This is a genomic window from Corallococcus sp. NCSPR001, from assembly GCF_017309135.1.
Lineage (GTDB): Bacteria > Myxococcota > Myxococcia > Myxococcales > Myxococcaceae > Corallococcus.
Genome location: NZ_JAFIMS010000002.1, coordinates 1 through 452,642 on the forward strand (window position 1 = coordinate 1; position 452,642 = coordinate 452,642).

The following is a 452,642-nucleotide window of genomic DNA, read 5'->3' on the forward strand; positions in this document are numbered from 1 at the left end:
ATGACGTCCTCCGTGTGCCGTGTGCCCGGCCCGCAGTGTGAGCACGGGAGGCAGGGGCGGAAGTGCGGGTGGAGGTGTTCTTGACCCTGGAGGGGGCGTGTGGTGCGGTCGTTCGACGATGCTGCGCCCTCTTTGGCGCCTAGGGGCGGACCGACGAGAACAAGCTGACGCGGCTGACCATCAACAAGTTCCGGAACGTCGCGCCGACGACGCTGGAGTTCCGCCCGGGGCTCAATGTGGTTCTTGGGCGAAACGCGGCCGGGAAGACGACGCTGCTGCGCCTGTTGTCGACACTTATTGGAGCACCAGATGCTACTCTTCGGAATGATCCATTGGAGGCAAGCTACAGCGTAGTCAGCACCAATGGCCTTAGTTTCGACCACTTGACCGTCAAAACACGAGTCAACGCGCCTGCGCTTCCCCAGATGCCAGGAAAACCAGCATGGGAAGAGCATTACAGCATCGAACAATCAGACCGCTTTTTCTTCAAACGACTTGGCATGGTTGCATTGCATGCAGATTTGCATCCAAACGAAACCATCCTAACAACTACAAACAAACACCACCAAGCTCCAAAGCGACCACATGAGAGCCCACTCATGTCAATCATCTCCACACTCTGGAGCGACAAGCCGTTCGACGATTCTCAAAGTCTCGCCTTCGAAATCCTAAACTCCTACCCAGCATCAGCTGGACGAATGGATGAGAGCCTCGAACAATTCAACAAATTGTTTCAACTGGAGGCACAGGCAACAAACAGAAGATTCATATGGGACGCTATTGAGGTTCCCGATTCGCTGACCAAAATACGTCCTGAAACACTTCCGCCAGGAACTGCAGCTACTTTCCAATTGGCGTTTCTCAAACGCGTAGCACCCGTTCTTGGGTATGAGTCTGCCAGTGTCCGATTTGACATTGAACGACTCAACCCAGAGCCAGACCGCCACCTAACGAAACTAAGGAATCTCCGTTTCTTTTTCAAAAGGGGGGATGAAGAGGTATCTCACGACCTGCTTAGTTACGGTCAAAAGCGCCTACTCGCTTTCTTCGCCAACGCAGATGCCTCCGGAGACATAATAATCGCCGACGAACTCGTGAACGGGCTTCATCATGAATGGATCTCCGCATGTCTCAACGAGATCGGAGAACGGCAGGCTATCCTTACCAGCCAGAATCCTCTTCTCCTGGACTTCTTGCGTTTCGAGAGCATTGAAGAGGTCCGCAACACCTTCATTATTTGCAAGCGCGCTGAAAGCGCTACAGATGCGCAACTCATCTGGCGCAATCTAACTGAGGACGAAGCCGAGTCCTTTTTTCTTGCCTATCAGACTGGGATTCAACGCGTCTCGGACATCCTTCTCACCAAAGGCCTCTGGTGACGTGCAATGTTAGCCCGTGCGCGCATCCTCGCCCTGACCGAGGATTCAGGTAGTCAGGGGCATCCCACGCTTCAGAAGATCTTGAAAGAAGCGCTCAAGCTCGTTGTGGAAGGCGTTGATCTCAATCCTGTCCGCATCAAAATCGAGCCACTTCCAGAGAACGACCGTGCACGACTCGGGTTGCGCGGAAACAGTTGGAAGGAAGAGCCTCCTACGCAGGACACGCTTCGCCTGATTGAATCAATTGCAGTGCGTCTGACTGAAAAGCCCGCTGGATTCGTCGTCTTCCACTTCGATACTGACTCAGTGTGGAGCGAGCGGGATACCGATCCCAAGAGCAACAGGCGAAAATTCGAAACCCTTATCCGTGGCCGAGTGCGTCGTCGCCTTATGGGAGAAGGAGCGTCGCCTAGAAATCCACGTGCCCCTCCTCCGCAGACTTCAGAGGAGGCTGATGCGGCGTTAAGTCGTCTCCTTGTCTTCTCTCCCTGCTACAGCATGGAGTCCTGGCTATACCAAGCCACGAGTGAGTTGCGCCCCCTCTGCCAGAATGAGCACGACTCTAACGAGCACACACAACTCATCGAGGAATGGACCACGGACCGGACTCGCCTTGATGAAGTCCACCAGCCCAAGGTCGTGATGAAGAAGTGTGTGGCCGATCATCACAACGAAACGCTCGCCAAGTCTTTCCCCGCAGAAGACGTCTGGCTGGCTGAGCGTTCCTTCCACGAGTCCGTGGAACGCCTCCGCGCCTGCACCGCCCTGGTCGAAGCACTCTCCCACCCCGTCTCATGAGCCCCCTCCGCCGAGCCACCCAGGACGACAACGCCGCGCTGCTGGACCTGTTCGGCGACGTGCCCATGACCGGGGACCTGGTGCTCAGCACGCAGCGGTCGCCGGACTACTTCGGCCTCTTCGCCATGCAGCGTGGGGAAGCGGAGGTCTGGGCCCACGGCGAAAACTCCCGCCTGGATGGCATGGGCGCCATCCATGTCCGCGACGGCTGGCTGGACGGCAAACCGTGCCGCGTGGGCTACCTGGGCGATTTGCGCACCCGCTTCTCCGCGCGCCGCGCCCGGGGCCTGGCCCGGTTCTATGGCCCCGTCCTGGAGGAGACCTCCCGCCGCCATGGCGTGGACGTGTTCCTCACCGCCGTCATGGCCTCCAACGCCGCCGCGCTCCAGTCACTCGTGCGTCGTGGCGCGGCCCGGGAAGCGCAGCCGCACTACCACCTGATGCGCGCCTTCTCCGCCATCTCGCTCCAGTTCGTCCTGCGACGCAAGCCGCGCCCCAGCCGCTACACCGTGCGCCGGGCCACCGCCGCGGATGTGCCCGCCATGGCCGCGATGCTGAACGCGGACCATCGCTCGCGCCCCTTCGGCTATCGCTTCGACACCGGTGAACTGGAGCATCGCCTCGCTCACTGGCCGGGGCTTCGCGTGGAGGATTCGTTCCTCGCGTTCGATTCCGCCGGGCAGCTCGTCGGCTGCACTTCGGCGTGGAACCCCGACGCCGTGAAGCGCTACCGCGTGCTCGCGTACCGGGGCGGCATGAAGTGGGTGCGCCGGGGCTTCAACGCGCTCGCCACCGTCACCGGCGCGCCCCGCCTGCCCGCGCCCGGCGGCGACTTCCGCTACTTCTACCTCTGCAACACCAGCATCCCGTCGGAGGACCCCGCCGTCCTGCGCGCGCTGCTGGATGCCGTCTACGCCGCGTTCCACGGAAGGGGCTTCCACTTCTTCACCGTGCAGCAGGACGCCGGTGACCCGCTGTCTTCCGCCTTCGACGGCTTCATCCAGCGGCGCCTGGACTTCCACCTCTACGCCGTCACGCCCGCCTCGCGCCCCCCAAGGACCTTCCCGGGGGGACGCACCGGCTTCGAAATCTGCCTGCCCTGACGCTCACACCACGCGCGTCTTCCAGCGCCCACGCCGGAACAGGACGATGCCCACCACGGACATCACCGCGAAGGCCGCCGGCACCGCCCAGTAGGCTCCCACCACGCCCAGCCCCACCGGATGGGCCAGCACCCACGCCAGCGGCAGCTCCAGCGCCCAGAGACATCCCAGGTCGATGAGCGTGGGCGTGCGCGTGTCCCCCGCGCCGTTGAACGCGGAGGTGATGACCATGCCGTACGCGCACGACAGGAAGCTCAAGGAGAAGATGCGCAGCGCCGTGGCCCCCGTGTCCACCACCGCCGGGTCCGTCGTGAACGCTCCCAGCAGCGGATGCGCGAAGATGAAGAACGCCACGCCGATGGTGCCCAGCACCATCAGGTTGTACCTGCCCGCGAGCCACACCGCCTTCGCGCCCCGGTCCGGGTCGCCCGCGCCCATGCTCTGTCCCAGCAACGTGGCCGCCGCGTTGCCCAGGCCCCACGCGGGCATCAGCGCGAACATCGTGATGCGGATGGCGATGGTGTAGCCCGCCAGCGCCGTGCTGCCGAACGACGACACGATGCGCACCAGCACCACCCAACTGGACGTGGTCACCAGCGCCTGCACCATGCCCGCGCCCGACAGCCGCAGCATCGCGAGCATCGTCGCGGGCTCCAGCGACACGTGCTCGCGCCGCACCTGGAGCCGGCCGTTGGAGCGCATCAGCCGGTAGAGCTGGTACACCACGCCCGCGCTGCGGCCCAGCGTGGTGGCCCACGCCGCGCCCACCACGCCCATCTCCGGGAACGGCCCCCAGCCGAAGATGAGACACGGCGCGAGCACGATGTTCAGCCCGTTGGCCAGCATCAACACGCGCATCGCGATGGCCGCGTCGCCCGCGCCCCGGAAGATGGCGTTGATGAGGAAGAGCAACAGGATGCTCACCACGCCGCCCATCATCACGCGCGTGTAGCCCACGCCGTGCTCCAGCACCCACGGCGAGCCGCCGAGCGCCGCCATCATCGGCCGGGCGAAGACGATGCCCGCCACGGCCAGCACCGTGGAGATGACTACGCCCAGTCCAATGGCCTGCACCGCCGTGCGCGCCGCCCGCTCCGCGTCCTTCTCTCCAATGCGCCGGGCCACCATCGCCGTGGCGCCGATGCTCAGGCCCATACCGGCCGCGTAGATGATGGTGAGGATGCCCTCGGTGAGCCCCACCGTGGCCACCGCCTCCGCGCCCAACCGGCCGACGAAGGCGACGTCCACCACGGCGAACACCGACTCCATGCACATCTCCAGCACCATGGGCACGGCCAGCAGGAAGATGGCCCTCCCGAGCGGCAACTGGGTGAGGTCCTGCTCCGAGCCGTGCAGGGCCTCCTTCACCAGGGCCCACAGCCCCTTCTCCACGGCGTCGCGGCTGGCCACGGGCTCGGGCGCCTGGGCGTGGCTGTCCGCCAACGGTGTCTCTTCCACGGGGTGAGGCCTTTCGAGAGCGAGGGGACTTCCTACCGCGAAACGCCCACACGTGGCGCCCAGCGACGCTGGCTTCCTACGCCTCCCGTCCCCCACTCCTGACATCTGAAGGTGCCGCACCCACCCTCCTCGGCTCAGCAAGCGAGCGTCCGCTGTTGGACGGCGGAGTCGTGCCTTTGGACAACATGCCCTTGGAAGAGCCAGGAGTAGCTTGCTGCATCCCGATGAGTCCCTTACCCGCGACCGCTTCTCTCCTGCCCACCGCGGTAGGTCCTCATTTCACCCTGGCCTCGTCCGCGCGACTGCTGGGCACCACGCAAGTGGGGCCCGGGGCCATCATCTCCCGCGGCGCCGTCGTGCGCTCGGTGGGGGGCTCCGTGATGTTGGGAGCCTTCTCCACGCTGCGCGAGGACGCGGTGGTGGTGGGCACGCCCGAGCGGCCCACGTCCATTGGCGAGAAGACCGTGCTCGGTTCGCGCTCGCTGGTGATGGGCGCGCGCGTGGGGTCCCTCTGCGACGTCGGTGACGGCGCCATCCTGATGCCCGGCGTGACGCTGGGCGACCGCTGCCTGGTGGGCGAGGGCACCGTGTTGCCGCCCGGCATGACGGTGCCGGATCAATCCGTGGTGCTGGGCCGGCCGGGACAGGTCCTGCGGATGCTATCCTCCGAGGACCTGACCCACCTGCAGCAGCGCCGGGGCGGAGACCTGTCGCTGCCCGCCGCGCCTTTGACCCCTTTCTCCGCGCGCGACCGCGCCGAGGACGCCCCCATGGGACAGCTGTATGCCTTTCGCGACCGCCACCCCTTCGTCCACCCGACCGCCACGCTCTTCTCCTCCGCGGAGGTGTCCGGTGACGTGGTCATCGGCGCGGGGGCCATCATCGGCGCGGGCGTCAAGATCACCGGCGACCTGAATGGTCCGGTGCGCATTGGCGCGCGGGTGCAGATCCTGGAGAACACGGTGCTGCACCTGCAGCCGGACACCATGCTGGTGCTGGACGAGGGCGTGGTGGTGGGCCCGGGCTGCGTGCTGCACGCGTGCAACCTGGGCGCGGGCACGGTGGTGGAGCCCGGCGCCATCCTCTGCGAGGGCAGTCACCTGGGCAAAGGCTGCCACGTGGCCGCCGGCAGCCTGGTGAAGGCGCGCGCGGTGTTCCCGGACTACGCGCTGGTGGAGGGCTTCCCCGCGACGCAGGTGGGCACGCGCACATCACCGCCGGAGCCGCCGCGCTGGGTGCTGCGGCCCGAGGACCTGCCGGGCCTGCGGCGCATGGGGTGACAGGATTTGCACAGGCCGTGTGCCCTCTGGCAGGGTCGCGGCCATGGAACAGGTCCACTCAATCATCGAGATCGCAGGCCCGCTGCTGCTGGGGCTGGCCTGTGGCGCGCTCTTCCGGAAGTTCGTGTACCCGCGCATCCTCGCGCGGCTGGGGAGCCTGGCCGGGTGGGTGACCTCCGCCGCCAACACGTGGGTGCTGTTGGTTCACATCTGCATCGCGCTGGGCGTGGCGGCGGCATGCCATGCGTCCAATTCCGTCGCGACGCTGATGTGGCTGCATGAGAACCTGTCCACGCCGCCCTTCGCGCTCACCCAGGAACTGATCCACGGGTTCTTCCTGGGGGCGACCTTCCTCACCGGCTACTACCTGGCGATGTTTCCCGCCTCGGGCTCCGAGGAGGAGCAGGCCTCCGGCGCGGTCTGACCCCTTTCAGGGAAGCTCCATGAGGACCTCGGCGACTCCGTCCGGGTCCTGAGGGTTCTCCTGGGCCACCGTGCGGAAGCCACACTTCTCGAGGACGCGGATCGACCCGACGTTGTGGACCGCGACCCACGCGTGGAGCGGACGGTTCGGCTCGAGCACGAGGAACTCCGAGAGCGCCCGCGTCGCGATGCCCTTGTCCCAGTGCTCGCGCCCCACCCAATAGGCGATGAGGCGCTTGCCGTCCTGTTCCCAACTGCCGACGTACCCAGCGACCCGGCCGTCAGCGACGATGGCGCGGGTCACGTTCTCGGGGCGGAGCACCTTCGTGCGCCAGTGGGTCAGGAAGGCATCGCGTTCCCGCGACGGGAATGCAGCCATGCGCAGCGCGACTTCGTCGCGTTGGTGCTCGAAGAAGATCGGGAGGTCTTCATCCGTAACGTTGCGCAGGATCACCAAGAGAGCCGGTCTCCACGAACCGAGTGACGCGCCGACCTTACCTGAAGCAGGTCAGACCCAGAAGACCACGTCGCGCTCCGCGTCCTCGGGACCGGGGCCGTGCGCGCCTTCGCGGAGCCAGCGGCGATACGCTTCGATGTCCGCGTGGTGCAGATCCGCCTCCGTGCTGGAGTACACGCCGCCGCCGGGGCCGCCCTTCAGTCCCTGGCGCTGCGTCTCCATGATGCGGACGTCCTGCTGGATGACCTGCCGCGTGTACCAGCGCACCAGCGGCGTCAGCGCCCGGCCCACCCACGCGCCCGGCACGTCCACCGGCAACCGGTAGCTGATGGCCGTGTACACGAGCGTGTCCGTGGGCCCGATGGGCGTACACTGGGAGTTGATGGCGAAGCCGCTGTCACCCCACTGGTAGTCCACGCGCGTGACGTTGGGGACGATGAACTCATCCGTGTGCACGAGTGGCAGGCCGCGCGGGTTGAACAGCCGCCCCAGGCCGGTGAGCGCGTCCTCCTCCTGGTGGTAGGTCATCCGCACGCGGCCCGCGTGACGCTTCACGGTGGAGGGGACGCGCTTGCGCGTGGGATTGCGGAACCAACCCCGGTGCACGAAGGACGTGTGCGGCACGTCCATGAAGTTCTCCACCAGGTTCGTCACGCCGTTCGCGAAGCGCGTGACCATGAAGTAGACGGTCCAGCCTCGCTCGTTCCAGTAGGGGACCCGGAAGGGCTCCGCGCGGGCCTGGGTCACGTCCTTGCCCAGGTAGACGTAGACGAGTCCGTCCTGCTCCCGCGTGGGGAAGCGCGCGAGCCGCCCCACGTCACAGGGCGCGGGCTTGAGCCCTTCGTGCGCGCAGGCATGCGCGTCCAGCTTCTCGCCGCGTTGAGGCGGGCCCAGCGCGGGGATCTCCACCACCGCGCCGGACGCGTCGTAGACCCAGCCGTGGTACGGGCAGCCGAGCCGGCCGTCGAACACGTCGCCCTGGGACAGTCGCGCGTTGCGGTGGAGGCAGCGGTCTCGCAGCGCGGTGGGTGCGCCGTCGGGTCCGCGGAAGAGGACCAGCCCCGTGCCGAACACGGTGCGCGCGACGGGTCTGTTCGCAGGCAGCTCCGTGGAGAGGCAGGCCACGTACCAGAAGTCCTTCAGCGCGCCACAGCAGGCGAGGTCCGCCTCCGCGTCCAGGTCCACCGTGAGCATCGTCATGACGTCCCTCTTCCGAACCACTCCGCCCAGCCGGCCTGACGGTGTAGGTCCACGGGCTTGATGTCGCCCGCGCGCTGACCGAGCTGGATGCATCGGGCCTCGTAACGCCGGGCCCCCTGGTTCACGCGCACCGCGCGCACCGGACCGAGCTGTCCCAGCTCCCGTGCGTAGCGGTAGTGATGGCCTTCGCACAGGGCTCGCTCCACGTTCGCGGCCAGTGCGTCGGCGGGTTGATCCGTCTCAAGGAACAGACGGTAGGCCGGCGGTGTCCCCCACTCCGGCGCGAGCATGGCGAAGGCGGGACGCGTGTTGCCCAGCACGGCGTCCAGCACCGCGCCCACTCGCGCGGCGGAGAGCTTCTCACCCACGAAGTCCGAGACAGCATCCGCCCGGCCGAGGAACCGCAGGCAGGGTGTCGCGTGTACGAAGCCCTCCACGCGGACGAGGTCCCCCAGCCGGTAGCGCAGCAGTCCGCCGGACGTGGAGAGGAGTACCGCATAGGTGCGGCCCGCCGTCAGCTCGTGCGCCAGGAGTGGGCGTGCTTCGGGCCGCTCCGGGTCCATGAACTCGATGAAGTGGCTCCGGACCGCGAGCACCGGTGCGGGCGCTTCGAAGAGGGGCACCGTGAGGACACCCTCCGTGGCGAGCAGGCCCTTGCCCTGGACCTCGACGCCTGGGAAGCGGCGGCATGCGCCCGCCACGGCGTGCGCGGCCTGGGCGTCCGTCCACATGCTCAGGAGCGCGAGCCCTGGCCAGAGTGTGCGTGTGGAGGACAGTCCGTCACGCAGTCGCTGGGCGCTCGGGATGTCGCGCACGCCCTGGAGCCCCTGCACGAGCGCCGTCCAGGCTGGGTCCTGGCCCACGGGCGCGCCGTCCGCGTCGTGTTCGGGAGGCCGCAGCGTGCCGCGCTCCAGGTCCTCCGCGAGCCGCTCGCCGTGCCGCTCCAGTGCGTCCATGAGCAGCGTGAGGAAGCTGGGGTTCCAGACGCTGATCAGCGACAGGTTCGAACACCGCACGAGGTACCACAGCGTCACGTAACGGCACGGCTCGACATGCGGAGCCTGGCCCACCGCGCCCGGCACGGCGAAGACGCGCGAGAGCAGCGGCTGCAACGGGCGCGGGAACCACGCGCTGTCCTCGGCCGAGCCCACCGGGATGCCGCCCTCTGTCCGGTGCTGTCTCCGGCCCAAGGGAGAGATGGACCAGTAGCTGGGGCCCTCGCGCACGGCGGGGCGGCGCAGGAAGACCTCGTGCAGCATGGGCGCGAGCGCACGCTGGAACTCGCGCAGCAGCCCCCGTGTCACTGGCACCCGCTTGGACGCGCCTGAGGAGCCACCGGACAGCTCGAAGCGCAGCACCGGCTCGCGCGTGAGGACCCGCGCTTCTCCTCGCGCGATGCGCTCGACGTCTTCCGCCACCGTGTCCGGTGTGGTGATGGGCACCGCGTCCTGGAACTCTCGCGCCGTGCGGATACGACCGAAGTGCGGCATCCGCGCGGCCTGTGCCGCTCCCTCCACGGCTCGGAGGATGCGCATGAGGCATTCCGCCTGGGCGGCTTCGGGCTGGCGCAGCGCGTGACGGAAGCGCAGCGCGGACGGCGTCAGCGCCGCCATCGTGGCGGACAGCATCGCGCGGGAAGTCAGCACGTCACGTCCCCATGCGGACCCGCGAGGCATCCCGCTCCCGCCGGGCCCAGCGGCGCAGCTGGCCCCAGACGCTTCGTGCCAGCGCCCTCGCCAGGTCCCAGCCGCGGATCTCCACCAGGCACACCAACTCCTCGCCCTCGGCGTGGCCGGGGTTGCGCTCCGCGAACCAGGCGATGTGGGGATGGGCCGCCGCGTCCCGGTCGATGGGCGAGACGCCGTCCCGCACCCGGTAGTGCTCACCGTCGAAGCGCAGCGTTCCCTTCGACGAGTCGTACTGCGCGCCGAACCACCGCGTCGCCAGCCCGTGCAGGAACTCCGAGCGCCCTTCCGGCGGCACCCAGTCCCGGCGCGGATGCGTGCGCGGGAAGTAGTTCACCGCCAGCAGGTACGTCTTGTATCCGCCCGACAGGAGCAGCCAATACAGCGGCCTCCACGGCCGGCGCAGCTTGCGCGCGAGCAACAACCTTCCGAACACCACCTGCAACGTCTTGTGGCCCCACCAGTCCGGGTGGATGACCGTGTCGCCCGAGTACAGCACCTCCACCCCGTCCTCCTCCGCCACCCGCACCGTGCTGAACCCCACCAACTCCCGCGTGCGCCGGGCGTGCAGCAGGAACACCCACTGCTTCGCGTCCAGGTCCGCGTGGAAGCGCTCGGCGCTCACGCCCACGTAGCAGCACTGCATCAGCGCGAGCATCCGCGCCCGGGTGCCGGCGTCCAGGTCCTCCCGCCGCACCGTGGTGCCCTTCATCGCGGAGAGCATCGCGTCAGGGCCCTCCCCGCTGCGCCGTGGGCGCGGGAGGCTGGCGCACCTCCTGGTAGCGGTCCGCCTCCAACGTCACCTCCTGCGGCTGCGCGCCATACCAGTGGATGACCGCCTTCACCGGCCCCGCGTGACGGCCCAGGCCGAAGTGCAGCCGAGGATCCGCCGACGCGGAGAACCCACCCATCAGCCCCACCTCGCGCACCTGCTCCACGCGCTTGCCGTTCTCCTCGTAGGACACCACCACGCGCGTGCCCACCGCGCTCCGGTGCGTGCGCTGCCCGTCCCCTACCAGTGACAGGCCCACGAAGTGCGCGTCCGTGGCGCCAGCGCGCAGCGTGTTCCGGTACAGCGACACCGGCGCGTGCTGGTTGGTGATGAGCACGTCCAGGTCGCCGTCGTCGTCCAGGTCCGCCATCAACACGCCTCGCGAGTTGTCCGGCGCCTCGATGCCCACCTCCTTCGCCACGTCCACGAAGTGCCCCGGCCTCGCGTCGCCCAGGTTGAGGTACACGCGGCGCGCCTCGTTCGGGTAGAGCACGCGGCCCCGGATGTCGCCCCACTTGTCCGCGTACGTGTGCACCTCCGGGCCGGACTGCATCAACTTGTGGTTCACGTACCAGTAGTCGTTGCGCTGTCCCGCCGGGATGCGCCACTTCTCCGCGTCCAGGCGCGCGTCCACCATGCCGTTGGCCTGCACCAGGTCCGGCCATCCGTCGTCGTCCAGGTCCCCGGCCGCCGCGCCCCAGCCGAAGCGGCGCTCGTTCAACGCGCCCCGGAAGGTGGCCTCGTCCTGGAAGCGGGGCACGAAGGCGTCCTCGCCCGGCCCCACCATCCACAAGAGGCTTCCCTCCGCCTGGAGCGAGTGGTGCACGTTGGACACGTACACGTCCAACCAGCCATTGCGGTCGAAGTCCGCCACGCTCGCGTTCATGCCCTTGTACGTGTCCCGGCCAATCTCCCCGAAGCGGGTGCCCACGATGTGCCGGAAGTGTCGGCCGCCCTCGTTCAGGTAGATGTCGTCCGGCCCGAAGTCGTTGGCCACGTAGAGGTCCGTCCACCCGTCCTGGTTCAGGTCCACCGTGCTCACCGCGAGCGACCAGTGCGTCTCCTTCAGCCCCAGCGCGTCCACGTCCTGCTTCTCGAACGTGCCGTCGCCCCGGCCCCGGTAGAGCGCGTTCTTCCCGCCGTTGCTCGCGTTGTGCCAGCCGTCATGCATGAAGCGCAGCATGCGGCGGTCGCCCGCGGACTCCGGCTCCGGCAGATTGAAGAGGTTGAGCGGCGGCGCGGGCTCTGGGTAGTCCGGCAGGTGCGTCGTCATCACGTTGAGCACCAGCAGGTCCAGGTGCCCGTCCCGGTCGTAGTCCAGGAACGTGAGCCCCAGGCTCACCGCGTGGTCCGTCACGCCCGCGGCTTCCGTCACGTCCTCGAAGCCCGCCGTGCCCGTCTCGCGCAGCGTGTTGCGCAAGAGGCGCACCGGCCCGAAGGCCACCGCCACCGCGAGGTCCAGGTCCCCATCCCCATCCCAGTCCACGAACGTCCCGCCTCCCGCCAGGCCCTCCTCCTTGTAGCGGGTGGCGAAGCGCTCCAGCGCGGGCACGGGGACGCGTTCGAAGCGCAGCCCGCCCAGGTTGCGGTACAGGCCCGCGTGGTGCTCCGGCGTGCCCAGCGGGTGCGTGAGGAACAGGTCCAGCCTGCCGTCCCCGTCGAAGTCGCCGGTGGCCACCGCGTCGCCTACGGCGACCAGCCACTTCGCGACGTGGGCCACGCGCGGATCCAGCTCCTCCAGCGTGTGCCCCATCTGGGAGTCCAGACCCGCCTGCTTGAGGTCCTGCGCATCCAGGTGGAACGCGAGCGGCGCCTGACGCTCCCCCTGCGCCGCGGACACCGAGTAGCCCGTGGCCAGCACCGCCCCGAGTCCCCCCACCACCCCCACGCGCTTGAGCATGTCCGGAGCCAGGAGCCGGCGCAGCGACGCGCCCTTCGTGCGCCACAGCTCGCGCGCGTGCATGAACACGAAGCGGCAGGTGGCCACGGTGAGCGCCGCGTAGAAGAACGTGTAGACGCTCTCCTTGAGGTGCAGCACCAGGTCCACGCAGGTGATGGCCAGCGCGACCAGAACCTGGGCCTTCGGCGTCGCGGGCGACGTCGCCGGGTCGGTGAGCATGTAGAAGACGAAGATGAAGAACGACGGCGCGCCCAGCGTGCCCAGGAACAGCACCTCCGGCGGCAGGTGGTGGCGGAGGATGAACGCTCGCAGCGCCGTCTGGAGCGCGTAGAAGGTCAGGAAGCTCACCACCAGCCAGCCGCGCCCCACGCGGAAGAAGAACAGCACCATCGCCGCCATCACGATGAAGGCCGACAGCGCGACCTCCCCGTTGGCCCACTGGTAGGCGGGCGCGGCGGTGATGAGCTCGCGCGTGGTGAGCAGCGACACGGCCACCGCGAACATCGACGGGTTGAAGACGTGGCGCCCCTGGAAGGTCAGCACGTACTTCGAACCGATGGCCAGCCACACCGGCAGCCAGAGCAGCGTGCTCGCGTGCGAGTAGTTCAGCAGCAGCGCCAGCGAGCAGCAGGAGATGTACGCCGAGAGCGGCAGCTCCTTGCGCCGCTTGAGCACCCAGCCCAGGACCGCGTCCAGCAGCGTGCCGGAGACGACCAGGAAGGCCATCTGCCCGGGGCTGCGGTTGAAGCCGAAGAAGGTGAAGCCCAGCACGCCGTAGAGCGTGAGCAGCGCCGCGAAGGGCAACCTCGGGTCGTTCCAGCGGGGGAAGACCCAGCCGCCCCACTCCACGCGCGTGCCCGCGAGGGCTGGCTGCGTCGGCACATCCACACTCATGATTGACCGTCCCGGTGCACGCGCGGAGCGTGCCGCGCCCGTCTCCGGGTGTCCAATCCGCACGGGGCTTGCGTCCGGGCCCCATGCGTGGAGTCCTGGCACCCGATGTCCTCTTCCCTGCCTCGCCGCGCGGCGGTGCCTCGCGAGCTGCTCGTTCCCGCAACGCCCTCCGGACTGCTGCGCCTGGCGGCCGTGGAGTGGGCGGGGATGGCCCTGGGGTGGGCGGTCATGGCTTGGGCTCCTCCGGTGCTGATGCCGTTGGCGGTGCTCGTCGTCGCGGGACGGCTGCATGCCCTGGGCGTCCTGCTTCATGACGCGGTCCACCTGCCTTCGCGAAGACGCGAATGGAGACTGTGTCTGTTGGAGGCCGTCGCGGGTCATCCCATCGCGTCCACGCTGGCGGCGATGCGCTACCACCACCTTCGACATCATCGTGATGCGGGCCTGCCGTCGGATCCGTACCGCAAGCCTCCGGATGGAGGAAGGCTGCGCACGGCGTGGCGGTGGTTCCTGCTCCTGAGCGTGATTCCCGGCTGGGTGCTGCGGGGACCGGTGGGGCTCTGCGCTTGGATGCTGCCTTCGCTGCGCACGGCGTATGGGCGCGTGTTCCTTCAGGACCGCTCCGGGCGGGTGCTTTCACGCGACGCGGAGGTGGCGGCGTGTGCTCGGGCGGAGGTGGGGCAGGTGCTGTTCCATCTGGGCGTGCTGGCGCTGGCGGTGCGGTGGCCTTCCGCGGTGCTGTGGGGGTATGGGGTGCCGTTGCTGGTGGCGTCTGGGTTCAACGCGTACCGGTTGCTCGCGGAGCACACCGCCTCGCCCGTGCAGGGGCGGACGCTGGGGGATGTGTTCGCGTGCACCCGCGACCATGGGCTCGGGTGGTGGGGATGGTTGGGATTGGCGCCCCGGCACATCGGGATGCACGTGGTGCATCACCTGCACCCGCAGGTGTCCCTCACGCACCTGCCCCGGCTTCGCGCGTGGTACGTCGAACGGTTTCCCCACCACTACCCGCGTTCTTCCTGATGCTCACTTTGACGACGCGGGTGTTCCTGGGGGTGGCGTTGCTGGCGTGCGCGTGCGCGGCGGTGGGGTTCCGGCGCCGGCAGAACGCGCAGGGCGGCCGGGGTGGACGCATCTCCGGGCCGAAGCTGGCGTGGCTGCTGTACGCGGTGTTCCTCTGGTTCGTGGTGTGCCCGCTGGTGGCGCTGGATGCGTCCGTGCCGGTGGAGGCGCGCATCGTGCTGGGGGCGTTCGCGGTGTCCATGTGGCTGCGCGGGGCCGCGGAGCTCTACATGCTCTACGTGTCACGCAACTGGCGGCCGCCATATGGCGTGGGCCATGACCTGGGGTGCATCGCGCTGGTGGGGGCGGGGCTCGTGTACACCGGAGAGAAGTGGGCCGGCGTGCTCGATGGGCGCGATGTGTGGGCGCTGGCGCTGGTGGGGCTGGTGCTGGTGAGCCTGGGGGTGGAGGTGGCGTACGCGGCGCTGTTCCATCAGGCCGTGGAGGGACGCACGACGGGTGAGGACGGAGTGTGGTTCGCGGATGCCGAGCAGGAGCGGTTCCGGCGCATCAACCGGCTGACGCTGCTGCTCAACGTGCCGCTGTATGGGGCGCTGGCGGTGTGGCTGGTGTTGGGGATGCGGTAGCTACACCACGGGCTGGCGCCAGGCCTTGGACAGATGGCCCGGGGGGGACTGGTTGAAGCGGTGAAGTAGCTCCTCCCGGCCGTGCTCCAGCAGGTACGTGAGCTCCCGGGGCATCAGCGTCTTCACCGTGACGAGCCGGACCTGTCCGTCTGGCATCGTGAAGTGATCCGGGAGCGTGGGGGTGTCCATGCCCAGGAGCACGGCGACCCGGCCCTCTTTCGTCAGGAGGGGTTCGGGCATGCGCTCTCCGTCCACTTCCATGGAGAGGATGCCGGTCCTGGCGGGTTCGCGCAGGTGTTCGTGGCCCACGAGTTCGTTGGCGATGCGTTCAAGCAGCGTCACGGGCCACTTGGCCTGGGGCTCGTCGGTTTCCAGCGCGAGCTCCAGGCCGAAGCCCACGGAGGGCTCCACGGTGTCCACGAAGAAGTCGGAGAGACCGTCCGTCACGAAGAGGGTGCGTCCTTCGGGCCGGTGGATGACACGCCAGACCTGGCGCCTCGCGGGCCAGCCTCCTCCGACGACGATGGGGAGGATGGCGTTTTCGTCCAGTGTGCCCAGGGTGCGCCAGAACGCGGTACGGGCTGTTTCCGTCCGGTCGTAGAGCGCCTGGAGCTTGCGGTTGCGTTCGCGCTCTTCAGGACTGACTTCGGAGGGGCCCGTGACTTCCCGGAACTTCACTCCGGTGACGTGCGCGTGCTCCAGCGCATCCTTGATGTCCTCGGAGACGATGAGCGCAACGGTCCACCCCCAGGTGCGGAAGACCTTGGCATCGCCCACCTTCGTCGGATCAATGCGCAGGCCGGCAACGTCCCTGTATTTCCCCACCTTCTCTGGACGCCCATCCTCAGGCTTCCAATACAGCACCTCTTCGGATGCCTCGTCGTCGATGCATCTGACAAGGCGGAGCACGTTGACGAGGGAGTACGGTCCGGGCTCCGCAGCAACCGTCACGGAGAGCAGTTGAACATCCTCCGGGGCGAGCCGGGTCAGGATGGCTGCCGCTTCCGCATGAACGACGGGCGCGAGACCGATACCTGCCAGCGTGAAGCCCAATGACTGCCCGGAATGGTCGACCGGGATCTTCAAGGGCGTTTCCAGACTGACGGGTTCACCCTTCCTGAACATCCACGGATTGGCGACCTCCCGTCCGGACGCATCGATGGGATCGCCCAGCGACCACCGATCGGGGACGTACAGATCGTCGATCAGCTCGAAATACCGCATCGTCACGAGAGACTCCCGCTCGGCTATGACTTCGTGACCCACTTATTGAGCGTCGTGCTCGTGTTCAAGATGTCGCTGGCGAGCCGACGCAGTTCATTGGTGAGCGCCTCGCGGCATTGATGGATGCTGCCACAGTCCTCCATTGCTTCGTTCAACCGGGAGTGCACTCTTTGATGGTACGCCTCGGGATGCGGTCCCTTGTGGCCCGGGACACGGACCTTGTTCGCAGGGTCGTCCAGGGACATGCCCGCACGGTCGAAGATTCTCTGGAACTGGGGCGACCACGGACCGCCGTTATGCGTCGCCTCCCACCACTTGTTCGTGGCGATGTGATGCACCCGGACTTCGACAGGTACGGGAACATTCGGTCCCTTCGCGGACATCGCCACCGCGTTGGGTGACAACGCAATCGTCACCTCGCCGCTCGCGGATACTGCAACTGCTGAGACCTCCGCCGCGGCCACCAGCCGGAAGCCTCCCTGCTCCGCTCCGACCAGCGCGGCCTGTGCCGAACCGGGCAGCGTCGCGACTCTTGCCGACAGCGTCTGCGCCGTGCTCCCCAGCGCCGCCATCGCCAGCATCACGAAGGCCCGTGCCGCCTGCTTTCCCATCACCTCGCCGTACTTCTCTCCCGCGTCCCGGATGCCGTCGAACGTCTCCGCTTCCTTCACCTCCGCCGCCAGCACCCTCCAGCCCTGGATGAGACTCCACACCGTGTCCCAACCCAGGTACGCAATCAGCGCCACGGTCAGCGTCGCCGCGACGCCCTTCGACAGCAGCGGCTCCGGCACCAGCCACAGGCTGAAGTACACCGCTCCTGTCATCACCAGCAGGGACACCGTCGCCTCGGGGTCCACCATCCCTTCCAGCGCTTCGGCCGTCTCCTCCCACACCGAGTCCAACGCGATGCGGAAGGCCAGCGTCCGCTTGCCCTCCTCATCCAGCGTCAGGCCTCTATCCAACAGGTGAAGACAGTCTCCGGACAGCCGCTTGCGCACGCACCAGCGTCCGTACGCGGCCTCCAACTCCGTGCTCCCTTGCGCCACGCGGACGCGGCCCTGCTTCGGGTCGTCCACGGACACGACGCCCAGCGAGGCTCGCGGACGCTGCGCACCGGGATTCGACAGCCGAAGCGACACCGGCGCTTCGCGCGCCAGCATCCGCACCGCCTTCTCGAAGGTGTCTCCCTCCAGCGCCACGGGCCTCGTGTCCGTGCGCGGCGTGTATTCACGCGCACGGCCTTCTCCCGTGTCCAACCTCACCGTCCGTGACGTCGCGCAGCCCGTCACGAACAACATCCACAGCACGCACCACCCGCGCGCTGGCATGTTCGTTTCCGCTCAGCCGTGCAGCGCCACGCCCAGCTCCGCGTCTCCGTGCTTCAGCCAGGTCCTGGCCGCGGACTCCTGCCAGAAACGGCGGAGGATCTTGTCCGTGCCGCTCCCGGAGGCCACCCGGTTCAACTGCAACGCGACGATCTGGTTCTGCACCAACTCCGCCACCCGCGTCACCCCGGAGCGCAGCCCGTACTCCTGCACCTTCCGGATGAGGTCCGCCGCCTCCGGCGACGCCGGCCGGAACGTGCGCAGGTCCGCTTCGATCTTGATGGCCTGCCCCGCCACTTCATCCGTCGCGGCGCGCAGGTCCTCCACGAAGCGCTTCATCTCCTCCAGCCGGATGTAGCCCTCCAGCGCGAAGCTCACGATGGATTCCGCTCGGTCCACGTCGATTCGATACATCGAGGCCCCCTTCGTGAGACTGCGTCAAACCTTCTCCTCCATCAGGCCCCCACCTGCCAACGTCCCGAGGGATGAGTCCCCTATTCAGGACTCCACGCCCACCTGCTCCAGAAGGAGGGCCAGCCCTCGCGCCGCCGCGGCCCGCCGCACCTGGCGCCGGTCCCCTTCGAACCGGTGACGCTCCACCACCGCGGCCCTCCCGCGCCGCTGCACCGCGATGAACACCAGCCCCACCGGCTTCGCCTCCGTCCCTCCCCCGGGCCCCGCGATGCCGGTCTCCGCCACCGCCCAGTCCGCCCACGAACGCTCCAGGGCCCCCGCCGCCATCGCGCCCACCGCCTCCGCGCTCACCGAGCCGTGCGCCTGCAACAACGCCAGCGGCACGCCCAGCTGCTCTCCCTTGGACTCGTTCGAGTACGGCACGACCCCCCGCTCCACCACCGCCGACGCCCCCGGCACCTCCGTCAGCGCCGCCGTCATCAGCCCTCCCGTGCACGCCTCCGCCAAGGCCAGCCGCACCCCGGCCTCGCGGCACCTCGCGATGACCTTCGCCGCCAACGCCTCCAGGTCGCTCACGCGCCCTCCCCTGGCACCGCCGCCAGCACCGACACCAGCACATCCCCCCGGAAGGTGATGCCCACCGTGCCCTCCTCCACGCACAGCCCCACGGCCGGGTGCACGTCGGCTGGACACAGCGCCCCCAGCCCGCCTCTGGGCGTGAAGCCCGCGCGCCGCAACCGCTCCCACCACGCCAGGGCCGGCTCGTGGCGCTCACACCGCTCCGACTCGTTCACCGTGCCCACGATGTCATCCACCTCCCGGCCGAAGAACCGCTTGATGGCGCGGCGCTCCGCGACCGGGATGTCCAGCGTATCCAGCAGCTGGAACACCCGGGAGAAGTGATTCCACGCGTTCTTCAACCGCTCCCGCGCCGGTGCCCGGTGGTGGTCCACGTGGGGCTCGCACATCACCACGCCCACCGGGCCCAGCGACGCCAGCCTCGCCAGCACCGCGTCGCGCGCCTCCATGCCCGACGTCTGCTGCTCCGCCACGTGGTGCAGCGCGAACGCCGCGTTCACCACCAGCGGCCGGCGCACCGCTCGCAACGCCGCCCACGTCGCCATGTCCAGGTCCTCCACCGGCGACTCCAGCTTCACGAACTCGAGCGACAGCCCCACCTCCTCCGCCACCGCCAGCACCGCGTCCCGCGCCTCCACCAGGCTCGTGCCGCTGGGGTCCACCCCCACCACCGTCAGGTGCCGGGGCAGCGCGCCCGCCTTCGCCAGCGCTCGCAGCAGGTTGCATTCCTGACGTCCCTGCCCGATGCCCACGTCCAGCAGCGTCGCCTCCGCGTGTCCTCGGAGGAACTCCGCGAGCAGCGCGTTCGCCACCGCGTCCGCCGCCGACGCCAGCGGCAGGTGCTTCATCAACCGCCGGAACAACTCAATCTGTGGCGCGCCTCCGTCCACCTCGGACGCCCGGTACGGGTGCAGGGCCCCTGTCGCGCCCTCCAACCGGCGCGACAGGGCCGTGGCGAACACCGCGTAGTTCTCGTCCTCGGGGATGCGCTCCGCGTCCAAGAGCCGATAGAGCGCGGCGAGCGCTTCGACCGCCTCCATCGTTCGCGCGGACAACGCATGGTCCATCGCCCGGAGCAGCAGTTCGTCCTTCGGCGTCCGCATGCGCCCTCCCCGCGGAACCCTGGCCGTGGTTTCCGCTCGACATGGAAAAGTGTAACGACCGCTCATGTCGCCGCTCCAGGGGGGCGGCACCTCGGGACAGAGGGCCGTGCGCGTTCGCACAGCGCGCCGCCCTTGGGGACGGAGTGGCGCGGCGCGGAGGGAATGGCGGTGCACGCGTGAGGCCCGGCGGCTCCTGGCACTTCATCCAGTAGACTCCGAGTGAAAAGGCGCCACCAGGATTCGTGTCCCGATCCGTATGCCCTCCGTGAACCAACTTCCGTCCGGCGCCAGCACGAGTGTCACATTCTCGGGGGGCCGGTGTTGAAGCGCTCGCCCATGTTCCTCCCCCGTGCCGTCCTCCTGGCGTTGGCGCTCGTGCTCCTGTCCGCCGCCACTGCCCGCGCGCAGGGCGTGCCCTCCGCTACCAGCGAGCCTCGCGCCGTGGAGGTGGACGTCCACGCCACCGACGCGGGCCAGGCCCTCTCCTCAGAGGACGCCGTCCGACTGGGCCTCTCCCCGGACGCGGGTGACCTGGCGCTCGTGCCGCCCAGCCTCATCGCCGACGCTCCCGCCGCGTGGCCGCAAGGCCTGGAGGGTACGGCCGGCGAGGTGGAGCTGGAGCTGCTGGTGGACGTGGAGGGCCGCGTCGCGGAGGCGAAGGTGATCCGTGCCGCCTCCGAGCCGCGCCTCACCGACGCGGCGCTCGCCGCGGCCCCGGGCCTGCGCTTCACCCCGGCCACGTTGGGCGGCGGCCCCGTGGCCGTGCGCCTGCCCTTCGTCTACCGCTTCACGCCGCCCGTGCAGGTCCCCGCCTCCACCACGCGCCTCACTGGCGAGGTGCGCGCACGCGGCACGCGCCGCCCGCTGCCGGACGCGGCCCTCTTCCTGGACGGCGCGCTCCAGCCCGCCGCCACCACGGACGCGCAGGGCCGCTTCACGCTGGACGTGCCGCCGGGCCCGCACACGCTGGAGGTCCGCGCTCCGGGCCACGCGACGACGGCGTTCACGGAGACGCTGACGCAAGGACAGACACTCCAGGTCATCTACCGGCTCCAGCCTCGCGAGGTGAACCCCTACGAGACCGTGGTGCGCGATGAGCGCCCGCGCACGGAGGTCACCCGCATCAGCCTGCACGAGCAGGAGCTGCGCGAGGTGCCCGGCACGCTGGGCGACCCGTTCCGCGTGGTGATGTTGATGCCGGGCGTGGGCAGCCTCGCGTCCGGTATCAGCTACCCGGTGGTGCGCGGCAGCCAGCCCGCCGCCACGGGCTTCTTCCTGGACGGCGTGCGCATCCCGATGCTGTACCACCTGTTGCTCGGGCCCGCGGTGGTGCACCCGGACTTCATCGACACCGTGGACTTCTATCCGGGCGCGCCTCCGGTGCAATACGGCCGCGTGCTGGGCGGCGCGGTGGAGGGACGCCTCAGCCGCCCTCGCGAGGACCGGCTGCACTTCACCGCGTACGCGGACCTGCTCAACGCGGGCGGCTTCATCGAGCAGCCCTTCGAGTCCACCGGCACCAGCGTCAGCCTCGCGGGCCGCTTCAGCTACTCCGCGCTGCTCCTCTCGCTGGCGGCCAACGCGCTCCAGCGCCCGGACGCGCAGCAGGTGCGCGCGGGCTTCTGGGACTACCAGGCGCGCGTCGAGCAGAAGGTGGGCAAAGGCCGCCTGCGCCTGTTCGCGCTGGGGAGCTCCGACGACGTGGGCATCTCACCCGAGCTGGAGCCGGGCGCGGATGGCGGCGGCGTCGTGTCGCGCTTCCACCGCATCGACCTGCGGGGCACGCACCCGGTGGCGGAGGGCGAAGGCGAGGTCGGCGTCACGCTGGGCTGGGACGGCCTGGGCCTCAACGGCGAGCAGACGCGCAGCGCCGGGGACGCCCTCGTCCGCGAGCAGGTGGGCGAGTACGGACTGCGCCAGGTGAGCGTCGCCGCTCGCGCGGGATGGCGCCGCGCGCTGACCTCGTCGCTCGACCTGGCCGTGGGCGCGGACGTGGAGCACCGCCGCTCGGCCACCACGCTCACCGGCACCGCGCGGCCTCCGGGCTGGCGGCCCTCCGACGACGCGGATCCGCTCAAGCGGCCCAGCGCGCTGGCCACCTTCTCCGGCGCGTATGCGTCCGCCACGTGGAAGCCCTCGGAGCGCTGGGCCGTGACGCCGGGCCTGCGCGTGGACGCGTACCACCTGGTGCCGGGCATGACCTTCACGGCGGTGGAGCCGCGCCTGTCCGTGCGCCACGCGCTGACGGACACCCTCACGCTCAAGGGGGGCGCGGGCCTGTTCCACCAGCCGCCCACGGTGCTCGTGCACGTGCCCGCCATCGACACCGCGAGCCTGCGCTACGGCCTCCAGTCCGGCGCGCAGTTCGACGTGGGCGCGGAGTGGAAGGCCTTCGAGGGGCTGGAGCTGAGCGCGGACGCGTTCTTCAACCCCCTGTCCCGCGCGGTGGAGTTCGACCTGGTGGACGTGGCGGAGAACCGCCGCCGCCGGGGCAGCCTGGGCGAGGACCCCGCCACCACCGGCTACGCCTACGGCTTCGACCTGATGGCGCGCCACCCGCTGGGCCGACACTGGTTCGGCTGGGTGTCCTACAGCTTCCTCCAGAGCAAGCGGAAGGCGCGCTTCTCCCGCATCGGCGACGACAACCGCGTGCTGGAGACGGTGGAGGGCACCCTGCCCTTCGCCTTCGAGCAGGCGCACACCTTCAACGCCGCGCTCAGCTACAAATTCGGCAACAACTGGACGGTGGGCACGGTGGTGCACTTCAACACCGGGCGGCCGGAGACGGGGCAGATCACCTCGCAGCCGCGGCGCTGGGTGACGAACGGCGACGGCTCGCCGGAATGGATTCGCCAGGACCTGGACCGCGCGCAGCGGCTGGCGCCCTTCTTCCGCGTGGACGCGCGCATCGCGAAGTCGTGGGCCTACCAGGACTTCACGCTGGACGCGTCGCTCGACGTGCTCAACCTCTCCGCGCAGCAGGAGGTGGTGGGCTACGACTACCTCGCGGTGGGCGGCGGCCAGGATGGCTCCATCAACGAGGACTCCCGTCCCCTGCGCGAGCCCATCCGCATTCCCATCATCGTCCCGCTGCTCGGGCTCAAGGCGACCTACTGACATGCGACGCGCACTCGTCACCTCCCTGGGGCTCCTGGCCTTCGCCGCCGGCTGCGAGCGCTCCCCCGAAGACCCCATCTTCGCGTACGGCCGCGTGCTCCAGCGGGACGGCACCCCCCGCGCGGGAGCGTCGCTGAGCCTCGAGCGGATGGAGGACGACGAGCGCTTCCATCCGGTGGGCATCACCACCACCACCGAGGCCTCCGGCGACTACACCCTGGAGATGCTCTCCGGAGACGCCGTGTTCGAGGATTCCTACAGCCGGACCCGCCAGCGGCTGCGGGTGGCGCTGCCGCTGGAGGAGGACGGCAGCGGGACCTTCATGCGGTTCTACATGCAGGACGACGTGGAGCTGCCCACGCTCCAGCCCTGGGACGCGCATCCGCTCGTGGGCACTGGAGATCAGGGTCCGACCGTGTCCTTCCCGCCCGCGCCGCCAGCCCCCACCCAGCCGGAGACGGCGGAGACGCTGGAGTTGCTCACCGAGGACGGCGAGTTGATTCCCATGCTCGCCACCGACCCCGTGCCCCTGCTGTGGGTCACGTCCGGTGCGGAGCTGCTCTGGCGCCAGAGCGGCGCGAGCTCTCCCTGGACCCCGGGTCCCTACGTGCTGGAGGACTTCGCCGCGCCCCAGGTGCGGCTGCGCGCCGCCAGCGTGGGCGAGTGGATCTTCGCCCCCCTGGGCGCCGGGTCCAGCTCCGTGGGCTTCCGGATGGAGTGGCGCACCGGCGCGGAGCCGCTGCCGGCGGGGACGCTGCGCCCCGTCAGCCGCGGCGCGACGTGCGAGCCGTCCTTCCCCGATGTCTGTCCATGGACGGATGGACGGCTCACGCGGGTGGACTTCTTCAAGGAGGAGACCGACCCCCGCGCATTTGGCGTCGTCATCCACCTGCCCCGGCCTGTCATCCCCCGGCGCGCGGTGGTGCGCGGGCTGAACTACCTGAAGGGCTGGGGTGGCAGGGATTGGCTCGTCCTGGAGGGCAGCGAGGACGCGGAGCATTGGCAATCCCTGGCGCGCGTCAAGCTGCGGGACCTGACCTCGCAGGAGCGCACCCTTCGCGAGACCGTGTTCAACGACTCCAGCGAGCCGCCCGGCGGAGACTCGCCCTATGGGGACGGTCCGCTGCCCCAGGGCTCGCGGGAGCCCGTCTTCCAGGACGTGCCCCTCTCCAGCACCGCGCCCGTGCGCTTCGTGCGGCTCTCCGTGGAATCCCTTACCTACGACGGGACCACCCCACCCGCTGAGTTCTATACCCTCTCTGAATTGTCCATCTTTGAATAGTCATTGAGGATGACCCTCCAACCCTTGGAAGTTGCTTGTCTGGGGTGGAGCCCGGGAGTCCTTCCCAACCAAATAAATCAAGAAATAAAGGGCGAACCGTTCTTCTCCTGCAGCACCGCTCATTCGTGCCCGAGGAGGGCCCCGATGATTGCGCTGACCTGGACGTATGGGCAGCTCCTCAAGGGATTGACGGAGCGGGTGCGCCGGGTGCTGCTGGTGCAGGTGCTCATCCTGGCGCCGAGCTTCGGGGTGCTGGAGCTGGACCCATGGGGTCCTTCGCACCGGGGACTTTCCCTGACACGTCTGGCGCTGTGGGGCTGCGCCGTGGGGCTGTTGTGGGCGCTGCACCGTTATGCCTTCGGGCGCACGCGGGTGGCGTCGTGGCAGCGCGTGGTGTGGGTGACGGCGCTGTGCTGGCTGGGGCAGTGGATGGGCGGCTTCGTCGCGCTGGAGGCGTTGCCCCGCTCGCTGCAGCAGTGGTCCGGGGCGCGGTGGATCCACGTGGGCTTCACGGTGCTGTTCTTCTGGGCGGCGACCGCGCTGCTCTACCGGCTGGCCGCGCCCGTGCCGGAGCCCGAGGCCGCTCCCGCCACGCCCACGGGCCCCGAGTCCTCGTCCGGCAAGAAGGGCTTCAGGCGCGCGGAGCGTCCAGCGGGAGCCTGAGCCTCGCGCGGCAGCCCCGGCCGTCCGTGCGGTTCTCCAGGCGCAGGCTGCCTCCGTGCGCTTCGGCGATCTGCCGGCTGAGCGCCAGGCCGATGCCGCTGCCCTGGGGCTTGGTGGTGAAGAAGGGCACGAAGAGGTTCGCGGTGTCCGCGAGGCCGGGGCCTTCGTCCTCCACCCAGACCTCCACGGCGCCCGGCGCATGCACCGCCCAGGAAACCCAGACACCGCCCGCGCTGCCCTCCGACAGGACGGCGTCCACGGCGTTGCGCACCAGGTTGATGAGCAATTGCTCCAGCTGGTCGCCATCCCCGGACACGGTGAGGACGGGGCCCGGGCGCACGGCGACGGGGCGGCGCGGCTCCAGGGCCACCACGCGCCGCACCCAGGGCTCCACCTCCACGGGCCCCAAGGTGGGGGGTGGCAGGCGCGCGAGCCGCGCGTGGGCGGACATGAAGCGGGACAGGGCCTCCGCGCGGCGGGCGATGATGCCCAGGCCGTGACGGGTGTCCTCCTCCCAGTCCGCGGGGCGCGGCACCTGGGAGACGGTGTCCCGGAGGGCGTCCGCGATGGACTGGATGGGGGTGAGGGAGTTGTTGATTTCGTGGCTGAGCACGCGGACCAGCCGGCGCCAGGCTTCGCGCTCCTCTTCGCGCAATGCCAGACGCAGGTCGGTGAGCACGACGAGCTGGTGGGGCTGGCCGCCTTCGCGGAAGGTGCCTCGCCACAGTTCGTAGGGGCCGCCGTCCTGCTGCGCGAAGACGCGCGTGAGGCGGCGGGGGGCGGGACCCTCCAGCAGGTCGCTCCAGCCGAGGGCTTCGGCGCGCTGTCCCAGCAACTGCGCGCGCGGCAGGCCCACGAGCCGGGCGCCCGCGCGGTTCACCAGCTTGAGGGTGCCGGAGGCGTCGAAGGCGAGCACCGCGACGTCGATGGCCTCCATGACCTGGCCCAGCAGCGCGCCGGCCTCCATGGCGCCCAGGCGCTGTTCGCGCAGGGTGTCCCCCAGGGCGTTGACTTCCAGGAGCACCTCTCCGAGAGGGTCCCCCGCGCGTCCGCCCCGGCCGCGCACGGAGTAGTCCCCTTCACGCAGCGCGGCCAGCAGGCCCGCGACGGTGTGCAGGGGCCGCACGACGCGCTCGCGGAGCGCCAGACAGGCTCCGGCGTGGATGCCCACCACGAGGACGGACAGCGTCCAGCGCACCTTCGCGGTGAAGTCCCCCGTCCAGAGCAGCGCGAGCGTCACGAGCACCGCGGGCAGGCCCGCGAGGACCGCGAGCCACATGACGCGCAGGTCGTATGGCGCGCGTGCATCCGGTTCGGACGGCTCCGCGGGACCGCGGCTCACCTTGCGCCCTTGATGCCGTAGTACTGGAGCCGCCGGTAGAGCGCGCTGCGCGACAGGCCCAGCGCCTTCGCGGCTTCGCTCACGTTGCCGTCATGCCGGCCCAGGGCTCGCTCGATGAGGTAGCGCTCCGCCTCCTCCAGCGTCATCTCCTCCAGGCGCGTGCTGCCTCCACCCGGAGGCCCCATCCGCTTGAGCAGCAGGTCCTCCGCCTCCACGCGGTCCCCCACCGCCATCAGCAGTGCGCGCTCCACCGCGTGCTCCAGCTCGCGCACGTTGCCCGGCCACGGGTACGCGATGAGCGCCTCCATGGCTCCTGGCGCCAGGTGGATGTCGGGACGGCCGTAGCGCTGCCCCTGCGCCGCCAGGAAGTGCGTCGCGAGCAACGGGATGTCCTCGCGCCGCTCCCGCAGCGGCGGCAACTGCACCTCCACCGTGTTGAGCCGGTAGAGCAGGTCCTCGCGGAAGCGGCCCTCCGCCGCCGCGCGGCCCAGGTCCACGTTCGTCGCGCTCACCACGCGCACGTCCACGCGCCGCGTCCGCGACGAGCCCACCGGGTGCAGCTCCCCCGTCTGGAGCACCCGCAGCAACTTCGCCTGCTGCGTGAGCGGCATGTTCCCAATCTCATCCAGGAAGAGCGTGCCGCCGTCCGCCAGCTCGAAGCAGCCGATGCGGTCCGCCTTCGCGTCCGTGAAGGCGCCCTTCACGTGGCCGAAGAGCTCGCTCTCGAAGACGCCCTCGGACAGGCCGCCGGAGTTCACCGCGACGAAGGGCCGGTCCGCGCGCGTGCTCGCCGCGTGGATGAGGCGCGCCACCACCTCCTTGCCCGTCCCGTGCTCCCCCGTCACCAGCACCGGCGCCGACGACGGCGCCACCCGCTCGATGAGCCTGCGCACCGGCTGCATCGCCCGCGAGTCGCCCACCAGCGGAGAGCGTCCGCCCTGCTCGCGGCGCAGGTGCTGGTTCTCCTCCTCCAGCCGCCGGCCGCGCTTCAGCGCCCGGGACAGCTCCAGTTGCGTGCGCAGCGTGGCCAAGAGGCGCGTGTTGTCCCAGGGCTTCTGCACGTAGTCGCGCGCGCCCAGGCGCATCGCCTCCACCGCGCCCTCCACGCTGCCCCACGCCGTCATCACCACCACGGGCAAGAGCGCGTCCCTCGCGCGCAGCTCGCCCAGCAGGTCCAGGCCCTCGCGCCCGGACGTCGTATCGCGCGCGTAGTTCAAGTCCATCAACACCAGGTCCACGTCCTCCGCGTCCAGCGTGGCCTTCACGCCCGCGGGGGATTGCGCGCTCACCACCGTGTAGCCGTCGCGCTTGAGCAAGAGCCGCAACGCCTCCAGAACGTCCGGCTGGTCGTCGGCCACGAGGATGCGGGTGGTACGCGGAAGGGGAGCAGTGGGTTCGGACACGGAGGACGCCACGGTTCAGGGACTGTGCCAGAAAAGGGGGAAGGTCAGTCGGCCCGGAGCGCGATGATGGGGTCCACGCGGGTCGCCCGCAGGGCCGGCAGCCACGACGCCCCCAGCGCCACCCCGGTCAGCAGCAGCGCCACCCCGCCGAAGGTCCACGGGTCGGCCGCCGACACGCCATACAGCAGCGACCCCAACAGCCGCGCCAACCCCAATGACAGGCACAGCCCCACCGCCACGCCCGTGAGCGACAGCCGCAGGCCCTGCGCCAGCACCAGCCGCAGCACGTCGCCGCGCGCCGCGCCCAATGCCATGCGGATGCCCAGCTCCCGCGTGCGCTGCGTCACCGAGAAGGCGATGACGCCCGACAGCCCCAGCGCCGCGAGCAGCAGCGCGACGCCCGCGAACAAGCCCATCACCAGCGCGGACAACCGACGGGCGCCCGTGGACTGGTCCATCCGGTGCGTGAGCGAAGACACGTCGAACAGCGGCAGGTCCGCGTCCACCGCGCGCACCTCCGCCTCCACCTGGGCGCGCAGCGCCTCCGGGGCCCCGGACTTCACCCGCACCGCCAGGCCCATGGAGACGTCCGGCAGCTGCGACAGCGCGTAGTACGCCGCCGGGCGCGCGGGCACGTCCAGGCCCCACTCGCGCAGGTCGTCCACGATGCCCACCACCGTGGTCCACTGCATGTCCTTGCCGTGCAGCTTCACCCGCTGCCCCAGCGCGTCCCCCTTCGGCCAGAAGAGGTCCGCGAAGGAGCGGTTGATGACCACCGCCCAGGGCGCGTCCGGCCCGTCCCCGTCCTCCAGCAACCGCCCCTGCCACGGGTGGACGCGCAGCGCGTGCAGGTAGCCCGGCGTGACGGCGCGGAACTCCACCGCCTTCCACAGCTCGCCCGGCTGGCGCGTGCGCCCCTCGATGTCGAAGCTGTTGTCCATGAAGCCGCCCAGCGGGAGCACGTTCGTCAGCCCTGCGGACTCCACGCCCGGCAGCGCCTGGAGCCGGGGCACCAGGTCCCGCAGGAAGGCCGCCTGCCTCGCCCGGTCCGGGTACTGCACCTTGGGCAGCGCGAGCGCGCCGGTGAGCACGCCGTCCGACTCGAAGCCCGCGTCCACACGCTGGAGCGCGAGGAAGCTCTTCACGAACAGGCCCGCGCCCACCAGCAGCACCAGCGCGAGCGACACCTGCGCCACCACCAGCGCGGCGCGCAGCCGGCCCGTGCGGTGGCTCCCCGTGGCGCGTGCGCCCTCGCGCATCGCCGCGTGCAGGTCCGCGCGGCTCGCCTGGAGCGCGGGCACCAGCCCGAAGAGCACGCCCGTGAGCACCGACACCGCCAACGTGAAGAGCACGGAGGCCACGTCCAGCTTCACGCCCTGGGCCCGGGGCAGGCTGTCCCCCACCGTGGCCACCAGCGCGTCCGTGCCCCACAGCGCGAGCAGCAAGCCCACCGCGCCCGCCACCAGCGACAGCACCAGGCTCTCCGTGAGGAACTGCGCCACCAGCCGCGGCCGGCCCGCGCCCAGCGCCGCGCGGATGGACACCTCGCGGCCCCGCGACACCGCCCTCGCGAGCAGCAGGTTCGCCACGCTGGAGCACGCCACCAGCAGCACGAAGCCCACCGCGCCCCAGAGCAGCCACAGCGTCTCGCGGACGCTGCCCACCACCTGGTCCTCCAGCGACTTCACGCTCATGGACCAGCCCCACCGCTGGTACTCGGCCACCAGGTCCGTGGGGCGGGCGTTGCCCATGCGCACCAGGTCCGCGCGCGCCGCGTCCAGCGTCATGCCCGGCTTGAGCCGCGCCATCACGCTCAGGAAGCGGTTGCCGCGCCGGGACTCCTCCTGCTGCTCGGGCGTGGGCGCCAGGGGCACGACCCCCTCCGTGTCCTCCGGATAGACGGCGCCCGGGGGCAGCACGCCCACCACCGTGCGCGGCACGCCGTCCAATCGCAGCACGCGCCCCAGCACCTCCGGGTCCTTCGCGAAGTGGGTGCGCCACGCGGCGTCCGTGAGCACGACGACCTTGTCCTGGCCCGGCGTCTCCTCCTCCTGCGTGAAGCCCCGACCGAGCACCGGCGCGACCCCCAGCGTGGGCAGGAAGGACGCCGTGGCGATGACGACGCGCAGGCGCCGGGGTGACTCCTCGCCGGTGAGCGTCATGTCGTCGGGCCGGAAGGCCGCCAGCGCCGTGAAGGCCTTCGTGTGCGTGGTCATGTCCCGGTACTCGGGGAGGGAGTTCGACACCTCCTTCAGGCCGAAGGCGTCGAAGTTCGGGGCCAGCAGCACCAGCCGCTCCGGCTGGGTGAACGGCGGCGGGGTGAGCAGCACGCCCTTCACCACGCTGAACACGGCGCTGTTCGCGCCGATGCCCAGGGCCAGCGTCAGCACCGCCACCGCCACGAAGCCGGGGGCGTTCTTCAGGGAGCGCCACGCGTAGCGCAAGTCACCGAGCAGGTGTTCCATGGCCGTGTCCCCGTCCTTCAGCGAAGCTGTTCGTCCTGCACGACGCGGCCGTCGAACAGGCTCACCGTGCGCGTGGCGATGCGCGCGTGCGCCGGGTCGTGCGTCACCATGCAGATGGTGGAGCCTGCCTTGTGCAGGTCGGACAAGAGCTGCATCACCGCCTCGCCGTTCTTCGAGTCCAGGTTGCCGGTGGGCTCGTCCGCCAGGAGGATGAGGGGGTCTCCCGCCACGGCGCGCGCCACCGCCACGCGCTGCTGCTGACCGCCGGACAACTGCCCCGGCAGGTGCCGCGCCCGGTGCGCCATGCCCACGCGCTCCAGGGCCCGCTCCACGCGCTGCTTGCGCTCCTGCGCGGGCAGCCCCCGGTAGGTGAGCGGCAGCTCCACGTTCTCGAAGACGGTGAGGTCTCCGATGAGGTTGAAGCTCTGGAAGATGAAGCCGATGTGCTGGTTGCGCACCTTCGCCCGGTCCGTGGGCGACAGCTCCAGCACGCTCCGTCCATCCAGCAGGTAGCTGCCGCGCGTGGCGGTGTCCAAAAGCCCCAGCACCGCGAGCAGCGTGGACTTGCCGGAGCCGGACGGGCCGACGATGGCCACCCATTCGTTCTGGCGGATGGTGAGCTGGATGTTGGAGAGGGCGTGCGTCTCCACCTCCTCCGTCTCGAACACCTTGGTGAGCCCGTCGAGTTGGAGCAGCGTCTTGCCCGGCACCGCGCCCGGGGCCACGGCCTTCGCGTCGCGGTCGTTCGTCATCGTCGTCATCATCGCAGCCTCACGCGCTCCACCGCATCCCACGCGGTCATGTCCGACAGCACCACCTGATCGCCTTCCGAAAGTCCCTGCACGACCTCCACCGCGTTCACCGAGCCGCGGCCCAGCTTCACGGGGATGCGCACCGCCTCGTCGCCTCCGGGCAGGAGCCGGAAGAGCGCCAGCGTGCTCTCCGCCTGGGCGCCCGCCGGACGGCCCACGGACAGCACGTCGTCCAGCCGCTCCAATTCCACGGTGCCCTCCACGGTGAGGTCCGGCCGGGCGCCCCTGGGCAGCGTGTCCGGCAGCGACACCTCCACGCGCACCGTGCCCTGGCTGGCCGCGGGGGCCACGCGCGCGACGGTGCCCTCCACCACGCCGTTGCGCGTGTCCACCTGCGCCTTCAGGCCCGGGAGGATGTCGCGCGCCTGCGTCTCCGCGATTCGCAGCTCCGCCTTGAGCCGCTCCGGCTTCACCACCTTGGCCAGGAGCACCCCGGGCGTCACCCACTGGCCCAGCTCCAGCGGCAGCTCCTGGAGGACGCCGTCCTCGCCCGCGAGCACCTTCATGGACTCCACCTGCTGGCGGCGGAAGCGCGCCACGGCCTTGAGCCGCTCCACCTGCTCCTGCTGGGACGCGAGGCGCTGACGCAGGCTCTGGGACATGACGTCCAGGCGCTGGCGCTCCAGGTCCAGACGCTGGCCCGCCTCCTGTGCCTTCTCCTGCGCCTGGCGCGTCTCCAGGTCGCCGACGAAGGCCTTCTGGAAGAGCGCGGCGTTGGCCTGGGCGCGGCGGGTGGCGTCGGCGGACTCGGCGGTGAGGGTGGCCACGGTGGCCTGCTGGGACAGCCGCTGCGTCTGGAGCAGCTCGCGCAGCTCCAGGAAGTCGCCTTCGGCGCTCGCGAGCTGGCGTTCGGCCTCCAGGGCCTGGAGCTGCACGTCCGGGTTGGACAGCTCCAGCAGCACCGTGCCGGCGGTGACGGTGGCGCCGGGCCGCACGTGGATGCGCTCCACGCGGCCGGCGGTGTCGGCGGTGAGCCAGCGGATGGACTCGGGCACCAGGGAGCCGGTGCCCTTCACCTGGCGCACCAGCGGGCCGCGCTTCACGGTGTCCAGCCACACCGAGGCCTTGTCCACGGTGGGCGCCGCGGGGCGCAGCCGGGACAGTCCCACCGTCACCGCCACGAGCGCGGCGAGGCCCAGGGCGGCCAGGAGGTAGGGTTTGCGGCGCGGGGCTTTGGCCTTCGGGATGTCCACGCCCCGGGCCATAGCGAGCCGTGTGCCAGGGCTTCGAGCCGGGCCAAGCACCCGGAAACACAAGGGCGGTGGAGGGATGCGCGGGCGCGTTGACCGCTTGCGCGAAGGGCGCGTCCCAGGAACGGACACCGCGAAGAAGTGTGCTGGGGGTGAATAGAAACAGCGTCAGGCCGTCTGCCTGCCCGATTCAATTCCCACACACTTTCGAGGAACACCCCATGCGCTCCACCGCCCTGCGGACGCGCGCCGGCATGCTGCTGGCCGCCACGCTTCTGCCCTTCTCCGCGTTCGCGGATGCCCTGTACCTCCAGCTCACGGACGTGGGCAGTGAGGTGGACGCCAGCGGGCTGACCGCGAGCACCGTGGCGGAGCGCACGCGCTACGGCATCGAGGAGGCGCTGAAGAGCGCCACCACGGAAGCCATCCTGATGGACCCGCAGCACGAGGGTTCGCCCGACGTGACGGTGAGCGCGAAGGTGACGCGGGCCGGGGAGAAGTATCGGCTGACGTATCAACTGGCCACGACGCACGCGCCAGTGCGCACCAAGACGCTGGCGTATGAGTTCGTCAATCCCAGCCTGAGCGACAAGGGCTCGGTGGCGATGGCGCAGGCGGTGCTGTCCGAGGCCCAGAAGCTGGAGGCCGCGAGCCAGGAGACGCCGGTGGCGGCGGAGGTGCCCGCCGCGGCGGGCTCTGACTCGCTGGTGTCGGAGCGTTTGAGCAACGATGCGTCCCGCTATGAGGGCATGGAGGGGGACTCGATGGGGCGCGAGACGGAGAGCCCGCGGCTGCCTCCCCGGCGCGGTGGCCGGACGAACCTGGACCTGGGCCTCGCGTTGGGATTCAACAGCCCGTCCGGCATCTTTGGCGGTGAGCTGGAGTACCGGGTGGCGCCCATCCTGGGGCTCAACCTGAGCGCGGGCACGGGGGCCTGGGGCTTCCGCGTGGGTCCGGTGGCGCGCCTGTATCCGCTGGGCGAGGTGCGCACGAGCCCGTTCCTGGAGGCGGGCATGAGCTTCAACATGGGCACGACGTCGACGACCACGCTCACGTTTGGCGACGAGTCCGAGGTGTACACGACGGAGAAGCTGTTCACGCCGGTGGCGACGCTGGCGGTGGGCATGCGCCAGTCGATGGGCCCCATGTACCTGGGTCTGCGCGCGGGCTGGGGCTTCCGCCTGCGTGAGGACAACTGGAACACGTCGGACGGCCGCGACCCGAACCTCCTCGACGCGCTCGATATCGGAACCAGCCAGCACGGCGGCTTCCTGTGCAGCGTCACGCTGGGCATGTCGCTGTTCTAATCAGGGCAGCCGCGACGGTGAGCCCGCGTCCTGCCAGGAGAGTGGCAGGAACGGAGAGGGCCCGTCCCCCAGCGCATCCGGGGACGTGGTCCCGGGCTCGCCGGGCGTGGCGGACACGCCAGCATCCTCGGGCTTCGCGGTATCGGGCTGACCGTCGATGAGCCGCCGGAGGATCCGGCCATCCCGGTGGATGGCGTAGCTCGCCCCCGAGTCCAGCGCGGGCTGCGTGCCGCCACACGCCTTCGGGTCTTCATCGATGCGGATGAAGATGACATCGCCCTGCCGGACGACGCGGTACTGCTGGGACGCCCAGCGGCTTCCACAGGACACGGCGGCGTCCTGCGGTGGAAGCAGGTCCCGGGCAGCGACGGTGAGCGCTCGCAGGGTGTCTCCATCCAGTTCGTACACCGTGCCTTCGGTCCCCAGTGAGACAGCGGGTTGCGCGAAGAACGGCGGGAAGGTGATGGAGGGGTCCTCCTCGTAAGCCGAAGGAGACGGCGTTGCGGCTCGCATGCAGCCCGCCAGCATGAGCGCGGAGATCAAGATGAGATAGGTCCTCCGCACGGACATGCGCTCAGCGTATCCCGTCCCGGGTAGGCTCGCGCGCCATGCCGGCCTCCCTGCTTGAAGTGTTCCTGGACCATGCCCGTCACGAGCCCTCGCGCCCGTTGCTCTCCTTCGAGGGGACCACGTACTCGCGCGGTCAGTTGGCGGAGCGGGTCACCGCGTTTGCTCGCGGACTCAAGGCCCGGGGGCTGGCTCCGGGTGACCGCGTCGCGCTCTTCCTGGAGAACAGCGACGCGTTCGTCGTCACCTGGCTGGGCGTCCAGGCCGCGGGCTGCGTCGCCGTGCTCGTCAATACCGCCTACCGCCAGGTGGAGCTGGCCCACATCCTCTCCGACGCGGAGGTGAAGGTCTGCGTCACCGGGACCTCTGGCGCCTCGGAGCTTGCTCCGCTGCGCGACCAGTTGCCCTCGCTCCAATGGCTCATCACCGTGGAGCCCGGGCTCCCCGCGTCCCTGCCCTCCGTGGCGTTCGCGGACGTGCTCGCGCTCGGCGCCGCGTCCACCGCGTCCCTGCCGCTGCCCCGCGCGGAGGACCTGGCCGTGCTGGGCTACACGTCCGGCACCACCGGCCGCTCCAAGGGCGCCATGCTCCAGCACCTGCAATTGCTCTCCAACGTGCGCGCCGTCACCGAAGCCTGGCGCTGGACCGACGCGGATCGGCTCCTGCTCACCCTTCCGCTCTTCCACACCCACGGCCTCATGGTGGGCCTGCACGGCACCCTCTTCACCGGCGCCAGCGTGGACCTGCGCCGCCGCTTCGTCGCCTCCGAAGCGCTCACCGCCCTGCATGACGACGCGTCCCTCACCCTCTTCTTCGGCGTGCCCACCATGTACGGCCGCCTGCTGGAGGAGTCCCGCCGCACCGGCGTGACGCCGCACCCCTTGCGCCTGTGGGTCTCCGGCTCCGCCCCCCTGAGCCCCCAGCTGTGCCTGGACATCGAGGCGCGCTTCGGCGCCCGCATCCTGGAGCGCTACGGGATGACCGAAACCATCATGAACACCACCCAGCCCTACGACGGCGAACGCCGCCCCGGCACCGTGGGCATGCCCTTCCCCGGCCAGGAGGCCCGCGTCGTGGACGTGCGCTCCCGTCAGCCCCTGCCTCGCGGCGAGACGGGCGAAATCGAGGTCCGCGGCCCCCACGTCTTCACCGGCTACTGGCGCCGCCCGGACGCCACCGCCGAGGCCTTCGACGCGGACGGCTGGTTCCGCACCGGCGACCTGGGCGAATGGGATCCGGACGGATTCCTGCGCATCACCGGCCGCGCCCGGGAGCTCATCATCAGCGGTGGCTTCAACATCTACCCCCGCGAAGTCGAAGAGGTCCTCACCGCGCACCCCGCCGTCGCCGAGGCCGCCGTCCTGGGCCTGCCCGACCCGGACTTCGGGGAGCAGGTCGTCGCCGTCATCGTCCCCCACCCCGGCGCCACCACCGACGCCCAGGCCCTGGTGGACTGGTGCCGGGAACGGCTCGCCGCCTTCAAGAAGCCCCGCCGCGTCGTCTTCACCGACGCCCTTCCCCGCAACGCGCTCGGAAAGGTCCAGAAACACATCCTCAAGGAGCGCCTGGCCGCCTCCCAGGACACATCCACCGCCACCTGACCAACAGAACCCACATCGGCCCCTGGCCGAACTGGCGCGCGGACCTACCTTCTCCGGCGAGAGAAAATGGAGCCACCGCGTGAAGTCCCACCCCGCCCGCATCCCGTCCCATCCGCCTCCGGCCTCCCGGCCGACAGGGGCCCCGGGCCGTGCGCGCGCGGCGGAGGGGGACCGCGCATGAAGCGGTTGCTCATCGTGGACGACGAGCTCGCCATCGTGGAGGCGCTCGAGGACATCCTGTCCCTGGAGGGCTACGACATCGTCACCGCGTACAACGGCGACGAGGGCCTCCAGCGGCTCCTGGCGTCCAAGCCGGACCTGGTGCTGTTGGATTTGATGATGCCGGTGATGGACGGCGGAGAGCTGCTGCGCCGCATCCGCGCCCACCCGGACCTGTGCGACCTGCCCGTGGTGGTGATGAGCGCGGGCCGCCTCACGGACGAGGAGCGCCGCGCCAGCTCCCACTTCCTCGCCAAGCCCTTCGAGCTGGACGACCTGCTGGGCACCATCCAGAAGCAGCTGCCCGCGGACGGGGCCCTCGCCTGAAGCCGGCGTTCAGCCCGGCGTCGCGCGGAAGAGGACGTCCCGGTAGTACTGCAGCTCGCTGATGCTGGAGCGCAGGTCCGCGAGCGCGGTGTGCCCGCTGGGCGGCTTGCGCGGCTCCACCAGCGCCGGATACCAGGCGCGGGTAATCACCTTGAGGCTGGTGACGTCCACCATGCGGTAGTGCAGGTAGCGGTCCACCATGGGCATGTGGTCGATGAGGAAGCGCCGGTCCGTGTGGATGGAGTTGCCCGCGAGGATGCCCTCGCCCAGGTCGCAGTAGTCCGCGATGAAGGACGTCACCTCGCGCTCCACCACGCGCAGGGACGACGTGGACGCACGCACCTTCTCCAGGAGGCCGTTCTTCGTGTGCATCTCGCGCACGACGGGCTCCATGCGCTGGAGCATCTCCTCCGGCTGCCAGACGACGCGCTCGAACTCGCCCAGGGGGCGCAGGTCCGGGCCGGTGACGATGATGCCCACCTCGATGATGCCGCAGGTATTGGGGTCCAGCCCGGTCATCTCCAGGTCGAGCCACACGAAGCGGATGTCACGGGAAGCCATGTCCGGAAGGGTCCTGGTCGCGAAGAGGGAAACGTCCCTATAGCAGCCCGGCGCCCCGGTGCACCCCTCGCGTGGACGAATCCGCCCGCCGCGCCCGCCTGGCGCCCTAGAAGTCCACCAGCGCCTCGGCGGTCCACACGCCCTCCGGCCCCTGGCGCACGGACACCTGGGTGAGCGACGCGCCCGTCAGCGCCACGTGGGTGCCATGGCGCGCCTGTCCCGCGCGCTCGCCGAAGCCGTGGCCGAAGAGGTTCAGCCCGTCCAGCCGCACCACGAAGCACTGGAAGCGCAGGCGCCGTCCGGCCATCGCGCCCACCACCGCGCGGAGCCAGTCCGCGAGCAGCTGGTCATGGTCCGCGGACTGGCAGTCCACCTCCAGCTCCTCGTGCGCTTCCACGCTCCGAGGGTCCGTCACCAACGCGCAGAGTCCCAGCGCCGCCATCTCGAAGGCCTGCTCCATGGAGCGGCCCACGCCCCGCACCCCGAGCAGCTCATCGTGGGTGAAGTGCTCCCAGTGCGTCCGGGGCCGGCGGTCTTCCGCGTGCACGGTTTCCACATCCATACGTCCTCCTCATGTCCTCGTCGTCATCCGCTTCCCGTCAGAACCACCACCCGCCCGCCACGTCCGGCGCCGGGCCCTCCGCCTGTGCGGGGCTGGCCTCCCGGGCGCGCGTGAGCCAGCGCCGCAGCTCGTCCTGGCTGAGCGCGGGGAAGGTGTCGTAGGCGTCGGAGACCTCGCGCAGCGTGGGGTCCAGCGTCAGCGCGTGCACCGCGTCCGCGCGGCTCCGGATGAGCTCCAGCGAGCGCGGCGTCGCCACGCCCACCGCCACGATGCGCTGGCGCGCGCCCTGCTGCTTCAGCGCCAGGAGCGCCGCGGCCATGGTGGCGCCCGTCACCATCCCGTCATCCACCAGCAGCGCCATGCACCCGCGAATGCGCGGCGTGAGGCCGCCGCGCAGCTGCCGGGCCTGCCGCTCCACGTCGTCCACCTCCTCGTGCACGAAGCGCTCGAGCGTCTCTCCGGGCAGCTTCGCCTGGACCGCTGCCTGGGGATCCAGGTACAGCCCGCCGCCCTCCGTCACCGCGCCCAGGGTGAGGCGGCCCCCCGGCACGCGCAGCCGGCGCGCCACCCACAGGTCCAGGGGAGCCCTCAAGGCCCGGGCCACCTCGTACGCCACGCGCAGCCCGCCGCGTGTCAGCCCCAGGACGCACACGTCCCCGGAGCGGTAGGGCGTCAACACCCCCGCGAGCTTCTGTCCCGCCTCCGCCCTGTCCCGGAAACGCATGGGCCCACCTCCACCCCCGGAAGGTGCTCTTCGCTCCGGAGTGTGTCGGCGGAGGCACGTTCAGTGGCTCTCCTGGCGGCATGCCCGGGGGGCCAGGGCACCGCGAGTGCCTCCCGCGCTAGGGTGCGGACCCATGATGCCCATGACGCCCATCGCCCTCGTCGTCGGCAGTGCCAGTCCCCACCTCGGCCGTGCGCTCGCCCAGGCGTTCGGCGCGGAGCCGGTGGGAGTGAAGCGGGAGCGCTTCCCGGATGGAGAACTGCACATCGAGGTGCCCCCGGAGGAGGTGCGGGGCCGCCGCGTCGTCATCCTCCAGTCCTCCACGCCGCCCGTGGGTGAGAACCTGATGGAGCTGCTGCTGCTCGCGGACGCGTGCTGGCGGGCGGGCGCGGCCTCGCTGGAGGCGGTGATTCCCTACGTCGGCTACGCGCGCCAGGACCGGCGGGCCCGGCCGGGTGAGCCCCTGGGCGGACGCCTGGTGGCCGACATGGTGTCCCACGGCCGCTTCGCGCGGGTGTTCACCGTGGACCTGCACAACCCGGCGCTGGAGGGCTGCTTCGGCGCGCCGCTGGAGCACCTGTCCGCGCTGCCGCTCTTGGCGGACGCGCTGCGCCCCCACGTCACCGACACGACGGTGGTGGTGGCGCCGGACCTGGGCGCGGTGAAGCGCGCGGAGGCGCTGGCGAAGCTGCTCGGCCGCCCGTGGGCGGTGGTGCACAAGGCGCGGCTGAGCGGCAATGAGGTGGAAACGCTCGGCTTCCTGGGCCACGTGCGCGGCATGCGCCCCATCCTGGTGGACGACATGGTGTCCACCGGCGGCACGCTGGCGGCGGCGGCGAAGGAGCTCAAGGGCGAGGGCTGCGTGGACGACTTCATCCTCGCCACCACGCACGCCCTGCTGGTGGGCCCCGCGCTGGAGCGCCTGCGCGGCGTGCCCGTGAAGCGGCTGTTCAGCACGGACAGTGTGGAGCACCGGGAGAACCTGCCCTTCCCCCACCAGGTGGTGACGCTGGCCCCGCTGCTCTTGCGCGCACTGCGGCCCGACGCGCGTTAGTCTGCCCGGCCATGTCCGACACGCTTCTGACGCAGCTCGACGCCGGGGTCTTCTCCGTCACCTTCAACCGGCCGGAGAAGAAGAACGCCTTCACCCACGCCATGTACGAGGCCGCCACCGCCGCCCTCCAGGAGGCGGAGCGCCGCGAGGACGTCCGGGTGGTGCTCCTGTCCGGCGCGGGCGGCGCGTTCACCGCGGGCAACGACATTGGCGACTTCCTGGAGCACCCGCCCACGGGCGAGGACAGCGCGGTGTTCCAGTACCTGCGCGCCCTGGCCGGCCTGACGAAGCCCGTGCTCGCGGCGGTGGAGGGCGCGGCGGTGGGCATTGGCACCACCATGCTGCTGCACTGCGACTACGTGGTGGCCGGGGAGAAGGCGCGCTTCAGCATGCCCTTCGTCAACCTGGGCCTGTGCGCGGAAGGCGCCAGCAGCCTGCTCCTGCCGCGCGCGGCGGGCTTCGCGCTGGCGTCGGAGCTGCTGCTCTTCGGAGACCCGTTCGACGCGGCCACCGCGCTGCGCGCCGGCATCATCAACAAGGCGGTCCCGGAGGCGCAGCTGAAGGACGTGGCCACCGAGCGCGCCCGCGCCCTGGCCCAGCGCCCCGCCCAGGCGTTGAAGGTGACGAAGGCGCTCATCCGAGGCCCGCTGCGGGAGCAGGTGGACGCGGCCCTCAAGCGCGAGGGCGCCGAGTTCGTCCAGCGCCTCGCGTCCGACGAAGCGAAGGAAGCCTTCATGTCCTTCATGTCGCGCGGCCGGAAGTAGCCCCGCTCGCTTCGCGACGTCCGTAGCACTCCCGGGTCCGCGTGCACGTGCGCGCGGACCCGGTGTCGTTTCAGCCGGGGACTACCGGGGCGCGGGCGGCGCCTGCGGCGTCTTCGCGGGCTTGCCGGTCAGGAAGGCCCCGATGCTCGCGCCCTGGGCCTCCTTCAGCGCGATGCACTGGTCCACGATCTCCAGCACCTGCCGCAGCACGCGCTCGGTGCCGGGCACCCGGTTCACGCGCGGCTCGAAGAAGGCGGCCACCTCCTGGCGCTTGGCCGCGTCGCAGTAGCCGGCGCCCATGTACGGCAGCCGCGAGCCCATGCCCTCCGGCAACAGGCCCGGCTTGTCGTCCGTGCCCACCAACGTGTCGAAGTTCGCCTTCAGGAACTCCACCGCGGTGTCGCGGGTGCGCGGGTCGCGCGACGCGCCCATCAGCAGCCACAGGTTCTCACGCATGTCCTGCTTCGGGTCGAGCAGCAGCTCCAGGTTCGCCTTCACCAGCTTGGGGTCCGAGACGTGGCTCAGGCCGCCCAGGAGCTGCTGGCGCTGGACGCGGCTCGTCTCCACGCGCAGGGCCTCCATCAGCTTCGCGTGCAGGGCCGCGTCCCCGTGCTCCACCGCGATGGCGAGCACCGGGCCCACGACGTCCGGCGCCACCGCCTTGCGGTCCTTGAGCCACGCTTCCGCCAGCGTGCGCGCCTCCGCGATGAGCTTCGGGTCGTTGCCCTCGTTGCCGGCGAGCTCCAGCAGGCGCGGACGCAACAGGCGCATGTCCTCGCTCTCACCGGCGCGCGGCTTGAAGCCCAGCTTGCGCGCGCGCGGCCCGAAGGTGTCACGGACGTAGCGGGCGCGGTCCGCCTCCTGCGCCTCCGTGATCAGCCGCGACGACACCAGGTCCATCAGGTCCAGGCCCGCCTCCAGCACCTGCCGGTCCGGGTCCTCCGCCACGCCGGTGAGCAGCGGCAGCGCGTCCGCCGCGGGCATCAGCCCCGCCTGCGCGAGCGCCAGCGAGTCACTCAAGAGCACCACGCGCTCCGCGCGCGACAGCTTCGACAGGCCGGACTTCATCAGCTTCGCGTGCGTGTCGTCGGACAGGCGCATGCGGTAGTAGCCCGCGCCGTCCGCGTTGGGGAACACCCACGCCGGGCACGCCTTCGCCTCCGGCAGCGCGACCTCCGCCTTCTGCTGCGTCATCAGCGTACACGCGGTGGCGTCCTTGCCCGCGCCCGGGTACTTCACGCACACCGGAACCTTCCACGACTGCGCCTCCGGGGCCTTGGAGCCCAGGCGCACGTAGCGCTGCTGGGTGAGAGCCACGCGCGGCTTGCCGCCGTCACACAGCAGGGTCGCGGTGATGAAGGGCGCGCCCGTCTGGTCCAGGAAGCTGTTCATCACCTGGGACACGTCCTTGCCGGACTCGGCGGACAGCGCGTCCAGGAAGTCCTTCGCGGTGGCGTTCTTCCCCGCGTGCGCGCGGATGTAGCGCTGGATGCCCTTCTGGAAGACGTCCCGGCCCAGCCACGTCTCCGCCATGGCCAGCACCGCGCTGCCCTTGCTGTAGGTGATGCCGTCGAAGGCGTTCTCGATGTCGCCCGCGTTCTGGATGGGCTGACGGATGAAGCGCGCGGCCACTAGGCTGTCCGCCTCCAGCGCGCCGTTGCGCTCCTGCACGCGCTCCACCGGCGCGTCCCACGTGGGCTGGTACGACTCCACGATGCGCGGGGTCATCCACGAGGCGAAGGACTCGTTGAGCCACAGGTCGTCCCACCACGCCAGGGTGACCAGGTCGCCGAACCACTGGTGCGCCAGTTCGTGCACCTGCACGCTCGCGAACGCGCGCTGGCGCCAGATGGCGTCCTCCTCCGGCTTCGACAGGGCGAGGCGCGAGTTGAACGTGACCAGGCCCGGGTTCTCCATGGCGCCGCCCATCAGCGGCACCGCGAGCACGTCCAGCTTCTCGTAGGCGTAGGGGATGCCGAAGTAGGCCTCCAGGCGCTCCAGGATTTCCGGCGTCACCTTCGCGGCCCACGCGGCCTCACTCGCCCGGCCGCGCGGCGTGATGATGCGCGTCTTCACCTGCTTCTGCCCCGCGTCGCGCGCGGGCAGGAAGTCGAACGGGCCCACGCCGAAGGCGATGAGGTAGCTGGGCAGGGGCTGCGTGGGGGCGAAGCGGTAGATGTGCCAGCCGTCCGCGCCCTTCTCGTCCGCGAGCTGCGGCGTGTTGGTGACGGCCACGTTGCCTTCCGGCACGTGGAAGGTGAGCTGCCACGGCACCTTGAAGCCGGGCTCGTCGAAGGACGGGAAGGCGCGGCGGGCGTCCAGCGGCTCGAAGTGGGTGTAGATGTACCAGTCGCCGCCCTCGTTGACGCGGAAGGCACCGGAGTTCTCGCGCTCGGACGCGATGCCCGTGTACGCGAGGTGCAGCTTCGCGCCGCCCACGGCCAGCGGCTTCTCCAGCGTCAGGCCGAGGAAGTCCTCGCCGGCGGAGGAGGCCTTGAGCGTCTGGGTGACGCCCCCCTGATCCAGCGTGGCCTCCTTCACGATGAGGCCCTTGCCATGCATCCAGATGACGTTCGTGGCCTTGGCCACCTCCAGCATGACGTCGACGGTGCCTTCGAAGGCCTCCGCCTTCGGATCCATCTTCAGGACGATGGCGTACTTCGTGGGCCGCACGTCGTCCGGCAGCCGCAGCGTGGGCGGCTTGGGCGCGGCAGGTGCCTGCACGACAGGCGGCGTTTCAACGGCACCGGGAGCGGGAGCGTTGCCCTGTCGGGCGCCGCATGCCGCAAGGAAGGTTGCGGTGGCCAGGGCCACCGGACGGAGCAGGTTGGGCATGGCCGCGCAGTGTGGACCAGAGCAGCCTGGCAAGGTAGCGACGAGCGGGCGACGCGTGGCCTTGCTGTCAGGTCCTGTTCGCGATGGAGTGCGCCGCCGTGTCCGCTCCCCTCTCCTCGCATCCGCTGCCACCGCAAACCAACACCCCTCCCGAGGGGAAAAGACCGCCGGAGCACCTGCGCCGCATCATCGGCTCACCGCCGGGCCCCCTCGTGGCGTTCCTGACGCGCGGCGTCTGGGCGCTGCTCACCGCGTTGTCGCCGAAGGCGCGGGATGCGCTCGCTCGCTTCGTGGCGAGCCTGGCCTACTCGCTGGGCATCCGCCGCAAGGTGGCGCTGGACAACCTGGCGCACGCGATGCCCGAGAAGAGTGAAGCCGAGCGCCACGACATCGCGCGAGGCGCGTACCTCACCATGGCGCGCGTGGTGGTGGAGTCGCTGCCGTCCGGGGACCGGATGACGCCGGACTGGGACCAGCAGGGCATCGAGGGCGAGGAGGCGTTCGCGGCGCTGAAGGCGCACGTGGCCACGGGCAAGGGCGCGCTGCTGGTGACGGCGCACTTCGGCAACTGGGAGCTGGTGGGCCAGATGCTGATCCGCTGGGGCATCCCGCTCAACGCGCTGGTGCGTCCGCTCAAGGGCGCGCTGAACACGCGCATCGCGGTGAACCGGCTGGGCGCGGGCGCGGGGCTCATCTACCCGAAGGGCGCCATCCAGGAGATCACCGACGCGGTGAACCGCGGCGAGTCCGCGTACATGCTGCTGGACCAGGCGCTGCCCGCGAAGTCCGCGGTGTTCGTGCCCTTCTTCGGCCGGCTCGCGTCCACGACGCCCGCCATGGCGGTGGCCGCGGAGCGCACGGGCGTGCCGGTGTTCGTGGTGATGGGCGTGCGGCCTCCGGGTCCGGGCGCGCGCTACAGGCTGGAGGTGGAGGGCCCCATCCTCCCGCCCAGGCCCGGCGAGTGCGCGGACCCCATCACCGAGCACACCGCGCGCGTCACTGCTGCATTGGAGCGCGCCATCCGCCGGCACCCGGAGCAGTGGCTGTGGCTGCACCGCCGCTGGAAGGTGCAGCCCCCGGCGCTCACGACGGCGCCGTCGCCCGGCCTCACCGAGGGCACGCCGTCGAAGTAGCCCGCGCTACTCCACGACGACGCGGCGCAGGTGCGCGCCCAGGCGCGTCACCAACTCGTAGTGGATGGTCTGCGCCCAGCCGGACAGGGACTCGGCGGACACGGACTCCTCTCCATCGCGGCCCAGGAGCGTGGCCGTCACCGGACGCTCGTCGGACGTGGCGCGCGTCACGTCCACCATCAGGTGGTTCATCATCACGCGGCCGAGCACCGCGCACCGCCGCCCGTTCACCAGCACGTGCGCCTTGCCGGACGCGAGGCGCGGATAGCCGTCGTAGTAGCCCACCGGCAGGACGGCGATGCGCGTGGGCTCCGGGCAGCGGTACGTGCAGCCGTAGCCCACGTACGCGCCCGCGGGCAGCCACTTCACCACCTGGCTCTTGCAGCGCCACGACAGCACCGGCTTGAGCACCGGCAACTCCCCCAGCACCAGCCTCGCGGACAGCCGCGTCTCCGGCGAGGGCCACAGGCCGTACAGCGAGATGCCCACCCGCGCCGCCTCGTAGCGCGCCCGGGGCAGCACCAGCGCCGCGGCGCTCGCGGCGATGTGCCGCTGCAACGGCTTCGCGGGCTTCAGCTGCGCCGTGAGGTGCCCCAGCGCCGTCTCGAACGCGTCCAACTGCGCCAGCGCGTACGCCTGCTCCGTCACGTCCTCCGTGTTGGCGAAGTGGCTGAGCACGCCCACCGGCTCGAACACGTCCGCGGCTTCCGCGAGGAACGCCGTGTCGCGCGGAAGCTGATCCAACGTGAAGCCCTCGCGGCCCAGGCCCGTGTCGATGTGCACGTGCACGCGCAGGGGGCGCACCAGCTTCGCCGCGCGCAAGGAAGGCACCGCGTCCGCCCAGGAGCGGTCCGCCACCACCACGTCGATGCCCTGGTGCGCCAGCACCACGGCCTCCTCCGGGGCCACCGCGCCCAGCACCACCACCTGCCGCGCGGGCAGGCCGTGCCGGGCTTCGTGCGCGCGCACCGTGAGCGCGTCCTGCGGCGCGATGAAGTAGAGGACGTCCACGCCCGCGTGCACCAGCGGCAGCACCTGGGCCAGGCCGTGGCCGTAGGCGTTGCCCTTGAGCACCGCGCCCAGCGCCCGGGGTGTGGGGCCGGTGGACTCCAACGCGCGGAACGCCGCCACGTTGTGCCTGAGGTGGGACGCGCTCACCTCCAGCCACGAGGAGTACACCGCGTCACCAGGCCCGGCTCCGAGCCCCACACCGACTTCTTCCACGTTCACACCTCCGCACCAGCCCACGTCCCGACAAGGCTCTACCAGCAAAGCGCAGGCCATGGGCGGCCGTGGCCGGAGGGCCACGGAGGGTGGGACACCGGCCGGATGCCACCCGGGCGGACGAGGGCGGGAGGGGGCCGCCCCGCACGGCCAGGGGGGCGTGTTCGGGTGGACACGCGCGGCCCGGGAGCGTGTCCCGGGGGACACCTGACAGGTGGGAGCCGCCGCGCGACATGTCGGGTGACCCGGCGGCGCGACAGGGGCCGGTGGTAGTGTCCCCTGCCGTGGCCGCACCTGAATTGCCCCTAGCCCAGGCTTTCATGACCGCCCGAGGAAAGACGGAGCCGGCAGGCGCCCTCTCCGTCCTCCAGGAGCGGCTGGCCCAGGCCCTGGAAGCGGCCCGGCAGTCCTGGCCGGGCATCCCCCTGGAGGGGCCGCGCTTCGCTGCGCACCTGGCCCGGCTGGTGCCCGCGGACGGCCACGAGGACGCCTGGGGCCGGCTGCACATGGCGGACGTGTACCTGGCCCGGGCGGCGGCGGACGGCGTGCCCGCGGCGCTGGCCACCTTCGAGGAGCGCCTGATGCCGGAGGTGGACGCGGCGGTGGCGCGGCTGAAGCTGCCCGCGGCCGGGCTGGATGAGGTCCGTCAGGCGCTGCGCCAGCGGATGCTGGTGGGCAGCGCGGAGGCCCCGGCGCGGCTGGCGGCGTACCCGGGCACGGGGCCGCTGGCGGGCTGGGTGCGCGCGGCGGCGCTGTGGCTGGCGCTGGACTGGCAGCGGCAGCGCTCGGGGCAGGCGCAGTCGGAGGACGGCGACCTGTCCATGCTGGTGGCGCCGGGGGACGACCCGGAGCTGGCGTACCTCAAGCAGACGTACCGCGCGGAGTTCAGCGCGTCGTTCCAGGCGGCGCTGGCGGCCCTGTCCGCGCGGCAGCGCAACTTCCTGCGGCTGAAGTACCTGGACGGGCTGGGCATCGACCAGTTGGGGGCGCTGTACGGCGTGCACCGCTCCACGGCGGCGCGGTGGGTGGTGGGCGCGCAGGAGGAGCTGCTGGACGGGACGCGGCAGCGGCTGACGGAGCGGCTGCGGCTGACGCGCTCCCAGCTGGACAGCGTGCTGCGGCTCATCTCCAGCCAGCTGGACGTGAGCCTGAGCCGGCTGTTGCGCACGCCCTCCGAGTAACGCGGCGCGCGACGCCTCGTCGCCGCGCGAGGTTCCGGAGATTCCGGGCGGGGCATTCGGGGCCAGTGCGTTAAAGAGGGTGGAGGATGCGAACGCTCTTCATCGGAGATGTCCACGGCTGTTCCAGTGAGCTGGACGCGCTCCTGAAGGCGTGTGACTGGACGCCCGGCGACCGGGTGGTGCTGGTGGGCGACCTGGTGGCGAAGGGGCCGGACTCCGCGGGCGTGGTGCGGCGGGCGCGCGAGCACGGCTTCCAGGCGGTGAAGGGCAACCACGACGCGCACGTGCTGCGCTGGCACGGGGGCCACGCGTCCAAGGGCAAGAAGCTCAAGCCGGAGCACCGGCAGGTGCTGGACACGCTGAGCGCGGCGGACTGGGCCTGGATGGAGCGGCTGCCCTCCTACCTGCGCTTCCCGGAGCTGAACGCGCTGGCGGTGCACGCGGGGCTGGTGCCGGGCGTGCCGCTGGAGGAGCAGCGGGAGGAGTTCCTCTTCAACCTGCGCAGCATCGCGGCGGACGGGACGCCGTCGAAGCGGCTGGAGGCGGGCGAGCCGTGGGGCAGCCTGTGGCAGGGCCCGGAGCTGGTCATCTTCGGCCACGACGCCATGCGCGGCCTGCAGAAGCACCCCTTCGCGGTGGGCCTGGACTCCGGCTGCGTCTACGGCGGCAAGCTCACCGCGTACGTCCTGCCGGAGGGGCGCTTCTACTCCGTGCCGGCGGCCCGCGCGTACATGACGCTGTAGGCGCGGGCCGGGCTGATCCACCCGACACTTCAGGACCATGTGGACCCCGAGTGACTTCCGCTCGCACCCGGGGCTCTGACATATTCCTTTGAGGTCATCTTTTTCCGGGTGGAGTTCAACATGGTCCGCACCTCGAGCCTCTTCAGCGCCCTGCTCCTCGTGAGCGCCTGCCAGAAGCCCCCGGAGGCCGCTCCGGCCGTGGCCGCCGCCGTGCCGGTGGCCGCGCCGGTGAAGGTGGCGCCGTTCTCACTGTCGGTGCTCCAGGACGCGGCGCCGTCGGGCTGTACCTGGCTGCGACTGGAGTCAGACGGCAGACGCAGGGCGCTCGTCACGGTGGACGCGGCGTGTGACGGGTTGCAGCTCACGTGGAGCCCGGACGGGAAGCACGCGGCGGTGCGCGACCCGGCTGGCAGCGCGCGGGGGCCCGGGCGCGTGTGGACGGTGGACCTGACGTCCGGGCAGGGCTTCGCGCAGCTCTTGCCGGAGGAGGGGCTGACGGGCGCGGTGGGGTTCGACTCGGTGGGGCGGCTGGTGGCGTTGACGGCGCACACGGGCGAGCTGGTGCGGCGCGACGACGTCTTCCTCTTCGAGGGCCGGCGCATCCCCATCCCGGAGCTGGACGAGGGCGCGGGGCTCGCGCACGCATACCGGCTGGAGGCGGGGGCGTGGAAGCGCATCGAGACGGTGGCCACGCGCGGTGACTGGGACGCGGTGTTCGCGCTCACCAGCACGGAGATGCTGGTGTCCTCCACGGTGGCCGGGGACCTGGACGCGCTGGTGGCGCAGGGCCTGGACGAGGGCAGCCAGGACGCGGTCCGGCTGGACGCGGTGGTGTCCCGCCGGGGGCACGACGTGTTCGGCGGCTGGGCGCGCATGGAGTCGCGCGGAGGCCCGCTGTTCGCGTGGCAGACCGCGGGCGAGCAGACCGCGCTGATGATGCCGGTGCGCTGGGAGGCGGAGGACGGCCACCTGGGCGAACCCGAGGGACTCGCCCTGCCCGCCCGCAGCCCCGTGCGGGCGCTGGCGCGCGGGGACCTGCTGATGCTCGCGGGCGAGACGCAGGCGCGCGTCTACGACCTGGGCACGAGGCGCCTGGCGGCGTCCTTCGACGGCGTCCGGAGCGCGCGCTTCTGGCCGGAGCCGTCGTCACTGGTGCCGCGCGGGGCGACGGCGGCGACCGGACAGCGGTAGGCGCGCGGGACGCGCCTCAGACCTGACCCGTGCTCTTGAGGGCCGCGAACACGATGGCGCCGTAGACGCCGCCGCAGAGGCAGCAGGAGAGCACGGGCACCAGGAGCGCGCCCGCGAGCGCCGTGCCCCAACTGGTGCGGTGCAGCGTGCGGTAGGTGAAGGCGCGCAGGCCCATGGCCCAGAAGGGCGCGGCGTACACGGCGACGAAGGGAATCACGCCGACGATGTACGGCGCCTGGGAGAGGGCGTGCGCGCGCAGGGTCACGGAGAAGCCGCGCTCCACGCCGCCCATGCGGAGGACGAGGTGGTCCATGCCCGCGTTCACCAGGGTCATGCCGGTGCTGAAGATGGGCATGAGCACCGTCCAGGCCGCCATGCCGATGGTCATCCACAGCTTCACGTCCTTTGGATCCGCGCCGCTCGTCTCCGTCTCGGGGACGAACCCCATGATGACGCCGATGAGCGCGGTGTAGACGAGGCCTGTCGTCAGGAAGCCAGAGATGGCGGACAGCATCACGAAGCCCATGGAGCTGCTCACGGGCGCGTCGGGGTTGACGCCCTTCAGGGTCTCCGTGGGCCGCATCAACATGCCGAAGCACGTCCGCCAGAACGCCTTGAGCGTCCCCAGCTCCGCGCGCTGATCCCACGGCAGTTGCCCCAGCGGTTCACGTTCGAGGCAGCTGGCGCAGACGGTGCCTTCGGGGCCCTGGCGCAGACAGCGGGCGCAGGCGAACGCGCCACAGCGGGGACACGTGGCCACGCCGCGCCACTCGGGGTGCACGGCGCAGACAGGCTCGGCGCCACCGGGAGCCGGGGACACCAGCAGCGAGGCCCCGCACCGCGCGCACGTCTCCGCGCCGGGGGTGAAGGGGGCCTGACAGGAGGGACAGGAAGGCGTCATCGCCGGGCATCCTCGCACGGCTCGGCCCCCGGCCCCGGTCGTCCTGAACCTGTCCGACTGTCGGACTGGTTTTTCCGGCCCGCCGCCGCCGGGGAGGCTCCCGCGCGGCTCTCACCTTCTCAGGCATGGGGACCGCCTCCGTGTCCGGAGGGAGGTTCGGGCGCCGTGCCTTCCCGGGAAGCCCGGTTCGCGGGCGCTACGGCTCCGGCGCGGACTCCGGATCCACCGGCACCGTGGGGGACGTGCTCCCGGCCTTGTCCTGCGCCGGTGCGTTGCCCGCCGGGGCCACGACGCCCTGGGATTTCGGAGCCCGGGCCTCCTGCGCGGCCCGGACCTGACGGGCCCGCTTCGCCTGGGCCAGCGCCGCCTTCGCCGCGCCCGCGTCACCCAGGGCCCGCTCGCGCTTCGCCAGCGCGTCCCACAGCTCCGGTGCGTCCGGATGCAGCGTCACCGCCGCGCGCAAGAGGCCTCGCGCTACCTTCAGCGAACGCGTGTCCAGGAGCCGCTTCAGGAAGCCCGTGGGCGACAGCACCAGCGAGCCCTCCGGCGTCTCGAACGCCTCGCGCACGTGGGGAATCGCCTCCGGCTCCCGGTTCGCCTCCATCAACCCCACCGCTTGCGCCAGGTGCGCGTCCATCGACTCCGGATGCAGCTCCGTCGCGCGCTCCAGCCAGCGCATCCGGTCCACCGGCTTGCGCTTCGCGCGGTCCGCCAGCGTCAGCAGCTCATCCGTGTAGTCCGGCCGCACCGCGGGGGCGCGCACCGCCGCCTCCTTCAACGAGGGCCACAGCTTCTCCGGGTCCTTCGTCGCCTCCAGACGCGTGCGCTTCAGCGCCGGCACCTCCGCGCGCTTCCACCCCGCGACGAAGCGCGCCACGTCGCTCCGCACGGACGGACTGAAGCGCTCCGCCTCCGGACACTTCAGCGTCTCGCACGCCGCCAGGTAGTCCGCGAAGAAGCCCGCCGCGCCCTGCGTCCGGTACGCGCGCAGCCGCTCCGCGCCCATCGCCTTCTCCACCGTGGCCGCCATGTGCGCGCCCACGCGGATGAAGAGCGACTCGGCGCGCGGCTCGTGCGCGCCGCGGATCCGCTCCATCGCGCCGCGGCCATCCCTTGCGATCGCCGCCCGCTCGAAGAGCGACGACACCTTCGCGAACGCCCCCGCCAGGTCCGTCTCCGCCGGCAGCGTGCCCGGCCCGCGCGTGGCCCAGTCGTGGTACGCGAGCCCGTAGCTCGCCAGCCGCCCCATGCCCTCGTAGACGACCGCGTCCACGGGGTCCGTGAAGTGGCCGCCCCGGGCCGGCGCGCCCTCGTCCAGCACCGTCTCCATCAACCGGATGGACAGCCGGCGCAGCCGCTTCGCCTCGTCCTCCACGTTGGTGGCGAGCGCGATGGCCGTGTCCTCCGCCGGCAGCAGCACCAGCAGCGTCGTCGTCTCCGGCTGCCCGCCCGCGTGCGCGACGATGTAGTGGCCCCGCAGCGGATAGGTCGCGAAGCCCATGCCGTAGTCGGTGATGTGCCCGTCGCGCGTCACCATCGTCGCCTGCATGCGGCCCATCGTCTCGCGCGTCACCAGCTTGTGGTCCAGCACCGCGCGAGCGAAGCCCAGCAGGTCCTCCACCGTCGCGCGCGTGCCGCCGCCGCCGAAGCGGCTGGTGACATCCAGGAAGCGCGAGGTCTTCAGCGTCGCGCCCGACACGCGGTAGCCCACCGCCTGCTGCGCGTCGCGCGTGCTGATTTCATCCACGTCCGCGTGGCTCATGTTCGCGGGGCCGAAGACGTGGTCGCGCAGGTACTCGCGGTAGGACTGGCCGGAGGCCGTCTCCACCGCCGCGCCCAGCAGGTTGAAGCCCCACGTCGTGTACAGGTAGCGCGTGCCCGGCTCCGACACGAGCGGCCGGTCCGCGAACAGCCCGATGGCCTCCTTCGTCGTCACCGGCTTCGTGTTGTTGCCGGCGCTCGGGCTGTCGTAGGTGGGCACCCCGCCCAGGTGGCCCAACAGCTGGCGCACCGTCACCGGCCACTGCTTCACCGGGTACTCGGGCACCAGCGTGTGGATGTCCGCGTCCAGGTCCAGCTTGCCCGCCTGCGCCAACTGCATCACGGCCACCGCCGTGAAGGACTTGGTGATGGACGCCATGCGGTACGTGGTGCGCACCGTGGCCGGCAGCTTCTTCGCCACGTCGCGGTAGCCGTAGCCGTTCATCCACCGCTGGCCGCCCCGCATCACGCCCACGGACAGGCCCGCGGTGGGCCCCTGCTTCAGGTCCGCGCGCACCAACGCGTCCAGCGCGCGCTGAACCTCCGGCGGGAACTCGGAGGCCTTCGCGTCCGGCTCCGGCGCCACCTTCGCGCTGGACTCCGGCGGGGACGAGGGCTTCTCACCCGCCCCGGAAGGCGCGGCCTCCGGCTTCGGCGCCGCGGCGGACGCCTGCGCCACGGACGCGGGCTTCGCGACGGACCCGGCGGAGGCCTGCGCGAACGCGGGTCCCGCCTCCACCAACACCCACAGCGCGACGAAGAGCCGCTTCATGGCACCGCCTCCGCCGTCTCACGGCTCGCACCGGTGGCCGGTGCTTCCTCACGCGAGCTCGTGAGCGCTGGCGCCGGCACCACGCCCTCGTTCACCCAGCCCGCGAGCAGCGCGTCCGAGACGAGCTGCCCCAGCAGGTCCAATCCCTGACCGCGCGGATGCACCAGGTCGTCGTGCATGAACCCCGCCTGGTTGAAGCGCGCGAGCGAACCCGCGCCGCCCATCGCCGAGTAGAGGTCGAAGAAGCCGCAGCCCTCGGCGAGCGCCACCTCGCGCTCGGCCTGGATGGCGGCCTGCAGGAACGGCCGCTGCGTCAGGGGCTTGCCCTTCGCGTGCCCGTCCTGCACCGCGTCCATGGGGCCCACCACCATGCACGCGCTGCCCGGCGCGGCGGCGCGGACGCGGCGCAAGAGCGCGGCCAGGTCCTGGCGCACGGTGGGCAGGTCCGTGCGCTTCCACTCCAGGCGCTTGGACTCATTGCCCCCCAGGAAGAAGAGCAGCAGCTTCGGGTCGCGCTGCGACAGCTGCGCCTTCAGCGCGTCCTCCTCCATCCGGGCATACAGCGTCGCGTCCGCGGACGGCACGCCGAGCATGTCCAGCACGATGCCGGACCCGGCCTTCTGCAGCACCACGCCCTGCACGATGGCGCCCTTGCCCTCCGCGGTGATGTCCAGCCACTTCGCGCCCTCGGGCAGGTCGAAGGACGTGGTGCGGTGGGCCCCGTCCTCCTGGGGCTCCGTGCGCGTCAGCACCGCGCCGTCCACGGACACGACCAGGCGGCCCGCGCCCTTCACGTCCTTCCACCACAGCGTCCCGCGCGGCTCGCCCTCCAGCTTGAAGCGGCCCCGGGCCCGGCTCTCCGTGGCCAGGTGGTACACGCCGGTGATGCCGAACGGGTGCGGCGGCGCCTTCAGCTCGCCCAGCGTGCGCGGCTGCCAGCCGTTGCTCACGGCGGCCGTGCGCCCCCGTCCGCCGTAGGGCGCCATGCGGTCCACCAGCAGCACGCCCCGGCCCGCGCCACCGAAGCCCGCGACCAGCTCGTCGCGGACCACGTCCACGATGCGGTCCCCCGCGATGAGCGAGTTGCCGAACGCGGCGATGACGGTGGGCGCCGTCCCCGGCGTCCGCATGAGCCCATCCAGCGCGGCGTAGAACGGCGACAGCGCGGACCGCGCGCAGCCCGTGTCACCCGGCTCCAGACAGGGGTCCTCCACCGTGCCGCCCGGAGCCTTCAACCGCGTGGCCAGCGCGTGCAGCTGTCCGGCACGCGCGGTGGTGGGCGGCAGCGCGCGGAACGCGGAGCGCGCCACCGGGCGCGGCAGGCTTGGAGGCGGCGCGGGGAGGCTCACGGCGGTGGGCACCACCCGGGCGGAACCCTCGCCCGTCACGGCGTGCCCGGCTTCCGCGGACACGGGCCGCGCGGCCCCCGGCTCCGGCACGGAGTCCGTCGCGGGAGTCGTCGTCAGGGGAAAACGGTGAGGGGGTGTGCGGGACTCGCACCCGGGGAGCAGGGCCCCCGCCAGGAGAGCGAGCAACCCCGCCCGCCGGAGCCCGCGCGAGACATCGAGAACCGTCATGTGGCCCGCGAGCGTAGACGAAAGCCCGGGGACACGCATGTTCTGGACCCCACGCTCGGCCGCCTCGCGAGCCGCCCCGGCGTGGCATCCCGGACATCGCATCCGTTTTGGACCGTACGTCCAGGCCAGACCTCCCCGGGGAAAGGGCCGGTTTCCCGGACCCCAGCGCAAATGCAGGGTCCGGCCGCGAACATGGTCCCTTCACATGGCGCGGCGCGCCCCCAAATTATCCGCCGCGAATATGGCGAAGAACCGGCTCACAACGTGGACGAAGCTCCACCGGCGATTTGGCGACCACGTGCGCCGCATGCGCAACAGCCGCGCGCTCACACAGGAGGCGCTCGCCGAACGCAGTGACCTGTCCGTGGACGCCATCCGCCGCATCGAGCGGGGCGCCTTCTCTCCCTCGCTCGACACGCTGGGCAAGCTGTCCGTGGGATTGGACGTGTCCCTCAAGACGCTCTTCCACTCCTTCGACCTGGAGCGCACGGACGGCGTGGCGGAGATCTGCGACTTCCTCGCGGGCCGCTCCGGCTCCGAGCTGAAGCTCGCCTGGCGCGTGCTCCAGGCCATGTTCGACGAAGGCTGAGGCGCGCCCGCGGTGCCGGTCGCACCCGGCAGATGTTCCCTGTCACTCCCGGCGGGCTTGCCCTATGCGTCGGGGGCCCATGAGCCGCGCGCCCCCTACCCTCCTCCTCGTCGAGGACGACAGCGACCTGCGCGACGCGCTCGTGGAAATCCTCCAGGGCGAAGGGCACACCGTCACCGCCACGGAGAACGGGGACCAGGCCCTCGCGTGGCTGGAAGCACACCCGTGCCCCGCGCTGCTGCTGGTGGACATGTGGACGCCGCGCAAGGACAGCTGGCGGCTCTTGGACACCTTGCAGCGCGAGCCCCGCTTCGCGGAGCTGCCCGTCATGGCCATCAGCTCCAGCGAGGAGCGCCACCCCGCCATCCGCGAGGTGCTCTCCAAGCCCTTCGACCGCGAGGCCCTGCTCGCCGGGGTGCGCCGCTTCGTGCACCCGCTGCACTGAGAGCCGTCAGCCGCCCGTCGTCCGCTGCCCCAGTTGGCCCGCCACGGCCGGGTCCAGGCGGAACGAGTCGAAGAAGCGGTCCGCGTCCTGGGGCGCGCGCCCCTCCGGATGCAGCAGCAGCTGCTGGTACAGGCGCGGGCCCACCATGAAGAAGCGGCCCCGGAGGCGGCGCGGACCGGACAGTCCCCCCACCTCCTGGCCGGGGTAGCCGCCCTCCAGCTGCAGCGGCTTCGCGGAGATGGCCGTCGCGCCCAGGGCCTCCAGCGCGCCCTGGCTGGCGCGGTCCACCACGTCGCGGGGGCTCACCTGCGCCACCGCCGCGAGCGGGAAGTCCGTATAGGAGACGTAGTAGGCGGTGTCCTCCTGCGTACGCGCGGCGATGAACGTGTGCAGCGTCACCTCGCCCACGTCCGTGGGCTGTACGCGCCGCTCCTCGGTGACGGGGCCGGGGAAGGTCACACTGAAGCCCCCCTCCCGCGACTGGACGACGGAGGACGGCGCCTCCCGCACGGGCGCGGCGGGGGACACGGGGGGCTCGGTCTGCGTTCGCCCCGCGCACCCGCCCAGCACCAGCAGGGCGGCGGCCAGCGGCACGGCCCGGTTGGAACGCTTCATCATCCAGACGGCTCCTGACATGGGGCCGCAAGGTACGCCCTGCCCCGCCCGTGCGCATCCCTCTGCTTCACCCGGGCCCGCTTCAGGCAACGGTTGCCCCGGCCTTCAGTGCACCGCTCCGGAGTCCTCCCCGGCGGGCTCCTCGTCGTCGGGGGGCGCGGACGGCCTGGGCGTACCGGCGGACACCCGGGCCAGGTGGACGCGGAACACGGAGCCCTGGCCGGGCTGGCTCTCCACCTCGATGCGGCCGCCGTGCGCCTCGATGATCCGCCGCGACACCGACAGTCCCAGCCCCACGCCCGGGGCGCGCTGCTTCGCGTTGCCCGCGCGCTGGAACGGGATGAAGAGCCCCTGGAGATCCTCCGGCGACATGCCGATGCCCTGGTCCGCCACGGCCAGCAACACCTGGTCGCCGTCGCCGCGCACGGACACCTCCACGCGGCTGCCGGAAGGGGAATACTTGAGCGCGTTGCTCACCAGGTTGTTGAGCACCTGCTCCAACCGGGAGGGGTCCGCGCGCACCAGCACCGCGCCGTCCGGAACCATCAGCTCCAGCGTGTGCCCGGAGTCGCTGGACTGGTACAGCTCCACCACGGAGCGCGCCAGCTCGCGCGCGTCGCGCACCTCCGGCTGGAGCTCCAGCTTGCCGGCCTCGATGCGGGTCGCGTCCAGCAGGTCCCCCACCATCTGGTCCAGGCGCGCCACCTGGCGGCGCACCAGCGACAGCGTGCGCTGCATGCGCTCCGGGGTCACCTCTCCGCGGCCCGTGAGCGCGGTGGACAGCTTCAGCGCGGACAGGGGGTTGCGCAGGTCGTGCGCCACGCCCGCCAGGAACGCCAGCTGCTGCTCCTGCTGGTGGGTCAGGCTGTCCGCCATCTCGTTGAAGGTGTGGGCCATGTCGCGAATCTCCGACGGGCCCTCCTCGGGCGCGCGCAGGTGCCGCCCGCCCCGGCCGAAGCCGGCCATCGCGCTGCGCAGCGCCGTCACCGGACGCAGCGCGAAGCGCCTCAGCCAGAAGACCACCAGGCCCAGCGTCGTCAGCAGCAGCAGGCCCAACAGCAGCCCCAGCATGTCGGCCATCTCGCTCCAGTGCGCCGCGCTCTGCCGGGCCTCCTGCGCCTGGTCCACGTTGATCTGGATGAGGCGCTCCAGCGAGCGCAGCGCCGCGTTCAGCGAGGCCATCGCCGTCGTGTCGTGCTGGGCCGGGGTCATCCCGGGCCCGAGCGGCGCGTGCTGCGCGGCCAGGTAGGCGAAGACCTGCTGCTGCACCTCCGCCACCGTCTGACGCTCCTCCCGGGTGGACGCGATGGCGTGCATCTCCAGCATCTGGCGGCGCAGGTCGGCCTCCAGTTGGGGCGGCGAGCGCCCGCGCGACGGGTCCGCCACCACGGAAGCCCCCGGCGACGATAGCAGCCGCGAGTGGACGAGCAGATCCACCTCCAGCTCCTCGGCCTGCCGGACGCCTTCCACGGATTCACTCAGCGTGGAAGCCATGCGCTCCAGCGCGGTCGTCAGCACCACGAGCAGGGTGGCGGACACCACGGTGAGCAGGACCAACCCACCCACCACGGTGGAAAAGAAGGCGCGCAGGCTCATCGCGCCTCCCTTGCGAACCCCCAGCCGGCGTCCCGCTTTGTCGTGGTCACGCATCCTCCCTCCGGGCCGCGTCAACCCAGGTGGTCGCGGTCCTCTTCCCAGGAAAGGAACAAGCGTCCGATATCGTGGATTCGCGCCCCGCTGGGTGGCCGACCCTCCCGGATGCCGCCCCCCAAAAGGAGCCGGCCTCCCGAGGCCCGGCCATGTTAGTCAGCACGGACACGCGGCCCGATGCGCACCCGGCGTTCGGGCGCCCGCTCTTCTCGATGAGGTCACCCGATGGATCTGCTCGCACCACCGGCCCGCACCCTGAACTTCGATGCCTTCTGGCGCTGGCTCCAGGAGCACACCAACTGCATCCTGCGGTGTGGCTCCCCCGACATGACGCTGTTCGACCATGACGACTTCCACTGGATGCTGATGGAGGAGGAGCGCCAGCACGTCCTCCAGCTCATCAAGGGCAAGTCCCTGGTGGGCGAGATGGTGATGGTGGGCCGCGAGGTCTCCGAGGTCTCCATCTCCCCGGATCCGGACGCGGATCCGCAGGCGGGCCACTTCCTGGTGGAGCTGATGGGCGGCCCCAAGGAGGACCCGCAGGTGATGTACCACTTCATCATGGCCCACGGCATCGAGCCGGCCACCGGCCACCAGGGCTTCAAGCACTAGCGCGCGACGCGCTCGATGGCCTCCACCGCCGCGTGGACGCCGTTGACCCAGGTCGAGGGGCGCGCGGGCCCGGCCTGGTGCAGGAGCAGGGACGTGACCTTCGCCTCCAGCGCCGCCGCGTCCCCCACCCGCTCCGCCTCCCTCAACCGCAGGGCCTGCCGGTCGTAGAGCCGGGGGCGCGCCCAGGCCACCAGCGGCGTCCCGGTGGCCCGGGCCTCCTGCACGGTGTTGTAGCCCCCCGCGCCCACCAGCACGTCCACGCCGCGCAGCACCTCGAGCGCCGGCCAGACCGTCAGCCCGCCTTCATGGGGCGTGGGGACGAGCCACCGCACCGCCGCATGGGGGGTGAGCGACGCGCGCAGCCGGGCCACCGTCTCCCCGGCCTCCACCACCTCCTCCGGACGGCCACAGCCCATCACCACGGCGAGGGGGCTCGGGTCCCCGTCATCCAGGCCCAGCCGCCGCCGCGCCTCCTCGCGGGACAGCAGCGCGTCCGCGTCCAGGAGCAGCCACGGCGCCGTGCGTACCGCGCGCGGGTGGTGCGCGAAGGGCGCGTCCTCCCCGGGCACGACGAGCAGTTCGAACGCGTCCACGGCGCGCGCCACGTCGAAGCGCTCCACGTAGACGGGGTTCAGGTCGCGGTGCACCAGCACGCGCGGCGCGCGCACCGTGGGCAGCAGCGCCACCAGCTCTCCGGCGAGGCCTCGCGGGAACGTGTCCACCACCAGCACGTCCGGCGTGGACTCCGCGAGCCACGCGCCCACCGCCGCCACGGTGGCGGCCTTGTCCAGCCGCGCGTCCACGCGGTGCACGGTGGCGCCAGGGCCCAGCCACGACTCCAGGGGCAGGCCGGGGGCGAACGGGCTGTTGGTGAGCAGGTCCACCGCGTGGCCCCGGGCCACGGCCACGCGGGCCAGGGCCGCGGCGCGCGTCAGGTGCCCCAGGCCTCCGCCGAGCGCGTAGAGGCGCCAGTGCCGGCGTCGCGCGGCCACGCTCAGCTCCCGCCCAGGTCCTCCTCGAAGGAGGCGTCGTCCTCGCGCCGCACGCTCTCGCCGTCGGCCTCGGTGAAGTCGTTGGGGTCGCTGCCCGAGGACGAGGCCCCGGAGCCGCGCCACGCGTCGCGGCCGTAGTAGCCGTAGTCCTCGTAGTAGTAGCTGGGGTCGTCCTCGTCGAAGTCGGAGGTGTCGGACGGGTCGCGGTTCTCGTCGCCGTTGTCCGCGGCGCGCGCGCACGTCACGCAGACCGCCTCGCCGCCGTCGAGCGTGCGCATGTGCAAGAGGCAGATGGGCTTCTGACAGCGCATGCACTGCGTGGTCGCCCCCCGCTCACACGGGTGGGAGAAGAGGAAGCCGGAGGTCTCCAGGCACTGCTCTGCGGAAGCGAAGGAAGGGGACATGGCTTTCGAAGGCTCAGGGCGACGCGGCGCCCGCGGGGGTCTGGAGGCGGAAGAGCAGGGCCATGCGCAGGGGCAGGTCCATCGAGTCGAAGCCGAGGCACGCGGCGGCCACCGGTGACACCGGCTGCTTGGTGGCGAGCACCGTCTTGCCGGACGGGTCGCGCAGGGACAGCTTGCCGTCGCGCACCTTCACGTGGAGGGCCTCCGCGCCGGACGCGCCCTTCACGGACGCGCCGCCACCGTCGGAGACCACGGTGTAGAGCAGCATGTCCTGGGCATCCGTGAGCACCCACCCGGAGCCCTCACGCGTGAGCGTGTAGCGCACCGCCGAGCGCGCGGCGTCCTTCACCTGGTAAGCGTCCGGGCCGCCCGTGACATAGGCCAGCACCGTGTCGTCCGGACCGGACACCTTGAGCTCGCCGCCCTTCCACTTGTAGCGGGCGACCTCCTTGTCCTCGCCGTCGACGAGCTTCGCGCCGTCGTCCTTGGGCTTGAGCGAGAAGCGCTCGCGGTCGTCGCCGTCCTTGAACTTGAGCTTGGCGCCCGCCTCTTTCGGCTCGGCGGCGGAAGCGGCGGCGTTGGCGGGAATCGCCTGGGTGTGCGGCGCGGGCGCGGGGGCACTCCCCTGCTGGCACGCCGAGGCCCCCAGCACGCCCAGGCCCACGAGGAACAGGACTCGAAGTTTCACGACGTGGACCTCATCTTCCCGGGCTGGACCTGGGAGCTGGAGTGGTTGAGCACCTGATAGAGGCTCAAGAGCATCATCGTCGCGGTGCGCGACGCATCTGTTTTCCGCGGGGCTTCAGGCCGGGGGCTGGCACCGGGCCGCGGCTCGGATGGCGGCCGGGCCACCCAGTCCTCGTCCAGTTGGACGCGCAGCGCCACCCGGTCCTCCGCCACGCGCACCCGCTTCAGCCTGGCGCCGGGGGGCAGCCGCACGGCGCTCCGGGCGGCGTCCTTCAGCGTCGCGAGCCCGGGGTGGCGCTCCGGCTTCACCCGCAGCGCGACGGTCATCAGGCTGACCCCGCTCCGCTTTGTCTTGGTCCGGGTCTTGAGCGGCATCACCTTCATGCGCTCGACCACCCGCACCTGATCCACCACGGACAGGTGCAGGTGCGTGCCGTCCGCGAACCGGCCCTGCAATGACAGCCAGGGGTCGACGAAGTCCGCGCGGGTCCCCGGGCCGCGCTTCCCCTCGAGGTTCTCCGTGCGCACGCGCTTGCTGGCGTCCAGGGGCAGCGTCAGGTCCAGCGTCACGTCCACGGGCGCGTCCGCCAGCAGGTCCACCTGGAAGCGCTTCAGCAGCGTGGCCAGCAACAGGCGGCGCTGATCCTTGTGCGGGGGCTCCACGACCCAATCGTTCGGCGGCCACGACCGCTTCGCCGCGGCCTCCTGCTGGAGCATCCAGGACGCGAGGAGCAGGAGGATGCCGCCGGGCAACGAAAAGAAGAACAGGAGGACCGCCAGGCTCGCCAGCTCCTTCTGGTCCGAGGGCAGGAGCCAGAGGACCGCGAGGAGCACCCCGGCCGCGACGAGCAGCCCCACCCCGAAGCGCGCGGGGGTGTTCTTCGAGGCGCGGACGGGCTCCGGCTCTGGGGCACGCTCGGGCTTCGGAGTCAGTGCCGCCAGCACCTCCGGCACGGTCGCGCGCACCTGGTAGCGCTGGGTCTTCTGGAAGGCTTCGGGTTCGAGCGCCACGAGGGCCAGCGTAGGAGCCGCTCCCGGCCGGGTCAAAGCGGCTGCTCGCGGCCCGGCGCCGTGTTCCTCCGGCGCGTGGTGCCCAGCACCTGGTAGAGGCTCAGGAGCATCATCGTCGCGGCGCGCGCCGCGTCCTGGGTCGCGGGAGGAACCACCCCCTTGGGCGTCTTGCCCTTGGGTGGGGCGGGCTTCGTCGTCACGACGCTCCACTCGCGATCCAGGAGCACCCGCATCGACAGGCGGTCCCCGGCCACGTCCAGCCGCGACAGCGCGACGCCCGGAGGCAGCTTCGCGGCCCGCTTCGCGTTCGCGCCCAGGCCGGCCAGGCCCGGGAAGCGCTCTGGCTTCACGCGCAGCCCCACCTGGAGCAGCGTCTTGCCCTTGCGCTTGGTCTTGAGCTTCGTCTTGCCGCTGCGGCTGCGGCCGTAGCGCTTGCGCTTCTGCAGGTGCTCCACGGCGGACAGGTGCAGGTGCGTGCCGTCCGCGAAGCGGCCGTGCAGGGACAGCCACGCGTCGGTGAAGTCCTCGCATTCCCACCGGCCCCGCTTGGGCTTGCCCACGCATTTGCGCGCTTCATCCACCGGCGCCAGGTCCAGCTTCACGTCCACCGGCGCGTTCGCGTCCAGGTCCACCTGGAAGCGCTTCAGCAGCGTGGCCACCAGCCCGTAGCGCCGGTTGTCCAGGTCCGTGCGGCCCGCGCGCGACCGGATGATGAAGAGCACGATGCCCGCCGCGAAGCTCGCCGCGGCCACGAGGGCCGGCAGTCCGCCCCACGTGTCCTGCTTCGCGGACGAGAGCTGCGCCACCACGACGGACAGGAGGGCACAGCCGGCGACGCTGAAGGCCATCAGGAGCCAGGCGGCGAGCCACTGCGCGCGCCGCCTCCGCTCCGCCCGCGCGTCCAGCTCCCCCAGCGCCTTCAGGTCCGCCAGCACCTCCGCCACCGGAGCGCGGGTTTCATAGATGTACGTCTTCTGGAATTCGGAGAGCTCGAGCGGCACGGCCGGCAGCGTAGGGAGCCGCTCCCGGGGGGTCAAACCGACGTGCGGCGCCGGCGCGCGGCCTGCAGCTTCGCGCGCCGCCGGGCGTACCCCAGCACCTGGTAGAGGCTCAGGAGCATCATCGTCGCGGTGCGGGACGCGTCGTCCTTCTCCAGCGCCTTCTTCCAGAAGGCGGGGGCCTCCGGCTCACCCGGCTCGCGCCCCGGCCGCGCCACCCATTCGTCGGACAGCCGGGCGCGCAGGGACAGCCGGTCCGCGGCGACGCGCACGCGCTCCAGCTCGACCTTCCGGGGCAGCCGCACGGCGTCCGCGGCGCGGGACTGGAGCCGCTCCAGGCCGGGGTAGCGCTCCGGCTTCACGCGCACGGACACGTCCAGCCGGGCGAAGCCCTTTCGCTTCGTCTTCGTCCGCGACTTGCCGCTGGCGCTCGTCTTGGAGCGCTCGCGCTTCTGGAGCCGCTCCACCATGTGGATCCGCACGAACGCGCCGTCCGCCAGCCGGGTCTCCAGCTTGAACCACGGGTCGACGAAGAAGTCCGTGCTCCACCAGCCCACCATGTCCTGCTTCACGCGCTTGTCGAGCACGTCGGGCGGACGCAGGTTCAGCTTGAGCCACACCGGCGCGTCCGGGGCCAGGTCCATCTCCAGACGCTGGAGCAGCACCTGGGCCAGGCCGTAGCGCCGGTTGTCCAGGTCGCGCGGCTTGAGGGTGTGACGCCACAGCAAGAGCAGGAGCCCCAGGACGAGCAGCGCTCCGCCCACCGCGCCCGTGACCTGGAGGAGCTGCTCGCCCTCCTCGGTGAGCGAATGCCGCTCCCCGGTGCTTGCCCACGTGATGTAGGCCAGGATGACCATCACCCCGCCCGGAATCGCGGTGCACCCTCCGCCCCACGCCAGCGCGAGCCGCTGCTGCTCCGCGCGGGCATCCAGGCCGGCCAGGACCTCCATGTCCTCGAGCAGGTCCGGCACCGGCGCGCGGAACTGGTAGGTGAAACGGTCGTGGAAGCGGCTGACGTTGACCGCCAAGGCGGTGGACTCCCTGCGATGCCCGTGGGGCGGACCCGCGCGGAAGCGTAGGGGTCTCCGGGCCGTCCCACCAGGGGTGAACCGCCAGCCATGCAGGCAGGCCGAGCGCCGGGAAGGCCCGGGCGTTAGGTAGGATGGCCGGCCCCGACGGCATCGGGCGCGAGGTGGACCTTGGACGAAGTCAGCCGGAGAGCGGCGCTGAAACTCATCGCGGCGGCGGGCATCACCACCGTGGGGTGTTCACGCGGTTCGGGAAAGGCAGAGGAGTCGAAGATGAGTCAGCAGCAGGCACAGCAACCCGAGGCCATCCTCCGGGTGGATCCGCTCGGGCCGTCCCCCACCCCGTGGCGGACGCCGGATCCGTTCCTCTTCTGCGTGCACCATGACGACCGCTACCCCCAGGGCAACGACAAGCTGGGGCCGGACGCGTCGCTCGCGGGCCGGGACATCGGCCAGGACTTCGCGGGGCGGGACGGCTGGAACATGTACCACGGCACCGTGGTGCCGGGCTTCCCGCAGCACCCGCACCGGGGCTTCGAGACGGTGACCATCGTGCGCAACGGGCTGCTGGACCACTCGGACTCGCTGGGCGCGGCGGCGCGCTTCGGTGGGGGCGACGTGCAGTGGCTCACCGCGGGCGGTGGCATCAACCACTCGGAGATGTTCCCGCTGCTCAAGCAGGACCAGGGCAACCACATCGAGCTGTTTCAAATCTGGCTCAACCTGCCGCGCGCCAACAAGATGGTGCCCGCGCACTTCTCCATGCTGTGGGACCACGTCATCCCGCGCCACGTGGCGAAGGACGACGCGGGCCGCGCCACGAACATCACCGTGGTGGCGGGCAACCTGGGTGACCTCCAGGCGCCTCCGTCGCCGCCCAAGTCCTGGGCCGCGAACCCGGACGCGGACGTGGCCATCTGGACGCTGAAGATGGAGCCGGGCGCGCGCTGGACGCTGCCCGCGGCGAAGCGCGGCACGAACCGGATGCTCTACTTCTTCCTGGGCGCCGGGATGAAGGTCGGCGGCCGGGCGGTGCCGGCGAGGAGCGCCGTGGAGCTGCGCGCGGACGTGGACGTGGTGCTGGAGAACGGCCCGGAGACGGCGGAGCTGCTGCTGCTCCAGGGCAAGCCCATCGGCGAGCCGGTCGTGCAGTACGGCCCGTTCGTGATGAACTCGCGGCAGGAGATTCAACAGGCCTTCGCGGACTACCAGCGCACGGGCTTTGGCGGCTGGCCCTGGCCCAGCCACGATCCGGTGCACGCGCGCGAGGAAGGACGCTTCGCGCGGCACGCGGACGGCCACATCGAGAAGCCGGCCTGATCAGGGCTTCTTCTTGGCCTCGGCGCCCTCCCACTTGAAGCTCACGGAGGGCGCCTTGACGGCCTTGGCGTCCTTCATGAGGAAGCCCTCCTGGCGCGTGTTCGCGCGCTCCAGGGCGGGCTTCAGGGACGCGGGGATGGGCAACAGCAGGCCCACCACGTACATGTTCCCCCGGCACATCTCCGCCGCGTAGCCGAACGAGATGCGCACGGCGACCTTGTCGCCTTCGACATGGTGGAACGCGACGGAGCGCTTCACGTTGTCCAGTCCGTACTCGAAGCCGACGCAGTCCTCGTCGGCCTCCAGGGTCTGGAGCAGTGCCTCCACGGTCTTCGCGCTCTCGAAGGCCTTGGGGTCGCCGATGAACTTGCGCACGTAGCCGTCCGCCTTGAGGGCCTTGAGGACGTCCTTCTCCGGGAACACCTCCAGCAGGTTGAAGCCGTCCTTGCCCTTCGTCACGTCCTGGGTGGCGTAGATGCGGCTTGCGTACGGGTGTGCGCCGCCGGTGTAGCCGGCGTTGGAGTCCTCGGAGCTCACGTACGGGCCCACCACGGACAGCACGGTGAAGGACTGCGTGGCCTCCCAGTCGGACGTGTCCTGCGTGGCGTCCACGCCCTCCGTGACGCTGGAGAGGAACTCCTTCTTGCGCGACTGGAGGCCGAAGACCTCCTTGCCGCCGCGCAGGGCGCGCAGGTCCTTGGACGACATCTCAAACGTGACGTCGGTGCCGGTCACCTTCCACGTGAGCGGCTGGGCCTTGGGAGCGGGCGCGGCCGTGAACAGGGCCGCCATCACCACGGAGCTCATGAGCATGCGCGCCATCTTGCCCGAACTGGTACATGGACAGACATCGAGATGAATCCCCCAGACCCATCCCTGCTCCTGCTCGTCCACGCGCCCGAACTCGACGGTGACTCACGGCGGATGCGCGCTGTCCTCTACGCCATGGAGCACGCGCTTCCGGGGCTGCATCTGGACTGGACCCTCTCTGAAACGGAGGGAATCCAGCCGTTGTCCAAGCGGGATGCGTGGTTGGACCGGGCCGCGGAGGACGGCGAGCTGCCCGCGCTCTGCAACGGAGACGAAAGCCACCTCGTGACCGTGAGCGGTTGGGAGCGGGCCGCGCACCTGTGTCCCGGGAATGAGCCGCTGTTCGAGCTCCACGTGGAGCTGCCCATGGACGCGCACGGCATCGCGGTGGCGGCGCGGGTGCTGGAGGCCGTGTCCGAAAGCTCCCGGGCCTGGTGGGGGCGGGTGCTCACCCCGAGCGCCGGGGTGACGCTGGCCCAGCAGACCCGCCGTCGCTGGCAGGATCCGCCGGAGCCGCCTCGGGGGCTGCCGGTGCTCGAACCGATGGAGCTGACGCCCACGCCCGTCGTCCCGCATCACCTGGGCTGGGTGAACTACTGGTCCGCCGCCACCGTGCAGCGGCTCGGGTTCCCGGATCCGTCTCGCGACGCGGAGCTGCTGTCCCGCTCGCGCTACACGGCTTTTGGAGGCTGGCTCGTGAAGCTCACCGACGCGCCGCTGGACCTGGACGACCCCGCCCACCTTGAGGCCCTGCTGCGGGCCTACGCGCGCTTCCCCGAAATCGGCGGACGCGCCCCGTTTGCCGCCGGCCCGCCGTCGCGGTAGCACCGGGCCGTGGGCACCTCCGGAATCGTCTACGCGTCCTTCGACCGCTTCCCCGCGCCCAAGGGCGCCGCCGTGCACATCCGCGCCTTCGTGGAGGCACTGGGCGCCGCGTTCGGTCCCATGGACCTCGTGGCCATTGGAGCAGGTCCGGACGCTCCCCCGCCTGCCCTGAGCCCCCACATCACCTACCACCCGATGGGTGCCCGCGGGAAAGACCTGGTCGCCCAGGCGCTGACGTTCCGCTCGCACCTGGGTGCGTGGTGGAGGGGTCGGCCGCGCGCGAAGGTCGTCCACGTCCGCTCCATCTTCGAGGGCTACCCCATCGCCCGGCGCAAGGCCGCCCTCACCGACGCGCTCGTCTACGAGGTCAACGGCCTGCCCTCCATCGAGCTCAAGTACCACCACCCCGATGTCTCCGATGACGTGGAGCTGATGCGAAAGCTCCTCGCGCAGGAGGAGGCCTGCCTCCAGGCCGCGGACCTCCTCGTCACGCCCAGCGCCGTCACCGCCGAGCACCTGGTCTCCCGCGGCGCGGATCCCAAGCGCCTGCGCGTCATCCCCAACGGCGTGGACCTGGACGTGTTCCGCTACGCGCTCCCACGCCCGCCCGAAGCCGGCCGCCCCGTGCGCATGCTCTACAGCGGCACCATGACCGCGTGGCAGGGCGTGCACCACGCCATCGAGGCCTGCCGCATCCTGCGCCGCGACCTGCCGGTGACGCTCACCCTCGTGGGCCCCCTGCGCAAGCACGCGCGCCGCGCCCTCCTGGACCGCTGCGGCGACCTCGTGCTCCAGGGCGCGGTGGAGCTCCTCGAGCCCCTGCCCCAGGAGGAGCTCGCCCGGCTGCACCACGCCTGCGACGTCGTGCTCGTGCCGCTGCCCGTGAACGACCGCAACTGCGTGCAGGGCTGCTGCCCCCTGAAGCTCATTGAAGCCATGGCCACCGGCACGCCTGTCGTCGTCAGCGACCTGCCCGTGGTGCGCGCGCTCGCGGAAGCGACCGAGGCCTACCGCATCCGCCCCGGCTCGCCCAAGGCCATCGCCGAGGCCGTGAAGGACCTCCTCGCGAACCCCGCCCTCGGCGCCTCCCTGAGCGCCAACGCCCGCGCCCGCGTGGAGCGCGAGTTCCCGTGGGGCCGCGCGCAGGAGGCGCTCGTGAACGCCTACGCGGAGGATTTGGGCATCGCGCGCGTCAGCACGCGAGACAACACCGCGGCCTCCGCGTCCGCCTGAAAGCCCGCCTCGATTCGCGCTCTCGCCGCCGTCCCCAGCGCCGCGCGCTTCGCCTCGGGCATGCCCAGCACGTCCAGGCACGCCTGCCCCAGGTGGTTGAGCAGCGCCTTCTCCACGATGAAGCCGTTCACCCCGGACTCCACCGCCTCCGGAATGCCACCCGCGTCGCTGGCGATGACCGGCCGCGCGCACGCCATCGCCTCCAGGAGCGCGTTGGGCATGCCCTCCCACAGCGACGGCTGGAGATACACATCACACAGCCGGAGGTGCTCCGCGATGAGCTCCGGGGACTCCAGTGCTCCGGAGATGAGGATGCGCGCCGCGTCCTCCGGATGCTCCGCCCGGTAGGCCACCAGGTGCTCCGCGTCCCGGGCGCGCACCTCGCCAATCACCAGCAGGCACGCGGGCCGCACGCGGCGCACCTCCGTGAGCGCGGACAGGAGGAACGGCAGCCCCTTCTTGTGGCGCAGCTCTCCGGAGAAGCCGAGCACCGCCTCGCCCGGCTGGATGCCCAATCGCTCACGCAGCGCCGCGTCCGCGGGACCCGGTGAGAACAGCGCCGTGTCCACCGCGTTGGGGATGACCTCCACGCCCGGGTCGCGGCCCAGCAGCATCGCCATCTTCCGGCCCAGGTCCGCGGAGGCCGCGGTGAGCACGTCCGCCCGCTGAATCGTCCAGAGCAGGCGGGCGAAGTCCCCCGGCGGGAACATCAGCTGATCCACGTCATTGCCCCGCGCGCTGAGGATGGAGCGCAGCCCCGCGCTCTGCGCGAACACCACCGCGAGGAAGCCCGGCGGGTACAGGTAGTGCCCCCACACCAGGTCGTACTTGAGCCGCGAGTGCAGGTGGCCGAGCACATCGAGCGTGTGCTGCATGGACAGGTCCGCGCTGCCGAACAACCCCAGCCGGTGCAGCGTGACGCCCTTCGCGAACGGCGACACGTCCCCCGCGTCCGGCACGGTCTCCAGCGCTCCCGGCTGCGCCGTGCGGGTCCAGGCGACCACGTCCACGCGTGCGCCCAGCCGCACGAGCGAGCCCGCGGTGCGCGCGCCGCTGCGCGCAAGCCCTCCGATGTCAGGGGGAAAGCGCTCGGCGAGGAGGAGGACGCGGGGACCGGAAGCCATGCCCTGAATCTACCCGGCCGCGCGCGCCGGCAGGCGGGGAACCGTGAGGGATGAAAGGCGGAAGCCGTCCCGTTGCAACGCCCAATCCATGACGCAACCCCCGACTGAAACCCTCGCGCAGGACGCCTCTCCCTCCACGACGGGAGCCAGGGGCCTCCTTGCCTCCCTGTGGTTGGCGGTGAAGGGCTCCACCGAGGACCTGGCCACCGGGCCCGTGGACCGCGCCTTCCTGCTGCTGTCCGTGCCCATGGTGCTGGAGATGGTGATGGAGTCCGTCTTCGCCCTGGTGGACGTGCTCTTCGTGTCGCACCTGGGCGCGGACGCCATCGCCACCGTGGGCCTCACCGAGTCCATGCTCACGCTCCTCCAGACCCTGCCGCTGGGCCTGTCCATCGGTGCCACCGCGCTCATCGCGCGCCGCATCGGGCAGAAGGATCCGGAGCGCGCCGCGAGCGCCGCGGTGCAGGCCCTGGGCCTGGGGCTCGCGCTGGCCGTGCCGCTGGCGTTCGCGGGCAGCTACTTCGCGCGTCCGCTGCTCACGGCCCTGGGCGCCGCGCCCGGCGTCATCGAGCACGGCGCGGGCTACACGCGGCTGATGCTGGCCAGCTTCCCCATCATCATGCTGCTGTTCCTCATCAGCGCCATCCTGCGCGGCGCGGGGGACGCGGCCACGTCCATGCGCGCGCTGTGGCTGGCCAACTCCGTGAACATCGTGCTCGCGCCGCTGTTCATCTTCGGCCTGGGCCCCGTGCCCGCCATGGGCGTCACCGGCGCCGCGCTGGCCACCACCGTGGGCCGCTCCACCGGCGTGGTGTATCAGGTGTATCGCCTGCTCAAGGGCAGCGGACGTCTGGAATTGCGCCGCCGCCACCTGCGCGTGGAAACGTCCACGCTGCGCTCGCTGCTGAAGCTGTCGGGAGGCGCCACGCTCCAGTCGCTCCTGGGCATGTCCAGTTGGCTGGTGCTGATGCGCATCGTGGCCACCTTCGGCAGCACCGCGCTCGCGGGCTACACGCTGGCCATGCGCGTGCTGCTCTTCGCGCAGCAGCCGTCGTGGGGCCTGTCCCACGCGGCGGGCACGCTGGTGGGCCAGAGCCTGGGCGCGGGCGACACCGACCGCGCGGAGCGGGCCGCGTGGCGCGCCAGCTTCTACACGCTCGCGTTCCTGGGCCTGGTGGCGGTGGGCTTCCTCCTCTTCGCGGAGCCCCTCATCCACCGCTTCACCACGGATCCGGAGGTGGGCCTGCACGCCGTGCGCTGCCTGCGCATCGTCAGCTGCAGCCTGGCCCTCTACGCCTTCGTCACCGTGCTGCCCCACGCCTTCAACGGCGCGGGGGACACCACCACCCCCACCGTGGTGAACGCCCTCTTCTCCTGGGGCCTCCAGCTGCCGCTCGCGTGGGTCCTCTCCCATCCGTTGGGCCTGGGCCCCTCGGGCGCGTTCATCGCCATCGCCGTCACGTATGGAGCACTCGGCCTGGCGAGCGCCGCCCTCTTCCGGCGCGGCGGCTGGAAGCTGCGACACGTCTGAGACCGCCCTCCACCAGCCGACAGTCCACACCGCCCGGAGGCTGAGTTGAAAGCCCCTGGGGAGTGCGGACTTTCCCGAAACTCTCGCAGCGGGTGGGCGCAGGAAGCGCTTCCAGCCCCGGGGCTCCCCTCACCCCGGGGCGCCGTCAGGGTGTCGTCGCGAGAGCACGGGGCACAACGGTGGGGGAGGGGCTTCACACATGGCGGGCAACGAGCGGTTGGGCGTGGCGGTGGTGGGACTGGGCGGGGCGGTGGCGACGACGGCGGTGGCGGGCATGGAGCTCTTGCGCCGGGGGCGGGTGGACACGCGGGGCCTGCCGCTGGCGGACGCGAAGGGCCTGGGCCTGGCCGAATATGGCGCGCTGACGTTCGGCGGCTGGGACCTGTTCGAGGACGACCTGGCGAAAGCCGCGCGCAACCACGCGGTGCTGACGGAGGCGCAGCTGGAGGCGGTGTCCCCCACGCTGGGCCGCATGCGGCCGTGGCCCGCGGCCTCCAACGCGAAGTTCTGCAAGAACGTCGTGAGCACTGCGGAGAAGAAGGCGCGCACCCTGCGCGAACAGGTGCGGGCCATCCGCGACGACCTGGCCCGCTTCAAGCAGCGTGAGCAACTGGAGCGCGTGGTGGTGGTGAACCTGGCCTCCACGGAGAAGGCCGTGGACCTCACCCGCCCGGAGTTCGCCACGCCGGAGGCCTTCGAGAAGGCCCTGGACGCGAACGACCCGGACATCGGCCCCGCGATGCTCTACGCGTACGCGGCCATCGTGGACGGCATCCCGTTCGCCAACTTCACGCCCAGCGTCGCCGCGGACGTGCCCGCGCTGCTCCTGCTGGCGAAGCGCACCGGCGCGCCCGTCGCGGGCAAGGACGGCAAGACAGGGCAGACGCTGCTCAAGACGGTGCTCGCCCCCGCGCTGCGCGACCGCGCGCTGCACGTGGACGGCTGGTACTCCACCAACATCCTGGGCAACCGCGACGGCGAGGCGCTCAACGACCCGGCGTCGAAGCAGAACAAGCTCGACACCAAGGGCGCCGCGCTGGACAGCATCCTCGGCTACAAGGTCCAGGACCACATCGTCTCCATCCAGTACTACCGCCCGCGCGGGGACAACAAGGAGGCCTGGGACAACATCGACGTGACGGGCTTCCTGGGGCAGCCCATGCAGTTGAAGCTCAACTTCCTCTGCAAGGACTCCATCCTCGCCGCACCGCTCGTCGTGGAGCTGGCGCGCACGCTGGACCTGGCCAAGCGCCGGGGCGAGTGCGGCGTCATCGACGCGCTGGGCTGCTTCTTCAAGGCCCCCATGTCCCAGGACGGCGAGCCCGTGGAGCACGCCATGGCGGAGCAGCAGCGCCGCCTGATGACGTGGCTCTCCAAGGGCCGCGCGCAGCAGGCGGAGCGCGCTCCGGAACGCATCAGGGGCTGAAGCCATGAACGCACCCGCGCGTGACACGGCGTCCCCCAGCCGCATGGCGGAGCTCCGTCCGCTTCTCTCGGAGCTGATGGACCTCAAGCGCCTCCGCACCCCGGACCACCCGGACGGTCTGGCGGCGCATGGCTTCCGCCGGGCCTGGGCCGCGCTGGCCTCCGGCATGGACCCGCGCATCGTGGCGCTGCGGGAGACGGCGCGCGCGCTGGCGGCGGTGCGGCTGGGCGGCCTGGACATGGACGTCCTCCAGCGGGCGGGGCTGTCCCCGCTGGACGCGACGCGGGTGCTGCACCGGGGCCTGGAGGCGGTGGCCGCGCCGCTGGCCCCGGGCCTGAGGGAGCGGCTGTCCGTGGCGCTCTCCCAGACGCCAGAGGAGGCGTGTCACGTGCCGCCGCCCCTGTTCGTGGAGCGGCTGGTGCGCCAGCCCCGCGCCGGGGCCACGTTCCCCGGCCGGCCGCGCATCCTCGTCTCCCCGCAGGAGAGCCACGCGGACCACTGCTACGCGGTGGCGGTGGGCGCGGTGCTCGTCGCGCCCTGCTTCGGCGCGTCCCCCGCCCTGCCCTTCGTGGCGGGGCTCTCACATCACCTCTTCAACGCGGCGCTGCCGGACGCGGGCTACGGCGGGGAGGCGCTCCTGGGGGACCTGCTGGAGCCCCTCATGAAGCGCCTCACGGAGAAGGCCCTGTCGTCGCTGCCGGAGCGGCTGGCAGGGGTCGTGCGCCAGGCGCTGTCGCTCACCGGCAATGTGGACTCCGCGGAGGCGCGCGCCTTCAACGCCGCGGACGCGCTGGACCGGGTGCTGGAGCTGGAGGCCCACGCCCGCGCGGCGGGCTTCACCCTGCGCCAGGCGATGGAGGACCTGGAGTTGATCCACCCCGGCCCGCTCCAGACGTTCGGCAACGACGTCCTGCGCGAAGCGGCGGTGTGGCCATGAGCCGCGAGGCGGCTCCTGAACCTTCCCAACAGGCGGTGACCATGTTCGAGGCGAAGCCGGGGACCCGGAAGCTGGGCTGGGCGGTGGTGGGGTGTGGCTGGGTGGCGAGGGACTACGTCATCCCGGCGCTCCAGGGCGCGAGCAACGCGAGGCTGGTGGCCCTGTGCGACGCGAACGCGGAGGCGCTGATGCGCATCCGGGCGGACGACGTGAGGCGCTACACCGCGCTGGGGTCGGTGCTGGCGGACAAGGACGTGCAGGCCGTCTACATCGCCACGCCCAACCACCTGCACGCGGCGATGACGGAGGCGTGCGCCGCCGCGGGCAAGCACGTGCTGTGCGAGAAGCCCATGGCCGTCACCCCGGGGGATGGCCTGCGCATGGTGTCCGCGTGCCAGCGCGCGGGCGTGCACTACGCCACCGCGTTCGACCAGCGCCACCACGCGGCGCACCGCAAGCTGCGCATGCTGGTGAAGGAGGGCGTGCTGGGCACCGTCACCCAGGCGCGCATCCACTACGCCTGCTGGCTGCCCGAGGACTGGACGCCGGACAACTGGCGCATCGACCCGGAGCAGGCCGGCGGCGGCGCGATGATCGACCTGGCGCCGCACGGCCTGGACCTGCTGGAGGTGCTCCTGGGCGACGAGTGGGCGTCGCTCACCGCCCTGACGCAGCGGCGCGTGCACCGCTACGCCGTGGATGACGGCGCGGTGCTGATGGGCCAGTTCAAGAGCGGCGCGCTGGGCCTGTTGCAGGTGGCCTACAACTGCCCGGACGCGTACCCCCGGCGCACGCTGGAGCTCATCGGCACCCGGGCGCGAGCGCTGGCGTACAAGACGATGGGCCAGACGCCCGGCGGCACCCTGTCGCTCACCGACGCGAAGACGGGGGAGGAGACGTTCATCTCCCTGTCGCCGGAGGAGGACCGCAGCCCCTTCCTCCACCAGGTGGAGGCCTTCTCCACGTGCGTGCTGGAGGGCCGCCCGCAGCCGTTCGCGCCGGAGCGCGACGTGCGGCTGGTGGGGCTGCTGACGCAGGCGACGCGAGACGGAAAGGCGTTTCCGCCATGCCACTGACCCGCTACGCCTGCACCCACTGCGGCACGTGGCAGCCGGGCTTCCCTCGCGAGCGGCCCACGGGCTGCCCCACCTGCCTGGACGTGCGCAACGCGCTGCCGCGCGACGGCTGGGACTTCCAGACGGCGGGCCAGGTGTCGGAGCGGCTCACCACGCGCTGGGAGGAGGCGCTGCCCGGCATCTGGGGCTTCACCTGCACGCCGTCCTTCGGCCTGGGCTCCACGGGGTGGCTCCTGCGCAGGCCCGAGGGCAACGTCGGCTTCGAGGGCGCGCCCTGGTACTCGCGGCCCGCGCTGGAGTTCATGGAGGTGATGGGCGGCCTCCAGGTGCTGTCCGCGTCGCACCCGCACGGCTTCGGGGCGCTGTGGCAGTTGCAGGAGCACTTCGACCCGCTGCTCGTGCTGCACCGGGATGCGGTCCCGTACAGCAAGGCCTTCCAGGTGCGCTGGCCCGTGGATGACGAGCATGAGCTGGCGCCGGACCTGACGCTGCACTGCGTGGGCGGCCACTACGAGGGCCAGACGGTGCTCTACGACGCGCGCACCCGCTCGCTGTTCTGCGGCGACGCGCTGAAGGTGGACCTGGACGCGCGGGGCAGGCCCACGGGCCTGTCGTGTCACAAGGGCTTCCACTACGCGATTCCGCTGAGCCACGGCGAGCTGCGCCGCTACCGCGCGGTGCTCAAGCAGCTCCCGTTCGAGAACGTCTTCACCCCGTTCGAGTTCGCGCGAGGCGTCACCCGCGAGCACGCGCTGGCGCTGTTCGACCGGCTGCTCTCCGGCATGCCGCACACCCGTCCCCTGCCGTTGGAGGAACTGTCATGAGCATTGCCCGAGCCCTGGATGCCTATCACCGCGCCGTGTCCACCGGCGCCCTGCAGATGTTCCGCATCGACCCCATCGACCGGTTGGGGATCCCCGTGGCCTCCGCCAGCCTGCGGCTGGGAGACGGTCCGGGCGCGGTGCTGCACGGCAACGGCTACGGCCGCACGGACGAAGAGGCGCGGGTGGGCGCGCTGGGCGAGCTGGTGGAGGAGACCTTCTGCGAGCTCGCGATGCACCGCATGCCGCGCGTGCACGGCAGCTACGCGGCGCTGGTGCGCGCGCGAGGCCCCACCGCGGTGGCGGATCCGCTCACGCTGGGGCTGCCCGCGGGCAGTCCGTATCAGCCGGACCTGCCGCTCGTCTGGGTGGAGCTGCAGCGGCTGGCCACCGGGGAGCGGGTGCTGGTGCCGGAGGAGTACGTCGCCATCCATCCCGGGCAGTTGCAGGGGAAGACGCCGCTCATCACGCCCATCACCAACGGCCAGGGCGCGGGGCTGACGCGGCCCCAGGCGCTGGCGCACGGCCTGCTGGAGCTCATCCAGCGCGACGGCAACGGGCTGATGTACCGCGCCATGGACCAGGGCGTGGTGCTGGACCTGGAGGGCACGGACCTGGCGCCGGACGTGCGCGAACTGTTGGAGCTCTACCGCCGCGCGGGCGTGGAGGTGATGGCGAAGCTGGCCAGCACGGACTTCGGCATGGTGAACCTGTACGTGGTGGGCCGCGACCTGTCCGTGGGGGACCAGCCGCTGATGGTGACGGCGTGCGGAGAGGCGGCCGACCCGGACCGGGACCGGGCGCTGCGCAAGGCGCTGCTGGAGTACGCCTGTTCGCGCGCGCGCAAGGCGTTCATGCACGGGCCGCTGGGGGAGGTGGCCCGGGTGGCGCCGCCGGAATACATGGACCGCTTCGTGCCCCTGGTGGACCTGGACGCGGAGGAGCCGCGCGCGCTGAACGCGATGGTGGAGTGGGCGCGGATGCCGGCCCAGGCGCTGCGCGAGCTGACGGCGTGCACGCTGACGGTCCGCCAGAAGGTGCGCTTCGAGGACCTGCCCCGCTCGCCCACCGTGGAGGACCCGTCGCTGCGGTGCGACCACGTGGTGCGGCAACTGCACGCGGCGGGCTTCGACATCCTGGTCGCGGACCTGTCTCCGCCGGGCCGCCAGGTGCACGTGGTGAAGGCGCTGGTGCCGGGCCTGGAGGTGGAGACGATGACGTACAACCGCGTGGGCGAGCGCAACGCGGCGCGGCTCCTGGAGCGCAGGGATCCGCTGGTGGGCCTGGGGGCGCCGCCGCCGGGCGCGCAGCCGGTGCGCCTGACGCCCGAGGCCGAGGAGCGGCTGGGCGGCCCCGTCTGGTTCAACGCGCGGCTGGCGGAGGCCCGCGTGGGGCGGCTGTACGCGCTCTACCGGGAGCCGGACCGCCACGCGGTGCCGAAGGTGCTCGCGAGCCGCCGCTTCGGGGGGCAGTGAGCCATGGCCCTGCGCTTCGCGTACAACACCAACGGCGTGTCGAACCACCGCTTCGAGGACGCGCTGGGCCTCATCGCGGACAGCGGCTACGACGGCGTGGCGCTGACGCTGGACCACCACCACTTCGACCCGTTCGCGCCGGACTTCGAGCGGCGCACGGAACAGCTCGCCACCCGGCTGGAGCGGCTGGGCCTGGGGCTGGTGGTGGAGACGGGGGCGCGCTTCCTGCTGGACCCCCGGAGGAAGCACGAGCCCACGCTCATCACCCCGGAAGCGGAGGGCCGCGCGCGGCGGCTGGAGTTCCTGAAGCGCGCGGTGGACGTGTGCGGGACGTGCCGGGGGGAGGCGGTGTCCTTCTGGGCGGGCGTGCCCCGCCCGGGCGTGACGGAGGAGTCCGCGTGGCCGTGGCTGCTGGACGGAGTGACGCGGCTCTCGGAGTACGCGGCGGCGCGCGGCGTGGTGCTGGCGCTGGAGCCGGAGCCGGGGATGCTGGTGGAGACGGTGGACGGCTGGCGCCGGTTGCAGGCCTGCGTGCCCGGCGTGCGTCTGGCATTGGACGTGGGGCACCTGCTGGTGACGCAGGAGCGGACCCCCGCGGGGGCCGTGCGCGAGTTCGCGCCGGTGCTGGGCACGGTGGCGCTGGAGGACATGAAGCGCGGCGTGCATGAGCACCTGCCCTTTGGCGAAGGGGACGTGGACGTGCCGTCGGTCCTGCGTGAGCTGACGCGCGCGGGCTACGACCGGCTGGTCTGCGTGGAGCTGTCGCGGGACGCGCACCGGGCGCACGAGCTGGTGCCCCGGGCGCTGGAATGGTTGAGGGAGCGCCTGCCGACGGGCGCGGAGGTGGCGGCGTGAACAGCGTGAATGGACTGCGGATCTGCTTCATCTCCCGGCGCTTCTTCCCGGCCATCTCCGGGATGAGCGTCTATGCGCTGAACCTGGTGCGGGAGCTGGTGGCGTGCGGGCACGACGTGACGATGGTGAGCCAGTACCGCAGCGACCCGGCGGGAATGGCGGTGTACGGGGGCGGGCCGCCGCCGGGCATCCCGGGCGCGCACGTGCTGGGCTGCGAGTCGGTGGGCGAGCAGCGCATCAACCAGGGCCAGCCGGCGAGCTTCGAGCACGACCTGGAGGTGATGGTGGACACGGTGGTGCGCGAGCACCGGCGCCGTCCGTTCGACCTCATCCATGCGCAGTACGGCTATCCGTGCGGCCTGGCGGCGCTCCAGGCGGCGAGGCTCCTGGGACTGCCCAACGTCGTCTCCATCCAAGGCGGGGACGGGCACTGGGTGGGGACCTGCTGCGGGACACACAAGCAGGCGATGCTCGCGGTGCTGGGCCACGCGGGGGCGCTGCTGATTGGGAGCAGGTCCTTCGCGGAAGAGGTGAGCGAGCACCACGGCACCCCGCTGGAGCGGTTCACCATCGTCCCCGGCGCCACGGACACGCAGCGCTTCCATCCCCGCGGTGAGTCGACGGTGGGAGACATGCGGGACGTGCCGGTGTGGCTGTACCACGGCCGGGTGGACGCCCGGAAAGGGGTGATGGAGCTGCTGGACGCCGTGCATCGGCTGGTGGCGGACGGGCGGAGGTTCAAGCTGCGGGTGTCTGGGATTGGGCCAGACGTGGAGTCGCTGCGTTCGAGGGTGGCGACGGAGGGGCTCCACGGCGTGGTGGAGCTGACGGGGGCGTCCACCTACGCGGAGGCGCCGGACCTGTACCGGAGCGGGGACCTGTTCGTGTCGCCCACGTATTCAGAAGGGTTCTCCAACACGCTGCTGGAGGCGATGGCGTCCGGGCTGCCCATCGTGTCGACACGAGCGGTGGGCGTGGTGGACTGCCTGGAGGACGGCAGGGATGGGCTGCTGGTGCCGCCAAAGGACAGCGCCGCGCTGGCGGAGGCGATGGGCCGGATGATGGACGACGCGCCGCTGCGCAAGCGGCTGGCGGCGACGGCGCTGCGCGAGGTGCGGGAGTTGTACTCGTGGCGGGCGGTGGGGCGGAGGATCCAAGGCGTCTACAAGAACCTGACCGGCACGCGGCCGGACACGCAGTGGACGCACCTCTACGACCCGGCGATGACGGAGGAGCGCGCGGACCACACGTGCCGGTTCCGGGCGGCGCCGCATCTCCTATGAGCACGGCCCTCTTCGTATCGCCGCACCTGGACGACGTGGCCTTCTCCTGTGGAGGCACGTTGGCGGCGCTGAAGGCGGAGGGGTGGACGGTGGCGCTCGTCACCGTCTTCACGCGGTCGGTGCCGAAGCCGGAGGGCTTCGCGCTGCAATGTCAGACATCGAAGGGGCTGGGGCCGGAGGTGGACTACATGGCCCTGCGGAGGGACGAGGACCGGGCCTTCGCGGCCTGCATGGGCGTGGACCACGTGAAGTGGGGAGACCTGGAGGAAGCGCCACACCGGGGCTACGCGAGCCCGGAGGCGCTGTTCCAGCCACCGCGAGCGGACGACATCATCGAAGCGAAGGTGGCGGACTGTTTGAAGCCGCTGTTGTGGAACCTGAAGCCGGACCGGGTCTTCGTGCCCCAGGCCCTGGGGAGCCACGTGGACCACGTGCAGGTGGTGCGAGCCGTGAAGGAACTGGGCATCCCGACGACCCGGCTCTTCTATTACCGGGACACGCCCTACGCCGTGCGCCAGCCCCAGGCCCACCCCGACGCCGCCGTCCCCCAGGGCCTGCGTCCCCTGGCCGTGGACATCACGGAGCATTTGCCCAAGAAGGTGGAGGGCTGCGTCCGCTACGGCACGCAGCTGGGCTTCCAATTCGGCGGAGTGGAAGGTCTGGCCCGGACGCTCACGGCGTTCCACCGGATGGAAGCACAGGCACGCGGTCAGCCCGGAGCCGCGGAGGTGTTCCTGTCACAAGGCACGCAGGAGACCGGCTGAATCAAGAACCTGGTGCACCTCCGTGGCGAGCCGGACGTGTTCCGGATTCGTCACCGTGAACCGCTCCTCCGTGAGGATGACCAGGGTGCCCAGGTCCTCCACGGGCTCAACGCGCACAGGGGCAGGGAGAGGCGGAACCTCTCCCCACTGCCGGGAGAAGTAGGTCATCCAGCCCACGAAGGTGCCCGCGTCCCCTGATGAAGACGCTTCGTCGCGGTACTGCTCGGATGCAACGACGCCCCAAGCCGGCTCCCAGCAGCGCACCACGGCACGAAGTACCTCGAGCAAGACGGATGCTGTCAGCACGCGTTCAGCCACTTCTCCTTGAGAAGGAGGATCGACGACACAGACCGAAGTCGGCACAGCATTCGCGGAGCCGCAGAAGCCATTGACTGAGGTTGTTTCGTCCGGGTTCGGGCCCGCCCAAAACCAAAACTGGAAGCCGTCACCGATGCGGTTCTTCTTTCGAGCGAACAACTCCAGGAAGGAGGCCCGGTCGGTCTGGACCTGACGTTCCTGCGCTTGCTTGAAGGTGCGTCCGGTCTCGTGCCACTGACGCCACGTCGGTTCAAGGCGGCTCAGGCGCTCGAACAAGCTTTCCGCTCTGTGGGCACACGATTCAGCGGACTCGTGCCGTGCCGTCCAGTAAGCCCCCAGGTAGTAACGGTCAGTCATGTGGTCGGCGGTGCTCATTTCGTGGGAGCGAGATAACGCACTTCCACCATAACGCTCTGGCGATTGAACAGCGCACGCAAGGCATCTGCGAATTTCTTCTCGGCGACCACCCATCGAACGCGAGCACCTCCAGCCACTTCGATTTGCCGCCGAGCCTGCTCAACCAAGGCATTCGCGCCCTGGAAGAACTTCTTCGCCTTCAGATCAATACCGAAGAATTGCTCGTAGCCCGGCCCCTTGGCGTCCAGCAGTACGTTCTCATCCACGTCATAGCCGTCGAAGTCGACCTCCTCGTCCCCCTTCTTGACCCGGTACGCGGATCCCTTCGGAGCCCCAGTCACCTGGGCTTGATAGTCGCGAGCACGGTCGGACATCGACTCGTTCACCTGCACCCATTTGCCCGGCCCTCCTGAGCTGCTCGGAGGAGGCGGGCCCATCGTGGCCATGGCCACCGCCGTGGACGCGAGCGTCACCTCCACCACGCCGTCCACCACCGCCACCGCGCTCACGTCCAGCACGCGCGCCGGGTTGAAGCCCGCGTTGGCCGCGCCCGCCCTCACCGCGTCCGGAAAACGTGGCATCAAGCTGAGCGATGACGACAGCCCCATCGTCACGCCGTGACTCACCAGCACCGTCACCGCGAGCACGAAGACGCGCGCCACCTCCGGTCCCAGCGCCTGCGCGAAGACCTCCGCCGCCTCTTCCAGCTCCTGGAACGTCTTCGCCCTGTCCGTCGCCTCCTTCAGCGCCCCGCACGCCCGCACCACCGCGAGGAACGACTGCACGCCCACGTAGGCCAGGAACACGGCGGCAATCACCGCCGCGGCCTTGGTGAACACAGGCTCCGGTGCCGCCGCCAGCACCACCCAGGACGCAATCGCTCCCGAGACCACGGACACGAAGAACTCCGGACTCAGCGTGTCCTGCAACGCGGCTCCGATACTGGCTCGCAGAGGCTCCAGCGACATGCCCACCGCGAGCGTGAGCCGGTCCAGTTCACTGAAGCCCGCCCCGTCCTCCAGCAACGACAGACAGTCCCCCGAAGCCTCATGCGCCCGGCACCACCGCCCGTACCCGTCCCGCAACATGAACCCGAACCCCAGGTCCAGCTGCGCCCCCTTCTTCGCGACCGCGCGCACCACCTTCGGCGCCCGCACCGTCAGTGGCACCTCCAGCACCAGCCGCGTCAGCGCCTCCTCGAACTCCCGGGCACTGACCGGCACACGGCGGTCCCACGTCACCGGCGCATACGTCCGGGTCCCCTGCTCCGTGCGCAGCCGCACCGTGGGTCCGCTGGCGCAGCCCACCCAGAACACCAGCAGCATCAGCCAGCATCCAGCCCGTCCCCACGGTTTCGTACCCAAGTAGCGTCTCCACCCAAGACGTGTCATCTAAATGTCCCCCGGTCCCCGGAGCACGGATGACGTCGATATCGGATGAGACCCACCAGCGCATCACCGACCTCTGCGCCCAGGGAGACGCCGCGGCGGGAGACGGCGCCATCGAGCAGGCCCTGAAACACTTCAAGGCCGCCCTCGCGCTGATCCCCGAACCCACCCGCGAGCATCAGCAGAACACCTGGGTGCGCGCCGCCATCGGCGACATGTACTTCCAGCTCGAGCGCTTCGAGGACTGCCGCGAGCACTTCCGCGAAGCCGTCCACTCCCCCGGAGGGCTCGGCAATCCCTTCATCCACCTGCGGCTCGGCCAGAGCGCCCTGGAGCTGGGAGACGAAGCCCGCGCCGCCGACGAGCTCGCCCGCGCCTTCATGGGCGGAGGCGAGGAGCTCTTCGAAGGCGACGACGCGAAGTACCTGGAGTTCATCCAGTCCCGCCTGCTCCCGCCCCAGGACGCCTGAGGGTTCCAGGGACCCGAGCGCCGGACTCCCCGCTCGACCTGGCGCCTCACGCACGCGGGGCATGCACACCCTGAGGCGTGAACCCGCTCCCGCGAGGAGGCGCCCATGACACGCCAGCAGCCGAGCACCGTCCGTCCCTTCTTCCCGGAGGGCTTCCGCGAAGGCGACGCGGACGTCAACGGCACGCGGATCCACTTCGTCATCGGCGGCAAGGGCAGCCCCGTCCTGCTGCTGCACGGCTACACGCAGACGCACCTCATGTGGTGGCGACTGGCGCCGGAGCTCGCGAAGCAGCACACCGTGCTCATCCCGGACCTGCGAGGCGCGGGGGCCTCCGCCGCCCCCGCGCGGGGCTATGACAAGGAGACGATGGCCCGCGACATGCGCGCGCTGGTGAAGCAGCTCGGCTTCGACAAGGTCTCCGTCGTGGGCCACGACATCGGGCTGATGGTCGCCTACGCCTACGCCGCCCTGTTCCCCGACGAGGTCGAACGCCTGGCCCTCCTGGACGCGTTCCTGCCGGGCATCGAGCCCTGGTCCGACCAGGTCATGAGCAGCCGCGACGTGTGGCACTTCACCTTCAACGGCGCCACCGCGGAGAAGCTGGTGCAGGGCCGCGAGCGCATCTACCTCGACCACTTCTGGACCGACTTCGCCGCCAATCCCCAGGCCGTGGGCGAAGCGGAACGGCAGGCGTACACGGAGGCCTACGCGGCCCCGGGCCGGCTCCACTCGACGTGGAGCTACTTCCAGGCCTTCGACCAGGACAAGAAGGCCTTCCGGGAGCTCGCCCGGAACAAGCTCCCCATGCCCGTGATGGTCATCGGCGGGGACAAGTCCCTGGGCGAACCGCTCGTCGCGCAGGCGCGCGCGGTGGCGAATCAGGTCGAGCCCCACATCCTCCGGGACACCGGCCACTGGGTGACCGACGAGCGGCCCGAGGAGGTCCGCGAGCTGCTCGGAGACTTCCTCCGGGCGTGACGCCGGGCCCGCTAAGCCCCGAAGCCACCCAGCGCGGTGCGGCTGAAGCTGGCCGCGCCCTGGCTGACGCGCACGGCGGACTGGCTGAACACCTGGAACGCGGCGCGGATCTCCTGGGCGCTCTGCCCCGGCGTCAGGATCCACCGGTCCGCGATGCCCATCTCCTGGAACACGCGCCGGAAGTCCGTCACCCCATCGTCGATGCCCATCGCCGCGACGATGTGGTTCTCCACCCGGTGCAGGTCCTTCACCAGCGCCGCCACGTCCTTCGCCCGCGCCTTGCGCGAGCCCGCGTCCGCGCCGTCTGTAATCAGCAGCGTCACCGTGCGCACCGGCACCCCGTTGCCGCTGAACTCCTGCGCCTTCGCCAGCACCGTGCCCAGCAGCACCACCGCCTGGTCGTACAGCGGCGTCCCCTGGTCCGCCGAGTAGTTCTTGCCGTGCATCCGCACCACGTCCTCCAGCGGCCGGAACGGATTGAGGACATGCCCGTTCAGGTAGCGCGTGTGGAACAGGACGCCGTCCTTCTGCTGACTCGCCAGCAGCGCGTCCAGCACCAGGTTGTGCCCGTCACACACCGTCTTCTCGTGCCCCGAGTGCGCGATGCTCCCGGAGTCATCCGGCATCACCGTCACCAGCACCACCTCGCTCGCCTGCACGTCGTCCACGTGGATGCCCAGGCCCGCTTGAATCTGCGCCCCCAGGTCCACCACCGTGAGCGTCTGCAACCCCGCGGGGCTGAGGATGCCCTCCGCGTGCGCGTCCTCGAAGAGCTTCGTGACACCCGTCCCGTTCGCCTTGCTCATGTCCGTGTCTCCCTTCGTGTGAGTGCCAATGCCAGACGTCACGCCACGTGCAGGTCCGGCCAGCTCGCCAGCGGATCCGTCGACTTCACCAGGTGCATGCCCGCGTCCGCGAAGCGCTTGAGCGCCGCGTCCGCCTGCGGCGTGAAGTCCGCCGCGAAGCCGCCCTTGCCGTCCGGCACCGTCACCGACGACATGCAGTCCGTCAGCAGGTACACCTTGCGAGCCAGCGCCGCGTCCTGCGCGACAATCTCTCCCAGCAGGTCATCGATGCTGCTCTTCACGCAGTGGCTGGCCGCCTGCCCGCCAATCACCACCGCGTCCGACGTGAGCAGCGTCTTCAGGAACTGCGTGTTGCGCTGCGCGAGCGGCTGGCCGTCATGCCGCATCAGCACCTCCGGCCGCATCACCGAGTAGTTCTCCGTCAGCGGGTTGCCGCCCTTCACCTCCGCCCACGACTGCACGCCGCGCGCGTACGAGTGGAACAACCGCGCCTCCTGCACCACGCCCGACAGCGCGTGTCCGTCGCTGCCCAGCAGGCAGTGCGGCGGCCACAGGTAGAGCGTGTACTTCCCCGCGCGCTCCAACTCCTCGCAGTAGAACTTCACCTGCTTGAGCAGCCACGGGTAGTTGCCGCCGCACAGCCACTTCGCCACGGCGGGGTTCGGCCGCGCCTGGCCGCGTTCAATCTGCTCGCGAGTCACCTCGCGGTACGGCTGGAGCGGCTGGTCGTCCTGGTCCACCCAGAACGACGGGAAGAAGATTTGATAGGCGAAGTGCGTATCCAGCGTCGCGGTGACGTTCGTCAGCGTCCCCAGGTTCCGGTAGATGAACTCCGCGATGCGGCGGTTGTCATCGATGGCGCCCCGCCCGCTGCGCCCCGCCACGTACAGCGAGCCATCCGGGAAGCAGAAGTCCTTCTGCACGTCGATGAGCAGCAGGTGCAGGTTGAAGCGGTCCGTGGCCGCCGCCGTCACGCCCTGCGCCGCCTTCCACGCTCCGGCGTCACGCTGGAGCTTCCCGGCGTTCGGGCCGTAGCCGTACTCCGCCGCGTGGTTGGAGTTGTAGAACCCGGGCAGCGGCAGCTCCTTCACGGTCGTCTTCTTCATGTCCAGCCCCCTGTGTGTGTTTCACTTCATTCGCAGCACGGTGAGGTCCTGCGCCCCCACCACCGTCAATCCCTCACGCGACAGCAAGAGCCCCCGGCCCGCGTCCACGAACGGCTCCGCGTCCGGGAACTCGCGCACCGCCACCAACCGGCCCTGCTGGAGCTCCACGCGCGTCAGCCCGGCGTCCGTGGCGCAGAAGAGCGCGCCCCCCACGGCGCACTTCCCGCGCAGCGTCCCCAGCCACGAGCCGTCCCCCGCGTCGGCCCGGGCGCTCGCGCGCACCGCTCCGTCCGCCCCCAGCAACACCGCGTGGTGCACGGTGCGGCCATTCGCCTCCTCCGCGAGCAGCAACCACACCGAGTCCGCGTCGAACACCGCCTCCGCATCCAGCAACTGCCCCGATGGCCACGGCAGCGCGAGCCCGTCCCGCAGACCCTTGCGCTCCACGTTGAACAGGAAGGCTCCTCGCAGCCCCGCCGCGCGGTGGAACCCCAGGCCGAACCGGGGTCCCACGAACAGCCGCGTCTGTCCCTGCAGCACGTCCCCCCACTGCTCGGCCCCATAGGCCCCGTCGCGCCACAGCCCGCCGCCCGCCGCCCAGAACCGGTGTCTGGCATTGGCCGCGAACACCGGCCGGTTGTCGCAGACATCCACGCCCAGGAACTCCGTCTCCCGGCCTGGAGTGAAGACCGCCACGCGGCCCTGGTGACCCAGCAGCGTCACGTCGCCCTGCACCGCCCAGCGCAGCGTTGGGTCCAGCGCGCCGCGCATCACCGTGCGGCCGTCCTCGCGCCGGTACGCGCCGTCCGCGTGGTAGACGAAGCGCACCGCACCGTCCTCCGCGCTCGCGTGCACCAGCACCCCTCGGGTGGTGAACGTCCGCTTCGCCGTCACCTGCCCGCGCACCGCCGACACCGGCGTGGCCGCCACCGTCGCGTGCGGCTGACACGTGGGACACGCGGCCCGCGCGTGCTCCAGGCCACACGACGCGCACACCGAGAAGCGAAGCCCCTCCAGCACCGGCAGCGGGAACGCGCCGCGCCGGTCCTCCACGAACACCTGGTGGAACAGGTGCAGCAGGTCATCCGGCAGCGAAGCCCGAGGCAACGCGGGCTTGGGATACTGCACGTCCGGGTGGAATACGGTCACGCGCTGGAGCAGCCGTCCCACCGCGTTCAACCGCGCCGCCTGCGCCTTCGGCTTGTGGATGCCGCCCTGCGGCCCCACGCACAGCAGCGACTGCATCACGGTGACGGCGAAGGCATACCAATCACTCTCCACCGTCGCCGGCCGCGCGGGCGTCAGCGCCTGCGCGCCCGGGTCCAACCGCAGCGGGTCCAGGAACTTCTCCGTGAACACCGGGCACAGGAAGGGACCGAACTGGAAGCTGTCCGCGTCGATGAAGTACGCATCCGTGCCCACGGTCAGCACGTTCAGGTCGTTGAAGTCCCCCACCACCACACGGGCCGCGTGCACCGCCGTCAGCACGCGGTGCAGCCCCGCCAGCACCGTCACCGCGTCCGAGGCCTTGCCTCCCGCGCGCCGGAACGCGGGCTCGCTCCACCGGCGCAACGGCTCCACGCCGTCCAGCTTGCGCATCGCATAGCCCAGCACCTCCGCGCCCTTCTTGTCCGTGGCCAGCGCCTGCGGCGTCACCACGCGCGCCGGAAGCCCCGAGGGGAACGCGCGCAGCTTGCGCTGGTGCTCCACGAGCCGGGCCTTCGCCGCGGCCTGCTCGGGCACCAGTCCGAAGTAGTCCGGGTGCTCGGGCTGCTTGAAGACCTTGAGCGCGCGGCCATCGCCCAGGTCATACACATCCGCCTCGCCGCCCTTGCCCAGCGCCTGCCGCGGATCCACCCGGACCTTCTTCCCCTCCAGCCAGATGTCCATGGCCTCACGCCCTCCCCATCCGGCGGCGCAGCACCACCAGCGTGGTGTCGTCCGTCAGAAGGCCCGGCGTGCGCAGCAGCCGCCGCTCCGCGAAGTCCGCGCGCACCGCTTCACGGTTGAGCTGCGCCAGCCGCCGTCGCACCGCGTCCGGGTTCGTGAAGTACCGGTCCTCCGTCCAGAAGCGCGACAGCGGGCCCACGGGCTCATCGCGCTCCGGCAGCCGCGCCTGCGAAAGGCCCAGCAGGTCCCCCACCCCGTCCGTGCCCACCAGCAGCGCGTGCACGTCCTCCGTGGGCACCAGCGCCCGGCGCTCCAGCCGCACGTCCTCGCCGCGCAGCAGCGCATACGCGAGATACGGCGGCGCGTTGCCCGGGAACGGCCCCAGCGCGTGCACCTGGCCGTTGAGCATCCACACGCCGTCCCCCAACGAGAAGACAAGCGTGTGCACCGGCGTCACCACCGCGCCCACCAGCGTGAAGAGCAGGTCCCCCAGCACGTCCCGCCCCAGCGTGGACGCCAGCCCTTCCATCAACTCCAGCAGGTCCCCTCTCAGCCCCGGCAGGAAGTCCGCGCCGTCCACCGCCTCGCCGCGCTGAAGCCTCGCCTGCGCAGCCTGCGCCAGCCGCCGCACACCCAGCTGCGCCCCCAGCTCGCTGCATGGCTGACTGCCACACCCGTCCGCCACTACCACCACCAGCCCGTGCTCGCTCTCCCGGACGCAGGCGGCGTCCTGGTTGTTGCGCCCCGAACGCGCGTGCTCCCGGCCCTGCACCGAACCCACCGCGAAATCGAAGGGCAGCGTGGACATGGCTCTCCCGTGGCCCTCGAAGGGCACGCACGACGCAAGAACCTGCTGGCGAGTGGACGGCCCCACGCCGTCCGACTTCGTGTACCTACGACACCAACATAGTGTCCAAATGACACGTAGTCAAGGCGACGTGGGACAACCTGTCAGCGGGCGCCGAGGGGCGTGACGGGAGGTGGGGGTGTTCAGAGCTCGAAGTTGAAGCCGGCCTTCTCGAGCTGTTTGTACTTCTTGTGGTCGAACCGGTAGAGGCGCGCGGCGCGGTGGGAGACGTCCTGCTCCACCTCGTCCAGCTCCTCCAGCAGGTCCATGGCGAGGATCTTCTTGCGGAAGTTGCGCTTGTCGAGCTCGCGCTCCAGCACCGTCTCGTACAGCCGCTGGAGCTGCGACAGCGTGAACTTGGGCGGCAGCAGTTCGAACCCGATGGGCTGGTAGCGCACCTTGCCCTTGAGCCGTTGCAGCGCGGTGGCCAGCACGTCTGCGTGGTCGAACGCGAGCTTCGGCGTGTCCCAGACGGAGAACCACGCCGCCTCGCGCGCGTCGGTGGACGCATGGAGGTGGTGCTGGGACAGCTTCACCAGCGCGAAGTACGCCACGGTGATGACGCGGCCCCGGGGGTCGCGGTCCGGAGCGCCGAACGTGTAGAGCTGCTCCAGGTGGCTGGTGCGCAGGCCCGCCTCCTCGTCCAGCTCGCGGCGCGCGGCGTCCTCCAGGGACTCCTCCATGCGCACGAAGCCGCCGGGCAGCGCCCACTGGCCCTGGAACGGCTCCACGCCGCGCTGGATGAGCAGCACCTTGAGGTCGTCCTCGTCCAACCCGAAGACGACGCAGTCCACCGTCACCGCCGGGCGCGGGTACTTATAGGTGTGGCTCAATGGGAAACCCTCCGGCCGGCATCGTGTCCAGGGGACACGGTGCCGGCAAGCGGAAGGTGCGGGGACGCTCTAGACGGCGACGAGCCGGCCCAGGCGGCGCCAGTCGACCAGGTTGACGTTCTCCTCCGCCAGGTCGAACTCCAGCGAGCGGCGCATGCCCAGCACGTCGCCGCCCATCTGGAAGGGCACCTCGCGGTCGAAGTCCATCCGCAGGCGCTCCACGAAGAAGTCGTGCATGCGCGGCATGGGGTGCTCTCCGCGCCACAGGCGGAACATGTTGCGCGTGGCCTCCATCACGCCCGCGCCGTACACGCGCACGGACAGCCGGTGCGGCACCGCCTGCGCGAACGGGAACGCCTTGAAGCCGAAGCCCCACTCCGGCGTCGTCGCCGCGCCCGCCACGCCCGCGGGGCCCTGGTACAACAGCTGCCCCTCACCGCCGTTGGGCACCGGCCGCACCGCGCCCGTCGCGTCCATGGTCAGCGCGGACGCGCCCAGGTTGTAGACGGAGACGTTCGGGTTGCCCTCGCCGAACAGGTGGCGCGGCACCGTGCGCGTGAACATGGCGCCCAGGTAGCCCCGCAGGCCGGACTGCGCCTTCTTCAGCGGCCCGGCGGACGCGAGCTGGTTCTTGAAGTCCTGAATCATCTCCGCGTCCCAGCCCGTGCCCGCGAAGGGCGCCACCCGGCCCTCCACCCGCACCAGGGAGAAGGGACGCAGGGGCGGCAGGCGCTCGCCGTACGCGGCGATCTGCTTCAGGGCCACCTGCGGACGCGGCGCCCCGGTGACGCGCGCCCAGGCGTTGCCCGTGCCCAGCGGCAGCACGCCAATGGCCGGCAGGGCCACGCCCTGGGAGCGCAGCTCGTTGAGCAGGCCCGTGATGGTGCCGTCGCCTCCGCCCGCCAGCAGCAGGTTGGGAGGGTCGTGACGGAGCTGGTCCACCCACTCCTGGGCTTCCTCCAGGGAGCGGGTGAGGGCCACCCGGGCCCGGGGGAGCAGGTCTCGGACGAGCCCGCCCATCCCCTCGGTCCCTTTACGCGCGCGCAGATTGACGAGGACGGCGATGTTCATGGCGGGCGCGACTCTTCCCCAGTTCATGTCATGGCCCCGTCACGAAAAGAGCCCCGGCATGGGGACTCCCCCGAAACATGGGCATCACACCCCCAGGGCGTGGGCCCACCGCGCTTCCAGGTGCCGCTCGGCCGCACGCCGGCGCAGCGTCACCGCCGCGGCGGCCAGCCCTCCCGCGACCAACAGACGACGCAGCCATTGTTTTCCGGTGCCGTGGTAACCGCCGGAGGCCGTGTCCCCCTCCTCCATGGGCTGGAAGACGTTGCCGGGGGTGGGGCCCTGCCGCTCGTCCTGGAAGTGCAGCACCTCCGTGCCCACCCGCATGGTGCGCTCGTACGTGCGGGGGAACAGGCCGTGCATCGCCGCGAAGCTCTTCCCCGCGGGGCCGACAATCACCTCGTCCTGGGGGTGGCGCAGCACGCGGAGGATGGTGCGGGCCACGCGCTCCGGCGTGTAGACGGGCTCCACCGGGCGCACGCGCCAGCCGGTGTAGTTGGCGGTGTGGCGCCACAGGGGCGTGTCGATGGCGGCGGGCATCACCGTGCACACGTCGATGCCCGTGCCCAGCAGCTCCTGGCGCAGCGACGCGGAGAAGCCGCGCACCGCGAACTTGGAGGCCACGTAGGCGCTCAGGTACGGCGCGGGCACGGTGCCAAAGGTGGAGGACACGTTGACGAGCGTCCCATAGCCCTGGCGGCGGAACTGGGCGAGCGCCACGCGCGCGCCGCTCACCGTGCCGAAGAAGTTGGTCTCCATGAGCTGGCGGAACGCCTCGTCCGGCGTCTCCTCCAGGCTGCCCAGCATGTAGACGCCCGCGTTGTTCACCCAGCCGTCGAAGTGGCCGAAGGCCTCCACCGCGGCCTCCGCCAGCATCCGCACGGCCGCCGCGTCCGACACGTCCGTGGGCACCATCAGGGCCTGGACGCCGTGGGACTCGCACTCGGCCGCCAGCTCCTCCAGCGGCTCCTCCCGCCGCGCGGCCAGGACCACGTGGGCGCCCTTCTTCGCCAGCAGCAGCGCCGTGGCCCGGCCAATGCCGCTGGAGGCGCCCGTGATGACGATGACCTTCTTCTTCCAGATGCGATCCATGGAGTGGGTCCTTGTTGGCGGGCCCGCCGGCTCTGGAGGCCCGAGCGTTGAGAAAGGGTTCGTGCACGGAAAGGTGGGGATGACGCCGGGCGTCGCACCCGGGCCGCCGGTGACTCACCCGGAGGGCAACCAACGAAGCAGGGGGCCTCCAAATCCGGACGGGGGTCCACACGCGGGACCGGGGAGCAGGGGCCGGGGGTCGCTGGCCTGGAGGGTGGACAGTCCGGTAGAGGACGGAACGCGGCCTGCATCGCCGGTCCGGCCATCCCTTCCACACCCACGTGACCATGCCCTTCCGTCCGAAGCCGTCCGCGTTCGCGCTGCTGCTGTGCCTGCTGTGCGCCTCCGCCTCGGGGGCCGCGCCCCACCGGCTGGTGGTCTCCAGCGGCGACTGCCGGGACGCGGAGCTGAGCGGCCAGTCCAAGGCGTTCTACGACGCCCTCCGCGCCCGCCCCGAACAGCACGTGCTGAGCGCGCCCGAGTTCGCCGAGCGCCTCTTCCCCGCCTCCTCGCGCTCCTTCGAGGACCTCCAGCGCCAGCTGGACGCCGCGCAGGACCAGTTCTACGAGGGCCGCAACGCCCGCGCGTCCCAGCTCCTGGACGACGCCCTGGGCGACATCCGCCGCCTGCCGCCGGGCGAGCCGCGCTGGAAGCTCTTCGCGCACGCGCAGCTCTTGCACGGGCTCAACCACCGGGCGATGGGGAAGACGAAGGACAGCGACGCGGCCTTCCTCCAGGTGCTGCGCCTCCAGCCGAAGTACCAGTTGGACCCGGACCAGTACGCCCCCTCCATCCGGCAGACCTTCGAGAAGCTGCGCCGCGACCTGGCCCGGACGCCGAAGGTGAAGCTGTCCCTCAAGTCCACGCTGCCCGCGGCGGACGTGTACCTGGAGGGCCTGGGCGTGGGGCAGACGCCGCTCACGCTGGAGCTGCCCGCGGGCGCGTACGAGCTGACGATGGTGAAGGGGGACGCGGTGAGCTTCCCCCGGCAGGTGCAGGCGCAGGGGGCGGACACGCCGCTCCTGGTGGACCTGGCCTACGAAGGGTCGGTGACGGCCGCGCCCTTCCCGTGCCTCTCCGCCGTGGACGGCAACGAGGAGCGCACCTGGAGCCACGCGGTGCGCCTGGGCGGCACGCTGGGCGTGGAGGAGGTCATCGTCGTGCGGCTGGAGCGCCCGAGCAGCGGGCCCAAGTGGTTCGCCGCCACGGTGCTCAACGTCGACGGCGGGCAGAAGCTGCGCGAGGGCGGCTTCAAGACGCAGGGCCTGGACGCGCCCGGTGAGGCGCTCTCCGCGCTGGTGGACTTCGTCACCACCGGGCGCTCGCCCTCCAACCTCGTGGTGATGAACAACGCCAACGGCAAGGCGCCCTGGGACGCGGGCAGCGCGCGGGGCACGGCGGGCGCCTCCGGCACGGGCGCGGACCTCACCGCGCCGAATCTGTTGTCGGAGGACGTCTCCGGCGGCACCCCGCCCGGCACGGGCCTGCGCACGGCGTCGTACGTGGCGATGGGCGCGGGCGTGGCGGCCCTGGGCGGCGCGGGCGTGGTGCGGCTCCTGGCCCAGAAGGACCTGAACGGCCTGGAGGACCGCCGCGCGGCCAACGGCGGCCAATTGGTGAGCACGGACGCGCGGGCCGTCGCGCTGCGCGACTCGCTGGTGGGCAAGAGCAACCTGATGACGGGGCTGCTCGTGGGCGGCGGCGCGGCGGTCGTCACCGGGGCGGTGCTCTTCCTCGTGTCCTCGCCCTCGAAGCCCGCGCCCGTGACGCTGGGCGTGACGGCGGACGAGACGGGCGCGGGGGCGAGCCTCTCCGGGTCGTTCTGACCGTTGCTGGCCGGGGAGCGCCGGGCGCGTAGAGTCGCGCCCCATGCGCGCTTCCCTCCTGCTGTTGCTGCTCTCGGCGAGCACCGCCCTCGCCGCGCCCCGGACGTTCCGCGTCGACTACTTCCACACCGGCAACGCCACCGAGGAGCGCTTCAGCCTGGAGCGGCTGGTGGTGGAGCCCCTGCCCTGGCCGGGCCACCCGGCGCGGGCCATCGACGAGACGAACCTGGGCAAGTACCTCTACGAGGTGCGGGACCGGAAGACGAACCGGCTCCTGTTCTCGCGCGGCTTCGCCTCCATCTTCGGCGAGTGGGAGCTGACGGACGAGGCGAAGCAGGCCCACCGCACCTTCAGCGAATCGCTGCGCTTCCCCGCGCCGAACAGCCCCGTGCAGGTCATCCTGAAGAAGCGCGACGCGCAGAACGCCTTCCGCGAAATCTGGTCGCTGGTGGTGGATCCGAAGGACCCCTTCGTGGATCCGTCCTCGCCGCCCGCGCCGGGCCCGCTGCTGAAGCTGCTGGAGAACGGACCGCCGCAGGACAAGGTGGACTTCCTCATCCTGGGGGACGGCTACACGGAGGCGGAGCGCGCCAAGTTCGAGAAGGACGCGCGCAAGCTGGTGGACACCCTCTTCAGCTTCTCCCCCTTCAAGGAGCGCAAGGCGGACTTCAACGTCTGGGGCCTGATGCCCGCGGCGGCCGAGTCCGGCATCTCCCGGCCCTCCACCGGCGTCCACCGCCGCCCGCCCCTGGGCTCCACCTACGACGCCTTCGGCGCGGAGCGCTACATCCTCACCTTCGACAACGCCGCGCTGCGTGACACCGCCGCCTTCGCGCCCTACGAGTTCATCGAAATCCTGTCCAACGGCAACACCTACGGCGGCGGAGGCATCTTCAACCTCTTCAGCACCGTGGCCTCCGACAGCCTCTGGGCCCCCTACGTCTTCGTCCACGAGTTCGGCCACCACTTCGCGGGGCTGGCGGACGAGTACTACACGTCCGCCCCCGTCTACGGCGCCGCGCCCTTCGAGCGGGTGGAGCCCTGGGAGAAGAACGTCACCGCCCTCCACGACCCCGCCCAGCTCAAGTGGAAGGACCTGGTGGCGCCGGGGACCCCGCTGCCCACGCCCTGGAATCAGTCCACCTATGACGCGCATGCCCTGCAAGTGCAGCAACGCCGGCAGAAGATTCGCGCGGAGCGCAAACCCGAGGCGGAGATGGACGCGCTCTTCACGGAGCAGCGCAACTGGGAGGAGAAATTCCTGGGCACCCAGAAGGTCTCCGGGAAGGTGGGCGCCTTCGAGGGGGCCCACTACGAGGCGAAGGGCTACTTCCGGCCCCAGACGGACTGCGTGATGTTCACCCGCGACCGGGTGCCCTTTTGCGCGGTGTGCCAGCACGGCATCAACGAGGTCATCGACCTGTACGCCGGTCCAGCGTCCACCCCTGCACGGAAGACTCCCTGACTTCCTTCGATTCCCAGGCCCCTGGGCGTCCTTTCGCGTGACAGGGACGTGGCGGGTGGTTGGGCAAATGGACGCCCCTCTGTTTTCGGGTGTAAGGGGGACCGCACCTGCAATCTGGACCACCCCTATCTGGGAGGCATTCACATGCTGAAGCAGAGCCTGAAGCGGAGCTGGCTGCCGGCGCTCGTGACCACCGTGTTCGTCACGGTCGGCACGGGTTGCGGCGACGAGTGTGTCGATCAGTTCGACTGTCGTGACAAGGGCGCGGCCCCCGCGGGTCAGACGTGGACCTGCGTGGAGAACAAGTGCGAGCTGCGCACGCTGAACATTCCTCCGGAAGAGGACGCGGGCACGGAGACGGACGCGGGCACGGAGACGGACGCGGGCACCGACGCCGGCACGGAGACGGACGGCGGCACGGGTCCCCAGGCGTGCAACCCGGCCTGCGCGCTGACCGAGTCCTGCGACATCGAGGCGAACACCTGCACGCCTTCCAGCGTCACCACGCCGCTGGCGGACACGAGCGCGCAGATCGCCGCGTTCGTCGCCGCCCCGGCGGGCGCGCTGACCACGCCGCAGCCGGTGAGCGGCGCGTTCGTGACCTTCATCAAGCCCGCGGTGGCGGGCAGCGCGGCCACGGAGCCCTCCGGCTTCTTCCTGCAGGCCGAGGCCAACGGCCCGGCGATGTTCGTGCGCGACTCCGCGTCCACCACGGCGGTCGCCGTGGGTGACCGCGTGACGCTGAACGTCACGGAGAAGGAGATCATCAGCGGGCTCAACGTGGCGAAGACCGTCACGGACCTGACCGTGGTGAGCAAGAACCACGGCGTGTGGAGCCTGGACACCGCGACGCCCGCGGGCCTGAAGGTGGACGCGAACGCCGTCAGCACCTTCGAGGACGGGGGCACGACCAGCCTCTACGAGAGCCGCCTGGTCACCGTGTCCGGCAAGCTGGAGGCGGGCGCTGGCAGCGGCGCGGCCTTCACCGCCTTCCCGCTGATCACCACGGGTGAGCCGTCCCCCAGCCCCCTGCGCCTGCGCGTGCCCACCACCCTGTCCACGGACCTGGACCTGGTCACGGGCTGCGACGTGGTCGTCCCCACCGGCGTGGTCTGGCGCTTCACCGCCCAGCCGCAGGTGTCCGTGTTCGCGCCGGAGCAGCTGACCATCACCGGCTGCCCCGCGCCGAAGCTCACCGAGGCGCGTCCGCTGAGCGGCACGGAAGTGCGGCTGACGTTCGACCGGAAGATCGACGCGGCCAGCGTGCAGGCGGAGGACTTCGGCATCACGCCGACCGTGGCCGTCTCCGCGGCGACGGCGACGGGCAACCAGGTCGCGCTGACCACCGGCGACCTGACGGCGGGCACCCAGTACACGGTGACGGTCAACGGCGAGGTGAAGGACCTGGCCGGCAAGGCCGTGGACGCGACCGCCAAGACCGCGACCTTCACCGGCCTGACGCCTCCTCCGACGGGCCCGTCGCTGGTCATCAATGAGATCGACTACGACAACGTGGGCACCGACAACGCGGAGTTCGTGGAGATCTACAACCGCGGCACCGCGGCGGCGGACCTGACCAGCGTCAAGCTGGTGTTCGTCAACGGCGACTCCAACGCCAACCCGCGCATCGAGTACCTGAAGTTCAACCTGGCGGACACGAAGGACGCGCAGGGCAACGCGGTCACGTCGCTGCCCGCGGGCGGCTACATCGTCGCGGCGGCCGAGCCGTACTTCACCACGGCGACCCTGCCGGCGGGCACGCTGAGGCTGGTCATCAAGTCGGCCTCCAACGCGAACACCGACATCATCCAGAACGGCAGCGGTGACGGCGTGGGCCTGGTCGACGACGCGGCGGGCACGCTCCTCGACAGCGTGTTCTACGAGCCGGGCGCCCAGAACCCCACGTTCAGCATCACCACGGCCGCGGGCGTCAAGTCGCTGAACTTCGAGGAGGGCGCGCGCACCACCGCCTCCGACTCGAACAGCGCCGTGGGCTCCCTGCAGCGGACCCCGAACGGCAACGACACGAACAACAACAACGCGGACTTCGCGTTCGTGACCACGGTGACCCCGGGCGCGCCGACGCCGTAGTCGCCGCGTCCGACACCTTGACGTGACTTCAGGGCCGCGTTCCCCCATCCGGGGAGCGCGGCCCTTCTTCTTGGATGACAGGGGGATGTGTCACTCTTGGAGGCAGGGGGATGCACCGCCCGTCATCGCGACAGGCCATGCGTCCCTTCCGGCGTCCGGACCGGATGGCATCCATGGCTCTTCCTCGAATCGTCGCGCCCCTCGTCGCCCTTCTGCTCACCGCGTGTCCCGGATCCACGCCGCCGACGCCGGTCGTGCCGTCCGACAGTGGCGTGTCCACCGACAGCGGAGTGCCCACCGACGGTGGCGGTACACCCGACGACGGTGGCGTGTCCGGCGACGCGGGTACGTCCGAGGATGGCGGCGCGTCGGGTGACGGCGGATCATCCGATGACGGCGGATCATCGGGTGACGGCGGCTCCTCGGGTGACGGCGGCTCCTCGGGTGATGGCGGCCCGTCGGGTGACGGCGGTGTGCCTTCCGATGGCGGAGTGTCCCCCGATGCTGGAGCGCCGGATGCAGGCAGCATCGCGGAGCTGACCGTGACGTCGCTGGGGCTCGGTGATGGGCGCGTGGGACAGCCCTATGCCTTCAACCTCACCGCCTCCGGCGGGCGCGCGCCGCTCACCTGGAGCTTCACCGGGACGCTGGCCGCGGGGCTCACCCTCTCCACCGACGGCGCCCTGTCCGGCACCCCCACCGCCGCGGGCTCGACGGTCTTCACCGCCACCGTGCGCGACGCGGACGGCCAGACCGCGTCCGCGCGGCTGATCGTGATCGTGCAGCCGGTCCTCTCGCTGTTCACCGTGGGCCACTGGAACCTGGAGTGGTTCGGCGCGCCCAACCAGGGACCGGCCAACTCCACCTCCGACGGCGGCGTGACCGACGACCTCCAGATCGCGGGAGCGACGAGCGTCATCCGCGACGCGGGGGCCCATGTCTGGGGCCTGGTGGAGATGGTGGACACCGTGGACTTCAACACGCTCATGGCGGGGTTGCCCGGCGGCTACAGGGGCTTCCTCGCCAACAACACCACCTACGTCCTCAGCGGCGCGTCGCAGTACTCCGCGGGCGAGCAGAAGCCCGGCATCCTCTACGACAACTCGCTCACCTACCGCAGCGCCCAGGTCATCCTCACCGCGCAGGCCGCCGACTTCGGCGGACGCCCGCCGCTGCGCGTGGACTTCACCACCCGCATCCACGGCGAGGACGCGCCGCTGGTCGTCATCGTCACGCACATGAAGGCCTTCGAGGACATGACGTCCTATGGCCAGCGCCAGCGCTCCTCGACCGCCCTCAAGAGCTACCTGGACCAGTGGCTGCCCGAGGCGCGCGTGCTCGTCATCGGGGACTGGAACGATGACCTGGACCATTCCATCTCCACGCAGAACGGCGTCGCGCTGCCCACGCCCTACCAGAACTTCCTGGACGACCCCACGCACTACACCTTCCTCACGAAGGTGCTGACCGACGCCACCATCCGCACCACCACGGAGTACAACGAAGTCATCGACCACACGCTCGTCACCGACGAGGTCGCCGTGGACGCGGTGCCCGGCGGCGTCCAGGTGCTCCGGCCCGACGCGACGATTCCTGACTACGCGCGCACCGTCAGCGACCACTACCCCGTCCTCACCCGCTACGACCTGAGCGGCGTTCCCGGTCCGCGCGTGCGCGTCACCGCGCCCCTGGGCGGCACGTTCATCGTGGGCACCCCGCTGACGCTCACGTGGCGCTCGGCGGGCGTGAGCACCGTGCGCATCGAGGCCACCTACGACGGCGGCGACCTCTGGAACGTCGTGGCCCCCTCCGTGAGCGCGAGCGCGGGCACCTTCACGTGGACCGTGCCCGACGTGGAGAGCGACCTGGTGCGCGTGCGCGTGGTGGACACGGCCAACGCGTCGCGCTTCGACATGGTCCCCGGCCGCATGTGGTTCACGCGCACGGCGCCCCGGGTGATCATCAACGAGGTGCTCGCCAACGAGCCCGCGCTCCCCGGCGGCACCGCGCACGAGTTCGTGGAGCTCTACAACACGGGCACCGCCCCCATGGACCTGTCCGGCTGGACCCTGTGGGACGCCCTGAACCCGCAGCACGTCTTCGCCGCGGGCACGGTGCTGCAACCGGGCCGGCCCCTGGTCGTCTTCGGTGGACCCGCGGGCTTCCCGGCCGGCACGCCCGACACCGTCGCGGCCTCCAGTGGGACGCTGGCGCTCAACAACGGTTCGGACACCGTGCAGCTCAAGCTCCCGGACGGCGGCGTCGTGGACCGCGTGGAGTACTTCAGCACCGTGGACGCGGTGTCCATCAACCGCTCCCCGGACCTGTCGCCGGACGCGGGCTTCGTGCTGCACACCACGCTGACGCCCGGGCTGCAGTCCTCGCCGGGCCGGCGCGCGGATGGAGGCGCGTTCTAGTCAACGCAGCGGCGGGGACTGGGGGTCGGGCCCGGGCTCCCTGACCACGGGCACGGCCTCCACGTCCCGGGCGATCCACTCCTGGCCATGGTCCTCGTAGGTGACGCGGATCTCGTCACCTTCGGACAGGTCGTGCAGCTGCACGTTCTCGTCGGCGCGCTTGAACCGCGTGGCCTCGTCCACCAGGACCTCCTGCTCCTGGCCATGGCCGTCCACGAAGAGCAGCTCGTCGTCGCCCACCCAGGACACCCGGCCCGCGGCCCAGCCCATGGGCCGCGTCTGCTGACCGGAGCCGCCTGTTCCCTCTGGAGCCGGAGCGGGTTCGCCCTTCACCTCCGAGCCCGCGGTCTTCAGGGCCTTGGGGTCCACGGCCTCCTTGGAGGCCATCAGCCCGCGCAGCACCTCCGAACGTCCCTCGCGGTGCTTCGCGGAAGGGGCGTCCGCGCCCGGCTCACCGCCCTTGCACGCCGACAGTCCCCCGAGTCCCATCAGGCCCAGCATCAGCAGGCTCGCCGTCCCGCGCGTTCTTCGCATTGGCCACGTCCTCCCGCGTCGTGCGAAGGAGCCCACATCCCAACGGAGTCCCCTCCATGGCGCGCGGGCCCACTCTCCCCCGGTAAAGATGGGGACACCCTGCCCCACCAGGAACCACGACCGTAGCGGCCTGGGCCTGGCTGCCTATCCGGCCAGGAGCCAGTCGCGCACCGCGAGGAAGCGGGCCGTGGGTGCCGCGGCCCTGCGCCACGCGACATAGAGCGTTCCCCGAGGCCGCCGCGCGGAGCGCCGGCCCGGCTCCGGCGTGAGCGTCACGACCCGCTTCTCACGCACGGCGGGCGCCACCAGGTAGTCGGGCAACACCGCCAGCCCCGCGCCCGCCTCCACCAGGGCCAGCATCTCATCCAGGTTCGCGACGCGGCACACCACCTGCGCGGGCAGGGGTTCCCTGGGTCCAAAGGCGGCGCGCCACCAAGGCGCCAGCATGGCCAGGTCCGCGTCGAAGGCGATGAACCGGTGCGAACCGAAGTCGCGTGCCCCGCGCGGCGTCCCCCAGCGCTTCAGGTACGCGGGCGCGCCGATGGCGACGAACTCCTCCTGGGCCACCGCACGGACCTCCAGGCCCGGAGCGTCCGGCAACAGCCCGACGATGCCCAGGTCCAACGCTCCGTCCAGCAACAGCCGTGACACGCGGCTGGGCACGTCGAAGCGCACGTCCAGCCGCAGCTCCGGGTGGCGCGCCAGCAGGCCCGGCAGACGGGGGCGGAGCCAGTACCGGAAGAAGGGCCAGGGACCGCCCAGGGACACCTCGCCGCGCACGGCGCGCTGGGCCTCGGAGGCCGCCTCCAGCGCCGCGTCCACCGCGGGCAGGTGTTCTCCCAGCCGCGCGACGAGGGCGGCGCCCGCCGGAGTGAGCCGGGCCCGGCGCCCCACGCGTTCGAACAGCGCCACGCCCACGTGCCGCTCCAGGGCCTTGAGCTGCTGGCCCACGGCGGAGGCGGTGATGCCCAGGCGCGTGGCCGCGGCCGCGTGCGTGCCCGCCCGGCTGACCTCCCACAGCGTCCAGAGCGCTTCGTGATTGCCAAGCATGGCTTCAGTTTATGTGAAGTGGCTCTCGGTTTTCTTGGGGACGGCCGGGACGTATCTCATCGCCCATCGCCCCCAGGGAGTGGGGCTCGAAGGAGGACGTCCCATGGAAGCGATCACCGCCGTGAAGGTGCTGCTCATCGTCACCAGCCACTCGCAGTTCGGGAACACCGGGGAGAAGACGGGCTTCTGGTTGGAGGAGCTGGCCGCGCCGTACGAGCAGTTCACCAGGGCTGGCGCGCAGGTGGACATCGCGTCGCCGCTGGGAGGCAAGGCGCCCGTGGATCCGCGCAGCGAGAAGGAGCAGACGGAGGACACGCGCGCCTTCCTCGCGGACGCCGAGGCGACGAAGAAGCTGGCGAACACGAAGGTGCTCGCCCAGGTGAAGGACACCTACGACGCGTACTTCGTGGTGGGCGGGCACGGCGTGATGTGGGACCTGGCCCAGCACGCGCCGGCGCATCAACTGCTGTCCGCGGGCTACGCGCGGGGCGCGGTGGTGGCGGCGGTCTGCCACGGCCCGGCGGCGCTGGTGGGCGTGAAGGGACCGGACGGCAAGCCGCTGGTGGCGGGCAAGCGCGTGGCGGCCTTCAGCAACGCGGAGGAGCAGGCGGCGAAGTTCGACGCCATCGTCCCCTTCCCGCTGGAGACCCGGATGCGGGAGCTGGGCGCGCGCTACGAGTCCGGCCCGTTGTGGAAGAGCTTCACGGTGCGCGACGGGCGGCTCGTGACGGGACAGAACCCGGCGTCCTCGGCCGCCACGGCGAAGGAGGTCCTGAAGGTCCTGGCCGAGAAGAAGCAGGCCCCGGCCCCCAAGGGCTGAGGTCAGCCGAACTGGAAGCCGGAGATGCGCGTCCCCATCATGGAGCCGGACCACGAGGTGGTGCCCCGGTCACCCCCGGCGGCACCGGCGACGACCATCAAGGGGAGCAGGTGCTCCTCGCGAGGATGGGCGAGCCGCGCGTAAGGGGCCTGCAGCCACTGCGTGAGCTTCGCGTCACGCTCGGCCGCGGGAGAGGTCGCGGCGTCCTGGACCCACGCGTCGAACTTCGCGGAGACCTCGTGGGCGCGAGGGTCTCCGAAGGCGCGCAGGTTGTGGAACGTCATCCCGCTGCCGATGATGAACACGCCCTCGTCGCGCAGCGGCGCGAGCGCCCGGCCCATGGCCAGGTGCTCCGAGGGGTCCAGCCCCTGCTTCAGCGAGAGCTGGACGCAGGGGATGTCCGCCTCCGGGTACATCAGCTTCAGCGGGATGAAGGTGCCGTGGTCGTAGCCGCGCGCCGGGTCCTCCGACGTGGCGATGCCCGCCGAGGCGAGCAGCTCGCGCACGCGCGCGGCGAGCCGTGGGTTGCCCGGGGCCGGCCAGGAGATGCGGTACGACTCCGGCGGGAAGCCGTAATAGTCATACAGGATGGGGGGCGCGGCGGACGTCATCACCGTGGCCACGGGCTCCTCCCAGTGGGCGGAGATGACGAGCAGCGCCTTCGGCGGCGTCGCGAGCCGCGGGCCCACCTGGCGCAGGGAGTCCGCGAGCGCCTGGACCTCCGCTTTCGGAAGGCCCAGGTCCACGAAGGGCCAGGGGCCTCCGCCGTGCGGGATGAAGACGACGGGCAGGCGCGAGGAGGGATGGGACGTGTCGGTCGGCATGTGGGGCCTCTCGGTGCCATTCAACTCCACGGCGGGACTGGCGCGCCAACGCACTCGGAGTTCAGCAGCCCAGCGCCTTGAGACACGGCGGCTTCTGCTATGAACCGGCGCGGGGGACGGAGGTGCGGTCCCGTCGAGATGGGGGTGGCATGAAGAGCATCATCGGCTGGGCGCTCGCCGCGTTCGGCGTCATCGGCATTGGCATCGAGATCGACAAGCTGATCAGCGGCACCGCGGAGAACACGGTCGCGGGGTTCATCATCGGCGCCGTCTTCGTCCTCGCAGGCCTGGCACTCGTGCGCTCCGCGCGGCGCGCGAAGCTGCCCCCCGGGTCGAGGGATGCGCCTGTCGCGGTGCGGCCCTCGATGGACTCCCGTGATGTCGAACGGGCCGTGCTCGCCTGCGCGCAGGGACACGGCGGCCGCGTCACCATCGCCGAGGTGGCGGCGGGCACGCACCTCTCCTTCACCGAAGCCAAGGAGGTGCTCGAGGCGCTCTCCCGCGCGGGCGCCTGCACCGTGGACGTCACGGAGAACGGCGCGTTCCTCTACGAGTTCAGCGGCCTGATGCCGCGCGAGACGGCCTCCGCGGCGCTCAAGCCCTGATTCCCTCGCCGCACGCCTATCGCCCCAGCTTGAGGGTCACGGTCGCGGAGTCGTCCACGGTTCCCTTCAGCGTGAAGCGCAGCTCCCAGACGCCGGGCATGAAGAGGTCCGTGTCGGAGACCTCGAAGGTCCCGGGCTCTCGCGCGGTGACTCGGGGAACTTCGGAGATGCCGTGGCCCATGGCGGGCATCCAGGGCTGGACGGACAGCACGACACCGGGCACCGGCTTTCCCGACGCGGCGTCGGTGACTCGCACCTGGAATGTCTGAACGCCCCTTCGGAGCGGTGTCATCGAGGAGAGGACCTCGACGCGGAGCCGGCTGGATGCGCTGGTTCCTGTTCCCACGGGAGAGGGCGTCGCGCCCAGCAACAGCATTCCCATCAGCAGTGCCTTGATCATCCCTGCCGTGTAGCGGAAGAGGCGGGCCCGGGTTCTGCGACAAGGTGTCGCATCGCGCACGAGGTCCGGATGCGCGAGGGTGCGCCATCATGTCCGCCCTTCCATCCACTTCCGCGCAGCCCCGTTCGTGGCTGTTCGTGGTGCTGGGAGCCACGGGGCTGACCGTGTCCGCGCTGGCCTGCGCGGCGCTCGTGATGGTGCTGGACTTCGCCTGGTCGGAGGCACCCCCTGCGAACGCCTCGTGGGAGCTGGAGGTACCGCCGCCCGTGTATGGCCCGCTGCCCGCGCTCACTCTTCGTGATGCGCGAGGCCAGCCGCTGGAGTCCCAGCAGCTTCAGGGACAGCTGACCCTGCTCCAGTTCGCGTTGGTTCCCCTCCCCTTCCTGCGACAGGTCCAGGAACGGCTGGAGGCCGACGGCGTCCCGCTCCAGGTCGTCATCGCGACGTCGCGCGACTCCACGGTGCTCCACCCGGATTGGCAGCCGCTGCGGGACAGCGGACGCCTCCTGTTATTGGCGGATCAACGCCTCCAGGTCCGGGGCGTCTACGACTCGAGTCAGGCCGCATCCAACTCCGAACGCGTCATCACGGACGCGCGCTGTCTGCGCTCCTGCCCCCCTCTATGAAGACCCCATTCCTCTTCGTGCTCGCCGGAGCCCTGGTCATCGCGTTGCTGTTCACGGCGTGGCCTCGCGTTCAACGTGAACGCGCGCGGGTCGCCGCGGAGAGCCTTCCCCAGTACGGGCCGCTCCCGCGCTTCGAGCTGACCGCCCAGACGGGGCGCCCCTTCTCCGACGCCGACATGCGGGGCCACCTCTACGTCGCGGACTTCTTCTTCACCCGCTGCCCCACCGTGTGCCCGCTGCTCACGGAGAAGATGCTGAAGGTGCAGCGGCAGGCCCGGGAGCAGGGATTGGACGTGCGCTTCGCCTCGTTCAGCGTGGACCCGCGCCATGACACGCCGGAGCGGCTGACCGCCTATGCGCGCGACCACCGCATCGACACGTCAAACTGGACGCTGCTGACGGGCCCGCTGGACCAGGTGGAGACCACCGTCCTGGAGGGCTTCCGGGTGATGATGGGCCGCGACGCCGACGCGGGCGAAGATGACTTCTTCAGCGTCTTCCACGGAGAGCACTTCGTCCTCGTGGACGCCCGGGGACAGCTGCGCGGCTACTACCGCGTCACCGAGGGCGAGGGGGGATTGGAAGCCCTGCTCCGGGACGCCGCGCTGCTGGCTCGGGCCCCGGAGTGACAACTGGTAATTCAGGAAATATAGACTCATGCGGCCGTTCATCCCCGACCCGGAGAACAGAGTGTCGCACCCTACGATCCGCACCATCCTCGGCGCATCCGCCCCGGACTCGCTTGACCCCTTCAGCACCGCGTTGCTGGTGATCGACTTCCAGGAGGAGTACTTCAGCGGAAAGCTGCCCATTCCGGATGGGATGCGCGCGCTGAACAACGCCAAGAAGCTCATCGCCTTCGCGGATCGGAACAAGCTGCCGGTCTTCCACGTGTGGCACGTGAGCCCGTCCGGCGCCCCCGTCTTCGCCCACGACAGCGCGACGGTCTTCTGCCACAAGGACCTCCAGCCGGCCTCCCACCACAAGGTCGTGAAGAAGAACCAGATCAGCGTGTTCCAGGGCACGGAGCTCCATCACGAGCTTCAAATCTCCCGGATCAAGACGCTGATCATCTCCGGCCTGATGACCCACGCCTGCGTGTCCGGCGCGGCGCGGGATGCGGTCCCCCTCGGCTACAACGTCATCGTGGCGGACGACGCCTCGGCCACCCGGGACATCGATGTGCCCGGCGGCGGCATCATTCCCCATGATGTGCTGCACAAGTCCGCGCTCGTGACCATCGCCGACACCTTCGGCGCCGTCATGGGCACCAACGCCATCGTGAACCTGAACGTCCGCTGACGCGACGGAAGGCAGCGGGCTCGCCGCACAGGACGGGCCCGCTTTCTTCCGCGCTCAGGAGGCCTTGACTTTAAATCTACATAGGTAGATTTAGAGCCATGCCACGAACCCGCGCACTGTCGAATCACGCCCGCGCCGTTCTTGCCGCACTGTTGGATGCGGGCGCGGGCTGGTCGCACGGGTATGAGCTGTGCCGCACCGCGGACGTGAAGTCGGGCACGCTCTACCCGCTGCTGATCCGCCTCGAAGCCCAGGGCTATCTCGAAGCCGAGTGGCAGCAACCGACGGAGGGCGGGCGGCCGCCAAGGCACGCCTATCGCCTGACCCAGACCGGGGTCCAGCTCGCGCGCGACAATCCGCCAGACCGCAAGGTGGCTGCCCGCTCCGGCCTTCGCGAGGTGCCGACATGAGCGTCCGCGTCCAACGGCGCATGGCGGACCTGCTGTGCCGCGCCCTGCAGTCCATCCTGCCACCCCAGCTGCGTGACTGGGGGCTGGCCATCCGCCATGAGCTCGCGGAGATCCCCGATGACACCGAGGCCCTGTCGTTCGCGCTCGGGAGCGTCCGTGGATTGGCGCCGCGTGCCATTGGAATGCTCCTGATGCAGCCCTTCGGCGCGTTGCACAGCCCGCGTGCCGTCGGTGCGCTCTGCGCGGCCGGCGCGGTCGCCATGGGGCTCGTCTACATGACGCTTGCCGGCGCGCCTGTCAGCTACCTCGGCGTCAACGCGGGCGCGCTCGTCATCGGTCTTGTCCTGTTGGCCCTCGTCAGCCGCATCCCGGAGGCGGGTGGGCGCGTGTCCGGGGCCCTGATCTTCGGCCTCTCGCTTCTGCTGCTCGCCACCGCATTCGCCGGCCTCCGCGTCGAGGGTGCAGTTCGCTGGGTCAGGCTCGGCGGCGTGAGCGTGCAACCGAGCCTGGTCCTCCTGCCGCTCATGCTCGCCGGGTTCTCCCGGACGCGGACCCCGCTTGCGACGATGGGGATCGCCGTTGCCGCGCTGGCCATGGCGCTCCAGCCCGACCGTGCGATGGCGGCCATGATGACAGCGGCGCTGGCGACCGTCGCGGCGACGCGCGCGGACCGGCCGGCGTCCCTGGCCTTCACGGTCAGCCTCCTGGCGCTCGGGGTGACGCTGCTGCGGCCCGACGCGCTCCCCGCCGCGCCCTTCGTCGACCAGGTCCTCTTTTCGTCCTTCCAGGTCCATGTCCTTGCCGGGCTGGCTGTCGTGGCCGGCTCGGCCCTGCTGCTCGTCCCTGTGCTCATCGGTGGGTCCCTTGACGAGGACAGCCGCGCGACCTCCCTCGCCTTCGGGGCTGCCTGGCTTACGGCGACCCTCGCCGCCGCGTTTGGCCATCATCCGACTCCGGTCGTGGGCTACGGCGGCAGCGCGATCCTCGGCTATGTCCTGAGCCTCGCGACCCTGCCGAGGCCGGTGAGCTCGCGGGTCGGCCCGGCGACCGCTCCGCCCGACACGCCGCTGGATTCGCACGACCTCCACTCCAGGCTCGCGCTCGCCCGGCCATGACCCTGCCTCGTCCTGGACGGCGGGTTCGATACCTGCTGCCGGTTGTACTGCTTGCCCTCGGGCTCTGGTTCACGTGGACGCGGCTCACGCGCAGCCGAGGCGACCAGAGGGCTTCGTTCACGCCCGCGAGTCAGCAGTGCGACGCGCAGGGCCCCCTGCGCTACTGCATCAACACGGCCGCCGGGGGCACCAACGGCGACATCGTGTATCACCACCACGGGCGCAATCTCGACGAGACGGTCTGGAACGACGACACCTACTTCACGGGCATGCTGCAGGCGCAATGGCAGGCCGCCGGAGTCCTCCCGCCCACGGTTGTCACGGTCTCCTACGGCTCGACCTGGCTCCTGACGCCGAAGGGCAAGCAGGAGGACAGCGGACTGCTCGATGACTTCATGTCACGTCTGCCTGCGATCGAGGCGAAGGTCGGACGCCCCCGGCGGCGGATGCTGTTGGGAGAATCGATGGGTGGGCTCAATGTCCTGGTCGCGGGCCTCTCCCATCCGGAGCAGTTCGCGAAGGTCGCGGCGCTCTGTCCGGGCGTCTACACCGACACCCCGTTCTCCTCCTTCGACACGATCAGGGCCTCGATGGAGCGCACGGGGGCAGATCCCAAGATCGTGTTCGGGGTCTGGTTGATGGCGCGCAAGTACGTGGCCGACGAAGCCGAGTGGCGCCGCGTCTCGCCCCTGCACCTGGTCGCGCAAGCGGGGCCGGACCATCCGGAGCTCTATCTCTCCTGCGGCCTCTACGATGCCTACGGCAACTACGAAGGCACCGAGCGCCTCGCCCACCTCGCCCGTCAGCGTGGCGTCAGGACCGAGTGGCATCCGCTCTATGGCGGCCACTGCGCGTCCGACGTGGCTTCGCTGGCCGACTTCCTCGTGAAATGACAGTCCGTGGAGTGACGCGGATTACATGAGCCCCGCTCGGGCCAACAGTTCGCGCACCCGCCGCGCCAGCGCGATGTGCTCGGGGTTGGCCACGGTGAAGCGCTCGGGGGTGAGGATGATCAGGGTGCCCTTGTCCTCCACGGGCTCGATGCGCACGGGGGCGGGCAGTGGCGGCACTGTGCCCAAGCGAAGTGAGAGGTACGTGATCCAGCCCAAGGAAAAGGGGGACGAGTCGGGCTCCGGGTACTGCATCCTGTAGGCGCTGGAGCTTGCCAACGCCCAATCCGGCTCCCAAGAAGACACCATGCTGCGCACAACGTCCGTTAGCACTGGCGTCGTGAGCAACCGGCCCGCATTCGGCCCTTTTGATGGCAGGGAAAGGACGCAGTGGTTGGAAACGGCTTCTGAGTACATGCCGCCATTGATGCGCAGACTCGCGTAATCATCACTGCGGCCACCGTTGTCGAAGGAGAAGCGAAATCCCAGTTGCTCGATGGCCGGCCCTCCCTTCTCGCGGTTGACGCCTCGCCGAAACAGCTCGGTCAAGGTGGGCACATCCGGCGGCATGAGGGGCGCATTGCGCGCGTCCTTGCGTGACTTGGCGGGCTTGTACCATTGAGCCAGAAGGGGGTCGCACGAAGCCAGGAGGTTGAGGAAGGTTACCGTTCGCCGAGCACACTCCTCGGGTGACTCCTTACGCGGGCCCCAGTAGGCGCCAGCATTGTAGGTTTCAGGGTAGGTCTCAGGCTCGGACTTACCAGTCACGATGTTCTCTCCTCAGAGCGCCGGGGTGTGGATGACCTTGATTCCTTTGACTTCCGCGTCCGCAAGCAGCTTCCGAATGGCATTCGCGGCATGCTTCTCCGAGACGTGCCACTCGATGGGGATGCCCAGACCCCGTACCTTGTCGCTCTGTCGCTGGGCCTGGTCAATGAGACCCTGTGCTCCGGAGTTCCGGAACCACTCCTTGGGCTCCAGCCCATCGAAAAACTTCGCGTAGCCGGGTCCCTTGGCTTCCAGCAGCACGCCGTTCTTGAAGCCGTCGAACTTCACGCCGCCAGCCTGCGTGCTCATGCCTCCGACCCAGTAGGCATCATCGGCGGAGTGTCCCGTGATCTGCTCCTGATAGCGCCGAGCGGGCGGCTTCATGGACTCCTTCGCCGGCCCCCACTGCCCCGGGCCCTGGGAAGGTGCTCCTCCCTTCGAGGCAGTGTTCGCCCGCTGGAGGATGATGGCCGCTCCGGGCCCTCCGCTCACCATCGACGCCACGCGCCCTGCTGGCACCGCGACGCGCTCCAACGCCAGCGCGCCCTCCGCTGACAGCGAGAGCACCGGCACCGTGGCTTCCGCGCCCAGCGCCATGCCCTTCAGCGTCCGCGTCGTGGCCGACGCCGCGCCCCCGGTGATGAGCAGGCCCGTCGTCAGCCGCGACACCTCGCGGATCTGCTCGCCACGGGTCATGGACTGGAAGCGCTCCCAGTACATGGGCGAGGACGCGATGAGTGCTGCCACGCTCGCTGGCAGGTTGCTCAGTCCCGCGATGCTGTCCACGGGACGCGTCAGCAATTGGCCCAACGCGTGGTACAACTCCACGAACGCATCTTCCGCGCCATCCAGGGTGCGGCTGAGGACGTCCGCGTCGTCGTACACCTCGGCCAGGGGCCGCCAATCCGAGGCCTGGAGCCGCGCGTCCACGGCGCGGAAGACACCGCCCTTGCCGCTGTAGAAGCAGCCCAGCTCGAAGCCATGCGCACGGAAGGCTCCATCCTTCCACTCGACGGGGGCCACCTTCTGTTGCGTGCGCCCGGTGAGGGCCCATGCCAGATAGCCATCCGGGCGTAGCACCGCGACCTGCTCCCGGGAGAAGCGCTCCACCCACCGCAGCAGCTCCTGCCGCGTGACTTCGCCTCTCTCCATCACCTCGCGCAGGATGAAGCCCGCGGCCATCCGAGGTGGGAAGGTGCTCAACGTGACGGGCTTGCCCAACAACACATCCATCAGACGCGCGGCTTGCGCGGGCGTCAGCACGCCTCCCACGGGGCTTTCGTCCCGCGCCTCCAGCCCCGCGTCCGTCAGTAGCTTCTCCCAGGCGTCTTCCCTCGCGTCAGGGTGAGCGAGGCTGCCGCCCACGGCCCCAACCATTGCTCGCGAGTCCTCGCCCGCTGTGTCCTCCCGCAGATTCCGGCGGCGTGCCATCCGCTCCCCTGAAGCCGCAAGGGAGGTTCGCGGCGAGGTCCGAGCGGAGGACACATTCTCGCGCGGCGATTGAGCCCGCGCTGGGGCTGGAGGCTGCGTGTAGCTCAGGCTCAGGTCTCCGCGAGACGTGGGCGACACCGAAGCGCACCCTGTCGCCAGCATGGAGACGGCCAGCAGCAGGGCGTCAGCGCGCATTGTCCACTCCCAGGCCCAGCGAGGCGAAGGCACCCGGCCGCAGCGTGCCCACGCCCTCGGGGAACAACAGCGCGCCCGCCGTGCCCATGGCGTAGAGCTTCCCGCCCAACAAGCGCCAGCGCAGCTCCGCCCCGCCCAGGTAGCGCGCTCCAGACTGTCCCGCCCCCACCGCGAGCCCCTTCACGGCGACCTCCACGGAGCGGTCAAAGAGCTGCACCGCCACGCGACCGTCCACGTCGAAGCGTCCCCAGTTGAAGGCCTCCACCCCCAGCGACAGCTTCAGGTGCTTGTGGACACCCCAGTAGCGGACCGCGTCCCAGCCGACCTCCGCCTCGCCATGGGCTGAGTACCCGTCCGGGAAGGACGCCTCCGCCAGTGCCACGCCTTCCGGCCCCGCCGCCTTGAAGCGCGCCAGTTCGTAGTCCGGGCCGAAGAAGCCCTGACGGAAGCTACCGTGCTGCCGGCGTGCCTCCAGACGCAGCAACAGCCGCAGCGTCGGCGTCCGCGCGTCCACGCCCGCGCCCACCACCGCGCCCCACGCACCGCCTTTACCGGGCCGGCCGCCCCACCCCGCTTGAACGTGCACTTCGTAGGTGGGCCGCACCACCACCACGGCCATGGCGTCCAGGTGCACCAGCGTCACGGAGGGCGTCCGGCCTCCGGCGCGGCCCCAGTCGTGTACCGCCGACAGCGCCAGCGTGTAGCGCGCCTTCTCGCGGGGCGGCCCGAAGAGGACGTGCTCCACATCCAGGGAGAGCTCGGCGCCCATGAGGCGCGCGCCGAGCACGTCCGAGACGAAGGCCTCCGTGTAGAGCGGCCCGAGCGTACCGGTGAGGAATCCGCCCGCCGGGTGGTAGTCCGGGTTGAGCCGCCCGCCGTAGCGTCGCACGAGGTGCGCGGACAGCAGGCTGTAGCCCTCCAGCGCGCCAAACCAGACACCCACGGGCGCGTTGTCCGAGCCCAGCTTGAGGGCGCGCACCACCTGCCCGAAGTCCGAGACGCTGTCCCAGTCCTCCCTCCGCACTCCACCGCTCCAGAGGCGAAGCCGCACGGGCGCGCCCAGGTTGAGGCCGAAGTCCTCACCTCGCTCGAAGACGAGCGTGGGCTCCACCTGGAGGAAGCCCTCGTCCGTGCCGACGCTCGCGCGCGGCAGGAAAGCCAGCGTCGTCGCCTCCACGCGCAGCAGGTTGCGCCAGGCTTCGTTCCATGGGCGCCCTTCCTCCTCCACGGGCAGCGCCTCCGGGACGACCTCCGCCCATGCGGCGACCGGCAACAGCAGCCACAGCCAGACAGCCCCACTTCGCGTCATTCGCATCCACGCCCCCTGGAGGTGACTCCTCAGAGGAGAGCAGAGGACACACGTCTGACATTCAGCCGTTCACCTGCCGGCCACGCGCCACTGCCTACGGGTGAAGGGACGGCCGGCCGCTTCAAGCCAGAGTGCTAGGCTTCGCGTCCATGCCAACGAGCGCCGACGTGGACTGGGCCCAGATCGTCCGCTTCCCCGCCACCCATCCCCACTACAGCGAATACGAACGTCTCTGCCGCGAAGCGCGGCTGCAGCCCGCGTTCATCCAGGACTCGTGGGCGCTCATCATCCGGGGACTCCAGCGGCGGGCCGAGTTCATCGCGGTCAACGCCTGGAACCTGCCGGTCCCCGAGTTCATCGCGCTGGACCGGCTGATCAACGCCAGGGCCCAGGACCTGATGACACCCAAGGCCCTGGGAACACCGCTGGCCCTCTGGTCCGGAGGAATCGAGGTCAGTCAGTACGTGCGCGCCCGGGGCTATGACACGCTGGAGAGCACCGTGTACGGCGGCATCCTGGATGCGATGACCAATCCCCGGTTCAAGGTGTGGCTTGGCAGCGACGACTGGGGACCGCAGGGCGCGCTCTGGGACACCCTCTCCTCCCGGTACGTCGAGATGGCCGCGCGCTGTCGCGACACGATGCATGTCTTCCTGCGCACGCACGATCTCGAGTCCACGTTCTATGGCGAGGAGCTCGTCAACTGGCGCAAGGCCAAGCACAAGCAGGAGCGTGAGCCGGATGGGCTCACGTACCATGTCCTCGTGGGGCTGGACACCTTCGGCCTGGAGCGGGTCTTCCACCGGGAGCAAGACGCGAAGCTGTTCCTGCTGGCGTTCCTCGGACAAATCCGCCAGCGGTTCGAGCGAGGCATGTTCGAGGAGGGCGTGAACCACCGCTACCGGAGCGAGGTCTGGAGGGACAACGCGCGGGCCTTCGAGGACACCCGTCGCAAGAAGACCTACGCGGCGTACCGCCACTACATGAAGCACCCGCTCCGGGAACTCGTCGAGCAGTTCTCCGAGGTGGAGCAGGCGCATTCGCCGGATAGGAACTTCGACCCCCAGAAGTTCTCATCCGTGATGGATGAGCTCCTGCTCAAGACCCGGGCTCGCCGCGACCAGGCCCCGTGATGCCGGCGCCTACTGAATCGCGAAGATGAGCGTCACCTTCGCCTGCACCGTCTGCTCCTCCGGCTGGATGGGCGTGGTGGGCGCGGCTCGCGACTCCGCCATGTCCATGGCGAAGGTGGCCGGGTACAGGCGCGGGGCTTCCGTCACCGTGCTCGCGTCCAGCACCGCGCCCAGCTTCACGTTCAGCGACGCGGCCAGCACCTCCGCGGACTTGCGCGCCCGCGACACCGCCTGCCGCAGCGCTTCGCCCTGCACCGCGTCCTGTCGGCTCAGCCCGAAGCGCACCGAGTCCACCCGGTTCGCCCCCGCCGCCAGCGCCTTGTCCAACAGGCTCCCCACCTTGGACAGGTCCGTCACGTGGACGCTCACCAGGTTGCTCACCCGGTAGCCCTTGAGCTTCGGCTCACCGCCCTGCGGCGGCGCCGGCGTGTACTCGGGATAGACGTTGTAGTTGCGCGTCTGCAAATCGCGCTTCGGGATGCCCGCGCCGGTGAGCGCCGCAAGCACCTTCTCCATCCGCTTCGCGTTCTCCTCGCCCGCCGCCTTCGCGTTCGCGGCGGACGTCTCCACCGCCACGTCGATGAAGGCCTCGTCCGGCTGCGCCTTCACCTCGCCCGTGCCCTCCACGCGCAGCGTGCGCACTTGCGGATCCACCGGCGGCCGGGGCTGCGGTGAACCGCCCGGAGCCTGCGTCTGCGCCGCGGCCGTGAAGCCCGCGAGCACCACCAACGTCGTCAACATCCTGCGAACAGCGGACATGGCGCCTCCTTCCAAAGGCCCGGAGACCTTCGCGCTTCCTGGCGCGAAAGCCTCTCATGCCCCTTCGGACGCCCCAGCCCCAGCGGACATTCACCGGGCCCGAGGCGTCCAGCGCCGGACGCTCAGTGCAGCGAATCACCCGTCGGGTCCAGCGACATCATGGACTCCAACGGCTTGCGCAAGGGGCGCGGCGCGGACTTGCGCACCTGGGTGACGGCCTTGCGGCGCGCCGTGCGCAGCGCGTCCCGCCCCATGTCCATCACCGCCGCCACCGCGCCCGTGAGCAGGTTGCCCGGCGGCGTGTCCGGCGCGGCCGGGTGCGGGTGCGTGGGCGCGCCCTTCTTCGCCAGCTCCAGCGCCTCGCCCACCTGCCGCAGCTCCTGCGGCTTGAAGGCCTTCTTCACCTCCGGGAAGAGGTACTGCTCCTCCTCCGTGACGTGGGCGCGCACGTTCTCCATCAGCACGTGCACCTTCGCGTCGAAGCGCTCGGACTCCGGCGGCAGCGTGTCCAGCTCCGACAGCACCCACTTCACCACGTGGTGCTCCTCCAGCGCGCGCAGCACGTCCGGGGACAGGTCCTCCGAACGCGCGCGCACGGCGGGGTAGAAGACCTGCTCCTCGATGGCGGCGTGGATGGACAGCTCGCGCACCATCTCGTCCACCAGCTTGCGCTTGTGCGCCAGCGCGTGGTCCCCCGCCTTCTCGAACTTGCGGAACAGCTGCTCCACCGTCTTGTGGTCCGCCTTCAGCAACGTGATGGCATCCATGGGCCGTCTCCCTTCCATCGAATCGGGGGGCCGCGCCTCCCCCATCGCGAAGCCGCTCGGGCCCAGGCAGGCCCTGGCGCAGCGCGGCACGGAGTGAAGGGTGGGGATGGATTCCCGGCCGTGCCCACCCCCGCCGCCCTGGCCTCCGCGTCAGGACGGAGGGCAGCCGGGCGGAGGGGCCCTTCTGTCCGGAACCTGTCGGAAAAACCGCACCCGGCCCCACTCCCCGGGCGGCCCGGGAGTGCACACCGTGCGCGGCCAGATCGGTCTCGCGCGGGCGGCGGGCAAGGGAACAGGGGCAATACCGTGACGACGAACACGCTGCGCCTCCGGGTGGCGCGCATCACCCGTGAAGCGGAAGGCATCCAGTCCTACGAACTGGTGTCCCAGGACGCCAGTCCCCTGCCCGAGTTCGAAGCCGGCGCCCACCTGGACGTGCAGGTGCCGGGCCTCAACGGCATGCGCCAGTACTCGCTCTGCAACGACCCGGGCGAGACGCACCGCTACGTCATCGCCGTGCAGCGCGACGCCAACGGCCGCGGCGGCTCCAGGGCGATGCACGAGAACGTCCACGAGGGCGACGTGCTCACCGTGAGCGAGCCCGTCAACGACTTCCCCCTCCTGTACGGGCGCAGCTACGTGCTCATCGCGGGCGGCATCGGCATCACGCCGCTCCTGGCCATGGCGCGCCTCTTGGAGCGCACCGGCGCGGAGTGGGTGCTGCACTACTGCGCGCGCGACGCGGACCGCACCGCCTTCCGGGAGCTGTTGTCCACGCCGTCCTTCGCGGGCCGCGTGCACATCCACCACGACGGGGGCGACCCCACGAAGGGACTGGACGTGCGGGCGCTGCTGGCCACGCGCGGACCGGGCACCCGGCTGTACTGCTGCGGCCCGGCGGGCCTGATGAAGGCCGTGCGCGAGGCGGCCACCCTGCACAAGTGGCCCTGGGAGAAGGTGCACTTCGAGGCCTTCAGCGCGGAGGGCACGTCCGCCACCCACGCGACGCCGGAGGAGGACTTCGAGGTGTCGCTCAAGAGCACCGGCCAGGTGCTGCGCGTGCCGGCCGGCAAGAGCGTGCTCAACGTGCTGCGCACCCACGGCGTGAAGGTGGAGAGCGACTGCGAGGCGGGCTCCTGCGGCACCTGCGTCACCCGCGTCTGCGAGGGAACGCCGGAGCACCGTGACACGTTCTTCCAGCAAGAGCCCGCGGGAAATGAGCGGATGCTGGTCTGCGTGTCACGCGCCCGGTCCAAGCGCCTGGTGCTGGATCTGTAGTAGTGACACCCCCGGGCACGGCGTTTTGAAGCGCGCCTGTGCGCGGCGGGCCGCCTATGCTCGCGCCCCGCTCGTACACGAGAGAGGCTGATGAGCGACGGGACGTTGTTCTCCATGGACACTCCGCCCACCGAGGCCCGGTTCCAGAACCGGCTCTGGGTGGCGGATGCATTGGACCTCACGGGCGCGGCGCTCGTGGGTTGGGGGGCGGTGCGCGCGGCGGAGTGGGTGTCCACGCCGGCGCTGCTGGGGTTCGCCATGGGGGCCGCCTGGGTGGTGCTGTCCTGTGTGGGCGGGCTGACGGGGCTCACCCCGGGCCGTCACGCGCTGGGGCTCAAGCTGGAGCGAGCGGAAGGCCGGGTGCCGGGTCTGGGCGCGGGGCTCTTGCGCGCGCTCACCGCGCCGGTGGAGCTGCTGCTCCAGGTGGTGCTGCAACGCCGGCCGCTGGATGCGCAGCTGGGCGTGCACGCGGCCGTGATTCCGGGCGGCCTCCGGGGCTGGGCGCGGCGCCTGCCGCTGCCGCTGGTAGGGCTGGCGCTGCTGGTGGGCGCGGTGTGGAGCATCGTCACGCCCACGCGCGACGAGATGCTCCAGTACCTGGACCGCACGCTGACCGGGTGGCACTGCTGCCACGGCACGCGCGAGGTCACCTGGCAGTGCCGCACGTCCCTGTCCCGCGCGGTGCGCAACGCGAACGGCGGCGACCAGGAGGTCTCCGAGTTCCTGCGCAACGAGTGCCCCGTGGCCGCCACGCGGCTCAAGCCCTGAGGCGCCGCGCGAGCCCGAAAGGGCCCGCGCTCAGCGCTTGCGCAGCGCGAAGGTGTCCTCGCCCTCGTCGCAGCTCACCCACACGGCCTTCTCTCCCACCGCGGGCGCCTTGTTGTTCACCCGGAAGTACTTGGGCATCTCCACCGGGACCTTGTGCGTCTGATAGGGCTCCAGCCGCGCCATCCGCGCTTCCTTGCGCCCGTTCAGGACGATGGCGCAGTTGTGCCAGGTCCGCGTGTCGGAGCTGATCACATAGAGGGTGCTGTTGAGGCCGGTCCCCAGGATGCCGTCGATCTCCGCCTGGCCCAGGAGGCGTGAGCGCTCCACGGGCTTCTCCTCGGGCGGCGCGGCCTGCGGGACCTCGGGCACGGCCGCGGACGTGGGCAGCGCCGGCCCCGACGGGCGCACGGTCATCAGCAGGAAGCGCGGCTCCTTCGCCGCGTCCGCCTCCGCGTCCAGCCGCAGGGTCATGCGCTCGCGGCTCGGGTTGATGGTCACCACGGTCGCCGTCCCCAGCACGGGCCGCTTGCGGGTCCCCTTCTGGATGGGGCCCACCACCTTGAACACCGTGCCCGCGTTGATGCCAGACGGCACCGACGCGTTCACCACGCGCTGGCCGCCGCCCGTTTCGCCAATCTTCGCCACGGGCAGATGCGAGGGCAGCAGCTCGACCTGGGGCTGCGCGGGCCGCTTCGGCCCGGGCACGGGCTTCGTCACCGGCTTCACCTCCGGCTCCTGCGCGCCCGCCACCACGCCCGCGTCCACCGCCTCGGCCTCGGGAGGAGGCTCCACGGGCGGCGTCACCGCGGGAGGCGGCTCGTCCACCTTCGGGGGCGCGGCGGCCACCACCGGCTCGGACGGCGGGAGCGTCTGGGGCACCACGGGCTGCTCGGCCGTGTGCGGGCGCAGCACGTAGGCGGTGATGCCCACGGAGGCGCCCACCAGCAGCAGCGCCGCCACGGCGATCCGCGCCACCGGCCTGCGGGGCTCGGGCTGCGCCGGCAGCTGTCCGGACGTGCCCGCCACCCCGGCGCCCTTCGGCGGCGCGGGCGACAGGTGCACCGCCGTCGCACCGAGCGCGGCCGCGTCCACCTCGTCGGTGCTCCGCGCCACACCACCGGATCCGCTCCGCGCCACGCCGCCAGAGCCCGGCGTGGACCCCGCCACGCCACCGGAGCCCGGCCGCGCCACACCGCCAGGGCCCGGCGCGGGCAGGGCCACGCCACCGGAGTCCGGCCGCGCCACACCACCAGAACCCGGCGTGCCCGGCACGCCACCGGAGCCCGAGGGATGGGACACGAACGTGCCCCCCGGCCCGAGCGCCGCCCCGTCCACGTCGATGCGCCCGGTGTTGGGCCTGTTCCCGGCCTGCTCCTCCGGGCCCTGGACGGCCGCCGCGCCACTTCCGGAGCCGCCATACAGCCCCGTGCCCGAACCGCTCCGGGGCGCGGGCGACGGCGTGCGCCGCTCCCCGTGCACGCTGGACGTCAGCTTGCGCTGCTCCGCGAAGGCCTCCGGGCAGAGCGCGCGCACGAACTCGCCCACCTCCTCCGCCCCCAGGGGGTTCCCCGAGCGCAGGAGCTCCGCGTTGAGCGCCCGCGCGAACTCATCCGCCCGCGCGTACCGGTCCGCCGGCGACGGCGCCAGCGCCCGGCGCAGCACGGCCTCCAGCGACGGCTCCACGTCCGGACGGGACTCCGCCAGCGGCGGCACCACCGGGTGCGACATCGCCGCCATCATCTCGCCCACGGTGCCGTGGGGAACCAGCCCACGGCCCGCCAGCATCTCCCACACCACCACCGCGCAGGAGTAGATGTCGCTGCGGTGGTCCAGCGGCTCCGCGCGGACCTGCTCCGGGGACATGTAGCCCAGCTTCCCCATCACCGTGGACGGCAGCGTGTACTTGCTGCGCGCGGTGGACTTCGCGAGGCCGAAGTCGATGACCTTCACCTCGCCCTCGTACGACACCATCACGTTGTGCGGGGACACGTCGCGGTGGACGATGCCCAGGGGCTCGCCGTCCGTGCCCGTCTTGCGGTGCGCGTACCCCAGCCCTTCCGCCATGCGCTGGCCGATGTAGAGCGCCACCGGCGCCGGCACCGCCCGCCCCTGCACCCGGGCCTGCTCCAGCAGGTACCCCAGGTCCACGCCCGCCACGTACTCCAGGGCCATGTAGTAGGTGCCGTCCGCCTCGCCCATGTCGTACACCTGGGCGATGGAGGAGTGGACCAGGTGCACCAGCACCTTGGCCTCGTGGTGGAACCGGTCCAGGAACTGCCGGTCCTTCACCAGCCCCGGCAGGATGGTCTTCACGATGCACGGCTTTTCGAAGCCCGCCGCCCCGGACAGCTTCGCCAGGTACACCTCTCCCATGCCGCCCTGGCCCAGGAGGTGGACGAGCTCGTAGCGCCCGAAGAAACGGGGGGACTCTGTGGGTGCGGTGCTCATGGCTTGGCGCTCCCGAGCGCAGCATGGACTCCCCATGGAATCAAGCCACGCACCTCGCGCCACCCCTCCTTGCCAGCCTTCCGACACCGCTGGCGCCAAAAAGAGAAAGTCCCGGGGATAACGGAATTCCAGGGCCTGTGTTCCGACGGACAACAGGTCTGTTGTGCACCCCCGCACGTCCGGGATGCACCTGGGGCCTGGAGACGATGCGAGTCCGCGCGGGGATGCGTTCCCTCATCGCAGCACGCCGCTTCCTTCCTTCGTGAGGGGGGCGGGCACCTCCCAGTCCTCCGCCATGTGGGGGACCGCCCTCGGGAGGGGCGTCCTGCTTGGAAGGAGTCGCGTCATGAGGCATTGGGCATTCGTCGGGTTGCTGGCGCTGGCCGCGTGTGCGCCGGAGTCGTCCTCGCGCACCGCCTCACAGGGGCAGGTGTGCCCGGGTGTCGTCGCGGGAGGGATGACGGCCCGTCAGGGATTGGATGGGAACCAGCCCTCCCGGGTGCAGGCGGACGGACGCGAGCCGGTCATCATCCGCTTCCGCCGGGGCGACCGCACCCAGGCGTCGAGCGTCACGGCGTCGGGCGCCAGCTTCACGGCGAGCACCGGCGCGAAGGTGGGCGCCGTCTACCGCAACATCCCCGCGGTGGCCGCGCGCGTGACGCCCGAGGAGCGGCTCCTGCTGGAGCGCAGCAGCCTGGTGGAGAGCATCGAGGTGGACCAGATCTGGTTCGCCCAGGGCGTGACGCCCGGGCTCTTCTCGCCGCTGCCGCGCCAGGTGACGGCCGCCACGCCCACGCCGGAGGACGAGTACACGGACGGCCTGCGCCTGGTGCAGGCCCCGGACGTGTGGGACGCGGACCGGGACGGCGTGCTGGACGTGGGCGCGCCCACGGGCGAGGGCGTGCGGGTCTGCGTCATCGACAGCGGCCTGGACATGGACCACCCGGAGTTCCAGGGCGCGGTGGTGGGCAGCCACGACTTCCTGGATGAAGACGACGACGCCAATGACCGCGGCCCCCAGGGCCAGTGGGGCCAGGGCCACGGCACGCACGTGGCGGGCATCATCGCGGCGCGCATGGGCCACGGCGCCGACACCGGCCCCCGGGGCGCGCCGGGAGGCATGGTGGGCGTGGCGCCCAACGCGTCGCTGCTCATCGCCCGCGTGCTGGACCTGTCCGGGCAGACGCAGATGAGCGTGGTCCTCTCCGCCATGGAGTGGTGCGAGTCCCAGGGCGCGCGCGTCGTGTCGCTGTCGCTGGGCGGAGGCAACGCCACCCGCAGCACGGTGGAGGCGTTCCGCGCGCTGGAGGAGCACGGCCTGCTGGTGGTGGCGGCCGCGGGCAACCAGGGCGGCCCGGTGCTGTACCCCGCGTCCGACCCGTCCGTGCTCGCGGTGGGCGCGGTGGACGCGAACGAGCGGCGCGCGAGCTTCTCCAACACGGGCCCGGAGCTCGCGCTGGTGGCGCCGGGCGTGGACGTGTTGTCCACCTTCCCCCGGGGCATGGGCGCCTTCGCGGAGATGTCCCTGGACGGCACGTCCCCCATGTCGCGCTCGCTCCTGTACTCGCCCACGGGCGACACCGCGGGGCGGCTGGTGGACTGCGGCCTGGGGGATTCGCTGGCGTCGTGCTTCGAGGCCACCTGTGACGGCTTCGTCGCCTACGTGCGGCCGGGCGCGGTGCCGGTGTCCGAGGCCATGGCCAACGTGATGATGCAGGGCGCGCGCGCCGTCGTCTTCGGCTCCGACGACGCCCCCGCGGGCGGCGCGGTGGACATCCTCTCCCTGCCCCGCATGGGCCGCTGGGCTCCCGCCGTCAGCGTCAACCAGGCCGCCAGCACCATGCTGCGCGAGCGGCTGGGCGCGGACGCGCGGCTGTCCCTGGTGCCCGTGGACTACACCCACGTCTCCGGCACCTCCATGGCCGCGCCCTACGTGAGCGGCGTGGCCGCGCTGCTCTGGAGCGCCCGGCCGGAGCTCACGCCCCAGCAGGTGCGCGACGCGCTGGAGGACTCCGCGCGCGACCTGGGCACCGCGGGCCGGGACCCCGTGTTCGGCCACGGCCTGGTGCACGCGAAGGAGGCCCTGCAGCGGCTGCCGTGACGCACCTCACTTCTCAATTCATGGGAACGTCAGCAGCGCATCACGGACGCGGAGCGTGGATGTTGGGGAACGGAAAAATGCTCCGCGTGACGAAATCGAGAATGCGCTGCTGCGTGGAATGAATGCGCGCCGGAATTGTACGTGGCGCGCGCCGATGGCTGCCGGGAAGGCGGCCAGACCGGCGCGAAAACCATCTCATTCTTGAATTGAGGATATCCATGTTGCGAATTGCTGTTGCCGCCTTCGTCGTTGCCGCCACGGGTTGCGCCTCTTCGAGTGGCGCGGCGGCCGCGGGTCGCGGGGGCAACGCCACGGTCACCGGCAGCATCGCGTACCCCGCGAGCGGCCTGCAGGGTGAGCCGTGCACGTCGGTCGGGGTGAAGGTGACGGAGGGCGACGCCGTGGCCCTGGGCCGTGGCGAGGTGAAGCAGAGCCGCAACAACCGCTGCAGCTACAACGTCAGCGCGCTGCCGGAGGACAAGGAGCTGAACGTGGAGCTGGTGGTGGACGCGGGCCTCAAGTGCGCCAACGGCGCGGCGCCCACGGTCACCCCGGGCCCCACGAAGATGAAGATCGCCAAGTTCGCGGCGCCGGTGGTGAGCTTCAAGCTGGCCTGCGAGTAGCGCTCCTGAAGTCCTGTTGAAGTGCTTCACGCCGTGAAGGCCGGGTGCACCCAGGTGGGTCCCCGGCCTTCGTGCGTGGATGGCCGCATGCCCGGCGGGGGGACAGGGACCATTGATTGCTGAACACAAGGGCGCGAAGCTGCCCCGGCCCATGACCGTCTTCCGTCCGCGTACCGCCGTGCTCGCCCTGGCCCTGCTGGGGGCGGGTTGCGAATCCGAAGTGCCCTTTCCGACCGAAGATGAGCTGGACCAGCTGAGCGCGCTGCACACGCAGAGCGTGAAGCCGGAGTCGGACCCCACGAACAAGTGGGCGGACAACGCGGACGCGGCGATGCTGGGCCAGCGGCTGTTCGAGGACCCGGGGCTGTCGCGCTGCGGGACGGTGTCCTGCAAGAGCTGCCACGCGGGTGAGTCCTACACGGTGGAGACGGCGACGGCGGAGGGCTGCGGAGGCCACCAGTCCGAGCGCAACCCGCCCAGCCTGTTGAACGTGGGCTACAGCCGCTGGTTCATGTGGGACGGGCGGGCGGACCGGCTCTGGTCGCAGGCGCTGCTGCCGCTGACGAACCCCATCGAGATGGACTCGGACGCGACGGTGGTGCGCGCGCGGCTGTCCGGCGAGCCCTCGTACACGGCGGCGTACACGCAGCTGTTCGGCAAGGCGCCCGCGGACGAGTCCGACCCGGACCGGCTGATGGCGAACGTGGGCAAGGTGCTGGCGGCGTATCAGCGCACACTCAACCGCACCGACGCGCCCTTCGACGCGGACGTGCGGCGCTTCCTGCAGGCGGTGGAGGCGGGCACGCAGGAGAAGGACCCGGCGTACCTGGGCCTGAAGACGTTCATGCGCAAGGGCCAGTGCGTGGTGTGCCACAAGGGCCGCTCGCTGTCGGACGACAAGTTCCACAACCTGGGGCTGAAGGACTCGGGCGCGGGGCGGCGCGGGCAGGCGGACGCGGTGGACGCGCTGGTGTCCTGGCCGTTCAACGCCGCGGGCCCCTACAGCGACGCGCCTGGCGGCATCGACGCGGCGCGGCTGTCCACGCTGAAGGCGCAGGCGCAGAGCAAGCCCACGGAGGTGGAGGGCGCGTTCCGCACGCCTACCCTGCGCAACGTGGCGCTGAGCGCGCCGTACATGCACACCGGCGCGGAGAAGACGCTGGAGGACGTGGTCGAGTTCTACAACAAGGGCGGCGACCCGGACGGCACCTTCGCGGGCGTGCGCACGGAGACCATCGTCAAGCTGGACCTGAGCAGCGAGGAGAAGCAGGCGCTGGTGACGCTGCTCAAGTCCATGACGGGCGTGGCGAAGTAGGCCGTCTAGCGCACCAGGTGGAAGGACGTCTGGCGCTGGAAGGCCCAGTGCACGGCGCCCTGCGAGTCCACGACGATGTCCTCCTCCTGGGCGGAGCGCACGGGCTGCTGGTTCCACTCCGGCACGGGGCTGGTGGCCTGCAACTCGATGGAGAACCAGGAGTCGGGCATCACTTTGTGCTCGCCGTTGCCGGGCACGCCCTCCTGGCGGTCCCACATGCCAATCATGGGGCCGGCGCCGTGGCCGTGCAGGCCAATGGGGTGTGAGTACACGGTGCCGTTGATGCCTTCGGACTTCATGCGCGCGAGCGAGGCGCGCAGGACTTCATTGCCGGTGCGGCCCGGCTTGATTTCACCGGTGACGATGTCCTGGAGCCGGTTGGACGCCTTGAGCGCGGCCTTGAGGCCCTCGGGGGCGTCCGTCTCTCCGTCGCGCAGCACGTAGCCCATGTGCTGGGTGTCGGTGTTGAGGCGCAGCGCGGTGACGCCGAAGTCGCAGTGGAGCACGTCGCCGCGCTGGATGACGGGGTTGTCGCCCACCTGCTCCTCGGTGGCGCCCTGGCGCTGCACGTCCACGTCCGGCTGGAACCAGGTGTCCAGGCCTTCGTCGGCCAGGCGCTGGCGCATCCACCACTCCACGTCCTGGGTGGTGGTGGTGCCGGGGGTGATGACGGCATTGGAGAAGGCGGTCTGGATGAGGTTCCAGGCGTACTTCTGGAGGTCGGCGTAGAAGCGGACCTCGTCGGCGCCGCGCCAGCCGAGCACGTCCAGGGGCAGGCCTCCGGCGGGCTTGAGCCGCTGGGTCCAGGTGGGGCCCAGGGCCTGGGTCATGCCTTCGTATTCGCCGTGGGTGAGGCCGTCCGCGAAGGCGATGGCGGGCGACACGTTGATGGCGATGGAGTCCGGCTTGCGCTCCTCCACGACCTGCTTGAGGAGCAGCCACTGTTCGGGGCCCAGGAGCTCCGCGGCGCGCTGCGAGCCGCCGCGGTCCACCATCATGGGGGCGCGGCGGGCCTCATAGAGGCCGCCCTGGGTGCTGCCGCCCAGCGCCAGCCGCTCCACGCCCTTGTCCGCGCCCCGGTCGAAGAAGACGTAGATGGTGCGGCGGCGGGCGGCGAAGGTGGTGGGGGCGACGAGCGCCTTGAAGACGGGGTCCTCGTTGTACTCGCGCATGGGGACGACCCACATGCGCACGCCGTGCTTGCGCATGAGCTGGGGCACGCCGGTCTCCAGCCGCTCCTTGAGCCACGCCTGCTGGCGGGCGGACTGTTCGCGCAGCGTGCCGAAGGGGCGCACGGGCGCGGCGGGGGCCACGGGCGCGGCGGCGGGAGTGGCCGGCGCGGCGGCGGCCGGGGCCTCGGGCTTCGAGGGGGCGGCGGGCGCGGTGGCGCAGGCGGAGGAACAGACGAGCGGGACGACGAGCAGGTGTTTCCAGGAGCGCATGGGCGCGCAGTCTGTCACGCACCCTGTCGCGCGGCGCGGAGCAAAAGGGCTCCCGGAACCGCCGTTGCCAGTCATTCAAGGAAAAGCCAGACACACTGTCCCGGCTTCACTTCGAATCCGTGGAGCCTGGAGGCGTGGCGCGGGGGCTGACCTTGCGCAGCTCGTGGAAATGCTCGCGGACGAACCGCGCGGCGTTGAGCAGGGCATCCACCGGGCCGACGCCCACCATGCTGACGGTGATGGGCACCGCATGGCCGATGATCAGCGGGCAATACCAGTCCCCATTGGCATCCTGGGAAATGGGCGCGGGCCGGCCCAGGGTGACGCGGGAGACGTGCTTGCGGCCATGGTCATCCTCGAAGGACCAGTAGTCATCGGCCACGGGGTCGCTGATGGACGCGTGCTGCGGAGGACCAGGGTTCATGGATGGCTCCTTACCCTTCATCCGGCGGGCAGGCGGTGGAATGGGAAACGCATGCGTTGATGCGCGAGCACATGCCCTTGCATGCGGCCTTCGAGCCCTGGACGACGGACCAGCAGAGCTGCCGCTGCCAAGTCTCGGCGAGACCCCGGCAGTATGACTCCAGGGCCGCGCCTCCCGCATCACAGGCCCTGAAGCAGGAGTCCAGGTCGAACGTTCCGGGTGTGGGCGCAGGCGGCGGAGCGCAGCCTTCGGGGTTCAGCGCGCAGAAGCTGCCGGGTCCGCGCGCATGATCCGCTCGAAGCTCCGTGGGAGGCGCGGAGGCGCAACCCACGCCGAGGGCCATCACGAGCACCAGGAGGCCGAGAATAGTACCTGACGTCCTGAAGTTCATGCGGCATCGTCCCTGCCGCCTCCTTGAACCGGAATCACCCTGCGGTGCCCATACCCGTTCTCTACTCGCCAGGCGTGACCTGGGCCATGGCGGGGGCGGGGACGTATTCCTCGCTCGTGGCCAGGGTGCCCAGTTCGTTCACTCCGCCCACCACCAGCACCGTGCCCCGGCGCAGCCACAGCGCTCCGGCTTCGCCTCGCGGCTCATGCAGCGTGGGCGCCTGCGTCCAGAGGCCCTTCACCGGGTCGAAGCGCTCCGCGGAGTCCAGCGTGCCTGTGGAGGAGTGCTCGCCGCCCACCACCAGCACCGCGCCCTCCGCCGTCAGCAGCGCGGCGTGGTGCTCTCTCGGCACCGCTGGCGCTTCCACCAACTCCCAGTCGTTTCGCTCCGGCACGTACACCTCCGCCGTCCGCGCGGCCTGCGTCGTGGTGCCGCCCACCACCAACACGCGCCCGTCCGGGAGCAGCGTCACGGTGTGCCCCAGCCGGTGCGTCCCCGCCGCGCCGCCCACCGTTCCCGCCTTCTCCCAGTGGCCGGTCACCGGGTCGTAGAGTTCCGATTGCAGGCCGCTCGCGAAGAGCACCTTGCCTGTGCGCAGCACCACCGCCGTCCCCGCGCCGCCCCGCGCGTACGCGGGCGCCTCCGCCGCGCTCCACGTCCCCGTCACCGGGTCGAACAACTCCGCTGAACGCACCGGCCGCAGGTCCACGTCCGTGCCCCCCGCCACCAGCACGCGCCCGTCCGGCAACACCACCACCGCCGGATCATTGCGCGCCTCGCTCATGGACGCCGCCTGCGTCCACGCTCCCGTGTCCGGCGCGTACAGCTCCGCGCTCGCCAGCGCGCCCACCGTCACGCCGTTGGAGCCGCCCACCACCAGCACGCGGCCATCCAGAAGCCGCACCGCCGCGTGGTTGCGCCTCGCCGTGCGCAGCGCCCCCGTGGACCTCCAACGCCCCGTGCCCGGCTCGAAGACCTCGCTGCTGCCCAACGTGCGGTTGCCGTCATGCCCTCCGGCCGCCAGCACCCGCCCGTCGTCCAACGCGATGTACGGCAACAGCCGCCTCGGCGTGGACAACACGCCCGGCACCGGCGCCTCCACGCCCCCCGCATCCGCTCGCGGCGCGGGGCCGCACGCGAACACCACTCCCAACCACAGCATCGTGACGCAAGAAGTCGAAAACCGTCGCATGGCCCCACCGGGACGTCAGGTCGAGGGGTCCGTTTAACCCGCCGGTCTGACACCCAGGCGACCGCAAGGCCCTGTGATTCCAGGGACTTGCCCTGCCCTCCGGGTTGGACGCACTAGTGCCGCATGGGACCCACGGGGTCGTTCGTGGGCTCCGCTTCCAGGCCCTCGCTGTGGCGCGGCGGCAGGGCCCCGCCGTCGTCGTCCTCCTCCAGCGTGAGCTGCGAGTGGTCCGCGGGCTTGAGCAGGACTTCATCTCCGCTCACGGCCTCCACGTCGCTGTATTCGACCAGGTAGTCGCGCCGGGGAATGGGCACCAGCCCCTGCTCCAGTTCGAAGTGCGTGTCGCCCACGCCAGCCACCCGGCCCAGTTGCTGTCCGTCGGCGGTGCGCACCGACATGCCCTCGCGAACCTCTCCCGCGTGAATCATCGCGTCGCTCCTCGCGCTCATGGGGTCCTCACCCAGAGTGGGGTCGCTCCCGCCGCCGTGCGCGGCGTGGCAGGCAGCCCGGTGGGCCCTCGGGCCGCCTTCTTCCACGCCTGTGTGCCTGCCCTGCGCGCGGCCCCGTCACGCGGTGCCTAACGTTGCCTCAAGGAGACCCCCATGCTGCTGGAACTGTCGAACGACGAATCGCGCGTGCTGAAGGACGCCGTGGACTCCTCGCTGCAAACGCTGCTGGATGAAATCGCCCGGGCGGATCAACGCGAGCACAAGGAAGCGCTGCACCAGCGCTACGAACGGCTCGCCGCCCTCCAGCGCCGGCTGGAACCCATGGTGGAGAGCGAACAGGTCTACGCCTGACTCACACCGCGCGCCCCGTCCTCGCGTCGAACCGGCGCAGGTAACGCGCGTCGTGGCGCAGCCACACCGGGTCTCCGCTCGCGGCGTGGAAGTCCCCGGGCGCCCGCGCCACCATGCGCTCGCCGCCCGTCTCCACCGTCACCCAGACCTCCGCGCCCATGGGCTCCACCAGGTACACGCGGCCCTCGCGCGCGTCGTCCGGCCGGGCGCCCTGCCCCACCTGGAGGTGCTCCGGCCTCAGGCCCAGCACCGCGTCCCCGTCGGACAGACCCAGCGTCTGGGGCTTCACCAGGTTGATGCGCGGCGAGCCGAAGAAGCCCGCCACGAAGAGGTTCACCGGTGCGTCGTACAGCTCGCGCGGCGGGGCCACCTGCTGCACCTCGCCCTGGCTCATCACCACCACGCGGTCCGACAGCGTCATCGCCTCCGCCTGGTCGTGCGTGACGTAGATGAACGTGGCCTTCAGCTGTTCGTGCAGCTTCTTGATTTCACCGCGCATCTGCGTGCGCAGCGCCGCGTCCAGGTTGGACAGGGGCTCGTCGAAGAGGAACACCTTGGGCCTGCGCACCAGCGCGCGTCCCAGCGCCACGCGCTGCCGCTGTCCGCCCGACAGCTCCTTCGGCCGGCGCGACAGGAGCGCCTCCAGCCCCAGCACGCCGGACACCTCGCGCACGCGCGCGTCGACGTCCTTCGCGTCCATGCCCGCCACCTTCAGCGGGAACGCCAGGTTCCCCGCCACGTCCAGGTGCGGGTAGAGCGCGTAGCTCTGGAACACCATCGCGATGTCACGCTCGCGCGGCGACAGGTCGTTCACCAACTGCCCGTCGATTCTCAGCTCGCCGCCGGACAGCTCCTCCAGCCCGGCGATGAGGTTCAACGTCGTGGACTTGCCGCAGCCGGACGGGCCCACCAGCGACACGAACTCGCCGTCCGCGATGTCCAGCGTCACGCCCTTCACCGCCGCCACCCCACCCCGGTACACCTTGCGCACGTCCTGCAGGGACACCGTCGCCAAGGCTCCGCTCCTCCACGCGAGGGCCACGCCCCGCCAAAAGTCCGAGCATCGCCGCTCGCGTCCGCACGGAAAGTCCGGTCCACCCCGCCCCGTCACATCCCCTACGTGTCGGGTTTTCCAGGACGGGCGGTTTGTTACAGATTCAACATTTCTCTACACTGGGCCGGGAACGCCGTCCGCTGGAGAGCCCGCCCCCATGCCCTTCACCTTCCGTGGCCAGAACCTGACCGCCATCCTGGGCGACCCGCTCAACGCGGCCAACAGCCTGTACGGCATCATGAGCGCCGCGGAGCCGGAGTTCATGGAGGAGCTGCGGCAGCACTGGAAGAAGCACATCCGCGAGACGCCCGGCGTGAACGGCACCGCGTGGCGGCCCGCGCTGAAGGCCTTCTCCGCCATCGAGGGCTACTGGGGCAACACGTACAGCGACCACCGCATCGCGAAGGTGCTCTACGGGCCGGCGCACTCGGTGGCCACGCAGGCGGTGACGGGCGTGGGCTCTTCCGCGCAGTTCCTGCGGGACTTCGAGGCCGCGCGCGACGAGGCTTTCTACGTCTTCTTCCAGGGCGCGTCCGTGAACCAGCTGGCGGGCGTGTCCTTCCGGGCCACGTACTACCACAAGGACGTGTCGTCGCTGTTCGAGCAGCGCCCGCACAGCAAGCTCAAGACCATCGTGTCCCGCCGGGTCATCGAGACGGCGCAGATCATGCTGCGCATCCTCTACGGCAACATGAACATGGGCTGGGGCAGCCTCTACAGCACGCGCACCCTGTCCACCACGCTGCTGCTGGCGCAGATGCACAACTCCGCGCTCGGCCACTACCGGTCCCTCAACACGGGGCGGCAGCATTGCTACAACCAGAGCGGGGTCGCGTTCACGCTGCTGACGTTCGCGTACGTCGTCGCGCAGGCGTGGGTGGACAAGGGCTACGAGTACAACGAGCAGCGCTGGTACTTCTTCTGGAAGCTGCTGGGCTCGCTGCTGGGCGTGGACACGCGCCTCATCGCGGACGACCACGCGGAGGCCGCCACGCTGTGGGACCTCTTCTTCTCGCAAGGGGAGTGCTTCGGCGGCATGCCCGCGCCCTACCCCACGACGCTGGACGCCAACCGCATCGACGACAACCTGTGGAACGGCTACGACGTGCAGCCGGAGGCGAACCTGCTCCAGTGGGTGCCCGCCTTCATCGTCACGCAGCTGCGCAACAGCCTGCGCTGGGGCAAGTACCTCACCGGCCGCTGACCTCAGCGCTCCACCGTCACGCCCTTCCAGAAGGCCACGTAGCCCTGGATGTTGGACGCGGCCGGCTTGGGCTCCGGGTAGTACCAGGCCGCGTCCGCGTTCGTCTTCCCGTCCACCTCCACGGAGTAGTAGCTGGCCTCGCCCTTCCAGGGGCAGGTGGTGTGCGTGGCGCTGGGCTTGAAGTGCTCGCGCACCAGGCTGTCGGGCGGGAAGTAGACGTTGCCCTCCACGGTCTCGTAGGTGTCGCTCTTCGCGAGCACGACGCCATTCCACTTCGCGACTGGCATGGGGAAACCCTCCTGGGTGTGGGTTAACGGCGCGTCAGCCCGCGTGCGCGGCCTGGTTGGACGCGTGCTGGGTGAGGAAGGGGGCGAGCTCCGCGTTCACGAGCGCCGGCTCCTCCACGGTGGAGGAGTGGCCTCCGCGCGACAGGCGCACCAGCTTCGAGCCCGGGATGAGCGAGTGGATGCGCTCCGCCTTCGCGGGCACCGTCGCGCGGTCCTCCTCCCCCACGATGACGAGCGTGGGCGTGCGGATGCGCGGCAGCTCCTCCGGGATGCCCTTGCGCTGGATGACGCCGTTGACGGCGCGGTAGATGTCACGGCGGTTGTTCTTGAGGCGCGTGCGCCACAACGCCCGCTCCTCCGCCCGGCCGGGGTCGGTGAGGAACGACGTGCCGAACATGATGCGCATCACCGGCGCGGTGACGGGGCCCAGGCCCACGTAGCGCGCGACGAGGTTGAGCGCGGTGTAACGCGGCACGTTGGCGGTGGGCTCGGGGTCGGTGGACGTCTCCAGGAGCACCAGCGAGCGCACCAGGTCCGGCCGGCGCGCCGCGAGCCGCAGGCCCACGAAGCCGCCCATGGACAGGCCCACGAAGTGGACGGGGGCCACGCCCAGTGACTCGATGAGCGCCACCGCGTCCGCGTACACCGTCTCCATGTCGATGACCTTCTCCGGGGGCACGTCGCTCTGGCCCTGACCCCGGTGGTCGTACGAGATGCAGCGGAAGCGGCCTCGCAGGGCCTCCACCTGCGGGTCGAACAGCCGGGTGCTCCAGAGGAGCCCGTGGCTGAAGAGGACCACGTCTCCGGAGCCGCCGGTGTCCTCGTAGTACAGCCGGGTTCCATTCACGGACCGCATGGGCATGGGCACGGCCTCCCTTCGCTTGGAGGGGGACCCTAATCCAGGGCTCGCCAGGACCGCAGCCCTCCCTGGGAGGTCGTTGTCCACTGGAGGAGAAGGGCTTGCGCGGAGCGCCGCTTGTGCCGCCCGGCGCTTGGGAGGAGCATGGACGCGGTACCTTCCCGATGCGCTCCTCTCGCCCTGTCCTTGTCGCCCTCGCGGTGGTGGTCCTCGCGGCGGGTCTGTTCTTCTTCCTGCGCCCGTCGTCCGCGCCCACGCCCGCCGTGTCTCCGCCGGTGGCCCAGGCTCCGGCGGCCCCCGTGAACGCGGGCAGCATGGCCGCGCCCGTGCCGGTGAAGACGGTGGAGGCGCCGCCCGCGAAGCCGAATCATTTCGTGGGCTCGCAGGTGTGCGCGGACTGCCACGAGGAGCAGCACACGGGCTGGAAGCACGACTGGCACGCGCGGGCGCTGTCGCCGGCGGCGAAGCCGTACGTGGTGGGTGCGTTCACGGCGGGCACGCACTTCAAGGGCGAGTCCAGCGAGGCGTGGATGCGGCGCGACGGGAGCCAGTACCTGATGCGCACCAAGGGCGCGGACGGGAACCTGGGCGAGTGGCCGGTGCAGTGGGTGGTGGGCGGCAAGCGGATGCAGGACCCCATCACGCTGTTGCCGGATGGCCGCTGGCAGGTGATGCCGGTGTACTTCCACGTCACGGGCAAGAGCGAGTGGGTGGACTACTCGGAGAAGAAGCAGGGGGCGCTGTCGCCGGACCACCCGTTCTTCTGGACGAACTTCCGCCGCAGCGCGCAGCACGCGTGCCTGGACTGCCACGTGACGGGGCTGGACGCGCGCTATGACCGGGCGAGCCACCAGTGGGAGACGAAGTTCGCGGACGCGGGCGTCGCGTGCGAGTCCTGCCATGGGCCCGGCGGGCTGCACGCGGAGTCGCAGCTGCCAGCGGACATCATCCAGCCGGCGAAGCTGTCGAAGGAGGAGGGCTTCTCCGTGTGCGCGCAGTGCCACGGGCCGCGCCGCACGCTGTTCCCCATGCTGGACGCGAAGCACCATTTCCAGCCTGGCCAGCGCTACGACGCGAGCTATCAGCCCATGGTGCTCCTGGTGGGCAACGACCGCTCCGGGGACTTCTTCGCGGACGGCCGTCCCAGCACCTCCAGCTTCGAGTACCAGGCGCTCATCCAGTCCCAGTGTCACATGAAGGGCGGGGCCACGTGCCTGACGTGCCACACGGCGCCGCACGACGCGAACGCGCCCAACGAGGTGCGCAAGCAGAAGCCGGTGGCGGCGCGCACGTCGGTGAACGCGTCCACGTGCCAGGGCTGTCATCAGGAGGTGGTGGCGCAGGGCGAGCAGCACACGCACCACAAGGCCGCGGCGGCGCAGGACTGCCTGGCGTGTCACATGCCGCCGGTGGTGTCGGGCGTGCTGGACCACTTCGCGGACCACGCGCTGGACGTGCCGGCGCCCCAGAACACGGCGCGCCACGACATCCCCAACGCGTGCAACAGCTGTCACGCGAAGCAGACGCCGGACGCGATGCAGGCGTCGCTGGTGAAGTGGTGGCCGAAGGCGGAGGCGCGGCAGGCGCGGCGGCTGCGGCTGGCGGACGCGTTCGACGAGAAGACGGCGGCGCAGAGCCGCGGGGCGCTGGAGGCGGTGCTGGCGGACACGTCGGAGGCGGGCACGCTCAGGGGCGCGGCGGCGAAGTTCCTGGCGCGCCGGTTCAAGCACGACGCGGTGCCGGCGCTGCGGGCGGCGCTGAAGGGGACGACGGACCCCACGTTGCGCTCGGACATCATCGACGGGTTGGGCGCGGCGAACGCGCGCGAGGCGACGGAGGACCTGGCGTCGCTGCTCAAGGACGGCTCGCTGTGGGTGCGGCAGGGCGCGGCGCTGACGCTGGCTGCGTTCGGGGATCCGCGCGCGATGCCCGCGTTGCAGGCGCTGGCGACGGAGCCGGAGACGCGCGGGCTGGTGCAGCCGCACGTGATGCTGGGGCAACTGGCCATGCGCCGCAGGGACGTGATTACGGCGACGCGCGAGTTCGAACAGGCGCTGGACCTGCAGCCCTACAACGCGGACGTGCTGGTGCGGCTGGCGGACCTCTACGTGGTGCAGGGCAACCCGGCCAGGGGCCGCGAGCGGCTGGAGGAAGCGCTCCGGTTCGATCCGCAGAACAGGTTCGCCAGGCAGCGGCTGGGCATGTTGCCGGCGCAGTGAGGATGGGGGCCTGGGCGAGGGTTCTGGGTGTGTCGCCGCTGTTTCTTGCGCTGGCCTGCGCCCAGCCTGCGGCGGCACCTGGAGTCGTGCGGATCAACGCGCGAGACATTCCCGAGCGCATCCCGGGCCCGATGCCGGGCTTTGGGCCCTTCGACACGTACTCGGACGCGCTCATCTCCGCCTGCTCGCTGATGCTGAAGCAGCCGCATGCCACGGCGGGACGGAAGTCGGACGTGAACTTCCGGCTCAGGTGGGACCTGTCGCAGGAGTATTGCGCATGGGTCTACTACACGCCCGACGAGCGGTTCGAGATGAGCATGATGTCCGTGACGACGATCCAGGACTCGCGTGGCAAACGGAGCTGCCGCCTGCCTCCCAAGGTGGACGACGCCCGCTACCCTCCCGAGAGCCTGGGCTACGTGTATCTGCTCCACACGCATCCCTACGAAGGTGAGCTCACGGAACAGGACATCCGCTACATCGTCGCCATGGGACTGGAGCATGGCTGGGAGGTGAAGACGAAAGCAGGAATGCTGCGGCTTTCCCTCGTGGCCTTCTTCTCGGCATCGAGCGACCCCGCGAATCCCACCTGTGATGGCTTCTTCCAGTACACGCCCACCACCGGTGATCTGTCGAAGTGGACTCAGGAGCGGAATCAATGGCGCCACAAGTCCATTGGCAGCGTGAAGTGGATCGACGCGCAGAACTACCGGATCGATCGTCATTAGGCGCGGGGTCGGCGCATTCACGAAGAGGGCTCATGGCGACAAAGCGCATCTTGCTTCCAGCAGCATTGCTCCTGGCGGGCTGCCTGCGGTCCACGCCCACGCGTGAGGCCTGGACGAATGACGCGTCCATCGAGTTCCCCCGCTTCTTCGAGCAACCCGCCGCGGAGGGAGGCACGGTCGAATTGAGCGGCAGTGTCCTGCGTGCGCTCGAAGTCGCCGCCGCCGACTTCCTGGGCCCGCAGGATTCCAACACTCCGTGCGTCGACCGGCGCGAGTCACACCGATACAGGGTCATCCAGCGGCAAGGCATCCTCTTCATCCGGATCGATGAGGATCCCCAGGCCTGCGGTATGACCGTTCCCGCGCTGCACTCGGGCGCGCAGTACGCGGTCGGGAGCGATGGCCGGATCCTCCGCCGCCTACGGGATGGCGAGCCGGATGAATCGCTGGCGCCCACGGATGCGGGGGCCGGCATCCTGGTTCCCACGTCGGAGGTCGGCCGGTCCTTCGATGCACCCGATGGCTCCGTGCCTCTGCCTTTCCCAGACGCGGGGACCGGCGCACCTCCGGGCCCCTGACCTGGCGGTCATGACGGACGTGGCGTTTTGAACGCCCGCCCTCCCTTGAAGACAGACGCCTGCTCGGCGGTCGCGACGCACGTTGGCGCTTCCCTTTCCCCAGCCCGCGTCAGGACGCGCCATGTCTCCACGAGCCCCTTCAGCCTCCCTCCCCTTGCGTCCGTAAGGGTTACCCCGGACCTCCAGCCCCTGGCCCGAGGCCTGTTCATCGACTGCTGAGCAATTCCTCGCCCTGCTGTGTTGTCCACTGGAGCGCCGGGGGGCGCGAACCGTGGCCGGGGGCTGGCTTCGCCCCTACCTGGGGAGCACCTCTTATGAACGCGCTCGTGTTCGCAGCCCTGCTGGTCCCCACCGGAATCCCCGGTGAGACACCCGCGCCGCATGGCTCCGGACCCCTCCGTCCCGTCCTCGCGCAATACACCGCGCCCCCGCAGCGCGCTCCACCCGCGCCTCCGCCACCCACGCCTTCCGTGGCGCCACCCGCCGCTCCCGCGCCCAACGCTCCGGCGCCGAACGCACCCCGCGCTCCCGCTCCGCCCCAGCCCGGCCGCGCCAGCACGCCCGCGGCCCAGAACCCGGACGACGTTCCCGAAGTGCCACCGCCGTTCCAGGCGAACGTGTCGGATCCGCTGCTCACGCCCGCGCCTCCCGCGCCCCAGCAGATCCAGTCCTGGAACGAAGCGCTCACGCTCCTGCGCCAGCGCTCCACCGACCTCCAGGCCGTCCTGGGCCAGGTGGAGGTCGCCGCGGGCACGTGGCGCATCGCGCTCGCCAACCTGCTGCCGTCCGTCTCCGGCAACCTGTCCGTCCAGTACAACATCCTCAACCCGGAGATCCCCGCCGTCGGTGGTGGCGTCGGCGGCGGCGTGGGCGGTGGCGTGAGCGGCGCCGGGGGCTTCACGCCCACGGAGCTGCTGGGCATCGGCGTGCTCAGCGCCAACGTTCCCGTCGTGGACCTGGCCAGCCTCTACGCCCTGGGCAGCGCCAAGGAGTCGCGGCGCACCGCCGCCCTGTCGCTCGCGGAGACGCGCCGGCAGCTCACCCGGGGCCTCGCGCAGGCGCTCGTCTCCGTGTCCTCCAACGAGCGCCTGGCGGAGGTCAACCGCGTCAACCTGCGCACCGCGCTGGAGCGACTGGCCCTCGCGCAGCGCCGCTTCGAACTGGGCGCCGGCACCCGCCTGGACGTCGTCCGCGTGGAGCAGGACGCCCAGGCCGCCCGCCGCAACGTCGTCACCGGTGACGAGAACCTGCGCCAGGCGCGCGAGGCGCTGGGCCTCGCCCTGGGCACCCCGTCCGCCGTGGGCATCAAGCCGGGCCTGGAGCTGACGACGCTGTTCGAGGGCGCGAAGGCCGCCTGCCGCACGCTGGAGTCGCTGGAGAACCGCCCGGACATCGCCGCCGCGAAGTCGCGCCAGGTGGTGGCCGAGCGCGCCATCGGCGAGGTGTACCGCCAGTACGCGCCCACCCTGGACCTCACCAGCACCACCACCGCGCTCACCGTCAACCCGGGCTTCGCGGAGGTGCCCATCTGGAACGTCGGCGCCAGCCTGGTGCTGCCCTTCTGGGACGGCGGCGCGCGCGAGGGCCGCCTGCGCCAGGCCCGCGGCCAGTTGGAGCAGGCCCGCGCGGATTACACCAACCGGGAGCGCAACGTCGTCATCGAAGTGACTCAGGCGAAGCGCGTCGTGCAGGTGACCCAGGCGACGCGCGAACTGGCGGACCGCGAGCGGAAACTCGCGGAAGAGAACGACCGGCTCACCCGCCGCAGCTTCGAGGTGGGCACCGGAACGAGCCTCGAGTTGGTGGACGCGGCCGGGGCCCTGCGGCAGGCGGAACTGGAGCTCGTCATCCGCGACTTCCAGTTCCGCCAGGCCCAGGTGGATGCATTCCTGTCGGAGGCGGCATGCGATTGGTGAGGGGCGGTTGGGGCGCGTGGGGACTCGTGCTCGCGCTGACGGCGGGCGGGTGCAGTGGCGGCAAGGACCCCGGCCAGGCCGCGCCCGGAGGCGGCCCCCAGGCGGGCCAGCAGAGCCAGGGCGGCGGCAAGCCCACGCCCGTGCAGGTGCTGGCGGTGAAGCCCGGCCCGGTGCGCGACACGAGCGAGTACGTGGGCACGCTCATCTCCCGCAGCAGCATCACCGTCGTCCCGCAGGTCGCCGGCTACATCCAGAAGATCCCCGTCCGCCCCGGCCAGAAGGTGAAGGCCGGACAGGTGCTGCTCGTCGTGGATCCGCGCCAGGAGCAGGCCTCCCTGCGCGCCACCCAGGCCCAGAAGGCCTCCGCCGTCGCCAACCGCGAGTTCGCGCGCAAGACGCGTGAGCGCAGCGCGCAGCTCCTCAAGGAAGGGCTCGTCAGCCGCCAGGACTACGAACAGGCCGTGGCCCAGGCGGCGCAATCCGAGGCCCAGGCCCAGGCGGCCGAAGCGCAAATCCAGAACCAGCAGGTGCAGCTGGGCTTCTTCAACGTGAGCGCCCCCTTCGACGGCGTCGTGGGCGACATCCCGGTGAAGCTGGGCGACTACGTGACGCCGCAGACGGCGCTCACCATCGTGGACCAGAGCCGCGCCCTGGAGCTGTCCGTGCAGGTGCCGGTGGACCAGGCCGCGCGGGTGAAGGTGGGTGAGACGCCGCTGGAGGTCCTCAACGAGGACGGAGAGCCCATCGTCCGCGCCCCCGCCTTCTTCGTGGCCCCCACGCCCAACCCGAACACGCAGCTCGTGGAGGTGAAGGCCGCCTTCGACAACACCGTGGGCCTGCGGGCCGGCCAGCTGGTGCGCGCGCAGCTCGTCTACGACGTGCGAGACGCCTTGAAGATGCCCACCACCGCGGTGACGCGGCAGGGCAGCCAGTCCTTCGCCATGGTGGTGGGCGAAGGCGACGCCGGCACCGTGGTGAAGCGCCAGCCCGTGACGCTGGGCCTGGTGGAGGGCAACGACTACGAGGTGCTCAAGGGCCTGGACGCGGGCACCCAGGTCATCATCAGCGGGGTGCAGCAGCTGCGGGACGGCATGCCCATCCAGCCGAAGCCCGCGCCACAGGCGAAGGGCCAGACCGAAGGCATGCCCCTCCCCCCTGCCCAGGGCATGGGCGGCGGCGCGGACGCGGGTCGGTAGGGGGCTGCCATGTTCACCGACTTCTTCATCAAGCGCCCCGTCTTCTCCAGCGTGCTGTCCATCCTCATCACGCTGGTGGGCGCCATCTCCATTCCCAGCCTCCCCATCGAGCAGTACCCGGAGCTGGCGCTGCCGCAGGTCCAGGTCACGGCGACCTACACCGGTGCGTCCGCGGAGACGGTGGAGAGCGCCGTCACCACCGTGCTGGAGCGCCAGCTCAACGGCATGGAGGGCATGCGTTACATGTCCTCCACCAGCACCAACGACGGCCAGTCCACCATCACCGCCACGTTCGACCCGTCGCGCGACGTGGACCTGGCCGCGGTGGACGTGCAGAACCGCGTGGCCACCGCCACGCCGCAGCTGCCCTCGCAGGTGAACGCGCTGGGCGTCACGGTGCGCAAGGCGCAGACGCAGCTGCTGGTCTCCTTCGGCGTCTATGACAAGGAGAAGCGCTACGACACGGAGTTCATCAGCAACTACGCGGACGTCTTCATCCGCGACGCGCTCTTGCGCGTGAAGGGCGTGGGCGACGTGCGTATCTTCGGCGAGCGCCGCTTCGCCATGCGCCTGTGGCTGGACCCCACGGAGCTGGCCCGGCGCGGCCTCACCGCGCAGGACGTGCTCAACGCGCTCCAGGAGCAGAACGTCCAGGTGGGCGCGGGCAAGGTGGGCCAGGCCCCGTCCTCCAAGGAGCAGGCGTACCAGCTGTCCCTCCAGGTGAAGGGCCAGCTGACGTCGCCAGAAGAGTTCGGCGCCATCGTCATCCAGCGTGGCGCGGACGGCGCCCTGGTGCGCATCCGCGACGTGGGCAGCGTGCAGTTGGGCGCGGAGAACTACCAGCAGCTCTTGCGCTTCAACGGCCAGGACGCGGTGGGCCTGGGCATCACGCAGCTGCCCGGCTCCAACGCGCTGGACGTGCGCGAGGGCGTGGAGGCGGAGCTCAAGCGGCTGTCCGCCAACTTCCCGCCGGGCCTCACGTATCAGGTGGCGTTCGACACCACGGCCGCGGTGAGCGCCTCCATCGAGGAGGTCCTCAAGGCGCTGGGCGAGGCCATCCTCCTGGTCGTCCTGGTCATCTTCATCTTCCTGCACGGCTGGCGCAGCGTGCTGGTGGCGGTGACGACGCTGCCGGTGTCGCTGGTCGGCACGTTCATGTTCGTCAACGCGTTCGGCTTCTCGCTCAACACGCTGACCCTCTTCGGCCTGACGCTGGCCACGGGCCTGGTGGTGGATGACGCCATCGTGGTCATCGAGAACGTGGAGCGCGTCATCGAGCACGAGAAGGTGGACGCGAAGGAGGCCACCCACCGGGGCATGCAGCAGGTGGCCGGCGTGGTGGTGGCCACCGCGCTGGTGCTGTCCGCGGTGTTCATCCCGGTGTCCTTCTTCCCCGGCACCACCGGCGCCATCTACCGCCAGTTCGCGCTCACCATCGCGTTCTCCATCAGCCTCTCCGCGCTCGTCGCGCTCACCCTGTCCCCCGCGCTGTGCGCGCGCCTCTTGCGCCCCAACGAAGGCAAGAAGTTCATCCTGGCGCGCAAGTTCGACCAGGGCATGGACTCGCTCCGGCGCGGCTACGGCAAGCTCCTGGGCATGATGCTGGGCAAGGCGCGCTGGGTCGTCGTGGGCATCTTCGCGGTGTTCCTCGTGGCCACGGGCCTGCTCTACCGGGCCACGCCCACGGGCTTCATCCCGGACGAGGACCAGGGCTACCTCATCGTCGCGGTGCAGGGCCCGGAGGGCACGTCGCTGGAGTACACGCGCAACGTCCTCATCCAGGTGGAGGGCATCATCAAGCAGCAGGAGGAGGTCACGGAGATCTTCACCGTGGGCGGCTTCTCGCTGCTGGGCACGGGCGCCAACTACGGCTCGCTCTTCATCAACCTGAAGCCCTGGGAGGAGCGCAAGGCGAAGGAGTCCAGCGTCGCGGGCCTGGTGGAGCGCCTGCGCCCCCAACTGTCCCAGGTGGGCGGCGCGCGCGTGCTGCCCCTGCAACCGCCCGCCATCCGCGGCGTGGGCAGCGTGGGCGGCTTCGAGTTCGTGCTGGAGGACCAGCAGGGTGGCCGCACGCTGGAGGAGCTGGCGCAGGCCACGCAGGCGCTGGTGGGCAAGGCGAGCCAGGAGCAGCAATTGCGCGGCGTGTTCTCCGCGTTCACCGCGGGCGCGCCGCAGCTCAACATCGACGTGGACCGGGAGAAGGCCAAGGCCATGGGCGTGCCCCTGTCCTCGCTGTTCTCCACGCTCCAGGTGTACCTGGGCAGCCAGTACGTGAACGACTTCACCTTCTCCAACCGCGTCTACCGCGTGTTCGTGCAGGCCGCGACGCCCTTCCGTGACAACCCGAAGGACATCGGCAGCCTCTACGTGCGCTCGGACACCGGGGCCATGGTGCCGCTGGAGGCGCTGGTGAAGGTGACGCCCATGACGACGGCGCCCAACATCACCCACTACAACCTCTTCCGCTCCGCGAACATCAACGGCCAGGGCGCCCCCGGCGTCTCCACCGGCCAGGCCCTCACCGCCATGGAGGACGTGGCGAAGCAGGCCCTGCCGCCGGGCTTCTCCTTCGAGTGGACGGGCCTGTCCCAGGAGCAGAAGAGCGCGGGCAACACCGTGCTCGTCATCTTCGCGCTGGGCATCGTGTTCGTGTTCCTGGTGCTGGCCGCGCAGTACGAGAGCTTCGCCCTGCCCTTCGTCGTCATGCTCGCGGTGCCCGTCGCGATGATGGGCGCGCTGCTCTTGCAGAACCTGCGCGGGCTGGTGAACGACGTGTTCTGTCAGGTGGGCCTGGTGATGCTGGTGGGCCTCGCGTCGAAGAACGCCATCCTCATCGTGGAGTTCGGCGAGCAGCTGCGCGCGCAGGGGCAGGGCGTGGTGGAGTCCGCCATCAACGCGGCGGAGACGCGCCTGCGGCCCATCCTGATGACGTCCTTCGCGTTCCTCTTCGGCGTGGTGCCGCTGATGCTGGCCAGCGGCGCGGGCGCGTCCGCGCGCAAGTCGCTGGGCACGGCCGTCTTCGGCGGCATGCTCTTCTCCACCTTCGTGAACCTCATCTTCATCCCGGTGCTCTACGCGCTGGTGGAAGGCGCGCGCACGAAGGTCCTGAAGCACCGCAAGCACGGCAATTCACCGAGCGGCCCGCGGAATCCGCCGCCGCCGTCCATCCCTCCCGAGGGGGAGCCGCCGCGACCCCAGCCGGCGTAGGCGCGTCGCGAAGGACCCGCACGGAGCGGGCAGGCACTCCGGCGCGCTACCCCGCGCCGGAGCGTCCTGGTTATCCTTGGGCGACGCATGCCTTCTCCTCTGACTGTCGATGAGCGGCGTCGGTGGCTGTACACGTTGAAGCAAGCCCCCGTGCTGCGCCACGCGCGTGCGTCCGTCCTGCTCCGCCTGCTGGAGCGGGCCCGGCCGGTGGAGCCCCAGCCGGGCGAGGGCATCTGCCGTGAGGGCGAGCCGGTGGACGGCATCTACCTTTTGCGCTCGGGCGAGTGGCGGGTGACGACGGGCGGGACGGTGCTCCTGCACCTGCGCTCGGGGATGTCGCTGGGCGTGGAGGCGCTCGCGCGCGGCGCGTGGCCCGTCACGGTGATGGCGGCGTCCGCGTCGCAGGCCCTCTTCCTTCCTCGCGAGGAGCTGGAGGCGGTGACGGTGGGGCCCCGCGGCGGTGCGGCGCCGCGTACGGACGTGGTGATGTTCCGCGCGCAGCAGGGGCTGGAGCTGCCGCCCGCGACGCTGTCCGTGCTGGTGGAGCTGGTGGCGAAGGTGATGGTCCACGACTTCGGAGACCGGGTGCTGCTCGTGCGCCCGGGGCCGAAGCGCACGGAGGGCGCGGTGCGCGGAGCCGACCGCGTGTTCCGCCGCACGGTGACGCCGGGAGCGCCACTGCTCCCCGAGGGTGAGGACTTCGACTGCGTGCTGGTGGATGGCGTGCCGGTGCCGGAGTCGCTGACGCCGCGGGAGGTGCGGCTCGTGCCGCCGGGAGGAGAGGCGGACGGCGTGGGGACGCAGGTGCTGCCTACCGTGCTGCTGTCGCCGTGGCGGCCGCAGGGCAGCCCGACGCTGCGGGGGCGCTCGCTGCCGGACGAGGACGGCTGGGACGAGGAAGCGCCGCCGCCCGGGTGCCGGCTGCGACTGGACTGGGAGCGGCTGGTGGTGCGGCCCGGGGACTCGCGGCCGTTGGCGGCGTTGGGTCTGGACGCGGGGACGCGGGACGCGCTGTCGCGGTGGGCGCGCGCCATCACCGGCCGGCGCGTGGGGCTGGCACTCAGCGGCGGCGGCGTGTGGGGCTTCTACCACGTGCACCTGTTGCGGAGGCTGGCGGCGCTGGACGTGCCGGTGGACTTCCTCAGCGGCGCGAGCATGGGCTCGCTGGTGGGCGCGTACTACTGCGGCACCGCGCGCGACGGGCGTGAAGGCCTGGACGGCCTGCGCCGGCTCCAGCACCGGGCGCGGGGTGGGCATTTGTCCGCCGCGGCGTTGTCCTCGGTCGTGACGACGCAGGCCATGGAGTGGCTGGTGCGCGGCGACCTGGGGGACCTGGCGCTGGAGGAGTTGCCCGTGGGCTTCCTGCCGGTGACGACGGACCTGACCACGGGCCGGTGCGTGGTGCTGGAGAAGGGGCCGCTGGCGCTGGCGGTGCGCGCGAGCGGCTCGGCGCCGGGAGTGTGGGCGCCCACGCTCCAGCCGCCCGCTCGCTACGTGGATGGGGCCTTCACCAGCATGGTGCCGGTGGACGTGCTGCTCCACGCGGGCGCGGACCTGGTCTTCTCCAGCAACATCTTCCCCGCGGGCCATCAGCACGCCTCGCGGCCACTGCTGCCCGGAGCGGTGGGGCTGTTCCTCTCCGCGCTCAACCCGGTGGCGCGAGCCAAGGACCTGCTGACCAGCGGAGTGCTGCTCCTGCACCGCAACGGAGACCTGGAGTCCGCGAGAGGCGACCTGCGCTACGACGTGGGCACGCGCGAGCATCCGTTGCTCGGCTCCATGCGCTTCACGCACGTGGATCAGGTGCTGGACGAAGCCGCGCGAGACATGGGCCTGGAGCAGAAGCTGCTGGAGCTCAAGCAGGCCTGGGAGGCGCTGCGAGGGCGCCGGAACACGACCGGTGGCCGGAGGGCCGCGTGATGCCCGTAGGCCTGGACGGCACTGCGAGGGCGCCGGAACACGGCCAGCGGAAGGAGGGGCGCATGATTCCAGTCCGCATCCTCGGCACCGCGAGCGTGCTGCCGGGCCCGCCGGTGACGACCGCGGAGGTCTGCGCGCGCGTGGGCCGCGACGCGGCGGAGGTCGAACGCAAGACGGGCATCCGCACGCGGCACTTCGCTCCAGCGGGCACGCGCGCGGCGGACCTGGGCGCGCAGGCGCTGCGGGGCGCGCTGGAGGCGGCGCGACTTCCGGCGACGGCGCTCCGGCGGATCCTGTTCGTGTCGTCGATGGGCGGGGACGTCACCACGCCGGCCAACGGCAGCCGGGTGGCGGCTGCGCTGGGGCTTTCCGGCACGTGCGACGCGATGGACGTGGGCAACGCGTGCATGGGCTTCCTGAGCGCGTTCGACCTGGCGGCGCGCTCGGTGGCGACGGGGCTGGGGCCGGTGGGCGTGGTGTCCGTGGAGCTGCTGTCGCGCACGACGCGGCCGGAAGACCCGCGTCCCTACCTGGTGCTCGGTGACGCGGCGGCGGCGGTGGTGCTGGGCGACGCCCGGCCCGGCGAGGGCGTACTGGGAGCCACGTTCGGCAACGACGGCACGCTGCCGCCGGACGTCGTGCTGGAAAACCCGCACCTGACGGGACAGCGCGAAGGCATGCGCTTCCTCACCCCATCGCGCGACATGACGCGCGTGGCGCTGGGAGCGCTGAAGCGCGCGGCGTCGGAGGTGCTCCACGGCGCGGGGCTGACGGTGGCGGACGTGGAGTGGGTGCTCACGCATCAGCCGAACGGGAGCATGCTCGCGGCCATCCTCCAGGCGTTGGAGGTGCCAGCGGAGAAGAGCGTCACGGTGGTGGACACGGTGGGCAGCGTGGGCTCCGCGTCGCTGGGCACGGGGTTGGACCGGCTGTGGCGCACGCGGCCGGTGAAGCCGGGGGACCGCGTGTTGATGGTGGGCGTGGGCGCGGGCGTGGCGCACGGCGCGGTGCTGTACCGGGTGGGCGGGTGACGCTCACCGCGTCCGCGGCCCGTGCCGCGTGGCTGACGACCTTCCGCCTGCTCCAGCGCTACCACCGCTACGAGGTGGTGAACCTGGAGCCGCTGCTGCGCCCCGGAGCGAAGCTGCTGGTGGGCTACCACGGCCGGCCCCTGGCGGTGGACCTGTGCATGCTGACCGTGACGCTGCACGACCATCTGGGCTACCTGCCGCACGGCATCGCGCACGGCGCGTTCGACCGCATCCCTGGCATGCGGCAGGTGGCGGACGGGCTGGGCTTCGTCACCAGCGACGGGCCGCTACTCAAGGAAGCCGTGAAGAAGGGCGAGCACGTCCTCGTGCAGCCCGGAGGCACGCGCGAGGGCTGCCGAGACTTCCGGCACCGCTACCGCGTGGATTGGGGAGAACGGCTGGGCTACCTGCGGCTGGCCGTGCGCTACGGCCTGCCCATCATCCCCATCGCGGGCCACGGCATGGACGACGCCTACGTGGGCCTCAACGACGGCTACGCATGGGGCAAGCGCGTGGGGATGCCCGGGAGGCTGCCGCTGTGGCTGGGCGTGGGCGCCACGGGCCTGTGGCCGCTGTCCCTGCCCTTCCCGGTGAAGATGACCCAATGGGTGGGAGACCCGCTGACCACCCACCTGACCCCGGGCTTCGACGCGGCGGACCGGGAGGCCCTGCTCACGGTTCACCGCGAGGTGACAGGCGCGGTGCAGGGACTGCTGGACACAGCCCGGGACTACCAGCGCACGCGGTAGATGGCGGCGCGGCCCTGGCGGGACTCGACCACGGTGGTGAGTCCCTTCACGCCGGTGGTCAGCATCCCGTGGTGGCAGATGGAGCCGATGAACTCCGGGTAGGTCCCGCCCTCGTTCACCCGGACGCGGTAGTCCGTGTCCGCCAGCCGCTCCACGTCCACGTGCAGGAAGTTGCTGCCGGAGGCCAGGTTGCGCGACATGCGGTCCAGGACGCGCGCCGGACCCAGCAGCCTCAGCACCGCCTGCAGCGCGCGGCCCATGTTCGTCTCGAAGTAGCCCGCGACGAAGCGCTCGCCCAGCAGCCACTGCGCCTCGTTCATGGGCACGCCCGGGAACAGCTCCGTCGCGCCAATCTGCAGCAGCTTCTGCCAGACGCTGTTCGGATACGCGGGCTCCAGCTTCCGGTCCAGGTCCAGCCCGGCGTCCTTCAGCTTCGCGCGCAGCGGACTGGGACCTTCCAGCCGGCCCTTCAGGGCCAACAGCAGCCCTTCGACCGTATGGCCGAAGACGATCTCCGAGGGGTTCGACACGAGAGGCTCCTCCGCCACGTCTCGGGGGATGACGTGGCTTGGGTGGCCCCTGGTTAGTCCGAACACCGACTCGTGGACAACCCCTACATCCCCGGGGTGATGACGATTTCACGGCGAGGACAGTCTCACCTCCCCGCCGTCAGAAGCGGCCGGGCAGGCCCCACGGCAATGATGGATCACCTGTCCCCACGACGGGGGCATTCCAAGGTGGGGGAGCATCATGAGCTGGAGCATCCAGATTCCGGCGGTGAACACGCTCAAGCTCGCGCTGGGCAACGCCGCGCACGAGCAGGCGCTGGGCCACGCGGAGCTGAACGGCAACAAGGCCATCCCCATCCAGGGAGGCCAGGTGGCCCTGACGGGCACGCTCAAGGTCCCCGTCGAGCTCTTCAACGACCCGAACGACCAGGACGCGTACGGCATCATCGGCGTGCCCCCGAAGCAGCTGGACGGATCCGCCGTGGAGCCCCTCTTCTCCCCGGACGGGGCCGCGTGCTGGCTGAAGTACGCGGCGGAGCTGAGCGCGGAGGCCAACGGCCAGGGGAACTTCCCCTTCGTCGAGCTGAGCGGCGGCGGGGCGCTCCAGGTGAAGGTGGCGGACTACCGGCGCCACGCCGCCACCCAGACGCTGGAGGCCGCGCTGGGTTCGGACGCGAAGTCCCTGCGCATGCCCTTCGTGCTGGGGGACGTGCAGGCGCTCCAGCCCGGTGACGCCCTGTCGTTCCAGACCTGCGTGGCGCTGAAGGCCGGGGTGAAGGTGTCCTGGTCCGCCATCAGCACGTCCCTGGTGGCGGCGCTCGCGAAGCGGCTGGCCGGGCAGCTGGTGTTCGAGCTGAAGGCGCAAGCAGGCGCGTCCATCGGCGGCACCGTGTCACTCCAGGACGAGTTCCGCATCGTCTTCTCCCGGCCCAGGGACGGCGGAGCGTTCCGCGTGTCGGTCCGCAAGGCCACCTCGGACGCCGCGGCGGTCCACGTGTCCGCGGGCGTGTCGCTGGAGCACTCGTCGCCGCTGCTCGCCTCCATCCTGAGCGCCGTGGACTCCAAGGTGCAGGACGCCTTGAAGCTCGTGGAGGGCATGGAGCAGGGCTCGCTCCAGCCCGCGCTCCTCCAGGTCGCCGCCGCGCTGCTGAAGCAACTGGGGTTCCTCAAGTCGGCGGAGCCCACGCTCGCGGCGGTGACGGCCGCGTATGAAGAACTGAAGGATTTCGTGGAGAGCGTGGTGAGCGGCGCGCTCAAGGCCGGCTTCGAATACGAGTACGCGCGCAGCACCGAGGACGCGACGCTCCTGGAGCTGGAGGTGCCCGTGGAGGAGCTGGCGGGCACGCACGGCGCGTTCGTCTCCGGCGACCTGGCCTCCATCCAGCGCCGGGTGAACGACGCCTGGCTGCGGCGCTACTTCCACATGAAGTCCGTGGAGTCCCAGCGCGTCTGGGGCCTGGGCCTGGGCTGGCGCGACGTGAACTTCGCCTCGCAGGAGGACCGGCGGAAGCTCAAGGCCGTGGTCCAGCACGCGTCCCGCGACCACCGGCAGGGCCCGCGCCGCTACGCGTTCCTGGGGGCGCGCGGCTACACCAGCTCCGGCGTGCTGTACGGGAAGACCTCCCGCTGGGGGCTCGACTTCAGCGCCCAGATGCCGCGCTTCAGCCTCACGCCCAGCGCGGACGAATTCGAATACGCGTTCTTCGCCCAGAGCCAGGTGGAGGACGGCCTGTCGAAGGAGCTCATCCAACGCGCGGTGGACGCGGCCACCGTCTGGGGCGCGGTCCGCCCGGAGGACGCGCCAGCGCTGGTGGATCGGCTCTTCCGCGCGGCGCCCCCCGGCACGAAGACCGAGACGCGGCTGGACCTGCGCGTGGACAACCCCAGCTTCCGGCGGCTGCTGGCGAAGCTGGGCTCCGAGCCCGCCTTCGAACGCAACGCCTTCGCCCACGCCCTGGCGCGCGCCCTGCCCCGGGCCAGCCAGCCCGTGCGCACCCACCTCCAGCGCCGCGATGAGCTCTACACGCCGCTCTGGGACGCGTACCTCAAGGAAGGGGCGAAGGACTGGACGCTCGACCGGGCGAAGGCGAACGTGGCCTGGCACCTGAAGACGCAGGCGGGAGCGGACGGCTTCGTCGCGTCACACTGGGAGCAGACCGGCGGCACGGGCACGTTCTCGGATGTGCTCGTGCAGTCCTCGCGCTACGGAGGCGACATCGGGGGCCGGCCGTACGGGAAGGTGTACGTGTTCTGGAAGGAGCTGCTCGACAAGCTCATCGCGCTGAACAAGGCCATCCAGTCGGAGGCCGTCATCGCGGAGAACGACGCGACCTCCCCCGTGCAGCAGGTGTTCACGGCCCTGGATGACCTGGCCTGCGACGACTTCCGCGTCACCGCGTTCGTCGCGTGGATGGATCAGCTCGCCGTCCGGTGGAAGCTGGGGTCGGGCATCCAGCGCCTGCTCCAGGTGCGCGTGGGAGACCAGGAGTTCGTCGTCTCCCACGGCTGAAGCACGGGGGCTCGCTACCAGCGCATCCGGTACATCGCGGCGGGGCCCTCGCGGCCCTCGACCACGGTGGAGAGCCCCTTCACGCCCGTGGTCAGCGTGCCGAAGTGGCACAGGGCCCCGATGAACTCCGGGTGGACGCCGCCGTTGCTCACCTTCAGCCGGTAGTCGGTGGCGGACAGGCGCGCCACGTCCACGAGCAGGAAGTTGCTGCCGGAGGCCATGTTGCGCGCGGTGCGCTCCAGCGTGCGCGCCGGGCCCAGCAGCTTCAGCACGCCTTTGAGCGCGCGGCCCATGTTGGTGGAGAAGTAGGCGGTGACGAACCGCTCGCCCAGATGCCAGTGCGCCTGCGGCGGCGACAAGCCGGGGAAGAGCGCCTCCGCGGCCAGGAGCAGCATCTGGTGCCACTGGTCCTTGGGATAGGCGGGCTCCAGCTTCTGGTCCAGGTCCAGCCCCACCGCCTTCAACTTCGGCCGGAGCGGCCCCTCCAGATGCCCCTCCAGAACGGACAGCAGCCCTTCGACGGTGTGGCCGAACACGACCTTCTCCGGAGCACGCACGTTCGGAAGCTCCTTCTCCACGGCGCTGGGGATGCGTCCTTCATCGGTAAACGCGGACGGACCCGGGAACAACCCACCCACCCCTTCGTGCAGCGGGATTTCCACCACCGGACGCAGCAACTTCAAGAAGCGCGTGGGCGGGGTGCCATCCATGGCTTCATGCCGCGCATGTTGCTCAAGGTGTGTCTCAACGGGGCCCGCGCGGCCACGGATCATCCCCAGTTGTCCATCACGCCCGAGGCGCTCGCGAGGGACGCCACCGCCTGTCACGCCGCGGGGGCGGGCGCGTTCCACGTGCATCCGCGCGCGGCGCACGGGGGTGAGTCCCTGGACGCGGCGGACATCGGCGCGGCGGTGGGCGCCATCCGTCGCGCCTGTCCGGGCGTGCCCGTGGGGGTGAGCACCGGCGCGTGGATGGTCCCGGACGTGGAGGCCCGCCGCGCGCGTGTCGCGGGGTGGAGGACCCTGTCCGCCGACGTCCGGCCCGACTTCGCCTCCGTGAACCTGTCCGAGCCCGGCTGGGAGTCCATCGCGGACGCGCAGCTGGACGCGGGCATCGGCGTGGAGGCGGGCGTCTGGTTCCCGGAGGATGTCCCCCGGCTCATGGCATGGCCCCGTGCGACGGAGTGCCTGCGCATCCTCGTGGAGACGCAGTCCTCACGACCGGAGGCCGCGTGTCAGGAGGCGCGAACGCTGGTGGACCTGCTGCGCGCCACGGGCCTTGCGCGTCCCCTCCTCGTGCACGGCTCGGAAGGAGGCGCGTGGGCCGTGCTCGGGTGGGCACGGCGCCACGGCTTCGACACGCGCATCGGGCTGGAGGACACGCTCACGCTTCCGGACGGCCAGCGCGCGGAGGACAACGCCGCGCTGGTGGCCGCGGCGCTCCAGCTCCGGGGCGGCTGAGGCCTACTTCGCGCATTCCTCCGGGCGCCAGGACGCGGGCCTGTAGCGGCAGTCCCGCGCCCGGGCCTCCTGGACCTGCGGCGTATCCGCGCCCAGGTGCCGGTGCTCCCGCAGCAGCCGCGCGAGCCCGTCGCACGCGGCCCAGGACTTCATGGCGCAGGCCTGCTCCGCGCGTGCGAAGGCGGCGTCCAGGTCCCGCGGCATTCCTCCCGCGACTGTCTCACCGTAGCGCGTCGCCAGGTGGCCGCAGGCGCGGGCGCTGCCACCCGCGCATCCCTTCTCCGCCACCCGGAGCTCTTCTTCGAGGTCGCGGTCGATGAGGTTGGCCCGCTTGTACTCATAAGCCAGGTCCGCGCACGCATCCGGGTCGCCCGCGTCGCAGTCCGCCCGCAGGTTGCGCGCGACCAGGGTGTCCTTCGGCAGCGGCAGGCCCAGGTCCTTGCAGAAGGACCGCAGGCGCGACTTGCATCCCTGTGCCTCGATGAGCGGGAGGCTTCGCCGCGCCTCCGCGCTCGCCCCCTCCTGAGCAGCGTCCGCGAGCTTCCGCGTCAGGATGACGAGCAGGGAACAGGTGCCGCCGTCCTCATGGGTGAAGCACCCGTGGCGCAGGGCGTTCATGCCCTTCTCCGGATTCGCATAGCGACGGGAGGTGTTGGTCAGGGCGAGGCCCAACTGGTAACACGCCGGGCCGCCGTTGCGCGCCTCACACCCTGTCTCCAGGAAGACGAGGCCCACGAGCGGAGCCGGCGCGATCTTCAGCGCTTCATCCCCGAAGGACAGCACACGCCAGAGCCGCACGCAGGCGGAGGGCGTGCGCTTCAGGCAGGCGTCCTCCAGCAACTGCATCGCCTTCGGAACATCCACCGCGAGCCCCGCGCTCCCCTCCAGCAGCACCTCCCCCAGCCGAGCGCACGCATCCCCTTCACCCTTTCCGTCCTGGCACTCGTCCTTCCAGCGGTCGACGGACGCGCGCGGCGCGGACTTCGCGCTCGCGGTGACCTTCCCCGCGTCCAGCTGGAGCGATTTCAGCACGGACCCCTTCGGCTTCTCCGGAGCGGTCTTCGCCGGGTCCAGTTGGAGCGACTGCAACACGGACTGCTTCGGCGCCTCCGCCTTCGTGCCGTCCGCCGCGAGCCCCAGCATGCGCCGCACGTCGTCGCAGGCCTCCGGCACCTCGTGGTCGCACGCGCGCTGGTAGAACATCGTCGCGCGGCCGGGGTTCACCGCCACGCCCGCGCCCTTCTCGTACGCGGTGCCCATCACGTAGCACGCCATGCCCAGGCCCACGCCCGAGCCCGTCTCACACATGGCACGAATCTTCTCCAGCTTCGCGCCCTCCTCCGGCGTGACGGCCGGAGCCGGCTCCGGCTTCGCTCCCGCCGCCGCGCTCGGGGACGCGCACGCCTCCTGCGCTCCCAGGCCGCACGCCGTGCGGAAGTAGCTGGACGCCAGCCGCGCGTCCTTGCGCGTGCGCACGCCCTGGTCGAACTCGCGCGCCACCGTGAGGCACGCGACCCCCAGGCTCCGGTTGCACGCCTGCACCAGCATCCCCATGCCCGCCGCCACGTCCTGCTCGACGCCGAAGCCGCCCATCAGCTTCAGCACGCCCAGGTTGTTGCACGACAGGCGGTCATCCCCCGCGCAGCCGCGCTCGTAGAAGCGCACCGCCATCGCGGCGTCCTTCGTCACGCCCCGGCCCTCGCCGTACAGCAGCGCCAGGTGGCCGCAGCCCTCCGGCAGGTCCCGCTCACAGCCCCGTGCGAACAGGCGCGCCGCTTCCGCCTCGTCCTTCGCGACGCCCCGGCCCTCCTCCTTCAGCACGCCCAGCGCCACGCACGCGCGCGGGTCGTCGCCGTTGCAGCCCAGCTCGTACAGCATCGCCGCGCGCGCTACGTCCTTCGGGACGCCGTCGCCCACGCGGAGGCGTTCGGCCTGCTCGAAGCACGCCTGCGCCAGCCGCCCACCGCAGGTGCGCTGGTACAGCGTGGAGAGCTCCTGCTCGGCCTCCGACTTCGTTTCGTCCGAGGAACCATGGGCACAGGCCACGAGCAGTGCGAGTGCCGGCGTCACCAGCCACGCGAAGAAGAATTTCACTGAGGGCATGGGGAGATCCTTCCACTCCGGTCGCCTTTCCGTCGAGGACCCCCTCCGTCATCCAAGCCGCGTCGTGCGTGGCTTCTTATGATTGGGACACCATGCAAGAGCCCCCCTCAGCAGGCGGATCCCCTCCAGCCCGGGAGGAGGAACCGCCGCCCCCGGCGTGGGCGCTCATCCTCGGCGCCTCCTCCGGCTCGGGCGCGGCCATCGCGGAGGCCGTCGCGCGCAAGCCGGGGCTGAACGTCTTCGGCGTGCACCGGGGCCGCTACCCGGACACCGCGCGCGAACTGGAGGCCCGCGTGCGCGACACGAGCCGGGACGTGCACCTGCGGCAGTCGGATGCCTCCACGCCCGAAGCCGCCGAGGCCGGCGCGGACGAGCTGCTCCAGCGCGCGGGCCCCCGCAGCGTGAAGCTGTTCGTGCACGCCATCGCCGGCGCGTCCGTGGGGCGCTTCCTCTCCGAGGGCCCGGACCGGCTGCACCCGCGCCGCATCCAGCGCACGTTCGACTGCATGGCGCACTCGTTCGTGTACTGGACGCAGGCGCTGGTGCAACGCGACCTGCTGGCCCCGGACGCGCGCCTGCTGGGGTTGCAGAACCCGCTGGACGAGACGCACCTGGGCAACACCGGCCTCATCAGCGCCGCCAAGGCCTCGCTGGAGATGTACGTACGCCACCTGGCCATGGAGCTGGGCCCGAAGGGCCACCGCGTCAACCTGCTCAAGTTCGGCACGGTGATGACGCCCGCGCTGCGCCACGTCTACTCGCCGGAGGCGCTGGCCCAACTGGAAGCGCGCCACGCGGCCATGAACCCCGCGGGGCGCATGGCCACGCTGGACGAGGTGGCCCGCTTCGTCACCGTGCTCGTGGGGGACGACGCCGCGTGGTTCAACGGCGCCACCATCGACTTCACGGGCGGCATGACGCTGAAGCTGCTGGACCTGGTGCTCAACCCGTGACGGCCGGAACGCGGAACGTGAGGCAGTAGTAGAACGGTGACACCTGCTCCTCGATGACGTCTTCGGCGTTGCGCGGCAGCAGGTCGCGGGGGCTCTTCGCCTCGCGCGTGTAGAACGTGAGGGCGCGGAAGGCGGCGCGCTGGAACAGCGACGGGCGGAAGGCCGCGTCCAGTTGCTCGTCCACCACCACCAGCGGCGTGCCGGGCCGCGCCACGCGCGCCATCTCCCGCAGCGCCACCGCGGGCTGGCGGTAGCTCCCAATCCCGCCGACGTGGAAGACCCGGTCGAACAGGCCGTCCTTGAATGGGAGCGCGTGCGCGTCCGCCACCAGCAGCCGCGTGTCCTTCACGCCGCGGCCCTTGCGCAGCCGCTTCTCGCACTGCGCCAGCATGCCGGTGCTCAGGTCCAGGCCCCACACCTCCACGGGCAGGCCCGGCGGCAGCGCGCCCCGGATGCGCGGCAGGTTCGCGCCCGCGCCCACGCCCACTTCCAGCACGCGCACGGGCTGTCCGTCGCCGCGAGGTTTCAGCGCGCCCAGCTCCAGCCTGCGCATGTACCCGTCGCGCATCCGCGACTCGGAGACGGACTGGAACAGCGGCGTCAGCACCGTGGTCAGCGGGTCGTGCAGCGCGGGGAGCCCGTCGTAGAGGTGGCGCATCAGGCGGTCCGTGCCCTGCACGCGGTCCTCGCGGTACAGCCGCGCGAGCCCGTCCTCCACCGTCCACGCCTCGCCGCAGCCGCCGCAGAGAAGCCGTCCCTCGTCCAGCCGGTCGTCCTCGCTCTGCCCGTGCCACACCACCTGGCCCCGGCAATCCGGGCACGCCAGCAACGCCACGTCCCGCAGCCACATCATCGCTTCGTCACCCTGCCGTCCCTTGTTCGGCCAGGGTCCGCGCCAGGTCCTCGCGCGCCCCCAGCCGGGTGAAGTCCTCCGCTGCCCGCCGCAGCAACTCCGCGCGCTCCGCTTCGCCCGAGGGCAGGTGCCGCGCCCACTCCAGCCGCGCGCGCGCCGCCTCGTAGGGCGTCCCCCGCACTTCGGACTCCGCGATGCAGCGCTTCCACGCGCGGAACGCCTTGCGGTGCTTGCCCGCGAGCCACGCCTCGCAGCCGCGCCACAGCCACGCCGCGGGCTCGCCGAAGGGGAACACCTTCGCGAAGCGCTCCACCTCCGTGAGCGCGGCCCGCGCGCTGTGCGTGAGCGCCTGCAGTCCGGGCCCGGGCGTCTCGCGCGCCAGCAGCGTGAGCAGCACCTCCGCCACCGCCGTCGCGCCGAAGTAGACGAAGTGCGCCACCGGCTTGCCCGCGGACAGCCGCACCAGCGCCTTCTCCGCCGCCGCGCGAGCCCCCGCCGCGTCGCCCTCGCGCAGGCACAGGAGCGCCAGCGTGCCGTCCGTGATGATGCGGTCGGTGGCGCCGCCATGCGCGTCCGTCCACGCGAGCGCCGGCTCCAGCGCCACGCGGGCGCGGGCGTGCTCACCCAGCCGCAGCAACATGTGGGCCCGGTAGTGCTGGGCCCAGTGCTGCGTCTGCGCCGAGCCCCGGCGCACCGCGGACGCCTCCAGCCAGTCCATCAGCGGCAGGCCCCGCGAGAACTGGCCCCGGTACATGGCGGACACGGTGAGCAGCGCGCGGCACTCCTCCGCCAGCCGCAGGTCTCCCACCGAGTCCACGATGGCCGTCGCCCGGGCGAGCCACGTCTCCACGTCCTGCCAGCGCGCCTGGTACACCGCGCACACCGCGTTGCGGTTGAGCACGTAGGCCAGGTCCGCCGGGCGGCCCACGCTCTCCGCCACCTCCTGCGCCCGCTTCACCCACGCGTCCGCCACGCGGTGCAACGGCACCGTGCCCGCCACCACCGCCATCACCGTGTACCCGCGCGCCAATTCCGGCGTGGGCCCCGCGGGCTCGCACAGGTTGAGCATGCGCAGGCCGCTCCAGAGCACCGGCAGCGCCTCCTGCGCGTAGATGAACGCGTCGGTGAGCCGCATCAGCAGCCGGCCCGCCAACCGCCGCGACTCCCGGCGCCGCCGGGAGTCATCCACGTACGCATCCGGCCGCGCGCTCTGCGCCAGCCGGGACAGCGTCTGCGTCAGCGTGCCCAGCACCCACGCCACGCGCGACGAGGGCACGCGCCAGCCGAAGTGCGCGAGCGCCGACTCCGCGTGCGCGCGGAAGGCCTCCAGGTCTCCCAGCTGGAAATGCGCCTCCGCCAGCAGCGCCTCCACGCGGCCCCGCTCCAGCGGCGTGGTCTGGGGCGCGACCGCCAGCGCCCGCGAGAGCAGCGGCAGCGCTTCGCGGCACGCCCCCACCGCCAGCGCCTCCTCGCCCGCGATCCGCGCGTGATGCGATTCGCGCGCCGCGTCCCCGGCCTGCCCCCAGTGGTACGACAGCGCGGCGGCGTGGCCCTTGGGGTGCGCCGCCTCCAGCGCCAGGGCCGCGCGCCGGTGGAGCGCGGGGCGGAGCGTGGGGGACAGGTCCTCCAGCAGCCGCTCGCGCAGCTTGTCGTGCGCGAAGCGCCAGCGGCCGTCCGCCACGTCCAGCACCGCCGCCGCCGCGCAGTCGGTGAGCCACGCCTCCACGTCCACGCCGGGCGCGGCCCGCTCCAGCACCCCCAGGTCCAGCTCCCGGCCCAGGAGCGCCGCCACGTCCAGGAGCTCCCGCGCGTCCCGGGGCACCTTCTCCAGCCGGCGCTGCACCAGCGCGCGCATGCCGCCCGCCCACACGCGCTGGGGCAGCGCGACGGCGCCCAGCCGGTCCAGGCCGCCCGCGTCCTCCGCCAGCGCGCGCACCACCTCCACCAGCAGGAACGGGTTGCCCTCCGACTCGCGGCGCAAGAGCTCCACCACGTCGGGCCGGCGGCCGACGGCGCCCAGCATGGACTCGCCCAGCTGGGCGATCTCCTCCGCGTTCAACCGCTGCAGCCGCAGCACGCTCGTGCCGGGCAGGCGCTCCGGCAGCTGCGGGGACTCGTCGTCGCGGAAGCTCACGAGCAACAGCAGCGGCAGCCCCGGCGCCCGGGCCGCGAGCTGCGCGAGGAGCTGGAGCGATTCGGCGTGCGCCTGGTGCAGGTCCTCCAGGATGACCACGGTGGGCTGCGACAGGCGGGCGAAGAGGTCCTCCACCGTCTGGTGCAGGCGCAGCTGCGCCATGTCCGCGTCCAGCTCCGGCGCGGCGGGCACCTCGCGGCCGAGCAGCGCCTCCATGTCCGGCACCAGCGGCCGGAGCACGCGCGCCTCGCGGTCGGACAGCTCCGTGAGCATGGGCAGCCAGCGCAGCACCGCGCGCCACTCCTGGTAGGGCACGCCGCCGGTGTCCACCGCCTGGCCGCGCAGCACCATCGCGCCGCGCACCAGCGCCAGCGAGCGCACCTCCTCCAGGAGGCGCGACTTGCCCACGCCGCTCTCGCCGCCGATGAGCCACGCGCCGCCGTGGCCCGCGAGCGCCGCGTCGAGCACGCCCGTCAGGTGCTCGCGCTCCGCCACGCGGCCCACGAAGCGCGCGGACTGGAGGAAGCTCTCGCGCGTGGCGGCGGACTCGGCGGGCCGGGGCTGGCCCACGGCGTCGCTCAGCGCGGTGATGACGGCCTCCGCGTCGCGCGGCCGGCGGTGCGCCTCGGGCGCGACCAGTTGCTCCAGCAGGGCCTTGAGCGCGGGCGGGAAGCCCGGCGTCGCGAACACCTGGCCCGCGTGGGGCAGCCGGCCGAAGAACATCTGGCACGCCATGGCGCCGAAGCCGAAGAGGTCGGTCAGCTCGGACGGGGGCTGGTCCTCGAAGAGCTCCGGGGCCAGGTAGCCGGGGGTGCCCGCGGGCTGCGCGCGGCGGCCCTGCTGGTCGCGGCCCACGGCCAGGCCGAAGTCGAGCACCTTCACCTGGCCGCGCACCACCAGCACGTTCCCGGGCTTCAGGTCGCGGTGGATGATGCCGCGCCGGTGCAGGTACGCGAGCGCCTGGAGCGTCTGGATGAGCAGCCCCACCTGCACCGTCAGGGGCGCGTCCGTGCCGGCCTCCACCAGCGTGCGCGCGTCCTCCAGCAGGTCCATGGCCAGGTAGGGCCGGCCCTCCGCGTCGAAGCCGTAGTCCAGCACCCGGATGACGTGCGGGTGGCGCAGCGACACCAGCGTCTGGAACTCGTGGGCCAGCGACAGCGCCATGCCCTGCGTGGCGAACGCGGAAGGGGTGCCCCGGCCGGGCCGCCGCGCCAGGTCCGCCACCGTCTTGTGCAGCCGCTTGAGGGCCACGGGGCCTGAAAGGCCGTCCTGCGCGCGCCACACGGTGCCCGCGCCGCCGCGCCCCAGCAGGTCGAGGATTCGGTACCGGCGACCGACGACTTCTGGATCCATGCCCGGTGACGTGTCGGCATCCGGGGCATCCGCCCGGGGGGGGGTCTGACAGGAGGGGGGGTGAGACATGAGGGGGAGCCGCCCTTACGCGCGGTAAGGATATCTCCCCTTCTCGTGCGGGAGGGGGATTGAATGTATCGGGGGCAGCCGAAGCAGGAGGCGCTTCGGACCCTGGGGAGCAGCCCGGCGGGCGGGGCCCGGCAGGGTTCCTTCCCTCTGGAGCGCTGAAACATCACTTTTGACGTGAGGGAGGACACCGGATGGCGGGCTACGACTTCGACTTGTTCACAGTGGGCGCGGGGTCGGGTGGCGTGGCGGCCAGCCGGCGAGCGGGAGCCTCCGGCGCGAAGGTGGCCATCTGCGAGGAGGGGCGCGTGGGCGGCACGTGCGTGCTGCGCGGGTGCGTGCCCAAGAAGCTGCTCGTGTACGCGGCGCACTACCGCTACGACTTCGAGGACGCGGCCGGCTACGGCTGGACGGCGAACGGCCCCGCGCTGGACTGGAAGAAGCTCCAGGCGGTGAAGGCGAAGGAGCTGGACCGGCTGACGGGCATCTACGGGCGGCTCTTGCGCGACGCGGGCGTGACGCTGGTGGAGGGCCGGGGCCGGGTGGTGGACGCGCACACGGTGGAGGTCGCGGGCAAGCGCTACACGGCGGAGCGCATCCTGGTGGCCACGGGCGGGCGGCCCTACCTGCCGGAGGTGACGGGCATCGAGCACGCGCTCACGTCCGAGCAGGCGCTGGAGCGCCCCGAGCTGCCGCGCCGGGTGGCGGTGGTGGGAGGCGGCTACATCGGCGTGGAGTTCGCGGGCATCTTCGCGGCGCTGGGCGTGAAGGTGACGATGCTGATCCGAGGCGACACGGTGCTGCGCGGCTTCGACAACGACATCCGCGCGGCGCTGACGCAGGAGATGCGCAAGAAGGGCGTGGACATCCGACCGGAGACCTTCGTCCAGGACATCGAGAAGCGCGAGGACGGCACGCTCAGCCTGCTGACGCGCATGGGGGAAACGCTGGAGGTGGACGCGGTCCTGTACTCCACCGGCCGGGTGCCCAACACGCAGGGCCTGGGCCTGGAAGAGGCGGGCGTGAAGCTGAACGAGCGCGGCGCGGTGGTGGTGGACGCGCAGTCGCGCTCGTCGGTGGAGAGCATCTACGCGGTGGGAGACGTGACGGACCGGCTGAACCTCACGCCGGTGGCCATCGCGGAGGGGCGCGCGATGGTGGAGACGCTGTACCGGAACAACCCGGTGACGATGGACCACCAGAACGTCCCGTCCGCGGTCTTCAGCCAGCCGCCCGTGGGCACGGTGGGGCTCACGGAGCGCGAGGCGATGGAGCGCCACGGCAAGGTGGACGTCTACGTCTCCAGCTTCCGGCCCATGAAGCACACGCTGACGGGCCGGGATGAGCGGTCGATGATGAAGGTGGTGGTGGAGCGAGGCACGGAGCGCGTGCTGGGCTTCCACATGGTGGGAGCGGACGCGCCGGAGATCATCCAGGGGCTCGCGGTGGCGCTGAAGTGCGGCGTGACGAAGAAGCAGCTCGACGCCACGGTGGGCATCCACCCCACGGCGGCGGAGGAGTTCGTCACGCTGCGGGACAAGCGCCCGGATCCGTCGGAGAGCGCCACGATGCTGGAGCTGGGGCGCGAGGTGGTGGCCACGCCTCCGGGGGATCAGCGGGGATGAGGCGATGGAGGAAGATGGCCTCTGGATTCGCAGGCCATCTCCCTCCCCTCCATCACTCCATCAAAGCTGATTGCGACAGGTCACGATGACGGTGGGGTCGACAACGAGGCTGCAGGTGCCGAGGCATGCGACCAGGAGATCCGGATCGGTGACAGTCGCAACGCACCCGGTAAGGCAGATGATTTGGTTGAGCTCGACCACGACCAGTCCGTCGGTAATACACTGGGCAAACTCCTGCAGGCCCTGTTCACTGACGGTCCGCTCTTCCGCCGGTTGCTGGATGGGTTGCTCGTTCACCGGCTGCCGCTCCTCGGGTTCCATCGGCCCGCAGCCCACGGCCAGCAACAGCGCTCCCATCGCAGCCGTCCACTTCGTCAGTCTCAGCAAGTTGCGACCTCCAGGTTGAGCAGCGGAGGCAATTGTCTCGGCTCAAAGCCTCTCCCCGCCACGTCCCCAGGTGCGAGCCGTGGCCGCATGGCTGACACTCGCACTGGATGTTGGGACATAGAAAAGGACAGCGGTGGGCATCCACCCCACGGCGGCGGAGGAGTTCGTCACGCTGCGAGACAAGCGCCCGGATCCTTCGGAGAGCGCCACGATGCTGGAGCTGGGGCGTGAAGCGGTGGCCACGCCGCCGGGGGATACGCGCAAGCAGTCACGCTTCGTCGTCGGGGAGGAGCGTGCGGAGCAGTTCGTCGTCAGGGCCCAGCGGGCGCCAGCCCGGAGGCGGAGGACTCACGCGAAGGGCGGCCCGGGCCTGTTTGACCCGCTCTTTGTGCGTATCAGGGGTGTCAGCGGACCAGCAGCCGAGCGCCTTCGCGACCTGGAAACGAGACCCGTCATCCATCACGGCCGGCCAGCCATGAGGGAGGCTCTCGGAGAGTTCACGCACGAGCACGTCACGCACAAAACGTGTGACCTGATTGCGCTGCTCCGCCTCGGCATGCAATCCGCCCAGGACCTGCACCCCAGCAATGTCATCCTTGCCAAGTTCTTCGGCGAGCTGTCTTAGCGAGACAGCAGGCCGCGCCTCGGCGAAGGCGGTCAGCGAGCTGAAGCCGCGTTCGCGCACACGATCATAAAGGCGGGCCTTCCAATTGCCCTGCCAGGAACGACCGTCGGTCATCGCGGTCCCCATTGAATGAAATTCATTGGGATGTCGTAGCGCTGCATCCGAGACGCAACAATATTCAGGACCTCATTTCGCGTCAGCATGCGGCCAACTTCGACTTCAGCTTCACTCAATGCCTCCATGATCATCCGATTCCACTCGCCGGGCCACTTGCGTCCCTGTTTCCAGTTTCCTCCACCGTGAATCGCCTCGTGGTGGGCCCGCTCCATTCGGACACAGAACTTGTCGATGTTCATGTCGCCCTTGAAGCCGCGCCGTTCGAACCATTCACGGTGCTCTTGCGGCAGCACATGATGTTTCGGGGCATCGGACATCCCCGCCCCTGCCCTGCCGGTTTGATGCATGGCACGAACCTCGGGGCTGTCCCCCAGCGCTTCACGCACGCCCTTGGGCAGGTCCCGAGGCGCCTGCGCCATCAGCACCTGCCCACCGTGGATGAGAACAGCCGAGCTGACGGCGGGGACGGAGATGACGCCCGCCCGCACCAGCCTTCGCATCATCTCCACCCATTCGGCGGAGACCACCAGCCGCGAGCCCGTCATGACTCCGCCTGAACTCATCACGAAGCCCACGCCCAGCGTCGCAGGCGCGGAAGGAGGCAACCGCGGCAGCGACACCTTCAGCGTGGAGATCATGGCGACCATCTCCACCGCGCGCACCGCCGCGACGACCTGCTCGCCGAGCTTCATGCTCGCGCGGGTCTCCCGATGGATCGCGTCGAACTCACGGGTCAGCTTCCCCATCAACTCGGGCATCGCGACCGCAGCCGCCTCTACCCGCTCCGGGTCCTGGGAGGCGAGGTCCGCCAACGCGGGCTCCATCAACTCCTGCACGCGATGCAGGTCGACGAAGAGCTTCTCGACACTGCACGTCGGACAGTTCCGGAGCACGGCATCCGCGAGGTGGAGGAAGTCCACCCAGGTGGCCAGCAGCAGGCTGCCGAACAGGGCCGCCTGGAGCTTCGGCCCCGTCATGCGCAGGAGCCCCTGCTCCATGCTCGCGTCCTCCACGTCCGAGGCCACGCGAGTCAACCCCGTGGCACTCCCAAGCGAACCCTTCATCCACGTCACCTGACTGGAGCCGTGGTCGAGGTAGCGGGTGAAGACGCCTTTGAGGCTCCATCCCAAGAGAGGCGGAGGACGATTCGCCAGCTTGGAAAGCGCGGCCTCAACGCTACCGAGCGAGCCCTTCACGTCGGCAATGCCCGCGAGGACCGCATCGCGCGTCAGGGCATCGCTTTCACGCGCGCCCTCGCGATGCACAGGTCGTTGCGCCGCCCCAGAGAAGACGGACGTCCCACCCGTCGCGTAGCGCAAGCTCCGCGCACGCGGCTCGGATGCACATCCCGTGACCAGCAGCAGCAGCAAGACCGCCCCACTTCGCACCATCCGCTGCCCTCGATGACTGGTGGCCACGGCAGCCCCGTCAGTCCGTCTCACCCAACTCGAACGCAGAGGTGCCCGTGTGGTGCTTGCGCTTCGTGAGCTGGTGCTCGTCACGGAGCTTGTTCTCGTAGAAGGGCAGGTGCTCGCCCGTGCGGACCTTGCGCAGCGCGCGGATGGTCTCGTGCTCCGTGGTGTTGCTGTAGCCGTGCTTCGTGTGCTCGCGCGCGTACGCCTGGGGCTCCAGCACCATCCGTGTCGGATAGCGGTTCTGCAGGACGTGGATGAGCTCGTGCCCGTAGACGATGAACGCCGGCGCGGGGATGGGATGCTGGGCGCGGGAATAGTTGCGCTGCGTGCTGTCGCGCAGCCCGGAGCGCAGGCTGAGCCGGGAGCCGCGTCCGGAACCCTTGCCCGCGAGCCCTGGCGCCGGTTCGCTCAGCAGGTAGTCCTCGCCGTGGCCGTCCTCGTCGTACCAGCCGAGCTCCACCTCCAGTTCCCCGATGCGCGTGTCCACGGTATCGCGCCGGGTCCCCAGGTCCGCGTAGGGCCTCGACGACGACGCCAGACGCTTGCGCAGCTCGCCCCAGCTCTCACTGCCCTGCCGCGCGTCCTCCTCCATGCGGGTCAGCTCCTGGCTCATCCCTTCGTATTCGCTCTTCAAGCGCGTGAGCTCTTCGGACGTCGCCACCAGCCGCTGCTTGTTGACCACCACCTTCTGCCGGAAGTTGGCGGAGGGCGTGAAGGCCTGGGTGAGCACCAACGTCACCGGCCACTCCGGCTGCTCCTCCGTGTCCTCGAGGATCCACCGCATCAACTCCCGGCCGTGCGGCCGCGACAACAGCCGGGCGTGGATGGCGCGCACCTCGCGGTTGCCGCGCGCGTACTGCGGGCCGACCGGCAGCTTCACCGCGCCCGTGCCGTTGCGCAGCGCATCCCAGTCCGCGTCCAGCTGATTCAACGCGGCGGTCCCCAACGTCCCGCGATCCAGAGTGAAGAGCTTCAGGTTGTTCGTGTGGACGTAGTCCACCATCTCGATGTGCGACTCCTGGATCTCCACCAGCAGCCGCATCAACAGCAGCCGCGACGCCTTGGAATGGGCAAGCCGCTCCTGCTCCAGGTCGCAGATCCGGTACAGCAGGTGCTCCGCCGTATCGAGCGCCTTCAGCTTCCCGTCCACCCACGCCTGCTTGCCCGTGAAGAAGTACGAGGCCTTGCCCCAGCCGCTCCAGTCCGCATGGAACGCATCGAGCGCGACGCAGAACGGCCGGACGAAGTCATTCAATCGCGACACGATGGGCAGCAGGTGATGGGGATCCAGGCCCAGGTCCGACTTGAAGTCATCCGATGTGCTCAGCGCCATGTCCGCTCCCGGTGTCTCGACGAAAGCGGGACGGTAGCACGCGGCTCCCTACTCGCAGGCTCGGGCCCGGGAGAGCAGGTACTCCCGCTGCGGAGGCGTCCGCGCCAGCGCCGCGGCCTGACGGAAGCAATCCGCAGCCCGGCCCCGCGCCCCTACCTGTTCCAGCAGCATGCCCTCCACGGCGAAGCGATACGGGTACCGCCGCAGCACGGCCTCCGAACGCAAGCGGCCCAACGCCTCCAGCGCCTCGGCCGGCCCGCGCACGCGTGACAGCGCGACCACCCGTCCCAGCGCGACGATGGGCGACGGCTTGAGGGCAAGCAGCGCGTCGTACAGCCGCAGCAACCGGGCGCTGTCCTCCGGCCCCGGTGTGGATGTCTTCGCGTGCACGAGGGCGATCTCCGCCTCCAGGTGCAGCGGCGTCAGCACCGTCCCCATGGAGGCGCGCAGGTGCCACAGCCCTCGCGCAATCAACAGGGGCGACGACTCCGTCCCGGTCCGCGCCTCCTGCGGCACGAACGCGCCCCGTGCATCCACGCGGCCCGGGAGCCCCGCGGCGCGGAAGCAGAACAGCGCCGCCAGCGCATGGCCCTCCGGCGTCGCGACTCCCCGATGCGACAGCAGCACCTCCGCCAGACGCAGCGCCTCCAGACACAGCTCCGCGCGGGACAGGTCGTGGCCCTCGGAGGCTTCGTAGCCTTCGTTGAAGAGCAGGTAGAGCGCGGCGTGCACCGCGTCCAGCCGCTCCGGCAGCGCTTCCGGAGCAGGCACCTCCAGCGTGGCGCGGCAGGTGCGCAGCGTCCGCTTCGCGCGCACCCACCGCTGCGCAACGGTGGGCTCGTCCGCGAGCAGCGCGGCGGCGGCCTCTCGCACGGAGAAGCCACACGCCACCTTCAGCGTGAGCGTCACCTGCATTTCGCGAGAGAGCCCCGGATGGCAGCACGCGAAGAGCAACCGCAGCGCATCATCCGGAAGCTCCGCCGCGAAGCGCGTGGGCGCATCCTCCGGAGGCCCGGCCTCCTCCACGGCCTCCGAGCCCACCTCCGGCGCGCGCTGCCGCGAGAGGTCCGTCAGCCGGTTCAGCGCCACCCGCAGCAGCCATGCGCGCGGCTGCTCCGGGATGCCGTGGAAGCCCCATGTCCGCGCCGCCTGGAGCATGGCGAACTGCACCGAGTCCTCCGCCAGGTCCAACCGTCCCAGCCCCACGCGCCGGGCCAGGGACGCGACGAGCCCCGCGGACCACTCGCGAAAGGCCAGCTCTAGCGCCTGCGCCGCTGAGGACACGCCGTCAGACCTCTTCGATGGCGCGAAGCTCGACTTCACCGCCGTAGCGCAGGTGCGGGCACGTCCGGGCCAGGGCCACGGCGGCGTCATACGAATCCGCGGACAGGATGAAGAGGCCGCCCACCACGTCCTTCACCTCCGCGTACGGCCCGTCCGACACGAGCACCTGTCCGCCCTGCGGCTTCAGGCGCCGGCCGCCCTCGTCGCGCAGCTTCTCGCCCTGGAGCAGGCGGCCCTCCTGGAGCAATCCATCACTCCATCGGGCGTACTCCTCCACGATGGCCTGCAACTCGGCGGGGGACATGGCGGCGAAGGTGGCGGGGTTCTCGTGCAACAGCATCAGGTAGCGGGCCATGGGATGGACCTTTCGGAGGTCAGCGGGGTTTCGTCGAAAAAGACGGCCCACGTCGCCGGAGATCGACATGCCTACCTCACCGCACCGTGCGCACACCCACTCCGTGGACAGAGAACACTCGTCTCGCGCTCACGGGTGACACGTCACCCGGGGGTGCCTACCCCTGAAGCTCAGGAGGCGCGGGCACGGGCGTGGGCAAGGGCGGACGATGGTTGGGGGGAGTAATGGGGGCGTTGCTGCTCGCGGGATGTCCGTCCGCGTGCAACACGAAGGAGTCGTCCCGTCCATTCCAGCTCACGGGGCAGGTGGGGTCGCGTGGGGCGGGCTTCGCATCGGCGCTGTACCAGACGACGGGTGTGCGGATGGAGCCGCGCAACCGCATCCGGTGGGCGAACAACGGCGCCGTATTCGACGTGATGGTGGAAGAAATCGGCCGCGCCCGCGCCTCCATCCACATCGTGATGTTCATCTGGCGGCCGGGCCGTGCGTCCGACCGCATGATTGAAGCGCTGGCCGAGCGGGCCAAGAAGGGCGTGCACTGCCGCGTCCTGGTGGATCCGCTGGGCAGCGGCCCCTTCGAGACGGAGGTGAAGCCCCGGCTGGAGGCGGCCGGCTGCGAAGCCCACCTGTTCCGCCCGCTGCCGGCGGACGAGAACCTGGCGCGCAACCACCGCAAGATTGTCGTGGTGGACGGCAAGGTGGCCATCACCGGCGGGCTCGCCATCCAGGACGAGTGGCTGGGCGACGCGCGCAACGAAAAGGAATGGCGCGACACCAACGTCCGGGTCCAGGGCCCGGTGGTGGCGCAGCTCCAGCAGGCGTTCGCGGAGAACTGGCAGGAGTCGACGGGCGAGCTGTTGCCCCAGTCGGACTTCCCCACGCTGTCGGTGGAGCAGCCCGGCCTGGACGCCGCGGGCGAAGGCTGGGCGGCCTTCGTCAGCAGCACGGCGAACCCGGAGGTGACGCGCGCGGAGCGGCTGACGCAGCTGATGGTGAAGGCGGCGAAGAAGCGGCTGTGGATTTCGCAGGCGTACTTCACGCCCAACGACGCGCTGACGGCGCTGCTGGTGGAGAAGGCACGCGCGGGCGTGGACGTGCGGGTGCTGGCGCCAGGGGACAAGAATGATCAGCGGGCCATCACGGTGCTCCAGCGCCAGACCTACGACACGCTGCGGGCGGCGGGCGTGCGCCTCTGGGAGTACCAGCCGTCCATGATGCACGCGAAGACGATGCTGGTGGACGACCGGCTCGTGCTGGTGGGATCCATCAACTACGACGCGCTGTCGTTCAACCTGCTGGAAGAAGGTTCACTCGTCCTGGAGGACATGGAGGCGGCACGTCAGTTGGAGGCCATCTTCCTTGACGACCTCACGAAGGCGCGCGAGGTCCAGGCAGAGCAGGCGAACCGCTAGGGACCGGCTGTCCGCTTTCACGCGGGGCCCCGGGAAACAGTGGGCAAGGGGCGGGCCGTGTGCTCAAGAAGTGCTCCAGGGCCGCGCAGAGGGAAGGCCCGGGAGGCATCGCCATGAGCAGCGCAGCTCCTCGTCATCTCTTCGTCGCGGGCGCCACGGGCGCGACGGGCCGCACGCTGATGCGGCAGGCCCTGGCCCAGGGCATCTCCGTGACGCCGCACGTGCGCCCCAGGAGCGCGGGCACGGAGCCCGCGTGCCACTGGCCGAAGAAGGCGGTGCTGGAGCTGGCGGACGGACCCGCGCTGGTGGAGGCGATGAAGGGCAGCACCACGGTGCTCCAGCTCATCGGAACGATGCGCAAGCGCTTCGCTGCGGGGGATACCTACGAGACGAGCGACATCGGCACCACGCGGCAGTTGGTGGACGCTGCGAAGGCGGCGGGGGTGGACCACTTCATCCTGCTCACGTCGGTGGGAGCGGGAAGCCCGGTGGGCGCGTACCTCAAGGCCAAGGCGGAAGCGGAGCGCATCGTCCGGGAGAGCGGCATCCCCTACACGATGGTGCGACCCCCAGCGCTGGAGGGCGAATACCACGCGCCGCCCGGCATCCTGCACACGCTGGGCAAGCTGCCGCTGCTGCACAAGTTGAAGCCCATGCACCTGGACCAGTTGGCCGCCGTGCTCCTGCGAATCGCGGAGCGCCGTGCGCCGCTGGACACAGCGCTGGAAGACAAGCGCCTCTGGGCGGAGGTCGAAGCTGTCAGACCCTAGGCTTACTCCTTCACCGCGCCGGCCGTGAGCCCGGACACGATGCGCCGCTGGAACAACACCGTGAGCACCACCAGCGGCAGCGTGGCCACCACCGACGCGGCGGCGATCTCTCCCCACGGTTCTTTGTACTCACTGGCGAAGAGGCTGATGGCCACCGGCACCGTGCGCTTCTCCGGCGTGGACAGGAACGTCAGCGCGTAGAGGAACTCGTTCCACGCGAAGATGAAGACCAGGATGGCCGTCGTCGCCAGCCCCGGCGCCGCCAGGGGCAACAGCACCCTCCGGAACGCGCCCACCGGCGTGCACCCATCCACCCGCGCCGCGCGGTACAGCTCATCCGGCAGCTGGCGGAAGAACGACGTCAGCACCCACAGCGTCAACGGCAGCGCGAACGTCGTGTACGGCAGCGCCAGCCCCACCAGGCTGTCCCGCAGGCCCACCGCGTTGAGGATGAGGTACAGCGGGCTCACCGTCGCGATGGGCGGGAACATCGACACGCCCAGCGCCGCGGACAGCAGCAGTCCCCTCCCCCGAAACTCCAGCTTCGCCAGCGCGAACGCCGCGGACGCCCCCACCGTGAGACAGAACACCGTCGTCAGCGTCGCCACCACCAGCGAGTTCAACACCGCCCACAGGAACGGCCGCCCGAACAACACGCTCTCGTAGTTCGCCCCCGTCAGGTGCGAAGGCCACGGCCGCGTCAGCTCGCCGTCCGGCCACAGGCTCGTGAGCACCTGCCACAGGAACGGCCCCAGGAAGAACGTGAGGAACGCCACCACGGCCAGCGCCGTGCCCAGCCCTGGCCGCTTCATCGCCGCCCCTCCTCGCGCCCCAGCCAGCGCAGCCACACCACCGCCAGCAGCACCACGCACAGGAACGTCGCCACCGACAGCGTGCTGCCGTACCCGAAGTCCCCGGAGCGCATCAGCGTCTTGTACGCGTAGATGCTCAGCGTCTCCGTCGTGTTCGCGGGCCCGCCCTCCGTCAGCACGTAGATGGCGTCGAACACGCGGAACGCGTCCAGCGACCGGAACAGCACCGCCAGGAGCAGCGCGGGCTTCAGCAGGGGAATCGTGATGGACCGGAACTGCCGCCACCCCGACGCCCCGTCCACGCGCGCCGCCTTGTAGAGGTCCTCCGGAATGCCCTGCAACCCCGCCAGCACCAGCAGCGCCACGAAGGGCGTCGTCTTCCACACGTCCACCAGGATGGCCGCGTGCAACGCATACCCTGGCGCTCCCAGCCAGTTCACCTCCGCGCCGCCCAGCAGCCGGTTGATGAGCCCGTAGTCCGGGTTGAACATCCACGCCCACAGCCGGGCACTCACCACCGTGGGAATCGCCCACGGCACCAGCACCGACGCGCGCAGCAGGCCCCGCCCCGGGAACGCGCGGTTGAGCAGCAGCGCCAGCGGCACCGCGAGCAGCAGCTCCACCGTCACCGCCACCGCCGTGAAGTACGCCGTGTTCCCCAGCGCGGACCAGAAGCGCGCGTCCCCCATCAGGTAGACGTAGTTCTCCAGCCCCGTGAAGCGCCGCTCGCCGAACACCAGGATGAAGCGGTGCAGGCTCAGCCACATCGCGGCCAGCACCGGGTACAGCGCCACCACGGCCAGCACCAACACAGCCGGCGCCACCAGCAGGTACGCCTGCCGCCGCTCCCGGGCCTGCGACCCCACGGCCCTCATTCCACCTCCGGAGGCTGCTCGCCGGTCAGGTGATCCACCTGCTTCTGCGCCCGGGTGAGCGACACCTCCGGAGTCCGCAGGCCCGCCACCGCGGCGGAGAACTCGCTCTGGAGCACGTCCGCGATGAGCAGGTAGTACGGCGTCACCGGCCGGGGGCGCGCCCGTACCAGCGCCTCCTTCAGGCTCGCGATGAACGGCTCCTCGGCGCGCAGCTGCGGGTCGTCATACAGCGCCAGGCGGGGCGGGTTGCGCGCGTAGTGCAGCGCCAGCACGCGGTTCGCCTCCGGCGACGTCAGGTGCGCGATGAGCCGAGCCGCCGCCTTGCGCCGCGCGGGCGACACATGCGCGTTCACCGCGAGCTGCCAACCGCCCAGCGTCCCCCACCCCGGCTGTCCATCCTTCGTCGGCAGCGGCGCAATGCCCACCTTGCCCCGGATGGGCGAGCCCTCCGCCTGCGCCTCGCTCCACGCATACGGCCAGTTGCGCATGAACACCGCGCGCCCCTCCTGGAACACGCGCCGGGACTCCTCTTCGCCAAAGCCCGTGACCGTCTGGGGAGACAGCCCGTCCGCGATGAGCCCATGCAGGTACGCCAGCGCCTCGCGCGCGGGCTCCGTCTCCAGCAGCACCCGTCCGTCCGCTCCCAGCGACTGCCCGCCGTGGCCCCAGATGGCCTCGTACACGTTGCAGGTGAGGCCCTCATATTGCCGGCCCTGCCACACGTAGCCCTGGATGCCGGGCGACTTCGCCATCGCGTCGCGGGTGAAGCGCCGCAGCTCCTCGTAGGTGCGCGGCGCGCGAGGCACCAGGTCCGTGCGGTAGTAGAGGACGCCCACGTCCACGTACCAGGGCACCGCGTACGTGCGCCCGTTCATCACGACGGCGTCCACCGGCCCGGGCAGGAACTCCTCGCGCAGGCGCTCGGGAGGAAACTCCTCGGACAGGTCCGCCACCCAGCCCGCGCGAGCGAACTCCGGCACCCAGACGACGTCCGCCACCAGCACGTCGAAGTCCGTGGCCCCGCCCTGCAACGACGTGAGGAAGAACTGGTGCGCCAGGTCGGACGCGTTCGGCAGCGCCTCCGTCACCAGCTCCACGTCCGGATTGGCGCGCTCATATTGCGCCAGCAACTCACGGAACGGCTTCGGGTCCCCCCACAGCGGCTGAAACTTGAAGACGATGCGGGTGCGGCCCCCGGTGCCCGCTTCGTCGGACGAGCGCCGGCAGCCCCCCACACAGAGGCCCAGCGCGGCGAGGAGGACAAGGAGGCGGCCCATGCGCCCGGATGACTCCAGCGCGCAGGCCCACCGTCAACGACAAGCCCCGCGCCCGGTCATCCAGGCGACACGGGCACCAGGGCCCCCGGTCCTGGCGAGAACAACCGCCGGGCCGTGGCCCCCACCGCGCGGCACGCGAGCGCGTCCACCGCACCGCCCACCAGCCCACCGGCCAGCGGCACCACCTTGGACAGGTTCACGACGCCCTTCTGCGACGCCTTGCTCACCAGCCGGAAGCCCACCGCGCGGTTGATGCTGCTCAGCGCCTGCTTCGGCACGGCCTCCAGCGCGCGCATGCCCAGGTGCTGGCTGATTTCGATACCGGCCTGCTTCACCACTTCCTTGCCAATGTCCCCCACGATGGCCAGCAGCGTGAGGGTCCGCACGCGGTCCTCCTCCACGTCGTGCCCGTGGATGCGGGCAATGGCCCCCACCAGCCGCGCCTGCACCGCCCACGACACGCCCAGGCCCGCGGGCAGCGACACCGGCAGGGTGAGCAGGCCGCCCAGCCCGGAGACGAAGCCCGTGGTGAACAGCTTCCCCGTCTCCCAGTGGATGAGCGAATCGACGCGCGCCTCGTGGTGCGCGTAGCGCGTGTCGCGCAGGTACTCGTCCGCCAGCGCCGTCGCGCTGCACAGCGGGCCCAGGCCCTCGAAGCCCGCGTCCAGCACGGCGTTCACGACTTCCAGCGGCTTCGACATGCGTCCACCTTCCACGTGGCGGGCAAGGGCCTACGGCGACACCGTGTCCCGGGTGAATGAACGCGGCAGGCGCACGGTGAACACCGTGCCCTCCGCCGCGGACGATCGCGCGTCCACCGTCCCGCCGTGCGCCAGCACCAACTGCCGTACGATGTAGAGCCCCAGCCCGATGCTGCGCTCGGAGCGCCCCACCGTCGTCCCGCGCTGGAGCGGCTCGAAGATGCGCGGGAGCATCTCCGGGGCAATGGGGTCGCCCCCGTTGCGCACGTGCACCACCACGGCGTCCGGCTCGCCCCGGCTCTCCACGCGCACCGGCGTGTCCTCCGGGCTGTACTTCAGCGCGTTGCCCAGGACGTTGGACAGCACCTGCGCCATCCGGTCGGAGTCCCACGCCCCCTGCCCGTCCCCCACCTGCTCCACCTGGATGGTGCGCTCCGGGTGCGCCGTGCGCGCCTCCTCCACCACCTGCAGCGTGAGCGCGTGGAAGTCACACGGCGCCGCGTGCACCGGGATGCCGCCGCCCATGCGCGCCTGCGTGAAGTCCAGGAGGTCGCGGATCATCCGCGTGGCCCGCTCCGCCGCGGACAGCACGCGCGCCGCCGCCTTCGCGTGCCACGGCTGGATGTCGTCGCGCCGGAGCATCAACGACGCGCCGGTGAGGATGGCGCCCAGCGGGTTGCGCAGGTCGTGGCTGACGATGCCAATGAGCTGCTGCTCGAACTCCACCCGCGCCTGCGCCTCGTGCACCAGCTTCTGCCGCTCCTCCTCCGCCCGCCGCCGCTCCGTGATGTCGCGCATGGCGCCCACGATGCGCCGCGCCTTCCCGTTCTCTCCGCGCAGGATGGAGCCCTGCGCCGCCACGTACGCGTACTCGCCGTCCTTGCGCAGCACGCGGTACTCGTCCTGCCACCGGTCGTCGTCCGAATCGAACGCCCGCTGCAGCCCCGCCAGCACCCGCTCGCGGTCCTCGCCGTGGATGTGCCGGCGCCACCACGCCGCGTCCACGCCCACCTCTTCCACCGGGAAGCCGAAGACCTCCTCCGTCGCGTCGCCAATCCAGTGCATCGCGTCCGTCTGGAGATCCAGGTCCCAGATGGCGTCGAAGCTCGCGTGCGCCACCAACTGGTAGCGCTCCTCGGAGCGGCGCAGCGCCTCCTCGGTGCGCTTGCGCAGCCGCACCCCTTCCGCCTCGCGCAGCGCCCGCCGCACGCTGGGGCCCAGCCGCTCCAGCCGGTCCTTCAGCACGTAGTCCGTGGCGCCGCGCTTGAGCAGCTCGATGGCGCGGTCCTCGCCCAGCGCGCCGGACACGAAGAGGAACGGCGTGTCCGGACACACGGCCTTCGCCGCCTCCAGCGCGCTCATCCCGTCGAAGCCCGGCACGTTGTAGTCCGACAGGATGAGGTCGAATTTCCCCTTCTCCAGCGCCGCGACGAAGGCCGCCCGTCCCTGCACGCACTCCAGCGTCGAAGGCAGCCCGCCCTCCTCCAGCTGCGCGGCCACCAGCTGCGCGTCCAGGGGGCTGTCCTCCAGCAAGAGGATGGACAGGGGCCGCTCCGCCGATGGCAGGGGCGTCAGGTCCAATGCGGCTCCGCCGCGAGCGCTCACTTCGGAGCTCCGGACGTACCGGGCGAGCCCGGCGGCGGCTGGTTCACCACGGCCCAGAACAACCCCAGCTCCCGCAGCGCGGACACGAAGTCCGGGAAGGCCACCGGCTTCACCACGTAGGCGTTCACGCCCAGGCCGTAGCTGCGCGCCAGGTCCCGCTCCTCGCGCGACGAGGTGAGCATCACCACCGGCACCGCCTTCAGCTCCGGAGCGCCCTTCACCTTCTCCAGCACCTCCAGCCCGTCCACCTTCGGCAGCTTCAGGTCCAGGAGCACCACCGCCGGGTGGCCGTCCTGCCGGCCCGCGTACTCGCCCTTGCGGAAGAGGTAGTCCAGCGCCTGCTGCCCGTCGCGCACCACCACGACTTCATTGGCCAGGTGCACCTCTTCCAGCGCCGCCAGCGTCAGCGCCACGTCGTTGGCGCTGTCTTCCACCAGGAGGATCCGCTTCAGATCGATCACGCGTGCGTCTCGACTTTCTTCTCCAGCGGAGAAGCGCGGGGCAGGGTGAAGGTGAAGGTCGCGCCCTGCCCCACGGCGCCCTCCGCCCAGGTCCGTCCGCCATGGCGCGACACGATGCGCCGCACGTTCGCGAGCCCGATACCGGTGCCCTCGAACTCCTCGGCCGTGTGCAGGCGCTGGAAGACGCCAAACAACTTGTCCACGTACTGCATCTCGAAGCCCACGCCGTTGTCGCGCACCCACACCGCGACCTCGGTGTCCGTCTCCCGGGCCCCCACCTCGATGAGGGCCTCCGGCTTGGGACGGGTATACTTCAGCGCGTTCGCCAGCAAGTTGTGGATGACCTGCCGCAGGAGCGCCGGGTCACCCTCCACCGTGGGCAGGCTCCCCACCCGCCACTCCACCTGCCGCCCGTTGGCTTCCGGCATCAGGTCGCGCCGGGCCTCTTCCACCAGTTGGCCCAGGCCCACCCGCGACTGGCGCAGCTCCGCCCGGCCCATGCGGCTGAAGGCGAGCAGGTCATCCACCAGCGTGCCGCCCTGCTTCGCCGCGCCCGCGATGGTGGAGAGGTAGCCGCGCGACACGTCGTCCAGCTTCGTTCCCGCCCGCCGCTCCAGCAACTGCGCGAAGCCGGTGATGTGGCGCAAGGGCGCGCGCAGGTCGTGCGACACGGAGTAGCTGAAGGACTCCAGCTCCTTGTTCGCCTCCTGGAGCTGGGCGGTGCGCTCGCGCACGCGCTTCTCCAGGCCCGTGTTCAGGTGGCGGATCTCCTCCTCCGCCCGCTTCAGGCTCTCCAGCGTGCGGCGCTCATCGTCGATGTCCGTGTTGGTGCCGAACCAGCGGACGATCCGCCCCTCGCCGTCCCGCACGGGCATGGCACGCGACAGGAACCAGCGGTAGCTGCCGTCCGCGCGGCGCAGGCGGAACTGGTCCTCCCACAGCGTCCCCTCGCGCAGGGCCGCGCCGAAGTGCTCCAGCACGCGCCCGACGTCCTCCGGGTCCACCAGCTCGTTCCAGTCCTTCTCCCCCACCTGCGAGGGCGACGTCCCGGTGTAGTCGTACCAGCGCTGGTTGAACCAGAAGAGGCGCCCGTCCGGCTCCGCCATCCACGACAGCTGGGGGATGGAGTCCGCCAGCGTGCGGAACTGCTGCTCGCGCTCCTTGAGCTCCGCGGCCAGCGCCTCGATGCGCCGGCGCGCCAGCACCTGCTCCGTCACCTCCCAGGACACGGACACGATGCCGTCCACCTTGCCCTCGGCGTTGAGCAGCGGCTGGAAGGTGAGGTTGAAGTAGCCCTCCGGCGCCTCCTGCCCCACGTCGCGCCCCAGGCGCATGGGCACCTCGTGGCCGCGGTAGGTCTCGCCGGTGCGGTAGACGTGCTCCAGTTGGGCCACCTGCCCCTGGTCCTTGAGCTCCGGCAGCGCCTGTCGCACGGGCAGGCCCAGCAGCGGCCGGGAGCCGGTGAGCTTCATGCGCAGGTCGTTGGCCATTTCGAAGACCAGGTCCGGCCCGCGCAGCACGGTGATGGCGGCGGGCAGCTGCTTGAGCACCGCGAACAGGTTGCGCCGCTCCGCCTGCGCCGTCTCGTACAGGCGCGCGTTCTCCAGCGCCACGCTGGCCATCTGCGCCAGCTGCACGGCGATGGTCTCGTCCTCCGCGTCGAAGTCGCCCTCCAGCTTGTCGGACACCTGCACCAGGCCCAGGTTGCGGCCGTCGTGGCCCACCAGCGGCACCGCCAGGAAGCCCTTCAGGGGCAGCGCGGGGGGCGGCGCGGGGGGCGCCTCGGCGTAGGCCGCGTGCTGGAGCAGCGCCTCGCGCGTCAGGCGCAGCGGCCGGTTCTCCTCGCACACCCGGGCGAAGAGGCCGCGCTCGTCCACGGCGGGCTGGACGGCGCCGGGCGCCATCGGCTCATGCCCCAACGCGGACAGCGCGGCGAGCGGCGCGGCATCCCGGCCGTCCATCACCTGCACGAAGGACTGGTTCGCGCCAATCAGCTTGCGCGCCTTGAGCGTCACGAGCTCCAGGATGGCCTGGACGCTGCCCGCCGCGTTGAGCGCCAGGCTCGCGCGCGACAGGCCGCGAAGCTGCTCCGTGCGGCGCAACTCGCCCGCCATCAGCCGGGCCCGCTCCGCGTCGGCGCGCTTGCGCGCGGTGATGTCCTGCACGGTGCCCACGAAGCGCACCGGCTTGCCGTCCTGGAAGTGCGTACGGCCCGTGGCGCGCACCCAGCGCTCCACGCCGTCCTTCAACCCCACGGTGCGGTAGGCCACGTCGTAGTCGCCCTTGCCGCTGGGGTCCCAGCTGAGCGCGATGGCGCGCTGCACGGCCTCGCGGTCCTCCGGGTGCAGGCCCGCGAGGAACAGCTCGTAGGACGACTCCGAGTCGGTCGGCAGGCCGAAGAGCGCCTTGCAGCGCGCGTCCCACTTGAGCTCGCCCGTCACCACGTCCATGTCGAAGGTGCCCAGCGCCGTGGCCGTCAGCGCCAGGCGCAGGCGCTGCTCGCTGTCCGTCAGCGCGGCCTGCTGCCTGCGCAAATCCTGCGTGAGCGCCTCCGTGTGCCGGCGCGCGCGCACGAACTCCGTCACGTCGGTGGCCAGGGTGATGATGCCGGACGCGGTGCCGTCCACCTCCAGCATCGGGTGGTAGATGACGTTGAAGAAGACGGAGTCCGGCTGGCCGTCGCGCACCAGCTTCACCTCGAACTCCGGCCGCACGAAGGGCTGCTTCGTGCGCACCACCCCGCGCAGCACCTCCATCACCTCCGGCTGCTCGGCCATCTCCGGGAACGCCTCCAGCAGCGACTGGCCCGGCGTCACCCGCCGTCCCACCAGCAGCTCGTAGTAGGGGTTCGCCAGCTCGAAGACGAAGTCCGGCCCGCGCGTGATGGAGATGCCCACCGGGGCCTGCATGAAGAACGCGTGCAGCCGCTCGCGGTGGACGGCCTCCAGGGCGTGGCGCTCGCGCTCGCGCAGCGACTCCTCGCGCCGCTGCACCGCCTCGCGCGCCAGGTGCAGCTCCACGAACATGGACACCTTCGCCAGGAGGATTTCAGGCCGCAGCGGCTTGCGCAGGTAGTCCACCGCGCCGTGCGCGTACGCCGCCAGCCACTCCCTCTCGTCGCCGTCGCCCGCCGTCATCAGCAGCACGGGCAGGCGCCGGCTGCGCTCACGCTCGCGCAAGAGGCCCAGCACCTCCACGCCCGTCATGTCCCCCAGGTTCATGTCCATCAGGACGGCGGCGAAGTCCTCGTCCAGCACGCGCCGCAGCGCCTCGCGTCCGGAGGTGGCGCGCACCAGCCGCTGCCCCAGGGGCAGGAGGATGCCCTCCAGCGCCAGGAGGTGCCCGGGCGTGTCGTCGACGAGGAGGATGCTGGCCCGGGGCGAAGGCACGGGCGCGGACACGGCGGCGGAGGACATGGTGGAGGCTCGGGGGACGGGCTCCTCTTCCCTTTAGGCTGGCAGGCACGCGGTGGGGGACGGGCCCGGCTTCGGAGTGTGCCCGGTGACGGCAGGACAACACTCCACGCCGCAACCTGCCTCCTCCCCTCTGTCGATTCCAGCAGAACCCTTGGAAGTCCTCCGTTTACCGCCTCCCCGTCCGCTGGGAGACGTACCGGGAGGGCGCCCCCACCCCAGGCCGTACCTCGTTGGTGTTTCAGGTTTCCAGGCCGATCAGGGCGAGGGCAGCCGGCGCAGGGACGTCATGGGGAAGGGCGCCCAGAAGGGCGTTGTCAGGCTCTCCCCGTCCAGCGGGAACCAGGGCCCGTCCCTCCCCGCCAGGACGTGGAAGTCCTGCGCGGGGGTGAAGCCCTGCCCCACGAGCGCCAGCCGCTCCCCCTTCGCGTTGGTGGCCACGTCCAGCACGAGCACCGTGTGGCCGGGGCTGCCGCCCAGGACGAAGAAGTCCCCGGGGCGCAACTGCTCCCGCGTGGGGCGGGCGCCCTCCGCCTGGAGCGACAGGGTGCCCGCGTAGGTGAAGAGCAGGTTCAGGTAGCTCCGGAAGGCGGCCCGCGAGCTGTCCGCCGCCGCGCTCCCCGGCACCCACGTCACCTTCGAGCCGGAGACCCGCGCCCGCTCGCCCGCCGCGTACCGGGGCCAGGACGCCACGTGGCCGCTGGTGAAGCGGTACGCGATGCGCTCCGGCTGGCCGGACGCCCAGCGCCACTCCGCATGAAGCCGCAGGATGGAGTCCGCGCACTGCTGGAGGTTCGCGGTGCCCACGTCCAGCTCTCCCACCGCCGCCAGCCGGGCGTCGGAGGCCGCCAGCACGGTATTGCCCCGGAAGTCGAGCACCGGCGTTCCCTCCGGGCGCAGGGGCAAGCCGCGCAGCCAGGCGCCAAAGGAGCCCGCCTCCAGGGGCACGCGCGTATAGCCCTCGGGAGGCGCGAAGGTCTCCTCCAGCGAGCGCACCCGCGCGGAGGCCGGCAGCCAGGGGTAGCGCGTCCGCTCCTCGGCCGTGGGAGCCCTGGGCGCGACCTTCGCCCGCCCGGCCGCTTCACAGCTCGCCAGCGGCAGCGCCACGGTGAGCAGGGTGGCCAGGGCCAGCAGGGGGCGGCAGGGTGCCATCGCGTTCAAGAGGCGGACTCCAGGAGGACCCGGGCCGGGGAGAATCCCGGACCCTTCCCTGGGACACCGCACGCGGGCCACGGGGTCCTCGCGCCGGGCGTGGCTCCACGAGGCCACCGGAGGAGTTCTTCGCCGGACGCTCGCCATGCCGGGCAGGTGCGCCCCTGGGGTCGAGCACTACCTTTTGAAGGCCATGCACCGTCGGGCAAGCCTCGTGCTGCTCAATACGCTGTCCCTGTCGCGACTGCCGCTCGCCGCGGTGTTCATCGCGGTATCGGACCTGCGCATCCGGGCCTTCCTGGTGGTGCTGGCCGCGGCGACGGACTTCCTGGACGGATGGATTGCCCGGCACCGGGGACTGGCCACGCGCCTGGGAGCGCTCATCGACCCGGTGGCGGACCGCGCTTTCATGGTGACGGCCTTCATCGTGTGCCTGCTGGACGGGCTCATCGACCCCGTGGAGCTGACGCTGCTGCTCCTGCGGGACATCGGCACGGCCATCGGCTTCATCGTCGCCAGGGTGCGGCCGGACATGCGGGACGTCGAGCTCAAGGCGCGGATGCTGGGCAAGGTCGTCACGACGCTGCAGCTCGCGGTGTTGCTGAGCGTCCTGCTCTACCCGCCGCTGGTGCGGCCGCTCGTCGCGCTCGTCGCGCTGCTGTCACTGGCGTCGGTCGTGGATTACTCGCGGGCGGTGTGGCGTCAGCGTCAGCGCCGGGAGCTGCCGCCGTCCCGGCCGTCCTCGCACCTTCCCCATGGGCCCACGGGGACGCCCATGGGGTCCGTGCGCGAGTGACCCGGACGCCTCACGCGGGCACGGCGCGCGTGTCCACGGACACGGCCGCCAACCGGGCGCGTTCGCGCTCCATGGCGGCGCGCTCGCCGTCGGACAGCGCGTCCCAGACCTCGTCCATCGCGTCGAGCAGCGCATCCGCTTCGGGTGAATCCCCGCCGGGCGCGCGGGCGCGGACGAGGGCCAACTTGTGCAACAGGGTTCGGTACCGGTCGTAGACCGTCATGATGGGAAACCTCCGTCCGGGAGACGCGGACGGGGCCATGCGGCTGACGGGAGGAGCCCTGGGCTACCGGCGGCGTTGCGTCTCGGCGTCGCGGCGGGCCTCGGCGCCGGTCAGCACGGCGATCTCCCGCGTGTGGCTGCGGCCCACCAGGTTCACGGTGGCGCGCACGCGCTCGCCCTCCTTGAGCTCCGTCACGCCAATGTCCTCGCCGTCGCGGACGATGCGCGTCTGGGTGCTGATCTCCAGCGGCAGGCTTGAGCCGTCGTTGTCGATGACGACCTCCTTGTCGGACACCGAGCGCACCTTGCCCCGGTAGATGGCGTCCACCACCGCGACGCCCTGCTGCTGGGCACCTGAAGCGGGGGGCTTCGCCGCGGCGGGGGCCCCAGTGCCCGTGTTGCCCGTGCCCCCCGTGCCCGTGTTCGTCTCCGGGCCCGGGTTGGGCGGAGTCGTCTGGCCTTCGGGGTTTGGTTCCGCGCTGGGGCTGTTCGGATCCGACGGGATGTCGGTGCCCTGCGCGGGCGCGGTGCCAGGAGCCGTCACAGCGGGGGCCTGCGTGTTCGTCCCGGAGCCGCCCGTCCCAGGCTGCCGCGGCGTGATGACCCGTGAGCCCGCGGGAGGGACGGTCTCCTCGGACGCGGCGTCATCCTCCATGCCGCCGGATGGAGTCCCGGCGCACATCAGCAGGAAGGCCAGGCCCGCGATGCCCAATCCCATCCAGGTGTCTCGCCTCATGCGCCGAGTGCCTCCCTTCCTGGGAAGGTGCACGCGCACGCGGCGCGAACCACCGGCCCGGACGCCCGGCGTTCGCCTGCCCGTCCGGACTGCCAACCCACGACCCGGCGCCTGCCCGGAAGAAAAGCGAACGCCCCCGGTCCCACGAAGGGACACGGGGGCGTCAGGCCCACGGGCGCGGAGGCGCGGCCGTTACGGCAGCGGGAGCGGACCGCCGCCCTGGGGCAGCGTCTTCGCCAGCTCCACGGCCTTGGCCGCCTGCACTAGGCCGTAGCCGTACTTCTCGTCCTTGCCCGGCGTCGTCTTGTCGTCCTTCGCCGTCCTCTCCAGCACCGCGCGCACGTGCGCGGCGCTCAGGTCCGGCCGGGCGCTGAACACCAGCGCGGCGACGCCCGACACATGCGGGGTGGCCATGGAGGTGCCCGACTCGCGCTGGTAGTCCAGGCCGGAGATGGACACCGTGACGTCCTGGCCCACCATCTTCTTGAGGGACGCGCCGGCCGCCATGGAGATCGACACCGTGGGCACCCAGTGCGAGTTCGCGGAGCCCAGCGTGAAGGTCCCCTCCCCGTCGTCCTCCACGTTGTTGCCGATGATGACCGCGCGGGCGCCGGCTTGGATGACGTTGCGCGCCTTCTCCTCGAAGAACAGGTCGCCGCGGTCCACGTAGGCGACGAAGCCCTCGCAGGTGGCGGACTCGCCGCACGACGCGCGGTCCGCGCCCAGGCCGCAGTTCACCAGCCGGCCCGTGTACGTGCCCTGCGCGGTGTACGTGAGCGGCGACGAGGCGATGGGCGACGACGCCGCGGTCACCGAGGACAGCGACGCCGCCCCCAGCACCGTGGCGCTCAGCACGTTCACGCCCGGCCCCACCACGGACAGCTCCTGGCCGAACTGCGAGAAGGGCGCGTACTCGCCCTGCAGGTCCACCGCGCCCACCGCCATCACCGACGGCAGGTACCCGGCCGGATACGCGATGCCGCGCTTGCCGTCATTGCCGCTGGCCGCGACGGACAGCATGCCGTTGCCGCCATCCCAGACCTTCTCGAACATGGTCTGCTCGGTCGGGGACGAGTCCGGCGCGCCCAGCGACAGCGAGGCAACGCGCGCCCCCTGCGAGTGGCACCAGTCCACCGCCGCGATGACGTCGTCCGTGCGGCCGCCGCCGTCCGTGTCCAGCACGCGCGCGACGAGCAGCGACGCGCCCGGCGCCACGCCCACCACGCCGTTCGGCTCCTCCCCGGGCGCCACGCGCGCGCCGGAGCCCGCGCCGAACTGCGCCAGGATGGTCGCGGACACGTGCGTGCCGTGGCCGCCGCCCACCGTCACCACGCCCTGGGACACGCTCTGGTCGGACGGGTCATCGTCGTGGTCGACGAAGTCCTTGCCCGCGAGGAACGCCGCCTTCAGCTCCGGGTGCTTGCTGTCCCAGCCGCTGTCGATGACGCACACCTTCACGCCCTCGCCCGTGGGCGCGCCGGGGTCGAGGACGCCGTCGTTGTTCGCGTCCCACACCTGCGGGGCCTGGACCATCTTCAGCCCTTCCGTGTACTCGCCCACCGACCCCTGCGTGCTGTACGCGCCCTGCCACGACGCCAGCGGCGGAGGCGTGGGCAGGCCCAGCGCGCGCACGCGGCGGTTGGGCGTCACGGAGACTACGTCCGGGCGGAGCTTCAGCGCGGAGATGGCCTCCGGCGACAGCCGGGCGGACACCACGTTCATGTTCGGGATGCGGCGCCTCACCGTGCCGCCCTCGCGCTCCACCGCCGCCGCGATGTCCGCCGACGCGGCCAGCGCGCTCGCGGACACCTTCGGCTTGTAGGTGATGATGACGCCATCCGGCGCCTCGTCCGTGCTCAGCGGGGAAACCCCCGGCTTGGGCAACGACACCTCCGCGGTGCCAGGACACGCCTGGGGCAGGACGTCGATGGGTTCGGGGTCACTGCCACAGCCGCTCGCCACCAGTCCGGACAACCCGAGCCCAAGCCAAAGCCAACGCTTCATGGGGTGTATCTCCTTCGCCCGGCCAACGTGGACGACCGCGCCGTGACCCGCCGCCCCCGAAAGAGGGGCCGGATGGAACGGGCCGGCCCTGCATCCCGTTCCCATGGCGATTTAAGCATGGACGCAGGACGACTGCTCGGGCGGCTGTCGTGCGCCCGACGGCCATTCGGTGCCAATCCAACGTGAGGCGCTCAACGCTGAGGGCGAGCGCCTCGCTCGCGGCAGGACCTCCGGCCCGGCATGACGCACCGGGCCTGTCCTCCCTGGCAGGGGGTCAGGCGTCGGAGGGATCCACGCCGAAGATGCGCTGGGCATCCACGGCGTAGGCCGCCAGCTGCCGCTCGGTCTCCGCCGCGTCCCAGCCCAGGCGCGGCGCCATCACCTCCGCGGCGCGGACGGCGGCGGCGCGGCCCTGGTCGCGCGTCTCGAACGCGACCTTGAGGCGGCGGATGAGCAGGTCCGCCAGCGTCTGGACCATCTCGTGGGTCACACCCCAGACGGCCTCGGCGCGGCGGTACGGCAGGCCCTCCACGAGCGGCTCGGCCAGTTCGGGCGACTCGCGAGTGAGCGCCCACACCGCGTGCCAGCGGCTGCCGTACGCGCGAACCAGGTGTTCACCCGTGGCCGCGTCCCCCACCTCCTGCTTCGCCGCCGCGAGCTCCGCGTCCAGCTTGAGGATGTCGCCGCCCGGCAGGGGCTGCTCGTGGGTGACGGGCTTCTTGTGCGGGAGGGCCAGGTGGCGCTCCACGGCGTTGACCACGTCGCGGGCCATGACCCGGAAGGTGGTGAGCTTGCCACCGCTGATGGCCAGCACGCCGGCCGGGCTGACGTCGATGGAGTGCTCGCGGCTCGCGCTGCCCGCGTCGGTGTTGCCGTGATAGCCGCTCGCCGCGAGCGGGCGGATGCCGGCCCAGGCGCTGACCATGTCCTCGCGGGTGAGGTTCGCCTCGGGGAAGAAGGCGTTGGCGGAGGAGAGCAGGTAGGCCACGTCCGCCTCGCTCGCGCGCACCTCGGCCGGGTGGGCGCGGGTGGCCGTCTCCGTCGTGCCAATGAGCGTGAACGCATCCGCGGGCAGGATGAACATCACGCGGCCATCCACGGGCGACAGGAGCGTGAGCGCGTCCCCGATGTTCAACCGCGAGCGGGGCACGGCGATGTGCACGCCCTTGCTGCCGCGCACCGCGGGCCCCGTGCGCTCCTGCTGCGAATCCAGCCGGCGGATCTCATCGCTCCAGGGCCCGGTCGCGTTGACGACGGCGCGAGCGCGCACGGTGTGCTCCTGGCCGGTGAGGTGATCCACCACCACCGCGCCCTTCGCCTTGCCGTCCTCCAGCACCAGCCGCGTCACAGACGCGTGGTTGAGCACCACCGCGCCGGCCTCGCTCGCGCCCAGCGCGTTCGCCAGCGTGAGGCGGGCATCATCGGTGGCCGCGTCGTAGTACCGGGCGCCGCCCTTGAGCCCCTCGGCCTTGATGCCGGGCTCGGCCTCCACCACCTGCTTGAGCGACAGTCGCTGATACGCCTTCACGTTCCGGAACAGGGACAGGGCGTCGTAGAGCATCAGGCCCGCGTTGAGCTTCCAGCGCGGAACGCGAGCCCCTTCATAGACAGGCCACACGAAGGCCAGCGGGCGCACCAGGTGGGGCGCCAGGTGCAGCAGGCGGCGCCGCTCGATGCTCGACTCGAAGACGAGCCCCAGGTGGCCGTGCTCCAGGTAGCGCAGGCCCCCGTGGATGAGGCGCGACGAGCGGCTGGACGTCCCGCTGGCGAAGTCCTCGCGCTCCACCAGGGCCACCTTCAGGCCCCGCAGCGCCGCGTCCCGGGCAGCCCCCGCGCCCGTCACCCCGCCGCCAATCACGAGCAGGTCGAAGGACTCAGTCCCCAGCGCACGCAGACGGTCGGCGCGCGAGGGCGGGGCAGGAACCTCCGTGGAGGCAGGCAGGGAACGAAGCGCTGCGGATTCGGAACGCACGTCACGAGTCTATGACGGGAAGTCTTTGGCCGCAGCGGATTCCGATGCAATGCGTCAAGAGGTCCACGGGGTGATGGGACCGGGCGGCAGGGAACTGTCTCGCAGCGGGCGGCGGAGGCGTCCTTGCGTGTCGTGGGGAGGACGGATAGGCAGGCGACCGCCTCACCTCCCCCGTCCTGGACGCTCCGCCGCCGTACCCCCGAATCGCCGTGTGGGATTCCCGAGACCGACGAGACCTGGCGTTCCTGGGACTGTGGGTCCTGGTGTACGGGCTCGCGGTGGCGCCGGTGCTGCACGCGGTGGTCGGCCACGGCGGAGGCCTGGGAGGCCACGAGCACGGCGTCAGCACCCACGTCCACGGCCCCCAGGGCGCATGTGACGCGACGAAGGCCGCGTGCCCGAAGGAGCAGGGCCATGGCCACCAGCACCTGACGGGCTCGGTGGAGCACCTGCTGGCGGTGGCGGCGAGCTGGACGGTGTTCGTGCCGCCGAAGCTGCGCTGGGTGTCCTGGCGCGTGGAGCCGGAGCGAAGCCCGGAGTGGTCGCCAGGCCAGCGGTTGCGGTCCACGGCGATGCCGCAGGGCCCCTAGGCCCCCTCGGACCTCCGTAAGGAAGACTCGCGAGCATGCGGACCGTCTGGCCCAGGCCAGCCACGGGCCTGCGTGAGCGTGCGTCCCGAATCCGTCCGTCCATCCACCCGCACACCCCGGAACGCGTCCCGACGCGAGCCGGGGACGTGTCGTCGTCTCCTCGTGCCGTCTCAATCGTGCCCATGTTGCGCATCGCGTTCGCCACGCTCTCGACGTGTCTGTCCTCGGCCATGCCCGCAGTACAGGAAGGGCCGGAGACCACCGGCCATGGGGTGACAGAAGCCACGCCAGAACATCAGCAACCCGAACCACAACAGCCCACGGAAGCCCCTGCCGCCACGGAGGCCGCCGGGAAGCAGCGCTCCACGGTGGTGCGAGGCACACGTCCGGCCCAGAGCGCCGCCGAGGTCACCATCGGGCGGGACATCCTCGACACGGCACCGCGGATGAACGCGACGGACGTGCTGAGGGTCGTCCCGGGCCTGGTGGCCTCGCAGCACAGCGGCGAGGGCAAGGCGCAGCAGCTCTTCCTCCGAGGCTTCGACGCGCTCCACGGTCAGGACGTGGAGCTGAACGTCGGAGGCCTGCCGGTGAACGAGGTGAGCCACATCCACGCGCTGGGCTACGCGGACACCAACTTCATCATCCCGGAGCTCGTCCAATCGCTGGAGGTGACGGAGGGCTCCTATCGCGCGTTCCAGGGGGACTTCGCGGTCGCGGGAACAGTGCGCATGGACCTGGGCGCGCGCGAAAAGGGCGTGGAGTTCGCCGGAACGCTGGGCCAGTTCAACACGCGCCGCCTCGTCGTAACGGTCCGCCCGGGCGAGGACCCCGGCACCTTCGCGGCGGCGGAGCTCAGTGAGAGCGACGGCTTCGGTCCCCAGCGAGGCTACGGCCGGGCCGCCCTCCTCGCCCAGGCGAACATGGACCTGGGCCACGGCCTGAGCGCGCGAATCCTGGGAAGCAGCTACATCACGCGCTTCGACTCACCGGGAGTGGTGCGAGAGGACGACCTCGAAGCCGGGCGCCGCACCTTCTACTCCGGCTCCTTCGACCGACAGGGAGGCACGGTCTCCAGGCACCAGCTCCTCATCGGAGTGGACCTCCCGCGCGAGGGCACCGCGCGAACGCGCCTGGAGGCCTTCGGAATCCTCTCGGACCTGCGCCTGCGCAACAACTTCACGGGCTACCGGGTGGACGACCGGGGCGACGGCCTGGAGCAAACCCACGGCGGCACCACGCTGGGCCTGCGCGCCGAGCACCGACGCCAGGTCACGCTCTTCGACCGCCCCGTCGCGCTGGAGCTGGGGCTCGGAGGCAGGCGCGACGGCATCCACCAGACGCAACGCCGTTACCGAGAGACGGACGGCACCTTCTTCGCGGACGAAGTGGACGCGGACCTCACCCAGACGGACGTCTGGGGTTACGCCGAAGCCAGGCTCCCGCTGGGCCGTTGGGCCTTCCGGCTGGGAGGCCGGGCCGACGCGCTGGGCGTGGAGGTCTTCGACGCGCTCGCCTTCCGGGACCCGCGCTACTACGACGGACAGGGCTACTCGCGAAGCGCCTTCGGGGTGCACTGGGGCGCTAAGGCCGGCATTGAATACGCGCTCACGGACACCTGGGCCCTCTTCGCCAGCTACGGAGATGGCTTCCGCTCGCCGCAGGCACGAAGCCTCGCGGAAGGAGAGCAGGCCCCCTTCGTGAACGTGCACGGAGCGGAGCTGGGCACGCGGAGGGACGGAGAACGTCTGTCCCTCCAGGCGAGCGTCTTCGGCTCGCAGGTAGCGGACGACTTCTTCTTCGACCACACGGTGGGCACCACCGTCTTCACGGGAGAGACGCTGCGCACCGGCATCTCCGCGTCCCTGCAGGCGCGTCCACTCGAAGGCGTCACGGCCGCGCTGAGCGCCACGGTGGCGAACGCGACGGTGGCGAAGACGGACGCGAAGCTCCCCTACTTCGCGCCGCTGGTCGCCCGAGCGGACCTCGGCTGGGAGAAGCCGCTGCCCGGCATCGACTCCGTGCTGTCCCTGGGCACGGGCCTCACGCTCATCGGCCCCAGGCCCCTGCCCTACGGCGAATACAGCCACACCGTGTTCCTCGCGGACGTGCAGGCCGCGCTGCGGCGGGGAGCGCTCGCGCTGCGGCTCGACGTGAAGAACCTGCTCGACACGCGGTGGCGCGACGGCGAGTTCGTCTACAGCTCGCGCTTCGACCCCACCGCCCAACCCAGCCTCGTTCCAGCCAGACATTTCACCGCGGGGGCGCCACGCGTGGCCTCGCTCACCCTGGAGGTCCACCTGTGATGAACCCGATTGCACTGGCCTTGTTCGTAGCCCTGATGAGCCTGGGCTGCGGCGGCAAGACCGAAGCCGAGCGCCGCACCTTCGCCGTGACGATGACGGCGACAGCGCCCACGGCCCCCAACGAGTACGGCTGGACGGTGACGCCCGAAGCCGCGCATCTGTCCGTGGGCTCGGTGCGCTTCTTCGAGGGCCGCGTCCTGCTGTCGCGACGCTTCGACTGGTACTCGCTCATCGGAGGCACCGCGAACGCGCACCCCGGCCACTACGTCCCCGGTGATGCCCTGGGAGAGGTGCTCAACGCCCAGACCGTGGACCTGCTCGCGGGACGAAACCTGGGCAACGCCAACGCCGTCACCGGCTCCTACGGCTCGCTGGAGCTGACGCTCGTGACGCCCACGGCGGCCACGGACGCACAGAACGTGCTCGGAGGCCACCAGGCCCACGTGCGAGGCACCGCGACCCACACGTCCGGAGCCACGGTGCGCTTCGACGCGGTGGTGGACCTGCCCAAGGCCATCGAAGGCGTGCGCTTCGAGCGCGACCTCCAGCAGGAGGCTGGCTTCGTGCGCATCGCGGTGGACCTGGGGAAATGGATGGACCGCATCGACTTCGCCACCGCGTCGCTTCCGGACGCGGCTGGCGTTTCCACCTTCCCCGCCAACAGCCAGGCCCAGAACGGGCTGGTGCGCGGCGTGGAAGACACCAGCGCCTACGTCGTGACGTGGGTGGAAGGAGCAGCGGAATGAAGAAGCATTGGCTGATGGGAGTGTCCTGCCTGGCCCTGGTCGCCTGCTCGTCGGGTCAAGGCAACGTGACGTTCACCGCGTACGGAGAGGACTTCATCGAGAAGGAGATCCCCTCCAGCGCCTTCGAGGACGGCTGGACGGTGAAGTACACGAAGTTCCTCGTGAAGCTGGGCGAGGTGAAGGTCGCCAACCACGAGGGAGAAGTCGCCGCCGAACAGACGGCCGCGAAGGTGTACGACGTGCACCGTCCGGGCCCCGTGGACGTCGTGACGTTCAACGACCTGGCCTCCGAGGAATGGGACGAGGTGAGCTACGCCATCGCCCCCGTCACGAACGCCACGGCCGGCAACGCGGACGCGGAGGACGTGACGCGGATGAACACCGAAGGCTGGTCCGTCTACGTCGAGGGCTCGGCCACCAAGGGCAGCGTGACGAAGAACTTCCACTGGGGCTTCGCCACCAACACCCTCTACGAGCACTGCGAGAACGAGGACATCGGCAACGGCGTGACGGTGCCCAAGGGCAGCACGGAGACGGTGCAGCTCACCCTCCACGGCGACCACCTGTTCTTCGACGACCTCCAGTCGCCGGACGCGAAGATGCGCTTCGACGCCATCGCCGCGGCGGACAGCACGGGCATCGTCGGTCCGGACGGCGAAATCACCCTGGATGAGCTGGGTCTGGTGAGCCTGACGTCGCTGCCCTCGGGCCAGTACGGCACGGGAGGCGCGGGCAGCGTGCGGACGCTGCGCGACTTCGTGACGGCGCTCGTGCGCACCGTGGGCCACTACCGCGGCGAAGGCGAGTGCGCGCCGCGCGTCCGCTAGGACAAACACCCGGAGGGGCCGGCCCGAACGCGCGGCCGGCCTCTCCCGTTTCACTCAGCGCTTCGAGGAATCGTCCCCGCCCGTCATCCCACCGCCGTGAGAGGGCGTGTGGGACGGCGTGTTCGGAGGACGGTTCGGGTTCATCTGGTTGGCGCGGTTGTCCTGCGCGGACTTGTGCTCCGGGCGCTCCGGGTTCTTCGTGTTGGAGCGCTGATCATTCGGGGTCGGGTTCTTGTGCTTGCTCATCGTTCGGCGTCCTCCGTGTGTCCGGGCATGGGCGCCCGGACGGAAGGCACGGTAGGGAGACGCCCCCGGGAAGCGCAGGGGCCCAGGGGGCGCTGCCCAATGTCCGGCACCGGTCGCTCGGGCTGTCCTCTTCGGACCGGGAGCGCTCGCCGCGCTTTCCTACGGATGCCGGGGACGACGCGAATGCCTAATCCTTGACCCTGGGGAGGTACGGCGCGTGAAGACCGTGACCTACGAGCGCAGTGGGCATACGAACACCGGAGCGCAGGCGCTGCGGGTAGAAGGCCTCAAGCACCTGCGCGTCCTGGAACAGGGCGAACCGGTGGTGGAGCGGGACCTGACGCCGGAGGAGATCCGCCGGCTGACTCCATTGCTGGAACCTCTACAACGGGAGCCCGAGCCCGCTGCCCTCGCGCCCCAGGCGGGAAGCCCGGACATCCTGGCGGTGACCCTCGCCTTCGAGGACGAGGAGACACCCCGGTTGAGACTCGCCACCGAGCGGCTGCCCGCGAAGGGAGGCGGGTATGATCGCCTGCTCGCGGAGCTGGATGCCCTGCTGTCCGCGGAGCTCCACGCGCGAGCCCCCCGCCACGCCCACGCCGTCCTGCCGCACCAGCTCCGTCAGGACGAATGACGCAAGGCCGCACGGTCCGTGAGGGCCACGTCGGACAGGGCACAGCAGGGGAGCAGCCGGGGCGGGTTGCCCTGGAGGCCCGGTTCTGACAGACAAGAAGCATGAAGCGCGTGCAATTCTCCGTGCACCGCACGGTCGGAGAGGCACGGATGCTGGCGGGAGCCTTGGAGTCTGCCGGGCTCTCAGTCGACATCCGCGGTGAGTCCCTGGTCCCGTTGAGCGGAGAGATTCCCAGCACCGAGGCCTGGGTGGAGCTGTGGCTGTGGCCCCAGGAACTGGAAGCCGGGCGCCAGGTCCTCGCGGAGCTCCAGGCCAACCAGGAAGCCGCCAACCGTTCGGTGACCTGTCCACGCTGTGGAGAGGAGAACCCCGCCAACTTCGAGCTCTGCTGGAGCTGTGAACTGGAGCTGCCGTCGGGGCTGCGCCCGCACCTCCGGGCCGTTTAGAAACGCCCCATGAGCGACCCATGGAACAAACCCGGGGAGCGGAGCGGCCGGCGCCGGAACCAGGGGCTCCGTGGCGTCCTCTGGGTCTGCGGAGTGGCGCTCGCCATCCACGTCATCCCCCTGTTCCTGCCCCGCGACATGCCCGAGCAGGAGCTGGCCATCGCGAGGGCCACGGAGAACGTGGAAGGTCGTCTGCGGTTCCTGGTGCCCCTGAAGCACAACGACAAGGCGACAGCCGCGGACCTGCGAGAGGCGGCCGAGCTCCTGCGCGAAGGAGCCCCCGCCGAAGCGCATGACCTGGCCCTGGAAGCCGAGCGGAGGGACCCGAACGCCCTGGAGACCCAGCTCCTGCTCGCGCGCATCTGCGACCGGGAGCGGATGTCCCGCTGTGTGGACCAGTCGCTCGCGAAGGCAGGGAAGCTCGCGCCGGCGGACCCACGAGCGGAGCTGCTCCGGGCGGACCTGAGCGAACAGAAGGGTGACGTCGAGGGCGCCACGGAGGCCCTGTCCCGGGCCTACAGCCGCACTCCAGGCGATCCCCTCGTCGGCGTGCGCTACGGCCGGATGCTCAGCCGGATGGGAAGGCCCGAGGACGCCCTGAAGGTCTTCACCTCCCTGGAGGGCAAGGTCCCCGCGGCCCGGCTCCTGGTGGAGCAGGGGCTGGTGCTCTCCAAGGAAGGCCGGAGCCAAGAAGCCGTCGGGCTCTTGCAGCAGGCGGTGCAGAAGGACCCGAAGCTCGCGGAAGGCCACTTCCAGCTGGGCATCGCCTGGTTCCAGTTGGGAAACGAGACCGCCGCCGAGGCAGCCCTCCGTCAGGCGGACCGGCTGAACGTGTCCGACACGCGGGCGCTGGCCACGCTGTGCACCCTCCAGGTGAAGGCAGGGAAGCTCGAGGGAGCACGCCAGACCCGCACGGACCTGGAGCGGCGCTTCCCGCAGCGGATGGACGCCATCCGGGAACAGTGCCGGCTCCCCTGAAGCACGGGGGACGCTCAGCGCGGCTCCTGCCCCCGGATCTGGCGAAGCATGCGTGCGGAGGCGATGACCGGCGCGTCCACGGACCCGTCAGCCCGTTCGGTGCGCACCACCGCCTGGAGGAAGGGGATTGCCTCTTCATCGCGGCCCTGCTGGAAGAGCAACTCCCCCAGCGCGAACCGAGCCTGGGTGAGGAGGACCAGGTCCTCCGCCGCCACGGCCGCATCAATGGCGTCACTCAGCGCGGACTCCGCCAGCTCGGGCTGTCCGCGTCCAAGCAGCTCGCGGGCGCGCTGCAGGTGTTCAAGGGTATTCATGGGGCACGGTCCCCGAGCGGAGAAGACAGCAATGGAAGACAAGCGCCTGGTCGAGCTGGAAATCCGCTACACGCAGCAGCAGGAGCTGCTGCAGGAGCTCAGTGACGTGCTCTACCAGCAGGGGCGCGTCATCGACGCGCTCCGAGCGGAACTGGACCAGCTCAAGCGCAAGCTGGACGCCGAGCCGGGCCTGGTGGACGCCCGCCAGCAGGAGCGTCCCCCCCACTACTGAGGCAGAGCCTCAGAACTTGTAGCCCAGCCGCAACCCAATGATGGGATTCGGATCGAGGTAGCCCACCTCGACGCCAATGCTCGCGGCCTTGCCCTGGAGGCCAAAGCCAAACGCCGCATGGGCCTTGAAGGTGTCACCCTTGAAGAAGATCCACGGGCCCGCGAGCCCTTCGATGTAGACGGTCCGGCCCACGGTCGCGCGAAGCGAGATGTCCAACGGAACGCCAATGATGTTGCCGTCGGTGACGAGCACCGCGCCGAACCGGGCACCCACGAAGAGTGGACCCGCGACATGCCCTTCAACGCCCAGCGTGAAGTTGAACGCGGCGCTGGTGTCGACCCAGTAGTCCGCGCCCACGCCGAGGCGCACCCCGGACTGCTGCGCCTTGGATTCCGCGGGCACCAGCAAGAGCCCCAGCGCGAACAGACCAGCGGCGTAGATTCGAAGCAGATGCATGCGAGAGGCTCCTGTCCAGAGAGGGGGAAAGAGCGCCACTCAAGCAAAGCAGCCAGGGTCAGGCCAGCCTCAAAGCCAGGCGCCTGTGCGTTCGCATCCCGTCGGATCAATCCACGACGAAGCGCGCGCCCGGGCTCCGTGACACAAGCCCGCAAAGACAAAGCCCCTGGCGCCTTGCGGCACCAGGGGCTTTCAAAAAGAATCCGGCAGCGACCTACTCTCCCACGCGGTTTCCCGCGGAGTACCATCGGCTCTGGAGGGCTTAACTTCCGTGTTCGGGATGGGAACGGGTGTGACCCCTCCGACATTGCCACCGGAAAAACGAATGACGGTGCATACGAAGGGTAAGTTGCAAGCTTCCGCTTGAGTGAAGCCTCTTGCGACAGAAGTCGAAGAAGCAATTGAAACAGCTGCCTTCCGGGCGGACGCGCATGGGCGTCCTGGCCTCGGCCTTGGCCCCGAGTCCCTTACTCCCCTTGAGGGGGCATGCAAGAGAATGGGGGAAGTAAGCCGCTCGACTTATTAGTACTGGTTAGCTTAACGCGTTACCGCGCTTACACACCCAGCCTATCAACGTGGTAGTCTTCCACGAGTCTTCAGGGGCTTGCGCCCGGGATACCTGGTCTTGAGGTCGGTTTCCCGCTTAGATGCTTTCAGCGGTTATCCAATCGGCACATGGCTACCCAGCGATGCCTCTGGCGAGACAACTGGTACACCAGCGGTGCCTCCAACCCGGTCCTCTCGTACTAAGGTCAGAGCCTCTCAAGTATCCTACGCCCACAGCAGATAGGGACCAAACTGTCTCACGACGTTTTGAACCCAGCTCGCGTACCGCTTTAATTGGCGAACAGCCAAACCCTTGGGACCTGCTCCAGCCCCAGGATGCGATGAGCCGACATCGAGGTGCCAAACCTCCCCGTCGATGTGAACTCTTGGGGGAGATAAGCCTGTTATCCCCGGAGTACCTTTTATCCGTTGAGCGATGGCCCTTCCATTCAGGACCACCGGATCACTATGACCTGCTTTCGCACCTGCTCGACCTGTCGGTCTCGCAGTCAAGCTCCCTTATGCCATTGCACTCGACGCCCGGTTTCCAATCGGGCTGAGGGAACCATCGCGCGCCTCCGTTACTTTTTGGGAGGCGACCGCCCCAGTCAAACTACCCACCAGACAGTGTCCCAGTCCCGGCTGACGAGACGTGGTTAGACACCAGAAATCAACAGGGTGGTATTTCACCGTTGCCTCCACCGAACCTAGCGGCCCGGCTTCAAAGGCTCCCACCTATCCTACACAGTCAATCCCTAGTGTCACTGTCAAGTTGTAGTAAAGGTTCACGGGGTCTTTCCGTCTTGCTGCGGGTAAACTGCATCGGCACAGCTATTTCAATTTCGCTGAGTCCCTCTCCGAGACAGTGCGGAAGTCGTTACTCCATTCGTGCAGGTCGGAACTTACCCGACAAGGAATTTCGCTACCTTAGGACCGTTATAGTTACGGCCGCCGTTTACTGGGGCTTCGGATCATCGCTTCGCCTTGCGGCTGACGAATCCCCTTAACCTTCCAGCACCGGGCAGGAGTCAGACCCTATACGTCGGCTTGTCGCCTTCGCAGAGTCCTGTGTTTTTGGTAAACAGTCGCTACCGCCATTTCTCTGCAACCTCTCTCGGCTTCGGCTGTACGCCTACACCTACCAGAGGCCCACCTTCTTCCGAAGTTACGGTGGAAATTTGCCTAGTTCCTTGGAGGAGAGTTCTCTCAAGCGCCTTAGGATTTTCTCCTCACCCACCTGTGTCGGTTTGCGGTACGGACACCCTGCAGACTCCCTGCGGGACTTTTCTTGGAAGCCGAGCATCAGCGACTTACCCCTTGCGGGGCGCCATGGGGTCTCGGGGATGACTGCCGCGCCTTTATTCGTACGCGACACCCCTACGCCTTTAGACTGACACAACCACCGGTCAGCTCGCCTAGCTTTCTCCGTCCTCCCTCAGTTCAACGTCTGCAAGATGGCGCAGGAATATTAACCTGCTTGCCATCACCTACGCCTTTCGGCCTCGGCTTAGGACCCGGCTAACCCTGGGAAGATTAACTTGACCCAGGAAACCTTGGGTTTACGGCGAGGGGGTTTCTCACCCCCTTTATCGCTACTCATTTCGGCATCAGCACTCCCAGTCGCTCCAGCGGCCTTTTCAGTCCACCTTCGCTGCAACTGGGACGCTCCCCTACCGCCATGCATGCCAAACATGCATGACCCGAAGCTTCGGCACTAGTCTTGAGCCCCGTTACATTTTCGGCGCGGCCTGTCTTGACCAGTGAGCTATTACGCTTTCTTTAAAGGATGGCTGCTTCTAAGCCAACCTCCTGGTTGTCAATGACCTGCCACATCCTTTCTAGTGTTCACTTAGACTAGATTTGGGGGCCTTAGCTGTCGGTCTGGGTTATTCCCCTCTTGCCAATGGACGTTATCACCCACTGACTGCGTCCCGGGATAACAATTGCCGGCATTCGGAGTTTGATACGGTTTGGTAATCTGGTGAGACCCCTAGCCGTTTCAGTGCTCTACCTCCGGCATTGAATTACCCGAGCCGATACCTAAATATCTTTCGGGGAGAACCAGCTATCACGGAGTTTGATTGGCCTTTCACCCCTACACACAGCTCATCCCAGAAATTTTCAACTTTCATGAGTTCGGTCCTCCATGCGGTGTTACCCGCACTTCAACCTGGCCATGTGTAGATCACCCCGCTTCGGGTTATAATACACGCAACTTAGCGCCCTATTCGGACTCGCTTTCGCTCCGGCTCCACCTAACGGCTTAGCCTCGCTACGTATATTAAGTCGCCGAATCATGATGCAAAAGGTACGCTCTCGCACTGGCTTGCGCCGTAGTGCTCGAACTGCTTGTAGACATGCGGTTTCAGGTTCTTTTGACTCCCCTCACCGGGGTTCTTTTCACCTTTCCCTCGCGGTACTTGTTCACTATCGGTCGCCAAGGAGTATTTAGGCTTACCGGATGGTCCCGGCAGATTCAGACAGGATTGCACGTGTCCCGTCTTACTTGGGTAACCCGCTCAGCTCCAGTTGGCTTTCGTGTACGCGACTATCACGCTCTTTGGTGCGTCTTTCCAGGACGCTTCCACTAGCCCTCCAGAGTCCTACCGCGGACCCGCTACCCCATCGCCATTTGCATGGCGCTGGTTTGGCCTCTTCCCATTTCGCTCGCCACTACTTTGGGAATCACTCATTGTTTTCTCTTCCTCAGGGTACTGAGATGTTTCACTTCCCCTGGTTTGCTCTGCAAACCTATGAATTCAGTTTGCAGTAACGCAGCTATTCGCCGCGCTGGGTTTCCCCATTCGGACATCTCCGGATCAACGTTTGGTTGGCAACTCCCCGAAGCTTTTCGCAGCCACCCACGTCCTTCATCGCCTCTTGGCACCTAGGCATCCACCGCACGCCCTTAGTAGCTTACTTGCCCTAATCTCTTGTCTAACGCCCGCCTCCCGGCGGATTGTCGAAACTCGGAGACCAAGGCCCAGACCTCTGCTCTTCGCTAGCAGGCCCGGAAGACATTCTTTATTGCTGTTTCTCACTGCTTCTTCTTGTGTGGGAGACTTCGCTTTTGCCCCACTCGGCTGCCTCGCGGCGCCAGGTGAGACTCATTTCGAAGTCGGCACTTCTGTTGAGAACTTCACTCAGCAGAAATTGCAACTTACCCTTCGTATGCACTTGTCAAAGAACGTCCTGCGACTTCCAGGAAACTTGTGGAGCTGATCGGGTTCGAACCGACGACATCCAGCTTGCAAAGCTGGCGCTCTCCCAGCTGAGCTACAGCCCCGACTCTCGCGTCAGCACCAGTCACTCTGTGTCTTCCCTCCAGTGAGGAAAGAAGAGTGGTGGGCCTAGGTGGACTTGAACCACCGACCTCGCGCTTATCAGGCGCGCGCTCTAGCCAGCTGAGCTATAGGCCCAGGGGGGCTAAAGCATCGGCGAACCTTACAGCGTCCTTCATTCTCAAAGAGCCGAGCACACCTTCGCTCGGTCCTTCAAAACCAAACAGCAAGCCCGAAGTTCATAATGGATTGTTTACCGGAAACATTGACCTAGTTAGACCTGATAGCCTTTCGGCTACTGGCATCGCCTGCTGCTCCGAAGAGTCAGCCCGATGCCCGGTCTCCTTAGAAAGGAGGTGATCCAGCCGCAGGTTCCCCTACGGCTACCTTGTTACGACTTCACCCCAGTTACCGAGCACTCCTTGGGCATCTCTTGGTGAGATGACTTCTGGAGCAATCGACTCCCATGGTGTGACGGGCGGTGTGTACAAGGCCCGGGAACGTATTCACCGCAGCGTGCTGATCTGCGATTACTAGCGATTCCGCCTTCATGGAGTCGAGTTGCAGACTCCAATCTGAACTGAGACCGGTTTTCTGCGATTAGCTCCCCCTCGCGGGTTTGCAGCGCTCTGTACCGGCCATTGTAGCACGTGTGTAGCCCTGGTCATAAAGGCCATGAGGACTTGACGTCATCCCCACCTTCCTCCGGTTTAACACCGGCAGTCCCTCTAGAGATCCACTTGCGTGGCAACTAAAGGCGAGGGTTGCGCTCGTTGCGGGACTTAACCCAACATCTCACGACACGAGCTGACGACAGCCATGCAGCACCTGTCTCTCGGTTCCCTTGCGGGCACTCCCTCATCTCTGAAGGATTCCGAGGATGTCAAGACCAGGTAAGGTTCTGCGCGTTGCGTCGAATTAAACCACATGCTCCACCGCTTGTGCGGGCCCCCGTCAATTCCTTTGAGTTTTAGTCTTGCGACCGTACTTCCCAGGCGGAGAACTTAATGCGTTAGCTACGGCACCGCAGGGGTCAACTCCCACGACACCTAGTTCTCATCGTTTACGGCGTGGACTACCAGGGTATCTAATCCTGTTTGCTACCCACGCTTTCGCGTCTCAGCGTCAGTTACCGTCCAGGTGGCCGCCTTCGCCACCGGTGTTCCTCCCCATATCTACGAATTTCACCTCTACTTGGGGAATTCCGCCACCCTCTCCGGCACTCAAGCTCTGCAGTTTCGGGCGCACTTCCTCAGTTGAGCTGAGGGCTTTCACACCCGACTTGCAAAGCCGCCTACACGCGCTTTACGCCCAATAATTCCGAACAACGCTTGCACCCTCTGTATTACCGCGGCTGCTGGCACAGAGTTAGCCGGTGCTTCTTCTCCCGGTACCGTCAAGGCAAAGCGTATTAGGCTTTACGGTTTCGTCCCGGTCGAAAGTGCTTTACAATCCAAAGACCTTCATCACACACGCGGCGTTGCTGCGTCAGGCTTTCGCCCATTGCGCAAAATTCCCCACTGCTGCCTCCCGTAGGAGTCTGGACCGTGTCTCAGTTCCAGTGTGGCTGATCGTCCTCTCAGACCAGCTACCCGTCGTTGCCTTGGTGGGCCATTACCCCGCCAACTAGCTGATGGGCCGCGGACTCATCTGGTTGTGATAGCTTGTATACAGAGGCCACCTTTTCCCTCAGCCTCCGAAGAGACCGTGGGCTTATCCGGTATTAGCCAATCTTTCGACTGGTTATCCCAGGCATCCAGGCAGATTATCCACGTGTTACGCACCCGTGCGCCGCTCTACTAAGGGTTGCCCCTATTCGCGCTCGACTTGCATGTGTTAGGCACGCCGCCAGCGTTCGTTCTGAGCCAGGATCAAACTCTCCAATTGTATTCTTGGTTTGCTTGAACCGGCGTTCCCCGAGACCCGGCTAAGGAGTCTCGGCTCGCTGATTCGTCGGCACTCCCCTCCTCGCTGCGCTTTTCAGCGCTGCTCTTGGAGGTGAAGCGCCCTCAAAAAATTGACTGCGGGTTTCCGCAATCCATTACTGCTTGGGCTTGCTATTTGGTTTTCAAAGACCGAGCCGCTTGTTGCGACTTTGTTGCTTGCCGGCTTGTTTCGTCCGGCGGGGTTGCAGCTTCTATTTCAGTTCGCAGCCAGCGTCAACTTCGCTTTTGCGTCCTGCGGGCTTGCTTCGAATTTCGTCGGCGCCGTCCAGTGACTTTCGCCGCTTCTTTTCGAAGGGGAGCGGCTTCTACTTCAGCGCCGCGCTCCCTGTCAACCGCTTGCTGTCAGCTTCCTTCACCGCTTTGCGTCCGTCATGTTGCTTGCCGGACTGCTGCTTCTTCGGTGGGGCGCGGCTTCTATCTCTTCGCCGCGTTCGCTGTCAACCCGCTCGTTGACTGCCCTATTTCCTTGTCGGTGCTGCTCTCTCCACGAAGTGCCTTCCGCGCCAGTGCGCGGGCTTCGAGGTGAGGGGCGCGGCTTCTACCTCTTCACCGCGTTCGGGATCAACATTCTTCGTCGATCCTTTTCTTCCCCCCTGCGGACTTTCCAAGGCCCGGAGGCCAGCGGTTCGTCGCGGGGGGTCCACTCTCTAACGCTTCGGGCCGACGACGTCAAACACTCGTTGCGCCGAGCCTGATCATTGGAGCTCCGACATCAAGAGAGCGAGCTGCGGACCCTTCCTTGATGTCACCGGCAGCTGGATGGGAGGAGGCTTGAACGCCTGGCTGCTGACCGAGGTGTTCTCGACCTTGGTGCTAGAGGGGCGGACCATGCTCCCCGAGAAGATCTACCTCATCGACCTCCAGCCTCAGCTGGTGAGGGCCTGGGACGAGGCCTTCGACGCGTTCGACTTCGTCGCCGTGCGGCAGGAGGACTTCTTCGCCGTCCCCGCGGACGCGATGGTCAGCCCGGCCAATAGCTTCGGCATCATGGATGGAGGACTCGACCTGGCAATCCGGGACACCCTGGGCCTCCAGGTACAGGACGCCGTCCAACGGGCCATCGTGGAGCACCATCATGGTGAGCTCCCCGTCGGCGCCGCCGTGGTCGTGCCTTCGGGTGATGCCCGCTGGCCGTTTCTCGTTGCCGCGCCGACCATGCGCATTCCGGAGAGCGTCTCTCAGACCGTCAATGCGTACCTGGCGTTCCGGGCCGCTCTTCTCGCGGTGAAGCGGCACAACGAAGCCGCTGGCGCTCCTGTCATCCGGACGCTGGTGTGTCCCGGCCTGGGCACCGGGATTGGCGGGATGGATGCCCGGCGGTGCGCGACGCAGATGCTGCTGGCGCTGAAGCATGTGCTCGCGCCGGCCCGCATCCCCTCCTTCCGCGACATCCATCTCACCCACCGTGCACTGCGCACCGGATAGGCCCGGACGCGACAAGGCCCCCGACCCGGTGACAGGTCGGAGGCCCTTTCGCCCTACGGATGCCGATTTACGTCACGGCGTCGCGGGGTCGAACGTGGAGATGCTCCAGCCCATGCGCTCGTGGCCGAACTTGTTCCAGTCCGGGTTCTTGCCGTTGACGACCTGGGTGTCCGTGTAGGACGGCGCCCCGGAGCCGGAACCGGAGCCGGAGAAGATGTTCACGCTGATGGTGGAGCCCGTGTACGTCGGGTGCGTGTTGTCCGACTGGATGTAGTCGTAGCTGGTGCTGCTGTTCGCCAGGTGGCCGTTCGCGTCGCGCAGCGTGCTGCGCAGGGTGACGCTGATGCGCTGCACGTAGGCGTCCTCGGTCTCGCCGGCGCGGTAGGCGATGGCGGCGGAGTCAATCTGGCCGTCACCGTTGCGGTCGTAGTCGGAGGCCATCATCTCCGCGAAGGCGTCCGCGCACTTGAAGCCGTACTTCGCCGCCAGGTTGCAGGCGCGCCAGTTGCTGCGCGCCAGCAGCGGCAGGAAGTACTGCTGCTTGTTCACCTTCTGGCCCGTCGCCGAGTCCGTGCAGGAGGTCAGCACGTTGTCCGCGTCATAGCCGGGGTAATAGATGTTGGAGATGACCTTCACCTTCGCGGTGGTCGCGTACTGGTTGATGGTCTGCATCGCCCGCTCCATGTACGTGGTGCAGGTCGACAGCGCGTTCTGCAGGCCGCTGTAGTTGCACGTCCCCGTCTGGTCGGTGAACGCGCTGCGGGCCTGCAGGTAGTCGTTGCCGCACATCTCGAACATCACGACGCGCGTGCGGGAGTCCTGCATGTAGGAGCGCTCGGAGACGATCTTGTTGTTGTAGATGTCGTCCGCCTTCGCGCCGGACTTCGTGCGGCGGATGACCTCCACGTTGGTGCCCCACTTCTTCGCCGCGTACTCACCCTCCACCACCGGGGCCGCACGACGCCCCACGCTGGAGATGCCGCCGTTGTAGCCGGCAAAGATGGAGTCGCCGTAGGCCACCACCCGGTACGTCTGCGACGCCGAGCGGTTGATGGTCCACGACGTGTTCTGGTTGATGGTGCTGGCCATCGCGGTGCCACCGAGGGTGGTGGCGGCGAGGACGGCGGCGAGGGACAGCCCGCTGCGACGAACGGACATACCGGCTCCTGAAGAGGTAGGGGGTTCCCGCCCCGGCAATGGGGAGAGGCCGCGCACGGTACACGGGTTTGACTCTGGAATCACTCCTCAGACCTGAATTAACCCCGCAGTATGTATTCCATGTTGAACATGAATTCCGCCACGGTGCGTCAGGCTGGCGCCGTCGCCCGCGCTCTGCTGACGCGGCGCTTCCGGTTGACGCGATGTTTCACGGTTAGAGTCCGGCAATGACCCTCTCCGGGAGTGCTCGAGCGCTGGGCCAGTGGCTGCTGTTGGGCGCCATCGTGGGGGGCGTGTGCGGCGTGGCGTCCGCGGTGTTCCTGGCGCTGTTGGAAGAGGCCACGGAGTTCCGGCTGGCGCATGAATCGCTGGTGTACGCGCTGCCCTTGGCGGGACTCGTTCTGGGTGCGGTGTACGGCCGGTGGGGTGCGTCCATCCGGGGCGGCAACAACCTGGTGCTGGACACGGTGCATGCGGGCGACGCGGTGATTCCCCTTCGCATGGCGCCCATGGTGCTGCTGGGCACGGTGCTCACGCACCTGTTCGGCGGGAGCGCGGGACGTGAGGGCACCGCCGTGCAGATGGGCGCGAGCCTGGCGGACCAGATTGCCTGGCGCTTCCGCGTGACGCCGGACACCCGGCGCGAGTTGCTGGCTGCGGGCATCGCGGGTGGCTTCGGTTCGGTGTTCGGCACGCCTCTGGCGGGCACGGTGTTCGGGCTGGAGGTCGTGTGCGTGGGCCGGCTGGGTTACGAGGCGCTCCTGCCCGCGCTCACGGCCGCTGTCGTGGGGGACCTGGTGACTCGCGGGCTGGGCATCCATCACACCGCGTATCCGGCGCCCCAGGCGCTGGCGCTGACGTTGCCCGTGCTGGGCAAGTGGCTGGTGTTCGCGGTGGGGATCGCGGGCGTGGCGGTGGCCTTCATCGAGGGCACGCATGGGCTGAAGCGGGTCCTGGAGCGCCGTGTGCCGTGGCTTCCCGTGCGCATGGCCCTGGGCGGACTGGGGGTGGTGGGGCTCTGGAAGCTCGCGGGCACCAGCGACTACCTGGGCCTGGGCGTGCCCGGCATCCTTCGCGCGTTCGAGGATGTGTCGCTGCCCTGGGGCGCGTTCGCGTGGAAGCTCGTGTTCACGGTGGTGACGTTGGGCGCGGGGTTCCTCGGAGGTGAGGTGACTCCGCTGTTCTTCATTGGCGCGGCGCTGGGCAATGTCCTCGCCCGGCTGTTGGGGCTGCCGGTGGACCTGGGCGCCGCAGTGGGGATGGCGGCGCTGTTCGCCGCGGCGGCCAATACGCCGCTCGCGCTGTCTCTGATGGCGGTGGAGCTGGTGGGCGCTTCCGTGCTGCCTCACGTGGCCATCGTCGCCACGGTGGCGTACCTGCTCACCGGCCACCGGGGCATCTATCCGTCGCAGCGCATCGCCCGGAAGAAGCTGGGCGGGCCTCTGCTGGACCGTGTCGTCGCGTTGCGCGACCTGCATGAGGCGCCCCGGAAGGAATCCGAGGCGCCTCGCTGAGCGGGCGCTACTTGCAGGTGAACGACCAGCGGCAGGTGCCGGAGGCGCACTCGCGATCGCTGGAGCAGGCCGCTCCCCGGCTCCGCTTGTTCACGCACTTGCCGGAGTTGAGCCCCCAGCCGCAGAACTGGTTCGCTCCGCAGTGCGAGTCGCTGTCGCAGAGGCAGCTGCCCGTGGGGTTCAGGTAGCAGTCCGCGCTGCAGCGGTCGGTGGTGCACTCGCGGTCGGACTTGCAGGTCTGACCGTAGGCCTTGGAGCGCGGCGTGTAGCACCAGCCCACCGCGTTGAAGCAGCCTCCACACGCTCCGGAGAGACACTGGCCGTCGCGGCTGCACGACGTGCCGTCCGTCTTGCGGTCCACGCAGTCGTTGTCGCCGGGGTTGGCCGGGATGTCGTTCTGGCAGTAGCGGGACGCGCCGCAGTCCCCGTCGTCATTGCAGACGCAGCGGCCATCGAAGGTGGCGCAGAGCACGGACGTGCACTGCTCGCTCTGGCATTCGTCGTCGAAGCGGCAGCCCTGGCCCAGCGTCTTGGAGTCCGGTGCGTAGGCCTTGCCGCAGACGGTGGGGTACGCCCTCTCGCGCTCGTCCGGCGGCACCCACGGCGCGATGCCTCCCGTGTCGATGTCCAGCGCGGGGTCCGCCATGCTGCCGTTGCGCGCGGTGCTCGCGGTGCGCTCCCACATGCGGATGAACAGCTCCGCCGAGCGGTCCAGCGGCGTGGTGTCCGCGCCCAGGTTGCGCACGTCCCGAAGCAGGTCCGGCAGGAGGCCGACGTGGGCCAGGCCCTGCTCGTCGAACGGCGTGCCCAGCCGGCCCGGTGCCTCCAGCTCCTGCTGGTGGGCCTGCGCGTCCGCTTCCGCCTGGAAGCCCGCGGAGCACGCGCCGTTGGGTCCGAAGCGGGGCCGCGTCTGCTGGATGAAGCCGTTGAAGTCCGCGCCGAAGGCCATGGGGACCTTGAGGCCCTGGCGGCCGTACTCGTAGGCCTGCGCGAAGGAGCGGCTGGAGCCCTGGCAGTCGTTGGCGATGTTCGCGGGCGTGTACGTGCGCGTCTCGTCGTGCGCGGTGCGCAGGCCGAACATGCCGCCCGTGCGGCGGAGCATCTGCACCACCCAGGCGGGCGTGGTCTTCTCGTTCTGGGCGAGCTTGCCGTTCATCACCTCGCGGAAGTGGCCGTGGCTGATGAAGAGCGGGTAGTAGCGGTTCGCCTGGGAGACGGCGTACGCGTCACGCACGCCCTTCTCCGACAGGTGCGCCAGGTCGATGAGCATGCCCTTGTCCATCATCGCCTGGAGGAGCTGCTGGCCGTCCGCGGTGAGGCCCTTCACGTTGCGGCACTGGGCGTCCACGTCGAAGCCCAGCGTGAAGCCGTTGCCGGTGAGGCCGCAGTCGGTGTCGATGTGGCAGTTCTCCAGGAACTGCGCGGCCTGGAAGATGGCGTTGTGCGGAGCCGCTCCGCCGAAGCGATTGTCCAGCTGGTGCACGGGCTGGAGGGTTCGCACGCCCAACGCCTGGAAGCGGTTCAGCTCCGCTCGCCAGTCCTTCGCGCCGAAGAGCTTGCTGGTCTCGATGGAGAGGACCATGGCGAGCTTGCCCTGCGAGATGATCCGCCTTGCGTCCGCGGGTGACAGGGCGATCTCCACCCAGTCGTTGGCCGCGTCGAAGGCGTGGGCCATCTGGAGCTGGACCTCCACGTCCATCATCTCGTCACAGGCGCGCTTGCGGTTCTGTGGGGGCAGCGCTTCGCAGAGGAAGCCGTTGCTCACCGCGGACACCACCACCAGCGACATGCCGCCCTGGTGCGCCTGCTTGAGCCACCCGCCCCAGGACTGCTGGTGGGCGATGGTGTCCCAGCGGGGCCACTCCGTGCCGGGCTGGCGGCGGCCCATGTGCAGGCCGGTGTCCCCTTGCGTGCCTTCAATCTTGCCGATGAACTCCGAGCCCACCGCTCCCGCGACTCCGAAGAGCTGGGACAGGACGGGGACTCCGCTCAGGTCCACGCCTCCAGAGTTGGGACACAGGTTGAGCAGGCCGCTCAGGTCCATGCGGACGCGGGCGTGGTCGCTCTCGGGCCAGCCTCCGTCACAGGTGTCGAGCGCGCCGTTGACGCCGCCGTGGAACCAGCCGCCTCCGAAGGCCTCCTCGGCGAACATGTGGTGGTGCAGCTCGGCGAAGCCCGGCACGTCCACACCCTGCTTCTGCGTGGTGGGTTGAGGCGGGGGCTCCAGGTCCTCGGTGGGGGCACAGGAGAGGGAGGCCGCCAACGTCAGCGCCAGGGGGCTCCAGCGGAACCATGGGAGGGGATGGGACACGAACGCTCCGGGATGAGTGGAGCGTTCACATGCTTCAGCCCGGACACCGCGTGCAAGACGCGGTGTCCCAGAGTGTGTTCAGGGCGCGGTTTGAGCCGTCAGCGCTCTTCGCCTCAGCTCCGGGGTGGCCACCTGGAACTCCGCGGACAGCATCCTCAGGATGCGTTCGCGGCGGTAACGGGCGTTCGTCAGACGTTGCTCCAGGGCGGCCTTCTCGGCTCGGGCCGCCTTGTCGGGCTTCGCGGTGCGCTGGGTGAGGGCCGCCAACCTTCGCGAGACCTCTTCCATCTCGCGGTCGATGAGCACCGGTTGGATGTTCCGCTTCGCCTTCGCCTTGCGGCCCTGGGCGTTGTTCTCAATCCAGACCGGCAACACGGAGACTTCCGCCAGGGACACCGGGGCTCCGGGCTCCGCGCGGGTCACTCCGACTCTCAGGAGCAGCGTGTCCCTCTTGTCTCCGTCCTTCCCCAGTTGCCCCTTCACGTGCCGGTAGAAGCGCGCCTGGTTCGCCACCAGGTTGCCCAGGGAGTAGGCGATGAAACCCTGGCGCCCGGACTTCGTCGTGTAGGCCTCCAAGGGCTGGAGCACGTGCGGATGGTGGCCGATGACCGCGAAGGCTCCGGCTTCCAGGAAGGACTGACCCAAGGCCCGGTCCAACGGATGCGGCGTGTCCGTGTACTCGCGCCCCCAGTGCCCCATCACGAAGAGCGCGTCGCATTTCGCCGCTGCGGCTCGCACCCGCTCCAGGGCTTCCTCTGGTTTCAGTCCCCTTCTTGATGCGTGCTCCGGATAGGGCAACAGCGCCACGTGCGGCGCGTCCGCTTCCTTCGGGTTGCTGAAGCCGTTCAGGCTCCTCGTGAAGGAGAGGAAGCCCAGCTTGATGCCTCGCACCTCCATGAAGACCGGCTCCCAGGCCGCGTCTTGGGTCGTCCCCGTTCCCGTGTGGCGCAGCCCCGCCGCGTCCAGGTGCCGCAGCGTCTCCACCAGGCCTTCCACGTGCTGATCCCTTGCGTGGTTGTTGCCCGTGGACACCACCTTGACTCCGGCGTTCACCAGGGCCTGCGCCATCGCGGGGGGCGCGTTGAAGACCAGCTCCTTCGTGAAGGCCTTCGTGTTGGCCGTGACGGGCGTCTCCAGGTTCACCACGCCCACGTCCGCAGTTCGCAGCACGTCCGACAGCGGGCCGAAGACGTGGTCCCAGCCCTCGTGGTTTCCAGCGCGCGCGTGGGCCTTCGCCACCGACTTCACCTCGCCGTGCGGAATCACGTCTCCGCCAAAGACGAGCTCCACCCGCGCGGGCGCGGCCATCCCCCACAACGGGATGAACACCAGCAGGGCCCCCCACCCTCGCATCAGTCCTGCTCCCGCACTCCGATGAAGACTTCCCGGTTCCAGGGGTCCCTGCGCGTCGTCGCGGGACAGCCGGCCTCCCGCATCCATTCGAGCCAGTCGTCCCGGCGGAACAGTCCGAAGCGGTGGCGCTCCTGCGACATGCTCACCGTTCCGTCCGCTTCCCTCAGCAGATAGGCGAACGCGGTCTCGAACGTCTCGTCGTCCGGATCCGGATCCCACGTCCACATGAGGTAGCGCATTCCGCGCCCGTCCGGCCCGTCGTGGCCTCCGGACTCGGTGAGGGGCTCGAAGGTCTCACGCACGCAGTCCGGCAGCAGCACCACCCGGCCTCCCGCACGGCAGTGCGCCGCCGCGGTGAGGACCGTGGCTCGCGCGTCCTCGCGCGCCACCGCGTACATGATGGCGTCGTGCACCATCACCCGGTCGAACGTGCGCCCCAGCCGCAGCGTGCGCATGTCCCCCACGCGGTGCTCGCACTCCGGATTCACCTTGCGGCTCACCGCCACCATCTCCGCCGAGCGGTCCGTCAGCGTCAGCGTGAAGTGCTTCTTCAGGTGGTAGGCCAGACTGCCTCCGCCCGAGCCCAGCTCCAGCATCGTGCGCGCCGGACCCTCCTCCGGGCGCAACATGGGGAGCAGGTCCTCCGCCTCCTCGCAGTACTCCTCCGGTGGCGAGAACATGGGCCACCAGGAGGCAAGGTCGGTGTAGAGCTGGGGCTCCTCCACGGGAGGCGGGAGCACGGTGCGCAACGACGCCATGGATGACTTCCTCGGAGACGAGGCACCGTTCTACCGCCCGGACAACCCGTGCGTCCATGAGGCCTAACGGACCTGGATGGCGTCCGCGACCACGTAGGTCCCCGCCGTCACCCACCGGCTCAGCTGGACCTTGTTCCACCCCGCCGGGAAGCTCCACGTGCCGAGCGTGTTCCACCTGGCGCCATTGAGGGTCTGGTTCACCTTCACGTTCGCCAGCTGCGTGCCGGAGGCGTTCGTGACGATGAAGGGCGCGGCCGTGGAGCGGTCGCTCGCCGCCGTCCACCACGCGTCCACCGTCTTCGTTCCCGCCGCGGACAGATAGAACCAGAACGTCGCCGGCTCCGACACCGCCGCTCCCGGGGACACCAGGTAGCTGGTGCCGTAGTAGCCCGCGACGTTCGTGGAGGACGCCCAGCTGGTGCCCGTGAGCTGGATGTAGCCCTTCGTCTGGTCGTTGTTCGCGTTGTTGCTGTCGATGACGAGCCCCGTCGACGAGCCGCCGCCGGACGTCCACAGGTACGTCACGTCCACCCAGTCGTTGTTCGACATGCCCAGGTCCAACCAGAACGTGCCGTCCGCGAGGTCGATGCCCGCGGGGTTCGCCGGCCGGCGGCCGAACTGGTCCAACCCGCCGTTGAAGTTGTCCTGGTACGCCGCCTGCGCCTCCGGCTTGCCCTGCGGCAGCGTCTTCCACATCTCGCGCACGCTGGACGGGTTCCAGTAGTCGTCCTTCGTGTTCCACGGGCCCACGTCCCAGACGGACGTCGTCGTGCATTTGGCCGTCTTCGAATAACAGACGCGCACCTGGTACTCGGAGCCTCCGTTGGACGCGAGGCCGCGCCGCGACGGCAGCGCGACGAAGCGGTCGTTGGACTTGATGACGTGGCCGTTCGCCGTCGTGCCGCCCACCAGGCCCTCACGGGTGGCGTAGACGCGGTAGGTCAGCGGCGCGAGCGTCTGGAGTGACTCTTCCGTGCCGGTGCCTTCGCGCCAGCCCTCCAGGCTCACCTCCTGGACCACCGGACCGCGGCCTCGCTCGTCCGCGATGAGCGCGAGGCGGACCTGCACCTCCGTGCCCGCGCGGGGCAGGCGCACGGCTTCGTCTTGCGTGGCGGTGCGCCATTCAGTCCAGGCGCCTCCGGGAGTCCTCACGCGCACGTCCACTTCGACGCCCTGCCCCAGGCCCACCGCCGCCTGGACTCTCGGACGGAAGGTGTCCACGGGCTGCTCGAGCGTGCGCGGCGGGAACTCGAAGAGGCCCGTGAGCCGGCTCAGGCCTTCGGGACGGCGCATCACGGCGTTGGGCTCGTAGAGCAGGCCGTCTCGCGTGCCCACGAGCTCCGACGTTCCCGTTCCGGCGGAGAGGTTCTCCGTCCAGCGCTGCGCGCCGGGCTCCGCCTCCGCTACTCCTTCCGCGAAGACCGCGCCCAACATCACCGCCATCAGGGTGGACCGCCACGACGCGCGCATGCCTGGACTCCCGGGAAATGGACAAAAACGTTTAGACCGTTCAACGTTTAAATCCGTCTTTCCCGGTTCTCAAGAGCCAAGGCGTGAAACAGCGTTGGCTCGGTGCATCACGTCCCGTTGATGACGTTGCGGATCCACGGCGTGTACGTGGCCACGTTGGTGAACACGGAGAACGTGTTGCACTGGCTGGAGCCGAACCCGCTCACAATCCCATACAGCTTCCCGTTGAAGGCCAGGGGGCCCCCGTCGTCCTTCGTGCAGACGTTGGCGGTGGCGCTCGGCGCCGTGCACAGCATCGTGCCGTTGACGTAGTCGCTCCCCACCAGGTCGCGGCAGGTGGCCGTGGAGGTGATGCTCAGGTTCACGCGCTTGAGCCCGTCGGAGGTGGGCGCGTTCGGGGTGCGGCCCCAGCCGCTCGCGACGTACGGCACGCCCGTGGGCGCGGGCGCGTCCGGCAGCGTCAGCGGTTGTATCGCCTGGGACAGGTTGAAGGGCTGGGCGAGTTGGAGGAGCGCGACGTCGTTGGCGGACCCGTCGTAGGACGGGTGCATCACCTTGCGGGACACCGCTCGGTACTGCTCGTCCGCCTCCACCGAGCCCAGCCGCAGGTCTCCCGCGTAGATGCGCATGGACGCGGGCGTGACGCCCTGGACGCAGTGGGCGGCCGTCACCACCCAGCTGGCCCGGATGAGCGTGCCCCCGCAGGTGAACGCTCCCGTCACGTGGAGGCGCACCTGGTGGGGCAGCTCGTACCGGGCCGCGAGGCCTCCTCCGAGGATCTCCTGGGCCTGGACGCCGGGGACTGCTCCCTCATCCGGCTCCCCTCCACAGGCGAGGAACCCCAATGCCATCAACGCGGACGCGAAACGGGAGGTCTTCATGCGGTGAGACATGAAGGATTCACGTCTCACCGTCAATCATGTAAATCGAGACTAGTCAGTCCGCCGACTTGGTGCCGAAGAGGCGGTCTCCCGCGTCGCCCAGGCCGGGGAGGATGTAGCCGTGCGAGTCGAGCTTCTCGTCGATGGCGGCGGTGAAGACGCGCACGTCGGGGTGGTGCTCGCGCAGGTTCGTCAGGCCCTGCGGACACGCGAGCAGACATACGAAGCGCAGTGAGCCCGGGCGGCTTCGCTTCACCCGCTGGAGCGCCGCCACCGCGGAGTTGCCCGTCGCGAGCATGGGGTCGCAGACGATGACGTCGCGGTCCTCCAGGTTGGCGGGCACCCGGTAGTAGTACTCCACGGCTCCGAGCGACTCCGGGTCGCGGTACAGGCCGATGTGGCCCACTCGCGCGGAGGGGACGAGTTGCAGCAGGCCGTCCAGGATGCCCTGCCCCGCTCTCAGGATGGGCACCAGCACCAGCTTCTTGCCGTCCAGCGCCCAGCCCGTGGTGCGCGCCATGGGCGTCTCAATCTCCTCCTCGCGCAGCTTCAGGTCCCGCAGCGCCTCGTACCCGAGCAGGAGGGAGATCTCCTCCAGCAGCGCCCGGAAGGCCGCCGTGCTCGTGTCCGTCCGGCGCATCACCGTCAGCTTGTGCTTCACCAGGGGGTGGTCCACCACCGTGCAGTTCGGGAAGTCCATGCGTCGCCGTCCTTGTCTGTATGGGTTTCAGAAAACCGTGCCGTCACTGCGGATGCGGATGGGCGGTACGCCCCCGGGGCGCAGCTCCGCCGCCACCCGGCGCCCCGCCGTCCACGTGCCGCCCTGGAGCACCTTCGCCAGCGGCAGCTCCTCCGCGCTCAATTCCAGACGCCCTCGCACCAGCGCGGCCACGCGGTCCAGCAGCGCCACCGTCAGCGCCCGCCACTCCACGATGGGCGGGTCACCCGGGCCGTAGACCTCCGTCGTCAGGCGCGGGTCCTGCGGCACCAGCACGCCCAGGTCCACGAAGAGGCCGCCGTTGCGGTACTCCGGCAGGCCGGTGAGCGCGTCCAGCTCCGTCACCGTCACGCCCGCTTCCGCCAGCGGCTCCACCAGCGAGTACGCCAGCCACTGGGACAACTTGTGGAAGGGCACCAGCGAGTCCGCGCTGCCCGGCGGCCCGAGCGCCGGATGCGGCCAAACGTCTCCCAGGTTCACGCCGTCCACCGTCGTGCGGCCCGGCCAGATGGGGCCCAGCACCTCCAGCACCGTGCCCAGCACCTCCGCGGCTCGCACGCTGCGGCGGTGCGCGGCCAGCATGTCGAACAGCGTCCCCGGCCTGGGCAGCACGCGCGACAGCGCCTGCATCAGGTGCAGCCGGCCCTCCACGCCCAGCAGCGGATTGGATTCCGTCACCTGGAAGCCGCGCTCCAACTGCTCGCGCGTCATGCGGCCCAGCGCCTCCGCGTCCGCGCGCAGCGGCCGGTCCGGGTCGGACGAGAAGCCGCCCGCCATGAACATGCGCAGCGACGCCACCGCCAGGCCTTCCGAGCGCACGTAGGACGCGCCTCCGGGCTCCTGGTAGCGCCACGTGGGGCCGCTGCCCGCGTCCAGGAGCACGCTCACCACGCCCAGGTCCACCTTGGCGCGTGCGCGTTCCTCCGGTGGCAGCGGGGCCAGGCGCGCCTCCAGTTGCGCGAGCCTGGGCACGCCTCCCGCGTCGAAGTGCCTCCAGCGGCTGTGCACCGGGATGTCCAGCCGGGGGTATGCCTCGTGCGTCACCGCCAGCACCCGGTCCACCACCGTGGGCAGCCGGGAGGGCTCCACCCGGAAGTACTCCAGCCGGCCGGCGAGCCCCAGGTCCAACACCTGGTGACAGCGCTCGCGGATGGCCGCCGGGCTGCGCAGCCATGCCACCGTGGGGGACACCTCCTGCACCCGGATCGCGTCAAGCATCGAGGTCCCGTCCCTTCACCTGCGCCAGCGCCCCCGCGTCCGCCACCGGCCCGTGCGTGAAGTAGCCCGCGGCCTTCTTCGCCTCCATCTCCACCTTCGCGTCCGCCGGAATCAGCCCGTCCGGGATGGGCACCCGTTCGAGGATTTCAATGCCCGAGCGCACGATGGCGTCGTGCTTCATGTCGCTCATGGAGATGAAGCGGTGGATGCGCGTGATGCCCAGCCAGTGCAGCACGTCCGGCATCAGCTCCTGGAAGCGCATGTCCTGCACGCCCGCCACGCACTCCGTGCGGTGGAAGTACGTGGCCGCGGAGTCTCCGCCCTCCTGGCGCTTGCGCGCGTTGTAGACGAGGAACTTGGTCACCTCGCCCAGCGCCCGGCCCTCCTTGCGGTGGTAGACGATGAGCCCCACCCCGCCCTGCTGCGCCATCCGCACGCATTCCTCGATGCCGTGCACCAGGTAGGGCCGGCAGGTGCAGATGTCGCTGCCGAAGACGTCCGAGCCGTTGCACTCGTCATGCACCCGCGCCGCCAGCGGCACGTTCCGGTCCGCGAGCGCCGTGATGTCTCCAAAGACATACAGCGACAGCCCGCCGATGGGCGGCAGGAAGACGTGCAGGTCCGGGCGGGTGATGAGCTCCGGGTACATGCCTCCGGTGTGCTCGAAGAGGCCCCGTCGCAGCGCGCCCTCCGTGAGGCCGAAGCGCTCGGCGATGCCGGGCAGGTACCAGACGGGCTCCACCGCGGCCTTCACCACCTTCACGTCGCCATTGGCCGCGACCAGGTCTCCGTCCACCTTGAGGCGCCCGGCGGCCATGGCCTCGCGCACCTCCGGCATGTTGATGTGGGCCCGGGTGACGGCGATGGTGGGCCGGTAGTCCACGCCCTGCTCGGCGTAGGCGCGGAACACCTGCGAGGCCACCGCGCCCCAGGGGTCCAGCGACACGATGCGCTTGGGGTCACTCCACGCCGGATACGGCCCCACCTGCGCCGCGGGCGAGGTGTTGGTCAGGTCCGCCTTGTGGTCCTGCGGCAGCTTGCCCGCGGACACCGCCAGCGCGCGGTAGATGGAGTACGCGCCCGAGTGCGTGCCGATGACGTTCCGGTTCGCGGGGTCGGAGAGCGTGGCCACCACCGGGCCCCGGCGCAGCGGCTCCGGCTCGCCCCAGCGCAGGGGGACTCCGGGGGCCTGACCATCGGGATGGGACGTGAGACGGATGTGATTGACCGGCTTCTTGTCAGCCATGGGGTGCACCCTCCTCGCGGGGCGCGTGGGAAAAGACAGATGTCTGGGAATGGGGCGAAGCGGCGTGTGTCAGCTCATCCAGGAGCCGTCGGTGCGCGCGGACCACTTGCGCGTCACCTTCTTGAGCTGGCTCCAGAAGTCGAGGCTCGACGGTCCCGTCACGTCCCCGTGGCCGAACTTCGATTCGCCCGTGCCGCCGAAGGAGAAGGGCTCGCGCGGCACCGGCACGCCCACGTTCACGCCCACCATGCCGGCCCTGGCGCCCTCCACCACCGTCTGCGCCACCGCGCCGTTCGTGGTGAAGATGGACGCCGCGTTGCCATAGGGCGACGCGTTCTCCACCGCGAGCGCCGCCGACAGCGTGGGCACCCGCACGATGGACAGCACCGGGCCGAACAGCTCACGCCGCGCGGCCTCCATGTCCGGGCGCACGTGGTCCAGCACCGTGGGCCCCAGCCAGTGGCCGTTCGCGTAGGCCTCGCCCGCGGGGCGCTTGCCCCGCCCGTCCAGGAGCACTCGCGCTCCGTCCGCCTGGGCTTTGGCGATGGCCGTCTCCAGCCGGTCCACCGCGCCCCGGTCGATGAGCGCACCCATGCCCGGGCCGACCTCCAGGCGTGAGGCCCGCCGGAGGATGTCGTCCACCAGCGGCTGCACGTCCCCCACCGCGAGCATCACGCTGGCCGCCATGCAGCGCTGGCCCGCGCAGCCGGTGAACGAGTCCACCACCGCCTGCGGCGTGAGCTCCGGGTCCGCGTCCGGCACGACGATGAGGTGGTTCTTCGCGCCTCCGAGCGCCAGCACGCGTTTGCCGTGGCGGCTGCCCTCGACATAGACGTGCTTCGCGACGGGGGACGAGCCCACGAAGGCCAGGGCCTTCACGTCCGGGTGCTCCAGGAGCGCGTCCACCGCGGGCTTTGCTCCATGCACCACGGAGAAGACGCCCGGGGGATAGCCGGCCTCCACCATCAGTTCGCCCATGGCGGTCGCGGTGAGCGGCACCTTCTCCGAGGGCTTGAGGATGAAGGCATTGCCCACCGTGATGGCGATGGGGAACAGCCACAGGGGCACCATCGCGGGGAAGTTGAACGGCGTGATGCCGGCGACGACGCCCAGGGGCTCGCGGCGGTACTCGCAGGTGACGCCCCGGCTCACCTCCAGGTGCGCGCCGCTGTCCAGGTTCTGCAGCGACAGGGCGAAATCACAGACCTCCATCCCCTTGAGCAGGCCCGCGCGGCCCTCCGCCACCGTCTTGCCGGATTCGCTCGCGGCCAGGTGCGCGAGCCTTTCCAGGTGCGTCTCCAGGAGCGCGCGGAAGCGTTGCAGGAATTGGGTGCGCTCGCGCAGCGGGGTGACGCGCCAGCCTTGCGCGGCGGCCTTCGCGGCCTCCACGGCCTGGGCGACACCCGAAGCGGTCGTCAGCGGCACACGCCCGATGAGCGCGCCAGTGTAGGGACTGCGAACCTCCTGCGCGGACGCTCCGGCCGGAGAGACCCACTCTCCGCCCACGAGGTTGCGACAAGAGACCACGCTCTCGGGTAACCGAACAAAGGACACGCGCACCCCCCCGGTGTTGCGTGACGAATGGGCGGCAAGGATAGACGCAAACCCGGAAGCCAGGGCAAGGCGGGGGGCGTCACCGTGTCATTGCTTGATCGGAAGCGATGGATCTCCCCATGTTGCTGTGTCGCAAACCCGACCGATGCTCAGGTGCGCGAACGTGCGCGCCGCGCTTCGTCAGGCCTGGGAGAGCATCCGTTGGTGCCGCTCGGACAGCGCTGCGGGGTCCGTGAGGGCGCGCAGCTCCGCGATGGAGGTGGCGTCCTCGGTGTCCGGGTTGAGGCCGAGCGAGATGGCTTCCAGGTACAGCTCCAGCGACAGCAGGAAGCGTGAGTCGGCGGTGAGCGGGTCGCCCTGCTCGCGCATCAGCTCGCCGTCCTCGCGCACCAGCTTCGCGAGCATCCGCACGCGGGAGGCGGTGCCCAGCAGGCGCGAGGTGGACTCGGCGTCCGCGAGGGTGAGCGCGCCGTACTCCATGCCCAGCACGGTGAGGGCGGTGTCGCGGATGTGGTTGCGCGCGTCCCCATACCGCTTCTCCTTCCGGGCCTTGAGGATGCTGGCGATGGCGGCGGCGAACTGCTCGGCGGCGCGCTCGATGAAGTCCTTGCGGAGGGACATGGGCCCCGCAGGGTAAGCCCGACCCGGGGCGCACGCACCTTTCCCACCGTGACGGCACCCCCTGTCACATGAAACCCGTGAGGTTCCACGTGGTTTCACCGTCAGGTGAGACACCGAGAAAGCCGCGGACCGCACCGCCGGTGTTCGTGTCCCCCAGATTCGATGACCAACCGGGTGGCCCGGCTCCGTATCCATTTCAAGCGCGGATCCACGGCGGTCCCGGGTGATTCGCGCTCCCCCCTGACGTCATTCATCTGGAGAGTCCACCGTGGGAGCGCCTTTCGCTCGCGCACAGCTGCGTCCGTTGTCCGAGGCACCGGTCCTGGAATGGGAGATCCGGTGGGACATCACCGACTCCGAGCGCATCCGCATCATCCTCGCCACCGCCGCCGCGCTGGGCTCGGCCGCGTTGCTGCGACGCGGAGACACGGCGTCGCCGCTGCGGCTGGAGACGCTGGAGTGGGAAGGCGGCTTCCTCCACTGGTCCGGGCTGACGGTGGATCCAGGCGCGGACGCGTGGGAGGTGGAGGTGTTTGGCCATGGCTGCGTCTACCGGATGCTCCTGTCCGGCGAGACGGCGGAGCCAGGGACGTGGGTGACGCCGCTGCCCCGTCAGTTGATCCAGGTGCGCCGCCGGGCGCATCGGCGGGCTCCCGCGCCCGCGGACCTGCGCGTGCGTCTGCCGCTGCCGGGGTGGCTGGGGCGGGAGCGCGATGCGGTGGATGTCTCCCTGCATGGGATGGCGCTGCGGTTGGGCGCTGGGGAACGGCTTTCTCCAGGCCGGGTGCTCCAGCCCATCGAGCTGCGCACGGCGGCGGGTGAGGTCCTGTCGCTGCGCGGGGAGGTGCGCCATGTGTCGGACCGCGCCGATGGGGAGCTCCAGTGCGGGCTTCAGGTGACGCCGCTGTCCGTCGAGGATGGCGAGCGATGGCAGGCGCTGGTCTCGCGGGCCCTTCATCCGACGACGTGCACCGATGGCGCTCGGGTGGAGGAGCAGTGGCGGCTGTTCATCGACTCCGGCTACTTCAACCTGGCCGGCCGGTCCGCGGAGGACTTCGAGTCGCGGCGGCGGAGCTTCATCGAGCTGGGCCGCCAGGCCGGTTCGATGGGCCCGGTCCTCACCGAGGTGGTGTGGCCTTCCGAGCGCGGCGTGGAGGCGACCCTCTCCGCGATGAAGCCCTACCGCTCCGTGTGGATGGTGCACCAGCTGGCGCGGCGCCAGGACGCCACCCGGTTCGAGCGCCTCAGGGGCCAGATGCTGCGCGAGCTGTATGTGCACTGCGTGGAGCACGCGCAGCGGGACAGCGGGTTCCGGTGGTTCGCGGCGTACATCGAATCGACCGTGCCCTTCACGTACCGGTCGCACGTCGGCTTCGCCGACCGCATGGCGGCGACGGGCCGGACGCTGATGCTGCCGATGCGAATGATTGACGTCGAGTGTGGCCATTCCCCTGCCCCGCCGTCTGCGGGTCTGGAGCTGGGGCCCGCGACGGAGGCCGAGCGGCGGTTGCTGGTGGAGCGGATCGCCCTCACCCGGCCCGCCTGCTACGCCGAAGCATTGGACCTGCGCCTGGAGACGCTGGACCTGCGGGATGTGACGCGGGCCTGGCAGGCGGTGGGCCTGGAGCGTGAGCGGCACCTGCTGGTCGCTCGCGAGGGCGCGAAGCCGGTGGCGGTGGCCATCCTGGAGTCGGGGCCTCCCGGGACCAATCCCTTCGGGCTGCTGGACTCCGTGCGGGTGTTCGCGCTGTCGCCGCGTGCACGGCAGGCCTATCCGGCGCTGATGGATGGGGCTCGCCGCTGGTTCGCGGAGCGGGGCCGCGAGGGCTTCACCTTCCTGGCCGAAGAGGCTGGCGACGTGGAGGCCGCGGGCCTGCACGACCCCGCGCCCGACGCGAAGCCGTACCTGTGGCTCATCCCCGCCGACCTCGCTCCCGAGTTCCTGGAGCACATCCACGAGCAGACGGCTCCCCGTCCGCTCTCCCATCCCCAGAAGGAGCTGTCATGAGCCTCATCCAGACGCAGTACCTGCCGCACGCCCAGCCCACCCGCGCCCGCCTGGAAACGGACCCTGTCGTGCGCACGCTCCTGTCGCCGGACATCACGCCGGACCTGATGGCGCGCTTCCTCATCGAGTGGTCCGCCCGGGGCGCGTACATGACCGAGCCCGTGGACGGGTGGATCCGCGGCGCCGGTGAGCGCTGCATCGCGCTGGGCCAGGAGAAGGTGGGCCGGCAGCTCATCACCCACGCGAAGCACGAGGCCGGCCATCACCTGATGACCCTTCAGGATGCGCGTGTGCTGACGGCCCAGTGGAACGCGGGCCACTCGCAGCAACTGGACGCGGATGCGCTGGTCGCCCAGGCGCCCACGGCCGCCATGCGCGAGTACCGGCAGGTGCACGACGAGGCCATCACCGGCGACCTGCCGCTGGGCCAGGCGGCCATCGAGTACGAGGTGGGCTACCTGGCGGTGGTGCTGGTGCCGCGCATCCTGGCGCGCGTGCGTGAGGTGCTGGGCCAGGGGACGCTGGACACGCTCACCTTCCTGCGCGAGCACGCGGAGGTGGACGTGGGCCACACCGCGCTCAACGAGCGGATGATGGAGGGGCTCTTGAGCACCCATCCCGAGGAGGGCCCGCGGCTGGCGTCGTTCGGTTCGCGCGGGCTGGACTGCTACCTGCGCTTCCTGGACGACTGCATGGAGGCGGCGCGCCGGAGCGTGAGTGGCGTCACGGCGGCGGCCGCCTGATGGGGTTCACGGAGCCGTGTGGCTCCGTGACTTCCAGTACTCGCGCTGCGCGGGCACGGAGATGAGCTCACGCTCCGGATAGCGCAGCGCGGTCAGCTTGCCTCCGAACACACAGCCCGTGTCCACGCAGACGGTGTTGTTCACCCATTCGGATTCCGGCACGGGGGTGTGGCCGTACACGACCGTGGCCTGTCCGCTGTACCGCGCCGCCCAGTCGGCTCGCACCGGCAGGCCGTAGGCGTCCGCTTCTCCCGTCGTCTCTCCGTAGAGGGCGAAGTCGCGCACCTCCGGAGTGTCCCGGCCGTGCATGGGTTCCTTCAGGCCCGCGTGCGCCACCACCAGGCGGCCGTCGTCGAGGACGTAGTGCGGCGAGCGGGCTTCGATGAAGTCGGCGACCGCCTGGGCGAATCCGGGTGGCTCCCGTTCCACCTGCTCCAGCGTCATCGCGAGCCCGCGCCCTACGCGCACGTCCTTGCCACGCAGCTTCTTGAGCAGCTTGAACTCGTGGTTGCCTGGCACGCACAGCGCGGTGCCCGCATCCACCATCCCCATCACCAGGCGCAGCACGTCCGTCACGCGCGGCCCCCGGTCGATGAGGTCGCCCAGGAACACGACCTTGCGCCCGTGGGGCGTGCCCACGTCGAAGCCGGGGCTTCCGTCCGCTCTCGGCGCGACCGTGTAGCCCAGCTGCGTCAGCAGGACCTTCAGCTCGTCGAAGCAGCCGTGGATGTCTCCGATGATGTCGAAGGGGCCGTGCTCGTCCTGGCGGTGACTCGGCAGGGGGCGGTGCTCGAAGGCCACCGCGCTCACCGTGTCTGGCGTGAGCACGTGCACATGCCGGATGCCTTCCTTCGTCAGCCCCTTCAGCGCGTTCTGGAGCTGCTGCACCTGGTTGCGCAGGGCCTTGGGACTGGCCGTCCCGGAGCGCGCGCGGTTGCGCTCCAGACAGAGCGCCTCCGGCGTGTCCATGGCCACCGCGACCAGGGCCACGTGGTGCTCGCGCGCCAGGGTCACGTAGTGCCGGCGGGACTCCGCGCTGAGGGGGACTCCGTCGATGACGGTGAGCGTGCCCTTCGCGAGCCTTCGGGACACCTCGTCGTGGAGCTTCGTTTCGTTGCCCGTGCCGGGCAGCACGTCCTCTGGGAGGAAGTGCGCGTTCGCGAGGGTGGACTTGCCGGAGCCGGAGGGGCCCAGGAGCAGCACGAGCGACTGCTCGGGGATGGGGATCATCATGGTGGGAACACCGGGGTGGGGGTCGGCGTACCGACCGGCGCCCCTTCCGGGGCAGGGCGCACGCCACGACTCCAGCGCGCGATCCCTTCCGGTGCCCGGGTCACGCGAGCGTTCGCGGACCCTCCGGCGTCAGACGGGATGCGCTCTCCACGGATGAACGCGTTCCCGCCTGACATGCGTCACTTCAGGGGCAGCAGGTACGCTTCCAGGAACACGTCCGGGAGGCGGTCCATGTCGCCTTCCGGCGCACGTTGGTAGCCCCGGCGCTGGTACATGCGCGCGACGCCCGCCGCGCCCCGGCGCACGTGGAGGGAGATGGCGTCCACGCCCCAACGCTTGGCGAGAACCTCCGCCTCCGCCAGCAGCGGCTGGGCCAGGCCCTGGCCGTGGTAGCGCACCGAGGTGGCCAGGGCGCGCAGGTCCGCCGTGCGGGGCAGCCAGGCCTCGGTGCCGGGCGCGCCGGGCGGGTACAGGGCCACCGTGCCCGCGACCTCTCCGTCCACTTCCGCCACCATGATGGTGCACACCTTGCGCTTGGCGGCGACGTCGCGCAGGAAGGCCTTGCGCTCGTCGGAGTAGACGACCTCCGGCAGCTTCTTCGCGTACTGCGTGACGTAGGCGTCCACCAACAGTTCGCCAATCGCCTTGTCGTCCTCGGGCCGCGCCTCGCGGATGACGGCTCGCTTCACCACGTCCGTGCTCATGCGCCGCCCTCTAGCATGACGCCCCGGAGCCCGCGCGGCGCTTCCGGGCAGGCAGCCAGGGTTGTACCTCCTTCGTCCGACATGGGTCCGACCCGGCGACCAGGACCCGGAGTCCGGGACGCGGCGCTTCAAAACCGGTCCGACTGTCGGACAGGTTTCCGCTGCCCGGATGGAGCGGGAGCCCCCGGGCCGCGGGCGTCCCGAACCTGTCCGACTGTCGGACAAGTTCGCGCCGTGGACTCCGAAAGGAAGGGGCCGAGGGCCCGCGGGCCGCGGCGATTCAAAACCGGTCCGACTGTCGGACAGGTTCGTCTCGTGCGCCTCCGGCAGGGAAGGGCCGGGAGCTGGACCGCGCGCTTCAAACCGGTCCGACTGTCGGACAGGTTCGTCTCGTGCGCCTCCGGTAGGGAGGGGCCGGGAGCTGGACCGCGCGCTTCAAAACCGGTCCGACTGTCGGACAGGTTCGCGCGGAGTGCCTCCGGTAGGGGGCGCGGGTCTGGGACGCGGTGCTTCAAAACCGGTCCGACTGTCGGACAGGTTCGCGCGGAGTGCCTCGGGCTCAGAGGAGCCGGGGTCCGGGACGCGGCGCTTCAAAACCGGTCCGACTGTCGGACAGGTTCGTCTTCTTTGCCTCCGGCGGGGGCCTCCGTCGTGGCGCGTTGCGGCAGGCGCGCTTCGCCTGCCCTCTCTGCGCCTACTTCCTGCGGGCGGGCACGGTCACGCGAGCGTGACGACGGCGCATGCCTCCGAGCGCCCAGGCCCCGAACAACAGGCCTCCCGCGACCGCCGCCGTTCCTCCTCCGCCCGTGGTGCAGCCTCCTGCCTGCGCGTCATCGAACGCGTCCGGCGTCACGTCGGAAGTGGAGCCGGGTGAACCCTTCGAGGGGCCTCCCGCGGCTTCGTCCGGCAGGGGCGCCGTGCCTCCGTCCGCCGGCGTGCCTGCGTCCGGGGGCTGCGTTCCCGCGTCCGGCGGCTGGGTCGCGGTCAGCTCCTCATAACGCTGGATGAGCTTCAGCCTTGCCGCGTCGAAGGCGGCTCCGTCGTCGGTCACTCGCGACGCGGCGGGGATCAGGTCGCGGGCCACCTTGCGCGCGAAGCCCGGGTCTCCCGCGTCACTCACCGCCTTGAGCCACTCGTAGTCCTGCATGCCCTGGCGGATGAGCTTGAGCCGCAGCGATGCCACCGGCACGTCCGTCTTCCCTCCAATGGCCTCCGGCGTTCCCGGGTAGAAGAGCGTCCCGTCCCCGTTGCCGTTGAAGCGGTACTGGTCCGTCCAGGCCGTGGAGAGCATGCCCACTGACTGGTAGTAGAGCTCGCCCGTCGCGCCCTGCAGGAACGTCACCCACTCCATCGCGCGCGCCTTCGCCGCCGACCGGTCCAGCATGTACGACGGCCAACCCGCGCCCGGCTTGTTCTCCGGCGCGTTGGTCCCATACGCACAGCCGTGGCTCATACAGCTCTGATACATCCACAACGCTGTTCCCGGACGCTCCAGGAAGTGCGTGTACGTTCCCCGCTGGTCACCCCGGAAGTTCGCGTCCGTGCCGTCCAGGTGGTTCACCAGCGGCACCGCAGTGTCCACCACGTCCTCCAGGCCTTGGGCCTTCAGCTCGCGCGAGTTCGTCGTCAGCATCGTGCGCAGCCCGGGCGCCGCCTGGCGCACCAGCTCTCCCGTCGCGTGCACCTGCGCGAAGGACGTGCCGTAGGGCGGCTCGTCGCCCAGCTGCACGTAGGCCCGGTCCAGCCAGCCCTTCGCCTTCATGTGCGCCGTGAAGTCCTTCAGGTTCGCCGCGTCGAGCGGACCCACGTACTCCAGGCTCGTCATCCTCGCGCCTTGCAGCCGGTTGGGCGCGGTGCCCTCCAGGTACGGTCCCCAGGTCGCGTCGAAGCGGCTCCACTCCGGCGGCCACGGCTTGCGCGGGAAGAGGCTGGAGAGCGTGAAGCGGTGCTCCAACGCCATGCGCTGGTAGCGCGTGAGCAGTGGCTGCAACTCCTCCGGCGTGCAGTCCTCGCGGCCCGTGTGCGCTCGGCACACGTGCGGCGGCCAGAGCAGGAACGCGGACGACAGCGAGGACGTGCTCGGCAGCTCCGCGTCCACCACCGTCAGCCTCGCCGTCACCTGCCGCTGGAAGCCTCCGTCCGCCTCCACCGTCACCGTGCCCGTGTAGTCCCCGGGCGGCGCGTCCTTCGGCACGTGCACGTCCACCCAGAGGGCCCGTGCCTCCTTCGCCGGCACGTCGAAGGGGAAGGCGCTTCGCGTCTCACCGGCGATTTCGTCCGTGTCCGGCACCAGCCCGTCCGGCCACGCGCCCACGGACTCGCCCGCCACCGACGCCTGCTTCGTGGTGACCAGCGCCTGGCGGTACAGCGTCACGTCCGGCCCCGTCAGCGTCGCGGAGCCCGGGCCCTCCAGCGCGGGCAGCTTCGCGCGCACGCCCTTCAGGCCCGTGTCGCCGCCTTGCAGCGCGACCTGGAAGGAGACGAACTCATTGCGCGCGGCGGTCAGCCGCACCTCGGTGGCGCTCCGGGCGGCGGTCCCCGGCCGCACCTTCACCATCATCCCCTCGCCCCACACGGCGGGCCCGGCCGCGTACACCGGCAGGGCCACGGTCAGCGATAGCAGGGCAGCTGCTCGGAACGGTCGAATCGAAGGCATGAAGAGACCAACGCAACCCGGCCCTGCCTGCCTTCCCGCGCCGCGCGCCGCCGTCAGCCTGTCAGGCAGCCGGACAGGAGCCGGGCGCTGGCTTGCTCCCACGCCGGGCCTGATGGGACGCATTCCGGCCTCCTGGCCTGGTTCGAAGACCTCACCCCGCTGTGACGGTTCAGCGGAGGGGCCCCGGAGCTTCGAGCTGGATGAGGGCCCTCGCGTGAAGCCAGGCACCAGCAACCTCTTCAATATCGCCCCGCCGATGATGGTGCACTCCGTGGACGCGCGTGGCTACGCGCCGCCAGCGGAGTTCGTGAAGGCGGTGCGGGTGTGCCCGCCCTTGCCCTCTCCCGCGTACGTGGCCGCGCTGCGCGACGTGGCGCCGCCGTGGCTCCTGGAAGCGGGTCCCCTGCCCCGGATGTCCGCGGGCGCCCGGCTGCGGGCCCGTTCGCGCCGCACGTGCCGGCTTACAGGAAGTCGCCGATGAGCCCCGGGAGCTGCTCGCCCAGCTTCTGAAGCAGGCCTCGCCGCTTCCAGCCGTGCCAGTGGACCTCCGCCGAGTGCGTGAGGTCCGCCTCGAAGGACTTCGCCAGCTCCTCCGCCAGCACCGGGTCCTCCACCATCACCGAGCCTTCGTCGGTGTGGCTGAGCGCCAGCGGATCCAAATTGGTGGAGCCCACGACGCACAGCGTGTCGTCCGCGACCAGCGTCTTGGAATGCATCATCGAGACTTCGTACTCGTAGATGCGCACGCCGGCCTCCAGGAGCCGAGCGTAGGACGCCCGCTGCGCGTTGAGCACGGGCCTCACGTCGTGGTAGCGGCCCGGCACCAGCACCCGCACGTCCACGCCCTCACGCGCCTTGAGGATGAGCATGTCGCTGATGGCTTCCGACGGGATGAAGTACGAGTTGGCGATCCACAGCCGGTGCTTCGCGGACGCGATGGACAGCAGCCACATCTTCGTGGCTTCCGACAGGAAGCGGTGCCCCGTGCTGGCGACGAAGAGGGCCCTCGCGTTGCCCGCGGGCGCGAGCTCCGGGAAGGACTCCGGGGGCAGCAAGGGGCCGCCGGACTCCTGCCAGTTCTGGGCGAAGGCGAGCTGCATGCCTCGCACGACGGGGCCTCGCACGCGCAAGTTGGTGTCGCGCCAGGTCTCCGCCGCGTCGCCGTTGCCCAGCCAACTGCGCCAGATGCCGAAGCCGCCGGTCAGCGCGACCTCGCCGTCACGGATGACCATCTTGCGGTGCATGCGCGCGCGGATCCTCACCGCGTCCAGCGACGTCACCGCGCCCTGGAAGGGCCGGTAGATGCGCACGTCGCAGCCGGCGTCCGCGAGCACCGGGGCCACGACCTCGAAGTTCACGCTGCCCAGTGGATCCACGATGACCCGGCACTGCACGCCAGGGGCCCGCTCGCGCAGCGCGATGAGCAGCCGGTCCGACGGGATGCCCGGACGCCAGATGTAGCTGGCGATGTGGATGCTGGAGCGGGCGGCGCGGATCTCCTCCTCGATGACGTCGAAGACCTGGCCGTTCTGCACCAACTCCACGCCGTTACCGGGCTCCATCGGGATGCCCATCGTCTGCTCGATGGCGAGGTCCCGCTCCGCCGGGTCCTCCGGCAGCGCGCGCAGGCGCAGGTCCTGTCGGTGGTTCGGGTAGGGACACCCCGCGGCGAGCAGGGCAATCAGGATGGGCCAGACCAGCCGCACGGACCGGAAGCTAGGGCAGCCCCGCCCCTTCCGCATCCGACGTGTGTCCCAGAGTCGAGGAAGCACGTGGATGGACAGGGACACCGTCCACCCGCCGACGCTTGAGCCCCGTGATACGTGAGGCCGGTGGTGCAGGACGCATCACATGCGCACTGCTGGAGCTCACGGCGAGCACACCGGGAGGACGGACACGGCATGGGGCGACGGGGGATGGCAACGCGCGGGGCGCTCCTGTCGCTGGTCCTGATGGGGGCACCCGTCGCGGGCGCCTCGGAGTGGACGCAGAACGTGCCACCCGCGGGAGATGTTTCATCCGCGACTCGGGATGAGCCGCCACCCACGCCGGACACGGCCGCGCCACAGGCAGGCGACGTCCTCGCGCCTCTCGATGAACCGCGCGAAGCGGATGCGCCCGCGTCCCCTGCTTCGACCTCGGAGCGGCCTCCGTCGTCGGCGCCCGAACCTCCTCCGCCGCCGCTGAAGCCCACCGTGCTGGATGCGCCGCTCCTGGACGCGGATCCTCCGCCTCCCGCCGTGCCGCCGCGTCCGCTGCGGCCCTTCATTCCGCACGGCGAGCCCTACACGGAGGCCCCTCTGTCCGGCGGCACCTGGGCCGCGCATGGCGGTGTCACGCTGCTGCCCCTGGGCACCGTCTGGGCCGCGACCCGCGTGGGCGGGGACACGCGCCTGGGCGCCACCGCCGCGGAGGCCGCCGCGGGCACCGTGCTCGCGTCGCTTCCGGGTCGCTTCCTCTTCGTGCATCCCTCCTATCCGCAAGGACGGTGGATGGAATTGGAAGTGGGCGCGTTCGGCGCCGCCATGGTCGTCACGCCGCCCGTCGCCGCGCTCGGCACGTGGGGCATGGGTGAGATTGCGTTCGGTGACAGCGAGGATCGCGGCCACGCGTACCTGGGCGCGCTCGGCGGCGCGACCGTGGGAATGCTGCTGGGCCTCGCCGCGCATGAAGGCCTGCGCCACCTGGCCGGCTCCAGCGAACGGTTGAGCTTCCTGCGCGAATACCTCGCGTACTCGCTCATCGGCAGCGGCGCGACGGTGGGCTACCAGTGGAGCCGCACCCCCACTCCCAGGCGTTGACGCATCGTTTCGCCGCATCGGTGTTTCAAATTTCTTCCCGCATGCGGCGCCTCGGCACCCCGCCCTCCGCGCGTGCGCGCGTGCCTGCAATCTCGACAGTGGCGTTGTCAGTCCCGGTCCCTAGAGTGCTCCGTGCAGCGCCAACACATCGCAGGGAGACGACACCATGCAGGCTCGCAAGAACGTCCGTCGCATCGCCTTCGTCCTCGCCGCCGCCGCCACCGTGATGGGCCTGGGCATCGCCGCCACGCCGTCCTCCGCCGACGCGCAGGACTGCACGCCCACGTGTTTCAAGAACCCCATCACCGGGCAGATCACCTGTACGTACCCCTGCCCGTAGTCCCGGGCCGGCCACGACCGTGATGAAAAAAGGCCCCACCCGCTTCATGCCGGGTCGGGGCCTTCTTCATGCGCCATGCTCGGAAGCGCGCGTGCTACTCCGTGCGCATCGCCTCCACGGGGTCCAGCTTCGCCGCGCGCGCCGCCGGGTAGATGCCGAACGCAAGGCCCACCCCGCAGCTCATCACCAGCGACACGATGACGGACCACAGGGGGACCTCCGTGGGCAGGTTGATCATCCACCGCGCCAGGTGCGCCAGCCCCACGCCCAGCGCCACGCCCACCGCGCCGCCCACCAGCGACAGCACCACGGCCTCCAGCGCGAACTGCGCGAGGATGCGGTAGCGCTTGGCCCCCAGCGCCTTGCGGATGCCAATCTCCCGCGTCCGCTCCGTCACGGCGACCAGCATGATGTTCAGGATGCCGATGCCGCCCACCAGCAGCGACAGGATGCACACGCCGAAGCTGGCCGCGGACACCGCCGCGGAGAGGTTGTTGAACATCTGCGTGGCGGACGCGTTGTTGTAGAGGAAGAAGTCGTCCGGTTCGTCCGGCTTGAGCGCGTGGCGGCGGCGCATGAGCAGCGTCACCTCATCCTGCGCCCGCTGGAGCACCTCCGGGGACTTCGCCTGGATGCTGATGCGGAAGTCGCGCACGCCGAACATGGACGCGAAGGTGGACAGCGGAATCATGGCCTGGTTGTCCTGGCTGCCGCCGCCCAGGAACCCGCCCCGGCGCTTGAGCGTGCCCACCACCTGGAAGGTGCGGCCCAGGAGGCGGAACTCGCGGTTCAGCGGATCCAGGCCGGGCCACAGCGTGTCCGCCAGGTCCTGGCCAATCACCGCCACGCGCCGGCCGTCCACGAACTCCGCGTCCGTGAAGGGCCGCCCGCTGGAGAGGCTCACCGAGTTGGTGTTGAAGTACTCCGCCGTGCCGGCCCAGACGTTCACGTTGGGACGCGACTCGCGGTCCGCGGTGGAGGCCTTCTGGCCGCCCTTGGAGTCCTCACCCGCGGCCTGCGAGATGGAGGGCTGCGTGCGGATGGCGTCCAGGTCCGCGTAGGTGAAGCGCGGCCGGCGCGCGAGCTCCGCGATGGACAGCTCGCCCTGGCCGAAGGGCAGCCGCTGCACCTGGAAGCAGTCGCTGCCCAGCTCCGACATCTGGTCGTTCACCTGGTTCTTGAGCCCCTCGATGAGGGACATCATGGACACCACGGTGGTGACGCCGATGACGATGCCCAGCAGCGTGAGGAAGGAGCGCAGGGGGTTGGAGCGGAACGTGCCGAACGCCAGCCGCACCGTGTCCCAGAAAGCCATCCACATGGTCAGGTCTCCCGCTCGCGCCTAGTCGTGGCGGAGCGCTTCCACGGGGTCCAGGTTCGCGGCGCGCGCCGCCGGCCAGATGCCGAACAGCAGGCCCACCACCGCGGAGAAGCCCACGCCCAGCACCACCGTCATGGGCTGCACCGCCGCCGCCAGGGGCGTGAGGTAGTTCACCAGCCACGCGAGCCCCATGCCCACCGCGGTGCCCATGGCGCCGCCCACCGCGGACACGCTGGCCGCCTCCATGAGGAACTGGAGGATGATGGTGTGCTTGCGAGCGCCCAGCGCCCGCCGCACGCCAATCTCGCGGGTCCGCTCGCGCACGGACACCAGCATGATGTTCATGATGCCGATGCCGCCCACGAGCAGCGTGATGAGCCCCACGCCGGTGGCCGCCCCGTAGAGCGCGCCGGTGAGCTGCGCGTACATGTTGGCCAACTGGTCCGGCCGGTTGATGGCGAAGTCGTCCGGCGCGCCGGGCTTGGTGTTGCGCTCGCGGCGCAGCGTCTCCGTGAGCCGGTCCTGCACGCGGGGGACGTTCTCCTGCTGGTCCACCGCGAGCACCAGGGTCACGTCACGCTGGGTGCCGAAGTGCCCCTGGAACGTGGTGTACGGCAGCATCACCACCAGGTCCACGTTCTGCCCCAAGAGCGTGCCGCGCTCCACGATGACGCCCGCGATGCGGTAGGGACGGCGGTCCACGAGGATGCGGTGGCCCACCGGGTTGATGCCCGGGAAGAGCACCTTGCCGATCTCCGCGCCAATCACCACGACAGCGGAGCGGTTGTCCACGTCCGCCTGCGTGAGGAAGCGCCCCTGCGCCATCTCCACGGAGGACGTCATCGCGTAGTCGGGGCTGGTGCCCATGGTCTGCACGGAGGCGAGCTTCCGGCTCTGGAAGGACACCTCCGCGTTGACGAACATCATGGGGGCCACGGCGATGACGTGCTCGGAGGCGCCGCGCATGGGCTCCACCAGGTCCAGCGAGAGCTTCTTGCGGTTGCGGTACGCCCACCAGTCCCCGTTCATCACCCAGGGGAACTTGGACACCTGCAGCGTGTTGGAGCCGATCTTGCTGAGCTGGTCCGCGAAGGAGCTGTTCAGCCCCTGGATGATGCCGACGATGGCCAGCAGGGTGCACACGCCCACGCCGATGCCCACCGTGGTGAGCACCGTCCGCAGCCGGTTGGAGCGCAGCGAGGTCAGCGCGATGCGCGCGCCCTCCCACACGTCGACCCGGAAGTTCACGAAACCACCCCTTCACGCTGGAAGCCGCGCGGCCTGGCGCACACCGGGAGGGTCCCCGGCGGACGGGCCGCGTCAGGCACTCTACGCCCAGGAGGGCCGCCCATTGCACGCGGCCTTCACCGGACGGCGTTCCGCGGCGGGATTTTCCCGTTTCAGGGCAGCACGGTCACCGTGTCACCGGTCAGGCGCACCTTGACGGTGACCTCGTTGGGCAGCGTGCCGGACTCGTCCACGATGTGGTTCTCGTCCACGCCCACGCGCACGGTGTACTCGCCGTCCGGGGTGTCGGTGACGTCCAGCCACTGGCAGGGCAGGTCCGCGGTGTAGACATCCGACCAGCCGGGCGAGATGCCCTGCCCCGGGTCGTACCAGCTGTACGGTTCCCCGTCCGCGCAGTACTGGGTGAAGTCGAGCATGAAGAAGCCCTGCTTGCGTCCCACCGACGTGACCTGACCCGCCGCGTCCTTCAGGTCGTAGCCGGCGAAGTTCGTCAGGTGGTGGTGCTCGTGGCACTCGTCGTAGACGTAGAGCTCCGGCCGCTCCTCCGGTGAAGGCACCACCAGCGGGCCCGTGCCCATGTTCATGATGGAGGTGGTGAAGCGCAGGAGGCGCCGCTCGCCGCCCGCGGGCACGCAGCCCTCGCGCACCTCGCAGGAGTCCGCCGTGAAGGTGCGCCGGTCGATGTAGAGCGAGCGGGCGATGGCGTCCCGGTCCACGGTGAGGTCTGGCTTGCCGTTCACGGGGTCCACCTGGAGGCCGCACGTCCGCGTGGGCGCCAGCGCGGGCGCGGGCTCCTGTGAGTCCGGCACCGCTCCGCCGCCAAACACCATCACCCGGCCCAGGGCGGACTCGCCGTCGCCTCCCGAGGGTGTGCCCGCGGGCGTGCCGCTGAGTCCCGGGGACACGCCCACCACCAGGTCGTCGTAGCCGTCCCCGTCCAGATCGCCTGCGGAGACCATGCCCAGATAGTCGGTGCCCATCGACGTCCGGGGGTCGAGCCGGTTGGCGCGAGGCCACGCCCACACCGGCTCCAGCGGACCGGACACGTTCGCGGTGGGGCGGAAGAGGTACGCACGGCCGATGGCGCCGATGGCGAAGTCGTGGCCCGTGCCACCCTCCACCATGGAGCCCACGGGGACGACGGTCTTGCTGAAGGTGAGGAAGGCCTGTCCCAGGAGGGGGAAGGCCGCGTCGTCCATGGGCTGCCAGGTGACTTGCGGCGCGTAGCCCGGGCCGGCGGCTTCGGACAGGTGCAGGCGCTGGCTGCCGTCCAGGAGCAGGAGCGCCTCCGAGCGGCCGTCTCCGTTCAGGTCGGGCAGCGCGGCGAAGGACTCGGCCTGGCCCGTCCACACGGGCTGCGCTGTGAGGGGCCCTTCACAGACGTGAGTGCTGCCCGCCTTGCACCCGAGGAAAAGCTCCACCGTGAAGTCATCGTGGGTCACGGCCAGGTCCTGGACCCCGTCCCCGTCCGCGTCGCCCGCGGGGTTGGGGACGCCGGTCAGCTTGCGCACGGCGGTGAAGGCCCCCTCCGGTGCTCCCGGCGTCGCCCGGTACACGGTGAGTTCCCCGTCGAGCGTGGAGACCGCGAGTTCGTCCTTCCCGTCCCCGTCCAGGTCCAGCAGCCGCGCGCCGGTGAAGCGCAGGGCGGTGGAGTCCGGCGCGCGGAACACCGGCTGCGCCAGCACCTGGGACAGGTCCGGCCCGCCCTTGAAGACGCTGACGCCGAAGGAGGTGGCGACGAGCACGTCCGCGTACGCGTCCCCGTCGATGTCGCCCGTGCTCACCGTCATCTTGTAGCTGGAGGCGAGGGGGCTGGGGTGCACCCACGTCAGCGTCGTGATGACGGGCGTCTTCGAGAAGTCGCGCGCCTCGCCCGCGTACACCATCACGCGGCCCGGGTCCCGCTGGAAGCTCGCGCAGGGCGCGGACGTCACCAGCAGGTCCTTGCGCCCATCGCCGTTGACGTCGCCCAGCGCCACGGTGCGGCCGAAGCATTCGCGGGGGTTCGCGCCGTCACCGGTCACCTGCCAGCGCGGCGTTTCGGAGAGGGTGGGGCCCGCGTCCGGCGTGCCGGCATCAGGTGGGGGCTTCGGATCATCCTTGCAGCCTGTCAGCGCCAGAAGCCCCACCACCGCGCAAGACCGCGCGAATCGCATCCGCATCGTGTCGTTCTCCCCGGAATGAACCGGCCGGCCTTGCACCGGCCCCATCTCCAGGAGCCCCTTCACGGTGAAACGATGCGCGCGGTCCGCCCTATCGCTTCAGGGCAGCACGGTCACGGTGTCCCCCTTCAGGCGCACCTTGACGGTGGCCTCGTTGGGGAGCGCGTCCAGCTCATCGATGATGTGGTTCTCATCCACGCCCACGCGCACGGTGTAGTCGCCGTCCGGGGTGTCCGTGACGTCCAGCCACTGGCAGGCGGTGTCCGCCGTGTAGACGTCCGACCAGCCCGGCGAGATGCCCGTGCGCGGGTCGTACCAGGAGAACGGCGTGCCGTCCGCGCAGTACTGGGTGAAGTCCACCATGTAGAAGCCCTGCTTGCGCCCCACGGACAGGGAGTTGCCGGCGGCGTCCTTCAGGTCGTAGCCGGCGAAGTTCACCAGGTGGTCGTGCTGGTGGCACTCGTCGTAGACGAAGAGGTCCGGGCGCTCCTGCGGGGAGGGCACCACCGCCGGCGCGGTGCCCAGGTTCACGATGGAGGTGGTGAAGCGCAGGAGGCGCCGCTCGCCGCCCGCGGGCACGCACCCTTCACGCACCTCGCAGGAGTCCTCCGCGAAGGCGCGCCGCTCGATGTAGAGCGAGCGGGCGATGACGTCCCGGTCCACCGTGAGGTCCGGCTTGCCGTTCACCGGATCCACCTGGAGGCCGCACGTCTTCGTGGGCATCAGCGCGGGCGCTGGCTCCTCCGAGTCCGGCACCGCGCCGCCGCCGTACACCCGCACCCGGCCCGGGGCGCGTGTGCCGTCGTTCTCCTGCGAGAGGCCCACCACCAGGTCGTCGAACCCATCCCCGTCCAGGTCGCCGGGGCTGGCCACGCTGGGGAGGGTGAAGCCCAGCATCGTCTGGGGCAGGAGGCGGTTGGCGCGCGGCCACGACCACACCGGCTCCAGCGGACCGGACACGTCGTGCGTGGGGCGGAAGAGGTACACCCGCCCCAGCGAGGCGAGCACGAAGTCGTGGCCCGTGCCGCCCTCCGCCATGGCGCCCACCGTGGCGCTCTGGGCGGCCACGCTGGGGAAGGTGGGGTCGTCCATCAACGTCCACACGGGCGTGGCGGAGTAGCCCTGCACGGAGGCGTCGGACAGGTGCAGGCGCACGCTGCCCCGGAGCCCCGCGAGCACCTCCGGGCGTCCGTCCCCGTTCAGGTCCGGAATCCCTCTCATGCTCTCCGCCGTGCCCTTCCACACGGGCTGCGTGGTGAGCGGTCCATCACAGACACGCGTGCTGTCCGCCTTGCAGCCCAGGAAGAGGCCCTGGCTGTTCTCCGCGTCGTACAGGGGGATGAGCAGGTCCTGGGCGCCGTCCCCGTCCGTGTCTCCCGCGGGCTGCGCGTAGCCGGACAGCACGCGGACGTTGGTGAAGGGGCCCTCCTTCCCGCCGGGCGTCGCGCGGTAGACGGTGGTGCTCCCGGTGAAGGTGGAGACGACGAGGTCGTCCAGCCCGTCCCCATCCACGTCCAGCAGCCGCGCGATGCCGAAGCGCGTGGTCGGGGAGTCCGGCACGCGGAACAGCGGCTGGGCGAACACCTGGGACAGGTCCGGTCCGCCCTTGTAGACGCTGACGCCGTAGTAGCTCTTCACCACCACGTCCGCGTACGCGTCCCCGTCGACGTCGCCCGTGCCCACCGTCATCTGGTAGCCCGACGTGCGCGGGCTGGGATGCACCCATGACAGCCTGGAGGTGACGGGCGTCCTGGAGAAGTAGGACGCCTCGCCGGGGTACACCATCACGCGGCCGGGGTTGGTGGGGCCGCTGGTGCACGGCGGAGAAATCACCACCAGGTCCTGGCGGCCATCGCCGTCGAGGTCGCCCAGCGCCACGCCGCGGCCGAAGCACTCCTTCGGTTCGAGCCCATCCCCTTCGACCTCCCAGCGAGGCGTCTCCGAGAGGGTGGGCCCGGCGGTGCCGGCGTCGTCCTGGGAGCCCGCGTCCGGGACTCCCGCGTCGGGCCGGGGCGTCGGGTCATCCTTGCAGCCCACCGACAGGGACAGCATCACGGCGCAGGTCAGCGCTCCACGGATCCGCATGTTCACTCCTGGGCAGGACGCACGCACGGGTCCGGCGCGTCCGGCGTCCGGCATGAAGGGATGCGCAGGATAGAGCGGCGCGCTGCGTTCACTGAAAGGCCCTTGCCGGTTGAACGGTACTTCCGGTGGATGCCCGACGGCGCATCGCCTCCGGGACGGAGAGCAGGCGGGCAGGCGGATGTGGCAGGCCCCCGCCGCCGTCCCCAGATTCGCGCGGATGCACGCGTCCCGAGCGCGTGCCCGAGCCATGGCCGACACCGCCGCCGACACCGCCCTGGACTCCCACGCCGCTCCGGCGTCCGAGCGGTTCAGCCGCTCGCAGAAGGCCTTCACGCTGGCGGGAGCGCTGCTGGGGCTGCTGCTGGCGGCGTTGGACCAGACCATCGTGGCCACGGCGGGGCCCACCATCCAGGCGGACCTCCACATCGCGCCGGAGCACTACCCGTGGCTCACCACCGCGTACCTGGTGGCCTCCACGATGATGGTGCCCGTGTGGGGCAAGCTGTCCGACCTGCTGGGCCGCCGCGCGGTGCTGGTGGCGGGCATCGCCGTGTTCCTCACCGGCAGCTTCCTGTGCGGCGCGGCCCGCTCCACGCTCGTGCTCATCCTCTGCCGCGCGGTGCAGGGGCTGGGCAGCGCGGCGCTCTTCACCGCTTCGCTGGCGGTGGTGGCGGACCTGTTCCCGCCGCGCGACCGGGGCAAGTACCAGGGCCTGTTCGGCGCGGTGTTCGGCCTGTCCAGCGTCATTGGCCCGCTGGCCGGCGGCTTCATCACCGACTCGCTGGGCTGGCACTGGGTGTTCTTCATCAACCTGCCGGTGGGCGCGTTGGCGCTGGCGCTCATCTTCCTGCGCATGCCGCCGCTCAAGCCGGAGGGCGTGCACGGCGGGAGGCTGGACGTGGTGGGGGCGCTGGCGCTGGCGGTGGCCGTGGTGCCGCTGCTGCTCGCGCTCAGCCTGGGCCATGGCGCGGCGTCTCCCCAGGCGGGCGGGTTCGCGTGGGGCTCCGCGCCCATCCTTGGATTGTTCGCGCTGTCGGCGCTGGGGCTGGGGCTCTTCGTGTGGCGGGAGCGCCGGGCGAAGGAGCCGCTGCTGGAGCCGTCGCTGTTCCGCGTGCGCGCGTTCTCCGCGGGCAACGCGGCGGTGTTCATCATTGGCGCGGTGTTCCTGGCGTCCGTCACCTTCCTGCCGCTGTTCATGGTGAACGTGGTGGGGCTGTCCGCGACGCACTCCGGGCTGACGCTGACGCCGCTGACCCTGGGGGTGGTGGCGGGCAACGTGCTGTCCGGGCAACTGGTGTCCCGGATGGGCCGCTACAAGGCGCTGATGGTGGGGGCGCTCTTGTTCCTCATGGGCGGCTTCGCGGTGATGGCCTTCACGCTGACGCCCGACTCCAGCCAGGCCGAGGTCACGGTGAAGATGGTGCTGGTGGGCCTGGGCCTGGGCCCGTCCATCCCGCTCTACACCGTGGCCGTGCAGAACTCCGTGCCGCCCCAGCGCATTGGCGTGGCCACGTCCGCGACGACGTTCTTCCGGCAGCTGGGCATGACGGTGGGCGTGGCGCTGCTGGGCACCGTGTTCGCGGGCACGCTGGGCCGGGAGATGCACGCGCGCACGCAGCAGGCCACGCGCGGACTGCCTCCGGACGTGCGTCAGGAGCTGCACGCGTCCGCGCCCGCGGGCCTGGGCGGAGAGGAAGGCGCGCCGCAGGGGCAGCGCTTCCAGCCGGAGCAGGTGAAGGCGAAGCTGCGCGAGGGCTTCGCCGAGGAGCGGCGTCAGGCCCTGCGAGAAGGGCCCGAGGCCCGCGCCCGCGTGGACGCGGACGAGGCCCGCGCGCTGTCCACCGTGGACCGCATGGAGCGCGCGCTGAAGGAGTCCTTCACCCGCGCGACGATGGCGGTGTACCGCTTCGCCATCTTCGTCGCGCTGGCGGCCCTGCTCGTCACGCTGCTCCTGCCGGAGCTGCCGCTGCGCCAGGGCGGTCCGCGCAAGGCCCCGGCGGAGGCTTGAGCCATGGGCCTACTTCTTCGCCGGCGGCGGGTCGTCCGACTCCGGCGCGGTGGGACGCGTAAGCGTGCCCGGCGACTCCGCCAGCGCGTAAGCCATCCACGTCACCGCGGCGGTGCTGCGCGCCAGGTCCTGCGGGTCCACCTTGTCCAGCGTGTCCGCCATGGAGTGGTGCACGTCGAAGTAGCGGCTGCTGTCCACGCGCACGCCCACGAAGGGCACGTGCGCGGGCTCCATGGGGCTCAGGTCCGCGCCCGTCGCGTGCCCCACCAGGAACTTCGCCGCGCCCAGGCCTTCCAAAGGCGCCAGCCACGGCCACAAGAGCGTCTCACCGCCCGGGCCCGCGTGCAGGCTCACGCCCAGGGGCCGCCCGCCGCCCGCGTCCATCTCAATCGCGGCCACGTGCTTCGGCAGCTCCTTCGCGTGCGCCTGCGCGTACGCGCGTCCGCCGCGCAGCCCGTTCTCCTCGTTCATGAACAGCACCACGCGCACCGTGCGCCGGGGCGCCTGGGGAAGCTTCGCGATGAGCCGCGCGGCCTCCATCACCATCACCACGCCCGCGCCGTCGTCGTGCGCGCCCGTGCCCACGTCCCACGAGTCCAGGTGCGCGCCCAGGAGCACCACCTCGTCCGGCTTCTCGCGGCCCCGCACCTCCGCCACCACGTTGGACGAGTCCGCGTCCGGCAGCTCCGAGCACCCCAGCACCAGCCGCACCTTCACCGCCCCGCCCTGGAGCATCCGGTGCAGCGTGAGCGCGTCCTCCACCGACACCGCCGCCGCGGGCAGGCGCGGGCCGCCTTCATCGAAGCGCGTGGACCCCGTGTGCGGTGAGCGCAGCGACGCCGTGGCCAGCGAGCGCACCAGCGCGGCCACCGCGCCCTGCTTCGCCGCCGCCGCCGGACCCCGGCCTCGCAGCCCCGCGAAGCGGCCGTAGTCCGCCGCCTCCGACATGGTGTGGTTGAAGAACACGATGCGGCCCTTCACCTTGTCCCCCAGCGCCGCCAGCTCCTCCAGGGAGTCCACCTCCACCACCTCCGCCGTGATGCCCTCCGGCGGCGTGGGGGCGCTGCCGCCCAGGGCCAGGAGCGCCAGGGGCAGGCCGCGCGTGCGCCCGGAGGCGAGGATTTCGCCGTGCTCCTCGCCCCGCACCCAGCGTGGCACCTTCACCGGCTCCTTCCACGCCTTCACCCCGTCCGCCTGGAAGGAGCGCAGGGCCCATTGCACCGCGGCCTCCGCGGACTCGGAGCCGGACAGGCGCGGCCCGATGCCGTCCGTCAGCTCCGCCAGCCGCGCGTACGCATGGCCCTCCGCGAGCGCGGGCCCCATCAGCTTCGCCGCCGTGGCCTGCTGCGCGGCGCTCAGCTTCGTCACGGCCGGGGGCGTGGCCTTCACCGACGAGGTGGCCGGGGACTTCGGCGCGGGCTCCTGGGAGGGCGCGGTCGCCGTGTTCTGGGGGGAAGGCGATGCCGAGGTGAGCAGTTGCAGGGCCAGCGAGACGGGCAGGACGAAGGCGGACGTGGACACTCGAATCCTCGAGGGGACCTGATGAGTGATGAGGGGCGGGGTGGAAGTCCCAGGGGCCACCGCGCGCCGAGAGGGGGAACGCGGCGCGCGGGGCTCAACTGGGACGTCACGCACCGGTTCCGCGGTTGGGGAACGCGAGGTCCGGTACATACGCCATCTTCCAAGAAGAAGAGGACGTGCGCGCATTCTTTAAAGAAATTCCTGGCAGCGTCAAGGCGGGAAGTGAGCATTGCGACCCGCGGGTGATGTGAGTGTTCACGACTCTCCGCTACGCGGGACGTTCCATGGCGCGCAGGGGCCCTGGTGACCCGTGACGTCTTCCAGATTCTGGAGGCCCTGGACACGCCGCCGCGCGCGGTATTCCCCAGGCCGGGCCGGGCTGACGCCCTGGCTGCCCTGCGTCAAGGCGATGGGACGCAGGGGAATGACTCCTTCGGAAATCCCCGTTGCCCACCCCGGAGGACCCGGGCGACAGTGCCATGGCTGAAGGTCGTCCCCCCCGACCCGCGGTCCCCCCGCTCATGAGCGCGCCCCCTTCCGAAACGGAACAGGCCCTGAGGGCCGAGGTCGAACGTCTGCGATTCCGCCTGCGCGCCGCGGGGCTGGATGACGGCGTTGGCACGGCGCCCGGGGCCGCGGCCTCCCCTGGCGGGAACGCCGACGCGCGCGTGAAGCAGGAGCAGCTGCGGCTGGCCCAGGAGGCGGGCGGCATTGGCGTGTTCACGCTGGACATCGCCACCAACCAGCTGACGGTGACGCCGGAGTTCTGCCGGCTGTACGGCGTGCCGGTCTCGGAGACGCTGCCCGCGCCGGTCATCGAGGCGCTCGCGCTGGAGGAGGACCGGCGCCACGTGTCCAACGCGCGCACGCGGGAAACGGGCCAGGTCACGCAGTCGGTGGAGTACCGCATCCGCCGTCATGACACCGGGGCCTTGCGGTGGATCCACCGGCGCGCGTCGCTGGTGTACGACGCGGCCGGCAAGCCGGTGCAACTGGTGGGCGTCACCCAGGACGTCACCGAGCGCCGCCAGACCGACGATGCCCTGCGCGAGGCGAACGAGCGCGTGCAGTTGGCGCTCAACGCCGAGGCAATGATTGGCACCTGGGTGTGGGATGTGCCCGGCAACCGCGTCGTCGCGGATGAGCGCTTCGCGCATTCCTTCTCATTGGACCCCGTGCAGGCGCGTGAGGGGCTGCCCATCGCCCAGTTCGTGGCCTCCATCCACCCGGAGGACCGGCCCGGGGTGGAGACGGCCATCGCCCGCGCGCTGGCGACGGGGGGGGCGTACCGCGCCGAGTACCGCGTGCTCCACGCCGACGGCGCGAACCGGTGGGTGGAGGCCAGCGGCCACTGCCACCTGTCCGCGCGGGGCGCGCCGCTGCGCTTTCCCGGCGTGCTGGTGGACATCGACGCGCGCAAGCGGGCGGAGCTGCGGCAGACGGCGCTGCTGGAGATGGCGGACCGGCTGCGCGAGGCCTCGTCCGCGGACTCCGCCGCGCAGCTGGCCATGGAGGTGGTGGGGCGGCTGCTGGGCGTGCCGCGCGCGGGCTACGGCACGGTGGACGCGGCGCACGCGCTGGTGCTGATGCACCCGAACTGGGTGGCCTCGCCGGACGTGGCGCGGGTGGAGGGCGTGCACCGCTTCCACGACTACGGCGTGTTCCTGGAAGACCTCTTGAAGGGCGAGGTGGTGGCCATCCCGGACGTGCGGGAGGACCCGCGCACGGCGCCCCAGGCGGACGCGCTGGAGCAGGTGGGCATCCGGGCGCTGTTCAACATCCCGCTGCTGGAGCACGGCCGGTTCGTGGCGGTGCTCTTCCTGCACGACGTGCAGCCGCGCCCGTGGACGGACGAGGAGCTCGAGCTGTGCCGCGACGTGGCCGACCGCGTGTGGGCGGCGCTGTCCCGGCTCAAGGCGCTGTCGGACCTGAAGCAGGCCAACGAGACGCTGGAGCAGCGCGTGGCGCAGCGCACGCGGGAGCGGGACCGCGTGTGGAACGTGTCCCAGGACCTGCTGGTGGTGGGCAGCCTGTCGGAGGGGAAGTTCCTCAGCGTCAACCCGGCCTGGACGCGGATGCTGGGGTGGACGGAGGAGGAGCTGCTGGGCCGCACGTCGGAGTGGCTGGAGCGCCCGGACGACTACGCTCGGTCGCGCGCCGAGGTGCGCCGCCTGGAGGGAGGCAATCCCACGCTGAACTTCGAGAGCGCCTACCGCTGCAAGCACGGCGGCTACCGGCGCATCTCCTGGACGGCGGTGCCGGTGCCGGAGGACGGCGTGCTGTACGCCGCCGGGCGTGACGTCACCGAGCAGAGGCAGACGGAGGAGCAGCTCCGTCAGGCGCAGAAGATGGAGGCGGTGGGCAAGCTCACGGGCGGCGTGGCGCACGACTTCAACAACCTGCTCCAGGTGGTGGGCGGGAATCTCCAGTTGCTCCAGCGCGACGTGGCGGGCAACGAGCGGGGCTTGAACCGGGTGCGCTCGGCGCTGAGCGCGGTGGAGCGCGGGGCCCGGCTGTCCGGGCAGTTGCTGGCGTTCTCGCGGCGGCAGCCGCTGGAGCCGCGCTCGCTGAGCCTGGGCCGGCTGGTGCGGGGGATGGACGACCTGCTGCGCCGCGCGCTGGGCGAGGACGTGGAGCTGGAGACGGTCATCGGCGGCGGGCTGTGGAACACGCTGGCGGACCCGCACCAGCTGGAGAACGTCATCCTCAACCTGGCCATCAACGCGCGCGACGCGATGGGGGGCGCCGGGAAGCTGACGCTGGAGTTGAGCAACGCGGCGCTGGACGACCACTACGCGCAGGCGCACCCGGAGGTGATGGCCGGGGCGTACGTGCTGCTGGCGGTGTCGGACACGGGTGGGGGCATGACGCCGGAGGTGATGGAGCGCGCGTTCGAGCCCTTCTTCACCACGAAGCCGGAGGGCCGGGGCACGGGCCTGGGGCTGAGCATGGTGTACGGCTTCGTGAAGCAGTCCGGCGGGCACGTGAAGCTCTACAGCGAGCTGGGGCACGGCACGACGGTGAAGGTGTACCTGCCGCGCGCCTTCCAGCCGGAGGCGCCGGTGACGGAGGTGGCGACGGGGCCGGTGGAGGGCGGGAAGGAGACCATCCTCGCGGTGGAGGACGACGCGGAGGTCCGCGCGACGGTGGTGGAGATGCTGACGGAGCTGGGCTACCGCGTGCTGCGCGCGGTGGACGGCCAGAGCGCGCTGTCCATCCTGAAGAGCGGCGTGGCGGTGGACCTGCTGTTCACGGACGTGGTGATGCCGGGGCCGGTGCGCAGCCCGGAGCTGGCGCGGCAGGCGAAGGCGCTGCAGCCGGACATCGAGGTGCTCTTCACGTCCGGCTACACGGAGAACGCCATCGTGCACGGCGGCCGGTTGGACCCGGGCGTGCACCTTTTGTCCAAGCCGTACCGGCGCGAGGACCTGGCGCGCAAGGTGCGGGCGCTGCTGGACCAGCGGCAGCAACGGATGGCGACGCCGAAGCTCCAGTGGCCGGAGGCGCCGCGCACCGGGGAGACGCCGGCGGCGCAGGAGGCCGCGAGGCGGATGCACGTGCTGCTGGTGGAGGACGACGAGGACATCCGCGCGTCCGCCAGCGAGCTGCTGGGGCTGCTGGGCCACGCGGTGATGTCTGTGGCGAGCGCGGAGGAGGCGCGGGTGGCGCTGGCGGCGGAGCGGTTCGACGTGCTCTTCACGGACATCACGCTGCCGGGTATGTCCGGCGTGGACCTGGCGCGCGAGGTGGCGCTGCGCAAGCCCGCGATGCGCATCATCATCGCATCCGGCCACGGCCGCGCGGCGCTGGAGGGGGACCCGCAGCAGTGGTTGGGTGTGGTGGTGCTGCCCAAGCCCTACGCCTTGCCGCAGATCCAGCGGGCCCTGGCCCAGGTGGCCGCGACAGCCCGCTGAGGGGGGGCAGCCGCGCTGGCGCTCCAGGAAGGCCCGCATGCCTTCCGTGTTGCGGCGCTCGTGGTCGTCCAGGGACGGCAGGGACTCGCGGACCTCCGCGAGCATCGCCTCCGCGGTGGTCAGGTCCTCAGGGGAGACCTTGTGCGCCCACTGCCTCGATGAAGGTACGTCAAGCCGGGTCGTGCAGGGTGGGGTCCTTGAAAGCTTGTTTCACCTTCCGCGACATGGCTCTCGACTCCCGGTCCAGCTGTCGATGGCGACAGGCCAGAAAACATTCGCGGCACAGTAGGCCCGGGCCCCGGGCCAGGGATTGACGGAGCTGCCGCGGGCCGCCTGATGCGCAGCCCGCGAGCGCTCCGCACAACACGAGGACGACGCCTAATCGCAGACCTGCTCCGTGGCGTGCGTGGTGGCGCGGGGGCTCCAGCCCTCGTTGCCGTCCTTCTCGAAGTAGAACTTCGCGCGCGTGCGCTGCCGCGTGCCCACTTCGTTCAGCGTGTTCGCGTCGTACAGCCGGCCGTTCACCATCGTGTAGCGCACCGTGCGGCTGTTGGAGATGTCCTCCAGCGGGTTCCTGTCCAGCACCACCAGGTCCGCCAGCTTGCCCACCTCCAGCGAGCCCAGGTCCTTGTCCATGCCCAGGTGGCGCGCGCCGTTGAGCGTGCCCGCGCGCAAGGCCTGCATCGGCGACATGCCGCCCTGCACGAACATCGCCAGCTCCCAGTGCGCCGCCAGGCCTTCACGCTGGCCGTGCGCGCCCAGCTGCACGCTCACGCCCAGGTCGTTCAGCTCCTTCGCCACGCGGGCCACGTTCTGGTGGTTGAACTCCTCGTCCGGGATCATCACGCGGCGGCGCGAACGCCCGTCCACCACGCGCCGGGGCACGAACGACAGCAGGCGCGTGTCCTCCCAGACGTTCGTCTTCTGGTACCAGTAGTTCTCCCCCATGAGCCCGCCGTAGGCCACGCCCAGCGTCGGCGTGTAGTTCACCTGCGTGCCCTTCCAGAGCTGGCGCACGTCTTCGTAGATGCGCGCCACCGGCAGCGAGTGCTCCAGCGCCGTGTGCCCGTCCACCACCATGGTCAGGTTGTGCTGGAGCAGCGAGCCGCCCTCGGGCACCACCAGCATGTCCAGCTCGCGCGCCGCCTGGAGCACCTTCTGCCGCTGGTCGCGCCGGGGCTGGTTGTAGCTCTTCACGCTGAACGCGCCCAACGCCTTCATCCGCCGCAGGTGCCGGCGCGCGTCGTCCAGCGTGTCGATTTCGACGTGCGCGTCCGCGCTCGCCGCGCCGTACAGGATGGTGCCCGTGGAGAAGATGCGCGGCGACGTGAGCATCCCCGCCTTGCCCAGCTCGCTGGCGGCGAAGATGGTCTCCGAGTGGTTGGAGGGGTCGTGCAGCGTCGTCACCCCGAACGCCAGCGACGCCGCCTGCACCCAGCTCTGCTCCGGCATCAGCCCGTCCACGCCCATGGCCCCGTGCCAGTGCACGTCCACCAGGCCCGGCATCAGCGTCTTGCCCTTCACGTCCACGATTTTCGCGGACGCGGGCACGTTCACCTTCCCCACCGGGCCCAGCGCCACGATGCGGTTGCCCTTCACCACCACCACGCCCTCCTCCACCACCTGCTCGCCCTTCATCGTGACGATGCGCCCGCCCACCAGCGCCAGCGTCCCCTCCGGCACGTCCGACTTCTGGGAGAACGCCACCTCCACCCCGTCCGCCTCCGGCGGCGGCAGCGCCTTGGGAGCACCGTCCATGAACGTAAACGCGTCCTTCAGCGCCCGCGTGTAGAGCCTGGGCCCCAGCGCCCAGTGCAGCGACAGCCGCGCGTCCGTGCCGGACCAGTGCAGGTACTCGCCCGCGTCACGGCTCACCTGCGTCACCGGCATCGCCTTGGTGGACGGTCCCACCCGCGCCTCCTTCGCGCCGCGCACGAAGGGCGTCACGTACGCGTTGAAGTCCTCGCGGAAGGCCACCCACCGGTCATCCGGCGACACGCGCATCTCCAGCGCGCCGCCGCTCGTCAGGTGCGTGCGAGGCTCGCCACCGTCCAGCCCGATGCTGCGCAGCGTGCGCACGTCCTCCACGTCCTTGGACTCCACGTGCAGGAAGTACACGCGGTCCGACTTCGCGCCGAAGTGCGGCTGCTCCCCGTCCCGCGTCAGCTTGCGCGCCGCGCCCCCGCCCGTGGACGGCACCACGAACAGCCCCGTCTCCCGGCTCCACGTGCCCGGCATCAGGTAGCCGTCGCCCGTCGTCCGGTACACCACCCACCTGCCATCCGGGCTGAGCGCGGGCTCCACGTAGAAGCCCGGCTGCGCCGTCACCACGCGGCCCTCGCCGCCCGTGGCCGCCACCACGCGCACCGCGCCCAGCGCGTCGTCGTCCCACGTCGTGTAGACGATGGAGCGCCCGTCCCGGGAGAACGACGGATAGAACTCCAGGTGCTCGTTCTGCCGCGTCAGCCGCCGCGGCTGCCCCGACGGCAGGTCCTTCACGTACAGCTTGCCCAGCGCCTGGTACACCAGCCTCTTGCCATCCGGTGACACCTGCATCCAGCGCAGCATCTTCACGTCGAAGCGGTCCGGCGCCACGGGCCGCGTGCCCTTCACCGCCGCGAACACCGTGCGCGTGCCCTTCACGTGGAAGGGGATGGCCGACACCTTCTTTGTCGCCACGTCGATGCGGTGCAGCGTCCCGCCCGCCCAGAACACCAGCGACTTGTTGTCCGGCGTCCACGCCATCACCGGGGACACGCCGTGGATGGCCCACGTCTCCTGCATGTCCCGGTCGAGCCCGTCATACAGCGGCCGCTCCGCGCCGGACTTCACGTCCGCCACGTACAGCACGCTCTTGCCGCGCACCCGCCGCACGAACGCCAGCTGCTTGCCGTCCCGCGACGGCGTGGGCCGGATGGAGCCACCCGGGCCGGTGACGAAGGGCTCCACCTCCTTCGTGTCCAGGTCCAGCCGCTGGATGGCGTAGAGCTCCTTGTTCGGATCCTTGTCGTACTCGAAGGACTTCCCCGGCGTGACGTCCTGGCTGAAGTAGACGTAGCGTCCGTCCGGTGAGAACGCGGGCTCGCCCAGGTCCTTCTGGTCGTTGGCGCGCTCGGTGAGCTTCACGCCCTCGCCGCCCGCGCGGTGGTACATCCACACCTCGCCCGCGCCCAGCGAGCGCCGGCCGGTGAAGTGCTTGCGCGCCACCAGGAACTGGCCGTCCGGGCTCCACGCCGGGCTGTTGAGCAGGCGGAACTTCTCCTGCGTCACCGCGCGCGGGTTCTTGCCGTCGCGGTCCATCACCCAGACGTTGTCCCCGCCGCCCCGGTCGCTGGTGAACGCAATGGACCTCCCGTCCGGGCTGTAGCGCGGCTGCATGTCCCACGCGGCGCCGGACGTCAGCGCGCGCGCCTCGCCGCCCGCGATGGGCAGCGCGTAGATGTCCCCCAGCAGGTCGAAGAGGATTTCGTCCCCGCGCGGGCTGACGTCCACGTTCATCCACGTGCCCTCGCGCACGTCGATGGGGACCTGACTGCTGGCCACGCCCGGGGGCGCGTCCACCTTCCACTCATCCTTCTTCGCGTCGGGGGCTTCCGGCGTGGCGACGGGGGCCAGGGAGCCGCCGTCGCCCTCGCTCGCCCGGGCGGCCTCGCGCGCGGTGTCCCTGGGCGCGGGCGGCCTGGGCGGTTCCTGCGGGGGCGCTTCCCCCTGCCCTGGGGGTGCGGGCTCGGGTGCACTCGCGGGCTTGGGCAGGGGCTGCGCCGCCAGGAGCATGCCTGGGACGAGCAGTGCGAAGCAGAGGGAGGAGAGGGGTCGGTTCACCGGAAGTGTCCTCGGGGAAGACGCGGGGCGCGGCATCCTGCCAGGATGCGCGGGCTCGCAGGGCGCCCGTGAACTCGTGGGTGGGCAGGCGTGTTCCTGGGCGCGGCGTGCCGCGGTGCGTTCCCCCGGCGCGGTCCGAATCTGCTACTGCCTCCAGCCCATGTCGGACTTCAGTCTTCCCACGGACCCTGCGGAGCGGCGCGAGAAGCTGGGTGTGCTGTTCACCGAGGCGGTGCCCCACAACCACGCGCTCCAACTGCGGCTGGAGGCGGTGGGGGCCACGGACGCGACGGTGGTGATGCCCTACGCGGACGTGCTCGTCGGCAACCCGGAGACGGGGGTGGTGGCGGGCGGCGCGGTGACCACGCTCATCGACGCGGCGAGCGGCACGGCGGTGATGGCGGCGCTGAACGCGTTCGCGGCCATCGTCACGCTGGACCTGCGCATCGACTACCTGCGCCCCGCGCGCCCGGGCCTGCCGCTGACCGCGCAGGCCGAGTGCTACAAGGTCACCCGCATGGTCGCCTTCGTGCGCGCGTTGGTGCACCAGGGCGACCCGGCGACGCCGGTGGCCTCGTCGCAGGGAACCTTCATGCGGGTGGAGGGATGATGAGCACGCCTTCGCTTCCCCTCGCGGACCTGGTGCGCCAGGTGCGTCAGTCGCGCGAGTACCACCGGCTCACGGACGCCATCCCCTACACGCGCTTCATGGGCATTGGCGTGGAGAACCTGGCCGGCGAGATGCTCTGCCGCATGCGCTACGCGCCGCACCTCATTGGCAACAGCATCCTGCCCGCGCTGCACGGCGGCACGCTGGGGGCGCTGCTGGAGTCGAGCGCCGTCTTCGAGTTGCTGCTCCAGACGGACACCGAGCGCGTGCCCAAGGTCATCTCCACCACGGTGGACTTCCTGCGCTCGGGCAAGGCGCAGGACACCTTCGCGAAGGCGTTCATCACGCGGCAGGGACGGCGCGTGGCCAACGTGCGCGTGGAGGCCTGGCAGGACGACCGCACGCGGCCCATCGCCAGCTCGCACGCGCTGTTCCTGCTGTCGGAGCCGTGAGCTAGCCGTCCACCACGATGCGGTACGTGCGGCGTTTGCCGTCACCGCCCCAGATGATGAGCGTGGTCGTCCCCTTCGCCAGCGCGGAGACCTCCACGCCGTCCGCACCCACCGTCTTCACGTCCGCGACGGACGGGTCGCCCAGCGCCACGCGGCTCATCCCCGGCACCGTGAGCACGCGCTTCGCGCCCTTCTTCAGGGTGAGCGTCTCGTCCGCGGCAGGAAGGTCCTTCGAGTCCCCGGCGCGAGCAGCCGGCTCCCTGGCCCCCGCGGGCAGGGCGCTGAGCAGCAGGGTTCCCAACGTCAGGGCCATGATGCGTGAAGCCATGGATGCGACCTCCGGGTGACTCCGGGGAGTCCGGAGCTGTCCCAATGTCCCATGCGTGGGCATCCGACGTCTCCCGAGAGTCCCCGCGATGCGGGCACTGACCTTGTTACAGCGTGGTTCCCATTTCTACAGGGTCCCTGCCGGGTCCTTCAGCGGACAGCGTGAACGGGCGCACGGTGGAGTGCCTTGGGGTCCGCCGGGTGGAGGACAGGGTTTCCGGCCTGGGGGCGCGGTGGGCGCGCGGCAGTGAACGCGAGCGCGCGTCACGGGGGCGCGGCACGTCGCCTGCTAGCTCTCGAGAGCGGCACCGACGCGGAGACCCCCCATGAGCGAGCGCGAGTCGTTGAAGCTGCGGGAGTTGAAGGAAGTCGCCCATGCGCTGTACCAGCGGGGGAGGTATGCGCAGTGCGTGGAAACGTACGCGCAGCTCGCGAAGCTGCTGCCACGCGACGCGAATGTGCGGGTCCGGCTGGCGGAGGCCTGCCGCCGCGCGGGGCAGAAGGAGCAAGCCATTGCCGCGTACCGTAAAGCCGCCCAGGTGCTGTTGTCACTGGGTTGCGAGTCCCGCGCGCGAGGCGCCCTGAAGGCCGCGCTGGAGTTGGATTCGCGCGACCCGGTGTTGCAGCAGGAGTTGGCGCGGATGGGTCAGGGCGCGGTGACGCCGACGGCGCTGGAGGACGAGGAGCTCTACCGTTTCGACCGGCTGCCGCCGCCGACGCCGCCGCCCGGGCGGATGCGCAGCGTGCCGCCGCCTCCGCCGCCACCGTCCATCTCGCCGGTGAACGTCCGGGGGATACCGAGCGCGATGCCGGGGCCAGGGCGGCAGGCGGTGCTGCCCCATCCGCGTCCCGCCGCGCCGGCGCGGGATTCCGCGACGGAGACGATGTCGCGCTCCATGTCGCAGGTGGCGGCGGGTGCGCCGGAGGCCGCGCCGTTGCCGAAGGTCATCGTGTCGATGTCCGCCTTCGGAGATCCGCCGGGAGGAAACGCGCCTCCCAGCATCAAGCCCGTCGCGGTGGACAGGGGCGTGCCCCAGAAGGTCCTGCCGGCCGTGCCGCTGGGCCTGCCCGCGCTGCCAAGGAGCCCTCCGGGCGTGCCGCCTGCTCCGATACCGGAGCGCCCCACGGTGAAGGTCCTCACGTTGATGAATCGCGCGCCCGCGGTCCCGCCGGCGCCTCCTCCCGCCGCGGTGATGCCCTACAAGCCGGAGATGCGCCGCCTGGCTCCCAACGTGGTGGCCCTGCGCGTGTCGCCGCAGGCGCGCTGGGTCATCATCCGCTCGGAGAGCGAGCTCGAGGTGAGCCGTTCGGAGGAGCTTCCCGGGGAGCCCGCCGCCGTGCATTGAGGCGGGCCGTGCGCGGAGCACGCCCCCTGCATTCGTCTGCCATTGCATGTTCAAATGACTCTCACGGAGCTTCTCAATCTCCGGAGAGGACATCCGCATGCGACGCTGGTGGTTGATTCCGCTTCTGGCCGTGCTGCTGACCGGCTGTGGCGGCGTCACGCGGTCCGTGCGCCTGGAAACAGGCAGGGGTGCACCCATCGTGGTCACTCCGCCCTCGGGCGGCACGCCGGTGGAAGTGGACGCGGAGGACTTCGAGGAAGCCGTCGCGGTGCTGGCCCGGGCCGTGCGTCCGGCCTCGCGGCCCCAGGATGCGGCACGGCGTCTCTGGCAGGTGGAGCCGCGCAGTGGTTCATATCTCTATGACCCGAGCGACCGCCGCATCACCCCCTTGGGGCCGGATGAGCACCTGGAGGGCGATGCCTCCAGTGCGGACATGGAGCTGACGCGTGCCTATCTGCGCTGGTGCGAGCGCACCGGCAGGCCTGGTGACTGTCTGCGTCTGCTGATGGAAGGCCCTGCGGTCAACGGAGATGGGCGCTACGCCCTGGCCATGGCGCTTTCTCAGGGGGCCGTGCTGGAGGAGCTGCTGGATGCATTCAAGGACATGGCCAATCCCCAGGCCATGCTGACGACGGTCCTCTGGACCTGGACCACGTACATGGTCCTGCTCGCGGTGCCCGAACCCTTCTCCAAGGGGCTCGCGGCGGTGATGACCGCCACGCTCATCGCCTACGTGGGCGTCGACACCTTCTGGAACCTCATCGTGGGCTTCAAGCAGTTGGTGGAAGCCGCGGACCGGGCCACCACGTTCAGCGCGCTGCGTGAGGCGGGCGAGCGCTACGGAAAGGTCATGGGCCGCAACGCGGCACGCGCCTTCGCCCTGCTGGCCACGGCGGCGATCGGCACCACCGCCCCCGGCCTGGCCGCGAAGGTGCCCCGGCTCCCCGGATCCGCCCTGGCGGCAGCGCAGGCCGAGTCCCAGTTGGGCCTGCGGTTCGCGGCGGTCGGCGAAGTGCGGACGGTGGCGGTGAGCGCGGGGACCGTGACGGTCGCGCTCGCACCTGGCGCGGTGGCCATGACCGCCAACGGTGGTGGACCTGCGCCCAGGGGCTGGGGCTCGTTCAGTGGCTTCAAGAAGGCCCTGGGCCCGGCGGGCCCGGGCAAGGAGTGGCACCACATCGTCGAGCAGACCCCGGGCAACGTGCAGCGGTTCGGTCCCCAGGCCCTCCACAACACCGAGAATGTCATCCCGCTGGACAAGGCAGTGCATGCCCGGGTCAGCGAACTCTATTCCGCGATCCGGCGTAACCTCACGGGCACTGGGAGCCTGACCGTGCGGAAATGGTTGAGTACGCAGTCGTACGAGGCACAACGCGATTTCGGGCTGCGGGCCATCGAGAACGTGTCGAAGGGGCTTTGGTGATGACCCTGGAGAAGCTGGTCGAACAGGTCGCGAAGCATGTCGCCGCCCAGACCGACGCCATCTGGCAAGGCGATTCCAGGACCGGCAACAAGCACGCCAGGAAGTACAACGCAGCGATTGATCAACTCCTGGCCCATGGCGATGCCGGACGGGACGCGCTCCTCGCGTTGTTCAAGCATGAGCGCATGGACGTGCGGGTGACGGCCGCTGCGACCCTGCTCCGCTACCGGACGGCGGAAGCCAAGGCGGTCCTGGAGGAAGCGGCCCGGGGCCAGGGCCTCGTTCCCTTCGAAGCCTCGGAAGCACTGAAGCGATGGAAGGAAGGCACCTGGTCCCTGGACCCGGGATAGCCATCCCCACAACGCACCGTGGCGCCCTCCCCTCTCCAGGGAAGGACGCCCGGTGACTCCGCTCCGCTCAGGAACCGCTCCGTCCTACATGGACACGGACTTCGCCGGGTCGATGAGGCTCTGGAGCGGATTCGTGGCCTCCGCGGTCTCCTGCTCCACGTCCGGCTGGTAGGCGCGGACCTGCGCCTCGCAGTGATTGCTCTTCCGGTTCTGATGGCAGTGCCGGATGCCGTACACGTGATGGCACCCGCATGGATCCACGCGCTTCTTGGCGCACAGCGAGGGATTGAACACCGGAGCCGCGCTCACCTCCACCGGCCCCGCCTGCAACGCCACCGCCAGCACCATCCCCGTCAAAAACCCCATCGCCCACCCCCTTGATGCACGCTGCAGAAATGGGAATGCCGATCCGCCGCCGCAACCCCCAGGCTTGTCTGAATGCCGCTTCGTGCACTCCCGGCCGTTCCTTGCGTCCACCCCACGGGGTTTCCACTCGACGCACGCCAGGCAGGCAGGCAGCCAATCGTGTGTCCGGAAACCGGCACCGTCAGGGATGAGGGAGGGCTTCGTCCCTGCCGCGGGTTCACCCACCTGGGGGATTCACCATGAGCTGGAAGCAACACCTGGAAAAGGTCTCCGAGGGCCACTACGTCCTGCCGCGCACCAAGACCATGCGCGTGCACGCGGACCTGTTCCTCTCCGACAAGCTCCTCTGGGGGGAGGAAGGCAACCCGGAAGCCCCCCCGCTGGAAGATGCCGTCTTCGATCAGGTCGTCAACGCCGCCACCTTCCCCGGCGTCACCCGCGTCGCCGTCACGCCCGACTGTCACGTGGGCTATGGCGTCCCCATCGGCACCATCGTGGAGACCGACGGCACCCTGCTGCCCACCGCCGCCGGCTACGACATCGGCTGCGGCATGGTGCAGTTACAGACCTCGCTCACCGTGGAGGACGTCGCCGACCCCGCGAAGCGCCGCCAGTGGATCGACGAGGTGACCGACCGCATCGCCGTGGGCGTGGGCGCCACCCGGGCGCGCAAGCAGCGCCGGCTCAGCGAACCCACCCTCAAGGAGGTCCTGCGCCATGGCGCCAAGGCCCTGGGCCGCAGCCGCTCCGTCACCGAGCGCGACTTCATCCCCGTGGAGGACACCGGCGTGTCCATCCCCGAGCGCGCCTTCGACAAGCGCGGACAGCTGGGCAGCCTGGGCGGCGGCAACCACTTCACCGAGATGCAGGTGGATGAGAACGGCCGCGTCTGGGTGATGCTCCACACCGGCAGCCGGGGCTTCGGCTGGAACATCGCCAAGCACTTCTTCGTCGCGGGCGCCGCGCAGCTGGGCCTGAAGAGCCGCAGCGAGGACTTCGTCTGGCTGGACGCGGACAGCGCCCTGGGCCGCAGCTACTGGAACCTGCACAACATGGCGGCCAACTTCGCCGTGGCCAACCGGCTGCTCATCGGCGAGGCCGTGTGCGGGGCGCTCGAGGACGTGTTCGGCGGCACCGCGAACATCTACTACGAGATCAGCCACAACCTCATCCAGCGCGAGGGCGGCAAGTTCGTCGCGCGCAAGGGCGCCACGCGGGCCTTCCCCGCCGGACACCCGGCCCTCAAGGGCACGACGTGGGAGGCCACCGGGCACCCCATCCTCATCCCGGGCTCCATGGAGACGGGCAGCGCCATCCTCTTCGCGGAAGCGGGGGCGGAGAAGTCCATCTACTCGGTGAACCACGGCTCCGGCCGGCGGCTGTCCCGCGCCGCCGCGCGCCGGCAACTCCAGCAAGAGGAGACGGACCGGCGCATGGCGGAGGCCGGCATCCTGCTCAACACCCGCACCACGCCGCTGGACGAGTCCGGGCCCTGCTACAAGAACCTCGACGACGTCCTGGAGACGGTGGAGCAGGCCGGACTCGCCCGGGTGGCCCACCGCCTCAAGCCGGTGGCCTGCATCAAGGGCGCGGACTGACGGGGTAGGACTCGTGGGGGAGGCCGGGCGGCGCTAGAGTGGGCGCCAGCCTGGAGCCCCACCCATGCCCCCGTCCCCCACTCCCTCCCGGGAAACCGAACTGGCGCGCGCCGAAGCCGACATGGCCCGGCTGGAAGCGCAGCTCGCTGAACAGGTGGCCCGCGCCGCCGCTGACGCCGCCGCCTTGAGCGAGCGGCTCGTCCGCATGCGCCAGGCCCTGGCCCGGCCGGAGCATGCCGGGGACTCGCGCCTGTCCCAGTGGGCCATGCGCCTGGAGGACACCGAGTCCCCCGAGCCGTCCCCGGAGCTCGCGCGGCTGCGGGAGAAGGCCCTGGACGCGCGCGAGGCCGCGCTGGACACGCGCCGCCAGGCCGGGCTGGACCTCCAGTCCGCGCTGCGCGTGCAGCAGGAGGACGCCGCCCGGGTGGAGAAGGCGCTGACGTCCGCCGAGTCCGACCTGAAGCGCGTGGAGGACGCCGCCAGGGCCCGCGCGGAGGCCGAGGCGAAGGCCCGCCGCGCCGCGGAGGCGGAGACCCAGAAGGTCGTCCCGCCCCCGGCCCTGCGGCCGTCCCAGGAGAAGCTGCAGACCGAAGCGCCGACGCGCGCGGAGCGGCTCCCGGCGCGCGCGCCCGTGGCCACCACTCCGGCGAAGAGCGACGCGCGCAAGGCGGGCCGGGTGCGGATGCACACGACCATCGACACGCGCAGTGATTCCAACTTCTTCACCGGCTTCTCGATGGACATCAGCGAGGGCGGCATCTTCATCGCCACGGTGGAGGCGGTGCCGCGCGGCACGGCGGTGGAGCTGGACTTCACGCTGCCGGGAGGCCGGCCGCTGACGGTGAATGGCGTGGTGCGCTGGGCGCGCGACGGCAACGACCGCACGCCGGACCTGATGCCGGGAGTGGGCGTGCAGTTCACCACGCTGCCGCCGGAGGTGGCGCACGCCATCTCGTCGTTCGTGGCGACGCGCGACCCGATGTTCTACCCGGACTGAGTGGCCCGGGTGCCCCAGGGGCGCAGGGGCTGGAGACGGTGAACTTCTCCTGAGTGAGGGTGATGAGCGTGCCCCGGTCGGGGATGTGCTCCACCTGGACGGGAGAGGGCAGTGGAGGCACGGGGCCTCGGAAGTCGGCGAAGTACACCGGAGCCTCATGCGCCCGGCACCACCGCCCATACCCGTCCCGCAGCATGAACCCGAACCCCAGGTCCAACTGCGCCCCCTTCTTCGCGACCGCGCGCACCACCCTGGGTGACCGACCGTCAGCGGGACCTCCAGCACCAGCCGCGCCAGTGCCTCCTCGAATTCGCGCGCGCTGACCGGCACCCGCCGGTCCCACGTCACCGGCGCATACGTCCGGGTCCCCTGCTCCGTGCGCATCCGCACCGTGGGGCCGCTGGTGCAGCCCGTGAGCAGCACGACCAGCAGTCCCCACACGATCATCCGGTCCTGCCCCTGTGACACTCGTGACACTCCTCGACAGGTGCCTTCTCCGGCCCTTTCTTCAATGCTATGCGCATCCCAGCAATTCAATTTTAACTTGAACATCTTGACTTCACTGGGAGCCCATCTTGAAGCCCTCTTCCCTCCTCCTGTCCCTGGCCCTGGCCGGCGTGCTGTCCGCCTGCGGTCCTGGCGAGGCGCCTGAACCCCAGCATCTGGGCAGCACCACGGCGGCGCTGGACTGCGCCGCGATCAGCAAGCCCGTGTATCACCGGGTGCGTCCGTCCACGGGCGACAGCCTCCTCACCCTCAACGCGAACGAGGCCGCCAACGCGGCCACCACCTACGGCTACACCGACGACCGGGGCACGCCCTTCAAGGCCGCGAGTTCCTCCGGCACCGGCCTGTCCCCCGTCTACCGGCTCTACAGCCCCAGCCGGGGTGAGCACATCGTCACCATCGACGCCACCGAGCGCTCGAACCTCATCGCCTCCGGCTTCACCACCGACGAGGGCGTGGGCTTCTATGCGTCCAAGACCGCGGACACGTGCCTCGTGCCCGTCTACCGCTTCGACAACCCGGGCCTGAAGAAACACCGCCACGCCGTCACCCAGGCGGAGCGTGACGCGCTCACCGCCGCAGGCTGGACCAACGAAGGCATCCAGTTCTACGCCGCGCCCACCACGGTGGACACGAAGTTCACCTTCGTCGTCATCCCCGACACGCAGCAGGAGACGGTCTACGCCCCCACCCGGCTCACCCAGCGCATGCAGTGGATCGCCGACAACAAGACGGCCCAGGACATCCGCTTCGTGCTGCACACCGGAGACCTGCTGGACTGGGACACGCCCGATCACCTCTACTACCAGCGCGCCAGTGATTCGTATCAGGTGCTCGACACGGCCCAGATTCCCTACGCCATCGCCCTGGGCAACCACGACACGGCGGCCGTGTGCCAGGGCGGCAGCGCGTGCCCCGGCAACGTCAACGCCAACCTGCGCAACACCACCACCTTCAACACCTACTTCCCGCTGTCCCGCTTCAAGGCCCTGGGCGGCGTGTTCGAGTCCGGCAAGTGCGACAACGCCTACCACACGTTCAACGCGGGCGGCCTGAACTGGCTGGTGTTGAACCTGGAGCTGTGGGCCCGCACGGACGCCGTGAACTGGGCGAAGACCGTGCTGGCCCAGTTCCCCCGGCACAACGTCATCATCATCACCCACTCGCACCTGAACGGCAGCGGCGGCATCGAGCAGTCGAACGGCGGCTACGGCAACAACAGCCCCCAGTACGTGTTCGACAACCTCATCAAGCAGTACGCCAACGTGCGCTTCGTCTTCTCCGGCCACGTGGGCAACGCCGCCTACCGCACCGATACCGGCGTGAACGGCAACACTATCTACCAGATGCTCAACACGTTCCACGACGGCACCACCAATCCGACGCGGCTCGTGGAGGTGGACACCGCCGCCAACACCATCAGCACGCGCGTCTACGCGCCGCTGACGAACACGGAGCGGGCGGACGGCGTGAAGGCATACAGCAACGTGAACTGGGTGCGCTGAGCTCACACGCCCGTGACATCCACATCCTTCAACGTGAAATCTTCGTGAACGAAGGTTTGCTTGAAATTCTTGCCAAACACAGATGGCCTTGCGGGTGACCGTTCCGTCCGTGGGGCGGTCATTTCCAGGAAGGTGCTCCGTGATGAACATCCGTTCGTGGCTGGCGCTGTCGACGCTGGGGTTGGTCCTGTCCGCCCCGCTGGGCGAGGCGCGGCCTGGGTCCAGCCATGTCGATGCCACGTCCTACCTGTCGTCCCAGCCGGAGTATCTGGCGTGGCTGGAGCTGCGCTCGAACCTGAGGGACAACTTCGACGACATCTGTGGGGACACGTTCTGCGAGGGCGAGTACAGCAACATCCAGTCGCTGCGCTTCCAGTGCTCCGTGAACAGCGGGACGGGTGTCATTGGCCAGTGCGTCTGGGTGTTCGCCGCGAGCAACGAGGAGCTCGACCCGTCCACGGGTGAAATCTCCGTGCAGACACAGACCTGGACCTGCCAGAGCCCGCTGGCCAGCGGCACCCCCCTCACGTCGCTGCTGACGGCGCTCTCCGGGACCTCGCCCCTCTACGCCACGCTGCCCGGCACCAGCACGACCCTCTACGACGGCCTGGTGGACTGCCTGTAGACGGCACACGACGGCGCACCGTCTCCCTGCGTGAACGCAGGGTCCCGGCCCGTACGCTTCATGCTCGGAGGAGGCGTCGGCACAGAGGGAACAGCGCCGGACATGGCGGGCCCGGATGATGCAGAGGCGGGCCCGCCATGATTCCAGACCTCGCCCACCTCGCCGCCAGGGGAGAATCCGTCACACTCGAGCTGAAGCGCTCGACCGGTGAATTGCGCGAGGCGATGCACACGCTCTGCGCCTTCGCGAATGGACAAGGAGGCCAGGTGCTGCTGGGCGTGAAGCCTGGCGGAGAGCTCATCGGCCAGCAGGTGAGCGAACAGACCCTGCATGACATCGCGACGGCACGCGAGCGCTTCGAGCCCCCGCTCGACCTCCACATCCAGAGCGTGGAGGTCGCTTCAGGGCGCAGCGTCCTCGTGCTCACCGTGGGCGGCATCAGTGATTCCGTGCCGTACACCTTTGATGGCCGCGCCTATGAGCGGGTGGGCAACACGACCCGCAAGATGGCGCAGGAGCGCTATGAATTGCTGTTGCTGGAACGTGCGCACAGCCGCCGTCGCTGGGAGAACCAGGAGGCCGATGAGGTTCCGCTCCAGGAGCTGGACCGCCAGGAGGTGCTGCGCATCGTCGAGGCGGCCCGCTCGGCCGGGCGCCTCGTAGGACCGGTGGGACGAGGCCTGCCCGAGTTGCTCGACCGCCTTGGCGTACGCCACAAGGGCAGGCTCCTGCGCGCGGCCGTCGTGCTCTTTGGCAAGACGTTTCTTCCCCACCATCCCCAGTGCGAGCTGCGGATGGCCCGGTTTCGGGGCACCGACAAGACCGAGTTCCTCGATCAACGCAACGTGCGCGGACCGGCCTTCCGGCTGCTCGAGGAGGCCGAGCTGTTCTGCCAGCGGCATTTCCCGTTGGCCGGCCGTATCGAACCGGGCCGACTGCAGCGTGTCGACCGTCCACTCATCCCGCCAGATGCGATGCGCGAGCTCCTGGTCAACGCCTTCATCCACCGTGACTACAGCATCGCGGGTGGCGCGGTATCGCTCGCCATCTTCGACGACCGCGTGGAGATATGGAGCGCGGGGCGGTATCCGAAAGGCATCACGCCTGAATCGCTCACCCGGCCGCATCTGTCGGTGCAGCGCAATCCCATCATCGCGGAGGTCTTCTACCGTGCCGGGCTCATCGAGAAATGGGGCCGGGGCACGAACCGTGTCGCCGAGATGTGCCGCGCAGCCGGACTCTCCGCCCCGGAGTTCGCCGAGGTCACGGGCGCCGTGGTCGTCACGCTGCGGGTGAATGTGGGACAGACCCTGGCCGCGGATTGGGGGGAGCTCGCGCCCGATCTGGGGGATGCTCCGGACGGATTGGGGGATGCTCCGGACGGATTGGGGGATGCTCCGGGCGGATTGGGGGATGCTCCGGGCGGATTGGGGGATGCTCCGGACGGATTGGGGGATGCTCCGGACGGATTGGGGGATGTCGCTGGCCGGAAGGAAATCGACGCGAAGGCGCGTGAAATCATCGAAAAGCTAGGTCACCGGCCCAGAAAGGCAGCCCTGCGCGAGGCCATCCTGGCGCTTACCTCGCTTCGTCCCTGGCCCCCCACGGAGCTTGCCCATGAGCTGCATTACAACCCGGACAAGCTGACGGAGCGGCATCTCAAGGCCATGGTCGAAGAGGGTCTCCTCGAACGGACCCACCCCGATACCCCCAAGCACCCCGCCCAGGCCTACCGGGCCACTCGCAGGGGCTGACTACAGGTGCCCCTCCAGCATGCGCCGGATGGCGGTCCGGGTCATCGCTCCGACGGCCCGGTCCACCATCTGCCCTCCCTTGAAGACCACCAGGGTGGGCACCGCGCGGATGATGTACCGCTCCGCGAGCACCAGCTCCTTCTCCACGTCCACCTTCACCACCCTCACCGCGCTCCGGTGCCGGGCCGCCACCTGCTCCATCCATGCGTCCATCAGCCGGTACTCCGGCGGACACCAGGGCGCCCAGAAATACATCAACACCACCTGCCCGGACGCCAACACCTGCTGCTGGAAGGCGCGCTCCGTGAAGTGCTCGATTCGCATCGTTCCCTCCTCGAATGTCAGCCTTCGACGGGCGCGTCCTGCCTGCACAGCAGGTACCGGTCCGTGGCACGCAAGTGGTTGGAGCAGAAGTCCCGGAGCGTCGCGGCATCCACCTCCAGGGTGAAGCCCAGCAGGGTCTTCGTGTGACGCAGGCACGGTTCCCGGCCCAGCGCTCGCAACAAGGGGCCCAGTCCCTCATGGATGGCCTCTACGCGCCGCGAGCACTCCGCGTCGATGGCGAGCAGCCACGCCGACGGCGTCCCGGACCGAGGGGCCGCGACCACCGGCTCCGGCCCCCAGACGCCCGCCTCCGTCCACACCGCCCGGTCCACGGACCGGGCCACCAGCGTGTCCCCGTGCCGGAGCGCATCCACCACGCGCTCCCGCAGCGCATGCGTGTCCTCCCGGCGCCCCGCGACCAGCCACGTCGACGGCAGGACGCGGTGGACCTTCTTCCCCTCCAGCAGCTTCACCCAGCCCGGGGTGACCACCTTCGGGTGCCTCCATTCCGCGTGCATCAACAGATAGCCCATGCCTTCCCCCGGAATGCCTCCCGCGGGCAGCGCGGGGACACCCCATGTCTATGAATGACGGCGAAGGGCGGGCCCTCCCCCCTCGGGGAGGGACAGGGAATGGGGACGGCCCGGTCCCCGGAGGCGATGGCCGTCGGAAGCCCGGCGTGCCCAGCGGCTCGAGGAAGGCGTCCCGGGACGAGGCCGCCCCCCGGGCCGCCGTTCGTCACCGCACGGTGGGATCTCCGTCAGTGGACAGAGGGCTTCCGGCACGCCCGCGGAGCAATCCCTATCTTACCTGCGCCTTCCGTCGGATACCGGACCGGCTCCCGTGGCAGGGGGTGAAACACAGGCCCTGTCTCTGGCAGAAAGCAAGACAACCCACGAGGGGGTGGGACCGCGTCCCCCCTGAAGGAGTCCCTGTCGCATGAGCACGATTCTCCGGACCCCACCCCTCGCCGGTGGCCGCCCCCCTCGCTGGGATTCGCGCCGCCGTCCCCCGGCACAGGCCTCCGCGTCCCTTCCCCCCGTGGAGAAGGTGAACCTGGCCCACGCCTCCACCGACCTGCCGGCGCCTGGCATTGCCCGGCCCGTGGGCATGCTCCATGGCCAGCCCGTGCACCTGGTGCGGCTGAAGGGCACCGGCCCCTGGTGCCGTCACGCCTCTGGCGACGCCCTTTTCTTCGTCACCGGGGGCACCCTGCGCGTGGAGTTGCGTGAGCGCACCGTGGACCTGGAGGAGGGCGAGCTGCTCATCGTCCCCCGTGGCGTCGAGCACCGGCCGGTCGCTGACGTGGAGGCGCTGGTGCTGATGTCCGCTCCATCGCTCGAGGGGGAAGCAGCCGAGCAGTCTCCCGCCCCCTGAAGGGCGTCCCGCCGCCCCCCGGGCGGGCGAGCCCCTGTCCTGCCCGGGCGTGGTGATTCCTCCCAGGGAGGTCACGGCGCACTTTTGCCCTGAACGAACGGAAAGGGGGTTTCCCGCGCCGGTTCATCCGCCGCCGGACGGCCGCCGCCTTTCATGAGGAGCGGGAGCCGCCATGCGCATCCACCACCTGAACTGCACCACGATGTGCCCGCCCGGCGGGCGGCTCATGGACGGACGGCGCGGCTTCACCGGCCCGGCGGCGCTCACCTGCCACTGTCTGGCGTTGGAGACGCCGCGCGGCCTGGTGCTGGTGGACACCGGCTTCGGCCTCCATGACGTGTACGCGCCGCGCGTGCGGCTCAACGGCCTGTTCCGCGATGTGCTCTGCCGCCCCGCCCTGGCGGAGGAGTCCACCGCCATCCGCCAGTTGGAGCGCATGGGCTTCCAGGCCAGCGACGTGCGCGACATCGTCCTCACGCACCTGGACTTCGACCATGCAGGCGGCCTGGATGACTTCCCCCACGCGCGCGTGCACGTGCTGGCGGACGAGTACCGCGTGGCCACCGCGCAGAAGACCTGGCTGGACCGCGCGCGCTTCCGCCCGCAGCAGTGGTCCAAGGAGACGCGCTGGGAGACGTACGCCCCGAACCGGGGCGAAGGCTGGTTCGGCTTCGACTGCGTGCGCGAGCTCACCGGGCTGCCGCCGGAGATTCTCCTGGTGCCGCTCGTGGGCCACACGCTGGGGCACGCGGGCGTGGCCATCGACACCGGGGAGGGGTGGCTGCTGCACGCGGGCGACGCGTACTTCCACCACGGCGAGATGGACCTGGACCGCTACCGGTGCACCGCCGGCCTGCGCGCCTACCAGAAGCTGATGCAGAAGGACGGGTGGATGCGCTGGTACAACCTGCGCCGGCTGCGCGAGCTGGTGCAGCGTCACGGTGAGCAGGTGACGGTGTTCTGCGCGCACGACTCGCTGGAGTTCGAGCGGCTGGAGGAGCGCGAGAAGCTGCCCCCGGACTTCCCCATCCAGCCCGGCCTCGTCGCCCCCGTGCCCTCGCTGCACCTCTAGCTTCGCGTCACGGATGGATGGGAGGCGACTCCGCCACGGACGTCTCCTCCATGGGCCTGGGCAAGCGCGGCAGGTCCACGGTGAAGGTGGCGCCCCGCCCCGGCGCGCTCTCCAGGCGGATGACGCCGCCGTGCGCCTCCACCAGCTGTCGGGCGATGTAGAGCCCCAGCCCGTAGCCGGCCTTGGTCCGCGCGGCGCGCTCCCGCTCGAAGCGCTCGAAGACGCGGCGCTGGGCCTCCGGCGGGATGCCCACGCCCTCGTCGCGCACCCGCAGCCGGGAGTGGTCCGCGTCCAGCGCGCAGACCGACACCGTCACCGGGTGGCCCCGGCCGAACTTCAGCGCGTTGGACAGGAGGTTCGTCACCACCCGGTCCAGCCGGATGCGGTCCCACTGGCCCACCTGCCCCTCCTCCACCCGCAGCCGCAGGTCGCAGCCCGCCTCCGCGGCGGCGTCCGCGAAGCGCTCCACCACCTCGCGCGCCAGCTCCCCCAGGTCCATGGGCGCCGCGTCCAAGAGCCGCTTGCCGGATGACAGCCGGGACAAATCCAGCAGGTTGTGGAGCAGCTGGCCCAGCCGCTGCGCCTGCCCGCGCGCCACCACCAATCCCTGACGCACGTCCTCGTCGCGGCCGGCCCCCTGCGAGCGCTGCACCTTGCTGAGCAGCAATTGGAGCGCTTGCAAGGGATTGCCCAGGTCGTGCGCGGTGACGGCGATGAGGTCCACCGCCTCGCGCGCCTCGCGCAGGAGCCGCGTGTTCTCCAGGGCCAGCGCCGCGCGGCCCGCCAGCTCCTCCACCAGCACCTGGTCCGCCTGGGTGAAGCGGCGGTGGCCCCGGGCCGTCAGCAGCACGAAGGCGCCCAGCGTGTCGGTGCCCGCGCGCAGGGGCACCACCATGGAGGAGCCGATGGCGACGCGCTCGATGAGCAGCCTGTGCTCGTCCGTCTCCGCGGAGGCCGCCAGGTCGTCCACCGCCACCTCCACGTCCATCCGCGAGTGCCCGGTGCGCATCACCTCCCAGACGACCGGAGGCATGCCCGCGCGGGGCGGAAACCGCCGCAGGGCCTCCCACAGGCTCGCCTCGCGTTCGGGCTGCACGTGCGTCACCGCGCGGGGCCGCAGCTCCCCCGCGGGCGTGAGCAGGTAGAGGATGCAGCCGTCCGCCACCTCCGGCACCAGCAGCCGCGCCACCTCAGCCGCCGTCAGGTCGGGGTCCAGGGACTGGTGGAAGACGCGGCCGGCCTCCGCGAGCAGCTCCTGCATCCGCTCCTGGCGCCGCTGCTCGGTGATGTCGCGCGTCACCACGGAGAAGCCCTGGGGCTCGCCGTCCTCGCCGTGCAGCGCGGTGATGGACACCTCCGCCCAGAAGCGCGAGCCGTCCTTGCGCTGCCGCCAGCCCTCCGTGCGCAGCCGCCCCTCCTGGAGCGCCCGGGACAGGTCCCGCTCCGGCCTGCCCGCCGCCGCCTCCTCGGACGTGTAGAAGACGGAGTGGGGCCGGCCCTGGATCTCCGCCTCGCTCCAGCCCTTGATGCGCTCGGCGCCCGGGTTCCAGCTGGCCACCCGCCCGCGCGTGTCCAGCAGCACCAGGGCGTAGTCGCGCACGCCCTCCACCAGCGCCTGGAAGCGGTGCGCGCTGGCCGCCGCCTCGCGCCGCAGCGGGTGGAGCCGGCGGTGGAGCACCCACGCCAGCAGCCCCGCCATCGCCAGCCCCAGCAGGGAGGCCAGCAGCAACAGCGCCGTCTCCCACCGGTCCACCCGCACCGCGGACTGGTTCTCCATGGCCAGCCGCGCCTGCACCTTGCGCTCCAGCCGGGCCTGCGCCTCGCGCACCCGCCCGTGGGCCCGGGTGAGCCGCTCGCGCGCCAGCTTCTGCTCCTGGGGCGTGTGGGCGTCCATGAGCGCGCGCAGGGCCGCTTCATGCGCCTGCTCCGCGGCGCGCACCTCCCACACCAGCGCCTCGTCCTCGGGAGTGTCCAGCCGCGCGGCCAGCCGCTCCGCCGTGTCCAGGAAGCGCCGCCGTGGCTGCTCCGTGTCCCGGGTGAGCGACTGCCCGCCCGCCAGCAGCGCGCTGTTGGCCAGGGACACCTTGTCGCTGAAGGCCCGCCCCAACAGCCCCACCTCCTGCAGGTCCAGCGAGCGCTCCATCACCCGCGACCGCACGGAGGCGCGCGTCAACAGCAGCGCCACCACGGACAGGACCAGCAGGACGAGCGCCACCAGGAGGCTCGCCGCGAGCCCCCACCCCTCCTCCTGCCGCGCCCGCCTGGGACCTGCCGCCATGCGTCCTTCCCCGCTGGACGCACGTGTCCATTCGCGCCTCCGCGTCCCCTCACGGTGGGGCCCTCCCTCCCTCGCGCCCAGCCCCCTCCCTGGCCCGGCCGGTGTCCACCAGTGCGCGCCTTCCCGGCGGGCGGGGCGGGACAGTGACGCCTTTCCGACCGCTGGAGACGCACCGGGGCTTGCCGCCGCTTCGCGGGAACCCGACCGCTCCCCACCCTTGCCCCCAGGTCCCATGGCGGGTGGGGCCTTCACGGGCGGCGGGAACGGGGCATGGGGCGGACGGGTGTTTGGCCGGGCTGGGTGCTGCTGCTGGGGCTGTGGGCGGCGTGCGGCCGGACGCTGCCGGAGGACACGGCTTCCGCCAGGATGGCCTGGCGGCCCCCGTCCACCTGCGTGCCCATGACGTGCGAGTCCCAGGGGCTCGACTGCGGCTACGCCATCAACGGGTGCGGCGGCACGCTCCACTGTGGCGAGTGCTCCGAGGACGAGGCCTGCGGCGGGGGCGGCGTGCCCAACGTCTGCGGCCCCCGGCCCTGCGTCCCCAGCACCTGTGAGGCGCGGGGCGCCACCTGCGGGCCGCTCTCGGACGGCTGCGGCGGCGTGCTCGACTGCGGCACGTGCGCGACCCCGGAGGTCTGCGGAGGCGCTGGCGTGCCCAACGCCTGCGGGCCGCCGGCCTGCGTCCCCACCACCTGCGAGGCCGCGGGCAAGAACTGCGGCCAGGTCGCGGACGGCTGCGGCGGGGTGCTCGATTGTGGCGCGTGCGGGCCGGACGAGACGTGCGGCGGAGGCGGCACCGCCAACGTGTGCGGCCGCGCGCCGTGCGTCCCCACCACCTGCGGGGCGCTGGGCAAGGACTGCGGCGCCGTGTCCGACGGCTGCGGCGGCGTCCTGGAGTGCGGCGCGTGCGGAGAGGGGCTCACCTGCGGCGCGAGCGGCGTGGCCAACGTCTGCGCGGCCCCGCTGTGCCATGCGGCCACCTGCGCCGCGCTGGGGAAGGGCTGCGGCGAGGTGCTGGACGGCTGCGGCGGCGTCCTGGAGTGCGGCGCCTGCGAGGCCGACGCGACGTGCGGCGGCGCGGGGGAGGCCAACGTCTGCGGCGCCGGCACCTGCGTGCCCACGACCTGCGCGGCCCTGGGCGCGAACTGCGGCCGCGTGTCCGACGGCTGCGGCGCGGTGCTGGAGTGCGGAGGCTGCCTCGGTGCCGAGAGCTGCGGCGGCGCGGGCACGCCCAACGTCTGCGGCAGGGCCGCGTGCACCCCGTCCACCTGCGAGGCCCTGGGCAAGAACTGCGGCCAGGTCTCGGACGGCTGCGGCGGCACGCTGGAGTGCGGCGCGTGCGGCGAGGGGCTCACCTGCGGCGCGGGCGGCGTCCCCAACGTCTGCGCGGTGCCCGGATGCCGGCCGGCCACCTGCGGCTTCCTGGGCGCGACGTGCGGCCAGGTCTCGGACGGCTGCGGCGGCACGCTGGAGTGCGGCACGTGCGCGGCGCCGGAGACCTGCGGCGGCACGGGCGTGCCCCATGTCTGCGCGCCCCCGGAGCCCGTGTGCGTGGACCGGGACCTGGGCAGCGCGCTGCCGGTGTCGCTGAAGGGCTCCACCGTGGAGGCCCGGGACGACCACGCCGCCTCGTGCGGAGGCGCGGGCGCTCCGGACCGGGGCTACCTGTGGACGGCGCCCCGGGCGGGCACCTTCACCTTCGACACGGCCCGCTCGGCCATCCGGTCCGTCATCGCCGTGTACGCGGACGGCTGCGGCGGCGAGGAGCTGGCGTGCGCCACGGGCGGCATCAGCTACGGCGGCGGGTCCCGGGTGGCGGTGACGCTGACACAGGGCCAGCGGGTCCTGGTGACGGTGGACGCCGTGGCCGGCGAGGCGTTCACGCAGGGCGCCTTCGAGCTGCACATCGACGAATTGCGCGCCACCGAGGCCGGCGCCTGCTTCGACGGCATGGACAACGACGGGGACCGCTGGGTGGACTGCGCGGACACCGAGTGCCGCGACGAGCCCCGCTGCAAGGGCCAGGGCTGCGCCCACCACGACCTGGGCAGCGCCCTGCCCCTCACCTTCCAGGGCGAGACGGCCCTCTCCGGCGACGGCTTCCAGGGCACCTGCGGCGCGCTGCTCCAGCAGGACCGCGCCCACCTGTGGACGGCGCCGAAAGCCGGCACCTTCGTCTTCGACACCTCGCCCGGCGACGACCCGGACGCGGGCGGCCACGCCCTGTACCTCCTCACCGGCTGCCGGGGCACGGAGCTGGGCTGCGCCGCGAACCCACATCCTACGACAAAGGACGCCCCGGTCCTGAAGCTCACCCTGGCCCAGGGGCAGTCCGTGCTGGTGGTGGTGGACGGTATGGCCCGACCGGACCGGGACACCCCCATCCGCTACACCCTCCGCGTCACGGAGTGGGTCCCGTCCAAGGCCGACCACTGACGCACCGTGCCACAACCAGCGTCACACACCCACCTTCTCACTACATGTGAGGTGCTACGCAACTGATCGACGGCTTCCGCGATAATCCCCGCAAGACGTCCGCAGCCCTTCCAAATCCTTTCCTCGAACTCCGACGAGGGAGCCCCACATGAGCTTCATCGACCGCGCCCGCAGTGCCGTCTCCAACACCATCCGCCACGTGCAGCAGGACCCCATCAAGGCGGCGAAGGACATCGGGACGCAGGCGAAGAAGGGCTACGACACCTTCACGAAGGTGAAGACGGCCGTGAAGGACGGCTTCGACAACGTGAAGAGCCTGAAGACGGACGGCTTCAAGGCCACGTTGAAGGGCAACGTCGACAAGATGGTCTCCAAGGCCATGGACCCGAAGACCAAGCTCGACCTCAAGGGCAAGCTGGGCATCGCGGGCAAGGCCTTCGGCACCATCACCAGCGCCGCGAAGCTGGTGGGCCAGGCCGGCACGGCCATCTCCGACGTGCGCAACGCCGTGCGCTCCGGCAGCAGCGAGGACTGGAACAAGGCGCTGGGCTCCGTCGCCACCGCCGGCAAGACCGCGGTCGGCACCGTCAAGGGCGGCCTGGAGATTGCCCGCGACGTGAACAAGTTCGGCAGCGCGTACAAGGCCGCCAGCGGCGCCTTCAAGGCCGCGGTCCCGGGCGCCGGCCCCAAGCTGGCCCGCGCCGCCGCCGGTGCCGCCGCCAAGGCCGCCTTCGAGGGTGGCGCTTCCTCCGCCATCAAGAGCGGCGTGCGCTCCGCCCTGAAGACCGCCGTCAGCGAGTCCGGCGTGGCCCTGAAGGCCGCCACGGGCACCGCGACCCGCGCCGCCGCCAAGGCCGCGCTGTCCGAGGGTGGCAAGGCCGCCGCCAAGGCCGGCGCGACCGCCGCCGCCAAGGCCGCCGGGGGCACCCTGGCCAAGGCCGCCGGCCGCTTCGCCCCGGGCGCGAACATCGCCATCGCCGCCTTCGACACGGCGAACGCGGTCTCCACCCTGCGCGACCCGAACGCCAGCACCACCGCGAAGGTCACGGGCGTCATCACCGCCGTGGGCTCCATCGCCGCCGCCACCAACATCCCGGTGGTCAGCCAGGTGGGCGCCGCCGTCTCCGCGGTCTCCAGCTTCGTCGGCGGCCTGTTCGGGTAGAGCCGTTGAAGTACCGCGGCACCCCGGGCGGATGACGCCCGGGGATGTCCCCGGGGGGTCCTTTCTGGTAGCAACCGTGGCCGTGTGAGACGCGCACGTTTCAATCCCCTCTGGGACCACGGTCGCTACCTGCCAGGAGGCCCTCCGGTGGCCACGAAGAAGAACCCTCCCGCGAAGCCGTCCGCCCCCGCCGCCAAGGCGCCCGGTGCTGCTTCCGCCCCGGCGAAGCCGGCGAAGTCCGCCGCCGCCAGCCCCAAGCCCCCGGAAGCGCCCGCCGCCCCGCCGCAGGCCCCCGTGCACCAACTGGTGCAGCGGCTGCCCGTGGCGCCCGGCCTGGGCCACCAGGCGGACCTGCCGCAAGTGAAGGCCCCGTCGCTGGAGAACCTCAACATCCGCGTGCCCCAGGGCGAGGACCTCACGGAGGAGGACCTGCTGGAGCGCTTCCACGAGCTGGCCCGCGCGAAGGCGCAGGTCCGCGAGCGCGCGGAAGGCGAGGCCCTGGCCATGGGCGACGACGTGCGGCTGGACATCCTGGGCTACGCCAACGGCCGCCTCATCCCGCTGAGCACCCGCTTGGGCTACTGGATGGAGCTGGCCCCCCAGGTGATGCTGCCCGGCTTCGCGGAGGTCATCGCGGAAGCCAGCGTGGGTGACAGCGTGGAGGTGGGGCTGGTGCTGCCGGACAACTACCCGGCGGAGCAGCTGCGCGGCATGCCGGCGCGCTTCCTGGTGGACGTGCGCGGCGCGCGCGAGGTGCGCATGCCCGACACGGAGTCGGACGCGTTCCTCCAGCAGCTGGGCCGCGGCTCCACGCACGAAGAGGTCATGAGCTCCATCGTGGAGGAGATGGAGAACGAGATGGCCGACATGCTCTGGGTGGACGCGCGCAACCGCGTGCTGGACGAAATCGTCGCCCGCTCCGACGTCTCCGTGCCCAAGCCGCTGGTGGACGAGGAGATCCGCCGCCGCTGGCATCAGGCCGAGGGCGAAATCCTGGCGCGGAAGTTCTTCAGCCTGGAGGAGCAGCAGGAGGCGCTGGACGGCTGGCTGCACCACCCGGGCATCCGCGACGACGTGGAGCGCCGCCTCAAGATTGCCCTGGTGCTGCGCGCCATCGCGCAGCGGGACAAGCTCCAGCTCACGCCGCAGTACGCGCTGGAGCTGCTCAAGGAGTCCTCGGAGCCCTTCGGCATCACCGAGGCGCAGCTGCGCGAGTCCATGCTGGACCCGTCCGCCTCCGCGCAGATGATGGACGTCGCGTGGCACCTGCTCGCCGTGGAGCACGTGATGACGCAGGCCCGGGTGACCTTCGAGGGCGCCGAGGCGGGGCTCGCCTAGGCGCCGGGCCCGGCTACCCCGCCGGGTTCTTGGGCGCGGGCGGCTCCTGCCCGGGCGCGATGAAGGCCCCCGTCGCGGGGTCTATCTGCCAGGCCGAGTACTGGTGCGTGAGCACGTCGCGCACCTGCCCCTGCTCGTAGCAGACCGAGTACACGACGAAGACCTCGTTGATGAAGTTGGGCCGGCCGTAGCGGTAGCAGTCCTGGTCGCCCTTCTTCTGGAGCGTGAGCGGGTGGCCCAGCAGGCCCCCCACCTCCTGGGTCGTCATCCCCGCGCGCAGCACCTTGATGCCGTGCGGCGTGACGACGGAGAAGGACGTTCCGTTGGCACGCCAGAGGCCGACGAAGCCCAGGGCGAGCACCACCGGCACCGCCGCGGCGACGAACCAGGTGAAGGTGAAGCGGTGGGACTTCTTCTTGGACCCCTCGCGGAAGGCCGTGAACAGGGCGTCCGGGGAGGTGTCCGCCGGGGCACCGTCCGAAGTGACCGGGAGGGAGGCATTGGGAGTGCTCACCCCTCTTGAATGCCGTCAGTGCGCGCCGGATTCAAGCGAGGGACTGCCGGGGAGTCCACAGCCCGTACGCCTCGCCGGCCACTGCCGGGGTCGTCCAGGGTGGGATACGCCCGGATGTCCGGTTCCGGGCCAGACGTGCGAGTTCACAATCGGCGCGGTGCGGGACTGCTAGAGGGCACACCCTGAGACACATCCAGGAGGAGTCACCCATCATGGCGAAGCGCGCCACCGCGAAAGGCACCGCCCAGAAGGCCGTGGACCGGGACGTCGTCCCCCCGGGCACGGAGGTGCCGGACAGCGACCTGTTCTTCAACCGGGAGCTGTCGTGGCTGGCCTTCAACGACCGGGTGCTGCAGCTGTCCGAGTCGCCGGAGGTGCCGCTGATGGAGCGGCTGAAGTTCATCTCCATCTACGCGCGCAACCTGGATGAGTTCTTCATGATCCGCGTGGCCCGGCTGCACGAGCAGATCGTCGCGCGCGTGGGCCGCCTGGTGCCGGACGGCGCGTCCCCGGGCGACACGCTGGACAAGCTGCACACGGGCATCCTGGAGCAGGGCCGGCGCCACGCGGACTGCTTCGAGAAGGTCCTGCGCCCCGCGCTGGCGGAGAAGGGCCTGCGCATCCTGTCCATGAAGGAGCTGGACGCGGACCAGCGCGCGCAGGTGGAGCAGCGCTTCCGCGAGCAGATCTTCCCCGTCCTCACGCCGCTGGCCATCGGGCTGGGGCGGCACTTCCCGTACATCTCCAACCTGTCCCTGAGCCTCGCGGTGCTGCTGCGCGACCCGGTGGCGGAGGAGGAGAGCGTGGCGCGGGTGAAGGTGCCCAAGGAGATATTGCCCCGCTTCGTGCCGCTCAAGGGGGGCGCGCTCTTCGTGCCGCTGGAGGAGATCATCGCCCAGCACCTGGGGGACCTGTTCCCCGGGATGGAGGTCCTCAACTGGAGCCTGTTCCGCGTGACGCGCGACGCGGACTACACCGTGTCCGAGGACGCGGAGGACCTGCTCAAGGCGGTGGAGACGGAGCTCAGCCAGCGCCGCTTCGGGGACGTCATCCGCCTGGAAATCCAGGCGGGGATGAACGCGAAGCTGCTGGAGCCGCTGGTGGAGGCGCTGACGCTGGAGCCCCGGCAGGTGTACGAGGAGCACGGCCTGCTGGACCTGGCGGACGTGATGTCGCTGGCGATGACGCCGGGCTTCTCCGAGCAGCGCGACCCGCCGTGGACGCCGGTGACGCAGGCCCGGCTGCGCACGGACAACGAGTCCGCGGACGGCGGGGGCACGGTGATGTCCGCCATGCGCCGGGGCGACCTGCTGGTGCACCACCCCTACGAGTCCTTCACCACCTCCGTGGAGCGCTTCGTGAGCGAGGCGGTGGAGGACCCGGACGTGCTGGCGCTGAAGCAGACGGTGTACCGCACGTCGGACAGCTCCCCGCTGGTGCCCGCGCTCATCCGCGCGACGGAGCACGGCAAGCAGGCCGTGTGCATGGTGGAGCTGAAGGCGAGATTCGACGAGCGCACCAACATCCGCTGGGCGAACGCGCTGGAAGAGGCGGGCGTGCACGTCGTGTACGGGATTCCCAGCCTGAAGACGCACGCGAAGGCCATCCTCATCGTGCGGCGCGAGGGCGAGCGGGTGCGGCACTACGTGCACATCGGCACGGGCAACTACAACCCGAAGACGGCGCGGCTCTACACGGACCTGGGCTTGTTCACCACGGATCCGGAGATTGGCGCGGACGTGGCGGACGTCTTCAACTTCCTCACCGGCTTCGGCCGGCCGCGCTCCTTCCGCAAGCTGCTGGTGGCGCCGCTGACCATGCGGGAGGGGCTGCTGGAGGAGATCAGGAAGACCCAGGCGGCGCACACGCCAGAGGCGCCCGCGCGCATCCTGATGAAGATGAACGCGCTGGTGGACCCGGGCATCATCCGCGCGCTCTACGACGCGTCCCGCGCGGGCGTCCGCGTGGACCTCAACGTGCGAGGCATCTGCTGCCTGCGGCCGGGAGTGCCGGGCGTGTCCGAGCACATCCGCGTGGTGTCCAACCTGGGCCGCTTCCTGGAGCACCCGCGCATCTACGCCTTCGAGCGGGGCGCGGCGTCGCGGTGCTACATCGGGTCCGCGGACATGATGCCGCGCAACCTGGACCACCGCGTGGAAATCCTGGCGCCGGTGGAGGACCCCACCCTGGCCGCGCAGGTGAAGGACGTGGTGGAGCGCTGCATGGTGGACACCAGCGGCGCGTGGGAGCTGGGCGCGGACGGCACGTGGCGGCGGCGCACCGCCGCCACGCCCAGCGAAAGGCGCTCCGCCCAGGGGGAGCTCATGGAGCGCGCCATCCGCATGGTGCATGTGCAGAGCGGGCGCCCCGTGGGCTGAGGCCCCCCGAGGCTCCCACCGGAACTCCTCAGCCCCGCTCGCCCAGGGCGCTGCGCGCGGCGTCCTCTCGGCGGTGGGCCTCCACCTCCGGGACCTCCTCCCAGCGGATCCACCCGGCGCGCGCCGCGTGCCTCGCGGCGGCCACCGTGTCGTCCACGGCGACCAGCTCACTGCCCGCGTCGCGGATGTCCTTCGCGATGGCCTCCATCTCCTCGCCGCGCTTGGAGCCCCCCGGCACGTTGCGGATGTAGACGCAGCGGATGCGGCCCGGGTACTCGCGCACGATGGTGCGGTAGTGCTCCGCGTCCTCCTGGCCGCTGTCCCCAATCAGCACGAAGGGCAGGTGCGCCAGCGTCTCCAGCACGCCGCGAATCTTGTCCAGCTTGTGCCCGTGCCCCCCGCCCGGCGCGAAGCCGTGGCGTGACAGGCCCCAGTCGCGCAACAGCAGCGGGCCAATGGGGATGCGGTGGATGGAGAGGAACTCGTCCAGGTGCTCGTAGAGGTTCCACGGGCTGCTGGACACGTAGAAGATGGGGTTGTCCGCCGTGCCGCTCGCGCCCGCCTGGAGCGCCGCGTAGAACGCGTCCACGCCCGGGAAGGGCAGCCGCCCCCGGTGCTCCGTGAGGAACAGCGCCCACGCGCGCTTGAGCGGATCCGTCACCCCCGTGGCGATGACCGTGTCGTCGATGTCGCTGATGACGCCCAGCTCCGCGCTCGTGCCCGCCACCCGCACCGGCGCGGACACGCGCGGCACGCCTTCCGCCTCCGGGGACAGCAGCTCCAGCTCCACCATGTGCCAGCCGGAGCGCACGCCCTCCGGCGGCGGCACCCACAGCTCCAGGAAGCCCTCCTCGTCCGTCACGCCCTCCCAGCGCTTGTCCCCCCAGCGCACCGCCACGTGCGCGCTGGAAATCTCACGCGTCATGTAGCGCTTGTAGGAGGCCACGGCGCTGCTCCACAGCGTGTGGCGCTGGCGCTGGGGCGTCACCTTGCGCTCCTCCAGCACGCGCGCCTTGATGACCACGCGCTCCGGGGTGCCGTAGCCCCGGTACGGCAGGATGCGCAGCGGCGGGGCGATGCCCAGCCCCTTGCGCACGCGGCGGCTCAACACGTCGTAGTGGGCATCCGCCTTGACGGCGAAACGGAACAGCAGCGGGTACAGGTCGGGCATGGCGGGTGCGCGCGAGTCTACCGTCCCCTCCGTCAATCGTGGCGGCCCAACGTCCGGTCCAGGTTGTAGGCGGCGCTGATGAGCGACAGGTGCGTGAGCGCCTGCGGGAAATTGCCCATCGCCTCGCCGGACATGCCCGTCTGCTCCGCGTACAGCCCCAGGTGGTTCGCGTAGCCCTGCATCCGCTCGAAGATGAGCCGCGCCTCGTCCAAGAGGTCCGGCCGCACCGGGCTCGCGCGCGTCATCGCCTCCACCAGCCAGAAGCTGCACAGGTTGAAGGTGCCTTCGCTGCCTTCAATCCCATCCAGCTTCGTGTCCGTGTCGTAGCGGAACACCAGGCCGTCCGACGTGAGGCCCCCGTCCCGCGGCGCCTTGCGGATGAGGTCCAGCGTGGAGAGCATCCGCGGATCCACCGGCGACAGGAAGAACACCAGCGGCATCAGGAGGTTCGCCGCGTCCAGCGCCTCGTGCCCATAGGCCTGGATGAAGGCGCCCTTCTCCTTGCACCAGCCCTTGTCCATGATCTCCTCGAAGATGGCGTCGCGCGTCTTCAGCCACTTCGCCCGGTCCGCCGGCAGGCTGCGCTTGTCCGCGAGCCGGATGGCCCGGTCCACCGCCACCCAGCACATCAGCTTCGAATAGACGAAGTGCCGGCGCGAGCCGCGGATCTCCCAGATGCCCTCGTCCTCGCGCTGCCAGTGGTCGCACACCCAATCCACCAGCCGCCGCAGGTGACTCCAGAAGTCATACGAGATGGGCACCGCGTACTTGTTGGACAGGTACACGGAGTCCATCAGCTCTCCGTAGATGTCCAGTTGGAGCTGGTGCGCCGCCGCGTTGCCGATGCGCACCGGGCTCGCGCCGCCATAGCCTCGCAGGTGCGTCAGCTCCTCCTCCTTCGGCACCGGGGTGCCGTCCAGACGGAACATCAGGGGCAGCGGCCCGTCCCCGTTCTCCGCGCAGCGCGCCTCCACCCAGCGCATGAACGCGGCGGCCTCCTCGTTGAAGCCGATGCGGATGAACGCGTAGACGGTGAAGGCCGCGTCGCGCAGCCAGCAGAAGCGGTAGTCCCAGTTGCGCGTGCCGCCGGGAGACTCCGGCAGGCTGCACGTGGGCGCCGCGATGATGGCCCCGGACGGCTCGAAGGTCATCAGCTTCAGGGCCAGCGCCGAGCGCTGCACCATCTCCCGCCACCGCCCCGTGTACTTGCACTTGGACACCCAGTGGCGCCAGTAGTCCACCGTGTCGCGGAAGAGCTTCTCCGCGGAGTCGTGCGTGTGCAGGTGGTGGTGGCAGCCCTCCACGCCGCCCTCGCGCAGGGTGAAGACCGCGGACTGGCTCTCCTTCAGCGTGAAGTGCGCGACGACGCCGTTCTTCTCCTGCTTCAGCGGGATGGGCGTCACCAGCTGCATGCTCAGCGTCCTGGAGACGAAGGCCGCGCCGCCCTTCACCACGTGCGTCTCGTGCTCGTCCCGCGCGTAGTTGAACGCCGGGAAGCACTCCATGCGGAAGGACATCTCCCCGCGCACCACGCGGATGCGCCGCAGCACCTCGCGCCCCTCCGCCCTCGCCCCCTTGCCCAGGGGCATCAGGTCGATGAGCTCTCCCACGCCGTCCGGCGTGTAGAAGCGCGTCACCAGCACGTTGGTGTCCGGCCAGTAGAACTGCCGCTTCATCACCCCGTCCGGCTCCGGGGACACGCGCCAGTACCCGCCCTTCTCCGGGTCCAGCAGCGCCGCGAAGATGCTGGGGCTGTCGAAGTGCGGATAGCACAGCCAGTCGATGGTGCCCTCGTTGCCCACCAGCGCCACCGTGCGCAGGTCGCCGATGATGCCGTGGTCCTCGATGGCGATGCCGCCCTTCAGGTCCTCGTGGTGGGGATTCACCGGGCATGCTCCTGGAACGAGATGACGTGCTTGATGCCGCCCTTCGCCTCCACCACCTTGGCGAACTCCGACGGCGGGTGGCGCTGGGTGATGAGCGCCTCCACCCTCCCCGGCCACTTCGCGCGGAAGCGGGCCAGGTCCTCCAGCGCCTCACGGAAGTCGCTGTCCGACGCGTTCACCGTGCCGAACATCACCCGGTTGCCCAGGACCAACCGCCCCAGCACCTGGTCGCCCTGCAGCTCCAGCGGCTCCTCGCGTCCGGGCACGCCGGTGAAGATGAGCACGCCGTTCTCCTCCAGCACCTGGAGCGAGTCGAAGGCCACCTGCGACGCGCCCGTCGCCTCGTAGATGACGCCCACGCCGCCCAGCTGCTCCTTCAACGCCTCCACCGTCACCTCCTTGCTGGAGATGTACGGCGCGCCCACCGCTTCGGATGCAACGGCCTTCTCATTGGGCTTGGGGCTGCGCGAGTACACCGTCACGTCGAAGCCCGCGCGCATCAGCGCCATGGCCCCCAACTGCGCCACCGGCCCCGCGCCCAGCACCAGCGCCTTGCCGGGGCTCGGCTTCCACGGCAGGCGGGACTGGATGTGCGAAAGCTCGCGCAGGCCCTTCTCCGCGATGGTGAGCGGCTCGGTGAGCACGGCCACGCCGCGCAAGGAGTCCTCCGCCTTGTGCAGGTAGGCCGCGTCCTCCACGAAGTGCTCCGAGCAGAAGCCGTGCGCGCCCTGGATGCCGCGCTCCGTGTAGTCCCCCGTCACGCAGAAGTCCGGGTGGCCATGGCTGCACGCGGGGCAGTGCGCGTGCGGACAGGGCCTGCGCACCCGGGGCACCACCAGGTCCCCCGGCTTCAGGCCCTGCACGTGCGCGCCCACCTCCATCACCTCGCCCAGGCACTCGTGGCCCAGGATGAGGTGGTCCTCCCCCTTGGGCGCCGCGCCATGGTGGCCCTTCAGGATGTCCTGGTCGGTGCCGCACACGCCCACCTCCAGCGTGCGCACCTTGACCTGGGTGGGTGAGTGCAGCCGCGGTTCGGGAACGTCGAGGACGCGCACCTCGCGCGAGGGGAACATGATGGCCACGGCCTTCATGGGATGGAGGACTCCTTCCGGGCGAAGTGCTGAATGTCCCAGGACAAGGGGTGCGGACTTGGGCCCCATGTCGCAAGTGCCCGCCCGCCTGCCTGGAGGTCGACACTCGCGGGCGCGCGGGTCTATAGAAACAGGCCGTGCGTGCGCCCCCCGCCTCCCGACGCAGCCGCGCCACCGCCATCGGTGCCACGGCCTTCCTGATGCTCGCCCTGCCCTTCCTGGTGCTGGGGGTGTTCTTCCTCAATCAGAAGGCGCGCATGGACCTGAGATGCGAGCCCCGGGGCCCATGCGTCCTCAGCCGCTCCAGTTGGCTGGGCCAGGAGGAGGTGGGCCGCTACGCGCCCGGGGACATCCAGGGCGTGGAGGTGGCCCGCAGCCGCAGCACCCGCCGGGGCGCCGCGCCCATCTTCCGGGCCCAGTTGCAGACGACCTCCGGCGTCCAGCCGCTCGCCTACCAGTGGACGGAGTCCGAGCCGGAGGCCCAGGCCTTCGCGGACACCGTGCGGCGCTACCTCACGGGTCCCCGCACGGACGCACTCGCGGTGTTCCAGGACGACCGCCGGGCGTCGCTTCGCGTGGGCGGCGCCTTCACCGTCGTGGGCCTGGGCGTGCTCGCCGTGAGCCTGTGGCTGCTCTCCCGCACGCTGGCGCACCGCAAGGCGGAAGCGGGCCACCGTCTCCTGACGGACGACAGAGTGCGTTGAAAAAGCAGCCGACAGGGCGCCGCGGACTTCACTTCCTGTCCTACAGTGAAAGGCGCCTGCCCGCTTCCAGGCCCCTCCTGTGCGACCGCGGGGCAGGTGAATAGGTTGTGGCGAATGTTTCGACGCCTCATCGAGCGGATGCGGGGCCTGCGCCGGGCGGCGCCCTCCTTCCTGCGGCCCGCGAACGTGGAAGCGGACCGGGCGAAGATCTCCGTCGCCCAGTTGGACCACCACTACGCCAACAAGGTCGTGGCGCTGAAGGACGTGAACCTCAACGTCCGCTCGGGTGAGTTCGTCTGCCTGCTCGGCCCTTCCGGCTGTGGCAAGTCCACGCTGCTCTACGCGCTCGCGGGCCACGTGGTGCCCACCGGCGGACGGGTGGCGATTGAAGGCAAACCCATCCACGGGCCCGGTCCGGACCGGCTGCTGATGTTCCAGGAGGCCGCGCTGTTCCCGTGGCTCACCGTGCGCGGCAACATCACCTTCGCGCTGGCCGCCCGGGGCGTGCCCCGCGCCGAGCGCCGCGAGCGGGCCAACGCCTTCATCCAGCGCGTGCGCCTGGAGGGCTTCGAGGACACGCTGCCCCACCAGCTCTCCGGCGGCATGAAGATGCGCGCCAGCCTGGCGCGGGCGCTCGCGGTGGACCCCACCGTGCTCTTGATGGACGAACCCTTTGGCGCGCTGGACGCCCAGACGCGCGTGCACATGCAGGAGCTGCTGCAATCCATCTGGATCCGCTCCGGCAAGACCGTCGTGTTCGTCACCCACGACGTGCAGGAGGCGCTGATGCTGGGCACCCGCGTGGTGCTGATGGCGCCCCGGCCGGGCCGCGTGGTGGAGGACCTGGAGATCCACCTGCCCATGCCGCGCTCGCTGGAGGACCCGTCCCTGGACGCCATGGCGCGCGACATCCGCCACCGCCTGCGCGCCTCGGAGGGGCCCTCCGTGGAGGCCCCGCCCGCGGAGCCCCTGCAGCGCCGCACGCGCACGCCGTCCAGCCTGCCTCGCACCAGCGTCGTGACCGGCCGTTAGAGGGGACACCGCCATGCTGAAGTGGGCGCAGAAGCTGGGGATGATCGCGCTGCTCTTCGCGCTCTGGGAGGGGCTGTCGCGCTCGGGCATGTGGAACAAGCACCTGTTCCCCGGGCCGCTGGAGGTGGTCCAGACGCTCATCGCCATGGCCCGCGACGGACAGCTGGGCGGCGCGACGCTGCGCTCGCTGGGCCGGCTGACGCACGCCTACCTCATGTCCGTGGCCATCGGCGTGCCGCTGGGGCTGTGCATCGCGCGGCTGGGCTTCTTCCGCAACGCGGTGAAGCCGGTGGTGATGGGCCTGCAGGCCCTGCCCTCCATCTGCTGGCTGCCGCTGGCCCTCTTGTGGTTCGGCCTCAACGACGGCGCCATCCTCTTCGTGGTGGTGATGGGCAGCGTGCTGGGCATCGCCATCGCCACCGAGGACGCGGTCAACGGCCTGGACCCGCAGCTGTCCCGCGTGGCCAGCACCCTGGGCGTGCGGGGCCTGCGCTTCTACTTCGGCGTGCTGTTGCCCGGCGCGCTGCCCGGCATCGTCACCGGCCTCAAGCTGGGGTGGAGCTTCGCGTGGCGCGCGCTGCTCGCGGGCGAGCTGCTCTTCGTCTCCGGCGGCCTGGGCCAGTTGCTCACCATGGGCCGCGAGCTGATGGACGTGTCGCAGGTGATGGCGGTGATGCTGGCCATCATCCTCATTGGCATCACGGTGGACCGCGTCCTCTTCCAGACGGTGGAGACGCGCCTGAGGCGCCGGTGGGGCCTGACCGCGTCCGTGTGAGCCTCCAGACGCTTGTGCCCTCACGGGCATTGATAACAGGCGGGGAATCTCCATTAGCGTGACGCACCATGGCTTCCGCGCGTCCGCTGTCCCTGCTCTTCGGTGTCTGCACCGTCCTCCTGATGGGCGTCACGGCCTGCAAGAAGGACACGCCCTCCGGCGCCAACGCGCCCCTGCGCGTCGCCTTCTTCCCCAACATCACGCACGCGCAGGCGCTGGTGGCGAACTCCGAAGGGCTCTTCGGCTCCCAGCCCGGCATGGGCCACGTGGAGGTGCGGCAGTTCAACGCGGGCCCCGCGGCCATGGAGGCGCTGGTGGCGGGCTCCGTGGACGTGGCCTACGTGGGCCCGGGCCCCGCCATCAACACGTACCTCAAGGCCGGCAAGGAATTGCGCATCATCGCGGGCGCGGTGAACGGCGGCGCGGTGCTGGTGGTGAAGAACGTGAAGACGGCCGCGGAGCTCAAGGGCAGGAAGCTGGCGACCCCACAACTTGGCAACACCCAGGACATCGCCCTGCGCACCTGGCTGAAGGGCCAGGGCTTGAGCATCGCCAAGGACGCGGGCGGCGACGTGCAGGTGATTCCCATCAGCAACCCGGACATCCTGGCCCAGTACCTCCAGGGCGCCATCGAGGGGGCCTGGGTGCCCGAGCCCTGGGGCGCGCGCATGCTCGCCGAAGGGGGCGGCCACATCCTGGTGGACGAGCGCGACCTCTGGCCGGACAAGCGCTTCCCCACCACGGTGGTGGTGACGACGAAGAAGGTGCTGGAGACGCAGCGCCCGCGCATCGCGGCGCTCCTGCGCATCCACGTCGCCCTCACCGAGCGCTGGCGCGCGGACCCGGCGGCCTTCGCCACGTCCGTCAACGCCGCCTTCGGTCAGCTCACGCGCAAGCCCCTGCCCACGCCCGTGCTCCAGGACGCGTTCTCCCGCCTGGAGCCGAGCCTGGACCCGGTGCCCGCCGCGCTGAAGACGTCCGCCGAGCACGCGAAGTCACTGGGGTTCATCCCTGGTGATGACCTCGCGGGGCTCGTGGACCTGAGCGTCCTGGACGAGGTGCGCGGCGGCGGCGCGAAGCCGAACTAGTCCTGCTTCTCCCCCTGGAGGGACAGGGCCACGTTGTCCGTGTTGTCCACCTGGTAGAGGGCCTGGACGTGCTGGCCCTTCTCGGGCTGCTTGAGGATGGTCAGCGCGCTCATGTCCAGCGGCACCACCGGCCCGGTCACGTCCTTCACGTACAGCATCATCCCGGAGCGCTTCACCACCGGCCCGTTGACCTGACGGACCTTGTCCGGGTCCGGGGTGATCTGCCGCACGGATTGGCCCGGGGAGATGGTGACCGGTGACGTGCTGGGGACCGTGTTCACGACGTTCGACCGGCTGGTGCTCGCGGACTCGATGTTGGTGGACGGCTGGTTCCCGGACTGGTCGCCGCCCTTGCTGACGGTGGGTTCACTCGCCAGGGCGGGACCCGCGAACAACAAGAGACCGAGCGTCGGCGCGGTCCACGCCATGGCTCGCCAACGTCTGGGGAATCCGTGCATCATGGTGATACCTCCCGTGTCACGGGGGCGCTGCCCCCGGGCTCAGGCTCAAAGTAGGGTGGGCAGCACTGAATGTTCAGCGGCGGAACACGGACCGTGCGCGCGGCAGCGTCCACACAGTAGGGTGGAGCGCACGCGAGCCAAGGACCGCTCGCACACGACTACGAGGCACCTTTGGCTGGACGCACCGACGAGCAGCACCGCATCGCCCTCTTCATCGACTTCGAGAACCTGGTCACCAACACCGGCATCAGCGCCAACAACTTCGACCTGCAGCCCGCCCTGGACCAGCTCCTGGAGCAGGGCAAGGTCGTGTTCCGCCGCGCCTACTGCAACTGGTCGCGCTTCGAGGACGCGAAGCAGCGCCTGCACGACGTGGGCGTGGAGCTGGTGGACGTGCCCCCCTCCACCCGCGCCGGCAAGAACAGCGCGGACATGCGCCTGGTCATCGACGCGCTGGAGCTGTGCTACGCGCGCGAGCAGATCGACACCTTCGTCATCGCCTCCGGCGACAGCGACTTCTGCCCGCTGGCGTACAAGCTGCGTGAGAACGGCCGCACCGTCATTGGCCTGGCCGTGCGCGAGGCCAGCTCCCAGATGTTCGTGCGGGCGTGCGACCAGTTCATCTACATGAAGCCCAAGCACAAGGGCGACGGCTCCCACAAGGAGAAGGACCGGGACCACGGCGGCCGGGGCGGCAAGGGCGACGAGGGCAAGGGCGGCAAGCGGGGCGGGAAGGGCCACGACGCCAAGGCCGAGTCCAAGGGCGAGGGCAAGGGCGGCAAGCCCAAGGCGGAGGTGCCCGCCGTCGCGCGCGAGGTGGTGCTGAGCCTGCTGCGCCGGGCCACGGGCCCGCTCAACCCGTCGCTCATCAAGGAGACCATCGTCCGCAAGGAGCCCGACTTCGACGAGCGCGACCACGGCTTCTCCACCTTCGCGCGGCTGCTGGAGGCGCTGGAGCAGGAGGGGCTCCTGCGCCGCATCCAGCAGGGGCGCCAGGGCTACATCGTGGGCCCGGACTCGGACTTCGGCGCTCCCGCGCCCGAGACCAAGGGCGGCAAGGGGCGCCACGCCAAGGCGCCCGCCCCGGTGGAGGAGGAGGAAGAGGAGCTGGAGTCCTATCCGGACCCGGACGACGAGGGGCTGTAGAGCCCCCCGCCCGCGAGTCCATCAAGCCGCGCGCGGCGTGGTGGACTCGCAGAGGTGCTCCAGGAACTCCGGCAGCAGGCGGGCGGACATCACCCACAGCTTGCCGTCGCCCAGGTCCGCCAGGGACACGCGCTCCGCGTACTCCACGCAGGTGGCCTCCACGTAGTGGACGAACACCTTTCGGTCGCGCGCGCGGTACCACTCCGCCGCCTGGCCCAGCAGCGCCACGAACGCGTCCTGCACCTCCGGCCGCGCGTCGTCCTCCAGCGGCACCAGGCGCACGCCGTCCAGCACGTTGAAGAGGTTCAGGCCCGGCTGCGCGGACTCGAACACCGCGAAGGCCACGGCGCGGCCCTCATGACGGGCCACCACCAGCTCGCGCTCGCGGGACAGGCCCGCGTCACCCCAGCCGGTGCGCGTGGTCTCCAGGTCGAAGCGCTCCGGCACCAGGTCCAGCGCCTCCCGGTAGGCCTCCGGACGGGTGTGGGCCACGCGGGTGAAGAAGCTCGCGCGCTCCTCCCGGGTGGGCGCGCCCGTCGTGATGTTCGCGGGCCGGATCCAGGTGCTGTCCACCTCGCCCTCCATCAGGCGGAAGGGCACGAGGCACGTCTGGCCGGTGTGCGCGTACCAGGTGGCGAAGTCGAACTTCGTGTAGCGCACCCAGCGCACGTTCGCCTCGCAGTAGGCGAAGAACCACTTCACCTCCGGGTCCGCCTGGGTGGGCTCGTAGCCGCGCAGGTAGATGTCGCGCAGGGCCTCGCGCGCGGTGGAGCGGCTGCCCGGGGGCTGGTGCCGCGCCAGCTGGTGCGCCATCCAGCTGCCCGCGTACGGCTTGAGCACGGACAGCGTGGCCTCCATGCCCTCCTCCGCGGGGCGCACCACGCGGTAGCCCAGCAGCGGCGCCTCCTGGAGCTTGTCCTGCGTGCGGGAGAACTGGTCGCGCAGGCTGGTGAACTTCTCCGGCTCCTTGCCCGGGAGGCGGAAGTAGCCGGAGCGCTCGAAGAGCTTCCACGTGGCGTCGTTCCAGTCGCCCTCCACCTTCGTGGTGGGGTGGGCCTGGGCCTCCACCAGCGCCCGCCACGCGCGGGCCCCTTCGGCGTCCAGGGGCCGGACGCTCACGCCGCAGCGGCGGCCATGGGGCGTGCTGGAGATGTTGCGCACCTCCGCGCGCAGGCGCACCGGCGCGTGGCCCTCCAGCCCCACCTCCATCACCGGCAGGCGCAGGCCCGGGTACATCAGGTCCTCGCCGGGCTCCGTGAGGAAGGACAGGCCTTCGTAGGAGACATCCAGCAGGCCGCGGTTCACGTGCACCTGGGGCCAGAGCGGATGGTCGAACTCCACCGTGCAGGACGCGTGGGCCTGCGTGCGGCGCAGCCAGCGGTGGCGGAAGCGCACCAGCGACGTGGGCGCCGGCATCAACAGCACGCCGCCCTCCACGCGCGCGGCGTCCGCGTTGAAGTGCACCACGCTGGAATAGCCGAACGCCTCCAGGGTGAGGGGCCCGGGGGGGAGCGCGCCGTGCAGCTGCCAGCCGAACGCGTCCTGGAGCGGCTCGAAGAAGGCGCAGGTGACCTGCACCACGGCCTGGCCATCGCGCGAGCGCAGCACGCCGCGAGCCTGGCGGGACGCGAGCGCTTCGCAGATGCGCGCGACGCGGTCCGCGTGGTCGATCTGCTCGCGCCACACGGGCCGCGTCTCCGGCGTGAGCAGCAGGCCGTTGTCACGCAGCGACTCCAGCAGCCCCACGATGCGGCGGCCCGCGTCCAGCGGCGGCGCGACGAAGCGCAGGCTCACCTCCGGGCGCATGGCGTTGACGCCAATCACCTCCGCGTCCAGCGCGGTGGCCCACCGCTCGCCTTCACCGACCACCACGGACGCGGCCTGTCCCTTGCGGGGCACCGTGCGCGACTCCAGGCGGAGCGTCAGGTGCTCCAGCGACAGCTGCACCAGACGGCCGGGAGAGAAGTCCGCGCCAAACGAGGCCGCCGCGCTGAGTTCCGTCCCCACCCGGTATCCGAGGAGGGCTTCGCGGCCGGCCGGCGCGTCGTGAGTGTCCGTGTGCATGCGGGGGCTCCCTGATGTCCTACGGGGCATGATCCTACGACGTCCGAAGAAACTGTGTTGTCCCCAGTTACGCGCGACCCGGGGAACTCGGATTCCCACAGAGTGGAGATCCTTCATCCCTTGTGCACTTAGACCTTCGTGCTGGATTGGCGGCCACGCATTTCACTGTCACGAATTGGGTTCTCACACCTCGGGGATTTCCTTTACGAACAGGCGCATGGCCTTCCAAGACAGGTGCGGACCTGTCCCTCCCCTCGGGTCGTGCGGACCCCGGAAACCCAGGGTGATTCCGACACATGGAACACGAGGGGCATGTCGCATGTCTACTGGTGACACATGGCTCGCCTTCGAGGGACGGAGGCCGGTGCGACACATGTTGGGGATGACTCGCCTCCCCGCGAGGCGTTATCCCGGGAGCACGCCATGTCCTCCGCCCTGTCCACCCTCTGTCTCCACTGCGGCATGTGCTGTGACGGCACCCTCTTCACGCAGGTGCCGCTGCGGCCCTCCGAGGCGGAAGCCCTGCGCCAGCGCGGCCTGTCGCTGGCGGTGAAGGAGGACGGCACGCAGGTGCTGCCCCAGCGCTGCGCCGCGCTGGAGGGCCTGTGTTGCACCGTCTACGAGGAGCGCCCGGAGGCCTGCCGCCGCTACCGCTGCCAGCTGTTCAACGCGCTGGCGGAGGGAGAGGTGTCCCTGGAGGAGGCGAAGGGCGTGGTGGATGCCGCGCACGCGAAGGTGGACGCGGTGGTGCACGGTGTGGGTTCCGCTGAGGGCGGAAGGGGCCCGGCGATGCGTCAGGCCCGGGTGGCCGCGGCCTCGCTCACCTTGGCTCCCGAGACACGAGAATCCCTGGCGCGCGCGGAGGTGTATCTGGACCAGCACTTCCGGGGGCGCTTCCGCCGCTCGGGAGGCTAGCGTGGCGGGGTCCTGCTCACCGACCGGGGTCCTGCTCCCATGAAGACATCCTTGCTGGCCGTGTTGTCCTCCGCCGCCCTGCTCGCGGGTGCGCCTGCCTCCGCGCAGGACAGCGGGTTCGTGAAGTCCGCGCAGGTGGACCTGGACGGGGACGGCAAGCCGGAGGCGGTGTCGCTCACGGCGGGGGAGGACGGGAAGTTCACGTTGAAGGTGGGCGGCGCCACGGCGAACGGCGACGCGTCCGGCAACGAGGTCCCGGGCTTCCAGGTGGTGGACCTGGACACGGGCGACAAGCGGAGGGAGCTGCTGGTCCAGACGCTGGGGGAGGTGGACGACGGCCACCGCTACTTCGTCTACGGCTACGACGGCAAGGCGGTGAAGCTGCTGGGGGACGTGCACGCGCTGACGGAGGCGAAGGGCAACGGCATCGTCCTGGTCGATCGATGGATGGGGTTCTGGCAGAAGCGGGACAAGTACACGCTGGACCGCAAGGCGTGGAAGCTGGTGCACGTGCCGCAGGAGCTGTACGCGGTGACGTACGCGCCCGGCGAAGAGGTCACGGCCACGGTGAAGAAGTCCTTCCCGCTGAAGCAGAGCCGCACGGGCTCCGCGGTTGTGGCCACGACGGCGCAGGGCACGAAGGTGAAGGTGCTGGCCGCGAGCGTCCCCGCGAAGGGAGAGGTCCAGTACCTGGTGAGGTCGTCCACCGGGCTCGTGGGCTGGGTGCCCGGCAACGTCCTGGTGGAGTCCACGGACGGGTTGCCGCTGGCGGGGTGAATCACTCCCGCATGAGCATCACGTTGCGTGCTCCACAGACGTCGCAGACCAGATACCGCTCGAACCGGGTCGGGGTTGTTGGAGCGGTCTCATCGTGGACGGTGAGGAAGCCGTCACCCTTCTCAGGGCAGCGGACCTGCGCGTCTGGATTCACCGCGAGGATCTTCCCGGCTTGAATCCAGGCCTTGCTTGTCTCAGAGATCATCGGGATTACCGCCTCCCTTCATCTTCTCCGCGTAGTCCTCCAGCTCCTGGTGCAGCGGCTCCGCCGCCTTGACGATGCCGCGCCAGATAGGGTGGCCCGCGGCGATGAGCTTTGCATCACCGAAGGGCAGGCCATGGAGCTGCGCCAATCCCATGATGCTCTTGGCTAGAGACAGACCTGCGTCATGGAGCGCCACGACGGTATCCTCCACGGAGAGGCCACGCTGGACGTCCGGGCGGAGTGAAGCAATGACGGCGTCGTAGTTCATGTTCAGTATTTCCGAAGGCTTGACCAATCCAGATGGATTGAATCATCCAGGCGCAACACCCTCCGGGCATCATTTCCTTGATACAAGAAGCGACACGTCATGGTCTGACCCGAGACTGTCATTGATTCTGCTCCGTTCAGGAATCGAAACACGCCGCTCAGGCCCTCACTCATCCACGCCGCCCTTCTGGGCGCCGGTGGCGACGTCGACCTCGAACGTCTGCATCATCTCCGTCCGCATGTCCCAGTACTCACCGATGATGGAGCGCTCCGTCATCTGGACGATCTTCAAGCCGTCCCATGACAGCCGCTTCGTCCGCCACCGCAGGCCATCCGCTCCGTAGGCCACCATTTCGGTGAAGTCCGCGAACACCACGACTCCCGCTGATGGCACAGCTCGGACGTCCATTACGGGCATCACCTGGACTGCTTCCCAGGCGCTGGGGTCCTGGACCGTGACGAGATAGCCCGCGCCTCGCGACACGACACAGAGCTTCTCTGGGTCAGGCATGGCGAGGACTCGGCTGACTCCCGCACCCTTCACGTTTCCGAACGCGAACATGCCCAGCCAGGGTGCACCGCCTGCCGGCGTGACCCGTACCAGCAAGCCGTCCTGTCCCCCTGCGGTGTTTCCGGGGAAGAAATGCCGCGGGGAGATCTGCGCGCCGGGGCCTTCATCCAGCACCTCCCACGTACAGGCGCCATGAAAGCAAGGGGCTATCGGTTCACTCATGCTGTTCAGTCAGGGTTTGGATCTGTCCCGTCGTACCAGGACGTCGTTGTCTAGCTTCTCGAGCTTGGAGAACCGCAGACCTTCGAGAGACATCCGGCGCACCAAGGGTCTGGCGGCCTCAGCCAACTCCTCGACCCGGATGGGACGCTCGGGCATGGCCACCCGCTTGTACGGCCCCCCATACGGATCCGCGTCGAACGCGAACACGCCCCGCTCCGCCATCATCCGCCAGGTGTTCTCGCAGCCCTCCGCCACGCTCGGCGCGAAGAGCACTCCTGAAGAGACAGCCGACGCGAGGATGGCATTGATGGCGGCGTCCACGGAGTCCGTGTCCTGCAGGACGTCGCGCGGCACGTAACCTCCCCCCGCCGTGCTCAGCAGGGCGACGTGTCCATCCACGTCGCTCGCGAGCCAATCGAATTCGTAACCATCGATCTCCTTGGCGGATATCGCGCCCATGGCTATTCGACCAGGGCGAACTCCACCCGGCCCAGTTGCTCATCCGTGGAGACGACCTTCACGTTGATGGGCATGCCCACGGTGAAGGTCCGCGTCTTGCTCACCATGGACAGCTCTCGCGCGTCCGGACGGTAGGGACCGCCCGCGAGTCCTTCCGCCGGCACCATGCCCTCCACCCACATGCCATCCAGTTGCGCGACGAGGCCGAAGGGCTTCACGCGCACGATGCGCGCGGGGAACTGCTGTCCGATGCGCGTGGACATGAAGCGCGCTTCCAACTCGTGGTGGCGGTCCACCTCGGCGCGGCTGGCGGAGCGGGCTCGCACGTTGATGTGCTGGGAGAGCTTTTCAATCTCCGGGTCCTCGTGCACGAAGTCGCGCCGGCCGTGGAGGTACGCCTTGATGAGCCGATGCACGGCCAGGTCCGCGTACCGGCGGATGGGCGACGTGAAGTGCAGATATAGCGGCGCCGCGAGCCCGAAGTGCGGGCCCGGCTTCACCGTGTAGCGGGACGGACCCAGTGAACGGCGCAGCACGGAGCGCAGCGCGGGCTCCGCCTTCGCTCCGGAGATCTGCCGGTCGAACGCGGCCAGCGCCAGCGGGGTGATCTGCGTGCCAAATCCCGCCGCGAACCCCGAGTGCAACGCGAACGCGTTCACGTCCGCCACGCGCTGCGGATCCGGCTGCTCATGCACGCGGTACACGGTCGGCACGCCACGGGTCATCAGCCAGGTGGCGATGGATTCATTGGCCGCGACCATGAAGCGCTCGATCATGTTGTGCGCGGAGGTGTCCTTCTCTCCGGCGAGCCCGGACACCGCGCCCGTGGCCGTGTCGAAGGTGAAGCGCGCCTCGTCGCGGGACATGGTCATGCCGCCTCGGGCCGCGCGTGACACCGCGAGCCGCGCGGATGCCAGACGGAACCAGGGCATGGCCTCACGCACGGGCTCCATGGCGGGGGAGATGGAGTTGTCGTCGAGGAAGGCCGCGACCTCGTCGTAGTTCAGCCGCGCCCAGGACCGGATGAGGCTTTCATAGACATCCGCGGCGGTGACACGGCCGTCGGGGTCGATGCGCAATTCAACGGTGAGACAGTGGCGCTCCTCGTTGGGCACCAGGCTGAGCCAGTGCGCGGACAGTTCCTCCGGGAGCATGGGGAGCACGCGGCCGGCCAGGTAGACGCTGGTGGCGCGGTCGCGGGCCTCCAGGTCCAGGGGGGTGTTCTCCTTCACGGACTCGCTCACGTCCGCGATGGACACGAGCAGGCGCACGGCGCCGTCTGGGCCCGCGGGCAGCACGGAGATGGCGTCGTCGATGTCCCGGGTGGAGGGCGCGTCCACGGTGACGGTGGGGATGGAGCGCAGGTCGCGCCGGGCGCCGCCCAGGGCGTGGGGGGTCTCCCTGGCGCGCAGGGCCTCCTGGACGACCTCCGCGGTGAAGTCCCGGTGGAGGCCATGGCGGGCGATGACGCGCTCCAGGGAGCGGTCGGCGCCGGGCTCCAGCTTGTAGAGGAGGACAACCTTCCCGTCCGCGATACGGGCGACGACGGCGTCGTTGTGCTGGACGGCGGTGCTGCCCGGGTCCAGGGGCCAGTCGGTGTTGGAGACCTCCTTGTCGATGCGCAGGAAGAAGGCGCCCTTGCGCGACACGACCTCGCCATAGACGACGGTGCGGGTGCGCTCCACGAGCGACAGGCCGGACGCGGTCCACCGGCCCTCGCCGGACGCGGTCACGGTGGCGGAGACGACGTCCCCCGAGAAGAGGGGGTTCAGGTCCGGAGGAGGAATGAAGGCGGACAGCACCTCCGGGGTGCCGGGCTTCTGCACGGTCAGGAAGCCGAAGCCACGGGGATGCACGTCGACGCGGCCGGTGACGGTGCGCGGGGAAGCGGAGGTGTCCATGTCGGTGCCGTCGTAGCCCACCTCACGGGTCAGCGGGGAGATGTTGGGATGCATGTTGCGGCTACGACGATAGATGGGATGCCATCCTGACCTGACGCCAGTGAGCTACTTGCGTTTGCGTCGGATATGGCCAAGATTCCTAAAGGTCCGCGCCAGGAGGAACCCATGACTTTGCCCACCGCTGAAGGTCTTCCTCCTCGGACATCGGAGCCCGTCGCTGCCAGCGACGTGACGCTGGAGCAGGTGCGAAAGCTCGCGCAGCTCATCACCCGGGAACTGAGCGACAAGGGCAGCAGGCACCCGCTCTTCTCGCTGCTCGGCCCGAACCATGAATCCGTGCCGCTGCCAACGGACGTGCTCGCGCTAATGCAGCAATTGCTCGCCATCCTCGCGGCAGGGGACGCCGTCACCGTAGTCCCCGTCCACAAGGAGCTCACGACCCAGCAGGCCGCGAACCTGCTCAACGTCTCGCGGCAGTACCTGGTGCAATTGCTCGATGAGGGCCGGATCCCCTTCCACCGCACGGGCACCCATCGTCGCGTCTACAGCAAGGACGTCCTCGAATACCGCGCACGGCAGAAGGCCGACCGCCGCTCCCAGCTCGACGCGATGATGCGCGAAAGCCAGGACGCCGGGGGCTATCCCGAACTCGACTGAGGATCGCGAGGGCGCCCCACTCCGTGATTCATGCTTCGTTTCCTGTCGTCCTCGATGCGAACGTCCTGATTCCCCTCACCGTCTGCGACACGTTGTTGAGCGCGGCGCATGAAGGGCTCATTCAGATCCACTGGACGGAACTCATCCTCGAGGAGACGCGTCGCAACCTGGTCAAGGCCATCGGACTGTCGGAAGAAAAGGCATCACGACGCGTCGCCGCCATGAAGGCTGCCTTTCCCGAAGCGATGGTGACAGGCCATGAGGGGCTCATTTCATCCATGACCAACCACGAGAAGGACCGGCACGTCCTCGCTGCCGCGGTCCATGTGGGCGCTCAGACGCTTGTCACGAGCAACCTGAAGGACTTCGGCAAGAACCATCTGCCCGCATCGCTCCAAGCCCAGGATCCCGACACCTTCCTTCAGCACCTGCTCAGCCAGGCACCAGACGTCATCATGGAGATGCTCCGAGCCCAGGCCGAGGCCCTTCGCAATCCACCCATTTCCCTGATGAGACTCCTGGACGGATTGGCTCGCAGCGTGCCGGGCTTCGCCCGCGAGGCCCGTGAGTTGCTGCCTCCTTCCTTCTTCAAATAACTCTCACTGGAAGCCCGGGGGCTTCCCGCTGTCTGTCTTCAACCTCGCTCCCGGGTTCAGTTCGAAGACCAGTCCGAACTGCCAGAGGCTGATGCGCTCCAGGAAGAGGATGTTGTAGTAGTCCTGCCCCCGCACGTACCGGGCGAACACGCCGAAGCCGGCCGCCCAGCGGGGATTCGCCGCCGCCTCCACGCTCAGCGTGCTCCGCTGCGCCGGCGTCTCACCGAACGGATGCGACAACCTCCCCTCCAGCCGGAAGCGGTTCCCGTTCACCGCCCGCTCCCCCACCAGCCCCACCCCCCAGTGCCCATTCCCATACACGTGGCGCTGCGCCGGGCTCATCCCTCCGGGCCCAATCGCTGAGTTCAATTCGTAGAACGCGTTCGCTCCCACCAGCCATGCGCTCAGCCGGTGCGGATCCACTCCGAACCCCAGCCGGCTGTGCAGCTCGAAGCGCAGCAGGTTCGTGGAGAAGCTCCCCGTGATTTCGTTCAACGGTGGCGTCCCCTCCGCGGGCTCGCAGTTCGGGTCCGTCCCCGTCTGGTTCGCGAAGAAGCACCCGTTCTCACCGTTGGAGTAGTGCCCCACGATGACGTTCAACCCCAGCGCCAGCACCCGGGGCGGGCCGTCCTTGTCGGGGCCGTGCAGCAGGCGCAGGTGCGCCGCCTGGAGCGTCAACTTCATCAGGTATGACGGCGGCAGGATGGGGTTGCTGTCCGTGTTCGCCATCCGCAGCCGGATGTTCGGCGTGAACACCGCCGAGAACAGCGTCTCCCTCCCGTCCTCCTTGAAGTCGTCCAGCTTCAACTGCGGCAGGAAGAGGTTCGGCGCGAACTGGCCCTCGAAGACCAACGGCAGGGGCGAGTCCGGGTCCCCCTGCCGCTGGATGCGGTTGGGCGACACGAACAGGTACGTGCGGTCCAGGAACAGCGGCGTCTGCAGGTCGTACTCCACCTGGAGCCCCTTCGCCTCCGCCCCGCTCCAACCCATGAGTACTCCCAGGAGCGCCCCCACGCGCCGGCCCCACGTCCCTGCCTGATGCCCTCGCAGCCGCATGGCACGCACAGTAGCGGCGCCCTTCCCGCTGTCCGTCCGTCCCCGAGGCACCCCTCCGGTGTCGGACAGTTCGCGCGCCTTCGTTCCAGAAACCCTGTCCTCGCCCGGACGGAGGCATGTCCTCGTAAACCCTGGCATCCGGCCAGAAACGGGGTCCCGGGCCTTTCGCGCCGGTGCCTGCCCCGGTGTAGAGTCGGACCCCTTCAATGGCTGGGACGACGCTGACGCTCACCCCGGACGGGTTCCGCGGCCGGGTGCTGGGCAAGTACGAGGTGCTCTGCCGCCTGTCGACAGGCGGGATGGCGGAGATTTTCCTCGCGGCCCAGAAGGGCCTGGCCGGCTTCCGCAAGATGGTGGTGCTGAAGCAGATTCTCCCCGACATCCGCGGCGAGGAGGAGTTCGTCCGGATGTTCCTGGACGAGGCCAAGGTCACGGCCGCGTTCAACCACCCGCACATCGCCCACGTGTACGACCTGGACGTGGCGGACGGTGAGCTGTTCCTCGCCATGGAGTTCGTCCCGGGCGCCACGCTGGTGGAGGTGGCCCGCGCGTGCCGCACCGCCCATGAGCCCATCCCCATGGGCCTGAGCCTGATGGCCGTGCGCGACACGGCCGTGGCGCTCAACTACGCGCACAGCTTCACCGACCCGCTGGGCCGGCCCTCGCCCGTCGTCCACCGCGACGTCGCCGAGAAGAACATCATGGTGACGTACGAGGGCGTCACCAAGCTGCTCGACTTCGGCATCGCCAAGAGCCTGGCGCGCGCGGGCCGCACGCAGGTGGGCATGGTGAAGGGGACCAGCGGCTACATGTCCCCGGAACAGATCATGGGCGACCCGCTGGACGCCCGCAGCGACCTGTTCAGCCTGGGCGTGGTGCTGCACGAGTGCCTCACCGGCATGCGCCTCTTCTACGCGAAGAGCGCCGAGGCCATGATGAACGCCGTGCTGAGCGGCGATGTGCCTCCGCCCTCGCGCGTGAACAAGGAAGTGCCGCCGGAGCTGGACGCCATCGTCCTCAAGGCGCTCGCGAAACGGCGCGAGGATCGCTACGGCACCACGCTGGAGTTCGCGCGCGCCATCGAGCGCGCCGTGGGACAGCGCATCTGGCACCCCGAGCAGAGCAGCGAACTGATGCTGCGGCTGTTCGCCGAGCGCCGCGACCAGACCCGCCTGCTGCTCATGAGCGGGCAGTCGTCCGGGGATGGCACCTCCAGCGAGACGCAGGTGGCGCAGGTGCTCGCCCGGGGTGGGGACGTTCCGGAGCCGGCCACGCTGCCGCCCGCGGGGGGGCTGCCGCAGATCTCCTCCACGCTGCCGCCTCGCGCGCCCGCGGCGCCCGCCAAGGCTCCTGCTCCGGCGAAGGCTCCGCCGGCTTCCGTTGCCGGGGCGGGGGGCCGCCGCAACACGACGGAGGAGCTCGCGGTCCGCAAGCCCGCGCCGCCGCCGTCCTCGCGCCGGGTGTCGCCCCCCGCGGAGACGCCCCGGCCGCCTCCGCCCACGAATGAGATGTCCGCGCAGCCCGATGATTCCGAACCGGGCGTGCGCACCCAGCCGGCGCTGCCTCCGGTGATGCTGGATTCGTCGCTGCGCATCACGGCGCCCGTGACGGCGTCCCCCGGCCACGTCGAGAGCGAGACCATCCTCACGCCGCTGTCACGCGTGGGCACGCAGCCTCCCGAGGAATCAAAGGCACGGCCTCCGGCCTTCGTGCCGCCGTCCAACGAGCCCCGCGCCCGGGGTGGACGGGAGTCCGAGGAAGGCCGTGCACGGTCTGGAGCCTCGGACGATGCACGGCAGCGCAACACACGGGATGCGGCCGAGGACTCGCGGCCCCGCCCGCCGCGTGAAGCCCTCAACGCGCCTTCCGAGGAGGCTCGGCCCAAACCGCCGCGTGAGGCCTTCAACACGTCGGGTGAGGATGCGCGGTCCCGGTCCGCGAGGGATGCCGCGAATGGGTCCGCGGAGGATTCCCGTCCCCGTCCTCCGCGCGAGGCCGCGAATGGATCCACCGACGATACGCGCGCGCGGTCGGGCCGTGATGCCGCGAATGGATCCGAGGATGCCCGTGCTCGGTCGGGCCGTGACGCCGCGAACGGATCCGCCGATGATTCGCGTGCCCGGTCAGGCCGCGATTCGAATGGATCCACCGACGATGCACGTGCCCGGTCGGGCCGTGACGCCGCGAACGGATCCGCCGACGCACGTGCCCGGTCGGGCCGCGACGCCTCGAACAACAGCGCGGAAGACTCCCGTCCCCGGCCCTCACGGTCCGCCACGCAGGACAGCCTCCGCGTCACCCAGCCCCACACCCCGCCACAGGCCCTGCTGAACGACGGCGAGACGGCCATCTCCCGCGTGCCGTCCCTGCCTCCCGAAGAGGCCCCCGAGAAGACACCCGCGGTCCGCCGCTCGCCGTCCTCCCGCAAGCAGTCCTCGCCTCCCGCCCGCTCCACCCCGGCGCGCGCCTCTGGCCGCCCCACCGAACCTCACGACTTCCTCGCCGATGCCCCCGCCCCCCGCCGTGGCAAGGGCGGACTCATCGCCGCCGGCATCGTGTTCCTCGCCATCGCGGGCCTCGGAACCACTGTCGCCCTGGGGCTCGACGGCGGCCGCGTGTCCGCGCTGTGGAGCTCCGCGCTCTCTCGCAAGCCAGACGCGAACTCATCCACAACTTCTCCACCGCCTCCTTCCGAGCCCGAGGCCCGGAAGCCCGCGCCCACCGAACCCGCCACTCCGGACCCCTCCACCGCGGTCGCCGAGGCCACTCCTCCCGCCGAACCCGCTGCTCCCACGGACCCGCCTCCCAGCGACGACTCCGCCACCGACGATTCCCAGCCCCTGAAGGCCAAGACGCGCACCCCCGTCCGCAAGGCCAAGCGCGACGCCAGCGACCCGGCGGCCACCCCGGTCCGCGGCAAGCCCCGCACCGCCGCGCCCACAGAGGACTCGGAAGGCGACCTCCCCGCTCCGGATGAGAGCGCCACCGAAGCGGCCGCGCCCCAGGGCTTCCTCACCCTGGTCACGGAGCCCTCCGCCCGCGTGTCCCTGGCTGGCCGTTCCCTGGGCGAAACGCCGCTCACCAAGGTCGCCCTCCCGGTGGGCCGGCACACCCTGAAGCTCATGGATGGCACCGGCCGGCCCCTGAAGCTCCTCGTGGAGATCAAACCCGACGACATCACCTCCGTCCGGGTCCCCCTGGAGATGCTGGCCAACCCCTGAGCCTGTCCGGCTGTCGGACAGCTTCGCGCGGCGCCACGCAATCAACCGCTGGGGTCCTGCGTACCCGAGGCATTCCGCCGGGACGTGCTCCCACGTCCTCGCGCCTCGCCCGGAGCCGCCCATGAGGATGTCCTCGCTGTCCCTGCTCGCCGCCTGCTGCCTCGCCACCACCGCCTGCACCGCCCACGCGGAGGACGCGGTCAAACCCTCCCAGGGCTCTGGCGAGACGCGCCAGGTGGAGGACTTCCACGGCGTCTCCGTGGGTCACGGCATGCACGCGGAGGTGAAGGTGGGCCCCAAGTCCGTCCGCCTGGAGGGCTCCCCTGAGAACCTCTCCCGCATCAAGTTGGAGGTGGAGGACGGCATCCTCACCACGAACGTCGAGCGCAAGGGCTGGAGCCGCCTCAACGGCACGGTGAGGCTCATCGTGTCCTCGCCCCGCATCGACCATGTGGAGGCCAGCGGCGGCAGCCACATGAACGCGGAGGTCACCGCGTCCGATGAGTTCGACGCGGAGGCCAGCGGCGGCGCGGTGCTCAGGGTGAGCGGCGTGGACGCCAAGAACGTGGAGGCCGAGTCCAGCGGCGGCTCCGAAATCACCCTCAGCGGCCGCGCCACCCATCTGGACGCCGAGGCCAGCGGCGGCGCGCAGGTGCATGCCCAGAAACTCCAGGGCCTCTCCGCGCTCCAGGTGGAGGCCAGCGGCGGCTCCATCGTGGAGGCCGATGCCCCCGCCAGCGTCTCCGGTGACGCCTCCGGCGGCAGCATCATCCGCCTGTCGAAGCGGCCCCAGAACGCCAACGTCGAGGTCAGCGGCGGCTCGCGCCTCGACGCCTCGAACTAGCAGCGGTCCCGGGAAAGGTTAGCCGGGCCCCGGGGAGTTCCCGGGGCCCGGATAGGCCCCCCACGGAGCAAAAAGAGACGCCGCACACCGGACCTCCAAGGTCATCCGGGCGACCGTCCTACCTTCCACGTGGATGCCGACCGCACCGGAGTGCTGACGGACAGGCGCGTGGGCCCCATGGAACGCGCTCGAGTGACCGAACGCTTCGCAGTCCCCAAGATATTGGAAGTTGGCCTCAATCCCAAACACCCAGCGTCGCTTTCGCCACGAGACTCGCAGGGGAATCCGCGCCCCCAACGCGCCTGCCGTCCCTGACGGACTGTAAAAACGAACGCACCGCTTTCACACGGTGCGTCGTTGAGACGCGTCAGGTCGGGTCCATCCAGCGATGATGGAAAACTCCGCACGCGCGGGACTCCGCGAGCAACCGGTTCAGCGGGCCGGAGGGAGGCGGTCCGCGTTCTGACGCTCCACCATCCAGCCCGGGTACTCGGGGGGCAGCCTGGAGACGGCGTCGAGCTTCGCGAGCTGCTCGGCGCCGAGGCGCAGCTCGGACGCGGCCAGGTTGTCCTCCAACTGGGCCTGCGTCTTCGCGCCGAGGATGACGGTGGTGACGTGCGGCTGGTGCAGGAGCCACGCGAGCGCCACGCGCGCCACGCTGGTGCCCGTCTCCTTCGCGACCTCGTCCATCACGTCGATGGCGTTGTACGCGCGCTCGCGGTCCACGGGCGGGAAGTCGAAGGTGGTGCGGCGGGCGCCCTCGGGGCCTTCGGCGTCGCGGCGGTACTTGCCGGAGAGGAAGCCGCCCGCGAGCGGGCTCCACACCATCAGGCCCACCCCCTGGTCCTTCATCAGCGGCACCAGCTCCCGCTCCAGGTCGCGGCCGGCGATGGAGTAGTAGGCCTGGAGCGATTCGAAGCGGGACAGGCCGCGGTGGTCGCTGATGCCCAGCGCCTTCATCAACTGCCACGCGGCCAGGTTGGACGCGCCCAGGTAGCGCACCTTGCCCTGGCGCACGAGGTCGTCCAGCGCGCGCAGCGTCTCCTCCAGCGGCGTGGCCACGTCGTAGCCGTGGATCTGCAGGAGGTCGATGTGGTCCGTGCCCAGGCGCTTGAGGCTCGCGTGCACGGAGTCGAAGAGGTGGTAGCGCGACAGGCCGGTCTCGTTCTGGCCCGGGCCCATGCGGCCGCGCACCTTGGTGGCCAGCACCACCTGCGAACGCTTCGGGGCCAGCGCCTTGCCGAGCAGCTCCTCCGACTGCCCGTACGAATACACGTTCGCGGTGTCGAAGAAGTTGATGCCCGCGTCCAGGCACCGGCCCACCAGCGCGTCGGCCTCCGCCTGTCCCTGCTGCCCGATGTTCTTCCAGTAGCCCTCGCCACCGAAGGTCATGGCGCCGAAACACAGTTCAGAGACAAACAGGCCGGTGCGGCCCAGCGGACGGTAGTGCATGTGCGTGTCACCTTGGGTGGAAGTGAAGGCGGCCCCTCTTAACGTCCGGTGCACGGCCCCGCAGCAGGAAGGCACGCGATGACGGACGCGCGCCGCTTCGTGGGCTGGGACCTGACGGACCCCTTCGCCCGCGCGCCCCGCCCCGTGGACGAGGCTGTCGTGGACGGTAACGGCCGCGTGCGCTTCTCCCAGCGCGTCTGGCCCCCGGCACGGGCCGGGCATGGGCTGGACCCGGAGGCGCTCGCGGAGGCCTTCGCCGTGGGACCCGGTGACGTGGTGGTGGTGGACGGGCCGCAGGCGCTGGCCAATCCCGGCGCGAAGGTGCGGGACGCGGAAGCGCGGCTGCGCGCCCCGGGCCGCACCCCGGACGTGCTGCCCCTGCCCGGTGCGCCCTTCGCGGGCTTCGTGCGCGGCAGCGTGCTGCTGTTCGCCGCGCTGCGGACCCATGCCCGGGTGCCGATGCTGGACCTGGACACGCCGTCGCTGTCACACGCGCGCCTGTTCGAAGCCTTCCCCGGCGCCACCTGGCGCGCGCTGGCTGTGGAGAAGTTGGGGGCAAAGTCCACGCCGGAGGGACGCGCCCGGAGACAGGCCCTGCTGGAGGCGTCCGGGCTGCGCTTCGAGGACGCGGGGACGTGCACGCACGACCAACTGGATGCCGCACTCTGCGCGTGGCTGGGGTGGCTCACGCGCACGCGGCCCGAGCATGTCATCGCGGTGGGACTGCCCCTCACGCACGACGCGGATGGAACATTGCGCGAGGGGTGCATCCTGGACTTGAGCCCTAGACGGTAATCAACTATTGCTATTTTTACTGCTTAAGCTGTTTTAATCCCTCTCAACTCCAACCGGAGAGGGATGACACATGCGTGGAACATCGTGGAAGGCCGTGACGGTGGTGGTGGGTCTGGTGGGCGCGCCGGTGCTGGCGGAGGAGACGGCCCATCTGCCGTACGGCGTGCCGGTGCCGGAAGGTCAGGAGCTGACGGCGGCGCCGCAGCCCTTCGACGAGAAGGTGCACGGCCAGGCGATTCCCAACACCCAACCGCAGGCGAACGAGGTGTTGAAGGGCGCGGCGGCGCGGCTGCCGGAGCGCTCCAGCCGTCCGCGTCCTCGAGACCCCATCCCGGACATCTTCCCGGGCTCCGGGGACCGGGGCTTCTGGGTGAACCAGGGCCAGGGCATCTTCGCGGCCAACGACGCGCAGACGGACCTGGTCATCCCGGACAACGCGATCGGGACGACCATCTATGCGCCCACGCACATGCCGGCGAACTACTCATGCGTGGAGACGGTGACGGCGCACTGGCGCTATTCGGGCATGGCGACGACGGCGCACGCGCACGGCTTCTGGGACCACTGCGGCTTCGACGGCGCCACCGGCTGGCAGACCTTCGAGGGCATGGACGCGACGTGGAAGGGCAAATACGTGCGCGTGCTGGACGGCGAGGAGCGCTACTTCACGGAGGCCTACAAGGACGGCAGCGGCTGCGCGCACGGCCTGCTCTACAACTTCACCCTGGGGGTCTGGGAGGAGAAGCTGACGCCCATCTGCGGCAACTCCGGCTTCGCCACGGGCTGGACGATGTGGGAGTCGCACTACCTGATGGACGTGGCGCAGCGCTGCCCCGCGTTCCCGCGCGTGCGCTCCTCCGGCATCCAGATCTACACGGTGAGCGCCTGGCCCGCGCTCGACGCGAGCAACAGCAGCCAGCTGGGCCCCTACGGCCTGTGCTGGACCAACGGCACGTACAACTTCTCCGTCGCCGTGCCCAACAGCGACTGGACCGCGCTCACGCCGTGATGCGCGTCATGGGGACTCAGCGCCCGCGCACCGGGTCCTCGTGATGGTCGTGCCCTGGCCCGCCGAAGGTTCCGGGCCAGGGTTCCTCCGCGGGCTTCAGGCCGGGAATCGGGAAGCGCCGGAAGCGCCCCTGGCTGTAGGCATACGGCGGATCGCAGTCGCCGCACGTCTCCGCCCCGTCCATCATCACGATGCTGTCCGGCCCCAGCTCCAGGAACTGCGCGGGCGTGGCCGCGTTCGGCACCGGGCACTGGAACACCTCGCTGCCGTCCTTCGCGCTCACCGCGAACAGCACCGGCCCCGCCGCGCTCATGCCCGTGCCCACCACCACCGTCTCCGGCGGTTGGCCCGGCCAGGTCGCCCAGCTCGCCAGCCGCACCTCCGGCGCCACCGGCCCCGGCCACCCCTGGAACCCGTGCGTCCAGGACGGCGTGAGCTCCGGCAACGCGTAGCCCTCCAGCGTCCACCCGCCCGCGGTGTCATCTTCCGATGGCGAGGGGATCACGTGCCCGGACGTCGCCACCGCGCGGCCCAGCGTCCTCGGGAAGGTCTGGGAGCCCACCGCCTGCCCGTCCTGCGTGCGCAGCGCCTGCGTGGAGCGCTCGTTGAGCAGGACGCCGTTCACGATGGCGAGCTCCCCCGCGGCGAAGGCCTCCGTCTTGCGCCAGCGCGGCACCCCGTCCTGCGAGAACGCCATCAACAACGTGGGCGCTCCCGGATACAGCGGCGCCCCCACGTTCTGCGTGGGCCCGAACGCCAGGTACAGATCCCCCGCCGCGTCGGAGGCGACGCCATACGGATGCGGGTGGTTGCACTCGGCGAGCAGCGGATCCTGCAACGCCTGCGCGGACACCATCCCGCCAAAGGCATCCAACACCACCAGGAAGTACTGTCGGCACAGCGTGTCGCGCGACGTGCCCGCCGGGTACGCCTCGAAGAGGGCCGCCAGCCGGTCCGGCTGCATCACCCCCAGCCGCGCCATGAACACCGTCGTCAGCCCCTGCGTGAAGTCCGGCCGCGCCGTCGTCAAATCGAACGTCCACCGCGGCGAGCCTGTCACCCGGTCCAAGAGCGACACCTGCCCGGACAGCGGCAGGTCCATGCACAACAGCCGGTCGTTCCACAGCATGCACCGGCGCCCGGACACGCTCGCGCGCACCGGCACCGGGCCCGCCGCGTCCAGCAGCGCCGGCACGAAGAAGCCCACCAGCGTCACGTCCCCCGTGGGCCCCACCAGCAGGTCATGCAGCGACTCGCCGTTGGAGGCCGCGTCGTAGGTCCAGTCCGGCGTCAGCGCCGTCGCGGCGGGGCGCTCGCAGACGGAGCCCTTGCACTTCCCCGGAGCCTGGCAGGGGCTGGCGGGCGCGCAGGTGAAGTTGTCCGGCGGGTCGCGGCGCTGGCACGTCCCGTCCAGGCACACGTCCGCCGCGTCACAGCCGCGCTCCGGGCCGCAGAACGTCCCGTCCGGCGCCTTCGCCAGCGTGCACCCCACCTTCGGGTCGCACGCGCCCACCTGGCACTTCCCATCCCCCGGACACGGCGGCGCCGGCACCGACGTGCAGCCGTCCAGCGGGTTACACACGTCCGTGGTGCACGCGTTGCCGTCGTCGCAGACGCGCTCCGCCCCCTTGCACCGCCCGGCCGCGCACGTGGCGTCCTGGATGCACGCGTTGCCCGGGTCGCAGGCCGCGCCGTCCGGCGCTTGCGTCTCCACGCACTTCTCCGTCGCCACGTCGAACGTGGAGGTGTGGCAGGCCACCGGCGTGGGGCAGTCCGGGTACGGGTTCGCCTCCCCGCGCAGCTCCACCCGCACCTCCCCGCCCCCCGGCGCCCGGCCCACCAGCGTGGCCGTCAGCACGCCCGTGGCCTCCGGCCGGTAGGACAGCCGGACCGGGACCTCCCCCGGCGCCATCCGCGTGGGCAGCCCGTCCGCGGCGAAGGGGGCGGCCAGCGCCGTCCACTCCACGTCCAGCGTCGTCCGGCCCGCGTTCACCACCCGCACCTCCACCACGCGCTCCACCCGGGGGTAGCTGGCCGGGAACGCCACGGCCTCTTGGGAGACCCGTAGGAGGCTCCTGGCGCCCGTCAGCGGGGGTTCCTCCCGGCAGGCGCTCCCGAAGGCCACCAGGGCCGCCAGGGCCATTGCCAGGGCCATCCGGCCCCCACTGCCCACCGTCCGCATGCGCGCCATCGAGCCCTCCCGCCCCTGCCTTTACACCCCTCTTCATCCCCGTGTCCCACGGCACCCCACCCCCAGGGCTTTCAGGATTGGGCACTTCCATGGCTGAGTTTTTTTCAGCCCCAAGGGTTTCGAGCCCTTCCAACCCCCCGGAACGACAGGCCTGTCGCAGGGTACGGTTCTGGCAACGGGCGCGGACATGACCCTGGCCGGACCGACGGACGATTCTCCAGGATTGCAGGCCTTCACGGTGCTCATCGCCCGGGGTGTGCAGTCCACCGTGGACGGACTGTCGGCGGAGGTCCGGCGGGCGGTGCTGGCCGAGTTGTTCCGCATGGGCACGCAGGCCTCCGAGAACCACTCGGGACACACGCCCTGTCCCCCCTACACCCTGCGCCTGGACGTGGCGGACTGCCGGATGCACGTGGAGCTGGACCCCATGCGCACCCGGCTGTCCCTGACCGGCCTCACCCGGCCCCGGCCGCACTAGAGGCCCTGGTGAGCGAGCGGTGGACGTATGGGCAGATGCTGCCCCGGCGCGCGGGCTACGAGGAGAGCTGGGAGCTCACCTACCGCGTGGAGCAGCTGCGGGAGCTGGTGGGCCAGGAGCTGCACCTGGACTCGGCGCTCGCGGAGGAGCTGGACGACACCCTGGCCCGCCTGGTCCAGCGCAACCAGCGCCTGCGAGGCCTGCAGCGCATGATGACCGCGGACCGGGAGCCCGAGGACCTGGTCATGCACCGCGCCGCCCTGGAGGACCTGGACCGGCAGCTGCTCCAGGAACTGCCCGGGCTGCTGGAGCGGCTTCGCGCCACGCTCCTGTAGCAGCGTGTCCCTGCGCCGGATGCCTGTCGGTTTCCGACTTGTGCACGGGCCCTGCTTCTTTTCACCAGTCTAATTGGAGTGTTGATCAACTGGTGGAAGCGGTAGGGGAAGCGGAGTTGGGGACAAGTCAGCAAGCTTCGGGAATCATTCACGAATCGGCGATCTGCTACATGTGGGCAAATTGCCGGTTTCCCCCGGGCATCCACAGGCGGGCTTCCGGGCCCCCGGTTATCCACAGGGACATCCACACCCTCCACAGGTGATCCACAGGGACCTGGCAGGCATCACGCCGGCAAGAAGGACCCGGGATGCAACAGCCCTGTTATGGTCCGGCCCGGCTTTCTTCACGACGCGGGCGCCATTTTTCGAAGGCGCTGGAGGATGAGCTCATCGACTTCCATCGGGGCGAGCGCATCGGGAAGTACGAGGTGCTCACGCAGCTGACCGTGGGCGGCATGGCGGAGCTGTTCCTGGGCTACACGTCGGGCCCGGGCGGCTTCCGCAAGTACGTGGTGCTCAAGCGCATCCTCCCGGACGCGCGCTCCAATGATCAGTTCGTCCGCATGTTCCTGGACGAGGCGCGCATCACCGCGGCCTTCAACCACCCGAACATCGCGCAGGTGTTCGACCTGGGGGAGGAGGACGACGGGCTCTACCTGGCCATGGAGTTCATCGGCGGGCAGAACCTCAACCAGGTCACCAGCGCGTGCATGAAGAAGCGCCAGCCGGTGCCGCTGGCCTTCACCCTGTCCGTGGCCCGCGACGTGTGCCTGGCCCTGCACTACGCGCACACCTTCACGTCCCCCGGCGGGCAGCCCAGCCCCGTCATCCACCGCGACGTGGCGCAGAAGAACATCATGGTGACCTACGACGGCACCGTGAAGCTGCTCGACTTCGGCATCGCCAAGGCGAAGAACAGCCTGGAGCGCACCAGCGTGGGCACGGTGAAGGGCACCACCGGGTACATGTCCCCGGAGCAGGTGCGCGGCGATCCGCTCGACGGTCGCAGCGACCTGTTCTCCGTGGGTGTGGTGATGCACGAGCTCATCACCGGCGAGCGGCTCTTCGCGGGCAAGACCGAGCGCGACGAGATGGTGAAGATCCTCGAGGACGCCATCCCGTGGCCGTCCGTGCTCCTGCCGCACATCTCCGAGGACATCTCCCGCGTGGTGATGCGCGCGCTGGAGCGCAACGTGGACCGCCGCTACCCGTCCGGGCGGGACATGGCGCGCGCCATCGAGAAGGCGGCCGGCGGCAAGCTGATGGACGCGGACCAGCGCGCCGCGCTCATGAAGAGCCTGTTCGCGGAGCGCATGGCGGCCACGCGGTCCCTGCTGGAGAGCGCGGACGTCACCACCAGCAGCCAGGTGCTGGCGTCGGCGAAGCGGGCGCTCCAGAAGGATGACGGCCCCTACCTGCCGGAGCGCAAGAGCACCGCGCTCAGCGTGGTGGAGGCGCGCAGGAAGGCGGAGATCGCGAAGCTGCGCGAGGAGCTCCCCGGCAGCGACGAGACCGCGCCTCCGGTGAAGCGCTCGAAGCTGGGCGCGGTGTGGGCGCTCCTGTCCCTGTCGCTGTTCCTGGGCCTGGCCTACGGCGCGTTCCGGCTCACTCAGCTGCTGGAGGCCGAGGAGAAGGCGCCCCCACCCTCGCCCATGAACCTGGGCGCCATGGTCCCCATCCGGCCGCCCAACGCCCCCGTGCCCGGCGGAGACGAGGCCGTCGCGGATGCCGACAAGGACACCCGGGCCGACACCCGGGCCGGCGACAAGGACAAGGACCGCGACCGGGCAGGCGCGAAGGACCGGGACAACGACCGGGACGACGCCACCGCCACCCGGAGCAGCCGCAAGGGCAAGGCCCGGGGCGAGGTGACGCTGTTCCTGGATGAGCCCGCGGAGATCTTCTTCAAGAACAAGTCCCTGGGCCGCGCGCCGCTGGTGAAGCACTCCCTGCCTGTGGGACAGGCGGAGCTGGTCCTGGTGGGCGAGGACAAGAAGCGCCGCGTGCTCGCCGTGCCGGTGGAGGCGGGCAAGCCCGTGCGCCTCAACCTCAAGCTGAGGGAGCTGCCGGGCCGCTGAGGGCCCGCGTCCGTTCCGGCGTGGACGAAGGCATGCTCGAAGGAGCGGCACGGGCGGAGGGCGTCCGCTATCTTCCGCCCCCACATGGCCCTCTCCCTAGGCTTCCTGATGGACCCGCTCGAGAGCGTGCGGGTGGACCACGACACGACGTTCTCGTTGATGCTGGAGGCACAGCGGCGGGGGCACGACGTCTATTACTTCGAGCAGGGCTGGCTGCGCTTCAACGGCCGGTGCTCGGAGGCGCGCATGCGCCGGGTGAAGGTGCGGCGTGAGCCAGGCCACCACTTCGACGTGCTGAGCGAGGACGTGCGGCCGCTGTCGAAGCTGGACGTGCTCTTCCTGCGCAAGGACCCGCCGGTGGACGCGGACTATCTGCACGCCACGCAACTGGTGGAGCTGTGTCCGGACCGCGCCCCCATCTTCATCAACAACCCGTCCGGCATCCGCGACGCGAACGAGAAGCTCTTCACGCTGAACTTCCCGGACCTGATGCCGGAGACGCGCGTCACGCGTGAGCTGTCCGTGGTGCTGGAGTTCGCGGCGAAGAACGCGCAGGGCACCATCCTCAAGCCCATCGACGGGTTCGGGGGCAAGGGCATCCTGTTCCTCGCCCCGGGGGACCGCAACGCGCGCTCCATGGTGGAGCTGCTCACGCAGGGTGGGAAGGAGCCCATCCTCGCGCAGGCCTACGTGCCGGAGAGCCGCCTGGGCGACAAGCGCATCATCCTGGTGGATGGAGACCCCGTGGGCGCGGTGCTGCGCGTGCCGTCGGACGCGGACCACCGGGGCAACATGGCCGCGGGCGGCACGCCGATGAAGGCGGCCATCACCGAGCGCGACCTCCACATCTGCAAGCGCCTCAAGCCGTCGCTCCAGGAGAAGGGGCTGACGCTGGTGGGCATCGACGTGCTGGGCGACTACCTCACGGAGGTGAACGTCACCAGCCCCACGGGTCTGGTGGAGGCCAGCCACCTGGACGGCGTCTCCTGCGAGGCGCGCGTGCTGGACGTGGCCGAGCGGATGCACGGCGCGCGCTGACCGTGGAGCCCGTCAAGCTGGAGGACGGCGAGACGCTGGACTCCATTGGCACCGCGGACGTGCGCGTGTTCCAGCGCCGCACGGGCTACCGCTTCACGTTGGACGCGGTGCTGCTGGCGCACTTCGCGGCCACGGAGGGCGGTGACCTGCCCGGGCCCGTGCTGGAGCTGGGCGCGGGCAGCGGCGTGGTGTCGCTGCTGCTGGTGAAGCAGTTCGGCGTCGCGGGCCCGGTGGACGCGCTGGAGCTCCAGCCCGCGGTGCACGGACGGCTGACGCGCGCGGTGGCGCTCAACGGGTGCGAGGGCCGGGTGCGGCCGGTGCTCGGGGACCTGCGGCAGGCGCGGTCGCTGTTCACGCCCGGGGCCTACGGGCAGGTGGTGTCCAACCCGCCGTTCCGCCGGGCCGAGGCGGGCGTGGTGAGCCCGGACGCGGAGCGGGCCGTGTCCAAGTCGGAGGTGGCCTGCGACGCGCCGTCCGTGGTCGCGGCGGCGCGGCATGCCCTGCGGCCCGAGGGTGGCGTGAGCCTGGTGTATCCGGCGGCGCGGCTGGCGGAGGTGCTGGGGGTGCTCGCGAGCGCGCGGTTGTTCCCCCGGGTGCTGCGCGCCGTCCATGCGCGGGTGGACGCACCCGCCACGCGCTTCCTGGTGCAGGCACTGCGGGACCAGGACCGGGGCCTGTCGGTGCGCGCGCCGCTCATCGTGCACGGCGAGGGGCCCGGCGGGTACAGCGCGGAGGTGGCGGCGCTGATGGACGTGCCGCTAGCGGAGCGGAGCGGGGGTTGAGTGCCCGGCCGCTGGGCGTGGGGCCCTGCGAGCGTCGGGGCCGGGTGAGCGGATGCGTCGCAACGTAAGGGGCACTTCACCCACCGGACGTGCGCGTCCCGACGAGGAGAGCCCCATGAACGTGACGATGCTCAACGAACAACCGTCGCTGCTGAAGTCGGCCGCGTTGCTGCCCCCGCGCCTGTCGCTGGGCGCGACGATGATCAAGCACGGCCTGGCGAAGCTGAAGAAGGAGGGCACCGAGCAGCACGCGGGCATGTTCGAGCAGATGGGCATCAAGCCCGGCAAGCCGTGGGTGCTGGCCACGGGCATCACGGAGCTGGCGGCCGGGGTGAGCTCCATCCTGGGCATCGCGACGCGCTTCACGGCGCTGGGGGTCATCGTCACGCAGGCGATGGCCATCGCGAAGGTGCACGGGAAGAACGGCTTCGACGTCACCAAGGGTGGCTACGAGTTCAACGTGGCGCTCATCGCCATCGCGCTCGGGACGCTGATGCGCGGGCCGGGGCGGCTGTCGCTGCACAGCGCGCTGGAGCGGCGGGTGAAGCGCCGGGAGCTGAGGCACTTCCGGCTGCTGCCACGTCAGCGCCGGGGCTCGATGCTGCTCGACGCGCTCGGGTAGCCGGGGCCAGGGCCTTTCAGGGGTGTGGGGGTGTCGCCTGCCCGGCTGCCAGCGAACCGGGCCTGCCGGTGGCGCCCCTGCCCCCGCTTCATCCCGTAAGATGCGCGGGCCATGGCCCCCCCGTCCGTCCTGCTGATGCTGGCGCTCGCCGCGCCCGCCGCGTCTGTCCCCAACTTCTCCACAGCCGAGTCCTCCAGCACCGCGCGCCTCACCGAAGCGGGCATGGCCTCCGTGCGCTCCGTCATCCGGGATACGAGCGCCGGGCGGCTCGAAGTCGCGGGCCTCGCGTCCGTGCGAGGGGCGACGGGGAAGCCGAATGGCACGCGCCAGCTGGATGCGGCGGGCCTCGCGTCCGTGACGGCCGCCACGCGGACCCGTGCCAGTGATTCCGAGACGCCCGTCGCGGTGCGGATGCCCGCGGGCGTCGCCGAGTCCATCCCGACGCCGCGCCCCGAGTCGAACACGGTGCCGGCCACGGGCGCGGCGCAAAGCCAGACAGAATCCCTCTCCGAAGCCGGCCGCATCGCCGTGGAGGCCAGCATCGGTGCCCTGCGCGCCGCGGGCCTCGCGATGCACGGCAAGGCCAGCGCGTCGGGCCTCGCCGCCGTGGGCAACCCGGATGAGCACTACGCCCGGGGCGTCGCCGCCCTCCAGTCCAAGGACTCGCGCACGGCCATCGCGGAGCTGTCCGCGTGCGTGCAGGCCGCGCCGGCCCGCGCCGACTGCCGCTGGGAGCTCGGCTGGGCCTACTCCGTCGAAGGCCGCTGGGCGGACTCCCTCACGCAGTGGACGCAGGTGCGCGCGCTCAATCCCAACCAGCCGGACCTGGAGGGCGCGCTCACGCAGGCGCGCAACCAGGCCGCGCTCCAGGCGAAGCTCGCGCAGCCCGTGGACAGCGCGCCCCGCCCTCCCCCGCCGCCGGGCGCGAAGCTGCGCATCCGCGCCGCCGGGGACCTGATGCTCGGCACCACCGTGCCGGAGGGCTACCTGCCCCCCGAGGGCGGCGGCAGCGTCATCGCCGCCGTGCGCCCCCTGCTGGAGGACGCGGACCTCACCTTCGTGAACCTGGAAGGGCCGCTCTGCGACACCGGCAAGACCACGAAGTGCCGCTCGCCCGCGAACTGCTACGCGTTCCGCTCCCCCACGTCCTTCGGTGACTACCTGAAGGAAGCCGGCGTGGACGTGGTCTCCACCGCGAACAACCACTCCGGTGACTTCGGCGAGGAGTGCCGCCGCGCCACCGAGTCCACCCTGGACGCGCTGGGCATCGCCTGGAGTGGTCCGCCGGGCAGCGTGGCCACCGTGGAGCGCAACGGCCTGAAGATTGGGCTCGTGGCCTTCCACACGTCCGCGGGCTGCAACCACCTCAACAACCTGCCCACCGCCACCGCGCTGGTGAAGCAGACCGCCGCCACGCACGACATCGTCATCGTCTCCTTCCACGGCGGCGCCGAGGGCGGCAAGGCCCTGCACGTCCCGGCCGGCAAGGAGATGTTCTTCGGCGAGGACCGAGGCGACCTGCGCGTCTTCACCCACGCGGTGGTGGACGCGGGCGCGCACCTGGTGCTCGGCCACGGCCCGCACGTCGCGCGCGCCATGGAGTTCTACCAGGGCCGCCTCATCGCCTACTCCATGGGCAACTTCGCCACCTACGGCCGCTTCAACCTCAAGGGTCCGCAGGGCCTGGGCATGATTCTGGAGGTGGAGCTGGACGCCACCGGCCGCTTCTCCAACGGCCGCATCCTGCCCACGAAGCAGGTGGGCGAAGGCATCACCCAGCCGGACCCGGCCGCCAACGTCGTCTCGCTGGTGCGCAAGCTCACCACCGAGGACTTCCCCGACACGGGCGCCCGCATCGCCGACGACGGCCGCCTCTCGCCGCGCAAGTCGCCCGTCACCGCCTCCAGCACCGCGCCGTAGCGCCGGGCCTTCACGACAACGCCGCACCCGCACCCACGGACGCCACGGCCTCCGTGGGTGTTTTGTATGTCACGCATCGCGCATCACCCTCGGGGAATGCGCGCTTCGTTGAAGCCGGGCTGCTGCCTGGGCTGCCGTGCGCTTCATTGCGCCTCCAAGCGTGCCGCGCCGTGCAAGGCACGCGTGGGCGACGTGCGCTAAGACAGCCATCGACGTGCCCGCCCATCGACTGCCCAGACTGACTTCGCTGCGCCCCTTCGAATACCCCGGCTATTTCGCCGTGTGGTTGGGCGCGCTCATCTCCAACATCGGCACCTGGATGGAGACGGTGGCGATGGGCGTGTACGTCACGCAGACCACCGGCAAGGCCGAGTGGACGGGCGCCATCGTCGCGCTGTCCTTCCTGCCCGCGGTGGTGCTGGCGCCGGTGGGCGGCGCGCTGGCGGACCGCTTCGACCGTCGCGCGTACGCGGGGCTGGGCGCGCTGCTCCAGGCGGCGCTCGCGGCCGTGCTGACGGTGCTGGCGTTCCGCGGGCAGCTGACGGTGTCCATCATCGGCGTCATCTCGTTCCTCAACGGGTGCGTGAGCACGCTCACCTATCCGGCCTTCTCCGCGCTGCTCGCGGAGCTGGTGCCGCCGGAAGACCTGCACCTGTCCACCAGCCTCAACTCCGCGCAGTTCAACCTGGGCCGCATCATGGGACCCACGCTGGCCGCGGTGGTGTTGCAGGCGGGCGGGCCCGCGTGGGCGCTGCTCGCGAACACGCTGTCCTTCTTCGCGGTGTTGGTGGCGCTGTGGCGCGTGGTGCCGCCGGCGCGGGACGCGTCAGTGAAGCGCGAGCCGCTCTGGGACGGCATCCGCCGCGGCATCACCGTGGCGCGAGACGATGAGGACATCTCCCTGGTGCTGGTGGCCACCTTCTTCGTGGCCGCGCTGGTGGCGCCCTTCATCGGCCTGGTGCCGGTGTTCGCCATCCGCGAGCTGGGCCAGGGCGCGGCGGCCACGTCGCTGCTGGTGACGTGCCAGGGCGCGGGCGCGGTGACGGCGGCGCTGTGCGTGGGCACGCTCGCGGAGCTCTTCGGACAGCGCAGGCTGCGCGGCTACTCGGCGACGACCATCGCGGTGCTGGCGGGCGTGTACTGGCTGGCGCCCACGCTCCAGGTGGCGGCGGTGTGCATCTTCTTCCTGGGCGCCAACTACCTGGTCCTGATGAGCAGCCTGAGCGCGTCCTGCCAGGGCCGCGTGCCGCGTGAGCTGCAGGCGCGCATGGGCAGCCTCTACAGCATGGTGCTGGGCGCGGGCTATTCGCTGGGCGTCTGGTTCCAGGGCGCGCTGGCGGACCGCATGCATTTGCGCTTCGTGACCATCGGGAGCAGCGCCATCTTCCTCGCGCTGGTGCTCACCACGCGCCTGCTCAAGCCCGCGCGCTTCGAGAACGAGCCCCTGGCCCCGGCCGCGGACGTCCAGCCGTTCTCCGACAGCGCGCACTGACGCGCGTCAGTCCTCCTCCAGGTCCCGCTTCAGCTTCGTCAGCAGCTTCACCGCGTGGGTCGCGTAGGAGCTGATCCACCGCGCGTGGATGTCCTGGATGGGCGCCGCGTTGAGGTGGTTCCACCGCGTGCGCCCCTCCTTGTGGGACAGCACCAGCTCCGCCTTCTCCAGGACCTTGAGGTGCTGCATCACGGTGCAGCGGTCCAGCGTCTTCTCGAAGTGCTCGCACAGCTCCCCGGTGGTGCGGGGCGCGTCCTTCAACAGGTCCAGGATGGCCCGGCGGCGCGAGTCCGCCAGCGCCTTGAAGATGAGGTCGTCCCGGTCGTCACTCCTTGACATGTTATATTTCTATAACCTATTTGCGGGCAGGACCAGTTCACGCCCAGGGGTGCCCCATGGAGCCGAAGTTCCAGGTGCAGTTGAAGATCCGCAAGCCGGTGGCGCAGGTGTTCGAGGCGGTGGTGAACCCCGCGAAGCTGAGCGGCTACTTCGTGAAGACGAGCAGCGGTCCCCTGGCGGCGGGCACCACGGTGAAGTGGAGCTTCGCGGAGGCGCCGGGCGAGTTCGACGTCATCGCGCGCGAGGTGACCGCCAACGAGCGCATCGTCTTCGAGTGGCCCACGGACGACGGCTACGACACGCGCGTGGAGATGAGCTTCGTCCCGTTGGACGCGGGCAACACGATGGTGAAGATCAGCGAGTCCGGCTGGAGGCCGGATGAGAAGGGCATCACGGCGTCCTACGGCAACGCAGGCGGCTGGATGCACATGATGCTCTGCCTCAAGGGTTATCTGGAGTACGGCATCAACCTCCGGGAGGGCGGGGCCTTCTGAAAACCGCGACGCGGGGGAATGTCCCGGACAGACTGCCGTTGCCTCGCGTCCCGTTCGCAAAGGAGCCCCATGCCGTCCGTCCGCGTCCCCGCCCTGCTCCTGTCCGCCCTGCTGCTCTCCGCGCCCGCCGCGAACGCGCAGGAAGCGAAACGCGCTCCGGAGGCGCTGGGCCTGGGCATGGAGGGCTACCCCTACCCCGCCCCCGTGCAGTTCCTGCCCGTGAAGCTGGAGGGCCAGGACCTGCGCATGGCGTACATGGACGTGAAGCCCACGGGCAACGCCAACGGGCGCACGGTGGTGCTGCTGCACGGCAAGAACTTCTTCGGCGCGTACTGGAAGGACACGATTCGCGCCCTCACCGCCGCGGGCTACCGCGTGGTGGTGCCGGATCAGATCGGCTTCGGCAAGTCGTCCAAGCCGGCCATCGCGTACAGCTTCCACACGCTCGCGTCGCTGACGCGGCAGGTGCTGGAGGAGGTGGGCGTGAAGCAGGCCGCGGTGGTGGGTCACAGCATGGGCGGCATGCTCGCGACGCGCTTCGCGCTGATGTACCCGGAGGTGACGACGCAGCTGGTGCTGGAGAACCCCATCGGCCTGGAGGACTACCGCGAGTCCGTCCCCTGGAAGTCCACCGAGGACCTCTACCAGGAGAACCTCAAGGCCACGGAGGAGGGGCTGCGCAAGTACCAGCGCGGCTACTACGTGAAGTGGAAGCCCGAGTACGACGAATACGTCCAGGTCCTCTACCGCCAGACGCTGAGCGGTGAGTACCCGCGCCTGGCCTGGGTCTCCGCCGCCACGCAGACGATGATCTACGAGCAGCCGGTGGTGCACGAGTTCCCATTGGTGAAGGTCCCCACGCTGGTGGTGATTGGCCAGGAGGACCGCACGGTGGTGGGCAAGGGCAGCGTGCCGCCCGCGCTGCTGCCGAAGCTGGGGCAGTACCCGGCGCTGGGGAAGAAGACCGCCGCCGCCATCCCGGGCGCCACGCTGGTGGAGATCCCCAACGTGGGTCACATCCCCCACTTCGAGTCGCCGGAGAAGTGGCACGCGGCCCTGCTGGACTTCCTGCGCAAGGTTTCGAAGTAACCTCGCGGCATGCATCGCATCCGCGTGGTGCGCCACGCGTCCGAGCGGGGCGGCTGGGAGATGGCGCTGGCCACGCCGCCCCCGGCGTTGGCGCCGCTCATCCGGGACTACTGCGGCTTTCGCGAGGCCATGCCCCAGCCCATGCGCCGGCAGGAGCTGCCCGGGGTGCAGGTGGTGCTCATCCTGGAGTTCGGTCCGCTGCTGAAGCACCTGGACGACGCGGGCGGGGTGACGCGGCACCGCTCCGGCTTCGTCGCGGGCCTGGATGAGCGCTGGAGCACCACCGAGCACAACGGCGAGTCCCACGGGCTCCAGGTGAACTTGACGCCGCTGGGGGCCCGGCGCCTCTTCGGCCTGCCCATGCATGAGCTGGCCCACCGGGTGACGGGCCTGGAGGACCTGTGGGGCGGCGAGGCGCGGCGGCTGGTGGAGTCCCTGGCGGAGGCGCGGGACTGGGCGGCGCGCTTCGCCCTCGCGGACGCGTTCCTCTTGAAGCGCGCGGAGCGGGGGCCGGCGGTGGACGCGGGCGTGCAGTGGGCGGTGGAGCGCATCCAGCGGACGGGAGGCCAGGTGGACATCGCCACGCTGGCGAGCGAGCTGGGTCACAGCCACAAGCACCTCATCCACCAGTTCCATGAGCAGGTGGGGCTGCCTCCGCGCAGGCTCGCGCGCCTGATGCGCTTCGACCGGGCGGTGGAGCGGATCAAATCCGGAGGCCCGGTGCGCTGGGCGGAGCTCGCGTTGGAGCTGGGCTATTTCGACCAGGCGCACCTGAACCGGGACTTCCGCCAGTTCACCGGCGGGCCGCCGTCCGCCCTGCTGCGCCGGGCGCTTCCGGACGCGGGCGGGTTCGAATCCAGCGCGTAGGTAAAATCCGTCCAAGAAGGTTCGCGGGCGGATGGGCAGGATGCGCGGTGAAAGGAAGACACACCATGTCCCTGCCCAGCCTGTATCCCTTCGTCCACTACGCCGACCCTGAGTCCGCCCTGCGCTTCCTGAAGCAGGCCTTCGGCTGTGAGGAGCGGGTCGTCTACCGCAAGCCTGACGGCGCCATCGCCCACGTGGAGCTGACGCTGGGCCATGGGTTGGTGATGTTCGGCGGCGCGGAGGGCGGCCGGCTGAAGATGGCCGCGTCGAAGGACGTGCCCTTGAAGAACCAGGGCATCTACGTGGTGGTGACGGACCCGGATGCGCTGTACGCGCGAGCGAAGGCGGCGGGCGCGGCCATCGCGATGGAGCTGCACGACACGGACTACGGCTCGCGGGACTTCAGCGCGCTGGACCCCGAGGGGAACGTCTGGAGCTTCGGCACGTACCAGCCGCTCGCGGTGCCTCCGCCGAAGGGGTGAGGCGCCCTCGTCGACGGGACGGGGCGTCCATGCAAGGCTTTCCCCATGAAGCTCTTGCTGGGACCCATCCTGTACGCCCGGGCGCAGGCCACGCCGGACCCGAAGTCCCACGACGTGTGGAGCTTCTTCGTCAACGTGTTCCTGGACAGCACGTCGGTGAAGAAGCCTCCGGCGTTGAGGCTGTGTTTCCGGGACGCGAAGGGCCAGCGGGTCGCCGTCTTCGACGAGGTGAAGCCCGCCGCGGACCTGACCGCCCTGCCCAAGGACACCCGGGGCGTGGTGTGGCGCTGGGAGGTCATCCTGCCGCGCACGGACGTGGCCCAGCGGTTGTCCTATCACTTCGAATCACCAGACGCGCCCGGCGAGCCGGTGACCTTCGAGCGCCCGCCGCCGCGAGACGACCGGCCGTGGTCCTCGAAGGTGATTCCGCCGGAGCCACTGGTGGTGTCCGACGTCGTTGTGCCCGCGAAGGGCGTGTCGCCGAACATCGCGTTCTTCTCCTGCAACGGCGCCAGCCGTGCGAGTGATTGGAGCGACCTGGCGCAGCCCTTCGCGCTCTGGGAGCGGATGCTGCAACAGCATGAGGGGGACCCGGTGGATCCGGCGAAGACGCCGGGCTTCCAGCTGTTGCTCGGGGGTGGGGATCAGCTCTACGCGGACTCGCTGCACAACACGCTGGATGTGTTGAACGCGTTCATGAAGCTGCCCCGGTCGCAGCGGTTGACGTTGCCGGTGCCGGACGGGCTTTCGGAGAAGCTGTTCGCGGAGTACGTCTGGCTCTACCGGGAGCGGTGGGGTGGGAACCAGGGCATCGCGCCGTTGCTGCGGCGGGTGCCGGGCCTGTTCATGTGGGACGACCACGACATCTTCGACGGGTGGGGTTCGCACGAGGACCTCCAGCAGGCGCCCTGGTACCGGGCGCTCTACAGCGCGGCGGCGAGGGCGTTCGAAGCCTTCCAGCGGGGCTTCCTGGAGCAGCCAGCGGTGGAACGCGAGCCGGATGACCGGGGCGTGGTGAAGCCCGCGCGGCACTATTTCCAGACGTTCTGTTTCTCCACGGCGGACTGCGACCTGGACGTGGTGTTGCTGGACTTGAGGAGCGGCCGGACCAGCCGGGTGCTGGACACCGGGGACGCGCATCCACAGACCGAGTTCACGGTGATGAGCCGGTCCCAGTGGGACGCCTTCGACGCGTGGCGCGAGGAGCACCGCCAGCGGCCGGAGAACGGCAAGAAGGCGCGGCATGTGCTGGTGGTGTCGTCGGTGCCGCTGGTGCACCTGCGCTTCGGTCCAGCGATGGAGCGGATGACCGGAGGGGGCGTCGGGCTGCGCGACGACCTGTTGGACCAGTGGGAGTCCGCGGTGCACCGGGGTGAGCGCACGCGGTTGTTGATGAACCTGTTCTCGCTGGCGAAGAAGTCCTACTGCGCGGTGACGGTGTTGTCCGGGGACGTGCACGTGGGAGCGAGGGCGCGCGTGCGTTCACGCAACCCGGACCACCTGGTGCCCGCGTTGGGGACGGTGGGGGAGGTGTTCATCGAACAGGCGACGTCCTCGCCCATCGTGCATCCGCCGCCGGGGTGGCTCGCGTTCAAGGGGATGCTGGCGTTGTCGGAGGATTCAAGGGAGGACCTGCCGGGGTTCCTGCAGACGGAGCTGTTGCCGGTGGGCAAGGAGCTGTACCTGCGGGACCGCAACTGGCTGTCCATCCGGCTGGAGCGGCCCAAGCACCGGGACACGACGGCGCGACCGAAGCTGTGGGTGAAGTGGATCGCGGAGAAGGAGAACCTGCCCATGGAGGTGGTGGTGGAGCCACCGCCCTTCTGAGCGTGTCAGCGGACTGGGAGCTCCCGGAAGGAGATACCGGTCCAACCGCCCTGCTCCACCGCGTCCTTGAAGCGGTCCGTGCCGATGAGGACGGTGCCGTAGTCGCCCAGGCGGAAGAGGTCGATGTCCGTGGGCAGGGAGGCAGCGTCGAGGATGAGGTCCTCCGGGAGGCGAAGGCCTACGCGACCACAGGTGGGACAGGGCGGTTCCAGGTCGGGAGGAAGGCAGTCGCGGTGCATCCGGCCGCGCAGTTCGAGCTGGAGCTCAAGGACCTCTGGAGGTGTCTTCTGACGGAACCGCAGTTCCGTCTTGCAGCCGAGAAGGCCTCGGATGCCCGCGGCCTGGAGACTGTCGAAGGCGTCACGGCGCAGGAGGATCCAACAGCTTTCGAGCCCTGAGAAGGACGCGAACCTACCCGTCGCGGTACCCACCAATGGACCGAAGGACGTGCCGGGTGGCAGTGGTGCACCTGGAGGGGCCAGGGGGCGTACCAGTTCGCGAAGGCGGGCGAGCTCGTGGAGGGGTTCGGGCCGGGGTTCTTCGAACTCTCCCTGCTCTGGAAGATCCGACAGATCCACAGCAGGGTATTGGTGTCCCCAACTCGACCATGTGGCGCCGCAGCCTGGACAGTCCTTGAGGCCGGGCAGCCCCCACCTATGAGCGCAATCGGTACTACCGTTGTAGAGCGGGTAGACCGCCTTGTCGCGGCGTAGAGCGAAGTAACGGGTCATGGAGTTCGGTCCTCGCACGAGATCGGGTCAGTTGTACTTCTCGATGGGCCCGCCCATAAGTTGGAAGCGGTAGATGAGTTCTCCCGCATGCTTGAAGATCTCAGGAGGCTTGACGTTTTCATTCGCCCTCCGGAACTCGCGCCAGGCTTCATTCCACATGCCTCCGCTGGGCCCATTGCTGTGAATGCGCCGGTGGACGTGCACGGGGATGGGGATCGTGTACTGGTGGATGTCAATGCCCTTGAGCTTGAACCACGCGGCAAGGTCCCGTGCTTGAGGGAAGATGTGGTGCTTCTCGAACTTGCCCGCTGGCAACTGCCGCTGAGGAGGCACGGGCTTGGGGTTCCCGTACCACGGGAACACCATGACGGGTTCCGCATCACCCGGCAGGCCCATATCTGCGCCCCAATTGCGCCGGGGCCCGCTTCCTGGCGCAGGGGCCACGGCCACGGGTGGCGGCCGGGGCGGCAGACCCCGGGCCAGCACCACTTCTCCGGGCACGTCCTCGCACCGGAAGAAGCCGCAGGCCGTGTCCCCGCAGACCAGGGTCACACAGACGTCGCTGCTTGCGTCACCGCACTCTGCTTCGGCTTCGTCCCAACGCTGCTGGAGCGGCGTGCTGGACGCGCACGCCGCCATCCATAGCGTCAGGGCCAGGAACGTCAGGCTTTTCCTCATGGCGGAAAAGCCTAATCGACCGTGTCATTATCAACGCGATCCATTCCATCCATCGTTGGGACGATTTCTCTTCATGGCGGGGGCAAATACGAGGTTTCCATTCATGGCCACCCGAAAGAAGACGACCTCCGAGCCATCGATTCACGTGCTGCACGTCGAGTTGATGGAGATCGCCCCCGCCATCTGGCGAGAGCTTCATGTTCGAAGTGACACGCCGCTCTCGAAGTTGCACGGCATCCTGCAAGCAGCCTTCGGCTGGACCAACAGCCACATGCACATGTTCGAGGACAGCTCACGGCAAAAGTACGGGCATCGGGCCAAGGGAGATGCGGATGACTTCAGCTTGGGCGGTCCACCGCTATTGGATGAACGCGAGTACACCGTCGCGGACCTCGGCCCGCGGGCTCGCAGTGTCTTTGGCTACATCTACGACTTCGGTGACGACTGGGTGCACCGCATCCGCGTCAAGAAGGTGCAGCCACCTGAGGTTGGCAAGCGCTACCCCATCTGTACCGCGGGAGCACGTGCTGCTCCGCCCGACGACTGCGGCGGTGTTCCTGGCTACGAAGACTTGCTCGAGGCACTTCGAGATCCGAATCACGAAGATCACGAAGAACGACTGGAGTGGGTCGGCGGTTCCTTCGACCCGGAAGCGTTCGACCTGAAGGCCACGGACAAGGCGGTCCGCGCCATCAAGTGACAGGGACTTCAAGAACGCACGGGGAGCTCACGGAAGGAGATGCCAGTCCAACCGCCCTGCTCCACCGCGTCCTTGAAGCGGTCCGTGCCGATGATCATGGTGCTGAAGTTGTCCAAGCGGAACAGGTCCCTGTCCGTGGGCAGCGAAGCACCGTCGAGGATGGGGTCGTCCGGACGGCGGAATCCTTGTCGTCCGCACGTGGGACAGGGCGGTTCCAGGTCGGGAGGAAGGCAGTCCCGGTGCAGCAGGCCGCGCGGTTCGATTTGGAGTTCGAGGATGTCCGGTGGCGTCTTCTGCCGGAACCGCAGCTCCGTCTTGCAGCCCAGCAGCCCGCGGATGCCCGCGGCCTGGAGACCGTCGAGCGCATCGCGGCGGATGAGCATCAGCGAGGTCCCCTGCCAGGTGAACGGTCCAAACTGACCGGACGCGGTGCCCGTGAGCGGACCGAAGCTTGTTCCGGGAGGAAGCGATGCATCCGGTGGCACCAGCGGGCGCACCAGGTCCCTGAGGCGGACGAACTCATGAAACGGCTCGGCTCGGGGCTCCTCGAATTCCCGATGCTCGGGGATGAGTGAAAGGTCCACGGCGGGGTACTGACGTCCCCATCCAGCCGAAGTTACGCCGCATCCAGGGCAATCCTTGATGCCGGGCAGGATCCATTTGTGCGCGGCATCGAAGTCCCCGCTGTAACGGGATGTGGCTGCTTCATCGTCGCGGAGCCAGAAGAAGGAGGGCATGAACCGTCAGGCCTCAGATGAGTGAGGGCTCAGTTGTACCGCTGGATGGGACCACCCAAGAGTTGGAAGCGATAGATCAGCTCACCGGCGTGCTTGAAGATTTCCACTGGAGGAGCGCCTCCGTTCGTATCCCTGAACTCACGCCAGGCCTTGTTCCACAAGCCTCCGCTGGGACCATCGCTGTGGATGCGCCGATGGACGTGCACGGGGATGGGGATGGGGATGGTGTACTGGTGGATGTCGATGCCCTTGATTTTGAACCACGCGGCAAGGTCTGGGGACTGAGGGAAGATGTGGTGCTTCTCGAACTTGCCCGCCGGTAACTGCCGCTGAGGAGGCGCGGGCCTGGGGGTCCCGTGCCAGGGGAACACCATCACCGGTTCGGCATCACCCGGCAGGCCCATGCTGCCGCCCCAGTTGCGCCGGGGGCCGCTCCCCGGCGCGGGAGCCACAGGTGGCGGCCGGGGCGGCAGACCCCGCGCCAACACTACCTCTCCGGGCACGTCCTCGCACCGGAAGAAGCCGCAGGCCGTGTCCCCGCAGACCAGGGTCACACAGACGTCGCTGCTTGCGTCACCGCACTCCGCTTCGGCTTCGTCCCATCTCTGCTGGAGCGGCGTGCTGGACGCGCACGCCGCCATCCATAGCGTCAGGGCCAGGAACGTCAGGCTTTTCCTCATGGCGGAAAAGCCTAACACCCACGCTCAGGGCAACGGCCCCTCCACCAATCGCAATACATCCGCGAGCACTCCCGCCGCCGTCACCGCCGCGCCCGCGCCGTACCCTCGAATCACCAGCGGCGTGGGGCTGTAGCGCTCGGACAGGAAGCTCAGCGCGTTCTCTCCGCCCTTCACCGCCGCCAGCGGATGCTCCAGCGGCACCGGCACCAGGCCCACGCGCACGCCCTCCGGCCCCACGCTGCCCACGTAGCGCAGCACCTTGCCTTCCTTCCGGTGAGCGTCCACCCGCCTCTGGAAGATCTCATCCGCCTGCGGCAGCCGCGCCAGGAACTCCGGCAGCGGTCCCTTCGCGTCGAACTCCTCCGGCAACAGCGACGCCAGCGCCACCTCCTCCAACTCCAGCGACCGCCCCAGCTCTCGCGCGAGGATGAGCACCTTGCGCGCCACGTCCGTGCCCTCCAGGTCGTCTCGCGGATCCGGCTCCGTGAAGCCCTTCTCCATCGCCGTGCCCACCGCCTTCGACAGCGGCACCCCGGCCTCCGTCAGTCCCAGGATGAAAGACAGCGAACCCGACAGGATGCCCTCCACCCGGTGCACCGTGTCGCCCGTGCGCAGCATGTTCTTCAACGTGTCGATGACCGGCAGCCCTGCCCCCACGTTCGTCTCGTAGAGGAACCTCCGCTGGTGCCGCGCCGCTGTCTCCCGCAGCGCCTTCCAGTGCTCCTGCCGTCCCGCATTGGCCTTCTTGTTCGCCGTCACCACGTGCAGCCCGGAGGACATCAACGCGGGATACCCCAGCGCCACGTCCTCGCTGCTCGTGCAGTCCACGAAGATGGGCCGGCCCGGCCGCCTCGCCTTCGCCCACGCCCGGAACGTGTCCAGCGTGAACCCAGACTCACTCGCATCCAGCCGCGCCTTCCACCCCTCCAGCGCCACGCCCTCCGGCGCCACCAGGCTGTGTCTGCTATTGGCAATGGCACACACCCGCAAATCCAATCCATGCGCCCGCAGCTTCGGCGCCTGCTGATGAATCTGCCGCAGCAACTCCCCGCCCACCGTGCCCACGCCCGCCACCAGCAGCTCCACCACCTCCGTGGTGCCAAAGGCCTTGCGGTGCACATGCGCCATCGCTCGCGGGCCGTCCTCGCGAGAAATCACCGCGGAGATGCTGCGCTCACTCGACCCCTGCGCGATGGCCGCGATGCTGCAATCCACGTCCGCCAGCGCGCTGAAGAACGTCCCCGCCACGCCCACCCGGTGCCGCATCCCGTCTCCCACGATGCTCAACACCGCGAGCCCCGGCTGGTGCTCGATGGGGTCCACCTTCCCCGCCTCGCGCTCCACCTCGAACGCGTCCTCCAGCTCCAGCACCGCCCGCCGGGCCTCCGCCTCCCCCACGCAGAAGCTGATGGAGGACTCGCTCGAGCCCTGCGTGATCAACACCACGGAGATGGACGCCATCGCCATCGCCTCGAAGACGCGCGCGGCCGTGCCCGGCACGCCCTTCAACCCCGCGCCCGCGATGTTGATGAGCGCGATGTCCGGCAGGAATGACAACCCGCGCACCGGGTGCCGTGAGGCCGGCGCCGTGGCCGTCACCCGCGTGCCCGGGTGCTCCGGACGGAAGCTGTTGCACACCCGCACGGGGATGCCCCGCTCCCTCGCGGGGGCGATCGTCTTCGGATGCAGCACCTTCGCGCCGAAGTAGGCCAGCTCCATCGCCTCCTCGAAGCTCACCTCCTCCAGCGCGAACGCCTCCGGCACCAGCCTCGGGTCCGCGCTGAAGATGCCGTCCACGTCCGTCCAGATCTCCAACAGCCGCGCATCCAGCGCCGCCGCCGCCAGCGCCGCCGAGTAGTCCGACCCTCCCCGCCCCAGCGACATCGTCTTGCCGCGCGCATCCCCACCGAAGAAGCCCGGCATCAACATCAGCCCCGGTCCGGCCTCACGCAGCGGCGCGAACCGCGCGCGGATCTCCTCCGCCTTCGGCGTCGCCTGGAGCGGGTCTCCCGAGCACAGCAGCACCTGCCTCGGGTCCACGCTCACGGGCGCCAATCCCCGCGCCTCCATCAGCGCCGCGAGCAGCAGGCACGACGCCCGCTCCCCCAGCCCCGACAGGTGCGCCAGCACGGACGGCGAGCACTCCCGCAGCAACCCCACGCCCTGCAACAGCCCTCGCAGCTCGACGCCCAGCGCCACCAGGCCCTCCGCCAGCGGCCGGGTCTGCGCGGGCTTCAGGTCCTCCACGCTCAGCGCCTTCGCGATGGCGGAGTGCGTGTCGTCGAACCGGGCGCAGGCCTCCTGCACGGACTCGCCCTCCTCCGCCACCCTCGCCGCCTCCACCAACAGGTTCGTGATGCCCGACACCGCGGACGCCACCACCATCACCCGCTCGGCCTTGCGCGCCTCCTCCACCCGCGCCACCACGCCACGCATCCGTTCCGCATCTCCGACACTGGTGCCACCGAATTTCATCACGCGCATGACACGGCCTCCTTCCGGAGCGGCGGGACTCGGTGGCTGGGGAGGCACATCGGAAGCGGCGTCATGCGGGTCCTCGGGGTTGGCGACTGGCAGGTGGGGCAACGAAAAAGCCCCGCGCTCGGGAGGAGCGCGGGGCCGGGTTCGGAAGGAGGGACCTTCTGGAGGTCCACTTCGGAAGTCAGGCGGTCCGCGCTCCGCGAGGAGTCAGGCCGGTGCGAGTGCAAGTCTCGGTCATCACGGTCCGCACGCGCGCGCCCACGGAGGACGTCGTCCCCTCGTGCCGCTGGCTGTTCCCGCTGCGTCCGACCATGGAGTCCCCATCCTAGCCGCTTCCGCGCGCCAGGGTCAGGGGGCAGGCAACCAATCCCCCGCTCCACGGTCCCCATCGTGGTGCTCGCGGCCTGGGCTGCCGACATTGAGCGTGTGTGAGCTGTCCCACCACCTTCCGGAGCAACCCATGGCCACCCGCAAGAAGAGCGACACCGCCCACAAGCCTGGCTTCGCCAAGGACCGCGTGGAGCGGGGGTTGGAGGCGGACGACACCAAGCCCCTGTACGCGGACGACGCCAAGCACTCCACCGAGGAGCAGAAGTTCGCCCTCGACAGCGACGGCCCCGTTGGCGGACCCCGCAACAACCCCCAGAGCGTCATGGACGACATCGACGACGAGGAGCGCGAGGAGCGCGGCCGCCTCAAGGCCGAGGCCCGCCAGGAAGAGAACGAGCCCACCCGGGAATGAAAAAAACCGGGGCCCCGACACCCACGTCGGGACCCCGGCTTCCACACCTCGAAGTGGAGCGCTTCGCTACTTGGACGCAGGCGCCTTGTCCGACGACGCCGTCTCCACCAGCGTGAGCTTGCCCAGGTTGAGCGGCGTCACCTGCTCCTGGATGACCAGCGGGTCGCCCACGAGCACCACCTGCATGTTGGCCGGGTCCAGGTAGGACTCGGCCACGCGCTGCACCTCCGCGGCGCTGGCGTTCTCCAGGCCCTCCACGGTGCGCTTGAACTCATCCATGGGCCGGCGGTGGAAGTAGAGCTGCGCGGCGCTGCCGCCCAGGCCCTCCACCGTCTCGAAGGCGCCGGGGAACGCGCGGATGAGGCCTTCGCGCGCGGCGGCCAGCTCCTTCTCCGTGATGGGGTTGGACTTGATGCCGGCCAGCTCCTTGATGAACTCGTTGAGCGCCGGGCCCGTGACGTCCTGCCGCACGGCCGCGTACGCGGTGAGCGGCCCCACGCCCAGGCGCGTGCCCAGGTGCGCGTTGGCGCCGTAGCTGTAGCCCTTGTCCTCGCGGATGTTCATGTTGAGCCGGCTGCCGAAGAAGCCGCCGAACACCGTGGTCGCCAGCTCCAGCGGGTATTCGTCCGGGTGGCCCGCGGCGAGGCCGGGACGGCCCACCAGCACCACCGTCTGCTCCAGGCCCGGCTTGGCCACCACGCGCACCTGCTGACGCGGAGGCGCGGGCGGCGCGGGCGGCGGCTTGGGCGCCACGGCCCCGCCCTTCCACCCGCCGAAGTACTTCTTCCCCCACTCCACCGCCTGCTGGAGCGTCACGTCGCCCGTCATGATGAGCGCGGCGGCGCGAGGCCCCGTGTTCTTCGTGTAGAAGTTCTTCGCGTCCGCCAGCGTGAGCGACTCCACCGTCCTCGGCGTGCCGCCGGACGTGTGGCCGTAGGGGTGGTCCGCGCCGAACACGGCCTCGTAGTAGGCCTCCTGCGCCAGGAAGTTCGGGTCGCCCATGCGGCGCACCAGCTCACCCAGGTGCTGCTTCTTGCGCCGCTCGAAGGCCTTGGCGTCGAAGGTGGGCCGCAGGACGACGTCCGACAGCAGGCTCATCGCCGCGTCCACGTTGGTCGTGAGCACGCGCGCGCCCACGAAGGCGCCGTCCGGGTCCACCGACAGCGCGGGCGACACGCCCAGGTCCGCGAACGCGTTGTCCAGCGCCACCGTGTCGCGCTTGCCCGCGCCCTCCAACAGCATGCGGTAGGACAGGTCCGCGATGCCCAGCTTCGCGGCGGGCTCCTGCGCCACGCCCGCGGCGAAGGCGATGCCCACGAACACCAGCGGCAATTCCTTGCGCGTGCTGACGATGACGGTGAGGCCGTTGTCCAGCTTCGCCTGCTCGAACGTGGGCAGCACGATGTCCGGCGGCTTGCCGGGCTTGGGCTGCTGTTCGCGGAACGCCTCCGCGTCCGGAGCCGGTGTCTGGGTTTGAGGTTGCGCGGCCGGCGCCGTTTCAGCCGGCGTCTCCGCGGGCTTCGTGGTGGCGCAGCCGGCGACGGACAGCGTGAGGAGGGCAGTGAGGATTCGGCGGTGCATGACTAGCGGGCCTCCTTGCCCGGGGCGGAAGACGGCGCGGCCTTGCCGGCGGACGGCACCGCGTGGAGCACGACGCGCGCGTCCAGGCGCAGCACGTCGTTGGCGAACTGCTTCACCGCGTCGGGGGTCACGTCCTGGTAGCGCGCCAGGTCCTGCGCGACGTAGCTGGGCTCGCCCACGAACTGGTTGTAGCTCTGGAGCGTGTCGGACTTGCTGCCGGAGCCGCCCACCGCCTGCAGACCCGCCAGCTGGCGCGTGTCATAGCGGGTGCGCGCGCGGACGATCTCCTCCTGCGTGACGCCGTCCTTGCGGACCTCGTCCAGCACCGCGTCGATCTCCTTCTTCAGCGTGTCCGTGGTGACGCCGGGCCGGGCCACCGCCTCGATGGAGAAGACGGACTGCGCGCCCTGGCTCTGCTGCACGGCGTCCACGCTCTGGGCCAACTGCTTGTCCAGCACCAGCCGACGGTACAGGCGGCTCGCGCGGCCCGTGCCCAGCGCGGTGGCGAGCACGTCCGCCGTCGCGTCCCCGGGCTTCAGGTACGGGGCGGTGAGCCAGGACATGGTGAGCAGGGGCAGCGTGGCCACCTTCTCGTCGTGGCGGATGACCGTCTCGCGCGTGACCTTCACCGGCTTCACGTCCGGACGCTGGGGCTTGGGCCCGGAGGGCAGCGTGGCGAAGTACTTCTCCACCAGCGCCTTGGCCTTCGCGGGGTCGAAGTCGCCCACGATGGCGAGCGTCGCGTTGGAGGGCGCGTACCACTTGCGGAAGAACCCCTTCACGTCGTCCACGGTGGCCGCGTCCAGGTCCTTCATGGAGCCAATCACGTTGCCGGAGTACGGGTGCGGCGCGGGGAACAGCGTCTGCCACGCCTTCTCCTGCGCCTCGCCGTAGGGGGCCGTCTCCACGCTCTGGCGGCGCTCGTTCTTCACGACCTCCTTCTGCGTATCGAGCTTCTTCTGCGTGAGCGAGTCCAGCAGGAAGCCCATGCGGTCGCTCTCCAACCACAGCGCCGTCTCCAGCAGGTTGCTGGGCACGGTCTCGTAGTAGTTGGTGCGGTCGAAGCTGGTGGTGCCGTTCAGGTCCGTGGCGCCCGCCTGCTCCAAGAGGCCGATGTGCACGTCATCCGGCACGTGCTTGGAGCCCTGGAACATCATGTGCTCGAAGAGGTGCGCGAACCCGGTGCGGCCCGGCGTCTCGTCGTAGGCGCCCACGTGGTACCAGACGTTGACGGCCACCACGGGCAGCTTGCGGTCCACGGAGAGGATGACCTCCATGCCGTTGGGCAGCGTGTACTTCTCATACGGGATGGCCAGGTTTTCGCGGCCGGGCTCCAGCGGCTTCGCCTCGGGGGTCTGAGCGAGCGCCGGAAGCCCCACGAACAGGGCCGCTGCGGCGAGGGCCTTCAATCGGGACAAGGTTCCTCCACGGTTCAGGACGGTCTGTCGCGCGCTTAGCACGCGCCCCGGGGCCTGTAAGCCGGAAGGAGACGGGGTGGGCCTGGGGGTGCCGGGTGTTGCTCGCCGTGCGACACTGCGGCCATGAGCCTGGAGGCGCCCTTGTCCCCGCAGGGCCGCTGCGCGGTCCACCCGGACCTGCCCGCGGGCGGCACGTGTTCCCGCTGCGGGAGCTTCTTCTGCGCGGACTGCGCCACGTCCGTGGCGGGACTGCACGCTCGCCTGTACTGCCGGGCCTGCGCGGCGCGCCCGGAGGTGAACTACCTGGAGACCCTGCGCCAGCGCTATTGGGGCAAGCGGGATGAATGGGCGTGGGTGGTGGGAGGCGTGACGCTGCTGCTCTGCGTGGCCACCGCCGCCGCGCTGACGCAGTGGGGGCTGCGCGCGAAGCGGGAGTCGCTGTTCACGCTCCTCTTGCTGTTGCCCGTGCCGGTGGGCGTGGCCTTCTTCCTGGGCCAGCGCTGGGCGCGGCACGCCCTGCTGGTGACGCCGCTGGTGATGGCCGGGGTGGCGGATGCCATGAACCGGGACGGGCGCTTCCTCTACTTCGTGTGCGCCATCCCCGGGCTGCTCACCGGGATGCGCATCCACCGCGATGTGCGCAACCAGCTCTTCTTCCGGCTGCCGGTGTCGCCCGGGGCGCTGAAGGCGCTGTGGGACCAGCGCTACAACAATCCCATGGCAGCTCAGGCCGTGCGGTATGGCTTTGGCTCGGTGCTGATGCCCCTGCTCGCGCCCTTCGCGGTGATTTGCGGCGCGGTGGCGCTCCAGCGCGTGGACCCGCAGGCCACGCCGCCCATCGGCCGCCGGGGCCAGGCCCTCGCGGGGCTGGTCCTGGGGCTGCTCAGTCCGCTGCTGTGGTGGCTCGTCCTGGGGCCGTGGCTGTCCGGCCTGATCCACTCCTGACCGCAGGGATCAGAAGGAGCGGGTCTCCAGCTTGAGCTGGGTGCGGATGGCGTCGCGCGCCCGGTCCCCGGCGCCCTGGCACCTGCCGCCCACCTCGTCCAGGCTCCGCTTGGGGCCCGGCTGGGGCCAGTCCCCGTTCTGGTAGCACGCGGACAGCGGCAGCTCCTTCAGCCAGGCATCCTGGTTGAACATCACGCGCAGGGAGCCGCCCTCCGTCAGCGTGAGGTCCGATGCGGCCTCGGAGGCCATGGCCGTGCCTTCCGGCAGTTCCAGGTCCATGCCCCAGAAGGCATCTCCGGCGTGGAGGGTCTGGGCGGTGAAGCCATTCTTCCCCAGCACGAAGTCGATCCGCCGGTAGGTGCCGGGAGGCAGCTCTATCACGGCCTCGTAGGGCTCCCCTGACGGCAGGTTGATGGCGAACGGGCCCGCGAGCGTCACCGTGGCCGAGTCTCCCGACTGCACGCACCCGGTGTTCTCCGGGAGCTGCTCGCGCACGTCGTCGCAGCCGAGCCCCCCGGCCAATGCCAGACGGATGTCCGTCACCCGGACGCTGGCGTCCTGCAGTTGGAAGCGCATGCCGTCGCCGGACGTGATGTCGGGAGCCGTGGGCGGAGACGTCATGGCTTGGACGCCGGAGGCCGGGACCGCCAGGGAAGACGCGCCTGGCAGGTTCGGGTCCAGCGTGAAGATGAGCCGCGTATGGGTCCCGGTGTTACAGCCAGACAACCCCAGGGACATCAAAGACAGACACAGCCAACGGGAAGGCATGGGCATGGGCTCACCGGTGGGTGGCGCGGAACACCTTGGCGCTGGTTTCGATGTTGTTTCGCATGAGCACGGCGGCGTTCGCGCACTCACCCTTCCCCGTCTCCAGGCGCAGCGTGGTGCCGTCCAGGGTCAGGTCCCCTGACGCCAGACAGGCCTCCACGGGGATGAAGTCGAGCCACGTGGTCAAATCCAGGCTGCCCACCACGAGCGAGTTCTCGCCCCCGCTGAGGATGTCCAGGGGATCTCGTGCCTCGAAGCGCAGGGCCGCGGTGGAGGGGAAGGCCACCTTCAGGACATGGCGCTGGTCCTTCCAGGTGAAGCTCGCCTCCAGGCTGAAGCTGGGCAGCGCGGGCGTGTTCTGGCCCAGGCGGGCCTCGACGGAGCCATAGAATCCCTGGGGGATGCGGAGCGGCCAGTCCGGAAGGAGGGTGGCGTTCATCCAATCCACCTCCAGGGGCTCCCGCACGCTCAGCATCCCGTACTCGCCGTCCGCCGCGTCGGTGCACGTCACCAATGGATCCAGCTGGCCCTCGTAGTCCGAGCACTCGCGCCCGGGCGGTAGATACAGACGCACGTCGAACAGCGTGGCGTTGGCGGACTCCACCGTGAACACGAGGCCGTCATCCGAGCGGAAGGTGGGCGGCGGCGGCGGAGACTCCATTGCCGTCCGCCGGGAGGAAGCCTCCGCCGTCAGCGGCCGCATGTAGGTCGTCGGGTGGATGCCGAAGCGCAGCTCGGTGGTGTCCGAGCCGCTGTCACAGGCAGACAGACACAGCGCGGCGACAGCAAGGCCGGAAGCACGCAACCAGGGGATGGAGGGCATGTCGGAAGCACTACGCGAGGGGGAGCGCCTCCGGCCGGGCGTCCCGATGCGCGAGCCCCACGAGGCCCGCGAAGCCCCAGCATGCCCGAGGCCCGGGGAAATGGACAGACGCGCGTGATGGCGGCTCATGCCAGCGGACAGGCCGGTGCTCAGCGTGAGGAGGAACCCCACAGGAGAGACGCCATGGCAACGCAACGAGTGAGCGACGTAATGACATCCGACGTGGAGGTCGTCCGCCCGTCTGACTCCCTGAGGATGGCCGCGGAGAAGATGCGCCTGCTGAACGTGGGCCCCATCCCCGTGTGTGACGGCGACGAACTGGTAGGCATCGTCACGGACCGGGACATCGTCATCCGCGCGGTGGCGCAGGGGCTGGACGCCGAGCGCACCCAGGTGGCCCAGGCGATGACCCGGGGCGTGGAGTTCGTCTACGACGATGATGACCTGACCCAGGCGGCCCAGAAGATGAGGGCCTCGCAGATCCGCCGCATCCTGGTGTTGAACCGGGCGAAGCGGCTGGTGGGCATCCTCTCGCTGGGGGACGTCTCGGCGGAGCTCAGCGACCAGGAGAGCGGCAGGACGCTGGAGGAGGTGTCCGCCCCGTCACAACCGGCACAGCCCTGACGCGGACTACATGCCGCCGAGCTTCGTCTCCAGCTCCGACAGGTCGCGGTGCACGGCCGCGTCCGTCTCCCGCAGGCCTTCGACCTTGCGCACGGCGGAGATGACGGTGGAGTGGTCCTTGTTGAAGCGCGAGGCGATCTCCGGGAAGGAGCTCTTGGTCAGCTTGCGGCTCAGGTACATGGCCACCTGGCGCGCGTGCGCGAGCGCCTTGTGGCGCCGGTCCTCCTTCAGCGCATCGACCGTCACCTTGTAGAAGCGGGCGACCTCGCGCTGGATGGCCTCCACGTCCACGGTGCGCTGAGCGGGGAGGATGTCGCGCAGCACCTGGGACGCGAACTCCTCCGTCACCGGCTGTTTGGTGAGGCTGTGCATCGCGGACAGCTTCACGAGCGCGCCTTCCAGCTCGCGCACGTTCTTCTGCACGTGCTTCGCGATGAAGTGCGCCACGGGGTCGGGCAGGTTGAGGCCCTCCTGCTCCGCCTTCTTCTGGAGGATGGCGACGCGCGTTTCGTAGGTGGGCTCGCGGATGTCCGCCATCAGGCCCATGGCGAAGCGGCTGCGCAGGCGGTCCTCCATGCCGGGCACCTCCGCGGGCACCATGTCGCTGGTGAGCACGATGGCCTTGTTGAGGCCGAAGAGCGTCTCGAAGGTGTAGAAGAACTCCTTCTGCGTCTCCTCGCGCTTGCCCAGGAACTGGATGTCGTCGATGAGGAGCACGTCGCACTCCTCGCGGAACTTCCGGCGGAAGTCCGTCATGCGGTGCTCGCGCACGCTCTCCACGTACTCGTTCGTGAACTGCTCGCTGGAGAGGTAGACGATGCGCTGGGTGGGGTCCTTCTCCCAGATGTGATTGCCCACGGCCTGGAGCAGGTGCGTCTTGCCCAGGCCGGTGCCGCCGTAGATGTAGAGCGGGTTGTAGTTGTGGCCCGGCCGGTGGGCCACGGCCTGCGCGGCGGCGGCGGGGAGCTGGTTGCTGTCCGCGACGACGTAGGTGTCGAAGGTGAAGCGCGGGTTGAGCCGCGCGGGCCGCATCGAGTTCACCTTGACGGTGGGCGTGGGCGGCAGGTCCGCGGACGACGGCGGCGGACCGACGACGACTTCATAGGCGACGCGGCCCAGGGACGGCTCCAGCCGGGCGATGTGCGTCTCCAGCATGGAGCGGTAGTGGTCATCCACCCAGTCACGGAAGAAGCGGTCCGGCACGCCCAGGACCAGGGCGTTCTCGCGCACCTCCATGGGGCGCATCCGCTCCAGCCAGGTGAGGGCGTAGTGCAGCCCCTCCTGACGGATGGCTTCCAGCGTGCGGGTCCAGATGACGCCGGCACTGGGAAGCGAAGGCGAAGGGGCTTGGGCGAGGGCGTTCACGTGGAGGCTCGGAAACGCAGCGGAAGGAGGGAACCCGCGGGCGTTCGGCGGTGCTAACACCCGCTCTCCGGCTGATCAAGGAACCGGCCTGTAGCACGGATCAGCGGAGGCGCCCTGGCGGGTGGGGATGATCACTCCCGGTGGATCCGTTCGTCACGCCCACCCCACCTTCCGCGAGCGCCCGCGCCCGCTGTCGATTTCCGGATGGATGTACGACATGCCCTGCGGGGAGGGGGTTGTCATCCGTCCAGTGAATTCAACCTTGCTGCCAGTACGAGGGGATAACGGAGCGGCAATGCGGATGAATGCATGGTGGAGCGTAGCAGTGGTGGGTTGTCTCATGGGCTGTGGCGGCGCGCAGGAAGGGGATGCACCGGAGAGCCCGGTGGAGGCCGGAGCGGCGCAGGTGGCGCCCGTTTCGGAGACGGTGGCGGCGGAGCCGTCAAGTGAGGCAGCTGAGCCAGGTGAGGCCGGTGGGGATGCGGCCCCCGCGCCCGCGGTCGCATGTGCTCCCGGTGTGGCGCGGGAGGTGAAGCCGCTGTTCCCCTCCAACCGGGTGCCCGGGACGCCGCTCTCCAGCGAGCCGATTCCCCTGAACCTGACCGACGTGGCGGGGACGCTCTACTTCACGCTGTGGGATGGCTCGGGTGACGCGCTCTGGCGGAGCGACGGGACGGGCGCGGGGACCGTGGAACTGGTGCCCGCCAACGCCGTGGGGACGATCCGCAACCTGATGGCGGCCGGCACCCGGCTGTACTTCGAGGTCGCCAGTTCCTCCAGCGACTCCGAGGTGTGGCGCAGCGACGGCACCGTGGAAGGGACGCAGCGGGCCAGCGAGTTGCCCGCGTGCGCAGACCACCTCGCGGTCTCCGGCTTCCGGGAACTCGGCGCGGGCGTGTCCTTCTTCAACGCCCCCTGCGCGACGGGGGGCGTGGAGCTGTGGCGCACGGACGGGACGAGCGCGGGGACGGTGCGGCTGAAGGACTTCGGATCCGCCGCGGCGCTCGTAGGCGATGAGCTCACGGCCACCGGCCGCGTGTTCTTCCTCCAGGACGGAGCGGGCCTCCAGCTGTGGCGCACGGACGGGACGGTGGACGGCACGGCTCGGGCCCACGCCTTCGGCGCCCAGGCCCGCCTCGCGCGCCTGTTCAAGGTGGGGGACGCGGTGGTCTTCGTCGTCCAGGACCCCGAGACCGGGACGCGGCTGTGGCGGACGGACGGGACGGCCGCCGGGACGCGCCGGCTGAAGCAACTGGACGTGTCCGCGACGGTGGCGCTGAGCGAGGCCCACGTCGTGGACGCCACGGCGGTGTTCGCGCTCGTGAACGACGGCCCTGGCGCGACGGAGGTCTGGAGGACGGACGGTACGCAGGACGGCACGGCGAAGCTGGGAGCCTTCGCCAAGGGGGGCAAGCTCCTGGGCATCGCGGGCACGTCCGCCGTCATGCTGTCCCACACCGAGGACGCGAAGCACCTGGTGCTGCGCGGGCTGGCGCTGTCCGGCGGCAAGACGTTCGTGGCCACCCTGGACAACCCCTACGCGCACCTGGAGACGGCCGTCCTGGACGAGGAGGTCGTACGGGCCGGAGGAAGGATCCTCCTCAAGCAGGCCATCTACGCCTGGGGTCCCGCGCCCGTGGAGGTCAGCCTGTGGGTGACGGACGGCACCACGGACGGCACCCGGAAGCTCTCCGCGAAGCTGAGCACGCAAGATGAGTACGGCTCGCCGCTCTACGCGACCGGGACGGGCACCGTGTTCTTCACGAACTGGACGCAGGATGTGGGCTACGGCCCGTGGGTGACGGACGGCACGCTCGAAGGGACCCGGGCGGTGCCCAGCGGCTCGCCAGGGAAGCCCGCGCGGGCCGTGGGCTTCCAGCGGGTGGGGGACCGCGTCTTCTTCGCCGGCTTCCCGGGGGCCCCGGGATACTCGCTGTGGTCCGCCCCGGTGGATCCATTCTGCGCGACCACCCCGTGACCTGACGGCACCCGGGGGGTGATCGGAGTATGCTTCACCCCTACACGGGGGGCCCGGGACCCCTTGGGACCGGGCCTGCTTGGTCGGCGCTGGTGATCCTTGATTGACTTGTCCAGGAAATAGGGTTACGGACGCCCCCTTTCCAATGTACGGGTCGCGCCGTTGATTCAGGTGCGACCTTCAGCTCTCAGGAGTCGTTGTGTCCAAGCGCACGTACCAGCCGTCGAAGATCCGGCGCAACCGCGCCCACGGGTTCCGTAAGCGGAATGCCACCAAGGGCGGCCGGGATGTCCTCAAGCGCCGCCGGGCCAAGGGCCGTAAGCGCCTGGTGGTGTCGTCGTTCAAGAAGTAACTGGACGCACGGACGATGGCCGAGGGAGCGGCGCCGCGGGTGCCTCAGGCAACCGACGAGCGCTTCCCCAAGGCCCTTCGCCTGCTCCAGCGCCGTGAGTTCCTCGAAGTCCAGGAGGGCGGTCAGAAGCTTCCGTCCGACTGCCTCCTGGCCCTCGTTCAACGCAACAACCGGGCGCACTCCCGCGTAGGGCTCACCGTCTCCAGCAAGGTGGGCAACGCGGTGGTGCGCGCACGCCTGCGCAGAGTGCTCCGCGAGCTGTTCCGCAAGCACCGCGGGCAATGGCCCCCCGGTCTCGACGTAGTCCTGGTCGTCCGCTCCTCGGCGAAGGAAGCCTCCTTCGCGCAAGTTTCCCGTGCGTTCGACGGCGTCACCCGTAAGCTGCAACGGCTCTTTCCGGCACCGCGCGTGCCTCCTAAAGAGCCCGCCCCATGAGTCCACTCGCCTTCGTCATCGCCCTGCCCATCCGCTTCTACCGGCGGTTCCTGGGGCCGCTGCTGCCGAAGGCGTGCCGGTTCCATCCCTCGTGCTCCACCTACGCCATGCAGGCGCTGGAGAAGCACGGCGGTTTGAAGGGCAGCGCCCTCACCGTCTGGCGCCTGCTGCGCTGCCAGCCATTCCACCCCGGTGGATTCGATCCCGTCCCCTGACGGTTTGCTTCCGCCCGCCCTCCGGCGCCGTGCCGCCGGCACAGGGAACTCCATGACGAACGACCCGCTGTCGCCCCAGTCCAACGATTCTCAGAAGCGGCTGCTCCTGGCGCTCGCCCTCTCCTTCGCGGCCACCGCCGCCTACACCTTCTTCTTCGCCCCCAAGGGGCCGCCCCCGGGCGCGGAAGGGGCGGACGCGGGCGTGGAAATCGCCGCGACGACCGACGCCGGCACCCCGGGCATGGCCGCCGTGCCGCCGCCGGGCGTCACGGGTGGAGAGGACGCGGGCACCCACGCGGAGGTCCCGGCGCCCCCCGCGCGCACCGTGGAGTTCGCCCGCCCGGAGGTGAAGTACACCTTCTCCTCGGAGGGCGCCGGCCTCACCTCCGCCGTGCTCCAGGGCACGAAGATGCGCGAGCAGCAGTCGCTCACCGTCAAGGAGGGCTTCGAGAAGCTCTTCGGCAAGGACATCCCCCCGCCGCCGCAGATGAACGTGGCGCACCCGGTGCCCGGCCAGCCGCTGCCGCTCGCGGTGACCATCGAAGGCGCTTCCCCGCTGGCGGCGAACACCCGCTACGCCGTGCAGGAGGCCCCCACCGACAACGGCGGCAGCGTGGTGTTCACCGGCCGCCAGGGTCCGTGGGAGGTGACGAAGACGGTGCTGTGGCCTCGCGAGGGCTTCGAGTTCACCTACACCCTCCAGGTGCGCAACACCTCCGCCCAGGCGCAGTCGGGTGAGCTCAAGGTTCACTACGGCCGCGCCATCGACCCGGAGTTCGAGCACGCACCGTCCTTCTTCGGCGGCGTGGGCAACCTGAGCCGCTCCGCGTGCTGGGTGGAGGACAAGCTCCACAACCTGTCCCCGGGCGACAAGCCGCCCGAGGAGACGAAGGGCCCCATCTCCTTCTTCGGCATCAACCAGCAGTACTTCCTGTCCGCGCTCTACCCGCTGGACGGCGCGCTGCAGGGGCACTGCACGCTGACCGCCACGCCCACCGCGCGCGAGGTGTCCGCGGGCTTCCCGCTCAACGTGGCCCCCGGCCAGGTGGCCACCTTCCGCTTCGGCGGCTACGCGGGCCCCAAGGACCCGGACCTCCTGCGCATCGTGCCCGGCACGGAGCTGCGCGGCGTGGCCGGCCTGTCCACCACGGCCTTCCACCCCATGCTGGAGGACACGGTCGACTTCGGCATCTGGGCGGTGGTCTGCAAGCTGCTGCTCGCCGTCATGAAGTTCTTCCACGGCATCGTGGGGAACTGGGGCGTCGCCATCATCCTGCTCACCGTGGTGGTGAAGCTGGCGCTGCTGCCGCTCACCTACCGCTCCATGGTCAGCATGGAGGCGGTGAAGGTGCTGCAGCCGAAGATGGATGAGATCCGCAAGAAGTTCGCGGACGACAAGGAGCGCCAGAACCTGGAGATCATGAAGCTGTACCAGGAGGCGAAGGTGAACCCCCTGGGCGGCTGTCTGCCGCTGCTCATCCAGATGCCGGTGTGGATTGCCCTGTTCACGTCGCTGCGCAACAGCTTCGAAATCTACGGCGAGCCCTTCTTCGGCCCCGTCTGGCGCGACCTCACCTACAAGGACCCCACGTACATCCTGCCGCTGGCGCTGGGCGTGTCGATGATCATCACGCAGAAGATGCAGCCGCAGATGATGGACGCGGCGCAGGCGCGGATGATGACCTGGGTGATGCCCATCATCTTCACCTTCACGCTGCTGCAGTACCCGGCGGGCCTGTCGCTCTACATCTTCACGAACAACGTGCTCTCCATTGGCCAGCAGTGGGGCCTGCGCAAGTGGCTGGACCGCAAGAAGAACCAGACGGGTGGCGGGACGCCGGCGGTGGTCACCGCCGGGGGAGGCAAACGCAAGTGAGCGGGGCACAGGTGGTGGCGGGCGGCGGGGACTTCCGACCCCGGGTGGAGAAGCTGCTCACGGACATCCTCGGGCTGATGGGGTTCCCGGCGCGGCTGGACCTGCAGGACGCGGCCGACGGCAGCCTGTCCGTGGCGCTCCACTTCGAGTCCGGCGCGCCTCCGGGCGTGGAGCCGGGCAAGCGCAGCCAGGTGCTGGATTCGCTCCAGTTCCTGCTCAACAAGATGCTCCACCGCCCTGGCGTGGAGCGCCGCTGGGTGATGCTGGGCGCGGGCGCGCACCCGGAGCCCCGGCCGCGCCGTGACGCGGCGGCGCAGCAGCAGGCCGCCGCTCCGGCCGCGTCCGTGGCGCAGGTGGCCTCCACGCCCGCGCAGCAGCCGGCCCGGGCCGCGGCGCCCGCTCCGGCCGCGCAGCCGCAGCAGCGCAACGCTCGCGGTGGGCAGCCGGCGCAGCAGGCCGGAAAGTCGGCTGCACAGCAGGCTCCCGCGAAGGCCGCGGAGACGGACGAGCGCGCGCTGCAGGTCGAAGAGGATCCGGTGTTCCGGGCGGCCGTCCGCAAGCTCGCGGAGAAGTCCGCCAGCCTGGGGCGCTTCTATGCGTTCGCCGCGATGAAGACTGAGGACCGCGCGCGCGTCCTGAAGGCAGTAGAAGGAGTGGACGGAGTGAAGGTGGCGGCGGAAGGCGAAGGCCGCAACCGACGCGTGGTGTTCACCCCGGCGAAGCCCGCCCCGATGCCCAAGCGGAGCCTGCTGCCGGACGACGACGAAGACGACGTCGACGCCTGAGCGGGCTGTGCCCGCCAGGGACCGCCGGCGGGCACGAGAGGAACGAATGGGTAAGGCGAAGGGTTTGAAGGACAAGCTGTATGGCGCGGCGGTGCTGAAGATGAGCTTCCGCCTGCGGGGGGACGAGGAGTCCCCGGCGTTCCGCTTCGTCTACCCGGGCGTGCTGCGCGACCTGGAGGTCGACGACGCCGAGGTGGAGAAGTACATCGAGGCACACCGCGAAGACGTGGAGCGCGCTGCTCGCGGCTCCACTCCGCCGCAGGGCGTCCGGTAGGAGGAAGAGGCCTCCGCGCCCCCATTCCGGGCGCGGGCAGGCCTTCTTCCGGTGCGAAAGCATCCCAGGTGAGAATGCGCGCCTTCCGTTCCGAGGGGGCTGCTCCCGTGGGTGCTTCGCTTGTTCGCCGTGCAGTGGTGGCGTTGTTGTTGGTCGTGTCCGGCTGCAAGTCGGGAGAGGCGGGCCCCTCGGGGACGCAGGGGCCGCCGGGGATTCCGGGGCCCGTAGGTGAGATGGGGCCTCAAGGTCCGCAGGGGCCGGCGGGCGCGACCGGTCCCCAGGGTGCCGACGGTGCGACGGGACCTCGGGGTGCCGACGGTGCGATGGGACCTCGGGGTGCCGACGGTGCGACGGGGCCTCAAGGGATTCCGGGGCCCGCGGGGGCGGCCGGTGCCATGGGCCCGAAGGGTGACATGGGCCCCTCCGCCGCGGACGTACTCGCGACCGCGCGGATCCGGCTGATTCCTCTGGCCGCCACCGCGCTGGAGTCCGGTGCCGCGCTGCGGGCCGCTGTCGACGCCGTGCCCTCGGATGGTTCGGAGGTCTGGGTGCTGGAGTTGGGGGCCGGGACCTACGACCTGGGGAACACGGGGCTTGAGTTGAAGAAGGGCGTGTACCTGCGGGGCAGGGGTGCCCAGGTCTCCCGCATCGTGTCCTCCACGTCCGGCCTGGGCACGGTGGAGGGATTCCAGGAGGCCGGGGTACGTGACCTCTACATCGGCAACACGGGTGGTGGAGACCGGTCGGTGGCGCTCTACAGCGGCACCCCCTACTTCACGGTGCGGGACGTCCGGCTCGAAGCGCTTCACGGCAAGAAGTTCACGGCCGGCGTGTACTACTCGATGGTGGCCACCATGTGGATGAACGTGATCTCCCACGCCGACATCCGCGCGGAGTCCTCCACCGGCGAGGTGCTGGGATGCGCCTTCGATTACAGCTACGTGACCGTGGAGGATTCGCGGGTGGAGGCGCTGGGCGAGATCCCCACCACGGCGGTCACTGGCGTGCGCGCCTACGGGTACATCGTCCACCTGCGGCGGCTGCTCATCTCCGCGGCTGCCCAGGGCGGTCCGCGCAACATCGGCGTGCAGGCCGACAACGGCACGAACGTGTCCCTCGTGGATTCCGAAGTCACCGTGGGATACGGCGCCCTGTCCGCGGCCGTATCCGTCGGCGAATTCCCAACCGAAGCATCGAGCGGGGGGATGGTCGTGCGCTCCAGCAAGCTGTTCGGGACGTCGGGCCTTTCCGGCCACGGCTTCTACGTGAACTCCGAGCCCTGGAACGGAGTGACTCTTCGGATCGATCATTCCACCATCGAAAATTTCGGCGTCGCGGGCTACGCGAAGGCCGGGGCCCAGGTGCGCGTGGCGCATTCGACGCTCTCGGCCCGGCCGGTGGCGGAAGACAGTGCGACCCTGGGCTGTGCCTTCACCAACCTGGAGGACCTGACGCCGCTCGGCGCTTCGTGCCAGTGAATCGGAATGGTCATGACGTCTGACTCCGCCACCATCGTCGCGCTCGCCACCGCACCCGCCTCGGGGGCCGTGGGCATCCTGCGCGTGTCCGGACCGGCTGCGCTGGAGGTGGGGCGGAGGCTCGCGCCCGGCGTTCCGGTGGCTCCCACGCCGCGCCATGCGTACCTGGCGTCATTCGTGGACGCGGCGGGCGCGGTGCTGGATGAGGGCCTGTTCCTCTACTTCCAAACGCCCCGGTCCTTCACCGGCGAGGACGTGGTGGAGCTCCAGGCGCATGGCAGCCCGCGCCTGTTGCGGCTGCTGCTCGAGCGGGCGCTGGAGGACGAGCGCGTGCGTCCGGCGCTGCCCGGGGAGTTCACCCGGCGCGCGTTCCTCAATGGCCGCATCGACCTGACCCGCGCGGAGGCGGTCGCGGACCTGGTGGCCGCGGATTCGGAGGCGGCCGTGCGCGCCGCAGCGGCCGGTCTGTCCGGTGCGTTGGCCGAGCGGATCCACGCGCTGGAGACGCCGCTGCGCGAGCTGCACGCGGACCTGGAAGGCGTCCTCGACTTCCCCGACGAGGCGGAGGGCGCGGACGCGGAAGCCGGGCCTCGCGTCACCGCGCTGCGCTCTGTCGCTGAAGCGCTGCGCGCGGAGGTGGGCTGTGGACGGCTGGTGCGCCAGGGCGCGCGCGTGGCGCTGTACGGCCCGGTGAACGCGGGCAAGTCCACGCTGTTCAACCGGCTGGTGGGCGAGGCCCGCGCGCTGGTGGACGACGAGCCCGGCACCACCCGCGACGCGCTGGAGGCCCGCGTCGAGTGGGACGGCCTGGGCGTCACCCTCTACGACACCGCCGGCCTGCGCGAGGCGCCCGGACGCGTGGAGGCCTTGGGCATCGCGCGCACGCGGGAGCTGCTCGCGGCCGTGGACCTGGCCGTGCTGGTGCTGCCTCCGGAGACGTCGCGCGAAGAGGCCGCGTCGTGGACGCGCGAGGCCGGCGCCACGCCCGTGCTGGTCGTCACCGGCAAGTGCGATGTCCTGCCGGGGGCGCGGCGGGAACAGGACTCGCCCCGTGCCGGCGCGGGAGCGGACCGTTTCGCGCTTTCTCCGTCTGACGATGCGGGGGCATCGCCCATCCGCGACGCGGCGTCCGCGGCCCTCCCCTCCCCTGCCCCGCCGCGCGTCAGCGGCCTCACGGGCGAAGGGGTGGAGGCGCTGCGGACCTCCGTACTCACGCGGCTGTGGGGCGGTGGCACGCCCTCCGCGGTGGCGCTGGTCTCCGAGCGTCACGCGGACGCCCTGCGTCGCACCGCCGAGGCGCTGGGCCGCGCGGAAGAGGCCTCACGCGTGTCCACCCTGGAGGTCCTCTCCGGCGAGGTGGGGCTCGCGCTGGAGGCCCTGGGCGAGGTGTCCGGAACCAGCGTTTCCGATGCACTCCTGGACACCCTCTTCCAGCGCTTCTGCATCGGGAAGTAGTGCCTCCGCGGGTGGCGGTCCGCATGTCAGACCCCTCCCTAGAATGCCTCGCGTTCACCGGCGCTCCCCGAGGATTCATGACGGCACTTCAGCACCTTCAACCCACCTCTCACTCCCTGCTCTCGGCGCTGCCGTCGGGCTGGGTGGGGGAAATCCTCGATGGCGAGCTGGTGGCCTCGCCGCGCCTCTCCGTGGCGCCCGCTCGCGCGGCCTTCATGATGGGAGTGGAGCTGGGGGAGCGGTTGGATCCGCGCCGTGGCGGCAACGGCCGCTGGTGCTTCCTGCGCGCGCCGGAGCTGCACCTGGGCGAGGACATCCTCGTGCCGGACCTGGCCGCCTGGCGCCGTGAGCGCGTGGCCGCCCCGCCGGAGCCCGGCGCCGCCTTCTTCACCCTGGTGCCGGATTGGGTCTGCGAAGTGCTGACCCCCGCCACCACCGCGCTGGACCGGGCCCGCAAGCTGCCCCTGTATGCGCGGGCCGGCGTGTCCTACGTCTGGCTGGTGGACCCCGTCGCGCGCACGCTGGAGGTGTACCAGCGCCTCAAGCGCGGCTGGCTCCTCACCGCGAGCCACGAGGACGACGCCCTGGTGCGCGCCGACCCCTTCCCTTCCGTCTCCCTGGAGCTGGGCTCGCTGTGGCTCCCCGACGCGCCGGAGGAGATGCCCCGGCTCGTCGCGCTGCCCTGATCAGCTCGCGTGCTTGAGGCGCGCTTCCTCGGAGGCGCGCGACAGCCGCCGCACCGAGCGCAGCAGCAGGTCCGGATCCACCGGCGCCGCCACGAAGCCCCGCGCATGCACGGCCTGCGCGCGGGGCAGGTCCCGCTCCGGCGCCTTGCCCGCCACCAGCACCTGCGCGCGCAGCCGCTGCGCCAGCACCTCCATCGCGGGCAGCGGCGCCACCACCACCTGCGCCTCCGTCGCGGCGCACACGTCCCCCGTGCTCGCCACCTTCACCGTGAAGCCCGCTCCGCTCAGCACCCGCACCAGGCCCGCCGCCGCGTCCGCGCCCCAGCCATACACGAGCACCTGCTCGCGCACCGTCACGCGCGGCTTCGGCGTCGGCACCCAGGCGGGCTCCAGCGGCGCCAGCATGGGCAGCTCCGGGCTGTCCGCCCGCCGCACGGGCTCCGGGGCCGGCATGTCCGTCAGCTCCGCCAGGGACGAGCCCACCACCAGGGGCATCGACTCGTCCCACTCCGGCAGGGAGAAGCTCTCCATCCCGGGACGGCGCCGCGGCGTCGCCGGCTCACCCCGGTACAGCCGCCCGATGGCCCGCCCCAGGGCCGCGTCCGTGGCCAGCCGGGGCACCACCCGCGCCTTGCCGGACACGCTCTTCACCACGTCCAGGGTGGCCAGGCTCGCCGGCGCGGCCAGGGCCACCACCAGCACCTCCCGCGCCCCCTGCCCTTCCAGCCGCAGCGGCACCACGCGGTGGGCCTCCGCCACCTTGCAGGGAATCAGCCTCGCGAGCGACGCGTCCAGGGGCTGGGCGTCCAGGTCCACCGCCTCCACGCCGGACTGGGTCGCCAGCGCGGACAGCACCGCCTCCGCCGTGCAGAAGCGCTGGTCCACCACCACCTGCCCCAGCGCCACGCCCCACTTGCGCTGGTACGCCAGCGCCGACTGCAACTGCAATGCATCCACCACACCCCGCGCGAGCAGGATGTCCCCCAGGCGCTTCTTCATCACTCGTTCTCCTCCGGCCCCCCTCGGTGCTTCGGCCGGGACGACCTGCCCAACATGCCCTCCCCTCTACGTCAGGAGGGTGTAAAGTTACATTCAAAACGGAAGGAGTGAGTCGAGCCGGGTGCGGCTTGCCTGCTCGGACCCAGAAGGCGCCGTACGGCCACTTCTTCCCGCCGGTTCACCGTCCTTCAACGAACCCCGCCTCGATCCTTGAGGGGGGGACGACAAAGCGGACGTTCATTGGCAGACCCGAGGGTGGCCGGATGTCGCAGACATCCCTAGCCTGTACGCATGGCTGACGCGTGTCTGAGAGAGTTCGTGGGAATGCTCCGCGCGCGCCGCGCCGCTCCCGGGGGACTCACGGGGGTGGACGCGCGGATGGCGGGGCTGCGGCTGGAGCCCTCCAGCCTCAAGCCCTACCTGCACTTCCTGCCGGGCCGTTACACGCGCAACCTCGTCCACCGCGACGAGGGAATGGAAGTCGTCATCAACTGCTGGTCCGCGGGCGTGGCCTCGCCCATCCACGACCATGACGGTCAGGAGTGCTGGTTCAGCATCCAGCGCGGCGAGTTCCTCCTGGAGAACTACCCGCTGCTGGAGGGCGGAACGCAGCCCGGCCTGGCGAGGCTGGGGGCGCCGGTGCGCGTGGGGCCGGTGGGCGCCGGGCACGTGGACTTCCGCGACCCGGGCGCCGCCATCCACCGCGTGAGCGTCGCCGGCAACGCCCCGGGCATCACGCTGCACGTCTACGCCGGCCCGGTGGCCAGCTGCCTCGTGTTCGACCCGCGCCGCCACCGCTGCGCGTCGCACACGCTGCGCTACCACAGCATCTTCGGGCGGCCGGTGCGGCCCTCCGAGGGCCGCGTCCCCGTCCCCCTTCACGTCTAGCGAGCGCTACCAGCGCACCTCCGGAAGCGGCGCGTACAGCATGCGCCCCTCCGCGCCCTGCCCGGTGAGGCCCAGCTTCGCGCCCACGCGGTACACGGCCCGCACCTGCTCCAGCACCTGGGACGACACGGCGGCGTGGCTGCCGGTGGCCTCGTCGTCGCTGTTGTCCGCTTCGTGGTTGCCCAGGAGCTCCGACAGCACCTGGCCCGTGGGCCGGGGGCGCGGGAAGACGACGATGCGGACCGGGGCGTCCTTCTGCAGCTTCGCGGCCTCCCGGGCCAGCTCCAGCGCCTTGGGGTAGCCGCCGAGCGCGTCCACCAACCCGCGCTCCAGCGCGTCCTCGCCCGTCCACACGCGCCCCTTCGCGACCGCCTGGAGCTTCTCCAGCGGCATGTTGCGCGCCTGGGCCGCGCGGCTGGTGAAGTCCAGGTAGATGGTGTCCAGCTCGGACTCCAACTGCGCGCGCTGCTCGGGGGTGAACTCGTGGTCGGAGCTGGAGAAGGTGGCGTTCTTGCCGAAGGCGATGGTGTCGAAGTTCACGCCCAGCTTCGCCCAGAGCTCGGACGTGACGAACTTGCCGTTGTACACGCCGATGCTCCCCGTCAGCGTGCCCGGCTGGGCGACGATTTTGTCCCCGGCCATGGCCACGAAGTAGCCGCCGCTGGCGGCGTAGGAGCCCATGGTGACGATGACGGGCTTGCCCGCCTCGCGCGCGCGCTGCACCTCCCGGCGGATGGTGTCGCTGGCGGAGTAGCTGCCGCCCGGGCTGTCCACGCGGAAGACGATGGCCTTCACGGACGGGTCCTCCACCGCCTTGCGGAAGGCCGCCGCCACCGTGTCGCCGCCCATCACCTGGCCGCCAGAGAGCGGGTTGGACTGGCTCTTGCCGCGCAGCACCTCGCCCACGCCGTAGATGAGCGCGATGGTGGTGCCCGTCTGGTGCGGCCGGCCCGCGCGCTCCAGGTACTTCTCCACGTAGAGGAACTCCGCGCCCTCTCCGGCCTGCTGCTTGAGCTCGTCGTGGATTTCGTCGCGGTAGCGCAGCCCGTCCACCAGCTTCGCGTCCACGGCCGCCTGGCCCATGAAGGGCGCGCGGTCGATGAGGGCACGCACCTCGTCCTCGGACAGCTTGCGGCCCTCCGCCACGCCCTTCACCACCTGCTGGAAGAGGCTGTTGCCGAAGGCCTCCGTGGCCTCGCGCTGGTGGGGGCCGTAGGACTCGTCGGTGAAGGTGTTGACGGCGTTCTTGAACTCGGCCCGCTTGCCGAACTCCGGCTTCACGCCGAACTTCGCGAAGGCGTCGCGCGCGAAGGGCGTCTCCATCACCAGGCCGGTGAGCCCCACGTCGCCGGAGGGCTGGATGTAGACGGAGTCGAAGGCGCTCGCGAGGTAGTAGGCGCCGGTGCCGTTGCCCGCCTCACCGAAGCCGTCCGCGTAGGCCACCGCCCGCTTGCCCGACGCGCGGAAGGCCTTCACCGCGTCCCGCAGCTCCTGCACCTGCGCCGAGCTGCCCGGCTGCCCGATGCGCACCACCAGCGACTTCACCCGGGGGTCCGTGGCGGCCTTCTCCAGGCCCTCCACCACGTCCCTCAGGGAAGTGGGCTCCTCGCCGAAGGCGCCCGCCAGGGACGTGTCCAGCGTGTACTCCGGCAGCGGCTGCTGCAGGTCCAGCTCCAGCACCAGGTTGGACGGCACACCCGGCTTGCTGGACGCCGCGAGCATCAACAGCCCCACCACACCCACCACGAAGAGGATGGACAGCGCCCCAATGAAGGCCAGCGCGCCAATGAAGAAGCGTTTCATCCGGAAGGACTCCTGGTGCCCGAGTACCCGAGGGGCATTCCCCCATCTTCAGGCGGCCTACCATCAACGCACGCTTCCGACGACGCTTGCGTGCGGCGCATTGATGGGCGGCGGACGGGGAGCCAGGGCCCGTCCGTCCTGGTGGCCGGGGGGCGGGCCGGCACCCGGGCCCGTGCGCGAGGGCCGCCGCGGTGCACGGTGCACACCGTCCCTCCAGGGACCAGGGGCCTTCAGGCCCGGGAGGCACGGAATGCGGAAGCGACGGTTGGGCAATTCCGACATGGAGCTCACGGCGCTGGGATTTGGCGCGTGGGCGATTGGAGGGGGCGGCTGGGCGTTCGCCTGGGGCGCTCAGGACGACGCGCAGTCCATTGAAGCCATCCAGCGTGCGTTGGATTCGGGCATCAACTGGATCGACACGGCGGCGGTGTATGGGCTGGGGCACTCCGAGGACGTGGTGGCCCGCGCGCTGAAGGGCCGGGATAAACGTCCGTATGTCTTCACCAAGTGCGGGATGGTCTGGGATGAACAGGGCAAGGTCAGCCGCCGGTTGAAAGCGGACTCGGTGCGCGAGGAGTGTGAGGCGTCCCTGCGCCGGCTGAAGGTGGATGCCATTGATTTGTATCAGGTGCACTGGCCGGTGGAGGACGGGGCGGAGCTCGAGGAGGGGTGGACGGCGCTGGCGGAGCTGCAACGGCAGGGCAAGGTGCGCTGGTTGGGTGTGTCCAACTTCAATGTCTCGCAGTTGGAGCAGGTGCGGCGCATTGCCCCGGTGACGTCGTTGCAGCCGCAGTACTCGCTCATCCACCGGGACATCGAGGACGACCTGCTGCCCTACTGCCAGGCGCAGGGCATTGGCGTGATTGTGTATTCACCCATGGCGTCCGGCCTGCTGACCGGGGCAATGACACGCGAGCGCATCCTGGCGATGCCGGACGACGACTGGCGCCGTGGCAGCGCGGACTTCCAGGAACCGAAGTTGTCGCATCACCTGTCGCTGGTGGAGCGCATGCGCGAGGTGGGCGCGCGGCATGGCCGTTCCCCGGCGGAGGTGGCCCTTGCCTGGACGCTGCGGGGGCCAGCCGTCACCGCCGCCATCGTGGGGGCGCGCAGCGCGAAGCAGGTGGATGGGTTCATCCACGCGGGGGACTTCCGGCTGACGTCCGAGGAGGTCCGCGAGGTGGAGGAGGTCCTGGGCTCCGGCTCCGCGATGGCGCCCGGGGGCATCTACGCCTGAGTGACGGGGCGCATGGAGGGCTCAGTTTTCCTCTGGGCCGTCCATGCGTTCTTCCAGGACGTCGATGCGCTTGCGGTCGGTGGACTGGGCATCCGCGAGGTGGTTCAGCATGCGGCCCGCCTGACCGAACATCTTCGTCTGGTGGAGTTTGATGCCATCCACCTCTTTCGCGAGCGTCGAGAGGTGCGTGACGAACTCATGCATATTGTCGCGGAACCCATCCACTTCCCTGGAGAAGGCACGGACCTGATCCGCGAAGACTTGAGTTCGCCTGTAGACGACCCGGCACTTCATGCGGAGCACCCGGAGCTCCTTCTGGGTCCGCGCGTACTGCTCCTTCGCCTCCTCCTGCATCTCGCGGAACTCGTGCAGCATCTGCAGCATCAGGTCCCCGCCCATCGCCTTCGCCATTCCGTTCCCTCCCTGGTGACGCGCGAGTTTCCTACCAACCCATCCTGACATCGGATCCGCGTCAGGATACATGACGACCTGTGAAGTAGGAAGCGCGGGACAGGACCTGGGACGGTCCATGGATGTCCCTGGGTGGACGCCTGCCCGGTGGGCCCGGGTTTCTCGGGATGGGAGGACCCGGTGGAGCGGTTAGAAGTCCCGTGCCTTCTCCTTCGCACCCCGAGGACCGCATGACGCGTCGTACCCCGCTCGCCCTGCTGGCTGTCCTGCTCGTGGCGGCCCCTCCCGTGTGGGCCCGGGCCCCGGCTCCCCTCCCGAAACCCGCCGCCTCCCAGGCCGCGCGCGCGCAGACGAAGCAGGCGGCCCTGGCCCCCGTCGCGAGCGTGGAGGGCATCACCGAATACCGCCTGCCCAATGGCCTGCGCGTCCTGCTCTTCCCGGACCCCACCAAGGCCACCGTCACCGTCAACGTCACCTACCTGGTGGGCAGCAAGCACGAAGGCTACGGCGAGACGGGCATGGCGCACCTGCTCGAGCACCTGATGTTCAAGGGCACGCCCACCACCCCCAACGTGCCCCAGGCCCTCACCGAGCGCGGCGCGCGTCCCAACGGGACCACCTGGCTGGACCGCACCAACTACTACGAGACCCTGCCCGCGTCGGACGACAACCTGTCCTGGGCGCTGTCCTTCGAGGCGGACCGCATGGTCAACAGCCACATCGCTCGCAAGGACCTGGACAGCGAGATGACCGTGGTCCGCAACGAGTTCGAGTCCGGCGAGAACAACCCGCGCGGCATCCTCTTCAAGCGCACCATGAGCGCCGCGTACCTCTGGCACAACTACGGCAAGGCCACCATCGGCGCGAAGGCGGACCTGGAGCACGTGCCCATCGACCGGCTCCAGGCCTTCTACCGGCGCTACTACCGCCCCGACAACGCGACGCTCGTCATCGCCGGACGCTTCCAGCCGGAGAAGGCCCTGTCGCTCGTGCAGTCCACCTTCGGCAAGCTCCAGAAGCCCGCGGATCCGGTGCCCGTCACGTACACCGAGGAGCCCATCCAGGACGGTGAGCGCGAAGTGACGCTGCGCCGCGTGGGCGACAATCAGCTCATCTCCAGCGTCTACCACGTGCCCGAGGGCGCCCACCCCGACTTCGCCGCCATCGACGTGCTCACCCAGGTGCTGGGCGACGTGCCGTCCGGCCGCCTCTACAAGGCGCTCGTGGAGACGAAGAAGGCCTCGCGCGCGGGCGCGTTCAACTTCCAGCTGCGCGACCCGGGCGTCATCGGCTTCAGCGCCGAGGCCCGGCAGGATCAGCCCCTGCCCCCCGTGCGTGAAGCGCTGATCAAGACCGTGGAGGAGGCCTCCCGCACGCCCTTCACCGACGAGGAGGTGAACCGCGCGAAGACGGCCCTCGCGAAGCAGACGGAGCTCTTGCTCAACAACTCCGAGCGCGCCGCCATCCTCCTGTCCGAGTGGGCCGCCGTGGGCGACTGGCGCCTGCTCTTCCTGCACCGCGACCGCATCGAGGCCGTCACGCCCGCGGACGTCACCCGCGTGGCCGCCGCGTACCTCAAGAGCTCCAACCGCACGATGGGCACCTTCGTGCCCACGCCGAAGCCGGACCGCTCGGAGCTGCCGCCCCCGGTGGACGTGGCGAAGATGGTGGACGGCTACCAGGGCAAGGCCGCGGTCGCCCAGGGCGAGGCCTTCGACCCCTCCCCCGCCAACATCGAATCGCGCGTGCAGCGCGGCGAACTGGCCAACGGCGTGAAGTACGCGCTGCTGCCCAAGAAGACGCGCGGGGAGATGGTCAACCTGGCGCTGGACCTGCGCTGGGGCACCGCGGAGACCGTGAACGGCAAGCTGCCCGCCGCCTCCTACGCCGGCGGCATGCTCATGCGCGGCACGAAGAAGCACACCCGTCAGCAGCTCTACGACGCGCTCGACAAGCTCAAGGCCCGCGTGGGCGTGGACGGCGGCGCGATGGGCGTCAGCGTCTCCATCGAGTGCCCTCGCGCGAGCCTCCCGGAGGTCCTCAAGCTGATGGCGGAGGTGCTGCGCGAGCCCGCGTTCGACGCGAAGGAGTTCGCGCTCCTCAAGCAGGAGCGGCTGGCCTCGCTGGAGTCGCAGCGCAGCGAGCCGCAGCCCCAGGCCACCATCGCGTTCTGGCGCCTGCTCAGCACCCAGTACCCCAAGGGCCACCCGTTCTACGTGCCCACCCTGGATGAGCGCCTGGCCGACGCGAAGGCCGTCACGCTGGAGCAGGCGCGTGACTTCTACCGCCAGTTCTTCGGCGCCTCGCGCGGGGAGCTCGCGGTGGTGGGTGACTTCGACGCGAAGGAGCTCACCTCGCTCGTGGGCCCCCTGCTCGACGGCTGGAAGAGCCCGGCGCCCTACGCGCGCGTGGCCCGGACGTACCAGGACGTGGCCCCGAAGTCCGTGGTGCTGGAGACGCCGGACAAGGCCAACGCGTACTTCCTCGCCGGACAGCTGCTCCAGATTCGCGACGACCACGCGGACTGGCCCGGGATGATGATGGGCAACTTCATGCTGGGCGGTGGCTTCCTCAACTCGCGGCTGGCCACGCGCGTGCGTCAGCAGGACGGCCTGTCCTATGGCGTGGGCAGCAGCCTGTCCGCCCAGGAGCTGGACACCGTGGGCTGGTTCCTCACCTACGCCATCTACGCGCCGCAGAACGCGCAGAAGCTGGAGGCCGCCATGCGCGAGGAGGTCACCCGCGCCGTGCAGAAGGGCTTCTCGCAGGAGGAGCTGGACAAGGCGCGCGCGGGCCTCCTGGAGTACCGCCAGTCCGCCCGGGCGCAGGATGGGAACCTGGCGCAGCAGCTGGCGGACGGCCTGTACCTGGGGCGCACGCTGAAGTTCGACGCGGACATCGAGGCGAAGCTCCAGAAGCTGACCGCCCAGGACGTGCGCAAGGCCCTGGCCAACCACCTGGACTTCAGCAAGGCCACCCTCGTGCGCGCGGGTGACTTCGCGAACGCCTCCAAGGCCCAGGCCCCGCAGGCGCCGGCTCCGGCCAAGGCGAACGCGTCGCCGTAAAGCCGTGTCTGTCATTGGGCATGGGCGCTAGAGTCCGCGCTCATGCCCGTGCAACTGGTGGAAGGCGACCTGCTGGAGCAGCCGGTGGACGCCATCGTCAACGCGTGGAACCGGAACGTCATCCCCTGGTGGCTGCTGTTGCCGCAGGGGGTGTCCGGGGCCATCAAGCGCCGCGGCGGCACGGCGCCGTTCCGCGAGGTCGCGCGCGCGGGGCCCATGCCGTTGGGCTCGGCGGTGGTGACCGGGCCGGGCACCCTGCCCTTCAAGGGCATCATCCACGTCGCGGGCATCAACATGCTCTGGCGCGCGTCCGCGCGGTCCATCCAGGACTCGGTGCGAAACGCGCTGGCTCGGGCGCAGGAGCACGGCTTCCGCTCCGTGGCGTTCCCCATCATCGGCGCGGGCTCCGGCAGCTTCGACGAGGACCGCGCGCTGGAGCTGATGCGCGAGGCCCTGGGGGATGCCCCCGCTTTCGACGTGCGCGTGGTGCGCTTCCGCCGTTAGAGGGAGCGCACCTCTTCACACGCGAAGCGAGGGTGACATGATCGACCTGTACACGTGGGGCACGCCGAACGGACACAAGGTCTCCGTGGCGCTGGAGGAACTGGCGCTGCCGTACACCGTGCACGCGCTGGACATCTCCACGGGCGTGCAGAAGCAGCCCGCGTTCCTGGCCATCAACCCCAATGGCCGCATCCCCGCCATCGTGGACCGCGCGGCGGGGGACTTCGCCGTCTTCGAGTCCGGCGCCATCCTCCTCTACCTGGCGGAGAAGACGGGCAAGCTGATGCCCACGGACGCGAAGGGCCGCTCGCAGGTCATCCAGTGGCTGATGTTCCAGATGGCGGGCGTGGGCCCCATGCAGGGGCAGGCCAACGTCTTCTTCCGCTACTTCCCGGAGAAGCTTCAGCCCGCCATCGACCGGTACCAGAACGAGACGCGCCGCCTGTACACGGTGCTGGAGAGCCGGCTGAAGGACCACGAGTACCTGGCCGGCGACTACAGCATCGCGGACATCGCGAACTGGGCGTGGGTGCGCATCCACGACTGGGCCGGTGTGTCCGTGGACGGGCTGCCGGGCGTGCAGCGGTGGTTGGCCGCCATCGAGCAGCGTCCCGCGGCGCAGCGCGGCCTGAAGGTGCCCGCGCCTCGCGAGGAGAAACCCAAGAGCGAGGAAGAGGCCATCCAGCACGTGCGCACTTTCCTCCAGCGCTGAAGCGCCCTCCCCTCCCCTCCCCTGCCCCGTCGCATGGCCCCGGACATCTGTCCCGGGCGTGCGCATGATGGGGCCGTTCAAGGCTCCCGGCATGGGAGCCCAGGGAGTGGATGACATGGAAGCGGTGCGGAGCCTGGGCCGGTGGGCCGGACTGTGTCTGGCATTGGGACTGTGGGGCGCGTGCACGCCGAGCGGCGGCACCGTGCGCGCGTCGCGGGACAACGTGGCGCCGGATGGCTGCGCGCCGGCCACGTGCTCGCAGGCGATGGTGGCCTGTGGCCGGACGCCAGACGGGTGCGGCGGCTTCATCGACTGCGGCGACTGTCAGGCCGGCACCTGCACCGACGGCCGCTGCGTGGCCCCGTCCGTGCCCGCCGAGCCGAAGAAGGAACCCTCGGGCCCCGTCAGCACCTGCACGCCCGGGTGCAAACCCAACGAGTCCTGCGTGGATGACCGCTGCGTCTGTCAGCGCGCGACGTGCGCCACGCTGGGGTTGAAGTGCGGCACCGCGGACGACGGCTGCGGCGGCGTGGTGCAGTGTGGCGCCTGCGTGCCGGCGTGCCGCCCGGACGAGATGGAGTGCTGCGGCGCGTGCATCCCCAAGTCGGACGGGCGCTGCCCGGAGAACGTGCACTGCCCCAGCCGGTCGAATCCCCCGGCCACCCGCTGACTCCGCGCGGTTCCGGGCCCCCTCTGGAGCGGGGCCTGGAACCCGGAATGTCAGACCCCCCCGCTATACCCTTCCCCGTCGCGCACACGGAGGGTCCGCCGGCCTCGCTGGTTCGAGTCCGAGAGCCCCCATGCGCCCTCACCGCATGGGCCGCTTTCCGGCCCCCGTGTGTGCGACGCCATGTGAAGACACGAGGGCCGGGGGACTCGTGTGGGCAGGTCCCATGGATGCCATCGCCGTTGAAGGGCCAGAGACGCCACCGGTGTGTCAGGCGCGCCCTTGGACGGATCCACGATGACTGGTGCGCGCGAGGCGGGCGGCGTTGTTACCCCTCCCACTGCCCGCCTCGCGTGCTCCCGAACTTCGGGCCATGTCTGTGTTTGGGAAACGGCCCAGGTCGGGGAGGAGCCAGCCGGGTGGACGGTGTCCGCATGCCCATGATGCCCGGCTTGCCACGGACGCGCCGGGGCGTGATACCCCCCGGGACGCGATGGAACTCCGATACGACATCGTCGTGGTGGGGCTGGGCCACGCGGGCTGCGAGGCGGCGCTCGCGTGTGCTCGCATGGGCCTGTCCACCCTGGGCGTGACGCTCAAGCGCGAGCGCGCCGCCGTGATGAGCTGCAACCCCGCCGTGGGTGGCACCGCCAAGGGCCACCTGGTGCGTGAATTGGATGCGCTGGGCGGACAGATGGGCCGCGCGGCGGACCTCGCGGGCACGCACGTGAAGGTCCTCAATCCCTCGAAGGGCCCCGCCGTGCAGGCCACCCGCGTCCTCTGCGACCGCGATGCCTATGCCGCCGGCATGCAGGCCGTGCTCTTCACCCAGCCAAACCTCACCGTGCTCGAGGGCGAAGTGGCCGCCGTCGTCGCGGAGGAGGGGAGGGTGAAGGGCGTGGTGCTGGGAGACGGCACCCAGGTGGTGGCGCGCGCGGTGCTCCTCACCACCGGCACCTTCCTGCGCGCGCTCATGCACGTGGGCGAGCAGAAGGAGGTCGGCGGCCGGCTGGGGGACGAAGCCGCGCGCGGCCTGTCGGAGTCACTGCACGCGCTGGGCTTCACGCTGGGCCGCTTCAAGACGGGCACGCCCGCGCGCCTGTCCCGCGACAGCATCGACTGGGACGCCGTCACTCCGCAGCAGGGGGACGTAGGCGTGCGGCCGCTCTCCTGGCGCACGCAGGTGGAGCAGGGCCTGCCGTTTCCGCGTCTGCCTTCCGTGACGTGCGGCCTCACCGCGACCACGGAGGCGACGCACCGGCTCTTGCGCGACAACCTGCACCGCTCGCCGCTGTTCCAGGGGGACATCGTGGGGCGAGGGCCCCGGTACTGTCCGTCGCTGGAGGACAAGGTGGTGCGCTTCGCCGCTCGCGAACGGCACCAGGTGTTCCTGGAACCGGAAGGGCCCACGTCGCCGCTCGTGTACCCGGCGGGCCTGTCCACCAGCATGCCCGCGGACGTGCAGTTGGAGTTCCTGCGCACCATCCCCGGCCTGTCCCGCGTGGAGGTGATCCGCTACGGCTACGCCGTGGAGTACGACTTCGCGCCGCCCACGCAGCTGCACCCCACGCTGGAGACGAAGGCCGTCGCGGGCCTGTTCTTCGCGGGCCAGCTCAACGGCACCTCCGGCTACGAGGAGGCCGCCTTCCAGGGCCTGTGGGCCGGCATCCAGGCGGCGCTCCAGGTGAAGGGCGAACCGGCGCTCGTCGTGGGCCGTGACGAGGCGCACGGCGCGGTGCTCGTGGATGACCTGGTGACGAAGGGCGTGGATGAACCATTCCGCATGTTCACCAGCCGCTCCGAACACCGGCTCCGCTTGCGCGAAGGCAACGCGGACCTGCGGCTCGCGCGTCACGGGCATCGCGTGGGGCTGCTTCCGAAAGAGGCGCTGGAGCGCGCCGAGGCTCGGGCCCACGCGGTGACGGCGGAGGTCGCGCGGCTCAAGCGCACCGGCCTGACCCCGCGGCTCAAGCGCCCGGAGGTGACGTACGCGCAGCTGGCGCAAGAGCGCGCGGACTTCCCGGACCTCACCCCCGACGTCACGGAGGAGGTAGAGGTGGAGGTGAAGTATGAGGGCTACATCGCCCAGGCCGCCCGGGCCGCGGCGCGCGAGGCGGAGGCGTCCGACCGCTGGCGCATCCCGGACACGTTCCGCTTCTCGGACGTGCGCGGTCTGGGTACGGAGGCGGTGGAGAAGTTGTCCGCGCACCGGCCCGGGACGGTGGGGCAGGCGAGGCGGATTCCGGGCCTGACGCCCGCCGCGGTGTCCCTGCTCCTGGTCGCGCTCAAGCGGGGCCAGGGGCCGTCAAGTGATCAGGAACAGGGCTGTGGATAACGTGTGGACATTTCTGGGGATGAATTTCTCCTGAGTGATTCCAAGGACTTGAAGGGCCCTTCGGGGTGGAGGTGTTGTGGATAACGCGCGGTTCGCAGATCAGCTGGCATCCGGATGCAGTGCGTTGGGCATCACCGTGGGACCGGACGTGGGCCCCAGGCTCCAGCGGCTGATGGCGGAGCTCCTGAAGTGGAACGCGAAGGTGAACCTCACGGCCATCACCGCGCCGGAGGAGGTGCTGGAGAAGCACTTCCTGGACTCGCTCGCGGTGCTGCCGGAGGTGAGGGGCGCGACGTCGCTGCTGGACCTGGGCGCGGGCGCGGGCTTCCCCGGACTGCCGCTCAAGCTGGAGCTGCCGGAGATGGGCGTGACGCTGGTGGACACGGTCGGCAAGAAGATCGCGTTCATCAAGGCCGCCGCCGCCAGCCTGGGCCTCGTCGGCGTGCGCGGACTGCACGCCCGGGCGGAAGGCAAGCCGGAGACGGAAGGGATTCCGCGCGCGCAGGTGCTCATCGCGCGCGCGTTCATGGACCTGCCGGACTGGCTGAACCTGGCGCCCGCGTATGTGGAGGAGGGCGGACGCGTGGTGGCGATGCTGGGCAAACAGCAGACGGACGCGGAGCTCCAGTCGCGCGCGGCCGAGCGCAACCTGCGCGTGGTGTCCGCCCGGTCGTACCGGCTCCCGTTCTCCGGCGCCGAGCGCCAGGTCGCGGTGTTCGCGAAGCAGTAGGGGAGGGGAGGGCGCCCGGGCTCCGGCTTCAGTGCGCGCCCGCCAGCTCCTGTTGGATCTCCCGGAAGTGCTCCAGCACGTGCTCCAGCGCGTGCTCGGAGAGGAAGTCCAGGCCCCGCATGGAGCCCTCGGCCGCGATGGCGGCCCTCTCGAACATGGCCGCCTCGTAGCCCTTCACGGCCCGGCTCCAGTCGGAGTCCGCCGCGAGCGCGAGCCCCAGCTCCAGTCCGTCGAGCATCGCCATGTTCACGCCCTCGCCAGCGAAGGGCGGCATCACGTGGGCCGCGTCCCCGAGCAGCGTCACACCCGGCCGGTGCGTCCACCGGTGTCCCACGGGCAGCGCGACGATGGGGCGCTCAGTGAGGGTGTCATTGCACGCGTCGATGAACGCAAGCAGGGATGGCGCCCACCCGGGAAGCAGCGCCTTGAGTTGTTCACGGGCGCGGGCAGGGGAGGACGTGTCCACGAGCCCTTCTTGGAGCTGCGCCTCGGACACCCGGAACATGAAGTACGCGCGCACCTGTCCGTGGCTGCTGCGCTGGGCGATGAGCCCCTGGTTGCCCCCGACCACGGAGATCTTCCCTCGCGGGAGCAGCTTCGCGACCGCCGGATGCCGCGTGTCCACGTTGTCGATTTGCAGCTCGATGAAGAGCACGCCCGTGAAGGCCGGCGTCGCCGGGGACACGAGCGGACGGACCTTGGACCACGCGCCATCCGCGCCCACCACCAGGTCGAATTCTCCCAGCGAGCCCGAGGGGCCCACGACGCGGTAACGCCCATCGGGGAGCGGATCCACTGAGGACACCTTGCTCCCCCAGCGGATCCGTTCCGCGGGGAGGCTGTCCAGCAGGAGCGAGCGCAACTGTGTACGGTCAATCTCTGGCCGGTCGCCGTCGCTCGCCTCGTTGTGCTGGAGGTGCAGCGTCCCCTGGGCGTCATAGATGGCGTCGCCCTGGTCGTCGTACCGGGCGACGGCCTTGAACCCGGCCTCCAGTCCGGCCTCGCGAAGCGCGCGCAGTCCCGAGTCGCCGTGCAGGTCCAGCGAACCTCCCTGCGGACGCGCGAGCGGGTGCTCATCCAGCTCGAACACCGTGGCCGCGATGCCCCGTGTCTCCAGGATGCGCGCCAACGTCAGCCCGCCCGGACCACCCCCGATGATGCCTACTGTCTTCATGATGTGCATAGTGTGCTATGTAAATGGGGATGGGGCTCCGTGCAACCCGAAGAGGCCCGCCCGCCGGAAGGGGAGGGCACCTTCCGAGCGTTCACGCGAGGAGCACGCCGGTTCCGATGCCGCGCGCGGAGGGTTCGCCTAACGTTCCGCCGCGTGACGGACACCTCCCGCAACTCCGGGCGCGTCGAACTCGCGCAGTTTCTTCGCAGCCGCCGTGAGCGTTTGCGGCCGGAGGACGTGGGACTTCCTTCCGGTTCGCGGCGGCGCACGCCGGGCCTTCGCCGCGAGGAACTGGCGCGGCTCGCGGACGTGGGCGTCAGTTGGTACACGTGGCTGGAGCAGGGGAGGGACATCCACGTCTCCGAACCGCTGCTGGAGCGCCTGGTGGTCGCGCTCCGTCTCACGCCGACGGAGCGCCTGCACCTCTTCGCGCTCGCGCACGGCCGGCCCGCGTCCATGCCCGTGCGCTCACCGGAGTCGGTGAGTGACGTGCTTCAACGGCTGCTCGATGCGCATCCCTTTCCGGCGCTCGTCTCCACGCGGCGGTGGGACATCGTCGCGTGGAACGCGCCGGCGACCGTCCTCTACGCGGACCTGGAGCTTCCGGCCTCCTCCCCGGAGGCGCGCAATGGGTTGTGGGCGCTGTTCATGAATCCCGAGCGGCGCGCGCGCATGCCCACGTGGGATGAGGCGGTGCGCCGCGCGGTGGCGGGGTTCCGGATGGACGCCGCGAGGGCCGCGGACCGGTCGGAGTTCGACGCGCTGGTGGAGAAGCTCCAGGCCGCGAGCCCGGAGTTCGCGCGACTCTGGAGCGAGCACGACGTGGTGGAGACCGCCTCCATGGTGAAGGTGTTCCTCCTTCCGAAGTGGGGGCCCATCGCGTTCGAGAACGTCACGCTCACGTACTCCGAACCCGACGGGCGGGAGCTGCGCGTGTCCTTCTATTCGCCGCGTCCCGGTCCCAACCTGGAGCGCACGCGCGCGCTGTTCTCGCGGGCGTAGCGCGGATCCGCGGACCGCGCGTCACGGATTGAAGCGGACGCCGGTCCACGCCTCGCTCGCGGACCACAACCGGTCGGCCTTTTTCGGATCCACGGCGAAGTCCTTCACGCCGCGCCGGACGGTGGCGTCGGCGGGCGCCATCACGGCGATGTCGGCGTTCTCGCAGTAGACGCCGCCCCTGCCCGCGAGCTGGGGGCTGGTCGCGCACCAGACCGTGGTCGCGGCGCCCTGTTCCACGGTCTTCAGCGGTTCAATCTTGTCGGAGTTCGCGATGGAGGCGCGGATCTCCTCCTCGGACATGTGCCGGGCCAGGTCCGTGAGGATGCCGCCGGGGTGGACGGCGAACGCGCGCACGCCGTGGGCTTCACCGCGCGCATCCAGTCCGACGGCGAAGAGGATGTTCGCGGTCTTCGACTGCCCGTAGGCGACCCACTTGTCGTAGGGGCGCTGCTGGAAGAAGGGGTCCTCGAAGTCGACGCCGGAGAAGAAGTGGCCGCGCGATGACAGGCACACCACGCGCGCGCCGTTCGCCTGCTTCAGCGCGGGCCACAGCCGCGCGGTGAGCTGGAAGTGGCCCAGGTGGTTGGTGGCGAATTGGGACTCGAACCCCCGCGCGTCGCGGGTGAGCGGGGCGGCCATGATGCCCGCGTTGTTGATGAGCAGGTGCAGGGGCCGGCCGGACGCGATGAAGCGCGAAGCGAACGCATCGATGGACGCCGGGTCGAAGAGGTCCATGGGCTCCAGCTCCACGCGCTCCAACCCCGCGAGCGCGGCGCGCGCCTTGTCGGGAGTCCGCGCGGGGACGATGACGGTGGCACCCGCGGCGTGGAGCGTGCGGGTGGTCTCCAGTCCGATGCCCGCGTAGCCGCCGGTCACGATAGCGACGGTGCCATCCAGCCGGGTGTTGCCGAGCGCCTCGCGTGCGGTGGTGGTGGCGCCGAAGCCGGAGTTCAGGGGCTGCTGTTTCGTGGTCATGGGCACAAGGTGCAGGCCCGAGGTCCGCGCGAAAAGAGCGTCAATTCATCCTATGTCTGGCACCACCCGGATGCGGATCCGGGAAGGGGAGGGCAGCGCATGGACACGGTGAAGATGCGGGTCGCGAGGCCGACACGGGACCTGGACGCGGTGGTGCGCTTCTACCGGGACGGGTTGGGCTTCGAGGTGCTCGGAGGGTTCGAGGACCACGCGGGGTTCGACGGCGTGATGCTCGGGTACGCGGGTGCGCCGTACCACCTGGAGTTCACGGTGGAGCACGGACACGAAGCGCCGCGAGCTCCATCCGAGGACCACCTCCTGGTGTTCTACGTGCCGAACCCAGAAGCGTGGGCGGAGCGGGTCCACCGCATGGAGCGCGCGGGCTTCGCGCCGGTGCGGTCACGCAATCCGTACTGGGACGCGAACGGGAAGACCTTCGAGGATCCGGACGGCTACCGCGTCGTGCTTCAACGCGCCGCCTGGTCGCGCTGACCGGTGAAGCGCGGTGGCGCGTGTTCCACGTGGAACACGCCCGTGGGTCCAGCCGCGTGATGGAGCGGAGTCCGGGACCGTCGCCGTGAAGTACGGCAGTGACCCGAGCCCCGAACCTCCATGCGAACAACGCGCATGCCCGAGGCCTCACGTGAAAGCGCATGCGGACCGGATTCGCCGCGCCCACGGTCAGCGGCTTCCTGTTCCACGTGGAACGTCCAAGGCGAAGTCGCCCGGATGCGTTCGTGAGCCCGATGCTCTGCGTTCCACGTGGAACGCGTCCGTGAGTTCAGCCGCGTGACGAAGCGGGTTCGGAAACGGGGCGGCTGGGGTCTCGCGCGAAAGCGCATGTGGACCGGATGCGCCGCGCCCGCGGTGAGTGGCTTCCTGTTCCACGTGGAACGTCCGCAGCGGGAGCCTCATGTGAAACGCGGAGGCACGGCACGGGATGCCCATGTTCCACGTGGAACACGCGCTGCCTGATGAGCTGGCGGAAGGACCTGAAGCTGGATGCCGTTGGGTCCTGGCTGAGCACCATGAGGTGCTGCGTGAAAGCCGTCCACGAAGCACGGGACCCGCGCCGTTGTCCGCGCATGAGCACGCGAGTTGGTCCGCATCGCGCCGTGGCTTCGAACTCAGGCATCCGCATGCGCGGTCGTCCACCGGATCCGCCGTGGGATGGACATCGCTGAAAAGGGACGAAGCGATGGAAGCACGGTCCGAGTGCCCGGCCGGTGTTCCACGTGGAACACGGCTGGCCACTGGTTCGCGAGTGGAGGCGCTGTCGAACAAGCGTTGAAGTGGCGCACGGTTGTTCGCCGTGGTGTTGAACGGGGCCTGACCTGGAGCGCTTGATGGGGCGAAGGGGAGGGGAGCTGTCGCCCATGCGCCTTCGCTTGTTCCACGTGGAACACGCTTCAAGAAGGGGCTCCGCTGGTTGCTTGGACTGCGGCCGTCAGCGTGAAGGGCAGCGTGTTGGATGTGCTGTTGGGCGCTGAAGAAGGCACCGATGAACGGCTCTTCAGCAGGCCCGCATCACAGCGGTTCGTGGGCCGTTGGCCATCGGATCCGGTCAGGACGGTATGCCGTGATTCATGGGTGGCGGATGCGAAGCGAAGTGGATGGAAGGGAGCCCCAGCCCGGTTGCTCCTTCTCCAACCTTGGTTCGAAGCACGCGTGCCGGAAGTGGTTCAGGCACTTCCACTTCATGGTCCCCATGACGTGTTCCACGTGGAACGTCCCGGTATGGAAGCGGCGGCTGAAGCGGGCATCAGCGCTCAACGAGCACCGATGGATTCGGTGCTCGAAGAAAGTGAAGCCGTGTTCCACGTGGAACGTGCTGGTGGATCCACCGCTTCGTGGCGCTGTGTTCATGAACGGTGCGGGACCGGTGTTCCCGTTGCGCGTGGTCGCGGGCGCGGACGCGTGTTCCACGTGGAACCTCATGGTGGGGACCGTGTCTTCAGCCACTCCGGTTCGTATGAAGCGCTGAAGGCTCTTCGATGCGCGGTGGTTGGGACGGCTTGAGCGTGTTCCACGTGGAACGTGCTGGTGGATCCACTGGCTGAACAGGCAGGTCATCGCGGCTTCTGTCCCGTGCTTCACCGGCCTGTGGTTGATGTGCCGGTGCTCACTGCAAGCGCGTGAGATGGCGTGCTCGTGTTCCACGTGGAACGACCGCGTGAGCCCGGCGCGCTGAGATGCGCCCTTGGCCACGATGGATGCGGCGACTTTCTTCGCGCATGTGCTCGCGACCGCAGCCGCCGTAGTTCTTCGCGCCGTCTGTTCGAAGCGGTGTGACGGGGTGCACTTGAAGCGGTGCTGAGCTGGGAACCTGGTTGATGAGATCTGTGCGGGACGCCGCGCATCGAATCGTGTGCTCGCCCTGGCGTGCGCGTGGAACGCGTGGCTCGGAAGCGAGGTCGTTGGTCGGCACGGCCCGCGAAGCGCGTTGGACTGGTTCTCCACACGGCGAGGTTCGCGAACTCACGCGTGTGCAGCGCGGGATGTGCGGCCTTGGGTCGGCGTGGTCCGCGAAGCGCGCTGGGCCGTTGTCGCGCATCGTGAGTCCGTGCGTGTTCCACGTGGAACGCGCGGCACGGATGTGCGGCCTTGGGTTGGGCTGGTCCGCGAAACGCACCGGAGTGTCCTTCGGCATCGTGGGTTCGGGCGCTCGCGCGTGTTCCACGTGGAACCGGCGGGCGCGCGACTTCAGTGGGCGTGGTCCGCAAAACGCACCGGACCGTTCTTCCGCATGGCGACGCTCGACCTCATGCGTGTTCCACGTGGAACCTGAAGGTACGGATGCGTGGCCTTGGGTTGTGGGGTGGTCCGCGAAACGCACCGGACCGTCCTTCCGCATGGCGAGGTTCGCGTGCTCACTCGTGTTCCGCGTGGAAGCTAGGGGCAGAGCGCGAGGCTCGGGTTGGCGCGGTCCGCGAAACGCACGGACCGCTCTTCCTCATGACGAAGTTCGCGTGCTCATGCGTGTTCCTCGTGGAGCCTGTTGGCGCTGGCGCGCGACTTCAGTGGGCGTGGTCCGCGAAGCGCGTTGGACCGGTTCTCAGGATGGCGGTGCTCGACCTCATGCGTGCTCCACGTGGAACGGCTGGCTGGATGGGCGACCTTCAACTGACGCGGTTCCGGAAGGTCGGACCGTGCGGCTGCGTGGCGGTGCTCGCATCCGTTCATGCCGCGTGACTCGCCTTCGATGTCCCGCCCGCATTGGATGGGGAGGCGCGAGAAGTGGCGGAGACCGGCGCATCTTCGAAGCGCCGTCCGGTGGAGTGGGTTCGTGCGAAGCGTGGCCAGGCAGTCCGTTCACCTCGCGGTGCGCATCCGCGGGCGGTCGCTCATGTGCGCGACCCATCGATGCCCCCGCGCCTCAAGCTCGGTTCGTGGAAAGTGGTGGCCCGGCCGTTCGCACCAGGACGCCGGTCGCGTGAACCGGCTCATGTTCGATGTGCCGCCGCGTTGAGCGAGGGTCCGTGGGCGAAGTCCCAGACCCGTGTTCGCATCGCGAGATGTCGGCCGCGCGGACTCGCTCACCTTCAAGGTGCCGCATGCGTTGAACGGCGTCGTGCTCGCAGCGGCATGGCGCGGGTTCCACGTGGAACCGTCGGCGGCCGTGGCTGGGCCCCCGCATCCACGGTCCGCGCGCCTGCCGGACCGATGATGGACGCCGTGCCTCACGGCGAACCGCGTGAACGGCCACCAGGGTCCAACGGCGCGCCTGAGCTGCGTCCACGCCGCCGCGAATCCGGAACCCACGGACCGAAGTCGCCGCACCGGCTCGCGCGAAATCCACCCGCCGCACGAACCCACGAAGCCCAACCCGTTCCACGTGAAACGCCGGATCCGCGAACCGCGCGAAGCCGCCGTCACGAAATCTCCGCGCGGGACCCCCTGAAAAACCCAACACCCTTCCGCCCCGCACGGAATCACCACCCTGGAAGCAGCCGAGCAGGCACTCGCAGCCACCCTCATCCGCGTGAATTTCCACCGCGCACGGGCCCCCGAGCGAGGGGCCGGGCAGGGCTCGCGTCCCACCTTGGATGGGAAATTGATCCGTCCTCGAACCCCGTGCTAGCTGCCTGATCAGGCCCCGATTCGCGCGCACGTCCGCGCGAACCGCGGGCGGGGCTCTGGCGTCAGCCGGGGCGAGAGAGGATGGGCCACGTGGGTCGTATCATCTGCATCTCCAACCAGAAGGGCGGCGTGGGTAAGACCACCACCGCCATCAACCTCGCCGCGAGCCTCGCCTCCGCGGAGCGCCGCACCCTGCTGGTGGACATGGACCCCCAGGGCAACGCCGGCAGCGGCCTGGGCCTCAAGCGCGAGAACCTCACCGGCACCGTCTACGACGCACTCCTCGGAGGCCGCCCCGCTTCGGAGCTGGTCCACCCCACCGAGCTGCGCTTCCTCCAGGTCATCCCCGCCACGCCCGACCTCACCGGCGCGGAGGTCGAACTCGTCAACCAGGAGCGCCGCGAGTTCCGCCTGCGCGAAGCCCTGCTGCCGCTCAAGGACAAGTACGACTACATCATCATCGACTGTCCGCCCTCGCTCGGCCTGCTCACGCTCAACGCGCTGGTGACCGCGGACTCCGTCCTCATCCCGCTACAGTGCGAGTACTACGCGCTCGAGGGTCTGTCGCAGCTCACGCACACCATCGACCTGGTCAAGCAGGGGCTCAACCCCTCGCTGAAGATGGAGGGCATCCTCCTGACCATGTTCGACGCGCGCGCCAACATCGCCCACCAGGTCGTGGATGAGGTGCGCGGCTACTTCAAGGACCAGGTCTTCCAGGCCGTCGTGCCGCGCAACGTGCGCCTGTCCGAGTGCCCGTCCTTCGGCAAGCCGATCATCCTGTACGACATCAAGTCCAAGGGCTGCGAGAGCTACCTGGCCCTGGGCCGCGAGCTGATGCGCCGGGACTCCCCCAAGCCGTCCAAGCGCCGGGTCGCCTGACCGGTCGCCTCCTTAATAGAGAGATGTGAATGGTGGGACCGGGTGCCCGGTTCGCCGTGAAGCACTCAAGGCCCATGCGCGCCGGTCTCAGGCCGGCGCGGGGAGTTCCCAACCGCCGTGCAGAAGAACGCAGACACCCAGAAGCGCGCCCTGGGCCGGGGCCTGTCCGCCCTCATCCCCCAGGCCGCCCCCGCCGCTCCGGCGCCGGCCGCCCCGCCGCCGAAGCCCGGCGTGCTCAAGCTGGCCATCGAGTCCATCCACCGCGACCCGCTCCAGCCCCGCCGCCACTTCGACGAGACGAAGCTCCACGAACTCACCGAGTCCATCAAGGCGCAGGGCCTGCTCCAGCCCATCCTCGTCCGGAAGAACCCGAACAAGGGCGGCGACGGCTACCTCATCATCGCGGGCGAGCGCCGCTGGCGCGCCTCCCAGGCCGCGGGCCTGAAGGAGATCCCCGCCATCGTGCGCGAGGTCACGGAGGCCGAGTCCTTCGAGCTCGCCCTGGTGGAGAACCTCCAGCGCGCGGACCTGAACCCCATTGAAGAGGCGGACGGCTACCGGCGCCTGGTGGAGGAGTTCAAGCTCACGCAGGAGCAGGTGGCCCAGAAGGTGGGCAAGGAGCGCTCCACCGTCGCGAACGCGCTGCGCCTCCTGGCCCTGCCCCCGGACGTGAAGGCCATGGTGGCGGACGGGTCGCTGTCCATGGGCCACGCCCGCGCGCTGCTCGGCGTGCCCCGGCTGCCGGAGCTCCAGAACCTGGCGAAGCAGGTGACGGAGAAGAAGCTGTCCGTGCGCGACACGGAGCGGCTGGTCCAGCAGGGCAAGTCCGCGAAGGGCGGCAAGGATTCAGGAAAGCCGGCGCCCAAGGTGAGCCCGCAGGTGAAGGCGCTCACCGAGGAGCTGCAGCGTCGGTTGGGGACAAAGGTCCGTCTGTCGGAGAAAAGCCCGGGAAAAGGCACCCTGGAAGTCGACTTCTTCTCCTACGATGACCTCGACAGGCTGTTGAAGCTTCTGAGGAAGGAGTAGGGCGTGGCGCTCCTTGGCGGGAAGAAAGACGAAGCACCCAGCAAGCCCCTGTTCAAACGGGAGGAGGATTTCGTGTCGACGCGTCCGGGTGAGGTTCACACGCTTCTGGGCAAGGGAAGCGAGTTCGAGGGGAAGCTCACCTTCGAGGGTCAGGTTCGAATCGACGGCAAGTTCAACGGGCAGATCGTCACCAAGGACGTGCTCGTCATTGGCGACGGCGCCCGCGTGCAGGCGGAGATTCAAGCCGGCACCGTCATCATCAACGGCACCGTGGAAGGCAACGTGCGCGCCACGCAGCTCATCGAGCTGAAGCAGCCGGGCCGCGTGAAGGGCAACCTGGAGACGCCGTCGCTCTCCATGGACCGCGGCGTCATCTTCGAGGGCTCCCTCAAGATGGAGAACATCGGCAAGGGCGGCGGCAACCCGCCCCCGCCCGGAGAGAAGAAGTAACGGTGCGCCTGTTCGCGTCCAGCGCGCGGAAGACCCCGGGGCTCATCGGCCTCGGGCTCGTCTCGCTCGGTGTCCTGTTCGGCGGCTGCGAGGGCTGCCAGAAGAAGACGCCGGCCGAGGACCTCACGTCGGAAGACGCGGGGCTGCGCTCGGGCGTGAAGGTGCCGCTGCCGCCGGGCTGGTCCGCGCAGGTGGCCACCGACGGCAGCTTCCAGGCGGGCCCTCCCGGCCGCCCGGCGCTGCGCGTGGATTTGAAGCCGGGGCAGGGCGAGCAGATGCCCTCCTCGGAGACGCTGGCGGACACCGTCCGTCAGCAGATGAAGCAGTTCACGCTGTCGCTGGACCAGGAGGAGGACACCCCGTCCTTCGCCCTCCTGCGCGTGACCATGGCCCCGTCCCTGGCGGACGGCGGCGTGGGCCCGGAGGCGCCCGCGTTCTTCGGCGCCCGGCGCGTGGGAGAGGACCTGTTCCTCTGCGCCAGCCTCCCCGGCGCCACCCCCGAGGAAGTCCGCCTGGCCACCGAGGCCTGCCGTACCATCCAGGTCCAGGCCGCGCCCCGCTGACAGTCCCTGCGTGAGGGCCGCGGCCTCCTTATGAAGGAGCGCGGAGGCCTCATGGACGACTGGCGCAAGAACCTCATCGAAGACGCGGAAGGCATTGGCGAGCTGCTCACGCGCACGAAGCGCATCGCCGTGCTGGGCATCCGCCCGGAAGCACTGGCGGACAAGCCCGCGCACGCCATCCCGAAGTTCCTCAAGGACCACGGCTTCACCGCGCTGCCCGTGCCCACGCACGGCGAGCAGGGGAGCATCCTGGGCGAGCCCATCTCCGCGTCGGTGAAGGACGTGCCCGGGGACGTGGACGTGGTGCAGGTGTTCCTCAAGCCGGACGACATCGACGCGCACGTGGACGCGATGCTGGCGAAGAAGCCGCATGCCGTCTGGTTCCAGCTGGGCATCCGCAATGACGCCGCGGCCGAGCGGCTGGCGCGCGCGGGCATCCGCGTGGTGCAGGACCACTGCATGAAGGTGGAGTGGAAGAAGCGCCACCCGGAAGGGCGATAAGCGCCGGCCGAGGGGAGCCCGGGAACGTCCTGCGCGGCCCGGGTGTCCTCATTACGTGAAGAGCGTGATGTTTCGAGTGGCTGTGACTGGCAGGGGATGGACTTCGGGGCCGGCCCGGGGTGCAATTCCGTCCACGTGCTGTCAGCCGGAGTCCCCGGGACTTCCCGAAAGCCTTCCGACTTCCTAACCTTAGCTTCCCGACCTGTGTCGAGCGCCCGCCCGTCCCGGGTCTTCACGCTGTGCCCCTCGTAAGGAGTCCGCGCATGACGCTCACCGAGATGCTTCCCCTCCCCCTGGCCGCCGTGGAGATCGGGCCCCTGGGTGAGCAGCTAGCAGCGGCGGGGGGACTCGTCATCACCGCGGCCGCCGCGCTCTGGGCCGCGTGGACCCGCCCGCAGCAGCAGCCGGCTCCGGTGCCGGTGCCCGTGCGCCGGGACCCGCCGCGCCGCCGCTAGGCCGTCCGTCGCACCCGCCTCCTGGATTCGGGCCGAGGCCCCGGCGCCGCTCAAAGCGCAGCGCCGGGCGGCCCTGAGTCCTACCGCTTCATCGCCAGCGACAGCGCGAAGTCTCCGTCCGCGTCCGTCCACCACGCGGCCAGGTCGAGGCCCGCGTCGCTCAGCTCCGCCTGCACCTGCTCGCGACAGAACTTGCAGCTCACCTCCGTGCGCAGACATTCGCCTTGCGCGAACTCCACGCGCCGCTCCAGGTCCTTCAGCCACACGGACTGGGCCTTGCGTGAGATGAGGCGCATCTCGATCCACTTGTTCGTCTCATCGAACGGGGCCAGGTGCTCGAAGGCCTCCGGGTCGAAGTCCGCGTTCAGCTCGCGGTTGAGCACGCGCAGCACGTTGCGGTTGAAGTCCGCCGTCACGCCCGCGCTGTCGTTGTAGGCGGCGAAGAGGCGCTCGCGGTCCTTGATGAGGTCCGTGCCCAGCAGCAGCCCGTCCCCGGGCTTCAGCCCCGCCGCCAGCTCGCGCAGGAACAGCGCGCGCTGCGCGGGCTTCAGGTTGCCGATGGTGCCGCCCAGGAAGGCGACCAGCCGCCGGCCGCCGCCCGGGATGCGGCCCAGGTGCTGCTCGAAGTCGCCCACCACCGCGTGCACGGCGATGCGCGGGTACTCGCGCGCCAGGCCCTCCGCGGCCTTGCGCAGGAAGGCCTCGCTCACGTCGAAGGGCACGAAGCGCTTGAGCTGCCCGGCCGCGTCCATGGCGTCCAACAGCAGGCGCGTCTTCTCGCTGGTGCCGCTGCCCAACTCCACCAGCGTGTCCGCGCCGCTCAGCCGGGCCACGTCGTCCGCGTGGGCGCGCAGGATCTCGCGCTCGCGGCGCGTGGGGTAGTACTCCGGCAGGCGGGTGATGTCGTCGAAGAGCTGGCTGCCGCGCTCGTCGTAGAGCCACTTGGGGCTCAGCTCCTTGTGGGACCCGTGGCAGAGCCCCTCCAGCACCTCCGAGCGCAGCGAGCGCCGAGCGTCACCGGGTTGCACGTGCACGTCCACCTTCACGCCCGGCGACGCGTAGCCCTCCGCGACGCGTGACTCACCCTGCTCCGACCTCATCCTCATGTGACCCTCACTTCACGTCGCGTGCACAGCGGAAGCCGGCGAAGATCTGCCGGCGGATGGGGAAGTCCCAGTTGCGGAAGCTGTTGCGCACCGCCACCGGCGCGCTCGCCCAGGCACCGCCGCGCAGCACCTTGGACGTGTCTCCGAAGAAGACCTCCGAGTACTCGCGGTACGGAAAGGCCCGGAAGCCCGCGTACGGTTGGAAGTCGCTGGCGGTCCATTCCCAGACGTCGCCGAGCAGTCCCCAGACACCGTCCGCGCTGCGGCTCAGCGGATGGCTGCCCACGGGCGACGGCCCCCAGCGCGTCCCGCCCAGGTTGGCGTGCGCGTCCGTGGGCGCGGCGTCCCCCCAGGGGTGCGCGCGAGAGACACCGTCACTGCCCTGCGCGGCCTTCTCCCACTCGGCCTCGGTGGGCAGGCGCTTGCCGACCCAGCGCGCGTACGCGTCCGCCTCGTACCAGGACACGTGCTGCACGGGCTCGTCCCTGGGCAGCGGCTCCACCGTGCCGAAGCGGCGGCGCAGCCAGACGTGGTGGCCCTGCGGGCTCCAGAAGAGCGGGTGGCGGATGTTCTCCGCCTGGATCCACGCGAAGCCCTTGGGGTCCCACCAGCGCGGATCCTCGTAGCCGCCAGACTCCACGAACACGAGGAAGTCCCCCGTGGTGACCGGGTGCGCGTCCAGGAGGAAGGGCGCCAATTCCACGACGTGCCGGGGGCGCTCGTTGTCGTAGGCCCACGGGTCGTCCGTGCCCAGGCGCACCGGGCCGCCGGGGATGAAGACCTCGTGCTGCGGCACCGCGCCGGGCCGGGGCCGGTGCGATTCCAGCGGGTGGTACTCCACGTGCGTCATCAGCTGCAGCGTGGCCGCCAGCGTCTCCGCGTGCTGCTGCGCGTGCTGCGCGACCATTCCGAAGACGAAGCCGCCGTGGAGCAGCGGATCCGCGCTGTCCTCGGGCAGCGTCTCCAGGTGCGCGGCCACCGCCGCGCGCACGCGGGTGGCGTAGGCCCAGGCGGCCTCCGGCTCCAGGAGCGGCAGCGTGGAGCGCGTGTTCCGCGGGTGGCGGAAGGCGTCGTAGATGGCGTCGAACGCGGGGTCGGTGAAGGCCGGAGCCCCCAGCGCGCGAAGGAGCCACTGCTCCTCGTAATTCGCCATGTGGGCCACGTCCCAGACGAGCGGGGACATGAGCGGCGAGTGCTGCCGCATCAACTCCGCCTCTGGCAGCGGCGCGAGCATCGACTGGATGCGCTCCCGCCCCGCCTCCAGCTCCCGCCAGGCCCGGGCCTTCCACGGCACGGCCTGCTGGGGGACTCGAGCGCTCCCCTGTTCCTGGCTCCTCAGCGACATGGTCGGCCCAAGGTAGGAAGGGGCTCCAGGCCCCGCTAACCCCCCGGGCCCCCCTGGTGGGACAGACCCGTGAGGGAGCACACGTTTGCGAGCCCGCTTCCCCTCCGCGGTGACGCGGAGTCCTAACCAAGGAGGGGGACCCTGTCGGAGAATTCTGGACCGGAGAGTTCGTTTCTGTCCAAAAGATACTCCCCGAAGGTGGTTCCTGGCTCAGGGCGGGCGCCGCTGGCGGCGCGCCTGGAGCCGGTCCAGCAGTTGGAGCAGGTCGAACCGGGGCGGCAGCCGCCACCGGCGCCACATGGCGGTGAGGCGCAGCAGGCTGGCCCCGGCGATGGCGGCGGCCTCGGCCAGGGGCGCGGGCACCTCCAGGCCCACCGCGAGCGCGACGTAGAGCAGGCCGCACAGCAGCGCGACGGAGGCGAACAGCTCGCCGGGGGCGACCAGCGCGGTGCGCTCGCCCAGGAGCACGTCCCGGATGACGCCGCCGCCCACGGAGGTGACGAGCCCCAGGAACACCGCGGACGGCAGGGGCAACTGGAACGCGAGCGCCTTCTCCAGCCCCAGCACCACCCACATGCCCAACAGCAGCGCGTCCACCACGTCCAGCGCCCGGTGCAGCCGGGACAGCCACGGCCCGAAGAGGACGGCCAGCACCGCGCACGCACCCACCGCCAGCAGGTAGCGCGACGAGCGCAGCGCCGCGGGCGTCTCCCCGAGCAGCACGTCGCGCAGCATCCCGCCCCCCACGCTGGTGCAGATGGACAGGGCCAGCACCGCCATGGCGTCCAGCTCCCGCCGCAGCGCGTGCAGCGCCCCCGACAGGGCCCCCAGCCCCACCGCGCCCAGCTCCAGGTAGACGGGCAGCATCAGCATGACTCCCGAACCTCCCAGAGTGGCCGGCCCGGCCCCAAGGGGGTCATCCTCCAAGGCGGTCATCTGTCCACCAGTTGTCGGGGTATTCCGGGAAGGCGTGCCCGCGTGGGGGAGGGGGTCTCTATGCTGCGGGACATGGTTCAGCCCGTGCCGCACAAGCCCGTGCTGGTGGTGGAGGACGACGAGGATGCTCGCGCCGCCATCGCCGAAATCCTGGAAGCCGACGGCTACGAGGTGGCCGTCGCCGCCAATGGCCGCGAGGCCCTGGACGAGCTCCAGCACCTGCCCCCGCCGAGCCTCATCCTGCTGGACCTGAGGATGCCGGTGATGGACGGCCCGGAGTTCCTGCGCCACCTGCGCGCGGACTGGCCCCGGCTGAAGGCCGTGCCGGTGCTGCTGTTGTCAGGCGTGGGGACGGAGGCGCTGCCGGACACAGGCGGCCTCCTGAAGAAGCCCATCGTCCCGGACGAGCTGCTGGCCACCGTGGGCCGGCTGTCCGGCCGGAGCGCGTGAAGCCAGGGCCCGAGCGGCCCCGGGTGTGTCAGCCCAGCCGCGTCACCGCGAGCAGCGTGAGCGTGCTGGCGCGCGGGTCCTTCTCGTAGACGAGCTCCAGGTCGTGCCCCTCCACGCGGTGCCGCGCGGGTCCCGCCACCGAGTCGTGTGACTTCGACCGCTCCGCCAGCCGCGCCAGGGTCTGTTGCAGGGCCTCGAAGGCCTCGGACGACATCCGACCCACTTCCCGCCACGCGGGCGGCGCGTAGTGGACGCGGTACGGCAGGACCAGGCGGTTTCTTGCGGAAGACTGGGACACGGGGTGGGTTCCTCGACGCTCCTTCGCTCATGCGAACCGCGTGCCCGCCTGCGGATGCCGGGAATTCCAGGCACTTTCGCGATGGGGCGGCCGTGACGTCTGAAGAACTTACGGACTGGCCAGAAATCGTAGGGGAAGAAATGACTGGCCGTATGGCAGGCCCGGCAGGGGGGTGAAGGGGCCCCTGGCCGTCCGTCCGGGTGGGGCTGGGGCGGGCCCGGGGGGCGAGGTGGCTGCCCCCTTCCGCGTGGGGTGCGCAGCCTTGAGGGGACGGGGCCGTTCCCGGCGCCCGCGCACCCCCGAGGAGACACACCATGGCACGGAGGACTCCCACTCCCTGGTCCCTGACGAACGGGCTGTTGTTCGGCCTGGCCGCGGGCGTGTTGCTGGCGCTGGCGCAGACGGCGTTGGCGGTGGCGGCGGGAGAGGGGCCGCTGGTGCCGGTGCGGATGAGCGCGGCGGTGTTGCTGGGGCCGCCGGCCTTCACGCCGCAGGTGTCCACGGCGGTGGCGGTGGCGGTGGGGCTGGGGGTGCACCTGGTCATCGCGGCGGGCTGGGGCGTGGTGTACGCGCTGCTGGACGCGATGCTGCCGGTGGACGGACGGGGGCGCTGGGAGTTCCAGGCCGCGGTGGGGATGCTCTTCGGCATCTTCGTGTGGCTGGTGGACTTCCAGCTGCTGGCGCGCGGCTACTTCCCCTGGTTCCTGAGCGTCCCGCAGTTCCTCCAGATTGTGTGGCACGCGGTGTTCCTGGGGCTGCCCATGGCCCTGCTCTTCACCGCGGCCGAGCGCCGGCGCGCGCCCGTGCCCGAGCCCACCCCCTGAGAGGGGCGGTCCAGGGAGGGCGTAGGGGGTCGGAAAAAACGCCAGAGGTAAGGTGACATGACCCGACCTTCAGGGTTAAGCCCAGCGCCCGGTGCCATGGAGGCCCCACGCACCCGGGACTGAGAAGGGCATGGACACGGAACTGGCGGGAATCCTCGGCGCGGCGGCACGGAACGTTCGGGTGAAGCTGGGTCTGACGCAGGCGGACGTGGCGGACCGCATCGGCATGGCGTCGGAGGTGTATGGCCGGCTGGAGCGCGGCCACATGCTGCCGAGCGTGCAGAACCTGCGCCGTCTGTGCGTCGTCCTGAACATCCCGCCGCACGACCTGCTGGGCCTGGGCGAGGAGTTCGCGGCGCCCGCGCCGAAGGAGAAGCCCCGGGCGCGGACGGAGGAGGACGTGCCGGAGATGCGGCGGCTGATGCGCAACCTGCGGCGGCTGACGCCGGTGCAGCTGAAGCTGATGAACCTGGTGGCGTCCGCGATGCAGCAGCAGAAGAAGAAGCCCTGAGGGGGCGTGGCGTTAGACTGGGTCCACCATGGTTGAAGAGCTGGTGCGGAGGCTGGACCTCAAGCCCCATCCGGAGGGCGGCTACTACCGGGAGACGTACCGGGCGGCGTTCCAGGTGCAGACGCTGCGAGGGCGCAGGTCCGCGGGGACGGCCATCTACTACCTGCTGCAGCGGGGGGAGTTCTCCGCGTGGCACCGGGTGGTGGGCGCGGACGAGCTGTGGCTGTTCCACGACGGGGAGCCGCTGGCGTTGCACCTGGTGCACGAGGACGGCCGGGTGGAGTCCCCGGTGCTGGGGCGGGACGTGACGCAGGGCCAGCAGCCGCAGGTGCTGGTGCCGGCGGGAGTGCTGCAGGCGGCGGAGCCGCTGGGCGCGTACACGCTGGTGGGCTGCACGGTGTCGCCGGGCTTCGAGTTCGCGGACTTCGAATTGCCGGAGGCGGAGGCGCTGGTGGCCCGCCACCCGGCGCACGAGGCGCTGCTGCGGAGGTTCGCGAAGGCCGGAAGGCGCTGAAGGGCTCAGGTGCCCCAGGGGCGCAGCGGGGTGAGCAGCCCCGCCGCCTGGAGGCGCGCCTGGACGTCCGCGGCAAGGGCGACGTGGGCGGGGTTGGAGGCGCTGAACTTCTCCTGCGTGAGGGTGATGAGCGTGCCCCGGTCCGGGAGGTGCTCCACCTGGACGGAGGAGGGCAGCGGGGGCACGGGCCCGCGGAAGTCGGCGAGGTAGGTGACCCAACCGACGAAGGTGCCGGGTTCGGGAAACCGGCCGGCCGTGATGAGCTGCCGGTGCTCATTGGACGTAGCGAGGGCGACCTCGGGCTCCCACGCGAGCGCCATGGCGCGCACCACGCCGGTCATGACGGGCGCGGTCACGACGCGCTTCGCGACCTCACTCGTGCCCAGTGGGTTGAGGATGCAGGTAGAGGTCAAGTATGGCGACGAGCCGCCGCAGCAGCCATTGACCCCCGAGGTTTCATCCGGCGACTCCCCGGCCCAGAGCCAGAACCTGGAACCATCACCAATCCGGTTGCTCTTTTTCCCCAGGAGCTTCGCGAGCGTCATGGCATCTGGTTGGACTTGTCGCTTGCGTGCCTTTTCAAAGGTTGCCGCGGACTGATACCAGCGGCTCCAGGTGGGCTCGAGCGGAGCCATCATTCCGAGGAAGGACTCCAGGCGTCGGGCGCAGGCATCCACTGGCTCCAGACGAGTCAGCCAGTAGCAACCCGCGTAGTGTGTCTCAAGCATGGCTACAGCATGCCTCATCGAATCGGTGAGATGGTCACCACGTCAATCCGGATGCCGTTCAACTCGAATGCATTACGTAGGAAGGTGGCGAATCGCTCCTCGGCGACAATCCATCGGATGCGCTTTCCCTGTGCCAGCCTGGATTGACGCCTTGCTTGGTCAAGCACTTTGACAAAACCTCGGTAGAACTCCTCTAACGACATGTCGTCCTTGATGAACTTCGCGTAGCCCGGGCCCTTGGCCTCCAGCAGCAAGTCGTCGGCCAGGTCGTAGCCGTCGAAGTCGACCTCTTCGTCTCCGACCTTGAGCCGGTACGCGGAGCCCTTCGGCGCTCCGGTCACCTGGGCCTGATAGTCGCGGGCGCGGTCGGACATCGACTCATTCACCTGCACCCACTTGCCCGGGCCTCCCGTGCTGTTGCTCGGAGGAGGTGGGCCCTTCACGGCCATGGCCACCGCCGTGGACGCGAGTGTCACCTCCACCACGCCGTCCACCACCGCCACCGCGCTCACATCCAGCACGCGCGCCGGGTTGAAGCCCACATTCGCCGCGCCCGCCCTCACCGCGTCCGGAAAGCGCGGCATCAACGCGAGCGATGACGACAACCCCATCGTCACGCCGTGACTCACCAGCACCGTCACCGCGAGCACGAAGACGCGCGCCACCTCCGGCCCCAGCGCCTGCGCGAAGACCTCCGCTGCCTCCTCCAACTCCTGGAACGTCTTCGCCCTGTCCGTCGCATCCTTCAGCGCGCCGCACGCCCTCACCACCGCGAGGAACGACTGCACGCCCACGTACGCCAGGAACACGGCGGCAATCACCGCCGCGGCCTTGGTGAACACAGGCTCCGGTGCCGCCGCCAGCACCACCCAGGACGCAATCGCTCCCGAGACCACGGAGACAAAGAACTCCGGATTCAGCGTGTCCTGAAGCGCCGCACCGATGCTCGCGCGCAACGGGTCCAACGACATGCCCACCGCGAGCGTGAGCCGGTCCAGCTCACCGAAGCCCGCACCATCCTCCAGCAACGACAGACAGTCCCCAGAAGCCTCATGCGCCCGGCACCACCGCCCGTACCCGTCCCGCAGCATGAACCCGAGCCCCAGGTCCAGCTGCGCCCCCTTCTTCGCGACCGCGCGCACCACCTTCGGGGCCCGCACCGTCAGCGGCACCTCCAGCACCAGTCGCGCCAGCGCCTCCTCGAACTCCCGAGCACTGACCGGCACGCGCCGGTCCCGCGTCACCGGCGCAAACGTCCGGGTCCCCCGCTCCGTGCGCAGCCGCACCGTGGGGCCGCTGGCGCAGCCCGTGAGCAGTACGAACAACACCATCCACACGCCGGCCTTGTGCGCACGCATGCCGTGCATCATGCGCCCCAAAGACAACGGGGCGGAAGGCCCGTGCGGACCTCCCGCCCCGAAGGGGCACCACCGTCAATGACAGACGGGGCTAGTTGTTCTTCACGGTGAAGCTGAAGCTCTGGATGACGAAGTTGTCCACCGCGTCCGTCATCCACACGTCCACCGTGTGCGTGCCATCCAGCAGCTCGCGCGTGTCCAGCGCCGCGGTCCAGTTGCCGTTCGACTGGAGCGTTCCGGCGCGGATGCCCGACCCGTCCCGCGTGAACGCCACGTTCTTGATGCTGCTCAGCGCATCCGTCACCCGCGCCGTCAGCGTCACCACGCCGCCCACCGTGCTGCCCGGCGCCGGCGTCAGCAGCGTCGCCGTGGGCGCCTGCGTGTCGTAGCGCACCGTGCGCGTCACGCGCGTCGTGCGGCCCGCCTCGTTCGTCGCGTCGATGGTCAGCGTGTTCACCCCCGACGCCAGCGTCACCGACGTCTGGATTTCACCGCCGCCGCGCGGCAACTGGAACTGCTGCGCGCCCAGCTTCACCGTCGTCGCGGACACGGACGACACGCGAATCACATACGGCAGCGTGTGGTTCGCGCGAGGCCCGAACGTGGCCCCGTCCGCCGGGTCCGTCGTCACCGTGGGCGTGCCCGGGTCCACGAACACGTGCACCACGGCCTCCGTCACGTTGTTCGCCGAGTCCGTGGCACGCACCAGGATGCCCTGCTCGCCGAAGTTCGGCAGGCTCACCGGGTGCGTCACCGAACCGGTGCCGAACTCCAGCAGCGTGGTGTTCACCCACTGCGTCTCCACGCGCGTCGGCGTCTGCTCGTCAATCTGGCTGATGACGTCCACCAGGCTCCCCACCACCTGGCCCTGCACCGGCGACTGGATGGTGATGACCGGCGGCACGCGGTCCACCGTCAGGTTGATCTGCTTCGTCGTGATGCCGCCCAGGTTGTCGCGGCCCGTGAGCTGGATGATGTTCGGCCCCTCCACCAGCTCCACCGGCACGTAGACCAGACCGCCGCTCAGCTCGGGGTTCACCACCACCGGCGCGCCGCCGTTCACGATGAAGGCCGCGTAGGTGATGACCGCGCCGTTGGTGGCCGGCTTCACGAAGCCCCACGCGTTCAGCGTCGTCTCGCGGAGGAACGCGGGCTGGTTGCCCATGATGACCTCCGGCGGCGTGTACGGATAGGCGTTGATGTTCAGCGTCTGCGCCGCCGTGCTGCCCAGCAGGTTCTGGCTGTTCGGCTGCAGCGTCACGCCGGAGTACACCGCGCGGTAGTCCTGCGCGCCCGTGGCGGACCACGTGTCCGTCGCGATGCTCCACGGCAGGGAGAACACGCCGTCGCCGTCCGCGTCGTCATCCGCGCCAATCGCCACGCCCGCCACGAAGAAGGTCACCACGCCCTTCAGCGGCCCCGTCACCACCGCGTTGTTGGATGCGTTGCGCACCCGCGCGGACAGCAGCGTCGCCTGGCCAATGGTCACGCTCGCGTTCGCCGCCGGAGTGACGATGGCCGTCGTCGTCGCCAGGCCCGTCACGGGCGGCGGCGGCGGCGTATAGGTCTTCGCGCGAGCCGAGGCGGACACGCCCGGCGCGCCACCGGAGGCCGCCGTCACCGTGACCTCCGACAGGAGCGACGGCAGCAGGTTCGCCGGAGCGCGCACCGTCAGCTTCACGGTGGACTCCGCGCCGGAGGCCAGGAACACCGTGGGCCGGCTCAGCGTGGCCGTCCAGCCCGGCAGGCCGCCCGCGGCGCTCATCGTGTACGTGTCCGCCTGGTAGCCGTGGTTCTTCACCTTGAACGTGTAGGTCGTCTCCTGCGCGGCCGGGTCGTAGATGGGGAACATCTTCGTGTCCTCGCCCACCACGGACACCTCCACGCTGAAGTCGCCGAAGCACGCCAGGCCCAGCGACGCGAACGTCGTCGGGATGTCCGGCGACGCCGTGCCCGAACCCCAGCTGCCGTCCGCCGCCTGCCGCGTCTTCAGCCACTCGATGGCGTTGAACAGGCGCGCGTTGCTCGCCGGCTCCTTGCCCGCAAGGCACAGCGCGTACACGCCAATGCCCGTGGCGAAGTCGTTGGACGCGTCCGAGGGCAGGTTGCCCCAGCCCTTGCCGCTCACCGCCGGCATCGCGATGAGCTGGTTGGCCAGCGTCTGGATGGCGTTGGCGTTCACGTCGTTCTGGCCCGCGCCCGCGGCCTTCAGGCCCACGATGGCCCACGACTTCTGGAACGTGTACGGCATGCCGTCACCGGTGCCGGACGTGTCGTTGTTGTTGAGGTTCGCGCGCAGGTACGCGGCCGCCTTGTCGATGGCCGCCTGGTACTGCGCCGCCTTCGCGGGGTCCACGCGCTGCTTCGCCTGCGACAGCGTCACCAGGAAGCGCGCCGTCAGCGGCACGCTGCCGTGGTCCACCGGGAAGTTGATGTGGTCCTCCGGCCACCGGCCGCTGGCCTGCTGCACGCTCACGGCCCAGTTGGCCGCCATCACCAGCGCGCTGCTGTACTGCGTGGACACGTACTGGTCGAAGCCCGCCAGGCCGAACGACGCCCAGCTCGTCTTCTCATTGGGGTACAGCGTGCCCTCGTGCAGCCAGTTGCCCGCGGGCCTCTGGTCCGCCTTGATGCGCGCGCCCAGCAGGTCCAGGTTCCCCTGGATGGTGAGGCCGTTGGAGGTGGCCTGCGCCATGTTGTAGCCATTGGCCTTGGCGCTCGACAGGCCGAACACCGCCGCGCCCTGGCGGTGGCACGCGATGCAGTTCTGCGACGTGGTCCAGTTGGCCACGTCCGCGCTCAGGAACTGGATGGCCTTCTGCGTGGCCTCCGTGTTGGTGGCGGCGGCGGCCGGCGGGCTGAAGGCCGACAGCACCAGCACCGCGAACATGACGAGTCGCGCCGCCCAACGGGGCGGCGTACGGGATACGGCGGATGACATGGGGGAACGTCCAGGGGCCTACGGGTGGGCACACCCGGACGCGAGGCTCAGGCATCGTGGCCCGTGCACCCCGCGAAAGGCGTGCGGGGCTAGAATACTCAAGTTTGGCTGTAACTGTCCAGGGAGGGGAAAGGGCCCACAGCCTGAGAAATCAAGGACATACGGCCAGTCCTGCGAGTCCGCCGGGACTCAGCCTTCCTGTGAGCCCCGGGTGCGCTTCCACAGCTCGCGCAGCAGGATGATCCCGAACTGGGAGTCATTGAGGATGTACCGGCGCCACAGGCGCTTGGGCTCGTGGGTGAGGCGGTAGAGCCACTCGAAGCCGGCCCTGGCGATCCACTCCGGGGCGCGCTTGGCGGTGCCGGCGATGAAGTCGAACCCCGCGCCAATGCCGATGGCCACCGTGGGCCCCAGCTTCTGGGCCACCTGGGAAATCCACACCTCCTGCTTGGGGCTGCCCAGCGCGACGAAGAGCAGGTGCGGGTCCTTCTCCCGGATGCGCGCGACGATGGGGTCGTTCTGCGCGTCGCCCGCGTCCAGGTTCACCATGGGCGAGTCCCAGCCCACGACCTCGATGCCGGGGTACTGCGCCTGGAACTGCTTGCCCACCTTCTCCGCGACGCCGGGGCCCGCGCCCAACAGGAAGATGCGCCACTTGCGCTCGGCGCCCAGCTTCACCAGCGGGAGGATGAGGTCGGAGCCCGCGATGCGCTCCGGCAGGGACACGTCCAGCATGCGCGACGCCCAGACGATGGGCATGCCGTCCACCACGGAGATGGTGGCCTTGGCGTACGCGTCGCGGAAGCGCGTGTTCGTCTCCGCCAGGACGACGTGGTCCACATTGGCGGTGAAGACGTAGCCGCCCTGGTGCGCGTCCACCAGCTCGCCAATGGCCGTGATGGCCTCCGGGAAGGTGAGCTGGTCGATGGTGAGCTGGCCGATGTTCAGGCGCGGGCGGGGGGAAGCGGCGGCGGGGGCGTGTGCGGTGGTCAAGGCGTCGTCTTCACTTCACCGTGAGGTCCAGCACGGTGATGGAGTAGGGGGGAAGGCGCTGTGAAAGGGCCTGCTCGGCCTTGGTGCCGGTGGCCTGTTCGGTGAAACCGCCCGGCGCGCCCGAGTACCCCATGACGCGCACGGTGTTGAGCGAGCCGCAGCCCTTGAACTCCAGCTGCGCCTGGGCGGCCTGCTCGGGGTCGAAGTTGAGCAATACGGCAGTGAGCTTCTTGCCGGACGCGTCCCGGGACGCGAAGAGGCTGGTGCCCTCCGCCGCGGTGGTGGACAGGGTGTTGTCCTGGAAGCGGCCGCCGCGCCCGTCGAAGTCGCGGTACGCGCGGAACGCCCAGAACGTGGGGCTGTTCTCCGCGGGGTACTGCCAGAAGAACGCGGACGTGAGCCCCTGCTGCCCGAAGCGGCCCAGGGCCTCCGCCTGCGCCAGGCCGCCGCTCATGTGCTTCATGGCGCCGAAGTTGTACTCGCCAATGGACATGCCCCGGCCGGGGTAGTTCTCCGCGATCCACTGCTTCACACGGGGAATGAGCTGGATGGGCTCGGCGATCCACGACTCGTCCTTGTACGTCGGATCCCACAGCGCGCGCGTGGAGCGGATCCGCCGCGCGTTGGTCTCTGGATCCGTGGCGCCCTCCAGGCCCAGGCCCACGTTGGTCTGCGGGTAGAAGTGCACGTCCACCACGTCCAGCAGGCGCACGCCGGTCTTCTTCTCGTGGTCGCGCAGCTCGCGCAGGTACCAGGGCAACAGGGGCACGTCGCCGTGCGCGCGGCGGTCGGTGTACGGCGGGCGGCCGGGCGCGAAGTCCGCGGCGGACCAGAAGTAGTTCGTCCAGCCCCACTCGGCGGGACCGGCGATGACCGCCTCCGGATCCGCCTTCCGCACGGCGGTGCCGTACTCGATGGTGCGCTTGAGCAGCTCGTCGTAGGTGAGCGGATCCGGATGCACGTCCCGGTGCGTGGAGCTCCAGAGGGCGGGCTCGTTGTCCAGGATGTACATGTTCACGCCGCGCCTGGCGGCCTTGAGCGACTTCACCCACTCGGAGATGAACTCCGGCGGCGCCTGCACGCTGGTCGTCGTGGGCGCGGCGGGGACCAGGGGCGTGCCGTCGCGGCGCACGCCGTTGCCGCCCGCGGGCTCCGTGTCGTCCTGGGCCTGCTGCGGGCCGAAGGTGGACACCGGGAAGCCCACGGAGGACGTGTCCTTGGCCACCCAGCCAATCAGCGGCAGCGTGAGCGCGGACTGGACGTTGTTCTTCCGGTTGGACTCCAGGAAGTCATCCGCGCCGAAGCCCAGCTCCACGTTGCGGAAGTACCAGTCATTGCCGGTGTTCCACGCGCGGCCCAGCTTCCAGTTGTAGCGGGACGTGGGGTTGCCGCCCCAGCGGCGGATGGTGGCGCCCAGCTTCCACTGGTGCGTGTCCGTGGTCTCCTTGTTGCCGTCCAGCGCGATGCCGTAGATGAGCGGGCTGATGGGCTTGGACGGCGCGGTGCAGTCGATGATCATCTTCGACTCGCGGCCATCGCCCCGGCCCATGCGCCCACCGCCGGCCGCGCGCGCGGCGGCCACGTCCGGCGACAGCGGCACCAGGGCCACCTTGTCGAAGAGCACCCAGTCCCGGCCCACCTCCTTCGACGCGCGCAGCACCAGGCGGTCGAAGGACTCACTGCGCGGGTTGAGGACCTCCATGGGCACGACGACCTCCGCCCACTCGCGGTCCTTCTTGACGATGAACTCCGGGCTGATCCGCACGTGCGGGAACGTCGCGGCGCCGGGGGCGTCCAGGCGCACGTCCAGGAACTCGCCGTAGGACTCCGGAGCGGTGAAGCGGAACGTCAGCGCGCCGTACGCGCCCGGCAGCTTGGGCCGGTAGAGGATCCACCCGCCGTAGTTGAACATCCGCAGCCGCGCGGGAGCGCCCTTGGGCAGCTCGCGAGGCGCCCAGCCGATGTCCTTCCATCCGGCCTGGAGGCCCCCGTCGTACACGGCCACCGCGTCCGTGGCGGCGGGCTGCGAAGCGGGGGAAGCATCCTTCGACCCGGCCTGCTGCGCCATGGCCACGCCCGCACCACCGCCCAGCACCGCGCAGGTGAGGATGACGGTCCGCTTCCACCGTCCGCGCTTCGTCTCTGCCATGACCTTCCTCAACGCATCCCCCGGAACGAACCCGGCACAGCGGATCAGCAAGTGACAACGGCTACAGCGGGACCTCGTCCAGGTCCTTGCGCGGGAAGATGCGCGCGGGGATGCCCACCGCCACGCTGTCCGGCGGCACGTCCTGGAGCACCACGGCGTTCGCGCCAATGCGCGACCGGGCGCCGATGCGCACGGGGCCCAGGATGCGGGCACCCGCGCCAATCCAGACGTCGTCCTCGATGGTGGGGTAGCCGTTGTCCTTGGCGGTGCCCACGGTGTTGTTGCCGTAGAAGCGCACGCGGTCGCCGATGCGCGCGTCCCCGCCGATGACGACGCCCAGGCTGTGCACGAAGTACACGCCCTTGCCCAGCGTCACGTCCTTGCCGATTTCGATGCCCATCACCGCCGTCTGGGCCACGCGCAGCACGTGGTTCACCAGCGGGATGTGGAAGGCCAGCGCCGCCTCGCGCGCGCGGTTGAGCGCGGTGATGCGGTACGAGTCGCTGGTCAGCACCACCTTGGCGATGGACTTCGCGTCCGACGTACCGGTGGCCGCCTTGGCCATCTCCAACGCGTCCGAGATGAGGGCTCCGAACATGGCTTTCATCCTTGGGGATTTCCCCGGCCCTGCAGGTAGCGAGCGAGCCCCTTGGCGACGCCCACCCAGCCACCGGCCTCCGTGCGGGCACCGCGCAGGTACTCCATGCCGTACGCCACGGACGTGCCCGCGAACGCGGCGCCCGTGAGCCCCAGCTTGTCCGCGACACCGGAGGCCTTCACCACGGCCTCCGTCAGCCGGCGCGACGCCTCCGGCGCCACCACCGCGGAGGCGAGCAGCGGGCGGGACAGCAGGTTCGTCTCGAAGAAGAGGCGCCACGGGTTCACGCCCTTCACGTCCGGGTGCTTCACGGACACGTGGGTGTCGAACATGCCGTAGCGGTGCGCGCGGCGGATCCACTTCTCGAAGCTGACGTGGTCGCTGCCGTGCAGCACGTACGCGTCCGGCGCGAAGAGGAACGCGCAGCCGGCCTTCTCCAGCCGCACGCCCAGCTCCACGTCCTCCGACTGGCCCAGCGTCTTGTCGAAGCCGCCCACGCCCACGTAGTCCGCGCGGGGGAAGGAAACGTTGCCCGTGTACAGGTGGTTGCCGCGCGCCTTCGCGCCGGGGACGGAGAGCTCCTCCGCCATGCGGTTGTTGAGGTGCGCGTACCAGCGCTCGAAGAGGGGCATGTCCCCGATTTCGGGGTCCGGCCGGATGCGGCCCAGCACCACGTTGCGCGAGCCGGGCGGGTGGTGGGCCAGGTGGCGCGCGAGGAAGTCGGAGGCCACCTGCATGTCGTCATCCGTGACGAGCACCGTGGGGGCCCGGGCGGCCAGCACGCCCCGGTGCCGCGCGGCGGCGGCGCCCGCGTTCTGCTGCACCTCCACGCGCAGGGTGTAGGGCAGCTTGAGCGCGGACAGCGGGCCCTTCACGTCGGAGGCGGAGCCGTCGTCCACCACCACCACCTCGAAGTCCTCGGGCGGCAGCGTCTGGCCGGCCAGCTGCTGGAGCAGACGGGTGATGAGGGGCAGCCGGTTGTACGTGGCGATGACGACGCTGAGCCGGGGGGCCGGGACAGCGGGGGTATCGGAAGGGCTCATGGCTTCTTCTTCTTGGCCGCGTCGGCGCGCTTCTGCTTCTTCGTGGGACGCGGGAAGGTGACGCTGCCGGCGAAGCGGTCCTCGCCCACCAGCTGGAGGGTCTTCTGCGCGGCGCCGAAGTCCGTCTCGCCCAGGGTGACGACCAGCAGGGCGGTGTCCGCGGCCAGGGCCAGCGGGAGGCTCGCGGGGTGGGTGATGAGCGAGTCGATGACCACGATGACCCGCTCCCCCTGCTCCACGCGGCGGCGCACCTCCTGGACCATGCGCGGGGCGCCGGCGGGCTCGATGCCGGTGGCGTCCACCAGGCGCAGGGGCGGCTCCGGGTAGGGCGCGCCGGCCTCCATCAGGGCCTGGCCCGCGTCCTGCGCGGGGGCGCCGGGGTGGGCGGGGACGACGACCAGGTAGCTCCAGGCGCGGCGGTCCAGCGCGAACCACAGCCGCGACAGCTCCGGCGAGGGCACGGCGCTGGCGGGCGGGGTCTCCTCGGCGGGCGTCGGGGGGCTCGAATCGGCGGACATGGGAGCGCGGACGGTATAACGCAATGAGGCGTCATGACCCAACGACCCGGGCGGGCGGGCAGGCGAAGGAGCGCGCCACCGGTCTGCTGTCACGGCTGACACCCCCCAACGGACCTGGGAGCCGCGGCCCGGGCCCGGGGAGCCTGGGGGACGCGGCGTGTTATGGAAGAGGGGTGCAGAAGATCGGCTACCTGATTCCCGAGTTCCCCGGACAGACCCACATCTTCTTCTGGCGCGAGCTGCAGGCGCTGCCGGGGAAGGGCGTGTCACCGGAGCTGGTGTCCACCCGTCCGCCGCCCGCGCGCATCATCAGCCACAGCTGGGCGCAGGAGGCCATGAAGCGCACGGAGTACCTGGCGCCGCCGCCGCCCCTGGGCGTGGCGATGGCCGCGCTGGAGATCGCCCGGGCCATGCCCACGGGCTGGGCGCGGGTGCTGGCCTCCATCGCCCGCGCGGAGGGCCTGGACGCGAAGGGCCGCGCGCAGCTGGTGGCGTTCGCGGTGATGGGCGGCCGGCTGGCGTCGCTGGCGCGCGAGCGCGGCTGGACGCACGTGCACGTGCACTCCTGCGCCAACGCGGCGCACGTGGCCATGTTCGCGCACCTGTTGTCCGGGCTCACGTACAGCATGACGCTGCACGGGCCGCTGGACGACTACGGCCCGAACCAGCGGGAGAAGTGGCGGCACGCGAAGTTCGCGTTCGTCATCACCAAGAAGCTGCTGGGTGAAGTCCGCCAGGAGCTGGCCGGGAGCCTGCCGGACCGCATCGAGCTGGCGCCCATGGGCGTGGAGCTGTCGCGCTTCCAGCGCACGGTGCCCTACGAGCCGTGGTCCGGTGAAGGGCCCCTGCGGCTGTTCGCGTGCGGCCGGCTGAACCCGTGCAAGGGGCACGCGGACCTCATCGACGCGGTGGGGATGCTGCGCAAGAAGGGCATCGACGCGCGGCTGTCCATCGCGGGCGAGGACGAGGCGGGCGGCACCACGTACCGCAAGGTGCTGGAGGCGAAGCTCCAGCAGGACGGCCTCACGGACGCGGTGACGCTCCTGGGCGCGGTGAGCGAGGACGTGGTGAAGGACGGCATCCAGCGCTCGCACCTGTTCGCGCTGGCGAGCCTCCAGGAGCCGCTGGGCGTGGCCATCATGGAGGCCATGGCCATGCGCGCGCCGGTGGTGGTGACGGGCGCGGGCGGCGTGAAGGAGCTGGTGGACGACGGCGTGGACGGCGTGCTGGTGCCGCCGCAGGCGCCCGCGGTGCTGGCGGAGAAGCTGGAGAAGCTGGCCCGGGACCCCGCTGAAGCGGTGCGGCTGGGCGAGGCTGGCCGCCGCAAGGTGGAGGAGCAGTTCAGCAGCGAGCGCAGCGCGGACATGCTGGCGCGGATGCTCGCGTAGCCGTCAGCGCACGGCCTTCCAGAAGAAGAGGGCGGTGGCGCGCTTGCTGCGCTTGTCGCCCTGCCCGAAGTACGCGGTCGCCGAGTGCACGAAGTCGGCGCGGTAGACGATGAGGCGGTTGAAGACGTTCTCCACCTCCACGTCCTGCGCCCACGCGTTGGCGGGCAGCTTCGCCACGCCGAAGGCCTGGGTGAGGTTGACGCAGCCGGGAGGGCAGGTGTTGCCGCCCAGCCCGCCGCCGGGCATGCGCAGCCGGTAGAAGGACGTGCCCACGTGCTTCACGGGCGGCTTCGGGTGCAGGTAGATGACGCCCGCGAAGTCGCACAGCGCCAGCGAGTCCACGTGCGGCTTCGCGGTGGACTCCTTCTCCCCCACGAGCTGCACGTGGTTGTGGGACAGCGAGCCTTGCGCGGGGGCCTCCTGCTTGAGGGCGCGCACGCCGGCCTGTTCGCGGATCCACTGCTCGATGGGCGCCAGCTCCGCGGGCGTGAGCGCGTGGGGCGCGCGGATGCCGGGCCAGATTTCAGGCCGCCACGGGGCGCCCATCGTCCAGTCCTCGCGGGCCAGGTTGCGCTCGTAGACCTCCAGCGCGTTGGGCAGGGCGTTGTCCTTGATCCAGTAGTCCCGTCCCAGCTTCGGCTTCCGGTAGGGAAGCACGTCGCGGACGGCCGACTCCGGGCGCCGGGGTTCAAGCATGGGGGGCGTGTCAGCAAGAACCCTGCCGTGTTTTCATGTGTGTTTCATGCATCGGGCGGGGCGTTCTGCCCCATCTGCGCGAAGGCCTCGCCACACCGGGGCGTTTTGCCCCGCGGTCAATCGCCCCGGAGGGCCTTCGTCGTGAGCCTTCGCCGGGGATGACGACTGCTGATCATCCCGGCGCGCTTCTGTCGGAAACCCCGGGGCACCTGCCCCCGGTGGACATCCAAAAGACAGACACTGGATGCATTCGTGACGGTGGCGGCGGAAATCGCCGGGTGGGATAGGATTTCCAGACACTCTTGGTAATCCCTGGAAAGAATGCCATGCCCGTATTGGATGGCTTTGTCATCATGGCCCTGCACGGAAACGGAGCTCGGGGGGCACTTCCATGGCTGACAATGAGATGCAGACGTTCGCGGCGCTGGTCATCCAATTCCGTTCAGGACTCCTGAAGCACGCCCAGCGCATCCTGGGGAACTCGGCGGACGCGGAGGACCTGGTGCAGCACGCGCTGGACGAGGCGTGGAAGGAGCGGCTGCACCTCCAGGGGCCGGAGGCCTTCCGTGCGTGGACGGGGCGGGTCATCAACACGCGGGCCATCAGCCTCTTGCGCCACCACCGCGCGGAGCAGCGCAAGGCGGTGAACGCGGGCTGGGTGACGGTGCTCGCGGACGACCCCGAGGAGACCGAGGGCGGCGAGCTCTGGACGTTCATCCAGGAGAAGGACCTGCGCGAAGCGGTGGCGCGCCTCCCGCCGCAGCAGCGGGAGGTCTTCCACCTGCGGGCGCAGGGGCGCTCCTACGTGAGCATCGGCGCCCAGGTGGGCCGCTCCACGGGCACGGTGGGCTGGTGGCTCCACCAGGTGCGTGAGCAACTGCGCGAGCGGCTCCAGCCCATCGCGGAGGAGCGCCGGCTCTCCGTGGGCACGTGGCACTGAGGCTTCAGCCGTTGCCCGTCCGCGCGGCCAGCAGCGCCGGTCCCACGGCCTTCTCCTCCGGGAGGGGCAGGGGCGTGGCCTCCGCGCGCACGAGCGGCAGTCCGTGCGGCTGGACCTGGAGGTAGGCCACCAGCTTCTCGCGCACCAGGCAGCGCAGGTCCCACGCCTTGCCCGAGTCCGCGCAGCTCACCAGCGCGCGCAGCTTCATGGTCCGCTCGCTCAGGTCCGTCACCTGGAGCCCCTGGGCCTTGCCGTCCCACAGCCCCTGCGACTCGTGCTCCAGGATGCGCTTGAGCTCCGCGCGCACCCCAGCCACGTCCGTGCGGAAGTCCACGTACAGCTCCGCCGTCCCCAGGATGTCCGGCGACACCTTGCTCCAGTTCTGGAACGGCTTCTCCAGGAACTGCGTGATGGGAATCACCAGCCGGCGCAGGTCCCACACCTTCACGACGACGTAGGTCAGGGTGATCTCCTCGATCCACCCCCACTCGTTCTCGATGATGACCGTGTCGCCAATGCGCATGGGCTGCGTGATGGACAGCTGGATGCCCGCGAGCAGCGTGGACAGCGACTTCTGCGCGGCGAGGCCAATGGCCAGGCCCGCGATGCCCGCGGACGCCAGCAGCGACACGCCCACGTTGCGCACCGCCTCGAACTGGAGGAGCAAGAGCGACGCGGCCACCAGCACCACCGCCACCTCCACCACGCGCCGCAGGATGGCCAATTGGGTGCGCAGGCCGCGCACACGGGCCACGTCCGTGCCCTCCGGCGACTGCGCGACCTTGGTCTCCAGGAAGCGCGCGGCCCGGGTGAGGAAGCGCAGCACGAACAGCGCCACCGCCACGATGATCACCGAGCGCGCCGCCAGGTCCACCGTCTCCTGCGCCGGCGGAGGCAGCTTGAGGAACCGCGCCCCCGCCGCCACCAGCATGCCCGCCAGCACGAAGCGGATGCTCCCCTTGCCCGCGGCGAGCAGCTCGTCATCCCAGCCGGACTTCGTCAGCCCCGCGGCCCGCGCCCCCACCCGCAGCGCCACCGCCTCCACCAGCCGCCCCAGCACCCACGCCCCCACGAGCACGAGCCCCAGCCCCAGCCACTGCCACGTCTCCAGCACCCACAGCGGGCGCGTGAAGAACACCGGCGGCAGCATCTCCAGGAGCGGCGACCCATGCTCCTGGAACAGCGCGTCGATGGCGCCCACCGTGTCCGCGCTGAAGACCCACACCGGGCCCCCTTCCGCGTCCACGCGCTCCAGCACGATGTCCTGGGGGCCTCGCGACGTGGCCACCTGGCCCAGCACCTCGCGGCGCGCGCGCTCCCCCGGCCCCACCGGCTCCTTGCCGATGCGCGCGAAGTCCAGCCACAGCGTCCGGTCCATCACCACCACCAGCCGCCGCGCCAGCTTCAGCCCCTCCTCCGCCTGCGTCTCCGGAGGCAGCCGCGACAGGTCCAGGTAGTGCGGCGCCCGCACCCCGTCCCGCGCATGCGCCGCATCCAGGAACCCCGCCGCCGTCGCCGTGGGCGTGCTCCGGTCCACCTCTGGCGGAGGCGGAGGCAGCCCTGCGTTCAGCGCGAAGGCCCCCACCGGCCCCAACAGCAGCAACACCCACAGCGGCACGAAACGACGCACGGCACTCTCCTGATTCGTATGTAATTTGAGAACAAACAATCACCCTGGAGTGAACCTGTCCAGGGTGGATGACGCGAAGGGACAAGGCCCGGACGCGGTGCGGACGGGCGGGAGGGCGCCGGCCCTTCCGCGTCATGGCGTCATGGTAGGTTTGCCACCTCCATGTCCGCTCCCGCTTCGCCGCTCAAGGCCGTCATCGCCGCGCTGTCCGGCAACGTGTTGGTCACGCTCATCAAGTTCATCGCCTTCTTCCTGTCGGGTTCAGGGGCGATGTTGTCGGAGGCGATCCACTCAGCGGCGGATACGGGCAACCAGGTGTTGTTGTTCCTGGGGTTGAAGCGGGCGGCGCGCGTGGAGGACGACTCGCACCCGTACGGCTACGGAGGCGAGCGCTTCATCTTCGGCATCCTGTCCGCGTCCGGCATCTTCTTCGTGGGCTGCGGCGTGACGGTCTACCACGGCATCCAGTCGCTCCTGCACCCGCACGTGGCGGAGACGGGGCCGGTGACGTTCGCGGTGCTGGGGTTGTCGTTCCTCATCGAGGGCGGCGTGTTGCTGTTCGCGGTGCGGGGGCTGCTGAAGCAGGCCGCGGGCGAGCCCTTCTTGCGCTTCGTGCGGACGAAGGCCGACCCGGCGTCGGTGGCCATCCTGTTGGAGGACGGCGCGGCGGTGCTGGGCCTGGTGCTGGCGACGGCGGGCATCGCCCTGGCGCACGTGACGGGCAACCCGGTGTGGGACGCGCTGGCGTCGCTCACGGTGGGCATCCTGCTGGGGCTCATCGCCATCTACCTGATGGTGGAGAACCGGGAGCTGTTGCTGGGCCGGTCGGTGCCCTCGGACGTGGAGCAGCGCTTCGAGGACCTGCTGCGCGCGCGCGCCAGCCTGGCGGACCTGCACGACGTGAAGACGCGGCAGCTCACGCCGGAGTCCTACCAGTTCAAGGCGGAGCTGCGCTTCAGTGAGTCCTTCGTCGCGGCCCGGCTGGCGGAGGCCCTGCCCGCGCAGGGGCTGCCCCCGGTGGGCGCGGAGCGCGAGCGCGCGCTGACGGACGCGGCCCGGCACCTCATCCGCACCTTGAGCGAGGAGATCGACGCCATCGAGGCGGAGGTCCGCCGCGCCATCCCGCAGGCGAAGCACATCGACCTGGAGCTGGAGCACCTGACCGCCGCCGCCGCCGAGGCCGCGGAGCTCCGCGCCCGCACCGGGTAGGCTTTGCCATGAATCCTGGTTTTGTAGCTTAGGCCGTGATATTGGTTTTCGCGGTTCCCCTCACGGGAGCGGCGAGACGGGATGCGCGGACGGAATGCATGGAGCGTGGGCGTGGCGTTGCTCGTGGGCTGCGCTGGCACGTCCTACTTCCAGAGCGGCCGGGAGGTCTTCTTCGGCCAGCGGGGCGCCAGGGTCTGGGTGAAGGGCCCGTGGCCCGCCATCCAGCCCTCCCGGGACGTGGACGAGGTCATCGACCAGCTCTGTCCGGCGGTGATGGCGCTGGAGCGGGCGAAGGAGCGGGACTACGGCCAGGAGTACTGCGGGCTCATCTATTCGCTGGGCGGCGGGGAGTACTACGCGAGCTGGCCGTCCCCGTTAGGGCGCACGACGCTGGTGGGCGCGGACCTGCGCCGCAAGAGCTGCAGCGTGCCCAGCGTGGTGAAGGACGAACGGGGCCTGCCCTCCACGCTGGCGGACTTCCACAGCCACCCCTGGTTCCCGTCGGGAATGTCACAGGAGGACCGCTGGAGTCAGTCACAACGTTGGACCTTACGGGTCCAATTTGATTCAGGATGCACGGTGACGAAGCTCGTTCCCTACAAGGGCGAGCCGCGTCCGGGTGAGGTCTATCTGCGGCAGGGCAAGGCGTGGAAGCTCATCGGGTACATCCACGAAGCGGACAAGGACACGGGCTTCATCACGCCTGTGGAGGACTAGATGGGGCGCCAGGGTTCGTCAGGGCTGTTCGTGAAACGCGGGCTCGTGGCGCTGCTGGCGTTGCCCCTCTGCGGCTGCGTCCTGTTCGGCAGGCCCATCCGCCCGCCGCGCGCCTCCGAGCAGGAGCTGGCCCGCTTCCAGTTCCCGTTGGACCTGCCCGCGGAGGGGCGCACCCAGACGCCCGCCGCCGTGGCGGTGGCGACGCAGCTGGCGATGGATGACTTCCGCCCGCTGGACCTCAAGCCACACAAGGGCGCGACCGCGGACGAGCTGTGCCTCTACCGGCGGGACTCCTTCGACGTGTGGACGTCGCCCGGCCCGGAGGGCGTGATGTTCGTGCGCTTCGTGCCCCGGCAGGATGTCTGCAACTCAGAAGGGCCCGTGACGGACGCGAGCGCCACGTACGCCATCGACACGCGCCAGTGGCGCATCGTCGGCATCCAGCGCTAGGCGGCCGTCGCTCCCGAAGGAGGCGCCTCTTCCGGCGCCGCGCGCGTCAGGCCCAGCACCTTCTCCCGCTGCGGCCACGGCCACGCGCCGGTGACCATGGCCAGCTTACCCGCGAGGATGGAGCACACCGCCACCTGGAACGTGCAGATGTACGAGATGATGCCCATGTCTCCGAACACCTGGTTCAGGTAGGACGCCACCACGCCCACGATGACCAGGCACGCTGTCCGGTGCTCCGCCGCGTACGCTCGATGGTACGCGCGCGCTGACAGGTACACCGTCACCACCAGGTACATCCACACGCCCGTGAACCCGAACCACCCGCCGAAGGCCAGCAGGCCCAACAGCGAGTTGTGCGGGTGGAAGCGGTACGTGGGGAACACGAACGCGATGTTGGGCAGCGGGTAGGGCTCCAGGAACTCGTGCCCGTAGCCCGTGCCGAACACGGGGTTCGTGTTCCAGGTCGCGATGAGGTTGAGGTTCTCGATGTCGCGGTAGTCCAGCTCTCCTTCGGCGTGCTGTCCCTCGATGATGGAGCGGAAGGTCGCCACCGGCTTGAAGATGCCGCTGCTGGAGCCCCACCCCACCAGGAAGTACACGACCAAAAGCGGCGAGCACGCGATGAGGCCTCGCGTGACGAACTTCTTCAGCGGCGTCCACGGGTTGAACAGGTACGCCGCCGCCAGGCCGCCCACGAGGCTCACGTACGCGAGCCGGCGGTCGTTGAAGAACATCCCGATGAACACCAGGAGGATGATGAGGATGCCCCGGATGGCGTGCCCGGACTTGGGGCGCTCCAGCCACCGCGCGATGCACACGGTGATGGCGAAGATGAACGTCATCGAGTCCGAGTGGCAGGTCGTGTACTCCACCTCCAGGTGCTGGGCCGGGATGATGACCAGCGCGAAGTAGGTGCTCACCGCGGACTTGGTCAGCGCCGCCGCGATGATGGTCTTCGCCACCACCGGCCAGTCCTCCGGCCCGCGCAGGCTGTAGTGGTACATCATGCCCACCAGCGGGAGCACCGCCGCCTGGTGCCACTGCCAGAGCGAGTTCTTGATGTCCCCGCCCCGCGCGATGCCCCACACCTCCATCCACATGATGGAGAAGAACGAAATCGCCAGCACCACCGACAGCGGCCGGGGGATGGGCACCACCGGTGGATCAATCTTGGACTTCGTGGCCCGCCGGTAGATGCCCAGCGCGATGGAGCCGATGATGAGCCCGTCGATGAGCGGGAATCTCAGGGCGCCAATGCCCACCAGCTCATGCATCTGCGTGAAGAGCAGCTTCCCCAGGGGGAACAGCGGGGAGGGCCAGAACATCGACTGGGGGCGCTCGGGTGTGTAGTCCACCGCGAGCACCAGGTAGAGCACCGTGAGCGCCAGGTAGCGCAGCGGCACCTTCAGGATGACCCACACCACCGTGACGGCCAGCACGGGCGCCATGGTGACAATGGGGTCCCCGTTACCCACGGCGGCCGCCCCCAGGGTGACGGCGCCCAGGCCCACGACCATGACGATGTACTGGAGCCAGGCGGCGAGCGAGGGTTTGAAGGCCATTCGAGCGAGGGGGAGGCTATATCCCGGGCCCGGGTTGGGATAGATGCGGAAGGCGTATGGCTGGCACCCGACCCCGCGTCCTCCTGATTGCTGAGCTGTGCAACCCAGACTGGGTGAGCGTCCCCCTGGAAGGCTGGTCCCTGGCCAGGGCGCTCGCCGAGGTGGCGGATGTGCACCTGGTCACCCAGGTCCGCAACCGCGAGAACATCCTCAAGCAGGGGCTGGTGGAGGGAAGGGACTTCACGGCCCTGGACTCCACGCCGGTGGAGCGCCCGCTGGAGAAGGTGGGCGAGGTGCTGCGCGGCAAGGCGGGCGTGGGCTGGACGACGGCCACGGCGCTGAGCGTGCTGCCGTACTACTACTTCGAGGAGCTGCTCTGGCGGCGCTTCGGGGACCGCATCCGCGCGAAGGAATTCGACGTGGTGCACCGCTACACGCCCATCAGCCCCACGACGCCCAGCACGTTGGCGGCGCGGTGCGCGGACGCGGGGGTGCCCTTCATCATGGGCCCCATGAACGGCGGCCTGCCGTGGCCCAAGGGCTTCGGGGACGCGCGCGTGCGTGAGCGCGAGTGGCTGAGCTACATCCGGGACGTCTACAAGCTGATGCCCTTCTACAAGTCGACGCGTCAGAACGCGGCGGCGCTGATGATGGGCTCGCGGGCGACTCGGGCGCAGCTGTCGCGGGAGTACCAGGACAAGGTGGTCTACATCCCGGAGAACGCCATCGACGTGCGGCGCTTCGGGTCCGCGAAGGCGGAGCCGCCGAAGCCGGGGGAGCCGCTGCGGGTGGCGTTCGTGGGGCGCTTCGTGCCGTACAAGGGCATGGCGATGCTCATCGACGCGGCGGCGCCGCTGGTGCGCGAGGGCAAGGTGCAGGTGGAGCTCATCGGCGACGGCGCGGAGATGCAGAACCTGCGCGCGCAGGTGGCGAGGGGCGGCCTGGAGAACGGCGTGACGTTCGCGGGCTGGGTGAAGCACCAGGAGCTGCAGGGCCGCCTGTCGAAGAACCACCTCTTCGGGTTCCCGAGCGTGCGCGAGTTCGGCGGCGCGGTGGTGGCGGAGGCGATGGCGCTGGGGCTGGTGCCCATCGTGATGGACTACGGCGGTCCGGGTGAGATTGTGAGTCCGTCCACGGGCTTCGCGATTCCGATGGGTTCGCCGCAGGAGATCGTCGAGCGCGTGCGAGGCGTCCTGGAGAAGCTGGTCGCGGATCCGTCCGTCATCGGCCCCATGGGCGAGCGCGCCCGCGCGCGCATCTTCAAGCACTTCACCTGGAAGGCGAAGGCGGAGCAGGTGCTGGAGGTGTATCGCTGGGTGTCCGGCGAGCGCGGCCAGCCGGACTTCGGCATGCCGCTGGCGGACTGAAGGGCCGAGGCCATACCTCTTGCGAGGAATGGTCTCCGGCACTGAGCCGATCGACGTTCGCTTCGTTCCCGAACGGGAACGAAAGGACACGTCATGGCAACGGTCGGGCAGCGGTTCAAGACGGGCAGCAGGTGCGAGACGTCGGGCATCCACGCGTTCGATGGCTACGCGGATGGTTCGACGACGCCCTCGCCGACGGCGGAGGAGCGCGTCATCCCCCTGAGCGCGGGGGAAACGTTCCCGCCCATCCGGTCGCAGAACAAGTCGGCCTGGTGGAAGCTCCAGCGCATCACCTGATGCATGCGTCCCGTCACGGGGCCTCGGCTCCGTGACGGGGCGTCGGGCTAGTGTTCCGGGCATGAGCTCCTCCCTGCTCCAGCGCGCTGTCCGTGGCTTCGCGGTGTACGACCTGTGCGTCACGCTCCCGTTCGCCACGCCGTGGACGGCGGACGCGATGCTGGGCGTCATGCGCCAGGTGCACGAGGGCCTGGCGCTGGGCGGTGAGTCCACGCCGGCCTTCACGCCCATGCACCTGTTCTTCGTCGCCCTCTTCGGCGTGCTCGCCGTCATCTGGGCGCTGGTCCGCGTGCTCCAGCCCACGGCGCTGCATGGCGCCATCGACACGGTGGGCCGGGGGCTCGTCTCCGCGTGGATGGTGCTGGCGCTCACGCAGGGGGCATCGCAGGTGCTCGGTGCATTCCTCGTGATGGAGGCCGCGGGCATGTTCGTGCAGGGCGCGCTCCTGCTCGGCGCGCGGCGGGTCGCCGCACCCGCTTGAACAGGGGCCCTTGCCTCTGCACCAAGGTGCAGGGGTTACGGTCCTTCGCATGAACCCTGAACCGTCCCTGCTTCGCCGTGTCGTCTTCGCCAGCGCGCTGTACGACTTCTTCGTCACCCTCCCGTTCGCCACGCCGTGGACCGCGGACGCCGTGCTCGCGGGCATCCGGTCCGTGCACCACGCACTGGGCCTGGGGGGTGAGCCGCTCCCCGCGTTCACGTCCGCGCACCTGTTCTTCGTGGCCCTCTTCGGCACCATCGTGACGCTGTGGTCCGTGGTGCGGCTCGTCCACCCCACCGCGTTCAACGGCGCCGTGGACACCGCGGGCCGGGCGCTGTTCTCCACCTGGATGGCGTGGTCGCTCACCCAGGGCGCGACGCGGGTGCTCGTCGTGTTCCTCGTGCTGGAGCTGGCGTGGATGTTCGCCCAGGGCAGTGCCATCCTCGGCGCCAGGAGGTGGCGTGGTGGCATCCCCGCGGCGGCCCGTTGAAGCAGTCCCCTTGCGCATCGGCGCGCTCGCCCGTGAGTCCGGCGTGAAGCTGTCCACACTGCGCTTCTACGAGCGCCGCAAGCTGCTCTTGCCCATGGACCGCAGCGAGAGCGGCCAGCGCCTCTACGGACCAGACGCCGCCATCCGCGTGCGCTTCATCCGCCGCTCGCAGGAACTGGGCTTCACGCTGAAGGAGGTGGCCGCCGTCCTCGCCCTCACGGACCGGCGCGGCACCCCCACCCGGGACGTGGCCCGCTTCGCCGAAGCGAAGGTCCAGGCCATCGACGCGCGCATCGACGACCTTCGCCGCATGCGCCGCGCCATCACCACGCTGATGGCCGAAGGCTTCTGCCCGCCGGACACCGTCTGCCCCATCCAGGCGTCGCTCGGCGCATCGAAGCCTCCGCCGAAGCGGAAGCCCCGCGCCTGAGCGCTACCGCCGCTCCGCCTCGCGCGTGGTGCGCACCCACTCGCCGCGCTTCTCCGCGCCGGGGCCGCGCACCATCAGCCACACCTTCCACACCACGTAGAGGGGCGCCCACGCCAGGTCCAAGAGGCCGCGCGCGCCCACGCCGGACACCCACCAGCCGCGCAGCACGTACAGCGCCAGCGACATCAGCCCGAACGACGCCAGCGCGGACGCGGCCACCGCCGTGCCGCCGGACAGCCACACCACGCCGGCCGCCAGCACCGAGCCCGCCACCGTCGCGAGCACCAACTGGCTCAGGGGCGGCACCAGCACGTCCATGGACAGGTCCAGGAGCAGCCCGCTCTTCTGCTTCAGCGCGTCGCTCAGGAGCGGCCACCCGTGCAGCTTGCGCATCTGCGCGCGGCCGCCCTCCCAGCGCTGGCGCTGCGAGCGGCTCTGCTTCTCCGCCGTCACCATCTCGCCCAGCACCTCCGCCTCCCAGGCGTAGTGCACGCGGTGCCCCGCGCGCGCCAGGCGGATGCCGTACTCCAGGTCCTCCACCACGCTGAACGCGTCGTGCGGCACCTGCTTCAGCACCGCGTGCGTGAAGCACATGCCGTTGCCGCGCAGGCCGCAGGACACGCCCATCCGCTCGCGCCCCATGGAGCGCACGCGGTGGAACATCCCCAGCGCGATGGTCATCAGCCGCGTGCGCCACGACGCCGTGGGGTTCATCACGCCGTAGTGCGCCTGCACGCCGTGCGCCCCGTCCTCGATGCGCCGCGAGAACGCGTGCAGCAGGTTCGGGGACACCACCGTGTCCGCGTCCACCACCACCACCGCGTCCGCGAAGCCGTCACGCTGGCTGTGCTCGAAGGCGTGCGCCAGCGCGTAGCCCTTGCCGCGCTTCTCCGCGTCCTGACGCTCCAGCACCGTGGCGCCTGCCTCCCGCGCCTTCTGCGCCGTGGCGTCCGAGCAGTTGTCCGCCACCACGATGATGCGCCGCAGGTGCGCCGGGTAGTCCACCGCGGACAGGTTCGCCACCGTCCGGGCAATGCCCAGCTCCTCGTTGTGCGAGGGGATGATGACGTCGAACTTCCGCGCCGCCGGAGACGGCGGCACCGGCGCCGCCTTGCGCCCCGACATCAGCGTCAAGAGCAGCAGGTAGCCGCAGCCCACCACCACCGGCAGCAGTCCCACGCACAGCGCCACGTCCACCCAGGTCCAGACCGTCACGACAGTGTCACCCCCGCGCTCGCGCCATCTTCAAGGACGGCCGAGCGCACGAACCTTCAGCGCCGTTCCAGCTCCGCCAGCACCGGCAACTTGAGCAGCCGCTCCACCTGCCACTTCTCCAGGACCCGGCGGCGCAGGATGTCCAGCGCCACCGCCGCGAACACCGCCAGCGCCACCCCGCCCACCACGCCCGCGATGGCGATGAGCTTCGGGTTCGGCTTGGATGGCTTCTCCGGGAAGAGCGCCGGCAAGAGCACGCTGTAGCGGTGCTTCATGGACACCTTCGAAATCTCCAGCTCCGTCTGCGCCTGGTCCAACCGGCGCAGCTTCTCCTGGTGACGCATCACCACCATGCGCATCCGGTCCGTGGCCACCGCCACCTCCGGATCATCCGGCGTGCCCAGCATCGCGCCCGCCAGGGGCTGTCCGAAGCCCGCCGCCAGGCTGGTGCCCTCCGTCGCGGAGTCCACGTCCGTGCCGCCCATGCGCAGGTACTCCTGGATGAGCGACTGCTCCTCGGAGCGCAGCGACGTCAGCTGCGGCGAGTCCGCCTGCATCGTCGCCACGCGCTGCTCCAGGTCGACAATCACCGGGTGCTGCGGGGAGAACACGACGCGCTGCTCCGCCAGCTGCGAGCGCAGCTCCGTGAGGCGGCGGCCGCGGAACTCCTCCACGTCGCGGATGGCGCGGCGCTTGGCCTGCACCAGGAACTTCAGCTGCGCGAGCGCGTGGTCCGTCGCCAGCAGCGCCTGCCGCGCGCTGGCCTGCTTGGGGTCCGCTTCCTTCTTCTTGCGGCGCGCATCCGCGGCCCGCACCGCGCGCTCCAGGTCCGCGATGGCCTGCTTGATGTTCGCGGCCTCGTTGGCCACCTGGCCCTGGAGGATGTTCACGGACTCGGAGATGGCGCCCATCTCCGACTCGTGGCGCATGTCCAGGAAGTTCTGCGCCGCGGCCTCCACGATGTTGAAGGCCATCTGCGGGTCGCTCCAGTCCACCCCGATGGTGACCGTGCCGCTGCCGCCCTCCGCCATCACGATGAGGCTGGTCTCCAGCATCGCGATGAGCGCCTCCTCCTTCTCCTCGTCCGTCATGGGAGGCGGCGCCTTCTTCAGGTACTGCTCCTTCAGGCGGCTCAAGGGGGACCGCATGTGGTCCCAGTACTCAATCAGCTTCGCGTTCTTCACCACGGACTTGAGGTTGCCGCGGCTGAGCACCATCTCCCACGCGGCGCGCGTGGGTTGATCCGCCTCCACCGGGATGGAGCGGCCCGGGTTCACCAGCGAGGAGATGATGAGGTTGCGGTACGTCAGCATCCGCGTCTCGACGTGGTACTTGCGCGGCATCAGCTTCGCCGCCGCCGAGCCCAGTGCCGCCATCACCGCGACGATGCACAGCCCCAGGAACCAGTGCCGGAAGATGGCCCTGCGCACGAAGCCCAGCCCGTCGAACAGGAAGCCCCAGTCGATGAGGTCCGCCGGCGCGTTCGTCTCCTCGCGCTCGGGGACGTACGGCGGGGGCGGGGCGGAGCGCGGCGTGCGCGGGGCGGGCGTGGTCACGCGCTGCCCCGGGGCATGGCGGCCTTGAGCACCTGCCGCACGCGCTTCTCCAGCTCCTCGGGCGTGAAGGGCTTGCCCAGGTAGCCGTTGGCGCCGGCCTCTTCCGCGTAGGCCTTGTCCTCCGGCAGGTTGCGCGCGGACACCATCAGCACCGGCACGTGCGCGATGGCGGGCGTGCGGCGGATGTGCTCGCAGACGTCGTAGCCGGACACGTCCGGCAACGTCAGGTCCAGGCACACGAGGTCCGGCTTGAGCTCGCCGGCCGCCAGGTACTCCATGGCGGCCTTGCCGTTGGGCTGCTCCACCACGTTCTTCACGCCCATCTGCTGGAGCATGTCACGCAGCATGACGCGGAACATCGGAGAGTCCTCCACGAGGAGGACGGTGAGCTGTTGGAGCTCCATCACGTCTGACGCCTTTCCTTCCCTCACCCGAACCCGTACCTGGGAACGAGGACGAGCACGCCATATGCGTACGCCATGTTGAAGAGGGCCACCCACAGGATGGCCTTCTTCATCCCCCGCCAGGGATGCGCATCGCGCGCGGCCGCACCGGGCAGCGCGATGGTGGCAATGAGGACGGACAGGAGGATGAGCTTCGCCATGGCGGGAGGCTCAGAGGATACCTGTTTTCTGGACCGTCAGTCCCAGCGTCGCGGACCACACCGTGCGGGCCGCCTCCACGTCGGGCGAGCGAGTCCAGGCCGCGCGCGTATCCACCTCCAGGGTGACCCACCGGTTCACCGTCCAACCCGCGCCCACACCGCCCACCACCTGCCGGTCTCCCACCGCCCCGCCCACCGCGAACGCGCCGCCCCCTGTCCCGGAAAACCGGAAGCGCGGGCTCAGCGCCCAGGTGCCGTTCAACGTCAGGTCGGCCCTCGGATAGACGAGCCCCGTCAGCCGGTCCACGAAGGGCGTCACCCGCGCCGCGAGCCGGCCGTTGAAGTCCGCCGTCCGCGACGGCACCCGGTGGGACACCGCCAGCGTCAGGTCCGGGAGCAGCTCCAGGCGCTGCGCCGGGTCCTCCACCGGAGTGCCCCCGACCTGGAAGGTCGTCAGCCGCCGGAGACCCAGCGAGGCGGCCGCCGGCGTGACTCCGGTCACGTCCGGGTCCTCCGTGGGGTCTTCCTCCGTCGCGCGCACGGAGTACGCCACGCCCACGCCCACCCCGGCCTCCACCGCCGTGCGCCGGTCCAACCGGTGCGTCCAGCCGCCGGTGAACGTCGTCACGGAGGCGCGCGCGCCGGTGGAGAAGCGCGAGTCCGAGTAGGCCACCGTGGTGGAGAGCGTGTGCCGGGGCGCGGGGGAGTTGCCCAGGGACAGCTGCAGGCGCGGCCCGTACTGGAAGGGCACGGCCTCCTTCGCCGTGTCGTCCAGGCCGCCGCTGGCGGAGAAGCCCGCGCTGCCGGACAGCCGCCAGCCCGGGCCCAGCCACACCGTCTCCGCCGCCAGCGTCGTCAGCGAGGACAGGAAGAACACCGTGTCCACGCCCTCCGGCAGCGGCTGGATGGGGGTGGCCGGCGTGTCCCCGGGCACCGCTGGATCGTCATCCAGGCTGCCGCCCAGGGGCAGGTTGGTGAAGAGGTTCACCTGGCCCAGCACGAACTCCTGGGTGCCGTGCAGGGTGAGCCCGCGCGAGGGGCGCCAGTCCCCCAACAGCCGCCCCACGTGCTGCACCTCCGTGCGGGGGTTGGTGGTGGCCTCGCGGAAGGAGATGCGCGGCGCGTACTCCACGGACGCCACCGCGCTGCCGTCGTCGTACTTCAGGCCCACCGTGGGGACGATGTCCATGTCCGCCGCCAGCGGGGACACGGCCTCCCCGGTGGCCTGGGCGTCCATGGAGCGCGCGCGGGTGTCCACGCGGGCCGCGGCGCCGTACGTCACGGAGGCGGAGGCCACCTCCAGCCACAGGCTCGCGAGGGCCGCGTCCAGCATCCGGCTACTCCACCACCACCACGTCGCCGGGGCGCAGGCGGAAGGCGGCCGCGCGGCCCTCACCTCGGATGATGTCCTCGTAGCGCACGCGGATGCGCGTGGGCTGCTCCGCCTGCGGGTCGTCCCGGCGCAGCACGAAGATGCGGTCGCGGTGGGCGTAGTCGGTGAAGCTGCCCGCGGCGCCCAGCGCCTGGAGCAGCGTCGCGCCCGGGTCCAGCACGTGCGCGCCCACGTTGGCCACCTCGCCCAGCATCGTCACGGACATGGGGCGCGCTTCCTCCAGCGACACCGTGACGACGGGGTGGTTGATGAAGTCCTTGAGCCGCGTCTGGATCTGCTGCGCCAGCAGGGCCGGCGTGTGGCCCGCGGCCTCCACGTCGTCCAGGAAGGTGAGGCTGATGTGGCCGTCCTCGCGCACCTTGGCGCGCGTGGTGAGCGCCTCCTGGCCGAACACCTTCACGTTGAGCACGTCGCCGGGGACGATGCGGTAGGCCTCGTCCGACGCGACGGGCTTCTCCTGGTAGTCGTTCACCCAGGTGTACTTGCCCAGGCCGCTGCACGCGGGGCCGAGCAGCAGCAGTCCTGCGCACGCGAGCGCGCGGGAGACGGGACCGCGGAATCGGGACGGGCGGGAAGGCATGGCGCTGGAGTTTCTCACGCGGCGGGGGCGGCCGACACGGCCACCTCGGCACCATTACCACCGCGCTGCTTCGCCATGCGCACCACCTGCATCAGCTCCGCGGGGCGCACGGCGCCGGTGCCCAGCACGCCCACCACGTAGGCGGTGGCCGTCAGCCCCAGCCGGGGCCACGCCTGCACGCCCGCGCCCGCCAGCACCCGGTCCAGGACCACGCAAGCGACGCACACCGCGGCCGTCTTCGCCACCATGAGCAGGGAACGCCGGTCGAAGGAGTTCCTTCCCATGCGGCTGAGGAAGAGCACCGTGACGATGACCTCCGTGAAGAACATGGAGAGCGCCGTGGCGGTGGCGCCGCCGGACGGGCCAATGCGCCCGTACAGCCACGGGATGAGCATCAGGTTGAGGATGGGGTTCACCACCGCGCCCATGGTGGCCGCCAGCGTCACCCACCACTCCTTGTTGGACATGGTCAGCCAGATGCTGCTGACCATGGTGACGTAGGCCATCACGAAGATGGGGGACAGCACGCGCAGGGGCAGCGCCGCGGGCTCGAAGCCGGGGCCGCACATCAGGCGCACCCACAGGTCCGCGCCCAGCACCATGGCCATCATCACCGGCACGGTGAACGCGAGCACCCCCTCCAGCGAGCGGCGCGTCAGGTGGGACAGCTCCTGCGGGGAGCGGGCCGCCGCGCGCGACATCATGGGCATCAGCACCCAGCCGAAGATGGGGGAGATGAGGAACGTGAGCCCCGCGATGCTGAACGCGCCGCCGTACCAGCCCACCTCCTCCTTCGACGCGAGCTTGCCCAAGAGCGACATGTCCGTGCGCCCGTTGCACGCCAGCGCCGCCGCGGTGAGGAAGAACGGCAGGCACGCCTTCATCACCTTCTTCGTCGCGGCCAGGTCGACGCGGAACTTCAGCCCCAGGTGCTCCTTCGCCAGCTTCCAGCTGATGACGAGCTTCACCGCCTCCGACAGCACCATGGGCACGGCCAGCCACTGCAGGCCCACGCCGAACGCGGCCATCAGCGCCAGGCCGCCGCCCCACACAATCTTGGTGATGACGTTGGAGACGGACAGGCCCGCGACCTTGCCCTTGGAGTGCAGCAGCGCGGCCATGGACGCGTTGATGACGATGAGCGACTGCGCCACCGCGAACCACTGCACCAGGTGCTGCACCTCCGGGGGCTCGCCGGTGTGGTGGAGCACCAGCGCCAGCGCCACCATGAGGATGAGCGTCATCCCCAGGCGCAAGAGCATGGTGGTGCCGAAGAAGTCGCTCGCGTGCTCCGGGCGGACGGGGACTTCCTTGCGGATGTACGTCTCCAGGCCCAGGTTCGTGGCCACGAAGAACGTGGCGGCGAACGCCTCCGACCAGTTGAAGTAGCCGAACGCCTCCGGTCCCAGGTAGCGCGGCATCAGCGCGCGGATGCCCAGCGCGATGGCGTACGTCACCATCAGCGAGCCACCGAGCTGCAGGGTGCTGCGGACCGCGCCGCGCACTTCGTTCGCACGGGCGCCGTCGTCGGCTTCAGCGGAGGGAGAGGTCGGACTGTTCACGGTCATGGATGATGCGGGCCTTCGGGGCTGCGCACGCCAGGGGAGGAAGGCCCGCCCCATGGAAAGACGAACGGGCCCGGCGCGTCAACGCCGGGCCCGGGAGCAGATGCCGGTTGCTAGCTTGCTCCGCGACCGGTGATGACCACCGGGACCGTCTGCAGGAGCAGCCGCAGGTCGCCGGTGAGGCTCCAGTGGTCGATGTACTGCATGTCCAGGTACATCCACTGCTCGAAGGAGATCTGGTTGCGGCCGGACACCTGCCAGATGCAGGTGAGGCCCGGGCGCACGGACAGGCGGCGGCGCTGCCACGTCTCGTACTTCGCCACCTCGCTGGGCACCGGCGGGCGCGGGCCCACGATGCTCATCTCACCGCGCAGCACGTTGAGGAACTGGGGCAGCTCGTCGATGGAGAACTTGCGGATGAACCGGCCGATGCCGGTGATGCGCGGGTCGTTCTTCATCTTGAAGACGGGGCCGGTCTGCTCGTTCTGCGCGGCCAGCCGCTCCTTGAGCTCCTCCGCGTTCACCACCATGGAGCGGAACTTCAGCATGTAGAACGGCTTGCCGTGCTGGCCGGTGCGCAGCTGCTTGAAGAAGATGGGGCCGCGCGAGGTCAGCTTGATGGCCGCCGCCACCACCGCGAACAGCGGCAGCAGCGCCCACAGCGCCACCGCGGACACGGCGATGTCGAACAGGCGCTTCATGGCCATCTGGTGCGGCTTGGGCGCCACCGCGGCGAAGTGCAGGTAGCCGTCCGCCACCGCGCGGGACTCCACCGGGCGGGCGCGGTCCAGGCGGAACGAGTGCGCCGGCAGCGCGAACGGCACGCCGAAGCGCTCCGCCAGCTTGATGGCCGCCTGCATGGACTCGCCCTGCTTCAGCGTGTTGCCCGCGATGTAGACCTCGCTCACCGGCAGCGTGCGAAACAGGCGCTCCAGCTCGTCCGCGGGCCCCAGCACGTCCGCCGGCAGGCTGTCGCCGGAGGCGTGGTCCTCCGGGAAGCGCACGTAGCCCAGGATCTTGTGACGGCCGCGCTTGAGCAGGTCCTCGCCCGTGTAGCGGCCCATGGCGCCGGTGCCCACGATGAGCACCTCCTCCGTGGGGGCCTCCTGGGACGCCACCTGACGGAAGACGCCCAGCCGCAGGAGCAGCGCCACCGGCCAGAAGATGAAGAGCAGCGGCGCCAGGCCCACGTGGGCCGCCGTGGGCATCGCCAGCTCCAGCACCGCCTGGATGGTCACCACCGCCAGCGTGGTGACGGACACCAGCGCCACGTGGTCCAGCTTGCTGCGCTCGGCGAAGCGCGAGTCGTACAGGCACAGCGCCGTGCCGGTGATCAGCCACACCAGCACCGCCGTCACCACCATGCTGGGCAGCTCCCAGCTCATGGGGAACGTCAGCCCGCCGCGCATCCAGGCGGAGCCCACCAGCACCGCCACCAGCAGCGCCACATCCACGGTGAGGTTCAGCTTCGCCGCGAAGCCAGGGGCCAGGCGCGGCGGATCGGTGACCTCGGCCGCGGCGGTCACCCCCGTCGCCCCGGAAGCCTTGACCTCGGCGCTTGCAGTCGCACTGCTCATCGTGTCCACCCCCCTCTGCTCACGTTCCGGCTCTTGCAGAGGATACCGTCTAGACTAGAAAAGTTTAACCAGGAGGAAATGCAAGACTGCCAAATACTGCGTCGCGGCGCAACCACTGCTCAGCAAGAAAGACATGACAACAGGTGAAAACTTGGACACCCATCCCAGCCGTCGGGTGTGAGTTCCCTTGCGTGGACAGTGAAGTCTGGTGGGCTCATTGGATCCCACCCGGGTTCCCCCGTGACCCGGCAGGGCCGCTGACTGCATGTACGATGCCGGTCTGACGTTTGGACGCCTGCCCCTCTAGCGGGATGCGTCATGGCGAAAGTCATGAGGAAATCCCGGAGGTTGGGGGTGGGGCTCCAGACGCTCTGTCGCCGTGTAGACGTTGCAGCGGCCGTTCCTTGAGAACGCGGCGAGCGTCACGCCGGCACGCAGGGCCAGGTCGATGGCCAGGGAGCTGGCGGCGGACACGCTGACCACGACGGGGATGCGGGCGCGGGCGGCCTTCTGGACGATCTCGAAGCTGGCGCGGCCGCTGACGGCGAGGACCGTGGGGGCGGCGGGGAAGGGCGGCGTGGGCAACCGGCGTGGGGAGCGCACCGCGCCGGCCAGGACCAGGGCGCCCACCACCTTGTCCACGGCGTTGTGGCGGCCCACGTCCTCGTGGGCGGCGAGCAATTCGCCGTTCGCGTCCAGCGCGGCGGCGGCGTGCACGCCACCGGTGAGTTCGAAGGTGTGCTGGATGGCGCGCAGGCGTTCGGTGGCGCGGGCCACGGTGCGGGCGGAGAGGACGGGGCCGGGGGCGACGCTCGCGCAGGTGGCCATCAGGTCGTCCACGTCGCGGCGGCCGCACACGCCGCAGGCGGAGGTGGTGAGGGTGCCGCGGCGGGTGGCCTCCACACGCTCCAGGTCGAGCACGGCGCCGGCGGCGGGGACGACCTCCAGCACGTTGCCGTACCCCTCTTCGCCGGGGTGGCCGCAGTGGAAGAGGCTGCCCAGGTCCTCGCCGTCATCCAGGATGCCTTCGGCGAAGAGGAAGCCCACCGCGAGCTCGCGATCATGGCCGGGGGTCCGCATGGTGGTGGCGACGGGGTCGCCATTCACGCGGATCTCCAGCGGCTCCTCCACGGCCACGCGGTCATCCTCGGCCGCACGGAGGGTGTCTCCGTCGAAGCGGCGCACGGCGCGGTGGGTGACCCCGCGCGGTTCTGGACGGGAGACCTTGGATGGCGCGGATTGATCACGCAGCCACGCGGTGAGGAAGTCCGAGACCGCGCGGACGGTGGCCGGCAAGCGCGGGCGCGAGTCAGCATTTGACGGATGCGCGGGCGCGTCCGTCACCAGGGCGAGCACGTCGGGGCGGGAAGCCGCGAGCGGGGCCTCCAGGCCCTCGCGCCACACCTCCAGCTTCGGGAGCGGGCCGTCCTTCCAGCCCTCCACGAGCACCAGGTCCACGCGGTCCGCGTCGCGCGCGAGGAGCGAAGGGGACAGGGGCTGCCGGGTGGTGCGCTGGGTGCCGTCCGGCGTGGCGAAGCCGGTGAGGACCGCGCCCGCGGCGTCCAGGCGCGCGGTGTCGCTGCCCGGGCGGTGGAGCGGGTGCGCATCCGAGGAGTGCTTCACGTACGCGACGCGCAGGCCGCGCGAGGCCAGCTCCGGCAGCAGGCGCTCCAGGAGCGTGGTCTTGCCGGCGCCGGAGTGGCCGATGAAGGCGAGCGCGGGAGGCGGCTTCACGCGGCCTCCACGGCGTGGAAGTCCGGCGAGTCGAAGAGCTGCACGTCCACGGACTCGCCCTGGGCGAAGTCGGCGCGGCCGGCGGGGAGCACGGCCCAGCCCCGGGCGGCCACGTTCTGCAGAATCTGTCCGGCGCCCTGGGGACGCAGGCGGGCCCACGGTTCGGCGCCGTCCTCGCGCGGCTCGAGCGCGGCGACGGTGACCAGGTAGGTGAGGCCGGCCTGCTTGTGGCGGGGCTCGGAGATGCGGGCGCGGGTGACGCGGCGCTGTTCGAGGACGCCCTGGTGCTTGAAGAGGAGGGGGCGCGCGAACTGGTCGAAGGCGACGGTGGCGGCGCCGGGGTTGCCGGGCAGCACGACGACGGCGGTGGAGCCCAGGCGGGCCACGGCCACGGGCTTGCCGGGCTTGAGCGCGACGCCGTCCACGAGGAAGCGCGCGCCCATGCGGGTGAGGACGCGCTTCACGCAGTCCTTGTCGCCCACGGACGCGCCGCCGGTGGTGATGAGCACGTCGACCTGGGGCGCGAGCGTCTCCAGCTGCGCGCGCAGCTCCGCCTCGTCGTCGCGCGAGCGGGCCAGGTGCGTGACGTCCGCGCCAGCCTCGCGGGCGAGGGCGGCCACGAGGAGGCGGTTGCTCTCGAAGACCTGGTGGGGCGCCGCGGGCTGGCCGGGGGGAACGAGCTCATCCCCGGTGGCGACGACGGCGACGCGCGGCGCGGGGCGCACGAGCGCGGTGGCCTCTCCCAGCGACGCGAGCACGCCGAGCACGGTGGCGTCCACGCGCTGGCCGGCGGGGAACAGCGGCGTGCCGGGCATCACCTCTTCGCCGGCGCGGCGCAGGTCATGGCCGGGCTCGACGCAGACGAAGAGGTCCACGTGGGTGCCGTCATCGGTGGGGCGCGCGGCCTCCTGGCGGACGACGGCGTCGGCGCCGGGGGAGAGGGGGGCGCCGGTGAAGACGCGCGCGGCCTCGCCGGGCTGGAGGGCGCGGCGCGGCAGGTGGCCGGCGTAGACGGTGTCGACGATGCGCAGGCGCGCGGGGCGGTCGCGGTTGGCGCCTCGGGTCTCCCCGGCGCGCACGGCCCACCCGTCCATGGCGGAGTTGTCGCAGCCGGGCAGCGCGCGTGACGCGACGATGCCAGCGGCGAGGAACCGGCCATGGGCTTCCATCAAGGGAAGGCGGGCGGGGGCCGCGGGCGCGATGGCGTCGAGCGCGGCCAGTCGCGCGGCGGGGAGGGGAGTCAGCGGCATGAGTCGGCGAGGGGGCGGCGGACTCTACGACGGGGTGCGCGTGCCTTGTCCACGGGGGGCATGGGCGCGACGGTTGCTCCCTCCCTCTGGGGCTTGGCGAAATCCCCGAGATGAAGCGTTTTCTGGGGAGATGAGAGGTGTGTAGGGTCGGCGGACATGGACGGATCCGCGACCTTTCCCGACGTGACGCTGGCCATCCTGGCAGGGGGGCAGGGGACCCGGTTGGGAGGCGTGGCCAAGGGGCTGTTGAGCGTGGGGGGGCTCACAACCTTGGAACGGCTGCGGGCGTTCGGGTCGCATTTCGAGGACACGGTGTTGGTGGCGAATGTTCCGCAACCGTACGAACGCTTCGGGCTTCGCACGGTGGAGGACGCGGTGAAGGGCAAGGGAGCACCGGGAGGGGTGCACGCGGCCCTGGGCGCGGCGCGCACGCGGTGGGTGTTCGCGGTGGCATGCGACATGCCGTTCGTGACGGAGGCGGCGGCGCGGGTGGTGCTGGATGCACGGGGCGAGGATGTGGACGCGGTGTGCATCGAGCGAGACGGACGGTGGGAGCCCCTGTTCGCGGCCTATCGTACGGAGCTGGTGTCACGCTGGGGTGAAGCGTTGGTGGCGGATCCGTCTCTGCGGGGACTGCTGATGCGGTTCCGGACGCGGACCTTGCCCGTGGACGCCTTGCGCGCGGTGGATCCGGAGCTGCGGGCCCTGGCGAACGTGAACACGCCAGAGGATTTGGTCCGCTACGGCGTCACGTTGCCATGAACCGTGCGTAGGGCATGCCGGCCCGTGGCGCCGAGCCCTGGCCCAGCACGGGCAACGGGAAGCTCAGGGGCTTTCCGTCCGACGCCTCCGTGTTCCCGTCCACCTGGGCCGCACCCAGTCCCTGCCTCTGTCCCTGGAACGTGGCCTGTGGATTCCTCGCGGACGTCTTGCCCGCCTGGATGACGGCGTAACGCGCGGCCACCGCGCCCACCGTGGTCAGCACGTCCGCCGTCACCTGCTTCCACCTCGCGCGTCCCGGCAGCACGTCCATCACCAGTCCCGCCAGGGAGCACGTCCTCGACAACGTCCACAGCGCTCCCGATGCACCGGTGCGCAGCGGCTTGCCCACCTCCGCCACCTGCCGCGCCTCCAGCTCCACCGCCTCGCGCGTGAACAGCTCCGCCACCTTCCCCGCGACACGGAAGCGGCGCAGCACGCGCTCCTCTGCGTCCGTGTGCGGGAACAGGGACAACAAACTGCCCGCGCTCGCGGTCGCGGAGGCCATGAAGAACAGCGGCAGCGTGCGCCCCACCTGCTGCCACAGGGGCACCGCCGTGTTGCTTACCAGCACCGCCGTGTACCCCGCGAGCGGCAAACCCAGCACCGCGCCCATCCACCCCGCCGCGCGCCCCACTCCGCCTGGCATCCCGGGCATCCGCCGCAGCACGAACGCCGCCGTGTTCACCGCTCCCGAACCCGCCAGCACCCACGAACCCATGCTCATGGGCGACGTGGGCCGGAACACGCGCAGCATGTTCAGGAAGCGCGACGGCCGGCCCAGGTCGTGGATCAACAGCCCCGCGCTCACGATGTCCCCCGCCGTGGCCACCGCGTGGCAGCGCCCCACCAACCGCTCCAGCCTCCGTCCTCCCAGGGACTCCAGCGCCACCCCGAGCACGCTCGAAGCGCCCGCGACCCCACCCACGTAGAAGTACGCCGGGACCGTCCAGATCCACAGCGGCTCCTTCAACACCGGCATGCCGTAGTAGCTCGGAGCCTCCGCGCTGTCCGGCCCGGACCGCGACGGCACCGTGGGCAACACGTCCATCCCATGCCGCGCGGGCTCCGGATCCTTCACCTTCTGCTGAGCACCCTCGCCCTCCAGGATGCCCGCGCGCGGGTCGATGTTCCGCCCGTCCGCCTTGCGCTGGAGCCGATCCAACAGCGTGTCGTCGCTCATCCGCGCCCCTCTCGCCCGAACACCACCGCGCCCATCGCCACCGCCACCATGCCCACCGCGCCCATCGCCACCGAGGCCCACGAGCGCAGCGCCTTCTTCGTCGGCACCACCGGATCCGGCGGCAAGTTGTAGACCTCCGGCTTGTCCAGGAGCAGGAAGAACGCGTTGAGCCCACCCGTGCCCGGCTGATTCTCCGCGTCCTTCCCGTACAGGTACGCGTCCGTCACGCCCCGCTGATGCAGGTCGCGCACCCGCGACTCCGCTCGCGCGTGCAGCTCATCCAAATCTCCGTACTGGATGGACGCCGTGGGACACGCCTTCGCGCACGCGGGCGTCTGGTCATCACCGATGCGGTCGTAACAGAGCGTGCACTTCCACGCGCGCCCGTCGTCCTCGCGCCGGTCAATCACCCCGAACGGACACGCCGACACGCAGTAGCCGCAGCCGTTGCACACGTCCGGCTGCACGTAGACCGTGTCGAACTCCGTGCGCACGATGGCGCCCGTGGGACACGCCTCCAGGCACCCCGCGCGCTGGCAGTGCTTGCACACGTCCGACATCATCAGCCACGAGAAGTCCCCCGCGCCCGACGTCTGCCCCTGCAACGGCACCGGCCGCTCCACGAACGCCACGTGCCGCCACGTCGACGCGCCCAGGTGCGCTGTCTGGTCGTAGGACATCCCCGTGAAGTGGAAGCCGTCGTCCGGAAGCTGGTTCCACTGCTTGCACGCGACCTCGCACGCCTTGCAGCCGATGCAGAGCGTCGTGTCCGTGAAGAACCCCTTGCGGCTCCCCATGCGCCTATCCCTTCCCCTCGGGTTCCTGTGATTCCGAATGGTCCGTGTCCCCAGGCGGCGTCACGTCACGAGGCACCTCCGGCAGCACGGGCGCAGGCGGCGCCGCTCCCGCCGCGGCCCGCTCCCCCGAGCGCATCCGCCCCGCCCGCAGGTCCGCCGTGAACGCCTTCGACTCCTGGATGTCCACGTTCTGATCCGCGACGAACGCCGTCAGCTCGTTGGCCCCCTCGCCCCGCACGCGCCCCGTGACGCCCCAGTGGTACGGCAGGCCAATCTGGTGCACCTGCTTCCCCTTCACCTTCAGCGGGCGGATGCGCTCCGTGACCAGCGCCCGGCACTCCAGGTCCCCGCGCGCCGTGGCCAGCGTGCACCAGTCCCCGTTCTTCAATCCCTTCTCGCGCGCCAGCTCCGGGGAGATTTCGCAGAACATCTCCGGCTGCAACTCGCTCAGCCAGGACAGCCAGCGCGACATGCCGCCCGCGGTGTGGTGCTCGGTCAGCCGGTACGTGGTGACGAGGTACGGATAGCGCGGGTCGCCCCAGGCCCGGTGATAGGGATTGTCCTTGCGCCTCCACTCCTCGCGCGTGGGGCTGCACTGCTGCGCGTAGAGCGGGTTGGGCACCACCGACTCCATGGGCTCGTAGTGCGTGGGCAGCGGCCCGTCCATCATCCCGCTGGGCGCGAAGAGCCAGCCCTTGCCGTCCGCCTGCAAGAGGAACGGATCATTGCCCGCGATGGTCGCCAGCCCCGTCGCGCCCTCGGGCGGCCGGTACTCCGGGGGCCGGTCCGCGATGAAGTCCGGCACGTCCTCGCCGGTCCACTTCTTCTCGCCCGCGTCCCACCACACGTAGCGCTTGCGCTCGCTCCAGGGCTTGCCGTTCGCGTCCGCCGACGCGCGGTTGTAGAGGATGCGCCGGTTGGACGGCCACGCCCAGCCCCACTCGGGCGCCACCCACGTCTGCTGCTGCCCCGGCTTGCGCCGGGCGGTCTGGTTCACGCCGTCCTTGAAACAACCCGAGTAGATCCAACAGCCGCACGCCGTGGAGCCGTCGTCCTTCAGCGCCGTGAAGCCGTCCACCGGCTCCCCGTCCGCCACCGAGTAGCCGTTGATCTCCTTCAGCACCGCCTCCGCCGAGGGCTCCTCATGGGGCCCCTGCGTGGGGTAGTCCCATGTCAAATCCAGCAGCGGCGCGTCCTTCGGATCCGTGGAGCCCGCGTAGAGCCGCCGCAGCTTGCGTCCCAGGTGATAGACGAAGTGCAGCTCGCTGCGCGTGTCGCCCGCCGGCTCCACCGCCTTGTGATGCCATTGCAAGAGCCGCTGCGTGTTGGTGAAGGTGCCGTCCTTCTCCGTGTGCGCGGCGGCCGGGAAGAAGAACACCTCCGTCTGGATGTCCTCCGGCCGCACCTGCCCGGACTGGATCTCCGGCGCCGTGCGCCAGAACTCCGCGGTCTCGATGAGCGTGAAGTCGCGCACCACCAGCCAGTCCAGCTTGCGCAGCCCCTTGCGCTGGAGCGCCCCGTTCATGCTGCCCACGGCGGGGTTCTCCCCCATGACGAAGTAGCCCTGGAGCTTCCCGTCCGCCATGTCCGCCACCGTCTGCATGTGCGAGTGATTGCCCGTCAGCCGGGGCAGGTGGTGGAACAGGTAGTCGTTGTCCTGCGTGGCCTTGTCCCCGAACCACGCCTTGAGCAGCGACACCGCGTACTTGGGGAACTCCGTCCACCAGCCGCTGCCGGACTTGTTCTTGCGGATGTAGTGCGTGAGCGAATCCGTGCCGCTCGCGCGCGGCATGGGCAGGTAGCCGGGCAGCAGGTTGTAGAGCGTGGGGATGTCCGTGGAGCCCTGGATGGACGCGTGCCCGCGCAGGGCGAGGATGCCGCCGCCGGGCCGGCCGATGTTGCCCAGCAGGAGCTGGAGGATGGCCGCCGTGCGGATGTACTGCACGCCCACGGAGTGCTGCGTCCAGCCCACCGCGTAGCAGAACGCGCTGGTGCGCTCCGGGTTGGAGTTGTCACACAGCGTTTCCGCCACCTGGAGGAACAGCGCCTCGTCCACGCCGCACACCTGCGACACCACCTTCGGCGTGTAGCGGGAGAAGTGGCGCTTCAAGAGCTGGAACACGCACCGGGGATGCTGGAGCGTCTCGTCGCGGTGCTCGTCGCGGAGGTCCACGCGGTGCTCGTGTCCACCCGCGCCCGCGCCCGGCTCGTCCGTCAGCTCCTTGTGGCCCGCCGCCGGCACCACGCCGGACACACCCTGGTACTGCCAGGTGCGGATGTCGTAGCGGTTGTCCTTGGGCTGGTAGCCGCTGAAGAGCCCCTCCAGTTCCTCCGTGTCCTGGAAGCCCTCGCGGATGAGCGTGGCCGCGTTGGTGTACTGCACCACGTAGTCACGGAAGTACCGCTCGTGCTCCAGCACGTAGTGGATGAGCCCGCCCAGGAACGCGATGTCCGTGCCCACGCGGATGGGCGCGTAGAGGTCCGCCACCGCGCTGGTGCGCGTGTAGCGCGGGTCCACGTGGATGACCTTCGCGCCCCGGGCCTTCGCCTCCATCACCCACTGGAAGCCCACTGGATGGCACTCGGCCATGTTGGACCCCTGGATGAGGATGCAGTCCGAGTGCTGCAGGTCCTGCTGGAACGTCGTGGCTCCACCGCGGCCGAACGTGATGCCCAGACCGGGCACCGTGGACGCGTGTCATATTCGAGCCTGGTTCTCCACCTGCACGACGCCCAGCGCGCTGAAGAGCTTCTTGAGGAGGTAGTTCTCCTCGTTGTCCAGCGTCGCCCCACCCAGGTGCGCCAGCCCCAGCGTCCGGTTCACCCACTGCCCTTGCGCGTCCCTCACCTCGAACGTCGCGTCGCGCGTGCGCTTCACGCGCTCGGCCACCTTGTCCATCGCCTCTTCCAGCGGGATGGGTTCCCACTCCGTGCCGCCGGGGCGGCGGTAGAGGACCTGCTGCACGCGTTGCGTGCCCGTGACCAACTGGAAGGTGGCGGCCCCCTTGGGACACAGCCGGCCGCGTGAGATGGGGGACTGCGGGTCACCCTCGATGTCGAGGATGCGCCCGTCGCGCACGTGCACCTCCTGCCCGCAGCCCACCGCGCAATACGGACAGATGGACTTCACCACCTGGTCCGCGGACTTCGTGCGCGGCGCGAGCGAGCGGCTCCGCGCCGACATCGCCGTGTCGCCCAGTGCCCGGCTGTCTCCCCGGGCGAACTGACGCAGCACCGGCCAGCCATTCAACAGGTCGCGGAACTTCAAGGCCGCTCCTCTCCCAGGACGCGCACGTGCATCCCCACGCTGAAGATGGGGACGCATGGCGGCGGGGGCCAGGGCCGCCAGCCCCGTGTCCACGTCCGGTAGCGGACGCGACAGCAGGCGGGCAGGCACGAAAACGCGCGGTCAAAGAAATCAGCCCGGGGGGGTCGAACCGTTGTTTCTCCATGGCTCCAAGGCCTCGTCCTGCTCCTTCCCCCTGGGGGCCGGAGTCCCCACAGCCACGCGACGGCCGGATGCGTGGCGGAAAGCGAGTGGAGAACCCGCATGACGGACAGTGCCCCTCTCATCCTGTTGATCGAGGACGAAGAAGACCTCCGGGATGCGGTCGCGACGCTGTTGGAGATGGAAGGCTATCGCGTCGCGCAGTGCATCCACGGCGAGGATGCCTGGAGCTGGTTGCAGTCCCATCCGCGTCCGGGACTGGTGCTGATGGACCTGATGATGCCGGTGCTGGACGGACAGGCCTTCCTCACGCGGCTGTCCCAGGAGCGCATGCTGGAAGGCGTGCCCATCATCGTGCTGTCTGGCAGTCCCTTCCATCCACCGGGCGCGGCGGCCTATCTGCGCAAGCCCGTGGCGGTGGCGTCGCTGATGGAAGTGGTGCGCCACTTCCTGCCGGCATCCGGGGAAGGCCCGGAAGGACCTCACACGTCGTGAAACATGTGTCGCATGGCGCGGCGCGTGCGCATCGAGGACTCGCGATGGCGCGAGACCTGTGGAATCCTCGCGCCCCGTCAGGTCCCCGCCTGGTCCATTCCCCCTCATTCAAAGGACGGCGCAGATGCCGGCTGGCACGCTGAATCTCCCCGAGGACGTCGCTCGTGACCTGGAAGCCCGTCTGGCCGCGACGGGGCCGGAGGAGACGAGCCGGGGCCTGTTCTTCCTGGGCGTGTTGGACGCGGTGCGCTTTCTGGGCGGACCGGACGCGGTGAAGCGCTGTCTGGCGCAGGTGGACGAGACCGCGGACTTCATCCCCATGCAGACCTATCCGTTCCCGCGCTTCCTGCGGCTGTCCTACGTGGCGGCGGAGCAGCTCTCGCCGCTCGTCGGCGGCCATGACGCGGCCCAGCGGCAGATTGGCACGCAGGCGATGCTGGACTTCCTCAACTCCATGTTCGCGCGCGACTTCGTGCAGCAGGCCGGTGGCGACCCGAAGCGGCTCCTGGAGTTGATGCACTCCGGCTACCGCACGGCGCTGAACTTCGGCGAGCGCTCCGTGGAGTGGACGGGCCCCACGTCGGGCCGGGTCATCATGAAGCGCTCGCTGATGCCGGTGCCCTACAACGAGGGCATCCTCCAGTCCGCGCTGGAGGTGACGGGCGTGCAGGACGTGCAGGTGCGCGGGCAGGCCCAGTCGCTGGTGGACGCCGTCTACGACGTCTCCTGGACGTAGCCTTCGAAGGCAGCCTGCTCCCTGGTCCGAGGGGTGGACGGGCGAGCGGGCAGGCACGCGGAGGATTCCGGGGGCTTGCCCCGTGCGAACGCCGGGCGGAAGGCCCACCTCAGGGCGAGGAGGGGCGAAAGCGCATGGCGCGTCACGAGGACTTGAGGGGACAGGTGGCCATCGTCACGGGCGCGTCGAGTGGCGTGGGCTGGCAGTCCGCGCTGCGGCTGGCGGAGGCGGGCGTGCGGTTGTGCGTCACCGCCCGGCGCCAGTCGGCCCTGGAGCGGCTGCGCATGGAGGTGCTCCAGCGCGGCGGTGAGTGCCTGGTGTGTGACGGCGACGTCACGGTGGCCGAGGACGTGGAGCGCGTGGTGCGCGAGTGCGTGGCGCACTACGGCCGCGTGGACCTCCTGGTGAACGCGGCGGCGGTGCAGTCCTACGGCTACTTCGACCAGCTGCCCTGGGAGCACATCACGCGCGTGTTCGACGTGTCGTGCTTCGGCTACTTCCGCTTCGCGCGCGCGGTGCTGCCGCACTTCCGGAAGCAGGGCCACGGCCACCTGCTCAACGTGCAGTCCATGCTGGCGGCGGGGGCCGCGCCGCTCTTGTCCGCGTACGCCTCCGCGAAGCACGCGACGCTGGGGTGGGCGCAGGCGCTGGAGATGGAGCTGGCCGGCACGGGCATCCACGTGTCCAACGTGATGGTGCCCTCCGTGTCCACGCCCATGTTCGACCACGCGCCCACGATGCTGGGGAAGAAGCCCGTGCCGGTGCCGCCCACCTACGATGTGGACCTGGTGGCCCGCGCGGTGGTGCGGCTGGCGAAGCGGCCGGGCCGCACGTCGGTGCCGGCGTTCCTCCAGGGGCGGCTGATGCTGTGGCTCAACGGCGTGGCGCCCTCCGTGGGCAAGGCGGTGCTGTCCCGCTTCGGCGCGCGGATGCAGATGACGGACGAGCCGCTGGACCGGCCCGAGGGCAACCTCTTCCTCCCCGTGGAGGAGGGCGTGGGGCCCCGGGGCAGCGTGCCGCCGACGCCCGCGTGGAAGCGCTTCACCGCGACGCTGGGCCTGGCCGCGCTCACCGGCGGCGTGGTGCTGGGCGCGCGCGGCCTGGTCCGCGCGGTGCGCTGAAGCCTCCGGCCACCCCCCGGACGGGTTCGCGGGACGCCGTTGTGGACGGGGAGTCCACACGGCGTTCTCTTTTTCTCAGCGCCATGCGTTCGGGGCGCTGATGGTGGGGTGTCAACGAAGTGTTGGGTGGGTTGGAAAACATCCTTTCGTTGCGGCGCTCTTTGGCTAGAAGGGGCCCCGCATGCGCACCGGGAAGGGTCGGCCGGGCGCGAACGAGGGGAGAAACATCGATGCGTGGAAGCAACAAGTGGACGGGCATGGCGCTGGTGGCGGGCCTCGCGGTGTCGGCGCAGGCGGTGGCGGCCGAGGAGCCGAACCTGAACGCGGACCCGGGCCGGTCGTCGTCGTTCGGCCAGGCGGGCCAGATGGTCATCAGCCAGGACCTCAACGGCTTCCTGGGCTACAACACCGCCTCCGAAGTGTTCCTCATCCGCCTGGAGCCGTCGGCGGACTACTTCCTCCAGCAGAACCTGTCGGTGGGCGCGTCCGCGCTGGTGGCCTTCGGCTTCGGTGACAGCACCGTCGTGGGCCTGGGCGTGCTGGGCCGCGTGGGCTACCACCTGCCGCTGGGCGAGCGCGTGTCGCTCTGGCCCAAGGCGGGCTTCGGCGTGCAGTTCGCCCACGTGCCGGGCGCCAGCGACGTGAACTTCGTCCTGGACTTCAACGCCCCCGTCCTGTTCCACCTCACGCCGCACTTCTTCATCGGCGCGGGTCCGCAGGTGCGCGCGGTCATCAGCCAGGACGTGGGCAGCCTGGGTTCGGAGCAGGGCTACTTCGCCGGCAACGACGTGACCCTCGGCATCACCACCACGGTCGGCGGCTACTTCTAGCCTCGGGCCTTCTCCGGCACCCCGGGCTTCGTGCCCGGGTGTCGGGGAATGCAGGACCCGTGACGTAGGCTGTGCTGGGTTGACGTCACGGGTTGGATGTGTTGGGTTGGAGGGTGCCATGTCCGTGCTTCCGTTCGCTCGCCGGCTGCCCGCGTTCGCCCCCCTGCATCCGCTGGGGAGGGGCCCGCTGGGCGAGTGGGTGTCCCTGGTTTGGCCGCTGGAGCAGGACGCGGTGGACGCGCGCCCGCTGGTGGTGAAGACGTTCCTGCTGGCGTCGGGGCTGGCGCCGGAGACGCGGCGTCCGTTGGAGGACGCGCTGGCGCGGGCGGTGCCGCTGCGGCATCCGGGCATCGCCAGGCTCCATGGCTTCCAGGTGGACGTGCGCGACACGCTGACGGTGGTGTCGGACTACGTCCCGGGCTGCTCGCTGGCCACGGCGCGCCGGCGGGTGCTGGGGCGGGGTGGACGGCCGTCGGAAGCGTTCGTGTGTCACGTGGGCGCGGAGGTGGCGGGAGCGCTCCAGGCCGCGCATGGCGCGCGCGTGGTGCACGGGGACGTGCGTGCGCACCGCATCCGCGTGGGACCTCGGGGCGAGGTGACGCTGACGGACTTCGGGCTCAAGTCCGCGCGTGCGCTGCTGCGCCGCTTCACGTCGCCGTCGCGGCCGGACGGGGTGGGGCTGCCCGAGCGCGAGGACGCGGCGGACTCGCCGGTGGAGGCGCGGGAGGACCTGCGCGCGCTGGGGCGGGTGCTGCTGGAGCTGGTGTCCGGGAACACGGCGGTTCCGGAGGACGCGGCCGGAGTGGACGCGGCGCTGGGCGGGGTGTCGCCCGCGCTGCGGGACGTGCTGCGTGGGGTGCTGCTGGATGCGCGCGGGGCGGACTCCGCGGTGGCGCTCCAGGCGGCTCTGCGCGACTGCATGGAGCGCGGCGTGGAGTGCCACGGGCGGGACGCGGTGGTGCGCGAGTTGGCGGCGCTGCCGGGCTCGGGGCCGCTGTCTCCGGTGGACGTGTACGTGGGCGCGGCGTCGGTGATGGCGGCCTCCGTGCCCGTGCGCGGGCGCACGCTGCCGTCCTGAGGCGCGGGCTCAGCGCGCGCGGCTCGCGAACCACCTCGCCGCGGCGCGGGTGACCTCCTCGGGATGCGGGGTCGTCTCGCTCGCCCAGGCGACGAACCCATCCGGACGCACGAGCAGCGCGCTCAATCCCAGACGGTCCCTGGCGTCGCTGGCCACGTACCGGACCGTTTCGCCCCAGAGGCCCTCCAGCGCCTGGAGCGACGCCTGGCGGTCGAAGTCCAACAGCACACCCGTTCCATCCCGGAGCAGGGCGCCGAGCCGCGTCCCGTCCTCCAATTCGAAGTCCGGGCAGCTGCGGCCCACCCACGGGTGTTCCCCGCCCAGGTCGTAGCGCAGGGACACCCCCCAGACGCGCTCAGCGAAGTAGGTCGCGCCGTCGCGCGTGTCGATGAGGTCGCGCAGGATGGCTTCGAGCGCGCGGGACGCGCGTTGGGGGCGCATCAAAGCCACCTGGGCGCGCGACCAGTCGAGGATGCTCGCTCCAACCGGGTGCCGCTCCGGGGTGTAGCTGTCGAGCAGACCCTCGGGGGCATCGCCTCGGAGGGTCGCGGCGAGCTTCCACCCGAGGTTCATGGCGTCTCCCAGCCCGAGGTTCAGGCCCTGGCCGCCCAGCGGTGAATGGATGTGCGCGGCGTCGCCCGCCAGCAGCACCCGTCCCTTGCGGTAGGTCGTCGCCTGGTACGCGCGGTCGGTCCAGGTCGTGGCGACGTGCAACGCCTTGAGGGTCACGTCCGTGCAGGACACGCGCCTCAAGACGGCTTGCACGTGCTCGAGCGTGAGCGGTTGGGTGCGGTGGAAGGCGCCGCCGTCGAAGTCGGCCAGCGCGATGACCCCGGGCTGCCCCTGGTTGTACATCCCAGCCGGCGTGTAGTGACGGCCCGGGCGGAGCTTCTCCGGGTCCGCGAGCTCGGCGTGGATCGAATAGCCGGTGAACTCCGGCTCGGTCCCCACGAACTCGAAGCCCCCTTGCTTGCGCACGGTGCTGCGTCCGCCGTCGCACCCCACGAGCCAACGCGCGCGAAGGCGCTGGGTGCCGGCATGGACGGTGACTTCGTCGGTCGAAACCTCGAAGCCTTCGACCCCCTGGCCGCGCTGGAGCTCCACTCCGAGGGAGAGCGCATGCGCGGTGAGGACGCGCTCGAGATGCTCCGTTTCGCTCCCCAACTGGGTGTCCGCCGGGCCCGGGAGCCGGTACGTCCACCGCGACGAGTCGATGTTGCTGGAGTCGAGCGCGATGCCCGCGAAGTGTCCGGCCGGCCCGCGAGACGGTGCTCCGGAGGCCATGGACGCGGGCCTCGGCGGGCCAGGGACCGCGGATGCAATCGGCTCCAGCAGTCCGCGCCGGTAGAACGCTTCGATGCTGGGGCCCCAGAGTCCTCTCCGTCCGAACGGGAGCCGCTTCAAGGGCGAGTGCGGATCCTCCGCTTGTTCCAGCACCAGCACGGAGCATTTCGCGAGCCGCAGCTCGCAGGCGAGGAACAGGCCGACCGGGCCGGCCCCCGCGATGATCACGTCGTAGACCATGGGATGCACTTTCAGCACGGTTGGAGGTCTGCGAACAGATGCGCCGGCCGGAGCGCTCCGTGCGGCACGCCTCGGACGCGGGTCGGGTGTTCCCGTGGACTGGCGGACGTCGTGCGTGCTGGCCGTGTGAAACGCGACGGGCCGTGAACGGGAGGCTGGTGATTGCCGCGAGGCCGCGCCCACAGTCGCGCCGCCTCTGGCGACCAGGCCCGCGGAGGCTTCCACGTTGGAAGGGGGGCCATGGCTCCGCTGTTCCGCCCGGGGACCGACTCGGTGCTGCGGGCGTTCATCGCCCTGGCCCTGGGTGTGCCCGCGGTGGCGCTGGCGGGCCTGCTGTTGCTCGCGCGCAACCCGCTGGGGCGGGGCTCGTTCACGCCTCATGAGCAGCCCCTTCCCTTCGACCACCGCCACCACGTGGGCGACGAGGGCATCCCCTGCGGCTACTGCCATGAGGGCGCGTGGCGCTCACCGGTGGCGGGAGTGCCGCCCACGCAGCGCTGCCTGGGGTGCCACGCGCAGGTGTGGAACGAGAGCGCCCGGCTGGAGCCGGTGCGCGCCAGCGGCTTCGACGGCGCGCCGCTGCCGTGGAACCGGGTGCACGCGCTGCCGGACTACGTCTGGTTCAGCCATCAAATCCACGTGAACAAGGGCGTGGGCTGCGTCACCTGCCACGGCCGCGTGGACACCATGCCGGCGGTGCAGCAGGTGGCGCCGCTCACCATGGGCTGGTGCCTGGACTGTCACCGCGACCCGACGCCGTGGCTGCGACCCGTGTCCGAGGTCGCGAACCTCACGTGGCGTCCCCAAGGAGACCCGAGGGAGACGGGCCGCGCGGTGCAGGCCGCGCTCGACGTGAACCCGAGGACGGATTGCAACACATGCCACTTCTGACCGACCCCGCACGGACGGAGGCCCTCGACACGCCCGGCGCTGACGGGACGGAGCCGGTGCGCGCGTGGCGCAGCCTGGAGGAGTGGCACGCGGGAGGGCCCGGACGTGAAGCCCTGTCACGCGAACATCCTCCCGGCGCGATGCTCCCGCCCGAGGGCGTGGCGCGGCGCACCTTCCTGCAAGCCGCGGCGGCGTCACTGGCGGCCGCGGGTTTCAGCGGGTGCTTCCGTCAGCCGCCGGAGAAGATCCTCCCGTATTCGACGCCGCCAGAGGGGCTGACGCCCGGTGTGCCGCTGCACTTCGCCACGGGGCTGGAGTGGAGCGGGCGCACGGTGGGGCTGGTGGTGGAGAGCCACGAGGGGCGGCCCACGAAGGTGGAGGGCAACCCGTTGCATCCGGCGAGCCTGGGCGCGGCGGGCATCTTCGAGCAGGCGTCGCTGCTGGGGCTCTACGACCCCGCGAGAGCGAAGGCCGCGCGGCTGCAAGGCGTGGAGGCCGCGTGGAGCACCGTGCGGGATGCCCTGCGAAAGCACGCCGGGCGCGAAGACCAGGGCGCGGGGCTGCGCTTCCTGGTGGAGCCCACGAGCAGCCCGCTGGTGCAGGCGCTGTACGCGCGCATCCAGGAGCGCTTCCCGTCCGCGCGCATCATCCCCTGCGGCGTGGCCCTGGCGGACGGGCGCCGCGAGGGCACGCGGCTGGCATACGGCAGGGTGCTGGACGTGGTGCACGACGTGGGGCGCGCGGTGGTGGTGGCGGTGGACGACGACTTCCTCGCGACCACGCACCCCGGGCACCTGCGCGCGGCGCGGGACTTCGTGAACGCGCGGAAGCCGGACGCGATGAACCGGCTGTGGGTGGCGGAGAGCACGCTGAGCATCACGGGCGGCTTCGCCGACGAACGGCTGCGGATGCGGCCGTCGCAGGGCGTCGCGCTGATGCTCGCGCTGGCGGAGGCGGTGGGGAACGGAGGGGACGGGAGCACGTTGGCCTCGGGGCTCGCGAGCCTGCGCGTCCCACCGACCGCGCTCACGGAGGCGCAGCGCGCCTGGGTGCGCGGCGCGGCGAGGGACCTGCTCGCGCACCGGGGGCAGGGGCGGGTGACGGTGGGCCCGCGCCAGCCGCCGCTGGTGCATGAGCTGGCGTTCGCGATGGACGAGGCGCTGGGCAACACGCCCCGGCTGCTCGAACCCGTGGCGCTCCCGGACGGAGGCCCGGAGGCGCTGACCTCGCTTCTGGGAGAGATGCGCGGGGGGCGGGTGGACACGCTGATCATCACGGCGTGGAACCCGGCCTGGACGGCGATGGTGGAAGCGGACTTCGCGCGCCACCTGGAGCGCGTCCCCTTCCGCCTGTACCACGGCCTCCACGAGGACGAGACGGCGGCGCTCTGTCCCTCCTTCGTTCCCGGGACGCACCCCTTCGAGTCCTGGCGCGACGGCCGCGCACCCGACGGCACCGCGTCCGTGCTGCAACCGCTCATCGCGCCCCTGTTCCCTGGAGCGGTCTCCGAGGTGGAGCTCCTGTCCGTCTTCGCGGGCGTGGAGTCGCGCAGCCCCTACGAGCTGCTCAAGTCCCTGTGGCGGGAACGCGCGGGCTCACCGCCGGACTTCGAGGCGCGCTGGGAGACGTGGCTCGCGGACGGCGTCATCCCGGAGACCCAGGCCCCGCCCGCGCGGGCCGTGCTGAACGAAGCCGAGGTGATTCGCGACGCGCGGGAGGTCGCGGGGTTGGAGTTCTCCCGGCCCATCGGGGCGATGCCGGACCGCCGGGCAGAGGCCCGCGCCAGCCACCTGCGGGAAGCCCCCGAGGGCCTGGAGCTGTCCCTGGTGCTGGACTCGCGGCTGTACGACGGCCGCTTCGCGGGCAACGCGTGGCTCCAGGAGCTGCCCGACCCGGTGACGAAGCTCACCTGGGACAACGCGGCGCTGCTCTCCCCGGCCACCGCGAGGGCCCTGTCGCTGGAGAAGGGCGACGTCGCGCGCATCGAGCTGCTGAGCCAGGCGGTGGAGGTGCCCGTGCTGGTGCTGCCCGGTCAGCCGGACGACACGGTGACGCTGGCGCTGGGCCACGGCCGCGAGCGCGTCGGGCCCGTGGGCCAGGGCGTGGGCGTCAACGCGAACGCGCTGCGGATCCCATACTGGCCGTGGGGCGGCACCACCGTGAGCCTCGCCCGCACGGGCCGCCATCACGCGCTGGCGCTCACGCAGGAACACTGGAGCATGGAGGGCCGCCAGCTGGCGCTCCAGCTCCCGCAGGCGTCCTTCCGCGCGAAGCCCCAGGCGCTCCGCTCGCTCCAGGAGGACGGTGAGCGGCTCTACCCGCCCAACACGCTCTTGAAGAGCGACCGCCACCAGTGGGCCATGGCCATCGACCTGCACCGGTGCACGGGGTGCAGCGCGTGCATGGTGGCCTGCCAGTCGGAGAACAACGTGCCGGTGGTGGGGCGCGACGGGGTGCTGCGCAGCCGGGAGATGCACTGGCTGCGAATCGACCGGTACTTCCTGGGCGACCCGGACGACCCGGGCTTCATCACCCAGCCCGTGGCGTGCGTGCACTGCGAGGCCGCGCCCTGTGAATACGTGTGCCCGGTGAACGCCACCGTCCACTCGGACGAGGGCCTCAACCAGATGGTCTACAACCGCTGCATCGGCACGCGGTACTGCTCCAACAACTGCCCCTACAAGGTCCGCCGCTTCAACTACCTGGAGTACCAGCGGCGGGAGCCCCTCGCGCGGCTGCGCCAGAACCCGGACGTGACGGTGCGCTCGCGCGGGGTGATGGAGAAGTGCACGTACTGCGTGCAGCGCATCGAACGGGCCCGCACCGTCGCGCGCGCGGCGCAACGGGACGTGCGTGACGGCGAGGTCCGCACCGCCTGCCAGCAGGCCTGTCCCACGGAGGCCATCACCTTCGGGGACCTGCTCGCGCCGGAGTCGCGCGTGCGCCGCGAGCACGAGGACCCGAGGCACTACAAGCTGCTCAACACGCTGGGCACCCGGCCGCGCACGGTGCACCTGGTCCGCCTGAAGAACCCGGCGCCGGAGGGAGGCGCATGAGCACGGCCGACCCGCAGGTGCCCGCGCCCGGGGATCCGCTCACCGAGCATCCGCTGCTGGAGGGGCGCCACTCCGACCGGGCCTACAGCGAGTCGCTGCTGGCCTTCGTGCACCGCCCCGCGGGCCGGACCTGGTGGGCGCTCCTGGGGCTGGGGCTGGCGGGGACCGCGGTGCTGGCGGTGGCGGTGGGGGTCACGCTCTTCGTGGGCGTGGGGACGTGGGGCAACAACATCCCGGTGGCGTGGGCGTTCGGCATCACCAACTTCGTGTGGTGGATTGGGATTGGCCACGCGGGGACGCTCATCAGCGCCATCCTGCTGCTGTTCCAGGAGAAGTGGCGCGGCTCCATCAACCGCTTCGCGGAGGCCATGACGCTCTTCGCGGTGACGTGCGCGGGGCTCTTCCCGCTGCTGCACCTGGGGCGGCCGTGGAAGTTCTACTGGCTGGTGCCGTATCCCAGCAGCCTGCGGGCGTGGCCGCAGTTCCGCTCGCCGCTGACGTGGGACATCGCGGCGGTGGGGACGTACCTCACGGTGTCGCTGCTGTTCTGGTTCGTGGGGCTCATTCCGGACCTGGCCACGGCGCGCGATACAGCGAGGACGCCCCGGGCGCGCTTCTGGTACGGGCTGGCGAGCCTGGGGTGGCGGGGCTCGGCGCGGCACTGGCGGCAGTGGCGCACGGGCTACCTGCTGCTGGCGGGGCTGGCCACGCCGCTGGTGGTGAGCGTGCACACCATCGTGTCCTTCGACTTCGCGGTGGCGCAGCTGCCGGGCTGGCACACGACCATCTTCCCGCCGTACTTCGTCGCGGGCGCGGTGTTCAGCGGCTTCGCGCTGGTGCTCACGCTGTTGATTCCGGCGCGCAAGGCGCTGGGCATCGAGCACGTGGTGACGCCGCTGCACCTGGACAACATGGCGAAGGTGCTGCTGGCCACGGGCTGGATGGTGGCCTACGGCTACATCCAGGAGCACTTCTTCGCCTGGTTCAGCGCGAACCCCTTCGAGATGCACGCCACGGAGGCCGAGTTCTCCGGGCCGTACGCGCCGCTGTTCTGGATGCAGGTGTTCTGCAACGTGGGGGTGCCGCAGCTGTTCTGGTTCTCCCGGCTGCGCACGAACGTGGCGGTGCTGTGGGTGGCGGCGCTGCTCATCAACGTGGGGATGTGGACGGAGCGCTTCCTCATCGTGGTGGCGTCGCTGAGCATGGACTTCCTGCCGTCGTCCTGGGCGGCGTACCGGCCCACGTGGGTGGACTGGAGCCTGCTGGGCGGCACGGTGGCGTTCTTCGGCACGGCGTTCCTGCTGTTCCTCAAGTTCGTGCCGGCCGTGTCCGTGAGCGAGATGAAGGAGCTCCAGCGTGAGGTGGACGCGTCGCTCCAGTTCCGGCGCGAGCAGGGCCCTCCGCCAGGCGGTGCGCCATGAGCCGCCACTGGGTGCTGGGGGAGTTCGCGTCCAGCGACGCGCTGGTGGCCGCGCTGAAGGACCTGCGGGCGAGGGGCTTCGCGCCGCTGGACGCGCACACGCCGTTCCCGGTGGAGGAGACGTTCGAGGCGCTGGGGCTGAAGCGCTCGTGGTTGCCGATGCTGACCCTGGGGGCGGGGCTGGGAGGAGCGGTGTTCGCGTACGTGACCCAGTGGTTCACGAACGCGGTGGACTATCCGTTGGACGTGGGAGGCCGGCCGCTGCACAGCGTGCCCACGAACCTGCCCATCACGTTCGAGCTGGGTGTGTTGAGCGCGGCGCTGATGGTCGTCGGCGCGCTGATGCTGCTCTTCGGCTTCCCGCACGTGACGCACCCGGTGTTCGACGTGGAGTCCTTCCGCAGCGCGTCCGTGGACGGCTTCTGGGCGAGCGTGGTGGTGGACGACGAGGACGCGTCGAAGGTGGAGGCGGCGCTGCGCGAGCTGGGCGCGCGGCAGGTGTCGGTGGTGGCGGAGGGGGCGCGATGAGGGGCTGGGCGCTCATGGCGCTGCTCGGGATGGCCGCGTGCGACGACACGGATCCGATGGCGTCCCAGCCGCGAGCGGAGGCGTTTAGGGCGAGCGCGTTCTTCGAGGACGGCCGGGCCATGCGTCCCCTGGTGCCGGGGACGGTGGCGCAGGAGTGGCGCACGCGTGGGGAGACGCAGGGCCTCACGGCGGAGGGGGGCTGGCTTCAGGCCGTGCCGGTGCCGTTGACCCGGCAGCTGCTGGAGGAGGGGCGCACGGCCTATGAGACCTGGTGCGCGGTGTGTCACGGGCTGACGGGAGACGGGGACGCCATCGTGGCCAGGAAGATGCCGCAGCGCCGGCCGCCCGGGCTGTTCGTGCCGCACGACCATGCGAAGCAGGTGGTCTACGGCGTCGCGGAGGGCGAAGCCCCGTACACCGGAACGCAGGCAGTGACCGCCAGGGTGGGACCGGAAGCATTCCCACTGCCCCAGCGGGTGGACGGGTGGGGGGCCGTGAGGGACACGGCCGATGCGGGGCGGCCCGAAGCCCCGGTCGCCTGGACGAGCGATGCGGGCTGGCCCCGGGCATGGGCGTCGTCCCACGAGGACCCGAAGTCGCTGCCGGGCAGCTCGCCACGGGCAGATGGTGGGCGGGCTGCGCAGCAAGCGCCGGTGAGCGACGCGGAAGCGGCACGGGCCCGGCAGGTGGCGCTCGTGGGGCCCCGAGGCCTCGCGATGGAAGGGCGGCTCAACGAGCCCTCCACGACGGGAGAATTGCCGCACCCGCCGGGCTTCTACTTCGCGGTCATCTCCCACGGCTTCGGCGTGATGCCCGCGTACGGCCCACAGCTCACGCCCCATGAACGCTGGGCCGTGGTCGCGTACCTGCGAGCCCTGGGCCGCAGCCAGAGAGCCCCGCTCACCGCCGCGCCGCCCGACGTGCAGGCACGGCTGCTCAAGGAGGTTGGAGCACGATGACGCCTCCGACTCCCATTGCGCTGGGTCCCTGGACCCCCATTCTGTACACCCCCCATCCGACACGGCTGTCCAAACCTGTCGGACAGTCGGACAGGTCTCCGAGGTCCGGATGGAACGGCAGCCCCCGCGACCGCGGCTGTCCAAACCTGTCGGACAGTCGGACAGGTCTCCGAGGTCCGGATGGAACGGCAGCCCCCGAAGCCGCAGCCATCCAAACCTGTCGGACAGTCGGACAGGTTTGCGCGATCCGGGTGGCACGGTCACTCCGGTCCGACCTGTCGGACAGTCGGACAGGTTTCCGCGGCCCGGGTGGATCGGCAGCTTCCGTCGAACACGGGCATCCAAACCTGTCGGACAGTCGGACAGGTTTCCGAACTCCGGGCGGCAGAGTCCGCGTCCGGCATTGCAGCCCAAACCTGTCGGACAGTCGGACAGGCTTCCGAACTCCGGGCGGCAGAGCCCGAGTCCGGCATTGCAGCCCAAACCCGTTGGACAGTCGGACAGGTTTCCGAACTCTGTGCGGCAGAGCCCGAGTCCGGCACGGCGGCCCAAACCTGTCCGACAGTCGGACGAGGTTCCCCGGCCCGGTTTGCGCAGCCTCCGTCCGGCATGACAGCCCAAACCTGTCCGACAGCCGGACAAGCTTCCGCGGTTCGGCGGATGTAGCCCCTGTGGGGTTCGGCCATCAGAACCTGTCCGACAGTCGGACAGGTTTTCGGCCTGCGCCGCCGACGGGGCGGTCCAGCCGGAAGCCCGCCTTTTCACCCAGGGGGACGAACTCCCTGGCCGATGGCCTGGCGTTCCCGTCCTTCGCGTGCGCCACCGTCCGGACCTGGCCCGGCCAGGAGGTTGGCGCGCGATGACCTCTCCCGTGCTCCCACGCTTCGAGGGCGGACAGCGGGCGCTGGGCATCAGCGCCGTGCTCGGCGTCGTGGGGCTTGCCGCCACCGCTGTCGGCGCCTTCCTCGATGTGCGTCAGGCCCTCGCGGGCTACCTCTTCGGCTTCACCTACTGGCTGGGCCTGTGCCTGGGCGCGCTGCTGCTGCTCGCCTCCTTCCATGCGTCGAAGGCGCGCTGGCCCGTGGTGCTGCGCCGCGCGCTGGAGGTTTGCGCCGCCACCGCGCCGCTGTTCCTCGTGCTGTTCGTGCCCCTCGCGCTGGGAATGCGGCACCTGTATCCCTGGGTCGCGCCGGCCGCGGACCTGGGCGAGCACACGCTGCAGGTGCTCGACCACCGGCGGCTCTACAACAACGTGCCCTTCTTCCTGGTGCGCGCGGCGCTGTACTTCGTCACCTGGGGGCTGGTGGGCCACCTGCTGTACCGCTGGTCCGTGCGCCAGGACGCGACGGGGGACCTGCGCTGGACGGTGTGGCAGCGGCGGCTGGGCGGAGGCTCGCTGCCCGCGCTGGGCCTCACGTTCTCCTTCATGACGCTGGACTGGATGATGTCGCTGGAGGCGACGTGGCAGTCCACCGTCTACGCCGTCCACGTCTTCTCCGGCGCGTTCGTGGGCGCGCTGGCCTTGATGATCATCGCGGGCGCGGCCACGCGCGGCACGCAGCACTTCGGCAGCTTGATGTCCCCGGGCCACTACCACCGGCTGGGCACGCTGATGTTCGCCTTCATCTGCTTCTGGGCCTACATCGCCTATTCGCAGTTCATGCTCATGTGGGTCGCCGCCCTGCCGGAGGAGGTGAGCTGGTACCGCGTCCGCCTGGAGGACGGCTGGGGCGTGCTGTCGCTCGTGCTGGTGCTGGGCCACTTCGTCATCCCCTTCGCGCTCCTGTTGTCGCGCGAGCTCAAGTCGCGCCCGCGGGTGCTGGGGGCCGTGGCGCTGTGGATGCTCGCGATGCACGCCGTGGATGTCGCGTGGCTGCTGTTCCCCTCGCTCTCCCCGGAGCGCGTCGTCATCCCCTGGACGGCGCTCACCGCGTGGCTGGGCGTGGGCGGGCTGTCCGTGGCGGCGGCCCTCTGGCGCTCACGCGGCGGCTACCCCGTGCCCGTGGCGGATCCGTATCTCGTCCACTCGCTCCAGGTGCGCCCGCCATGAGCGAAGCCCGTCCACCGCCTCCGGAGCTGGAGAAGCTGCCCACCGCGTGGCTGCTGCGCGTCGGGGCCGTGGCGCTGGCGCTGCTCGCGGCGGCCAGTGTCGCGGCGTGGGCCCTGTGGGTCCTCTGGCGTCCCGGAACCGAGAGTCCCCTCCCCCCGCCTCCGGGCACCCAGCAGATCGGCATGCTCGACCAGCCTCCCTTCTCGCTGGACCGGAGAGCGGACGAACTGAAGGCGCGGCAACGCGAGCGGCTGGACGGCTACGGCTGGGTGGACGCGGACGCGGGCGTCATCCACCAGCCCATCGACGCGGCCATGCGGCAACTGCTCTCCGAAGGTGAAGGGGGCGCGCGATGAACGAGCTGCTGCGCCGCCTCTTCTTCCTCCCGGAGCAGGGCTCCACCTTCGCGGTGAAGGTGGACCACCTGCACTACGTCCTGCTCCTCACCACGTTCGCGGTGGCGGTGGGCATTGGCGCCGTCGGCCTGTTCTTCCTCGTGCGCTACCGCCGGCGCACGGCGTCCGACCCCACGCCGCGCGTGGTGGCGGCTCCGTGGATGGAGGCGCTGTTCATCGGCGTGCCGCTGTCGCTGTTCCTGCTCTGGTTCGTCCTGGGCTTCAAACAGTTCGTCTGGGTGATGAGCCCGCCCCAGGACTCGCTGGACGTGTACGTCACCGCCAAGCAGTGGATGTGGAAGTTCACCTATCCCGGGGGGCCGAGCGCCATCGACACGCTGGTGGTGCCTGCGGGCCGGCCCGTGCGGCTGCTCCTCACTTCGAGGGACGTCATCCATTCCTTCTACGTGCCGGACTTCCGCATGAAGCGGGACGCGATCCCCGGCCGCTACACCGACCTCTGGTTCGAAGCGCCGAAGCCCGGACGCCATCAGGTGCTGTGCGCGGAGTACTGCGGGCTGGACCACTCGCAAATGCGCGGGGAGGTGGTGGTGCTCTCGCCCTCGGACTTCGAGGCGTGGCGGGACGCGCAGCGCCGCAACCTGCCCGTGGCCGCGCTGCCCGGCGCCCGCACCCCGGAGTCCATGGCCGTCCGAGGCGAACGCGTCGCCGCCGCGCAGGGGTGCCTGCAATGCCACACCGTGACGGGCGCGCCGCACATCGGCCCCACGTGGCTGGGGCTCTATGGCAGGACGGAGCCGCTCGAGGGCGGCGGCGCCGTGCTCGCGGACGAGGCGTACCTCACCGAGTCCATGATGGATCCGCTGGCGAAGGTCGTGGCCGGCTACGCGCCCGTGATGCCCGGCTATCACAGCCGGTTGAGCGCGGAGGACACCGGCGCGCTCGTGGAGTTCATCAAGTCCCTGCGTCCCCTGCGCCCGGGAGTCACCGCGGCCGAGGAGCCCGTCTATGTTCCCACCGGCCGCTGAGTCCTACCTGTCGGACGGGCGCACCGTGTGGTCGTGGCTCACGACGCACGACCACAAGCGCATCGGGGTGATGTTCCTGGGGCTGACGCTCTTCTTCTTCTTGCTGGGTGGCCTGTTCGCGCTGGCGCTGCGCATCGAACTGCTCACGCCCGGCCGCACCGTGATGGGCCACCTGGCGTACAACCGGATGTTCACGCTCCACGGCGTCACCATGGTGTGGCTGTTCATGATTCCGGCCATCCCGTCCGCCTTCGGCAACTTCCTGGTGCCGCTGATGATTGGCGCCCGGGACGTGGCCTTCCCCCGGCTCAACCTGGCGTCCGTGTACCTCTACGTGCTGGGCGCCAGCGTCGCGCTGTGGGGCATGTTCGAGGGCGGCGCGGACACGGGCTGGACCTTCTACACGCCCTACAGCACGACCACGGGCACGGCGGTGCTGCCGGTGCTGATGGGCGTGTTCATCATCGGGTTCTCCACCATCCTCACCGGGCTCAACTTCATCGCCACGGTGCACACGCTGAGGGCGCCGGGCCTCACGTGGATGAAGGTGCCGCTGTTCGTCTGGGCCATCTACGGCACGTCCATCATCCAGGTGCTGGCCACGCCGGTGCTGGGCATGGTGCTGCTGCTGGTGGCGCTGGAGCGGGTGGTGGGCGCGGGCATCTTCGACCCCGCGCGCGGGGGAGACCCCATCCTCTTCCAGCACCTGTTCTGGTTCTACAGCCACCCGGCCGTCTACATCATGGTGCTGCCGTCCATGGGCGTCATCAGCGAGGCGGTGTCCGCCTTCAGCCGCAAGAACGCCTTCAGCTACCGGATGATTGTGTATTCCACGCTGGGCATCGCGTTCGTGGGGTTCTTCACCTGGGGCCACCACATGTTCGCGTCCGGCCAGTCCACCTTCGGCTCGGGCGCGTTCGGCGCCATGTCGATGCTGGTGGCCATCTTCACGGCGATCAAAATCTTCTCCTGGCTGGGCACGCTCTACCGGGGCTCCATCGCCATCGAGTCGCCGCTCATCTACACGCTGGGGTTCATGTTCTTCCTCTTCTTCGGGGGGATGATTGGCGTGGCGTACGCGACCACGTCGTTGAACCTGCACTGGCACGACACGTACTCGGTGGTGGCGCACTTCCACTTCATCATGGTGGGGGCGACGGTGATGGCGTTCCTGGCGGCGCTGCACTACTGGTTCCCGAAGATGTTCGGCAGGTGCTTCCCCACGAAGCTGGCCAACGGCGCAGCGGTGTTGATCATCTTCGGCTTCATCGCCACGTTCGTGCCGCAGTTCCTGCTGGGGAACCTGGGGATGCCCCGGCGGTACGCGGACTATCCGCCGCACTTCCAGTCACTGCACGTGGCGTCCACGGCGGGCGCGTCCCTGCTGGCGTTCGGGTTCCTGGCCATCGCGGGGTATCTGGCGTGGAGCCTCCGCCATGGCGCGGTCGCGGGAGACAACCCCTGGGGCAGCGAGGGCTTCGAGTGGCGGAGCGCGTCCCCGCCGCCCACGCACAACTTCACCACGACGCCCGAGTACCCCACGGGTCCGCACGAGTACGCGCGGGAGGAGGTGCCGCATGCCGCCTGAGGCCGTGACGGAGCACTGGGGTTCCGAGGACGCGCGCAAGCAGGCGGCGTACCTGGGCATGTGGGTCTTCATCGCGACGGAGGTGTTGCTGTTCGCGGGGTTGTTCACGGCCTATGGCGTGTATCGCTCGGTGTACCCGGAGGTGTTCCGGGCGGCGCAGCTCACGATGGACGTGGGGTTGGGCACGCTGAACACGTTCATCCTGGTGACGAGCAGCATCGTGGTGGCGCTCGCGGTGCACGCGGTGCGGGAGGACAGGCCGGGGCTGGGCGGAGCGTTGCTGCTGGTGGCTGCGCTGTTGGGAGTCGTGTTCTTGGTGGTGAAGGGCGTGGAGTACGCGCACCACGTGAGGGACGGCGGGCTGCCCGGGGACGCGTACCGGTTCACGGAGGTGCCGCGCGTGGGGGCGAGCCTCTTCTTCACGCTGTACTACCTGCTGACCGGCTTCCACGCGCTGCACGTGACGGTGGGCGTGAGCGTGTTGACGGTGCTGGGCGTGCGGTCCGCGTCGGGGACGTTCGGAGCGGGGTACGCGACGCCGGTGGAGCTGGGTGGCATGTACTGGCACCTGGTGGATGTCATCTGGTTGTTCGTCTATCCCATCCTGTATCTGTCATGAGGAGCGGGCCCGTGACCGAGGACACGGTGGAGAAGCCGGGGCGTCAGCTGGGCGTGGCGGGCGTGCTCATCGTGGGCGCGGTGCTACTCGCGCTGACGGCGCTGACGTACGGGCTGCACAAGCTGCCGCACGGCGCGTGGTCGCTCCCGGTGGCGCTGATCATCGCGGGAGCGAAGGGGCTGCTCATCGCCCTCTTCTACATGCACTTGCGAGAGCAGCGCGCGAGCAACGGGCTGGTGCTCATCACGTCGGTGGTGTTCGTGGCGGTGTTGCTGGCGGTGTGCGTGCTGGAGACGCGCACGCGCTTCCGTCCCACGATTCCCCCGGGCCCGTTCCCGGTGGAGGCGCTGCCGGGCGCGATGGAGGACCCACGGAGCGCGAGGCCACCGGAGCCCGCGGGGCCCCGGGAGCCGTGAGGGTCAGTCCTCTTCCCGAAGCCAGAACCAACGTCTTTCGGAGTGGAGCGCGCCGGCAAGGAACTCCGAGAAGGAGTTGGCGATCTGTGTGCAGTAGTACGGGTCTGGGAACGCTTCCCGGTAACCGTCGATGATGGGGTAGCGCCCGCCGGCTTGCTGGCCCACGTCCACGAGGACGTAGTTGCTGTCGTGGAGTGCGCACGCGACGTACCAGGACGCGGGACCGGACCTGTCGCTGTCGTCCTGGAGCATGACCGTCCGTGCGCGGCGAATCATGGCCAGCGGGAGGAAGTGGAAGTCCGGGTCGATGCGGTCGAACAGCTTCGCGCCGTCGCAGTGCAGGTAGAACGCGCGCATGTCCGGGTCCAGCCGCCATCCCATCCGGGCTTCGAACGCCTCGAGTTGATCGGGCGTCGCGGGTGGATTGGGGAAGTGGTGCCGTGACACCTCCTCCAGCAGCTCGGTCATCGTCGGCATGGGGCTACTCTCCGTAGGGGTAGCTTCCCCCCGCGGTGGTCCATGGGGGCTGACTCGCGTAGCACTGGTTGTAGAGCCCCAACAGCGTCTCGTGAATGTCCTTGGGGTAGGGGATGATGTTGTCCCAGTCGGTGGGGTTGCCTCCGTGCTTGAGGTCGCGAACGTGGTGCGCCTGGTATGGCGACCCATCCGCTTCGCGAGGCCACTCGCCGAACTTTTCGGACCACCGCTCCCGGAAGCCATCGCGGATGGACTTCCACTTCGCCCGCGCCGAGTCGTTCTGGGCCTTGCTCAGCGTCGGGTAGTTGCAGCAGCAGTTCGCCATGCCGAAGCGGCTTCCGGCGCGCACGATATCGCCCACGAAGTCCATCTTCACGTCCGCGAGCCAGATGCAGCCCTGGAGGGCGAGGCCCTCTCCTGAGCACTTGTCCCGGCAGTAGTTCATGAGGTTGGGGCTACACTGCCAGGGGCCGTAGTAGATGACCGTGCGGAAGTTGCCACCGCCCGGGACCCGCACCTCCGGTCCCACCCATCTCCGGATGCCCCCCGTCGCGGTCATCACGCCCTCCGCGCATGCTGCGAGAAGGACCAACGCAGAGAGCAGAAGGATCCAGGTGCGCCCGCGAGATTTGCTGAAAGGAATTGGCATGCCGCCGCACGCTAGCGGCGCCTTCTGACGTGCTTGAGGGCCACGGGCTCAGCGCGGGCCGTGGCCCTGGGGGCTGGGGCGGCGGGCCATGGCCGCGTCGCTTGCGTCCTGGAAGGAGCGGTTGACGCTGGCGTCCAGCAGATGCAGTTGCCGCTCCAGCTCCTCACGCCGGAAGGGTGGGGCCACGCTCAGCAGGTCCTGCACCAGGAAGCGCAGCCGCCGCGCGACCTGGATGTCCCCCGCGCCGAAGAGGCGGATCTCATCCACGGCGAGCCGCACGTAGGTGTCCCAGTCCGGCCGGGGGCAGAGCAGCCGCGGCGCCCCGGTGTCGTCCACGCGGGAGGGGGACGGAAAGCGCCGGTGCACCATGCGGCGCAGCAGGTCGTGGAGCGGGTCGATGGCCTGCACCGCCGTGGTGGGGTCGTTGATGCCGGGAGACAGGGCCCGCTCCGCCACGTCCACGAGCTGGCGGAAGCCAAACGCGGTGTCCTGCTGGAGCGTCCGCTCCGGGCCCGTGCCCACCGCGTCCACCAGGGCCTTCACGTCGAGCTTCGCGGCGTCCCCCCACACCTCGAAGAGCGGCGCGCCGTGCGGCACGAAGTCGCCCATCATCGGGACCAGCCCCACCAGCACGCCGGCCTTCTTCGCGCTGGCCAGCAGCCGGTCCTCGTCCACGGTGACGAGCACGCCGGAGGCACCCCCATGGGGCACCACCAGCGAGGGCGGCACGGCCGGCCGCTGGAGCTCCGGCTCGCGCGTGTCCTGCCCCACGCCTTCCGGATACATCCGCTCCAGCGTTGCGCAGGTCTCCTCCCGGATGCGGCTCAGGATGACCACCGCGCGGATGGACTGGGCGACGTGGTGGATGAAGAAGATGAACGCCCCCACGGACAGCAGCACCAGCACCAGCGCCAGCCACACCGAAAGCGATGGCACGTGGGCCTGGATCTGCAACTCCTCGGAGGTTCCCCGCACGCTTCGCAGGGTCAGCAGGGCGTAGACGAAGGTGCCCACGAAGACGCCCAGGGTGAGCTGGCTCTGCCGGTCGCTCAGGAACGTGCGCAGGATGCGCGGCGAGTACTGGTTGCTCGCCTGCTGGAGCACGAGGATGGTGACGGAGAAGACCAGGCCGGAGAACGTCATCATCGACGAGGCCACGGTGCTGAGCACGGATCGCGCCCCTTCCGGTCCGCCGCGGAAGAGGTACCAGGCGGACTCCGTCTGCCGCAGCCGCGCGTCGAGCGCCTCGGCCCCGGAGGACAGGGCGACGGCCGCCGCCACGCAGAGGACGGGGAGCAGCCAGTAGCTCGTGCCCAGCGTCTCCGCCAGACGTGTGGAGCGCAGCCGGGTGAGGGCGTGCGAGACCGCTCCTTGGCTCATGGAGAAGACGTTATGCACGCCGGGCATCCGTCACGCGCGATGAGCGGCTGCTCGCCTGGCGGCTTGAGACATCCCGCCGGCCCGGGGCGTGCGACGGCGTGGCGCTGACGGCCCTCCCGCTCAGGCCGCTTGCTTCAGGAGCTGGAGTCCCCGGCGCAGCCGATCCATGCGGGTGAGGACGTCGCGCGCGGCGGGCACCGTGCCGAGCGCCGCGCCGAAGGCGATGTGCAGGAGGAACAGCATCGCGGACGGGGCTTCGCGCGAGAGTGGAGGCGAAGCGAAGGGGATCATCAGCCGGGACATCACGGCCCACAGGCCCATGCCGTACAGCACCCCGAGGCAGAGCGCCGCGACGGCGGTCCCCCGGCGTGGCAGCAGGAGCGCGAAGCCCGTGGCCAGTCCGCCCGCCATGGCGAAGTGGATGAACAGGCCGAGCAACACCCCGCCGGCTCCGTGGGCCGTGCCATCGCGGAAGAACAGCCCCGCCACGAGGAGCGCGGGCCTCCAGGGCTCACCGTACAGCACGCCCGAGAACGCGCAGGCGAGCACCGCCATCAGGAAGGCGCCCAGCGTCCCCGCGAGCGCTCCGGGGAGCACGACGTCGCGCGGGAGGTTCCAGGACTCCACCGCCGCGTCCACCGCCCGGGTCCGCTTCCGCTTGCGCATGCCCATCCTCCCGAGCGGTCCAACGCCATGGCGCAGCCACCGCTCGCGGCCCTCGTCCGCGAGCGGCCGGGAGAGCCCTGGCCTTCAGCGCCTCGGGACCGCTCCCGCTTCAACCTAGGAACGGTTGCCTGTGCGCGGGAGACGCGGGCGCATTTCAGGCGCCCGTGGCGAAGACGGACGGTGCTCACGGAGCGCCCGGCGGCGGTCCCGGACAGCCTGCATGCGAGACGTTCCTCCGTGCTGCCATCCCGCACCCAGCGCCTAGCTTCACAGTGAAGCCGTCAGGCCCTCGGGGCCCGAAGGAGCCCGATGCCGTCTTCCCCCCGCCAGGACAGCGCCGCCGCGCCCATCGAGCGGGTCGACGTCTCCGCGTACACCGTGCCCACGGACCAGCCGGAGTCCGATGGCACCTTCGCCTGGACGTCCACCACGCTGCTGCTCGTGGAGCCCGTGGCCGGAGGCCAGCGCGGACTGGGCTACACCTACGCGCACGCGGCCGGCGCCGCGTTGATCCGCGACATGCTCGTCCCGCTGCTCGTGGGCGCGGATGCCTGGGACCTCCCGGCGCGGATGGCGTCGCTCCTGCACCGGGTGCGCAACGCGGGCTCGCGCGGCCTCGTTGCCCGAGCGCTGTCCGCCGTGGACACCTCGCTCTGGGACCTGAAGGCGAAGCTGCTCGGCGTGCCGCTCGCCCGGTTGTTCGGCCTCGCCCGCGCCGCCGCGCCCGTCTACGGCAGCGGCGGCTTCACCAGCTACACGGACCGGCAACTCCAGACGCAGCTCACGAACTGGGCGGACGCGGGCATCCCTCGCGTGAAGATGAAGGTGGGCACCCATGCGGACGCCGACCCCGCCCGCGTGCGCGGTGTGCGCGAGGCCCTGGGGCCCGGGCCCTCCCTCTTCGTGGACGCCAATGGCGCGTACACCGTGAAGCAGGCGCTGGCGTTGGCGCGCGACTTCCGCGAGGCCGGCGTGTCCTGGTTCGAGGAGCCCGTCTCCAGCGACGACCTGGCCGGCCTGCGCCGCGTACGCGATGGCGGGCCCTCGGGCCTGGATGTCGCCGCGGGCGAGTACGGCGACAGCGGCCCGTACTTCCTCCGCATGCTGGAGGCCGGCGCGGTGGATGTGCTCCAGGCGGACGCCACGCGGTGCCTGGGCTTCACCGGCTTCCTCCAGGCGGACGCGCTGGCGGACGCCTTCCACATCCCCCTGTCCGCGCACTGCGCTCCGGCCCTGCACCTGCACGTGGCCTGCGCCGCGCGGCGGCTGGTGCACGTGGAGTACTTCCACGACCACGCGCGGCTGGAGCGGATGCTCTTCGACGGCGTCTCGCCGCCCGTGGATGGCGCGATGGCGCCGGACCTGTCCCGGCCTGGACTCGGGCTGGAGCTCAAACGGGCGGACGCCGCCCGCTTCGCCGTGGGGACCTCCACATGACAACGACCTTCCTGGACACCCTGCGCCACGTGCGCCGCCCCCGTGCCGCCGCCTCACGCGAACGGAGGGCCGTGGACGTGGCGGGCCTGGAGCGCGAGCTGCGCCGCCGGCTGCGAGGCGACGTGCGCTTCGACGCGGGCGAGCGCGCGCTGTACGCCACGGACGCGTCCAACTACCGGCAGGTGCCGCTGGGCGTGGTGTGCCCACGCACCGTGGAGGACGTGGTGGAGACGGTGCGGCTGTGCCGCGGGTTCGGCGCGCCCCTGACGTCCCGGGGAGGCGGCACCGCGCTCGCCGGCCAGACGTGCAACGTGGCGGTGGTGCTGGACTTCTCCCGGCACCTGGACCGCGTGCTGCACCTCGACCCCGAGCGGCGGCTCGCGCGCGTGCAGCCCGGCACGGTGCTGGACGTGCTCCGCACGGAGGCCGTGAAGCGTCACGGCCTCACCTTCGGTCCGGACCCAGCCACCCACAACCGCTGCACGCTGGGCGGGATGCTGGGCAACAACTCCTGCGGCGTGCACGCGCAGATGGCCGGCCGCGTGGCGGACAACACCGAGTCCCTGGACGTGCTCACCTACGACGGCGTGCGCCTGCGCGTGGGCCGCACGTCCGACGCGGAGCTGGAGCGCCTGATGCGCGAGCCCGGTCGCGTGGGCGAGCTCTACCGGGGCATGAAGGCGCTGCGCGACCGCTACGCCGACCGCATCCGCGCCAGATATCCGCGCATCCCCCGCCGCGTGTCCGGCTTCAACCTGGACGAGCTGCTCCCGGAGAACGGCTTCCACGTCGCGCGAGCCCTGGTGGGCACCGAGGGCACCTGCGTCACCGTGCTGGAGGCCACGCTGAACCTGGTGCCGGAGCCGAAGGCCCGCTCCCTGCTGGTGCTGGGCTACCCGGACGTGTTCCGCGCCGGGGACGACGTCCCGGAGGTGGTGGACGCGGGGCCCATCGGCCTGGAGGGAATGGACGCGAAGCTCATCGACGGGATGAAGCGCAAGCACCTGCACGTCGACGACCTGCCGCTGCTGCCGGAGGGCGAGGGCTGGCTGCTGGTGGAGTTCGGCGGGGACTCCAAGGCGGAGTCGGACGCGAAGGCGCACGCGCTGATGGACCGGCTGGTGGCGAGGGGCCACGCACCCTCCATGCGCCTCTATGACGACAAGGCGCAGGAGGCGCTCATCTGGGAGGTGCGCGAGTCCGGCCTGGGCGCCACGGCGTTCATCCCGGGGGAGCGGGACGCATGGCCGGGGTGGGAGGACTCGGCGGTGCCGCCGGAGCGCATGGGCCTGTACCTGCGGGACTTCCGCGGGCTCCTGGACCGCTTCGGCTACCAGGCGTCGCTCTACGGCCACTTCGGCCAGGGCTGCCTGCACTGCCGCATCAGCTTTGAATTGCGCACGCGCGAGGGCATAGCCCACTACCGCCGCTTCGTAGAGGAGGCGGCGGACCTGGTGGTGCGCCATGGAGGCTCGCTGTCCGGCGAGCACGGCGACGGCCAGTCCCGAGCGGAGCTGCTGCCGAAGATGTTCGGAGAGGACCTGGTGCGCGCCTTCGGGGAGTTCAAGCGGCTGTGGGATCCGGAGGGCGGGATGAACCCGCACAAGGTGGTGGACCCGTACCGGCTGGACGAGAACCTCCGCCTGGGCACGCGCTACGCCCCCGCCGAGCCGCGCACGCACTTCCAGTTCCCGGAGGACCGCGGGAGCTTCTCGCGAGCCACCACGCGCTGCGTGGGCGTGGGCAAGTGCCGGCGTACCGAAGGCGGCACCATGTGTCCCAGCTACATGGTGACGCACGAGGAGAAGCACTCCACGCGAGGCCGCGCGCACCTGCTCTTCGAGATGCTGCGCGGCGACGTGGTGGGGAAGGGCTGGAGGAGCCCGCACGTGAAGGAGGCGCTGGACCTGTGCCTCGCGTGCAAGGGCTGCAAGTCCGACTGCCCGGTGAACGTGGACATGGCCACGTACAAGGCGGAGTTCCTCAGCCACTACTACCGGGGCCGCCTGCGTCCCCGGCACGCGTATGCCCTGGGCCTGGTGATGTTCTGGGCCCGCGTGGGCGGGCGCGTGCCACGGCTGGCGAACTTCGTCACGCACGTGCCGGGGCTGCGGACGCTGGCGAAGGCGATCGCGGGCGTGCACCCCGCGCGGGAGATTCCCCGCTTCGACGCGAAGCCCTTCCAGCGGCGCGTGCGGAACAGGCGCGCGGCGGTGGGGCCGCGAGGCCCGGTGGTGCTCTTCCCGGACACCTTCAACAACTTCTTCCACGCGGACACGGCCTCCGCGGCGCTGGAGGTGCTGGAGGCGGCGGGCTTCGAGGTGCGCGTGCCCCAGGGCTTCGTCTGCTGCGGCCGGCCGCTCTACGACTTTGGGATGCTGGACACGGCGAAGGCGCTGCTGCGGCACACGCTGACGCGCTTCCGCGAGGAGATCCGGGCGGGCACCCCCTTCGTGCTGCTGGAGCCCAGCTGCGCGGCGGTCTTCCGCGACGAGCTGACGAACCTCTTCCCGCATGACGAGGACGCGAAGCGGCTGGCGGCGCGGACGTATGTGCTGAGCGAGCTGTTGCAGCAGCGGGCGCCGGACTTCGAGCTTCCGAAGCTGGAGGGGAAGGCGCTGGTGCAGGCGCACTGCCACCACCAGGCGGTGATGAAGTTTCACGACGAGAGGAAGTGGCTGGACCGCACGGGGCTGGACTGGGAGAAGCCGGACTCGGGCTGCTGCGGCATGGCGGGCGCGTTCGGCTACGAGCGCGACACGTACGCGGTGTCCCAGGCCTGTGGGGAGCGGGTCCTCCTCCCGAAGGTGCGCGAGGCGCCGGATGACACGCTGCTCATCGCGGATGGCTTCAGTTGCCGGGAGCAGATCCGCCAGGCCACGGGGCGCGGGACGCTGCATCTGGCGCAGGTGCTTCAGAGGGCGCTGCGCCGGGGACGGGCCTGACCGCCTGGAGGGCGTGGAGGATACCCTGCGTGGGGACATGGGTCCGACGCGAGCCATGGACGGCCCCTGGGGGGAGGCCGTTAGGCTTCCCGCCGTGATTGCCTCCGTCCGCTTCGAGCACTACCGGTGCCTGCTTCAGGTTCAGCTCGCCCTGGAGCCACTGACCGTCCTGGTGGGACCCTCGGCGTCGGGGAAGACCGCCATGTTGGAGGGGCTCCAGCACCAGCTCGCGTACGAGCCTTCGGACTTCTGGCGGCGGGATGAGTCCCGCCCGCTCTCCATCGAATGGACGTACGCGCGCGGCGACCGCACGCGCGTGGAGTATCCGTTCAGCGTGATGGACACGCTGCCCGGCCAGGGGCACTCCACGCAGCAGCTGTCGCTGAGCATGGAGGCGCTGCGCGAGGGAGGCTCGTCCGCGAAGGCGACGTGGTTGGAGCGCAAGGGCGGCAACCTCGCGAGCGTCTTCGCGGCGCTGCCCATGTCCACGCGGGAGGTCATTTCGGAGGAGCTGGCCCGGCGCGTGCCGTCGCTGTCGGAGGTGGACGTGGCGCGAGACCTGGAGGACCGCTCCTTCCGGCTGCGCTTCCGAGACCGCTGGAGTCCGGACGTCTGGTTCGGCCCGGACTACGTGTCGGACGGAGTGCTGTGGCTGCTCGCGTTCCTGGTGCTGCCGTACCAGCGCCCGTTGCCGGAGCTGCTCACGCTGGACGAACCGGAGCGGGCCCTGCACCCGGGCCTGGTGCGCGAGGTCCTGGAGCTGCTGCGAGCCATGACGCGAGGCGAGTCCACGGGAGGCCAGCCGGTGCAGGTGGTGCTGGCCACGCACTCGCCGGACCTGCTGGAGCACGTGCGCCCGGAAGAAGTGCGCCTCCTGTCGCGAGAGCCCACGGACGGCTCCGTGCGGGTGAGCCCCGTGCCCGCCACCGCGCTCCACTGGCGGCGCGAGTGCCGCGAGCTGCTGGACACGCTGTAGCTCAGGCCCCGGAGGGAAGAGGTCCCGGGTAGAGTGGCGGAATGCTCCGCAGCATCCGCCTCCAGAACCTCCTTTCCTTTGGGCCTGACTCCGAAGCCTTCCCCCTTCAGGCGCTCAACGTCCTGATTGGGCCGAACGCGTCTGGAAAGTCCAACCTCATTGAGGCGCTGGGGCTGCTGCGGGCAGCGCCCGGCAACCTTCTGGCGCCCATTCGTGAAGGCGGAGGCGTCACGGAGTGGTTGTGGAAGGGAGGAGCGGAACCCGGTCCGCCCACTGCGAGCCTGGAAATCGTCCTGGACTATCCGGAAGGCGTCATGCCGCTGCGTTACCAACTGGCATTCACTTCCGAAGGACAACGTCTGGAACTGGTCGACGAGGTCATCGAGAACGAGCGTCCGCAGAAGAAGTCGACCCAGCCCTATTTCTTCTATCGGTATCAGTCCGGAAAGCCCGCCATCAACGCCCGCTTGAAGGTCGAGGCCCAGCCAGGCTCCGCGACTGGGCGCCAACGCAGGGTCTTGCAGCGGGAGGCCGTCAGCTCCGTGCAGTCCATCCTCTCGCAGAGGCGCGATGCGGACGTGTATCCTGAGCTGACCTACGTGAATTCGTTGCTGGGCCGCTTCTCGCTGCACCGGGAATGGAACATAGGGCGCTACACGCCACCACGGCTTCCCCAACGGGTGGATCTGCCGGGGGACTTCTTGTTGGAGGATGCGAGCAATCTGTGCCTCGTCCTCAGTGACTTGGAAGCCAGGGGCATGAAGAAGGTTCTGCTGGAGAACCTGAAGCTCCTCTACGCACGCGTGATGGACTACTCGGTCCGTATTTCGGGAGGGACCGTCCAGGTGTTCTTCCAGGAAGAAGGGCTGAAGGCTTCCGTGCCTGCAACACGCTTGTCCGATGGAACCCTGCGGTATCTCTGCCTGTTGACGATCCTCTGCCACCCCACGCCTCCGCCCCTGCTCTGCATCGAGGAGCCGGAACTGGGGTTGCATCCCGACGTCTTGCCGGTGATCGGACGCCTGCTCATTGAAGCAAGCACGCGCACGCAGCTCATCGTGACGACGCATTCGGACACGTTGATCTCCGCGCTCTCGGAGGTGCCTGAATCCGTCGTCGTCTGCGAGCAGGAGCCGGGCGGAACGGTGTTGCGGCGCTTGGAGAAGGAAAAGCTGTCGGAGTGGTTGTCGCGGTACAGCCTGGGAGAGGTCTGGCGGATGGGCGAGTTGGGGGGAACCCGATGGTGAAGGAGATACGGCTCTACATCGAGGGCGGAGGAACGTCCGCGGATGGCAAGGCCCTTCTACGCCACGGCTTCAGGCAATTCTTCGATGCGTCCGTGACACTTGGCCAGAAGAGCCGTGTCCGGTGGGCTTTCGTCATGTGCGGTTCGCGTGGCGAGGCATTCCATGCGTTCAGGCACGCGCTCAAGAATCATGCGTCCGCGGTCAACATCCTCCTCGTTGATTCCGAAGGACCTGTGACAGGCACTCCATGGGAGCACCTCGCGACCCGCGACCCATCATGGAGGCGGCCTGGAGAGGCTTCGGCGGACTCCTGCCACTTGATGGTCCAAACCGTCGAGGCGTGGCTCATGGCCGACCCGAAGGCCCTCCAGGGTTTCTACGGTCAGGGCTTCTCGCTCGCGAGCCTGCCCAAGACAACCAACGTGGAGCACATCGCCAAGGACACCCTGGAGTCCTCGCTGAAGAAGGCGACTCAAGGGACGCGGAAGGGCGAGTACCACAAGGTCCGCCACTGCTCGGAGCTGCTCAAGCAGGTGGACTCCGCGCAGGTTCGCGCCCGGGCGCCGCACTGCGACCGGTTGTTCTCCGTGCTCGAGAAGCTGCTGACCTGAGTCCCCGGAACCGGACTGCTGTGTCCACCAGCGCACGGCCCCGGCTCCTCGAGTGACCTCGGGGTGACGCTCCGTGCGCGGGGCTGACGGTTGTGTGCCGGCGTCGGCGGGCCACTCCTAACGTGGGCCTCTTCGCCCATGCCCCTCCTCCTGCCCATCCTCCTGGCCCTGGCGTGCGCGCCGCTCGCCTATGTCGCGGGCCGGTGGCGCCCGGGCGCCGCGGCGTGGATGGGCGCCGCGGGCGCGCTCGCCGCGATGGGGGCGCTGGTCCATGAATGGACGACGCAGGCGCCCACGCGCCTCGTGCTCCCGTGGGCCCCCTCCTGGGGCCTGTCGCTGGAGTTCACCCGCGACGGCCTGTCCGGCCTCTATGCCGCGATGGCGCTCGGCATCGGCGCGCTCGTGGTCCTGTACTCGCGCGCGTACATGCCGCACCACCTCCACGAGGAGGGCCGCCCCGCGCGCGACGAGGTGCGCTTCCAGGGGCTCATCCTCGCGTTCATGGCCGCCATGGTGCTGCTCGTCACCGTGGATGACCTGCTGCTGCTCTTCGTGGCGCTGGACCTCACCACCATCATCTCCTACCTGCTCATCGGCTTCGACCGCGAGGACCCCGAGTCGCGCGCCGCCGCGCTCCTGTCGCTCGTGCTCACCGGCGCCACCTCCGTCGTCTTCTTCGCGGGCGCCATGACGCTGGGCCTCCAGTACGGGACCTTCTCCCTGCCGCTCGTCTTCGAGCGCGCCGCGCAGTCCCCCGCGTCCACCGGCGCCCTGGTCTGCCTGGCCGTGGGCGCGCTGGGCAAGAGCGCGCAGGTGCCGTTCCACTTCTGGCTGCCTCGCGCCATGGCCGCGCCCACGCCCGTGTCCTCGTACCTGCACTCGGCCGCGATGGTCGCCGCGGGCGTCTTCCTCCTCCAGCGCCTCTACCCCCTGTTCGCCCCCGCCACGGACGTGCGCCACGGCCTGCTCGCCATCGGCTTCCTGTCCCTGGGCATGGGCAGCCTGATGGCCCTGGTGGCGGATCCGTTCAAGCGCGTGCTCGCGTACTCCACCATCGCGCAGTACGGCTACGCGCTGGTGCTGGTGGCGCTGGGTTCGGAGGGCGCGCCGCTCTACGTGGCGGCCCACGCGCCGTGCAAGGCCGCCCTGTTCCTCACCGCGGGCGCCGTCACCCAGGTCACCGGGAAGAAGAAGCTGTCCGAGGTCGGAGGCCTGCGCCACCCGCTCCCCGTGCTCGCGGGCGCCAGCGCCGTCGCGGCGGCGGGGCTCGCCGCGCTGCCCCTCACCGTGGGCTTCTTCAAGGACGAGGTCTTCTTCCACGCGCTCGCGAAGGAGGGCCCCGTGTTCATGGCGGCCGGGCTCGTGGGCGCGGGCATGACGCTCGCGTACACGCTGCGCCTGTGGTGGGGCCTCTTCGGCGGGCCGCGCCAGGCCGCGCCCGCCGCGCCCCCATTGCTCGTGGCCCCCGTCGTCGTGCTCGCCGCGGCCATCCTGCTGGGCGGCGTGCTGCCGGGGCTCCTCGTCGCGCCCTCCCGCGCCGCCGCGGAGGCGATGCGCGGCGAGCCCTCCACGCTGGAGCTCGCGTACCACCTGGACGCGCGCGCGGAGAACCTGCTCGCCGTGGGGGCCTGGGTCCTGGGCGCGCTGCTCTTCGCCACGCGCCGGGCGTGGACGCCCGGGCTCTCCCGCGTGCTGGAAGGCGCGTCCCACGTGGGCGCCGAGCGGGGCTACCGCCTGCTGCTGCTCCAGTTGGACCGGCTGTCCACGTGGCTGCACGAGAAGGAGGTGCGCGACCTGCGCGACCGCGTGGCCTCCGTGCTGGTGCCCACGGGGCTCTTGGGCCTGGCGGTGCTGGGCGTGACGCCGCTGCGCGACCGCTTCAAGGTGGGCCCCGTGGGGTGGGCGGACATCACGCTGGTGATGGCGCTCGCCTTCGCCTCCGCCGCCGCGCTGGCCACGTTGCGCGCCAGGGGCCACCTGCGGCTGGTGCTGCTCATCTCCTGCGTGGGCTTCAGCCTGGCCATGGTGTTCGCCTTCGCCGCCGCGCCCGACGTGGCCCTCACCTCCGTGCTGGTGGAGACCACCTTCACGCTGCTCTTCGCGGGCCTGCTGGCCCTCCTCCCCCAAGGCCGCCTCCAGCGCGCCCAGGACGAGTCCCAGAAACCCCGCGGACGCGACCGCCTGGCCGCGGCCGTCGCCGGCGCGAGCGCCTTCCTCCTGAGCTGGAGCGCCCTGTCCCATCTCCACGTCGACCGCGTGGGCGCGCGCACGGTGCAGCTGGCGAAGGAAGCGCACTCGCCCAACGTCGTCGCCGCGGTGCTCACGGACTTCCGGGGCCTGGACACGGTGGGTGAGATGACCGTGGTGGTCGCGGCGCTGCTGGGCGTCACCAGCCTCTTGAGCCTGAGAGGGAAGCGATGATCTCCTTCGTCCCACCCCTGTCGCGCCTCCTGCTGTGGCCGTCGTTGATCATCGCGCTGTCGCTCTGGCTGAAGGGCGGCGCGTCGGTGGGCGGCGGCTTCCCGGCCGGGGCGCTCGCGGGGCTCGCGGTGCTGCTCCAGTACGTGACGGTGGGCCGGGAACAGGCCCGGCGCTACGTGGCGGTGCGGTACGCGGCGCCGCTGGCGGGCGTGGGGCTCGTGCTCGTGGTGGGCACCGCGTTCCTGCCCGTGCTCGCGGGCTACACGCCCATGAGCCTCTTCCCCCGGCCGGACCAGCCGGAGCTGGGCGTGGGAGGCCTCCACCTGCACACCGCGCTCATCTTCGAGGGAGGGCTGATGCTCATCGTCTTCGGGCTGGTGGTCACCGTCATCGACCGCTTCGCCCTGCGCACCGGTTCGGAGGAGGAGTCCGGGCCATGATCCTCATCGCGTCCCTGGTGGTGGGCCTGCTGTTCGCGTGCGGCGTGCGCATGGTGCTGGAGCGCGAGCTGGTGCGTGTGGCGTGCGGCACGGTGCTCATCACCAACTCCAGCGTCCTGCTCATCCTGGCGGGCTCGTTCCCGGAGCGGGGCGAGGCGCTGAGCGTGAAGCCCGGCTGGCCGGTGACGGACCCGGTGCTCCAGTCGCTGGCGCTCACGGCCATCGTCATTGGCTTCGCGGTGTCCGCGCTGCTGCTCACGCTGGTGCACCGCACGCAGCGGGCGCACGGCTCGCTGCGCACGGACCGGCTGGTGGAAGCGGAGCTCAAGCGCGTGCACGCCGTGGAGCAGGAGGAGGACCCCTGATGCCGCTCTGGGGTCCGCTGCTGCTGCCGTGGGTGCTGGGCACGGTGCTGGCGTTCCTGGATGGACGCCGCGCGTGGGTGGCGTGGCTGGCCATCGTGGGGCTCGCGGGCACGCTCGTGTGCACGGCGTGGCTGTTGCCCCAGGCCTGGGGTGCGCAGGCGCCCCAGTTCGTCACGGGAGACTGGCCCGTGGGCGTGGGCATCCGCCTGCGCGCGGATCAGCTGTCCATCGTGTTCGCGCTGGTGTCCACGGCGGTCCTGCTGGGCACGCTCGTGTACGAGCACGTGGCCGGAGGCATCACGTCCCGTAGCTTCCCCTCGCTGGTGGTCTTCATGGGCGCGGGGCTCACGGGGGTGTTCTTCACGTCGGACGCGTTCAACTTCTACGTCTTCTTCGAGCTGGCGATGACGGCCGCCTTCGGGCTGGCGTCGTACGGCGAGAAGCCCCGCAACCTGCGCGCCGCGTTCACCTTCGTGGTGGTGAACCTGATGGGCTCCACGCTGTTCCTCACGGCGGTGGTGATGCTGTACCTGACCACCGGCACGCTGGACATGCTGTCCATCATCGCGTGGGGACAGGCGGGGCCGCCCTTCGCGCTGCTGGTTCCGGGCACGCTGCTGCTCTGCGCGTTCGGGGTGAAGCTGGGCTTCTTCCCGTTCCACTTCTGGGCGCCCGCGGTGTACCGGGACGCGGGCCCCACGGTGGCGGCGCTGCTCGCGGGGGCGCTGGCGAACATCGGCAGCTATGGGCTGCTGCGCTTCGGGGTGGACGTGCTGCCGCAGGTGCTGGCGCAGGCCCGGCCGCTGCTGGAGATACTGGGCGCGGCGAGCATCCTCTACGGCTCCATCCTCGCGCTCTCCCGGCGGGACACGCGCGAGGTGCTCGCGTACGCGTCCATTTCACAAGCGGGGCTCATCATCGCCGCGCTGAGCCTGGAGGGCCGCGAGGGCCTGTGCGCGGCCGTGGCGCTGGCGCTGGCGGGCTCCGTGGACAAGACGGCGCTGTTCCTGGCGCAGGACCGGGGCGGCGAGCGGGCGCGCCGCGCCTACTCGGTGGCGGCCTTCAGCACGGCGGGGGTGCCGCCCACCGCGGGCTTCTGGTCCAAGGCCTGGCTCTTGCGAGCGGCGCTGGAGCAGGGGCATGTCTGGCTCGCGGGGTTGGTGGTGCTGGCGAGCGCCCTGTCGCTGCTGGCCCTCTTCCGCGCCTACCAGCGCGAGCGCTGGTTGAGGGAGGGCGCGGCCCTGCACCGGGGCACGGGCGCCGTGGTGTACGCGCTGTCCCTGGCGCTCATCGTCGTGGGCCTCTGGCCGGAGCCGCTCCTGCGCGCCGGACGCGACGCCATCCAGGGCCTGGGGTCGCTGCCATGAGGCTCCACACCCTCGCGCACGTGCCGCCCCTGACGCTGCTGTACGCGCTGATGGTGGGCAGCTTCCATCCGGTGGACCTCGCGCTGGGCGCGGTGCTGTCCCTGGGCGTGATGCGCCTGTTCCCCCTGGCGGGCCTGCCGCCGGTCCTGGAAGCTCGCGAGCACTGGCGCCGCACGCTGCGCCTGCCCCGCTTCGGCTGGGCCCTGGCCGTGCTGGTGACGCGCAGCTGCTTCCAGGTGCTCGCGGTCATCTTCGGCCCCGCGGACCGCGCGGATCACGCGGGCGTGGTGGAGTACCCCATGGGCGAGCGCACCGCGCGCGGCGTGCAGGTGTCCTCGTGGGTCCTGTCCCTGGCCCCGGGCACGGTGCTGCTGGAGCTGGACTGGAAGCGGCGCGTGATGCGGGTGCACGCGCTGGACGCGTCGGATCCGGACAAGCTGATCCGGCAGCAGGACACCTTCTACCAGCGCTACCAGCGCGCGGTGTTCCCGTAGGGAGGCGGCCGGCGATGCACGAGACCTTCTTCACCCTGGCCATCGTGTGGATGGTGGGCCTGCTGGGCGCGATGGTGCTGCTGGCCTCACGCCAGCGCTCCTCGGCGGACATGCTCATGTCCGTGGACACGCTGGGCCTGGTCATCTGCGCGGTGCTGGCGCTGTACGGCGCCACGCGCGGCGAGGCCGGCTACCTGGACGCGGCCCTGGTGCTGGCCCTGCTCTCCTACGTGCAGACGGTGGCCGGCGCCCGCTACCTGCACCACGGCCGCACCTTCCACGACGAAGAGGACACCCGATGATGTCCGCCGCGGTGCAGTGGGTGTCCGACGCCCTGGTGGCGCTGGGCCTGTTCTTCATCACCGCCGCCATCATCGGCATGTACCGGCTGCCCTCTGTGCTCACGCGCGTGCACGCGGCGGGCGCGGTGCCCTTCGGCGGGGCGCTGGTCATCATCGGCGCCACGCTGGCGACGGCGGACGCCTGGCTCCTCTTGCGAGGGCTGCTCGTCGCCGCGTTCCTGATGCTCACCATCCCCAGCTCCGCCCACGCCATCGCCTGGCTGGCGGAGAAGCGCCCGGAGCTCGCCGACGACAAGACCCCGCGGCGCCAGCGCGGGCCGGAGGACTCCGAGCTGGAGCCTCCCAGCCGCCAGTAGCCGCCCGCACGCAGGCCCGCTCACGGAAGGGCGCGACGGGCACCCGCGCGCCCCCGGGCTCCCAGGCCCGCCACGGTCACTAGCTTTTCGTGCATGAGCGCCACCGTCAGCGACTACCTCGTCTACCGCCTCATCCAGTGGGGCGTGCGCCGCATCTATGGCTACCCGGGCGACGGCATCAATGGCGTGCTGGGCGCGCTGAGACGCAACTCCGAGATGAAGTTCGTGCAGGTCCGCCACGAGGAGATGGCCGCCTTCGCCGCCTGCGCGCACGCGAAGTTCACCGGCGAGGTGGGCGTGTGCATGGCCACCTCCGGCCCGGGGGCCGTCCACCTGCTCAACGGCCTCTACGACGCGAAGCTGGACCACCAGCCCGTGGTGGCCATCGTCGGGCAGCAGGCCCGCACGGCCCTGGGCGGCCACTACCAGCAGGAGGTGGACCTCACCACGCTCTTCAAGGACGTGGCCAGCGAGTACATCACCATGGTGACCGAGCCCTCCGCCGTCCGCCACGCGCTGGACCGCGCCGTGAGGATCGCCCGGTGCGAGCGCACCGTGACGTGTCTGGTGTTGCCCAACGACCTGCAGGAGCTGCCCTACGACCCCCCCGCGCGCAAGCACGGCACCGTGCACTCCAGCGTGGGCTACGCGTCCCCCCGGGTGATTCCCCAGGACGCGGACCTGCGGCGCGCCGCGGACGTCCTCAACGCCGGCAAGAAGGTCGCGATGCTGGTGGGCGCGGGCGCCCTCGACGCGGCGGACGAGGTGCTGGAGGTCGCGGACCGGCTGGGCGCGGGCGTCTCCAAGGCGCTGTTGGGCAAGGCGGTGCTGCCGGACGCGCTGCCCTTCGTGACGGGCTCCCTCGGCCTGTTGGGCACGAAGCCCAGCTGGGACCTGATGCAGGAGTGCGACACGCTGCTGATGGTGGGGACCAGCTTCCCCTACTCGGAGTTCCTCCCGCCGGCGGGCCAGGCGCGCGGCGTTCAAATCGACCTGGACGGCCGGATGCTCTCCATCCGCTACCCCATGGAGGTGGGGCTCGTCGGCGACGCGAAGGAGACGCTGCGCGCGCTGATTCCCCAGCTCAAGCGCAAGGAGGACCGGAGCTGGCGCGAGGGCGTGGAGAAGGGCGTGGCGCGCTGGTGGAAGGTGCTGGAGGCGCGCGCCATGACGGACGCGAACCCCCTCAACCCGCAGCGCGTGTTCTGGGAGCTGTCCCCGAAGCTGCCCGCGGACGTCATCCTCACGGCGGACTCGGGCAGCTCCACCAACTGGTTCGCGCGCGACCTGAAGGTGCGCCAGGGGATGATGGCGTCCCTGTCCGGCAACCTGGCCACCATGGGCTGCGGCGTGCCGTACGCCCTGGGCGCGAAGTTCGCCTTCCCGCACCGCCCGGTGCTCGCGGTGGTGGGCGACGGCGCCATGCAGATGAATGGCAACGCGGAGCTCATCACCGTGGCGAAGTACTGGAAGGAGTGGAAGGACCCGCGCCTCATCGTCCTGGTGCTCAACAACCGCGACCTGAACCAGGTGACGTGGGAGCAGCGGGTGATGGTCGGCGACCCGAAGTACGCCGCGTCGCAGGACCTGCCGGACTTCCCCTACGCGAAGTACGCCGAGTCCCTGGGCCTCAAGGGCCTCCGCGTGGACCGGCCGGACCGCGTCGCCGCCGCGTGGGATGAAGCGCTGGCCGCGGACCGGCCCGTCGTCTTCGAGGCCTATACGGACCCGGACGTGCCGCCCCTGCCGCCGCACATCACCCTGGAGCAGGCGAAGATGTTCGCCTCCGCCGTGGTGAAGGGCGACGCGGACGCGGGCGGCTTCCTCAAGCAGTCCATGAAGGAAGTGGTGGAGACCCTGCTCCCCCACAAGGGCAACAAGTCCTGACGGGAGGCCCGCGAGCCCTCATGCGTCCTGCTTGAGGGCCTCGGCCGGAGAGATGCGGGTGGCGGCGACGGCGGGAACCCAGCTTGCCGCCAGCGCGGTGAGGAAGAGCAGCGCGGACGCTCCCACGAAGATGAGCGGGTCGTGGGGCGTGATGCCATACAGCATCGCGGAGAGCGCGCGGGCCAGCAGCCCCGCGCCCAGCAGCCCCACGGCGAGCCCCAGCCCGGTGAGCCGCAGCCCCTGGGTCATGACCAGCCGGAGCAGTCCCCGGGGTGTCGCACCCAGCGCGCTCCGGATGCCCAGCTCCCGGGTCCGCTGCGTCACCCAGAAGGCCAGCAATCCATACAACCCCACCGAGGCCAGCACTCCGCCCAGCAGCGCGAAGGCCACCAGCAGCCGGCCCATCACCCTGACCCGGGCGGAGCTGGCCTCCACCACGCGGTCCAGCGGCCGGACGTTGAGCAGCCGCAGGTTCGGATCCGCCGCGCGGACCTCCTCCCGCAGCAGCGCCAGCAGTCGGGGCGCCGGCAGTGAGGACTTCACCGCCAGGTTCAGGCCCTTGCGCATGTCCTGGCCCAGCGGGACGTAGAGGTCCCCGGAAGGCGCCACCGAGACGTGCTCCATGGGCACGTCCCCCACGACGCCAATGACTTCCCGGGGCGCGGCGTCCCTTTCCAGTTGGAGCCGGACCCCCACCGGGTTCTGGCCCGGGAGGTACCGGCGCGCGAAGGCCTCGCTCACGACCACCACGGGAGGATGCTCCGCTGTGTCGCCAGCGTCCATGAGGCGGCCCTGCTTCAAGGCGATGCCCATGGCCCGGAACGCGCCCGCGCTGGCCGGCACGTAGCCGGCTCGGGGAGGCGTCCCGGATGGGGGTGGCGTCCCCGCGATGTGGAAGCCCACGTTTTCGCGCCAGACCTCACCGGAGAAGGGGAGCGCCGCGGTGAGCCCGGCCGCGTCCACGCCGGGGAGCGTCTCCAGCCGCGCGGTGAGCGCCTGGGCCAGGTCCGCGGCCCGGGCCTCGTCGGGGAACTGCTCCAGCGGGAAGAACACCTCCGCGACCGTGACGCGCTCGGGCTCGAAGCCCAGCGGTACGGCCTGGAGCTTCCACAGCGTGCGCAGCAGGAGCCCCGCGCCCACCAGCGGCACCAGCGCCAGGGCCAGTTGCACGACGACCAGCGCCGAGCGCGCCCGGCCCAGGGACGTCGCGCCGCGCCCTCCGCGCATCATCGGCGCGAGCACGGCCCGGGCCTCTCCGCGCGAGGCATGAAGCGCGGGCAGCACCCCCACCAGCACCGCCGTCACCAGCGACACGGCCGCGACGATGCCGAGCAGGCCTGGCTCGAGCCCCGGCCCAGACACGAACCAGCCTGGAATGAAGAGGGTGAGGAGTCCCCGCCCCCAGAGCGCGAGCAGCCACCCGCCCACGCCGCCGAACGCGGCCCGGACCGCGCTCTCCACGAACACCTGCCGGACCAACTGCCACCGGGTCGCGCCCAGCGCCAGGCGCACCGACAGCTCGTGCATCCGCGCGCTGCCCCGCGCGAGCAGCAGGTTCGTGAGGTTCGAGCAGCCCAACAGCAACAGCAGCACCGCCGCCCCGGCCGCGATCTGGAGCTGGGACAGGGATTGCTCGACGAAGTACGCGTGGAGGGGCTCCACGTGCACCCCCACCCGTGGTTCTCCCGGGACGTCCGCCGCGGCGAGCGTGAGCGGAAGCAGTTCACCCCGGGCCTGCTCCAGGGAGACGCCCGGACGCATCCGGCCCACGACGCGCAGCGTGTTGCCCCGGTCCTGGAGCGCATCCATCGACAGGGGCTTCCACGCCTCCACCTCTGGCTCGAAGCGGAAGTCTTCCGGCAGCACGCCCACGATGACGTGCGACATGCCGTCCAGCAGGAGGCTCTGGCCCAGGACGGCGGGGTCCGCCCCATACAGCCGCTGCCACAGCGCATGGGTCAGCACCAGCTCGCGGTCGCGGCCGGGGACCTCTGCTTCCGTCCCCCAGAGCCGCCCCAGGGCGGGCCGCACGCCCAGCAGCGGCATCAGCCCCGCGGAGGCGCGTCCCACGGTCAGCCGCGCCTCCAACCCCGCGCCGTCCAGCAACTGCTTCACCACCCGCACGCCCTCGATGCCGGAGAAGCTCCGGGCCCCCTCCCGCCAGGCGTTCCACACGGGCAGGCTCACGCGGGTGCGGTCCTTGTGCGGCCCGGCCCCCGCGCCCGGCGTCGTCGCCTGGAAGAGGCGGACCAACTGCTCCGCCTCCGGATAGGGCAGGGGCTGCCAGAGCACCGGGTACACGACGCTGAAGACCGCCGTGGTCGCGCCGATGGTGAGCGCGAGCGTCAACACGACGACCGCGGTGAAGAGCTTCTCCCGGGCCATCGAGCGCAACGTGCGCCGGACTTCGTGCAAGAGCATGGACCTGTCAGGGGTGGGGGACGAGGACGTGCGTGTAGCAACGAGGATGCCACGCACGGCCCTGCCCCGCCGGACGGCTCACGCGGGCCCGGCGTCTGACCGGAACTGGGAACGGTCGTCCCAGTTCCGCGAATCGGGCTCCTCCTCCTTCACCAGCCAGCGCATCGTCGCCTCGGTCACGACGCCGAACAGGGCCGTCTGCGCGAACAGCCAGACGTGCTCCGCGCGCGACCAGGTGTTCGCGAGCGCCGTCGCCTTGAACACGGGAAAGGCCGCGCGCTCGAACGCCAGCACCCCCAGGCCCAGCAGCACGCCGCTGTGCAGCAGGGTCCACTTCGCCGTGCGCACCCGCACCAGGCCCCAGCCCATCCCCAAGAGGGGCCCGTAGCCCGCGCGCAGCGCGAAGGCCCACTGTGACGCCTCATGCCGGGACAGCTTCCGGCGGAACAGCCGGCTCAGCACGTGCCGCGCGATGTTGCGCGCGGCGTAGGGCGGCGGATGGCCCAGCCAGGCATTGCGCACGGTGACCAGCAATCCCAGCGCGCCGGTGCCCACGGCCCCGGCGACATAGGCCGCGGCGTATGGATTCCTCATGGCCTACCCCTTCAGCAGGTTGCGCATCACGAACCACAGGTTGGCCGGCCGCTCCGCCAGCCGGCGCATGAAATAGGGATACCAGTGCTTCCCATACGGGACATAGACACGCACCGGGTGCCCGTCCTTCACCAGCCGCTCCTGGAGGTCGCGCCGGATGCCATACAGCATCTGGAATTCGAAGGCGCCCCTGGGCAGCTGCTGACGCGCGGCGTATTCCAGCGTGGCGTCGATCATCCGCTCATCATGTGTGGCGATACCGTGATACACGCCGCTGTCCAACAGGATGCGCATGCAGCGCACGAAGTTCGCGTCCACGTCCTTCTTGTCCGGGAAGGCCACGTCGGGACCCTCCAGGTAGGCCCCCTTGCACAGCCGGATGCGGACGCGCTCGGCGCACAGGGCCTTCGCGTCCTCCTCCGTGCGCCGCAGGTAGCTCTGGAGCACCGCGCCCACGTGCCGCTCGCCGAACTCCGAGTGCAAATCCCGCACGATGTCCAGGGTCGTCTGCGTGACGGCGCTCTCCTCCATGTCCACGCGCACGAACGAGTCCCGCGCCGTCGCGTCCGACACCACCGCCCGCGCGTTCTGCAGCGCCAGGTTCCGGTCGAACAACAGGCCGCACTGCGTGAGCTTCAGCGACACGTTGGCCCGCACGCCCACCTGGTCGATGCGCGCCAGGAGCCGCAGGTATTGCTTCACCTCGTCGTGGGTCTCCCGCGGGGAGCGCACCGCTTCGTTGAGGTGGTCGAAGCTGGCCATCAGCCCCTTCGCGGTGAGGGCCTTCACCGCGTCCACCGCCTCCTCCAGCGTCTCGCCCGCGATGAAGCGGGACGCGAGCTGGCGAAAGGGTTTGAGCCGCGTGGCCACGTCCTTCAGGTTGGACTGACGCGACAGGAACAGCAGCGCGGAGCGGGACAACTGATCCGAGGCAGTGGTCATCTGAGTGTGTTCCCCCGCCGCTAGAGATAACGCCTGCTCAGTCAGGGTGCCGCGACAGGAAGTCGGACACGCGTGCATTGAACGCTTCCGGGTGGCTCATGTACGGCAGGTGACTGGCCGTCTCCAGGAACTCCAACTCGGCGCCCGGCACGTGCGCCGCCACGTCGCGCGCGGCGGCCGGAGGCACCAGCAGGTCCCGGCCGCCCTCGATGATGAGCGTGGGCACGCGCAGCTCCCGCAGCCGGTGCAGGAAGTCCGCGGCCAGGATGTCGCGCAGCCGCCGCATCAGCTCCAGCGACGACAGGCGCCGGGCCTCGCGGACGATCTCCGCCCGCCCCTCCGCCGGCAGCCACCGGCCGCCCAGGACGCGCGCCACCGTGGGCGCGAACACATACGCCAGCGGCCGGGGCGCCCGCACCAGCGTGGACAGCGTCAACGCCAGCCGCCGCACCTTGCGCACGCTGGCCACCGGCGACACCAGCACCAGCGCCTTCACCCGCTGGGGGTGCTCCAACGCATACGCGATGGACAGCAGGCTGCCGTAGGAGGACCCCATCAACGCGAAGCGCTCCGGCAGCCCTGCCTCCGGGTGGTTGAGCACCGACAGGTTCCACTGCAACGGCGTATGGGTCGCGGGCGTCTTCAGCGGCGGCGTCCACAACAGCAGGTTCCACGCCTCCGCCAGCGGCTCCATGGGCGCGAAGGAGCGGCCACTGGCGCCCAGCCCCGGAAGACAGACCACCGTGCGTGATACATCCCTGTTGCCCCCGGGGAAGGTGAACAGCCGCACCGCCGTGCCCCGGACGACGCGCTCCTCGCAGTCCAGCCGCTCATAGCCTCGCTGGATGTCTTCCACGTCCGGCACCAGCGGCGGCGGGCGGGGCGGGGCGGGGACGGGAGTCGAGGCGGTATCAAGCATGGCAGGCCCTCAGCAGCAGGCGCCGGACGCTGGCGGCCACACGGTCCCGGAAGGCTCTCACGCGCGACTCCGACGCACCCGACGGCGGCGGCTCATGGGGTTCACCCACGGCGAAGGTTAATTGAACTGGCAGCGGCAGGGGGCCCAATCCCATCACCAACGGCATGCGGTATTTGTCCTCCGCGGCCAGGCGCACGCACCACCGGTCCTCGTCTGGAGGCCAGAAGAAGGTGTCATCCACCCCGAAGCCGGCGAAGGGCACCACCGGCACCCCGGCCTGCATGGCCAGCCGCACGAAGCCCAGCGCACGCTCCCACCGGAGCCGGTAACGGCCCTGGCTGCGTTTGAAGGTCTCCCGCGCGCCGCCCGGATAACACACGACGAGCTGCCCCTCCTGGAGCGACCGGAGCGCGTTCTCCCGCGTCCCCTCCACCCCGCCCAGCCAGGGCAACACCGTGCGTACGAGGGGAATCTTGAAGAACCCACGCTCCGCCAACCCCAACGGATAGCGCCCCGTGGCCCGGTGCAGGAGGTGGAAGAAGGCGGGGGTCTCGTATCCCCAGACACCGTGATTGCCCACGAGCAGCAACGGCCCATGTCTGGGCAGATGTTCAGCTCCCACCAGACGGGCGCGGTGATAACGCGCGGACAGGGCGGCGCCGCCCTCCGCGAAACGGAAGACGGCCTGCCGGACGCTGGTGAGTGGGTTTTCCACGGTGGAGCCAATGATGCGGCCGCCCTCGCGCGCCGGCACCCCGGAACCAGGCGGCCGGGCAGGGGCTCCACCGCCGTCATCACCGGAAAAGGGCATGCACGCCAGCAGGCTGCCTTTCACCGGGGCCGGATGGGTGCGGTTGTCTGCTTCCGGCGCCGTGCTGATGCTTGGGGGCATGGCCGGCTCTTTCGACATCCTTCTTCAGCAACACCGCGAGCTGGAGGAGCTGCTGGAGCGGCTGGCTTCGGAGGCGGACCCGGAGGAGGTGACTCACGGTCAGGAAGCCCTGGCCCGCCTCCTGCGCCTGCACTCCCGCCTGGAGGAGCGCTGCGTCCAGCCGCTGCTGACTCGCGTGGAGGGCCGCACCCGCGCCCGCGAGGAGGCCGAGGACCACCTCACCCTGCGCGAGTTGATGGAGGAATTGCAGGAGCTGACGCCTCGCGGCGTCGACTGGCAGGCACGCCTTTTCACGCTCGAGGATCAGGTCGTGGCGCATGTGCAGGCCATGGAACACGGGGTGCTCCCCCGCCTGTCCGCGTCCCTGGACGAGGAGGAATTGGAGGAACTGGGACACGACCTGGCACTGACGTACGAGGAACTGCTGGATCGCTCGCAGCACCCCCCCGCCTCCAGTCGTGGAGCGTTGTTGGAACCCCTGCATTGGGATGCGTGAGAAGCGCCTGAAAGCGTCGCCGGGCCCCATTTCCCGGGGCTTTCTCGCCTGCTGATACGCAGTGGCGTCACAACTTTTTATCGCTTCCTTCGACAATTGCCTTTCTGGAAGGTATTGGTAGTCCGGCGTGCCGGTTCACGCCAAGGCAATGCTCCCCCCTTAAACCGAGGATTGGTCGAAATGTCAGTTGACAAGGCGTTCCGCGAGATGATTCGCAACGAGATTGAAGTGCAGCTCAAGCCCCTGCGCGACGTGGTGTCTCGTCTGGAGTCGGGCACGGCGGACCTGGATGCGCTGCGCAGCGTGGCCGAGCGGCTGGCGCCCCTGGCTCAGGTGGTGGGCCCCCTCTTCGGCGCGAACGCGCCCGCGGCCGGCAAGCCCGGTCGTCGTCCCGTGGGGCGTCCGGCGGGCCGGGCCGCGGCGAGCGCGCCGGTGGCTGCGGCGGGTGGCAAGCGCCGGGGCCGCAAGCCGGCGGCGGCGGAAGGCGGCGCCCGTGAGTGCGCCATCAAGGGCTGCGGCAAGCCCAGCCGCACGAAGGGCTACTGCGCCGCGCACTACCAGAAGCTGCGCATGCTGGAGAAGACCAACCGCCGTCCTTCCGAGTGGTCCGACTACGCCAACCCCAACAGCGTGGAGGACATCAAGCTGCCCCGCGGCCGCGCCGCCTCCAAGGCGCTCGCGGAAGCCGCTCAGAAGAACGCTTAAGCAGTATCAGTCGTAGCCCCGGCCCGGGCATACAGGTGGACCGCGTCCTTCCGTCTGGAAGCACGTGGCAGGAGTGACCGCGCGGAGGATGTGCTTGCGCCGCGAGGGGGTTGGTGTGCATGAGTGCCCGGGCCATGAACAAACGCGACCTGGAGCCTGGAATCGTCACGGACCTCGCGGGCCGGACGACCTATGGCGATTACCTGCAGTTGGACCGCCTCTTGTCCGCGCAGGTGCCCCGTTCCCAGCCTCCCCATCACGACGAGCTGCTGTTCATCGTCCAGCACCAGACGAGCGAGCTGTGGATGAAGCTGCTCATCCACGAGCTGTCCGCCTGCATCCGTTACATCCAGGCGGACCGGCTGGAGCCGTCGTTCAAGATCTTCGCGCGCGTCGCGCACATCCAGCGGATGCTCTTCGAGCAGTGGAGCGTGCTGGAGACGCTCACGCCCAACGAGTACCTGGAGTTCCGCGACACGCTGGGACACGCGTCAGGCTTCCAGAGCTTCCAGTACCGGGCGCTGGAGTTCCTGCTGGGCAACAAGGACGACGCGGCGCTGGGCCCCTTCAAGCACGTGCAGGGCGTGCACGCGGAGCTGGAGCGCCTGCTGGAGTCGCCCGGCATCTACGACGAGTTCCTGCGTCACCTGTCGCGCATGGGCCACGACGTTCCCAGAAGCCACGTGGAGCGCGACTGGCGTCAGCCGTATGAGAAGAGCCCCCAGGTGATGGAGGTGTTCCGGCGCATCTATTCGGACACCGAGAAGCACTGGGACGCGTATGAGATGTGCGAGAAGCTGGTGGACACGGAGGAGCGGTTCCAGCTCTGGCGCTACCGTCACATGATGACGGTGATGCGCATCATCGGCTTCAAGCAGGGCACGGGCGGCTCGTCGGGCGTGGGCTTCCTGCGCAAGGCGCTGGACCTGCGCTTCTTCCCGGAGCTGTGGGATGTGCGCACGGCGCTGACGCCGCCCGCGAAGCCCCGGGGCATCTGAAGGCCCCCTTCGCCCCGCTCGTGCCCCCGCATGCCCCGCGGGCCGGCAGGGGCGGGGTGCCAGCCGGGGCACGGGCTCCCTAGCTTGGGAGAGGTCAAACCCTCTCAACTCGCGAAGGAGCCACCATGGGTGAGCATGAAAGCCCCCGGAAGGAACCGCAGCTTCCGGAGGACGAACAGGACAACAAGCGTCAGGCGGGAGACCGCCCCATCCCCACGCCCGGCCACATTGGCAACCTGCCGGACCAGGGCGAGGGCCCGGGTGGCATTGGCATCAAGCTGCCCGAGGGCGGCGGCGACTGATTGAAACATCCGGAAATGTTTCAGCGGAAATGTTTCAGGCCCGGGGCCCTTCCAGGGCTCCCGGCCACCGGGGTACAGGTGTCAGACGGGCATGAGAGTGTCCGGGCATGTCCCTACCTGCTAGGTTACGCGTCCCTGAGATGACCCGAAAGCCCGCCACCTACGCCGACCTGGAAGCGCTCCCTTCGAACCAGGTGGGGGAGATCGTCAACGGGGAGCTGTACGCGAGCCCCCGGCCGGCGGCGCGGCATGCCTCCGCCGCATTTGAGCTGGGTGGGGAGCTTCGCAATCCCTTTGGTCGGGGACGAGGGGGGCCTGGGGGGTGGCTCTTCCTGCCCGAGCCGGAGCTGCACCTGGGCAAGGACGTCCTGGTGCCGGACCTCGCGGGTTGGCGCCGGGAGCGGGTGCCCAAGATGCCTGACGTCGTGGGCATCACGATGGCGCCGGATTGGCTGTGCGAGGTGCTGTCGCCGTCCACGGCCCGGCTGGACCGCTTCCGGAAGCTGCCCATCTATGCCCGCGAAGGGGTCAAGCACGTCTGGTTGGTGGACCCGCTCCAGTACACGCTGGAGGTCTTCCGTCTTCTGGAAGGCTCGCACTACCTCCTCGTGGGAACCCATCAGGACTCGGAGACCGTCCACGCGGAACCATTCGAGGCGCTTCCCCTGGAACTGAGGGTCCTGTGGGAGGACGTCGAGTAGGCTTCAGCGCACCATGTCCGCGCCCGCCGGAATGACGCTGCTCTTCGAACAGGCCCACATCCTCTGCTACCGCACGTTCGACATCGCGGAGGAGATCGACCTGGAGCGCGCGCGCAAGGCGCTGTCGGAGGACTCGCGCCGCTTGAAGCTGTCGCGCGAGAACAGCCAGTACATCCAGCTGCCCAACCCGCCCGTGGCCTATGAGCTGGGCCGCAGGCCGCTCGCGCTGCGCGGCGGGCCCGTCACCGTGGACGCCACCGCGCGCCTGTTCGACCACGGCGCCGCGTCCATCATCCTGCGCGTCCCCGTCGCTCCCGGCACCACCTGGGAGACGCTCACCCTGGTCGCGGACGAGCTCTATGACAGCCAGGCCCTGGAGGACCTGGCGCGCGAGCTGGTGGAGGGCGTGCGCCGCACCATCGCCGCCGCCGTGCAGGGGCCGCACCTCTGGGACCAGAGCGAGAGCTACACCGTCATCTTCGCCGAGCGCATCCAGGGCAACCCCTCCGCGGAGGAGCTGTTCCAGTGCGCGGACATCGCGCGGCTGCTCCTGGGAGAGAGCACCACCGCGCCGCTCGCGCCGCGCGAGCGCGAGGCCGTCACCCAGGTGCGCTTCAGCTACACCGCCCATGACCTGGTCGTCGTGGACTGGAACAGCGCGTTCGTCTACGAGCCGTCCGGCTCGCGCGACATCCCGGACCTGTTGGAGATCGCCAACGCGCAGCTCCTGGAGTTCCGCTACTACGACGAGCGGTTGGACAAGCACATCGCGCGCATCCACGACGAGGTGCAGAAGAAGAAGCCCGGCTGGCTCACGCTGTTCCGCAGCCCCTACCGCAACCTCGCCCGGGAGACGCTGGGCACGCTCGTGGACCTCAACGAGTTCGTGGAGCGGGTGGAGAACAGCCTGAAGATCATTGGCGACTTCTACCTGGCCAAGGTCTACGAGGGCGCCGTGCGCCGCCTGCGCATCCCCGCGTGGCAGGCCTCCGTGACGCGCAAGCAGCAGCTGCTCGCGCAGACCTATGGCCTGCTCAAGGGCGAGGTGGACATCGACCGCTCGCACGTCCTGGAGGTGATGATCGTCGCGTTGATCATCCTGGAGATCGTCATGGCCTTTGGCCGCATGTTCGAGCACTGACGGCCACGGTTGCGCTACGCTTGCCGGACAGGCGTGTCACGGAGGCTTCCACGTGAGTGCATCAAACCCCCTCTTCGGTGATTTGCTGCTCAAGCTGGGCGTCGTCTCGCCGGGTCAGGTGCAGGAGGCGCTCGCGCTCCAGGCCCTCACCGGACAGCGCGTGGGAGAGGCGCTCATCTCCCTGGGCTACGTGTCGCGCGAGCAGATCCAGGACGCACTGGGAGAGGCCCTGGGCTTGAACCACGAGAAGGGGCCCGCGCAGCCGCCCCTGGGCGAGCTGCTGGTGGGGCTCAAGTACGTGACGCTCGCGCAGCTGGATGAAGCGCTGGCGCGGCAGCGGCGCGACGGGCGGCGGCTGGGGGAGATCCTCGTCGAGCTGGGCCACTGCACGTACAAGCAGATCTACGAAGCGCTGGGCGTGCAGAACCGCATCGTCGGCCGGCAGGACCTGCCGCGTCCCGCGACGGAGGGCCGCCGCCGCGTGGTGGTGGTGGACGACAGCCCCCTGGCGTGCGCCTTCGTGCAGGAGGGGCTGGTGGCCCTGGGCTACGAGGTCCTCTGCTTCCAGGACCCCTACGAGGCGCTGGAGGGCATGGGGCGCCTGCAGCCGGCCATCGTGCTGAGCGACCTGGAGATGCCGGGCCTGGATGGCGTGGAGCTGTGCCGGCGGCTCAAGGAGGGCCCGCGCAGCGCCATCCCCGTCATCATGCTCACCGCCAACGACCGTGAGGCGGAGCGCGTGCGCGGCCTGCGCGCGGGCGCGGACGACTACGTGAACAAGTCCGCGTCCATGGACGAGCTGGCGGCGCGCATCGAGAGCGTGGTGCGCCGCACGGACGAGACGGAGCGCATGCGCAAGCTGTTCGCGCGCTACACGTCCGACGCGGTGGTGGAGGAGATCCTCAAGAGCGCGGACGCGGCGGTGCTCGCCGGCGAGAAGCGCGAGGTGACGGTGCTGTTCGCGGACATCCGCAACTTCACCGGCCTGGCGGAGAGCCTGCCTCCCGAACAGGTGGTGGCGGTGCTCAACCAGGTGCTGGGCCGGCTGTCGGACGCGGTGCTCACCTGCGGCGGCACGCTGGACAAGTTCCTGGGCGACGGGCTGATGGCCGTCTTCGGCGCGCCGGTGGGCCGCCCGGACGACGCGCTCCGGGGCTTGCAGTGCGCGAAGATGATGATGGAGGCCGTGGCGGAGCTGCGCGCCGTGGCGGAGGCCGAGTGGGTGGCCCACGGCCGCGAGGGCCGGCCCCTGGTGCTGGAGCTGGGCGTGGGGCTCAACTCGGGCGTGGTGGTGTCCGGCAACATCGGCGGCGCGATGCGGGCCGAGTACACCTGCATCGGCGACGCGGTGAACGTGGCCGCGCGGCTGTGCGCGCTGGCCGGGCCGGGGGAAATCCTGGTGGGCGAGCGCACGCGCGAGCTGGTGGACGCGAACGAGACCGCCTTCGAGGACCTGCCGCCGGTGCGCCTGAAGGGCAAGCAGCAGCCGGTGCCGCTTTACCGCGCGCTCTGACGCGGTAGGGTGGACGGGCCATGTCCGCCACCTCGTCCCCGTCCGCCGTCCGCGAGAAGTCCCGCCGCTCCCCGCTGCCCTGGGTGGCGGTGGTGTTCGCGGTGGCGCTCGTCGTGGCCCTGGTGCTCACCGCCTTCCGCCGCCGCGACCCCGAGCAGGCCCAGCGCATCCACGCCGACTTCACCCTCATCCTGGACGCGCTGGAGCGCTACCGCGCGGACCACGGGGGGAAGTTGCCGGAGGAGGGGAACCTGGACGAGATGCTGGTGCCCAAATACCTCCACGCCGTGCCCCTGGACCCCTGGGGCCGGCCGTACCACTACGCGAGCAGCGACCAGGGCGTGTTCCTGTCCAGCTTCGGCCGCGAGAACCAGCGCGGCGGCGCGGGCGACAATCAGGACCACACCAACCACGACGGGCACCAGCAGCTCCTGCGCTAGGGAGGGCCTCGCCGCCGGGCCGCCCCACCCTGGTGGGCAGGCAGGCCGGCATGCGTGGACCGCACGTCACCGGGCATCTGGCGTGCGCATCCTTCCTGGCGGAGGAGGCTCCAGCGGGCATCGCCTCCTCGGGGGGCCCCGCCATGGCCATCATCTGCGCAACCAACCTGTCCGCCGACGCCGCGCACGCGGCCACCGTCGCGGCGACGCTCGCCGGCCGCCTGGGAGAGCCCCTGCTGCTCCTGGGGGTGGATGACGAAGTGCCGGACGCGGAGGCTCCGGACGCCCTGTCCGCCGCGGAAGGAGGACTGGCCGCGGAGTCCGCGCGCCTGCGGGCGATCGCGGGCAGGGTGGAGCCGCGCATGCAGCGGGGCGCCTCCGTGGAGACGCTGCTGGGAGACGAGGAGTGCCGCAGCGCCCGGCTGGTGGTGGTGGCCGCGGAGGGCTGGCGCACGTCCCCCTGGCGCAAGACGTCCCTGGCGGAGCGCCTGGCCCGCCACGGCTGCGCCCCGGTGCTGGCGGTGCGCCGGGACACGGCGCTCCTGGACTGGGCCCGAGGCCGGCGCCGGCTGCTGGTGATGGTGGGGGTGGACCCCCGCTCCTCCACGTCCGACGCCGCCATCACCTTCCTGCGGGAGCTGCGGCGCGTGGGCGGATGCGACGTGCTGGCCACGTACGTGTGCTCGCCCCTGGAGGAGCGCGAGCGGCTGGGCATCCACACCCCCGTGCACGTGGAGCGGCTGGACGCGCGCGAGCGCACCATGGAGGGGCTGGAGCCGCTGGTGGAGCGCGTGCTCCACCGCGAGGTGCGTGAGCGCCTGGGCGACCTGGAGGGGGAGGGCCGCGTGGAGGTGGTGCTGGAGCCCGGCTATGGCCGCCCGGCGGACCACCTGCTGCACGTGGCCCACGCGCGCAGCGTGGAGCTCACGGTGGTGGGCATGCACCTGCGCGGCGGCGTGCAGCGGCTGTGGCACGGCTCCGTGTCGGAGGGGGTGCTGCGCCGCGCGGAGCGCTCCGTGGCGTGCATCCCGCCTGGAGCGCGCGAGCCGCGCCGGCTCCCTCCGCCCCGGAGCGCGCTGGTGCCGGTGGACTTCACGCTGGCCTCGGGACAGGCCATCGCGCAGGCGTGTTCGCTGGTGGGGCCGGGGGGCCGCGTGCACCTGCTGCACGTGCACCGGCTCCGGGGCCGCGAGCGGGGCCCCCGGGACTTCCACGGCGTGCTCCCGGAGCCCGACAACGAGCGGGACCGGGTGCTGAAGCGGCTCTGGGCGCAGGTGCCCGGGGACACGGTCGCGCAGGCGGTGCACTGGAGCGTGGAGGGGGTCAGCGGGGAGGACGTCGCCACCGCCATCTGCCAGGCCACGGAGCGCGAGGGCGTGGACCTGGTCTGCGTGGGCACGTCCGCCCGGCGCGAGGTGGTCCCGGACGTCCTGGAGGAGGCGGTGGCGCGCGAGCTGGTGCTGCGCTGCCGCCGGCCCGTGATGGTGGTGCCTTCGGCTTGACCCGGGAACGGGCGTCCAGTGGAGGGGCTCCCGGGGAACGGGTCCCTGGTTTTTTCCCGCACGTAAGGGATTGAACAGGCGACCCTGGAGGGCGTTAGACTTTGGGAGGACCCGCTTTCCCAGAAGGGTAGGGCATCCCGTGGCTCTTCGCGGTTATCGAGAAGAGGACCTCGTCTCCAACCGTGCATCGCTGATCATCCACGGCGGCACCGAGGATGAGCGCAGGGCCTGGGCGGAGGAAGCCGCGCGCAACTTCGGCGTCCCGCTCACGGAGGTGCGTCAGGCCCAGGAGCTGGCCGGAGCGCTCCGTCAGCCCAACGGCGTGGTGTTCATCGCGGACGCGGGGAAGCTGCCGCTGGACGCCCAAGGCCTCATCCTGCGCTGCCTCCAGATGCAGGAGGAGCGGCCCAAGGTGGTGGTGGGCGTGTCCGGCACCGCGATGGCCGCCCTCACCCGGGGCACCCTGCGCGAGGATCTGCACTACCGGCTGCACCAGGCGCAGGTGGACCTGCAGACGGACGGCCTGCGGGACGCGCTCAAGCGCCGCTGGGCGCAGCAGGCGGAAGTGCTGGCCGTGCGCGCCGCCGCGCTGAAGGCCGCCGAGGAGAAGGAGCGCGCCGCCGCCGCGGCCCGCCGCCCCGGCTCCGTCACCCGCATCCTGCCCAAGCGCAAGGCCGCGGCCCCCGCGCGCAAGGGCGCGCCCCGCAACGCGGTCCGCTGAAACCCGATGGAGCCTTCCGGAAGGGGGGGCTCCCAGAGGGGGCTGGGGCGGGGAATGGGTACTACTGGAAAGATGGGCTAGAGTTGTTCCCAGCCGTCTTTCCTCTCCTCTCCGGAGCGAAACCGCAATGTCCCAGCAAGCCCCTGGCAAGAAGCGTGGTCTGTCCCGTCCCGTGGAAGTCGTCCGCGCGGAGCTCCTCAAGGATCCCGAGACGAAGCGCATCGCGGATGCCGTGGGGATGAAGCTGGAGGACTACGTCGAGCTGGTGCTCGAGTACGCCCAGGACAAGGACAAGGAGCCCATGCTCAACGTCGTGTCCGACGAGGAGCTGAAGGCGAACGGCTTCCCCGTGCACACGGTGGAGGAGGTCGGTGAGTTCCTGGTCGCGGGCGCCAAGGGTGAGCTGCCCGGCCAGGGCAACCCCTTCGCCAAGTCCGAGTTCGAGGCCAGCAAGAGCGCCGGGGCCGGCAAGCCGAGCCTGAACCCCTCGGCCGAGACCCCCAAGGCCCCCCAGGACGAGGCGAAGCAGAAGGAGCTGATGGACCAGCTGAAGAAGGGCGGCGGTGGAACCCGGGGCTGAAGCCCGCCTGGGAATCTCCGTGAAATAGATCGGAAAATGGGGAGGAAACATTTTCCTCCCCCCTCCGAGAATCCTTTTGAAGCTTCACTCCGGCTCACACTCTCCAAACCAAGTTCAAGTAGGGGGTTTCACCATGGGCGGCATCGGCAAGGTTGTCAGCAGCGTCGCGAAGACGGTCTCCAACATCGCGGGCGGCGTCGCGAACATCGCGGGCAAGGCGCTGAACTTCGTTCAGAACCCCATGGGCGCCATCGCGGGCGGCCTGAAGGGCATCGCGGGCGGTCTCCTGGACAAGCTCCCGTTCGGCCTGGGCAAGCTGGCGAAGCCGTTCGTGGACAAGTTCATCGACTCCGGCGCGTCCCTGCTGTCCAAGGGCCCCCTGGCCGGTCTGTCCCAGCTGACCAAGTTCGCCCCCACCGTGAAGTCCATCGCGGACATCGCGGGCGTGGTGAAGGATGGCGCGGACAAGGTCGGCGCGCTGGCCTCCCAGCCCGCGCAGCAGAACGTGCAGAACCTGTTCGCCCACGCGCAGGCTGCGCTCATCAACTGAGTTCCCCGCTGAAGTTGGCGTGACTCAGGCACGAAGGCCGGTACTCACCGCGAGGTGGGGGCCGGCCTTTCGGCTTTGCGGGCTTCGAGCCGGGCTCGGGGCCCGGGTGGAGTGAGACCCGGTGTGTCGCACCCGGAGTATGGGCGCGATCAGGAAGCGGTGGGCTTCAGCCCTCTTCGCGGGTGATGCGGAAGGCGTCGGTCTCCAGCTTCTGGGTCGCCTCGGGGTCCGCGCTGTCGTAGTAGCCGCGAATCTCTCCGGTGCCGTCCACCAGCACGAAGTGGGTGCCGTGGAAGATGGAGAGCAGGTCGTCCTCGGGGGCGCCGGCCTCGCGGCCCATGCTGATCTTGAAGCCCTGGACGATGGTGTCCTTGAGGGTGGCGTAGTCGCCGGTGAGGAAGTTCCAGCGGGTGAAGTCCGCCTTGTACTTCGTCCCGTACTCGGCCAGCCGCTCCGGGGTGTCGTAGGCCGGATCCACGGAGAAGGACACCAGTTGGAGGTCCGTCCCCAGCTTCGCGGTGTGCTCCTGCACGCGCGCCATCTTCTGCGTGAAGACAGGGCAGACGGTGGGGCAGCGGGTGAAGATGAAGTTGGCGATGAACGGGTGGCCGCGGAGCTGCTTCAGCCCGAAGGGCTTTCCGTCCTGCCGCGTGAAGGTGAAGTCCGGCAGCGCGCCCAGGCGGGGCGGCGGCTGGGAGCGGTCCTTCACCATGTCGTGGACCGCCACCCCCATGAAGCCGAGCGACGCCACGGCGATGCCTGCCCAGACCCAGGAGCGGCGGACGGGACGGGAGCGGGGGGCGGCGGACGGAGACGAGGGCGATTCGACGGACATGCGTCGGCACGTACGGCATCGGCGGGGGGCGCACAAGCGCCGGGCAGGCGCGGGGTAGGGGCTGGCCGCATGCGAGGCATGAGGGAGAGTGGCCGCTCCCGGGCGGACGGGGTGCTCCTTGAGGGGACGTTGGGTGCGTGCTAGCCCGGAGGCCATGTCCCAGGCCCTCTTCCTGCCTCCGGGTGGACGCGCTTCGCCGGGCGGATGGGGAGGCTTCCGGGTGCTGGCGCTCGGCGGCTGGCTCGGGCTCGTCGGGGCGCTGGTGCCGGCGGCGGCGTGGGCGTGCCCCTCATGCACGGCCCGGGCGCCGGAGTCCCCGGGGGGCGCAGGCGAGCTGCTGCTGGCGCTGATGCTGGTGCCCTTCGCGTTGGTGGGCGTGGGGCTCTGGGCGGCCCGGCGGGCGGGGCGAGAGGCGCCGGGAGCAGCGCGGGCTTCGGCCCCCGTGGAACAGGAGCATCCGTGATGGCGCAGTCCCCTGCGTTGCCCTCGTCCTCCCCCAGCGACGTCGCGCCGCCGGATGCGCAGGCGCCCCTGGCGGCGCCGCCCGCGCGGAGCGCCTGGAGCCTGGCGCCGCCGGAGAACGCGAGCGCGACGGGCGGCCGCATCGACGCGCTGCTGGCCACGAGCCATGGCTTCGACCTGGCGCTGGCGGCGGTGATGCTCGGGTGGATGCTGCTGGCGGTGGCGCGCTTCCGGGGCGCCCGGAAGGTGGCGCCGGATGGAGGCACGCGGCGTTCGAAGGCGTGGGTGCTGGGGCTGGCCGTGTGCGCGTTCGGCGTGGTGGACGGGACGCTGTTCCTGGGCTCCCAGGGCTACCTGAACGACGTGCTCTGGAACTTCCGCGTCCCCACGGCGGATCCGCGCACGGTGCGCATCCAAATCAACGCGCACCAGTGGTCCTGGGAGGCGCGGTACGCTGGCGCGGACGGGGCGTTCGGCACGAAGGACGACGTGGTGACGTGGAACGACCTGCGCGTGCCGGCGGACGTGCCTGTCTGGGTGCAGCTGGTCTCCACGGACGTGGTGCACGGGTTCTCGCTGCCGGCCTTCCGCGTGAAGCTGGACGCCATCCCGGGCCGCGTGAACCAGACGTGGTTCCAGGCCGCTCGTGAGGGCGCGTGGGAGGTGGCCTGCTACCAGCACTGCGGCACCAGCCACTACCGGATGCGCGGCATGCTGACGGCGCTGTCCCCGGAGGCGTACGCGGCGTGGCTGCGCGAGGCGAGCCTCAAGGCGGTGCAGGCCTACGACCCGGATGACACGGCGGCCCACTGGGGCTGGGTGTGGAGGACGCCATGAAGGCGGGGGCGCTCTTGAAGTCGCTCTGGACGACGGACCCCCAGCGTGTGGCGCGGCAGTACCTGTGGGGCGGGTTCCTGTTCCTGTTGGTGGGCGGCCTGCTGGCCATGCTCATCCGCTTCCAGTGGGCGTGGCCCGGGCAGCCGGTGCCGGGGCTCGCGTGGGTGCTGCCCGAGTCGAAGGGCGCGCTGACTCCGCCCACGTACACGGCCGTGTTCACGATGCACGGCCTGTTGATGATCTTCTTCGCGGTGACGCCGCTGCTCTTCGGCGCGCTGGGGCACTTCGTGCTGCCGCTGGCGATTGGCTCGAAGCAGATGGCGTTCCCCCGGCTGTCGCCGTTCGGCTTCTGGTCCTACGCGGCGGGCGGCGCGCTGATGCTGGTGTCGTTCGTGGTGCGGCTGGGGCCGGCGAGCGCGGGGTGGACGTCGTATCCCCCGCTGGCGACGCCCGCGTTCACGCCGGGGCTGGGGCAGACGCTGGTGACGGTGGCGGTGCTGTGCGTGGGCGTGTCCGCGTTCCTGTACGGGCTCAACTTCGTCGTCACGGTGGTGCGCTGCCGCGCGCCGGGGATGACGTGGGGCCGGATGCCGCTGGTGGTGTGGGGGCTGTTCTACGGCGCGGTGCTCAACGTGCTGTTCGTGCCGGTGCTGGCGGCGGCCACGGTGCTGCTGCTGCTGGACCGGGTGGCGGGCACGCAGTTCTTCATCGCGGGCG

General features: G+C 70.4%; 403 protein-coding genes, 2 tRNA genes and 3 rRNA genes (1 of these 408 running past the window's edge). 220 read left to right on the plus strand and 188 right to left on the minus strand.

The annotated features are described in order from the left end of the window. The first annotated feature begins 332 nt into the window (after positions 1-332). Genes JYJ93_RS01800 through JYJ93_RS01810 form a run of 3 tightly spaced genes read left to right on the plus strand, consistent with a single transcriptional unit; the run spans position 333 to position 3,280 of the window. Positions 333-1,379: an AAA family ATPase gene (locus tag JYJ93_RS01800; protein ID WP_206786122.1), complete on the plus strand. Its 1,047-nt coding sequence runs from the start codon at positions 333-335 to the stop codon at positions 1,377-1,379. Positions 1,380-1,385: 6 nt separating this feature from the next. Further along, the gene (locus JYJ93_RS01805) at positions 1,386-2,177 is read left to right on the plus strand and encodes a hypothetical protein (protein WP_206786073.1); all 792 of its coding nucleotides are present in this window, start codon (positions 1,386-1,388) and stop codon (positions 2,175-2,177) included. Next, positions 2,174-3,280 (plus strand): hypothetical protein, encoded by a 1,107-nt coding sequence (locus JYJ93_RS01810; protein WP_206786074.1) that lies wholly within the window; start codon positions 2,174-2,176, stop codon positions 3,278-3,280. Before JYJ93_RS01805 ends, JYJ93_RS01810 begins: the two co-directional genes overlap by 4 nt. A 3-nt stretch (positions 3,281-3,283) precedes the next feature. On the opposite strand, the gene JYJ93_RS01815 is transcribed toward JYJ93_RS01810, so the two are convergent. Further along, a complete protein-coding gene (locus JYJ93_RS01815; protein WP_242543568.1) occupies positions 3,284-4,723 on the minus strand; it encodes an MATE family efflux transporter in 1,440 nt (479 codons plus the stop codon). A gap of 239 nt (positions 4,724-4,962) precedes the next feature. Between JYJ93_RS01815 and JYJ93_RS01820 the strand changes: the two genes are divergently transcribed. Then, complete coding sequence (locus JYJ93_RS01820) at positions 4,963-6,018, plus strand: DapH/DapD/GlmU-related protein (RefSeq protein WP_206786124.1); 1,056 nt, start codon at positions 4,963-4,965, stop codon at positions 6,016-6,018. A gap of 43 nt (positions 6,019-6,061) precedes the next feature. Next, the gene (locus JYJ93_RS01825; protein ID WP_206786126.1) at positions 6,062-6,442 is read left to right on the plus strand and encodes a hypothetical protein; all 381 of its coding nucleotides are present in this window, start codon (positions 6,062-6,064) and stop codon (positions 6,440-6,442) included. 6 nt (positions 6,443-6,448) lie between these two features. On the opposite strand, the gene JYJ93_RS01830 is transcribed toward JYJ93_RS01825, so the two are convergent. From JYJ93_RS01830 to JYJ93_RS01850, 5 genes are read right to left on the minus strand one after another with little or no spacing between them, the layout of a single operon-like run. Next, positions 6,449-6,895: a GNAT family N-acetyltransferase gene (locus tag JYJ93_RS01830; protein ID WP_206800036.1), complete on the minus strand. Its 447-nt coding sequence runs from the start codon at positions 6,893-6,895 to the stop codon at positions 6,449-6,451. Between the two features lie 54 nt (positions 6,896-6,949). Then, a complete protein-coding gene (locus JYJ93_RS01835) occupies positions 6,950-8,098 on the minus strand; it encodes an aromatic ring-hydroxylating dioxygenase subunit alpha (protein WP_206786128.1) in 1,149 nt (382 codons plus the stop codon). Continuing rightward, positions 8,095-9,744 (minus strand): GH3 auxin-responsive promoter family protein, encoded by a 1,650-nt coding sequence (locus JYJ93_RS01840; RefSeq protein ID WP_269012928.1) that lies wholly within the window; start codon positions 9,742-9,744, stop codon positions 8,095-8,097. The genes JYJ93_RS01835 and JYJ93_RS01840 overlap by 4 nt, the downstream gene beginning before the upstream one ends. 1 nt (position 9,745) lies before the next feature. After that, positions 9,746-10,507, minus strand: coding sequence for a hypothetical protein (locus JYJ93_RS01845; protein ID WP_206786130.1), 762 nt, complete (start codon positions 10,505-10,507; stop codon positions 9,746-9,748). 4 nt (positions 10,508-10,511) lie between these two features. After that, complete coding sequence (locus JYJ93_RS01850; RefSeq protein ID WP_206786131.1) at positions 10,512-13,349, minus strand: FG-GAP-like repeat-containing protein; 2,838 nt, start codon at positions 13,347-13,349, stop codon at positions 10,512-10,514. Positions 13,350-13,454: 105 nt separating this feature from the next. On the opposite strand from JYJ93_RS01850, the gene JYJ93_RS01855 reads away from it, so the two are divergent. Together JYJ93_RS01855 and JYJ93_RS01860 are read left to right on the plus strand one after the other, a co-directional pair. Beyond that, the gene (locus tag JYJ93_RS01855) at positions 13,455-14,372 is read left to right on the plus strand and encodes a fatty acid desaturase (RefSeq protein ID WP_206786132.1); all 918 of its coding nucleotides are present in this window, start codon (positions 13,455-13,457) and stop codon (positions 14,370-14,372) included. After that, positions 14,372-14,998: a hypothetical protein gene (locus tag JYJ93_RS01860; RefSeq protein WP_206786133.1), complete on the plus strand. Its 627-nt coding sequence runs from the start codon at positions 14,372-14,374 to the stop codon at positions 14,996-14,998. The genes JYJ93_RS01855 and JYJ93_RS01860 overlap by 1 nt, the downstream gene beginning before the upstream one ends. On the opposite strand, the gene JYJ93_RS01865 is transcribed toward JYJ93_RS01860, so the two are convergent. The 5 genes from JYJ93_RS01865 to JYJ93_RS01885 form a co-directional block, all read right to left on the minus strand. Then, on the minus strand, positions 14,999-16,222 hold the full coding sequence (locus tag JYJ93_RS01865) for a DUF1629 domain-containing protein (protein ID WP_206786134.1): 1,224 nt from the start codon (positions 16,220-16,222) through the stop codon (positions 14,999-15,001). A 23-nt stretch (positions 16,223-16,245) separates the two neighbouring features. Continuing rightward, on the minus strand, positions 16,246-17,550 hold the full coding sequence (locus tag JYJ93_RS01870; protein ID WP_206786135.1) for an AHH domain-containing protein: 1,305 nt from the start codon (positions 17,548-17,550) through the stop codon (positions 16,246-16,248). Positions 17,551-17,562: 12 nt separating this feature from the next. Further along, a complete protein-coding gene (locus JYJ93_RS01875) occupies positions 17,563-17,961 on the minus strand; it encodes an STAS/SEC14 domain-containing protein (protein WP_206786136.1) in 399 nt (132 codons plus the stop codon). A gap of 84 nt (positions 17,962-18,045) precedes the next feature. Next, on the minus strand, positions 18,046-18,537 hold the full coding sequence (locus tag JYJ93_RS01880; protein WP_206786137.1) for a CinA family protein: 492 nt from the start codon (positions 18,535-18,537) through the stop codon (positions 18,046-18,048). After that, positions 18,534-19,643: a GRAS family protein gene (locus JYJ93_RS01885; protein ID WP_206786139.1), complete on the minus strand. Its 1,110-nt coding sequence runs from the start codon at positions 19,641-19,643 to the stop codon at positions 18,534-18,536. Before JYJ93_RS01885 ends, JYJ93_RS01880 begins: the two co-directional genes overlap by 4 nt. Before the next feature lie 336 nt (positions 19,644-19,979). Here JYJ93_RS01885 and JYJ93_RS01890 point away from each other — a divergent pair, with 336 nt between their 5' ends. The 3 genes from JYJ93_RS01890 (at position 19,980) to JYJ93_RS01900 (ending at position 24,705) form a co-directional block, all read left to right on the plus strand. Then, a complete protein-coding gene (locus JYJ93_RS01890; protein WP_206786141.1) occupies positions 19,980-22,760 on the plus strand; it encodes a TonB-dependent receptor in 2,781 nt (926 codons plus the stop codon). Between the two features lies 1 nt (position 22,761). Next, positions 22,762-24,042: a hypothetical protein gene (locus JYJ93_RS01895; protein WP_206786142.1), complete on the plus strand. Its 1,281-nt coding sequence runs from the start codon at positions 22,762-22,764 to the stop codon at positions 24,040-24,042. Between the two features lie 144 nt (positions 24,043-24,186). Further along, the gene (locus JYJ93_RS01900) at positions 24,187-24,705 is read left to right on the plus strand and encodes a hypothetical protein (RefSeq protein ID WP_206786143.1); all 519 of its coding nucleotides are present in this window, start codon (positions 24,187-24,189) and stop codon (positions 24,703-24,705) included. Here JYJ93_RS01900 and JYJ93_RS01905 read toward each other — a convergent pair. Genes JYJ93_RS01905 through JYJ93_RS01925 form a run of 5 tightly spaced genes read right to left on the minus strand, consistent with a single transcriptional unit; the run spans position 24,674 to position 31,920 of the window. After that, positions 24,674-26,047: an ATP-binding protein gene (locus JYJ93_RS01905; protein WP_269012926.1), complete on the minus strand. Its 1,374-nt coding sequence runs from the start codon at positions 26,045-26,047 to the stop codon at positions 24,674-24,676. The genes JYJ93_RS01900 and JYJ93_RS01905 overlap by 32 nt on opposite strands. Beyond that, positions 26,044-27,462 (minus strand): sigma-54 dependent transcriptional regulator, encoded by a 1,419-nt coding sequence (locus JYJ93_RS01910; protein WP_206786144.1) that lies wholly within the window; start codon positions 27,460-27,462, stop codon positions 26,044-26,046. Before JYJ93_RS01910 ends, JYJ93_RS01905 begins: the two co-directional genes overlap by 4 nt. Positions 27,463-27,494: 32 nt before the next feature. Further along, a complete protein-coding gene (locus JYJ93_RS01915) occupies positions 27,495-29,915 on the minus strand; it encodes an ABC transporter permease (RefSeq protein ID WP_206786145.1) in 2,421 nt (806 codons plus the stop codon). Positions 29,916-29,932: 17 nt separating this feature from the next. Continuing rightward, entirely contained in the window at positions 29,933-30,667 is a 735-nt protein-coding gene (locus JYJ93_RS01920) for an ABC transporter ATP-binding protein (RefSeq protein WP_206786146.1), read from the minus strand. An 8-nt stretch (positions 30,668-30,675) separates the two neighbouring features. Next, positions 30,676-31,920: an HlyD family efflux transporter periplasmic adaptor subunit gene (locus JYJ93_RS01925; RefSeq protein ID WP_206786147.1), complete on the minus strand. Its 1,245-nt coding sequence runs from the start codon at positions 31,918-31,920 to the stop codon at positions 30,676-30,678. A 218-nt stretch (positions 31,921-32,138) separates the two neighbouring features. Here JYJ93_RS01925 and JYJ93_RS01930 point away from each other — a divergent pair, with 218 nt between their 5' ends. Beyond that, the gene (locus tag JYJ93_RS01930; protein WP_206786148.1) at positions 32,139-33,224 is read left to right on the plus strand and encodes a hypothetical protein; all 1,086 of its coding nucleotides are present in this window, start codon (positions 32,139-32,141) and stop codon (positions 33,222-33,224) included. On the opposite strand, the gene JYJ93_RS01935 is transcribed toward JYJ93_RS01930, so the two are convergent. Continuing rightward, positions 33,225-33,794 carry a hypothetical protein gene (locus JYJ93_RS01935; protein WP_206786150.1) on the minus strand — a complete coding sequence of 190 codons (570 nt, stop codon included), beginning with the start codon at positions 33,792-33,794 and terminating at the stop codon, positions 33,225-33,227. A gap of 38 nt (positions 33,795-33,832) precedes the next feature. On the opposite strand from JYJ93_RS01935, the gene JYJ93_RS01940 reads away from it, so the two are divergent. Both JYJ93_RS01940 and JYJ93_RS01945 read left to right on the plus strand, forming a co-directional pair. Further along, positions 33,833-35,392 (plus strand): AMP-binding protein, encoded by a 1,560-nt coding sequence (locus JYJ93_RS01940; protein ID WP_206786152.1) that lies wholly within the window; start codon positions 33,833-33,835, stop codon positions 35,390-35,392. 177 nt (positions 35,393-35,569) lie between these two features. Beyond that, the gene (locus JYJ93_RS01945) at positions 35,570-35,938 is read left to right on the plus strand and encodes a response regulator (RefSeq protein ID WP_206786153.1); all 369 of its coding nucleotides are present in this window, start codon (positions 35,570-35,572) and stop codon (positions 35,936-35,938) included. Between the two features lie 9 nt (positions 35,939-35,947). On the opposite strand, the gene orn is transcribed toward JYJ93_RS01945, so the two are convergent. The 3 genes from orn to JYJ93_RS01960 form a co-directional block, all read right to left on the minus strand. After that, a complete protein-coding gene (orn, locus tag JYJ93_RS01950; RefSeq protein WP_014393105.1) occupies positions 35,948-36,499 on the minus strand; it encodes an oligoribonuclease in 552 nt (183 codons plus the stop codon). 106 nt (positions 36,500-36,605) lie between these two features. Continuing rightward, a complete protein-coding gene (locus JYJ93_RS01955; protein ID WP_206786154.1) occupies positions 36,606-37,061 on the minus strand; it encodes an archease in 456 nt (151 codons plus the stop codon). 37 nt (positions 37,062-37,098) lie between these two features. Continuing rightward, a complete protein-coding gene (locus JYJ93_RS01960; protein ID WP_206786155.1) occupies positions 37,099-37,785 on the minus strand; it encodes a phosphoribosyltransferase family protein in 687 nt (228 codons plus the stop codon). Positions 37,786-37,918: 133 nt separating this feature from the next. Between JYJ93_RS01960 and JYJ93_RS01965 the strand changes: the two genes are divergently transcribed. Both JYJ93_RS01965 and JYJ93_RS01970 read left to right on the plus strand, forming a co-directional pair. Beyond that, entirely contained in the window at positions 37,919-38,839 is a 921-nt protein-coding gene (locus JYJ93_RS01965; protein WP_206786156.1) for a ribose-phosphate pyrophosphokinase, read from the plus strand. An 11-nt stretch (positions 38,840-38,850) separates the two neighbouring features. Continuing rightward, positions 38,851-39,603 (plus strand): enoyl-CoA hydratase, encoded by a 753-nt coding sequence (locus JYJ93_RS01970; protein WP_206786157.1) that lies wholly within the window; start codon positions 38,851-38,853, stop codon positions 39,601-39,603. A gap of 81 nt (positions 39,604-39,684) precedes the next feature. Here JYJ93_RS01970 and JYJ93_RS01975 read toward each other — a convergent pair whose 3' ends face one another. Further along, the gene (locus tag JYJ93_RS01975; protein ID WP_330166765.1) at positions 39,685-42,327 is read right to left on the minus strand and encodes a M1 family metallopeptidase; all 2,643 of its coding nucleotides are present in this window, start codon (positions 42,325-42,327) and stop codon (positions 39,685-39,687) included. A 194-nt stretch (positions 42,328-42,521) separates the two neighbouring features. Here JYJ93_RS01975 and JYJ93_RS01980 point away from each other — a divergent pair, with 194 nt between their 5' ends. Next, the gene (locus tag JYJ93_RS01980; RefSeq protein WP_206786159.1) at positions 42,522-43,571 is read left to right on the plus strand and encodes a lysophospholipid acyltransferase family protein; all 1,050 of its coding nucleotides are present in this window, start codon (positions 42,522-42,524) and stop codon (positions 43,569-43,571) included. 6 nt (positions 43,572-43,577) lie between these two features. On the opposite strand, the gene alr is transcribed toward JYJ93_RS01980, so the two are convergent. Further along, a complete protein-coding gene (gene alr, locus JYJ93_RS01985; protein ID WP_269012924.1) occupies positions 43,578-44,795 on the minus strand; it encodes an alanine racemase in 1,218 nt (405 codons plus the stop codon). Between the two features lie 320 nt (positions 44,796-45,115). Between alr and JYJ93_RS01990 the strand changes: the two genes are divergently transcribed. From JYJ93_RS01990 to JYJ93_RS02000, 3 genes are all read left to right on the plus strand, one after another. Then, positions 45,116-45,976, plus strand: coding sequence for a sigma-70 family RNA polymerase sigma factor (locus tag JYJ93_RS01990; protein WP_206786162.1), 861 nt, complete (start codon positions 45,116-45,118; stop codon positions 45,974-45,976). 86 nt (positions 45,977-46,062) lie between these two features. After that, a complete protein-coding gene (locus JYJ93_RS01995; protein ID WP_206786163.1) occupies positions 46,063-46,719 on the plus strand; it encodes a metallophosphoesterase in 657 nt (218 codons plus the stop codon). Between the two features lie 120 nt (positions 46,720-46,839). Beyond that, positions 46,840-47,910: a hypothetical protein gene (locus JYJ93_RS02000; protein WP_206786164.1), complete on the plus strand. Its 1,071-nt coding sequence runs from the start codon at positions 46,840-46,842 to the stop codon at positions 47,908-47,910. A gap of 16 nt (positions 47,911-47,926) precedes the next feature. On the opposite strand, the gene JYJ93_RS02005 is transcribed toward JYJ93_RS02000, so the two are convergent. The 3 genes from JYJ93_RS02005 to JYJ93_RS02015 form a co-directional block, all read right to left on the minus strand. Next, a complete protein-coding gene (locus tag JYJ93_RS02005; protein WP_206786165.1) occupies positions 47,927-48,811 on the minus strand; it encodes a zinc ribbon domain-containing protein in 885 nt (294 codons plus the stop codon). A 196-nt stretch (positions 48,812-49,007) separates the two neighbouring features. After that, on the minus strand, positions 49,008-51,344 hold the full coding sequence (locus JYJ93_RS40495; protein WP_206786166.1) for a serine hydrolase: 2,337 nt from the start codon (positions 51,342-51,344) through the stop codon (positions 49,008-49,010). Beyond that, complete coding sequence (locus tag JYJ93_RS02015; protein WP_269012923.1) at positions 51,341-52,732, minus strand: GDSL-type esterase/lipase family protein; 1,392 nt, start codon at positions 52,730-52,732, stop codon at positions 51,341-51,343. The genes JYJ93_RS40495 and JYJ93_RS02015 overlap by 4 nt, the downstream gene beginning before the upstream one ends. 430 nt (positions 52,733-53,162) lie before the next feature. On the opposite strand from JYJ93_RS02015, the gene JYJ93_RS02020 reads away from it, so the two are divergent. Both JYJ93_RS02020 and JYJ93_RS02025 read left to right on the plus strand, forming a co-directional pair. Beyond that, positions 53,163-53,510 (plus strand): helix-turn-helix transcriptional regulator, encoded by a 348-nt coding sequence (locus tag JYJ93_RS02020; RefSeq protein ID WP_242543622.1) that lies wholly within the window; start codon positions 53,163-53,165, stop codon positions 53,508-53,510. Positions 53,511-53,589: 79 nt separating this feature from the next. After that, positions 53,590-53,955 carry a response regulator gene (locus tag JYJ93_RS02025; RefSeq protein WP_206786170.1) on the plus strand — a complete coding sequence of 122 codons (366 nt, stop codon included), beginning with the start codon at positions 53,590-53,592 and terminating at the stop codon, positions 53,953-53,955. 6 nt (positions 53,956-53,961) lie between these two features. Here the strand turns inward: JYJ93_RS02025 and JYJ93_RS02030 are convergent, their stop codons facing one another. Together JYJ93_RS02030 and JYJ93_RS02035 are read right to left on the minus strand one after the other, a co-directional pair. Further along, positions 53,962-54,573, minus strand: coding sequence for a hypothetical protein (locus JYJ93_RS02030; protein ID WP_242543623.1), 612 nt, complete (start codon positions 54,571-54,573; stop codon positions 53,962-53,964). Between the two features lie 102 nt (positions 54,574-54,675). Further along, a complete protein-coding gene (locus tag JYJ93_RS02035; protein ID WP_206786171.1) occupies positions 54,676-56,166 on the minus strand; it encodes a HAMP domain-containing sensor histidine kinase in 1,491 nt (496 codons plus the stop codon). Between the two features lie 279 nt (positions 56,167-56,445). Between JYJ93_RS02035 and JYJ93_RS02040 the strand changes: the two genes are divergently transcribed. After that, entirely contained in the window at positions 56,446-56,832 is a 387-nt protein-coding gene (locus JYJ93_RS02040; RefSeq protein ID WP_014393086.1) for a hypothetical protein, read from the plus strand. On the opposite strand, the gene JYJ93_RS02045 is transcribed toward JYJ93_RS02040, so the two are convergent. Genes JYJ93_RS02045 through JYJ93_RS02070 form a run of 6 tightly spaced genes read right to left on the minus strand, consistent with a single transcriptional unit; the run spans position 56,829 to position 61,952 of the window. Then, the gene (locus tag JYJ93_RS02045) at positions 56,829-57,824 is read right to left on the minus strand and encodes a hypothetical protein (RefSeq protein WP_206786173.1); all 996 of its coding nucleotides are present in this window, start codon (positions 57,822-57,824) and stop codon (positions 56,829-56,831) included. The genes JYJ93_RS02040 and JYJ93_RS02045 overlap by 4 nt on opposite strands. A 2-nt stretch (positions 57,825-57,826) precedes the next feature. Further along, the gene (locus JYJ93_RS02050) at positions 57,827-58,228 is read right to left on the minus strand and encodes a hypothetical protein (RefSeq protein ID WP_206786175.1); all 402 of its coding nucleotides are present in this window, start codon (positions 58,226-58,228) and stop codon (positions 57,827-57,829) included. A gap of 13 nt (positions 58,229-58,241) precedes the next feature. Continuing rightward, the gene (locus JYJ93_RS02055) at positions 58,242-58,916 is read right to left on the minus strand and encodes a hypothetical protein (RefSeq protein WP_206786176.1); all 675 of its coding nucleotides are present in this window, start codon (positions 58,914-58,916) and stop codon (positions 58,242-58,244) included. Beyond that, entirely contained in the window at positions 58,913-59,926 is a 1,014-nt protein-coding gene (locus tag JYJ93_RS02060) for a hypothetical protein (protein WP_206786178.1), read from the minus strand. Before JYJ93_RS02060 ends, JYJ93_RS02055 begins: the two co-directional genes overlap by 4 nt. A 32-nt stretch (positions 59,927-59,958) precedes the next feature. Further along, positions 59,959-60,927, minus strand: coding sequence for a hypothetical protein (locus tag JYJ93_RS02065; RefSeq protein WP_206786180.1), 969 nt, complete (start codon positions 60,925-60,927; stop codon positions 59,959-59,961). 32 nt (positions 60,928-60,959) lie between these two features. Beyond that, complete coding sequence (locus tag JYJ93_RS02070; protein ID WP_206786181.1) at positions 60,960-61,952, minus strand: hypothetical protein; 993 nt, start codon at positions 61,950-61,952, stop codon at positions 60,960-60,962. 273 nt (positions 61,953-62,225) lie between these two features. On the opposite strand from JYJ93_RS02070, the gene JYJ93_RS02075 reads away from it, so the two are divergent. Then, entirely contained in the window at positions 62,226-63,272 is a 1,047-nt protein-coding gene (locus JYJ93_RS02075; RefSeq protein WP_206786183.1) for a pirin-like C-terminal cupin domain-containing protein, read from the plus strand. Here JYJ93_RS02075 and JYJ93_RS02080 read toward each other — a convergent pair whose 3' ends face one another. After that, complete coding sequence (locus tag JYJ93_RS02080) at positions 63,273-64,085, minus strand: hypothetical protein (RefSeq protein ID WP_242543624.1); 813 nt, start codon at positions 64,083-64,085, stop codon at positions 63,273-63,275. A gap of 42 nt (positions 64,086-64,127) precedes the next feature. Between JYJ93_RS02080 and JYJ93_RS02085 the strand changes: the two genes are divergently transcribed. Continuing rightward, a complete protein-coding gene (locus tag JYJ93_RS02085) occupies positions 64,128-64,907 on the plus strand; it encodes a DUF5953 family protein (protein WP_206786186.1) in 780 nt (259 codons plus the stop codon). A 9-nt stretch (positions 64,908-64,916) separates the two neighbouring features. Continuing rightward, entirely contained in the window at positions 64,917-66,140 is a 1,224-nt protein-coding gene (locus tag JYJ93_RS40755; RefSeq protein WP_206786187.1) for a glycosyltransferase family 4 protein, read from the plus strand. Here JYJ93_RS40755 and JYJ93_RS02095 read toward each other — a convergent pair. Beyond that, positions 66,071-67,264 carry a glycosyltransferase family 4 protein gene (locus JYJ93_RS02095; RefSeq protein ID WP_206786188.1) on the minus strand — a complete coding sequence of 398 codons (1,194 nt, stop codon included), beginning with the start codon at positions 67,262-67,264 and terminating at the stop codon, positions 66,071-66,073. The two genes, JYJ93_RS40755 and JYJ93_RS02095, sit on opposite strands and share 70 nt — an antisense overlap. Positions 67,265-67,352: 88 nt before the next feature. Here JYJ93_RS02095 and JYJ93_RS02100 point away from each other — a divergent pair, with 88 nt between their 5' ends. The 9 genes from JYJ93_RS02100 (at position 67,353) to JYJ93_RS40510 (ending at position 77,432) form a co-directional block, all read left to right on the plus strand. Continuing rightward, positions 67,353-68,795 carry an MATE family efflux transporter gene (locus JYJ93_RS02100; RefSeq protein WP_206786189.1) on the plus strand — a complete coding sequence of 481 codons (1,443 nt, stop codon included), beginning with the start codon at positions 67,353-67,355 and terminating at the stop codon, positions 68,793-68,795. Between the two features lie 199 nt (positions 68,796-68,994). Next, on the plus strand, positions 68,995-70,221 hold the full coding sequence (locus tag JYJ93_RS02105) for an inositol-3-phosphate synthase (RefSeq protein WP_206786190.1): 1,227 nt from the start codon (positions 68,995-68,997) through the stop codon (positions 70,219-70,221). A gap of 4 nt (positions 70,222-70,225) precedes the next feature. Next, positions 70,226-71,158 (plus strand): hypothetical protein, encoded by a 933-nt coding sequence (locus tag JYJ93_RS02110; protein ID WP_206786191.1) that lies wholly within the window; start codon positions 70,226-70,228, stop codon positions 71,156-71,158. Between the two features lie 41 nt (positions 71,159-71,199). Further along, the gene (locus JYJ93_RS02115) at positions 71,200-72,234 is read left to right on the plus strand and encodes a Gfo/Idh/MocA family oxidoreductase (RefSeq protein ID WP_206786192.1); all 1,035 of its coding nucleotides are present in this window, start codon (positions 71,200-71,202) and stop codon (positions 72,232-72,234) included. Continuing rightward, complete coding sequence (locus JYJ93_RS02120) at positions 72,225-73,058, plus strand: hypothetical protein (protein WP_206786194.1); 834 nt, start codon at positions 72,225-72,227, stop codon at positions 73,056-73,058. The genes JYJ93_RS02115 and JYJ93_RS02120 overlap by 10 nt, the downstream gene beginning before the upstream one ends. Then, positions 73,055-74,530, plus strand: coding sequence for a YcaO-like family protein (locus JYJ93_RS02125; RefSeq protein WP_206786196.1), 1,476 nt, complete (start codon positions 73,055-73,057; stop codon positions 74,528-74,530). Before JYJ93_RS02120 ends, JYJ93_RS02125 begins: the two co-directional genes overlap by 4 nt. Positions 74,531-74,533: 3 nt before the next feature. Continuing rightward, positions 74,534-75,385: a sugar phosphate isomerase/epimerase family protein gene (locus JYJ93_RS02130; RefSeq protein WP_206786198.1), complete on the plus strand. Its 852-nt coding sequence runs from the start codon at positions 74,534-74,536 to the stop codon at positions 75,383-75,385. After that, positions 75,382-76,668 carry a glycosyltransferase family 4 protein gene (locus JYJ93_RS02135; protein ID WP_269012922.1) on the plus strand — a complete coding sequence of 429 codons (1,287 nt, stop codon included), beginning with the start codon at positions 75,382-75,384 and terminating at the stop codon, positions 76,666-76,668. Before JYJ93_RS02130 ends, JYJ93_RS02135 begins: the two co-directional genes overlap by 4 nt. Further along, positions 76,665-77,432 (plus strand): PIG-L family deacetylase, encoded by a 768-nt coding sequence (locus JYJ93_RS40510; RefSeq protein WP_206786202.1) that lies wholly within the window; start codon positions 76,665-76,667, stop codon positions 77,430-77,432. Before JYJ93_RS02135 ends, JYJ93_RS40510 begins: the two co-directional genes overlap by 4 nt. Here JYJ93_RS40510 and JYJ93_RS02145 read toward each other — a convergent pair. Both JYJ93_RS02145 and JYJ93_RS02150 read right to left on the minus strand, forming a co-directional pair. Further along, entirely contained in the window at positions 77,406-78,107 is a 702-nt protein-coding gene (locus JYJ93_RS02145; protein ID WP_242543625.1) for an immunity 52 family protein, read from the minus strand. The two genes, JYJ93_RS40510 and JYJ93_RS02145, sit on opposite strands and share 27 nt — an antisense overlap. A gap of 14 nt (positions 78,108-78,121) precedes the next feature. After that, positions 78,122-79,432, minus strand: coding sequence for a restriction endonuclease fold toxin 5 domain-containing protein (locus JYJ93_RS02150; RefSeq protein WP_242543626.1), 1,311 nt, complete (start codon positions 79,430-79,432; stop codon positions 78,122-78,124). A gap of 95 nt (positions 79,433-79,527) precedes the next feature. Here JYJ93_RS02150 and JYJ93_RS02155 point away from each other — a divergent pair, with 95 nt between their 5' ends. Continuing rightward, a complete protein-coding gene (locus JYJ93_RS02155) occupies positions 79,528-79,965 on the plus strand; it encodes a hypothetical protein (protein ID WP_206786206.1) in 438 nt (145 codons plus the stop codon). 105 nt (positions 79,966-80,070) lie between these two features. Then, complete coding sequence (locus JYJ93_RS02160; RefSeq protein ID WP_206786207.1) at positions 80,071-80,946, plus strand: alpha/beta hydrolase; 876 nt, start codon at positions 80,071-80,073, stop codon at positions 80,944-80,946. Positions 80,947-80,957: 11 nt separating this feature from the next. Here JYJ93_RS02160 and JYJ93_RS02165 read toward each other — a convergent pair whose 3' ends face one another. The 7 genes from JYJ93_RS02165 to JYJ93_RS02195 form a co-directional block, all read right to left on the minus strand. Continuing rightward, on the minus strand, positions 80,958-81,752 hold the full coding sequence (locus tag JYJ93_RS02165) for a hypothetical protein (protein ID WP_206786208.1): 795 nt from the start codon (positions 81,750-81,752) through the stop codon (positions 80,958-80,960). A 38-nt stretch (positions 81,753-81,790) separates the two neighbouring features. Then, the gene (locus JYJ93_RS02170) at positions 81,791-82,858 is read right to left on the minus strand and encodes a nicotinamidase (protein ID WP_206786209.1); all 1,068 of its coding nucleotides are present in this window, start codon (positions 82,856-82,858) and stop codon (positions 81,791-81,793) included. Between the two features lie 21 nt (positions 82,859-82,879). Next, the gene (locus JYJ93_RS02175) at positions 82,880-84,748 is read right to left on the minus strand and encodes a hypothetical protein (protein WP_206786210.1); all 1,869 of its coding nucleotides are present in this window, start codon (positions 84,746-84,748) and stop codon (positions 82,880-82,882) included. A gap of 4 nt (positions 84,749-84,752) precedes the next feature. Next, positions 84,753-85,556 carry a protein phosphatase 2C domain-containing protein gene (locus tag JYJ93_RS02180; RefSeq protein ID WP_206786211.1) on the minus strand — a complete coding sequence of 268 codons (804 nt, stop codon included), beginning with the start codon at positions 85,554-85,556 and terminating at the stop codon, positions 84,753-84,755. A gap of 182 nt (positions 85,557-85,738) precedes the next feature. Continuing rightward, positions 85,739-86,428 (minus strand): NUDIX domain-containing protein, encoded by a 690-nt coding sequence (locus JYJ93_RS02185; RefSeq protein ID WP_206786212.1) that lies wholly within the window; start codon positions 86,426-86,428, stop codon positions 85,739-85,741. A 69-nt stretch (positions 86,429-86,497) separates the two neighbouring features. Then, positions 86,498-87,499: a diacylglycerol kinase family protein gene (locus JYJ93_RS02190; protein WP_206786214.1), complete on the minus strand. Its 1,002-nt coding sequence runs from the start codon at positions 87,497-87,499 to the stop codon at positions 86,498-86,500. 84 nt (positions 87,500-87,583) lie between these two features. Then, entirely contained in the window at positions 87,584-88,588 is a 1,005-nt protein-coding gene (locus JYJ93_RS02195) for an SDR family oxidoreductase (RefSeq protein ID WP_206786215.1), read from the minus strand. Between the two features lie 287 nt (positions 88,589-88,875). Between JYJ93_RS02195 and JYJ93_RS02200 the strand changes: the two genes are divergently transcribed. The 4 genes from JYJ93_RS02200 (at position 88,876) to JYJ93_RS02215 (ending at position 96,387) form a co-directional block, all read left to right on the plus strand. Then, positions 88,876-90,414 carry a PEGA domain-containing protein gene (locus tag JYJ93_RS02200; protein ID WP_206786216.1) on the plus strand — a complete coding sequence of 513 codons (1,539 nt, stop codon included), beginning with the start codon at positions 88,876-88,878 and terminating at the stop codon, positions 90,412-90,414. 43 nt (positions 90,415-90,457) lie between these two features. Then, positions 90,458-91,879 (plus strand): IgA Peptidase M64, encoded by a 1,422-nt coding sequence (locus JYJ93_RS02205; RefSeq protein ID WP_206786217.1) that lies wholly within the window; start codon positions 90,458-90,460, stop codon positions 91,877-91,879. A 144-nt stretch (positions 91,880-92,023) separates the two neighbouring features. Further along, the gene (locus JYJ93_RS02210) at positions 92,024-93,970 is read left to right on the plus strand and encodes a lamin tail domain-containing protein (protein WP_206786218.1); all 1,947 of its coding nucleotides are present in this window, start codon (positions 92,024-92,026) and stop codon (positions 93,968-93,970) included. Positions 93,971-94,143: 173 nt separating this feature from the next. Next, a complete protein-coding gene (locus JYJ93_RS02215) occupies positions 94,144-96,387 on the plus strand; it encodes a lamin tail domain-containing protein (protein ID WP_242543627.1) in 2,244 nt (747 codons plus the stop codon). Here the strand turns inward: JYJ93_RS02215 and JYJ93_RS02220 are convergent, their stop codons facing one another. Beyond that, entirely contained in the window at positions 96,388-96,921 is a 534-nt protein-coding gene (locus JYJ93_RS02220; protein WP_206786220.1) for a hypothetical protein, read from the minus strand. It abuts the gene before it with no gap. A gap of 144 nt (positions 96,922-97,065) precedes the next feature. Beyond that, entirely contained in the window at positions 97,066-97,971 is a 906-nt protein-coding gene (locus JYJ93_RS02225; RefSeq protein WP_206786222.1) for a LysR family transcriptional regulator, read from the minus strand. Between the two features lie 121 nt (positions 97,972-98,092). Here JYJ93_RS02225 and JYJ93_RS02230 point away from each other — a divergent pair, with 121 nt between their 5' ends. Then, positions 98,093-98,791 carry a type 1 glutamine amidotransferase domain-containing protein gene (locus JYJ93_RS02230; RefSeq protein WP_347402711.1) on the plus strand — a complete coding sequence of 233 codons (699 nt, stop codon included), beginning with the start codon at positions 98,093-98,095 and terminating at the stop codon, positions 98,789-98,791. A 2-nt stretch (positions 98,792-98,793) separates the two neighbouring features. Here JYJ93_RS02230 and JYJ93_RS02235 read toward each other — a convergent pair whose 3' ends face one another. Next, on the minus strand, positions 98,794-99,615 hold the full coding sequence (locus JYJ93_RS02235; RefSeq protein ID WP_206786227.1) for a class III extradiol ring-cleavage dioxygenase: 822 nt from the start codon (positions 99,613-99,615) through the stop codon (positions 98,794-98,796). 149 nt (positions 99,616-99,764) lie between these two features. Here JYJ93_RS02235 and JYJ93_RS02240 point away from each other — a divergent pair, with 149 nt between their 5' ends. Further along, positions 99,765-100,220 carry a hypothetical protein gene (locus JYJ93_RS02240; protein WP_206786228.1) on the plus strand — a complete coding sequence of 152 codons (456 nt, stop codon included), beginning with the start codon at positions 99,765-99,767 and terminating at the stop codon, positions 100,218-100,220. A 16-nt stretch (positions 100,221-100,236) separates the two neighbouring features. On the opposite strand, the gene JYJ93_RS02245 is transcribed toward JYJ93_RS02240, so the two are convergent. Continuing rightward, a complete protein-coding gene (locus JYJ93_RS02245) occupies positions 100,237-100,620 on the minus strand; it encodes a FixH family protein (protein WP_347402691.1) in 384 nt (127 codons plus the stop codon). Between the two features lie 89 nt (positions 100,621-100,709). Here JYJ93_RS02245 and JYJ93_RS02250 point away from each other — a divergent pair, with 89 nt between their 5' ends. The 6 genes from JYJ93_RS02250 to JYJ93_RS02275 all read left to right on the plus strand — a co-directional run bounded on the left by JYJ93_RS02250 (position 100,710) and on the right by JYJ93_RS02275 (position 104,966). Then, positions 100,710-101,246 carry a hypothetical protein gene (locus JYJ93_RS02250; RefSeq protein ID WP_206786232.1) on the plus strand — a complete coding sequence of 179 codons (537 nt, stop codon included), beginning with the start codon at positions 100,710-100,712 and terminating at the stop codon, positions 101,244-101,246. Further along, positions 101,243-101,875 carry an SCO family protein gene (locus JYJ93_RS02255; protein ID WP_206786234.1) on the plus strand — a complete coding sequence of 211 codons (633 nt, stop codon included), beginning with the start codon at positions 101,243-101,245 and terminating at the stop codon, positions 101,873-101,875. Before JYJ93_RS02250 ends, JYJ93_RS02255 begins: the two co-directional genes overlap by 4 nt. A gap of 61 nt (positions 101,876-101,936) precedes the next feature. Next, positions 101,937-102,548, plus strand: a complete 612-nt coding sequence (locus JYJ93_RS02260) for an isochorismatase family cysteine hydrolase (RefSeq protein ID WP_206786235.1) — start codon at positions 101,937-101,939, stop codon at positions 102,546-102,548. A gap of 98 nt (positions 102,549-102,646) precedes the next feature. Then, positions 102,647-102,958 carry a PadR family transcriptional regulator gene (locus JYJ93_RS02265; protein WP_206786237.1) on the plus strand — a complete coding sequence of 104 codons (312 nt, stop codon included), beginning with the start codon at positions 102,647-102,649 and terminating at the stop codon, positions 102,956-102,958. Then, complete coding sequence (locus JYJ93_RS02270; RefSeq protein ID WP_206786239.1) at positions 102,955-104,073, plus strand: FtsW/RodA/SpoVE family cell cycle protein; 1,119 nt, start codon at positions 102,955-102,957, stop codon at positions 104,071-104,073. The genes JYJ93_RS02265 and JYJ93_RS02270 overlap by 4 nt, the downstream gene beginning before the upstream one ends. Further along, on the plus strand, positions 104,070-104,966 hold the full coding sequence (locus JYJ93_RS02275) for an alpha/beta hydrolase-fold protein (protein ID WP_206786241.1): 897 nt from the start codon (positions 104,070-104,072) through the stop codon (positions 104,964-104,966). The genes JYJ93_RS02270 and JYJ93_RS02275 overlap by 4 nt, the downstream gene beginning before the upstream one ends. Positions 104,967-104,987: 21 nt before the next feature. Here the strand turns inward: JYJ93_RS02275 and JYJ93_RS40760 are convergent, their stop codons facing one another. The 3 genes from JYJ93_RS40760 to JYJ93_RS02290 form a co-directional block, all read right to left on the minus strand. Beyond that, positions 104,988-105,731: an immunity 52 family protein gene (locus JYJ93_RS40760; protein WP_206786243.1), complete on the minus strand. Its 744-nt coding sequence runs from the start codon at positions 105,729-105,731 to the stop codon at positions 104,988-104,990. Positions 105,732-105,743: 12 nt separating this feature from the next. Next, the gene (locus JYJ93_RS02285; protein WP_242543630.1) at positions 105,744-107,108 is read right to left on the minus strand and encodes a Tox-REase-5 domain-containing protein; all 1,365 of its coding nucleotides are present in this window, start codon (positions 107,106-107,108) and stop codon (positions 105,744-105,746) included. A 238-nt stretch (positions 107,109-107,346) separates the two neighbouring features. Continuing rightward, the gene (locus JYJ93_RS02290) at positions 107,347-108,672 is read right to left on the minus strand and encodes a hypothetical protein (protein ID WP_206786247.1); all 1,326 of its coding nucleotides are present in this window, start codon (positions 108,670-108,672) and stop codon (positions 107,347-107,349) included. Between the two features lie 143 nt (positions 108,673-108,815). On the opposite strand from JYJ93_RS02290, the gene JYJ93_RS02295 reads away from it, so the two are divergent. Continuing rightward, on the plus strand, positions 108,816-109,799 hold the full coding sequence (locus tag JYJ93_RS02295; RefSeq protein WP_206786249.1) for a hypothetical protein: 984 nt from the start codon (positions 108,816-108,818) through the stop codon (positions 109,797-109,799). 9 nt (positions 109,800-109,808) lie between these two features. On the opposite strand, the gene JYJ93_RS02300 is transcribed toward JYJ93_RS02295, so the two are convergent. Continuing rightward, positions 109,809-110,558, minus strand: coding sequence for an SIMPL domain-containing protein (locus JYJ93_RS02300; RefSeq protein ID WP_206786251.1), 750 nt, complete (start codon positions 110,556-110,558; stop codon positions 109,809-109,811). Positions 110,559-110,680: 122 nt separating this feature from the next. Beyond that, the gene (locus tag JYJ93_RS02305) at positions 110,681-111,325 is read right to left on the minus strand and encodes a hemerythrin domain-containing protein (RefSeq protein WP_206786253.1); all 645 of its coding nucleotides are present in this window, start codon (positions 111,323-111,325) and stop codon (positions 110,681-110,683) included. Positions 111,326-111,631: 306 nt separating this feature from the next. Here JYJ93_RS02305 and JYJ93_RS02310 point away from each other — a divergent pair, with 306 nt between their 5' ends. Together JYJ93_RS02310 and JYJ93_RS02315 are read left to right on the plus strand one after the other, a co-directional pair. Further along, positions 111,632-112,603, plus strand: coding sequence for a PDR/VanB family oxidoreductase (locus JYJ93_RS02310; RefSeq protein WP_206786255.1), 972 nt, complete (start codon positions 111,632-111,634; stop codon positions 112,601-112,603). A 90-nt stretch (positions 112,604-112,693) separates the two neighbouring features. Continuing rightward, entirely contained in the window at positions 112,694-113,371 is a 678-nt protein-coding gene (locus JYJ93_RS02315; RefSeq protein ID WP_206786257.1) for an RDD family protein, read from the plus strand. Between the two features lie 30 nt (positions 113,372-113,401). Here the strand turns inward: JYJ93_RS02315 and JYJ93_RS02320 are convergent, their stop codons facing one another. Next, positions 113,402-115,819, minus strand: a complete 2,418-nt coding sequence (locus JYJ93_RS02320) for a serine/threonine-protein kinase (protein ID WP_206786260.1) — start codon at positions 115,817-115,819, stop codon at positions 113,402-113,404. 346 nt (positions 115,820-116,165) lie between these two features. Here JYJ93_RS02320 and JYJ93_RS02325 point away from each other — a divergent pair, with 346 nt between their 5' ends. From JYJ93_RS02325 to JYJ93_RS02335, 3 genes are all read left to right on the plus strand, one after another. Continuing rightward, complete coding sequence (locus JYJ93_RS02325) at positions 116,166-117,920, plus strand: S8 family serine peptidase (RefSeq protein WP_206786262.1); 1,755 nt, start codon at positions 116,166-116,168, stop codon at positions 117,918-117,920. Between the two features lie 218 nt (positions 117,921-118,138). Then, a complete protein-coding gene (locus JYJ93_RS02330) occupies positions 118,139-118,543 on the plus strand; it encodes a hypothetical protein (protein ID WP_206786264.1) in 405 nt (134 codons plus the stop codon). Positions 118,544-118,655: 112 nt separating this feature from the next. Continuing rightward, complete coding sequence (locus JYJ93_RS02335; RefSeq protein WP_242543631.1) at positions 118,656-119,858, plus strand: cytochrome c peroxidase; 1,203 nt, start codon at positions 118,656-118,658, stop codon at positions 119,856-119,858. A gap of 5 nt (positions 119,859-119,863) precedes the next feature. On the opposite strand, the gene JYJ93_RS02340 is transcribed toward JYJ93_RS02335, so the two are convergent. The 4 genes from JYJ93_RS02340 to JYJ93_RS02355 form a co-directional block, all read right to left on the minus strand. Continuing rightward, positions 119,864-121,300, minus strand: a complete 1,437-nt coding sequence (locus tag JYJ93_RS02340; RefSeq protein ID WP_206786266.1) for a M24 family metallopeptidase — start codon at positions 121,298-121,300, stop codon at positions 119,864-119,866. 106 nt (positions 121,301-121,406) lie between these two features. Then, positions 121,407-121,724, minus strand: coding sequence for a hypothetical protein (locus JYJ93_RS02345; RefSeq protein ID WP_206786268.1), 318 nt, complete (start codon positions 121,722-121,724; stop codon positions 121,407-121,409). Between the two features lie 452 nt (positions 121,725-122,176). Beyond that, positions 122,177-123,277: a kelch repeat-containing protein gene (locus tag JYJ93_RS02350; RefSeq protein ID WP_206786270.1), complete on the minus strand. Its 1,101-nt coding sequence runs from the start codon at positions 123,275-123,277 to the stop codon at positions 122,177-122,179. A 143-nt stretch (positions 123,278-123,420) separates the two neighbouring features. Beyond that, positions 123,421-123,756: a DUF2171 domain-containing protein gene (locus JYJ93_RS02355; protein ID WP_242543632.1), complete on the minus strand. Its 336-nt coding sequence runs from the start codon at positions 123,754-123,756 to the stop codon at positions 123,421-123,423. 153 nt (positions 123,757-123,909) lie between these two features. On the opposite strand from JYJ93_RS02355, the gene JYJ93_RS02360 reads away from it, so the two are divergent. Further along, on the plus strand, positions 123,910-124,107 hold the full coding sequence (locus JYJ93_RS02360) for a hypothetical protein (RefSeq protein WP_206786272.1): 198 nt from the start codon (positions 123,910-123,912) through the stop codon (positions 124,105-124,107). Position 124,108: 1 nt separating this feature from the next. Here the strand turns inward: JYJ93_RS02360 and JYJ93_RS02365 are convergent, their stop codons facing one another. Beyond that, a complete protein-coding gene (locus tag JYJ93_RS02365) occupies positions 124,109-125,122 on the minus strand; it encodes an ABC transporter ATP-binding protein (RefSeq protein WP_206786274.1) in 1,014 nt (337 codons plus the stop codon). A 196-nt stretch (positions 125,123-125,318) separates the two neighbouring features. Here JYJ93_RS02365 and JYJ93_RS02370 point away from each other — a divergent pair, with 196 nt between their 5' ends. Beyond that, on the plus strand, positions 125,319-126,365 hold the full coding sequence (locus JYJ93_RS02370) for an oxygenase MpaB family protein (protein ID WP_206786276.1): 1,047 nt from the start codon (positions 125,319-125,321) through the stop codon (positions 126,363-126,365). A gap of 2 nt (positions 126,366-126,367) precedes the next feature. On the opposite strand, the gene JYJ93_RS02375 is transcribed toward JYJ93_RS02370, so the two are convergent. Next, positions 126,368-126,652: a DUF427 domain-containing protein gene (locus tag JYJ93_RS02375; RefSeq protein ID WP_206786278.1), complete on the minus strand. Its 285-nt coding sequence runs from the start codon at positions 126,650-126,652 to the stop codon at positions 126,368-126,370. A gap of 34 nt (positions 126,653-126,686) precedes the next feature. Continuing rightward, a complete protein-coding gene (locus JYJ93_RS02380; RefSeq protein ID WP_206786280.1) occupies positions 126,687-127,514 on the minus strand; it encodes an alpha/beta fold hydrolase in 828 nt (275 codons plus the stop codon). Between the two features lie 161 nt (positions 127,515-127,675). Between JYJ93_RS02380 and JYJ93_RS02385 the strand changes: the two genes are divergently transcribed. The 9 genes from JYJ93_RS02385 (at position 127,676) to JYJ93_RS02425 (ending at position 141,055) form a co-directional block, all read left to right on the plus strand. Beyond that, a complete protein-coding gene (locus JYJ93_RS02385) occupies positions 127,676-129,730 on the plus strand; it encodes a HEAT repeat domain-containing protein (protein WP_206786281.1) in 2,055 nt (684 codons plus the stop codon). Positions 129,731-129,816: 86 nt separating this feature from the next. Further along, positions 129,817-130,458, plus strand: coding sequence for a hypothetical protein (locus tag JYJ93_RS02390; protein WP_269012921.1), 642 nt, complete (start codon positions 129,817-129,819; stop codon positions 130,456-130,458). Positions 130,459-130,490: 32 nt separating this feature from the next. Next, complete coding sequence (locus JYJ93_RS02395; RefSeq protein ID WP_206786282.1) at positions 130,491-131,036, plus strand: hypothetical protein; 546 nt, start codon at positions 130,491-130,493, stop codon at positions 131,034-131,036. A 314-nt stretch (positions 131,037-131,350) separates the two neighbouring features. Further along, positions 131,351-132,952 (plus strand): TolC family protein, encoded by a 1,602-nt coding sequence (locus JYJ93_RS02400; protein WP_206786283.1) that lies wholly within the window; start codon positions 131,351-131,353, stop codon positions 132,950-132,952. After that, entirely contained in the window at positions 132,940-134,148 is a 1,209-nt protein-coding gene (locus JYJ93_RS02405) for an efflux RND transporter periplasmic adaptor subunit (protein WP_206786284.1), read from the plus strand. The genes JYJ93_RS02400 and JYJ93_RS02405 overlap by 13 nt, the downstream gene beginning before the upstream one ends. Positions 134,149-134,157: 9 nt before the next feature. Further along, positions 134,158-137,355 carry a multidrug efflux RND transporter permease subunit gene (locus JYJ93_RS02410; protein ID WP_206786285.1) on the plus strand — a complete coding sequence of 1,066 codons (3,198 nt, stop codon included), beginning with the start codon at positions 134,158-134,160 and terminating at the stop codon, positions 137,353-137,355. A gap of 135 nt (positions 137,356-137,490) precedes the next feature. Then, positions 137,491-139,275 carry a cyclic nucleotide-binding and patatin-like phospholipase domain-containing protein gene (locus JYJ93_RS02415; protein ID WP_269012920.1) on the plus strand — a complete coding sequence of 595 codons (1,785 nt, stop codon included), beginning with the start codon at positions 137,491-137,493 and terminating at the stop codon, positions 139,273-139,275. Positions 139,276-139,337: 62 nt separating this feature from the next. After that, positions 139,338-140,306, plus strand: a complete 969-nt coding sequence (locus JYJ93_RS02420) for a ketoacyl-ACP synthase III (protein ID WP_206786289.1) — start codon at positions 139,338-139,340, stop codon at positions 140,304-140,306. Then, a complete protein-coding gene (locus tag JYJ93_RS02425) occupies positions 140,303-141,055 on the plus strand; it encodes a lysophospholipid acyltransferase family protein (protein ID WP_206786291.1) in 753 nt (250 codons plus the stop codon). The genes JYJ93_RS02420 and JYJ93_RS02425 overlap by 4 nt, the downstream gene beginning before the upstream one ends. Here the strand turns inward: JYJ93_RS02425 and JYJ93_RS02430 are convergent. Then, entirely contained in the window at positions 141,037-141,585 is a 549-nt protein-coding gene (locus JYJ93_RS02430; protein ID WP_206786293.1) for a DUF2378 family protein, read from the minus strand. The two genes, JYJ93_RS02425 and JYJ93_RS02430, sit on opposite strands and share 19 nt — an antisense overlap. Positions 141,586-141,805: 220 nt before the next feature. On the opposite strand from JYJ93_RS02430, the gene JYJ93_RS02435 reads away from it, so the two are divergent. Continuing rightward, positions 141,806-144,073, plus strand: a complete 2,268-nt coding sequence (locus JYJ93_RS02435) for a hypothetical protein (protein ID WP_206786295.1) — start codon at positions 141,806-141,808, stop codon at positions 144,071-144,073. A 14-nt stretch (positions 144,074-144,087) separates the two neighbouring features. On the opposite strand, the gene JYJ93_RS02440 is transcribed toward JYJ93_RS02435, so the two are convergent. Beyond that, positions 144,088-144,783 (minus strand): DUF2378 family protein, encoded by a 696-nt coding sequence (locus JYJ93_RS02440; RefSeq protein ID WP_206786296.1) that lies wholly within the window; start codon positions 144,781-144,783, stop codon positions 144,088-144,090. 6 nt (positions 144,784-144,789) lie between these two features. Between JYJ93_RS02440 and JYJ93_RS02445 the strand changes: the two genes are divergently transcribed. Then, entirely contained in the window at positions 144,790-145,533 is a 744-nt protein-coding gene (locus JYJ93_RS02445; protein WP_206786297.1) for a 3-keto-5-aminohexanoate cleavage protein, read from the plus strand. 3 nt (positions 145,534-145,536) lie between these two features. Here JYJ93_RS02445 and JYJ93_RS02450 read toward each other — a convergent pair whose 3' ends face one another. Further along, positions 145,537-147,636 (minus strand): SEL1-like repeat protein, encoded by a 2,100-nt coding sequence (locus tag JYJ93_RS02450; protein WP_206786298.1) that lies wholly within the window; start codon positions 147,634-147,636, stop codon positions 145,537-145,539. A gap of 92 nt (positions 147,637-147,728) precedes the next feature. On the opposite strand from JYJ93_RS02450, the gene JYJ93_RS02455 reads away from it, so the two are divergent. Next, positions 147,729-148,589, plus strand: a complete 861-nt coding sequence (locus tag JYJ93_RS02455; RefSeq protein WP_242543633.1) for an SDR family oxidoreductase — start codon at positions 147,729-147,731, stop codon at positions 148,587-148,589. Here JYJ93_RS02455 and JYJ93_RS02460 read toward each other — a convergent pair. Continuing rightward, a complete protein-coding gene (locus tag JYJ93_RS02460; RefSeq protein ID WP_206786299.1) occupies positions 148,579-149,442 on the minus strand; it encodes a methyltransferase domain-containing protein in 864 nt (287 codons plus the stop codon). The two genes, JYJ93_RS02455 and JYJ93_RS02460, sit on opposite strands and share 11 nt — an antisense overlap. A 7-nt stretch (positions 149,443-149,449) precedes the next feature. Next, complete coding sequence (locus JYJ93_RS40515; protein WP_269012919.1) at positions 149,450-152,929, minus strand: serine/threonine-protein kinase; 3,480 nt, start codon at positions 152,927-152,929, stop codon at positions 149,450-149,452. 260 nt (positions 152,930-153,189) lie between these two features. Here JYJ93_RS40515 and gor point away from each other — a divergent pair, with 260 nt between their 5' ends. After that, complete coding sequence (gene gor, locus JYJ93_RS02470; protein ID WP_206786301.1) at positions 153,190-154,620, plus strand: glutathione-disulfide reductase; 1,431 nt, start codon at positions 153,190-153,192, stop codon at positions 154,618-154,620. Between the two features lie 60 nt (positions 154,621-154,680). Here gor and JYJ93_RS02475 read toward each other — a convergent pair whose 3' ends face one another. The 6 genes from JYJ93_RS02475 to JYJ93_RS02500 all read right to left on the minus strand — a co-directional run bounded on the left by JYJ93_RS02475 (position 154,681) and on the right by JYJ93_RS02500 (position 160,136). Continuing rightward, on the minus strand, positions 154,681-155,007 hold the full coding sequence (locus tag JYJ93_RS02475; protein WP_206786303.1) for a hypothetical protein: 327 nt from the start codon (positions 155,005-155,007) through the stop codon (positions 154,681-154,683). A gap of 268 nt (positions 155,008-155,275) precedes the next feature. Then, complete coding sequence (locus JYJ93_RS02480) at positions 155,276-155,746, minus strand: NUDIX hydrolase (RefSeq protein ID WP_206786305.1); 471 nt, start codon at positions 155,744-155,746, stop codon at positions 155,276-155,278. Further along, positions 155,743-157,119 (minus strand): DUF2380 domain-containing protein, encoded by a 1,377-nt coding sequence (locus JYJ93_RS02485; RefSeq protein ID WP_242543634.1) that lies wholly within the window; start codon positions 157,117-157,119, stop codon positions 155,743-155,745. Before JYJ93_RS02485 ends, JYJ93_RS02480 begins: the two co-directional genes overlap by 4 nt. 58 nt (positions 157,120-157,177) lie before the next feature. Continuing rightward, complete coding sequence (locus tag JYJ93_RS02490; RefSeq protein WP_206786308.1) at positions 157,178-158,497, minus strand: hypothetical protein; 1,320 nt, start codon at positions 158,495-158,497, stop codon at positions 157,178-157,180. A gap of 48 nt (positions 158,498-158,545) precedes the next feature. Continuing rightward, entirely contained in the window at positions 158,546-159,781 is a 1,236-nt protein-coding gene (locus JYJ93_RS02495; RefSeq protein WP_206786310.1) for a DUF6596 domain-containing protein, read from the minus strand. Positions 159,782-159,785: 4 nt separating this feature from the next. Next, on the minus strand, positions 159,786-160,136 hold the full coding sequence (locus JYJ93_RS02500; protein WP_206786312.1) for a YciI family protein: 351 nt from the start codon (positions 160,134-160,136) through the stop codon (positions 159,786-159,788). A gap of 224 nt (positions 160,137-160,360) precedes the next feature. On the opposite strand from JYJ93_RS02500, the gene JYJ93_RS02505 reads away from it, so the two are divergent. Together JYJ93_RS02505 and JYJ93_RS02510 are read left to right on the plus strand one after the other, a co-directional pair. Beyond that, positions 160,361-161,548, plus strand: coding sequence for a phospholipase D-like domain-containing protein (locus JYJ93_RS02505; RefSeq protein WP_206786314.1), 1,188 nt, complete (start codon positions 160,361-160,363; stop codon positions 161,546-161,548). A 113-nt stretch (positions 161,549-161,661) separates the two neighbouring features. Continuing rightward, the gene (locus tag JYJ93_RS02510; RefSeq protein ID WP_206786316.1) at positions 161,662-162,318 is read left to right on the plus strand and encodes an NAD(P)-binding oxidoreductase; all 657 of its coding nucleotides are present in this window, start codon (positions 161,662-161,664) and stop codon (positions 162,316-162,318) included. A 2-nt stretch (positions 162,319-162,320) separates the two neighbouring features. Here the strand turns inward: JYJ93_RS02510 and JYJ93_RS02515 are convergent, their stop codons facing one another. The 8 genes from JYJ93_RS02515 to JYJ93_RS02550 all read right to left on the minus strand — a co-directional run bounded on the left by JYJ93_RS02515 (position 162,321) and on the right by JYJ93_RS02550 (position 172,614). Further along, complete coding sequence (locus tag JYJ93_RS02515; RefSeq protein WP_014392992.1) at positions 162,321-163,130, minus strand: carbohydrate ABC transporter permease; 810 nt, start codon at positions 163,128-163,130, stop codon at positions 162,321-162,323. Beyond that, positions 163,127-164,005: a sugar ABC transporter permease gene (locus JYJ93_RS02520; protein ID WP_206786318.1), complete on the minus strand. Its 879-nt coding sequence runs from the start codon at positions 164,003-164,005 to the stop codon at positions 163,127-163,129. The genes JYJ93_RS02515 and JYJ93_RS02520 overlap by 4 nt, the downstream gene beginning before the upstream one ends. Then, positions 164,002-165,282 carry an ABC transporter substrate-binding protein gene (locus JYJ93_RS02525; RefSeq protein ID WP_206786320.1) on the minus strand — a complete coding sequence of 427 codons (1,281 nt, stop codon included), beginning with the start codon at positions 165,280-165,282 and terminating at the stop codon, positions 164,002-164,004. The genes JYJ93_RS02520 and JYJ93_RS02525 overlap by 4 nt, the downstream gene beginning before the upstream one ends. Positions 165,283-165,338: 56 nt before the next feature. Next, a complete protein-coding gene (locus tag JYJ93_RS02530) occupies positions 165,339-165,983 on the minus strand; it encodes an EcsC family protein (RefSeq protein ID WP_206786322.1) in 645 nt (214 codons plus the stop codon). Positions 165,984-166,013: 30 nt separating this feature from the next. Continuing rightward, positions 166,014-167,588: an ATP-binding protein gene (locus JYJ93_RS02535; protein ID WP_206786324.1), complete on the minus strand. Its 1,575-nt coding sequence runs from the start codon at positions 167,586-167,588 to the stop codon at positions 166,014-166,016. Continuing rightward, positions 167,585-168,049: a response regulator gene (locus JYJ93_RS02540; protein ID WP_206786326.1), complete on the minus strand. Its 465-nt coding sequence runs from the start codon at positions 168,047-168,049 to the stop codon at positions 167,585-167,587. Before JYJ93_RS02540 ends, JYJ93_RS02535 begins: the two co-directional genes overlap by 4 nt. Continuing rightward, complete coding sequence (locus JYJ93_RS02545) at positions 168,046-171,465, minus strand: PAS domain-containing protein (protein ID WP_206786327.1); 3,420 nt, start codon at positions 171,463-171,465, stop codon at positions 168,046-168,048. Before JYJ93_RS02545 ends, JYJ93_RS02540 begins: the two co-directional genes overlap by 4 nt. Before the next feature lie 255 nt (positions 171,466-171,720). After that, positions 171,721-172,614: a DUF4846 domain-containing protein gene (locus JYJ93_RS02550; RefSeq protein ID WP_206800047.1), complete on the minus strand. Its 894-nt coding sequence runs from the start codon at positions 172,612-172,614 to the stop codon at positions 171,721-171,723. Between the two features lie 193 nt (positions 172,615-172,807). Here JYJ93_RS02550 and JYJ93_RS02555 point away from each other — a divergent pair, with 193 nt between their 5' ends. Next, the gene (locus tag JYJ93_RS02555) at positions 172,808-173,410 is read left to right on the plus strand and encodes a CDP-alcohol phosphatidyltransferase family protein (protein WP_206786328.1); all 603 of its coding nucleotides are present in this window, start codon (positions 172,808-172,810) and stop codon (positions 173,408-173,410) included. 10 nt (positions 173,411-173,420) lie between these two features. Here the strand turns inward: JYJ93_RS02555 and JYJ93_RS02560 are convergent, their stop codons facing one another. From JYJ93_RS02560 to glpD, 4 genes are all read right to left on the minus strand, one after another. Further along, a complete protein-coding gene (locus JYJ93_RS02560) occupies positions 173,421-173,633 on the minus strand; it encodes a hypothetical protein (protein WP_206786329.1) in 213 nt (70 codons plus the stop codon). A gap of 63 nt (positions 173,634-173,696) precedes the next feature. Then, positions 173,697-174,368, minus strand: coding sequence for a hypothetical protein (locus tag JYJ93_RS02565; RefSeq protein WP_206786330.1), 672 nt, complete (start codon positions 174,366-174,368; stop codon positions 173,697-173,699). A 192-nt stretch (positions 174,369-174,560) separates the two neighbouring features. Further along, positions 174,561-176,372 carry a S8 family serine peptidase gene (locus JYJ93_RS02570; protein ID WP_206786331.1) on the minus strand — a complete coding sequence of 604 codons (1,812 nt, stop codon included), beginning with the start codon at positions 176,370-176,372 and terminating at the stop codon, positions 174,561-174,563. A 274-nt stretch (positions 176,373-176,646) separates the two neighbouring features. Beyond that, a complete protein-coding gene (glpD, locus tag JYJ93_RS02575; RefSeq protein ID WP_206786332.1) occupies positions 176,647-178,344 on the minus strand; it encodes a glycerol-3-phosphate dehydrogenase in 1,698 nt (565 codons plus the stop codon). Positions 178,345-178,553: 209 nt separating this feature from the next. Here glpD and JYJ93_RS02580 point away from each other — a divergent pair, with 209 nt between their 5' ends. The 4 genes from JYJ93_RS02580 (at position 178,554) to JYJ93_RS02595 (ending at position 182,813) form a co-directional block, all read left to right on the plus strand. After that, on the plus strand, positions 178,554-178,934 hold the full coding sequence (locus JYJ93_RS02580; RefSeq protein ID WP_242543636.1) for a hypothetical protein: 381 nt from the start codon (positions 178,554-178,556) through the stop codon (positions 178,932-178,934). A 182-nt stretch (positions 178,935-179,116) separates the two neighbouring features. Continuing rightward, positions 179,117-181,240, plus strand: coding sequence for a TonB-dependent receptor (locus JYJ93_RS02585; protein ID WP_242543637.1), 2,124 nt, complete (start codon positions 179,117-179,119; stop codon positions 181,238-181,240). After that, complete coding sequence (locus JYJ93_RS02590) at positions 181,240-181,986, plus strand: hypothetical protein (protein ID WP_206786334.1); 747 nt, start codon at positions 181,240-181,242, stop codon at positions 181,984-181,986. The genes JYJ93_RS02585 and JYJ93_RS02590 overlap by 1 nt, the downstream gene beginning before the upstream one ends. After that, positions 181,983-182,813: a hypothetical protein gene (locus JYJ93_RS02595; protein WP_206786335.1), complete on the plus strand. Its 831-nt coding sequence runs from the start codon at positions 181,983-181,985 to the stop codon at positions 182,811-182,813. Before JYJ93_RS02590 ends, JYJ93_RS02595 begins: the two co-directional genes overlap by 4 nt. A gap of 54 nt (positions 182,814-182,867) precedes the next feature. On the opposite strand, the gene JYJ93_RS02600 is transcribed toward JYJ93_RS02595, so the two are convergent. Further along, positions 182,868-183,059 (minus strand): hypothetical protein, encoded by a 192-nt coding sequence (locus tag JYJ93_RS02600; protein WP_206786336.1) that lies wholly within the window; start codon positions 183,057-183,059, stop codon positions 182,868-182,870. 217 nt (positions 183,060-183,276) lie between these two features. Between JYJ93_RS02600 and JYJ93_RS02605 the strand changes: the two genes are divergently transcribed. From JYJ93_RS02605 to JYJ93_RS02615, 3 genes are all read left to right on the plus strand, one after another. Further along, positions 183,277-183,693, plus strand: a complete 417-nt coding sequence (locus tag JYJ93_RS02605; protein ID WP_206786337.1) for a hypothetical protein — start codon at positions 183,277-183,279, stop codon at positions 183,691-183,693. Positions 183,694-183,794: 101 nt separating this feature from the next. After that, entirely contained in the window at positions 183,795-184,139 is a 345-nt protein-coding gene (locus JYJ93_RS02610) for a hypothetical protein (RefSeq protein ID WP_120567845.1), read from the plus strand. 9 nt (positions 184,140-184,148) lie between these two features. Then, positions 184,149-185,117, plus strand: coding sequence for a tetratricopeptide repeat protein (locus tag JYJ93_RS02615; protein WP_206786338.1), 969 nt, complete (start codon positions 184,149-184,151; stop codon positions 185,115-185,117). A 14-nt stretch (positions 185,118-185,131) separates the two neighbouring features. On the opposite strand, the gene JYJ93_RS02620 is transcribed toward JYJ93_RS02615, so the two are convergent. Next, positions 185,132-185,431, minus strand: a complete 300-nt coding sequence (locus JYJ93_RS02620; protein ID WP_014392969.1) for a hypothetical protein — start codon at positions 185,429-185,431, stop codon at positions 185,132-185,134. A gap of 31 nt (positions 185,432-185,462) precedes the next feature. Here JYJ93_RS02620 and JYJ93_RS02625 point away from each other — a divergent pair, with 31 nt between their 5' ends. After that, positions 185,463-185,663, plus strand: coding sequence for a SlyX family protein (locus tag JYJ93_RS02625; RefSeq protein ID WP_014392968.1), 201 nt, complete (start codon positions 185,463-185,465; stop codon positions 185,661-185,663). Between the two features lie 9 nt (positions 185,664-185,672). Here the strand turns inward: JYJ93_RS02625 and JYJ93_RS02630 are convergent, their stop codons facing one another. The 6 genes from JYJ93_RS02630 to JYJ93_RS02655 form a co-directional block, all read right to left on the minus strand. Then, entirely contained in the window at positions 185,673-186,119 is a 447-nt protein-coding gene (locus tag JYJ93_RS02630) for a hypothetical protein (protein WP_171419611.1), read from the minus strand. A 201-nt stretch (positions 186,120-186,320) separates the two neighbouring features. Next, positions 186,321-186,437: ribosomal RNA gene (gene rrf, locus JYJ93_RS02635) — 5S ribosomal RNA — on the minus strand. A gap of 183 nt (positions 186,438-186,620) precedes the next feature. Then, positions 186,621-189,587 (minus strand): 23S ribosomal RNA (locus JYJ93_RS02640). Positions 189,588-189,878: 291 nt separating this feature from the next. Beyond that, positions 189,879-189,951, minus strand: a tRNA-Ala gene (locus tag JYJ93_RS02645). A gap of 56 nt (positions 189,952-190,007) precedes the next feature. After that, positions 190,008-190,084, minus strand: a tRNA-Ile gene (locus tag JYJ93_RS02650). Between the two features lie 211 nt (positions 190,085-190,295). Continuing rightward, positions 190,296-191,833, minus strand: a 16S ribosomal RNA gene (locus JYJ93_RS02655). Together the 16S, 23S and 5S rRNA genes with 2 tRNA genes alongside form the textbook arrangement of a ribosomal RNA operon. Positions 191,834-192,663: 830 nt before the next feature. On the opposite strand from JYJ93_RS02655, the gene JYJ93_RS02660 reads away from it, so the two are divergent. Next, positions 192,664-193,317: a macro domain-containing protein gene (locus JYJ93_RS02660; RefSeq protein WP_242543638.1), complete on the plus strand. Its 654-nt coding sequence runs from the start codon at positions 192,664-192,666 to the stop codon at positions 193,315-193,317. A gap of 72 nt (positions 193,318-193,389) precedes the next feature. Here the strand turns inward: JYJ93_RS02660 and JYJ93_RS02665 are convergent, their stop codons facing one another. After that, the gene (locus tag JYJ93_RS02665; RefSeq protein ID WP_206786339.1) at positions 193,390-194,475 is read right to left on the minus strand and encodes an SGNH/GDSL hydrolase family protein; all 1,086 of its coding nucleotides are present in this window, start codon (positions 194,473-194,475) and stop codon (positions 193,390-193,392) included. Positions 194,476-194,702: 227 nt separating this feature from the next. Between JYJ93_RS02665 and JYJ93_RS02670 the strand changes: the two genes are divergently transcribed. Further along, on the plus strand, positions 194,703-195,989 hold the full coding sequence (locus JYJ93_RS02670) for a chloride channel protein (RefSeq protein ID WP_206786340.1): 1,287 nt from the start codon (positions 194,703-194,705) through the stop codon (positions 195,987-195,989). Between the two features lie 7 nt (positions 195,990-195,996). Here JYJ93_RS02670 and JYJ93_RS02675 read toward each other — a convergent pair whose 3' ends face one another. The 10 genes from JYJ93_RS02675 to JYJ93_RS02720 all read right to left on the minus strand — a co-directional run bounded on the left by JYJ93_RS02675 (position 195,997) and on the right by JYJ93_RS02720 (position 208,119). Continuing rightward, a complete protein-coding gene (locus JYJ93_RS02675) occupies positions 195,997-198,300 on the minus strand; it encodes a membrane dipeptidase (protein ID WP_206786341.1) in 2,304 nt (767 codons plus the stop codon). Positions 198,301-198,378: 78 nt separating this feature from the next. After that, positions 198,379-199,653 (minus strand): CapA family protein, encoded by a 1,275-nt coding sequence (locus tag JYJ93_RS02680; RefSeq protein WP_206786342.1) that lies wholly within the window; start codon positions 199,651-199,653, stop codon positions 198,379-198,381. Next, positions 199,653-200,411, minus strand: a complete 759-nt coding sequence (locus JYJ93_RS02685; protein ID WP_206786344.1) for a class I SAM-dependent methyltransferase — start codon at positions 200,409-200,411, stop codon at positions 199,653-199,655. Before JYJ93_RS02685 ends, JYJ93_RS02680 begins: the two co-directional genes overlap by 1 nt. A 63-nt stretch (positions 200,412-200,474) precedes the next feature. Continuing rightward, on the minus strand, positions 200,475-201,881 hold the full coding sequence (locus JYJ93_RS02690; protein WP_206786345.1) for a hypothetical protein: 1,407 nt from the start codon (positions 201,879-201,881) through the stop codon (positions 200,475-200,477). Between the two features lie 107 nt (positions 201,882-201,988). Continuing rightward, complete coding sequence (locus JYJ93_RS02695; protein ID WP_206786347.1) at positions 201,989-202,762, minus strand: serine protease; 774 nt, start codon at positions 202,760-202,762, stop codon at positions 201,989-201,991. Positions 202,763-202,817: 55 nt separating this feature from the next. Next, positions 202,818-203,462 carry a uracil phosphoribosyltransferase gene (gene upp, locus JYJ93_RS02700; RefSeq protein ID WP_206786348.1) on the minus strand — a complete coding sequence of 215 codons (645 nt, stop codon included), beginning with the start codon at positions 203,460-203,462 and terminating at the stop codon, positions 202,818-202,820. 27 nt (positions 203,463-203,489) lie between these two features. Then, on the minus strand, positions 203,490-204,698 hold the full coding sequence (locus JYJ93_RS02705; RefSeq protein WP_206786349.1) for a URC4/urg3 family protein: 1,209 nt from the start codon (positions 204,696-204,698) through the stop codon (positions 203,490-203,492). Then, the gene (locus tag JYJ93_RS02710) at positions 204,691-205,944 is read right to left on the minus strand and encodes a GTP cyclohydrolase II (protein WP_206786350.1); all 1,254 of its coding nucleotides are present in this window, start codon (positions 205,942-205,944) and stop codon (positions 204,691-204,693) included. The genes JYJ93_RS02705 and JYJ93_RS02710 overlap by 8 nt, the downstream gene beginning before the upstream one ends. 69 nt (positions 205,945-206,013) lie before the next feature. Further along, the gene (gene mmsA, locus JYJ93_RS02715) at positions 206,014-207,498 is read right to left on the minus strand and encodes a CoA-acylating methylmalonate-semialdehyde dehydrogenase (RefSeq protein WP_206786351.1); all 1,485 of its coding nucleotides are present in this window, start codon (positions 207,496-207,498) and stop codon (positions 206,014-206,016) included. Positions 207,499-207,678: 180 nt separating this feature from the next. Next, positions 207,679-208,119 (minus strand): hypothetical protein, encoded by a 441-nt coding sequence (locus JYJ93_RS02720; protein ID WP_206786352.1) that lies wholly within the window; start codon positions 208,117-208,119, stop codon positions 207,679-207,681. A 268-nt stretch (positions 208,120-208,387) separates the two neighbouring features. Between JYJ93_RS02720 and JYJ93_RS02725 the strand changes: the two genes are divergently transcribed. Both JYJ93_RS02725 and JYJ93_RS02730 read left to right on the plus strand, forming a co-directional pair. Next, the gene (locus tag JYJ93_RS02725; RefSeq protein WP_206786353.1) at positions 208,388-210,127 is read left to right on the plus strand and encodes a PilZ domain-containing protein; all 1,740 of its coding nucleotides are present in this window, start codon (positions 208,388-208,390) and stop codon (positions 210,125-210,127) included. Further along, complete coding sequence (locus JYJ93_RS02730) at positions 210,124-210,870, plus strand: hypothetical protein (RefSeq protein WP_206786354.1); 747 nt, start codon at positions 210,124-210,126, stop codon at positions 210,868-210,870. Before JYJ93_RS02725 ends, JYJ93_RS02730 begins: the two co-directional genes overlap by 4 nt. Before the next feature lie 6 nt (positions 210,871-210,876). Here JYJ93_RS02730 and JYJ93_RS02735 read toward each other — a convergent pair whose 3' ends face one another. The 3 genes from JYJ93_RS02735 to JYJ93_RS02745 form a co-directional block, all read right to left on the minus strand. Further along, the gene (locus JYJ93_RS02735; protein WP_206786356.1) at positions 210,877-212,103 is read right to left on the minus strand and encodes an AAA family ATPase; all 1,227 of its coding nucleotides are present in this window, start codon (positions 212,101-212,103) and stop codon (positions 210,877-210,879) included. A 179-nt stretch (positions 212,104-212,282) separates the two neighbouring features. Continuing rightward, positions 212,283-212,807, minus strand: coding sequence for a GNAT family N-acetyltransferase (locus tag JYJ93_RS02740; RefSeq protein WP_206786358.1), 525 nt, complete (start codon positions 212,805-212,807; stop codon positions 212,283-212,285). Positions 212,808-213,501: 694 nt separating this feature from the next. Continuing rightward, the gene (locus tag JYJ93_RS02745; protein WP_206786360.1) at positions 213,502-215,463 is read right to left on the minus strand and encodes a DUF4091 domain-containing protein; all 1,962 of its coding nucleotides are present in this window, start codon (positions 215,461-215,463) and stop codon (positions 213,502-213,504) included. A 214-nt stretch (positions 215,464-215,677) separates the two neighbouring features. On the opposite strand from JYJ93_RS02745, the gene JYJ93_RS02750 reads away from it, so the two are divergent. Next, positions 215,678-215,944: a hypothetical protein gene (locus tag JYJ93_RS02750; protein WP_206786361.1), complete on the plus strand. Its 267-nt coding sequence runs from the start codon at positions 215,678-215,680 to the stop codon at positions 215,942-215,944. On the opposite strand, the gene JYJ93_RS02755 is transcribed toward JYJ93_RS02750, so the two are convergent. Continuing rightward, positions 215,925-217,169 carry a phospholipase D-like domain-containing protein gene (locus JYJ93_RS02755; RefSeq protein ID WP_206786362.1) on the minus strand — a complete coding sequence of 415 codons (1,245 nt, stop codon included), beginning with the start codon at positions 217,167-217,169 and terminating at the stop codon, positions 215,925-215,927. The two genes, JYJ93_RS02750 and JYJ93_RS02755, sit on opposite strands and share 20 nt — an antisense overlap. A 210-nt stretch (positions 217,170-217,379) precedes the next feature. Here JYJ93_RS02755 and JYJ93_RS02760 point away from each other — a divergent pair, with 210 nt between their 5' ends. Then, on the plus strand, positions 217,380-218,264 hold the full coding sequence (locus JYJ93_RS02760) for a hypothetical protein (protein ID WP_206786363.1): 885 nt from the start codon (positions 217,380-217,382) through the stop codon (positions 218,262-218,264). 166 nt (positions 218,265-218,430) lie between these two features. Beyond that, the gene (locus JYJ93_RS02765; protein ID WP_014392946.1) at positions 218,431-218,604 is read left to right on the plus strand and encodes a hypothetical protein; all 174 of its coding nucleotides are present in this window, start codon (positions 218,431-218,433) and stop codon (positions 218,602-218,604) included. Between the two features lie 94 nt (positions 218,605-218,698). Here JYJ93_RS02765 and JYJ93_RS02770 read toward each other — a convergent pair whose 3' ends face one another. The 4 genes from JYJ93_RS02770 to JYJ93_RS02785 form a co-directional block, all read right to left on the minus strand. After that, positions 218,699-219,925 carry an ABC transporter permease gene (locus JYJ93_RS02770; RefSeq protein WP_242543640.1) on the minus strand — a complete coding sequence of 409 codons (1,227 nt, stop codon included), beginning with the start codon at positions 219,923-219,925 and terminating at the stop codon, positions 218,699-218,701. A gap of 21 nt (positions 219,926-219,946) precedes the next feature. After that, positions 219,947-221,173 (minus strand): ABC transporter permease, encoded by a 1,227-nt coding sequence (locus JYJ93_RS02775; protein ID WP_206786364.1) that lies wholly within the window; start codon positions 221,171-221,173, stop codon positions 219,947-219,949. 152 nt (positions 221,174-221,325) lie between these two features. Then, a complete protein-coding gene (locus tag JYJ93_RS02780) occupies positions 221,326-223,335 on the minus strand; it encodes a lysyl oxidase family protein (RefSeq protein WP_206786365.1) in 2,010 nt (669 codons plus the stop codon). A gap of 99 nt (positions 223,336-223,434) precedes the next feature. Next, entirely contained in the window at positions 223,435-225,420 is a 1,986-nt protein-coding gene (locus JYJ93_RS02785; protein ID WP_206786366.1) for a lysyl oxidase family protein, read from the minus strand. 217 nt (positions 225,421-225,637) lie between these two features. Between JYJ93_RS02785 and JYJ93_RS02790 the strand changes: the two genes are divergently transcribed. Next, complete coding sequence (locus JYJ93_RS02790) at positions 225,638-227,428, plus strand: MDR family MFS transporter (protein ID WP_206786368.1); 1,791 nt, start codon at positions 225,638-225,640, stop codon at positions 227,426-227,428. Between the two features lie 9 nt (positions 227,429-227,437). Here the strand turns inward: JYJ93_RS02790 and JYJ93_RS02795 are convergent, their stop codons facing one another. Then, positions 227,438-228,949, minus strand: coding sequence for a M20/M25/M40 family metallo-hydrolase (locus JYJ93_RS02795; RefSeq protein ID WP_206786370.1), 1,512 nt, complete (start codon positions 228,947-228,949; stop codon positions 227,438-227,440). 521 nt (positions 228,950-229,470) lie between these two features. Here JYJ93_RS02795 and JYJ93_RS02800 point away from each other — a divergent pair. Continuing rightward, positions 229,471-232,863 carry a PAS domain-containing protein gene (locus tag JYJ93_RS02800; protein WP_206786372.1) on the plus strand — a complete coding sequence of 1,131 codons (3,393 nt, stop codon included), beginning with the start codon at positions 229,471-229,473 and terminating at the stop codon, positions 232,861-232,863. Between the two features lie 378 nt (positions 232,864-233,241). Here the strand turns inward: JYJ93_RS02800 and JYJ93_RS02805 are convergent, their stop codons facing one another. Beyond that, positions 233,242-236,685 (minus strand): amidohydrolase family protein, encoded by a 3,444-nt coding sequence (locus tag JYJ93_RS02805; protein ID WP_206786374.1) that lies wholly within the window; start codon positions 236,683-236,685, stop codon positions 233,242-233,244. Positions 236,686-236,800: 115 nt separating this feature from the next. On the opposite strand from JYJ93_RS02805, the gene JYJ93_RS02810 reads away from it, so the two are divergent. Beyond that, on the plus strand, positions 236,801-237,295 hold the full coding sequence (locus tag JYJ93_RS02810; protein ID WP_269012916.1) for a PaaI family thioesterase: 495 nt from the start codon (positions 236,801-236,803) through the stop codon (positions 237,293-237,295). After that, on the plus strand, positions 237,295-237,747 hold the full coding sequence (locus tag JYJ93_RS02815) for a PaaI family thioesterase (RefSeq protein ID WP_206786376.1): 453 nt from the start codon (positions 237,295-237,297) through the stop codon (positions 237,745-237,747). The genes JYJ93_RS02810 and JYJ93_RS02815 overlap by 1 nt, the downstream gene beginning before the upstream one ends. 1 nt (position 237,748) lies before the next feature. Here JYJ93_RS02815 and JYJ93_RS02820 read toward each other — a convergent pair whose 3' ends face one another. Continuing rightward, a complete protein-coding gene (locus tag JYJ93_RS02820) occupies positions 237,749-238,075 on the minus strand; it encodes a pilus assembly protein N-terminal domain-containing protein (RefSeq protein WP_206786379.1) in 327 nt (108 codons plus the stop codon). Positions 238,076-238,400: 325 nt separating this feature from the next. Between JYJ93_RS02820 and JYJ93_RS02825 the strand changes: the two genes are divergently transcribed. The 3 genes from JYJ93_RS02825 to JYJ93_RS02835 all read left to right on the plus strand — a co-directional run bounded on the left by JYJ93_RS02825 (position 238,401) and on the right by JYJ93_RS02835 (position 241,193). Continuing rightward, a complete protein-coding gene (locus JYJ93_RS02825; RefSeq protein WP_206786380.1) occupies positions 238,401-239,420 on the plus strand; it encodes a BTAD domain-containing putative transcriptional regulator in 1,020 nt (339 codons plus the stop codon). Positions 239,421-239,517: 97 nt separating this feature from the next. After that, on the plus strand, positions 239,518-240,843 hold the full coding sequence (locus tag JYJ93_RS02830; protein WP_206786382.1) for a hypothetical protein: 1,326 nt from the start codon (positions 239,518-239,520) through the stop codon (positions 240,841-240,843). Continuing rightward, on the plus strand, positions 240,843-241,193 hold the full coding sequence (locus tag JYJ93_RS02835) for a DUF2019 domain-containing protein (RefSeq protein WP_206786384.1): 351 nt from the start codon (positions 240,843-240,845) through the stop codon (positions 241,191-241,193). The genes JYJ93_RS02830 and JYJ93_RS02835 overlap by 1 nt, the downstream gene beginning before the upstream one ends. An 84-nt stretch (positions 241,194-241,277) precedes the next feature. On the opposite strand, the gene JYJ93_RS02840 is transcribed toward JYJ93_RS02835, so the two are convergent. Continuing rightward, complete coding sequence (locus tag JYJ93_RS02840) at positions 241,278-241,559, minus strand: hypothetical protein (protein ID WP_206786386.1); 282 nt, start codon at positions 241,557-241,559, stop codon at positions 241,278-241,280. 239 nt (positions 241,560-241,798) lie between these two features. Here JYJ93_RS02840 and JYJ93_RS02845 point away from each other — a divergent pair, with 239 nt between their 5' ends. Both JYJ93_RS02845 and JYJ93_RS02850 read left to right on the plus strand, forming a co-directional pair. Beyond that, on the plus strand, positions 241,799-243,157 hold the full coding sequence (locus JYJ93_RS02845) for an RtcB family protein (RefSeq protein ID WP_206786389.1): 1,359 nt from the start codon (positions 241,799-241,801) through the stop codon (positions 243,155-243,157). Positions 243,158-243,221: 64 nt separating this feature from the next. Further along, positions 243,222-244,154, plus strand: a complete 933-nt coding sequence (locus JYJ93_RS02850) for a TIGR02266 family protein (RefSeq protein ID WP_206786391.1) — start codon at positions 243,222-243,224, stop codon at positions 244,152-244,154. Here the strand turns inward: JYJ93_RS02850 and JYJ93_RS39810 are convergent. Continuing rightward, complete coding sequence (locus JYJ93_RS39810; RefSeq protein ID WP_242544139.1) at positions 244,075-244,350, minus strand: Imm52 family immunity protein; 276 nt, start codon at positions 244,348-244,350, stop codon at positions 244,075-244,077. The two genes, JYJ93_RS02850 and JYJ93_RS39810, sit on opposite strands and share 80 nt — an antisense overlap. A 379-nt stretch (positions 244,351-244,729) precedes the next feature. On the opposite strand from JYJ93_RS39810, the gene JYJ93_RS02860 reads away from it, so the two are divergent. The 3 genes from JYJ93_RS02860 to JYJ93_RS02870 all read left to right on the plus strand — a co-directional run bounded on the left by JYJ93_RS02860 (position 244,730) and on the right by JYJ93_RS02870 (position 248,545). Further along, the gene (locus tag JYJ93_RS02860) at positions 244,730-246,166 is read left to right on the plus strand and encodes a metallophosphoesterase (protein WP_206786393.1); all 1,437 of its coding nucleotides are present in this window, start codon (positions 244,730-244,732) and stop codon (positions 246,164-246,166) included. A 142-nt stretch (positions 246,167-246,308) separates the two neighbouring features. Next, positions 246,309-246,791, plus strand: coding sequence for a hypothetical protein (locus JYJ93_RS02865; RefSeq protein ID WP_206786395.1), 483 nt, complete (start codon positions 246,309-246,311; stop codon positions 246,789-246,791). 137 nt (positions 246,792-246,928) lie between these two features. Then, the gene (locus tag JYJ93_RS02870; RefSeq protein ID WP_206786397.1) at positions 246,929-248,545 is read left to right on the plus strand and encodes an ATP-binding protein; all 1,617 of its coding nucleotides are present in this window, start codon (positions 246,929-246,931) and stop codon (positions 248,543-248,545) included. Here the strand turns inward: JYJ93_RS02870 and JYJ93_RS02875 are convergent, their stop codons facing one another. Together JYJ93_RS02875 and JYJ93_RS02880 are read right to left on the minus strand one after the other, a co-directional pair. Further along, on the minus strand, positions 248,546-248,869 hold the full coding sequence (locus tag JYJ93_RS02875; RefSeq protein ID WP_206786398.1) for a thioredoxin domain-containing protein: 324 nt from the start codon (positions 248,867-248,869) through the stop codon (positions 248,546-248,548). 17 nt (positions 248,870-248,886) lie between these two features. Further along, positions 248,887-249,402 carry a hypothetical protein gene (locus JYJ93_RS02880; protein ID WP_206786399.1) on the minus strand — a complete coding sequence of 172 codons (516 nt, stop codon included), beginning with the start codon at positions 249,400-249,402 and terminating at the stop codon, positions 248,887-248,889. A gap of 406 nt (positions 249,403-249,808) precedes the next feature. On the opposite strand from JYJ93_RS02880, the gene JYJ93_RS02885 reads away from it, so the two are divergent. Together JYJ93_RS02885 and JYJ93_RS02890 are read left to right on the plus strand one after the other, a co-directional pair. Further along, positions 249,809-250,246 (plus strand): cupin domain-containing protein, encoded by a 438-nt coding sequence (locus JYJ93_RS02885; RefSeq protein ID WP_206786400.1) that lies wholly within the window; start codon positions 249,809-249,811, stop codon positions 250,244-250,246. A gap of 172 nt (positions 250,247-250,418) precedes the next feature. Further along, positions 250,419-251,318 (plus strand): MBL fold metallo-hydrolase, encoded by a 900-nt coding sequence (locus JYJ93_RS02890; RefSeq protein WP_206786401.1) that lies wholly within the window; start codon positions 250,419-250,421, stop codon positions 251,316-251,318. Positions 251,319-251,325: 7 nt separating this feature from the next. Here the strand turns inward: JYJ93_RS02890 and JYJ93_RS02895 are convergent, their stop codons facing one another. Then, positions 251,326-253,596, minus strand: a complete 2,271-nt coding sequence (locus JYJ93_RS02895) for a PAS domain-containing sensor histidine kinase (protein WP_206786402.1) — start codon at positions 253,594-253,596, stop codon at positions 251,326-251,328. Between the two features lie 270 nt (positions 253,597-253,866). On the opposite strand from JYJ93_RS02895, the gene JYJ93_RS02900 reads away from it, so the two are divergent. The 3 genes from JYJ93_RS02900 (at position 253,867) to JYJ93_RS02910 (ending at position 258,532) form a co-directional block, all read left to right on the plus strand. Continuing rightward, complete coding sequence (locus JYJ93_RS02900) at positions 253,867-256,032, plus strand: tryptophan synthase alpha chain (protein ID WP_242543642.1); 2,166 nt, start codon at positions 253,867-253,869, stop codon at positions 256,030-256,032. A gap of 148 nt (positions 256,033-256,180) precedes the next feature. Beyond that, positions 256,181-257,194 (plus strand): hypothetical protein, encoded by a 1,014-nt coding sequence (locus JYJ93_RS02905; protein WP_206786403.1) that lies wholly within the window; start codon positions 256,181-256,183, stop codon positions 257,192-257,194. Positions 257,195-257,341: 147 nt separating this feature from the next. Further along, positions 257,342-258,532 (plus strand): peptidylprolyl isomerase, encoded by a 1,191-nt coding sequence (locus tag JYJ93_RS02910; protein WP_206786405.1) that lies wholly within the window; start codon positions 257,342-257,344, stop codon positions 258,530-258,532. Positions 258,533-258,545: 13 nt separating this feature from the next. Here JYJ93_RS02910 and JYJ93_RS02915 read toward each other — a convergent pair whose 3' ends face one another. Beyond that, on the minus strand, positions 258,546-259,046 hold the full coding sequence (locus JYJ93_RS02915; protein ID WP_206786407.1) for a hypothetical protein: 501 nt from the start codon (positions 259,044-259,046) through the stop codon (positions 258,546-258,548). A 212-nt stretch (positions 259,047-259,258) separates the two neighbouring features. Between JYJ93_RS02915 and ppk1 the strand changes: the two genes are divergently transcribed. Continuing rightward, the gene (gene ppk1 / locus JYJ93_RS02920; protein ID WP_206786408.1) at positions 259,259-261,424 is read left to right on the plus strand and encodes a polyphosphate kinase 1; all 2,166 of its coding nucleotides are present in this window, start codon (positions 259,259-259,261) and stop codon (positions 261,422-261,424) included. Positions 261,425-261,452: 28 nt separating this feature from the next. On the opposite strand, the gene JYJ93_RS02925 is transcribed toward ppk1, so the two are convergent. Genes JYJ93_RS02925 through JYJ93_RS02935 form a run of 3 tightly spaced genes read right to left on the minus strand, consistent with a single transcriptional unit; the run spans position 261,453 to position 265,572 of the window. Next, complete coding sequence (locus JYJ93_RS02925) at positions 261,453-262,595, minus strand: phosphatase domain-containing protein (protein ID WP_206786410.1); 1,143 nt, start codon at positions 262,593-262,595, stop codon at positions 261,453-261,455. Between the two features lie 32 nt (positions 262,596-262,627). Continuing rightward, positions 262,628-264,481 (minus strand): glycoside hydrolase family 15 protein, encoded by a 1,854-nt coding sequence (locus JYJ93_RS02930; protein WP_206786412.1) that lies wholly within the window; start codon positions 264,479-264,481, stop codon positions 262,628-262,630. Further along, positions 264,478-265,572, minus strand: a complete 1,095-nt coding sequence (locus JYJ93_RS02935; protein ID WP_206786413.1) for a glucose 1-dehydrogenase — start codon at positions 265,570-265,572, stop codon at positions 264,478-264,480. Before JYJ93_RS02935 ends, JYJ93_RS02930 begins: the two co-directional genes overlap by 4 nt. 137 nt (positions 265,573-265,709) lie before the next feature. Here JYJ93_RS02935 and JYJ93_RS02940 point away from each other — a divergent pair, with 137 nt between their 5' ends. From JYJ93_RS02940 to JYJ93_RS02955, 4 genes are all read left to right on the plus strand, one after another. Further along, positions 265,710-266,276, plus strand: a complete 567-nt coding sequence (locus tag JYJ93_RS02940; protein ID WP_206786414.1) for a hypothetical protein — start codon at positions 265,710-265,712, stop codon at positions 266,274-266,276. A gap of 114 nt (positions 266,277-266,390) precedes the next feature. Then, positions 266,391-267,308 carry an ABC transporter ATP-binding protein gene (locus JYJ93_RS02945; RefSeq protein WP_206786415.1) on the plus strand — a complete coding sequence of 306 codons (918 nt, stop codon included), beginning with the start codon at positions 266,391-266,393 and terminating at the stop codon, positions 267,306-267,308. 13 nt (positions 267,309-267,321) lie between these two features. Beyond that, positions 267,322-268,083, plus strand: a complete 762-nt coding sequence (locus tag JYJ93_RS02950) for an ABC transporter permease (RefSeq protein ID WP_206786416.1) — start codon at positions 267,322-267,324, stop codon at positions 268,081-268,083. A 68-nt stretch (positions 268,084-268,151) separates the two neighbouring features. Next, positions 268,152-269,171, plus strand: coding sequence for an ABC transporter substrate-binding protein (locus tag JYJ93_RS02955; protein ID WP_206786417.1), 1,020 nt, complete (start codon positions 268,152-268,154; stop codon positions 269,169-269,171). Here the strand turns inward: JYJ93_RS02955 and JYJ93_RS02960 are convergent. Further along, positions 269,168-269,599: a hypothetical protein gene (locus tag JYJ93_RS02960; RefSeq protein ID WP_206786418.1), complete on the minus strand. Its 432-nt coding sequence runs from the start codon at positions 269,597-269,599 to the stop codon at positions 269,168-269,170. The two genes, JYJ93_RS02955 and JYJ93_RS02960, sit on opposite strands and share 4 nt — an antisense overlap. 204 nt (positions 269,600-269,803) lie before the next feature. Between JYJ93_RS02960 and JYJ93_RS02965 the strand changes: the two genes are divergently transcribed. Then, positions 269,804-270,778, plus strand: coding sequence for an NYN domain-containing protein (locus JYJ93_RS02965; protein ID WP_206786419.1), 975 nt, complete (start codon positions 269,804-269,806; stop codon positions 270,776-270,778). Positions 270,779-270,799: 21 nt separating this feature from the next. Here JYJ93_RS02965 and JYJ93_RS02970 read toward each other — a convergent pair whose 3' ends face one another. Further along, complete coding sequence (locus JYJ93_RS02970) at positions 270,800-272,842, minus strand: PilZ domain-containing protein (RefSeq protein WP_206786420.1); 2,043 nt, start codon at positions 272,840-272,842, stop codon at positions 270,800-270,802. Positions 272,843-273,265: 423 nt separating this feature from the next. On the opposite strand from JYJ93_RS02970, the gene JYJ93_RS02975 reads away from it, so the two are divergent. Together JYJ93_RS02975 and JYJ93_RS02980 are read left to right on the plus strand one after the other, a co-directional pair. Beyond that, positions 273,266-273,757 carry a YkgJ family cysteine cluster protein gene (locus tag JYJ93_RS02975; RefSeq protein WP_206786421.1) on the plus strand — a complete coding sequence of 164 codons (492 nt, stop codon included), beginning with the start codon at positions 273,266-273,268 and terminating at the stop codon, positions 273,755-273,757. Between the two features lie 39 nt (positions 273,758-273,796). Then, positions 273,797-274,534, plus strand: a complete 738-nt coding sequence (locus JYJ93_RS02980) for an SH3 domain-containing protein (protein ID WP_206786423.1) — start codon at positions 273,797-273,799, stop codon at positions 274,532-274,534. Between the two features lies 1 nt (position 274,535). Here the strand turns inward: JYJ93_RS02980 and JYJ93_RS02985 are convergent, their stop codons facing one another. From JYJ93_RS02985 to JYJ93_RS03005, 5 genes are all read right to left on the minus strand, one after another. Further along, positions 274,536-274,739, minus strand: coding sequence for a hypothetical protein (locus JYJ93_RS02985; protein ID WP_206786425.1), 204 nt, complete (start codon positions 274,737-274,739; stop codon positions 274,536-274,538). Beyond that, entirely contained in the window at positions 274,729-275,007 is a 279-nt protein-coding gene (locus tag JYJ93_RS02990; RefSeq protein WP_206786427.1) for a hypothetical protein, read from the minus strand. The genes JYJ93_RS02985 and JYJ93_RS02990 overlap by 11 nt, the downstream gene beginning before the upstream one ends. A 165-nt stretch (positions 275,008-275,172) precedes the next feature. Continuing rightward, positions 275,173-275,517 (minus strand): hypothetical protein, encoded by a 345-nt coding sequence (locus JYJ93_RS02995; RefSeq protein ID WP_206786428.1) that lies wholly within the window; start codon positions 275,515-275,517, stop codon positions 275,173-275,175. Between the two features lie 231 nt (positions 275,518-275,748). Further along, complete coding sequence (locus tag JYJ93_RS03000) at positions 275,749-276,198, minus strand: hypothetical protein (RefSeq protein WP_206786429.1); 450 nt, start codon at positions 276,196-276,198, stop codon at positions 275,749-275,751. A gap of 2 nt (positions 276,199-276,200) precedes the next feature. Then, positions 276,201-278,099 carry a VacB/RNase II family 3'-5' exoribonuclease gene (locus JYJ93_RS03005; protein WP_206800056.1) on the minus strand — a complete coding sequence of 633 codons (1,899 nt, stop codon included), beginning with the start codon at positions 278,097-278,099 and terminating at the stop codon, positions 276,201-276,203. Positions 278,100-278,264: 165 nt separating this feature from the next. Between JYJ93_RS03005 and JYJ93_RS03010 the strand changes: the two genes are divergently transcribed. Beyond that, on the plus strand, positions 278,265-278,756 hold the full coding sequence (locus tag JYJ93_RS03010; RefSeq protein WP_206786430.1) for a helix-turn-helix domain-containing protein: 492 nt from the start codon (positions 278,265-278,267) through the stop codon (positions 278,754-278,756). A 23-nt stretch (positions 278,757-278,779) separates the two neighbouring features. Further along, complete coding sequence (locus tag JYJ93_RS03015; protein ID WP_206786431.1) at positions 278,780-279,352, plus strand: PIN domain-containing protein; 573 nt, start codon at positions 278,780-278,782, stop codon at positions 279,350-279,352. Between the two features lie 3 nt (positions 279,353-279,355). On the opposite strand, the gene JYJ93_RS03020 is transcribed toward JYJ93_RS03015, so the two are convergent. After that, entirely contained in the window at positions 279,356-280,342 is a 987-nt protein-coding gene (locus JYJ93_RS03020; protein WP_206786432.1) for a hypothetical protein, read from the minus strand. A 272-nt stretch (positions 280,343-280,614) separates the two neighbouring features. On the opposite strand from JYJ93_RS03020, the gene JYJ93_RS03025 reads away from it, so the two are divergent. Continuing rightward, positions 280,615-283,629, plus strand: coding sequence for a protein kinase (locus tag JYJ93_RS03025; protein ID WP_206786433.1), 3,015 nt, complete (start codon positions 280,615-280,617; stop codon positions 283,627-283,629). A gap of 121 nt (positions 283,630-283,750) precedes the next feature. Next, positions 283,751-284,473 (plus strand): head GIN domain-containing protein, encoded by a 723-nt coding sequence (locus tag JYJ93_RS03030; protein WP_206786435.1) that lies wholly within the window; start codon positions 283,751-283,753, stop codon positions 284,471-284,473. A gap of 432 nt (positions 284,474-284,905) precedes the next feature. On the opposite strand, the gene JYJ93_RS03035 is transcribed toward JYJ93_RS03030, so the two are convergent. Then, the gene (locus tag JYJ93_RS03035) at positions 284,906-285,925 is read right to left on the minus strand and encodes an aldo/keto reductase (protein WP_206786437.1); all 1,020 of its coding nucleotides are present in this window, start codon (positions 285,923-285,925) and stop codon (positions 284,906-284,908) included. A gap of 78 nt (positions 285,926-286,003) precedes the next feature. Here JYJ93_RS03035 and JYJ93_RS03040 point away from each other — a divergent pair, with 78 nt between their 5' ends. After that, on the plus strand, positions 286,004-286,720 hold the full coding sequence (locus JYJ93_RS03040; RefSeq protein WP_206786438.1) for a DUF429 domain-containing protein: 717 nt from the start codon (positions 286,004-286,006) through the stop codon (positions 286,718-286,720). 70 nt (positions 286,721-286,790) lie between these two features. Then, entirely contained in the window at positions 286,791-287,729 is a 939-nt protein-coding gene (locus tag JYJ93_RS03045) for a hypothetical protein (protein ID WP_206786439.1), read from the plus strand. A gap of 16 nt (positions 287,730-287,745) precedes the next feature. Here JYJ93_RS03045 and JYJ93_RS03050 read toward each other — a convergent pair whose 3' ends face one another. Continuing rightward, positions 287,746-289,920 (minus strand): tenascin-X, encoded by a 2,175-nt coding sequence (locus tag JYJ93_RS03050; protein ID WP_206786440.1) that lies wholly within the window; start codon positions 289,918-289,920, stop codon positions 287,746-287,748. A gap of 187 nt (positions 289,921-290,107) precedes the next feature. On the opposite strand from JYJ93_RS03050, the gene JYJ93_RS03055 reads away from it, so the two are divergent. The 8 genes from JYJ93_RS03055 (at position 290,108) to JYJ93_RS03090 (ending at position 298,665) form a co-directional block, all read left to right on the plus strand. Further along, positions 290,108-290,398, plus strand: coding sequence for a hypothetical protein (locus JYJ93_RS03055; protein ID WP_206786441.1), 291 nt, complete (start codon positions 290,108-290,110; stop codon positions 290,396-290,398). Between the two features lie 8 nt (positions 290,399-290,406). Next, positions 290,407-290,733: a hypothetical protein gene (locus JYJ93_RS03060; RefSeq protein ID WP_269012915.1), complete on the plus strand. Its 327-nt coding sequence runs from the start codon at positions 290,407-290,409 to the stop codon at positions 290,731-290,733. 308 nt (positions 290,734-291,041) lie between these two features. Then, on the plus strand, positions 291,042-292,811 hold the full coding sequence (locus JYJ93_RS03065; protein ID WP_242543643.1) for a serine/threonine-protein kinase: 1,770 nt from the start codon (positions 291,042-291,044) through the stop codon (positions 292,809-292,811). Positions 292,812-292,895: 84 nt separating this feature from the next. Further along, positions 292,896-293,849: a glutathione synthase gene (gshB, locus tag JYJ93_RS03070; protein WP_206786442.1), complete on the plus strand. Its 954-nt coding sequence runs from the start codon at positions 292,896-292,898 to the stop codon at positions 293,847-293,849. 2 nt (positions 293,850-293,851) lie between these two features. After that, on the plus strand, positions 293,852-294,631 hold the full coding sequence (locus JYJ93_RS03075) for a methyltransferase (protein WP_206786443.1): 780 nt from the start codon (positions 293,852-293,854) through the stop codon (positions 294,629-294,631). 115 nt (positions 294,632-294,746) lie between these two features. After that, on the plus strand, positions 294,747-295,253 hold the full coding sequence (locus JYJ93_RS03080; RefSeq protein ID WP_206786444.1) for a DoxX family protein: 507 nt from the start codon (positions 294,747-294,749) through the stop codon (positions 295,251-295,253). Between the two features lie 111 nt (positions 295,254-295,364). Next, complete coding sequence (locus JYJ93_RS03085; protein WP_206786446.1) at positions 295,365-297,173, plus strand: CapA family protein; 1,809 nt, start codon at positions 295,365-295,367, stop codon at positions 297,171-297,173. A gap of 214 nt (positions 297,174-297,387) precedes the next feature. Next, on the plus strand, positions 297,388-298,665 hold the full coding sequence (locus tag JYJ93_RS03090; protein WP_206786447.1) for an MFS transporter: 1,278 nt from the start codon (positions 297,388-297,390) through the stop codon (positions 298,663-298,665). Between the two features lie 6 nt (positions 298,666-298,671). Here the strand turns inward: JYJ93_RS03090 and JYJ93_RS03095 are convergent, their stop codons facing one another. Continuing rightward, on the minus strand, positions 298,672-299,004 hold the full coding sequence (locus JYJ93_RS03095) for a metalloregulator ArsR/SmtB family transcription factor (RefSeq protein WP_120589449.1): 333 nt from the start codon (positions 299,002-299,004) through the stop codon (positions 298,672-298,674). Between the two features lie 56 nt (positions 299,005-299,060). On the opposite strand from JYJ93_RS03095, the gene JYJ93_RS03100 reads away from it, so the two are divergent. The 5 genes from JYJ93_RS03100 (at position 299,061) to JYJ93_RS03120 (ending at position 303,763) form a co-directional block, all read left to right on the plus strand. Then, the gene (locus JYJ93_RS03100) at positions 299,061-299,498 is read left to right on the plus strand and encodes an SRPBCC domain-containing protein (RefSeq protein ID WP_206786449.1); all 438 of its coding nucleotides are present in this window, start codon (positions 299,061-299,063) and stop codon (positions 299,496-299,498) included. A gap of 69 nt (positions 299,499-299,567) precedes the next feature. Next, complete coding sequence (locus tag JYJ93_RS03105; protein ID WP_206786451.1) at positions 299,568-300,587, plus strand: alpha/beta hydrolase; 1,020 nt, start codon at positions 299,568-299,570, stop codon at positions 300,585-300,587. A gap of 9 nt (positions 300,588-300,596) precedes the next feature. Continuing rightward, complete coding sequence (locus JYJ93_RS03110; protein WP_206786453.1) at positions 300,597-301,454, plus strand: helix-turn-helix domain-containing protein; 858 nt, start codon at positions 300,597-300,599, stop codon at positions 301,452-301,454. A gap of 65 nt (positions 301,455-301,519) precedes the next feature. Further along, positions 301,520-301,936, plus strand: coding sequence for a VOC family protein (locus JYJ93_RS03115; protein WP_121755597.1), 417 nt, complete (start codon positions 301,520-301,522; stop codon positions 301,934-301,936). Between the two features lie 45 nt (positions 301,937-301,981). Next, on the plus strand, positions 301,982-303,763 hold the full coding sequence (locus JYJ93_RS03120) for an alkaline phosphatase D family protein (protein WP_206786454.1): 1,782 nt from the start codon (positions 301,982-301,984) through the stop codon (positions 303,761-303,763). A 5-nt stretch (positions 303,764-303,768) separates the two neighbouring features. On the opposite strand, the gene JYJ93_RS03125 is transcribed toward JYJ93_RS03120, so the two are convergent. Next, positions 303,769-304,494: a double-CXXCG motif protein gene (locus tag JYJ93_RS03125; RefSeq protein ID WP_206786457.1), complete on the minus strand. Its 726-nt coding sequence runs from the start codon at positions 304,492-304,494 to the stop codon at positions 303,769-303,771. A 27-nt stretch (positions 304,495-304,521) separates the two neighbouring features. Further along, the gene (locus JYJ93_RS03130) at positions 304,522-305,172 is read right to left on the minus strand and encodes a TIGR02269 family lipoprotein (RefSeq protein WP_206786459.1); all 651 of its coding nucleotides are present in this window, start codon (positions 305,170-305,172) and stop codon (positions 304,522-304,524) included. Between the two features lie 103 nt (positions 305,173-305,275). Between JYJ93_RS03130 and JYJ93_RS03135 the strand changes: the two genes are divergently transcribed. Continuing rightward, positions 305,276-305,872 carry a plasmid pRiA4b ORF-3 family protein gene (locus JYJ93_RS03135; RefSeq protein ID WP_242543644.1) on the plus strand — a complete coding sequence of 199 codons (597 nt, stop codon included), beginning with the start codon at positions 305,276-305,278 and terminating at the stop codon, positions 305,870-305,872. An 8-nt stretch (positions 305,873-305,880) separates the two neighbouring features. Here the strand turns inward: JYJ93_RS03135 and JYJ93_RS03140 are convergent, their stop codons facing one another. From JYJ93_RS03140 to thrA, 3 genes are read right to left on the minus strand one after another with little or no spacing between them, the layout of a single operon-like run. After that, complete coding sequence (locus JYJ93_RS03140) at positions 305,881-306,609, minus strand: double-CXXCG motif protein (RefSeq protein ID WP_206786461.1); 729 nt, start codon at positions 306,607-306,609, stop codon at positions 305,881-305,883. A 29-nt stretch (positions 306,610-306,638) separates the two neighbouring features. Further along, positions 306,639-307,289, minus strand: coding sequence for a TIGR02269 family lipoprotein (locus tag JYJ93_RS03145; protein ID WP_206786463.1), 651 nt, complete (start codon positions 307,287-307,289; stop codon positions 306,639-306,641). A 24-nt stretch (positions 307,290-307,313) separates the two neighbouring features. Then, the gene (gene thrA / locus JYJ93_RS03150) at positions 307,314-309,773 is read right to left on the minus strand and encodes a bifunctional aspartate kinase/homoserine dehydrogenase I (protein ID WP_206786465.1); all 2,460 of its coding nucleotides are present in this window, start codon (positions 309,771-309,773) and stop codon (positions 307,314-307,316) included. A 457-nt stretch (positions 309,774-310,230) separates the two neighbouring features. On the opposite strand from thrA, the gene JYJ93_RS03155 reads away from it, so the two are divergent. Then, positions 310,231-310,512 carry a hypothetical protein gene (locus JYJ93_RS03155; RefSeq protein ID WP_120607752.1) on the plus strand — a complete coding sequence of 94 codons (282 nt, stop codon included), beginning with the start codon at positions 310,231-310,233 and terminating at the stop codon, positions 310,510-310,512. 66 nt (positions 310,513-310,578) lie between these two features. On the opposite strand, the gene JYJ93_RS03160 is transcribed toward JYJ93_RS03155, so the two are convergent. Continuing rightward, positions 310,579-312,093, minus strand: coding sequence for a pitrilysin family protein (locus JYJ93_RS03160; protein ID WP_206786466.1), 1,515 nt, complete (start codon positions 312,091-312,093; stop codon positions 310,579-310,581). 2 nt (positions 312,094-312,095) lie between these two features. Next, positions 312,096-313,502, minus strand: a complete 1,407-nt coding sequence (locus tag JYJ93_RS03165) for a pitrilysin family protein (RefSeq protein ID WP_206800060.1) — start codon at positions 313,500-313,502, stop codon at positions 312,096-312,098. Positions 313,503-313,652: 150 nt separating this feature from the next. Here JYJ93_RS03165 and JYJ93_RS03170 point away from each other — a divergent pair, with 150 nt between their 5' ends. After that, a complete protein-coding gene (locus tag JYJ93_RS03170; protein WP_242543645.1) occupies positions 313,653-314,456 on the plus strand; it encodes a hypothetical protein in 804 nt (267 codons plus the stop codon). Between the two features lie 9 nt (positions 314,457-314,465). On the opposite strand, the gene JYJ93_RS03175 is transcribed toward JYJ93_RS03170, so the two are convergent. After that, positions 314,466-315,224, minus strand: coding sequence for a hypothetical protein (locus JYJ93_RS03175; protein WP_206786468.1), 759 nt, complete (start codon positions 315,222-315,224; stop codon positions 314,466-314,468). Between the two features lie 10 nt (positions 315,225-315,234). Continuing rightward, positions 315,235-316,047 carry a hypothetical protein gene (locus JYJ93_RS03180; protein ID WP_206786469.1) on the minus strand — a complete coding sequence of 271 codons (813 nt, stop codon included), beginning with the start codon at positions 316,045-316,047 and terminating at the stop codon, positions 315,235-315,237. 183 nt (positions 316,048-316,230) lie between these two features. Between JYJ93_RS03180 and JYJ93_RS03185 the strand changes: the two genes are divergently transcribed. Continuing rightward, the gene (locus JYJ93_RS03185; protein ID WP_206786470.1) at positions 316,231-316,671 is read left to right on the plus strand and encodes a CBS domain-containing protein; all 441 of its coding nucleotides are present in this window, start codon (positions 316,231-316,233) and stop codon (positions 316,669-316,671) included. 6 nt (positions 316,672-316,677) lie between these two features. Here JYJ93_RS03185 and dnaA read toward each other — a convergent pair whose 3' ends face one another. After that, positions 316,678-318,036: a chromosomal replication initiator protein DnaA gene (gene dnaA / locus JYJ93_RS03190; RefSeq protein WP_206786472.1), complete on the minus strand. Its 1,359-nt coding sequence runs from the start codon at positions 318,034-318,036 to the stop codon at positions 316,678-316,680. Between the two features lie 328 nt (positions 318,037-318,364). Between dnaA and JYJ93_RS03195 the strand changes: the two genes are divergently transcribed. The 10 genes from JYJ93_RS03195 (at position 318,365) to JYJ93_RS03240 (ending at position 327,570) form a co-directional block, all read left to right on the plus strand. Then, positions 318,365-320,014, plus strand: coding sequence for a hypothetical protein (locus JYJ93_RS03195; RefSeq protein WP_206786474.1), 1,650 nt, complete (start codon positions 318,365-318,367; stop codon positions 320,012-320,014). Positions 320,015-320,213: 199 nt separating this feature from the next. After that, positions 320,214-320,366, plus strand: coding sequence for a 50S ribosomal protein L34 (gene rpmH, locus JYJ93_RS03200; protein ID WP_120526629.1), 153 nt, complete (start codon positions 320,214-320,216; stop codon positions 320,364-320,366). Positions 320,367-320,381: 15 nt separating this feature from the next. Further along, the gene (gene rnpA / locus JYJ93_RS03205) at positions 320,382-320,801 is read left to right on the plus strand and encodes a ribonuclease P protein component (protein ID WP_206786476.1); all 420 of its coding nucleotides are present in this window, start codon (positions 320,382-320,384) and stop codon (positions 320,799-320,801) included. After that, positions 320,798-321,016, plus strand: coding sequence for a membrane protein insertion efficiency factor YidD (gene yidD, locus JYJ93_RS03210; protein ID WP_014400870.1), 219 nt, complete (start codon positions 320,798-320,800; stop codon positions 321,014-321,016). Before rnpA ends, yidD begins: the two co-directional genes overlap by 4 nt. A 52-nt stretch (positions 321,017-321,068) precedes the next feature. Continuing rightward, positions 321,069-322,892: a membrane protein insertase YidC gene (gene yidC / locus JYJ93_RS03215; protein ID WP_206786477.1), complete on the plus strand. Its 1,824-nt coding sequence runs from the start codon at positions 321,069-321,071 to the stop codon at positions 322,890-322,892. After that, the gene (locus JYJ93_RS03220; RefSeq protein ID WP_206786479.1) at positions 322,889-323,677 is read left to right on the plus strand and encodes a hypothetical protein; all 789 of its coding nucleotides are present in this window, start codon (positions 322,889-322,891) and stop codon (positions 323,675-323,677) included. Before yidC ends, JYJ93_RS03220 begins: the two co-directional genes overlap by 4 nt. A gap of 46 nt (positions 323,678-323,723) precedes the next feature. Next, a complete protein-coding gene (locus JYJ93_RS03225) occupies positions 323,724-323,951 on the plus strand; it encodes a hypothetical protein (protein ID WP_206786481.1) in 228 nt (75 codons plus the stop codon). 395 nt (positions 323,952-324,346) lie between these two features. Continuing rightward, positions 324,347-325,429 carry a hypothetical protein gene (locus tag JYJ93_RS03230; protein WP_242544964.1) on the plus strand — a complete coding sequence of 361 codons (1,083 nt, stop codon included), beginning with the start codon at positions 324,347-324,349 and terminating at the stop codon, positions 325,427-325,429. A 12-nt stretch (positions 325,430-325,441) separates the two neighbouring features. Next, positions 325,442-326,884, plus strand: coding sequence for a tRNA modification GTPase (locus tag JYJ93_RS03235; RefSeq protein ID WP_206786483.1), 1,443 nt, complete (start codon positions 325,442-325,444; stop codon positions 326,882-326,884). Between the two features lie 77 nt (positions 326,885-326,961). After that, complete coding sequence (locus JYJ93_RS03240; RefSeq protein WP_206786484.1) at positions 326,962-327,570, plus strand: Uma2 family endonuclease; 609 nt, start codon at positions 326,962-326,964, stop codon at positions 327,568-327,570. Here JYJ93_RS03240 and JYJ93_RS03245 read toward each other — a convergent pair whose 3' ends face one another. Next, positions 327,571-328,569: a general secretion pathway protein GspE gene (locus tag JYJ93_RS03245; RefSeq protein WP_206786485.1), complete on the minus strand. Its 999-nt coding sequence runs from the start codon at positions 328,567-328,569 to the stop codon at positions 327,571-327,573. Between the two features lie 324 nt (positions 328,570-328,893). On the opposite strand from JYJ93_RS03245, the gene JYJ93_RS03250 reads away from it, so the two are divergent. Next, positions 328,894-329,457, plus strand: a complete 564-nt coding sequence (locus tag JYJ93_RS03250; protein ID WP_242543646.1) for a cysteine dioxygenase family protein — start codon at positions 328,894-328,896, stop codon at positions 329,455-329,457. Positions 329,458-329,463: 6 nt separating this feature from the next. On the opposite strand, the gene sppA is transcribed toward JYJ93_RS03250, so the two are convergent. Next, a complete protein-coding gene (sppA, locus tag JYJ93_RS03255) occupies positions 329,464-331,260 on the minus strand; it encodes a signal peptide peptidase SppA (RefSeq protein WP_206786487.1) in 1,797 nt (598 codons plus the stop codon). Positions 331,261-331,510: 250 nt separating this feature from the next. Here sppA and JYJ93_RS03260 point away from each other — a divergent pair, with 250 nt between their 5' ends. Beyond that, complete coding sequence (locus JYJ93_RS03260; RefSeq protein WP_206786488.1) at positions 331,511-332,497, plus strand: aldo/keto reductase; 987 nt, start codon at positions 331,511-331,513, stop codon at positions 332,495-332,497. A 21-nt stretch (positions 332,498-332,518) separates the two neighbouring features. Here JYJ93_RS03260 and JYJ93_RS03265 read toward each other — a convergent pair whose 3' ends face one another. After that, entirely contained in the window at positions 332,519-332,908 is a 390-nt protein-coding gene (locus tag JYJ93_RS03265) for a hypothetical protein (RefSeq protein WP_206786489.1), read from the minus strand. Positions 332,909-333,138: 230 nt separating this feature from the next. Between JYJ93_RS03265 and JYJ93_RS03270 the strand changes: the two genes are divergently transcribed. The 6 genes from JYJ93_RS03270 (at position 333,139) to rsmG (ending at position 340,921) form a co-directional block, all read left to right on the plus strand. After that, positions 333,139-335,973: a pitrilysin family protein gene (locus JYJ93_RS03270; RefSeq protein WP_206786491.1), complete on the plus strand. Its 2,835-nt coding sequence runs from the start codon at positions 333,139-333,141 to the stop codon at positions 335,971-335,973. 42 nt (positions 335,974-336,015) lie between these two features. Then, positions 336,016-336,477 (plus strand): macro domain-containing protein, encoded by a 462-nt coding sequence (locus JYJ93_RS03275; protein WP_206786492.1) that lies wholly within the window; start codon positions 336,016-336,018, stop codon positions 336,475-336,477. Positions 336,478-336,514: 37 nt separating this feature from the next. Further along, the gene (locus tag JYJ93_RS03280) at positions 336,515-337,189 is read left to right on the plus strand and encodes a glutathione S-transferase N-terminal domain-containing protein (protein WP_206786493.1); all 675 of its coding nucleotides are present in this window, start codon (positions 336,515-336,517) and stop codon (positions 337,187-337,189) included. A 115-nt stretch (positions 337,190-337,304) separates the two neighbouring features. Beyond that, complete coding sequence (locus JYJ93_RS03285; RefSeq protein ID WP_206786494.1) at positions 337,305-337,859, plus strand: hypothetical protein; 555 nt, start codon at positions 337,305-337,307, stop codon at positions 337,857-337,859. A gap of 490 nt (positions 337,860-338,349) precedes the next feature. Beyond that, positions 338,350-340,191 (plus strand): tRNA uridine-5-carboxymethylaminomethyl(34) synthesis enzyme MnmG, encoded by a 1,842-nt coding sequence (mnmG, locus tag JYJ93_RS03290; RefSeq protein WP_206786495.1) that lies wholly within the window; start codon positions 338,350-338,352, stop codon positions 340,189-340,191. A gap of 76 nt (positions 340,192-340,267) precedes the next feature. Continuing rightward, on the plus strand, positions 340,268-340,921 hold the full coding sequence (gene rsmG, locus JYJ93_RS03295) for a 16S rRNA (guanine(527)-N(7))-methyltransferase RsmG (RefSeq protein ID WP_206786496.1): 654 nt from the start codon (positions 340,268-340,270) through the stop codon (positions 340,919-340,921). A 28-nt stretch (positions 340,922-340,949) separates the two neighbouring features. Here the strand turns inward: rsmG and JYJ93_RS03300 are convergent, their stop codons facing one another. Further along, the gene (locus tag JYJ93_RS03300) at positions 340,950-342,095 is read right to left on the minus strand and encodes an NAD(P)/FAD-dependent oxidoreductase (RefSeq protein ID WP_242543648.1); all 1,146 of its coding nucleotides are present in this window, start codon (positions 342,093-342,095) and stop codon (positions 340,950-340,952) included. 237 nt (positions 342,096-342,332) lie between these two features. Between JYJ93_RS03300 and JYJ93_RS03305 the strand changes: the two genes are divergently transcribed. Beyond that, complete coding sequence (locus tag JYJ93_RS03305) at positions 342,333-343,097, plus strand: helix-turn-helix transcriptional regulator (protein WP_269012914.1); 765 nt, start codon at positions 342,333-342,335, stop codon at positions 343,095-343,097. A 21-nt stretch (positions 343,098-343,118) separates the two neighbouring features. Here the strand turns inward: JYJ93_RS03305 and JYJ93_RS03310 are convergent, their stop codons facing one another. Continuing rightward, positions 343,119-344,072, minus strand: a complete 954-nt coding sequence (locus JYJ93_RS03310; RefSeq protein ID WP_206786499.1) for an oxidoreductase — start codon at positions 344,070-344,072, stop codon at positions 343,119-343,121. Positions 344,073-344,171: 99 nt separating this feature from the next. Between JYJ93_RS03310 and JYJ93_RS03315 the strand changes: the two genes are divergently transcribed. The 7 genes from JYJ93_RS03315 to JYJ93_RS03345 all read left to right on the plus strand — a co-directional run bounded on the left by JYJ93_RS03315 (position 344,172) and on the right by JYJ93_RS03345 (position 352,029). After that, a complete protein-coding gene (locus JYJ93_RS03315; protein ID WP_206786501.1) occupies positions 344,172-344,564 on the plus strand; it encodes a VOC family protein in 393 nt (130 codons plus the stop codon). Positions 344,565-348,242: 3,678 nt separating this feature from the next. Further along, entirely contained in the window at positions 348,243-349,034 is a 792-nt protein-coding gene (locus JYJ93_RS03320; protein WP_014400846.1) for an AAA family ATPase, read from the plus strand. A gap of 117 nt (positions 349,035-349,151) precedes the next feature. Next, a complete protein-coding gene (locus tag JYJ93_RS03325) occupies positions 349,152-350,060 on the plus strand; it encodes a ParB/RepB/Spo0J family partition protein (RefSeq protein WP_206786503.1) in 909 nt (302 codons plus the stop codon). Positions 350,061-350,063: 3 nt separating this feature from the next. Next, complete coding sequence (bacM, locus tag JYJ93_RS03330) at positions 350,064-350,510, plus strand: bactofilin BacM (RefSeq protein WP_014400844.1); 447 nt, start codon at positions 350,064-350,066, stop codon at positions 350,508-350,510. 2 nt (positions 350,511-350,512) lie between these two features. After that, the gene (locus JYJ93_RS03335) at positions 350,513-351,073 is read left to right on the plus strand and encodes a hypothetical protein (protein WP_206786506.1); all 561 of its coding nucleotides are present in this window, start codon (positions 350,513-350,515) and stop codon (positions 351,071-351,073) included. A 51-nt stretch (positions 351,074-351,124) separates the two neighbouring features. Further along, positions 351,125-351,574 carry a CoA-binding protein gene (locus tag JYJ93_RS03340; protein ID WP_206786508.1) on the plus strand — a complete coding sequence of 150 codons (450 nt, stop codon included), beginning with the start codon at positions 351,125-351,127 and terminating at the stop codon, positions 351,572-351,574. 263 nt (positions 351,575-351,837) lie between these two features. Continuing rightward, complete coding sequence (locus JYJ93_RS03345) at positions 351,838-352,029, plus strand: hypothetical protein (RefSeq protein ID WP_014400841.1); 192 nt, start codon at positions 351,838-351,840, stop codon at positions 352,027-352,029. Between the two features lie 80 nt (positions 352,030-352,109). Here the strand turns inward: JYJ93_RS03345 and egtD are convergent, their stop codons facing one another. The 3 genes from egtD to JYJ93_RS03360 form a co-directional block, all read right to left on the minus strand. After that, entirely contained in the window at positions 352,110-353,135 is a 1,026-nt protein-coding gene (egtD, locus tag JYJ93_RS03350; RefSeq protein WP_206786509.1) for an L-histidine N(alpha)-methyltransferase, read from the minus strand. A gap of 7 nt (positions 353,136-353,142) precedes the next feature. After that, positions 353,143-354,480, minus strand: coding sequence for an ergothioneine biosynthesis protein EgtB (egtB, locus tag JYJ93_RS03355; RefSeq protein ID WP_206786511.1), 1,338 nt, complete (start codon positions 354,478-354,480; stop codon positions 353,143-353,145). A 210-nt stretch (positions 354,481-354,690) separates the two neighbouring features. Then, complete coding sequence (locus tag JYJ93_RS03360) at positions 354,691-355,353, minus strand: TRIC cation channel family protein (RefSeq protein ID WP_206786513.1); 663 nt, start codon at positions 355,351-355,353, stop codon at positions 354,691-354,693. A gap of 135 nt (positions 355,354-355,488) precedes the next feature. Here JYJ93_RS03360 and JYJ93_RS03365 point away from each other — a divergent pair, with 135 nt between their 5' ends. Beyond that, complete coding sequence (locus JYJ93_RS03365; RefSeq protein WP_242543649.1) at positions 355,489-355,866, plus strand: response regulator; 378 nt, start codon at positions 355,489-355,491, stop codon at positions 355,864-355,866. Between the two features lie 28 nt (positions 355,867-355,894). Here JYJ93_RS03365 and JYJ93_RS03370 read toward each other — a convergent pair whose 3' ends face one another. Then, positions 355,895-356,164: a hypothetical protein gene (locus JYJ93_RS03370; RefSeq protein WP_147447378.1), complete on the minus strand. Its 270-nt coding sequence runs from the start codon at positions 356,162-356,164 to the stop codon at positions 355,895-355,897. 314 nt (positions 356,165-356,478) lie between these two features. Between JYJ93_RS03370 and JYJ93_RS03375 the strand changes: the two genes are divergently transcribed. The 3 genes from JYJ93_RS03375 (at position 356,479) to JYJ93_RS03385 (ending at position 358,013) form a co-directional block, all read left to right on the plus strand. Next, positions 356,479-356,988, plus strand: a complete 510-nt coding sequence (locus tag JYJ93_RS03375; RefSeq protein WP_206786517.1) for a hypothetical protein — start codon at positions 356,479-356,481, stop codon at positions 356,986-356,988. A 130-nt stretch (positions 356,989-357,118) separates the two neighbouring features. Further along, the gene (locus JYJ93_RS03380) at positions 357,119-357,499 is read left to right on the plus strand and encodes a helix-turn-helix transcriptional regulator (RefSeq protein WP_206786518.1); all 381 of its coding nucleotides are present in this window, start codon (positions 357,119-357,121) and stop codon (positions 357,497-357,499) included. A gap of 28 nt (positions 357,500-357,527) precedes the next feature. Then, positions 357,528-358,013 carry a cupin domain-containing protein gene (locus JYJ93_RS03385; protein WP_206786519.1) on the plus strand — a complete coding sequence of 162 codons (486 nt, stop codon included), beginning with the start codon at positions 357,528-357,530 and terminating at the stop codon, positions 358,011-358,013. Between the two features lie 5 nt (positions 358,014-358,018). Here the strand turns inward: JYJ93_RS03385 and JYJ93_RS40765 are convergent, their stop codons facing one another. The 8 genes from JYJ93_RS40765 to JYJ93_RS03425 all read right to left on the minus strand — a co-directional run bounded on the left by JYJ93_RS40765 (position 358,019) and on the right by JYJ93_RS03425 (position 368,341). After that, positions 358,019-358,759: an immunity 52 family protein gene (locus tag JYJ93_RS40765; protein ID WP_347402692.1), complete on the minus strand. Its 741-nt coding sequence runs from the start codon at positions 358,757-358,759 to the stop codon at positions 358,019-358,021. Next, positions 358,756-360,099, minus strand: a complete 1,344-nt coding sequence (locus JYJ93_RS03395; protein WP_206786521.1) for a restriction endonuclease fold toxin 5 domain-containing protein — start codon at positions 360,097-360,099, stop codon at positions 358,756-358,758. Before JYJ93_RS03395 ends, JYJ93_RS40765 begins: the two co-directional genes overlap by 4 nt. A 91-nt stretch (positions 360,100-360,190) precedes the next feature. Then, a complete protein-coding gene (locus JYJ93_RS03400) occupies positions 360,191-363,040 on the minus strand; it encodes an Ig-like domain-containing protein (protein WP_206786523.1) in 2,850 nt (949 codons plus the stop codon). A gap of 189 nt (positions 363,041-363,229) precedes the next feature. Then, positions 363,230-364,033, minus strand: a complete 804-nt coding sequence (gene epsA / locus JYJ93_RS03405; protein WP_206786525.1) for an exopolysaccharide biosynthesis glycosyltransferase EpsA — start codon at positions 364,031-364,033, stop codon at positions 363,230-363,232. A 10-nt stretch (positions 364,034-364,043) separates the two neighbouring features. Next, on the minus strand, positions 364,044-366,182 hold the full coding sequence (gene epsB, locus JYJ93_RS03410) for a GH44 family glycoside hydrolase EpsB (RefSeq protein WP_206786527.1): 2,139 nt from the start codon (positions 366,180-366,182) through the stop codon (positions 364,044-364,046). 61 nt (positions 366,183-366,243) lie between these two features. Beyond that, complete coding sequence (gene epsC / locus JYJ93_RS03415) at positions 366,244-366,780, minus strand: serine O-acetyltransferase EpsC (protein ID WP_014400828.1); 537 nt, start codon at positions 366,778-366,780, stop codon at positions 366,244-366,246. 5 nt (positions 366,781-366,785) lie between these two features. Next, complete coding sequence (epsD, locus tag JYJ93_RS03420) at positions 366,786-367,823, minus strand: exopolysaccharide biosynthesis glycosyltransferase EpsD (RefSeq protein ID WP_206786529.1); 1,038 nt, start codon at positions 367,821-367,823, stop codon at positions 366,786-366,788. Then, a complete protein-coding gene (locus JYJ93_RS03425; protein ID WP_242543650.1) occupies positions 367,820-368,341 on the minus strand; it encodes a hypothetical protein in 522 nt (173 codons plus the stop codon). The genes epsD and JYJ93_RS03425 overlap by 4 nt, the downstream gene beginning before the upstream one ends. A 173-nt stretch (positions 368,342-368,514) precedes the next feature. Between JYJ93_RS03425 and epsE the strand changes: the two genes are divergently transcribed. Beyond that, complete coding sequence (epsE, locus tag JYJ93_RS03430; protein WP_206786533.1) at positions 368,515-369,729, plus strand: exopolysaccharide biosynthesis GT4 family glycosyltransferase EpsE; 1,215 nt, start codon at positions 368,515-368,517, stop codon at positions 369,727-369,729. A gap of 3 nt (positions 369,730-369,732) precedes the next feature. Here the strand turns inward: epsE and JYJ93_RS03435 are convergent, their stop codons facing one another. Beyond that, entirely contained in the window at positions 369,733-370,386 is a 654-nt protein-coding gene (locus tag JYJ93_RS03435) for a DUF6445 family protein (protein ID WP_269012912.1), read from the minus strand. 430 nt (positions 370,387-370,816) lie between these two features. Here JYJ93_RS03435 and JYJ93_RS03440 point away from each other — a divergent pair, with 430 nt between their 5' ends. Continuing rightward, complete coding sequence (locus JYJ93_RS03440; RefSeq protein WP_206786535.1) at positions 370,817-371,365, plus strand: RNA polymerase sigma factor; 549 nt, start codon at positions 370,817-370,819, stop codon at positions 371,363-371,365. 4 nt (positions 371,366-371,369) lie between these two features. On the opposite strand, the gene JYJ93_RS03445 is transcribed toward JYJ93_RS03440, so the two are convergent. Further along, on the minus strand, positions 371,370-372,995 hold the full coding sequence (locus JYJ93_RS03445) for a mechanosensitive ion channel domain-containing protein (RefSeq protein ID WP_206786536.1): 1,626 nt from the start codon (positions 372,993-372,995) through the stop codon (positions 371,370-371,372). A gap of 162 nt (positions 372,996-373,157) precedes the next feature. Between JYJ93_RS03445 and JYJ93_RS03450 the strand changes: the two genes are divergently transcribed. From JYJ93_RS03450 to JYJ93_RS03460, 3 genes are all read left to right on the plus strand, one after another. Beyond that, the gene (locus JYJ93_RS03450; protein ID WP_206786537.1) at positions 373,158-374,204 is read left to right on the plus strand and encodes a cation diffusion facilitator family transporter; all 1,047 of its coding nucleotides are present in this window, start codon (positions 373,158-373,160) and stop codon (positions 374,202-374,204) included. An 81-nt stretch (positions 374,205-374,285) separates the two neighbouring features. After that, a complete protein-coding gene (locus JYJ93_RS03455) occupies positions 374,286-374,921 on the plus strand; it encodes a hypothetical protein (RefSeq protein ID WP_206786538.1) in 636 nt (211 codons plus the stop codon). Beyond that, a complete protein-coding gene (locus JYJ93_RS03460; RefSeq protein ID WP_206786539.1) occupies positions 374,922-375,371 on the plus strand; it encodes a hypothetical protein in 450 nt (149 codons plus the stop codon). Here JYJ93_RS03460 and wzy read toward each other — a convergent pair. Then, on the minus strand, positions 375,368-376,933 hold the full coding sequence (gene wzy, locus JYJ93_RS03465; protein ID WP_206786540.1) for an exopolysaccharide repeat unit polymerase: 1,566 nt from the start codon (positions 376,931-376,933) through the stop codon (positions 375,368-375,370). The genes JYJ93_RS03460 and wzy overlap by 4 nt on opposite strands. 56 nt (positions 376,934-376,989) lie before the next feature. Between wzy and epsH the strand changes: the two genes are divergently transcribed. The 5 genes from epsH to JYJ93_RS03490 all read left to right on the plus strand — a co-directional run bounded on the left by epsH (position 376,990) and on the right by JYJ93_RS03490 (position 379,998). Next, positions 376,990-378,300, plus strand: a complete 1,311-nt coding sequence (gene epsH, locus JYJ93_RS03470; protein ID WP_206786542.1) for an exopolysaccharide biosynthesis glycosyltransferase EpsH — start codon at positions 376,990-376,992, stop codon at positions 378,298-378,300. 93 nt (positions 378,301-378,393) lie between these two features. Beyond that, on the plus strand, positions 378,394-378,597 hold the full coding sequence (locus JYJ93_RS03475) for a YjzC family protein (RefSeq protein ID WP_206786544.1): 204 nt from the start codon (positions 378,394-378,396) through the stop codon (positions 378,595-378,597). 61 nt (positions 378,598-378,658) lie between these two features. Further along, a complete protein-coding gene (locus tag JYJ93_RS03480; protein ID WP_206786546.1) occupies positions 378,659-379,078 on the plus strand; it encodes a hypothetical protein in 420 nt (139 codons plus the stop codon). A gap of 49 nt (positions 379,079-379,127) precedes the next feature. After that, the gene (locus JYJ93_RS03485; protein WP_206786548.1) at positions 379,128-379,568 is read left to right on the plus strand and encodes a hypothetical protein; all 441 of its coding nucleotides are present in this window, start codon (positions 379,128-379,130) and stop codon (positions 379,566-379,568) included. Then, positions 379,543-379,998 carry a MerR family DNA-binding protein gene (locus JYJ93_RS03490; protein ID WP_206786550.1) on the plus strand — a complete coding sequence of 152 codons (456 nt, stop codon included), beginning with the start codon at positions 379,543-379,545 and terminating at the stop codon, positions 379,996-379,998. Before JYJ93_RS03485 ends, JYJ93_RS03490 begins: the two co-directional genes overlap by 26 nt. A 3-nt stretch (positions 379,999-380,001) precedes the next feature. Here the strand turns inward: JYJ93_RS03490 and epsU are convergent, their stop codons facing one another. The 10 genes from epsU to glp form a co-directional block, all read right to left on the minus strand. Further along, on the minus strand, positions 380,002-381,213 hold the full coding sequence (epsU, locus tag JYJ93_RS03495) for an exopolysaccharide biosynthesis GT2 family glycosyltransferase EpsU (RefSeq protein WP_206786552.1): 1,212 nt from the start codon (positions 381,211-381,213) through the stop codon (positions 380,002-380,004). 56 nt (positions 381,214-381,269) lie between these two features. Continuing rightward, positions 381,270-382,769: a PCP family exopolysaccharide biosynthesis protein EpsV gene (gene epsV / locus JYJ93_RS03500; RefSeq protein ID WP_206786554.1), complete on the minus strand. Its 1,500-nt coding sequence runs from the start codon at positions 382,767-382,769 to the stop codon at positions 381,270-381,272. Beyond that, a complete protein-coding gene (gene epsW / locus JYJ93_RS03505; protein ID WP_206800064.1) occupies positions 382,766-383,173 on the minus strand; it encodes an exopolysaccharide biosynthesis response regulator EpsW in 408 nt (135 codons plus the stop codon). The genes epsV and epsW overlap by 4 nt, the downstream gene beginning before the upstream one ends. A gap of 23 nt (positions 383,174-383,196) precedes the next feature. Next, on the minus strand, positions 383,197-383,373 hold the full coding sequence (locus JYJ93_RS03510) for a hypothetical protein (RefSeq protein ID WP_167508149.1): 177 nt from the start codon (positions 383,371-383,373) through the stop codon (positions 383,197-383,199). A 10-nt stretch (positions 383,374-383,383) separates the two neighbouring features. Continuing rightward, positions 383,384-384,706, minus strand: coding sequence for an exopolysaccharide export protein EpsX (epsX, locus tag JYJ93_RS03515; RefSeq protein WP_206786556.1), 1,323 nt, complete (start codon positions 384,704-384,706; stop codon positions 383,384-383,386). Between the two features lie 4 nt (positions 384,707-384,710). Continuing rightward, on the minus strand, positions 384,711-385,346 hold the full coding sequence (epsY, locus tag JYJ93_RS03520; RefSeq protein WP_206786558.1) for an exopolysaccharide export protein EpsY: 636 nt from the start codon (positions 385,344-385,346) through the stop codon (positions 384,711-384,713). 14 nt (positions 385,347-385,360) lie between these two features. Beyond that, entirely contained in the window at positions 385,361-386,914 is a 1,554-nt protein-coding gene (gene wzx / locus JYJ93_RS03525; RefSeq protein ID WP_242543651.1) for an exopolysaccharide biosynthesis flippase, read from the minus strand. A gap of 110 nt (positions 386,915-387,024) precedes the next feature. Continuing rightward, a complete protein-coding gene (epsZ, locus tag JYJ93_RS03530) occupies positions 387,025-388,497 on the minus strand; it encodes an exopolysaccharide biosynthesis polyisoprenyl-phosphate hexose-1-phosphate transferase EpsZ (RefSeq protein ID WP_206786560.1) in 1,473 nt (490 codons plus the stop codon). A 294-nt stretch (positions 388,498-388,791) separates the two neighbouring features. Continuing rightward, a complete protein-coding gene (gene fdhD / locus JYJ93_RS03535) occupies positions 388,792-390,222 on the minus strand; it encodes a formate dehydrogenase accessory sulfurtransferase FdhD (RefSeq protein WP_206786562.1) in 1,431 nt (476 codons plus the stop codon). Next, positions 390,219-391,472, minus strand: coding sequence for a gephyrin-like molybdotransferase Glp (glp, locus tag JYJ93_RS03540; protein WP_206786563.1), 1,254 nt, complete (start codon positions 391,470-391,472; stop codon positions 390,219-390,221). The genes fdhD and glp overlap by 4 nt, the downstream gene beginning before the upstream one ends. A 156-nt stretch (positions 391,473-391,628) precedes the next feature. On the opposite strand from glp, the gene JYJ93_RS03545 reads away from it, so the two are divergent. Continuing rightward, positions 391,629-392,234: a molybdenum cofactor guanylyltransferase gene (locus tag JYJ93_RS03545; RefSeq protein WP_206786564.1), complete on the plus strand. Its 606-nt coding sequence runs from the start codon at positions 391,629-391,631 to the stop codon at positions 392,232-392,234. On the opposite strand, the gene nrfD (JYJ93_RS03550) is transcribed toward JYJ93_RS03545, so the two are convergent. From nrfD (JYJ93_RS03550) to fdh, 3 genes are read right to left on the minus strand one after another with little or no spacing between them, the layout of a single operon-like run. After that, positions 392,221-393,414, minus strand: a complete 1,194-nt coding sequence (gene nrfD / locus JYJ93_RS03550; protein ID WP_206786565.1) for an NrfD/PsrC family molybdoenzyme membrane anchor subunit — start codon at positions 393,412-393,414, stop codon at positions 392,221-392,223. The genes JYJ93_RS03545 and nrfD (JYJ93_RS03550) overlap by 14 nt on opposite strands. Then, positions 393,411-394,211 carry a 4Fe-4S dicluster domain-containing protein gene (locus JYJ93_RS03555; RefSeq protein WP_206786566.1) on the minus strand — a complete coding sequence of 267 codons (801 nt, stop codon included), beginning with the start codon at positions 394,209-394,211 and terminating at the stop codon, positions 393,411-393,413. The genes nrfD (JYJ93_RS03550) and JYJ93_RS03555 overlap by 4 nt, the downstream gene beginning before the upstream one ends. A 4-nt stretch (positions 394,212-394,215) precedes the next feature. Continuing rightward, positions 394,216-397,536, minus strand: coding sequence for a formate dehydrogenase (gene fdh, locus JYJ93_RS03560; RefSeq protein ID WP_206800067.1), 3,321 nt, complete (start codon positions 397,534-397,536; stop codon positions 394,216-394,218). A gap of 225 nt (positions 397,537-397,761) precedes the next feature. Here fdh and JYJ93_RS03565 point away from each other — a divergent pair, with 225 nt between their 5' ends. From JYJ93_RS03565 to JYJ93_RS03585, 5 genes are all read left to right on the plus strand, one after another. Beyond that, complete coding sequence (locus JYJ93_RS03565) at positions 397,762-398,154, plus strand: response regulator (RefSeq protein WP_206786567.1); 393 nt, start codon at positions 397,762-397,764, stop codon at positions 398,152-398,154. 124 nt (positions 398,155-398,278) lie between these two features. Next, positions 398,279-398,890, plus strand: a complete 612-nt coding sequence (locus tag JYJ93_RS03570; RefSeq protein ID WP_206786568.1) for a DUF2378 family protein — start codon at positions 398,279-398,281, stop codon at positions 398,888-398,890. Between the two features lie 134 nt (positions 398,891-399,024). After that, positions 399,025-400,011 (plus strand): SDR family NAD(P)-dependent oxidoreductase, encoded by a 987-nt coding sequence (locus JYJ93_RS03575; RefSeq protein WP_206786569.1) that lies wholly within the window; start codon positions 399,025-399,027, stop codon positions 400,009-400,011. 230 nt (positions 400,012-400,241) lie between these two features. Next, positions 400,242-400,841, plus strand: coding sequence for a hypothetical protein (locus JYJ93_RS03580; protein ID WP_206786570.1), 600 nt, complete (start codon positions 400,242-400,244; stop codon positions 400,839-400,841). Between the two features lie 118 nt (positions 400,842-400,959). Next, positions 400,960-401,919: a protein kinase gene (locus JYJ93_RS03585; RefSeq protein WP_206786571.1), complete on the plus strand. Its 960-nt coding sequence runs from the start codon at positions 400,960-400,962 to the stop codon at positions 401,917-401,919. Between the two features lie 9 nt (positions 401,920-401,928). Here the strand turns inward: JYJ93_RS03585 and JYJ93_RS03590 are convergent, their stop codons facing one another. Beyond that, positions 401,929-403,443, minus strand: coding sequence for an FAD-dependent monooxygenase (locus JYJ93_RS03590; RefSeq protein WP_206786573.1), 1,515 nt, complete (start codon positions 403,441-403,443; stop codon positions 401,929-401,931). Positions 403,444-403,683: 240 nt separating this feature from the next. Between JYJ93_RS03590 and JYJ93_RS03595 the strand changes: the two genes are divergently transcribed. From JYJ93_RS03595 to JYJ93_RS03645, 11 genes are all read left to right on the plus strand, one after another. Next, positions 403,684-404,334, plus strand: coding sequence for a cytochrome c3 family protein (locus JYJ93_RS03595; RefSeq protein ID WP_206786574.1), 651 nt, complete (start codon positions 403,684-403,686; stop codon positions 404,332-404,334). Then, positions 404,322-407,390, plus strand: a complete 3,069-nt coding sequence (locus tag JYJ93_RS03600) for a TAT-variant-translocated molybdopterin oxidoreductase (RefSeq protein WP_206786575.1) — start codon at positions 404,322-404,324, stop codon at positions 407,388-407,390. The genes JYJ93_RS03595 and JYJ93_RS03600 overlap by 13 nt, the downstream gene beginning before the upstream one ends. Then, positions 407,387-408,811: an NrfD/PsrC family molybdoenzyme membrane anchor subunit gene (nrfD, locus tag JYJ93_RS03605; protein ID WP_206786576.1), complete on the plus strand. Its 1,425-nt coding sequence runs from the start codon at positions 407,387-407,389 to the stop codon at positions 408,809-408,811. Before JYJ93_RS03600 ends, nrfD (JYJ93_RS03605) begins: the two co-directional genes overlap by 4 nt. Continuing rightward, positions 408,808-409,338, plus strand: coding sequence for a DUF3341 domain-containing protein (locus tag JYJ93_RS03610; protein WP_206786577.1), 531 nt, complete (start codon positions 408,808-408,810; stop codon positions 409,336-409,338). The genes nrfD (JYJ93_RS03605) and JYJ93_RS03610 overlap by 4 nt, the downstream gene beginning before the upstream one ends. A gap of 14 nt (positions 409,339-409,352) precedes the next feature. Beyond that, positions 409,353-410,297 (plus strand): cytochrome c, encoded by a 945-nt coding sequence (locus tag JYJ93_RS03615; RefSeq protein ID WP_242543654.1) that lies wholly within the window; start codon positions 409,353-409,355, stop codon positions 410,295-410,297. An 859-nt stretch (positions 410,298-411,156) separates the two neighbouring features. Then, a complete protein-coding gene (locus JYJ93_RS03620) occupies positions 411,157-412,347 on the plus strand; it encodes a hypothetical protein (RefSeq protein ID WP_206786578.1) in 1,191 nt (396 codons plus the stop codon). After that, complete coding sequence (locus JYJ93_RS03625) at positions 412,344-412,703, plus strand: hypothetical protein (RefSeq protein WP_206786579.1); 360 nt, start codon at positions 412,344-412,346, stop codon at positions 412,701-412,703. Before JYJ93_RS03620 ends, JYJ93_RS03625 begins: the two co-directional genes overlap by 4 nt. Next, a complete protein-coding gene (gene coxB, locus JYJ93_RS03630) occupies positions 412,700-413,731 on the plus strand; it encodes a cytochrome c oxidase subunit II (RefSeq protein ID WP_206786580.1) in 1,032 nt (343 codons plus the stop codon). The genes JYJ93_RS03625 and coxB overlap by 4 nt, the downstream gene beginning before the upstream one ends. Beyond that, positions 413,712-415,319: a cbb3-type cytochrome c oxidase subunit I gene (locus JYJ93_RS03635; RefSeq protein ID WP_206786582.1), complete on the plus strand. Its 1,608-nt coding sequence runs from the start codon at positions 413,712-413,714 to the stop codon at positions 415,317-415,319. Before coxB ends, JYJ93_RS03635 begins: the two co-directional genes overlap by 20 nt. Beyond that, positions 415,309-415,938 carry a cytochrome c oxidase subunit 3 family protein gene (locus tag JYJ93_RS03640; protein ID WP_206786584.1) on the plus strand — a complete coding sequence of 210 codons (630 nt, stop codon included), beginning with the start codon at positions 415,309-415,311 and terminating at the stop codon, positions 415,936-415,938. The genes JYJ93_RS03635 and JYJ93_RS03640 overlap by 11 nt, the downstream gene beginning before the upstream one ends. Positions 415,939-415,949: 11 nt before the next feature. Continuing rightward, positions 415,950-416,354, plus strand: coding sequence for a cytochrome C oxidase subunit IV family protein (locus tag JYJ93_RS03645; RefSeq protein ID WP_269012904.1), 405 nt, complete (start codon positions 415,950-415,952; stop codon positions 416,352-416,354). Positions 416,355-416,357: 3 nt separating this feature from the next. Here the strand turns inward: JYJ93_RS03645 and JYJ93_RS03650 are convergent, their stop codons facing one another. The 4 genes from JYJ93_RS03650 to JYJ93_RS03665 form a co-directional block, all read right to left on the minus strand. Further along, positions 416,358-416,831 carry an SMI1/KNR4 family protein gene (locus JYJ93_RS03650; RefSeq protein WP_206786588.1) on the minus strand — a complete coding sequence of 158 codons (474 nt, stop codon included), beginning with the start codon at positions 416,829-416,831 and terminating at the stop codon, positions 416,358-416,360. 4 nt (positions 416,832-416,835) lie between these two features. After that, the gene (locus JYJ93_RS03655; protein WP_206786590.1) at positions 416,836-417,390 is read right to left on the minus strand and encodes a hypothetical protein; all 555 of its coding nucleotides are present in this window, start codon (positions 417,388-417,390) and stop codon (positions 416,836-416,838) included. Positions 417,391-417,528: 138 nt separating this feature from the next. Further along, a complete protein-coding gene (locus JYJ93_RS03660; RefSeq protein WP_206786593.1) occupies positions 417,529-418,860 on the minus strand; it encodes a DUF2254 domain-containing protein in 1,332 nt (443 codons plus the stop codon). A gap of 120 nt (positions 418,861-418,980) precedes the next feature. After that, the gene (locus tag JYJ93_RS03665; protein WP_206786595.1) at positions 418,981-419,526 is read right to left on the minus strand and encodes a hypothetical protein; all 546 of its coding nucleotides are present in this window, start codon (positions 419,524-419,526) and stop codon (positions 418,981-418,983) included. Positions 419,527-419,835: 309 nt separating this feature from the next. On the opposite strand from JYJ93_RS03665, the gene JYJ93_RS03670 reads away from it, so the two are divergent. The 13 genes from JYJ93_RS03670 to JYJ93_RS03730 all read left to right on the plus strand — a co-directional run bounded on the left by JYJ93_RS03670 (position 419,836) and on the right by JYJ93_RS03730 (position 434,374). Further along, positions 419,836-420,963 carry an enolase C-terminal domain-like protein gene (locus tag JYJ93_RS03670; RefSeq protein WP_206786597.1) on the plus strand — a complete coding sequence of 376 codons (1,128 nt, stop codon included), beginning with the start codon at positions 419,836-419,838 and terminating at the stop codon, positions 420,961-420,963. Beyond that, positions 420,960-423,908, plus strand: a complete 2,949-nt coding sequence (locus JYJ93_RS03675; protein ID WP_206786600.1) for an FAD-binding and (Fe-S)-binding domain-containing protein — start codon at positions 420,960-420,962, stop codon at positions 423,906-423,908. Before JYJ93_RS03670 ends, JYJ93_RS03675 begins: the two co-directional genes overlap by 4 nt. A gap of 94 nt (positions 423,909-424,002) precedes the next feature. Next, positions 424,003-424,884 (plus strand): AAA family ATPase, encoded by an 882-nt coding sequence (locus JYJ93_RS03680; protein WP_206786602.1) that lies wholly within the window; start codon positions 424,003-424,005, stop codon positions 424,882-424,884. A 41-nt stretch (positions 424,885-424,925) separates the two neighbouring features. Beyond that, complete coding sequence (locus JYJ93_RS03685; RefSeq protein WP_206786603.1) at positions 424,926-426,131, plus strand: AAA family ATPase; 1,206 nt, start codon at positions 424,926-424,928, stop codon at positions 426,129-426,131. Beyond that, on the plus strand, positions 426,125-426,742 hold the full coding sequence (locus JYJ93_RS03690; RefSeq protein ID WP_206786604.1) for a DUF4276 family protein: 618 nt from the start codon (positions 426,125-426,127) through the stop codon (positions 426,740-426,742). The genes JYJ93_RS03685 and JYJ93_RS03690 overlap by 7 nt, the downstream gene beginning before the upstream one ends. 138 nt (positions 426,743-426,880) lie before the next feature. Then, entirely contained in the window at positions 426,881-429,163 is a 2,283-nt protein-coding gene (mbhE, locus tag JYJ93_RS03695) for a hydrogen gas-evolving membrane-bound hydrogenase subunit E (RefSeq protein ID WP_206786605.1), read from the plus strand. Continuing rightward, a complete protein-coding gene (locus JYJ93_RS03700) occupies positions 429,160-429,603 on the plus strand; it encodes an MnhB domain-containing protein (RefSeq protein ID WP_206786606.1) in 444 nt (147 codons plus the stop codon). The genes mbhE and JYJ93_RS03700 overlap by 4 nt, the downstream gene beginning before the upstream one ends. Continuing rightward, positions 429,600-429,968: a sodium:proton antiporter gene (locus JYJ93_RS03705; RefSeq protein ID WP_206786607.1), complete on the plus strand. Its 369-nt coding sequence runs from the start codon at positions 429,600-429,602 to the stop codon at positions 429,966-429,968. The genes JYJ93_RS03700 and JYJ93_RS03705 overlap by 4 nt, the downstream gene beginning before the upstream one ends. Then, a complete protein-coding gene (locus JYJ93_RS03710) occupies positions 429,968-431,335 on the plus strand; it encodes a proton-conducting transporter membrane subunit (RefSeq protein WP_206786608.1) in 1,368 nt (455 codons plus the stop codon). Before JYJ93_RS03705 ends, JYJ93_RS03710 begins: the two co-directional genes overlap by 1 nt. Beyond that, positions 431,332-431,829 (plus strand): Na+/H+ antiporter subunit E, encoded by a 498-nt coding sequence (locus JYJ93_RS03715; RefSeq protein ID WP_206786609.1) that lies wholly within the window; start codon positions 431,332-431,334, stop codon positions 431,827-431,829. Before JYJ93_RS03710 ends, JYJ93_RS03715 begins: the two co-directional genes overlap by 4 nt. Before the next feature lie 14 nt (positions 431,830-431,843). Continuing rightward, positions 431,844-432,131: a monovalent cation/H+ antiporter complex subunit F gene (locus JYJ93_RS03720; RefSeq protein WP_206786610.1), complete on the plus strand. Its 288-nt coding sequence runs from the start codon at positions 431,844-431,846 to the stop codon at positions 432,129-432,131. After that, entirely contained in the window at positions 432,128-432,487 is a 360-nt protein-coding gene (locus JYJ93_RS03725) for a monovalent cation/H(+) antiporter subunit G (protein ID WP_206786611.1), read from the plus strand. The genes JYJ93_RS03720 and JYJ93_RS03725 overlap by 4 nt, the downstream gene beginning before the upstream one ends. Positions 432,488-432,580: 93 nt before the next feature. Next, positions 432,581-434,374, plus strand: a complete 1,794-nt coding sequence (locus JYJ93_RS03730) for a thiamine pyrophosphate-requiring protein (protein WP_206786613.1) — start codon at positions 432,581-432,583, stop codon at positions 434,372-434,374. 18 nt (positions 434,375-434,392) lie between these two features. Here the strand turns inward: JYJ93_RS03730 and JYJ93_RS03735 are convergent, their stop codons facing one another. The 5 genes from JYJ93_RS03735 to JYJ93_RS03755 form a co-directional block, all read right to left on the minus strand. After that, positions 434,393-436,795: an ABC transporter permease gene (locus tag JYJ93_RS03735; protein WP_206786615.1), complete on the minus strand. Its 2,403-nt coding sequence runs from the start codon at positions 436,793-436,795 to the stop codon at positions 434,393-434,395. 78 nt (positions 436,796-436,873) lie between these two features. Next, the gene (locus JYJ93_RS03740; protein WP_206786616.1) at positions 436,874-437,389 is read right to left on the minus strand and encodes a hypothetical protein; all 516 of its coding nucleotides are present in this window, start codon (positions 437,387-437,389) and stop codon (positions 436,874-436,876) included. A gap of 3 nt (positions 437,390-437,392) precedes the next feature. Then, positions 437,393-438,331 (minus strand): proline dehydrogenase family protein, encoded by a 939-nt coding sequence (locus JYJ93_RS03745; protein ID WP_206786617.1) that lies wholly within the window; start codon positions 438,329-438,331, stop codon positions 437,393-437,395. A 37-nt stretch (positions 438,332-438,368) separates the two neighbouring features. Next, a complete protein-coding gene (locus tag JYJ93_RS03750; protein WP_206786618.1) occupies positions 438,369-439,250 on the minus strand; it encodes an alpha/beta hydrolase in 882 nt (293 codons plus the stop codon). Continuing rightward, positions 439,243-440,142: a lysophospholipid acyltransferase family protein gene (locus JYJ93_RS03755; RefSeq protein WP_242543655.1), complete on the minus strand. Its 900-nt coding sequence runs from the start codon at positions 440,140-440,142 to the stop codon at positions 439,243-439,245. The genes JYJ93_RS03750 and JYJ93_RS03755 overlap by 8 nt, the downstream gene beginning before the upstream one ends. On the opposite strand from JYJ93_RS03755, the gene JYJ93_RS03760 reads away from it, so the two are divergent. The 12 genes from JYJ93_RS03760 (at position 440,141) to JYJ93_RS03815 (ending at position 449,791) form a co-directional block, all read left to right on the plus strand. Then, positions 440,141-440,638 carry a hemerythrin domain-containing protein gene (locus JYJ93_RS03760; RefSeq protein WP_242543656.1) on the plus strand — a complete coding sequence of 166 codons (498 nt, stop codon included), beginning with the start codon at positions 440,141-440,143 and terminating at the stop codon, positions 440,636-440,638. The two genes, JYJ93_RS03755 and JYJ93_RS03760, sit on opposite strands and share 2 nt — an antisense overlap. 180 nt (positions 440,639-440,818) lie before the next feature. Beyond that, positions 440,819-441,343: a cell wall protein gene (locus JYJ93_RS03765; RefSeq protein WP_206786619.1), complete on the plus strand. Its 525-nt coding sequence runs from the start codon at positions 440,819-440,821 to the stop codon at positions 441,341-441,343. Positions 441,344-441,477: 134 nt separating this feature from the next. After that, a complete protein-coding gene (locus JYJ93_RS03770) occupies positions 441,478-442,341 on the plus strand; it encodes a tryptophan 2,3-dioxygenase family protein (protein ID WP_206786620.1) in 864 nt (287 codons plus the stop codon). 125 nt (positions 442,342-442,466) lie between these two features. After that, the gene (locus JYJ93_RS03775) at positions 442,467-442,643 is read left to right on the plus strand and encodes a hypothetical protein (protein WP_206786621.1); all 177 of its coding nucleotides are present in this window, start codon (positions 442,467-442,469) and stop codon (positions 442,641-442,643) included. A 140-nt stretch (positions 442,644-442,783) separates the two neighbouring features. Continuing rightward, positions 442,784-443,344: a Uma2 family endonuclease gene (locus JYJ93_RS03780; RefSeq protein WP_206786622.1), complete on the plus strand. Its 561-nt coding sequence runs from the start codon at positions 442,784-442,786 to the stop codon at positions 443,342-443,344. A gap of 13 nt (positions 443,345-443,357) precedes the next feature. After that, positions 443,358-444,485 carry a hypothetical protein gene (locus tag JYJ93_RS03785; protein WP_206786623.1) on the plus strand — a complete coding sequence of 376 codons (1,128 nt, stop codon included), beginning with the start codon at positions 443,358-443,360 and terminating at the stop codon, positions 444,483-444,485. 52 nt (positions 444,486-444,537) lie between these two features. Next, positions 444,538-445,998 carry an adenylate/guanylate cyclase domain-containing protein gene (locus tag JYJ93_RS03790; RefSeq protein ID WP_128800157.1) on the plus strand — a complete coding sequence of 487 codons (1,461 nt, stop codon included), beginning with the start codon at positions 444,538-444,540 and terminating at the stop codon, positions 445,996-445,998. 20 nt (positions 445,999-446,018) lie between these two features. Next, on the plus strand, positions 446,019-446,438 hold the full coding sequence (locus tag JYJ93_RS03795) for a type II secretion system protein GspG (RefSeq protein WP_206786624.1): 420 nt from the start codon (positions 446,019-446,021) through the stop codon (positions 446,436-446,438). 50 nt (positions 446,439-446,488) lie between these two features. Continuing rightward, positions 446,489-447,940, plus strand: coding sequence for a universal stress protein (locus JYJ93_RS03800; RefSeq protein ID WP_242543657.1), 1,452 nt, complete (start codon positions 446,489-446,491; stop codon positions 447,938-447,940). A 139-nt stretch (positions 447,941-448,079) separates the two neighbouring features. Continuing rightward, positions 448,080-448,661 (plus strand): Fis family transcriptional regulator, encoded by a 582-nt coding sequence (locus tag JYJ93_RS03805; protein ID WP_206786625.1) that lies wholly within the window; start codon positions 448,080-448,082, stop codon positions 448,659-448,661. 127 nt (positions 448,662-448,788) lie between these two features. Further along, the gene (locus tag JYJ93_RS03810) at positions 448,789-449,241 is read left to right on the plus strand and encodes a hypothetical protein (RefSeq protein ID WP_206786626.1); all 453 of its coding nucleotides are present in this window, start codon (positions 448,789-448,791) and stop codon (positions 449,239-449,241) included. A gap of 133 nt (positions 449,242-449,374) precedes the next feature. Continuing rightward, entirely contained in the window at positions 449,375-449,791 is a 417-nt protein-coding gene (locus JYJ93_RS03815) for a hypothetical protein (RefSeq protein WP_206786627.1), read from the plus strand. Positions 449,792-449,957: 166 nt separating this feature from the next. Here the strand turns inward: JYJ93_RS03815 and JYJ93_RS03820 are convergent, their stop codons facing one another. Next, a complete protein-coding gene (locus JYJ93_RS03820) occupies positions 449,958-450,626 on the minus strand; it encodes an SCO family protein (RefSeq protein WP_242543658.1) in 669 nt (222 codons plus the stop codon). Positions 450,627-450,780: 154 nt separating this feature from the next. Here JYJ93_RS03820 and JYJ93_RS03825 point away from each other — a divergent pair, with 154 nt between their 5' ends. The 3 genes in view from JYJ93_RS03825 to JYJ93_RS03835 are tightly spaced (each overlapping or abutting the next) and all read left to right on the plus strand, a layout consistent with a single transcriptional unit that may run on beyond the window. Continuing rightward, on the plus strand, positions 450,781-451,089 hold the full coding sequence (locus JYJ93_RS03825; protein ID WP_206786628.1) for a hypothetical protein: 309 nt from the start codon (positions 450,781-450,783) through the stop codon (positions 451,087-451,089). Further along, positions 451,089-451,925, plus strand: coding sequence for a cytochrome C oxidase subunit II (locus JYJ93_RS03830; protein WP_206786629.1), 837 nt, complete (start codon positions 451,089-451,091; stop codon positions 451,923-451,925). Before JYJ93_RS03825 ends, JYJ93_RS03830 begins: the two co-directional genes overlap by 1 nt. After that, a protein-coding gene (locus JYJ93_RS03835; protein WP_206786630.1) for a cbb3-type cytochrome c oxidase subunit I crosses the window boundary here: on the plus strand, positions 451,922-452,642 show its beginning. It continues 1,013 nt past the right edge of the window; 721 of the gene's 1,734 nt are visible here — the first part of the coding sequence; it begins with the start codon at positions 451,922-451,924; the stop codon falls past the right edge of the window. The genes JYJ93_RS03830 and JYJ93_RS03835 overlap by 4 nt, the downstream gene beginning before the upstream one ends.

Coding starts and splice junctions, on each gene's coding strand:
- JYJ93_RS01805 (WP_206786073.1), top strand. CDS start 1,386: ATGTTAGCCCGTGCGCGCATCCTCGCCCTGACCGAGGATTCAGGTAGT.
- JYJ93_RS01810 (WP_206786074.1), top strand. CDS start 2,174: ATGAGCCCCCTCCGCCGAGCCACCCAGGACGACAACGCCGCGCTGCTG.
- JYJ93_RS01820 (WP_206786124.1), top strand. CDS start 4,963: ATGAGTCCCTTACCCGCGACCGCTTCTCTCCTGCCCACCGCGGTAGGT.
- JYJ93_RS01825 (WP_206786126.1), top strand. CDS start 6,062: ATGGAACAGGTCCACTCAATCATCGAGATCGCAGGCCCGCTGCTGCTG.
- JYJ93_RS01835 (WP_206786128.1), bottom strand. CDS start 8,098: ATGACGATGCTCACGGTGGACCTGGACGCGGAGGCGGACCTCGCCTGC.
- JYJ93_RS01845 (WP_206786130.1), bottom strand. CDS start 10,507: ATGCTCTCCGCGATGAAGGGCACCACGGTGCGGCGGGAGGACCTGGAC.
- JYJ93_RS01850 (WP_206786131.1), bottom strand. CDS start 13,349: ATGAGTGTGGATGTGCCGACGCAGCCAGCCCTCGCGGGCACGCGCGTG.
- JYJ93_RS01855 (WP_206786132.1), top strand. CDS start 13,455: ATGTCCTCTTCCCTGCCTCGCCGCGCGGCGGTGCCTCGCGAGCTGCTC.
- JYJ93_RS01860 (WP_206786133.1), top strand. CDS start 14,372: ATGCTCACTTTGACGACGCGGGTGTTCCTGGGGGTGGCGTTGCTGGCG.
- JYJ93_RS01865 (WP_206786134.1), bottom strand. CDS start 16,222: ATGCGGTATTTCGAGCTGATCGACGATCTGTACGTCCCCGATCGGTGG.
- JYJ93_RS01870 (WP_206786135.1), bottom strand. CDS start 17,550: ATGCCAGCGCGCGGGTGGTGCGTGCTGTGGATGTTGTTCGTGACGGGC.
- JYJ93_RS01875 (WP_206786136.1), bottom strand. CDS start 17,961: ATGTATCGAATCGACGTGGACCGAGCGGAATCCATCGTGAGCTTCGCG.
- JYJ93_RS01885 (WP_206786139.1), bottom strand. CDS start 19,643: ATGCGGACGCCGAAGGACGAACTGCTGCTCCGGGCGATGGACCATGCG.
- JYJ93_RS01890 (WP_206786141.1), top strand. CDS start 19,980: ATGTTCCTCCCCCGTGCCGTCCTCCTGGCGTTGGCGCTCGTGCTCCTG.
- JYJ93_RS01895 (WP_206786142.1), top strand. CDS start 22,762: ATGCGACGCGCACTCGTCACCTCCCTGGGGCTCCTGGCCTTCGCCGCC.
- JYJ93_RS01900 (WP_206786143.1), top strand. CDS start 24,187: ATGATTGCGCTGACCTGGACGTATGGGCAGCTCCTCAAGGGATTGACG.
- JYJ93_RS01915 (WP_206786145.1), bottom strand. CDS start 29,915: ATGGAACACCTGCTCGGTGACTTGCGCTACGCGTGGCGCTCCCTGAAG.
- JYJ93_RS01920 (WP_206786146.1), bottom strand. CDS start 30,667: ATGACGAACGACCGCGACGCGAAGGCCGTGGCCCCGGGCGCGGTGCCG.
- JYJ93_RS01930 (WP_206786148.1), top strand. CDS start 32,139: ATGCGCTCCACCGCCCTGCGGACGCGCGCCGGCATGCTGCTGGCCGCC.
- JYJ93_RS01935 (WP_206786150.1), bottom strand. CDS start 33,794: ATGTCCGTGCGGAGGACCTATCTCATCTTGATCTCCGCGCTCATGCTG.
- JYJ93_RS01940 (WP_206786152.1), top strand. CDS start 33,833: ATGCCGGCCTCCCTGCTTGAAGTGTTCCTGGACCATGCCCGTCACGAG.
- JYJ93_RS01945 (WP_206786153.1), top strand. CDS start 35,570: ATGAAGCGGTTGCTCATCGTGGACGACGAGCTCGCCATCGTGGAGGCG.
- orn (WP_014393105.1), bottom strand. CDS start 36,499: ATGGCTTCCCGTGACATCCGCTTCGTGTGGCTCGACCTGGAGATGACC.
- JYJ93_RS01955 (WP_206786154.1), bottom strand. CDS start 37,061: ATGGATGTGGAAACCGTGCACGCGGAAGACCGCCGGCCCCGGACGCAC.
- JYJ93_RS01960 (WP_206786155.1), bottom strand. CDS start 37,785: ATGCGTTTCCGGGACAGGGCGGAGGCGGGACAGAAGCTCGCGGGGGTG.
- JYJ93_RS01965 (WP_206786156.1), top strand. CDS start 37,919: ATGATGCCCATGACGCCCATCGCCCTCGTCGTCGGCAGTGCCAGTCCC.
- JYJ93_RS01970 (WP_206786157.1), top strand. CDS start 38,851: ATGTCCGACACGCTTCTGACGCAGCTCGACGCCGGGGTCTTCTCCGTC.
- JYJ93_RS01980 (WP_206786159.1), top strand. CDS start 42,522: ATGGAGTGCGCCGCCGTGTCCGCTCCCCTCTCCTCGCATCCGCTGCCA.
- JYJ93_RS01990 (WP_206786162.1), top strand. CDS start 45,116: ATGACCGCCCGAGGAAAGACGGAGCCGGCAGGCGCCCTCTCCGTCCTC.
- JYJ93_RS01995 (WP_206786163.1), top strand. CDS start 46,063: ATGCGAACGCTCTTCATCGGAGATGTCCACGGCTGTTCCAGTGAGCTG.
- JYJ93_RS02000 (WP_206786164.1), top strand. CDS start 46,840: ATGGTCCGCACCTCGAGCCTCTTCAGCGCCCTGCTCCTCGTGAGCGCC.
- JYJ93_RS02005 (WP_206786165.1), bottom strand. CDS start 48,811: ATGACGCCTTCCTGTCCCTCCTGTCAGGCCCCCTTCACCCCCGGCGCG.
- JYJ93_RS40495 (WP_206786166.1), bottom strand. CDS start 51,344: ATGAAGCGGCTCTTCGTCGCGCTGTGGGTGTTGGTGGAGGCGGGACCC.
- JYJ93_RS02020 (WP_242543622.1), top strand. CDS start 53,163: ATGGCGAAGAACCGGCTCACAACGTGGACGAAGCTCCACCGGCGATTT.
- JYJ93_RS02025 (WP_206786170.1), top strand. CDS start 53,590: ATGAGCCGCGCGCCCCCTACCCTCCTCCTCGTCGAGGACGACAGCGAC.
- JYJ93_RS02030 (WP_242543623.1), bottom strand. CDS start 54,573: ATGATGAAGCGTTCCAACCGGGCCGTGCCGCTGGCCGCCGCCCTGCTG.
- JYJ93_RS02035 (WP_206786171.1), bottom strand. CDS start 56,166: ATGAGCCTGCGCGCCTTCTTTTCCACCGTGGTGGGTGGGTTGGTCCTG.
- JYJ93_RS02040 (WP_014393086.1), top strand. CDS start 56,446: ATGGATCTGCTCGCACCACCGGCCCGCACCCTGAACTTCGATGCCTTC.
- JYJ93_RS02050 (WP_206786175.1), bottom strand. CDS start 58,228: ATGTCCCCTTCCTTCGCTTCCGCAGAGCAGTGCCTGGAGACCTCCGGC.
- JYJ93_RS02075 (WP_206786183.1), top strand. CDS start 62,226: ATGAGTCAGCAGCAGGCACAGCAACCCGAGGCCATCCTCCGGGTGGAT.
- JYJ93_RS02080 (WP_242543624.1), bottom strand. CDS start 64,085: ATGCTCATGAGCTCCGTGGTGATGGCGGCCCTGTTCACGGCCGCGCCC.
- JYJ93_RS02085 (WP_206786186.1), top strand. CDS start 64,128: ATGAATCCCCCAGACCCATCCCTGCTCCTGCTCGTCCACGCGCCCGAA.
- JYJ93_RS02095 (WP_206786188.1), bottom strand. CDS start 67,264: ATGGCTTCCGGTCCCCGCGTCCTCCTCCTCGCCGAGCGCTTTCCCCCT.
- JYJ93_RS02100 (WP_206786189.1), top strand. CDS start 67,353: ATGACGCAACCCCCGACTGAAACCCTCGCGCAGGACGCCTCTCCCTCC.
- JYJ93_RS02105 (WP_206786190.1), top strand. CDS start 68,995: ATGGCGGGCAACGAGCGGTTGGGCGTGGCGGTGGTGGGACTGGGCGGG.
- JYJ93_RS02110 (WP_206786191.1), top strand. CDS start 70,226: ATGAACGCACCCGCGCGTGACACGGCGTCCCCCAGCCGCATGGCGGAG.
- JYJ93_RS02115 (WP_206786192.1), top strand. CDS start 71,200: ATGTTCGAGGCGAAGCCGGGGACCCGGAAGCTGGGCTGGGCGGTGGTG.
- JYJ93_RS02120 (WP_206786194.1), top strand. CDS start 72,225: ATGCCACTGACCCGCTACGCCTGCACCCACTGCGGCACGTGGCAGCCG.
- JYJ93_RS02125 (WP_206786196.1), top strand. CDS start 73,055: ATGAGCATTGCCCGAGCCCTGGATGCCTATCACCGCGCCGTGTCCACC.
- JYJ93_RS02130 (WP_206786198.1), top strand. CDS start 74,534: ATGGCCCTGCGCTTCGCGTACAACACCAACGGCGTGTCGAACCACCGC.
- JYJ93_RS40510 (WP_206786202.1), top strand. CDS start 76,665: ATGAGCACGGCCCTCTTCGTATCGCCGCACCTGGACGACGTGGCCTTC.
- JYJ93_RS02145 (WP_242543625.1), bottom strand. CDS start 78,107: ATGACTGACCGTTACTACCTGGGGGCTTACTGGACGGCACGGCACGAG.
- JYJ93_RS02150 (WP_242543626.1), bottom strand. CDS start 79,432: ATGCTGCTGGTGTTCTGGGTGGGCTGCGCCAGCGGACCCACGGTGCGG.
- JYJ93_RS02155 (WP_206786206.1), top strand. CDS start 79,528: ATGACGTCGATATCGGATGAGACCCACCAGCGCATCACCGACCTCTGC.
- JYJ93_RS02160 (WP_206786207.1), top strand. CDS start 80,071: ATGACACGCCAGCAGCCGAGCACCGTCCGTCCCTTCTTCCCGGAGGGC.
- JYJ93_RS02165 (WP_206786208.1), bottom strand. CDS start 81,752: ATGAGCAAGGCGAACGGGACGGGTGTCACGAAGCTCTTCGAGGACGCG.
- JYJ93_RS02170 (WP_206786209.1), bottom strand. CDS start 82,858: ATGAAGAAGACGACCGTGAAGGAGCTGCCGCTGCCCGGGTTCTACAAC.
- JYJ93_RS02175 (WP_206786210.1), bottom strand. CDS start 84,748: ATGGACATCTGGCTGGAGGGGAAGAAGGTCCGGGTGGATCCGCGGCAG.
- JYJ93_RS02180 (WP_206786211.1), bottom strand. CDS start 85,556: ATGTCCACGCTGCCCTTCGATTTCGCGGTGGGTTCGGTGCAGGGCCGG.
- JYJ93_RS02190 (WP_206786214.1), bottom strand. CDS start 87,499: ATGAACATCGCCGTCCTCGTCAATCTGCGCGCGCGTAAAGGGACCGAG.
- JYJ93_RS02195 (WP_206786215.1), bottom strand. CDS start 88,588: ATGGATCGCATCTGGAAGAAGAAGGTCATCGTCATCACGGGCGCCTCC.
- JYJ93_RS02200 (WP_206786216.1), top strand. CDS start 88,876: ATGCCCTTCCGTCCGAAGCCGTCCGCGTTCGCGCTGCTGCTGTGCCTG.
- JYJ93_RS02205 (WP_206786217.1), top strand. CDS start 90,458: ATGCGCGCTTCCCTCCTGCTGTTGCTGCTCTCGGCGAGCACCGCCCTC.
- JYJ93_RS02210 (WP_206786218.1), top strand. CDS start 92,024: ATGCTGAAGCAGAGCCTGAAGCGGAGCTGGCTGCCGGCGCTCGTGACC.
- JYJ93_RS02215 (WP_242543627.1), top strand. CDS start 94,144: ATGGCTCTTCCTCGAATCGTCGCGCCCCTCGTCGCCCTTCTGCTCACC.
- JYJ93_RS02220 (WP_206786220.1), bottom strand. CDS start 96,921: ATGCGAAGAACGCGCGGGACGGCGAGCCTGCTGATGCTGGGCCTGATG.
- JYJ93_RS02225 (WP_206786222.1), bottom strand. CDS start 97,971: ATGCTTGGCAATCACGAAGCGCTCTGGACGCTGTGGGAGGTCAGCCGG.
- JYJ93_RS02235 (WP_206786227.1), bottom strand. CDS start 99,615: ATGCCGACCGACACGTCCCATCCCTCCTCGCGCCTGCCCGTCGTCTTC.
- JYJ93_RS02240 (WP_206786228.1), top strand. CDS start 99,765: ATGAAGAGCATCATCGGCTGGGCGCTCGCCGCGTTCGGCGTCATCGGC.
- JYJ93_RS02245 (WP_347402691.1), bottom strand. CDS start 100,620: ATGATCAAGGCACTGCTGATGGGAATGCTGTTGCTGGGCGCGACGCCC.
- JYJ93_RS02250 (WP_206786232.1), top strand. CDS start 100,710: ATGTCCGCCCTTCCATCCACTTCCGCGCAGCCCCGTTCGTGGCTGTTC.
- JYJ93_RS02255 (WP_206786234.1), top strand. CDS start 101,243: ATGAAGACCCCATTCCTCTTCGTGCTCGCCGGAGCCCTGGTCATCGCG.
- JYJ93_RS02265 (WP_206786237.1), top strand. CDS start 102,647: ATGCCACGAACCCGCGCACTGTCGAATCACGCCCGCGCCGTTCTTGCC.
- JYJ93_RS02270 (WP_206786239.1), top strand. CDS start 102,955: ATGAGCGTCCGCGTCCAACGGCGCATGGCGGACCTGCTGTGCCGCGCC.
- JYJ93_RS02275 (WP_206786241.1), top strand. CDS start 104,070: ATGACCCTGCCTCGTCCTGGACGGCGGGTTCGATACCTGCTGCCGGTT.
- JYJ93_RS02285 (WP_242543630.1), bottom strand. CDS start 107,108: ATGGTTGGGGCCGTGGGCGGCAGCCTCGCTCACCCTGACGCGAGGGAA.
- JYJ93_RS02290 (WP_206786247.1), bottom strand. CDS start 108,672: ATGCGAATGACGCGAAGTGGGGCTGTCTGGCTGTGGCTGCTGTTGCCG.
- JYJ93_RS02295 (WP_206786249.1), top strand. CDS start 108,816: ATGCCAACGAGCGCCGACGTGGACTGGGCCCAGATCGTCCGCTTCCCC.
- JYJ93_RS02300 (WP_206786251.1), bottom strand. CDS start 110,558: ATGTCCGCTGTTCGCAGGATGTTGACGACGTTGGTGGTGCTCGCGGGC.
- JYJ93_RS02305 (WP_206786253.1), bottom strand. CDS start 111,325: ATGGATGCCATCACGTTGCTGAAGGCGGACCACAAGACGGTGGAGCAG.
- JYJ93_RS02315 (WP_206786257.1), top strand. CDS start 112,694: ATGAGCGACGGGACGTTGTTCTCCATGGACACTCCGCCCACCGAGGCC.
- JYJ93_RS02320 (WP_206786260.1), bottom strand. CDS start 115,819: ATGAGCACCGCACCCACAGAGTCCCCCCGTTTCTTCGGGCGCTACGAG.
- JYJ93_RS02325 (WP_206786262.1), top strand. CDS start 116,166: ATGAGGCATTGGGCATTCGTCGGGTTGCTGGCGCTGGCCGCGTGTGCG.
- JYJ93_RS02330 (WP_206786264.1), top strand. CDS start 118,139: ATGTTGCGAATTGCTGTTGCCGCCTTCGTCGTTGCCGCCACGGGTTGC.
- JYJ93_RS02340 (WP_206786266.1), bottom strand. CDS start 121,300: ATGCGCTCCTGGAAACACCTGCTCGTCGTCCCGCTCGTCTGTTCCTCC.
- JYJ93_RS02345 (WP_206786268.1), bottom strand. CDS start 121,724: ATGAACCCTGGTCCTCCGCAGCACGCGTCCATCAGCGACCCCGTGGCC.
- JYJ93_RS02350 (WP_206786270.1), bottom strand. CDS start 123,277: ATGCTGTGGTTGGGAGTGGTGTTCGCGTGCGGCCCCGCGCCGCGAGCG.
- JYJ93_RS02355 (WP_242543632.1), bottom strand. CDS start 123,756: ATGAGCGCGAGGAGCGACGCGATGATTCACGCGGGAGAGGTTCGCGAG.
- JYJ93_RS02360 (WP_206786272.1), top strand. CDS start 123,910: ATGCTGCTGGAACTGTCGAACGACGAATCGCGCGTGCTGAAGGACGCC.
- JYJ93_RS02370 (WP_206786276.1), top strand. CDS start 125,319: ATGCCCTTCACCTTCCGTGGCCAGAACCTGACCGCCATCCTGGGCGAC.
- JYJ93_RS02375 (WP_206786278.1), bottom strand. CDS start 126,652: ATGCCAGTCGCGAAGTGGAATGGCGTCGTGCTCGCGAAGAGCGACACC.
- JYJ93_RS02380 (WP_206786280.1), bottom strand. CDS start 127,514: ATGCCCATGCGGTCCGTGAATGGAACCCGGCTGTACTACGAGGACACC.
- JYJ93_RS02385 (WP_206786281.1), top strand. CDS start 127,676: ATGCGCTCCTCTCGCCCTGTCCTTGTCGCCCTCGCGGTGGTGGTCCTC.
- JYJ93_RS02395 (WP_206786282.1), top strand. CDS start 130,491: ATGGCGACAAAGCGCATCTTGCTTCCAGCAGCATTGCTCCTGGCGGGC.
- JYJ93_RS02400 (WP_206786283.1), top strand. CDS start 131,351: ATGAACGCGCTCGTGTTCGCAGCCCTGCTGGTCCCCACCGGAATCCCC.
- JYJ93_RS02405 (WP_206786284.1), top strand. CDS start 132,940: ATGCGATTGGTGAGGGGCGGTTGGGGCGCGTGGGGACTCGTGCTCGCG.
- JYJ93_RS02410 (WP_206786285.1), top strand. CDS start 134,158: ATGTTCACCGACTTCTTCATCAAGCGCCCCGTCTTCTCCAGCGTGCTG.
- JYJ93_RS02420 (WP_206786289.1), top strand. CDS start 139,338: ATGATTCCAGTCCGCATCCTCGGCACCGCGAGCGTGCTGCCGGGCCCG.
- JYJ93_RS02435 (WP_206786295.1), top strand. CDS start 141,806: ATGAGCTGGAGCATCCAGATTCCGGCGGTGAACACGCTCAAGCTCGCG.
- JYJ93_RS02440 (WP_206786296.1), bottom strand. CDS start 144,783: ATGGATGGCACCCCGCCCACGCGCTTCTTGAAGTTGCTGCGTCCGGTG.
- JYJ93_RS02445 (WP_206786297.1), top strand. CDS start 144,790: ATGCCGCGCATGTTGCTCAAGGTGTGTCTCAACGGGGCCCGCGCGGCC.
- JYJ93_RS02450 (WP_206786298.1), bottom strand. CDS start 147,636: ATGCCCTCAGTGAAATTCTTCTTCGCGTGGCTGGTGACGCCGGCACTC.
- JYJ93_RS02455 (WP_242543633.1), top strand. CDS start 147,729: ATGCAAGAGCCCCCCTCAGCAGGCGGATCCCCTCCAGCCCGGGAGGAG.
- JYJ93_RS02460 (WP_206786299.1), bottom strand. CDS start 149,442: ATGATGTGGCTGCGGGACGTGGCGTTGCTGGCGTGCCCGGATTGCCGG.
- JYJ93_RS40515 (WP_269012919.1), bottom strand. CDS start 152,929: ATGGATCCAGAAGTCGTCGGTCGCCGGTACCGAATCCTCGACCTGCTG.
- gor (WP_206786301.1), top strand. CDS start 153,190: ATGGCGGGCTACGACTTCGACTTGTTCACAGTGGGCGCGGGGTCGGGT.
- JYJ93_RS02480 (WP_206786305.1), bottom strand. CDS start 155,746: ATGACCGACGGTCGTTCCTGGCAGGGCAATTGGAAGGCCCGCCTTTAT.
- JYJ93_RS02490 (WP_206786308.1), bottom strand. CDS start 158,497: ATGGCGCTGAGCACATCGGATGACTTCAAGTCGGACCTGGGCCTGGAT.
- JYJ93_RS02500 (WP_206786312.1), bottom strand. CDS start 160,136: ATGGCCCGCTACCTGATGCTGTTGCACGAGAACCCCGCCACCTTCGCC.
- JYJ93_RS02505 (WP_206786314.1), top strand. CDS start 160,361: ATGGGGGCGTTGCTGCTCGCGGGATGTCCGTCCGCGTGCAACACGAAG.
- JYJ93_RS02510 (WP_206786316.1), top strand. CDS start 161,662: ATGAGCAGCGCAGCTCCTCGTCATCTCTTCGTCGCGGGCGCCACGGGC.
- JYJ93_RS02515 (WP_014392992.1), bottom strand. CDS start 163,130: ATGAAGCGGCCAGGGCTGGGCACGGCGCTGGCCGTGGTGGCGTTCCTC.
- JYJ93_RS02520 (WP_206786318.1), bottom strand. CDS start 164,005: ATGAGGGCCGTGGGGTCGCAGGCCCGGGAGCGGCGGCAGGCGTACCTG.
- JYJ93_RS02525 (WP_206786320.1), bottom strand. CDS start 165,282: ATGGGCCGCCTCCTTGTCCTCCTCGCCGCGCTGGGCCTCTGTGTGGGG.
- JYJ93_RS02530 (WP_206786322.1), bottom strand. CDS start 165,983: ATGTCGAAGCCGCTGGAAGTCGTGAACGCCGTGCTGGACGCGGGCTTC.
- JYJ93_RS02545 (WP_206786327.1), bottom strand. CDS start 171,465: ATGTCCTCCGCCGCCGTGTCCGCGCCCGTGCCTTCGCCCCGGGCCAGC.
- JYJ93_RS02550 (WP_206800047.1), bottom strand. CDS start 172,614: ATGGCACCCTGCCGCCCCCTGCTGGCCCTGGCCACCCTGCTCACCGTG.
- JYJ93_RS02555 (WP_206786328.1), top strand. CDS start 172,808: ATGCACCGTCGGGCAAGCCTCGTGCTGCTCAATACGCTGTCCCTGTCG.
- JYJ93_RS02560 (WP_206786329.1), bottom strand. CDS start 173,633: ATGACGGTCTACGACCGGTACCGAACCCTGTTGCACAAGTTGGCCCTC.
- JYJ93_RS02565 (WP_206786330.1), bottom strand. CDS start 174,368: ATGAGGCGAGACACCTGGATGGGATTGGGCATCGCGGGCCTGGCCTTC.
- JYJ93_RS02570 (WP_206786331.1), bottom strand. CDS start 176,372: ATGAAGCGTTGGCTTTGGCTTGGGCTCGGGTTGTCCGGACTGGTGGCG.
- JYJ93_RS02585 (WP_242543637.1), top strand. CDS start 179,117: ATGTTGCGCATCGCGTTCGCCACGCTCTCGACGTGTCTGTCCTCGGCC.
- JYJ93_RS02590 (WP_206786334.1), top strand. CDS start 181,240: ATGAACCCGATTGCACTGGCCTTGTTCGTAGCCCTGATGAGCCTGGGC.
- JYJ93_RS02595 (WP_206786335.1), top strand. CDS start 181,983: ATGAAGAAGCATTGGCTGATGGGAGTGTCCTGCCTGGCCCTGGTCGCC.
- JYJ93_RS02600 (WP_206786336.1), bottom strand. CDS start 183,059: ATGAGCAAGCACAAGAACCCGACCCCGAATGATCAGCGCTCCAACACG.
- JYJ93_RS02610 (WP_120567845.1), top strand. CDS start 183,795: ATGAAGCGCGTGCAATTCTCCGTGCACCGCACGGTCGGAGAGGCACGG.
- JYJ93_RS02615 (WP_206786338.1), top strand. CDS start 184,149: ATGAGCGACCCATGGAACAAACCCGGGGAGCGGAGCGGCCGGCGCCGG.
- JYJ93_RS02620 (WP_014392969.1), bottom strand. CDS start 185,431: ATGAATACCCTTGAACACCTGCAGCGCGCCCGCGAGCTGCTTGGACGC.
- JYJ93_RS02625 (WP_014392968.1), top strand. CDS start 185,463: ATGGAAGACAAGCGCCTGGTCGAGCTGGAAATCCGCTACACGCAGCAG.
- JYJ93_RS02630 (WP_171419611.1), bottom strand. CDS start 186,119: ATGCATCTGCTTCGAATCTACGCCGCTGGTCTGTTCGCGCTGGGGCTC.
- JYJ93_RS02665 (WP_206786339.1), bottom strand. CDS start 194,475: ATGTCCGTTCGTCGCAGCGGGCTGTCCCTCGCCGCCGTCCTCGCCGCC.
- JYJ93_RS02670 (WP_206786340.1), top strand. CDS start 194,703: ATGACCCTCTCCGGGAGTGCTCGAGCGCTGGGCCAGTGGCTGCTGTTG.
- JYJ93_RS02680 (WP_206786342.1), bottom strand. CDS start 199,653: ATGCGAGGGTGGGGGGCCCTGCTGGTGTTCATCCCGTTGTGGGGGATG.
- JYJ93_RS02685 (WP_206786344.1), bottom strand. CDS start 200,411: ATGGCGTCGTTGCGCACCGTGCTCCCGCCTCCCGTGGAGGAGCCCCAG.
- JYJ93_RS02690 (WP_206786345.1), bottom strand. CDS start 201,881: ATGCGCGCGTCGTGGCGGTCCACCCTGATGGCGGTGATGTTGGGCGCG.
- JYJ93_RS02695 (WP_206786347.1), bottom strand. CDS start 202,762: ATGAAGACCTCCCGTTTCGCGTCCGCGTTGATGGCATTGGGGTTCCTC.
- upp (WP_206786348.1), bottom strand. CDS start 203,462: ATGGACTTCCCGAACTGCACGGTGGTGGACCACCCCCTGGTGAAGCAC.
- JYJ93_RS02705 (WP_206786349.1), bottom strand. CDS start 204,698: ATGCTTGACGCGATCCGGGTGCAGGAGGTGTCCCCCACGGTGGCATGG.
- JYJ93_RS02710 (WP_206786350.1), bottom strand. CDS start 205,944: ATGGCTGACAAGAAGCCGGTCAATCACATCCGTCTCACGTCCCATCCC.
- JYJ93_RS02720 (WP_206786352.1), bottom strand. CDS start 208,119: ATGTCCCTCCGCAAGGACTTCATCGAGCGCGCCGCCGAGCAGTTCGCC.
- JYJ93_RS02730 (WP_206786354.1), top strand. CDS start 210,124: ATGAGCCTCATCCAGACGCAGTACCTGCCGCACGCCCAGCCCACCCGC.
- JYJ93_RS02735 (WP_206786356.1), bottom strand. CDS start 212,103: ATGATGATCCCCATCCCCGAGCAGTCGCTCGTGCTGCTCCTGGGCCCC.
- JYJ93_RS02740 (WP_206786358.1), bottom strand. CDS start 212,807: ATGAGCACGGACGTGGTGAAGCGAGCCGTCATCCGCGAGGCGCGGCCC.
- JYJ93_RS02745 (WP_206786360.1), bottom strand. CDS start 215,463: ATGCCTTCGATTCGACCGTTCCGAGCAGCTGCCCTGCTATCGCTGACC.
- JYJ93_RS02760 (WP_206786363.1), top strand. CDS start 217,380: ATGGCAACGCGCGGGGCGCTCCTGTCGCTGGTCCTGATGGGGGCACCC.
- JYJ93_RS02765 (WP_014392946.1), top strand. CDS start 218,431: ATGCAGGCTCGCAAGAACGTCCGTCGCATCGCCTTCGTCCTCGCCGCC.
- JYJ93_RS02770 (WP_242543640.1), bottom strand. CDS start 219,925: ATGTGGATGGCTTTCTGGGACACGGTGCGGCTGGCGTTCGGCACGTTC.
- JYJ93_RS02780 (WP_206786365.1), bottom strand. CDS start 223,335: ATGCGGATGCGATTCGCGCGGTCTTGCGCGGTGGTGGGGCTTCTGGCG.
- JYJ93_RS02785 (WP_206786366.1), bottom strand. CDS start 225,420: ATGCGGATCCGTGGAGCGCTGACCTGCGCCGTGATGCTGTCCCTGTCG.
- JYJ93_RS02790 (WP_206786368.1), top strand. CDS start 225,638: ATGCACGCGTCCCGAGCGCGTGCCCGAGCCATGGCCGACACCGCCGCC.
- JYJ93_RS02800 (WP_206786372.1), top strand. CDS start 229,471: ATGAGCGCGCCCCCTTCCGAAACGGAACAGGCCCTGAGGGCCGAGGTC.
- JYJ93_RS02815 (WP_206786376.1), top strand. CDS start 237,295: ATGAGCACGCCTTCGCTTCCCCTCGCGGACCTGGTGCGCCAGGTGCGT.
- JYJ93_RS02820 (WP_206786379.1), bottom strand. CDS start 238,075: ATGGCTTCACGCATCATGGCCCTGACGTTGGGAACCCTGCTGCTCAGC.
- JYJ93_RS02825 (WP_206786380.1), top strand. CDS start 238,401: ATGAGCGAGCGCGAGTCGTTGAAGCTGCGGGAGTTGAAGGAAGTCGCC.
- JYJ93_RS02830 (WP_206786382.1), top strand. CDS start 239,518: ATGCGACGCTGGTGGTTGATTCCGCTTCTGGCCGTGCTGCTGACCGGC.
- JYJ93_RS02835 (WP_206786384.1), top strand. CDS start 240,843: ATGACCCTGGAGAAGCTGGTCGAACAGGTCGCGAAGCATGTCGCCGCC.
- JYJ93_RS02840 (WP_206786386.1), bottom strand. CDS start 241,559: ATGGGGTTTTTGACGGGGATGGTGCTGGCGGTGGCGTTGCAGGCGGGG.
- JYJ93_RS02845 (WP_206786389.1), top strand. CDS start 241,799: ATGAGCTGGAAGCAACACCTGGAAAAGGTCTCCGAGGGCCACTACGTC.
- JYJ93_RS02850 (WP_206786391.1), top strand. CDS start 243,222: ATGCCCCCGTCCCCCACTCCCTCCCGGGAAACCGAACTGGCGCGCGCC.
- JYJ93_RS39810 (WP_242544139.1), bottom strand. CDS start 244,350: ATGCTGCGGGACGGGTATGGGCGGTGGTGCCGGGCGCATGAGGCTCCG.
- JYJ93_RS02865 (WP_206786395.1), top strand. CDS start 246,309: ATGAACATCCGTTCGTGGCTGGCGCTGTCGACGCTGGGGTTGGTCCTG.
- JYJ93_RS02870 (WP_206786397.1), top strand. CDS start 246,929: ATGATTCCAGACCTCGCCCACCTCGCCGCCAGGGGAGAATCCGTCACA.
- JYJ93_RS02875 (WP_206786398.1), bottom strand. CDS start 248,869: ATGCGAATCGAGCACTTCACGGAGCGCGCCTTCCAGCAGCAGGTGTTG.
- JYJ93_RS02880 (WP_206786399.1), bottom strand. CDS start 249,402: ATGGGCTATCTGTTGATGCACGCGGAATGGAGGCACCCGAAGGTGGTC.
- JYJ93_RS02885 (WP_206786400.1), top strand. CDS start 249,809: ATGAGCACGATTCTCCGGACCCCACCCCTCGCCGGTGGCCGCCCCCCT.
- JYJ93_RS02890 (WP_206786401.1), top strand. CDS start 250,419: ATGCGCATCCACCACCTGAACTGCACCACGATGTGCCCGCCCGGCGGG.
- JYJ93_RS02895 (WP_206786402.1), bottom strand. CDS start 253,596: ATGGCGGCAGGTCCCAGGCGGGCGCGGCAGGAGGAGGGGTGGGGGCTC.
- JYJ93_RS02900 (WP_242543642.1), top strand. CDS start 253,867: ATGGGGCGGACGGGTGTTTGGCCGGGCTGGGTGCTGCTGCTGGGGCTG.
- JYJ93_RS02905 (WP_206786403.1), top strand. CDS start 256,181: ATGAGCTTCATCGACCGCGCCCGCAGTGCCGTCTCCAACACCATCCGC.
- ppk1 (WP_206786408.1), top strand. CDS start 259,259: ATGGCGAAGCGCGCCACCGCGAAAGGCACCGCCCAGAAGGCCGTGGAC.
- JYJ93_RS02925 (WP_206786410.1), bottom strand. CDS start 262,595: ATGCCCGACCTGTACCCGCTGCTGTTCCGTTTCGCCGTCAAGGCGGAT.
- JYJ93_RS02935 (WP_206786413.1), bottom strand. CDS start 265,572: ATGAAGGCCGTGGCCATCATGTTCCCCTCGCGCGAGGTGCGCGTCCTC.
- JYJ93_RS02945 (WP_206786415.1), top strand. CDS start 266,391: ATGTTTCGACGCCTCATCGAGCGGATGCGGGGCCTGCGCCGGGCGGCG.
- JYJ93_RS02950 (WP_206786416.1), top strand. CDS start 267,322: ATGCTGAAGTGGGCGCAGAAGCTGGGGATGATCGCGCTGCTCTTCGCG.
- JYJ93_RS02955 (WP_206786417.1), top strand. CDS start 268,152: ATGGCTTCCGCGCGTCCGCTGTCCCTGCTCTTCGGTGTCTGCACCGTC.
- JYJ93_RS02960 (WP_206786418.1), bottom strand. CDS start 269,599: ATGGCGTGGACCGCGCCGACGCTCGGTCTCTTGTTGTTCGCGGGTCCC.
- JYJ93_RS02970 (WP_206786420.1), bottom strand. CDS start 272,842: ATGCACACGGACACTCACGACGCGCCGGCCGGCCGCGAAGCCCTCCTC.
- JYJ93_RS02975 (WP_206786421.1), top strand. CDS start 273,266: ATGTCCTCCGCCCTGTCCACCCTCTGTCTCCACTGCGGCATGTGCTGT.
- JYJ93_RS02980 (WP_206786423.1), top strand. CDS start 273,797: ATGAAGACATCCTTGCTGGCCGTGTTGTCCTCCGCCGCCCTGCTCGCG.
- JYJ93_RS02985 (WP_206786425.1), bottom strand. CDS start 274,739: ATGATCTCTGAGACAAGCAAGGCCTGGATTCAAGCCGGGAAGATCCTC.
- JYJ93_RS02990 (WP_206786427.1), bottom strand. CDS start 275,007: ATGAACTACGACGCCGTCATTGCTTCACTCCGCCCGGACGTCCAGCGT.
- JYJ93_RS02995 (WP_206786428.1), bottom strand. CDS start 275,517: ATGCCTGACCCAGAGAAGCTCTGTGTCGTGTCGCGAGGCGCGGGCTAT.
- JYJ93_RS03000 (WP_206786429.1), bottom strand. CDS start 276,198: ATGGGCGCGATATCCGCCAAGGAGATCGATGGTTACGAATTCGATTGG.
- JYJ93_RS03005 (WP_206800056.1), bottom strand. CDS start 278,099: ATGGACACCTCCGCTTCCCCGCGCACCGTCACCGGCCGCGTCGACGTG.
- JYJ93_RS03010 (WP_206786430.1), top strand. CDS start 278,265: ATGACTTTGCCCACCGCTGAAGGTCTTCCTCCTCGGACATCGGAGCCC.
- JYJ93_RS03020 (WP_206786432.1), bottom strand. CDS start 280,342: ATGGGTTGGAGCGGGGCGGAGGCGAAGGGGCTCCAGGTGGAGTACGAC.
- JYJ93_RS03025 (WP_206786433.1), top strand. CDS start 280,615: ATGGCTGGGACGACGCTGACGCTCACCCCGGACGGGTTCCGCGGCCGG.
- JYJ93_RS03030 (WP_206786435.1), top strand. CDS start 283,751: ATGAGGATGTCCTCGCTGTCCCTGCTCGCCGCCTGCTGCCTCGCCACC.
- JYJ93_RS03035 (WP_206786437.1), bottom strand. CDS start 285,925: ATGCACTACCGTCCGCTGGGCCGCACCGGCCTGTTTGTCTCTGAACTG.
- JYJ93_RS03040 (WP_206786438.1), top strand. CDS start 286,004: ATGACGGACGCGCGCCGCTTCGTGGGCTGGGACCTGACGGACCCCTTC.
- JYJ93_RS03045 (WP_206786439.1), top strand. CDS start 286,791: ATGCGTGGAACATCGTGGAAGGCCGTGACGGTGGTGGTGGGTCTGGTG.
- JYJ93_RS03050 (WP_206786440.1), bottom strand. CDS start 289,920: ATGGCGCGCATGCGGACGGTGGGCAGTGGGGGCCGGATGGCCCTGGCA.
- JYJ93_RS03055 (WP_206786441.1), top strand. CDS start 290,108: ATGACCCTGGCCGGACCGACGGACGATTCTCCAGGATTGCAGGCCTTC.
- JYJ93_RS03065 (WP_242543643.1), top strand. CDS start 291,042: ATGCAACAGCCCTGTTATGGTCCGGCCCGGCTTTCTTCACGACGCGGG.
- gshB (WP_206786442.1), top strand. CDS start 292,896: ATGGCCCTCTCCCTAGGCTTCCTGATGGACCCGCTCGAGAGCGTGCGG.
- JYJ93_RS03080 (WP_206786444.1), top strand. CDS start 294,747: ATGAACGTGACGATGCTCAACGAACAACCGTCGCTGCTGAAGTCGGCC.
- JYJ93_RS03085 (WP_206786446.1), top strand. CDS start 295,365: ATGGCCCCCCCGTCCGTCCTGCTGATGCTGGCGCTCGCCGCGCCCGCC.
- JYJ93_RS03095 (WP_120589449.1), bottom strand. CDS start 299,004: ATGTCAAGGAGTGACGACCGGGACGACCTCATCTTCAAGGCGCTGGCG.
- JYJ93_RS03100 (WP_206786449.1), top strand. CDS start 299,061: ATGGAGCCGAAGTTCCAGGTGCAGTTGAAGATCCGCAAGCCGGTGGCG.
- JYJ93_RS03105 (WP_206786451.1), top strand. CDS start 299,568: ATGCCGTCCGTCCGCGTCCCCGCCCTGCTCCTGTCCGCCCTGCTGCTC.
- JYJ93_RS03110 (WP_206786453.1), top strand. CDS start 300,597: ATGCATCGCATCCGCGTGGTGCGCCACGCGTCCGAGCGGGGCGGCTGG.
- JYJ93_RS03115 (WP_121755597.1), top strand. CDS start 301,520: ATGTCCCTGCCCAGCCTGTATCCCTTCGTCCACTACGCCGACCCTGAG.
- JYJ93_RS03120 (WP_206786454.1), top strand. CDS start 301,982: ATGAAGCTCTTGCTGGGACCCATCCTGTACGCCCGGGCGCAGGCCACG.
- JYJ93_RS03125 (WP_206786457.1), bottom strand. CDS start 304,494: ATGACCCGTTACTTCGCTCTACGCCGCGACAAGGCGGTCTACCCGCTC.
- JYJ93_RS03130 (WP_206786459.1), bottom strand. CDS start 305,172: ATGAGGAAAAGCCTGACGTTCCTGGCCCTGACGCTATGGATGGCGGCG.
- JYJ93_RS03135 (WP_242543644.1), top strand. CDS start 305,276: ATGGCCACCCGAAAGAAGACGACCTCCGAGCCATCGATTCACGTGCTG.
- JYJ93_RS03140 (WP_206786461.1), bottom strand. CDS start 306,609: ATGCCCTCCTTCTTCTGGCTCCGCGACGATGAAGCAGCCACATCCCGT.
- JYJ93_RS03145 (WP_206786463.1), bottom strand. CDS start 307,289: ATGAGGAAAAGCCTGACGTTCCTGGCCCTGACGCTATGGATGGCGGCG.
- thrA (WP_206786465.1), bottom strand. CDS start 309,773: ATGCGCGTGATGAAATTCGGTGGCACCAGTGTCGGAGATGCGGAACGG.
- JYJ93_RS03155 (WP_120607752.1), top strand. CDS start 310,231: ATGGCCACCCGCAAGAAGAGCGACACCGCCCACAAGCCTGGCTTCGCC.
- JYJ93_RS03160 (WP_206786466.1), bottom strand. CDS start 312,093: ATGCACCGCCGAATCCTCACTGCCCTCCTCACGCTGTCCGTCGCCGGC.
- JYJ93_RS03175 (WP_206786468.1), bottom strand. CDS start 315,224: ATGCCTTCCCGTTGGCTGTGTCTGTCTTTGATGTCCCTGGGGTTGTCT.
- JYJ93_RS03180 (WP_206786469.1), bottom strand. CDS start 316,047: ATGCCCTCCATCCCCTGGTTGCGTGCTTCCGGCCTTGCTGTCGCCGCG.
- JYJ93_RS03185 (WP_206786470.1), top strand. CDS start 316,231: ATGGCAACGCAACGAGTGAGCGACGTAATGACATCCGACGTGGAGGTC.
- rnpA (WP_206786476.1), top strand. CDS start 320,382: ATGGCCGAGGGAGCGGCGCCGCGGGTGCCTCAGGCAACCGACGAGCGC.
- yidD (WP_014400870.1), top strand. CDS start 320,798: ATGAGTCCACTCGCCTTCGTCATCGCCCTGCCCATCCGCTTCTACCGG.
- yidC (WP_206786477.1), top strand. CDS start 321,069: ATGACGAACGACCCGCTGTCGCCCCAGTCCAACGATTCTCAGAAGCGG.
- JYJ93_RS03225 (WP_206786481.1), top strand. CDS start 323,724: ATGGGTAAGGCGAAGGGTTTGAAGGACAAGCTGTATGGCGCGGCGGTG.
- JYJ93_RS03230 (WP_242544964.1), top strand. CDS start 324,347: ATGGGCCCGAAGGGTGACATGGGCCCCTCCGCCGCGGACGTACTCGCG.
- JYJ93_RS03235 (WP_206786483.1), top strand. CDS start 325,442: ATGACGTCTGACTCCGCCACCATCGTCGCGCTCGCCACCGCACCCGCC.
- JYJ93_RS03240 (WP_206786484.1), top strand. CDS start 326,962: ATGACGGCACTTCAGCACCTTCAACCCACCTCTCACTCCCTGCTCTCG.
- JYJ93_RS03245 (WP_206786485.1), bottom strand. CDS start 328,569: ATGAAGAAGCGCCTGGGGGACATCCTGCTCGCGCGGGGTGTGGTGGAT.
- JYJ93_RS03250 (WP_242543646.1), top strand. CDS start 328,894: ATGCTCCGCGCGCGCCGCGCCGCTCCCGGGGGACTCACGGGGGTGGAC.
- sppA (WP_206786487.1), bottom strand. CDS start 331,260: ATGAAACGCTTCTTCATTGGCGCGCTGGCCTTCATTGGGGCGCTGTCC.
- JYJ93_RS03260 (WP_206786488.1), top strand. CDS start 331,511: ATGCGGAAGCGACGGTTGGGCAATTCCGACATGGAGCTCACGGCGCTG.
- JYJ93_RS03265 (WP_206786489.1), bottom strand. CDS start 332,908: ATGGCGAAGGCGATGGGCGGGGACCTGATGCTGCAGATGCTGCACGAG.
- JYJ93_RS03270 (WP_206786491.1), top strand. CDS start 333,139: ATGACGCGTCGTACCCCGCTCGCCCTGCTGGCTGTCCTGCTCGTGGCG.
- JYJ93_RS03275 (WP_206786492.1), top strand. CDS start 336,016: ATGCCCGTGCAACTGGTGGAAGGCGACCTGCTGGAGCAGCCGGTGGAC.
- JYJ93_RS03280 (WP_206786493.1), top strand. CDS start 336,515: ATGATCGACCTGTACACGTGGGGCACGCCGAACGGACACAAGGTCTCC.
- JYJ93_RS03285 (WP_206786494.1), top strand. CDS start 337,305: ATGGAAGCGGTGCGGAGCCTGGGCCGGTGGGCCGGACTGTGTCTGGCA.
- mnmG (WP_206786495.1), top strand. CDS start 338,350: ATGGAACTCCGATACGACATCGTCGTGGTGGGGCTGGGCCACGCGGGC.
- JYJ93_RS03300 (WP_242543648.1), bottom strand. CDS start 342,095: ATGAAGACAGTAGGCATCATCGGGGGTGGTCCGGGCGGGCTGACGTTG.
- JYJ93_RS03310 (WP_206786499.1), bottom strand. CDS start 344,072: ATGACCACGAAACAGCAGCCCCTGAACTCCGGCTTCGGCGCCACCACC.
- JYJ93_RS03315 (WP_206786501.1), top strand. CDS start 344,172: ATGGACACGGTGAAGATGCGGGTCGCGAGGCCGACACGGGACCTGGAC.
- JYJ93_RS03340 (WP_206786508.1), top strand. CDS start 351,125: ATGGACGACTGGCGCAAGAACCTCATCGAAGACGCGGAAGGCATTGGC.
- JYJ93_RS03345 (WP_014400841.1), top strand. CDS start 351,838: ATGACGCTCACCGAGATGCTTCCCCTCCCCCTGGCCGCCGTGGAGATC.
- egtD (WP_206786509.1), bottom strand. CDS start 353,135: ATGAGGATGAGGTCGGAGCAGGGTGAGTCACGCGTCGCGGAGGGCTAC.
- egtB (WP_206786511.1), bottom strand. CDS start 354,480: ATGTCGCTGAGGAGCCAGGAACAGGGGAGCGCTCGAGTCCCCCAGCAG.
- JYJ93_RS03360 (WP_206786513.1), bottom strand. CDS start 355,353: ATGCTGATGCTGCCCGTCTACCTGGAGCTGGGCGCGGTGGGGCTGGGG.
- JYJ93_RS03365 (WP_242543649.1), top strand. CDS start 355,489: ATGGTTCAGCCCGTGCCGCACAAGCCCGTGCTGGTGGTGGAGGACGAC.
- JYJ93_RS03375 (WP_206786517.1), top strand. CDS start 356,479: ATGGCACGGAGGACTCCCACTCCCTGGTCCCTGACGAACGGGCTGTTG.
- JYJ93_RS03380 (WP_206786518.1), top strand. CDS start 357,119: ATGGACACGGAACTGGCGGGAATCCTCGGCGCGGCGGCACGGAACGTT.
- JYJ93_RS03385 (WP_206786519.1), top strand. CDS start 357,528: ATGGTTGAAGAGCTGGTGCGGAGGCTGGACCTCAAGCCCCATCCGGAG.
- JYJ93_RS40765 (WP_347402692.1), bottom strand. CDS start 358,759: ATGAGGCATGCTGTAGCCATGCTTGAGACACACTACGCGGGTTGCTAC.
- JYJ93_RS03395 (WP_206786521.1), bottom strand. CDS start 360,099: ATGCGTGCGCACAAGGCCGGCGTGTGGATGGTGTTGTTCGTACTGCTC.
- JYJ93_RS03400 (WP_206786523.1), bottom strand. CDS start 363,040: ATGTCATCCGCCGTATCCCGTACGCCGCCCCGTTGGGCGGCGCGACTC.
- epsB (WP_206786527.1), bottom strand. CDS start 366,182: ATGGCAGAGACGAAGCGCGGACGGTGGAAGCGGACCGTCATCCTCACC.
- epsC (WP_014400828.1), bottom strand. CDS start 366,780: ATGTTCGGAGCCCTCATCTCGGACGCGTTGGAGATGGCCAAGGCGGCC.
- epsD (WP_206786529.1), bottom strand. CDS start 367,823: ATGAGCCCTTCCGATACCCCCGCTGTCCCGGCCCCCCGGCTCAGCGTC.
- JYJ93_RS03425 (WP_242543650.1), bottom strand. CDS start 368,341: ATGTCCGCCGATTCGAGCCCCCCGACGCCCGCCGAGGAGACCCCGCCC.
- JYJ93_RS03440 (WP_206786535.1), top strand. CDS start 370,817: ATGGCTGACAATGAGATGCAGACGTTCGCGGCGCTGGTCATCCAATTC.
- JYJ93_RS03450 (WP_206786537.1), top strand. CDS start 373,158: ATGTCCGCTCCCGCTTCGCCGCTCAAGGCCGTCATCGCCGCGCTGTCC.
- JYJ93_RS03455 (WP_206786538.1), top strand. CDS start 374,286: ATGCGCGGACGGAATGCATGGAGCGTGGGCGTGGCGTTGCTCGTGGGC.
- JYJ93_RS03460 (WP_206786539.1), top strand. CDS start 374,922: ATGGGGCGCCAGGGTTCGTCAGGGCTGTTCGTGAAACGCGGGCTCGTG.
- wzy (WP_206786540.1), bottom strand. CDS start 376,933: ATGGCCTTCAAACCCTCGCTCGCCGCCTGGCTCCAGTACATCGTCATG.
- epsH (WP_206786542.1), top strand. CDS start 376,990: ATGGCTGGCACCCGACCCCGCGTCCTCCTGATTGCTGAGCTGTGCAAC.
- JYJ93_RS03475 (WP_206786544.1), top strand. CDS start 378,394: ATGGCAACGGTCGGGCAGCGGTTCAAGACGGGCAGCAGGTGCGAGACG.
- JYJ93_RS03480 (WP_206786546.1), top strand. CDS start 378,659: ATGAGCTCCTCCCTGCTCCAGCGCGCTGTCCGTGGCTTCGCGGTGTAC.
- JYJ93_RS03485 (WP_206786548.1), top strand. CDS start 379,128: ATGAACCCTGAACCGTCCCTGCTTCGCCGTGTCGTCTTCGCCAGCGCG.
- epsW (WP_206800064.1), bottom strand. CDS start 383,173: ATGGAGCTCCAACAGCTCACCGTCCTCCTCGTGGAGGACTCTCCGATG.
- JYJ93_RS03510 (WP_167508149.1), bottom strand. CDS start 383,373: ATGGCGAAGCTCATCCTCCTGTCCGTCCTCATTGCCACCATCGCGCTG.
- epsX (WP_206786556.1), bottom strand. CDS start 384,706: ATGCTGGACGCGGCCCTCGCGAGCCTGTGGCTGGAGGTGGCCTCCGCC.
- epsY (WP_206786558.1), bottom strand. CDS start 385,346: ATGCCTTCCCGCCCGTCCCGATTCCGCGGTCCCGTCTCCCGCGCGCTC.
- wzx (WP_242543651.1), bottom strand. CDS start 386,914: ATGACCGTGAACAGTCCGACCTCTCCCTCCGCTGAAGCCGACGACGGC.
- glp (WP_206786563.1), bottom strand. CDS start 391,472: ATGCCGCTGACTCCCCTCCCCGCCGCGCGACTGGCCGCGCTCGACGCC.
- JYJ93_RS03545 (WP_206786564.1), top strand. CDS start 391,629: ATGGACGGATCCGCGACCTTTCCCGACGTGACGCTGGCCATCCTGGCA.
- nrfD (WP_206786565.1), bottom strand. CDS start 393,414: ATGAGCGACGACACGCTGTTGGATCGGCTCCAGCGCAAGGCGGACGGG.
- JYJ93_RS03555 (WP_206786566.1), bottom strand. CDS start 394,211: ATGGGGAGCCGCAAGGGGTTCTTCACGGACACGACGCTCTGCATCGGC.
- JYJ93_RS03565 (WP_206786567.1), top strand. CDS start 397,762: ATGACGGACAGTGCCCCTCTCATCCTGTTGATCGAGGACGAAGAAGAC.
- JYJ93_RS03570 (WP_206786568.1), top strand. CDS start 398,279: ATGCCGGCTGGCACGCTGAATCTCCCCGAGGACGTCGCTCGTGACCTG.
- JYJ93_RS03575 (WP_206786569.1), top strand. CDS start 399,025: ATGGCGCGTCACGAGGACTTGAGGGGACAGGTGGCCATCGTCACGGGC.
- JYJ93_RS03580 (WP_206786570.1), top strand. CDS start 400,242: ATGCGTGGAAGCAACAAGTGGACGGGCATGGCGCTGGTGGCGGGCCTC.
- JYJ93_RS03585 (WP_206786571.1), top strand. CDS start 400,960: ATGTCCGTGCTTCCGTTCGCTCGCCGGCTGCCCGCGTTCGCCCCCCTG.
- JYJ93_RS03590 (WP_206786573.1), bottom strand. CDS start 403,443: ATGGTCTACGACGTGATCATCGCGGGGGCCGGCCCGGTCGGCCTGTTC.
- JYJ93_RS03595 (WP_206786574.1), top strand. CDS start 403,684: ATGGCTCCGCTGTTCCGCCCGGGGACCGACTCGGTGCTGCGGGCGTTC.
- JYJ93_RS03600 (WP_206786575.1), top strand. CDS start 404,322: ATGCCACTTCTGACCGACCCCGCACGGACGGAGGCCCTCGACACGCCC.
- nrfD (WP_206786576.1), top strand. CDS start 407,387: ATGAGCACGGCCGACCCGCAGGTGCCCGCGCCCGGGGATCCGCTCACC.
- JYJ93_RS03610 (WP_206786577.1), top strand. CDS start 408,808: ATGAGCCGCCACTGGGTGCTGGGGGAGTTCGCGTCCAGCGACGCGCTG.
- JYJ93_RS03615 (WP_242543654.1), top strand. CDS start 409,353: ATGGCGCTGCTCGGGATGGCCGCGTGCGACGACACGGATCCGATGGCG.
- JYJ93_RS03620 (WP_206786578.1), top strand. CDS start 411,157: ATGACCTCTCCCGTGCTCCCACGCTTCGAGGGCGGACAGCGGGCGCTG.
- JYJ93_RS03625 (WP_206786579.1), top strand. CDS start 412,344: ATGAGCGAAGCCCGTCCACCGCCTCCGGAGCTGGAGAAGCTGCCCACC.
- coxB (WP_206786580.1), top strand. CDS start 412,700: ATGAACGAGCTGCTGCGCCGCCTCTTCTTCCTCCCGGAGCAGGGCTCC.
- JYJ93_RS03635 (WP_206786582.1), top strand. CDS start 413,712: ATGTTCCCACCGGCCGCTGAGTCCTACCTGTCGGACGGGCGCACCGTG.
- JYJ93_RS03640 (WP_206786584.1), top strand. CDS start 415,309: ATGCCGCCTGAGGCCGTGACGGAGCACTGGGGTTCCGAGGACGCGCGC.
- JYJ93_RS03650 (WP_206786588.1), bottom strand. CDS start 416,831: ATGCCGACGATGACCGAGCTGCTGGAGGAGGTGTCACGGCACCACTTC.
- JYJ93_RS03655 (WP_206786590.1), bottom strand. CDS start 417,390: ATGACCGCGACGGGGGGCATCCGGAGATGGGTGGGACCGGAGGTGCGG.
- JYJ93_RS03660 (WP_206786593.1), bottom strand. CDS start 418,860: ATGAGCCAAGGAGCGGTCTCGCACGCCCTCACCCGGCTGCGCTCCACA.
- JYJ93_RS03665 (WP_206786595.1), bottom strand. CDS start 419,526: ATGCGCAAGCGGAAGCGGACCCGGGCGGTGGACGCGGCGGTGGAGTCC.
- JYJ93_RS03670 (WP_206786597.1), top strand. CDS start 419,836: ATGCCGTCTTCCCCCCGCCAGGACAGCGCCGCCGCGCCCATCGAGCGG.
- JYJ93_RS03675 (WP_206786600.1), top strand. CDS start 420,960: ATGACAACGACCTTCCTGGACACCCTGCGCCACGTGCGCCGCCCCCGT.
- JYJ93_RS03685 (WP_206786603.1), top strand. CDS start 424,926: ATGCTCCGCAGCATCCGCCTCCAGAACCTCCTTTCCTTTGGGCCTGAC.
- JYJ93_RS03690 (WP_206786604.1), top strand. CDS start 426,125: ATGGTGAAGGAGATACGGCTCTACATCGAGGGCGGAGGAACGTCCGCG.
- mbhE (WP_206786605.1), top strand. CDS start 426,881: ATGCCCCTCCTCCTGCCCATCCTCCTGGCCCTGGCGTGCGCGCCGCTC.
- JYJ93_RS03700 (WP_206786606.1), top strand. CDS start 429,160: ATGATCTCCTTCGTCCCACCCCTGTCGCGCCTCCTGCTGTGGCCGTCG.
- JYJ93_RS03705 (WP_206786607.1), top strand. CDS start 429,600: ATGATCCTCATCGCGTCCCTGGTGGTGGGCCTGCTGTTCGCGTGCGGC.
- JYJ93_RS03710 (WP_206786608.1), top strand. CDS start 429,968: ATGCCGCTCTGGGGTCCGCTGCTGCTGCCGTGGGTGCTGGGCACGGTG.
- JYJ93_RS03715 (WP_206786609.1), top strand. CDS start 431,332: ATGAGGCTCCACACCCTCGCGCACGTGCCGCCCCTGACGCTGCTGTAC.
- JYJ93_RS03720 (WP_206786610.1), top strand. CDS start 431,844: ATGCACGAGACCTTCTTCACCCTGGCCATCGTGTGGATGGTGGGCCTG.
- JYJ93_RS03725 (WP_206786611.1), top strand. CDS start 432,128: ATGATGTCCGCCGCGGTGCAGTGGGTGTCCGACGCCCTGGTGGCGCTG.
- JYJ93_RS03730 (WP_206786613.1), top strand. CDS start 432,581: ATGAGCGCCACCGTCAGCGACTACCTCGTCTACCGCCTCATCCAGTGG.
- JYJ93_RS03735 (WP_206786615.1), bottom strand. CDS start 436,795: ATGCTCTTGCACGAAGTCCGGCGCACGTTGCGCTCGATGGCCCGGGAG.
- JYJ93_RS03740 (WP_206786616.1), bottom strand. CDS start 437,389: ATGAGGAATCCATACGCCGCGGCCTATGTCGCCGGGGCCGTGGGCACC.
- JYJ93_RS03745 (WP_206786617.1), bottom strand. CDS start 438,331: ATGACCACTGCCTCGGATCAGTTGTCCCGCTCCGCGCTGCTGTTCCTG.
- JYJ93_RS03750 (WP_206786618.1), bottom strand. CDS start 439,250: ATGCTTGATACCGCCTCGACTCCCGTCCCCGCCCCGCCCCGCCCGCCG.
- JYJ93_RS03760 (WP_242543656.1), top strand. CDS start 440,141: ATGGCCGGCTCTTTCGACATCCTTCTTCAGCAACACCGCGAGCTGGAG.
- JYJ93_RS03755 (WP_242543655.1), bottom strand. CDS start 440,142: ATGCCCCCAAGCATCAGCACGGCGCCGGAAGCAGACAACCGCACCCAT.
- JYJ93_RS03765 (WP_206786619.1), top strand. CDS start 440,819: ATGTCAGTTGACAAGGCGTTCCGCGAGATGATTCGCAACGAGATTGAA.
- JYJ93_RS03770 (WP_206786620.1), top strand. CDS start 441,478: ATGAACAAACGCGACCTGGAGCCTGGAATCGTCACGGACCTCGCGGGC.
- JYJ93_RS03775 (WP_206786621.1), top strand. CDS start 442,467: ATGGGTGAGCATGAAAGCCCCCGGAAGGAACCGCAGCTTCCGGAGGAC.
- JYJ93_RS03780 (WP_206786622.1), top strand. CDS start 442,784: ATGACCCGAAAGCCCGCCACCTACGCCGACCTGGAAGCGCTCCCTTCG.
- JYJ93_RS03785 (WP_206786623.1), top strand. CDS start 443,358: ATGTCCGCGCCCGCCGGAATGACGCTGCTCTTCGAACAGGCCCACATC.
- JYJ93_RS03795 (WP_206786624.1), top strand. CDS start 446,019: ATGTCCGCCACCTCGTCCCCGTCCGCCGTCCGCGAGAAGTCCCGCCGC.
- JYJ93_RS03800 (WP_242543657.1), top strand. CDS start 446,489: ATGCGTGGACCGCACGTCACCGGGCATCTGGCGTGCGCATCCTTCCTG.
- JYJ93_RS03810 (WP_206786626.1), top strand. CDS start 448,789: ATGTCCCAGCAAGCCCCTGGCAAGAAGCGTGGTCTGTCCCGTCCCGTG.
- JYJ93_RS03815 (WP_206786627.1), top strand. CDS start 449,375: ATGGGCGGCATCGGCAAGGTTGTCAGCAGCGTCGCGAAGACGGTCTCC.
- JYJ93_RS03820 (WP_242543658.1), bottom strand. CDS start 450,626: ATGTCCGTCGAATCGCCCTCGTCTCCGTCCGCCGCCCCCCGCTCCCGT.
- JYJ93_RS03825 (WP_206786628.1), top strand. CDS start 450,781: ATGTCCCAGGCCCTCTTCCTGCCTCCGGGTGGACGCGCTTCGCCGGGC.
- JYJ93_RS03830 (WP_206786629.1), top strand. CDS start 451,089: ATGGCGCAGTCCCCTGCGTTGCCCTCGTCCTCCCCCAGCGACGTCGCG.